Source organism: Nocardiopsis sp. iso_186 (assembly GCF_056173365.1).
Map to the genome: position 1 here is coordinate 57,672 of NZ_CM149670.1, position 461,373 is coordinate 519,044.

Here is a 461,373-nt window from a genome sequence, read left to right on the forward strand (position 1 = left end):
GACGCCAGCGCGGACGGGATCTCGGTGCTCGACCATTCCGGTCGGGTGCGCAAATGGAACCGGGCAGCCGCCGAGCTCACGGGGTACGCGTTCACCGATGTGGTCGGCAGGCCGCCGCCGTTCCCGCTTCCGGTGGTCCGGGGGCAACTGGTCAAGCACCGGATGGAGAGCGGACGTTGGCTGGAGATCCTCCTCGCGGACATCACCGGAAGTGAGGAGCGGGTGGTGGACTTTCGCGACATCACCCCGGCCAAGGCACTGGAGGAGCAGAAAGACCTGTTCCTCGCCACCGCCGGCCATGAACTGCGCACCCCCCTGACCGTGGTGCAGGGGCTCTCGACCACGCTGGACCGGCACTGGGACCAGATGGACGACCTCCAGCGCCACGAGCACGTCGGTACGATCGCCGATCGCGCGCAGACGATGACCCGGTTGGTGAACAATCTGCTGCTGGGGTCGCAGGCCGGAACCGGGAGCCTGGTGGTGCGCAACGGGGTCTTCGACGTCCGGGAGCCGCTGCGGCGCGCGATGACCGCCTTCGCCTCGCTTTCGGACAAGCACGAACTCTGTCTGGAACTGCCCGAGGAACTGCCCGACGTGTACGGCGATCCGGCTGCCAGCGACATGGTGATCAGCCAACTGCTGGAGAACGCCTTCAAGTACTCCCCCGACGGAGGGCGGGTGACGGTCTCAGCGGCGGAGGAAGACGGTCTGGTTGCCGTGACCGTGCGGGACGAGGGGGTGGGAATCGAGCCGGCTGACACGGAGCGGATCTTTGAACGCTTCGTGCAGTTGGACGTGGGGGACCGCCGAAGGTTCGGCGGGATCGGCTTGGGCCTCTACATCGTCCGGCGATTGGCCAGAGAGCAGCGAGGGGACGTCACTGCGCACGCCGACGACCCCGGAGGAACGCGGATGAGATTCACCTTACAGTCCGTCAATTGAGTGTCCCCGGAGGCCCGGGAAGGACTTGACCTGTGCTTTCGGTGAGATGGTCCGGGTGGGATGAAGCGATGGGCGGCTGTTGATCGAGACCCGGATGCGGGTTTCCATAGTGTTCCAACCGGGCATTTCGGCCCTGGTGGGATTTGATTTCAGGGCGCTTCTCGGCCGAAGCGACAACCAGATCAGACAAGCAAGGGCGTGTCCGCACCGCGACCTTCGCGCAACCGGATCAGCGCCCGGTGCCCGCGGGGATCAGCACGCTCGGGAACGGGAGAAGGACGTGTCGAGGGCCGTACTGCTGCCACATGTGCCGTCGAGTGTCACCACCGCGCGTCAGCACCTGTGTACCGACCTGCACGAATCAGGGGTGGCTACCTCCAAGGTGGAGGACGCCGCGCTCATCATCAGCGAACTTCTCAGCAACGCCTTGAGGCATGCGGGCCCGTTGCCGCCGCCGTTTCCTCCGGACTCCGTACAGGTCTCCTGGAACATCGTCGTCGAGTCTCCCGAGACCCCGACGGGTGGGTGGGTGGAGATCTCGGTGTGCGACGGGGGCGCCGACACCCTGCCGCGTGTCGCGCATCCCTCCCGTTCCGCCCTCGGCGGTCGGGGATTGGGCATCGTGCAGCACCTTGCGGCCAAGTGGGGGACCGAAGTGGACGGTGAGACGACGACAGTGTGGGCGGTCATCGACATTCCGGTCGCCAAAGCCGTCCGCGGCGACGCCGTCATCCCCGATCTGACCGCGGTGTTCTCGACCGCCCCAGCAGGTGTGGTTCCTCGTTCCCGCACCGCTGGAACGTGAGAAAAAAGTCCGTTCCGTGAACGTTGACCACGGAGCTCGACAGTGGTGCGGCGAAACACCGCCACCTAAGTGGCCAGGGCCCTCGGTGACCGCTACAGTCACGACTGTGGAGTTGAAGATCTCAAGTCAGTCTCAGGCCGATCACGCACTGGTTGCCGTTCGCGGTGAGATTGACCTTTACACAGCGCCGCTTTTGCACAGTGAGCTCGTCAACGCGTTGGACGACGGGGCCACCAGGCTCGTCGTGAACATGTCACGGGTGGAGTTCTGCGACTCCACCGGCATGAACGTTCTGTTGTCGGCCATGAAGAGGTCCCGGGAGAAGGACGGCGACCTCGAACTGGTGGCCCCGCGTCCAGCGGTGATGAAGATCCTGGAGATCACCGGTCTGGACTCGGTCTTCACCGTTCACGACTCGGTCAACGCGCTCGGCGCCACCGTGGGTACCGCAGCCGCCAAGTAGAGACAGGGGAGGCAGCGTGTCTTCTCCCTCAGGGGCGGACGGGCACGGCCGCGTCGCGGTCGTCATCGCGGCTAGGAACGAGGCGCAGCGGATCGCCGCAACGGTTCGCGCCGCCAGCGGCCTGCCCGGAGCGGACCTCGTCATCGTCGTGGACGACGGTTCCACCGACGACACTGCGGCCGTGGCGACGCAAGCCGGAGCCCGCGTTTTCCGGCATGGCCGCAACCGCGGCAAGGGCGCGGCCATGGAGACCGGTGCTGAGGGCGTGCGGCTGGTCGAGGAGCACGAGGCCGCCTCCGGAGTCGCCTCCGACCCGCGCCACCTGCTGTTCCTGGACGCCGATCTCGGCGTCACCGCCGCGGAGGCCGCGCCACTGCTCGACCCGGTGCGCGCAGGGAAAGCCGACATGACGATCGCGCTCTTCCCGGCCGGTCGTACCCGCCTCGGCGGGCACGGCTTCGTCGTCGGCCTGGCCCGAGACGGAATCCGGCGCGCCACCGGCTGGGAGGCCGAACAGCCGCTCAACGGGCAGCGTTGTCTGACCCGCTCGGCATTCGAGGCGGCCCTCCCCCTGGCCGCCGGGTTCGGCGTGGAGACCGGACTGACCATCGACCTCCTGCACAGGGGCTACACGGTCCAGGAGGTCGAGGTGCAGATGGAGCACCGGGCCACCGGCACCGATCTGCGCGCCCAACTGCATCGCGCCCGTCAGTTCGCCGAGGTGGGAAGGGCGCTCGCGGCCCGCGAGCTGGTCCCCGCGGCGCGCCGCGGAATACGTCGCGTGGGCGACCGTCTCCGAGGCGTGTCCCCTGCACGGCCCAGCCGGCTCCGGCGACGCCACGACGAAAAACACTGAAAGTATCCACGCGACAGCGCATCGTGGCGATTACGCTCGCAGGGTGCTCTCAATCATCTTGACTCTGATCGCTCTGCTCCTGGCAGCCGGTGCTCTCGCGCTCGGCGCCCTGGCGTTCCTGCGTACGCGTACGGTTGTCGAGGACTGCCGCAGCGTCGTCCAGCGGATGCTCCCCGACACCGGTGGCGGCATCGACGTGCGTTCCATCCGCGACGTGGGGATCGTCCGCTACGACGCCCTGGAGGAGATGTCGGGCGCCCGGTCCTTCTCCCTGGCCATGCTCAACACCGCCGGAGACGGTGTCGTGCTCACGTCCATCAACGGCCGTACCGAGACCCGGACCTACGCCAAGATCGTGGAGGGCGGATCCGCTACCGAGGCGCTGTCCCCGGAGGAATACCGCGCCATCCGTGCGGCACGTCTGGGCCAGGGTCCAGGCGGTTCGATGTCCGCAGAACCGGCAGAACCGGTGTCGTCGGTCTCGATCGCCTCCCCCCGGGAGCCGGTCCAGGACGAGGAGCCGGCCCGACCGTCCACGGAGAACGCCCAGGCGTGAGCGCGGTAGCGCCCGGACCGTCGCCCCGGTACCTGAGCCGATTCCGAGTAACCTGCTGTACATGCCGAAGACCTATGCCTACCTGGGCCCCGAGGGTACGTTCACCGAAGCCGCCCTGCGTATGCTCATGCCCGACGCCCCTGCGGGAAGCCTCGTTCCGTGCAGCGGGGTGGACGCGGTCTTCTCGGCGGTCCGGGGCGGTGCGGTCAACGGCGGCGCCGTCCCGTTGGAGAACTCGGTCGAGGGCGGGGTCACCGCCACCATCGCCGAACTCATCAACGGCGATCCGCTGCTGATCGGGGCAGAGGTCGCCGTCCCGGTGGAGTTCACGCTGTTCGCCCGCCCGGGCACCATGCTGTCCGACGTGAAACGCGTGGCCACCCACTCCCACGCGCTCGCCCAGTGCCGGGGGTGGCTCGCGGCCAACCTGCCCCACGCCGACACCTTCACCGTCTCCTCCACCGCAGCCGCGGCCCAGGCGGTCTCCGAGCCCGGAGCGCCCTACGACGCCGCGATCTCCGCGCGTCTCGCGGGAGAACGCTACGGCCTTGCCTCACTGGTCAGCGGAGTCGGGGACCGCGCTGACGCCGCCACCCGGTTCGTGTACCTGCGCCGCCCCGGCGCATTGCCGGAGCCGACCGGAGCCGACCGCACCTCCTTGGTCGCCTTCCTCCCCGACGACCACGCCGGTGCCTTGGTGGACCTGCTCAACCAGTTCGCGGTCCGCGGGGTGAACCTCACGCGGCTGGAGTCGCGTCCGACCGGTGACGGACTGGGGACCTATTGTTTCTGCATCGACGCAGACGGCCACGTGGCCGAGGCGCGGGTGGGGGAGGCCCTGATGGGACTGCGCCGTGTCTGCCGCGAGGTCCGCTTCCTCGGCAGTTACCCGCGCGCCGACGCCGACACCGAGCTGACTCCCTTGCTCCCCCGCGGAGGTACGAGCAACGCGGACTTCCTTGCCGCCGAACAGTGGCTGGCGCGAATCCGTGCGGGAGCGGTCGCCTAGACGCACTGGCCCGAGAGCTTGGATACGGCAGGAGGGCCGCTGGTCGCCGTGCGGAAACGGCGGTGGTCGTACTGGTGCAACCAGCCCCGGAACGCTTCCCGCCTCTCGGCTCCTGAGGTGCGGCTGTGGGCTCGTTCCTCGGCCAAGGCGGCCCGATGGGACGGGACCGGCGGGCAACCGCGCACTGTCGGCGGTGGGACGACGCAACCTGGAGTCGGGCAGGCCGAGGCGGCACCGGTCCGGCCGACGTGTGGGCGAGGCGTCGGTCGGTGACGCTCAAGCGTTGCTCAACCACTTCCGGTGGGAACGGACACTCGCGGGGACGGCGTGGTTCCCGTCGGGTCCGGGACCGGATCCGGCCGCGCGGCGTGCGGGGTGGGTGCCTGGCGGGGCTGGCCAGCGGCGGCGGGCGGCATCGATCCGCAACACCGGTTTGAAATACCTTGCCGACGTCGGCGGCCGGAATCTCGGACACCAGCAGCCATACCGGATCCACCACCTTCACCACAGGACTGTCGGTCCGTCCGGGATGTTCCCCTCGTCGGACGCCGGCACCTCACCCGGAGCACAGGGGACAGCGAGACGCGTGACCGCTCCCTTGGGCCGCCCGAAAACCCTCGGCTGATGAAAAATCACTTGTGACGTCACGAGCGTCAAAAGCGGTGATGCCTTCATCAGTCATGTCATGGCCGGTATCATTCGAGCATGGCCGCAACCCACGCGGGCACTGGGACCCGCCTAGAGCGTCGCAAAGCACACACCCGGCGTAAGCTCCTCGACGCGGCCCGGGCCATGCTCGCCGACGGCACTGCCCACCAGGCGAGCATTCAGGACATCACCGACGCCGCTGACGTCGGTTTCGGTTCCTTCTACAACCACTTCTCCACCAAGACGGAACTGTTTGACATTGCGGTCATCAACGTTCTGGAGGAAATGGGGACCCAACTGGATCAGCTCGCCCTCGAACAGCGCGATCCGGCCGCAACCTTGGCCCAGTCCATCCGACTCGTCGGACGCCTCACCCGCAGGCAACCACAAGTCGCCCAGGTCATGGTGCGCCACGGTGTGGCTTACCTCGACTCCGATCGCGGGCTGGCCTCCCGCGCCCTGCGCGACATCATCGCCGGTGTCGAAGCGGGACGCTTCCACACTCCGTACCCGAAGCTGGCACTGGCCACCGTGGCCGGCGCGTTGCTGGGTGCACTGCACTTGTCGCTGACGGACCCGGACTTCGACGACGACACCGCCTACGACCACCTTGCCGAGCACCTACTGCGCATGCTCGGCATCCCCCGCGCCGAAGCGCGACGGTTGTCCACCACCGCACTGCCCGACATCACGGGGTAGTCGGTTCAGTGAGCCACGCCTCCACAGCCGGCACGGCACGTTCGGGGCGACCGCGTCGCGCCGGTGGCCGACAGGTCGCAGCTCGGTCTAGGCGAGGTGGCCACCCGGGTCGGTCGCGGTCGCCCGGGATGCCAGCGTGGTCGGTCCGGTCACCGGCACTCCAGTGCCTGGTACGCGACAGATCGGTGATCCGATCCGTCGCGTGGTGGAACGCGGCGACATTACCCGCGGTCACCCTGGCCTGTTGTCGGATATTCCGGTTGTGCCACTACCGGGAACAGCAGCCGTCGAGGGACATCGCCGGGATGTTGAGCGCGGACCGGTCGATGTCCTGGTCCGCCAACTCGTCGATGTGGTTCGCGAGCTCGTCCGCGGTGAAAGGGTGCCCGGCGCGCACGACGAGCGAGATCGAGGCCAGGTTCTCCACAGACGCGAGCGGGTCCGCGTCGAGCAGTACCAGGTCGGCGTCCATCCCTGCCGCGATTCGTCCCATCTGGCCGGTGCGGTCAAGATAGCGCGCCGGGGCGGTCGTCGCCGATCGCAACACCTCCAGCGGTGAGAGCCCGGCCTTGGCCAGCTCCCGGAACTCGAGCTGGATCGAGCTCCCCACACCGCGGCCGGCACCGTCGGCCCCGGCGAGGATGGGCACGCCCGCCTGATGCCAGATGCCCACTGTCTCGACAGCGTGTTCGTAATAGCGGCGGAACGTCTCCCGGGTGCTGGCGGGAAGCGCCGCGAACTCGTCCACGGTGGACAGGTACTCTTCCCGGGCTTCGACGGTCATGGTCTTCAACCACGGGTCGTCCCGGTAGACGGTGTCGTCAGCGAGATACTTCGAACGGAGGCGGACCAGCGTCGGGCACTGCCACGTGCCGTTCTCGACGAAGACCGCGGCCAAGTCCCGCGCACGGTCCTGGTCGAAGCTGTCGAAAGCGCGGGCGAGTAGACGAAGGTCCTCTTCGCTCGCGGTATTGGAGGCGTTTCCGGTCAGAGCCCCTTTCATCGCCGCCATGTAGATGTCACCGGCGTAGGGCAGCCCGGCCACCCAGGAAGGCTCCGACAGGCCGGCGGCCTTCTCCTCCCAGAGGGCGTCCGCGTCCCGGGAACAGGAGATCCACACGTTGGTGCTCGTGCCAAGGTGTTCGACGCAGTCGAACCCTGCTCTGGCCGCCTCGTCGATCTTGACCGACGGCGGCAGATGTCCGGCGATACGCAGCCCGTGCTCGTGCGCTGCGTGCACCGCGGCGAAGAACGCCTCCCGCTCCGTCATGATCATCTTGATGAAGTCCGCGCCCTGGTCCCACTGCCGAGCGACCTCACTGCGGGCCTCCTCGGCCGACAGCGCGTTGAAGGGCAACAGCAATTCTCCCGGCATGGCCAGCAGCCCAGGCGCCCGCGGTGTCAAGGACAGACGCTGTTCGGCCCGGTGCCGCAGCATCTCCGCCGAGCCCTCCATCTGCCGCATCCCCGTGACCCCCTCGGCGAGCATCGTCGCCAGCGCCAACGCCGGGCGGTCCGCCTGTAACGCGTGAGTGTGCATGTCGTTGAAACCCGGTACGGCGAACCGTCCCGCCCCGGCGACCACACGTACGCCCCTCTCGGCCCGGACCGTTTCCGTCGGCACCACCGACTCGACCTGTCCGCCACGAACCAGGATCGACATCCCCGCGGCAAGGGTTCCATCCAGGGGGTCAACGACCGTCACATCGTCGATGCGAACCGGGCCCGCGGTCGGGAACTCCACCCGCCCCGGCTCCGTCGGTCGCAGGAGAGGCCCCACGGCCTGCCCGCCGACGGCGCCCGCGCTCACGAGTAGCACGCCCTTGCCCACCCGCTTCAAAAAGGACCGCCGTGTCGAGTGAGTGCGCCCGCCTCGCTCCGCGGCCTCGCCAGGCCCCTCGGATGCGTCGCCAACTTCTCGCTTATCCATGACCGGTCTCTCCAAGGGCAGGCGCATCCCACATTCGTGGGTAAAAATCAGTAATGATGATATTATCAGTATGGAGGTTGGGATCATGGACGCCAATTGGGCGACTGGATGGGGCCACGCCGAGCGTCCCAACGACGAAGAACGACCCAGTGCGCTGACCATTGAGGTTGGTGACACCCGACCCGGGTGGCACGTGCGAAGGGGCCTTCGACGTCGGTGTGGATTGCGACAGTTCCACCGAACCGGAAGGCTCTGGGCACCCCGTCGCCCACGCCAACGCGCCTGACCCACGTCGGCAGCCTCACTGGAGCTCGACAAACCCGGCCGCCCACGCCGATCACCCGCTCGGACCCCGTCCCGGGGCGAACGCCGCCTCCTCCGCTGGTGGGGCCTGCCCATACCGGTGGCCGCTCGGGCCTGGGGCACACCGGCCGGGCCGTCGCACGCCCGATGCGCCGCTATGAATGGGCCCGGCGACCTCGCCCGTGTTGACCCGGACGTCAGGAAACTCGGCCGCATACCCGACGGGAACGAAGGACGGTCAGGCGACGTCGAACATCCAGTCCTCCCCGGCCGCTCTGGACAGCTCGCGCCTCAGCGCGGTTCTCAGCGCGGTGTCGTCGGGCGCGGTCCGCTCCAGGACCGCCAGCGCCTCCGCCAGTTCATTGGCGGTCATCGATCCCAGCGGCTTCGTCAGCCAGGTGCTGGCCATTCTCGTTCCCCCCGTTTCCCACCCCGCCTCAACGGCGGTTCTGCCCTCTCCGGTCGGGCCCGCCCCCTCTGGGGCCCGACCGGTAACCGCTCCAACGGAGCGTCCCCGGATCTATGACGCTGCTTCCGGGACTTCTTTCGACGACCTCCCCGCGCCGACCGTTCCCCGCCCCACGGACCTGATCCGGCCATCGGGGACGAGGAGGGCGGGAATACGAGGTGCCCCGGGTGGCGCATGCCCGGTAGCCTGCTCAGGTGATCGACCTTCGTGCTCTTCGGGATGACCCTGACCGCCTGCGCGCCTCGCAGCGGGCCCGCGGCGAAGACGACTCCGTCGTCAACCGCCTGCTCGACCTGGACTCGCGGCACCGCGCCGCGCTCACGCGCTTCGAGTCGCTGCGCGCCGAGCAGAAGAGCATGGGCAAGTCCGTGTCCCGGGCCTCTGCCGAGGAGCGCGCCCCCCTGCTGGAGCGTGCCAAGGCGCTGTCCAACGACGTCAAGACGGCCGAGGCCGAGACAGAGGCGCTCTCGGGCGAACTGGTGGCGTTGTTGACCGCGGTCCCCAACCTGGTGGAGGAAGGCGCGCCCGAGGGCGGTGTGGACGATTTCGTCGTCGTCGAGGAGGTCGGTACCCCGCGCGATTTCGACTTCACCCCCCGCGACCACCTCGAACTGGGCGAGATGCTCGGCGCCATCGACATGGACCGCGGCGCGAAGGTGTCGGGTGCGCGTTTCTACTTCCTGACCGGCGTCGGCGCGATGCTGGAACTCGGTCTGCTCAACATGGCCATGCAGCAGGCCGTCTCCGCAGGTTTTACCCCGATGATCCCCCCGGTTCTGGTCAAGCCCGAGACCATGGAGGGCACCGGCTTCCTCGGTGAGCACTCCGCGGAGGTCTACCACCTGCCCGCCGACGACCTCTACCTGGTGGGGACCTCCGAGGTCCCCATGGCCGGGTACCACGCGGGGGAGATCCTGGCCCCGGACGCGCTGCCCAGCCGCTACGTCGGCTGGTCGTCGTGCTTCCGCCGCGAGGCGGGCTCCTACGGCAAGGACACCCGCGGCATCATCCGGGTCCACCAGTTCAACAAGGTCGAGATGTTCGTCTACACCCATCCCGACCAGGCACACGAAGAGCACCAGCGGCTGCTCGCCTGGGAACGCGAGATGCTCGACAAGCTGGAGCTGCCCTACCGGGTGGTCAACATCGCCGGTGGCGACCTCGGTACGAGCGCGGCACGCAAGTTCGACTGCGAGGCGTGGGTGCCCACCCAGGGCCGCTACCGGGAGCTCACCTCCACCTCCAACTGCACCGACTTCCAAGCACGGCGGTTGAACATCCGCTACCGCGACGCCGAGGGACGCCCCCGGTTCGCCGCCACCCTCAACGGGACGCTGGCCACCACCCGTTGGATCGTGGCCATCCTGGAGAACCACCAGCGCGAGGACGGTTCCGTAGTGGTCCCCGAGGCGCTGCGTCCCTTCGTGGGCCGGGACGTACTGGAGCCCGTCAAGAAATAGCCGAAACGACGGCGCCGGCCCCTCGCGAAGAGGCCGGCGCCGTCGTCGTTGCCCCTACAGGTAGGGGCCCGACCCTCCACCCGGCAAGCGGCCGCCCAGCACCTCGTCCTCGGGGCCACCCGGCGCCATACCCGCGGGAAGCGCCTTGCGCATGTTCTCCAACTGCGCGCGGGCCGCCATCTGCTGGGCGAACAGCGTGGTCTGGATGCCGTGGAAGAGTCCTTCGAGCCACCCCACCAGCTGTGCCTGGGCGATACGAAGCTCGGCGTCACTGGGGGTCGATCCCTCGGTGAACGGAAGGGACAACCGCTCCAGCTCGCTCACCAGCTCCGGTGCCAGGCCGTCCTCCAGCTCCTTTATCGAACTGGAGTGGATCTCCTTGAGGCGTACCCGGCTGGCTTCGTCCAGCGGGGCTGCCTTGACCTCTTCGAGGAGCTGACGGATCATGCTGCCGATCCGCATGACCTTCGCGGGCTGCTCGACCATCTCGGTGATCGGGCGTTCCTCGGGTTCCTGGCCGGAGCCGTCCTCGTTCTCGTCCGCCGACCCGTTCGGCCCCAGCACCAGGACCTGCGGCTGCTCTTCTTCGTTGCGGTATCCGTTGTTCATTACTCTCACCTTGCGGCTGTGCGCGAATGGGCGGATTGCGACCTGGACGATCACCGGGCGGTGAGCACGATCTTTCCCACGTGTTCACTCGACTCCATGATGCGGTGCGCCTGTGCCGCCTCTCGAAGGGGAACTGTGCGGTCCACGATAGGCCGGATCGCCCCCTTCTCGATCAGGGGCCATACCTGTTGGGCCACTTCGGCGACGATGGCGGCCTTCTCCTGCGGCCTGCGCGAGCGCAGGGAAGTGGCGTGCACGGACAGCCGTTTGACCAGCATCCTGCCCAAGTTGAGCTCCGCCTTGGCGCCCCCCATCAGCCCGATGACCACGAGTCGGCCGCCGACCGCGAGCGAGCGCACGTTCGCGTCCAGGTAGGCGCCGCCCATGATGTCCAGGACGACGTCCACCCCCGCGCCGCCGGTCTCCTCCTTGACCCGGGCGGCGAAGTCCTCCGTGTGGTAATCGATCCCCACGTCGGCGCCGAGTTCGCGGCAGCGCGCCAATTTCTCGGGACTGCCCGCTGTAGTGAGCACTCGCGCGCCGCGCGCATGCGCGAGCTGGATCGCGAAGGTCCCGACCCCACTGCCGCCGCCGTGCACCAGGACGCTGTCGCCGCTGGTGAGACCGGCCGTCATGAACAGATTGGACCAGACGGTGCACGCCACCTCCGGCAGTGCCGCGGCGTGTACCGCGTCCACCCCTGCCGGCACCGGCAGCAGTTGGCCGACGGGAACAGCGACTCGCTCGGCGTAGCCACCCCCGCTGAGCAGGGCGCATACCTCGTCGCCCACCCGCCAGCCGGAGCCCTCGGTTCCGGGGCCCAGCGCGTTGATCCGACCAGAGCATTCCAGACCCGGGTAGGGCGAGGCGCCGGGCGGTGGCGGATAGTTGCCTTCACGCTGACTGATGTCGGCCCGGTTCGCGGCGGTTGCCGTGACGTTCGACGACGACCTCCCCCCGGCCGGGCTCGGGATCGGGGACCTCGGCCCAATCGAGAGTGTCGGGACCACCGGGCTCTCTGATCACAATCGCTCGCATGCCCATGACGCTACCCAGTCGAGACGCTCCACACCGGTTCACGTGCTTGCAGGGGCGATCGCCGCCGCTGATCCTCTTCTCATTCCTTGACCGGTAGTTTTATCGTTGTTGACTCGACTGTCCGATGTGGCCAGGGTGAGAGGCCCGGCCGGTCGTCAATGAAGACGTTCGTACAGTTGGTCCTTGAAGCGTCCTGAGGAGAACCGCGGTGGCATACAGAGAGCACGACGGTTCGGAGCATGCCGGTGCTCGTCCGCTGCGTCGGGAATACGACGACGCGCCCGAAGCCGGCACCGCCCGTGAGGAGGGCACCGAGCCTGCGGAGGGGCAACAGCCCTCGCCCGCCGACCAGTGGTTCGGAGACGGGTTCGACTCGGGCCCCATCGCCCCGCCGCCGCCCTACGCACAGCCGAACAGCGACCGGTCGGGCGCGTTTCCCCCGCCGCCCCCGGCCCGGCCCCCGTCCGAATCCCAGTCCCAGCCCAACGTCGCCCCGCCCGCGCCGACCGGTGATCCGGTCCCGCTGCCGCCGCCCCCGCTCCAGCCTCCGCGGCAGGAGCATCCCGCACCCGAGCAGCGTCCCCGGCCCCCGGCACCGGCCGAAAAACCTTTTCCCTTGGAGCAACCGCCCGACGTCATCCCGCTGCCGCCGAACGGACGGGGGGCGTCGTCGGCGGTTGACGAGTCCGACGGCGGCGGGCATGCCCGCAACCAGGCACGGCCGGCACCCGAGCCCTGGTCCGATGAACTCCCCGAACCCGAACCGCTGCCGCCCCTGGACGCCCAGCCCTACCGGCTGCCCAAGGCCGGCAGCCCCCGGACGTTGACGTCACCGGGCCAGCAGCCTCCGGTAACGGAGTGGAGCGCAACTCCTCCCCCGCCGCCTGCACCACCGCAACGGGTCGAGCAGCAGGACGGACCGAAACCCCCTGTCCAGCACGTAGAGTCCGCGGGCCCTCCGCGGCAGGCTCCGCAGAAGCCCGAGCCCGTACAGGAAGCCCCCCGTGTGCCGCCCTCCGATCGGGACGGCGTGCTCTCCCCGCCCGGACCCGAGCAGCGTCCGCAGACCGGGCCGGGGCGTTCCCCGACCGGGCCCGGTCGGGGAACGGACCATGCTCCGGTCGAACAGCCGGGGTTCGATCCGCGTCCGAGGCTGCCCGAGACCGCCGAGGCGCTCAAGGCCGACACTCTGGTCCGGGGACGCCGCCAGCCCCCCAGCGCAGGGTGGCGCAAGGCGTTGCACTCGGCGACGTTCGGCCTCGTTCACCCGGGAGAGTCCCCGGCCGAACTGCGCCGGCGCGAGCTCATGGCGCGGGCACGCACGCACGTGGCGGGCGGGCACCACCGAGTGGCGGTGCTGAGCCTGAAGGGAGGCGTCGGCAAGACCACCACGAGTGTGGCACTGGGGTTGACGTTGGCGTCGCTGCGCGGAGACCGGGTGTTGGCGGTGGACGCCAACCCTGACCGCGGAACCCTGTCGGACAAGCTGCGGTTGGAGACTGCGGCGACCATTCGGGACCTGCTCAACGAGAAGGAACTGATCCAGCGCTACGCCGATATCCGCGGGTTCACGTCGCAGGCGTCGTCGAGGCTGGAGGTCCTGGCATCCGATCGTGACCCTGCGGTCTCGGAGGCGTTCAGCGAGGCCGACTACCGCGAGGTGTGCCGGCTGCTGGAGCACTTCTACTCGATCACGTTGACCGACTGCGGGACGGGGTTGCTGCATTCGGCGATGAAGGGCGTACTGGGCCTGGCCGATCAGATCGTGCTGGTCTCCACCCCTTCGGTGGACGGAGCGCGCAGCGCCTCGGCCACGCTGGACTGGTTGGAGGCGCATGAGTTCGGCTACCTTGTGCGCGGTGCCGTCGTGGTGCTGTCCATGGTGCGCACCGGCGGCAAGTCCAGTGTGGATCTGCAGCGCCTTGAGGACCACTTCGGATCGCGCTGCCGTGCAGTGGTGCAGGTCCCGTGGGACTCCCACCTGGAGGAGGGGGCGGAGGTTGACCTCGACCAACTCGCTCCGGCCACCCGGCACGCCTACCTCGAACTCGCGGCCACCGTCGGCGAGGCGTTCGCCTGGCCGCGCTGATGTCTCCTCCCGGGTCGGACCGTACCGTGCGACCCGGGAGGACACCTGGCCGCCCCGTGTGGGCTAACATCTCTGGCGAGAGGGATTCACCTCCTTCTCCCAGGAGGGTTCGCATAGCGGCCGAGTGCGGCGGTCTTGAAAACCGCTAGGTCCTTACGGGGCCTCGTGGGTTCAAATCCCACACCCTCCGCCGCAGACCTGTATAAACGCAGCTCAGGGCCGGTCTCGGAAGTCTCCGAGACCGGCCCTGAGTCGTTTTCGGTGTCCGGTTGTCACCCGCTATCAGCGGCCCTCAACGGGCCTTCACGGTGAAATAGCGGAAAAGTTCAGTCGTCATCGTCCCTGGTCATCTCCTCCATGGACCGCTGGATGCGATCCAGCGCGGCGGCCTGCTGACCGGCCACGCACTTGGCGTAGACCCGGAGCAGGACGTCTACGGAGTGGCCGGCCCAATCGGCCACCTGGGCCGCTGGAACGCCTGCGTTGAGCCACGTGGACACCGCCGCGTGGCGGAGGTCGTAGGGCTCCTTCGCCAGAGGGGATGCCGCCTCCTCCGCAGTGAAGGCGGCTTCTCGTGCCTTGGCGAGACAACCCAGGTACGCCCATTCGGCCAGGACACCGCCCCGGGGGCCGATGAAGAGCCGACCACCGGGCGCGATGTTGAACTCCTCCACGTGCCAGAGCAGGATCTCCACCAAGTCCGGGTGGACGGGAACCCGGCGGTCCTCTCCCGTCGCCCGGTGCTTGAGCTGGCGTTTCTGGCGAGACTTCCGGCTGTCGTTGTACTTCGTTCCGGCGCGGGGCTCCGCTTCCGAGAAGACGATCTCGCCCCACCCTTGATCGGGCAGGCGCTCCAGATTCGGCCGTGCCAGACAGATGGCCTCCTCCGGCCGTAGAGCCGCGTAGTACAGCAGGGCGTAGAACGCCTTGACCCGGGGGCCGTGCCCGGGCTGTTCCCCGATGCTCTTCAACAGGGTCTTTGCCTGCGCGGCGTTGACGACCACGTTCGGGTTGACCATGGGTGCCGCTCGTTCGCGGGTCCACCTGATGTGCTTGATGGGATTGGCCGGCAACAGGCCGATCTCACAGGCGTATTCGAGCGTGTTGTTGAAGACCATGCGTTTGCGCTTGGTCGTGTTCGCGGCGGCGAGTGTGCCGTCCAGCTTGCGCGAGAGCCGTTCCAGAGAGCGCCGCGCCAGGACCGGATCGGATAGCGCCGATACGTCCACGGTGTTGCGCTCCAACCACCGCAGAATCGGTTTCAGCCGTTCGGGCAACGGGTCGCCCCACAGACGCGTGCTGAATGCCCAGTCGCGAAGGACCTCCCGGCGAAGGGAGCGATCCGGCATGCTTCGGTCAGTGCTCAACAGGGCTTCGGTCACGTCGGTGAGTGCTTCAGCGATCGACCGCCGTGAGTTGGGTGCGGCGGTCTCCCATTTCATGTCCACGTAGGAACAGGCGAATTCCAGCCATGACCTCTGTTCCTTGAGCCAGGAAAGCGGCTTTCCCGAAGCGGTGTCGAACGGTTCGCCGCGCTGGCGGGCGGAGACGATTTCCGCCTGGTAGGCGGTCGCTGCGGCCCGGGTGCCGAAAGGCTCGCGGAACTCCGTGCCGTCCACGGTCCACCGCACCGTGTAGGTCGTGGCGCGCTTGCCCACGTACTTGTGCAGTTTCCACACATTGACCTTGAGGGAGGCGGGACGGCCGCCCCAAACGGGGCGGCCTCCCTGATGCTGGTTGCTCACGCGGCGGACTCCAAAACGCTCAGGAAGGCGTTCAGCTCGGAACGACGGACCCTGAGAGAGCCGTTGGGAAGCGGAAAGCAGCGCGGTCCTTTCCCGGTCTGGTTCCAGTGGTAGAAGGTGCTCCGGCTGATCCCCAGTTCCGCGCAGACCTGGGGGACGGTCAACAGCGGGTCGGAGACGGGGAGATGGGCGGTTTGCTTGGGCAACGGTCTTCCTTCCTGGCAACAAGTGGTCCGGGCGGTTTGCTGGTGGCTATGCGCGCGGACCGCTGATATCGGGGTGAACGAGGTACTTCGGTGAGGGCGGGCGGCCTCCCTTCTTCCCGGTCGGCGGCACAGGCGCCGGTCTGATCCATCCGAGGTCGGCCAGCAGCGCCAGCGGCGCTTCCAGATCTCCCGCCTTGGCGACCTGCTTCGTACGCAGCGCCCTGAACGCGTCGCGAGCGGAGAACTCGCCGGGCGTGGTCTTGGTGAGCCAGTCCAAGACCTTGCGGGCGATCTCGTGGGCGGGGTCGTTGCCCATTGCGCCGAAGACGGCCAGGGCGTGTTCGGCGTAGTACTCACCAATGGCGTACGCCTTTTCGAGTGTGGCCGTATCGATGGGACGCGCCCATCCGTCGGTGAGGTGGTCACCGAGGTGGATCAGCGCGGCGATGCGCACGATCGCCCCGACGTACTTGCCGCCCCAGTCGCGGATCTGTCCCAGACGCCCTTCAGGGCGCAGCTGTGGTTCCACTTCCTCGTAGAGCAGCCGCGTTATGCGTTGGCGCGCTTCGGGGGTGAAGGTGAGTGTGACGGGTTCGGTGAGGTTCCACAGCGAGTAGAGAAGGGTGGTGAGCCGGTGGCGGTAGGTCTGGGCGACGTCGGGCGGAACGGGAACAGAGGTCGCCGTGCGGTAGCCGACGTTGTCGGCGGGCAGCGCGTAGAGGATGCGCGCCAGCAGTCCGCGACCCCGGCCGCCCGGGGTCGCGAACACTTCGCTCAGTGCTTCGGGCTGTAGAGCGATGCCGATGGTCAGCGCGGACTTGGCAACGAAGTCGGGTTCGCGGCCCTGGCGGTCAACCCGGATGGGCTCTCCCGCGTGGGCTTTGAGGAAGGTGTCGAGGTTGGGCATCCCGGAGTAGCGCCCGGCCAGGGTGCCAAAGAACCCGCCTTCGGGTGCCAGCAGCGACAACCGGCCGCCCTGTTCGGCCAGACGACGCGCCAGGTTTTCGGGGGTGATGTCGTCGGCCACGAGCTTGGGCTGATGGGGCACGCTCAGTTCGCCGGCGCTCTCGGCCGCGCCCATCGCATCAGCGATCGACTGCGGGTCGCGGTCCTTCTCGGCCTTGGCCGCCAGTTCCTCGGCCTTGGCATCAGCGATGCGTTTGGTGAGGGCGGCTTCGATGATGACGGGCTTCATGTGTTCCACGAGGTGTTCCTCGGCAGCGAACACCGGTTCGTTCATTGCCGCGAACACCGCGCTCTTGCGTGAGGCGGGTTCCATGGCCGCCACCGTGTAGACGCACACGGGTTCGCTCCACTGGCCGGTGTCGGCCCACACGCGCCCCGACGCCGCTGTGGACAGCGCGGCCAGGGCCAGGCACCCGGCCAGATCGGGCGGGGTCTGGGTGGAGTCGGACACGGCCGCCGCGAAACGCCCCACCCACTCGGGCAGCGCCTCCAACGGGAATTCGGGCAGCGTGCCCTGTACGGCGTCCAAGGCCACAGGGTCGGTCCACGCGGCCTTGGCACGCACGGTGTCCAGGTGGCCTTTGGCGACCTGCATCAGGTCGCCGATGTCGCCGTCACCGGAGTAGCCGACCTGCACCAGGCGGGTCCCGGTCTCCACCACCGCGCGCCGTTGAGCGAGGTCGGCCACGGTGCGCGCGTAGTAGCCGCCGTTGGCCGCCACGGGGACGGATTCGGTGAGGGTGTGCAGGTAGGGAGCGCCACCTACGCGGGTGATCTCGCCGCTCTGGGTGAGTGCGGCGTTCACCGAGACGGGATCGGCGGGTTCGCCCTGGCGGTGCAGTCGGGTGATGGTGGCGAAAAGGATCTGGTGGGCGGGACGGTAGAAGTCGGTGGCCACGACCAGCCGGGCCACGTCGGCAATCGCCTCGGGGGAGAGCAGCATGGCGCCAAGAGCCGCCTGTTCGGCTCCGAGGTCGTGCGGGGGCATCGGACCCCAATCGGGTCCCTCTGCCGGTTCGGGGACGGCCATCAGTGCCATGATGGGAACTGCTCCTTCCTTGGAGTGCGGTCCCGGCGGTTTGCTTGGTGGCTATGCGCCGGGACCGCTTTGTGCTGTGTGGTGTCGGAGTGGGTGTCAAAGAGGTGTTGGAGTGGGTGTCTGACACGTGTCAGACACCCGTTGACCTGTAAGGGACTCGCGCGCCGGGCCGCACCGTGTCAAAGAGCGCGGCCAAGCGCGGTCAGACCAGTGCGGGTTCGCGGTCGGGGTCGGTGGGGGCTGCCTGGATTTCAAACTCCCCGCCGTCGTGGTGGGTGATCCGCCCTTCGCCCTCCAAGCGTTTGAGTTCGGTGATGACCCAGGAGCGTTGGCGGTCCAGTCCCTGCTCGTCAACGAGCGCGCGGCGCAGGTCGGGAGCGCGGAACGTGTGGATTCCACGGTCCTGCCACAACTGGAGTTGGGCGACCAGCCGGGCGCGGGCCTCCTCCGCACCTTCCTTGGACCGTTTGGGTTTGGTGAAGGTCAGCAGGGTTTCGCCGGGGGCGGGCTCCAGTTCGTCGTCGATGTCGGCGTTGAGGTCGGGGTCGGGGTCGGGGGTGGTGTCCAGGCGCACGTCGTTCATGTCGAAGTCGTCCTCTTCGCGGGAGTCGGCAACAGCCGGGGAAGGGGTGGCACTGGGGGTGAGCGGTGCCACGGTCTGCCCGGGGGCGGTGTGGCGGATGCGCTGGGTGTAGGCCGCACCGAACGCGTCGGCGGTGATGGGGTCCAGCTCGGGTTCGGGCAGGGTGGCCACGATTTCAGCGATCGCGGCGTTGTCGATGTCGTAGATGCGGATGGGGACGGAGTGGCGGTCTTCGTCGATTCCGTCGATGGCGGCGTAGCAGCACCCGGGCTTGGACTTGCGCCAGTTCTCGGGCACGGCCCCGGCTTCCAGTACGTAGTCGGGCAGCGCGTAGGAAGCGTCGTCGGTGGTGCGCACCCCAAAGCACATCGACGACCCGAAGTTGGACCGGGCGTCGGTGTCGAGGTTGGTGTGGGTGGCGCGCTGCAACGAGGGTTCGATGTGGATGCCCACCGAGCGCGCGACCTTGATCAGGTCGGTGAACTTGTCGTTGTCGGGCAGGATCGCCGATGCCTCTTCGATGAGCAGGTAGACAAACGACAGCCCGCACCCCTTCGCCCAGTTCTCCAAGCCGAGGTTGGCCAGGTGATCGGCGCGGACCTTCACGGCCTTGTGCAGGCGGTCGATGATGGGGGCTGCCTCACGCTTGGAGAAGGCGCACCACCCGACGACGGGGATGAGCGGGCCCAGGGTTTGGCGGCCCTTCTCCACGTCGATGGCGATGACGAACGCATCGGAGCGTGCGGCCATGAGCAGGGCTTTGAGTTTGGCGTAGCGGGACTTGCCCGCCCCGCTCATGCCCACGGTCAAGCAGTGCTGGTTGCGGGGGTCGATGGCGAAGCGCTCCCCGTCCTCATACACCCCCAACTCCAACAGGGCATCGGCCACCGATGCGCCGGTGAGTGCGGGGGTCATGCCGGGCCACGGGATGGTGGTGGCGAGCATGTCCTTCTTCACGATGGTCACCCGCGCTTTGGAGGAGTCGGCGGGGTCGGGCACGGCGCGAATGGAGCCGGGCGGGAGTTGGTAGGCGCTGGCCAGGGAGGAGAGCTGGCCGGTGAGTTCGTCGATGGTTTGGCCCGGGACCAGGTGCACCACGCCTTCGGTGCGCACCTCGGTTTCGGTCTTGGTCTCCAGGCGGGTTCCGCGAAGCGCGCCGATGCGTTCGGTGATCTCGCGCCAACTCGGGGCCTTGACGGCCGTGTCGGTTCCTGTTGTCTGGTTGGCTGCCCAGGTGTGGACGTTGGAGCCGATCGACAGGGTCGCCCCACCCAGGACGAGGATGTCCAGCACCGGGCGACCGGTTCCGGCGGCGGTGGCCAGTGCCATCCACGCCGCTCCCCCTCCTGCGGATGCGGTGGCGATCATGCAGGAGTACCAGGTGCGGGCTTTGGTGAGGTGGTAGCTCAGGGTGGTGATGGCTCCCCCGGCCACACTCACGCCTGCGGTCGCCGCGGCGGTGGCCCACCCGGCTTCACCCCACATGAGGTGGGCGGCCCACCCGGCCGGGATCATCAGGGCGGTGGTGCCCCACGGGCGCAGGTAGGCGGCTGCTCCGGGGCCGCGCTTGGCCAGGGGTTCGGGGTTGGTTCCGGTCCACACCAGCGCGCTGGATTTCTTGGCCATGTCTGTCTCCTTGTGGGCGGGGGAGGGGGCGCGAGCGGGTGCGCCCCCTCAAGCGGCGGTGGTGTGGGTTAGGCCTTCATGTTCATGGACTTGCGGGGCTTCTCGGCGCCCATCAAAATGCCGTAGTGCTTGCGCACCGACCCCCACAGCGACACCGAGCTGATGGCCGACTCCCGGGCGCGTGAACCGGCCCGGCGAAGGTGGGAGGCAACCGCCTTGGCGCGTTTGCGGCTGGTGGCCATCGACTCGGTTGAGGTGAGCGCCACGGTGGCCAGTGCGGCCTCCAACTCGTCGGCGGAGAGCTCGACCTCCATGGCGATGGCGCGCTGCAACTCGCGGAGTTTGGTGGCGTAGCGGCGGATGTCGGAGGCGTTCTCGAACTCGATCTTGCCCATCTCGTCCAGGAGCTTCTTCGCGGTGGCGGTGGACTCAGACATCAGTTCTCCTTGTCAGTGGTGATGACGACGGCGATGAGGCCACGGGCGGGACCGTGGAGGTCGCGGCGGGCGGTGGTGAGCGCGTGGTGCCAGCACCGGCCCGCCCACGCGGCTGTGTCGATGGCGGTCTCGGCCAAGGGGCGGGTGTCCAGGCGGGCGGCAAGCCAGTTGTCGGCGTCGGTGGCCGCGTTTTGGATCAGGTGCCACCAGGTGCGACGGCGAAGGCGGGGGTCCATCACGCCACGTCCCAACCGGGGAGAGCGAGTTGGCCGGCACACAGCGGGCAGGTATCCCACGGGCGGGCGCCGTGCTCACGCGGGCGGGTACAGCGCTGATCGAGGGGGACGGTGATGTCCATCAGGTGAGCGGCCTTGTCCTGCTCGGCCACACGCCGCGCGTACCGCACGTCACCGACCAGCCCGCACGAACAACTCAGTCGGTAGATGGCGGCCGTTCCCTGAGGGGTTTCTTCTACCTGTCGGCACACGTGGGGGCGGTGCTGGCTCATGCCTTGCCCTCTTCGATGTCGCGGCGGATTCGGCGCACGGTGGACACGCCCAGCCCGGTGTGAGCGGCGATGTCGCCCGTGTGAGCGTTGGGATGGGCGGCCAGGTAGGCGGCGACGCTCGCACGGTTGCGCTCACCTTCCAGACGGCGGCGTTCCTGGGCGGTGAGAACCCGCTCGGAGTCCTCGGAGCCGTGCGTGGGAGCGGGATGCTCGCACGGGCGCTCAGACGCCCCCACCTGCCCCGACACCTCGGTGTGGGGTGTGGTGGTGTCGTCGTGTGAGCGGTCGGGCTCTGCCGTGGGAGCGGCCCCGCTCGCACGGGCGCTCAGGTAGTCCTCGATCTCACGTACCGCGCTGGTACTCACCTGGGTGACCGACTCCTCAAAGGCCGGACCGGTCGCGGTGGGAGCGGGGACGGGCTCCGTGCGAGCGTCCGTGCGAGCGGGCGGGGTGGGGGCGCTGTTCTGGTGGTCGATCTGGTGGATGGACTGGGTGATCGCCGCGCTGGCACTGGTGTTGATCAGGTAGGCAAGACCCGCGAAGAGGGCGGAACCGATGGAACAGGCCGCACCGACCGGTCCGGTGCCCAGCCACGACCCGACGATGGAGACCAGCAGCGGTGCCAGCATCAGCGCCACGAAGAACCGGTTCGTGGCCGCGTCGAGCACGGTCCCGGCCCGCGCGAGGATGCCCCGCCACACGATGACCGTGGTGGACAACCCCGTCAGACCGATCTCAGCGAGGTAGCCCACCGGGGCCGGACCCTGGTTGGCCTCGACGAGTGCGGCCAACCCCATGGCCGACCCCACACTCAAGGCCAGGGAAGCGGCCAGCGCGACCCGTCCGAACCGCGCCTGGTAGCGGGTCATGTCCAAGATCGTGCGCGCCGGGGAAGTGGCCCGGCGCGCGGCGGCGATGATCGTGTCCACCTCGGAGCGCTCGGCTTCGCGCCGGTCGGCTTCGTGGGCGTCACGGAGCTTGCGGCGGTGGGCCAGGTCCAGTTCGGCTTCGAGGCGCTGAGTGGTCAACTCGTCGTAGCGGGCCCGGGTCTTGGGGTTGAGGGCCGGGTTGTCCAAGAGTTCCTGGCCGGGGATGGACGCCAGTGTCTTGGCGTCCTGCACGGTCTTTTGGACCTGGTGGGCGGTGATGGCAGGAGCGGTATCGGGGTGTTTCTTGCGGGGGTTCACCGGCGGGTCTCCTTGCGGCGCTTGGCGATGGCGCGGATGGTGTCGCGGTCGGTGTTGCTCTCGGGCCACAGCCACACCACGACCGCGACCACCACGACCAGGGCGGCGAAACTGATCAGAATCGACATCAGCGACGTGCCTTCTTCCTGGATGAGCGCCTGGTGTGGACCAGGCCGATACGGATACGGGTCAACCGGCGAAACCGGGAACGCAGACGGCGAAGCGTGACGGCCGTTTTGAGGGAGAGCAGGGTCACGGCCACCGCGACGACGGCACACAGAATCAGAGGGCCGACCAGCTCGGCATTCATCAGGCAACCTCTCCGAGCTGGTTGAACATGCGGATCTCCTCAGCAGTGCAACCAGCCCAGAACCCGTGTTCGGGCTCGGTACGGGTGGCGTACTCGAAGCAGAGCCGACGGGCGGGGCACTCGGCGCACAACACCGAAGCGGCCTGCTCCCGCATACGGCTGGTGGACTCGGTTTCGTCATCAGTGGCGAAGAACAGTTCCGGCGAACTGGCACACGGTCGGGGCGTGGCCAGCAGCACGTCACCGAGCTGCCGATTTGTCATCTCTCGTGGGTCCATCTGCAAGAACCTCCCTTGTCGGGTGCGCCCCCGCTGGTGGCTATAAAGCGGGGACTGCATGGCCAGGTTGGCTATGCATCTAGCTTGGCTAGCCAAGCTAGGAGAGTCAAGAGAGTTCTTCGATTTTCTTCCTAGGTGGCCTAGGCAAGCTGCCCTAGACTGAATTCATGAGCATCGATCCGGAAGACCCCAGACCGCCTTTTCAGCAGGTGGCCAGCGCTCTACGCGCAGCGATCTTGACTCGCAAGTTCGAGCCGGGCGACAAGCTGCCTTCAGGCCCGGAGTTGGCGAAGACCTACGGGGTAGCCCGGATGACCGTGCAGCAAGCCATCCGGTTGCTTCGTGATGAGGGCTTGGTTCTTTCCCAGCAAGGCCGTGGCGTCTACGTCCGGGAACGGACTTCGCGGCCGGTTGGGCTTCGCCCTCACATCGAACGGGCCTTCGCGAACAATGCGGTCACCATCGACTTCGCGGGATTCGGAGGGGAAACCCTCCATGGGGCGCTACAAGAACCGACGGACAAGGTGCGTGATGGGCGCCTGGTTCCCGAAAGCATCAAGGTCCGCATCCTGGTACCCGACACCTCGGTACCCATGGGCTTGCCAGTCCGCATGGACACTGTGGCGGATGACCCCGACGTTCGGAAGCGAATGCATAAGATCATGCTTCGCCACACCCAAGGAATCGAGGATTCAATTCAGGAACTCGAAACCTTAGGGTTGGTGAAGAGTGCTTCTGTTGAAACGCGCGTCTATCCGGTAGCGCCAATGTTTAAGCTCTACATCATCAACCACGCGGAAGCGTTCTTCGGCTTCTACCCCGTAAAAGAGAATACGGTCACTATTGCTCAAGAGAAAGTGGGTATCTACGACCTTATGGGAAGAGACGCCACCCTTTTTCATTATGGCGCTGATGAAGACCCTGAATCGACCGGATCCCAGTACATAGCTCAGGCGCAAACCTGGTTCGACAGCATTTGGGAGACGGTTTCCAGGGAGCGTGAAGAGTGACACCGGAAGAGATGGAGATAATCCGCCGCACCCGCGTGGTGCTGCTCGACTTCGACGGGCCAATCTGTAGCGCTTTCGAGGGTTACCCAGCGGCGAAGGTAGCCGCAGACATGCGCAAGAGGGCCAAAAAGGATGGCGTTCTCATCCCTGAAACAACAGAGAGCGAAACCGATCCGATGGAGGTCTTGCGGCAACTTTACCGTTCCTCCCCTGACTACCATCGAACGGTCGAAGACTTCCTTGCGGCTGCCGAGGTTAAATCTGTAGCTGTTGCGAGCCCGACCCCTGGGGCAATCGAATTCATGGAAGCTTGCAAGGATTCCGGTCGCCCGGTTGCTATTGTCAGCAACAACTCCCCTGAATCCGTATATGCTTTTTTGGGAAAACATAACCTTGAAGAGTTTGCAGTCGGCGTCTTTGGAAGGGAGAAAAGTAGTCCAGAGCTCATGAAGCCAAATCCTTATCTAATCAACCAAGTCCTTGAATCACTATCCGCAAACTCCAATGAATGCTTAATGATTGGCGACTCGGTAACAGATATTGAAGTGGCCCACAAAACAGGGATGAGCGCAGCTGGCTACGCGAATAGGTCCAATAAAATAGACCTTTTCCACTCGCTGGGAAGCGAGATCATCACTACCGACATGACCGAACTGGCCGTGGCTGTCCGCGAAGCAGCAAGATGACCCTCCGACAGAACTGACACAACTGACAGAACCATTGTTCGTGCAGGTCAAAGGTAATTTTTGGTTGTGGACAGAACCTGATGGAAACCTCCCCCGTCGTTGACAGAACCTCTTCAGTGAAGCCTCAGCGTGTGGTGCAGCGAGGTTCTGTCCAAAAGACCAGGGGTTTCCTTCAGGTTCTGTCCGAGCCGTGACCTGACTTTTGACCAGCGACAACGGGGGTTGTGTCGGTTGTGTCGGTTGTGTCCAAGGGGTCGGGACCGGCGAGTGAGATGGATCGGGTTTCGTCGGGCCGCATGGTGTCGGTGCGGGGTCGTTGTGGAGGTGTCGCCCGGCGGTCTGGCGGAGCCATCACGGGGTCGTATTGGTGATCTGGCGGAGAAATCCGCTGTGACCTCGGCATTCATGCAGGTCAAAGAGAGTTTCCCCAAGCCTCTTGAAAACCGCTAGGTCCTTACGGGGCCTCGTGGGTTCAAATCCCACACCCTCCGCCGCAGACCTGTATAAAAGCAGCTCAGGGCCGGTCTCGGAAGTCTCCGAGGCCGGCCCTGAGTCGTTCGGTGCTTGGGAATCGACGAGCGCAGCCTCGTCCTCAGCTCCGCGAAGAGGCTCCGACGAGGGCGCCGATAACGGCCTTCGCAGCGCGTGAACCACTTGCGAGTGCGCCCTGGATCGAAGGGGTGTCGCGGTGGTCGCCGGCGACGTAGAGGCCGTCAGCCAGCGCAACCGGTCGCCGCAGGTCGCCCAACGGCGGAGGTGCGCTCGGCAGCGCCTCGGGGACCCGTACTTCCCGGACCAGTTCCCAGTCGGAGGCGGAGGTTCCGTGGACGGCCGCGGTTTCGGTGCGCACCTGCGCCTCGGTGAGCCGACCGGTACCCAGTACCGACGTGGCGATCAGGGATCGTCCATCGGGTGCGTAGGACGGAGCCGTGGCAGTGAGCACCACGGAGTTGGCTATACGCGGTCCGCGGCGCATCACACGTCCGTCCACGTGCAGGAGTGCTTCCTCGCCCTTTCCGGCAGGGCGCGAGTGGTAATAGGTCGTGACCGCGTTGACCTGCGGCTCGGGGAGGAGGGACGGGAGCAGTTGTGCTGCCTGGACCGGTCCGGTCGCCACGATGACGGCCTCGGCCCGCACTTCGCCGTCGTCGGTCAGGACATTGTTCCCGCGCACTTGACGCACCGCGGCTCCCAGACGGATACGTCCCGTCTCCAGACGGGCCGCCATCTGCTCCGGGATCGCCCCCATGCCTTTGGCCGGCACGGTGACCCTGCCGAGCACGAAACTGCGCCACACCAGATCGGCGAACCGGCTCGATGCGGAGAGCGAGTCCTCCAGGAAGACCCCGGACAGGAACGGGGCGACCAGCGACCGTACGGTCCGCTCGCTCAGTCCCTGCGCGCGGAGCTCCTCCAGCGCAGTGGTCTCGGGTCGTGCCTTGAGCCGGGCTGCCGGGGCGGCAGCGTTGCGCGCGGTCATGCGCAGCAACCGCAGCGCATCGTGTGTCCCCACGGCGGGGCCGGCGAGGAAGGCCAGTGCGGACAGCGCCCCGGACGCCGACGCGCTCAGCCGGTGGAGGCCACGGTCGCTGCGCACAGCGACGCCCTTGGGGAAGGTTCGGAGTTCGAGCGCTTCGAGGTCGAGGTAGCGACGCAGTGCGGGATAAGCGGTGTTGAGCACCTGGAAGCCTCGATCGATGCGGTACCCGTTGACGAGGTCGGTGCGCATCCGTCCGCCGACCCCGTCGGATGCCTCCAGTACCAGTACGTCGAGCCCGGCCGATGTCAGGTCCAGCGCGGCCGCCAACCCTGCCAGACCTGCTCCGACGATGACGACATCACATGTTCGAGGGATACCAGTCACGGTCACCACCCTAGTTCGGAGGGCGGCTGATCTGCGGGATCCCCGCACCGGTCGCGTGGGAGGGGCTTCCCCCGCGGGAGGAGGGGCGCGAGCGGTGAATTCCCCGCCACGGTGCAAAGGAGCCGACGCAGCAGAACGCAATGACTCGCGCGAATCGTCGTCAACCGGTCAGAGCGAGGAAACCGATCGGATCAATGCGACCTTGGGTAACTGAAAACAAGCGCGGAGCAGTCAACTTCCCGCTCGTTCGCAGAGAGGAGGCCGATCATCCATGCAACGTCTTGGCTCCACTGTTCTGGTCGCGGCAGCGTTACTCGCACTGGCGGCAGGCGGAGCCCATGCGGCCGACGAGGCAGGCCATGACGGGCACGGGTACCGGCACAACAGCAGGCCGCAGGCCGCCGAAAGCCTCGGACGCACCGGCGGGGAGGTCTTCGTGGCCAAGCTCAAGCCGTTGAAGGTCAACAGATCCACTGCCGCCGGGGACGCCCGGATCATGCTCAAGGACAACCGGGCGCACGTGTGGATGAGGGTGAGCGGTGTCCTCGCCGATGCTCCGCATGCCCAGCACGTCCGCTTCGCCGGCGAAGGGCGCTGCCCGGTCGGCTCCGAGGCCGGCATCCACCAAGGTTTCCCTGCGCTGAGCCTTTCGGAGGGACGCCGGGCCCATGGCGGCATCGGTGTCTCGCTGACCACGTCGGGCGACACCGGTCCCGACAGTGTGCTGGCGATGGACCGTTTCCCGAGCGCTCCGGACGGCTCCTACGACTACGCCCGCACGATCACGCTGTCAGGGGGCGCCATCGACGCGATCCGTGACGGCAGCGCGGTGATCGTCGTGCACGGGATCGACTACAACGGCAACGGCAGGTACGACGATGTCCTGGGGGGCAGCGACGTTGCCTCCGACCTGTCCATGGAAGCCACCAGTCCGACCGCCTGCGGCGTTTTGCGCTGACCCTCGAGTGAACGGGCCCGTCGCGTGCCGGGTCCGCGGCCCTGGCCACATTTATTACCGGCTAGTAACATTGGTTGGTATGACGACCGACAACGCTGAATTCGTGAAGTCCGGCCTTCTGGACGCCGTTCCGTTCGCCCGAACCCTGGGGCTGGAGTTCGTGGACCTCGCCCCCGGCAGTGCCACTATGCGGTTGCCCGACGACCCCGCTCACCACAACCACGTCGGTGGGCCACACGCCGGGGCGCTTTTCTCGTTGGCGGAGTCGGCCTCGGGGGCGATCGTGCTCGGATCGTTCGGCGACCAACTCGACCGTGCCGTTCCGCTCGCCGTGACCGCGGAGATCCACTACCGGAAGCTCGCCATGGGGCCGGTCGTCGCCGAGGCGCGACTGGGGAGGCCGCGCGCGGAGGTGGTTGCCGAGCTCGACGCCGGCGGGCGGCCGGAGTTCCCGGTGGCGGTCGAGATCCGGACCGAGGACGGAACCGTCACCGGTGCGATGACCGTCACGTGGACGCTTCGACCTAAGCGCTGACCGCCTGCGGCGATCCGTTCCGACCCGGGGGCCGTCCGTCGGGTGGGGGCGGATCGCCCATCGGTCGAGGGACGGCATGGTTGCTCCGGATTCGATCCCCGTCCCGCGGTCGGGCAGGCGTGCGCGGGCCTCGGTGCTTGGGAGTCGAGGGGGAACGGCGGTGTTTTCCGGGAAATTGTCCACAGGGTGTGGATTCTTTCCGGGCAATGTCACTCGCGCTGGGTACGGTGGCCTCACAACCGGGTGACCGGGGCGAACACTGGAGGTCAACGTGAAGTTTCGAGCCGATCGCGATGCTTTTGCCGATGCAATCGCGTGGACGGCCCGCGCACTGCCCGCCCGCCCCGCTGTCCCCGTCCTCGCCGGAATCCGGCTGGACATCACCGATTCAGCTGCGGGAACGCTGGATCTCTCCGGCTTCGACTACGAGGTCTCCGCCCAGGCATCTGTGGAGGTTCAGGTCGAGGAGCCCGGCAGCGTCCTCGTCTCGGGACGGCTCCTCGCCGAGATCGTCCGCAACCTTCCCCCCTATCCGGTGGAGATCGGTCTGGAAGGTTCCAGGGTCGTCTTGACTTGTGGAAGCTCTCGATTCACACTGCTCACCATGCCGGTAGAGGATTACCCGACCCTGCCGGCCATGCCCAGGGTCACCGGCTCCATTGCCGGAAACACCCTGGCCACCGCCATTCGACAGGTCACTCCCGCCGCCAGTCGCGACGACACCTTGCCGATGCTCACGGGGGTCAACCTCAGTCTCACGGGTGACGCCATCGCCCTGGCCGCCACCGACCGCTACCGCATCGCCGTCCGCGACGTCTGGTGGCAGCCCCAGACACTCGAAACAGAAACCTCGGCCCTGGTTCCCGCCCGTACCCTCGCCGAGATCGCGCGCTCGATCACTTCCGGCGGAAACGTCAACGTCGCCCTGTCCGCCATGGGTGTCCCCGCTTCCGCGCAAGGCGAAGGAATGATCGGCTTCGAACACGCCGGACGCCGGACGACAACCCGTCTCATCGACAGCGAGTTCATCAAGTACGAAGCCCGGTTCCCCACCGATTTCGCCGCAAGCGCCGAGATTCCCGTCGCTCCGTTGCTCGAAGCGGTCAAACGCGTCTCCCTCGTCGCCGACCGCAGTACTCCACTGCGCCTTTCCTTCGGCACGGGCGAACTCGTCCTGGAGGCAGGGTCGGGTGACGACGCCCAGGCCCGCGAGGTGCTGGACGCCAAGTTCGAGGGCGAGCCCATGCGGGTCGCGTTCAGCCCCCAGTATTTCCTGGACGGCCTCGGCGCGGTGGAGACGGAGGCGGCCCTGTTGAACTTCACCGCACCCACGAAGCCGGCGGTGATCACCGGAGTCCCTGTTGACAAGGGCTCCCCGCCCGACTTTCGCTACCTCGTCATGCCGCTGCGCGTGGCCTGAGGAAACGCCAAGCCGGGGCCGGTATGCGCGGTGCGGGAGACTGGTTGAAAGACTGACCGGGTACGGCTCGGGCGGGTTGCAGGGCGCCGTTCGCCCAGGAGGCGTGGCGCGGCCCGCGGTAGTTCTAGTGTGACCAGGAGAATGTAATGGCCAAGGCTCCCGTAAACGTGACTGTCACCGGCGCTGCCGGGCAGATCGGATATGCGCTCCTCTTCAGGATCGCCTCGGGCCAGCTGCTCGGTGCCGACACCCCCGTCAAGCTCCGCCTGCTGGAGATCCCGCCGGCGGTGAAGGCCGCCGAGGGCACCGCGATGGAGCTCAACGACTGCGCCTTCCCGCTGCTCGCCGGGATCGACATCTTCGACGACGCCCGACAGGCGTTCGACGGTGTCAACGTCGGTCTGCTCGTCGGCGCCCGTCCGCGGGGCAAGGGAATGGAGCGCGGCGACCTCCTTGAGGCCAACGGCGGTATCTTCGGGCCCCAGGGCGAGGCGATCAACGCCGGCGCCGCTGACGACGTTCGCATCCTTGTCGTGGGCAACCCCGCCAACACCAACGCCCTCATCGCCCAGGCGCACGCCCCCGACGTTCCCGCCGACCGCTTCACCGCTATGACCCGTCTCGACCACAACCGTGCGCTGTCGCAGCTCGCGGCCAAGGCCGGGGTGACCGTGAACGACATCAAGAAGCTGACGATCTGGGGCAACCACTCCGCCACCCAGTACCCCGACATCTTCCACGCCGAGATCAACGGGTCCAACGCCGCGGCGACCGTCAACGATGAAGCTTGGCTGAGCGACACCTTCATCCCCACCGTCGCCAAGCGCGGTGCGGCGATCATCGAGGCGCGCGGCGCTTCCTCTGCGGCCTCCGCCGCCAACGCCGCCGTCAACCACGTCTACGACTGGGTCAACGGCACCCCCGAGGGCGACTGGACCTCCGCGGCCATCGTCTCCGATGGTTCCTACGGTGTCCCCGAGGGTCTCATCTCCTCGTTCCCGGTCACCTCTCGCAACGGTGCCTGGGAAATCGTCCAGGGCCTTGAGGTCAACGACTTCTCCCGCGAGCGCATCGACGCATCGGTGCGCGAGCTGGCGGAGGAGCGCGATGCTGTGCGCGGACTCGGCCTGATCAAGTAGTCGCGGCCCTGAAGTGTTTCGGGGTCCGCCGGGTCATCCCGGCGGACCCCGGTCGCTGCGTTGCCTGTCGATGACGCCCGGCCCGGGCTCCTCGACCACCCGCAGTTCGTAGTGCAGTGTCCTGCGATGCATCAGCCGATACGACAGCGGTACCGCCCAGCGGTGCAGGGCAGGATGGCGCCGCTGCAGGAGGTGCGCGGCGTCGCGCGCCTTTGCCCCCAGGAGCAACCGGACCTCTCCTCGGGCAGCCGGGCCGGTGGGCCTGCCACCGATGGTGCAGGGGCGCAGTTCCGTCATCGGGTTGCGGCTCAGTCGTTCGGCCTTGTCGGAGTCCTCCCAGGTCTGAAACAGGACGCGGTCGCCGTCCACGACGATGCTCACCGGAGTGTCCACCCCACCGGTTCCGTCGCTCAGGTAGGTCCGCAGCAGGCCGGTGCGATGCCGGCGAAGTGTTTCCAGGAATGCGGCCACTGGTATCCCCGCCTCCCCATGGAGATGGACGTGGTGTTCTCTTCCTTCCCGCTCCGGGGGGCGTCACGCGAACGGCCGTCACTTGTGGACAGCGCGTCGTCCTGCCCGGACGGAACCACCCGCGGCCACGCGAATGCGTCAGATTCGGGTCGGAGGAATTGACCGTCGGTCGTCCACCGGCAGCGGTCGAGAATTCCACAGGTGGACGGGGTGCTTTCCGGGCCGACCCGGTTGATCCTCCCAAGGGGGTGGAGCCGTGGTCGCGATCGTCTTGTCAAGTCTTTGACGTGCGTCAACGCAAAAAAGTGTCGGTCATTGCCCAGTGTCGCCCCGGGGCTCTTCTGGGCAGTCCGAAATCCGAGTTATCCACAGTTTCCCCAGGTTTATCCACAGGATTTCCCTTGTTGTGGAAACCGTGGACACCGAATCCGGTTGGGCAGAAAAACGCCTGGTCGAAGAGGGTGTCACCTGGAAGAGGGGGCGCTGGTTCCGCTGGGCGCCCCCTCCCGTTTCCCGCTTGTTCAGGAACCCAGCCGGGCAAGCTCCTCGTCGGTCAACAACCGGGACCTGATCAGGAAACGAACTCCTTCCGGTGCCTCGACGGAGAATCCACTTCCTCTCCCAGGAACCACATCGATCGTCAAGTGGGTGTGTCGCCAATACTCGAACTGCGACTCCGACATCCATACCGAGACCGGCCGCTCGATTCCGCCGACGTGCAGATCGCCCAGGTGGACGTCGGAATTGCCCAGGCGAAAATCGCCGTCGGGGTAGCACATCGGTGAACTTCCGTCACAGCACCCGCCCGACTGGTGGAACATCAGTGGGCCGTGCGTCTCGGTGAGCCGGGCGAGCAGTTGTGCTGCCTTCTCGGTGAGAGAAACCCGCTCGGGCCGGTCCGCGTCGCCGGCCATGGCTAGAAGAGTCCCAACGCGTTCTCGGAATAGCTGACCAGCAGATTCTTGGTCTGCTGGTAGTGGTCGAGCATCATCTGGTGGTTCTCCCGGCCGAAACCCGACTGCTTGTATCCGCCGAACGCGGCGTGTGCGGGGTAGGCGTGGTAGTTGTTCACCCACACCCGGCCGGCCTGGATGTCGCGCCCCGCCCGGTAAGCGGTGTTGCCGTTGCGCGACCACACGCCCGCCCCCAGGCCGTAGAGCGTGTCGTTGGCGGTCTTGATGGCGTCGTCGTAGCCGTCGAACCTGGCTACCGAGACCACCGGGCCGAAGATCTCCTCCTGGAAGATCCGGAGTTTGTTGTGACCCTCGAAGATGGTGGGCGCGACGTAGTAGCCGCCGGCCAGGTCACCGTCGTGCACCAGGCGCTCACCGCCCAGCGCCACCCTGGCGCCCTCCTGTTTGCCGATGTCGATGTAGGACAGGATCTTTTCCAGCTGGTCGTTACTGGCCTGTGCCCCGATCTGGGTCGCCGTGTCCAGTGGGTTGCCGGTCGTGATCCTTCGGGTCCGCTCGATCGCGGCGCCCAGGAAGTCGTCGTAGATGTCGGACTGGATGAGTGCACGGGAGGGGCAGGTGCAGACCTCGCCGGAGTTCAGGGCGAAGAGGGTGAAGCCCTCCAGCGCCTTGTCGTAGAAGGCGTCGTCAGCCGCCGCCACATCCGAGAAGAAGATGTTGGGGCTTTTTCCGCCCAGTTCCAGGGTGACCGGGATCAGGTTTTCGCTGGCGTACTGCATGATCAGTTGACCAGTGGTGGTTTCACCGGTGAAGGCGACCTTGCGGATGCGCTTGTTCTGCGCCAGAGGTTTGCCGACCTCCACCCCGAACCCGTTGACCACGTTGAGTACGCCCGGCGGCAGCAGGTCGGTGATCAGGTTGACCAGGAGGTGGATCGAGGCTGGGGTCTGCTCGGCCGGTTTGAGTACCACGGCGTTGCCCGCTGCGAGTGCCGGCGCGAGTTTCCACACCGCCATCAGGATCGGGAAGTTCCACGGGATGATCTGGCCGACCACCCCCAGCGGTTCGTGGAAGTGGTAGGCGACGGTGTCGCCGTCGAGTTGGGAACTGTGCCCCTCCTGGGAGCGGATCGCCGCCGCGAAGTAGCGGAAGTGGTCCACGGCCAGCGGGAGGTCGGCGGCGAGGGTTTCCCGGACCGGCTTCCCGTTCTCCCAGCTCTCCGCGACCGCCAGTTGTTCGAGGTTGGCCTCGATCCGGTCGGCGATCCGGTTGAGGACCAGTGCGCGATCGGCCGGCGGTGTACGGCCCCAAGCAGCCGAGGCTCCTTCGGCGGCGTTGACCGCGCGCTCCACGTCCTCGGCGGTGCCACGGGAGATCTCGGTGAACGGGCGCCCGGTGACGGGGGTGATGTTCTCGAAGTACTGACCCTTCACCGGAGGGACGTACTCCCCGCCGATGAAGTTGTCGTAGCGGGATTTGTATTCGACGATGCTGCCGGCTGTGCCCGGCGCCGCGTAGACGGTCACTTCGGCGACCTCCTGAAAGCGAGACTGAATGTGTGGTGCGCCACATTAGAAGTCCGGCCGTTGCAATCACGTTGCATGCGGGTGAGGGTGCCCCGATTGGCGTCCCGAGCAGGGGGTAGGCATGTGAACAGCAACGGGGCGCCTCGGCAGTGTCGGGGCTGATGCCTTCCGCAACAGCCGGGCGCGTATGCGACGACCACAGTGTTCGCCGGACGGTGATGAAGTGTCCGCTTCCCCAGAGTCCACATCGTGGCACGGGCGCATGGCGGGGCCCGAGCGCTCCGGCCGCGCACTGCGTCACGATTACGAGGCGGCCTTCGGCGAGGCACGCGTGCAGCCGGGGACCCGGTCCCTGGTCTCGGCCTCCTGGCGGCGCTCGCTGCAGGCCCGTGTCGATCCGGAGACCGCTGACCCGCCGCTGGTCTACGACCGCGACGAACTGTGCGACGTGCGCTCGAACCACCCCCTGGCCGCCGTCATGGCGACCTTGCGCCGGACTCTGGCCAACGTGGTGGACGATTCCGCCCAACTACTGATCGTCACCGATGCCGACAGTCGCATCCTCTGGTGCGAGGGGTCCAGCCAGGTGCGCAGCGAGGCCGACGACGTGCTGCTCACCGAGGGGGCGCAGTGGAGCGAGGACGTGATCGGCACCAATGCCATGGGTACCGCGTTGTTCATGCGCAGCCCCGTCCAGATCTACTCCGCCGAGCACCTGGTGCGCACCTACCATGACTGGACGTGCGCGGCCAGCCCGATCACCGATCCCGACAGCGGCCACGTCCTGGGCACGATCGACGTCAGCGGCCGGCACAGCGGTGTCCACCCGGCAATGGTCCGATTGGTGTCGGCCGCTGCCGAACTCGCCGAGCACGAGCTGCGGTTGCGGGTACGTGCGGACGACGATCGGTTGCGCGAGCAATGCCTGGAGGATCTGCATCGTCTCGGCGCTCAGCCCGGCGCACTCCTCAGCCGGAGCGGCCGGATCGTCGCCGGCCATCGCCGTGCCGACTATCCCGGGACGCTCCCGGAGCGAGTGGACACCACCGCCGGCAGCGGGCACGTCGATCTCGGGAACGGGCTTCGGGGCACGCTCGAACCGCTGGCCCGCGGTTGGCTGCTCCGATTACCGGCCCGGCACACGCGTCCGGTCCCCGCTCCGCGTACTGGGCGTACGTCACCGGGGCCGAAGCTCTCCCTGCGTTTCCTGGGCCCCGGAACCCCTGATGTGCGGCTCGGGGGGCGTCTGCTCCGGGTCTCTCCGCGGCACGCCGAGATCCTGGCGCTGCTGGCAATGGCCCCGGCAGGCCGTACCGCCGAGCAGCTGGCCCTGGGCCTCTACGGGGAGGACGGCAACCCCACTACGGTTCGGGTCGAGGTGCACCGCCTGCGTTCCCAACTCGCAACGGATGTCCTGTTGACCCGTCCCTACCGGTTGGCCGAGCGGCCCGACTCCGACTTCCTCCAGGTGCGCCAGGCCCTGAACAGGGGTGACGTGCACGCCGCGCTTGCGAAATACCGGGGTGAGTTCCTGGGACGCTCGGAGGCTCCCGAGGTTCGGGTGTTTCGCGATGAACTCGCCGCGACCCTGCGCACCGGTGTTCTGGAACTCGGGGACGCCGAAGCCCTGTGGCACCTCGCCCAGACCGACCTAGGACGAGACGACACCGAAGTCCTGGAAACCCTGGTGGCGGTGCTGCCGCGGACCTCGCCCCGCAGGGTCGGCGCGGCCGGACGGCTCGACGCGCTCCGTGCTTTTGACCGAAGGTAGACCCCGCCCGGTGTCGGCCGTCGGCCCCACGGGGCCTTCAGTCTCCGTTGACCAGGGAATTGGACGTCCCCCGGCTCACCGCTGTTTCCATACCGAGTTCGGCGCGGCGACCGCGGATATAGCCCGCCCGGTAGCCGGCGCGGTGGTGGGTTCGCTCGGGGCGGGTCGGACGCAACTGAGGGAAACGGCGCTCGAAGTCCTCCTGGACACGGTTGACGTCCTCGCGCAGCACGAGTTCGGCGCCGCTCTTGGCGCCGGTGGTGCTGGTGGGATCAGCGGTCGTGTCGGTCCCGGACTGTTCGGGTTCGTCCGCCGCCAGGCGCGCCCGGAACTCGCGGATGCGTTCGGCCACCGCGGAACCGTAGGCGCGGATGAAGGACCGGTAGAAGCGGCTGCGCTCGGAGGCCAGTGTCGAACGCTCGTAGTTGCGCAGCTCACGCAGCCCGGTGACGTGCTCACGGGCGGTGAAGCGGGCGGACGCCTCCATCTGCATGGTGATGGAGGGCAGCAACACGCGCAGCGAGTCCAGTGCGGTGACCGTGCCCACGATGATGAGCATCCGGTCGGTGTTGGCCGAGGAGTTGCCGCGAACCGCCGACTGGCAGCCGTAGGCCGAAGCGATCGCGGCCAGGGCCTTGACGCGTGCCTTGCCGTGGCCGCCCACCCCCGATACCGGGAAGTCCAGCCGGGTGACGTCCTCGGCGGCTTCGCCGCGTTGTGCACGGGCCTCGGCCTCGACGATGGCGTGGCGGGTCATCAGTTCCGCGGCCTTGGCGGTGAACGCTTGGCTCTCCGCATCGGTGACCGAGGGATCCTCGGCCATCCGAAGAAGGCCGCGGACCCGTTCGATCATTTTCTGCCGGGCGTCGTCGCCGGAGGGGGTGGAGGGGTCAACTGTCACGGGGCACGCTCCGCTTACACCGTTCAATGGAGGCAATGAAGCCGTTCCGGCGCACAGGGGCGTCCGGAACGGGGTGGCGTGTCGTGTCCGTTATCGATGTCTCGCTATGCAGGGCGCAGTCATCCCCTGTTCACTCAGGCCAGATCTCGCGGCACGTCAGTTCTTGTTCCCGGCGACCATACCGATGATGCCCAGGATCACCCAGATTACGGCGGCCGTGCCGATCCCCGCGGCAAGAGCGCCGAACAGTCCACCGATCAACGACCCGCCGAGGACCGACATGATGAAGGACACGAGTGCGGTACCCGCTCCGCCCAGCATCGCCGGGGCCGCAGCGAAACGCCACGGGTACTGACCAGCGTACCGTCGTGCCCGACGGTCACCCTTGCTGCCCATCAGCGCAACGCCGCCGCCCACCAGCGAGAAGAAGAAAATCGCGGTCGTGAGCGCGCCGCCGATCGGGAAGGCGCCGAGGTTCAACAGGAAGTAGGCGGCGCCTGTCACGGTGCCGGCGACCATGGCCGTGCCCCACGGCCAGATCATCGTCGCCGAGGCGACGGGAGTGAATGCGTTGCCGCGCTCCAGCGTCATGTCTGCTCCAAGTCGGTTGTGAGCGACCCGGACCTGGTTGGTCCGGTGATCCCCATCCAGCATGCCCGGGGACCGTGCCCAGCACATCAGGGCTCTTACCCTGGCTTACCCCTGACTCGCGCTTCCGGCACATCGTTAAGGCCGAAATGCGGCTGTCCGCACGGTGACGGGCCCGCTCTGCACCCGACAACGAACCACGACCGTGCGGAGTGCCCGGGAACGGATAGGGGCCAGTACCGTCGATTGGACCTACCCGCAGGCCCGACGGTTTTCCTAGGCTCGGGGTATGCCTCGCTTCCGCGTCGTCAACGCTTTTGCCGAACGCCCCTTCGAGGGCAACCCCGCTGCCGTCCTGTTGCTCGCCGATCGCTACGACGACGGCTGGGCCCAACGGGTCGCTGCCGAGTTCAACCTCTCCGAGACCGCGTTCGCGCGCCCTGTCGCGTCTCCCGAAGCGGATTACGAACTGCGCTGGTTCACGCCCAAGGTCGAGGTGGATCTTTGCGGGCACGCCACCTTGGCTACCGCGCACGCCCTCGTCGAGGACGGCAGTGCCACCCCGATCCGCTTCAGTACCAGGAGCGGTGTGCTCACCGTGACCCTGCGTGAGGGTCTGCTCTGGCTGGACTTCCCGGCCAACCCGCCCCGCGAGGTCGAGCCGCCCGCCGGTCTGGCCCGGGCATTGGGCGGGAAAGCCGAATGGGTCGGTTACAGCCAGGTGGGCGACTACGTCGTGGTCTACTCCGAGGAAGCGGTGGTCCGCGACCTCGCTCCGGACCTGGCAGCCCTTACCGCCCTGCCCGAGGCACGCGGGGTGATCGTGACGGCGCCCGCTGCCCCCGGCCAGCCCTACGACTTCGTCTCCCGACTGTTCGCGCCGAACGTCGGAGTGCCCGAGGACCCGGTGACCGGGAGCGCGCACACTGCGCTTGCCCCCTATTGGGCGGCACGGCTCGGCCGGGGATCCCTCACCGGGTTCCAATGCTCGACCCGTGGCGGCCGCCTCTCCCTGGAGCTCTCCGCCGATGCTCCGGGGCGGGTGCTCATCGGAGGCACGGCCGTCACGGTCAGCGAGGGAGAACTGCGCGTCCGACCCCCGAAGCCGTGACGGTCGCGGGAGACGATCCGCCGGTCAACGGCCGCCGTCCGATCGGGACGCGCGGTGCAGCCACGACAGGGGAACCGGATGCGTGCCCGCAGCGACGCAGTGAAGACGCAGCGCAGAGTCGTCGGTCACGACCACCGTGCAGGCCGCGTCCGCATGGGAGCGGGCCACTTCCAGGACGGTTGTGCCGGCGGGGCCCGCGGTGCGGACGACCTGTGTGCCGGGGGCCGGTTCCAGGGCGGGCGCGGAGGCGTTGACCACGAACAGCGCGGTGGGGAAGCGCCGGTGCAGTGGGGCCAGGCCGAGATCGGGCGGGAGCACGTCGTCCGGCACGCCTACCCGGACGAGTTCGGCCACCTCGTCGTGGAGCGTGCCGATGGCGTCCCGGGGCGGCGAGGCGTTGGTTGCGTCCACCACGAGGACGAACGGCTGCGACAGTGCATGGTACAGGTCGGGCCACGTCACCCCGAGTGCCGGGAGCAGCGGCAGGTCCGCGACCTCGGCCACCGGTACCCAACGCATGATCGTGCTCTCGTGGTTGCCCGGGAAGAAGGGGCGACGCTCCCTGGTGCTGGCAAGCACCGTGTCGAAGACCCACACGCCCAGGTCCTGGCGGTGGACGCCTTCGAGGTTGACCGGTCCCAGGTCGCCTGCCACCTCCTCGCCGAACTCGCGCAGCGCAGCGGTGATCGAGGTCTCCCCACTGTTTCTGGCACCTCCGGGCAGGCCCCAGGTGTTGCCCTGGTGGGTCCACCCCGACCGGTACTGCATGAGGACATGACCGGGATCTGTTGTGCCTACGGCGTGCAGAAGCAGTCCCGCCGCGCCGTACCGGCCCCACCTGCGTGAGCCGTCGGCGAGAACGACCCAGCCGTCGCCGTCCCCCTTGAGCATGGCGTCCTCCGTCTCACATGCCCCGTGTTCCGGGGCCGATGGTCCCCTGACCAGCATGACCAGTTCGGTGGTTCCCGACCACGTCGCCCCCTGCTTCCTGGTCCCGACCCCTGAAAACGATCGCTTCCCGTCTGTCGGGGGCCGGGAACGTCCGGTTCCAGGACACCCGACAAGGGGTGAAACCGGCCTTCCGGGGCAGGTGGGAAGCAGCGCGCAGTCGGCGCACCCTCCTTGTACGGCCGCGGGCGCGACTGTAAGCGGATTGAAAGCTGTCCGCAAGGCGCGCCGCTTACGGTGGAACCACTCTGCGAGAGCGGTTCCCGTGGGAGGACGGCCCGCGGTTGTCGGTCTGGCGGTGACGGGTGCTTCGCCGCCCGCGACCGGACCCTGTTGCGGCGGGCCCGGTTGCGGTGCGGTGAGTCGCTCCTGCCGCGATCTCGCGTCACATCGTCACGAGGGGAAAGTGCATGCTCCAGGCACCCGCTTTGGATCCGGCTACGGTTGAGGTCCGATTTCGGGGAATCATCGAGGGGTGGGAATCCCCCGCAGCGAAAATGCGGCCCACCAAGCACGAACCCGACCCCGAGCTTCCCGAGCCCGGCACGGTCGAGCCCGACGAGCCGGTCCGGACCCCCGATGAAGAGGACGGCGCTGAGAAGCAGGCGGGCTGACCTTGAGTAAATACCATCGCACCCGCACTTGCCTGGGAGGGGAGTGCGGGTGCGACGGCTCACATGTTTATCCAATAAGCCGTAAATGGCCTTGCTAGAGTTCCAATTGTGGAATTTGGCGTCCTGGGTCCGATTTCGGCCTGGCATAACGGGGAGCCGGTCTCTGTCGGCGGGCCCAGACAGCGTTGTGTCCTCGGCGCTCTCCTGATTGACCTCGGAAAAGAGGTCACCGTTGATCGGCTGATCGGTTTTCTGTGGGAAACGGAGCCGCCGCGTACCGCCCGATCCGTTATTCAGGTCCAGGTCTCCCACCTGCGTAGGGCCTTTCCCGGCCTTATTCGGACCACCGCCGGCGGCTATCTCGCCGAGACCGATCCCGACCGCGTCAACCTGCACCGTTTCAGAGCGCTCACGGCCCGTGCCCGTGAAGCCGGTTCGAGCACCGATGCCGCCTCCTTGTGGGACCGTGCTCTCCAGTGCTGGCGCGGCGATCCCTTCTCCGGGACCGGGTCGGCCCGGCTCTGGTACACCGTGGGGCAGCCCCTGCTGGAAGAGCGCTGGGCGGCCGTCACCGCCTGGGCGGAGACCAGTCTCGCCCTGGGGGACCATCTCGCGATCGTCAACCGGCTCGCCCCGATGGTTCGAGAGGAACCGCTGCGCGAGCGCCTGCACCATCTGCTGATCCTCGCGCTGCACCGCAGCGGCCAGCGTGCTGCCGCGCTTGCCGCCTACAACGAGACGCGCCGCTACCTGGCCGAGGAGTTCGGGATCGAACCCGGACAGGAGACCGCGCAGCTCTACCAGCAGATCCTTTCGGAGGAGGCCGACGAGGCCGCCGCCCGGGTCGCGGACGAATCCCGAACCGGCTCCCTGACAGGTCCGGGAACGCAGGTCGTGCCCACCGACGCCCTGCCCCCGTTCCTCGCCCGCAACGACCTCCCTCGTGACATCCCCGACTTCACCGGCCGCTCCGCCGACCTCCAACGCGTTCTCGACGTGGGGACCGGCGGCCGTTCCCGAGCCGAGGTCTGTGTCATCACCGGTCCCGGAGGGGCGGGCAAAACCACCCTGTCCATCCACGCCGCGCACCGTATCGCCGACCACTACCCCGATGGTCAACTCTTCGTCAACCTCTACGGACATACCGTCAACCAGGAGCCGGCCGATCCGGCCCTCGCGCTGGGCAGCCTGTTGCGCGCGGTAGGGGTGGAGCCCGACGCCGTCCCCGACTCCGCTCAGGAACGAGCCGCACTCTGGCGGTCCATCCTCGTGGACAAGCGGATCATGATCGTCTTGGACAACGCGGTCAACCAGGCCCAGGTGAGCCCGCTCCTCGCGGCCGGTCCCGGCTCCTTCACCCTTGTCACCAGCCGCAACGATCTCGCGGGGCTGAGCGGGGCCCGGCACGTCTCGCTGGGAATGTTGCAGGTGGCAGAAGCGAAGGAACTGCTCAGCACGGTGCTGGGGACGGAGCGAACCACCGCCGACCCCGAGTCCACCTACCGGGTGATCCGCCTGTGCGGTGGGCTCCCCTTGGCGCTGCGCATCGTCGCCGGCCGTATGACCACCCGGCCTCGCTGGACCTTCGCCCACGTCGCACAGCGGCTCGGCGCGCAGGACCGCAGGTTTCGCGAGCTGCGCACCGAGGGGCACAGCGTCGAGGCGATCTTCGAACTCTCCTATCAGAGCCTCAACGCCGAGCAGAAGAGTGCCTTCTTGCGCATGGGACTGATGATCGGCACCAGCGTCAACCTGCACGGCGCGGCAGCACTGCTCGACCAGGACCTTCCCGACACCGACGACCTCCTCCAGGAGTTGGTCAGCGTCTGCCTGTTGGAGGAGTCCGATGTCAACCGTTACCGTTTCCACGACCTGATCGGTGAGTACGCCCGCGATCAGGCGGTGTCCCGGTTGGCCGTCAACGACGTCGAGGAGAGCCGGCTGCGTCTGAGCGAGCACTACCTGCGCAGCGCCAGTCAGGCGGCCGAACTTCTGGGGCCGCGCGGGCACGAGTACGAGGTAGACGCAGTCCCCTCGTCGCGGTACCGCTCCAGCTGGTCCACCTGGTCCGAGGCCGTGCACTGGTTCGAGTTCCATCGGGAGAACCTGGCGGCGGTCGTGGACCACTTCGCCGCGTGCAAGCGCAGTACGCAGGCATGGCAGCTGGCCAACGCGCTGTGGCGTTTCTACGCCGCACACGGCCAGACGGAGCTGTGGCTCAGCACCCACGAGCAGGCCCTGGAGGCCAGTCGTGCCGACCGTGACGACATGGGCAGCGCGGTCACCCTCATCGGACTGGGGATCGCGCACTGCCTTTCGGGACGGTTCGACCTCTCGTTGTCCCTGCTCACCGAGGCCCGGGACATCTTCACCGTGTTGGGCGACGCCAACGGGGAGGCCCGGGCCAGGGCGAACATGGCGATGGTGCTGGAGCGGATGGGCCGGTTCCGTGAGTGCTTGGAGTGCCTGGAACTGGTGTTGGCCCACACGGCCTCCTCCCAGGACCTGGAACAGGAGGTCCGTCAGCGCACCAACATCGCCCTGGTCCACCTCCAGTTGGGCGATCTCGACGAGGCCAGGGAATGCTGTGACGCGGTTCTGGCCGGCGAGCACGGCCCCCGTCTGGACGACTGCCGGGCGGCTGCGCTGCGGATCCTCGGCGAGATCGATGTGCGGCAAGGGGCCCCTACCAGCGCGTTGGACCGTTTCCGGCAGGCGCTGGACCTGTTTTTGACTCTTGAGGACACCGCAGGGGAGACCTACACCCGCAACGGGATCGGGATCGCGCTGCGCGAGACCGGCCGGCTCGACGAAGCGGTCGCCGCGCACCTGCACGCTCTTGCGTTGGGCGAGCAGACCGCCCAGCACAGCGCGGACGCCGAGGTGGGCAACGACCTCGGCGTCACCTACGCTCGCGGCAAGCGCTACGCGGAAGCACGGGTCTCCCACGAGCGGGCGCTGCGGCTGGCCCGCGACCGGCACGAGCGTTTCGCCGAGGCCCAGGCGCTGTACGGTCTGGGACGGCTGCCGGCCGATACGGTCGAACCGGATGCGGCCGCGTCGATGCTCGTCGAGGCCACCGAGATCTTCACGGAACTCGGGGTGCCCGAGGCCGTCGAAGCCCGTGCCGAACTGCGCCGGGTCACGAGCGGTCGCTGAGCCGATGGTCGGCCCCGGTCCGGTGGACGCGGGGACAAGCAGCCGCCGACAGCGAAACAATGCAACCTGTACCCCAGGCAGAGAGCGGATCAGGATTGTGACGACTTCTATTCACCAGCGCATCGCCGAAGAGCTCGGAGTGCGGGATCGCCAGGTCAAGGCAGCGGTTGACCTCCTCGATGGCGGTTCGACCGTGCCCTTCATCGCGCGCTACCGCAAGGAAGCCACCGAGATGCTCGACGACGCGCAACTGCGCGCGCTTGAGGAGCGGTTGCGCTACCTGCGGGAACTTGAGGACAGGCGCACGGCTGTCCTCGAATCCGTGCGCAGCCAGGGCAAACTCGACGAGGCGCTGGAAGCGCAGATTATGGCGGCCGACTCCAAGGCCCGACTCGAGGACGTCTATCTGCCCTACAAGCCCAAGCGTCGTACCAAGGCGCAGATCGCCCGGGAGGCCGGGCTGGAGCCGCTGGCCGACCTGCTCATCGGCGACCCCGGCCGTGATCCCCGGGCCGAGGCGGTCGGCTATGCGGACCCGGAGCGGGGCGTCGCCGATGCGGCCGCTGCTCTGGAGGGGGCCCGATCCATCCTGGTGGAGCGCTTCACCGAGGACGCCGACCTGATCGGGGTCCTGCGCGAGCGGATGTGGGAGCAGGGGCGTCTGTCGTCGCGGGTGCGCGAGGGCAAGGAGGAGGCCGGCGCGAAGTTCGCCGACTACTTCGAGTTCGCCGAGCCTTTCGCGAAACTGCCCTCGCACCGGGTCCTGGCGATGTTCCGGGGGGAGAAGGAGGAGGTCCTCGACCTCACTCTGGAGCCCGAAGAGGCGCCTGCCGGTGAGGGGGAGCGTCCGGGACCCAGCGGTTACGAGGTGCGCATCGCCAACCACTTCGGCATCGCCGACCGTGGCCGCCCGGGCGACCGTTGGCTGCTGGACACCGTCCGCTGGGCCTGGCGCACCAGGGTGTTGGTCCGGTTGGACATCGACCTGCGGATGCGGTTGTGGCAGGCAGCCGAGGAGGAAGCGGTCGGTGTCTTCGCCGCGAACCTCCGTGACCTGCTCCTGGCCGCGCCGGCCGGCACCCGGCCCACCATGGGGCTGGATCCGGGCCTGCGCACCGGTGTGAAGGTCGCGGTCCTGGACGCCACCGGCAAGGTCCTGGACACCGCCACCATCTACCCGCACGAGCCCCGCAGGCGCTGGGACGAGTCCATTTCCGTGCTGGCCGGACTGGCCCGCAAACACGACGTCCAACTGATCGCCATCGGCAACGGGACCGCCTCGCGCGAGACCGACCGGCTTGCCGCCGATCTGATCAAACTCCACTCCGACCTCACCCTCACCAAGGTCGTGGTCTCGGAGGCCGGTGCCTCGGTGTACTCGGCCTCGGCCTATGCCTCCGCGGAACTGCCCGATCTCGACGTCTCGCTGCGCGGAGCGGTCTCCATCGCCCGGCGTCTCCAGGACCCGTTGGCCGAGCTGGTCAAGATCGACCCCAAGTCGATCGGTGTCGGCCAGTACCAGCACGACCTGTCCGAACTGAAGTTGTCGCGCTCGCTGGACGCGGTCGTGGAGGACTGCGTCAACGGCGTGGGAGTGGACGTCAACACGGCGTCGCCGCCGTTGTTGAGCCGGGTCTCGGGCATCAGCGCGGGATTGGCGCAGGGCATCGTCGCACACCGCGACTCCAACGGCCCGTTCCGGTCCCGCACGGCGCTCAAGGCCGTGCCGCGTCTGGGGCCCAAGGCATTCGAGCAGTGCGCGGGCTTCCTGCGCATCCCCGGCGGGGACGACCCGCTGGACTCCTCCAGCGTGCACCCTGAGGCGTACCCGGTGGTGCGCCGGATCCTGAGTTCCACGGGCGATGACCTCACCCAGCTGATCGGTGCGGGCACGAAACTGCGTGCGCTGCGTCCCGAGGACTTCGTGGACGAGACCTTCGGCCTGCCCACGGTGACCGACATCCTCGCCGAGCTGGAGAAGCCGGGGCGCGACCCACGACCGGCCTTCAAGACCGCCGCTTTCAAGGAAGGGGTGGAGAAGCTTTCCGACCTGGAGCCCGGAATGCTGCTGGAGGGCGTGGTCACCAATGTGGCCGCCTTCGGCGCGTTCGTGGACGTGGGCGTGCACCAGGACGGACTGGTGCACGTGTCGGCCATGTCCACGACCTTCGTCAAGGACCCCCGCGAGGTGGTCAAGCCCGGCGACATCGTGCGGGTGAAGGTGCTGGACGTCAACGTTCCGCGCAAGCGCGTCTCGCTCAGCCTTCGTCTGGACGACGAGGTCGAGAAGCGCACCTCCGGTACGGGCGGTTCCGGGGGCGGGGAACGGCGCGGTGGCGAACGGTCCGGCGGACGTCAGCGTGGCGGAGGAGGTGGAGGCAACGGCCGTGAGCGGCGTGGTGGCCGCAACGAGCCGGCTCCGACCGGCGCGCTGGCTGATGCCTTGCGCAGGGCCGGGTTGGACAAGGGGTTGGGCGGCACGGGCCGCTAGGCCGGCGGACGTGTCCGGTGCCGGCCACCGGCACCGGACACGTTCCGGCGCTCTGTCCGACGCGGTCGGCGCGGTGGTAAATTCGCCCCAATCGAGGGGTGCCATGGTTCTATTGCTGATCGGTGGAGTGTTCGCACTAGTGGGAATGGCCCTCGCGGTCGTCGGCACAGTGGTGCGCCGACGCGAGAAGCATTTCGCGCGCGTGGGGATCGCGGTCCCCGGCCGGGTGATCGACATCGTGCGCAGCACCAGTACCCGAAGAGACTCCGACGGCCATCGCCGTACGCACGTGTACTTCCACCCTGTCGTGGCCTACCGGGCGGCCAACGGCTGGGAGTACCGGGAGCGCTCGGCGGGCGGCACCGCCACGCCGAACTACGGCATCGGGCAGCCGGTCCAGGTCCTCCACCTGCCCGACGACCCCGCAAAGTTCCGGATCGCCGGGGACAGGTCGGGCGTACTGGTGGTGTGGATCCTGTGCGGAATGGGTGTGCTCTTCGCGCTCCTGGGGTGCGGGCTGCTCATCGGCGGTCTGCTGTCCCGGCTGGGCTGACCCCGGCCGGTCAGCCGCTCGGGAAACGGGACAGCGCGAACCACAGGCGCATCCGTTGTTCGGGGTCGGCCAGGTCCACGCCCAGATCGCGTTCGATACGGCCGATCCGGTAGCGAACGCTGTTGCGATGCGCCCCGAGCGCCGCGGCGGTGCGGTCCCATCCGCCGTGATTGGCCAGCCAGACCCGTAGCGTCGTGCGCAGGGTCCGCGCGGACTCGCCTTCTTCGGCCAGCGGCCCCAACAGCGCGCGGGCCGCAGATCTGGCCTGGTCGGTCCCCAACACGTCGCCCATCGGGTCGGGGGCTTCGTCGGGCAGTTGCGGGCGTCGGGCCGCCTCGGCGCGGATCAGGAGTGCTGACGCCTGCCGGTCGGCGTGGGGCAGGTCCTCGATTCCCACCGGTCCGCTGAGGCCGGCCAGCCATCCGGCGGCGCGCAGTTCGCGCAGCAGGGTGAGGTTCCTGGAGCGGGTACCGCGGTCGGCGAGAACTGCGCAGACCACAGGTAGGCCCCGGTCGTCCTCCCGGACGTCCACCAATCGGGTGTGCAGGAGCGCGGGATGGTCGGGCAGGCCGCGGCCTGCCCACCGTGCGCGCACCACCCGGAAAGCGTCCGCGCCGCTTTCACCCGTCAGCTCGCGCAGCAGGGGAAGCAGGGGAACGTCCCCGACAGGTTGCAACAGAAGTCGCACCGCCAGTCGGCCGATATCGGCGGAGTCGGCCTGCTCCGGGTGGGCGAGCAGGCCCAGCAGCGCCACGGCCGTTCCCAGGACAGCCCGATCGGTCGGGTCCAGCGGGCGGGCCCGGCCCACCACCAGGACCCGGCGAATTCCGGGGCCCTCCCCGACCACGTGCAGGAACAGTTCGTCGGGGGGCATGCGCAGTTTGGCGCTGCGAGGTCCGCGGGCAGGACGCAGCCGGCCGATCAGCCGGGTGGCTTCTTCGGACAGCGGCGGCACGGAGCCGGTATGGCCCAGCAGCCGGTCGCCGATGAGCGCCCCCCAACAGCCGAGGCTCTGTCCGAGGGTTGTCAGGATCGTGTCAACCGCGTTGACCCCGATGGCAGCCGTCGTCAGAGCACGATGGGCGTTGTCGAGCCGGCGCAGGCCGGTGAGGCGCACCTCCTCCAACGCCGCGCCGACCGCCTGACTGATCGCTACGAACGGTGTTTCACGTGGAACCTCGACCAGCGGCATCCCTCGTGCTCGACAGCATTCGACGAGCCGGGTGGGAACACGGTCATGGACCGGTGTCACACCGAAGCCGACAGCAGCGACTCCTGCTCCGACCAGCCCCGACACGTACCGGTCAACTTCGTGAACGTCCGTGGCCAGGTTGACCCCTGCGGTCAACAGCAACTCACCGCCGAGAAGGTAGGGCACCGGGTCGGAAATCTCGCTGACCACCGACCAGCGGATTCCCGTCTCGTCGTCGAATCCGGGCACAAGGACCCGCAGGGCCAGATCGCGCCGCCCGATGATGGACCGCAACGGAATGGTGTGTGGCACGTGGTCACTTCCACGTGCGAGAAAACGCGAACTCACTGGGCGTTCGATCCAGACTCGATCAGCTGTTGGTACGGATCATCCACTTAATTGCTGCCTGTTGAGACTCTACGGTGCACATAGTCGTCTTTGACCTGGAGATTTGTGGTTTTTTCGCATTGTTGACAACGGTTGTGCCGGTCCGGCCCATGATGATCACCGGCCGGTCGAGAACACGAGGGGGAGTATGAACAGCCCGATCGGTCCCATCGACTCCAGCCGGACGCCGCGTTTCGCGGGCCCGGCCACGTTCGCGCGGCTCCCGCATCTGGACCAGGTCGAGCGCGCCGATATCGCCGTGGTGGGGGTGCCCTTCGACACCGGGGTCTCCTACCGGCCCGGGGCACGTTTCGGACCCGCGGCGATTCGGGAGGCGAGTCGGCTGCTGCGGCCCTATCACCCCGGCCTGGACGTTTCGCCCTTCGACCGGGTACAGGTGGCCGACGGAGGGGACATCGCCGTCAACCCCTTTTCGATCGGGGACGCCGTGGAGGCCATCGATGCCGCGGCCTCGGGGCTGGTCACGACGGGAACCCGCCTGGTGACCCTGGGCGGTGACCACACGATCGCGCTTCCTCTGCTGCGTGCGCTGCATCGCGTGCACGGTCCCGTCGCGATGCTGCACTTCGACGCGCACCTGGACACCTGGGACACCTACTTCGGCGAGCCCTACACCCATGGCACGCCGTTCCGGCGTGCCATCGAGGAGGGGATCCTCGACACCGAGGCCATCGCGCACGTGGGAATCCGCGGCCCCCTCTACGGAAAACGGGATCTGGAGGAAGACCGCCGGTTCGGGTTCGGCATCGTCACGTCCGCCGACGTGATGCGGCGCGGTGTCAACGAGATCACGGACGCGCTGCGCCAGCGCATCGGTGACCGTCCTCTCTACGTCTCGGTGGACATCGACGTGCTCGATCCCGCCCATGCCCCCGGTACCGGGACACCCGAGGCGGGTGGGCTGACCAGCCGCGAACTTCTGGAGATCCTGCGCGGACTGGCCGCATGCAATCTGGTGGGCGGCGACGTCGTCGAGGTCGCACCCGCCTACGACCACGCTCAGATCACCGCGACCGCGGCCTCGCACGTGGCCTACGACCTCGTCTCCGTCCTGGCGTTGAACACCGGAAGGTGACGCGGCGGTGCCCGGCCGGCACCGTGTCAGGACACCACCGCTGTCAGGGGTACCAGTCGGCAGAGCGGATCGTCACCGACGAGTCGTGCGGCGTCAGGGCCATCGGCGGTCTTCTACGCTGGTGGCCGTGGATGTCCTGGAGCGGGTTCTGCGGGTGCGGATGGGGCGCAGCAACGGCCGGCGAGCCCCCCACAAGCCGTTACTGCTGCTCTACGCGCTGGCGCATTTCCAACGTCTGGGAGGTGCGGCTCCGATCGGGTACTCGGCCGCCGAGGCCGAACTCCAGGCGCTGATCAGCGAGTTCGCCGCCCCGGGCGCGGGCGGTCCCCACTATCCCTTTCACCATTTGAGCACCGACGACGGTGTGTGGATCGTGCGTACTGTTGACGGTGGTGGCAGCCCCGGTCCGTCCCCCGTCAAACTGCGCGACAGTGGGGCGAGCGGCCGCCTCGGCCCGGAGTTGGCCGCCGAGCTACTGGACCGTCCCGAGGCGCTGTCAACTCTTGCCCAGGCGATTCTGGACGACAATTTCGCCCCTTCCCTCCATGACGACATCTGTCGCATGGCAGGGCTCGACCTCGACACCGCACGACTGGCCGCGGTCGTCTCCCGTTCGGGGCGGCGCCGCGACCCGCGGTTTCGTCAACAGGTACTGACCGCCTACCGGCATACCTGCGCCTTCTGCGGTTTCGCCGGTCGGTTCGGTGCCGCTGCCTCGGTCGGGCTGGACGCGGCGCACGTGCGCTGGTGGGCCTTCGACGGCCCCGACGACCTCGACAACGGGCTGTGCCTGTGTGCACTGCACCACAAGCTCTTCGACAAGGGGGTGCTGGGGCTGACCGCCCGGTTGCAGGTCGTGGTCTCCCCGGCCTTCGCCGGGAACGCTTCCGCGGCGCACACCCAGGTGGGTGCCCTGCACGGCCGTTTGCTCCTCACCCCGACCGGTACCGCCGGGGTACACGCCGACCACGTGTCATGGCACGAGCAGCAGGTGTTCAGGGCCGCTTGAAGGAGCCCCGGCCTTTGCGGGGGTGAGCACCTGGTGGGTACTCACCCCCCCTGCGATCAGTCCCCGGAACGGTGGATGGTCACCGACTCCAGCACCACGTCCTCGGTGGGCCGGTCGGAAGGGTCGGTCTGTACTGCGGAGATGGCGGCCACCACATCCTGGCCGGCCTCGTCGGCGAGCTCGCCGAAGATGGTGTGCTTGCCGTCCAGGTGCGGGGTCGCCGCCGAAGTGATGAAGAACTGCGACCCGTTGGTGCCGGGCCCGGCGTTGGCCATCGCCAGTTTGCCGGGCGCGTCGAAGGTGAGTTCCGGGTCGATCTCGTCACCGAAGGTGTATCCGGGCCCTCCGGTGCCGGTCCCCGTTGGGTCGCCGCCCTGGATCATGAAGTCCGGGATGATCCGGTGGAACACCGTGCCGTCGTAGAACCGCTCGTCGCCGGTCTCGGGGTTGGCTGTGGTAGCACCCTCGGCCAGCCCCACGAAGTTGCCCACTGTCTGCGGTGCCTGCTCGGGGAACAGCACCACCTCGATGTCGCCTTCGCTGGTGCTCAGCGTCGCGCCGGTGACGGTGGAGTCCACCGCGGCTGGCCCGACCGCCTCGCCGTTGTCGTTCTGGGACTCCGGCTCGGGGGACTCGGCCTGGCACGCGGCCGAGGCGAACAGGGCTGCGCCCGCGAGGCTGGCCGCTGCGGTCCTGGCAAAACGGTTCATCGAGGTCTTCTCCGGCTGGGTCGGCGCACGTTGGCACCCACAGGCTAGCGTCACGGGTCGGGCGGCCCCGACCTGCCCGGGACCGTTGTTCCCGGGGCGGATCTCCCGTCGTCGTCTCGGACCGTTCCTCTAGCCCGCGACGAAGGGGCGGACCTGTGGTGCGCCCACGTCGCCGGCGCACGCCGTGGCGTCGTTGACCCGGACGAAGAACGGCTCGTCGGTCTCGGGGAGGATGACCTGCAACCCTGCCGCGTCGGTGGGGTCGCACTCCTCCTTGGGGAAGTTCAGCGGATTGGCCTGCCGGTAGGAAGCCGTGGCCGAGTCTCCGGGGGAGAGCGTGACGACCGAGTGGTCGGAACCGTCCCGCTCGGCGGACCCGCCGATCTGGTTGCCGTCGGCGTCCACCCACGCCAGTCCCGGGTACCCGTTCAGGGTGCAGTCGGTTGCCCCGGTGTCGGTCACCACGATGTCGCGGTTGACCGATCCCGCCCCGGCGTCGCCACCGCCCAGCTCGATCGCCACGTCCGCTGAGGTACAGGCGGAGGCCGCGGCATCCTCCTGCCCGGGCTCGCTGCTCGCCGGAGTGCCGTCCTGCTGTCCGGTCGGCGTCGTCGCGGTGGAGGGGGCCGCGGCGGCGGTGCTCTGGGCGGCGCCTTCTTCGGGCATCGTGGTGCCGCACGCACCGACCAGCACGAGGACGGGGACAGCGAGTCCGACCGCCCAACGGTGCCGCCCCCCGGTGGGCGATGGGTTCGTCTCGGTGGTCACGGTCATGTCAACAGTCCCTTCGTTTGTGTCCGCTGTGTCCGCTGTGTCCGCGCACCAGATATCGCGTCATCCCCGCTGGCCAGCGGTGTAAACGCCGAGTATTCGCTGCGGGCGGCCAACCGTTTTGCGGTGCCGGGTGCGAGACTTGGAGCATGTATCGGGAAAGGCCGTCCGCCCTGCCCGGGGCGGTCCTCTGGTGGAGTCGGGACCTGGCCGGGGACACCGAGCGCCGGGTGTTGCCAGACGGATGCATGGACCTGATCTGGGTGGACGGAGCACTGTTGGTCGCGGGCCCCGACACCGTGGCGAAGCTCTACCCGGGCAGACCCGACGCGTCCTACAACGGGGTACGGTTCACCCCCGGTGCCGGGCCCGTGCTGCTCGGAGTGCGCGCCGCCGACCTGCGCGACCTCCGGGTACCGCTCACGGATCTGTGGCCGAGTGCGCGGGTGCGCCGGTTGGAGGAGCAGATCGCGGAGGCTACCGAACAGGGGGCGGCACTGGAAACGCTGACGGTCGAACTGTGGCGAACCCGGGGAGCACCCGATCCGCGTACCCGTTCCGTCCTTGCGTTGTTGGCGTCGGGGACCCCGGTTGCCACGACCGCCGAGGAAGTAGGGCTGGGGGCGCGTCAGTTGCACCGGCACTGCCTGGACGTCTTCGGCTACGGTCCCAAGACACTGGCCCGGATTCTGCGGATGAACCGTGCGCTCGACCTCGGCCGCTCCGGGACGCCCGCCGCAGAGGCGGCCGCTGTCACGGGCTACGCGGACCAGGCCCACCTCTCCCGCGAGGTGCGGGCCCTGGCCGGCGCTCCCCTGGGCGTGCTTCTCAGGGGTCGCCCTGATCAGTCGGGCAGTGTCGCGAACAGGTTGACCACGGTGCCGTCGGGGTCGAGCACCACCGCGTAGCGCTGCCCCCAGAACGCGTCCCATGGTTCCTTGTGTCCGCGGTAGCCCGCCCCCACCAGGTCGGTGTAGGCCGCGTCCACTTCGGCCGCGCTTGTGCACGCGAACGCCAGACTCACGCCGTGCCCGCCCGAGGGCGCGACCCAGTCGGGGTCGAAGGAGCGGATGACTTCCGCGGTGTCCCAGGCCAACCGCAGCCCACTGGGCAATGCCACCTCGACGTGCGGTTCCTTGTCCGCCTCGGCCGGGAGGTCCAGCCCGAGCCGTCGGTAGAACGCCAGTGATGCGCCCATGTCGGCCACTACCAGGCCGACCAGATCGAATGTGATTGCCATACCGGCCACGCTATGCGTACTGCCCGCCGGTTTTCTTGAACGAATCGGACGCGCTGTCCCGGCCGCCACCGGGTAGGAGGGTTACGCTGTGGCCGTCGGGAGAAGGCGTCGGATTCGGTGGCCCTGGTCGAGCGAAGGCGGATGCCATGTCCGAGTCGGGAAGTCTCTCGGAGGCCGCGGTCGAGTACCGCAGCCCGCAAGGGCGGTGGATCCTGCTGGCCACCGTCCTGGGGTCGGCCCTGGCCGCCATTGACTCCACGGTGGTGGGAATCGCGCTTCCCACCATCGGCCGTGAGTTCGACACCGGCCTGGCGGACCTCCAATGGGTTGTGACCGCCTACATGATGACCCTGGCCGGTCTTCTGCTGGTGGCAGGCGCGCTCGGCGACCGCTACGGCCGGCGCAGGGTCTTCGTCGCCGGGGTGGTGTGGTTCGCTCTGGCCTCGTTGCTGTGCGCGATGGCCCCCAGCGCGTTCCTGCTGATCGTCGGCCGAGCGCTCCAAGGGGTGGGTGCCGCGCTGCTCATCCCGGGCAGCCTGGCGATCCTGCAGGGGTCCTTCACCGCCCAGGACCGGGGTAAGGCCATCGGAGCCTGGTCGGGGCTCGGTGGAGTCGCCACCGCACTGGGCCCCTTCCTGGGGGGATGGCTGGTCGAGGCGTACTCGTGGCGGTTGATCTTCCTCATCAACCTGCCGCTGGCCGCTGTCGTGGTGCTGATCAGCCTGCGCCACGTCCCCGAATCCCGGGATCGTGCCGCGGTCGGCAACGTTGACGTCATCGGGGGTGTGCTGATCACCGGCGGGTTGATCGGGTTGACCTACGCACTCATCGAGGGCCCCGTCCGCGGTTGGGATGCGCCCTTGGTCCTGCTGGGTGTCGCTGCCGCACTGCTGTGCCTGCCCGGCTTCTTCGTCTGGGAGCGGCGCACCCCGCACCCGATTCTGCCGTTGGGGCTGCTCGCCTCCGCACAGTTCCGGGCGGCCAACGCGGTGACCTTCATCGTCTATGGCGCGCTGGGTGCCGCGCTGTTCCTGCTGCCCATCCAGCTTCAGCAGGTCAGCGGGTACTCGGTTCTTGCCTCCGGGATCGCGTTGCTGCCGCTCACGGCGATCATGCTGGCCTTCTCGGCGAGTTCGGGCGCGCTGGCCACCCGGATCGGCCCCCGGCTGCAAATGGCAGTGGGGCCGGTGATCGTCGGTGCGGGACTGGCTCTGATGTCGCGTGCGGGTGCCGATGCCGGCTATTTGGTTGACGTCTTGCCGGCCGTCCTCGTCCTCGGTGCGGGGCTCGCCACGGTGGTGGCCCCGTTGACCACGACCGCGCTGGAGGCGGCGCCCCGGGAACACGCAGGAGTCGCCTCCGCCGTGAACAACGACGTCTCCCGGGCCGCCGGCCTGATCGCCGTGGCGGTGCTTCCCGCGGCGGTCGGCATCACCGGAGGCGCCTACCTCGATCCCGCCGTTTTCGACACGGGTTTTCGTTCGGCGGTCTGGTTGTGCGGCGGACTGTGCATCGTGGGCGGCGTGCTGGCCGCCTTCACCATCCGCAACCCGCTCCGGCGGCCGAACCGTGCCGCTACGTCCCATTGCGCCTTGGAAGGGCCGCCCCTGCACCGCTGTGCCGACTGACCAGCGCCGCTGCGGTGTCGTCCCGGTGGCCATGGACGGCCGATGACTCGCCCGTTTTTGGTGGACCACCTGCGGTGCTGGGGGACGTATCGATCCCGTAATCGCTGTTGAACGGGCTCTTTTATGAGGCGGAAGGGGGAGCAAGGAAAATCAAGTATGTCGATCCATGAGACCGCTCCCACGGGTATTTTTCGAGCATATATGCAGCTCAAAGCATGTTTTGGGAGAGATAAATTGGTCTAGTCCAAGGTCTAGGCCAACTGGCCGGGAGGGGAGTCCGTCGTTCATGATGCGGTCGTGACCCCACAAGGAGGAGAAACCGTGTCTGTTACGGCAGCCCACGCCGGTGTGTCCCCGACCAGCCATCAAGAGTTGGTCAACTGGGTGCGTGACATCGCGGATCTGACCCGGCCCGACGAGATCGTCTGGTGCGACGGCTCCGACGCCGAGTGGGAGCGGCTCACCACCCTGCTCGTCGAGCAGGGAACCCTGACCCGCCTCAACCCCGAACTGCGTCCGGACAGTTTCTACTGCCGCTCCGACCCCGGCGATGTCGCCCGGGTCGAGGACCGCACGTTCATCTGCTCGGAGAAGGAGGAGGACGCCGGTCCCACCAACAACTGGGTCGATCCCGCTGAGATGCGCGCGACGTTCTCCACCGTCTTCGCGGGCTGTATGCGCGGACGCACCATGTACGTCGTCCCGTTCTGCATGGGGCCGCTGGGAGGGGACATTTCCCAGCTCGGGGTGGAGATCACCGACTCCGCCTATGTCGCGGTGTCGATGCGCATCATGACCCGTATGGGAGCCCCGGCCCTGCGGCTCATCGAGGAGCGCGGCTCCTTCGTCAGGGCGGTCCACTCCGTGGGCGCACCGCTGGAGCCCGGCCAGGAGGACGTCGCCTGGCCCTGCAACCCGGACAAGTACATCTCGCACTTTCCCGAGAGCCGGGAGATCTGGTCCTACGGCTCCGGATACGGCGGCAACGCCCTACTGGGCAAGAAGTGCTACGCCCTGCGGATCGCCTCGGTGATGGCCCGCGACGAGGGCTGGCTGGCCGAACACATGCTCATCGTCAAGCTGACCCCGCCGGTGGGCGAGCCCCGTTACGTCGCGGCGGCCTTCCCCAGCGCGTGTGGCAAGACCAACCTGGCCATGCTCAGCCCGACCATTCCCGGCTGGAAGGTCGAGACGGTCGGCGACGATATCGCCTGGATGCGCTTCGGCGACGACGGGCGGCTGCACGCCATCAACCCAGAGGCCGGGTTCTTCGGTGTCGCTCCCGGGACCGGCCAGGAAACCAACGCCAACGCGGTCCAGGCGCTGTGGGGCCACAGCATCTTCACCAATGTGGCGCTCACCGACGACGGCGACGTCTGGTGGGAGGGGCTCACCGACGAGCCGCCCGCGCACCTGACCGACTGGAAGGGGCGCGACTGGACCCCTGACTCCACCGAGCCCGCGGCCCATCCCAACTCGCGGTTCACCACGCCCGCCGCTCAGGCTCCGACCATCGCCCCCGAGTGGGAGGACCCTCGGGGGGTGCCGATCTCGGCGATTCTGTTCGGTGGCCGACGCGCCAGCGCCGTCCCCCTGGTCACGGAGTCCTTCACCTGGCGCCACGGCGTCTTCCTCGGCGCCAACGTCGCGTCGGAGAAGACCGCGGCGGCCGAGGGCACGGTGGGGGAGCTGCGTCGCGATCCTTTCGCAATGCTGCCTTTCTGCGGGTACAACATGGGCGATTACTTCGCGCACTGGCTCGCGGTCGGGGAGCGCGCCGATGCCTCCCTGCTGCCGCGCGTCTTCTACGTCAACTGGTTCCGCAAGGACGGCGAGGGCCGCTTCGTGTGGCCGGGGTTCGGCGAGAACAGCCGGGTGCTCAAGTGGATCGTGGAACGGCTCGACGGCCGGGCCGACGCGGTGGAGTCCCCGATCGGGCTGTTGCCGGCCTCCGGCGCACTTGACACCGATGGGCTCGACCTCGGTCAGGACGACCTCGACCTGCTGCTCACCGTCGATCGTGACGTCTGGCGTCAGGAAGCCGACCTGATCCCGGAGTTCTTCAAGAAGTTCGGCGACCACCTGCCCGGTGGGCTTTGGGAGGAGTACGAGGCGCTGCGTGCCCGGTTGGGCTAGCGGCTCCCGGGCTTCGCCGTCGTCGCACGGCACCGGTGAAGCGTGCGGTGTGGACCGGACCCGGGCCACACCGCACGCTCGCGTACGGGGAAAAGCGCAGCACGGTCCGGATGTGCGGGAGATCCCCGCACGGGGCCGAGCCGTGACGGCAACCACCCCATGGACGGTTCGTCAACCGTCACTCACGGCTTCCCCGAGGAAAGGGCTCATCGATTGCGCTCTGCCGAGGACCGGTAGTCCCTGGGGGACGAGCCCAGAACCCTGAGGAACATCGTCGAGAACGCGGCCGGGCTCTCGTAACCGAGGCTCGCCGCTATGGAGGCGATGCTCTGTTCGCCGGCGAGCAGTGGCAGGGAGTGCAGGACGCAGGCACGTTGGCGCCACCGGGTGAAGCTCATCCCGGTTTCCGCGGAAAAGAGCCGGGTGAGTGTCCGTTCGCTCATGTGCAGGTCTGCCGCCCACCGGGCCGGGGAGTCGTGGATCTGCGGGGCGCCGAGAAAACGCTCGCAGAGCCTGCGCAGGCGGTCGTCGTTCGGCAACGGCAATTCAAATGGCAAAGGGGCGAACCTGCTGATCTCGTGCAGGATCAACGCGACGACGGCCGCGTCGCGACCGCGACGCGGATACATCGGTTCGATGTCCACCGCCTCCAGCAGGAGTTCGCGCAGCAGCGACGAGACGTCCACGACTTGGCACCGCTTCGGGAACCATGGCACGGCAGCCGGTTCGATGTAGAGGCTCCTGGTGCTGACATTCACCATGGTGACCTGATGATCGGTACCCGCCGGCACCAGGACCGCGCGCTGGGTCGGCACGGTCCACGTGCCCTCGGCCGTCTCGACCCGCATGACCCCCGTCGCCCCGTAGAGGAACTGGGCACGACGGTGCCGGTGGGTGCGCAGGAGATGGTCCGGAGGGTAATCCGTGCCAATGGCCAGCACCGCACGGTCGAGGTGGTCCACTACGTCGATCGGGGTGTTGCGCACGCGACCAGGCTAGTCGGGTTGTCCGAAACTCGAAAGGACCTGACGTTGTATCGAATGCGGGACACGGTGCGCGTCTCTACCGTCGAAGAGTGCTGAGTTCTTTTCCGGCTTTCTTCGCCTTCGGTTGCCTGAGCGGTGCAACCACCGTTCTGTTCGGCTTCGGCGGCGGGTTCGTCGTCGTCCCGGTCGTCTACGGATTCGCGTTCGTGAACTCCACACCGGCCGATGACGCGATGCATGTCGCCGTCGCCACGTCCACGGCGGTCATGATGGTGAACTCCCTTACCGCCACGGCTGCCCACTGGCGTTCCGGGCTGTTGCAAAAGGAGTACGTGTGGCCGCTCGCGTTGTTCGTCGGGATCGGGGGCGGGATCGGCGCGCTCGCCGCAACGCTGGTTGACGAAGGCGTACTTCGGGCGCTGTTCATCGCCTATCTTGCCGTCACCATCATCGACAGCCTCGTCAGGAAAGGCTTTCTCGCCCACGGCACCGAAGCCGTGCCTCGGCCGCTCGGGCCTTTCACAGCGACCACGGGGGGAATCGGTATCGGCGCGGTGGCCGGTTTTCTCGGTGTGGGAGGCAGCGTGATGACCGTGCCACTGCTGCGCCGCAAGGGTCTGGCCATGGCCAGTGCCGCTGCGATGGCCAACCCGCTCAGCGCACCCGTCGCGGCCGTCGGCACGATCGTCTACGCGTTCGCCTCCACCGGGGCCGCCGACGCATTGGACGGGGGTTACCTCGGCTTCATCGATCTGACCGCGGCAGCGGCGCTGCTCGCCGGCTCCCTGCCCACGATCGCCGTCGTGCGACGCGTCGCCGGCCCGATTCCCGATCGGGCCCACGCGATCGCCTACATCGGACTGCTGACCGTCGTGCTCGTCGTCATGCTCCTGGGATGACGCGGCGCGGTGTCGTCCGGGCCGATCGTCGGGCACGCCGGTTCCCCGTGGCAGGAACATGAACGGTCCTCTGCCCGAAGAACAGGTGATGTGATCATCGGTCGGACGCGGCGCCATCGACAGGGTCCCGGGAATGCCCCGAGGCGGGCGTTCGAGGAGTAATTCGGGAGAAACGAACAGGTCAGTGGCCGGGCAGGTGAAGCACGGGTCGGCCTCTATACCCCGCTCGCCCCAGTGGCCCATTGTCTGTACTGTCCGGATTCGGCCACTCCGGCCAGGCGCAAACCGACCAAGCGGTACGGGTCCGGCCCTTCACTTCACCCCTGAAATGGGCATATTCCGACCCCCGGTTCTGAAAAGGATCTTCGCGGCCCTGCTGTGAGGATATGGGAAAGGGCTGGTAATCCTTAAGAAACTGCGGGTCAACCGCCCTGAAGAACTTTTGGACGAGTTATGTGCCCGCTTTCCCCGGAGTGGAAGTGCAGTCTTGACGGGCCTTATTCGGACAACTAGCTTGGCGCTGTAAGAAAACGCTCGTCCCTGCCGTTCGGTCGTTGACAGGGCGGCGGCGCGGATCGCTGGTCTTGCTATGGGAGTGCAATCACGGGCTGCTTGCATTCATTCACGTAAAGACAGGCGTTGGGGCTGGATCGTGCCGTTGCCATCGGTTTCGGTTGCGTCCACAGTGCGGTGGGCCGTTGTCGGGTTTCATGATCAGGGACTCCTCTGTCATGCGCTTGAAGTGGGGGAATGGCGGTCTGTGGGGCGACGGTGTCCATCTGTGGTCATTTTGTTCACAGTTTCGGATTCCCCTAATCAGTGGTGCCGTTTCGAGTGGTGCGCCGATCGGTCGTTGATTCTCTCCGAAGTGTGTGCGGAGAGTTCTCCTTAACATTTCGATTTTTGTTAACAATAAAAACTTCTTCTGGTGTTCGACTTTCTGTGCCCTGGGCGGGGAAGGCGAAGTGCGCTCTCTCGATGGGATTTTTCGGGCTGCCCTCAGGATGAATGCCTGAAGAATTACCGCTCTCCTTGGCCGAACGGTCGGCAGAACCGACTACATAGATGGTGGTACCAGTTGGCTCCCAAAGCAGTGGTGACCGGCGCGAGCAGCGGTATCGGTGCGGCGACCGTTCGCCGCCTGGTGAAGGACGGGTTCGACGTCGTAGGAGTGGCCAGACGCGCAGATCGGCTGCGCGCGCTCGAAGAAGAGACCGGAGCCCGGGGGGTGTCCGTGGACATCACCGACGAGCACGCGGTTCGGCGCTTCGCGGCAGAACTGGATACCTGTGACGTGCTGGTCAACAACGCCGGCGGGGCCCTTGGCGCGGACCCGGTAGCCGCCGCGTCCCCCGAGGACTGGCAGCGGATGTTCGCGGTCAACGTGCTCGGCACCCTGCGGGTGACCCAGGCATTGCTGCCCCTTCTCCGCGCCGGCGGCGGCGGAACGATCGTGACGGTCACCTCCACCGCCGCGTTCACCAATTACGACGGGGGAGGCGGATACAGCGCGGCCAAACATGCCGAACACGCGCTCGCCGAAACGCTGAGGCTGGAGCTCAACGGGGAGCCGGTCCGCGTCATCGAGGTCGCCCCGGGGATGGTGCGCACCGAGGAGTTCGCCGTCAACCGTCTGCGGGGCGACCGGGAGAAAGCCGCCGCCGTGTACGAGGGAGTCGATCGCCCACTGGGCGCCGAGGACGTCGCCGAGTGCGTCGCCCTGGTCATCGGGCTACCAGCACACGTCAACGTTGACCACCTGGTGGTTAGACCGTTGGCGCAGGCAGCCCAGCACAAACTGCACCGAGGCCCGCTGTTCGAGCCGTGACCGATCCCCTGCCCGGCGCCTCCCGGCAACGCCGGCGGGGGACCCCGCCAACCGACCTTTGAGAATCGAGGGACGACCACCCGTGGCACTCCATCGCGACGAACTGACCCCCCAGATGCGGGAATACGACAGATTTGAAGATCCGAGCCAACGGAACTATCAGCCGTACCTGATGTACTTCCATCGGGCGAACTACTCCTCGCCGACGGTCAACACCGACCGGTCGGGGTTCCGGATCTCCGTGGGCCCCAACGGCGAACAGGCCTCTGCCAGCGGGAACGTGCCACCGGGACCGGTGCGTGTGCTGACCGGAAGCTCGACCGCGATGGGCTTCGGAACCACGAGCGACGCGCACACCCTGACCTCCCGGCTGTGGAGCCGTTACGCACCGTCCGCGCCCTGGCTCAACTTCGCGGGGCGCTGTTACAACTCCACGCAGGAGATGCTGCTCTTCACGCTGTATCGCCATCAGTTGCCGGAGATCGACGAAGTCGTCCTCTTCTCCGGACTGAACGACCTGACCGTCGGCCGGCTTCCCGAATGGCAGCAGGGCGACAACGGCGCGTTCTTTTTCTGTGGCGAGTACTTCGAGCAGATGGATGATCTGCGCAAACGCAACCGTAAGAGCTCCAAGATCTTCGGTCGCCGCTCGGAGCAGACGCAGACCATCGCCACCCACGACGAGGTACAGCGCGACATTTCCAAGGTCGTCAACGCCGCGGCCGAACTGACGCTGAGGCACCTCGACACATGGCGTCGAGTGGCCGGGCCGCAGACGCGAATCTCCTACGTCTTCCAGCCGATGTCCCTGTGGATGCGCAACGTCCACGCACCAGAGGAGCAACTCCTCTTCGACGAGATCGATCGCATCTCCAAGATGGGCACCTGGGAAGAGCTCTACGGCGACATCTCCACCAAGGAGGTCTCGCGCGCGTTCGCCGACGCGGTCCGGGTCGGCTGCGAGAAGAAGGACGTCCGGTTCTTCGACCTCAACCCCGTCGTCGCCGAGGCGATGGGCGAGAAGGACTGGATCTTCGTGGACCGGGCGCACTACACGGACAAGGGCAATGACCTGGTCGCCCGCATCCTCGCCGAAGAGCTCGGGCTCTCCTGACCCAACCTTCGCCCCACCCTGCACCCCCCAACACCCCGGAAAGGGGACTTCGGTATGGCCTTCCTACGAAAAATCGCGGACAAGTTGTTCCGGCGCAAGAAGAACCGGCGGAGGAAGAACCGCAGGAAGAACGACGCGTCGATCTACCCCATGTTCTAGAGCGGTTGCGACAGTCGGGGCTTCGTCCGACACAGGTCGGTCCACGGCGTGAGGTGAGGAAGGATGCAAGTGAACTCGGCAGTCAGCACGGCGACGGAGACCACTCCGAAGCCGGAGTGGTCGGATGACGACGGGTCGGCCATACGCACGCTGTACGCCTATTCCGCCGACCCGGAGGCGCGCTTCCCCGGTGGCAGGCTTGTGCGCGAAGTCCACGGCGAACTCCGTCGTCGGATTGTCGACGACCGTCCGCCTCTCGACGACCTCGTGCAGCAGACCGCCGACTGGGCGCTGGACGAGGGAGAGCGGTTTCGTGCGCTCGGCAGCCAGGTTGACGAGGACGGTGCCCGTCGGGTACTCATCCGCAGGGCGGTCCTGGGGTGCGCGCCGTTGTCCCTGGCCTCGGGGGCATGGCTGCAGTGGTTGAGCGCCCCCGGCAACGCCGACGACCCGCTCGTGCTGCGTATCCTCGCGTTGTACGCGTCCGATGTCGGTGTCGGGCACCCGGGGGCATCCAGGGGCAGCGCGTACCTGGAACTGCTGCGCAGGCTCAGGCTCTCCGAGAACGCCGTGCCACTCGCCCGGCTCACCGGGGACCAGCGCATCGCGGACGGCTGCTACCTGCTCCCGGCGCTGTTGATGGTCATGAGCCGGCGCCCGGACGACTTCCGCGGCGAGTTGCTGGGGGCGGACCTCTGCCTGCGCGCGGTAGGGCTGCTCCCCCCGCTCACGATGGTCCGGCAGACGCTGCCGGACGCGGCCGACTGGGCGGCCATCGACCCTTCGGCGATTCGCGGAGAGGACGACTCCTCCCCCTTCGAGGAGTGCCGCGCGGTGGTGGACGAGCTGGTCGAACTGGAGGGGGCAAAGGCGGAGGAAGCGGTCCGCCTCGGCTTCGCCTGGACCTTTGCCACCCTGCGGGACCACGTGAACGAGCTCCACACCGAACTGGAGGCGTCGTTCGATCCGGCCTACGACATGGTCGAACTGATGAGGCTGCGCGCCCGGGAAGGCGCGGTCTACCACCACCAGTTCGCACTCGAAGGACGTCCACTGGCGGCCTGGCTGCACGACGCCCGGACCGATCCGGGGCCGCTGCTGGAGGTCCTTGCCCGGAGCAGGCTGGTCAAGCCAGGGCGCTCCGAGGCGAGTTCGCTGGTCAAGGGATTGGTGAGCGAACGCGGCCCGATGTTTCGGGTGTTCTCGCCGGACGACCTGACCGTGATCCGTCGCTGGATCGACTCGCTCCCGGCAACCCCCGGGTCGAGTCCCGAGGCCGCAACCGGTGCCGCACCGGGCCGCGACCCGGACACATTGGTGTCGATCGCACGCGCGATCAAGGCCGGTCCGCTCTCCGAAGGCAGGGCACCGGCCGACCTGCGCGAGGCCTACCACCTCCTGATGGTCCGCACCGATACCCCGGCATTGCGCGCCTGGTGCCTGGAGTACGTGAACGGATGGTTGGCGCGGTCCCGGTACGGGCTGGACGGCGGGACCATGCCGCTCCCGAAAACCTGGGACCCGGCGGGACTGCGGCCGTGGCTCCAGGCCCAGCACGACCAGCACGGGGCCGAGTTCGAGGAGAACGCGGAGGTTCCGCTCCCCTCCCGCGAGGACGTCGTCGACGACACGGTGCAGACGGCACCGTTGACACTGATCGACGGGAGCTGGCTCCAGGGGTTCAGCGACTACGAACTGGCACCTTCGGAGATCGGCCACTCGCTTTTCGAGACGTACTGGGACGAACTCGGCAACGGCCAGGCCAGGATCAACCACCCGCTCATCTACCGCGAAGTGCTCAAGGAGATGGACGTCAACCTGCCCCCCACGGCCTCACCTGACTTCGGCCGGTGGTCGGGCTTCCGGGACGCGTCCTTCGAACTGCCCGTCTACTGGCTCTGCGTCGGTCGGTTTCCCCGAACGTTCCTGCCGGAAGTCCTGGGCCTGAACCTGGCCATGGAGCTGTCGGGGGTGGGCGGCACCTATCGCAGAGCCCGCCTGGCGCTGAAGAAGTACGGCTTCAACACGCGGTTCGTGGATATCCACAACACCATCGACAACGTCGCCACCGGTCATTCCGCGTGGGCGGCCGACGCGATCGACACCCTGCTCGCCGGCCTGCCCGAGTCCTCGGGGCCGGGAGCCAGACCGGAAATCTGGGAGCGGGTGCGGGTGGGATACCGGTCGCTCAATCCCCCCAGCGGTTTCGGCGCACGCTGGGCCGAGCGCCGGGGGCGGACCGGCCGGAAGCGCTCATGAGAGGCCCCTGGTGCCCGGCACCCCCACCACAACCGTGGGAACGCACGTCGATCCGCATCCCCACACGGCCGCGTGTGAACGCGGTCCCGCGTACGGCAAAGGAGCACGCCAGTGTCTGAGCTGGTTCTCGGCATCTCGGCCTTCTACCACGACAGCGCCGCCGCGCTGGTTTCCGGTGGCGTCCCCGTCGCCGCCGCCCAGGAGGAGCGTTTCAGTCGCAAGCGCCACGACTCCTCCTTTCCCACCCAGGCCGTGGAGTACTGCCTGGACGAGGCCGGCGTGAGTTTTGCCGACATCTCCGCGGTCGCCTACTACGAAGACCCGAGGCTCAAATTCCGCAGGGTGCTGGCCACTTTCGCGGGCGCGGCCCCGACGGCCTTCCCCTCCTTCCGCGACACCTTGCCCAGTTGGGTGTCCGGCAAAGGAAAACGGCACACGGACCAGACCGTGCGCAGGGAACTCCAGGCCCTCGATCGGGGGCGGGTGCCCCAGGTCCTGGTGCGGCGCCACCACGAGTCGCATGCGGCATCGGCGTTCTTTCCGAGTCCCTACGAATCGGCCGCGGTCCTGTGCGTCAACGGGGTCGGGGAGTGGGCGACCACGACCCTGTGGCACGGCCGCGGAACCGACCTGAAAGCTGTGGCGGAACTGCGGTTCCCGCACTCGCTGGGCATGTTGTACTCCGCGTTCACCTATTTCTGCGGGTTCAAGGTTGACTCCGGCGAGTACAAGTTGATGGGGCTGGCACCGTACGGGAAACCCCGGTACGCCGATCTCATCCGGGACACGCTGATCGACATCAAGCCCGACGGGACCTTCCGTCTGGACATGCGCTACTTCGACTACCTGCGCGGTCAGGTGATGACCGGAAAGGGGTTCGAGAAGCTCTTCAAAGGGCCGCGGCGCACCCCCGAGGGCAAGCTCACCGAACGCGAGTTCGATCTGGCCGCCTCCGTGCAGGAGGTCACCGAGGAGGTGATGCTCCGGCTGGCCAGAACGGCGCGCGACCGGACGGGTGAGTCCACGCTCTGTCTGGCCGGTGGAGTGGCGCTCAACTGTGTGGCCAACGGAAAGATCATCGACGCGTCGATCTTCGACGAGGTCTGGGTCCAACCCGCGGCCGGCGACGCCGGAGGCGCGCTGGGGGCGGCCTACGCCGTGACCATGGAACGCGGCGCATCACGCGACCACCTCGGGAGCGGGCACGACGCGATGTCGGGTTCCCTGCTGGGGCCGGCTTTCGACGACGACGAGATCGCCGCGTACCTGGAGGCCAACAGCATTCCGCATCGGCGTCTGGACGGCGGAGAGCTGGTGGAGCAGGCCGCGGCCGCGTTGGCCGAGAGCAAGATCGTCGGCTGGTTCCAAGGACGCATGGAGTTCGGGCCCCGGGCACTCGGTGCTCGCTCGATCCTCGGCGATCCCAGGGATCCCGCGATGCAGTCGGCGATGAACCTCAAGATCAAGTTTCGGGAGTCGTTTCGCCCCTTCGCGCCGGCCGTCCTCGCCGAGGACGCCAAGGACTACTTCGACCTGCGCCAGGAGAGTCCGTACATGCTGGTGGTCGCGCAGGTGGCGGCCGCCCAGCAGCGAGAGGTCGCCGAATCCGACGCCACGGGGCTGGACCTGTTGCGCGTACAGCGTTCCACCATCCCCGCCGTCACCCATGTCAACTCCTCTGCGCGCGTGCAGACCGTGAACGGACGGAGCAACCCCGAGTACCACCGGCTGCTCACCGCGTTCAAAGCGCGTACGGGTTGCCCCGTGCTGGTCAACACCTCGTTCAACGTCCGTGGCGAGCCGATCGTGAAATCCCCGCACGACGCCTACACCTGCTTCATGCGCACCGACATCGACATGCTCGCCATCGGCAGCTTCCTGCTGGACAAGAGCGAGCAGCCCGTCTGGTCGGAGGAGTCCGACTGGCGCGAGGAAATCCCACTCGACTGATTTCTCCCCTCTCCCGACGCAGAACGGAACGCCGTGCGGACCTTCCTGCTCTTCCTCTCCTACTACCTGGTGGTCACGCCCGTCGGCCTGCTCAGCCGGCTGGTCCGCGACCCCCTGTCGCGTCGGGCGAACCCGAACGCGACGACCTACTGGATTTCTTCGGAGAACCGCTGAGCCCGTAACGGCAGGCGACTCCCAATCGGAGGCATCGATGGCCAATTTCCGCCGCATCGGCAGATACCGACTTGAGAACAGCGTTCGGGACCTTCTGGGAAAGGAGATCGCAGAGCGGGTCTCGTTGACCCGGCTCGACTCCGACATCGACGACACCATCCTTGCGGGGATCGGCGCGCACGCGCTGCGCCGTTACCTGCCCGGTGAGGTCCTGCACGGACTCGACGTGTTCACCGCGGCGGGAAGCCACGCGATCGTCCTGGGCAACCTGCCCATGCAGGACGACCTGCCCGCCACGCCGGTGGACGGGTTCGGCGACGAGATCGAGGTCGCCGTGTTGAACGCGGTCCACCTGGGCCTCATCCGGCTGCTGCACACCACCCCGTTCGCGGTCAGCTTCGAGAACGGCGGACGCCTGATCCGCAACGTGGTGCCCAACCCGACCGCTTCGGGGACGACCAGTTCCTGGGGGGCCGATTCGGAGTTCTTCTGGCACTCGGACAATCCCCACCAGCCGTTCGGCCCACCCGGTTCGGACCCACGCCCCTACGTGCCGCAATACCTGACGTTCCTGGCGGTGCGCAACGAGGAACGGGTGCCGACCGAACTCGCAGCGATCGAGGACGTGGTCGCCCGCCTGGACCAGACCACGCTCGACCGGCTGCTGGCCCACGAGTTCCAGGTCGGAGCACCCGACTCCAACGACGGAGACCTGACCCAGCCGCTCAAGGACACCCCGATTCTGGACTTCGACACCGACGGCCGTTACCGGGTGCGTTACGACCGCGGTACGGCAGCCGGAGCCACACCGGCCGCCGCGGAAGCACTCGAACGCTGGTACGAGGTGCTGCGCGGGATACCGGCGGAGGAGCTGGTATTGGAGCCGGGGGTGTTCATGGCGTTCGACAACCACCGGGTCCTGCACCGCAGGCGCGCGTTCACACCCGGCCCGGCTGCGGCCGCACGGTGGCTGCGCCGCTGCTACGCCGCCTGAGAAACAGGCCCCCACCAGGCACGGTCGTTTCATTCGACAACGGATCACCGAAGGAGAGACACATGGCGGGCAAGTACCGGGTGGCGGTCATCGGCGGTAGGCCGGCGCCGGTGACCAATGCCAAGGAGCTGGGTATCGATGTGGTGCTGGTCCACGAGGAGGGGGCCTACGAGGAGTCCGTCCTCCGGCACTGCGAACGAGTCGTGCACGCCCCGATCACCGACGGGCAGGCCGTCCTGGACGTGGTGAAACCGCTGCACGAGGAGCGTCCCTTCGACCGGGTGCTCACCACCACCGAGTTCGCCGGGGAGTCCACGGGGTTCGTGGTGGACGCGCTCGGCCTCCCGGGGGTCACCGAGGCCACGGCGCGTGCGCTCAAGGACAAGGTCCTGACCAGGGAACTGCTCGACCAGCACGGTCTGAGCCCGGTGCGCTACCGGCAGGTTAAGGACGTTGACGACGTCAAGGACTTCCTGGCCGAGGTCGGCGGCCGCATCATCGTCAAACCGGCCGACGGGGTGGCGAGCCTGCACGTTCACCCGGTTGACGGCGATGCCGACGCCGAACACGCATGGCAGGCGCTCCAGGACGCCGAGGTTGCCTCGGTGATCGCCGAGGAGTATCTGGACGGGCCCGTCGTCAGCGTGGACTCCTTCTCCCACGCGGGTTGACACCTGCCGATCGGTTATTCCGAGTACCGGATGAACGACAAGTACGTCGAGTGGGAGGTCAGCACGCCCAGCCGGGTTGCCGTCCCCCACCTCGACGCGCTGTTCGCGTTGACCCCCAAGCTGCTGGACGCGGTCGGGCTGACCGAGGGCCCCTCGCACAGTGAGTTCGTCCTGACCAAGGACGGCCCGCGGGTGTTGGAGTCCCATGCACGGCTTGCGGGCAGTGGCGCGCCCGAGCTGGTGCGCAGGGCGTTCGGAGTCAACCTGGACCGGATGTTCCTCACGGTTCCGCTCGGGATCGACACGCTGCCGGAGACCTCGCCCGCGCCGATCGGCGGTGCGGCGGTCCGGTTCTTCACCCCCGAACCGGGCACGGTCTCGGCCGTGGAGGTGGAGGACGGTGCGGCCGACGTCGTCCGAACGCTCCCCAAGGGCGAGGTCCCGCTTGTCTTCCTGCCGTACCTGCACGAGTTCACCGAGGTCGAGGTAGCCGCGGTGATCAGCAAGAACGTCGGGGACGTGGTGCCGCCGCTGCTGACCGTCGCCGACTGCGTGTCCGGATACGTGATGGCCTCCGGCACCGACGCGGCGGACGCCGTGGCCAAATGCGACCGGGCCAACGACAAGATCCACTTCCGAACGAGCTGAGCACCGGTCGGCCGGCGAGCCGGGGCCGTGAGCAGCGGCTCGCCGCAGACCGTGTCCGAGGAGAGGGACCTCATGAAATGGAACCGTCCGTGACCATGACCGGTACCGCCGTGGCGGTGGACTCCGTCACCCAACTGAAGATCGCCCACGGGCTCGTCTCGGAGCACTTCGACCCGGACGAGCCTCTCACCCGGGCGGCCCTGCACCTGATCGACTGCGCTGCCGACGTGGTCGGTCAGCTGCCGGCCGGTGACCTGGACGCGGCGCGGGAGGCACTCGGATCGGCCAGGGCAGCCGTCATCTCGGCGACCTATGCCGTACGCCGAATCCACGATTTCCCAAGAACGGAACAGGAATGAACCGGCACATCCTGGTCATCCATCGATGGCGCGACCGGCACGCGCTCTACGAGTGCTACATCGATCACGGCTCCCACCAGGTCACCTATGTGACGACCGGACTCGGGCTGGGGTCCGTTCCCGCAGGCGCGACCGCGGTCCGCGTCGTCCCGGCCACCGACGACCTCTCCGAAGTGATGCAGGCGGTGGACGGACTGATCACCCGCTTCGGGCGCCCGGACCGGGTGATCGCCCTCAACGAGGGAGACCTTGACACCGCTGCCCTGGTACGGGAGCGGTTGGGGTGTGCGGGACAGGACACCGCCCAACTCGCCCGGTTCCGCGACAAACTGGTGATGGCCGAGACGGTCGCGGCGGCGGGTGTCGCGGTCCCCGGTTTCGCCGACGCTCCCGACGCGGCGACCGTTCACGCGTTCGCCGAGGCCCACGGCTGGCCGCTGATCGTCAAGCCACGGAAAGGGACGGCCAGTCGCGGAGTCCTCCGCCTCGACTCCGAGGCGGATCTGGCCCTGTTGAGGGACCGGCCAGTCGAGCCGCAACTGGTGCAGGAGTTCTGCGGCGAGGCTGTTTTCCACATCGACGGATTGTGGACCGGTGACCGGCTGGGCCCCTGGCGGGCGTCCCGGTACGTCAACACCTGTGTGGATTTCACCCGGGGGGAGGCTCTGGGATCAGTGGAGGTGGACGACGCAGAGCTCCTGCCGGCGCTGGGCGCGTTCACCGCAGCGGTAGCGGGTGCCCTGAGCGATGAGCCGTGGGTTTTTCACCTGGAGGTGTTCGTCGGCACCGCTCCTGACGGCAGCCCCCGGCTGTCCTTCCTGGAGGCCGGCTACCGGGTGGGCGGTGCGGAGATCCCGTTCCTGTGGCGGGAGGTGCACGGCATCGACCTGATGCACGCCGCTTTCGACATCCAGATCGGCCGTCGCCCCGACCTGCCCGTACCTGCCGGTTGGCGTACCGGCGGGTGGTTGCTGGTACCGACGCCGGTATCCGCTCCGTGCCGTGTCGTCGGCTGGGAACTGCCCGAACCGCCTGCCCACGGCGAGGGCCCGTACGCCCACGTGATCCCGGAGGAGGGGAAGGTGATCCCCAGGGTCGGCGGATACGAGTACGTCGGTGCCCGCTTCCGGTTCCAGGGCGATTCCAGCGGCGACGTCGAGAAGGCATTGGTCGGGACGGCTTCGCGGTTTCGCCTCGAATGCGTCGCGCACGAGCCGGTCGGTGCCGCGGGCCCCGGCCGGACGTGTGCGCTGTGAGGGAAGCGTTCACCCTTGCCGCACCGTCGGCCGGCATCGAGCACGGCTCGACCGCGGGCCGGCGGCGCAGTCCGATGGTCTCGCCCTTGTGCAAAATCACTCCGCGATGAGGTCGTCCGGTGCGGAGCGGGCGAGCCCGGCGAGGGTGGCCAGGGCACGCGACAGGGTTTCTGTCGGAGGCGAGGCAAGGCCCAAGCGGATGGCGTTCGGGGCCCGGAACCGGCCGACGGCGAAGGCCGCCGCCGGTGTGACGGCGATGCCGTACCGTGCGGCAGCGGCCACGAAAGTGTCGGCCCGCCACGGAGCGGGGAGTTCCCACCAGCAGTAGTAGGAGCGGGGGTCGCTGCGGACCGAGAAGCCCCCCAGGTGGTGGGCGGCGATTTCCTGACGTACGGCCGCCTCCCGTTGTTTGGCACTGACCACCGACTCCACGGCTCCGTCGGTCAGCCACCGGGTCGCAGCGTCCAGCGCGAAGCGCATCGGTGTCCACCCGCCGGAGTGCACCGCTGCGGCGACGCCCGACACGAGTGATGCGGGGACGACGGCGAACCCGACGGTCAGGCCGGGGGCGAGTCGCTTGGAGAGACTGTCGATGAGGACGGTGTGCTCGGGGGCCACTGCCGCCAGCGGCGGCAGGTCGTCGCGCAGGAACGACCAGATGGTGTCCTCGATCGCGGTGATGTCCAACCGCGTCAGCACGCCCGCGAGTTCGATCCTGCGTTCCAGCGGCATGCTGAGCGACAGAGGGTTGTGCAGTGTCGGTTGCAGGTAGATCGCCTTCAACGGGGCTTTGCGCACGGCGGCCTCGACGGACGCGGGGACCAGCCCGAAATCGTTGACCTTCAGCGGGACGACGGTGACCCCGAGCCGACCGGCGATTGCTTTGAGGACCGGGTAGGTGAGTTCTTCGACTCCCAGTCGCGCACCCGGGGGGACCAGCGCGGCGATGGCCGCCGCGATCGCCTGGCGGCCGTTGCCGGCGAACAGCACCCGATCCGGGTCCGGGCGCCAGCCCTCGTGTGCGAGGAGGTCGGCCACCGCATCGCGGGCGACGGGGGTTCCGACCGCCCCGATGGGTCGCATGGACGATTCCAGCACGTCGGGGCGCAGCAGCGGGTTGATTCCTGCCGCGAGCAGACCCGACTGCTCGGGCACGACGGGGTAGTTGAGTTCGAGGTCGATCCTGCTGCCCGCGGGTTCGACGAGGGAGGGGCCGGGGCGCTCGGCGGCGGCCCGGACGAAGGTCCCGCGTCCGACCTCGCCGACCGTCAGTCCGCGGCGGGTCAGTTCCTTGTAGACGCGGGCAGCGGTGGAGTTGGCGATACCGCGCTGCCGGGCGAAGTCCCGCTGGGGAGGAAGGCGGTCCCCCGGTCGCAGCCGCCCGGCCGCGACCTCCGCGGCGACCGAATCGGCCACCTGCCGGTAGTCCTCCATCGCCGTCTCCGTCTCCGTGGGACGCCATCCCCTAAGGGGGTAAAAATACGTGCAATGGCAGCCAATCACAAAATTGATCCGAGATCAATATTGCTTATTGCACTTAGATTCGCTCCGGGATAGTTTCGACGAGAGCGGTCCGCCGTGACGTGACATCTCTTTTGCGACGTGACCGCGTACTTGCGCGGTTGTCGGGTCAACCGCAGGTCAATGGCAGAGAGAAGGCGACGGCAATGGTCGAACTGGCCGCGATCCTGGGCGTTGTGTCGGTCGCGCTCGGGATGGTGCTGTCCCCCGGGCCGAACATGATGTACCTCGTGTCGCGGAGCATCAGCCAGGGGCGCCGCGCCGGGATCATCTCGCTGGGCGGAGTCGCGGTCGGGTTCCTCGTCTACCTGGTGGGCACCAACCTCGGCCTGGCCGCGCTGTTCGCAGCGGCACCCCAACTCCTCACCGTCATCAGGATGGTCGGCGCCTTCTACCTGATGTGGCTCGCCTGGAACACCATCAAGCCCGGCGGAGTGTCGGTCTTCACGGTCCAGGACGTGCCCGAGGACCCCCCGCGCCGGCTCTTCATGATGGGCCTGATGACCAACCTGCTCAACCCGAAGATCGCCATCCTCTACATCTCCATCATCCCGCAGTTCATCGACCTGGAGAAAGGCAACGTACTGCTCCAGGGGATCCTCCTCGGCGGCGTCCAGATCCTGGTGGCCGTCTCGGTGAACCTGTCGATCGTGCTCGCCGCGGGCGCGATCGCGGGCTTCCTGGCACGCCGTCCCTCCTGGCTGAGGGTCCAGCGCATCGTCATGGGGAGCGTCCTCGGGGTGTTGGCCGTCATGCTCGCGTTCGACAACAGTGTGACGTCCACCTGACCCGGACCCGTCCGGCCCCGGCCCGCACCGTCCGTACGACGTTTCGGCTGATCTGTCCGCGTGGTCGGAACAGCTGGACGCGCTCATCGGTGGGGTCCGCACGGTCGCGCGCGGGAGCACGAGGTGCTGTTGCTGGTGGGGGAGGGGGTGTCCAACGCCGAGACCGCCACCGAACCCGTGATCGGTTATGAGATCGTCACAACCTACGTGTCGCGCATCCTCATCAAGCTCGACCTGCGCGACCGGGGCCAGGCGGTGGTGTTCGCCCACCGCACGGGCCTGGTCGGGCAGATCTGAGGGGGCGTCTTTCTCTGTAGAGCTACCATCGTCGTCCTCTCCGGAGCGATACGGCGGCACGGATCGGCTCCTATGCTGGCTCCGCCGGCGTGTCTCCGGCGTTTCGCGATCCGGGAAGTGGTTTCGACATGCCCCACGACACGAACAGGGAGCCCGCTCCCCGCCGGTTCAGGGAGGTGGCCGTGCGGCTGCTCCTGCTCCTGGTGGTGTTCGGCCTCCTGACCGCTCTCCTCTCCGGGGGCACGAGTGCGATGGGGGCCTCTATCTGGGTGCTGCCGGTGGGGACGGCCGCCGCCGCGCTGGGACTGTGGGCCTACGCGGTCGCGGTCCGCCGCGTCGAGAAGAGGACCCCCGACGAGATCGGCCGTTCGGGTGCGGGTCGCGACCTGGTGCGCGGGACGCTGGTCGGGGCGGGGGTGTTCACCGCCGTCATCGCCACCATCGCCGTTTTCGGCGGGTACCGGATAACCGGGTGGGGGTCGTTCGAGGCGTTCCTCGCCGCCTGCGGTCTGATGGCGGTGGTGGCGGTCATGGAAGAACTGCTGTTCCGTGGGATCTTCTTCCGCATCGTCGAAACGGTCACCGGTACGTGGGGAGCGCTGGCGGTCAGCGCGGTGTTCTTCGGCGCCCTGCACCTGGTGAACCCCAACGCCACGCTGTGGGGTGCGCTGGCCATCGCCTTGGAGGCAGGACTCATGCTCGGCGCCGCCTACGTGGCCACGCGCAGTCTGTGGCTGCCCATCGGTATCCACTTCGGATGGAACGTCACGCAGGCCGGCGTCTTCGGCACGGCCGTCTCCGGGAGTGAGGACGCGTTCTCGGGGCTGTTCTCCTCGGAGAGCACAGGCCCCACCGCGATCACCGGAGGGGCCTTCGGCCCCGAGGCGAGCGTCTTCGCCGTCGTGTTCTGCGGCGCCGTCACCGTCTACCTGCTGCGGTCGGCGCACCGCAAGGGCCGCATCGTTCCGCGCCGGCGCTGACGGTCGGCTGCCGGACGGGGCGTCTCCCCGTCCAACCGTCCCGCAACGGGGGCAGCCGCTATCCGGGCCGTACGACGCCGTTCTGGTACGCCCAGACCACGGTCTGCACCCGGTCCCTGGTACCGATCTTGGTCATGGCCCGCCCGAGGTGCGACTTCACCGTGCTCGTCTCGATGAACAGTTCCTTGCCGATCTCAGCGTTGGACATGCCCTGCGCGAGGAGGCGGACGATGTCGGCTTCACGGGCGGTCAGCAGATCGAAAGCCTCGGTGGGAGGACGCTCGGGGGATTTGCGACGTGCGAACTCGGCCATCACCCGCCGGGTCACGGCCTGGTCCACCAGTCCGTAGCCGCCGGCGAGCCTGCGCACGGCGTCGATCAACTCGTCGGGGTCGGCGTCCTTCAGAATGAAACCGCTGGCCCCGGCCTCCAACGCGCCGAAGACGTACTCGTCCAGGTCGAAGGTCGTCACGATGAGGACGGCGGGCGGTTCGGCGGAGGCACCCGCGAGGATCCGGCGGGTCGCGGACAGTCCGTCCCCACCCGGCATACGGACGTCCATGCAGACGACGTCGGGTTTCAGGCGTTCGGCGAGTGCCACCGCCGTAGGGCCGTCCCCGCACTCGCCCACGACCTCGATGTCGTCGGAGAGGTTGAGGATGACCCGGAAACCCGCCCTGACGACGGACTGGTCGTCCACGAGGACCACTCTGATCATGTGTCGCCCCCCTCGGACGCGTTCCGGTTCCCGGCCGCGGAGATCTCCCTGTCCACGGGAAGACTCAACCGCACCCGCCAACCGCCCCGGGCGGTCGCCCCCGCTTCCAGTGTCGCCCCGACCAACTGTGCCCGCTCCTTCATTCCGAGCAACCCCAGGCCTCGCGGTACCCCGGCGGTGTTCTCGGACTGGTTCCCCATGTCGGTCCCGTTCTCGTTGTTGACCCGTAGGACGAACCGCGACTCGCTGTAGCGCAGCAGCAAGCGTACGTCGGCGCCGGCAGCGTGTTCGCGGGCGTTGGAGAGGGCTTCCTGGGCGACCCGGTAGACGGTGATGTCGGCGACCGGGGGCAACGGATAGGACGCACCCTCACGCAGGAACTCGATCTCCGCGCCCAGCCCGCGTTCGATCTGCACCAGCCTGTCGAGCGCGGCAGCCCCGGGAACCGGGGCTCCCCGCGACCCCGGGTCGCCGCTGTGCATCAGGCCGTCGCCGGTCGAGGCGGGTTCTTCCCCCGGATCGCGCAGTGCCCCCACGACCAGCCGCAGGCTGTCGAGCGTTTCCTTGCCCTGGGAACGGACCCAGGCCACCGCTTCGAGGGCCGCTCGGTCGTCGCGGCCGATCAGCCGCTGTGCGGCACCGGCCTGTACGACCATGCCGGACAGGTGGTGCGCCGCGATGTCGTGCAGTTCCCGTGCCATGCGCGTCCGCTCGTTCCTGACGGCGTTCGCGGCCCGCTCCTGTTGCGTCCTGATCGCGTCGAGGGTGCGGACGCGGACCAGTTCGGCATAGCGCCGCCTGGTCCCCACGTAGGCTCCCACGAGCGCCGAACCCACGTAGACGGCCAGGGCCGATGCCAGCAGCCCGCCGGCCACCAGCGGGTACCCCTCCAGGGACAGCGGGAGCGAGGAGGACAGGGCGTCCGGAACCAGGGCCGGGCCGTACAGCCTTCCCGCTACCAGCGCCCCGATGAGGCCGTGCACGAGGACGACGGGGGTGAGGAGCCCCACCAGCCGGCGCGGTGGCAGCAGGGTGCCGCAGGTGTAGGCGGCGATGAACGACGCGAGCCCTTGAGCCGCCACCCCGGTCGGCATGACGGCCAGGGTCACCATTTCGGCGAGCGCCACGGTGACGAGGCACAGCACCGGGTGTGTGCGCCGTACGCACAGCATCAACGACTGCCCGCACATCAAGAGGATGAGTGCGGTCGAGACCGTCGGGGAGAGCGTGATTCCCTCGACGCTTCGCGCGAAGCCCAGTACGGACCACAGCAGCATGCCGCACGCCAGTGCCACGACCACCGCCAGGGAACAGTCGCGGGAGAAACCGGAGCGCAGGCCCAGGCGGTTCAGCGTCTCGTCGGCCCACACCGTCGTCCGGGGGAGGCCCGGGTGGGCGTCGGCCGGCTCCCGGCCGCCCCGGACCGTGCCTGTGAAGAGATCGTCGTCGGTCATCGCATCCACCGGTTTCCTGTTCCCTGCGGGGTCGCGGGTCGTGTGCCGCAACGGCGGCAGGGGCCGGCGGGGGCGTTCTCCCGCCGGCCCGGTCCAGTAGATCAGTAGGTCATATCGAACGAGAGCAGCCCGAAGACGGCGGCGAAGTACGCGACTCCCACCAGCGCCAGCAGGACCAGGGCGCTGCCCAGGGACCGCTTCCAGCCGGAGCGGTGCCGGACGTCGTCGAACAGGACCAGCGCTGCGGGTGCGATGCCGGCGACGCCGAGCCACTGCGCGCCCAGAATCGGGAACAGCACGCCCTCGGGTACGAGCGCAAACCCCATGACCAGAGTGATCGCCACGGCCCAGCCCGCCAGCGCCACCACGGCGCCGGCCACGCACACCCGGGTCAGGACGCGGGCCGTGCGTCCGGTCCGGTTGCGGGCGGGCAGCGACAGGCTGCGGCGCACCACCGCACCGACGGGCCAGGACAGGACCGCGGTCAACAGGATCAGGACGGAGGCGATGACCATCGGGAGCACCACGGACGTCTCGCGCGCGCTGTCGATGCGCAGCAGGGCGAAGGCCGAGGCGAAACCGATCGCCTCCACCTGCTCTCCTTCCACCCGCATCGTCAGGAGGCGCTGTCCCCCGACCTCGCGCCACACCCACGGTTCGATCTCCTCGTAGACCGTGGGGGCCATGGTCTCCGGGCCGGGAGTGACCAGGATCGTGCCGTCCGCGCGCGCCACGACCCGGGTCTGCCCGCCGAACGCGCCCAGGACGGACAGGAAGTTGCTGTCCATCGACCGCGACATTTCGTAGGTCCCCTGGGCCATCGCCGCGTGCTCGGCCGCGGTCGGTTGGACCGAGGCGCCGTCCTCGCCGGACGCGGGGAAGTAGCGGTCGGCGAATCCGTTCAGGATCGCCTCGCGCAGCCGGAGGCTGTCGATCCCTTCGTTGCCGCCGCCGTTGAGGGTCACGAAGATCCCGGTGCCCTCATCGGGGTAGATCTGCAGGTGGGAGTGGAAGTAGTTGGTGTCCCCGCCGTGCCCGACGATCGTGTGCCCGTTGCGGCTCTCGTCGAAGAAGCCCAGCGTCATCCGGCGCCCGTCCGCCAGGGTTCCCAGCGAGTCCTCTTTTAGCGCCGGTGCGTGCATGAGGTCGAGGGTCTCTGGCGCCAACGGTGCCTGGGCGGTGTCGAGCTCGCCCAGTTGCGCGAGCATGAACCGCGCCATGTCGGTCGCGGACGCGGTGAGCGCGCCGGCAGGCGCACCTCCGATGACCTCGAACGGGCCGGCCGGTCCGGTGTCGGCGGTGTAACCGTTCGCGAAGCGGTCCGCCAGCTCCGGGGGGAGGGGCTGGGCGAAGGTGGAGGAGTCCATGTCCAGCGGGGCCAGGACGTTCTCCTGGACGTACTCTTCGAAGGGCATGCCGCTGACCTGCTCCACGACGTATCCCGCGAGCGCGTTGCCGTAGTTGGAGTAGGCGGGGACCGTGCCCGGCGCGTACACCTGTTCCGGTGGATCGACCGCAAGGTATTCGCGCAGGTCGGTTTCCGCGTCCTCCGGCAGGATCAGCCCGGCGACCCGTTCCTCGAAACCGGGTGTGTGCGTGAGCAGGTGGCGCACGGTCACGGGTTCGTCGAAGGAGGTGTGCAGGGTGAAGTCGATGTACTCGTTGACGTCGGTGTCCAGGTCCACCTCGCCCTGCTCCACCAGTTGCATCACCGCCGTCGCGGTGAACAGCTTGGACACCGATCCCACCCGGAACAGGGTCTCCTCGGCGTCAACCGGTGCGGGGTCCTCCCCGTCCATGCCGGTGGCGGCGTACCCGTAGCCGCGCGCGGTGAGGAGCTCGCCCTCGTGGACGACACTGATCGCGGCACCCGGGATACCGGTCTGGTCCAGGGAAGCGGGGACCAGACCGTCCAGCCAGGCGTCGAGGTCCTCCGCGGCGAGTTCGGCCGTTCCGGGTGGTGGTGTCTCGGGTACGTAGTGCGTTGCGGCCCCGGCTCCGGCGCAGCCGCCGGCCAGCACGGAGACCGCCGCGACGGCGGCCAGCGCCGCCAACGATGCGCGAGGTCCGCGCGACAGCCGGGGGCGGCCGACCGGCGGGGACACGTGGGGTGATTCGGCGGGGTGCACGTACTCTCTCCTGCTCCGTGGACGCACCGGGCGTTCGGTAGTTGTCTCGCCCGGTGCTGCTGGTGTCCAGCGTGCTGGAGCAGGGCCCGTCGGCACATCCGGCCGGGGTCCACATCACTGTTACGACTTTTGGTGGAGGCCACCGGCCCCGAAGTCGTACTCGCGGGCCGGGCGGCCGGTGCAAAGAAGCGGGGCCGTGTGCAGGTGTCCGCCCAGTTCGCCGGGGGCGAGGTGCTCATCGGCCGCTTTCTCGGCGACACCGTCGAGCACGCCGGCAGACGGGGCCACGAAGTGCAGGCCACCGCCGATTTCCCCGACTCCCTCGGCACACCCGACGAGACGACGGAGGCGTCGGAGCAGACGTTGCGCGGGCTGGAGGAGAACGGGCGTCAGGGGTGACGTGCGGGTGGAGTTGAGAGGGGGCGCCCTCTCAACTCCACCCGGGGAACCCCGCCTACTGGCGGCGACGGTTCCGATGACGCCTTGCCGTCACACCATCGGATTGCCGTTCGCGGAGAGTCCCGCGTTGACTTCTTCCTGGACCACGTCCCAGTGCTCGACGATGCGCCCGTCCAGCAGGCGGAAGATATCCGCGATGACGACCGGCTTCTCCGCCCACCCGAGAACGCGGCTGTGCGTGACGACGAGGTCGCCCTGCGCGGCGATCCGTTGCGGCTCCCACACGAACCCGCTCAGCGTGGGTGCCACGGTGCGGAGCGTGTCGAGCCCGTTCGGCATCGACGGATTGTGTTGGATGTAGGGCTCTGCCCAGTATCGGTCCACTGCTGACACGTCACCCTCGACGAAGAGCTCCCGCATCGCCGTGAGTACGGTCTCGGTGTTTCTCCGTTCGAGGTCTCGCGCTCGGTCGGCCTGTGCCTCCGGGTTTTTCGGGGTGTCCATCAGCTGGCCTTCTCGATCGTCCCGGTGAAGTGGTGGGGGTTCCCGTCGGTCGTGACAGTGGGGTGCAGTGTTGCGGCGTTGACGTCCCCCAGGTGTGTCACCGTCGCGCCACCGGCCTCCGGCAGCCGGGTACGGTCAGCTGTCCGGCGCCGCCGCGTGTGATCTGTTCGAGCTGGTCCGGGGCTCAGTCCCGCCGTCCGTGAGCCGGTACCGCAGCGCGCCCGAAGGGCAGCGTCGCACCACTTCGGCCACGCGGTCGGCGGGGGCGCCGTCCGGCCGGATCCACGGACGCCGTGCCGCGTCGAACACCTCGGGCAGCCCGCGGACGCATTCGGCCGCGTGCCGACAGTGCCCAGCCTCGAAGGTGACCGTGATCGACTGCCCTTTGTACGACTTCTTCTCGGCTCCACCGCTCATACCGCCTCCGTCGTGTCCGGCTGTTCAGTCACTGACCCTGCTGCGGGACTGGTACAGCAGGTCCTGGTAATCGGGGTGGCGGGCGATCCACCCCGCGAAGAAGGGGCAGGTCGCCAATACCCGTAGGCCATCGGCCCGTGCCGCGTCGAGAGAGGTGCGGGCCAGCGCGGACCCGACTCCCTTGCCCTCGTGCTCGGGTGGGACCTCGGTGTGCACGAACGCGATGAGTTCCGTCGTACGGATGTACTGCGCGACCCCCGCGACCTCGGAGGCCCCGTCGATGCGGGCCTCGTAGCGTTTGGCCTCGGGCACGTCGCTCACTTCGACCGCCATGTGTCCTCCTCCGGGCCGGTCGATCGGACCGGCACGCTGATCCAATAAAGGTGTCTGAGCAACTTGTTCGCGCGGCGGTCCGCGTCCGCGCCGCTTGCCGTGCCATGCGGACCGCGGGCCCCGGTGCAGCCGCCCTCAAGGCCCGAGCGGGGGGGTGGGACCGCGGTCAACCCTGGCCCCACCCGATGCGGCCAGGAGGCCGTTCCACGGCCGGGTCAGGCGCCGCTTCCGGTGCGGCCCGCAAGTAGTTGCGTCTCCCAGGCGAAGGCGACACCGGTGGCACCGCCGTGCTGTGCCTGGATCTCGGTCAGGCCCGGCACGGTCTCTTCGCGGGCCCAGTCGCGCTGCCATTCACCCATCACGGCCAACCAGGTGATCGGCACGATGCCGGCCTGGACCATGCGTCGCACGGCCATGTCGTGGGCCTCCGCCGAGACACCGCCCGACGCGTCGGTGACGACGAAGACCTCGAAGCCCTCGCCCGCCGCCTGCAGCGCCGGCATGGCCACACAGATCTCCGTCCAGAGACCGGCGATGATCAGCTTCTTTCGGCCGGTCGCCGTGACGGCGTTGACGACACGCTCGTCCTCCCAGGTGTTGATGAACGTACGGTCGATCGGCTTCTGTTCCGGGAACACTTCCTGCACTCCCCGGATGAGGTAGCCGCCGCGGTCCTCCAGCACGGTCGTCAGAATGGTCGGGACATCGAACACCTTGGCGGTCTTGGCGAGGCCGGTGACGTTGTTGACGATCATCGACGGTTCGTGGCTGTTCAGGTTGGCGAACTGGAACGGCTGGTGGTCGATCAGGAGGAGAACGCTTTCCTCGGGCGTCAGCAATGCCTGAAGTCCGGTCTTCTCTCGGGCGCTCATGCGATCCCTTTCCAGGTGTTCGTGCTCTGTGAGTTCAAAGGGGACACCGTCGCTCGACGCCGGTGATCCGGTCGCACGTGTCCACGCCGGCGGCTCAGGGGTCGGGGCGGCCGGGTGCTGCGCCGAATCGGTTGACGCGGCTCCGCGAACCGGGATGGCCTCCCTGCCGGTGTCTCATCGCGACCAAGTGGATGATGCGTCATCTACATTAGTACTGATATGTGATGTGTCAACCAAGGGTGGATTCGGGTCCCAAGCCCGATTCGAATGGGGTCCGAAGGATGGGCGGCCCCATTCGGGTGCGGCCCCTGTGGCGTCGCCCTCTGCCTTTGAATGCGGCAGCCGGCCTCGCTGGGGGCGCCGCCACCTCGGCTCGCGTAGATGAACTGTCAACGATTTCGTTACACTACGTCCATGAACGCGACGCCACGCTGGCTCGATCCGGATGAGAAAGCCGCTTGGGACAGCTTCATCAACCTGCAGGAGGCGCTCATCGGACGGCTTTCCCGCCTCCTCCAGGCCGATTCCAAAATGTCCGCCTCCGACTACATCGTGCTCGTCAATCTCACCGAGACGGGCGACGGGCGGATGCGCTACCTGGAATTGTCCAAGCTCGTGAAGTGGGAAAAAAGCCGAATGTCCCACCAGGTCGCGCGGATGATGAAGCGCGGGCTCGTGGCCAGGGAGGAATGCCCCGACGACGCACGCGGAGCATTCATCGTCGCCACTCCGGCGGGATACAAGGCGATCGAAGACGCCGCGCCCATACACGTCGAGCACGTCCGACGGCTGTTCATCGACGCCCTGACCCCGAACCAACTCGACACGTTCGCCCGGCTGTCCAAGCGTGTCTCCGACCACATGGAGAAGCAGCCGGACTGAACGGGCGACGCGGGGGCCTTCGAGAGGCCGGCCCGAAGTGTTGGCTGTCCGGTGCCTAAGCAGCACCCGGCGGGGCCCGGACGGCACCTGGAGGCCGTCCGTTCGGGGGAGACGGCATGGTCTCGCGTGCGATTGAGACTGGAAATGAGACCGAAGCGCAGAAGAGGGCCTGACGCTTGTGCGTCAGGCCCTCTTCCACCTGCGGAGGATCGGGGATTTGAACCCCGGAAGGTGTTGCCACCTAACCGCATTAGCAGTGCGGCGCCATAGACCGGACTAGGCGAATCCTCCTGGCTGGGACAAGCGTACAGAGGAATGGGGTCAAGGTGCAAAACGAAGAGCCGGCGGCGCGTTCAGGAGGTGGTCCTGTCGATGATGAGGTCGGCGTCGTGCCGGAGCTTGGCCACGGCCCGGGACACGGTGCTCTTCACGGTTCCGACGGTCACGCCGAGGGCGTTGGCGATCTCGGCCTCGGACATGTCCTCGTAGTAGCGCAACATAACGGTCGTGCGCTGCCGGTCCGGGAGGCGGCTCACGGCGCGGCCCACGGCGTCGGCCAGGTCGGTACGCCACGTGGTGTCCTCGGTGCGCTGGTCGGGGATCTCGTCCGTGGGGTAGACCTCCAGCCGGTTGCGCCGCCACTCCGAGATCTGGGTGTTGACCATCGCGCGGCGGACGTAACCGTCGCGGGCGTTGGGGTTGATGATCCGGTCCCAGGCGAAGAACGTCTTGACCAGGGCGGCCTGAAGAAGGTCCTCCGCATCGGCGTGGTTGCCGGTCAGCGACTGCGCCATCCGCAGCAGGGCCGGTCCGCGTTGTCGGACATACGCGGAGAACTCCGCGTAGCCGGCCTGCCGTGCTGTCTCACCCACCCGACCACCGACCCGATCTGACGTATCCGCGACCATGGGCCCGACACGTGCTCTCGATCACAATCTCGTGTTTCTCACTCTTGCACGGGCCGTGTAATCGTTCGCTCAGGCCGATGCCATCTTCCGACAAACCGGACTTCAGCTCTCGAATAGAACGCCTGTGTTGTCGTGGTTTCGCCGGTCTGGGGCCGGTTGGATATCCAATGGGTGCGAGAGGTCGGCCGCGCGTTTCGCGGAGTGTGGCGGTCGGGGTTCGGTGCGCTTCGTGGCCGGCGGTGGGGCAGGTCATACGACGCGCTTTCTGGTGTTTTGCGGCTTCGGTGGGTTCCGGCGGTCCGACTGGGGGAAAATGGGGACGATTCCCGTGGCCCGCGGGGAGGACGTGGACGCCTGACGGACCGGGCACACCGACGGGGGAGCGCTATGCCTGCAGGACTCGGCGATCGCCGGCGGTTCACCGCCGCACTGCTGGGCCGCACCGTTGCTCCCGAGCCGTTCGACCCGCCCGCCAGAGTGGTACGCGGTGTCCTGGTGGACATCAGCCCCCATCTGCTCAGCCTGGCCACTCCGCACGGTGACGAACGCTTCGTGCTCACCGAGGCCACTGGTTTCTGGCGCGGAACCGGTTCCGGGTTCAGTGACCTGCGCCCCGGTCAGGACGTCATCGTGCGCTGCGTCCCGGAAGCCGCCTCGGTCGCCGAACGCGTATGGTCCGGTCTCGCGCGCGCCACGGGGGTGATCGCCGAGGTGGACGAAGACATCCTGCGCGTCGACACCGGTCACGACCGCGAGCCGGTGACCGTTGTGATCCCCTACCGGGCTTCGGGGCGGATGCAGGTACGGCATCCACGGCTGGAGCCCGGCTACCTCTTCGACGCCGTCGGGCTCTGGGACGACGGCGTCCTACAGGCGCTGCTGCCCGCGACGTCCCAGCCCCACTACCCCGCGGCCGACGCGCCCAGACGCCCGCCGGTGCGCAGTGCCGCGCACGCCATCGCCGGGATGGTCTCCTGGTACGACCCGGCCCGGGGCGGTTCACCGCACGCGAATCCGATGGGCCTACTGGGCGGCCTGGCCTATCCGGCTCTCGACCGCGCTGCCGACTGCGGTGCGGTGTGCGACCGGGCCACCGGTTGTGCGGCGCTGCCGCTGCTGTCCCTCGGAGCGACGGTGGGCCTGGTCAACCAGTGCACCGGCGAGTCGGCGATCCTTCCCGTCGTGGCCTGCGGTGCGGCGGTGAGTCATTTCTGCGATCGCTGCGTCACCTGCGATTCCCCCGCCCGCGGGCGGATCGCCCAGCTGACGCTGGCGTCCTTCATCGCCTTGGGCGGACGCCCCGAGGCCGGCTGTTTCAACGCGACCCTGACGGTGGGCTGAATCCGTGATCGAGATCCTGCGCGAGACCCAGTTTCCGATCCTGGTGGCAATGCTGCTGCTCGGTGCCGTCGCCAAGGCCGTCAACCGCTCGGCCCAAGGTCCCGCGGCGTTTCTGCCGGTCGGGGTACGACGCTTCTTCGGGCTGGCCAACGCCGGTATCGAGGCGGTTCTCGCGGTGGCGCTGGTGGCCCTGGGCGGTCTGCTGGGCGATCTCGCCAGGGGTGCCACCGCGCTCCTGTTTGTATTGGGCCTTGCGACCCTCTACCAGCTGCGCAAGCGCGATCCGGAGATGGGCTGCGGTTGCTTCGGCGGCCTCAGCACCGAACCGGTGGGCTGGCGGAGTCTGACCAGGTCAGGGCTGCTCGCCCTGGCCGCCGGGGTCACCGTCGGCCTTCCGGGGACGGGAGCGGCGGCGGTCACGGGTTTCACCGCCTGGCACGGCCTCGTGCTGGTCGCGGAACTGGCGGTGTTCGCCGCCCTCTCCCCGGAGCTGGGCGAACTGGTGAAACGCCTCCGCAACCCGGTGCCCTGCGAGTTGCGCGAGGTGCCGTTGAACAGGTCCATCCGTCAACTGCGGTCCAGCGACGCGTGGGCCGACAGCCGCGCCTTTCTCACCGGCACCGAACCCGTTGACGTGTGGCGACACGGCTGCTGGCGCCTGGTGAGGTTCGCGGGGCAGCGGCGGGAACGTCCAGTGGACGTGGTGTTCGCCGTACCGCTCAACGGGATGCGCAAAGAAGTAAGGGTGACCGTGACCGGTACCCGAGCGGACACGGAGCCGGCGGCCCCGGGGGAGGCCAGTGCGCCGGTATCAAGGAGCCAGGGGACTCCCACGCATTCGTCTCGGTTCGTCTAGCGCTTTTTGGGATTTCAACCGGAAACGCCGGGAGAGCGGTTGTCCACAGGACACGCCTACTCCGACCGGCGACGCAAGAACGTGCCGAAGTGCGGGACGGTGAATGCGATCTTGCCGCGCTCGGAACTGTAGACCAGCCCCTTCTTGATCAGGCTGTCCCGCGCCGGGGAGAGACTGGCGGGCCGTCGCCCCAACGAAGCGGCGACCTCGTTGGTCGCGACGGGCTCGTCGCCCAGAGCGGCCATCGCCCGCATGTAGTCGCGCTCGGCGGGGGTGGCGCGGTCGTACCGGCTGCCGAAGAACCCAACGGCCAACTCCTCCTCGGCCTCGGGTGCGGCGACCCGTACGTCCTCGGCGGTGATGGGGCTGCGCAGCGCCAGATCCCAGGTGGCCTTCCCGTATGCCTGCACGAAGAACGGGTAGCCGTCGGACGCCTTGTAAAGGGCTTCCAGGGCCTCGGCTTCGAACACCACGTTCTCGGCCAGCGCCGGGGCGCTGAGGGCGTGGTCGGCTGCCACCCGGTTCAGCCGGTCGATCCGGGCGTAGCGGAACAGTCGCTCGGAGTAGCTCTTGCTCGCGGAGAGGACCGCGGGCAGGTGGGGCAGGCCGGCCCCCACCACGATCAGCGGACCGCCGTTCTGGGCCAGCTCGTGGCATGCGGTGCACAGCGCCGAGATGTCCTTGGCGGGGACGTCCTGGAGTTCGTCGATGAAGAGCGCGATGCCCACGCCCAGGTCGGTGGCGACCGAGGCCGCGTCCACGAAGAGTTCCATCAGGTCGATCTCGAGGTCGCCGGAGTCGGCGCGTCCGCGCACCGCCACCGCGTCGATTCCCGGTTGCCAGCGGGGGCCGGTCCTGGTGGCCCGGCCTGTGCGCTCATCGTCCGTTGTGGCCTGCGCGAACGATTTCAGCACGCCCAGCACGTGCTCGATCCGGTCGGGGGCGCGGTGCCGTGGGGCGAGCTCGCGCAACGCCATGTGCATGGCCGCGGAGAGGGACCGGCGGATGGACTGCTCGGGGCGGGCCTCGATCTTGCCGGTGCCCCACAGCCGCTGGATCGCCATGGACCGGAACGTGTTGAGCAGTACCGTCTTTCCGACCCCTCGCAGACCGGTCAGCACCATGCTGCGTTCGGGGCGGCCGCGGGCCACGCGTTCCAGCACGATCTCGAACTGGCGGACCTCCCGCTCGCGTCCGGCGAGCTCGGGCGGCCGCTGCCCGGCACCTGGGGCGTACGGATTGCGTACGGGGTCCATGCGCTCGGACTCTATACGTGTTTCTAGCGCGTTTTCTAGAGAGCGGTAGAAAGCCGCAGACGACCGCGCCTCCCACTCCAGGCTCCGGAAGGCCCGGCGCTCCTCGTGGGCGGGGAGGGGGGAATGGCCTGCCCCACCGGACCGGATCGCCGCTCGGCCCTGTGGCAGCGCTGCCGTGGCCATACTCCCCTCCCCTCCGTCGAACACATGTTCGACAAAAATGACTGTAGTCGATCGGTGGCCGCAGCGCCACCGTCTGTTGAACGACACGATGCGGCGGGCGACCCCGTCCTGCCCGTCGCCCGCCGATCCCGCCCCCGGCTAGCCCACGGAGACCGCGACCGCCCAGCCGATGGTGCCGATCAGCGCAAGGGAGACCGTCGTGAACAGGACGAACGCCCCCAGGCGTACCGGCAGCCAGGTCGCGCGCACCGTCGGAACCCGCCGCCAGTGCCATGCGCCGACCACCACCGCGGTGCCCAGCAAACCGACCGCAAGCGCCCACAGCAGGTGCGGGGTGGCCGCCCAACTGCCCCAGCGCAGCGAGGACAGGACCACGGCGAAGGCGCCCAGGGGCATCGACACCAGGCGCAACCGGTCCAGGTGGCGACGGGTGACGAGAGTCTTTCGCCCGGCCATCAGCGCCAGCGCGAGTCCGACGGGAACGACCAGCAGCGGCAGGGTCAGCGCGAGCCCGAGAGCCCGGCTCGGCGCGACCGCTCCGAGGTCGCCGACCGAGTGTCCGGCATCCGGCTCCAGGACGGCCAGTCCCACCATCGGCACCGTCAACGGGGCGCTGTTCGCCAGCACCACCACGCTCCTGTCCTCCTCCACGGCCAGGAACGCCCCCGAGCCGTAGGTCGCGCCGTCGTGCCAGTGCCGCACGGTGCCGTCCGCAAGCTCGCTCACCTGCCAGCCGAGCCCGCTGCGCATCGTCTCCACCGGGCCGTCCCGCAGGGGCTCCAGAGCGGACAGCCCCGGGGCGTCGCCGGCCCGGACCGCTTCCGCGAACCGCACGAAGTCACCGGTGGTTGACCAGGTCCCGACCCCGGCGGGAGCGTAGTGCGACACCCCCCACACCTGGCTGCGGGACCCCGCCTCGTAGTGCGGCATCGCGCCACCTTCGGGAACCCCGCCGGCGGGGATGTCCGCACCCACGATCCCGGTGGCGTCCATGCCCAGCGGATCCAGTACGCGCTCGCGCACCAGTTCGGGGAAGGGCAGCCCCGCGGCCTCGGACAGCGCCGCTCCCAGGGTCGCGAAGCCGAAGTTGGAGTAGTTCCATTCGCCGCGTTGGGGAGTCTCGGCAGCAGCGGCCAGGGACTCGGTGACGGGGGGCAGGCCCGCGAAAGGGTCGGTGAACACCAGTGGGTGGCCCAGGCTCACGAGACCGTAGCCCGCGGGGATGCTCGGCAGACCCGACTGGTGCGTCGCCAGTTCCTCCAGGGTGACGGTGGCGACAGCGGGGTCGGCGAACTCCAGGTCGGAGAAGATCTCGCCGACCGTGTCGTCCAGCTCCACCTCGCCCTTCTCCGCCATGTCGGCCAGCGTCATGGCGGTGAACAGTTTGAAGACCGAGCCGGTCTCGAAGGGGGTGTCGCCGGTGACCGGGGTGTCGCCGTCGGTGGTGCCCGCCGTTGAGGTGGCGACCCCGTTGTCGGTCGCGGAGGCGGCCGAGAGCCCTTGGAAGACGTGCTCGCGTCCGGCCACCGCGCTGTTGACCGCGGCGGCGATCTCGGGATCGCCCTCGGCCGTGAACGTGGTCGGTCCGGTGGTCGGCATCGTCCAGAAGGCCAGGCCGCCGACAACGGCTCCGGCCAGGAGCGCGGCGCCCCAGACCCGTCCGGGTGCTCGTGGCGCGCACACGGCCGTCGGTGGCTGCTGCGCGGGGGTTCGCTGCTGGGTGTCCATAGGCCGAACCTATTCAGTCGGCCCCCGCCGGTGTAGACGCTGCTGTCACCAGCGGACGGTGCGGTTCTCCCGGCCGGGCGATGACGTATGTCATGGCTTCCGACCTGTGGGTGATCGGTCGCGCCCGGTGTTTCCTGCGCCGTCGAGATGCTCTTTTAGCAACTGGGCCAGGTGGACGCCCTTCCGGTCGGTGAGGTCGGACAACTGGGTGCGGCAGGAGAAACCGTCGGCGAGGATCACCGTCTCGGGGGCGGCCGCTTCCACAGCGGGCAGCAGCTGTTGTCCGGCCACCGCCAGCGACACTTCGTAGTGCCCGCGCTCGACACCGAAGTTCCCGGCCAGGCCGCAGCAGCCGCCGAGCCTGCGTACCTCGGCCCCTGCCTCCTGGAGCAGTTCGGCATCGGGGCTCCAGCCCATGACGGCGTGGTGGTGGCAATGGGGCTGTGCGACCACGGACACCCCCTCCAAGCGGGGCGGACGCCAGTCGGGGTCGGCGCCCAGCAACTCGGCGAGGGTGCGCGTCGCGGCGGCCACCTCGGCTGCCGCCCCGCTGGCCAGCAGCTCGACGGCGTCACCGCGCAGCACCCCGGTGCACGACGGTTCGACGCCCACGATCGGCACGCCCTGTCGTGCCGGGCCGGCCAGAGCGTCAACGGCGGTTCCCAGGATGCGCCGTGCGGCCGTGAGCTGACCGGTGGAGATCCAGGTCAGGCCGCAGCAGACCTTTTGGTCGGTGATGGTGGGCGAGTACCCGGCGGCTTCCAGGACCAGGACCGTGGCCCGGCCCGCCTCGGGGGAGAAGTGGTCGGTGAAGCTGTCCACGAAGAGCACCACCGGCTTGCCGCCCTGCACCCGCTGGTCCGCCGTGTCGGCGAACCAGCGCCGGAACGTCCGGGGCGCGAATTCGGGCAGGGACCGTCGGGGATCGACCCCGGCCAGGCGCAGGGCCAGCGGTGCGATCCCCCGAACGCGGATGAGCCTGTTGACCAGGCGGGGGGCGATGCCGGCCAGCCTCGCCCAGCGAGGGAGCCAGCCCAAGGAGTAGTGCGCCGCCGGCCGCAGGCGGCGACGGTAGGACTGGTGCAGCACCTCGGCCTTGTAGGCGGCCATGTCGATCCCGGTGGGGCAGTCCGACGCGCACCCCTTGCAGGACAGGCACAGGTCGAGCGCCTCGTGTACCTCGGGGGAGCGCCAGCCACCGGTCACGGCGTCGCCGTTGACCATCTCCTGGAGGATGCGGGCCCGGCCCCGGGTGGAGTCCTTCTCCTCCCGGGTCGCCAGGTACGAGGGGCACATCACGCCGCCCGAGGCCGTGTTGTCGGCGCGGCACTTGCCCACCCCGGTGCAACGGTGCACGGCCTGCCCGAAATCCCCGCCGTCATGGGCGTAGGCCAACGCCAGCCCCGTACGCAACGGCGGGGCCTGGGCCACCCGAAGCCGGGCGTCAACGGGGTCAGGGTCCACGAGCACGCCGGGATTGAGCAGGTTCGCCGGATCAAGAATGCGTTTGACCTGGGCGAACAGTCCTATTACCTCCGGTGGGTACATGAGCGGGAGGAGTTCGCTCCTCGCCCGGCCGTCGCCGTGCTCCCCGGACAGGGAGCCGCCGTAGCGGGCGACGAGCCGTGCCGCGGCGGTGAGGAACTCCCGGAAACGTGCGGGGCCGCCGGGACGGTCCAGCGGGAAGTCCAGCCGCACGTGCACGCAGCCTTCCCCGAAGTGCCCGAAAGGCATTCCGGTGAGGCCGAAGTCCAGGAGCAGTTCGTCGAAGTCCTGGAGGTAGGCGCCCAGCACGGCCGGGGGGACGGCGGCGTCCTCCCAGCCGGCGTAGGCCGGCTTGCCGCTCTGGGCCCGCCCCGACAGCCCGGCGCCGTCCTCGCGGATGCGCCACAACGCACCCGCTCTGGCCGGATCGGTCACGATCATGTGGTCCAGGCAGTCCATGTCGGCGCGGAGCCGTTCTGCCGCGGACGCGGCCTCCTCGGCGGTGGAGCCGACCAGTTCGACGAAGAGCCATGCCCGCCCGTCGGGCAGCGGGGGAACGGAGCCGGGGCCGCGCCGTTCGCGCACGACGTTGACGATCCGCGAGTCGATCCCCTCACAGGCGGTCGGACGGTGCCCCAGCACGGCGGGCGCGGCCTCGCCCGCACTGGAGATGTCGGGGTAGCCCAGGACGACCATCACGCGGTGGGCGGGGTCGCGCACCAGACCGACGGTGGCCTCGGTGACGATCCCCAGGGTGCCCTCGCTGCCGACCAGCGCCCGCCCCAGGTCGAAACGGTTCTCGGGCAGCAGATGCTCCAGTGCGTACCCCGACACCTGGCGCCCGAAGGTCGCGAACGAGGTGCGGATCACGGCCAGGTTGTCACCGGTCAGCCTCCTGAGTGCCTCGACGGCCTGCTTCGCGCCCGTGGTCGTCGGGCGTCCGCCGGAGGGTGCCGTGGTCCGCAGGGTCTCGCCCGTGCCGGTGAGGAACCGCAGGCCCACCACGCTGTCGGAGGTGCGACCGTAGCCCAGGGTGCGCGCGCCGCAGGCGTTGTTGCCGATCATCCCGCCGATCGTGCACCGCGTGTGCGTGGAGGGGTCCGGGCCGAAGCGGAGTCCGACCCCGGTGGCCCGGCGTTGCAGGTCGGCGTGGATGGCTCCCGGCTCGACGCGGGCGGTGCGGGCTTCCGGATCGAGGTCGAGGACGCGGTTCATGTGCCGGCTGAAGTCCAGTACCACGCCCGGCCCCACGGCGTTGCCGGCCACGGAGGTTCCCGCGCCGCGAGAGGTGAGGGGGACTCCGAGTTCGGCGCAGGCGTGCAGAGTCGCGGCGACCTCGTCGGCGTCACGGGGCATGACCACCGCGGAGGGGAGGATCCGGTACAGCGAGGCGTCTGAGGAGTACGCCCCCAGCGTCAGGGAGTCGGTGCGCACCTCGCCGACTCCTAGGCGGCGCAGGGCCGACTCGATCTCCCGCGACCGGGGGGCGTGCTCTCTACTGGACATAAGTAGCATGTTACATGCGATGTGTCAGGGAGGATAGATTGACACGGTGACGTCTCCAGCGGACCGGCACCGCGCGATCCCCCGAAGAGCCTCGCTCACCGACGAGGTGGTCGCCGCCGTGCGTGAGGGTGTCCGTACCGGCGCCTACCTGCCCGGGGAGCTCTACTCCGTCTACCAGCTCGCCGAGCAGTTGGAGGTCTCGCGCAGCCCGGTCCGCGAGGCCCTGCTCCGGCTCGCGGAAGCCGGACTCGTCGCCTTCGAACGCAACCGCGGCTTTCGTATCGTGCTGCCCGACCCGCGCGACATAGCGGAGATCTTCGGGGTCCGACTCGCCCTCGAACTTCCCGCGGTGCGCAGGATCGCCGACCGACGCGACCCCGCTGTCCTGGCCGAGATCGACCACTGCGCGGCGGCCATGCGCGAGGCGGCCCGTTCCGGGGACCGGGCCGGGTTCTTCCGCGACGACCAGCGCCTGCACGAACTGATCCTGCGGGGTTCCGGCAACGCCCGGGCCGCTGCCATCGTGGGCTCGCTCCGCGACACCGTGCGACTGCTGGGTGCCTCCACCGCCGGACGATCGCGCACGCTCCAGGAGATCGAGACCGAGCACCGCCCGGTCGTCGAAGCACTGCGCGCCGGCGACCCAGGCGCGGCCGAGCAGGCCATGCGCGACCACCTCACCCGTACGGGACGGCTCCTGGTGGCGCAGGCGCTCGGCGATGCCGACCACACGGACGCGCTGGACCGGTTGTGGACCGAGGTCGTCGGCTGAGCCGACGGCTCACCCCGTCCACCACAGGTGGCCGGCCAGTCCCAGCCCGGCCGCTGCCACGCCCCCGCGCAGCAGGCGGTCGTCCACCCTGCGCACCACCGAGGGACCGATCCAGCTCCCCACGAAGCAGCCCAGGGCGAGGACACCCGCCACCGCCCAGTCAACCGGTGCCAGAAAGGCGAACACCGTCCCGGCGACGACGTTGGCCGCGCCCATCACCACGTTCTTCACCGCATTGCTCACCGCGATGGGCTCCACGGCCGACACCGACAACAGGGCGAGCATGATGATGCCCGCAGCCGCTCCGAAGTACCCGCCGTAGACCCCCAGCACCGCCGCACAGCACAGCAGGCTCCAGGTCGGCCGCCTTCCCGCGTCCGAGCGGGCCAGGAACGGGGCGAGGACCGACCGGAGGCGGTCGCGCGCCAGCAGCGACAGCGCCCCGATCGCGATCAGCCACGGCACGATCCGGGCGAAGACGGCCTCAGGGGTGGTGAGCAGCAGAACGGCCCCCACCGCGCCCCCGGCGCCCACGGCCAGGGAGACGATCGCGAGCCGCGGCCCCTGGCCCCGCAGCTCCGCGCGGGACCCGGCGACGGAGCCCGCCGTGGTGCTCAGGATCGCCACGGTGTTGGTGACCGTCGCGGCCACCGGCGCCAGACCGTAGGCCAGCAGCGCCGGGTAGCTCACCAGCGACGCCAGCCCGGCCACCGATCCGACCAGGCCGGCGCCCACCCCTGCCAGGATCAGGAACGCGAACGACCACGCGTCCACGACTCACCCCGTCCCCACCGTGCCCCGATCACTTCCTGAGCAGGGTCGGGTCCTCCTCGGCCTTCTGCATCCTGCGGATCTTGGACGCCCGCGACAGCAGGTAGACCAGGGTGACCACCAGCACGCCGAGCAGGCCCAGCGAGACGGGGCGCTCGACGAAGATCATCGCCCCGTCCATGGCCAGCGCCTGGCCCAGGCTCGACTCGATCTGCGGCGCGAGCAGGAACGTGATCAGCAGCGGCTCCCGGGGAAGGCCCAGGACCATGAAGACGTAGCCGACCAGGCCGAAGACCATCATCACCACGACGTCGAACAGGGAGTAGTTGATGGCGTAGGCGCCCACGAAGGAGAACAGGATGGCCGCGGCGAGCATGCGGGTGGCCGGGAGCTTGGACAGCATCGCCACGTACTTCAGCGACACCACCCCGACCAGCAACAGCACGAGGCTGCTCAGGATGAACACCAGGAACATCGCGTAGATGACCGGGCCGTGCTCCTGGAAGATGTTGGGCCCCGGAGAGATCCCCTGCACCAGCAGGGCGGCCAGCAGCACCGCGGTGATCGTGTCGCCAGGGATGCCGAAACTGAGCAGCGGGATCATGGACGGCCCGTTGACCGCGTTGTTCGCGGTCTCCGTCGCGGCCACGCCCTTGAGTGAACCCTTCCCGAACTCCTCCGGGGTCGAGGAGCGGCGGCGCTCATTGCTCCAGGCCAGGAAGGACGCCACGATCTGGTTCAGGGCGGGCAGCATCCCCACGGCGGTGCCGATGACCGTGGCCCGGCCCATCGTGGGAAGGGTCGAGACCAGTTCCTTGCGGGTCAGCCGCTCACCCATCGACGTGCCCGAGCTCATCGGCTTCAACGTGGTGGCCCGCCCCATCCGCAGCAGCTCCGCCACCGCGTACAGCCCCAGCACCATCGGGATGAAGTCGATGCCGCTGCTGAGCTCGATCCAGCCGAACGTCAGCCGGCTCGTGCCGTGGATCGGGTCGATGCCGATGGTGGCCAGCAGTAGTCCCAACCCGGCCGCCACGCACCCCTTTGTGAAGGAGCGCCCGCTCAGGAAGGCGATCAGCAGCAGGCCGAAGACCATCACGACCACCAACTCGGGCGGCCCCAGCTTCAACGCGACCGAGGCCACCAGCGACGCCAGGAAGATCGCGACGATGTTGGAGATGATGTCGCCGACCACCGACCCGTAGAGGGAGACCTCCAGGGCCTTGCGGGCCTTGCCCTGCTTGGCCAGCGGGTACCCGTCGAGGACGGTTGCGGCGGCGGCTCCCGTCCCCGGTGTGGACATCAGGATCGCCGGGATCGAACCGGAGTAGAAGGCCCCCTTCGTGATCGCGATCAGGAAGGGGATGCCCACGTGCGGCGGCAGGTAGAACGCGATCGGCAGCAGGACGGTCACCGCCATGGTGGCGGTGAGCCCCGGGATCGCGCCGACGAACATGCCGAGGACGATGCCGACGAACACGTACAGCCAGACCTGTGGATCCAGCGTGAGACTCAGTGCCTCGGTCAACAATTCGGCCATTGAGAATCGCCTCTAACCAGGGATCCCCCCGGAGCGCGCGAAAGGGCGCGGGGGTCGTTCAGAAGGGGAGGGCCAGGTACGGCGACCGTGCGAGCGGCACCTGGAGGAGGACTTCCATGCCGTAGTGCAGGAAGGCGACGTAGACGACCGCGCTGATCAGGATGAACGCCACACCCCGGTCGCGGTAGTAGAGCATCACGGCGATGTAGGTCAGGGCCGCGGCGGGCAGCAGCCCCAGCCAGCCCGCGGAGTAGGCCCCCACGAGCAGGATGGCGAAGACCGGAAGCACCTCCGGGAAGGGAGCCACCCCGCCCTCACCGTCCGGGGCCCGTTTGCGCAGCGCCTGGATGAGCCAGCCGAGAGAGGCGAGGCCGAGCACGGCGGCGGCCAGCAGGATCGCGCCGTGCGCGGGAAACGCCCCCGGCCGTGCGAGAGCGGACTGCGAGATGAGGGACTCGGCGCGCACGAGCAGGAAGACGGATCCGGCCAGGCACACCCCCGCGGTGATCCGCTCGAAGAGGAGACTTCCATGGGTCTGCTCGTCCGGCTCGCCGGCGCCCTCCCCCGCGATCTCCGGCGCCTCCCGGCCGTGCGCGGCCGTCACCGCTGGGACTCCGCGGCAGGGTCCAACAGGAAGACGCCGTCGGCGAAGACCTCGGAGCCGTCGATCGTGATCGTCGGCCGGTGGAAGACCATGTCGAGGTGGATCCCGGCGTTGATCATCTCGATGTCCAGGTCGGCAGGGGTGGAGCCCAGGGCGATGTGCGCCGTCCCATAGAGGGATTCGGCGCTGGTGACGTTGTCGATCAGCAGGGCGGAGTCGTTGAAGCCGATCCCGACCTCGGAGACGTTGTGGGCGTTGGCGTTGCCGGTCCCCTCCAGGAGGCCCCGTAGTTTCTCGGCCTCGGGCCCGCCCTCGATGCTCACCGCCCGTCCGTTCTCCACCTCGACGGTGATGGGGGTGTCGATCAGTCCCACGCCGACGCAGTAGGCGTCCACGACCACCCGGCCGCTGCTGCCGCCCGGTTTGGGGATCACCCCGCCTTCGAGGCAGGGGGGAGCGCCGAAGGTGGAGGGGGCATCGGCCAGGCCGGTGAGGGCACGACCGTTGCGGCCGACCAGGTCGAAGGTCATGTCGGTGCCGCCGGGCGCGGTGATGCGCATGGTCGAGCCGGCGGTGATGGCCTCCGAGAGCCGGACGATCCGGGGGGCGATGGCTTCGAAGTCGGCGTAGACGGCGCCGGGACCCTCCAGCATCTCGCGGTCGATGTCGCCGATGAAGAGGTAGCGCAGACCCGCACGCTGCGCGGACTGGCGGGCGATGCTGTGGTGGACGAACTCCGAGGTCAGTTCGATTGCCAGGTCGGCGCCGCGCATCCCCTTGGCGAGGATCTCCGGGGGCGACTGCCCGGGGCCGCTTCGGGCGGCCATGGTGGCCACGACGAGGTCGGCTCCCTCCTCGCGCACCGCCTGGGCGAATGCCTCGACGACCTCGGCGTCCATGCGGGTGTCGGTGATGATCAGGACTTCTTCGCCGGGCTTGATGCGTCCGCAGCCGATGAGCCGCCGGGCGCCTTCGAGTAGTCGTGCGTCACTCATATGGTCTCCTTCAGGGGTTGGGAACGGAGTCGGGTTTGCTGTTCACCCGGACCGGGACGAGCCCGGGCGGGGCGAGTTTGGACAGGGCGCGGGTCACGGGCCCGGGGGCGCGTCCCTGGTCCTCCAACTTCTCCTTGTGCTCCAGGACGGCGCCGATGGTGGTGCCGCCGATGTATTTGAAGGGCTCGGGAGGGTAGGTGCCGACGGGGCCCTTGGCGATACGACCGCTGCCCCACTCGTCGTCGAGGCCCAGTGCTCGCGAGGCCAGGATCTTTCCGGCGAGGTGGCTGGGGCCGACACCGTTGCCGGAGAACCCGACTCCGTACAGGACACGGCCGGTGCGGCCGAGCTGGCCGAAGAAGGGCAGCGAGCTGATCGACCGGTCGATCGGCCCCGTCCAACTGCGCACGACCGCGTCCCGGGACAGTTCGGGGTAGAGCTGGACCATCGTCTTGGTCACGGCCTCGGCACGGGCGGAGGCGCCGTTGAACTGTTTGCCGACGCGTCGTCCGAACCCGAAGTTCCCGCCGCCGTGGCCGAAGGCCAGCCGGCCGTCGGCGGTCGTGTGGTAGTAGTTCACGAGCATGCGGGAGTCCGACACCCCGATCCCGCCGCGCGGCCCCACGTGGGAGAGCTCCGGGGGCAGCGGGTCGGTCACCACCATGTCGCTGGTCACGACGATCAGTGCCTTGGCGATCCGGGGCTCGCGTGCCATCCAGGCGTTTGTGGCGAGGACGACCTTGTCGGCCCGGACGCTGCCGTGCGGGGTGCGCACCACCACCGTGCTGCCGTCCTGCCAGCCGGTCATGGGGGAGTGCTCGTAGATCCGCACCCCGCGTTCGATCGCCACCCGGCGCAGCCCGCGGGCGAGCAGCGCGGGCTGTACGGTTGCCGCGTCGCGCTCGAAGACCCCCCCGACGTGGGTGGGCGATCCGGCCGTCTCCGCGACCGTGGCGCTGTCCCAGGCGGCGAAGGGCGTGTACCCGTGCTCGCCGCTGACGCGTACGGCCTCGTCCCAGGCTCCGATCTGGGCCTGGTTCGTGGCCGCCCACAGCCATCCGTCACGCCGGTAGTGGGCGTCGATGCCGTTCTCTTCGCAGAACGCGCCGATCTCCAGGATGGACCGGGTGGAAGCGGCGGCCAGCCGGACGCCTTCGTCGGTGCCGAAGAGCTTGATCAGGGTGGCGAGCTTGGGCCACCAGCTCAACATGAACCCGCCGTTGCGACCGCTGGCGCCGCTGCCGCAGGTCTGGGCCTCGATCAGCGCGACGTCGGCCGAGGGGTTGACGGCCTTGATCCGCAGGGCCGTCCAGAGGCCCGTGTATCCTCCGCCGACGATGCACACGTCGGCGGAGATCGTTTCGGTCAGGGAGGGGGCGTCCGGTTCGGCGCCTGGTGTCGCCTGGTCGAGCCACCAGCTCAACTCGTTCGGCGGTCCGTGGAAAAGCACAGGTCAGCCCAATTCCTTCACTAGCGTGTCGAGAGCAGCGGCGTCGGTGGCGATGCGCTCTTGAAGTTCCGGGCCGGTCAGGAGTTCGACCTCCTCGCCGAGGCCCTCGATGATCGTGACGAACTCCTTGTTCTCGGCCAGTTCGGTGAAGTTCTGCTCCAGGACCTCCACGACCTCGTCCGGGGTGTCCTTGGGGGCGAAGACGGTGCGGAACATCGCCCACTCGACCTCGTAGCCCTCCTCGGTGAGGGTGGGGACGTCGGGGAGACCCTTGTGCCGTTCGGGCGAGGTGACCGCCAGCGCCTTGAGGCGGCCTTCCTCGATGTCCTTGGTCACCGCTGCGGGGAAGAGAGGGGCCATGTCCACGTCTTTGGCGAGCAGGGCACGGTAGGAGGTGCCGCCGCCGTCGAACGGCACGTGGTTGAGGTCGATCCCGGCCGCCTGGATGAACAGTTCGACGGGGATCTGGTCGGGCCCCAGGCCGGTGACCGATCCGTAGCTGAGCGCTCCGGGGTCGTCCTCGGCGGCCGTCACGAAATCCTCGACGGAGTCGTAGGGGCTGTCGCCGGGCACGACCAGGACGATCGGACTGTCGTTGATCTGGGCGACCGGGCGCAGGTCCTCCCAGGTGTAGGGCAGTTCCTCGACCATGGGGCGGGCGATCACACTGGTCTGGTCGCCCAGCAGCAGGGTGTAGCCGTCGGGCTTGGCCCGCTTGGCGACGTCGGAGGCCCCGACGCTGCCCGCACCGCCGGACTTGATCGAGACGGTCATCGGTTTGCCCAGGATGCCCTGGATCTCCGAACCGATGGCCCGGGCGTGCGCGTCGTGGGATCCGCCGGCGGCCCAGGGGTTGACCAGTTCGACGGGGCGGGTGGGGAAGTCGGCGCCTCCTGCACCCGCTCCGCCGGACGGCGCGCATCCGGCCAGGAGCAGGCTGGAGGCGGCCAGTGCGGCGAGTGCCGTGGCCGAGGTGCCGGGCTTCATGCGTCGGGGGCCTGACATGAGCTCTCCTTTGGGATGACCGGATAACCGTTTGGTCAGTTGGTCTTGATGTCGATGGTCAGACCAGAAATGTATTATGTGGCTACCGTCACATCAAGACATTTAACTAAAATCGTGCGGAAATGTCGCTGGCCAGCACAGATTCCACTCCAGAGCGGAACACGGACAGCGCGAAAGCCAACTCGTCGTCACTGACGGTGAGCGGCGGGATCAGTCGGATGACGTTGCGATCGGGGCCGCACGGCAGCAGCAGCAGGCCCTCGGACTCGGCGTGCGCGCGCAGCAGCGCCACCGTCTCGTGGTCGGGCACCCCCGACCCGTCCAAAAACTCCACCCCGATCATCAGTCCGGTCCCGCGCACGTCAACCACCCCCGGGTACGCCTCCAGGATCGTGCGCAACTCCTCCAGGAGTCGGTCGCCGACCTGGCGCGCTCTCGCGAGCAGCGGTTCGTCGAGCAGGTCCAGCACCGCCAGCGCCGCCGCGCACGACACGGGGTTGCCGCCGTAGGTCCCGCCGTGGGCGCCGGGGGGCCACTCCAGCATCAAGTCCTCACGGGCGACCACGGCGCTGAGCGGCATGCCGTTGGCGATCCCCTTGGCCAGGACCAGGACATCGGGGGTGATCCCGTAGTGCTCGTAGGCGAAGAGCCGCCCCGTGCGGCCGAACCCCGTCTGGATCTCGTCCAGGACCAGGGGGATGTCCAGTTCGGAGCAGCGTCGAGCCAGCTCGCGGAGGAACTCCACGGGAGCCGGGAGGTAGCCGCCCTCGCCCTGCACGGGCTCCACGACCACCGCCGCCACCTGTGAGGGGTCGGTGACCAGTTGGAGGTGTTCGTCGAACGCGCGCAGGCACTCGCGGACCTCCTCGGCCTCGGTCCGTCCGCTGCGAAACGCATAGGGGAAGGGCAGGTGCTGCACACTCGGCAGGGCCTCGCCGTAGCCGATCCGGTACTTGGCGCTGGACGTGCTCAACGACGTCGTCCCCAGCGTCCTGCCGTGGAATCCGCGGCGAAACGCGATCAGCCCGCCGCGACCCGTCGCCCGCATGCACATCTTCAGCGCGGACTCCACCGCCTCGGCTCCACTGTTGCTGAAGTAGGCCCGGTAACGACCGGGGACGGCCGCGACCAGACGCTCCGCCAGTTCGACATAGCTCGGGTAGTAGCTGACGTTGTGCCCGGCGTGTACGAGGGAGTCGAGTTGCTCCCGCACCCTGGACATGACGCCGGGATGGTTGTGGCCGACGTTGGTCACCCCCACGCCACAGGTCAGGTCAAGGTAGCGCCGTCCTGTCTCGGACCACACGTAGGAGCCCTCGGCCCGGGTGATCCCCAGACGGGTCACCCGCGACGCGGTGGGCGGCAGGACGGCGTCAGCGCGTTCGGCCAGTGAAGGGTCGGACATCACAGCTCCTCTCGGCCTTCTCCGCCATCGGGCGCCGCGGACCGCGGAACCGGACCGCGTGCGCGGGGGTCCACGGGCACGACGCGGCGGTGGCGGTCGGCCTTGTTGACGTATTCGTGCCAGGACTCGGTGATCAGCGCGCTCTCGGCGTCGCCGACCGGACGTCTGACGGTGGCGGGCATGCCCGCCACGAGCGAGCCGGGCGGCACCACCGTCCCTTCGCGCAGGAGGGCGCCGGCGGCCACGAGCGACCCGGCGCCGACCCGGCAGCCGTTCAACAGGACGGCACCCATCCCGATCAGGCAGTCCCGCTCCACCACGCACCCGTGCAGGACCGCGCGGTGGCCGACGGTGACGTTCTCCGCGATGTGCAGGGGGTACCCGGGATCGGCGTGCAGGACGGAGCCGTCCTGCACGTTGCTGTTCGCGCCGATCGTGATCGGCGCGTCGTCGCCGCGGACCACCGTGCCGTACCAGACGCTCGCGTGGGCGGCGAGGCGGACGTCGCCGATGACGGTCGCCCCGTGCGCGACCCACGCGCCCGGGTCGATCCGGGGGACCCGGTCCTCGAAGGCCAGCACCACCGCTCCCTGGACGTTCATCGCCTCTCCTCTCCTACCGGCCCTCGAACGACGGCCGGCGTTTCTGGAAAAACGACTCGATCGCGTGCTTGTGGTCCCAGGTGTTCTGGAGCGCGACGAAGTGGTCGATCTCCCGCTCCATGGCCTGCTCGTAATGCAGATCCGCAGCTTCCGCGAGCGCGGACTTGGCCCGTCGCACAGCCAAAGGAGCACGTGAGGCGATCTCCTGGGCGACCTCCAGTGCAGCGGCCCGGACATCGGCGCGGGGCGCGGTCCGGGTGACGACGCCCAACTCCCGGGCCTCGTCACCGGTAAAGGTGCGGCCGGTCAGGACGATGTCTTTGGCCGCTGCCAGCCCGACGAGGCGGACGAGGCGGGTGGTGCTCACGACGAGACCCACCTTGACCCCGGCCGCGCAGAACTTCGCGTCCGCGGCGGCCACCCTGATGTCGCAGGCCAGAGCCAGTTCGAAACCGCCGCCCATGCAGTGCCCGTTGACCGCGGCCACGACGGGGACCCCCAGGGCCTCGACATCGTCGTAGACCTGGTTGTCCTCGGCGATGAATCTGCGCACCGTCTCGGGGGTCAGTTCCTCTTCCTCGTTGAGGTCGGCACCCGCGCAGAAGGCGCGCTCGCCCGATCCGGTCAGGACCACGCAGCGGACGTCGGGGGCGAGCGCCAGACCGCTGAGGTGGCGGTGCAGGTCGGTGCGGGTTTCCTGGTCGATGATGTTGAGTGGGGGATTGTCGATCTCGACCACGGCGACCGCGCCCTCCCGGCGCAGGGAGGCGCTCATCGCAGCGCTCCCTCTGCGCGCAGCGTCTCGATGTCGCCGGGGGTCCGGCCGAGCTCGCGTGCGAGCTCGTCGGTGTGTTCGCCCAGGTCGGGGGCCGGACGGTAGATCTCGGCGGGGGTGTCGGAGAACTTCACGACCGGTCCCAGCGAGCGGGTCGTCCCCAGCCGGGGGTGCTCGATCTCCACCACCATGTCGCGTGCCCGGGCGTGCTGGTCCTCCAGGGCTTCGGGGACGCTGTAGATCGGGCCGGCCGGGATGCCGGCCTCTTCCAGGAGCGCCAACCAGTGCTCGCGGTCGTGCTCGACCATGCGCTTCTCGACCGCTTCGACCAGGTTCGGCAGGGATCGCAGCCGCTCGGCATTGGTGGCGTAGCGGGGGTCCTCGGCGAGCTCGGGAAGGCCGATGACCGCGCAGAAGGACGGCCAGTGCCGCGGCCCGTCGGCACCCACTGTGATGTGGCCGTCGGCGCACCGGAACGCCTGGTAGGGAGCGGAGAGCCGGTGGGCGGAGCCCGTGGGGCGAGGGGTACGGCCGGTGTAGAAGTACTCGGTCGCCTCCCACACGGAGAACCCGAGCCCCGTCTCCAGGAGGGAGGTGTCCACCCGCTGTCCCCTGCCGGTGCGCTCACGCGCGGCGAGAGCGGCGAGGATCCCGTAGACGGCGAACATGCCCGCCCCGAGGTCGGTGATCGGCGGTCCGCATTTGACCGGGGTCCCATCGGGCTCCCCTGTCACGCTCATCAGCCCGCTCATGCCCTGGGCGATGAGGTCGAAGCCGCCGCGCCTGGAGTAGGGCCCGGTCTGCCCGAAACCGGAGATCGAACAGTAGACGAGCCTGCTGTTGCGCTCGGCCAGTTCGTCGAAGTCCAGGCCCAATCGGGCGGCCACCCCCGGGCGGAAGTTCTCGACCAGGACGTCGGCGGTGGAGACCAGGTCCAGGACGAGCGCGCGACCGCCCTCGGACTTCAGGTCGGCCGAGATCGACCGCTTGTTGCGGTTGACGGTGAGGAACGCACCGCTGGTCGTGTCGTCCAGCTTGGGGTCCATGCCCCGGCTGATGTCGCCGTTCGCCGGCGACTCCACCTTGATGACGTCGGCGCCCAGATCCGCAAGCAGCATCGTGCAATACGGGCCCGCGAGCACCTGGCTAAAGTCCACGACTCTCACACCGGAGAGGGCTGCCATAGGAAATTCTCCCTTTTGGTCAGTTGGTCAGACCACATGCAGGACTGACCTATTGGTACCATGTGCCTATCTCGCTGTCGAGGATGTCCAGAGAAAAGGAAGTGCCCTCCGTGACCATGCCGGAAGAGCCTTGGGGCGGTGCGCGACTGAGTCCGATCGTGCAGGTAAGGGCCCATGAGGCGATCGTCAAGCAGTTGCGGGAGGAGATCCTCGCCGGTCGGTTGCACCCCGGTTCCAGGCTCCCCGGCGAGCGTCAGCTCAGTGAGGCGTTCGGTGTCTCCCGGGCGTCGGTTCGCGAGGCTCTGCGCGTCATGGAGGCGCTGGAGGTCGTCCAGGTCAGTCGCGGCGCGCGCAGCGGTTCCGGGCTGGTCATCAGCACCGAGCCGGGAGAGGCGCTCTCCACGCTGCTGAGCTTCGGGGTCGCCCTCGGCCACTTCTCCATGCGCGACGTCGTGCAGATGCGTGCCCTGCTCGAACGCTCGTCCGCCCAGTCGGTCATCGAGCACCTCACCGATGAGCGCCGGGAGCACCTGCAGGGGCTGGTCGATGCGATGTGCGACGGGGAACTGACCCGCGAGCAGTTCCACACGCTGGACACCGACTTCCACGTCTACCTCGTCGAGACGGGCGGCAACGGCCTCGTCGCCCACCTCATGCACGCCCTCCGCGACTCCATCCAGCGACAGATGATGGAGCGCTTCGAACGGGAGGACTGGACCACGCTGTCCTCCCAGCTCGCCGACGAGCACCAGGCGCTCCTGGACGCCGTCGTCGAGAAGGACGCCGAACGAGCCCGGAGCATCATCGACACCCACATCGCAGACTTCTACGACGCGTGGGTGTCGTCCATGGACGAGAAGAGGGAAGCCGAGTGACCAGTACTTTTCAATCGGTCTCGCCGCAGCGCCCCGACACCGTCGTCGGGGTCTTCCAGACGGCCACCGGTGACGACGTGCGCAAGGCGGTGCGGCGCGCAGCCGACGCGACCCCTGACTGGGCGGGTGCCAGCGCGCTCGACCGGAGCCGCGCGCTGGACAGGGCGGCCGCGGAGGTTGACCGGCGCACCGACGAGATCGTGGAGCTCACGGTCCGAGAGGTCGGCAAACCGAGGTCCGAGGCAGCGGGCGAACTGCGGCGGGCCGTTGACATCCTGCGGTTCAACGCCCAGGTGGCGCTGCAACCCGTCGGGGAGGTCCACCCCACCGACGGCGCCCAATTGCGCCTCACCACCCTGCGCCGTCCGCACGGAGTCGTCGGGCTCATCACCCCGTGGAACTTCCCGGTCGCCATCCCGCTCTGGAAGGCCGCTCCCGCACTGGCCCTGGGCAACAGCGTCGTCGTCAAGGCGTCCCCGGACTCCGCGGCGGTCACCGAGCTGGTCATGGGGATCGTCGCCGAGCAGTTGCCCGCCGGTGCGGTTCAGGTGGTCCACGGCTACGCCGAAGCCGGCCAGGCGCTCGTGGCGAGCGCGGACGCGATCTCCTTCACCGGGTCCACCGCCGTGGGGACGGCCGTGGCGGCCGCCTGCGCCCAGCGTTGCGTTCCGGTCCAGGCCGAGATGGGCGGGCTCAACGCCTCACTGGTCCTGCCGGGGGGAGACGTCGCCGCGGCGGCCCGAAAGGTCGCCTACTCGATTGCCGGATACGCGGGACAGAAGTGCACCGCCACCCGCAGGGTCATCACGATCGGCGACGGTACCGAGTTCGTGGAGGCCCTCGCCGCTGCTCTCGACGATTACCGCCTGGGCGACCCCGTCGATCCCGACGTCGCGGTCGGCCCCCTGATCGCTTCCGCTGCCAGGGACCGGGTGGCCCAAAGCGTCGAGCGCGCGATCGAGCACGACGGTGCGGTCAGGTACACGCGCCGGACCGACACGCCCGCTGACGGCTTCTACCACGCACCGGCCCTCGTGGGACGTCTCGCCCCGGACTCCCCTTTGCTCCGGGACGAGGTCTTCGGCCCACTCGCCTGTGTGATCGAGGCCGCGGACGACGACGACGCGGTCCGTATCGCCAACGGGGTCAACTACGGACTCACCGGGGCCGTCATCGGCACCGACCTGGAACGTGCCCAGGAGTTGGCGCTGCGCCTGCACGTGGGGATGGCCAAGGTCAACGAGCCCACGACCGGGGCCAGCCATCACGTCCCGTTCGGCGGGGAGGGGATCTCCAGCTTCGGTCCCCGCGAGCAGGGTCTGGCCGCGGTGGAGATGTACACCTGGAAGCAGACCCTGGCGGTCAGCCGCCTGTAGCGGGAGCCGCCTCTGAAGCGCGGGGACGCGCAGCCCCTGTCAGCCCAGTACCTTGCCCTCGCGCTTCAGGGCGGCGGCCGAGAATCCGGCCAGCCGCTCCTCTCCCTCCTCGCTGCTCAACAGGGAGGTCGTGGCCAGATAGTCGCCGCTGCGGTAGAGCATGCTGTAGAGCATGACCTTCTTCCCCTCCAGTTCGGTCTCCACGACGAACGCCCGCGACTCGTCGCCGACCGTTTCCAGGTCGAGGTCGCGCACCGTGTACGTGGCCGCGGTGCCGTCCTCCACGGACGCCGTGTAGCTGTCGCACTCCTCGGGGGGCGTGGTCGAGATCGCCTTCTTGGCGACCTCCTCAGGGACCTGGACCAACATGTGGGTGATGGTCTCGGCCTCGCTGCCGAACGTGGCCAGCGAGGTGGGTGCCTCCCGCACCTCCGGCAGACGTCCCCACTGGTTGACGGCGTCCATGCACTGCGGCTTGTCCAACTCGGTGACCTCGCGCAGCTCGTCCATCTGCTTCACCGCGACGAGCTCCCCGTACGCCCCGGTCTCGCTCTGCTCGGTCAGCAGCTTGGCGTCGCCGTACTCGACCATCTGCGCCTGGTGCAGGCGCTCCGCCACCGATCCGCTTTCGTCGGGCGGGGCCGCCGCGTCGCCCCCGCCGCACCCGGCCAGGCCGCTCAGAAGAATCGTGGCGCCCAAGGCTGCCAGCGATGCGCTCCGGAGCTGAGGGGGGTGGTCCATGGTGGTGTTTCCTGTTCTGTGCGATATTGCGACGTGGGGCGGTCGGCGGATCGCCGGTGGTCGCCAGTCGGCTCGGCCGGCGTACTGCCGTGCGGTGTGGTTCGCCGATGCCCCTGGTCATGCGGCGGCGCGGCGCTCACGGCGACGGGACGGCTGCCGGTGGTGCGGGTTCGCCCCCGACGGTTGTTGCTGAAAGTAGCCTTTGCCTTGCACAGAGTATCGAGGAAGGACGATGGTGTCGGAGCGGAATTCGCCATATTTCCGGGCGGTGCTCGGTTCTATCCCCCCGTATCGGCCTGGCCGTAAAGTCGTCGGCCCGGAGGGGCAAGCCGTCAAGCTCTCCTCCAACGAGAGCCCGTTCGGTCCGCTGCCCTCGGTCCGAGAGGCGGTGGCCGCCGCCGCGGCCGACCTCAACCGCTATCCCGACAGCGGAGCGGTCGAACTGACCGCGGCCGTCGCCCGACGCCTCGACGTCCCGGAGGAGCACATCGCGGTCGGGGCCGGCTCGGTGGGAGTGCTCCAGCAGCTCCTGGAAACCGCGGCCGAGCCCGCGGCCGAAGTGGTCTACGCCTGGCGCTCGTTCGAGGCGTATCCGCTGCTGGTGGGGCTGTCGGGGGCGACCCCGGTACCGGTCCCGCTGCGCGACGAGACGCACGACCTCGACGCGATCGCCGCTGCGATCACCGAACGGACCCGCCTGGTGTTCGTGTGCAACCCCAACAACCCCACCGGAACAGCGGTGCGCGAGGACGAACTCGTGGCGTTCCTGGACGCGGTTCCCGACCACGTCCTGGTCATCCTGGACGAGGCATACCGCGAGTACGTGAACGACCCCGACGTCCCCGATGGTGTGCGCCTGTACCGCGACCGCCCCAACGTCGCGGTCCTGCGCACCTTCTCCAAGGCATACGGCCTCGCCGCCCTGCGGGTCGGCTACTTGGTCGGCCATCCGCACGTGGCGGAGGCGGTCCGCAAGACGATGGTCCCCTTCGCCGTGAACCACATCGCCCAGGCCGCCGCGATCGCCTCGCTGGCAGCGGAAGACGAGCTCCTGACCCGTGCGGCCGCCACGGTGAGCGAACGCGAGCGGGTCCGCGACACCCTGCGCGCCGACGGCTGGACGGTGCCCGAGACCGAGGCCAACTTCGTCTGGCTGCGGTTGGGCGAGGCGACCCTGGACTTCGCAGAGACCTGCGCGGCCGTGGGAGTGGCGGTGCGGCCCTTCGACGGGGAGGGCGCCCGGGTCAGCATCGGTTCCCCGGATGAGAACGACGCCTTCCTCGCTGTCGCGCGGGACTACCCGACGCGCAACTAGCGGGCCGGGCCGGGCGGGGCGCGGACGGACCGGCGCCCCGCCTCGGCCGGGGCCCGACTACTTCCCGGCCTTGTCCTTGTCCAGCTTCTCGATGATGAGCCGGTAGAGCTGCCGGGGCCGACCCGGCTGGAGGGTGCGGTTCGGAGGAAGCGGCCAGGCCAGGCCCTCCTCGACCAGGGTGCGCAGCAGACGGCGGGCGGTACGCGGAGTCACGCCCAACATGCGGCCGGCGCCCTCGGCGTTGACCACCAGCGGGCCGTCCTCCTCCGCGATCTTCTCCGACAGGCGAAGCAGGGTCTCCCGGCCCTTGGTGCGCAGCTGCTCGCTGCTCTGGCGCTGTGGAGCACGCTGAGCCGGGACGAGGGAGCGGCCCTCCCGGTCGACCGCGAAGCTCTGCCGGGTCGCCTGGGCGCGGCTCAGCGCCGCACGGGCGTGCGCCTCGGCGTCCTGGGTGGTGCGGCCCATCCCGATGCCCACCTCGATGGCGATGCCGAGCTCCGCCTTGATCCGCTCCACGAACGGCGGCTGCCGGAACCCCTCGGTCGCCGAGACCAGCGAGCCGCGGGTGGCCGTCACCATGAAGGTGTGGTCGTCCACCGGGTGTGCGGTCGCGTTGATCCGGTGGGCCTCCTGGAGGAGCAGCCGGTGCAGTGCCAGCCTGAGCTCGTCGCGCCAGTAGCGCGGGGTCGAGCGCCGACTGGAGTCGCGCAGTGTGGGGACGTTGACGATGACGACGCCCAACTGGGCCTCTTCCAGGCGGTGGTGTGCACCCAGCAGGCCCGCGGTCTGCAGGGCACTGCGTACGCCGGAGTTCGTGGGGCGCAGGCGGAGGTTGGGGACGCCGATGGCGTCCAGCCGCTCGGAGACACCACGCACGCAGGTGATGGCCATCTTGGTGACCTTGCGCCGCCACAAGCCCTCGTGGAACGAGGTGAGCGCCGCTGTGCCCGTCAGCTCCTCGTGGACGTGGATGCCGTCTACGGGGAGATCCACCTCGGAGTACGCCTCGACCACGTCAGCGCGGCTGAGGACGTCCAGACTCGCCCGGGTGGGGTCGAATCTCTCGTCCAGGGTGGCCCGCAAAAGTGCCTCGTGCAGGCTCGCCCCGCCCAGCGGCACGAAGGTGGCCGGCATGGTCAGGACACCGGCCTTGCGGGCGAACTCGTAGGGGACCGGGCTCGCGAAAAGGTAGGCGTCGATCGCCGACCCCAGCCGGAGCACCTTGTCGGTGGCTTCCTGCTCGTCTCGATAAGCAGCGGCGATGAGTCTGGCGTTGAGCGGACCCGTCAACCCGGGGCCCATGAGCATGACGCGCTCGACAACCTCGTGCGGCCCGATGACACCAATCGTCAAATCGCCAGTACGCTGCGCACTCACCTCGGGCTGCTCCCCGCTACCATTCCACGCTCTTCACTATGTGCGCCCACTGGTCCCGACCAATTATTTTTTCCGTCACGGCATTGCCGAGATCGTACCCATTGTTGAGCGCCAGTGATGATCGTTTGACATAGAACGTCAAAAGGCCCGGGCGGGAGCCGCTGCCCCCGCCCCGGCATCGAACTGAGCCCCGGTTAGTCGAGCTCTTCGCGGACCACGTCCGCTCCGAGAGCGGTCAGACGCGTGGCGAACTGCGAGTGTCCACGGTCAACCGGGTAGCCCGGGGAGACCACGGTCTCACCCGTGGCGGCCAGACCGGCCAGCACCACGGCCGCGCCGCTGCGCAGATCGTGCGCGACGACCTCGGCACCGTGCAGCTGGGTGGGGCCGTGCACGATCGCGCGCGTCCCGTCCACCTCGATCTTGGCGCCCATCTTGTTGAGCTCGTCGGCCAGCGCGAAGCGGCCGTCGTAGATGGCCTCGTGGATGTAGCTCTCACCGTCGGCCAGCGTCGCCAGCGCCATCAGCGGCGACTGGAGGTCCGTGGCGAAACCCGGGTAGGGCGAGGTCACGGCGTTGATCGGACGCAGCGTGGTGTTGGGGTCGCGGTGCACGTGCAGGACGGCGCCCTGCTGGGCGAACTGCACGCCCATCTGCTCCATCTTCCAGCGCGCTACACCCAGGTGGTCGAGGTTGGCCCCGACGAGGCTGACGTCGCCACCGGTCGCCGCGGCCATCATCGCGAACACGCCGGCGTCGATGCGGTCCGACATGATCGTGTGCTCGACGGCGGCAAGCTCCTTGACGCCCTCGACGGTGATCAGGCCGGTACCGCCACCGGAGATCTTGGCGCCCATACGGCCCAGGAACTCGATGACGTCGAGGACCTCGGGCTCCAGGGCGGCGTGCTCGATGACGGTGGTGCCCGGGGTGAGCACGGCGGCCATCAGCAGGTTCTCGGTGCCGGTGTGCGACGGGGTGTCGAGGTAGAGGCGGCCGCCCTTGAGGTTTCCGGCCTCCACGTTGATGTGGTTGCGCTCGGCGTCCTCGGTCACCTCGGCGCCCAGCCGGGCGAAGCCGCGGTAGTGGAAGTCGAGGTTGCGGCTGCCCAGGTTGCAACCGCCCACGCCCTCGATACGGGCGTGGCCCATGCGGTGCATGAGAGCCGGCACGAAGAGGACGGAGCCGCGGAAGCGTGCGGCGATCTCAGCCGGGAGCACGGCCCGCTCGGGGTCATTGAGCTGGGAGGCGTCGATGACGATGGTGCGCTCGGCCTCGTGGAACTCGACCTTGGCGCCGATGTACTCGGCGAGCTCCAGCGCGCGGCGAACGTCCTGGATGATGGGGACGTTGCGCAGGACGGTGCGTCCCTTTGACGCGAGAAGGGCCGCGCCGATCATCGGCAGGACGGCGTTCTTCGCGCCCTGGATGAATGCGGTCCCGTTGAGGGGACGACCGCCACGGACGCGGTAACGAACCTCCTGGCCCATGCTCATTGGCTCCTTCGTGAGGCGAAAATTACAGGCGTTGGTGTCTCGCCGGCGTCACCTGTGCGGTGTCAGACGCGGGTCTTCCGCGCAACGTTGCGACGATAAGTGCTCGGTCAGTGGCCAACTGGCGACGACTCTATAGCAAAGGGTTTCCATTTCCGCCGTTTCGGCGGCTATGTGTCCCAAAGTGCGCGAATCGCCTCAAGGATCGTGGATCAGATTCCCGGCTTGCGGTCAGACGGCCGTCCTGTCCGCTTATCCGGGCTTTTCCCCCGGTGCGGGACGTGCAGGACACCGATGACCACTGTACGTCCTACCGGCGCGGGCGGCGACACCGCGACACGGATGATGTCGCGTGGCGACTCATCCCAGATCCGGTGCCGTCCCGGTGAGCCGCTCGAACACCTCCGCGTACGTCCCGCGCGTGTACTCCACCACGTCGGCGGGCAACGGCGGGGGCGGGGCGTCCGAAGCACGGTCCCAGCCCGACTCCGCCGAGGTCAGCCAGTCACGGATGTACTGCTTGTCGAACGAGGGCTGGGACCGTCCCGGTGCCCAACCGTCCCTCGGCCAGAATCGCGAGGAGTCGGGGGTGAACACCTCGTCGGCGAGCAGCAGGCCATCGGGGCCGTGCCCGAACTCGAACTTGGTGTCGGCGAGCAGGATCCCCCGCTGCTCCGCGATCTCGCGACCGCGTGTGTAGATCGACAGCGTCAGGTCCCGCAGCCTGGTGGCGAGCTCCTCTCCGTGCAGCTGCGCCACGGTTGCGAAGGAGACGTTCTCGTCGTGCTCGCCGACCTCGGCCTTGATCGCCGGGGTGAAGATCGGTTCGTCCAGCCGGGAACCGTCCACCAGCCCCTCGGGAAGTGAGACGCCACACACCGCGCCGCCGGCCCGGTACTCGGAAAGGCCGGAACCGGTCAGGTAACCGCGGGCCACGCACTCCACCGGAACCATGTCCAGCGTGCGGCACACGAGGGTGCGCCCGGCCCAGTCCGCGGGAGCGCCGGAGGGCGGGGTGTCGGAGACCACGTGGTTGTCCACCAGGTCGGAGAGGCGTTCGAACCACCACAGCGACAGCTGGGTGAGCAGCCGCCCCTTGCCGGGGATCTCGGTGGGCAGCACCCAGTCGTAGGCCGAGACGCGGTCGGTGGCGACCATGACCAGCTCGCCGGACGCGTTCGCGTAGAGCTCGCGGACCTTGCCGGTGTGCAGATGAATGAGTCCCGGAACCTCGACGGGCACGGGCTTTTCGACGAAACCGCTCATGGGGTGACCTCGGCTGCTGGGGTGGGCGGGGCGAAGAACTGCGGAGACGGGCCGCGGCCGTCCCCGCCGGAGCACCGGCGGGGACGGAACCGGGTCAGCTCAGGGACTTCAGCTTGTCGAAGACCCGGTCGAGCCGCCGGACGAACCGCTCGGGGCGGCACACCTCGTCCAGCCGGGCCTCGTCGAGCTGCGCACCGCGGGTCGCGGCCTCCTCCCGCAGCGTCTCGCGGAAGGGGGTGTCCTCTTGCCACGTACGCATGGCGGCGGTCTGCACCAGCGCGTAGACGTCCTCGCGCGACATCCCGGTCTCGATCAGCTCCGAGACGACCGTCGAGGAGTAGATCAGCCCGTGCGTTGACTCCAGGTTGTGGCGCATCCGGTCGGAGTCCACGACCAGGCCGCGCATCAGCCGGGTGGTGAGGTGCAGCAGGTAGTCGGTGGCGATGGCCGCGTCAGGGAGCGAGATCCGCTCGGTGGAGGAGTGCGAGATGTCGCGCTCGTGCCACAGCGGGATGCCCTCCATGACCGGAACGATCTGGGCGCGCACGTTGCGCGCCATGCCGCAGATGCGCTCGGACATGATCGGGTTCTTCTTGTGGGGCATGGCGCTGGAGCCCTTCTGCCCCTTGCCGAACGGCTCCCACAGCTCCCGGACCTCGGTGCGCTGCCCGTGCCGGACCTCCAGCGCGATGGCCTCGCACACCGTGGACATGATCGCCAGGGAGCCCACCCACTCGGAGATACCGTCACGGATGACCACCTGCGTGGACACGTCGGCTGCACGCAGACCCAGCTTCTCCGCGACGTACCCCTCGATGCGGGGGTCGATGTTGGAGTAGGTGCCGACGGGACCGGAGATCGCCATCACCCCGACCGCCTCGCGGGCGCGGTGCAGCCGGTCGCGCGAGCGCGCCATCGCGAACGCGAAGTCGGCGACCCGGTGGCCCCACACATCGGGTTCGCCGTGGATGCCGTGGGTGCGTCCCACCCGCAGCGTGGCCTGGTGCTCCAGCGCGTGGTCGCGCAGCACGGCCACGAGGTCGTCGGCCTTGGCGAGCAGGATGTCGGTGGCCTCGACCAGCTGCGCGGCGAGCGCGGTGTCCAGCAGGTCCGACGAGGTCATGCCGAAGTGGACCCACTTGGCGGCGTCGCGGGGCTCGGTGTTGTCGGCCCATGCGGTGAGGAAGGCGATGACGTCGTGCTGGGTCACGGCCTCGATCTCGGCCACTCGTTCAGGAGTGGGCGGTGGCGCTTGACGCACCGGTTCCACCACGTCGGTGGGCACCGTGCCTGCCACCGCGTGTGCCTCGAGTACCAGGGTCTCCACCTGGCACCAGAGCTCGTACTTGTGGGCGTCGCTGAATACGCGGCCCATTTCCGGGAGGGTGTAGCGCTCGATCACCTGACCATTTTGGCAGGTGTACCCCGCGGTAGGTCAGGCGGTGACGGATTTGCCGGGAGGCGGTCGCGGCTTCTGGGCGAACGGACCGCCTACGGCGGGCGGGGAAGCGCAGGTGCGGGCCGCTGGAACGGTACTTCGTCCGGCCGTGCCGGTGCGGCGTGTCCGGTGCCGGCGGGTCGTCGTCCCGAGGCCGGTGAACGACGAAGGGCGGTGGTGCGTCCGACAACCGGGATCGACCACCGCCCTCATCACTGTTACTGCCCCAACGCTGCCTTCTCCGCGATGTCGTTGCGATAGAACGAGCCGCGCAGCTCGATCTTTGCGGCGGACGCGTAGGCACGTGTCCGGGCCTCGGCCAGATCGGTGCCGGAGCCGACCACGCTCAGGACCCGACCGCCATTGGACGTGACGTCGCTCAGCCCGCTCCAGGCCGTTCCGGCGTGCAGGACGTAGGCGCCCTCCACCGCGTTGGCCGCGTCGAGGCCGCCGATCAGGTCGCCCTTCGCGGGTTCGCCGGGATAGTTCTCGGCCGCGACCACCACGGTGACGGCCGCACCAGGGTGCCAGTCCAGGCCGGACACGCCGGCCAGTCCGCCGGTGTCGGTGGCTTGCAGGAGCACGCCGAGCGGCGTGGCCAGGCGGTCCAGGACGACCTGGGTCTCGGGGTCACCGAAGCGGGCGTTGAACTCCACGACGCGCACCCCTTTGGAGGTCAGCGCCAAACCGACGTAGAGGAGTCCCTGGTAGGGCGTACCGCGTCGCGCCATCTCGGCGATGGTCGGGCGCACCACGGTGTCCATGACCTCGTCCACGAGACCGTCGGGCGCCCACGGCAGCGGGGCGTATGCGCCCATGCCGCCGGTGTTGGGGCCCGCATCGCCGTCGCCGGCCCGCTTGAAGTCCTGGGCCGGGAGGAGCGGGACGACGTTTCGCCCGTCGCTGAGCACGAACAGCGACACCTCGGGGCCGTCGAGATACTCCTCGATGACCACCCGACCGCATTCGCGGGCGTGCTGCTCCGCGACCTGGAAGTCGGTGGTGACGACCACGCCCTTGCCCGCGGCCAGCCCGTCGTTCTTCACCACGTACGGTGCGCCGAAGGTGTTCAGTGCCTCGGTCACCTGGGCGGCGGTGCGACACACCTTGGCTTTGGCGGTGGGCACGCCCGCGGCTTCCATGACCTCCTTGGCGAACGCCTTGGAACCCTCCAGCCGAGCCGCTTCGAGGTCGGGGCCGAACACCGGGATGCCGCGTCGCCGGAGCTCGTCGGCGACTCCTGCGACCAGCGGGGCCTCGGGTCCGATGGCCACCAGTTCGGCGCCGATGCGCGCGGCCAGTTCGGTGACGGCCAGCCCGTCGGTCACGTTGATGACGTGGTTCTCCGCCAGCTCCGAGATCCCGGGGTTGCCGGGGGCACAGTGCAGGCTGGTCACGCCGGGGTCGAGGGACAGCGCGCGGGTGAGCGCGTGCTCGCGGCCTCCGCCGCCGATCACGAGGGCTTTCACAGCTTGGACCCTATTGGTTGTGGGGGGTGGATGGGGGAGAAGCGGTGCGGTGCCAGGGCACCGCACCGCCGTGCGGACTACACCAGGGAGCGCAGTTCCAGGGTCTGGTCGCGGCCGGGGCCGACGCCGATGGCCGAGATCGGGGCGCCCGACATCTCCTCCAGGGCGCGCACGTAGTTCTGCGCGGCCTTGGGGAGCTCCTCGAACGACCGGACGTTGGTGATGTCGTCGTTCCAGCCCTCGAAGTGTTCGTAGACCGGCTGTGCGTGGTGGAAGTCGGTCTGCGTCATCGGGATCTCGTCGTGACGGGTGCCGTCAACGTCATAGCCCACGCAGACCGGGATGCGCTCCAGGCCGGAGAGCACGTCGAGCTTGGTGAGGAAGAAGTCGGTGATGCCGTTGACCCGGGTGGCGTACCGGGCGATGGGGGCGTCGAACCAACCGCAGCGGCGGTTGCGTCCGGTGGTCACCCCGTACTCGTGGCCCTGGGTGCGCAGCCACTGGCCCCACTCGTCCTCCAGTTCGGTGGGGAAGGGGCCCGAACCCACACGGGTGGTGTAGGCCTTCAGGATGCCCACGACCTTGGTGATGCGGGTGGGGCCGATGCCCGAGCCGGACGACGCGCCGCCCGCAGTGGGCGAGGAGGAGGTGACGAACGGGTAGGTCCCGTGGTCGATGTCCAGCAGCGTGCCCTGGGAGCCCTCCAGGTAGACCGTCTTGCCCTCGTCCAGCGCCTTGTTGAGGACCAGGCTGGTGTCGGCCACGTAGGGGCGCAGCAGTTCGGCGTAGCCGAGGTACTCGTTGAGGATGATGTCGAGGTCCAGGCCACGGCGGTTGAACACCTTGGTCAGGATCTGGTTCTTCTCGTGCAGCGCCAGTTCGAGCTTCTTGCGCAGGATGCCCTCGTCGAACATGTCCTGCACCCGCACACCGGCGCGCGAGATCTTGTCGGCGTAGGTGGGGCCAATGCCGCGACCGGTGGTGCCGATCTTGCCCTTGCCGAGGAAGCGCTCGCTGACCTTGTCCAGTGCCCGGTGGTAGGGCATGATCAGGTGCGCGTTCGCCGAGATCAACAGGCGCGAGGTGTCCACGCCGCGCTCGTTGAGGCCGTTGAGCTCCTCGAACAGCACACCCGGGTCGATGACGACGCCGTTGGCGATCACCGGTACCACCTCGGGCGACAGAATGCCCGAGGGCAGCAGATGCAGCGCGTACTTCTGGTCGCCGATGACGACCGTGTGGCCGGCGTTGTTGCCGCCCTGGTAACGCACTACGTAGTCAACGCGGGAACCGACAAGGTCGGTCGCCTTGCCTTTACCCTCGTCACCCCACTGGGCTCCAACGAGCGTGATCGCCGGCATCGCCGTCTACCTCTTCATTCTCTTCATTCTTCGGATCAGACCGGGGACGGGCCGCTCGCGGTGTATCCCGGGCAGCATGAAGCCCCTGGCGCAAGAAACGACAGGGGCCCTTGCGTCTAGAGGCTACACGAACGGTCCGCGCACGTTAAGTGCTGCTTCAGCCGTTCGGGCGTCCGTTGAGCACCGCGGCGGCCTCTTCGCTGCTGTCCTGCAGGAAGGTCGCGCAGCGCTGGGCTTCCTCGGTCTCCTCGATCCCCTCGGCGGCCTTGCCGAGGAAGTACAGCGAACGCAGGAAGCCGCGATTGGGCTCGTGCTGCCACGGGACGGGGCCGTGGCCCTTCCAGCCCGAACGGCGCAACTGGTCGAGACCGCGGTGGTAGCCGGTGCGCGCATAGGCGTAGGTGGCGACGTCGTCACCGGCCTCGTAGGCACGCTCGGCAAGGGCCGCCCAGGCGGCGGAGTACTCGGGGAACCGGGCTGCCACCGGCGCGGGGTCTGCGGAAGCGGCCAGCGCCTCGCGTGCGGTCGGGTGGTCGGGGAGCTCGGTGGGGGGCGGTCCGCCGAGCAGGTTCTGATGCAGGTCCATGACCCCATCCTGCCCGTCCGCGCCCGGCAACGCGAAAACCCCCGGCCGATCGGCCGGGGGTTCGTGGGGAGCGGGTCCCTACTTCATCTGGTTGCCCGCGGACTTCAGCCACTGGGCGGCCTCGACGACGCGGGCGGCCATGCCGGCCTCGGCGGCCTTGCCGTAGGCGCGCGGGTCGTATGCCTTCTTGCTGCCGATCTCGCCGTTGACCTTGAGCACGCCGTCGTAGTTGCGCAGGACGTGGTTGACGATCGGGCGGGTGAAGGCGTACTGCGTGTCGGTGTTGACGTTCATCTTCACCACGCCGTAGCTCAGCGCCTCGGTGACCTCTTCCTGGGTGGAGCCGGAGCCACCGTGGAAGACGAAGTCGAAGGGGCGGTCCTTGCCGTACTTGGCGGCGACCGCGTCCTGGGCTTCCTTCAGGACGGAGGGGCGCAGCTTCACGAAGCCGGGCTTGTAGGCGCCGTGCACGTTGCCGAAGGTCAGGGCCGTCATGTAGTAGCCCTTCTCGCCCAGGCCGAGGACCTCGGCGGTGCGCAGGGCGTCACCCGGAGCGGTGTAGAGCTTCTCGTTGATCTCGCCGACGATGCCGTCCTCCTCGCCGCCGACCACGCCCACCTCGATCTCCAGGATCGTCCGCGCGGCCTTGGAAGCGGCGAGCAGCTCCTCGGCGATCTGCAGGTTCTCCTCCAGCTCGACCGCGGAACCGTCCCACATGTGCGACTGGAACAGCGGCTCCTGGCCCTTGGCCACGCGCTCCTTGGAGATCTCCAGAAGGGGGCGCACGAACCCGTCCAGCTTGTTCTTGGGGCAGTGGTCGGTGTGCAGCGCGATGTTCACCGGGTACTTGGCGGCCACCACGCGGGCGAACTCGGCGAACGCCACCGAGCCGCTGACCATGTCCTTCACGGTCGAGCCGGAGAGGTACTCCGCGCCGCCGGTGGACACCTGGATGATGCCGTCGCTCTCGGCCTCGGCGAAGCCGCGCAGCGCCGCGTGCAAGGTCTGGCTCGACGACACGTTGATCGCCGGGTAGGCGAAGCCCTGGGACTTCGCTCGGCCCAGCATCTCGGTGTAGACCTCTGGCGTGGCGATAGGCATGGTGATGACTCCCTGATTGGCCTGGAGTGTTGTGGGACCCGGTCGCGATGGTCCGCGACACCGAGTCTTCCACGGCGGATTTCGATCGGGTTACCGAGTAAGTATTGCGAAGACCGCGGCCCCGCGAAAGGTCTAGACCAAAATGCCCTGATCGGTGCCGCTGCGCAATCCGGGCGGTCCAGTCGGGTTCGGTGCAGCCCGTAAGCGTATGTTTGCCCTGGGTAGTCATAAAGCTGCTCAAAGTGAAGTGAGTCAGCCCACCGTCGATTGTTATGGGTGATTCACGCTACATTCAGCACCGTGGGACGACATCGCAATGATCCGCGGGGCGTTGGCCAGGTATTGGCCATCGTCGGAGCGGTCGTGCTGTTGATCACCCTCGTCGCGCTCGGCGGCTACTTCTTCTATCGCTCGCTTCCGGGCAATGGAGACCGCGTAGTGCCCAACGAGTCGAGTGCCCTCGCCACCACCAAGACGGATATCGGCGACATGCAGGTGCTCTACATCCGGGTGGTCGGCGAGGCCAGCGAGGTACTCGTACGGGTACCGGGCGGCGAGGTGCTCACGGACACGACCATGACCAAGGGCCAGCACGTCACATACGCCCGACCGCGCCTGGACGTCACCATCGGTGACCCGGCCGCGGTGGAGGTCTATGTGAACGGCAGGCCCAAAGACGTGAGTGGGGAGGCCCCCGACTACACCTTCACCGCCGTGGAGGCGTGAGCCGCTCCGGCCGACCAGACCTTGACCGCCCCCGCGCGAAGAGCGGGGGCGGCTTCCTGCCCTGCCCCGACTAGATGTCCAGATCCTCGGCCGTGTAAGCGGTGCGGTACTCCAGACCCTCGGCGACAACCGCGTCCCGCGCGCCCCGGTTGACGATGACCGCCACGCCGACGACCTCGGCCCCGGCCTCGCGCAACGCCTCGACCGCGGCCAGCACCGATCCCCCGGTTGTCGAGGTGTCCTCCACCGCGAGGACTCGCCGCCCCCTGACGTCCGGGCCCTCCACGCGGCGCTGGAGACCGTGCGCCTTCCCGGCCTTGCGCACCACGAAGGCGTCGAGACGGCGTCCGCGCGCGGCAGAGGCGTGCAGCATGGCGGCTGCCACCGGGTCGGCACCCAGGGTCAGACCGCCCACGGCGTCGTAGTCCAGGTCCGCTGTGGCCTCCAGCAGTACCCGCCCCACCAGCGGCGCGCTTTCGCCGTCCAGCGTGATCCGACGCAGGTCCACGTAGTAGTCGGCCTCGCGGCCGGAGGAGAGGGTCACTTTGCCGTGCACCACGGCTTTATCGTTGATCTGTCGAAGGAGATCGTCGCGGTCGCTCATGGGACCGAGCCTAGGACGTGCCGGTCACCCCTGAGCAGCCGAGGAGGCACCAATGGCGTTTGGCGACGGTGGCGACGATTACCTGCGCGTGGAGGTCGCGGCGGGCAGCCGGGACGAGGCCCGCCGTCTGGCCGACGGTGTCGTCGCGGCGCGGCTGGCCGCCTGTGCCCAGATCAGCGGCCCCATCACCAGCGTCTACCGCTGGGCCGGTCAGATCCAGGCCGAAGAGGAGTGGCGCCTGGTCCTCAAGACCACGGGTGGCCGCTTCGCCGAGCTCACCGCGTACCTCGCCGACCACCACTCCTACGATGTGCCGGAGATCATCGCCGTGCCCATCGAAGGCGGTCACCCCGAGTACCTGGACTGGGTAGCCGAGAGCACCCGGGGCGAGGAGTGAGCGGCTACGAGGCACCCGGACTCCTGGTATTGCTCCACAGCCCCCTGGGTGATGCGGCGGACTGGGCGGAACTGCCGCGCGACCTCGCCGACCTCGGAGCCCAGACCCTGATCGCGGAGATCACCGACGACGACCGTCCCCCGTTCGCGGCCCGCTACGTGGCCCGTGCCGCTCTGGAGATCGCGGCTGCCGAGCCGGTCGGACCGGTCCTGCTGGTCGCCGCAGGCGCCGCAGGGCCACTGCTGCCCCTGGTCGCGGCCGCACAGCGGGCAGCGCACCGCCAGATCGCGGGTTATGTGCTGGTCAACGCCCTGCTCCCGCAGCCGGGAGCGGCGACCAGGGCCGAGTTGGCCACCGCCCAACTCCACGTCGAGACGGCCTCTCCGGAACGTCCTCGTCCTCCGGAGTTCTTCACCGAGCCACTGCCGTCCGCGCACGACTGGCCCGACGCCCCCTGTGGCTACCTGCGTACCGCCGAGCGCTATGCGCACTCGGCCCATCTGGCCGCCTTGCGCGGTTGGCCGGTTCGGGAGGCCGCCGGCCGACCTCTTGCCGGCGAACTGCTCGCCCTGGTCGCCGAGCTCTGAGCCCCCGTCCGCGCCGGTCCGGCCTTTTGTGCCCCGAACACGCGGGTCCGGGGCACAAAAGGCCATGACCAGCGGGGTCCGGAGTCAGAACACCCGTTTGGCGTAGGGCAGCGACCGAACGAGGGCGCCCAGCGACCAGCACAACGGAAGAGCCAGCAGGCCGACCACGGCGAACTTCGCGACGGCGATCGCCTGCCATCCGCCGAACGCGTAACCGAGTCCGACCAACACCAGCGGGTGGAAGACGAACACGGCGAAGGCGTTCTCGGTGAGGAAGCGGGCCAACCGTCCCTGGCGGTTGAAGTACTCGCGGAACAGCACGACCAACCCCAGGATCACCCCCGTGGTGAAGGCGCCCTCGACGGTGATGCGGACGAGCGTCTGCCAGCTCGCGGGCTGGGTCGCCGCGTCGCCCAGGAGCGAGAGCAGGCCGAGGTACCCGGCAAGCGCGACGGCGGCCACGGCGAAACCGGCCCATCCCGCTGAGCGGGGGACCCGTCGGAACCAGTCCTGGCGGAAGGCGATCAGGCCGACCACGAACAGCGTGACGTACTGCGGCAGGTACTGCGCGCTGGGCAGGCCGACCACCGGCCAGTACTGCGCAGGTGCCACGATGCGCCACACGTAGGTGAACAGCGCGAGTCCGGCGACGAAACCGACCACCGACCACGGGCCGGGCAGTCTTTCGGGCCGGGGGGAGGGGGCAGCGGTCGCCGGGGTGGTGGACCGGTTTCTCCTGAAGCGCCGCACGAGCACATAGCCGAAGGAGAACACCAGGAGCACCTCCACGAACCACAGCGGCCCCGGGTTCCAGGTGACGATGTAGAACAGCCAGAAGGGCATCTCCGCGCCTTCCGCCGCCGCCATCTCCTGGACCATCGGGTAGACCCCCATCATGAGGAGGGGACGCAGCAGCAGGAGGAAGAGCAAAAGCGGGATGCCCAGCCGGATCAGCCGCTCGCGCACGAAGGCCCTGGTCCCCCTCCGGTCGTGCGAACCGGGGACGAAGTAGGCCGAGATCATGAAGAAGAACCCCATGAAGAATGCCTGGTTCACTATCACCAGTACGTCCAGCGCCGTACCGGAGGGGTCCTGTGCGGGCTCGGCGTAGAACCAGAATCCGATGTTTCCGTAGGTGACGGCGACGTGGTGCAGGACCACCAGCACCGTCAGCAGGATGCGCAGGTTGTCGACGAAGAACAGTCGTTCGGGTGGAGCAGGGGCGGCGTCCGCGCGAGCGGCGTCCTTTGTCGGCTCGATCTGTTCGGTCATGGGGGAGGACCTTTCCGTTCTGCTGGGGACCGGTCAGGGGCCGGGCGACTGCGGGCGGACCGCGTACTCGAACAGGTCGGCCAGTTCGCGGGCGTGTATGTCCAGGTCGTGGTCGGGGTGTGTGGCCCAGTAGTCGAACATGCTGTCGATGCCGGCCTGCTGGCTGACCGCCATCACCCTGGTGTCGAACGGGCGGAACTCGCCGCTGTCCTGGCCCGCGCGGTAAAGACCTTCCAGGGCCTCGTAGATCCCTTCATTGGCCGTGATCCCGTAATGGGGGCGACCCTCGGGGGTGCGGAATTTGGTGAAGATCTCCCGCAGGGCCATCAACTGCTCGCGATGGTCGCGCATGTACGCGGCGATGGTCAGGATGTGCGTGCGCAGCATCGCGATTGCGCTTTCCTGTTCCAGGACCCGCGGCAGCGTGGACTCGGTGACGGAGGTGTAGACCTGGGTCACTACCTGCTCCATCAGTTCGTCCTTTCCGGCGAAATGGTAGGAGATGACGCCTTTGCTGATCCCCGCCCGCGCGGCGATCTGCGCCAGCGATGCCGCGTCGAACCCCGTCTCGGCGATGGTGGTGATGGCGGCTCCGATGATCTGCGCCCTCCGGGCCTCTTCGATGAATGAACGCCGAGGAGGAGTTTCCTGACCGTCTGAATTATTTTCTGGCCACATGGCCAGAATTTAACACGCCGGGTCGAAAGGCAATCAGGGTTTACCTGTATGCGTCCCTGAACCACCCCCGGCCGGAGTGGGGGCTGTGAGCGTGGTGGTTGTCGGAGCGCGCCCGCACTCCCCTTCGCGGGCGCACTCCGACACGGGCACCGGGCGGTGTCCCCACACCGCCCGGTGCCATGGGAAACGCCGATCGGGCGAGCGGCCGCCCTGATGAGCCGGGCCAGAAGACCGCTGCTACCGCCTCGGCGGCGTTTCCATCGGGACCGGTCCAGGCCCCCGTCCCCTCTGCGGGGTACGCCTGGACCGGCCGGGCCGCCGACGCCGGGTCCCGCCCCCTCTGCGGGACCGCACGACATCGACGGCGTAGGGGGGTCGGTTATCTGAGCATGGGGGGTTTCCCCACGTCATCGAGGAAAGACAGTGCCTCCGAGTGGGTCGGGGGCATTGGGACGCTCCAGAGCTCCGCCCCGTGCGCACGCGACAGCTCGACGCGCAGGACGCGGACATGCGCGTCGAGATCGGGGCCGGTGGGGGCGAGCACTCCGATCCGGGTACGGCTCAGCAGCGACAACGTTTCCCCCCGCGGAAAACGGCGCCGCATCTCGTGCCCCAGCATGATCAGCCGCGCGGTCCGCCGCCACGGATCGATCCCCGCCTCCAGTCCGATGATCAGCAGGCGGTGGGTCAGCTCCGGGGCGGTGCTCCGATACAACTCGCCCAACCTGGTCCGCAGGTAGGCCATGGTGGTCAGCCCGGTCAGCGGGTCCAGGCAGTCGTCGCTGGACCGGCCCCCGTTGACCCATCCCTCCACCAGGGCCTTCACCAAGGAAGCCGGAGGTCTGGGCCAGCGCAGCACGTCGCCGAGGGCGAGGAAGTCGTCCAGTGCCGCGCCGACGCCCACTCCGGAGCGGGCGCGTGCCCGGCCGAAGCGCGTGCACGCTTCCACCAGACCGTTTCCGGTCTCCGCCGCCCGGCACACGGAGTCCACCGCGGGCGTCCACCAGTCGTCGGGCGGCTCCCAACCGGTTTGGCGACTGCGACGGCACCAGAGCGCGCGCAGTCTCCCGGTGGTGCCCGCGTCCGCGTGGCCCACCAGGTTCGGGCCCTCCGTGCCGGAACCCTCCATGCCTGCCTCCTGATCCTGACGGTCCGATGAGGGGTTCGGACGGGCCCTGCCCCCGACGCATACGGGCCCGTCCGAACGCCTTCACCCCTAAACACGGAGATCGGTGGCGGCTATGACGCGAGATACGGGATATTTTCTTTCGGACGCACTTTTCGAACCACCTGGCCCGCGCGGTTACCGGGAGCAGCCGACCCACGGCGGTTCCGGGCACGCCGCCGCGGCCCGGCGCCGCGCCCCTCCCGAGGGGGCGTGCGCCCGCAATCCACGATGTGACCGGCAGCGGACGTTGCCGCCGAAGGGGTACGGGGCATGACTGACGCGTTGAACGATCACGTTGAGTCGGCCATTGGTGACAGTCAGCTCATAGCTGCTGTTCGAGGCGGTGACACGGAGGCTTACGCCGCGCTCTACGAGCGTCACGCCGGTTCCGCGCGGGGCCTGGCACGCCAACTGGTGCGCGGCGAATCCGAGGTGGACGACACCGTCTCGGAGGCGTTCGCCCGCGTGCTCAGCGTCGTCCAGCGAGGCGGGGGCCCCGAGGACGGGTTCCGCCCCTATCTGCTCACCGCCGTGCGCAACGCCGCCTACGACCGGTTCCGCGGTGAGAAGCGCCAGTTCGTCACCGACGACATGGAGGCGTTCGACCGCGGCGAGCCCTTCGTCAACCCGGCGCTCGACGGTCTGGAGCGCTCGTTGATCGCGCGGGCCTTCTCGTCCCTGCCGGAGCGGTGGCAGGCGGTCCTGTGGCACACCGAGATCGAAGGGGAAAAGCCCGCCGAGGTCGCCGCGGTCCTGGGAATGAGCGCCAACAGTGTGGCCGCGCTGGCTTACCGGGCACGCGAAGGGCTGCGCCAGGCGTACTTGCAGATGCACCTGGCGGGCGGGGCTCCCGCCGAGTCCTGCCGTTCTGCTCTGGACCATCTCGGCGCCTACGTGCGCGGCGGCCTGGCCAAGCGCGACACCGCCACAGTGGACCGCCACCTGGACGGGTGCGCCGACTGCCGTGCCGTCTATGCCGAACTGATGGATGTCAACGTCGCACTGCGCGGAGTCATGGCACCGCTCGTCCTGGGGCCGGCCGCGGCGGCCTACCTCGCCGCACTGCCCGGCGGGGTGCTGGCGGGAGGGTGGTGGGGACGGTTGCCCAAACGTCAGCAGCAGGCCGTGGCAGCGGGCACCGCCGTGGCCGTGGTCGCCGCGTCCGCCGCTCTGGCCGTGGTCAGCAACGAAGAGCAGGTGCGGCCGAGTCCCGCGCAGCCTCCGGTCGCCGCGCCGCCCGCCCAGCCCCGCTCCGACCAGGAGCCCGCCGACCCACCGGTACCCGATGTCCCGGCCCCGCCCCCGCCAGGCGATCCCGCCCCGGCGGCCCCGGCTCCACCGTCACCTGCTGGGGCACCGCCGCCGGCACCCGAGGAATCCGTGGTGCTCCAGCCGCCGCTGCCGTCCCCGGACCCCGTCGAGGAACCGGACCGACCCCGACCTCCGGTGGGCCCCTCGGCCCCGTCCGAACCGAGCCCTCCGCGCTTCGTCGCCGACATCGACCCGGTTGGTGCGCTGGTCCCCGGTCGGCCCGGGATCGTCGTGCTCGGAGTGCTCAACGAGGGCGGGACCACCGTCGACGACGTCGTCGCCGACGTCACCCTTCCCGGGGGCGTGACCCTGGTCTCCTCGGGGCGGGCGGGCAATGCCTTCCCCGTCAACCCCGCCGATCCGACCGTCCTGGACGGATGGAGCTGTACCGCCACGGTGACCGGAGCCGAGTGCGTGCGTTCGGCTCTGGACGCGGGGGCGGACAGCAGCGCCTATCTCGACGTCAACGTGGCCAACAGCGCTGTCGAGGGCGGTCGCCCCGGAGTCTCGGTGCGCTCGGGACGAGTGACCGCGACCGCGGAGGCAGCCAACGGGGTCGATCCCTCGGGGAGCGCCGCCCGGTACGCCGCGGCCGGCAGAGTGCGCGGCCTCGCCGTTGGCAACTCCCTGATGACCTGTGTCGATCAGGACGACGAGGCCGCGTCGGCCGATTGGCCGTGGGGCGTCTTCCCGCGCACTGCGCCCGCACCCGCCGACGAACGTCCTGCACCGGTTCGGGGCCTCGTCGAGGACGCCGCCCCGTCCCCGTCCACCGGCCCCGAGGGCGGTGGTGAGGACGAGGGCGAACCCGGGAAGGCCGACCCGGGCCACGGCGCGGACCCCGCGCCCGGAGCGCTCCCCGCCCCCCAGCAGGTGGAGCCCACACCCGACCCCACCACCGCACCCGGCCCCGCGCCGACGCCCGAACCCGGGCCCACGCCGAGTGCCCGGCCCCTGCCGGAACCGGAGGGCCCGTGCGCACGGGCCCTCCAGCGGGAGGGCGACCGGCGCAACAACGACCACTGGGACATGCAGCACCTCGACCTGGACGACGACCGTGCGACCGCCTCCTCCAGTTCGGCGGTCTGGGATCTGCCGGCCGGTGGTTCCGTCCGCTGGGCGGGGCTGTACTTCTCCGGGGTCGGTACGCCGCACAGTCCCAGCGCGAAGGTCCGTGGTCCCGGGGCGGACTCCTTCACCACCGTGCGGGCCGAGGAGGTCGGCACGGTCCGTTTCCCGGGCTTTGCGGCCTACCAGGCGTTCGCCGACGTCACCGAGCTGGTGCGCGGTCACGGTGGCGGTGAGTGGTGGGTCGGCGACGTTCCCACCCGAACCGGCTATGCCGCCTACGCGGGATGGAGTCTCGTAGTGGTCGTGGAGGACCCGTCGGCCACCGTCAATCAGGCGATGGTGCTGGACGGCACGTCACTGGTGTTCCAGGGAGAGACGATGGAGTTCCCGCTCAGCGGCCTCCTGCCGGCCGGTGCGCAGGCCGACATCGACGTGGTGGCCTTCGAAGGGGACGCGGGCATCGCCGGTGACCAGGTTCTGCTCAACGGTGCAGCGCTGACACCGCAGGGCGGAGACCGCGATCCGGCGAACGCTTTCGCGAGTTCCTCGACCGGTGCGGTCGGGCCACCGCTGACCTTCGGCACCGACGTCGTCAGATTCTCGGCGCCGTTGCCGCGGTCACCGGTCCTGCGCCTGGTCTCCCGGGGCGACGCCTACCTGGCTGGCGCCGTGGCGGTGACCGCGGCCATCCGGCCCTAGACCCCGTGCGTCCGACTGCCGAGCGCTCCGCAGCCGTTATGGGGGAGGTCGCCTTCGGCTGTCTTGTCCGTGGCCCCAGGGCGTGTCGGTCCGATCCGGAGAAGTCGTCGTGTCGGAGGCGAAATACCGTTGGTGCATCAGATCCGCGTCCACGGATAATCGTCAGGTTCCGGACCGCTTGTACGCGACCCGCCTCCGACCAGGGAAAGACGTTCCTCGGTCCCGAAGGGACGTGTGCGTTCGGACACCGCCCGTAGCCGCACCTCGGGAGAAGGCGAGGAAGAATTTCTTACAATCCCGCACCACTAGGGTATTTCGGCTCTGGTTCGTTCCTCTTTCTTTACCTAGCTCACAGGAGCTAAGTGTGCTGGGTCGCACACAAAACGGCACAGACTTGGCTAGGCTGTGGCCCGGCCTGACTTTGGCCGAATGCCGACTGACAGGACGAACCCCGGGCACGGGCCCAAGCCCCCGGGGACCAGACCGAGGAAGGGGCGGTGTCGCGTGGATCGCTGCGCTCTGTTCGTTGACGCCGGCTACCTCCTGGCCGACGGTGCGATGGCTGTACATGGGACGCGCAACCGCGATTCCGTGTCATGGGACTACGCGGGACTCGTCCAATTGCTCGACGAGGTCGCCCGCGACCGCACGGGACTGCCGCTGCTGCGTTGCTACTGGTATGAGGCGGCCGCCGACGGCCGCCGCTCCCAGGAGCAGGACGGCATCGCTGACATCCCCGGCGTGAAGTTCCGCGCAGCCCGTATCCGCCCCGGTCGCAGGGAGGGTGTCGAGACCTACGTCCAGCGCGACATGCTCGCGCTGGCACGCAGCGGAAACCTGTGCGATGCCGTGCTCATCAGCGGCGACGAGGACATGGCCCCCATCGTGGCCGAGATCCAGGAGTTGGGCGTGCGGGTCACCGTCGTCAACATCTCGGTCGAGGGCAACTGGACCATCTCCCGTGCGTTGCGCCGCGAGTGCGACGACCTCATCGAGATCGGTGCGGGGCACCTGCGTCCGCACGTCAACCTGGTTGCCGGCGCCGGAGGCCCCGCCGACGACACCGTGCCGGCCGCGCACACCGGACCGCTGGCCAACGGGAGATCGCGCCCCAGTGTGGGGCAGGTCACCCGGCAGCCGGTCACCGCGCACGCGGGCGCCTCCCGGGTCGAGCCGGCCGCAAACGCCCAGCTCGATGTCATGTTCGCCCAGACCGGTGCGCAGCAGGCTGCCACCGGGGGCACCGCCATGGATCAGTTGCGCGCCATGCGCCAGACCATCGCCCAGCAGCGCGCCACCGGTGACCACCTCGCCCCTCAGGGCACCTCCGGCATCGAGCCGCGCACCGGCCCGGTGGACGTGTCCGGCTATCAGACCGGCGGCGTTCCGCCCCAGTCGCAGACCGGCGGGCACCCCAGCCTCGCGGCACGCCCGCCGACCGGGGAGCACCCCGGACTCGCTGCGCGCTCCGGCACGGGGCCGCAGCCCAGCATGTCCCCCAGGCAGTCCACCGGCCCGCAGCAGGGCATGCGCGGCGGCCAGCCGGGTGGCTACCAGCCCTCGCAGGGGGGCTATCCCGTGCCTGGGCAGGCCGGTCAGCACCAGTCCAGCGGGCACCGCGAACCCATGATGGGCGGCGGATACGACCGCGAGGCCCCACCGCCTACGCGGGGTGGGCCACCGGACCCCCGGTTCGGTTCCGGAAACGGTGAGAATCCCGGTTACGGGGGTAACACCGGACCAAACCCTACTTTTGGGGCCAGTACGGGAACTGATCCCGGATACCGGAATACGCACGGAGCCTCCGGAGGCTTCGAGCCGGTTACTGGCCCCCGCCGCCGAGCCGAGCGGATCCAGCACGGGCCCTACACCAACCCCACGCCCAGGGTCGGCTACACCCCGCAAGACCCCTCGGCCACCCGGACCGTCAACGAGGCCGTGGCCCTGGCGGCAAAAGAGGGCAGCGACTTCGCCGAGTCCATCGCGCGTGACGCCCCCATCCTCTGGTTGGAGGCGGTCCTGGCGCGCAAACCACGGATGCCCTCCGACCTGGAGGCACGACTGCTCCAGGGGTCTGCGCTCCCCATCGACTTCCTGTTGCGCGACGAGGTTCGACACGCCCTGCGCCAGGGCTTCTGGGATGCTTTGGAGCGTTCCCGCGCGTGAGTGACTGGGGCCTGGGCGCCGGCAAGGATCGAGGGAGGACCGCGATGACCCGCGTGACGACTGCCGACCTCGATCGGCTGGAGTTCCGCGCCGTGCAGTCCGGCGACCACATAGCGGTGGCCAGAGAACTGCTCGACCTCGCCAACCAGGTCGAGGCCGACAGCGAAATCTGCCGTGCCGAGTTATTCGTGCGCGCCGGAGAGCAGTGGGAGATGGCACAGGAGCCCGAACGCGCGGCTGCTGCCTACCAGCGCGCCATCGACGACGGCGGGCCCACCATCATCGGCGCCAGGGCGCTGCTGTGCGGGGCACTGTTGGAGCTCGACCTGATCGATGACGCCTACGCCCAACTGGAGCGCCTCAGCGCCTCGGGCGCGCGCAACCTGCCCACCTACATCCACATCGCCGAGACCCTGCTCGCCCACGACGACCTCGAGGGCGCGCACGAGTGGGCGACCCTGGGGGTGCGGCGGTTCCGCCACCAGGACGTCTCGCCCTACGTCCACGACCTGCTCATGGAACTGCTGCGCATCAGGTTTCGCATCCGCATGGATCTGGGGCTGCGCGAGGACGAGTTCGACCGGATGCTCGACGAGTAATCCCCGACGGCCGACCCCGTGCCGCCGGAGGCCCCGCCCGTCGAGGGAGGCGGCCGTGCAGGCGTCCGTCCATGCTCAGCCGGCCGGCACCGGCTTCGAGAGCTTCGTCCACCGACGCCTTGGTCGGCGCGGTCCGGACGAGACCCTGCTGAGTCGTCTCGCCTCCGGGTCGCGGCGTTGCGCAGGACACGCCAGGCGAGAAAGTTCGGAATTTTCGGCATCGGTGCTGCTCAGCGTGCATCGAGCAGCATCCTGCCCAGTGCGCAGGCTCCCGGGAGGCTGGTGCCCCGATAGTCTGCATCGGCCTGCTCGGTGAGGTGCCGGTCGCTGTTGACGGCCACCGTGGTGCCGAAATGCCGAAACAGCGGGACGTCGCTCATCGAGTCGCCGTGGGCCACGCATCGCTCAAGGGCGATCCCCTCGCGCAACCGGACCTCCTCGGCGAGCCGGACCTTGTCAGCGGGTGTGAGGATGCTCTCCGCGACCACCGGGGCGGTGAACGGCGGTGCGGGGAAAGCGGAGGCCCTGACCGCGTCGAAGCCGTGGCCGAGAAGAAGCGTGGCGGAGAAGTCGGGGGACACCTCGGCGATCCCCGTCAGGAAGGGGCTCCGGGCGTATGCCTGTCGCACCTGCGCCATGGTCAGCCCTCGCCACAAGGCGGGCGGCCGGGTGGCGAATCCGGGCGGACCGAGGGCTCCCGAAACGAACAGGCGTTCCAACTCGGTAAGCTCCGCTACGGTCCGGTTCACCCGGGAGGTCTCCAGGCTCGCCGTGGATCCGCGCAGCAGAGTGCCGTCCATGTCGAAGATGTGCGGGCAGGTCACCGGACCCAATTCGGCACTGCAACGCGACACGCCGTGCGACATACAGCCGAAACACACTATGTGGTGCTGACTTGGTGAAGAGCCCACTAGATGTTGAGGGAAATGGGGTCCCGGTTGTTGTAGGGTTTCCCTCGTTGGTGGTTCACCAGGAGGAGTGAGTTCCTGGTGGGGCAAGAGGGAACTCGGTGTGATTCCGGGACTGTCCCACAACGGTGAGTGGGAACCAGGGCCGTCATCGGAGCTCCGGGTTCGGGGAGAACCCCGGAAGCGGCGGCCGACAGGCCGGAGTGCTTGCGCGCTCGGTGCCCGCGAGTCCGAATACCTGCCACCAGTGCGCCTAAACCAACGCACAGAACGGGGCTCCGAGGGAAAGCCGCCGCGCATCAGGGGAGAGGTCCGTGGCCGAGGTCGCGCCCCCTGGTCGTACGCGCCCCGACTCTCGAAACCCCAACCGGTTGTCGTCTACCTGGTTGGAGCCACCATGACCCTCGACACGGACATCGCGCCCGCATCGCACTCGCCCGCCACCGACCCCATGGAGCGGATCCGGGTCGTCGTCGGAGAGGCGTGTGCCGGTCTGCGCGGTGTCACCGCCGAGACGGTCATCAACGAGACGCGACGCAACCTCTATCCGGGAATCAGCGCGGCCGAGACCGAGCTCGCCCTGGTCATGGCGGCCCGCACCTACGTGGAGACCGACCCCGACTACTCCTACGTGAGTTCGCGCCTGCTGCTGGACAAGCTGCGCCGCGAGGCCCTGACCTTCCTCGACGGCGAGTTCGCCGAGGCCACCCAGGCCGGGATGGCCGAACGCTACGCCGACTACCTCAAGGCGTACGTGCGCCGTGGCATCGAGCTGGAGCAGCTCACTCCTGAGCTCGCCTCGTTCGACCTGGACCGACTCGGCGCGGCCCTGCACCCCGAGCGTGACCTCGACTTCACGTTCCTGGGTATGCAGACGCTCTACGACCGGTACTTCCTGCACAACGACGGCACCCGCTACGAGCTCCCGCAGGCGTTCTTCATGCGCGTGGCCATGGGCCTGTCGCTCAAGGAGGACGACCGCGAGGCCCGTGCCATCGAGTTCTACGAGCTGCTGTCCTCGTTCGACTTCATGTGCTCCACGCCGACCCTGTTCAACTCCGGGACCACGCGCGCCCAGCTGTCGTCCTGCTTCCTCACCACGGTGGGCGACGACCTCCAGCAGATCTTCCACGGCATCAGCAACAACGCCCTGCTGTCCAAGTACTCCGGCGGCCTGGGCAACGACTGGACGCCCGTGCGCGGTATGGGCGCCCACATCAAGGGCACCAACGGCCAGAGCCAGGGCGTCGTGCCGTTCCTCAAGATCGCCAACGACACCGCCGTCGCGGTCAACCAGGGCGGAAAGCGCAAGGGCGCGGTCTGCGCCTACCTGGAGACCTGGCACATCGACGTCGAAGAGTTCCTCGACCTGCGCAAGAACACCGGTGACGAGCGGCGCCGTACGCACGACATGAACACCGCCAACTGGGTGCCCGACCTGTTCATGCAGCGGGTCGAGATGGACGCCCAGTGGACGCTGTTCTCCCCCAACGAGGTCCCCGACCTGCACGACCTCTACGGCGAGGAGTTCGCGCGCCGTTACGCCGCCTACGAGCGCGCCGCCGACCGCGGCGAGATCAAGGTGTTTCGCCGGGTGCGTGCGGTCAACCTGTGGCGCCGCATGCTGACCATGGTGTTCGAGACCGGCCACCCGTGGATCACCTTCAAGGACCCGTGCAACCTGCGCTCCCCGCAGCAGCACACCGGTGTGGTGCACTCCTCCAACCTGTGCACCGAGATCACCCTGAACACCAGCGCCGACGAGGTCGCGGTGTGCAACCTGGGCTCGGTGAACCTGGCCAACCACGTCGGCCCCAACGGGCTGGACGCCGAGCGGCTGCGCCGGACCGTGCACACCGCGGTGCGCATGCTCGACAACGTGATCGACGTGAACTTCTACACGATCCCCGAGGCCGAGCGCGCCAACATGCGTCACCGCCCGGTCGGCCTGGGCCTGATGGGTTTCCAGGACGCGCTCTTCGAGCTGCGGCTGCCGATGTCCTCCGACGCGGCCGTGGAGTTCGCCGACGAGAGCATGGAGCTCATCAGCTACCACGCCATCTCGGCCTCCGTGGAGCTCGCGGCGGAGCGCGGCTCCTACGCTTCCTTCGACGGATCGCTGTGGAGCAAGGGCGTCCTGCCCATCGACTCGCTCCGTCTGCTCGACGACGCGCGCCGCGGCGACCTTGAGGTGGACACCACCCAGCGCCTCGACTGGGACGCCCTGCGCGAGCGGGTGCGCACCGTCGGGATGCGCAACTCCAACGTGATGGCCATCGCGCCGACCGCGACCATCGCCAACATCACCGGCGTCGGCCAGTCGATCGAGCCGATCTACCGCAACCTCTACGTGAAGTCGAACATGTCTGGCGACTTCACCGTGGTCAACCCCTACCTGATCCGCGACCTCAAGGACCGTGGACTGTGGGACGACGACATGGTCTCGGCGCTGAAGCTCTACGACGGCAGCCTCGGTGCGATCGACCGTGTCCCGGCCGACCTCAAGGAGCTCTACGCCACGGCTTTCGAGATCGACCCGTCCTGGCTGGTGGACGCCGGCTCGCGGCGGCAGAAGTGGATCGACCAGGCCCAGTCGTTGAACCTTTACATGGCTGCTCCGAGCGGTCGCAAGCTCGACGAGCTGTACCGTCGTGCCTGGCGCAAGGGCCTCAAGACCACGTACTACCTCCGTTCGCAGAGCGCCACGCACGTGGAGAAGAGCACGCTGAAGGGGACCGACGGCAAGCTCAACGCCGTCTCCGCCTCCTCGGCCCCGGCCGCCCCGGCGCCCGCCCCGGTTCCGGCTCCCGCGGCGGGAACCGCCTCGGTGCCCGACATCGACCCCGACGCCGGTTCGTTCTGCTCCATCGACGACCCCGAGTGCGAAGCCTGCCAGTAGTACCGGCCCCCGGTGCCGGGGCCTCGACGACCGATCGCCGGGGGCGGTGCGCGCGTACGGTGCGCACCGCCCCCCGGCTTTGAACAGACGCGGAAGAGAGCCGATTATGACCACCACCTCAGACGCCACCGGGCTCGGGGAGATCCAGTCCGGCGCGGGCCGGGTCAACGTCGCCGACAAGGCGATGATCAACTCGCGCGCCGACGTCAACCAGCTGCTGCCGCTGAAGTACCGCTGGGCCTGGGAGAAGTACCTTTCCGGGTGCAACAACCACTGGATGCCCACCGAGGTGGCCATGCAGGCCGACATCGCGCTGTGGAAGTCCGCCGACGGCCTCACCGCCGACGAGCGGCTGATGCTCAAGCGCAATCTCGGTTTCTTCGCCACGGCCGAGTCGCTGGTCGCCAACAACATCGTGCTCGCGGTGTACCGCCACCTCACGAACCCCGAGTGCCGCCAGTACCTGCTGCGTCAGGCGTTCGAGGAGGCCGTGCACACGCACACCTTCCAGTACATCTGCGAGAGCCTCGGCCTGGACGAGGGCGAGCTGTTCAACATGTACCGCGAGGTCCCTTCGATCACCGAGAAGGACGCGTGGGCGCTCAAGTACACCCAGAACCTGGAGAACCCCGACTTCACGACCGGGACGACCGAGGCCGACCAGGCGTTCCTGCGTGACCTCGTCGCCTTCTACGTGGTGTTCGAGGGCATGTGGTTCTACACCGGCTTCGCGCAGATCCTCTCGTTGGGCCGCCGCAACAAGATGGTCGGCATCGCCGAGCAGTACCAGTACATCCTGCGCGACGAGTCGATCCACCTGAACTTCGGTATCGACGTGATCAACCAGATCAAGATCGAGAACCCGCACCTGTGGAACGAGGAGTTCCAGGCCGAGGTGCGCGCCATGCTCACCGAGGCGTGCGCTCTTGAGGTCGCCTACGGCAAGCAGACCATGCCGCGCGGGATTCTCGGTCTCAACGCCGAGTCCTGCGAGCAGTACATGCACTTCATCACCGACCGTCGCGCTGAGCAGATCGGCCTGGCCCCGATCTTCGGGCAGGCCGAGAACCCGTTCCCGTGGATGTCGGAGATGATGGACCTGAAGAAGGAGAAGAACTTCTTCGAGACTCGCGTGATCGAGTACCAGACGGGTGGCGGTCTGGACTGGGACTGATGTGCGCCCGGCTGCGGCCCGTCCCTCTTCACGAGGTGGCGGGCCGCAGCCGTTTACGCGATGCCGGGCCCGTGCGCTCTTATTCGCAGCCGGCCCCGTCACCGTCCGGGCGACGGTCTCCGTAGCGGTGACCGTTGCGCCCGTCCCCAGCGTCAACGTTGCCGTGACGGTCGCACTCGGTGCGGGGGAGGTCATGTCGAGACCGGCCCCGCAGCCGACCATGAGCACAAAGCAGCGGCGACTCCACCGCAGCCGATTCCGACTTTCGCACCGGCCGACATCGGTGCCTTGTGCGACGGAGGAGGTGGGAATGGCGGGTAGGCCATGGGGGACTCCACGAGACCGGGAAACTCCAAGAGCTACCAAATACCGTGAAAAATAATGACTTCTTGGCTTTTTCATTAGAAATAGGGAAGGCCGCGTTCGTCGGTGTGAGACCGTCTTTCACGGGGCGGTCGCACGGTCGGTGTGCGCCAGGCGCTTCCAGGCGCTGTCCGTCCCCTCCGGCGCGGGAACGCGCGGGAATATGGTGTCGCGGCCAGCGGGGCGTGCACGGCGGCTTCGCCTTATGGGGAACAATCACCAGCAGGGAGAGGCTGCCGGACGCGCCGGGACATCACGCGGCGGTCCGCTCGCGCCCAGGCCCCGAGGCGGGCGGGATCGGCAGGCTTCTTCGAGTCCCGTGCGATCGGAATCCGGACGGGTGGCGGCCCGGACGGGGACGGTCCCGCCGGATCATGGAAAAAGGCGGTCCGGAACGACTGGTGCGCGTTCCGGGCCGCTATCGCGTCCATGTCCAGGTCGTGAGGCTTTCGTCGCTTTGGGACTTCTGTCGCCGTGTCACGAAGCGGACACTTGGTGTGGCATCAACGGGGCGGTACCGATAGAACGGTCGCTATGGCCTCCACCAATGAGCTGCCCGCCGCCTGGTCCCGGCTCGACGTGTCCGCCGGACTGTGCGTGGGAACGCTCATCACCGAGCCGCACGGGTTCCGCCTGGAGGCCAGTGAGGTGGTCGTAGTGGACGCCCACGAGCGTTTCTCCTGCCGCTATACCGTGTGCACGGATCTGGCCTGGGTAACCCGTGAACTCCGGGTGGACGCGATCAGCGACGACGGGGTGCGCACCCTGGAACTCGTCCGCACCGCCGGCCAGTGGTGGGCGGACGGTGCACGGGTCCTCGAACTGGAGGGATGCGTGGACGTCAACGTGGCGGCCGCCCCGCTCACCAACACCCTCCCCATCCGCCGGTTGGGGCTGGTCCCGGGTCAGTACCGTGACATCAACGTCGCCTGGGTTGACGTGCCGACCCTTCGGGTCCAGCGCATGCGCCAGCGCTACACCCGGCTCGCCCCTTCGGGAGGGCTGGACCGTTACGAGTACAGCGACACCGACTTCGGATCGTACGAGTTCACGGTGGACCACCACGGACTCGTCATCGACTACGAGCGCCTGGCACGTCGGATCCGCTGACCGTGTGCCGGCAACCGGGCCGTTTCGCGCAACCCGGTGGAGTGCCCTCCCCGCGCGGCACGTCCCGAACGAAGCGAGCGGCGTGACCGTCGTGCGACGGGTAATTTTTCGGCGGGCCGAAGACCCCGACGGTCGGGCGTTGACGGCCCACCATGACGCGCCTGTGCCCCGAATTCCCTCGCGACGGTCATCTGCGGTGCAAGAAGATTCATAGTCGTGCAGGTCAGCGGCGATCCTTCTGATCGGGTACACCTTGATTTCATGAAGATGTCTCACATCGTCTACGACCGTATGGGACGGGGCAGGCCCCTGGTCCTCCTGCACGGGCTCGGCCATCGCAAGGAGGCGTGGCACCCGGTGCTGCGCACTCTGGCTGCCGAACACGATGTCATCGCCCCCGACCTCCCGGGCTTCGGGAAGTCCTCGGCACCCGGTCGGGCGGAGCCCTACGACATCCGGTGGTTGGTGGACTCCGTCGCCCAGTTCTGCGAGCGTGCAGGAGTGGAGCGCCCCCACCTGGTCGGAAACTCGCTCGGCGGGGCGATCGCGCTTGAACTGGGGGCCCGCGGATTCGCCGCGTCCGTCACCGCGTTCTCCCCCATCGGGTTCACCACGGTGCGCGAAGGGCTGTTCAACCGGATCCTCACCCTGGGGATGTGGGGAGCCGCCCGCCTCCCCGGGCAGTTGCTGGCCGCCGCTGCCGGTACTCCGCCCGCGCTCGCCATTGCCCGGCGGGTGCTGCGCGGTGAGGAGGCGGAGCCGTCCGGCCCCGGACCGCGCTTCGACACCACGGCCATCGCGGTCGGTTCCCCGTTCACCCGGCTCGCACCCGAAGTCGCCACCTACTCCTTCGGTCCGAAGGAGCTCTCCTGCCCGGTCACCATTGCGTGGGGCCGCCAGGACCGCGTGCTGGCGCCGCGAGCGGCCCGCAGAGCCGTGGAGCGCATCCGCTACGCACGGCTGGTGACCCTTCTGGGATGCGGTCACGTGCCGATGCTGGATCGGCCCGACCTTGTGGCCGGGGTCATTCTGGAGACCACGCGCGCAGCGGTCCGGGAACGGCGCCATCCCCTTCCGCCGATGGCCCCCTTGGCCGTTCCGGCGACTGTCGGCGCCTGAGCCCGCACGGCGGCCACCCGGCCCGCCCTCGGGTGCGGATGATGACGCGTCCCGGCGGGGCCGAAACCCCCGCCGGGACGCGTGCACCGTGGTCAGGACTTCGTCGGCGACCGCCCCAGCTTGCTGGGCCACCACATGGCACGTCCCACGTCCAGACTCAGGGCCGGGACGAGCAGGGAACGCACGATCAATGCGTCCAACAGCACCCCGAACGCCACCAGGAACGCCAACTGGAGCAGGAACAGAACGGGGATCACCGCCAGTGCGGCGAAGGTCGCGGCCAGCACCACGCCCGCTGAGGTGATCACCCCACCGGTCACGGTCAGCCCCCGCAGCACGCCCTCCCGGTGGCCGAAACGGATCGACTCCTCGCGGACCCGGGTCATCAAGAAGATGTTGTAGTCGATCCCCAGTGCCACAAGGAAGACGAACGCGAACAGCGGTACCACCGGGTCGGCGCCGGGCAGCCCCAGCACGTGGTTGAAGACGAGCGCGCCCACCCCCAGCGCCGATCCGAAGGACACCACCGTGGTGAGGGTCAGCAGTACCGGTGCCACGATCGAGCGGAGCAACAGGCACAGCACCAGAAGCACGACCACCAGTACCAGGGGGACCACCACACGCAGGTCGCGCGAGGAAGTGTCCAGGGTGTCGAGGTTCACTGCGGTCGGGCCGCCCACCATGGCGTCGGCGCCGTTGACGCCGCCCACAGCAGTGCGCAGGTCGCGCACGATCTCGATCGCCGCAGTGGATTCGGCGGACTCGCCCAGTGTCGCCTGGAGCAGCACCCGATCGTCCACGACCATCGGCTCGACCGGAGCTCCGACAGGCGGGCCTTGAGGGCCTTCTCCCCCGGACACGCCCGGGGGCGGGCCCTCGCCTTCGACCACGCCCGGGGGCGGGCCCTCGCCACCCCCGTCGGTCACCGGTGTGACGCGGACGATGCCGGGCACCTCTTCGGCGGCCGACACCACGTCGTTGACCCGGTCAGCGGCGGCCACGATGACCGCCGGTTGGGCGGTCGCCTCGTTGCCGAAACCGCGCTCCAGCACCTCCTGGCCCAGCACCGAGTCCACCTCGGTGCGGAAGATGTCGGTCTCGGAGGTTCCCGATGCGCGGAACTGCGGGACGAACGCCGCGGCGATCACCAGAACGGCCATTGTCGCCAGCCAGTAGGAGCGGGGGCGACGTCCGACGGCCGAGGCGACGGATCCCCACAGCCGGTGCCGGCGCAGCATCGTCTCGGTGCTTTCCGGTTCGTCGGTGCCCTCCACCCCCTCGAATTTGGGGCGGGACGGCCAGAATGCGGCCCGCCCCAGCAGCAGGAGGACCGCGGGCAGGAATGTCAGCGCCGAGATGAGCGCCGCGCCGATGCCCAGGGCCGCTACGGGGCCCAGGCTGCGGTTGGAGGCGAGGTCGCTGGCGAGCAGGCAGAGCACACCCAGGATGACGGTTCCGCCGGAGGCCAGGATGGGTTCCACGGTGCCGCGCAGCGCCGTGCGGATCGCGTCCACCGGCGAGGAGTGCTCGTAGAGGGCCTCGCGGTAGCGCGCCACCAGCAGCAGCGCGTAGTCGGTGCAGGCGCCCACCACGAGGATGAACAGGATTCCCTGGCTCTGGCCGTTGAGCTGGAGCAGGTCGGCCGAGGCCGCCGCGTACACGACGGCCGCCGCGAGCACCAGGGCCAGCAACGACGCCATGATCACGACGATCGGTAGCAGCGGTGACCGGTAGACCACGAACAGGATGACCAGGACCGCGCCGAGTGCCACGGCGAGCAGCGTGCCGTCGATTCCGGCGAACGCCGCCGTCAGGTCGGCCACGAAACCGGCGGGCCCGGTGACGTAGACGTCCACTCCGTCGATCGTCCGGTCGGCCAGCAGCTCGCGCAGGGCCTCCGTGGACTCCTTGACGTCGCTTCCTGCGGCGAGGGGAACGATCACCTGGGCGATCGAGTCGTTCTCGGTGCCGGGCAGAGGGCCGATCGCCTCCCCACCGGAGTAGGGCGCGTCCTTGATGGCCGAGACGTCATCGGAGATCTCCGCCAGTTGCCCGGGGGACAGGGCGGAGTCGGCCGAGTAGACGATGATCGCGGGGATGCGCTCGCTCTGCGCGAAGTCCTCTTCGATCTTCTGGACCTCGGTGGACTCGGCTCCGATGGGCAGGAACGTCGCGTTGTCGTTGCTCTGGACCTCCGACAACTTGCCCATGAACGCGCCCAGCGGGCCTGCGCCGAAGATCCAGACGAGGGCCAGCACAATCGCGATCCCGTACCAGGTGCGTCGGCGACCCGTGCGGGGGCGCTGCCCGGGCACGGGGGTGTCGGCGGGCTGACGCGTCGATGTTTCGCTCACCGGGTCTCTCCGGAGTGCGGGTGCGGCACGGGGATGGAGGGGAGGGACATCATGACCGTGGGGCTCCTGATCGAAGGAGGGATAAACCGAACGTAGTTCGGAGCCGCACTTCACCGCGGATTGCCAGAAAACGGATATTCATCGAGTGATGCCGGTCACTTTTGGATGGCGGGCGTCCCTCGCTGCTGTCCGGGCTTCCCGTCCCCTGTCCGCGCGGACTCCTTTCGGACGTTCTCCTCGTGCTCGGCCTTGGCGGCGATGTTGCGTGCCATCGATCCGAAGATGATCCCGTGGAACGGTGTCACGCCCCACCAGTAGAGGTGCCCGCCCAGCCCGCGCGGGTGGAACAGCGCTCGCTGCGAGTACACGGTGGCACCGTCCCGCTCGGCCGCGCGCAGTTCGAACCACGCGAGGCCGGGTAGCCGCATCTCCGCGCGCAGCCGAAGCAGTGAGCCCCGTTCGATCGCCTCGACCCGCCAGAAGTCCAAGGATTCCCCGTTGCGCAGCCGGGTGGGGTCGCGGCGGCCCCTGCGCAGACCCACTCCGCCGCTGAGCCGGTCCAGCCACCCGCGTGCCGCCCAGGCCAGCGGCCACGAGTACCAGCCGTTGTCACCGCCGATCCCTTCGATCACCCGCCACAGCGTGTCGCGTGAAGCGGCCACGACGCGTTCCCGTTTGTCCTCGTACAGTGATCCGCCGGCCCAGTCGGGGTCGGTGGGAAGCGGATCCGACGGTGCGGTGGGCCAGGCTGCCGACGACCACCGGGTCGCCACCCGGGCCTCGCGGATCCGGGCCAGCGCCAGCCGTACCGCCTCGTCGAAGCTCAGCCGCTCGTGGTCGTCGAGCAGGTCCGCGAGGTCGTCCTCGCGGCACACGACCTCGTGGCGCAGCGATTCCACCAATGGTCGCGCGATTGAACTGGGGACCGGGGTGATGGTGCCCACCCACAGACTGGACAGTCCCGGAGACAGCACGGGGAGCGGGATGATCATTCGCTTGGGGATCGATGCCACCCGAGCGAACCGCTGAATCATCTCCGTGTAGGTGAAGACGTCGTGGCCACCGATGTCGAAGGCGCGGTTCACGTCCTCGGGCAGGCTCGCGGACTTCACCAGCAGCCGCAGCACGTCGCGCACCGCGATCGGCTGGATCCGGTTGGACACCCAGCGCGGTGTGGTCATCACCGGTAGCCGCTCGGTCAGGTAGCGCAGCATCTCGAACGACGCCGACCCCGAGCCCAGGATGATCGCCGCCTGGAGGACCACTGCGGGCACGGAGGCGGCCAGGAAGATCTCTCCCACCTGGGCGCGTGAGCGCAGGTGCGGCGAGAGCCGCTCGCCCTGTGGGGTCAGGCCCCCCAGGTACACGATGCGTTCGACCCCCGCGGAGCAAGCGGCGTCGGCGAAGGTCTGGGCGCTCTCCCGGTCCAGTTGGGCGAAGCTCGGGCCGCCGCCCATCGCGTGCACCAGGTAGTAGGCGACGTCTACGCCGTCGAGAGCGGCGTCCAGGCTCGTGCGTTCCAGCACGTCGCCCTGGACGACCTCGACGTCCGCACGCCAGGGGTGGTCCCGCAGCCGCTCCGGTGAGCGTGCCAGGCAGCGGACCTCGTGGCCGGCCTCCAACAGTTCCGGGACCAGGCGTCCACCGATGTAGCCGGTCGCCCCGGTCACCAGCACTCGCACGGGTTATCGCCTCGTCCGGCTCTGGGGGGCGGGGCGCGGTGGGACCACGCGCGGAGACGTTCCCGGTCCGCGCTTCTCCTCGGGTCCCTTCTCCTTCTCGGCCTTCTCCTTTTGCGCATGACGGGCACGCCAGAACGGATTGTCGTCGGGGAGGCCGCCGGTGAAGCGGCCGTACATCCCGAACGTCATCACCATCAGCCCGACCACGAAGCTGAAGATGACGTTCGGGATCCGGAAGGCCAGCAGGTTGAACGAGGTGTCCATGACCGCCAGGTTGACCATCCCGCTGATGATGAAGCCGATTCCGATGACGGTGTTGAGCGTGGAGGCGAACGTTCCCCCGATGGCCGCGCCACCCACCAGCAGCGATCCGATGGACACCGAGATGACGCTGAGCGCACCGTTGGTTGACAGGCCGGCGATGACCTGTCCCGTGGTGTCGAAGAAGGCCAGTTGGTTGAACAGCCCCAGGATTCCGAAGATGATCAGCACCGCTCCGGTCAGTCCCGAGCCGAACCGGTAGACGTTGCTGAGCCGGTGGTCCACCGGCCGGTTCTCGTTCAGTTTCATGGCGCTCCTCCGGGCCGCGGTTTTTTGGCCTGCCCCCTCCTATTACCCCTGGTCAGAACTCTCAAAGATCGACTGTCCAGTGCTGTTGCCCGGTGGATTCCACGGTGATGCCTCCCCGGTCCCGCCTGCCTTTTCTGCGATCGGTGCAGCCGGCGCGGCCCCGGCGCGACCCTCCTATTGGTTGACAAGGAAGATACTGTAGGTGCAGACATTGGAGGGGGGAAACGGTGCGCGAGCGTCCCGACACCGAACGGCTGCGCGTATGGCGGCACTTCCTGTCCGCGCACAGCCGGGTGATGGCCGAACTGGAGCGCGAACTCAAAGAGACCGTCGGGATCTCGTTGGCCCAGTACGACGTCCTGCTCAAGCTCGGCGAGGCCCCTGACCGCGAACTCCGGATGAGTGCCCTTTCCGCGGCTGTCCTCTACACCACGGGCGGGGTCACCCGACTGGTGGACCGGATGGAGGCGGCCGGCCTCGTGGTCCGCGAGCCCTCGCCCAGCGACCGGCGTTCGGTGCTGGCGCGGCTCACCCCGGAGGGCAAGGCCCTGCTGACGCGCGCGGCACCTATCCATCTGGCCGGTGTGCGGCGCCACTTCACCGACTTCCTTCCCGACGAGGAACTCGCGGTCGTGGACCGGTTCACGACCCGCATCGCCCTTCCCGACGCCCGCCCGGCATCGGGACGCTGCGCACCCACTCGCCCCGGAGCCCTCGACGACGAAAGGCAACCCGATGAGCGCGAACGATCAGTTGACGCCTGAGTTCAAGCGATCCCCCAACCACTTCACCGACCGCATCACCGCCGACGGTGGCGAAGGATGGCCGGTAGAGTCGGGACGGTACCGCCTCGTCGCGAGTCGCGCGTGCCCCTGGGCCAACCGGGCGCTCATCGCCCGCCGCCTCCTCGGTCTGGAAGACGCGATCTCCCTCGCGGTCGTTGACCCGATTCAGGACGACAAGGGCTGGCGCTTCACCCTCGACCCGGACGGGCGCGATCCCGTGCTCGGCATCCGCTACCTCTCCGAGGCCTACCTCGCCCGGGAGCCCGGGTACACCGGCGGGGTGAGCGTCCCGGCCGTCGTCAACGTCCCCAGCGGCGAGCTCGTCACCAACGACTACCCCCGTATCCCCGTGGACCTCGCCACCGAATGGACGTCCCTGCACCGCGACGGCGCCCCCGACCTCTACCCGAGCGAGTCGCGCACCGAGATCGACGCCCTCGCCGACGACATCTTCCGCGACGTCAACAACGGCGTCTACGTTTGCGGTTTCACCCGTAAACAGGACACCTACGAGCGTGCCCACGCCGCGCTCTTCGACCGCCTCGACGCACTGTCGGAACGCCTGGAGAACCGGCGCTACCTCGTCGGCGACAGCATCACCGTCGCCGACATCAGCCTGTTCGTCACGCTGGTCCGCTTCGACGCGGTCTACCACGGGCACTTCAAGTGCAACCGCAACAAGCTCACCGAGATGCCGGTCCTGTGGGCCTACGCCCGTGACCTCTTCCAGACGCCCGGGATCGGCGACACGATCGATTTCGACCACATCAAACGGCATTACTACGTGGTCCACGAGCAGATCAACCCCTCGCGCATCGTCCCGGCCGGCCCCGACCTCTCGGGGTGGGCCGCTCCCCACGGCCGTGAGGCCCTGAAAGGGACGCCCTTCGGACACGGAACCCCGCCCGGCCCGCCGCCGGAGTCCGAAACCGCCCCGGCCCAGTTCTGAACCGGGAGTCGTTCCCCCATCCGACCAGCGGTTCACGTAGGAGAGACATGGCGTTCCAGCTCGGTATCTACACCTTCGGTGAGATCACCTCCGACCCTGCGACAGGGGAGGTCGCCACCGCCCGGACCCGTATCCGGGACCTGATCGAGCAGGCGGCCCTCGCCGACGAGGTCGGGTTGGACGTGTTCGCGCTGGGAGAGCACCACCGCTCCGACTTCGCGGTCTCGGCCCCCGCTGTGGTCCTGGCGGCTATGGCCGAGCGCACCCGCGACATCCGATTGAGCAGCGCCGTGACAGTGCTCAGCTCCGAGGACCCCGTACGCGTGTTCCAGCAGTACGCGACACTGGACCTGATCTCAGGGGGCCGCGCGGAGATCATCGCCGGCCGGGGTTCCTACACCGAGTCCTTCCCCCTGTTCGGTTACGACCTGGAGCAGTACTCGGAGTTGTTCGCGGAGAAACTGGACCTGCTGCTGGAGCTGCGCGAACACAACCCCGTCACCTGGTCCGGGCGTACGCGCCCATCGCTGCGCGGCGCCGATGTCGCGCCGCGCCCCGTGCAGCAGCGTCTGCCCGTCTGGGTCGCCGTCGGCGGTACCCCCGCCTCGGTGGTGCGCGCGGCGGTACGCGGGCTACCGCTCGCACTCGCCGTCATCGGCGGAGAACTGGCACGGTTCGCGCCTTTCGTCCAGCTGTACCGACAGGCGGCGGGCGAGGCGGGACACGATCCGTCCGCACTTCCGGTCAGCGTGAACTCGCCCGGCTTCGTCGGCGCCACCAGCCAGGGGGCGCGCGACCTCTCCCACCCCTATTTCGACCAGGGGATGCAGGAGAACTTTCACCGCAGGGGACACGGTTTCCACACGTCGCGCGCAAGCTACGACGCCCAGAGCACCCTCGGTGGCGCTCTGCTCGTGGGAAGTCCGCAGGAGATTGTTGACAAGCTGCTTTACCAGCACGAACTGCTGGGGCACCAACGCCAACTGATCCAGTTCGGGTTCGGCGCAATGCCGCAGAAGGAGATGCTCAAAGGCATCGAACTGCTGGGTACCGAGGTCGCCCCGGTCGTCCGCAAGGAGATCGCTGCCCGCGAGGCGTCCTGAGCGCCGTCGTCTCACCGCTCCAGCCGGGCCACCGCCGCCTCGGCCAGCGCGAACGACAGCTCCTCCAGCTGGCCCCGGTCAGTGGAGCCCTTGTCGACGACGTTGACCCTGACGGTCACGTTGGCCGCGCGCAGTTCGAGCACGACCGCGTCCGGTTCGACCGTGCCGGCCTGCACCAATGCCTCGTCCACGTCCGGGCCCAGGCCGGTTTCGGCGCCGGTCCGGTGTTCGGGGACCCGGTCCGGCGGATTGTCGGACTGCCCTGAGCGCACGGTGTCGGCGAACTCCTCCTCGGCCTCCGCCTCCGATGTCGCGGTGAAACCCAGGGCGATCCACGCGTCCGGTTCCTGTACGTCGTTCTCGGCGGCGGGGACGACCCAACGGCATTCCCGCGCGGATTCCCCCATGGGCTCGCCCTCGGCCAGGAACTCCTCGGACAGTGCGGGATCGAGCAGGTCACAGGCGGTCGAGGCCGAGTAGGGGCCGGCCGCGGGAATCTCCACGGCGGTCGGTTCCTCGTCGTTGACAAGGAGCAGAAGGGAGGCACTTCCCGCCGACAGCAGACCGACGAGGAAGAACACGGCGAAGCCGTGGACGTGCGCTCTCCACCGATCCGGCTCATGGGCGTTCGCCATCAGGCACCCTTCTCTCGTTCCCTGGCGCGGAGCCGCTCCACCACGTGCTGCCCGATGCCCAGGGCCGCGATGTCGGACGGCGCGCCCTCGGGACCTTTCCGGACGGTCACCTCGACCAGCACGTTGGAGGAAACGCGCAGGACAGTCGCCGGAGCCGTCCCGGACCGGCCGGACACCAGGGAGGAGGGGGCCGCGGACATCGCGTTGACGACCTCGGCCCCCGCCGTCTCGGCGGTGCGTCCCGCCCACGCGCGTCGGGCACCGGCCGGACCGGTTCCGCGCAGGGACGCACCGTAGCGCTGTGCCTCCACGGTCACCACCGTCGCGCTTCCACCGACACCTGATCCGCCCCATACGCAGACGGCACGGTCGGGCGCCACATCGGATTCCGTGGCGTCCGTCGAACCGGATGCGGTGTCGATACCGATCCCCGCCAGGCCGGCGCCCCTGAGTTCCAGCAGGTCACCACAGTCACGCCAAGGCTGCTGGTACTGGCCGGACAGCACACGCTGCCACGGAGGCGAACCCAGCAGCGCCGCAGAGGCGGCCACGGCCGTCACCAACAACAGACACAGCGCCCACCAGACCCCGTGCCGACAGAGCGTCCTCATCGCAGCCGATCCAACGCCTCGGCCACCACGTCGGCGGTCCGGCCCATCAGTTCGGGGTCGGCTTCTTCCCCGCTGGGAATCCAGTGCCGCAGAGCCGCGCGGACGACGACATTGTCCTGGCGCGCGGCCGTCGTCGAAAGAACCTGGTCCCATTCGGTACCGTCCCAGTGCAGCCCCTGATAGGAAACGCCGACGTCGCCGAGGTCGGGGCGCGGTTCCGAGCGCGCTGCGGAATCGGTCGGGAACAGGGCCAGCTGCATCGGGGAGAGGATTCCACCGCCGGTGCCGCCTTCCCGGTGGAAGGACCGCTGCGCGGTCTCCTCGGAGTCCAGCGCGTTCCCGCGGTGAAACACCTCGACGTGCAGCCACAGGGTGGGATTGGTGCTTTCCTGGCCACTGAGGGAGGTGCTGCGCCAGCGGCACTCCAGCCCCTGGTAGCGCTCGAACACGGTGTGGGCCACCAGTTCGGCCTCGGCGTGCTCCACCAGTGCGGTCACAACGGTGTCGGGTACGAGCCCGCAGTCGGCGGGGACCCCGGCGACGACCGCATCGTCCCCGGCTGCCCGCAGCTTCAGCACGACCGACTCCCCGGTGAACAGCAGCACTGTGACCGCACCCGCGACCAGCCCCGCCATGCGGGCGCTCCATGCCTGGCTCACGATCACCTCCACGTTCTGCCGAGAGTCTGGCACCGCTCGGGGGAACGCGATATGCGCATTCCTACTCAGATGAGGCGGGGAACCGGACACACCAAATGGTCGCCTTCGCGGTGCCGCGGAGCAGGAGGGGGCCATTGGGCCGGGGGCTGCGGTTCCGTCAGGCGCCGACTGGCCGAGCGACCGGTCGCGGTATCGATCCGGGCACCCCCGACGCCGCTTCCGTCGGGATGAGGGGCCCGTTCACCTGGCGGTTGGTGGCCCCGGCCGCGCGTCCGGAGCAGGCTCGTACGGGCGCGGGCCGGAACCACCGATGAGTGGCATACCTCCGGTTGAGTCCGCACAGTCCCATAAGTACTCCAATTTTATTTTCCCCCGTTCCGCCAAGTGGCGCGCTTCCGTTTCGCTCGCCGGGTCGCTTTCATGACAGCAACCGAAGGGGGATTGAATGCCGCACCGTGTCCGCTGGCCGCATATCGCTCTCGCGGTCCTGCTTGCGCTCGGTGCGCCACCCGCACTGGTCGGTAAGGCCGGCTCCGCACTCGCCCGGGAAACCGCCGTGCTCTCGCCCAAGGAAGCGGCCGGCGCCTGCGACGCCGCCCGTTATGACGCCGACCACGCGATCGGTGGCTCCGCCCGGGTCAACACCACTCGTTCCGGCTGCCACGCCATCAGCAGTATCACCGGAACGGTTTATGAGGACCGCGCCTTCGACGGAGAGACCTCCGGGGACCCCGGCTGGGAAGGGGTCGGAGTGGAACTCTACGCCGGTGCCGGCGAGACCCCGGTCGCCACCGCCACCACCGGTGCCGACGGCTACTACGGATTTCTCCTCAGCGGGGACATGACGGGACGGACGTACTGGGTGCGCGTGGCCGCCCCCAGCGAACAGGGGCGCAGAGCCCAGCAGAGTTGGGCGGCAGCAGGAGGACGCGGCACCGGAGTCGCCACGGCGTCGGCGCTGTGCGCAGGGGAGTACCGATCCGCGACCGGTCTGTGCCCGAAGGCGGAAACGACGACGACCGATCGGGATGCCGTGGGCCCGGCATTCGCCGCCGCCCAGCACATCACCAGGGTGGATTTCACCGGGAGTGGAGCAGTTGACGACGTTGACTTCGCCTTCGGATCCCCGATCCGGGTCGTCAAGACCGTGGACACCGTGGAAGCGAAGGTTCGCGGCCGGGTCGGCTACACGCTGGAGATCACCAACACCGGACCTCGTGAGCGTGTTGCCGCCGTCACCGACGATCTGGCCGGTGTCCTGGACGACGCCACGTTCGCCGGTGACGCCAAGGCTGCGGCCGGAACGATCGTCCGTACGGGAACCGACCTGATCTGGTCGGGAACGCTGGGCCCCGGTGAGAGCACGACCGTGACCTATTCGGTGACGGTGAACATCCCGGTATCGGGGGACGCGCTGCTCAACGGGAGCGTTACCAGCGTCGGATCCAACTGCTCCTCCGGCGCGGACACGCAAGAATGCGCCGCGACCACCACGGTCACCCCGCCGCAGCCGTTACTGCAGATCACCAAGACCGCCACGAGCGAGACCGTCCAGGCGGGGCGGACGCTCGGCTACACGATCACCGTGGTCAACGACAGCGGGGCCGCTGCCACCGGTCAACAGATCACCGACGACCTGGCCGAAGTCCTCGACGATGCCGTCTACAACGGCGACGCCAAGGCGAGCAGCGGAACAGTCGGGGGTACCGCGAGGACCTTGAGCTGGACCGGGGACATCGCCCACGGTCAAAGCGTCACCCTCACCTACAGTGTGACCGCCCGCAGCCGTGCCACCGGAGACGGCGTGCTGTCCAACACGGTGGTCGCCGATCGGTCCAACTGCGTGCGCGGCAGCCGCGACATGGACTGCTCTACCGATACTCCAGTGGGTCCGCCGTCCCCGCCCCCGCAACTGACGGTCGGCAAGACCGCGGACACCGCGAAGGTGGCGCCGGGCGGCACGGTCACCTACACGATCACCATCGCCAACACCGGTCAGGTCGCCGGGGTCAACCAGGTGGTCACCGACGACCTGACCGGAATTCTCGACGATGCCGTCTACAACGGCGATGCCGCGACCAGCAGCGGCTACGTCAGGGTTCGTGGCGACACGCTCACGTGGGACGGCGATATCGCTCCGGGGGAGAAGGTGACCGTCACCTACAGCGTTACGGTCAACGACCGGGCAACCGGAGACGGGCGGCTCGACGGTGGGGTCAGCGCCAAGAACGGCAAGTGCGACGGGGAATGCGAAGCCGTCACCCTGGTGACCGCGCCGTGCGACTGCTCCGGTCCACCGCCGGATTCGCGGGCCGTGACGGCCCGGGAATGAAGAAGCGCGCCCGTCCGCGGGATTGTCGGACGGGCGCGCTGCCGAGTCAGGGAAGAACCCGCGGGAGGGAGCGGGTCCTGCACTTTTGCCCGATGGGCCCGACTCGGCGCATTCGACGAGTGCCAGGGAACCTGAGCGGCGGGCCAGCGCGCACGGCCGGGAGGGGAGGAGGACGGTGCGCTGCCCGGGGTCAGGTCCATCGCCGAATTCGTGTCCAAGATAGCCCGATAAGCCACAAGTAACCAAGTAAATCCAACCAGAAAATCATGCCAAGCCAATTTGTGGTTGGGTTTTTTCTATCGAGGCTGGTCAAACGGCGTGCCCGAGAACGCCGTTTCGGATCCGTGCCGACGGTCGCCGGTCAGGAAACGATCGACAACAGTGCCTCGACCTGCCTGATGAGCATGATCAGCACCTGTTTGCTGGACTGGCGCCGGCGTGCGTCGCACATGATGATCGGCACGGAAGGCGAGGTGCCGAGGGCTCGGGCGACCTCCTCCGGGTCGTAGGAGTCGGCTTTGTCGTCGTCGAAGCAGTTGACGGCGACGACGAAGGGGATGCCGCGGCGCTCGAAGAAGTCCACGGCCGAGAAGCAGGTGTCCAGGCGGCGGGTGTCGGCCAGGACCACGGCGCCCAGGGAGCCGGTGGCGAGTTCGTCCCACATGAACCAGAAGCGTTGCTGGCCGGGGGTGCCGAAGAGGTAGAGGACGAGTTCGGGGTTGATGGTGATCCGGCCGAAGTCCAGGGCCACCGTCGTGGTCCGTTTGGCCTCCACCCCGTCCAACGCGTCCAGTCCGAGGCTGGCCTCGGTCATGATCTCCTCGGTGCTGAGCGGGGTGATCTCGCTGACCGAGCCGACCAGCGTCGTCTTGCCCGCGCCGAAGCCCCCGGCGATCAGGATCTTGACCGCCTGGGGGATCAACGGCTCGTCAGGCGGTCCGTCAGAGTCTGCGAATGCCATCGAGTACCGCCTGAAGTATGTCCCGGCCGACCGGGCTCTGGCTGGTGTAGGGGGCGCGGGCGAGGACGTGGCCCCGGCCGATCAGATCACTGATCAACACCTTGACCACGGCCACGGGAATGTCCACGTGCGCCGAGACTTCCGCCACCGACAGAGGACGACCGCAGAGTCTCAGTATGGCGAGTTGTTCGGGTTCCAACGCCGTCTCGTCAACATCTGAGCGGGCCGCGATGACCACGCTGATCATGTCCAGCCGGACCACGTCACAGTTCTGTCGTCCCCAAGTCAGAATGTAGGGCCTGACCGGGGACCCGGTTTCGTTGGGTTTCGCGTTCGAAGAGCTCTCATCGGGCATGCGCGACACCGCTACCGGGTGCTGTTCGTTGACACCGGGAGATCCTTCTTCCCGGGCGGCTGGCGGGGGGCGGAGTCGAGTGAGCGGCCGACTTGGTTGACGAGGACGTTCATTTCGTAGGCGATGAGGCCGACGTCGGATTGTTCTTCGGCGATGAGGGCGAGGCAGGCGCCTTCGCCTGCTGCGGTGACGAAGAGGTAGGCGTGGTCCATTTCGACGACGGTTTGGCGTACGGCGCCGCCGTTGAATTGGCGGCCGGTGCCGCGGGCGAGGCTTTGGAAGGCGGAGGCGACGGCGGAGAGGTGTTCGGCGTCTTCGGTGGTGAGTTCGGTGGATTTGCCGATGAGGAGGCCGTCCGCGGAGAGTACGATCGCGCATTTGGCACCGACGGCGCGTTCGACGAGTTCGTCGAGGAGCCAGTCCAGGTCCCGGGGGGCGTTGTTCGTCACGGTGTGTTGGAGTCCTTGTCGGTGTGGTGCTCGGTGTCGTTGGTGCGTTGTTGTTGTCCGGCGAGGCGACCGCGTCGGGTGCCCTGCTGCAACGCCGACATCGTGCGGCGGACCCGCTGGCAGCGTTCCGCGTCGTTCTCCGCGGTCGGTCCCTTGGCGTCCTCGGGCGCCTCGTAGAGCTGCGGGGCCAGATTGGCCTGGGGGACACGTCTGGGGAGTTCGCGCCGCCCGTCCGGAGTTCTTGTGTAAACGGGCGGTACAGCGGGCACCGGACGGGGTCCGGTCGGGAGCGCGCCCGACTTGACGGGGGCGTTGTTGTTTCCCGGTTCACGGCGGGGCAGCCGCTCCGGCTCGTGGGACGCGTGGGCGCCCCTGGGACGGCCGTTGGCGGCCGGAGGCCGCTCCTGTACCGGGACACGGCTGAGGACGTCGCCGTTCACGGGACGTTTGTTCACCACCGGCGCCGCGGTAAGCCGCGGCGCCTCCCGATCGTTCTCGGACTTCGCAGCCGCCGGGGCGCTCGTGAGACGGAGGCGACCACCCGATCGCTTCGTCTGCTCCTGCTCGATACCGGTGATGAGTGTGGTGGGGAGGAGGACGATTGCTTGGACGCCGCCGTAGGGGGAGGCGCGGAGGCGGACTTTGATGTTGTGGCGTTGGGCGAGGTGGGAGACGACGAAGAGGCCGAGGCGCATTTTGTCGTTGAGGCGCATGACGTCGAATTCGGGGGGTGTGGTGAGGAGGTGGTTGGCGGTGGTGAATTCGTCGGGTTTCATGCCCAGGCCGCGGTCTTCGATTTCGATGGTGACGCCGTTGGGGACCTGTTCGCTTTTGAGGTGGACGTGGGTGTGGGGTGGGGAGAAGGTGGTGGCGTTGTTGACGAGTTCGGCGACGAGGTGGATGACGTCGGCGACGGCGGTGCTGGTGAGGTTGACGCGGGCGATTTGTTGGCGTTTGACGCGGGTGTAGTCGCCGGATTCGGAGATGGCGCCGCGCAGGACGTCCATGAGGGGCATGGGGTGGTGCCAGGTGCGTCCGGGGCTTTGGCCGCCGAGGATGAGGAGGTTTTCGGCGTTGCGGCGGGAGCGGGTGGCGAGGTGGTCGAGTTTGAAGAGGTCGGTGAGTTGGTCGGGGTCTTCTTGTTCGCGTTCGAGTTTGTCGAGGAGGCGGAGTTGGCGGTGGACGAGGGTTTGGCTGCGGTGGGCGATGTTGAGGAAGACGCGGTTGACGCCTTCGCGGAGTTGGGCTTGTTGGATGGCGGCTTGGACGGCGGTGCGTTGGGCGGCGTTGAAGGATTGGGCGACTTCGCCGATTTCGTCGTTGGCGACGTCGAGGTCGGGGACTTCGGTGTGGAGGTTGACGGGTTCGTTGCGGCCGAGGCGGTCGATGAGGGCGGGCAGGCGCCGGTCGGCCAACTCCTGCGTGCCTTCGCGAAGATCGCTCAACCGGCCGACCAACTGCTGGGAGGACCGCGTGGAGATCATCAGCGCAAGAACGGTTGCCGCGGCCACTCCCAGGCTGCCCAGCACGGCCACCAGCACCGACTGGTTGGCGAACCCCTCCTGGATGCCTGCCGACGCGATCGCCTCGTCGGTGCCCACCTCGGTGTAGTCGCGCATGACAGGCGCGTAGGCGCCGCGCCACTCCTGTTCGCCCACCGGCATGGACAGGTCCTCGTCCGACGCACCGGTGAACGGGTCGGTCGTGGAAGTGACCTCGCGGGAGGCGATCACGTTCGCGAGTTCGGTGAGGCGGACGTAATCGGGGTCCTCCCACATGTCCGAGACCGCGGCCTCGTGCTCGGGGGAGAGGTACTTCTCCACCGTCTGCACCTGTTCGCGGTAGGCGCCGTAGAGCCGGATGAACTCCTGCTGGTCCTCGCGGCTCAGCTCGCCGGTGGCGAATGCCTGCGACAGTTGCGCGTCGGCCTGGGCGAACAGGTCGAGTGCGCGGAAGGTGTAGGTCGCCGTGATCGCCGGGCCCACGGCCGCGGCAGCCGGCACGGAGCGGGACTGCTCGTCGAAGAGGTCGGCCCCCGACGTGATCAGGCCGTTGTAGAACTCCAGGACCTCGGCCCGGGACGCCTGGCCGTCGTCAACGCGAAGACGCAGGTCCGAGATGGCCCCGAACTGCTCGTCCAGGTCGGTGATGCGTTGCTGGACCGGTTCCGGTGACAGCGGCAGCACCCCTTCGAATTTGCCGAGAACGTCGGTCATGAAGGCGTCGGAGGTCTCGCGGGCGCGGTTCAGGTCGTCCCCGGTCTCCGCGGGGGCCTCGATGTAGGCGATGGTCGCCGAGCGCTCGTCCATCACCGCCACGAGCGCATGCGCGGCCGGAACCAGGATCTCGTAGCTGCCCCGACTCACCGCGTACTGCAAAGCGGCGTTGTAGCCGAGGTAGCAACTGACGATCAACCACAGGACGACGAGGGCTGCCGTGGGCGCGAGGACGATTCTGCGAAGGCGGGACCTGATCGACTGGTTCCGTCGCGTGCGTGCTGACGGCACTGCGCTTTCCTCCAGACCTTGGATCGCCGGGCGCGCCGCGTCGCGGGGGCGGTCTGCGGCGCGCCGCGGTAGGGCGGCTGCGACCGATGCCGGTCCCGCGACTGTCGGGGGTTCGTCATCGGGTCGCTACCTTGAGTAAAGACCACCGACCCGGTGTGGCGTAGCCGATTTCGGTATCCGCTGGAATATGGGTCCGGTGCTGCGCCCGTGTCGTCCTTAGCAGAAGCGTCCTCGACGGGCCAATGGGCAGAGCGGAAAGTCATTCAATGGCGGGTTAAGTGTGCTTTGTTCCTTCTGGGGTCCGGCAGTCCCACTCGGCGCCGCCGTGCGTAATTTGGCTATCGACCTGCAACGAGTACAGAGAGTTTTTCAATAGTCACTCAAAGGGCTGATTTGGGGAGGTGAAGTCGAAGCGGATTGATAACCACTTCCGGAATACGTGACGACACGCTCAGGGCCCAACCGGAAACCCCCTCAAACAGCGGTACCGCCCCGGCCCGCTACCGTGCATCGGTGTCCACCGGTTCCGGGGTGTCGGCAGGCAGGGCAAGGGTGAACACGCTTCCCTCGCCGGGAGTGCTCGCGGCCGTGGCCCGGCCGCCGTGCAGCTCCACGATCTGGCGCACGATCGCCAGCCCCAGGCCGCTACCACCGGTCCGGCGGCTGCGTGACTTGTCGGCCCGCCAGAACCGGTCGAACAGCAGAGGGAGATGGTCGGAGGCGATCCCCTCTCCAGTGTCCTCGACCTCGACCACGACCTCGCGGTGCACCCGGAAGGCGCGCACGGTGACCCGGCCGCCCGGAGGTGTGTGGCGCAACGCGTTGGAGACCAGGTTGCCCAGTGCCTGACGCATCCTGGACGGGTCGGCGGAGACGGTGACGTCGCCGCTGTGGGTGCCGGCCAGGTTCACCGAGCCGCTCTCGGCTCCCCTGCGGTGTCCCGCGACCACCTGGGCGACGATCTCGCTCATGTCAACGGGTTCCGGATAGAGCCGCAGTTTCCCGGCATCGGCCTGCGCCAGATCCTGGAGGTCGTCGATGAGACGTTGCAGCAGCAGGGCCTCACCGATGAGGGTGGCCCTGCGCGCGTGGTCGAGGTCGGCCAACCCGTCCTGCGCCGCCTCCAGCCAGGAACGGATGTTGGCCAGCGGTGTGCGCAGTTCGTGTGAGATGTCGCTGATCATGTCCTTGCGCTGGCGTTCCAACCGGGCCAACCGATGCGACATGTTGTTGAACGCCTCCGCCAACTGTCCGATCTCCCCGCGATCGGACACGCTGACACCGGTTGCCCCTTCGCCGGAGCCCACGCGCTGCACCGCGTCGGTCAGGATGCGCAACGGCCGGGTGAGACGGGAGGACAGCATGATGCTCGCCCCTACCGCCAGGGCGAGGACGACCGCCACGAGTCCGACGATCCGCGTCATCCCCTCCCGGGACAGGGCCAGCCCCGAGGATTCCTCCTCGACCGGGTCACTGATGAACAGCAGCGCGGCCGGTGCGGTGAACGGGCCCAGCAGTTCGCGCCGAGCCGACTCCACGCACGGATCGGACGGGTGGTCGCTGCTCCCGGCGTCGGACGGTTCCAGCAACGGCAGGGCATCGGCCAGGTCCAGGGCCGGGGTTCGCGCCTCCGCTCCGACGCACTCGGAGAACAGCGCATTCAACTCCTCCAGGGCGTCGCGTTCCGTTGTGGTGGGTAAGGCCAGTTCGGCCAGGCCGTCGTTCATCGGGAACCCCTGGACCAGGAGATCTTCGTCGAATTCCGTCGGCTCCTCCGGTACGGGTACCACGGGGAGGGGTGAGGCCACCGGAAGCGCCTCGACGCAGTGGCCCGGCGGCGGACGCTCCGCCGCCTCCGCAACGGTCCGCCGAATACCGCTCAGCGACGTGGACCGGGTGTCCACGCCGGGACGCCCGCTGGGGTTGACGACCACCCGCGACTCGACGCCCAACAGTGTGAGGCAGTTGACGATGGCCTCGGCCAGCTCCAGTTTCTCCGCCCTCTCCTCGTCGGTCAGGGCGAACGGCCCCACCGCGCGGGAGTCGATGGGCGACGCCTCCGCGACCAGGGCCGCGTTGACCGCCAGCGGATCGAGCACCGAGGACACCCGCCCCCGGAGAGGAGTCCCCTCCACTGCGGAGTCGGCGATGGTCCGTCGCTCCTGCGTGGTCAGCGTGATGCGGCGCCCGGTGTCGTCCGCCAGTTCCGACACGAGTCCGCCGGAGTCCGCCCAGTCCGAATGCGTTGCCGCGTACCCCAGCAGCTCGTCGTAGATGCGGGTGTCATCGGCCAGGGTCTGGCCCTGCTCGGTGAGGATCGCCCCCGACGTGCCCTGGACGGCGACCCACGCGGTGGCGGTCACCGAGGAGACCGCCACCAGTACGAAGCCGCCCATCAGCCGGACGGAGAGCCGGTTGTGGGGGCGGGGACCGGGCGTTCGCGTACGGGGCCGGCGTCTACGCATGTCCGGACTCCGGGTCCACCAGTTTGTAGCCGACCCCGTAGACGGTCAGCAGGCGCACCGGCCGTCGCGGCACGGGTTCGATCTTTCGGCGCAGGTTCTTGATGTGTGCGTTGACGCTGCGTTCGGTGATGTAGAGCGCCGCCCCGTGCACGCGCTCCAGCAGCTGGGCCCGGGTGAACACCCGCCCGGGCTCCGCGCACAGCGCCTCCAGCAGCTGGAACTCCACCGGCGTGCAGCCCACCCGGCTCCCCGCGACCTCTACCAGGTGACGCACCGGGTCCACGGTCACGGCGCCGACCCGAAGCGTGCGGTCCTCGGGGCGCTGGGTGCGCCGCACCCGACGCAGCAGTGTCCGCACCCGTGCCATCAGCTCCCGCGGATTGTAGGGCTTGGTCATGTAGTCGTCGGCGCCCAGGTCGAGCCCGGCGAGCAGGTCGTCCTGGGTCGAGCGCGCGGTCAGCATCAGGACCGCGACGTCGGACTCCGCGCGCAGGATCCGGCAGACCTCCAGGCCGTCGCTCCCCGGCATCATCACGTCCAGGACCATGAGGTCCGGACGGTGTCGGCGGGCCGCCGCGATCGCGGCGTGGCCGTCGTGCACCACCAGCACCGCGTGGCCGTCGTGCTCCAGGTAGCGCCGGATCACCTCCGCCTGCATGGTGTCGTCCTCGGCCACCAGCACGTGTGCGCACACGCGTTTTCCCTTTCCGCTTTCCGGGACCGCGCCGGGGGAAGGCCGAGCGCGAAACCGATCGTATGTTCCCAAACGTGCGGATAACCGGCGTCGGGCGCGAACGCACGGGTTGCGCACGCTTTCCTCGCGGGTTCTTCACATTCATCGGTGAAGCTTCCAGCGGGCCGGAGGAAACCCTCCCGGCAGTAGAACCGAAATTGGTCCCGCCGGCCGTCGAGCCTTGTGCGACACGGCTGTAGCGGCAGTGGCACCCGCTCGACCGCTGTGGTCGCCGACCAGATTGGACCCCCATGCCCACCAACCGCTTCCCGCGTTCCGCAGGAGCCGCGGCCGTGCGAACCGTCGCGGGACTGCTCCTGGCGCTCACCCTCGCCGCCTGCGGCGCGCAGTCCGAGGCCGCCCCCGTCGAGGAGTCCGCGCGGCAGGGTGAGGAACTCTCCGTCGAGATCGCCACCGTGACCGGAGACGGCATCGATGTCCACACGGAGAAGGGGGGCGGTGAAGTCACCACGATGGCCAGCCCCAACGAGTACGGGGCGCCGCTCACGTTCCTGGTCGGAGCCACCGATGGGGACTGGTTGAACGTGCTCCTGCCGGTGCGGCCCAACGGCAGCACCGGGTGGGTGAAGGCCGCCGACGTCGAGCTCGTCCGGACAGACCAGCGTCTGGAGGTTGACCTCGACGAGCACCGCTTCACCGTCTACCAGGGCGACGAGGTGATGCGGGAGGGCGACATCGCCTCCGGAGAGGAGGAGACGCCCACCCCGCCCGGGACCTACTACTTCACCGAGCTCATCAAGCCGCCCACCGACGACACCCCCTACGGCGCCTACGCCTACGGGCTGAGCGGTTTCTCCCCGACACTGGAGTCCTTCGCCGGCGGTCCCGGCCAACTCGCCGTCCACGGCACCAACGAGGACGACGCGCTCGGCGGACCTGCCAGCCACGGGTGTGTACGGGTGACCAATGCCGACATCACCTGGATCGCGGAGAACCTCGGACTGGGGACCCCGGTCGTCATCAGCTGAGCGCGCCGCGGCCCGGTCCGCGCGACACGCTCCACATACCTTCCAGGACGCCGGGGCGGGGTCTGAACCCCGTCCCCTCCACCCAACACAGAAGCACAAAGGACAAGGACACATGACACTCAAGTTGACGTTGGTCAACGGCGCAGCGATCGTCGCCCTGTGCGGCGGCATGCTGGGGTTCGGCGCACTCGGAACCGCTCTCGCGGAGGACTCCGCCCCCCGTCCGGTGGCCGAGTCGGAGGAGCCTACCCCGGTTGAGTCGGAGGAGCCTACCCCGGTTGAGTCGGAGCGGCCTACCCCGGTTGAGTCGGAGCGGCCTACCCCGGCCGAGCCGGAGGAGCCTACCCCGGCTGAGTCGGAGCGGCCTACCCCGGTTGAGTCGGAGCGGCCTACCCCGGCCACCCCCGTCGAAGACGTCCCCACCTACACCGGCTGACCCCGAACCGAACAGAGTTGCCGACCGTGGGTCGGGCGGGCCTCCTAGCCGCCCGACCCGCGGTTCCCTGTCGTGTGAGCGGGGATGGTTGGCCGAGAGGCCGACCGGTGTGCCGGTCGCAACGGCGGGTCATTCGCAGACGGTGGCCGCTGAGGGCGTTGGAGAAGAAGGTCCGGTCCCCCTCAGGAGGAAGTGCCCGACGGGTGTTGTCGTACCCAGCCGTCGGCGCTTCCGATCCATCAGGCGAGCGCTTCGAGGCAACGGTGGAGGCCCGGGTTCTCCCACTCGTCTCCGCGCTCCTGGTGGTCCCGGCCGAGCCGGAGGGCGAACGCGGCGAGGTCGTCCCGGCGGCGAACGACCCGCGTCCTCGGTGAGGGCGTCGCCGCCGCGCCCCCGGCCTACGGCGCGGGCTGTTCGGGATCGGGCGAGCCGGCGTGATTGCGGTGCTTGATCCACTGCGTGACGCCCAGGAAGACGAAGATCGCGGAAACCGCGAACGACAGCCACGTCATCCAGTTGGCCTCGGACAGCCGCATCACGCCGATCACCAACCAGGCGAGACCGACCGCCAACAACATCACCGCGGACTGCTTTGTCTTGTCGCGCACGCTAACGAACCTGTTTCCCATCGCATGATTCCTGCCGGCAAGAAGAACCCGTGCCGCACTGATCGGCAAAAGCACTCGCGCCGAGCGTAGAGCCCAACCCCTCGCACGGGAAGCCATCAAACCGATCGTTTCCGGCAAAAGGTGCACTTGGCGAGTGTCGCCGTGCCATCCCGACCAGGTGGTCGGGGTGGTCGCGCATCGGGGGAGCGGGCCGAGAAGAACCCGAACCGGGTGGTGGGGAAGAGTTGACTCGGCCTTCCGGACGAGAACGACAGCGACTGTCCATGGCCAGGCCACCGCTGTGTGCGCCTGGGGCTTCACGGTGCACGCCGCTGCCCGCCGTCACGTTTCCCGGTCAGCCGCCGACGTCGCGTCGGTCCTGTGCGCCGACTGGGGTACGGAGTCCGTTGGGCTCCGGCCCGGACCTCTGAACTTTTGTTCCCATGCGATCGAGTCTCCCGATCATCGATCGATTCGCCATGAAGAAGTGAAATATGCGCAAAAGGCGCCGTGTCCTTTTGGGCTGATCGCTCCACGGTTGTCTCCTCAAAAAACGGAAGTCGGTAACCGTGTGGATGGAGGAGCACAGCATGGCGCAACCGACAGAGTCGGGCACGCGGTTGACGGGAAGGCAGTGGGCTGTGATGGGTGTGGCCCTGGCGGTGGTGGTCCTTCTGGTCGGGGGCGCCCTCGCGGTCAACACGATTTTGCCGGGGACCAAGCCCGTGCCCGTCGGGGCGGAGGTCGTCCTCGAAGAGGACGCGCAACGCCGGATCTCCCTGACCCTGGCCGAGGGCGGTTGGGTGCGCGATTTCGACGCCGAGAGGTTTACGAACGAAGCCCAACTGTTCGTACGGGGGCCGCTCCGACTTCAGGTCGTTCCCGTGACTCTGGCCGGGGGGACCACAGCCGACGCCGCCCGGTTGTGGAAGGGCATGGGAGACATCCTTCGGACAAAGGCTCCCGGAACCCGATTGGCAACGCCTTCACCGATCACCTCCGACCAGGGGGTGGAAGGGCTCACGGGCGCGGTCCGGGGAGGCGGGCACGAGGCGGTAGCGGTGCTGTATCCGGCCCCTGACGGTGAAGCGGCCGTGCAGATGCTTCTCAGCGCGCAAGAGCACTCGACGGACGTGGAAGAGGTCCTGGGCGCCGCCTCCAGGTCCGTGGTCTTCGCCGACAAAAAGGAGGATGCATGAGCCAAGCGCAGGAGAACCCCTTTCTCCCCAGGGACACCGTCGATGCGGTTCCCGGCCCGCGAGGCGACTTCCCCGTCTCCACCACGGAACCGGCAGGCACCGAAAAAAGCGACGTTGAGGGCCGGACGTCGGTGGCTCCGGCCGCGAAACTCGCGCTGGCATTCCTGTGTCTGTTCAGCGCGGGAACACTGGCTTTCCAGTTCTGGGGACAGATCCGCGTCTTCCCCGGCGTTGCCGCCTTGGCCTTCGTGGTCTGCGCCTTGACCCTGCTCTTCGGTTACTGGGTACTACGGCGGATCCGACCGGTCCGCCCTCCCGCCGCGAGCGTCTCACTGATAGCGGTGGCCTGGGGTTTCACGGGTGCCGCCGGTCTGGCCCTAATGGCCAACAACGAGCTGTCCGGGATTTTGGCCAAACTCGACGGTGCAACCGCGTGGGAGGCGGCGCTGACCGGTCCTTTCAACGAGGAACTGCTCAAGCTTGTGGGGATCGTCCTGATCGCTCTCGCCTTCCCGCGCGTGGTGCGCGGGCCGGTGGACGGGTTTGTGATCGGAGCCCTGGCCGGTTTGGGTTTCCAAGGCGTCGAGAACTTCCTCTATGCGCTCATCTCGGTTATCCAGACCGGAGCGGTGAACGGTCTTCTCGCGGCGACGCTGTCGTCGGTCGTGCGGGTGCTGGTCACCGGGCTGGGTACCCATTGGGCGCTGTCGGCTCTTACCGGTACGGCCGTCGGACTGCTGGCCGCGAGCGGTTGGCGGCCCGATCCCCGCCGCGCGGTGACTGCGGCCCTGTTGGTGGTGACGGCGATCGGCCTGCATTTGTTCTTCAACTCGCCCCTGTTGCCGGATGGGGCAGGCATCCTGCTCAAGGTGCTGCTCAACTTCACGGTCGTGATGGTCCTGTATTTCGTTATCCGTCGCTCCTATCGTCGTCGTGTTCTCGCGGCCTTGGCCGAGGAAGGCGAGAAGGTCGGCATGGAACGTTCGCACGCCCTGGCTTTGGCGCGAAGGGGCAGCCGACGCAAGGCACTGCGCACCGTGCCCGAAAGCGGGCGTGCCGAGGCTGCGAGGCGTCAGGAACAGTTGATCGACGCGGTCGAGGCTCGCGCCGTCATGCGGAGCGGCTGACCGGCGCAACGCGATCTTTCACGGAGAGCCGGTGCACACGTCCGGATCTGGTTTCAGCCGACCTGGTGGACCGCCAGATCGGCTGAAGGGTTCGGACCTGTCAGGGCTCGCCGCTGATCCCTCGCGTCCGGTGTGTGGCACGTATGTGGCACGGAAGCGCTGAAACGCCCCTGGAACGACGAAGGCCCAGATCCGGGAAACCATCCCTGACCTGGGCCTTCGTACTGTGGAGCGGATGACGGGAATCGAACCCGCGCTATCAGCTTGGGAAGCTGAAGTTCTGCCATTGAACTACATCCGCATCATCAAGCGGCTGACCGCTCGGAACGAAGATTACCTTACTCGGCGCACTCATGCGAAGAGATCCTTCGCGTGCGCCCTCACTGCGCCGGTGGCCGAGGTCGCAGGGGTGGCCAGGCCGGGGCGGGTTGACGAGCCGGTAGATTCGTCCCCGTGCTTCTCTCCGATCGTGACATCAGGGCCGCCATCGAATCCGGCCAGGTCAAACTAGATCCCTATGACGCCGGACTCGTCCAGCCGTCGAGTATCGACGTGCGTCTGGACCGTTATTTCCGGGTGTTCGAGAATCACAAATACCCCCACATCGACCCCGCCGTCGAGCAGCCGGGACTGACCCGGCTGGTCGAGCCCGACGGTGACGAGGCGTTCATCCTGCATCCCGGCGAGTTCGTGCTCGCCTCGACGTACGAGACCGTCACGCTTCCCAACGACATCGCCAGCCGGTTGGAGGGCAAGAGCTCCCTGGGCCGGCTCGGGCTGCTCACCCACTCCACGGCGGGGTTCATCGACCCCGGGTTCTCCGGCCACGTCACGTTGGAGCTGTCCAACGTCGCGACGCTGCCGATCAAGCTCTACCCGGGAATGAAGATCGGCCAGCTGTGCATGTTCCGGCTGACCTCGCCGGCCGAGCTCCCCTACGGTTCCTCGGCGTACGGATCCCGTTACCAGGGCCAGCGCGGTCCGACCCCGTCGAGGTCCTACCAGAACTTCGACCGCAAGGAGATCGTCCCCGGCGACGACTAGCGCGTTCCCCGTCCCCGGGGCGTCAGCGGTAGTCGAGGGTGGGCTGGGCGGCATTGCGTCGCGGCAGCATGTAGGCGGCGAGCAGGCCACCGATGAAACCGAACAGGTGTGCCTGCCAGGAAATGCTCTGTCCCTGGGGAAGTACGCCGAAGATCATCGTGCCGTAGAAGATCACGACGCAGATCATCACCACGATGTCGATCGTCTTGCGCTCGATGATCCCGCGCAGCACCAGGAAGCCGAAGTAGCCGAAGATCAGTCCGCTGGCGCCCACGGTGAGGGAATTGGGTGCGGCGAGCAGCCATACGCCCACCCCGCTGACCACGGCGATGATGAGCGACGCCCAGATGAACCTGCTCAGTCCGCTGAGGGCCACGAGCGAGCCCAGGACCAGCATCGGTACGGAGTTGGCGATCAGGTGCGCGAAGTTGGCGTGCATGAGGGGCGCGGTGAGCACCGTCCACGGTGCGTCGAAATCCCACGCGCGGATGCCGAAGCTGTAGTCCAGCGATCCACCCGCGAAGTAGTCGATGATCTCGAATACCCACATTGCTGCGGTTAGTACGACGACGGTCAGAACGGCGCTAATTCGGGACTGCGTCACGCCGTCAAGCTTATGCGACGACTGGCGTGTCGGCTCGGTGACGGAGAGTGGTGGCCGATCGGGGTGGCGTCTGGTCGTGCGAGGGTGTTCGTCCGAGTGGCGTAGGTCGCACTACAGGGAAAAAATCCTGAAAATAAGTGACCTACGTCACTTGTTTTTGATAGGTGACTCAAATCACATCTTCTTATGTTTGGGCTCCGGGTTTGCTTGCCGCAAGTCGGTGTTTGTGTTTTTTCGCTGTTAAACGCGTTATTTCCCTGTGATCTCTCCAAGGGAAACCCCAGGTCGGCGTCTGTATGGTGATCTATCTACCTAAAACGGGCGTAAGCAGCGCGCTGGTTCAGGTTCGCCGGGAAGTTTCGAAAGCAGTTCCTCTGTCGAGGTCGCGGTGGCCGCCACGAGCGCGCTCGCGTCACAAGGAATTTGCGCCGTGCGAACAAGCGGGGGGCGAGGCATCCGTCAGGTCTCACGTTTCTCGCGGCAGGGCAGACCCGAAGAGGAGACCGTGCCAGCTGTACGTGCGACCAACCTGTACAAGGTGTTCGGAAGAAGGGCACCGAAAGCCGTCGAGTTGCTGTCCGACGGACGCCATCGCGACCAGATCAAGGAACTCGACGTCACCGCCGCGGTAATCGACGTGTCCTTCGAGGTCGAGCCGGGGGAGATCTTCGTCGTCATGGGGCTCTCCGGCTCCGGCAAGTTGACGCTGATCCGCATGCTCAACGGACTCCTTCCCCCCACCTCGGGGTCGGTGGAGATCGACGGCAGCGACATCACCAAGCTGTCCTCCCGGAACCTGCGCGCCGTGCGCAGCGAGAAGATCAGCATGGTCTTCCAGCACTTCGCGCTCTTCCCGCACCGCACCGTTCTGGAGAACGCCGCCTACGGCCTCGACGTCCGGGGCATCGCCCGCGAGGAGCGCCACCAGAAGGCCATGCACGCGCTCAGCCTCGTCGGACTGGGCGGCTGGGAGAACCACGTTCCCCAGCAACTGTCAGGCGGTATGCAGCAGCGCGTCGGCCTGGCCCGCGCGCTCACCGCCGACACCGACATCATCCTGATGGACGAGGCGTTCAGCGCCCTCGACCCGCTGATCCGCCGCGACATGCAGGCCCAGTTGCTCGAGCTCCAGGCGACCCTCGGCAAGACGATCGTGTTCATCACGCACGACCTCAACGAGGCCATGCGCCTGGGAGATCGCATCTGTGTGCTGCGCGACGGCCGTGTCGCCCAGATCGGTACCGCGGAAGAGATCCTCAACGACCCGGCCAACGACTACGTGGCCCAATTCGTGGAGGACGTGGACCGCACCCGGGTCCTCACCGCCTCCTCGGTCATGGAACCGCCCATCCCGGTGATCAATCCCGGGCACGGGCCGCGCGCCGCCCTGCGCACCATCCGCGAGAACCAGACCACCGTCGCCTTCGTGGTGCAGCGCGACCGTCGTCTCGTCGGTCTGGTCAGTGAGAACGCGATCGGTGAGGCGGTTCGCACCGGCGCAGCAGACCTCAACGGCACGGTCGAGACCACTATCGAGCGGGTTCACCCCGACACCCCGATCGCCGAACTCTTCCAGCAGGCCGCTACCAGCCCCTATCCGCTGGCCGTCGTGGACGACGAGGGGCGTCTGGTCGGAGTGATCCCCCGGATCACCCTTCTGGCCGCGCTCGCTCCGCCCGAGAACGGGGAGGGCGAGGCCGCGCAGGGCGAGCAGGAAGCCGACCCACCGTCAGAGGAGCCGCCACCCGCTGACGAGCCCCGGACCGACGAGCAGAACGAGGAGGAGACGCGTTGAACGCCTACACCTGGCTCACGCCCTTCCCGCCGCGCCTGCCCATCGGTGACGCCTTCGAGGCGTTCAACCGCTGGCTCAAGTCGAACTTCGCCCCCGTCTTCGACGTCATCGGCGACACCATCTCCTGGTTGGTCAATCTCCTCAGCTCGTTCTTGACCGAGCCCCAGGCAGCTCAGCTCACCTTCATCGCAGCGGGAATCATCGCGGCGGCGCTGGTCCGGCCGCACCGGCTGCCGACGCTCATCACCACGGGCGTGGTCCTGGCCCTCTACATCGGTCAGTGGCTCTTCGGGCTGGGCAACCTGATCGTCAACCAGCTCCCGGCCCCGTTGTTCCTGTGGGCCATGGGCCTCTTCGGTCAGGACTACGTTGACGCCAACCTCGTGATCGCCCTGGGCTTCCTCATCGCCCTGGTCGTGATCGCCGCGGTCAAGCAGACAGCACTGCGCCGTGCGGCCGTCGTCGGCGGTGGCTGGCTCGCCGTCATCCTGCTGGGCTGGCTCGCCTTCCCCGCGGTGCCGGACCTCATCGCCGACTCCACGGCCATGCTGATGGTGCTGCTCCTGAGCGCTCTGGCGCTTGTGGTGGCGGGATGGAAGCTGAGCCTGTTCTCCGTCATCGCGCTCACCGTGATCGTGGGTATCGGTCAATGGGAGAACGCGATGTCCACGCTGTCGCTGGTCCTCGTGGCCAGCCTCATCGCGGTCGTCATCGCCATTCCCATCGGCATCCTGGCCGCCTACAACGCAGTGGTCAGCCGGATCGTCAAGCCGGTCCTCGACCTCATGCAGACGATGCCCGCGTTCGTCTACCTCATCCCGGCGATCTTCTTCTTCTCGCTGGGCGCGGTCCCCGGTGTCGTGGCGACGGTCATCTTCGCGATGCCCCCGGGCGTGCGCCTCACCGAGTTGGGAATCCGCCAGATCGACAAGGAACTCGTCGAGGCGGGCGAAGCGTTCGGGGCCCCCACCGGAAAGATCCTCACCGGTATCCAGCTCCCGCTGGCACTGTCCACGATCATGGCCGGCGTCAACCAGGTGATCATGCTCGGCCTGTCCATGGTGGTCATCGCCGGAATGGTCGGTGCGGGAGGCCTCGGCAGCCAGGTCTACCAGGGAATCTCCCGCAACGACGGCGCGCTCGGTTTCGAGGGCGGTATCGCCGTGGTGATCCTCGCAGTCTTCCTCGACCGCCTTACCGCGGCCATCACCAGCAACTCCCCGCAGGCACGAGCGGAGCGGTCCGCCGCTTCCTGACCTCGATATACGAACGATCCGTTCCTTGCCGCACGGGAACGGGAAACCGGCAGAGAAAGGGAAGAACAACCGTGACATTCTTCAGGCGTACCGGACGGGCAACCTCCATCGCAGCAGGGCTTGCCTCGCTGACCCTCTTGGCGACGGCCTGCGGTGGCGGCAGCGACCTGGCCGGCGGCGGCGACGAGGGCGGCTCCGACGCGGACAACAAGTCCATCAACATCGCGCTCATCCCCTGGGAAGAGGCCATCGCCTCCACCAACATGTGGAAGGTCGTCCTGGAGGACCTGGGCTACGACGTCACCATCACCGACGTCAACGTCGCCCCCATGTACCAGGGCGTCGCCAACGGCGACATCGACCTCTTCCTGGACACCTGGCTGCCCCAGACGCACTCCGACTACTGGGACGAGTACGGCGACCAGCTCGAAGACCTCGGCTACTGGTACGACAACGCCACGCTCACCGTCACCGTGCCCTCCTACGTGGAGGACGTGAACTCGATCGCGGACCTCGCCGACGACGCCGACCTCTTCGACAGCCGGATCGTGGGCATCGAAGCGGGGTCCGGTCTCATGCGCACGGTGCGGGAAGAGGCCATCCCCACCTACGGCCTCGAGGACTACGACCTTCTGGAGTCCTCGACCGCGGCGATGCTCGCCGAGCTCGACTCCGCGATCGCCGACGAGAAGCCCATCGTCGTCACCCTGTGGCGTCCGCACATCGCCTACGCCCAGTACGACCTCAAGGACCTCGAAGACCCCGAGGGCGCGATGGGCGAGGCCGAGAAGATCCACATGGTGGGCCGTGACGGCTTCGGCGCCGACTACCCGGAGCTGGCCGGCTGGCTGTCGGACTTCCAGCTCAACGACGACGAGCTGGGCGACCTCGAGCAGGCCGTCCTGGTCAACCACGAGAGCGACCCGGAGGCCGGCGCCCGCGAGTGGCTGGCCGCCAACCCCGAGTTCATCGAGCGCACGCTCGGTGACGCCGGTGCCGAGCTCGACTACTGATACGGGCATACGCATCCCGGATAGCCGAAGCGGGGCCGTCTCCTTTCCAGGAGGCGGCCCCGCTTGCGTATCCGAAGTCGGTTGACGTGTCGTGGTTCAGCCGCCCGACGAGATCGAACGGTCGCGCGGAGGGATGCCCGCACTGCTCATGAACGCGTCCACCTTCGCCGGGGAGGTGAGGCTGCTCAACGGTAGGTAGGGGCGTCCCGCGCGGCGGCCCTCCACCGAGGGGAAGGTCCACGGCCGCCCTGTGGAGTCGCACAGGCCCAGCGATCGGCTACGACCGGGCAATACGTAGTAGGAACCGATGTCGTTGAAGGGGATGCGCACGACGTAGCGTCCCCACGTGTAGCGGAACTCCGTGGCGTCCGCCTGGAGAACCGGTGCTTTGAAACGGGAGCCGTGCCACACCAGTACTGCTCCGCCGACGACGGCCAGGGAGCCCAGCACCACCGCCGCCCAGTTGGTGAGTCCGGCCACGATCACCACGATGCCCAGGACGGCCAACAGGGCTCCGCCCCACAGTTCCACGTGCTTGCGGCCCAGTGGGCAGACCAGGCGAACCGTTTCGGTCACGGGACATGCCTCTTTCGTGTTCTTCCCGGGCGGACAGCGGATGACGAGGAGCCTCGTACGGCCCTGCTCCGCTCTCCGACGCGCGGGTTGTGCGTGGCCCCTGTCGATTGTGCCTCGCGCGCGGGGGGCGTTGCCGATCGGGCCTTGAGGTCCGGGGCGCGAGGACGAATGGCGTGGTCGCACCCGTTGCGGGCGCTGTCGGGTGGACGGGTGTTCGGGGGAACCGGCCAGGCCGTCGCAGACCGGGAGTCCCCGCGGTGGCACCCGGGACACACGACAATCGTCCAGACGCCCGGTTGGTGCGGGGGTAACGGGAAATAGGTGGCGATCGCCGCTCGCAGCCTATCGGTTCCCACAGCTTTCGCAGCGCGGGAACCGGGGAGGGGAAAGCTGTGGGAACCGGGGGTCCGCTGCCGGCCCCGACGCCTGGTGCCCGGGCGATGGGGACCCGGATCCCTACCGGGGAGTCACCGCTGCAACGGCCCGGGGCGACTGTTCCATCGGGTTCCTTGGACGGGCAGCGAACAGGAGTCGATGAACGCGGCTTCCCCGTGCGCCGCGCACAGCTCGTCTCCCGTGACCCGCGACTGCACGCACGTCGGTTCGGCGCAGCGGTAGGGGCCCAGATCTGCACGAAGGTCCCGCAGATGGGTCGGGCAGTGCCCGATGCCGGGGTCGGTGAGTGCGATGCAGTCGGCTACCGCGCAGACCCGTTCCCTGTTCAGGACTCGGCACAGGCGGACCCACAACGGCCTGGCCGCGTCTTCGGATGCCTCTTCGACACGGTGTGCTCCCATGGCTCCCACGGTGAGTGCGGGATCGAAAGCCGACAAGTGGGTCGGCCGGTCCCGGTCGATATCGACCGGGGACGTTTGCCCGCCTTCCCCGGGTGCTTCGGAGGTTGAGCGGCCCAAGCACCGTCATGACGGTGTTGCGGGCGTGCGGTTCCTGTGAAATGGAGGGCTTTCGGTGTTTTGGGGCGGTGTTCGCTCAGCCGCGGTAGTAGTCCCGGACGCTTCGTGGGCTGAGCAACCCGATCAGTAGCGCGGCGAAGAGGACGAAGACGATGCTGCCGTACCCGCCTCCCACGACGAGAAGCAGCCCGAACAGCGCTATCAGGATCTGGAAGGCCATGACGGTCCAGTACACGCCGAGGGAGCGTCTGCCCAGAAGCAGCGCCAGGACGAGCGAGATCAGCGAGTAGCCGGCGACGACACCGATCACGGCCCCCACGATCCCGGTGATGGCTCCTTCGCTGACGGCATACCCCTGGCCCCGGGCGGAGGCCTTCATGCCTTCCACCGCTTCGGGCACGCTGATGAGGAAGACGCAGAACGCGGCGATCAGGAAACCGATCACAGCGGCGATGATCATGAGCACGCGTACTGCCACCGACGCGCCCGGCATACTCGTCGGTACGGGCTGATAGCCCGGCCGTGCCCCGGATCCCGCGTACCCCGGGTATCCCTGGTAGGGCCCGTATCCCGCATATTCCGGCGGCGGTCCAGGGTACTGCGGTTGCCCCTGCGGGCCGGAGGGTCGGTCGGAAGGCGGTGGATACACCGGGGCTCTCCTAGCGTTGGCGGGCACGGTTGCGGCAGTGCTCCGAAGAAACGTCCACGCGGTTTCGGTGGCGCACCGACATCATTGCCCATCCGGACCCCTTTCCAGTCTTCCCCGATTGCGCAGCCGATGTGCCCGGCGGGTCGCCGCACGGGAGCATGCCCGGTGCCGGCGGGAAAGAGCAGCTCCCAGGGGGTAATAGCGGTGGCGAGCGGCGACGGCGCAACAGCGGATGCTCGCTGCGGTTCGCCACGCGCCCGAAACGGGCGTGTCCGTGCCGGCATCGGCCGTGTGCGAGCCGTCCAGGGGCACACCCGGTGTCCCCTGCCAGTCGCGCGGGTGGCCCGATTCTTTTCCATGCTGGCTTCCCGGCCACTGGTTCGGACGTGCCCGGCCCAGCATGATCGTTTTCACGGGCCGGCCGCTTCCCCGCAGGGTCAGTGGTGCCGGACGACAACAAGGACAAAGAGGTGAACGGCGTGAAGGTGCTATGGGTTTTCGCCCACCCGGAGCAACGCTCGTTGGGTGGATCGCTGCGCGACGAAGGCCTCCGGACACTGCGGGAACACGGTCACGAGACATGCCTGTCCGACCTCTACGCCATGAAGTGGAACCCGGTCGTCGACAGCGGCGACTTCGGACACGACCCGCGCGAGCGGCTGGTCGTGGGGACGGAGTCCCAGAACGCGCACGCGTCGGGCGGGTTGAGCGCCGACATCCGCGCCGAACAGGCCAAGATCGAATGGGCCGACACCCTGGTGGTGCAGTTCCCGCTGTGGTGGTACGGCATGCCCGCCATGCTCAAAGGCTGGTTCGACCGTGTCTTCGTCAAGGGCTTCGCCTACGGCGTCACCGAGCCGGGGCCCGACGGTCGGATCCTGCGCTACGGAGACGGCACGTTGGCCGGTAAGCGTGCGTTGGTCCTGGTGACCCTTGGCGCCCGTGCGAGCAGTGTCGGCCCTCGCGGGGTCAACGGAGAACTGGAAGAACTGCTGTTCCCGTTGCAGCACGGCACGCTCTGGTACAGCGGGATGTCGGTGCTTCCGCCATTCGCCGTCCACGGCGCGGATCGCCTCTCCGTCACCGGTTACGAGGCCATCACCGCTGAACTGCGCGACCGGCTCCGCACGCTTTCGACCGCAGAGCCGATCCCCTATCGCTATCAGAACCGAGGAGACTACGACGCCGACCTCGTGCTGCTCCCCCACCTGGCGCCGGGGGTGACGGGCCTCGGCGCCCACCGCACGTGAAGCAGTGTGCCGAGGCCGTTCTGCACCGCGGCTGCGATGGTACGGACGGCCTCGGCGCCGGAGTCCTGACCGAAGCCGGGCACACAGCGGTGGGCGTACGGGATTCTCTGTTTCCGCCGATGCGCAATGAGCCACTCACCTGCACCGCCACTGCCCCTCCGACACCACCCGCAGCAATGCCTACTGGGAACGCACAGCCACCTCCGGTGACATCATCGCCAACGACTTCGTCACCTCTGCGCAGAGCGTCACCGTGACTATCTCGTCCTCCGATGGCCAGTTCACCAGCCGTGGGTTCAGGTTCTAGAAGAGGGCCGGCTAACTCAAGGAGCAGGCGAAGTCCTCTACCTGGAATTTCTTCGGCGTCCCTCCTCGGCCTTCACAGCGGGAATCTTCTCAGGGGTGTCTGATCGCAGGTCCCGCTATACCTCGCGACAGAGGGCAAAGCACTCCGGGCCGTCCCGTCTGACGGGGCGGGCGAGTTGGCGCACGGTGGGGATGCGGCGCAGACGCCCACCGAGTGCCGGGTTCAGTCCCATGAGTCCAAGACACCCGATCCGCACCGGCTCTGCCGTCCCCGGTGACAGTCCTGGCCGAGGAGTCGTGTCCCACCCCTTTGGCCACTGCGGAAGCAATACCTCGCAAACGGTTTTCATTAGTGCCAAGACATCTATTCAGTTACAAAAAATCTCAAGTCATGAAATTTATTGCAAAGTCAAGAGGCTTAGGTCTATGGTTTCCTCGTTTTTGTGTCTTCTGCCCCCATTTGTGTGGCTGGATTGGGAACCTCCATGGCAATTTCACGGCGTACCGCTTTACGTGCTTCCATCGTCAGCGGTACCGGACTTCTGTTCGGCGGAGCGGCGACCGCAGCCGCCGCTCCCCTCGCCCCCGTGCACGCCCCTGACGCCGACGCCGCCCTGAAACTGTTGAAGCAGGGCAATCGCCGGTGGCGGCGTTTCGAGCAGAAGCACCCCAATGAAGGCGCGCGCCGCCGCGGCCAGGTGCTCTCCGGCCAGAATCCTTTCGCCCTCGTCCTCGGCTGCGCGGACTCACGCGTACCCGCCGAACTCGTATTCGACCGCGGTCTGGGCGACCTCTTCAGTATTCGCTCGGCCGGCCAGGTCCTCGACGAATCGGTCCTCGGCAGCATCAGCTACGGCGTCGAGCACCTGCACATCCCCCTCATCGTGGTTCTGGGCCATGCCGGCTGCGGTGCCGTCACCGCGGCGGTCGAGACCCACCGCGGAGGCGAGCTGCCCGAGGGCCACATCGGCTACCTCGTCGAGCAGATCCTGCCCGTGGTCGATGCCACCCCCGACGACGGAGAAGACTTCGTTGACGCCTGTGTCTCCGCCAACGCCCTCCACATCGCCGAGACCCTGCGTTTTGATCCCGACCTCGTCGGGCACGTCGATAGCGGTGAGCTGCGCGTCGTCGCCGCCCGCTACGAATTGGACAGTTCCGAGGTCCGCTTCCTCGACTAGGAAAGTCCGTCAGCGCGCCCCGAACCGGAGCGCCGAAACGGTTCGGGGCGCCTCGCCCACGGCTCGGGAGTCCGCTCTGGTGTGACCGACCCCGCCGTGTTCACCGGCAACCGATCGGATGCCATCGGGAGCAGGGTGTTTGGCCGCCCCCGTGCCGGGCAGGGCGGTCAGCAGCACCAAGGCGCTGCCCGATGGGAAACCCGGCTCCGGAGTGCAGACCCCACGGCGACCAGCCGCGGTGTCGGTGCACACGGCGCGGCAACGGTGAAGAAGTCCGTCTCTTTCCACTTGACAGCCGATCCGCCAAGTGAAGAGAGGACATCTCCACATGACAACCTTGGGCACGAGGATCACCGCACGGCCCGCACACACCGCCGGAACCCGACAGTCAGGGGACCGGCGTGTCGGGGAAACCGGTCCGAACCCGTTTTCCCAGGCGATGACCCGCGAAGCGCTCCAAAGCGCATTGTCCCTGTTCAGCGCCCAGGAGCGCCGCATTCTCCTGCTGTGCTTCTTCGGTCAGAAGACCCAGGCCGAGATCTCGGCCGCAGTCGGCGTCCCCGAAGAGGACGTCCGCCAGATCATCGAGCACACGCTCGGCCGACTTCATGCCGAACTGGTCGTCACGACCTGAACCACACGGCTTTACTTCCGGTCGCACCGAGACATTCGTCAACAACGGGGGCGGTACGCCCCCTGATTGCAGGCTTTTGAACATGATCGATGACGTTCCGGACAACGTTCGCCCGATCGAGTCGGCCCGCACCGTCAGGGAACGGCGAAAACGCCATGAGCATCGCCAGCGCGAAGAAGCCGATCGTTTCGAGGAACGCGCACAAGCCGTCGCCGAAGAGCTGCGGACCCACGGAGCCACGGTGATCGCCTGCGGAGAGGCCGAGCGGGTACGGATCCGCAGGGTGGGTCGGCGGGCCGGGAAGATCATCGGCCGAGCGGTTCGCATCACCGTCGTCGACGGTCTCATCGCGGTGTGGGACGAGGAACGCGGCGACAACCCCCTCCAGGTCCTCATCGACCGGGTCCGTGCCGAGAAGTTGATCGACCAGGCGCCGAAGAGGCGTGGTCCCCCCGGCGACGAGGGGTTCCCTTTCTTACCACGCGCTGATCCGGTACCCCGCCCCGAGGACCGGACAGACCGCCCCTAGGCGGCTCTTCGACCACGGTCGAGCCAGGTCCGCACACGGGCGTTGAAGTCGTCCGGGGTCTGGAGCGGGATGCCGTGCCCGAGACCGGGCGCGACGTAGAGCTCGCTGTCGGCCGCTCGCCGGTGCAGTTCGCGGACGGAGTCCAGCAGCGCCTTCGGTTCGCGGTCGCCGGCCATGATCAGCGACGGTACGTGTTGGACGTCCCACTCCTCGGGGATGCGGAAAGAGAAGTTCTCCCGACCGATCGCGGCCAGTGTCGGCCGGCTCATCGCCCGTGAATCGCGGAAGTAGTCCTCGAACCGTTCGTCGGGGAGCCGGAGGGCGCGGGCCTGGGCCCGCGCGAAAAGGCGATTGCGCGCCAACGGCGCGGTCACCGCCATCAGCCCCGGCAGAAGAGGGCCGACCCGCACCGGTCGGGCGAGCGCACTCACGATCACGGCACTGTTCACCAGGTGGGGAAACCGGCTCACCAGTTCGATCGTGACCTGGGCGCCGATCGAGAAGCCCACGACGGAGGCGCGCCCCCCGTCGGTGCGCTGCGCGATCAGTTCTGCGAGGGCTTCGGCTGCGGCGCGGTTGGACGTGTACGCCTGTTCCGCGCTCCTGCCGTGTCCCGGGAGGTCGGGGACCAGCACATGGTGGTCGGCGGAGAAATGCGCGCGCTGGTGTTCCCACATCCAGCCGGCGACACCACCACCGTGGACGAACAGCAGACCCGGCCGGCCTGGGGTGCCGCTCTCGTCAACATACAACGGGGGAGTCCTCTCGCCGGGGTGCACGTGGCTCCAATGCTAGGGAACGCGGCGGCCCAGGGCGTTGCGAGGTGGTGCGTCCGCCTCGGCCGGCGGCGATCCTGGCCCAGGTCGCCGCCCAGTTGACCCTGTCGGTACTGATCTACCAGCGGACCCACTCGCCCTTACCGTCGGCGCTGGTCTTCGCGCTGGGCTTCGTCCCCTACCTCCTCGGCGCAGTGCTGCTCGGTGCCGTCGCCGATCGTTTTCCGGTCCGTCCGGTGATGGTGGCCACCCAGTGCGTGAGCGCCGGTGTCCTGGCGTGCATGGCGGTGCCGGGCCTGCCGATCCCGGTTCTGCTGCTGCTCCTGATGGTCAACGGGACCATCGCGCCGATCTTCCGGGGGGCCGGAGCCGCCGCGCTGCCCGACCTCCTGCCCGGTGGGGGCTACCCACTGGGCCGTGCCCTGCTGCGGATCGCCGTACAGACCGCGCAGATCGCCGGGTTCGCTTTCGGCGGGATGCTGTTGACCCTCGTCCCGACCACGACCACCCTGCTGGTCGCGGCGGGCGCGATGGCGGCCTCCGGCCTGGTCCTGAGACTGGGCGTGCGCGCCCGACCCGCGCGAAACAGTGCCTCCACCGGCGGGGGCTCCATCGTCGGACACTCGGTCGCGGGCGTGGCGACCGCGTTTCGGCTCCCACTCCTGCGCTGTCTGCTGTTGTTCGCTTGGCTGCCTCCGGCGTTGGCGGTCGCCCCGGAAGCGCTGGTGGTCGCCTTCGTCGGCCGCATGGGCGGCGGGCCGGCCCTGACGGGGATACTGCTCTGCGCGTGGCCCACCGGAATGATCCTCGGCAACCTGCTCGTGGGCGTCCTGTTCGGCGCGCGACTCAGAGATCGGTGCACGGTGCCCATGGCGCTCGTGGTCTTTGCCCCCCTGCCGTTGTTCCTCCTCGACCCGGGGGCCACGGTCATAGCTGTGCTGCTGGTGGTGTCGGGGACGGGGTTCGGTTATCTGCTCGGCCTGGACCGGCGAATCCTGGATGCCATCCCCGATGACGCGCGCGGACGCGTCCTGGCGCTGGCCTCGGCCGGATTGATGCTCGCCCAGGGGCTGGGGTTCGCCGCTGCGGGGGCCGCTGCGGAGTTCTTCGCCCCGCACCGGGTGGTCGCCGCCGCCGGGGTGGCGGGACTGGTCCTGGTCCTCACGTTGGGACGCGTGGTCTCCACACGGTCGAACCGGTGACGAGGACAGCCCGGCGCAGCCCCGAAGCCGCCTCGGGTCCGGCACTTCTTCGCCCCGAAGTTCAGCTGCGCTGCCGGTGGTGGTGAGGGCCGCTCATCCGCTCTTTCCGGGGAGGACGGGACGTTCCAGGGCGGTGTGCATCCAGTCCAGGGAGTCGGCGCGCAGGGCTTCTTCGGCGAGGCGTTTGGCCGAGGTGGTCTGTAGCGCGGCCAGGGACGTGTCGATCCAGGACTGGGTGTTGGTGTTTCCCTGGGCACGGTACTCCACCGCCTGCAACAGGCACTCCAGCTTGTCGGCGTCGCGCGCACAGCGCGCTTCCAGGGACTCCTTGGCCTCGTACTCGCCCACTACCCGGCCGACCATGTCGGCCACCGCCGCGGGAAGGCCGCTGACCTGGTCGGCCGTCACCTCCTCGTTGGATGTCGCCGAGAGGTAGCGTTTGGCGACGTAAGGGATGTCGGTGATCCGGGTCTCCTGGGTGTCGTGGAACAGGGCCAGGAGTGCTGCGCGGTCGGGGTCGGCTCCTTCGAGTGCGGCGAGTGCGGCGGCGATGACACCCGCGCGAAAGCTGTGGTCGGCGATGCTCTCGGGGTTGTTGATCCCGGCGATGTGCCATCCGGTGCGCTTGTAGCGCTTCATGAGCCCGGTCTCGTAGAGGAACCCGGCCAGCTGGGAGAACTCGGTCTCATCCGCCATTTCCGCTCCTTCTCGACGCCGGTTGGACGTCGTTAGAGCGTAGATGACTTCGCGCCGTCTGTCCCGGAAAAGCCGTTCGGTGCGGATGCCGGCCGGCCGTGGCGTCCGACACCCGCGCCGAACGGGCCCCTTCGATAGTGGTGTCCTTCGCGTTCATCCCGCTTTCGCGGTGCCGGCGAGCACCTCGGCGAGCCGGTTCATCGAGTCGGTCACGCCGCGTTCCATGTCGCCCGCGACCATCGCGTCGCGGTCCTCGACGGACTGGAACACCGAGTGCGTGACAAGCCGGGTGCGGTTGCCGCCGATGTCCTCGAAGGTCGCCGAGTCGAGGCTGACATGCCCGGGAGCGCCCCCGAACTCGAACGTCTGCACCAGACGTTCATCAGGGACGACGCTGTGGAAGACGCCCCGGAAGTCGTAGCCGTTGCCCTCGGGGTCGTAGTGGGTGTAGGACCACGAACCGCCCTCGCGTACGTCGAACTCGGTCAGCTTCATGGTCAGTTCGCGGGGGCCCAGCCAGCGCACGACCAGTTCCGGGTCGGTGTAGGCCCGGTAGACGCTGGCAACGGGGGCGTCGAACTCGCGCACCACGTCGATGAACGGAACATCGGGCCGTGCGGTGATGGTGACGGGCTTGTCGGTCATCGTTCTGTCTCCTTGAGAGTGTCCAGTACCGAGTCGAGTCGGCGGAACTGCCGCTCGGCGGTGAGCCGGTAGGCGTCGATCCAGGCGGTGAGCGCTTCGAGCGTCTCGGGGACCAGGTGGCAGGGGCGGCGCTGTGCGTCGCGCGACCGGGTGATCAGTCCGGCGGCTTCGAGCACCTGCACGTGTTTGGACACGGCCTGTTTGCTGATCGAGAACGGCTCCGCGAGTTCGTTCACGGTGGCCGGTCCGCGGGACAGTCGCGCGATCATGGCCCGCCGCACCGGGTCGGCCAGTGCCAGGAAGGCCCGATTGAGTCGGTCGTCGGACTCGTCGGATCGCATTGTCAACCTTTTCTTTTATCAACCATTTGGTTGACTACAATTCGACGATACCCCCGCCCAGTGGGGGAGTCAAGCCGTGGAAGCTTCGACGGCCGGGGCGTATGTGTGTTGCCGGCCACCCGTACCCGCTCGGATCTGGGCCGTCGGACGGCCAACGTGTCGTCGGCCCGGGTGGAGCGGGACCTGAAGAGCCGTGTCAACCGGGCACGGGCCCGCCTCGGAGAGGAAGCCGTCAGCCGTCCCGACGCCAGGGGCCGTGCCCGATTCGTGGAACCGGCCCGAACGATCGAGGAGAGCCTCGGCGGCAGGGCGCACGTGGTGCGGCCGGCGGCCGGTTGACCCCGCGGATGCCGCAGCGGCTCACGTCCGGTCCCCGGGGAGGAACCGGCGCGCCGCCCTGCCCGGGCGCGGGGGCGGGCCCTCGTCGTAATCGTCCAACAGCCCCTGCTCCCGGGCCTCCTGCTGCTGTGCGGCCGGAGGCTGATAGGGATCGGGGTCGCTGTCCCGGGGCGGCTCGGGGCCGTCGAATCCGACGCGTACGACCCGGATCACCCGGGCGATCCGATAACGCAGCGGCAGCACGTCGATCGAGTCGCCCGGTCCCTCGGCCCCGCAGCTCTCCAGGGCTTTTCGGTAGGCGTTCCGTTCCTCCGGGGTGCTGTCGGCGTTCCACTCGTCGTCCTTGCGGCTCCGGTGTTCCAGATGCCGTAGCAGGAACTCGCGTGCTTCCTCGGGAACGGTCCAGCTGTCCCCGAACGGATGCCACGCGCGGTCGTCCACGCGATTCACCATCGGTTGGAAGTCCGGAGGCAGTACGACGACCTCCGGGTAGGCGAGGTGGCGCACCAAGGCGTCCTCGGTGACCTCGCGAGGAACCGGGCCGCCCGCTGGAACCAGTCCGCATACCGCAGCGCGCACGGCGTCCGGATCGGACTCCAGTTTGGTGTCCGCGGTCAGGCCGATGCCGTAGTTCATGGCGCTGCGCACCGATTCGTTCTCAGGGGGTGCGAACGGCGCCGCCGGCTCGGTCGGGAGGGGCAGGTCGGGCTCGTCGTTGACGAACCGCACGTAGCGTTCGATGCGGACCACCCGGTAGCGGTGGCCGAGGACGAGAAGTTCGTCGTGGGCCTCCCAGTCGAGCAGATTGGCGGCATCGGTGAACTCGCGTTTGCGGCCGGGGTCGCGCTCCACCTCGTGGCTCTGTTTGAGGAAGTGGTGGGCCAGGGAGTCGCGGCCCTCTTGGGGATTGTTGCCGGGATAGGTGCGGGTCGCCCACCGGCCGCCCACTTCCTGTGCGGGCTGGTAGAGGGGGAAAAGGATCCGCATGTCCACCGGCTCCTCGCCGGGGCGGCGGTCGGGGGGCGCGGGAGTGCGTGGCGCAGCTGGGTCGTCACCGTCGTCCATGCCCCCAATACTTCTGGATCGCCGACCCCCTGTCAGGTGGTTCGGGTACTGATGCGCCGTGTTCGCGGGGACGAAAACGCGGGGGCGCGCCACGTGGTCGCGCCGGCCGTATGGCCGATTCCCCTGTTGAGCAGGCTTTCCAGCACCTGATCCCTGGGCTTGGGGGGACACGGTAAAAAACGTTTGTTCTTAAGGTAATCGCTTGATCACTCTGAGCAATATCATGTGGCCTGCATGGTGCTTCCACGGGTGCAAGGACACCCACCTGCGTGACCCCACGCTGCCCCTCCCGGAGCCGGCCCAAGCCGCGAGAAGCACACGCATGCTGACAGATGGTCCAGGAGAGGCGCAGTGTTCAACAAGTTCTTCATCACGAACGCGATCAACCGGAGCTCCGAGAACGGTGTCGACCGGCGCCGGTTCTTCCGTGCCGCCAGTGCAGCGGGGATGGGTACCGCAGCGGTCACCCTGTTGCCCGCCGCCGCCATGGCCGACACCACGAAGGGGCCCAGTGATGCGGCCGTCCTCAACTTCGCCCTGAACTTGGAGTACCTCGAAGCCGAGTTCTACCTCAAGGCCGTCACCGGTGCCGGATTGCCCGGGAACCTCGTGGGCGGCAGGGGCCGCCCCGGCGCCGTCTCGGGCGGACGCCAGGTGAAGTTCACGACCAAGGTGGTCCGCGAGTACGCCCGGGAGATCGCCAACGACGAGAGGGCGCACGTCGCGTTCCTGCGTGAAGCGCTGGGCTCGGCTGCCGTGTCGCGTCCGCGGATCGACATCGATGCCGCGTTCACCGCTGCCGCGCTGGCCGCCGGACTCGTCAAGCCGGGGGAGAGGTTCGATGCCTACGCCAATGAGGACAACTTCCTGCTGGCGGCCTACGTCTTCGAGGATGTCGGCGTGACCGCCTACAAAGGCGCGGCACCACTCGTCAACAACAAGGTGTTCCTGGAGGCCGCAGCCGGCCTGTTGGCGGTCGAGGCCTACCACGCGGCCAACATTCGCACCACGCTGCTGGCCCGAGGACTGACGGTGCCCTCGGTGAAGATCTCCGATGCCCGCGACAGCCTCGACGGGCGTACCGATCTCGACCAGGGAGTCGTTGACGGCAGCGGGCGGGCCAATGTCGTGCCCACCGACGGCAACGGCCTGGCGTTCAGCCGCAGCGCCGGTCAGGTGCTCAACGTCGTCTACCTGACCCCGAAGAAGGCGACGGCGGGCGGGTTCTTCCCGCAGGGCGTGAACGGTGAGATCCGGGAGAGCGCCGACAGCACCCGGTAGGGGCAGGGGAGGAGCAACCGTGGGGGCGGGGTGGCGGCCGGTTCGGCGCGGCCCCGCCCCTCGCGGCGTTTCAAACAAATTCTTCCCGCCGGTTCCGGTGGTCAACCGGGGAATCCGTCGCTCTGCTCCAAGGGCGGGGAATCGGCTTTTCCGTGCCGAGAATTCCGCTGATGAATCTTATTCATTCAACTGGTTCGACTTTCCCCGGTGGAGAGCTCCCGTGCCTGGTGGACGTGCTGTTTGCGGTGTCCCGACGAAAGAGGCAGGGGACGGTAAGAATTTCGACGACGGGCAAGAACCGCTGCTTCCCGACCAATCCGTTCGGTCTTCGGCGGCGAATTGGTGATGGAACCCGAAACGGTAGGCGGCCCCGGACAATCATTTCCACCCGGGAGGAAAAGGAGTGTGCGAGGCCGGGCCCCGGCCGGGTTCCGACGCGCCCGCAGGTCCGTGCAGGCGCGTCCTTCGGCCCCGTCCGTCCTCGACGGGGAAGGCGGGCGCACCCCCGCAGAGTGGGTGCTCCGTGGGGTGCGCCCGTCCCCGCAGGCAATCCGATGCCTGCCGCTTCCCGCCCCGGGCAGGGGCGGGCGCACGCGGCCATGATCAGTGGTGGCGGCCGTCGAGCAGGAACCCCGCGATCGCACGGCGCAATCCTGCCTCGTCGAGCCCGTGCAGGCTGTCGTGCTGGTGCGCGGTGCCGTAGCGACGCAGCTCCTGCTGTCCCACGCCGAGTCCCACCACCCGATGCCGCACCCCCCGTAGCGCTCGGGACACCTGGGCCGACGAAGTGTCGCGCAGGTAGGGCTCGACCAGTACCACGTCCGGTGCGTCCAGTGTCGCGCGGAGCGTCTCGTCGTCGAACGGGCGGACCGTGGCCGCATAGAGCACGGTGACGTCCAGATCGGTGGTCGCGGCGAGGGTACGGTCGGCCATCGGGCCCACAGCGATCACCGTCCCGCGGGTCCCCCGGCGCAGCACCCGCATCCGTCCGTCGCCGGTGTCCAGCGCACGGGCGTTGCCCTCGGCCGCCAATCGCAGGTAGACCCGGCCACTGCCGTGCGCTGCGCCGCGCAGCAGGGCCTCGGCCTCGTCCGGGTGGCCGGGTACGTGCACGGTCCAGTCGGCCAGCAGGTCCAGCAGCGCCACGTCGCGGTGGCCGAAGTGGGTCTCCCCGCCCTCCGGCCAGTCGTAGGATGCTCCGGCGCTGACGAGGACGGCTCCGACGTCCTGATGCCCCAGGTCCAGTTTGACCTGCTCGAACGGCCTTTCGAGCAAGAACGGCGCGAAGGTGTGCACGATCGGTCGCAGGCCGGCGAGTGCCAGTCCGCCCGCGACGCCCACCATCAACTGTTCGCGGATGCCCACGTTGACGACACGATCGGCGACCGGGGCCACCGTTGTCGGGTCCAGATAGCCGACACCGATCTCGGCGAGCACCGCCACGAGTCGGTCGTCCTCGGCGAGCAGGTGCGGGAGCAAGCGGTAGAAGCGGTCGCGCTGGTTCTCGGCGGCCGTCGCCGCGGCCGTCTCGATCATGGTGCTCATCAGGAGTCCTTCGGCTCGACGTGGGCGACCACCGCGTGTGGGCGGTCGCCGGGGGCGGTGGTGAAGGCCCTTTCCAGGGCGATGGGATCCCGGCCGTCAACGTTGACCGTCAACCAGCCCTCAACGGCGAACCGGGAGGCGATTCCGCCCGGCCAGCCCAGGGACGCGGAAGAGTTGTCGATGACGACCGCGGTGAGCCGGTGCAACCCGGCGCGGGCCGCGTACTGGATCGCCTCGATGTTGCTGCCCTCCTCCAGTTCCGCGTCGCCGGTCATGACGACGACACGCGCGTCCGGATGCCCGGTGGTCCGAAGCCCCAAGGCGGTACCCACGGCCAGACCGAGCCCGTGCCCCAGCGATCCCGAGCCGATCTCGACACCGGGGACGAGGACCCTGTCGGGGTGGTAACCCAGGATCGAGTCCAGCGAACCGAAGTCGCGCAGGTCGTCCGGGCCGATGAAGCCCTTCGCGGCGAGAACCGCGTAGTAGGCCATCGGTCCGTGCCCCTTGGAGAGCAGGAAACGATCACGTTCCGGGGCATCGGGCCGGGCCGGGTTGACGCGCAGCACCCGGTCGTAGAGCACCCAGATCGCCTCCAGCGTGGAGGTGGCGCTGGCATCGTGCTTCTCGTCCCCTGTCATCAGGGTCAGCAGGGCGGGGAGATCGTCGTAGCCCCGAGCCGTTCGTACTGTTGGTCTCATGGATCGATCGTGCAACCTCAAGCATGGTTGAGGTCAACTGTCCGCTTGCGGTCGGTCGGGCGAAGATCCCGCTTCCCCATCCGGCGCACCGGTCGGGGCGGGTCACCCGCCCCGAGGGGCCGAACGGGATCGAACGCCGGTGTGCACGGAGGGAACGGGAAGTTCTGGCGGAAAACGTGATCGGGGACGTACACCGTCTCGACGTCTCGCAACCGGTCCGGGGTCGCTTTGGGAGGACCCGGTGGAGGACCGCGAAGTTCTGACTGCGGTGCGCGTACGCGGTGGCCACCGGATCGGCGTCGTTCACCGTTCTGACGATCGCCCGCACCCGTGCGCCCGGGATGTCGCCGTCGCACAGCGTCGCGGTCGGCGAGCCCGCGGCCTTTCGGGGTGAGGTACTCGACGAGCGCGGCCCGGCCGATGAGGGCCTGGGCGATCGCCGGGTTCGCTCCTCGTGCGGGGACGAGGGGAGGAAAGCCGTCAGGGGGAGGGGGCTGTTCCCGACGAGTGGGCCTCCGTGTCACAGATGGTCAACGGTTCGGGTGGCGCCGTGGACCACGGCCGCGAACGCGAAGACCCGTCGCGGACCTCGGCCGCCCCGATCTCCAGCGGCGTCACGATCCCCATGCCGGCCCGATCCCGTGCAGCGCCCACAACAGGTCCGGGTGCTGGCCGGAGTCCGCGCGTACGCCGAGCCCCGTGTTGGGGCTCGTGTCCCACGCCTGGGGACAAGGCTGTCTGGTTCGGGATTTTGTTGCACGGCGAGGATGAGCAGCGGGCCTCCCGGGCGGGGCACGGTCTATGGAAGCGGTGCCTCTCCGTCCCGGTCCCGGTTGCGAAGAGCCGAGGGCCGGTCGGCCCCATGGCCGACCGGCTCGTTCCTCGACGGCGGTCCTTATCTGCTGAAGCTGACCTGTTGGCGGCCGATGAAGAACCACAGCAGGGCTCCGATCAGGGGTGCGCAGATGATGAAGATGATCCACACCACCTTCATTCCGCCGCTCACCTGCGAGCCCAGGATGCTGATCAGGGCGGCGATGATCAGGATGATCACGGCTGCGGAGATCGCCAGGGATCCCGCCATGAGAAGGAGGGGGAGGAGGGTTTCGGCGGGGGCGGTGGAGGTGAGTGAGGTGACAAGCACGGGTGCGCTCCTTTGCGTTGGGTGTGAAACGCGAGGGTGGCGTCGTCGTTGGAGTTCGGGCGGGGGCGGGTGGGTGGTTTGGGGTGGTCAGTTCCGGGTGCGGGCGGCGGCGACGAGTAGGTGGACGCAGACCGCGATCAGGCCGATCATCGAGACGACGCCCGCGAGAAGGACGGCGATGTGGCCGCTGGTGAAGACGAGCTGCACCGCCAGAAGGGCGCCCAGGCACAGGGCGACGGCGGTGGGCCAGGCCAGGGTGCCGATGATCTTCTGGGTGACGTTCCAGCGGGGGCCGTTCCAGAGCAGTACGACGCCGGCGATCCAGCCCAGGAAGGGGGCGACGAATCCGCCCGCGAGGAGGGTGAGCACGGTGGCGATGTCGTAGAGGCGTTCACCGGGGGTGCGGGGGTTGGTCTCGGTGCGCGCGGCGGCGGCGATTTCCTCGGGGGTGCCCAGTTCGTCGAGGGCGTTGCGGATCTGCACCTCGTCGGCTCCGGTGGTGGTCTCGGCCAGGTGGGTGCGGACGTTGTCCAGGAGTTCGTTGCGGGTGCCGGCGGGCAGGTCGGTGGATGCGTCGCGCAGGCGTTGGAGGTAGCGCTGGACGTGGGCGTTGTCGGTCTGTTCCATCTGACTGCTCCTTGTCGTGTGCGGTGTGATGGTGGTCATATGGGGCCTCCTAGGTCTTCATGAGGGTGTCCACGGCGTCGCTGAACTGGGTCCATTCGCTGCGGAAGAGTTCCAGCGACCCCCGTCCCTCGTCGGTGAGGGAGTAGTAGCGCCGGGGTGGGCCGTTGGGCGACTCCTTCCAGTGGGTGGCGACCAGGCCGTCGCTGCGCAGACGCGACAGCAGTGGGTAGATCGTTCCCTGGCCGGCGGCCAGGGCCTGGTGCGCGGCGAGTTCGCGGACGAGTTCCACGGCGTAGTGCTCGCGTGCGTTGAGCAGCGCCAGTACACAGAAGCCCACGGTTCCGCGTCGTAGCTGGCTCATTGTCTTGCGTGGAGGATCTTTAACCATGCACAACAAAGTACCATGCAATGCAAGGTACCTTGCAAGTGTTTCGTCGGGAGAATTATGTTGACGCTCGTCGCGTTCACCGGTTGCAGGGGGTTTGAGCAGCGCAGACTCCGCGCCGTGCTGGTTTTCCGGGACACCGCTGATGCGGGCCGTGGAGAGGTGGTCCGGACGGGGCCGCGCCGAACGGGGGCTGACGGGCCGGTCGTAGCGCAACGGCTGCCGGGCAGGAGGGCGGGGTCCGAAATCGGGTGTTTCACCGTCGAGGGGGCGTGCCCACGGGGACGACCGGTCGTACGCCCGGTGGCAGGTGAGGGGCCCGAGACGCAAAAAACCCAGGCTCAGTTTCCAGTGGAACTGGACTGGCCTGGGGATTTGGGGTGGGCCACCAGGGGATCGAACCCTGAACCCGCGGATTAAAAGTCCGCTGCTCTGCCGATTGAGCTAATGGCCCGTACGAGACTCTGATCAGGCAAGGGTTTCGCACACAGCGGCTACTTTACCCGAGCCGCACGACTGTTGCACAGCGGAGGATTCGGCCCATAGTAGCCACCCGGCGGTGCCGCCTCGGGATGCGGGGATTGTCGGTCCGGCGCGTTGACGGCAGGACGCCGGTCTCCGGGGTCGTAAGCCGTTTCCACCACCGTGCTGTGGGAGCGTGATCGTCGGCCGACGAACCGGGGACGCCGCTTCCCGCCCTTCGGCGTTTCGGCCGGGAACGCCCCGGAAAGTCCGTCGGCCCTCCGAGGGATCGGCCGGTATCGTCCGTCTCCCGACCCGACCCGAGTCGGTCCACCACACGGCACAAGGACCGCCGTCGCCCCTCGGCCGGAAGGGCCCCAACAAACCCCAGCCAGTGGCCGGAACGGGTCGCGAGTTGAGTACAAGTCCCCATGTGCCGTTGTGTTCCGAGCGGGCATGATTTGGTGCATGAGCAACCCCCCTGAGCAGCCTCCCAACCAGCCGTCCGGGCCGTATCCGGGCCAGGACCCCTATCAGCAGCCTTCGGGCGGTTATCCTGCTCAACCCTCCGGGCCCTACCCGGGGCAGGACCCCTACCAGCAGTCCTCCGGTGGTTATCCGAACCAGCCGTCCGGGCCGTATCCGGGGCAGGACCCCTATCAGCAGCCTTCGGGCGGTTATCCTGCTCAACCCTCCGGGCCCTACCCGGGGCAGGACCCCTACCAGCAGTCCTCCGGTGGTTATCCGAACCAGCCGTCCGGGCCGTATCCGGGGCAGGGCCCCGGTCAGCCGAACGGGCCGCAGTACCCGCCGCCGGGCCAGGGCCGGACCGGCATGTCGGGCTGCGGGATAGCCGCGATCGTGGGTGCGGTCCTCGTGGTGATCATCGGCGGATGCACCGTGGCGGCCGGGGTGATGCTCTCGGGCGACACCGAGCCCACTCCGTCCCCGTCTCCGGTGGAGACCTCCGCGACACCCGTTGATCCGCCCTCTCCCGAGCCGGTCGAGACGGATTCGCCCTCCCCCGAGCCGGAACACACCTACGCCACCGACGCGCTCACCGAGTCGGTGTTCCTCCTCGCGGTCCGCAGCAACGAGTACGGCGCGTACTGGGAGGATGAGAGCGACGGCGACCTCGTTGACCGGGGCCACACCGTCTGCAGCCGGCTCGACGACGGCGACACGCTGACCCTCCTGGCCCTGGAGGCCATCGCGGAGGTCGGCGCGGACGAGGACGCCTCGGCCGCCCACGGTGCGCTGCTCGGCGCCGCGATCGTCAGCTACTGCCCCCAGCACGAGGACCAACTCGACAGCTTCGCCGAGTAGCGGGCCGTCGGCAGCCGGCCGTACGTTGCGGCCCCCTCGCCGTTCGGCAGGGGAGAAGACAGGGGAGGCAAACGGCGAGGAGCCGCCCTCGGGGGCCGCCGCAAGGCGTCCTCCCGTGAGCAGCCCCTCGAAAAGGAGTCCTGCGCGGTCAGTGCTCCGCGGCCTTCTCCGCGCCCGCGCCGGTGAGGGAGCGGACCTCCATCTCGGCCTGCTTCTTGTCGTTGCTCTCCTTGGAGAGCATCGTGCCCAGCCAACCGAGGAAGAAGGCCAGCGGGATGGACACCAGCCCCGGATTGGCCAAGGGGAACCAGGCGAAGTCCGCGTTCTTGAACATCGCGGTCTCCGAGCCCGACACCGCCGGCGAGAACACGATCAGGGTGATGGTGACGATGAGCCCGCCGTAGATGCTCCACAGCGCGCCCTGGGTGTTGAAGCGCTTCCAGAACAGCGTGTACAGGATCGTCGGCAGGTTCGCCGAGGCCGCCACCGCGAAGGCCAGCGCGACCAGGAAGGCGACGTTCTGTTCCTTGGCGAGGATGCCGCCGAGGACGGAGACCGCCCCGATTACCAGCGCGGTGATCCGGGCGACCCGGACCTCGCTGTTCTGGTTCTCGACCTTGCCCTTCTTGATGACGCTCGCGTAGACGTCGTGGGCGAACGACGCCGACGCCGTGATCGTCAGACCCGCGACCACCGCGAGGATGGTGGCGAAGGCCACCGCGGCGATGAACCCGAGCAGCAGCGGTCCGCCCAACGCGAGGGCCAGCAGCGGCGCGGCCGAGTTCACCCCGCCCGGCGCGTCGTTGATCTGCTCCGGACCCACCAGGGCACCCGCGCCGTAGCCCAGCACCAGGGTGAACAGGTAGAACAGGCCGATCAGCGCGATCGCCCACACCACCGAGCGGCGCGCGTCCTTGGCGGTGGGGACGGTGTAGAAGCGCATCAGCACGTGCGGAAGGCCGGCGGTGCCCAGCACCAGCGCGATGCCCAGGGACAGGAAGTTCAGCTTGGAGATCTCGTTCATGCCGTACTGGGCGCCCGGCGCCAGCAGTGCCTCTCCCTTGCCGCCTTCCTGCGCCACCGCGTCGGCGAGCACGCCGGAGAAGTCGAAGCCGTAGATGGCCAGCACCCACACGGTCATCGCGCCGGCGCCGGCGATGAGCAGTCCGGCCTTGATGATCTGCACCCAGGTGGTGCCCTTCATCCCGCCGATCAGCACGTAGAGGATCATCACGACGCCGACCGCGGCGATGATGGCGTTCTGGCCGGCTTCGCTGCGGATTCCCAGCAGCAGGTTGACCAGCGCACCGCCACCCGCCATCTGGGCCAGCAGGTAGAAGAAGGAGACCGCGAGGGTGGAGATGGCCGCCGCGGCGCGGATGGGCCGTTGGCGCATCCGGAAGGCCAGGACGTCGCCCATCGTGAACTTGGCGGTGTTGCGCATCAGCTCGGCCACGAGCAGGAGCGCCACCAGCCAGGCCACCAGGAAGCCGATGGAGTACAGGAAGCCGTCGTAGCCGTTGAGCGCGATCGCGCCGACGATGCCCAGGAACGACGCTGCCGACAGGTAGTCGCCGGCGATCGCCATGCCGTTCTGCGGTCCGCTGAAGGAGCGTCCGGCCGCGTAGTAGTCCGCGGCGGTCTTGGTGTTGCGGCTTGCCCGGAACACGATCACCAGGGTGATCAGGACGAACGCACCGAAGATGCTGAAGTTCAGGACCGGGTTGATCGCTTCCAGGCCCTGTGCGGAGTGCAGGGTCGCGCTCATTTGGCCCCCTCCTCGACCTGGTGCCGGATCTTGTCCGCGATCGGGTCGAGGCGGCGCCCGGCATAGCGCACGTAGAGCCCGGTGATGATGAACGTCAACACGAACTGCAGGAGCCCGAAGACGATGCCGATGTTGATGTTGCCGAACAGGGGAATCGCCATGAAGTCGTGCGCGTAGTCGGCGACCAGCACGTAGAGCAGGTACCACCCCAGGAAGAACGCGGTCATCGGGAACACGAAGACCCGTAGTCGGCGCCGCAGTTCCTGGAACTCCGGGCTCGCCTGCACCGCCTCCCAGTCCGGTTCGGGCCCCTGCCCGTCAGGGCGGCCGTTCTCGGTATCCGTCACCACAGACCTCCGCATCACGTCACATGTGTGTCGGGGGACACATGTGTTTCGCGACACATTAGGGAGGTCGGTGTTCGGTGGGCCAGGAGAACCGGTCCGAACGACGCCAGGCGCGACGAGCGGCTGACGAACGGCACCCGGGTCATGCCGAGCGGTCGTCCCCGGGCGGCTGGGGGGGATCCGCGGTCGGGCCGTGGGGAGGAGGCTCGTCGAGGTGGAGCCGCAGCATCGCCTTGCGGGCCCACGGAGAGGGGCGCCCGAACAACGAGACCACCACCATCGTGGCGAACGCCAGCGGTACGGCCCACGGTGCGGGCTGGGTGATCAGGATGCCCTGCCAGCCGTCCACCTGCGGGCCGGCCAGCGCCAGCACGATCGCTCCGGAGGTGCCCAGGAGACCGGCGAGCATACCGCTCAGCGCCCCCGTCCTGGTCAGTCCCGACCACCAGATGCCCAGGACCAGCAGCGGACAAAACGTCGCCGCGGTGACAGTGAAACCCCAGGTCACCAACACTCCGGCATCCAAGCGTGCGGAGGGGAGCGCAAGCAGGACCATGGCCGCGGCGGCCAGCAGCACCGTGATGCGGACCCTGCGCAGCCCACCCGGTACCAGGTCGTGGGCGATCGCACCGGAGACCGCCAGCAGCAGGCCCAGCGAGGTGGCCAGGAACGCCGCGAACGCACCCGCGGTCAGGAGCGCGCTGAACGCGGTCCCGGCCCACCCGGTGTCCACCTGGGTGGGCAGCGCCACCACCACCGTGTCGGTGGTCCCCGACAGGTACAACTGCGGGACCAGCACGTGCCCCAACGCCCCGTAGACGCCGGGGAAAAGGTAGAACATCCCCAGCAGCGCCACCGTGATCGCCGCGGTGCGGCGCGCGGAACGTCCGTCCGGGCTGGTGTGGAAGCGCATCAGCACATGGGGCAGCCCCATCGTGCCCAGTACGGTGGCCGTCAGGATGGCCAGCGTCCCCAGTAACGGGTAACCGGCGTTGTTGGTGTTGAGCAGTGGGCGCTGCCACTCCTCGCCCCCCAACGGCGCGGCGCCGCGTACCGCGGGCACCTGTCCGCCCTTCTCGAAGACCAGGGTCTGACCTGCTTGGACGTCCAGTCGTCCCGGTGTCAGCACGCTCTCCTGCCCGTCCGAGGAACGCACGACCGTGGGCGTGTCCACCTCCAGGACCACGTCAACCTGGAAGGACACCGGGGTGTCGCGGTCGAACCGGGTGAACTCGACCGGGTGCACAGCGGAGTGGCGCACCTCCGGGCCCACCTGCGCCACCAACCAGATCGCCGGCACGATGAACAGCAGGAGTTTCACCACGAACTGGAATGCCTGCACATACGTGGCCGCACGCATCCCGCCCAGGGCGAGCGTCGCGCTGACCACGGTCCCCGAGATCACCACGCCCACCCAGTAGGGGGTGCTGCTCACCGCGCTCAGCACCAGGCCCGCGGTGCGGAACTGGGGCACCAGGTAGAGCACGCCGATCACCAGCACCACCAGCGCGCTGAGCCGCCGCAGTCCGGGAGAGGCCAGCCGCGCTTCGGCGAAGTCGGGCACCGTGAGCGCACCCGAGCGGCGCATCGGCGCGGCCACCAGGATGAGCATCGCGATATAGCCCGCCGTGAACCCCACCGGATACCACAGGGCACCCACGCCGTCCTTGACGATCAATCCCGCCACACCGAGGAACGACGCCGCCGACAGGTACTCACCCGAGACCGCAGCCGAGTTCAGCAGGGGCGACACGCGTCGGGAGGCGACCAGGAAGTCCGAGGTGGTGCGCATCGCGGCCACACCGCGCAACCCGATGAGCAGCGTCACCAGCACCAAGGGGGCGACCGCCATCAGCGCTACCATCAGCGCTCCTCGATCCGCTCGGCCCCGCGCAACTGCCACCAGGAGAGAAACGCCATCAAGGGATAGGGCAGCACCGCCAGCATCAACCAGGACACCGGCACACCGGCAAGACGCACACTGTCGAGTTCGGGCCAGGCCCAGAACACCAACGGCAGGCCCACCAGCAGGATCAGCACCAGAAGCAGGGAAACCGCGCCGAGCGCCCGCTGCCGGCGGTACAACTCCGCGGCCCGTTCGGCGTCGGTGGATTCGAGCCGGGGGACCCGCCAGCGCCCGCGGGCCCGACCACGCGAATGGGCGAGCCGGGTCTGTGGGCTGGTCACCGCCACGCGTCTGGCGCGGTTGGGCATCAGGCCGGCCGGTCGGGGCGTTCGAGTTCGCCGCGCTGGGCGGCCAGCAGCAGTTGTTCGCGCAGCTCGCGGGAGTGCCGACGGCTTACCGGCACGTCACCGAGGTCGGTGTGGGCCAGTAGCCCGCCCACCGAGTCGCTGCGCAACTCGCGCACTGCGTCCAACGCCAGCAGGTAACCGCGGTGAACCCGGACGAACCCGCTTCCTTCCCAGTACTCCTCCAGCCGGGAGATGGGCATCCGTACCAGGTGCGCCCCGCCGGGAGTGTGCAGTCGCACGTAGTCGCCGTTGGCTTCGACGTATTGGACATCGCCGCGTCGTACGTAACGGGTGCGTCCCGCCGTCTCCACCGGGAGGGCGGCCATGGCGTCGGGTACCCGTGCGGCCGGCCCGTTCTCGACCGGCGCCGCCACCAGCCGGGCCACCTTGGCGACCGCTGCCGACAACCGCTCGGCGGGCACCGGTTTGAGCAGGTAGTCCACCGCGCCGATGCCGAACGCATCGATCGCGTGCTCCTGGTGCGCCGTGACGAACACGATCTCGGGCCGCTCGGTCATCCTGGTCAACAGCGAGGCGAGCTCCATCCCGTTCAGGCCGGGCATGGAGATGTCCAGGAAAACCGCGTCGAAGCGGTCACCCTGGATGATGCGCAACGCACTCACCGGGTCCTCGGCGGGCACGACCTCGGCCACTTCGGGCACCTCGCGCAGCAGCCGGCACAGGTCGGCCAGCGCCAGCGGCGTGTCGTCCACGGCCAGGACGCGCAGTCCGCCACCCGTTGCTGTCATCACGGCATCACTCCCGGCTGGAATCTCGGTACGCGTACGACCACCCGGGTCCCGGCGTCCACCGCGGTCTGTACGACCAGGCCGTACCAGGCGCCGTAGACCTGACGCAGTCTGCGGTCCACGTTGGCCAGGCCGACGCTGTCGGGGCGGCCCTTCCCGGCGAGGATGGCCCTGGCCCGATCGGGCTCCATGCCAAGCCCGTCGTCCTCCACACTGATCACGCAATCGTTGCCTTCGGCCTGCCCGGCCACCTGCACCGTCCCGGCTCCCGAGCGCGGCTCGATGCCGTGCTTGATGGCGTTCTCCACCAGGGGTTGCAGCACGAGCACCGGAACAGCCACCCCCAGGACTTCCGGCGCGACCCTGACCTGCACGCGGAGCCGGTCGCCCAGCACGGCCCGCTGGAGGGCCAGGTAGGTCTCGATCGCCTGGAACTCGTCGGCGACCATCGTGTAGTCGCCGTGGCGCGCCAGGCTGTAGCGGGTGTAATCGGCGAAGTCGAGCATCAGGTCACGGGCGCGGTCGGGTTCCGAGCGGACCAGCGAGGCGATCACGGTCAACGCGTTGTAGACGAAGTGCGGTGAGATCTCCGCGCGCAGCGCCCGCAACTCCGCCTGGGCGGCCCGGTCCGCGGACTCCTCCAACAGGTAGCGCTCCAGCGCGTCGGCGACCCAGTCCGCGGCCTCGCGCACCGCCGAGGAGCGTGCGTCCCCGGCGGACACCATGACCCCGGCCAACTCGTCGCCGGCATGAACCGGGACCGCCAGCAACGGAGGTTTTCCCTGGGCGTACTCGGTGTGCAGCACGCTCTCGACCAGTGGTGCCACGGCGGCCTCGGCAGCGGGGCGCCCCGACCACACCAGGGCGCCCGACAGGTCGCCCAGCGCGACCCCGTCCACCCCCAGCAGCCGGCGCAGCCGACGGGCCGAGCAGCGGACGCCGGGACCGTTCAGGCCGTCCCTGAGCCCGTCCGCCACCGCACGTGCGGCACGCAGCGTCGCCATGGGTGCACCATGCGGAGTCGAGGAGCGCCACGATCGGTGCGGTCTGCCGCCTTTCGGGTGATCGGTGCGCGCCTGCATGGGTGTCCCAGCCTCGGGAATGTGATGAAGGAAATAGTAGATTGCGGGCTGCGGCACAGTGGGCCCGCGGTGACCGTTCGTCCCGTTCTGGGTGCCTTTTGTCGCGCATGGGGTACGCCTGATCGTGCCGGTCGTGTGCTGACGGCCTCTCGCGCCCTACGGTTGTCGTTACGGTATCGAGCATCACATATGTCGGGAGTTGACATGAGCAACGAGGTGTTGTCGAACCTGATGGGCGAGAGCGATTCCTTCCCCCCGGATCAGGACTTCGCCGCGCAGGCCAACGCCACCGCAGCGCTCTACGACGAGGCAGACGCGGACCGTGAAGAATTCTGGGCCTCCCAGGCGGGACGCCTGCACTGGGACACCAACTGGTCCCAGGTGCTGGACTGGTCGGACGCCCCCTTCGCCAAGTGGTTCGTCGGGGGCAGGCTGAACGTCGCCTACAACTGCGTGGACCGTCACGTCAACGACGGGCACGGCGACCAGGTCGCCATCCACTGGGTGGGCGAACCCGGGGACTCCCGCGACATCACCTACGCCCAGCTCAAGACCGACGTCTCCAAGGCTGCCAACGCCCTCGAATCGCTGGGGCTGCGCCCCGGTGACCGGGTGGCCATCCAGTTGCCGATGATCCCCGAGGCCATCGTCTCCATGCTGGCCTGCGCCCGGCTGGGCCTCACCCACAGTGTCGTGTTCGGCGGCTTCTCGCCCGCTGCGCTGCGCTCCCGGGTGGACGACGCAGCCGCTCGGCTGGTGATCACCTCCGACGGCCAGTACCGCCGCGGCAAGGCCGCCCCGATGAAGGAGAACATCGACGAGGCGCTGGCGGGCTCCGAATCGGTCGAGAAGGTCCTCGTCGTCAAGCGCACCGACACCGAGGTTCCCTGGACCGAGGGGCGCGACCTGTGGTGGCACGAGCTCGTTGACGCCCAGTCCGGCGAACACACCCCCCAGGCATTCGACTCCGAGCACCCGCTCTTCATCCTCTACACCTCGGGGACCACCGGGAAGCCCAAGGGCATCCTGCACACTTCCGGGGGATACCTGACCCAGGCCGCCTACACCCACAACGTGGTCTTCGACCACAAGCCGGGCAAGGACGTCTACTGGTGCACCGCCGACATCGGCTGGGTCACCGGGCACTCCTACATCGTCTACGGGCCCCTCGCCAACCGCGCCACCCAGGTCGTCTACGAGGGCACGCCCAACACCCCGCACGAGGGGCGGCATTGGGAGATCGTGCAGAAGTACAAGGTCTCCATCTACTACACCGCGCCCACCCTGATCCGCACCTTCATGAAGTGGGGTGCGCAGATTCCTCAGGGCTACGACCTCTCCAGCCTGCGCGTGCTCGGCTCTGTCGGAGAGCCCATCAACCCCGAGGCGTGGCTGTGGTACCGCGAGAACATCGGTGCCGGGAAGGCCCCGATCGTGGACACCTGGTGGCAGACCGAGACCGGCGCGATCATGATCTCTCCGCTGCCCGGGGTCACCGCCACCAAGCCCGGCTCCGCACAGAAGGCCCTCCCCGGCATCAGTGCCAAGGTCGTCAACGAGACCGCGACCGAGGTTGCGCACGGCTCAGGCGGTTACCTCGTCCTGGACAAGCCCTGGCCGGCGATGCTCCGCGGTATCTGGGGCGACGAGCAGCGTTTCCGCGACACCTACTGGTCCAGGTTCGCCGACGAGGGCTGCTACTTCGCCGGGGACGGCGCCAAGTACGACGCCGACGGCGACATCTGGCTGCTGGGCCGGGTGGACGACGTCATGAACGTCTCCGGGCACCGCATCTCCACCACCGAAGTGGAGTCCGCCCTGGTGTCGCACCCCAGCGTCGCCGAGGCAGCAGTGGTGGGCGCCTCCGACGAGACCACCGGCCAGGGAATCGTGGCCTTCGTGATCCTGCGCGGCAACGTCGTCGCGGACGAGGCGGGCAGCGAGGAGGCCATCGCGGCCCTGCGCAACCACGTCGCCAAGGAGATCGGCCCGATCGCCAAGCCCCGCCAGATCATGGTGGTGCCCGAGCTGCCCAAGACCCGATCGGGCAAGATCATGCGTCGGCTGCTGCGCGATGTCGCGGAGAACCGCGAGGTCGGAGACGTCACCACTCTGGCCGACTCCTCCGTCATGGGGCTGATTTCGGCCGGGCTCAAGGACGGCAAGTCCGCGGAGTAAAACTGCCGCCGCCCGGGAGCACAGGGGGCGTGTCAACCCGTAAGGGCGGCGCGCCCCCTGAGCGTTTTCACCAAACGTAGCCGGAAAAATGCTCTCTGTTTTCGGATCGCGTACAAAAACAATAAAAAGCCAACTATTGACAGCCAATGCCACACGAGTTCAGGCTTAGCTCGTGAACCTGTCAGACAGCTTGGTGTCAGGGTGACGTGCGCAAACGACCGGTCAGCGGATGCCGGCCGGCGGCCGACAGCCGTGACCTGAGAAGGAGTGTTCGCCGATGGAGCCAGGGTGGCCGCGATGCCGTTCATCGCGGCCACGCAAGCGATTTCTCTGAAGCAGGGAAACTTCATGGAAGCTCTGACCGAAGTGATCGAAGTGGTCAACAACCACTTCTGGACCTTTCTCGTCATCCCGGTGCTCGTCATCGTCGGCCTGTACTTCAGCGTGCGGTCCAAAATGGTGCAGGTCAGGATGCTGCCGCAGATGGTGCGCAGCATCGCGGCCAGTCCCGAGACCGCCCCTGACGGCAGGGCGTCGATCTCTTCCTTCCAGGCATTCGCGATCTCGGCCGCGGCCCGCGTGGGTACCGGAAACGTCGCCGGTGTCGCCATCGCCATCAGCCTCGGCGGACCGGGCGCGGTGCTGTGGATGTGGATCATCGGCCTCGTGATGGGCGCCGCCGCGTTCGTGGAGTCCACCCTCGCCCAGCTGTACAAGATCCGCGACAGCACGGGCTACCGAGGCGGTCCCGCCTACTACATGCAACACGGGCTCAACGCCCGCTGGCTCGGTGTCGTCTTCGCCGTCGTCATCATCTTCACGTTCGGCTTCGTGTTCAACATGGTCCAGGCGCACAGCATCACCTCGGCGCTCTCCACCTCCGTGGCCACGGCCAACGGCGGGACCGCCCCCTGGCTGGCCCCCCTCGTGGGCGTCCTGCTGGCGCTGCTGACCGGCGTCGTCGTCTTCGGCGGCGTGCGCCGCATCGCCGGCGTGGCCCAGACCGCCGTCCCCTTCATGGCGTTCATCTACCTGCTCATGGGCATCGTGGTTGTCGCGATGAACGTCGAGCGAGTGCCGTCGGTGTTCTCCGACATCGTCACCTCGGCGTTCGGCATCCGCGAGATCGGTGCGGCCGGGGTCGGGGCCGCGATCATGATGGGTATCCGACGCGGCCTGTTCTCCAACGAAGCGGGCATGGGTTCCGCGCCCAACGCCGGCGCGACCGCCGCGGTCAGCCATCCGGTCAAACAGGGCCTCGCCCAGACCCTCGGAATCTACTTCGACACCATGATCGTCTGCTCCATCACCGCGTTCATCATCCTGGTGTCCAACCCCGCCTACGGCGAAGGCGCCGGTGCGGAGCTGACCCAGACCGCGCTCCAGGCCAACCTGGGCACCTGGTCACTGCACCTGCTCACCTTCATCATCTTCCTGCTGGCCTTCACCTCAGTGCTGGGCAACTACTACTACGGCGAGTCCAACCTGGGCTTCCTGTCGGGCAACCCGCTCTACATCACCGTCTACCGCTTCCTCGTCCTCGTGATGATCTTCCTGGGCTCGGTGGCCTCCCTCGAACTGGTGTGGAGCCTGGCCGACGTGACGATGGGCGTCATGGCCATGATCAACCTGGCCGCCATCGTCCCGCTGGGGGGATTGGCGATGCGGCTGCTCAAGGATTTCAACGACCAGCGCCGCCAAGGGCTCGACCCCGTCTTCACCAGGGACCGCCTCCCCGGTGTCCGGGGAGTGCAGTGCTGGGAGCGCGAGCGTGTCCACCGAAACGACAAGACGGAGGAGACGGAGGAGACCGAGGCGGTCTGAGCCGCACCGGTGCTTCTCCCCGACCGGGCCGTGGAAACACCACGGGAACCCGCTCAGGGTCGGTTCAGGGGTAGGCCAGGGGCGTTCCCGATGTGATCTCCGGCCCTCAGAGGGCAGGCTTGGAACCATGAACGAGAACTTCGGCAAGAAGAGCTTCCGACGGAGCAAGAGCCAGCGCGTCCTGACCGGTGTGTGCGGCGGGATCGGCGCCTTCACCGGGGTGGACGCCAACATCGTCCGCCTCGCTTTCGCCGTCTTCACCCTCCTGGGCGGCAGCGGAATCCTGCTCTACCTCATCGCCTGGTTGCTGATGCCCGAGGAAGGCGCCCAGTCATCGGTCCTGGAGCACATCATCCGCAACTTCCAGGGCAAGGAGAGCAAGCTGTGACCTGGAGTCTGCGGGCACGGGGCGGGCGCGTCAGGCGCCTGCCCCGGGAGGTCCTGGAAAGGCTCGCACGATCGGGCGAGGGCGGCACGGGGACGGCCGACGAAGGAGAGCGGAGCCCGGGAAAGCCTACCCCCGGCCAGCACGGCGGGTCCGGGGGATAGCGCGCTACGCCTCGTTGACGCTTGGCTCCGGCCGGTGCATCAACTCGATGGTCCCGCGGGACAGCCGGGACCACGGCGCGATCAGCACCAACGCGCAGAGCGAGCCCAGAACGCCCGCCGTCACGATGACGGCCTGGATACCGACGACCCCCACCAGCAGGCTCGCAATCGCGATCCCGATGCCCTGTGCCACCTGCAGGCCGGCGGCGACCAGCCCGAACGCTAGCCCGCGGCCACCGGAGGGTACGCACAGCACGAATGCCGCGTTGGCCACGAACTGGTAGGCCGCGGCCATCCCGGAGACGACCAACGCCACCACCATGACCCACAGCGGGGGCTGGACCAGCCAGACCAGCAACGGCAGCGATGCGATCATCGCAAGCGGCCCGATCATCCGCATCCGGGTCTGCGGACTGATCAGCCTGGTCAGGACGAGGCCGCCGAGCACGGCGCCGATCGACGGGCCCGCCATGATCAGGCCGGCCGCGGCCGTGCCACCGCCGATCTCCGCCGCCAGCGGGTTGGCCAGACCGTAGGGAATCATGTACAGCCCTGCCAGCCAGGCGAACAGCGACAGGGTCCGCAGGCGGGCGTCGCTGAAGACCAGACACGTGCCCTCCTGGATGAGTACCAGCAGTCCGGGCCGCCTGTCGTCCTTGGCCTTGGCCGTCAGCGGAGGGTGCGCTCGCACCCCCACCAAAAGGATGAGCGCCGACAGCAGGAAGGCGAACCCGTTGTAGACGACGGCCGTTCCCGCGCCGACCATGACCATCACCGCGCCCCCGGCGACCAGGCCGACGAGAGTTCCTGCCTGCTGGGTCATCCCGATGATGGCCGACCCGGCCACATAGCGCTCGCCCTGGACGACCTCGGTCATGAGCGCAACCCGCGCCGCACCGTGCGGGATGGTCGGCATGATCGAACAGAAGAGCAGCACCCAGATACCCCACACGGGCATTCCCGGGATGCCGATGCACATCACCAAGCAGGCGCGGATCACGTCGCTGATCACCATGACCCGGCGCCGCGGGAAGAGGTCGGCAAGACCTGAGAGCAGAGGGCCGGCGATGATCGGCGGCAGGAAGGTCAGGGCCAGGGTCAGACCGGTCAGAAAAGCAGAGTCGGTCTGTTGGAAAACCAGTACCGTCACCACGATGTTGAGCAGGTAGTTGCCGGTCATCGACAGGGCGTGCGCCAACCACAGGGCCTGGAACTCCCGGACTCGCATCACATCGCGGTAGCTGCGGCGCCAGTCCGGTGAAGAGGCGTTTGGGGATTCGGTGTCGCTTTCGGGGGGTGTGGTTTCGTGTGCACCGTTGTTCTGGCGCGGGATTTCGAACTCGCGGCTGTCCGTACCCGGATCGCCCACCCTGACGGCCCCCTCGATTGTTTGCCCTGAAGTCACTCTCGGTTTCTGCTTGGTAACATAACGTTCCTGATCTGCGGCTGCTTACGCAAGCCGTTTGGTCAAATTCGTGTCTGAGTCGTTGTTATAGCTGGACGGCGACCGCTTTTGCGGTCATGATCTCCGCTCCCTTCCGGCCGACCGAGACCCACCGCCGTCCGGCCTCTTCGCTCCGGTCTCAGGCCCAGCCGAGCTCGTGCAGACGGTCGTCGTCGATCCCGAAGTGATGAGCGATCTCGTGCACGACAGTGATCCGAACCTCGTCCACCACCTCCTCCGCCGTCGTGCAGAACGCGCAGATCTCACGCCAATAGATGAAGATCTGGTCCGGCAGCACGCCTGCGTACCCGTCCCCCCGCTCGGTGAGCGGGATGCCCTCGTAGAGCCCCAGCAGACCGGGCACCGGGGGATCCTCGGAGACAGTGATCACGACGTTGTCGATATAGCGAGTCAGTTCTTGGGGAATGGTGTCGAGGGCGTCGGCGACTAGCTCCTCGAACCTGGCACGGGATATTTCGACCACGTCTCGTATTGTGCGGCATGAGGGCGCGCGCGAGCGGCGCCTCGGGGGTGTGGGGCCTGGTCGGCCCCGGGCCGACGGCTGCGAGGGCGGCGTCGGACTGGAAGGGAGATGCGGTGAAGGTGGGGGCGGTCCTGGCCAGGATCCGGTCGGCTGTGCGGCCCACGCGGGTACGCGCGCTTCTGCGCAGGGCCAGGGACGTGCGCCAGACCCGGACCTGGCAGGTCACCGCGGTGCTGGTCGCGACCCTGGCCGGTGGATGGATCGGCCTCTCCCTGGGAGGCCACGTCCTGACGCCCATCGGTCCCGCCGACGTCAACCTCAGCGTCAGCCCTTCACTGCGCGGGGAGACCGTCCTCAACGTCGCCCCCCTGGGAAAGCTGTCCTTCGAGACGCACGCCACCCCACTGCGCTTCGAGGCCACCATCGCCGAGATCCGGCTCGCCGCCGCCCAGGAACTGTTCGAGAACCCGGAGGCGATCAACCGGCTCGGCGCCAGCATCGGATCAGATCTCAAAAAAGGCGTCACCGCGTTGGCGGTCCAGACCGTGCTGTTCGCCATCGGCGGGGCGGCCGTCGTCGCGCTCCTGGTCTTCCGCGACTGGCGGCGGACCCTGTTCAGCGGCCTCACCGCCCTCGCCACGCTCCTGGGAGCGGCGGGGCTGAGTTACGCCACCTTCAACCCGGGAGCGATCGCCGAGCCTCGCTACACGGGCCTGCTGGCGGGCGCACCCCAGGTCGTCGGCAGCGCAGAGGACGTCATCAACCATTTCTCCGAGTACCAGACCCAGCTCGCGGGTCTCGTCGGCAACGTTTCACGGCTGTACGAGGTAACCGCCGCGCTGCCGGTCTACGACGACGGGGGCTCCACCATCCGGGTGCTGCACGTCTCCGACATCCACCTCAACCCGGCCGCCTGGAACGTCATCCGCTCGCTCACGGAGCAGTTCCAGGTGGATGTCATCGTCGATTCCGGGGACCTCACCGATCGGGGCAGCACCGCCGAGGACGTCTTCGCCGACGAGATCGCCGGGCTGGAGGCCCCTTACGTATGGGTGCGCGGCAGCCACGACTCGATGGGGACCCAGCGTGCGGTGCAGTCCCAGCCCAACGCCGTGGTCCTGGACGACGACATCGAGGAGGTCGCCGGACTGCGGTTCTACGGAGCGGGCGACCCACGCTTCACCCCCGACCGCGCCCTGGGCAACCCCACCAACGCCGAGGTGGTCAGGATCGGCTCCGAGCAGGCGCGCAGCATCGTTGACGCGGAGCCTCCCGTGGACGTGGCGGTCCTGCACGATCCGCTCCAGGCGCGTGGCTTCAGCGGCGTGGTCCCGTTGGTGCTCGCAGGCCACGGCCACAATCGCCGCAGCGATGTCGAGGAGACCGGTACCCGGTTCTTCATCCAGGGGTCAACCGGCGGTGCCGGGCTGAGCAACCTCGATCGCGGGTCCGACACGCCCACGCCGTATGAGGCATCGGTGCTCTACTTCGACGCCGAGACCAAGCGTCTGCAGGCATGGGACGACGTCACCCTGGGCGGGCTGGGGCTGACCTCGGCCCAGATCGAGCGGCATATCGAGGAGGACCCGGATCGCCCCATCACCACGGCTACCGCGTCTCCCGCCCCCATCCCTTCCGACTCTCCGGAACCGTCCGGGTCGCCTTCGGGCTCACCTTCCCCCGCGGCCTCCCTCTCACCTGCGGGTTCGCCCCAGTGAGCGGGTTCGCGCAAACCACTTTGGCACTTGCCCCCAATCTCCCCTATAGTTAAGCCCGTCCCCGACGGCAGACGAAACCGGGAAATGACGATTAGTCGTCGTCGAGGCCCCCATCGTCCAGCGGCCTAGGACGCCGCCCTTTCAAGGCGGTAACGCGGGTTCGAATCCCGTTGGGGGTACTAGCTCGGTTCGAAGTACTGCTGAGGGTCTGGCAGAATAGAGAACAGAGCGAAGGACGCGAAACACCTGATAGAATCGGGTTAACGCGAACAAAGCGGAAAAAAAGAATAGCAAGGTCCTGTGGAGCAGCTTGGAGTGCTCGCCACCCTGTCAAGGTGGAGGCCGCGGGTTCAAATCCCGTCAGGACCGCTTGATACACCGTGTGGTGTACCTGAGGCCAGGTAGCTCAGTCGGTACGAGCGTCCGCCTGAAAAGCGGAAGGTCGCCGGTTCGACCCCGGCCCTGGCCACACAGAAAAACGCACGAAACGCCCGAGACCATTGCGGTCTCGGGCTTTTTTGATGAGGGCGTGGTCAACCCGGGGTGTACCCGGTTTCCGGCAGAAGCAGCTCCGCTCCAGGGCCACGCGCCGCGGCGGGGCCGGCCCCAGTCTCTTGACGGCGGATACGGCATCACTGGCACCCTTCAGGGCGGATCGGTAAAGTCTCCCCCCACATCACGCCGACAGAAAAAGATGATGTGACTTCACCTGCTCTCTCCCCCGAAGCCAAAGCCGCTCTCCTGGAGCTGCGTCAGTGGCGAAGAACCCGACCGGTTGAGACCGCATCCGCAGAGGAACGCGCGCGGTCCCTCGACCAGGTGGTCAACATCTGTACTCGACTTGCCCGCTACGGACCCCCGGCCGTTCAGGAGCAGGTCCGAGCCGAAGCCGAGCGGCACCGCCGCGAAGCCCGGGCGCTCAGGGAAGAGGCAACGCTCCCGGACACATGAGCGGCGCTGTACCGGGCCCGGGGCAACGGTCGCCCAATGCGCCGGGGCCGCGTCTCGCGCCCACTGCCGACGACGAGTGGTCACGCCCGCTGAGCAGCGGTGACGGTTCGGGAGAAAAGCCGCCGTTCACCGGGAGGGCGAAGTGCTTGTGGCCGGGGGCGGCGAGAACGGCGGATATGCCGGGGCCGCCCGCTGGTGCTTTCCCTCGTCGGCCAGCGCGGCCCGGACCGTGGGGTAGACGGAGAGGCTGAGGTCCAGATTGGTGATGCGCAGGACCAGGGCCGTTTGGGCGGGGGGTTCGGCCAGGCGCAGCCGCACGCCCAGTTCGGAGGCGCGGTTCTGCGTGGTGACCAGGACCGAGAGGCCGGATGCGTCGCAGAACAGCACGCCGGACAGATCCAGGACCAGCAGTCCGGTGTCGGGGCGCAGGAGGTTCGCCAGACGTCTGCGCAGCGCCGGGGCGGTGCCGTTGTCGATCTCTCCTTCGATCCTGGCGACGGTGCGACCGGGGCGGCGCATGACCGACAGCCGCGCCGTGCAGAAGTACCCGGTGCCCTTCGTGGATTCGAGGACCTTCACAGCGCTTCCCGAGGACGCGGTAGGGCCGACGAACCTCCGGTGGAGCCGTTGCTCCCCAGGTGTCCGCCTTCGGATTCCCATGCCGTCTCTTCTGCGGTCGCGGCGTCCCGGAGGCGGTTGACGTTGGCCAGGATGTCCGGTGCGTGGACGGTGTTGCCGTTCATGCCTGCCATGGCCGCGGCCGCGTGTGCGGTTGCCGGCTCGGTGGTGGCAGGAACGACCATCAGGTCGAGTCGGTCACCGGAGAGGGAGGTCGCGATCAACAGGTCGTGCGGAAAACCGGTGAACCAGAAGACGCGGACGGTGTGGCCGGCGACCTCCACAACCTTGGGGTGATCGTCCCAGTCGTCGGGGCCCACGAGGATGTGGGTGGTCGAATCGAGCCGGTCGTCCAGGGCGCGCACAAGGCCGGGGAGTTCGGTGTCCAGTCGGCGGGAGCGGGGCCACCAGCTTCCGTCCAACAGGGGCCGGTGCGATGTCGCCGGCTCCAGCCACAGCCTGGGGGCCGACGGTGCCGGCCCGGAGCCCGTTGACGTGTGTTCTGCGACTGTGCTGTTCACAGTGTTCCTCCCGTCGTCTGGAAATTGTCCGTGCAGGGACAGCTTCGCTGTGGTCGTCAACCAACGGGGGAAGAGAGACCAGTGGCCCGGAGGTTCTGGTCGGGGGCCTGGTGGCCGGTTGTGCGTGGGGGCGTCCGCGGGTGCGGGACCACGGTGGGAAGTCCTGCGACCGTGGAGCATGACGCCCCCTTCAAAGCGGATCGGTGCGGCGGGTCCCAGCCGGGGATCGCCGACGTCTCCTGTCTACTCCGACACTACGCTCATCGTCGCCTGATGAGGAGGTTTCCGCAGAACAGATCGTGTTTGTTGGGTCTGTAACAGGTGGGGCGGCGAACTGTTCGGACGAAACCGCCGCCCCACGGTCACGTGTCGTTCTTTGCGATCGTCCCGGTGTGGAGGGCGTGACCCTTGTGCCCGATCCACCGTCCCGGCCCTCTGAGCCCGGTCTCCCGGAAGAACTGGCGACCGCTGAGGAAGGCGATCCCGGGAGCTGCCAGCAGTCCCAGGAAGAGTAGGGCGCCGCTCGGTCGGCCGTCCGGTCCCGGGGCCAGGGCGAGGTAAGCGGTGACCGCGCAGCACAGGGCGGTCACGATGAGGAGTACCGCCCACATCGCGCGAAGGGCCCGGGTGCGGCTTGTGCTGAACAGTCGGTACTCCAGGGTCATCCCGCAGGTTCCGCACGTGGCCTCCGCCCGTGCCGTCCGCCCGGGCTCACGGGTGATGGGGATGGGCCAGATCTCTGGCTGCGGTAGGGCGACGGTCGGCCCCGGTCCGGAGGACACGGTATGGGCGAGGTGGTATCCGGGGTCGGGGCGCGTGGAACTGGGCATCGCGGTTCCTCGTTTCTTCGGGGGTGTCCACTGTCGTGGTCCCGGCTGCACCGCAGGCTGCTCCCGGGGCCCGACCGCGCGGTTCTCGTCGTGTCGTGTTTCAACGGCTCGTCCCCTACCCCGTTTCGGGCGTGGAATCCGAGTGCTGTCAACCTCCGGGAAACCCGGCCGAGTCGGCGCGGGCAGCGGTGGTCGTGTCCACCGGGACGCCGACGGTGCCGGTAGGGGCATGTACCGGTGCCGGACGGGCGTGGGGCGGCAGTGGTGCGGCGGGACCGTTGGCGGTCGGTGTCCACCAGTGGTGCGGGGTGTTTGCGCGTGCGGCTGTGGGGGGTGCTGCTCGCGTCCGTGGGCTAGTCGGGCAGCTGCTCGGAGATCTGGCCGATCCACGTCGTGACCTGGCTACGGTCGTAGCCGCGCAGCACCACGTCGAATGTCGTGTCCACGGCCTCGGCGCGGCTGAGCGGGGGGACGTCTGAGGCCGCGTTGACGGTGTCCTGGGCGCGCTGGACGAACTCGTCAACCTGGTTGCGGTCGTAGCCGCGCAGGACCACGTCGAAGCCCGGGGGCTCCCGTTTCGGGCGCGGCGCGGCTGGTTCTTCCTCGGTCGCGTGTGCGCCGGTGTTGGCGGCGAACCACGCTTCGACCTGGCCGCGGTCAAAACCGCGCAACACTACGTCGAACTCGATCCGGCCGTGGAGATAGTGCGCCCACTCGGAGGATTCGGCGGGTTCGTTGCTCCGGGAGTCCAGAACCGCGGCGACGGCGGTGGTGACCTGGTTGCGGTCGTAGCCGCGCAGCACCACGTCGAACTGCGGACTCTGCACGTCGTCCTGTTCAATGCTGACCATCTGCACCCTTTCCGGGTTTTTCGACAATCCAACCACGTCCCTGGCGACAGGCATCTGAGAGCAGGCGTCCGTCCCGTCCGCCATGCTGTCCTGGCCACAACCGGACGGTTGGAGGCGGTGGAGGCCGGAGCCGAATTCGCGGGCACCGGTCGGGAGGAGAGAGCCTTCGTGAGGGGGAGCAGGCGGTGGCGTGCCCGGCAACAGGAGCTCGGAGGTCGGTTCGAGAGGCAGAGGGGCATCGGACGGATACCCGGATGGTCGGGCTACCTCGTCCTCCGGTGCACCGTGCTCGGTGCGGCGTCACGGTCCCCTGCGACTCCCGGACAAGCCGGTGGCCCCTCCGAGGCCGTCGTCATTTCCGGGTGGAGGCCCCACCGGGGCCGCGCTGCGAGCCGGTCCGGTCATTCGGCGGGGTCGTCGTCGCCCTGCTTCCCGGTCATCGCGGCGCCGAGCGCGATACCGATCCCTGCTCCGAGAGCGATCCCGATGCCGATGCTGTCCAGGGCGGTTCCCAGGGCGATCCCGATGGCCACCCCCAGGAGCATTCCGACGCCGAGCGCCTGGTTCTTCGCCATTTCGCCTGTTCTTTCTCGTAGCCGGCTTCCACCTGTCTCCGACGCCCTGACCAGCAGAACGGTTGCATCGAGGTTGCTCCGGGCCGGGCCAGCGGGCAGCATCGTGTCCAGACGACCGGTGGAGTAGGGGAAATTGAGCTATCGATATGCGACCGAGCGCGCCGACCACGGTGACCTGGCCGGTGGCCGGGTTCTCCGTTCGGCTCCCGGCTACCCCGGTTTCCCGGTGAGGCTGGCCTCGGAGCTGGCCCAGCGGGCCATGGCCCGCTTGCCGGAGCGCCCGCTGACGCTGTGGGACCCCTGCTGCGGGGGCGGCTACCTCGCCACGGTCACCGGTCTACTGCATCGTGCCCGCTTGGGGCGAGTGCTCGCTTCCGACATCTCTTCCGACGCCGTGGCGCTCGCGGGGGAGAACCTGGGGCTGCTGTCGGAGGAAGGGCTGGCCCGGCGTGCGACCCAGGCAAGGGAGCGGGCGGCCGCCTTCGACAAGCCCGGTTACCTGGCCACCGCCGAGAGTGCCGAGCGGTTGGCCCGCGACCTCGTGGAGCGCGGCGGTGATCTCGCACATACGGTGTTCGAGGCGGATGCCTTCGCTCCGCCGTCCCCCGGCGGGCCCGTGGACCTGGTCCTCACCGACGTGCCCTACGGCGACCTCACCCATTGGTCCGCGGTGCCGTCCGGTGCCGACCCCGTCACCGCGCTGTTGCGTGCGCTCGCCACCGTCCTGCCCGGTCACGCGGTCGTCGTCGTCACCGCCCGGACGCGCAAGATCGTCCTTCCCGAAGGCGTCGCCGCCCTGGAACGGATACGGGTGGGCAATCGGGCCGCGGTTCTGGTGCGCGCGGCGGAACTGCGGTGATCCCGGGCCGTGGGCGCGGTGGCCTTCCCGGGTGCCGTGTCAATGGTTGTCGAGGGCGGCGGGGGCAGGGGCGCGTCCGGTCCGTCGCGGTCGGGTCACCCCGGTCATACGCAAGCGGGCCGCGCGCAGGGTTTCCACGGTCAACGGGTAGTCGTACAGCAGCGTTTCGTAGTGCCCCAGGGTCTCCAGCACCGTCGTGAACGGGATGCCCCGTGGTTCCAGTACGTCGTGCATCCAGTGCAGGAACCGCACGAAGAGCTCGGTGTTGGCGACGTAGAGCGAAACGGCGAGGAAGTCCACGAGGTGCCCCAGGTCCTCGACGGTGCGGTCCCGGGCCTCTACCCGGTGGAGCCCCAGCTCCGGGTGGTCCTCTGTCAACCGCTGGACGGTTTGGGCGATCAGCTCGCCGCGGCGGCGCAGCAGACTGGCGTACTCCGAATGCGAAGGAAGCACCGTGGGGGAGGTGTGCACGTTGGTGCGGGGATACACGCCCCGTTCCAGCACCTGGGCGGCCTCGCGGGCGCTTCCCGCCCAGGCGTCGGCGTCCAGCAGGCGGGCCCAGGTGTCGTCGGGACCGAAGCCCCGTCCGCCCACCAGTACCGGCAGGCCCATCCGCCGGCATGCCTGGATCATCCGGTGCGCTTTGGGCAGCCGGGTGGACAGCGAACAGCTCAGCGCGACGACCTGCGGATTGTGTTCCTGGAGGTAGGTGATGAGCCTTCCCTCCGGAACGCTCGTACCGAGAAAGGCCACCTCCCAGCCGCGCAGGCGCAGTACATCGGCCACCAAGCGGGCGGGGAGCGCGTGCCACTCGCCGTCCACGCAGGCCACGACGATCCGGCCGAGGCTGGGTGGCGGCACGCGCTGGTGCAGCACCTCGGCCACGAGTGTGTCGAGTACCCGTTCGCTCACGTGAGTGGCCGCGTGTTCACGGGCCACCGACCATTCGTTGGTCTGCCACAGCCAGCCCACGCTCAATTGTGCGGAAGCGATGACGTCCAACAGGATCGACTCGATCGGCCACCCTTGTGCCAGGGAGTCGCGCAACAGTGCGAGGGCTCCGGCCTCGTCGGCCTCGCCCAGGCGTTCCAGGTATCGCACGGAGAGCCGGCCGGCCTCGTCGAGTCCGTCCGATGGGTGAAGCGCTGCTCCCGAGGAGCTCAATGGGTCCCGTCCGCCTGGATGGCCAGGATCGCTATGTCGTCGTGCACACCGTCGCGCAGCCAGTCCCCGACGACCTGTTCGATTCGCTCGGCCACCGCGCCCGCGGGCATCCCGGCGCAGTCGGCCAACAGCGCGTGCAGACGTTCTTCGCCGAACATCTCCCGCTCCGGCAGGTCGTTGCGGGCCTCGGTCACACCGTCGCTGTACAGCAGCAGCATGTCGCCGGGGGCGAGCGTGAAGGAGGTGGTCGCGAACACGGCGTCGGGGATCGCGCCGACGATCATCCCGGGAACCGCGATCTCCTCCACGGTGGCGTCGGCGTGCAGCACCAGCGCCGGCAGATGTCCGCCGCCGGCCAGGACGACATCGAGCCCGCCGGAGCCGTTGTGGGTTGCCTGGCCGAGCGCCAGGGTGGTGAACCGTTCGTTCGCGTTGTCCACGAGGACCTGGTTGAGCATTTCCACGAGTGCGCGAGGTCGCCGCTCCACCAGTTTGAGGGCGTTCAGCGACTGGCGGACCAGGCCGGACAGCGCGGCGGCCTCGACGCCTTTGCCGCACACGTCGCCGAGGAGGAAGTCGATGCCTTCGGGCGAGGCGGAGACCTCGTAGTAGTCGCCGCCGATCAGTTCCGCGCCGAGCGCGCAACGGTACGCCGACCCCAGGGAAACACCGTGGGCCCGGGGCAGGGGGAGCGGGATCAGGCTCGCCCGCAGGGTCTCGGCGGTACGCGACTGGTAACGGTAGAGCAGGGCGGCGCTCACCGCGGCACCGACCCGGTCGCAGTACTCGCGCAACAGGCCGATGTCGTGGTCGTCGAAACCGGCGTGCCCGAACGCGCGGACGAACAGCATTGCTCCGATCACCCCGGTGCTGCCGTGCACCGGCAGTGCCACCATCGCCCCGGGAGGGGTGGAGGATTCGGGGAGCAGGTCGGCGGTGTCGCTGGGCCACGGCTCGGTCAGGGGTGCGTCACCGCTCAGTACCGCCGCCAGCCACTCCAGCCGGTCCGCTGCGCTCACGCGGAGGTGTCCCGAGGCCGGGGTGCTTGCGGTGTCCGAGGCGCTCCAGCGCGACCAGCCGACGCCGAAACCGGGTTCGACGGTGAAGTGCAGGCAGGTGGTGGCGATCTCGGGGACCGGGATCTGTACGGAGTGCTGCACGACGCGCTCGTACTGGAGGGAGGCGTTGAGGCGACGGGCGGACTCGCTCAGGAACTCCGCGCTCGGCGGTCCGGTCCGATGCGACTCGGAGGCCCGCAGGTACCAGGCGCTGCGTCCGCCGTTGAGGGGGCGCTGCCGTGCGGTCAGGGAAACGCCGTCGAGCACGCCGTGGAAGACGTCCGGGCCGCCGCTGAGGTGTCCCAGCAGGCTGCGGTGCACGTCGCCGCCGATGTGTACCGAGGGCAGCAGTTCCGGGGCGGTCCCGTGCAGGCTCTGCACCACTCCGCGCCGGTCGCACACGACGACCGCGTCGCTGACCCCCGACAGCACTTCGTTGAGGATGCGGGGGGCTACGGCTCCCAGACGGGCGTGGTCAACGCGTGGACCGATCGGGTTGACCGAGTCCCTGGCATGGCTCGGAGGAGTCGTCTTGGAAGAGTCGGAGTAGTTCATGTGCCTCCGTCACAATGGGGGTCGGAGCGCATCCGCCGGGCTGTGGCGCCGTCGGTGGGAACGGGGGACCGGGGCGGGCCGAGCACGACCGGGGCGTACCGCTGAGCGCGCCTGCCCGGTGGTGGCGACGATTAACATCGGACCGGGCACCGTTAGCAATCCGTTATCTCCTTGGAAGGTGTCGGTCGGCCCGGTTCGCCCCGGTCCCCTGTTGCTTCCCGTGTCCTTGCAGACCAACGGGGCTTGTGTGGCGGGTGGTGCGGAGGGGGTCGAGAGTCCGGCCGGTCGGTCCGGGGTGCCTATATCGGAGTGGCCGAAAATTGCCTTTTCGGGATAAGTGCGTATCGGGTTGTCAAGAGCGCAAGTAGGCTTTTTTCGGTGACTTTCGGTGATATTGAAGCGGAGACCCCTTGACCGCGCGGGAACGTGTCCGAAAGCTCGTCGATGCGCGCTGGTTCCAGTCGAGCATTATTACGCTCATCCTGGTCAACGGGGTCCTTCTTGGGGTCGAAACCTCGCCCGGGCTAATGGGCAGGCACGGCGATCTGTTGCACATGGTGGACTTTTTCGTCCTCGGGGTGTTCGTCGTCGAGCTGGCGCTGCGGATGTTCGCCTACCGCGGCGACTTCTTCCGTGATCCCTGGAACTGGTTCGATCTCATCATCGTGTGTATCGCCCTGCTGCCCACGTCCGGTCCTTTCGCGGTTCTTCGGGTGCTGCGCGTCCTTCGGGTACTGCGGTTGCTCTCCGTGATTCCCACTCTCAGACACGTCGTCGCGGGACTGCTGAAGGCACTGCCCGGGATGGCCTCGATCGCGCTGCTGGTGGCGCTCCTGCTCTATGTGGCGGCTGTGATGGCCACCCGGTTGTTCAGCGACATCTCGCCGGAGTACTTCGGTGACCTCGCGACTTCCCTGATCACGCTGTTTCAGATTATGACCGGTGACAGCTGGGGGGAGATCGCCAAGACGGTGACCGATTCGCATCCGCTCGCCTGGATCTTCTTCGTCGGCTACATCCTGGCGTCCACCTTCATCGCCCTCAACCTGTTCATCGCAGTCGCCGTCGAGGCGTTGGAGCATGAGTCCGAAGCCCATCCGCGCAAGAGGGCCGTTCGCGAGGCGGATCCCGAGGACCAACAGGACGCCATCCTCGCCGAACTGCGTGCGTTGCGCTCCGAGGTGGCCGAGCTGCGCCGGAGTGCGTGAGGCCCCGGAACCGTTCCCCGGAGCGGCGTCCGCCGCTCGCCCCGAATCTGACTTTTCGTGCGCGCGATGCGTCTACCTGCTGTTTTGCGTACCCTGATCGATTTGGTGCATGGCACCTCCCTCTTTCTGGAATACCCCTTGGGGGTATACGGTTGACTCGGATGAATGAGACGTCGCCGGGTGTTGCGCACAGAGAGGGTGAGGAAGCGTCATGAATGTCGCGGTCAGACTGGGGGTGTACGGGGTGGGGCTCGTCGTCGCGTTCGGCGGGGCGTTCGGAGCGGGTCGGCTGCTCGCTCCGGCGTTGCCCGCCGTCAGCACGAGTGAGCCCGCGCACCAGGGCTCCCACGTCGAGTCCGACACCGCGGGCGACAGTGGCGAGCACTCCGCAGCCGTGGGCCTCCAGACGGCTGTCAACGGCTACGCCCTCGACCTCGTCGGAGCTCCGGACACGGTCGGCGAATCAGCCCCGCTGCAAATCCGGATCACCGGTCCCGACGGCGCCCCCGTCACCGATTTCGCCGAGGTCCACGAGAAACGGCTCCACCTCGTCGTCGTCGCCAGGGACGGCACGGGCTACCAGCACCTGCACCCCGAACTCGATCCCTCCGGGGTCTGGAGCGTTGCGCTGACCCTGGAAGAGGCCGGCCCCTACCGTGTCTTCGCCGACTTCCGCCCGACCGGTCACGAAGGCCTCGTCCTGGGCGCCGACCTCGCCCTGCCGGGCGACTACCGGCCCGCATCCCGGCCCGAACCCGCTCCTACGACGCGCGTCGGCGATTACACCGTCGAACTGGACGGGGAACTGGCCACCGATGCCGAGAACACGCTTGCCTTCACCGTCAACCGCGACGGCGAGCCGGTCACCGACCTCCAGCCCCACCTGGGCGCCTACGGCCACCTGGTGGCCCTGCGCGTCGGGGACCTCGGCTATCTTCACGTCCACCCCGGCCCCGATGCCGATCCCGGACCGGAGATCGCGATGGCCGTGCAGGCCCCATCTGCCGGCGACTACCTGCTCTACCTGGACTTCACGCACGAGAACAAGGTGCACACCGCGGAGTTCGTGGTGTCCGCCGACACAGAGGAGAGCCGATGAGCAGCGATTCTGCTACCCGGCAGCACCCCGCCACGCGGATCGAGTTGGCGATTGGCGGCATGACCTGTGCCTCCTGCGCCAACCGGATCGAACGCCGCCTCAACAAGCTCGACGGGGTGACCGCCAGCGTCAACTACGCCACCGAGAAGGCGAGCGTGCAGTACGGCGACGACATCACCCCCCGGGACCTGGTCACCCAGGTCGAGAAAGCCGGGTACACCGCCGAATTGCCCAGCCCGCCCGCTCCTGACACGGACGCCTCCGCTGCTGAGGACGACCCCACGCACGCGCTGCGTACCCGTGTCATCGTCAGCGCCGTCCTGAGCGTGCCCGTCATCGCCATGGCGATGGTGCCGGCCTGGCAGTTCACCTATTGGCAATGGGCGTCGCTCACCCTGGCCGCACCCGTGCTGGTCTGGGGCGCGCTTCCCTTCCACATCGCCGCCTGGAAGAACCTCCGGCTCGGCGCGGCGACCATGGACACCCTGGTCTCCATGGGCACCATCGCGGCGTTCCTGTGGTCGCTGTACGCGCTCTTCCTGGGCACCGCGGGCGAGCCGGGAATGATCCACCCCTTCGAGTTCACCGTCGCCCGGACGGACGGCAGCGCCAACATCTACCTGGAGGTCGCCGCCGGCGTCACCACGTTCATCCTGCTCGGCCGCTACTTCGAGGTCCGTTCCAAGCGCAGGGCAGGGGCCGCGCTGCGCACCCTGCTCGAACTGGGGGCCAAAGAGGTCTCGGTTCTTCGCGGCGGCATCGAGGAACGGGTACCGGCGGATTCCCTGGTCGTCGGCGACCGTTTCGTGGTCCGTCCCGGCGAGAAGATCGCCACCGACGGCGTTGTCGAGGAGGGGACCTCGTCGATCGACATGAGCATGCTGACCGGTGAGTCGGTCCCGGTCGAGGCCGGTCCCGGTGCCACCGTCGCCGGTGCCACCGTCAATGCGGGCGGACGGCTCGTCGTGCGCGCGTCCAGGGTCGGTTCCGACACCCAGTTGGCGCAGATGGCCAAACTCGTCGAGGACGCCCAGAGCGGCAAGGCGGAGGTGCAGCGACTGGCCGACCGGGTGTCGGGCGTATTCGTGCCGGTGGTGATCGTCCTGGCCCTGGCCACCCTGGGTTTCTGGCTGGGGGTGGGAGGGTCGGCGGACGTCGCGTTCACCGCGGCTGTCGCGGTCCTCATCATCGCCTGCCCGTGCGCTTTGGGCCTGGCCACTCCCACCGCCCTGCTCGTGGGGACCGGGCGCGGTGCCCAACTGGGCATTCTCATCAAGGGCCCGGAAGTCCTGGAGACCACCCGCGGTATCGACACCGTGGTGCTGGACAAGACCGGCACCGTCACCACCGGGCAGATGACACTGGTTGACGTCCACGTCACCCGGGGAGAGACGGCCGAGGAGGTGCTGGCCCTGGCCGGCGCGGTGGAGAACGCCTCCGAGCACCCCATCGCCCGTGCCATCGCCCGGGCGGCGGTTGACCGCACGGGGGAACTGGGCCCGGTACAGGAGTTCGTCGGCATCGAGGGGCTGGGCGTGCGGGCAACGGTGCGCGGCCACGCCGTCGTCGCCGGCCGCGCCGCGTTGCTGGCGGAGTCGGGGCAGGAGCTGCCCGCGGACCTGGAGCGCGCGAAGGCCGAGGCCGAAGCCGCGGGGCGAACCGCCGTCGCGGTCGGTTGGGACGGTCGGGCCCGTGCCGTTCTCGTGGTCGCCGACGCCGTCAAGCCCACCAGCGCCGAGGCCGTGCGGAGGCTGCGTGCGCTGGGCCTCACCCCGATCCTGCTCACCGGCGACAACGAGGCCGTGGCACGTGCGGTGGCCGCTGAAGTGGGCATCGACGAGGTGATCGCCCAGGTTCTCCCCGCCGACAAGGTTGACGTGGTCAAGCGGCTGCGGTCCGAGGGCAGGACCGTGGCCATGGTGGGCGACGGTGTGAACGACGCGGCCGCGCTGGCCGAGGCCGATCTCGGACTGGCCATGGGCACCGGCACGGACGTCGCGATCGAGGCCGGTGACCTCGTCCTGGTCCGGGGCGACCTGCGCGCCGCGGCCGACGCGATCCGGTTGGCGCGGCGCACGCTCGCCACGATCAAGGGCAACTTGTTCTGGGCCTTCGCCTACAACGTCGCGGCTCTGCCGCTGGCTGCGGCCGGGCTGCTCAACCCGATGATCGCGGGCGCCGCCATGGCCTTCTCCAGCGTCTTCGTGGTCAGCAACAGCCTGCGGTTGAGGGGCTTCAAACCGATTGACCAGGGGGCCGGTCCTCGCCGGTGATCCAGGTGTAGACGGCCGCCGCAGTGGCCTCCACCGGGGTGCGCGTGGTGTCCAGCAGTGCCATCGGCGGGGCCATCTCCGCTGCGGCCTCGTCGATCCAGGCCGCGTAGTCGAGCATCTCCGCGATCCGGGGTTCGTCCCAGCCACGCCAGGCGGGGCGGACCCGCAGCCGCTCGGCCAGGACTTCGGGGTCGCAGGTCAACGACAGGTAGCGGATCTCGGAGAACAGTGCGCGTTCGGGCAATGGCTCGAACTCCGGGGGGACGACCGTTCCGCACAACACGGCCGGGCGCCCGCTCTGGTGGATCATCGAGATCATCCGCAGCCAGGTCGAGCGGAACAACCGGTGGTCGTCGGCCGGATCACGCAAGCCCCCCAGCCACAGGACGTCCTGTTCGAGGACGACGTAGCGGTCCGCCAGCCACGGCGTGAGCAACCGGGCGATGGTGGACTTGCCGGTGCCGCTGGGCCCGGTCACACAATGCAGGGGACGCCGAAGAAACGGCTGGCGGTGGCCGCAGTCGATGCAGCAGACCACCGGGCCGTCCGGATCCACGACGGGGATGTCGGTGCGCGCGCCGCAGCGCGCGCAGATCAACAGGTTCACGATCGGTCAGTCGAACAGGTTTTCCAGGAAGCCCTTGCGGCGGTTCTTGTGCCCGTAGGGCCGCGGGGAGTCGGAGTAACCGTAGCCGCCGCCCTTGTAGGGGCCGGGGGAGTCGGGGCGTCCGCGGTAGGGGCCGGGGGAGTCGGGCCGGTACCCCTGTGCCGCTCCGCCGTAGGGCGGGGGAGGGGGCGGCGTGTAGTGGCGCTGCTCGGCGGAGACGATCTGCTCCAGCTCGCCGGCGTCGAGGAAGATCCCACGACAGCGCTCGCACTGGTCGATGTGGATTCCCATGCGGTCAAAGGTACGCATGTGGTTCTGGCACTTGGGACAAATCACGGCGCCATCGTAGGGAGTCGGTTGTCGCCTCTGGTTAAGGATCGCGAAGTCCTCCCCGCCGTACCTCTTCGGCTGCCAAAGTCGCAGTTCACCGCCTAACTGCCGAGCCGTCGGACGGCTGCGGGCGGACGGCGTCCCGACTTCTGGGGCTCTTGTCATGCCTTGCGGCCTTTTACACTCCGATGGTGGCGTCGTCACAGCGCTGCCGCGCCCCCCGGCCTCCCAGTAGAGGAAATCATGAGTACTGAGCACCCCGAGCCGGACCTTCTCCTCGTCGGTCGGTACCGGCTGTCCCGGCTCATCGGCGAGGGCGGCATGGGGCGTGTCTGGGAGGGGACCGACGAGCTGCTGGACCGTCCGGTCGCCATCAAGGAACTCACCATCAACGAGCACCTGCCGCAGCAGGAGATCGAGATCCTGCGCACCAGGATGATGCGTGAGGCCCGAAGTGCGGCCCAGCTCAGCCACCCCTCGATCATCACCGTGTTCGACGTGGTCGAATACGAGGGCTTTCCGTGGATCGTGATGGAGCTGGTCCGGGGCAACTCGCTCAGCGAGATCATCAAGACGCGCGGCACGATCTCTCCCGCGCGTGCAGCGGGCATCGGTCTGCAGATGGTCTCCGCGCTTGCCGTCGCCCACCAGCGTGGCATCGTGCACCGCGACATCAAGCCCGGCAACGTCCTCGTCGCCAAGGGCGACCGTGCGGTTCTCACGGACTTCGGCATCGCGCGGCTCGAAGGTGCCAGCAGCCTCACCCGGACCGGGAACCTCCTTGGTTCCCCCAGCTACTTGGCGCCCGAACAGGCGCGTGGGGAGGCGGCCGCCCCCTACACCGACATGTGGTCGCTGGGCACCACGCTGTACGCGGCCCTGCACGGTTCCCCGCCGTTCCAGCGCAGCAGCCCGATGGCCACGCTCACCGCCGTGGTCACCGAGGACGTTCCGCCCGCGCTCGCCGCCGGTCCGCTGCGCCCCTTGCTGGAGGCGCTGCTGGACAAGAACCCGGGCAACCGTCCCACCGTCCACGAGGCAGCCGAGATCCTTCAGGAGGTGGTGCAGAGCACCCCCCGGGACGAACCCGAACCTCTGCCCGCCCCCGCCCCCGCCGCGGAACCCGTGACGTTCGAGCCGGCCGAGGCCACCACGGCCCTGCCGCTCCCGCCGCCGGAGCCCGAGCCGGTCGAGCCGACCACGTCCGCCAAGCCCGCCCGGCGAGGCGACGGCAGTCTGCGCACCACGGGGCTGCTGGTGCTCGTCCTGCTCGTGGTCGCCGGGGTCATCGCCGCGATCCTGTTCCTGGTGCCCGACGGCGGTTCCCCCGCCGTGCCCGAGGGCGCGGGGCTTCCCGGTACCGCCGGTTCGTCGGTGTCGGCCCCGGCCGACGCCTCCGGGGTGCCGCCGGAGCCCTCTGCGGGGGACGACGAGGGGTCCCCGCCCGCGAGTGCCGCTGGGGAGGAAGGGGAAGCCGAAGCGGAGCGGACGGCGGAGCCCGACGACGGCTACGACGGCCCCGAACTGGTGCGCCATGACGACCAGACCGGTTTCGCCGTCAACGTGCCCCGAGGCTGGGCACAGGAGCGCCGGGGAAGCGACGTCTTCTTCCGCAACCCCGACGGCGGTTACCTTCAGGTCGCCCAGGTGGACAACCCGCAGACCGATGCCCAGGACGACTGGGAGGAGTACGCGCCGATCGGTTCGCGCGGGTTCTCCGGTTATGAGGAGATCGGTATCGGCCGGGTGGACCTGGACGCCATGGACCGCTACGAGAGCGCTTCGGACTGGGAGTTCACCTTCAACGGCAACGGCGGTCGGATGCACGCCGTCAACCGCGGTTTCCACACCAAGGAGAAGGGCTATTCGCTGTTCCTGGTCCACCCCGACGACGACTGGGACACCGGTGCAAAGATGCTCGACGAGATGTCGCGGTCGTTCGAACCTGCGGCCTGATCCGGCCCTGGCCCGGCCTCGACACGGCCGGACCGGCCCTGCATGATGCGGACATGACCTCGCAGCCGACCCACACCTCCGGCACAGGCGGCCCCGCGACGCCCGCCGTGCGCCGCCCCTTGTTCACCGCGCAGCTCCAGGCGGCCGCGGACACGCTGGGAGTCCGGTTGGAGTGGCGCTCCGACTCCTGGATCGCCCGGTTGAGCGCAGAGGGGACGACCAGGTACGTCATCGGTTACCACTTCCCCGTCAACAACGCCGCCTCCGCCCAGCTCGCCGGGGACAAGGCGGCGTGCTCCCTGCTCCTCGCCGAGGCAGGGGTTCCGGCGGTTGCGCACCGCCTGCTGCGTTTCGCCCAGACCGAACCGGACGGGTTCCTGCTCCGAGCGCTGGGCGACGACCGCTTCCCGGTCGTGGTCAAACCCAACTCCGAGTGCGGTGGCAACGGTGTCGTCCGCGCTGGCGGTGTCGGGGAGCTCACCGCGGCATTGAGCCTTCTGCAGGAGCGTTACCGCTCGGTCGCGGTGTCGCCCTTCGAGGAGATCGCCGAGGAGTACCGGGTGGTCATGCTCGACGGGTCGGTGCGGCTCGTCTTCCGCAAGGTCCGCGATGAGGCGGCTGCGGCAGGGGAATGGCGCCACAACCTCGGTCTGGGGGCATACCCGGAGATCGTGGACGACCCCGGTGAGACGGCGCCGCTGGTGGAGATGGCGGGGCGGGCGATGTCCGCGCTGGACCTGCGGCTGGCGGCCGTGGACGTGGTCAGTACTCCGCGTGGGCTGCGGGTGTTGGAGGTCAACAGCATGATCACGTTGGAGCGCTTCAGTCGGTTCAGCCCCGAGTACGCCGAGCGTGCCTCCGCCGTCTACCTGGAATGCGTGCGCCACAGCTTCACCGCCGCCCCGTGAGCGGTGTCCGGTTCACGGAGGCGGCCGGGGCGGCGGGCACGCATCAGCGGTTGAGGTACTTCACCGACGCCTCCGCGTAGCGTTCGCGGACCCAAGGGCTGGCGGGGGCCTCGAAACACTTCGGGGGTGCCAACTGTTCGGTCCAGAGCGGCGGTGCGGTGTCGCCGTTCAGCACCCATGCCGCCTGGCGGGCCGCCCCGTCGGCAACGCGTTCACCGGGTTCCAGGGCGAGCACCGGTACCCCGAACACGCTGGGCGCGATCTGGCGTACCGCCTCTGAGCGAGCCGCCCCGCCGATCAGGCGTACCTTCTCCACCGCGACCCCTTGCGCGCTCAGCGCGTCCAGGCAGGCCGCCATACCGCACAGCATCCCTTCGACCGCGGCCCGCGCAAGGTTCTCCCGGGTGGAGTTGGCCAGGGTCAGCCCGTGCAGTGCACCGGAGGAATCGGGCAGGTTGGGGGTCCGCTCTCCCTCCAGGTAGGGGACGAACACCACTCCTTGCGCGCCGGCCGCGGCCTTCAGCGCCAGATTGCTGAGTTCGTCCAGGCTGACGCCGAGCATCCGCGCGGCAGCGTCCAGGACCCGGGCCGCGTTGAGGGTGCACACCAGGGGCAGGAACGCGCCGGTTGCGTCGGCGAACCCCGCCACGAGGCCGCTGGCGTCGTCGGCCTGCTGTGCCGAACGGGCGAAGACGGTGCCCGATGTCCCCAGCGAGACCACCACGTCGTCGCCGGCGGACAGGCCCAGGGAGGCCGCCGCGTTGTCGCCGGCGCCCGGTCCGATCATCGCGTCGCCGACACGTCCCACGGCTGCGACGGGGCCCGCCACCCGCGGCAGCAGGGCGTCGTGGCCCAAGGCCCGCTCCAGCAGGTCACGGCGGTACTGGTTGGTGCGCCCGTCGAAGTAGCCGGTCCCCGATGCGTCGGAGCGGTCGGTGACGAGGGCGGCGAGGTCGGTGGAGCCCGACAGCTTCCAGGTCAGCCAGTCGTGCGGCAGGCACACCGCGGTGGTCCTGGCCGCGGCTTCCGGCTCGTGTTCGGCCAGCCAGCGCAGCTTCGTGACGGTGAAGGAGGCCACCGGGACGCTGCCCACGGCCCCGGACCAGAACTCCGGGCCCAACTCGGTGACGAGGTCGGCGGCCGCTCCGGCCGAGCGGGTGTCGTTCCACAACAGTGCGGGGCGCACGACCCGGCCCTGCTCGTCGAGGCAGACCATGCCGTGCTGCTGGCCGGCGATGCTCACGGCGTTGACGTCCTCGATCCCGCCGGCCTCGGCCAGTGCTTCGCCCAGCGCGGTCCACCACAGTTCGGGGTTGACCTCGGTTCCGTCGGGGTGGTTCGCCCGCCCCTGGCGCACCAGCCGGCCGGTCTCGGCGTCGCGGATCACGACCTTGCAGGACTGGGTGGAGGAGTCCACCCCGGCAACCAGCGCCATGGCTCACCATTTCCATCGACGAGTGGGGGTCCGGCGCGCATCAACCTACCCCGCGTCGCGGACCGATTACGAGGGGCCGAACCACCCGTTTGTCTGCCTTTTCCGCCCGCCCAGGTCGGCGGGGGATGCGCGGGCGGTGCCGCGCGGGGGCGGCGCGCACGCGGCCGTCAACCGACCAGGGTCCGCGCCGTGGCCGCGTCGGTCACCATGGTGGAGACCAGACCGCTGCGCAGCATCACCGCGACCGCCTCGGCCTTGCCCGGCCCGCCGGCCACCGCGATGACCTCCGGAACGGCACGCAGTTGATCGGCGCTGACGCCGATCAGCCGGTCTTCGAGATCGGTGCGTACCGAAGCTCCTTCGGCGTCGAACAGCCGGCCGGAGATCTCGGCGCGTACACCGAGGGCCCGGTACTCCTCGCGCAGTCGCGGACCGAGGCTCTGGTAGACCGTGGAGCTCTGTTCGTCCCAGCCGCCTATGGCCACGACCGCCTTGGTCAGCAGCGCGAAACGGGAGAGGGCGGACGCGATTCCGGGGTCTTCGCGCAGGGCCCGGGCGGTCGTGGCGTCGGGGACGATCAGCGGTGCGTAGATCGGGTAGGCCGTGCCCCCCGACAACTGGGCGGCGCGTCGGACGGTCTCCACCGAACCCTCGTCCCCAGTGCGGTGGGAGAAGACCCCGCCGAGTTGCACGGTCGTGCAGGGGGCGAGGCGGGTCAGTTCCGCTCCCATGACGTTGATGGTGCGTCCCCAGGCCAGACCGAGGACGTCGCCCTCCTCGACGATTTCCCCGAGAAGGTCGGCAGCCACGCTTCCCAGTTGCCGGTGGGTCTGGGCGGGGTCGTCGGAGCCGGCCACGACGATGGCGCGGTCCAGGCCGTAGGCGGCGCGCACCCGGTCGGAGAGGTCGGCGTCGATCTGGGCGGGCAGCTGGATGGAGATGCGCACGATGCCGCTCTCGCGGGCGATGTCCAGTGCGCGGGCCACCTTGAACCGGCTCAGCCCGAACTCGTCGGCGATCTCCACCTTGGAGCGTCCGTCGAGATAGAACCGGCGGGCGATTGTGGAGACCTGGATGATCTCCGCCGGGCCTTTGGCCTTGGCTTTCTCCGCTTTCTGGACGGGCTCGCCCGGGGGCTCGGGCCGCTGTGGATCAGTTGCGCTCATTTGTTAACCAAGCCGCTCATTCGTGAATCATACGTTGACATCGCGTTTCGGATGGGTTTTCAATGGCATTAATCATATGTGTGATCTACCGCTCATATGAGCGGATCTAGTCGGGAGTAGACGTGCGCGCAGCGATCATCCAGCAGCCCGGTTCCATCACGGTCGGCGAACGCCCCGACCCCTCGCCCGCACCCGACGGGGTGGTGCTGCGGGTGGGAGCCTGCGGCATCTGCGGTACCGACCTGCACATCGCGGACGGCGAGTTCCCGCCCAGCCCCTACCCGCTGGTGCCCGGGCACGAGTTCGCCGGCGAGGTCGTCGCGGTCGGCGAGCACGCGCCCGGCGACCTGCGCATCGGCGACCGAGTCGCGGTGGACCCGTCGCTCTTCTGCGGCCACTGCCCGTTCTGCCGGGCGGGGCGCGGCAACCTCTGCGCCAACTGGGGGGCCATCGGGGACACCGTGGACGGCGCCTTCGCCGAGTACGTCGCCGCTCCCGCGGTGAACTGCTACCGGATCCCCGAAGAGATGACCTACCGTCAGGCGGCGGTGATCGAACCGCTGTCCTGCGCGGTGCACGGTGTGCGCCGCATCGGGGTGCGGCCCGGAGAACGCTTCCTCCTGGTCGGCGCCGGGACCATGGGACTGCTCCTGCAACAACTGCTCCAGCGCGGCGGCGCCGATGTCACCATGGTGGACCGCAACCGCGACCGCCTCAAGCTCGCCGCGGAATTCGGCGCAACCGCGACCGCCACCGACGTCGCCGACCTGCACGACGAGCGCTTCGACGCGGCCGTCAACGTCACGGGTGCCCCGCCCGCGATCGAGGCCGCCTTCGGCGCGCTCCAGCGCGGCGGTCGCCTGCTCATCTTCGGAGTCGCCGCCGACGACGCGCGCGTGGACCTTTCCCCGTTCCGCATCTACAACGACGAGATCACCGTCGTGGGCTCGATGGCCGTGCTCCACAGCTACGGTGCCGCCCGCGACCTCCTCGCCTCAGGGCAGGTGAGTGCGGAACCGCTGCTCAGCCACGCCCTGCCCTTGGCCGAATTCCCCGCGGCGCTGGACCTCATGCGTTCCGGGGCCGGCGTGAAGATCCAGGTCGTTCCGGGTTTCGCCGGCTGACCCGTACCGCCCGCCCCCTGGAAGAAGGAGTACCCGATGCGCACCACGCTGCGCTCGCTCGCCGCGCTGGGCACCGGAGCCGTGTTGCTCTCCGGCTGCGCAGGCGCCGGCGCGCTCTCCGCGGGATCGGACGGCACCACGCTGGTCGTCGCCATCGTCGCCAACCCGCAGATGCAGGACGCCATTTCGTTGCAGTCGGAGTTCGAGGCCGCCAACCCGGGCGTCTCGGTGAAGTTCGTCAGCCTGCCCGAGAACGAGGCCCGCGCCAAGATCACCACCTCGATCGCCACCGGCGGAGGCGAGTTCGACGCGGTCATGATCAGCAACTACGAGACCCGCCAATGGGCGGAGTTCGGCTGGCTGGAGAACCTCCAGCCCCGAATCGACGCCACCGAGGGCTACGACGACGCCGACTTCATCCCCTCCATCCGGGAGGACCTGTCCTACGAGGGCGACATGTACTCCGTCCCCTTCTACGGGGAGTCCTCCTTCGTCGCCTATCGCACCGACCTCTTTGACGAGGCCGGAGTGACGATGCCCGAGAATCCCACCTGGGAGGAGGTGGCGGCGCTCGCCGCCGAACTCGACGACCCGGAGGCGGGCGTGGCCGGCATCTGCCTGCGCGGGCTGTCGGGCTGGGGCGAGGTCCTGGCGCCCTTCAACAGCGTGCTCAACACCTTCGGCGGACGCTGGTACGACGAGGACTGGAACGCCCAACTCGACTCCCCGGAGTTTCGCGAGGCCGCGAACTTCTACGTGGACCTGGTCCGCGACCACGGCCAGGCCGGCGCGGCCAACAGCGGGTTCGGCGACTGCCTGAACCGCTACAGCCAGGGGCGGGCCGCCATGTTCTACGACTCCACCTCCATGGTCAGCACGGTCGAGGACGAGGCGTCCAGCACCGTCGTGGGCCGCAGCGCCTACGTCCCGGCCCCGGTGGCCAGGAGCGACTACGGCGGCTGGCTCTACGCCTGGTCCCTCGGGATCCCGGCCACGTCCGAGCACAAGGACGAGGCATGGGAGTTCCTGTCCTGGATGACCGACAAGGAGTACATCCGCACTGTCGGCGAGGAGTACGGCTGGCAGCGGGTCCCGCCGGGCAACCGGCTCTCCACGTTCAAGACACCCGAGTACCAGGATGTCGCCGCAGCCTACGCCGACCCCATGCTTCAGGGCATCGAGAACGCCGACCCCGAGAACCCGTCGGTCCGGCCGGTTCCCTACACCGGCATCGGCTTCCTGGCCATTCCCGAGTTCCAGGACCTGGGCACCCGGGTCAGCCAGCAGCTCAGCGCGGCCATCGCCGGACGCGTCACCGTTGACGAGGCGCTCGAGCAGAGCCAGCGCTACGCCCAGACCGTGGGCGACAGCTACCGGGAGGAAGGCCGATGAGCGCCGCGACCGACACGGAGCCCGCCCGGCGGACCCGCGCCACCCAGCGAGCCCAGGGCTGGGCGCTGCGTGCACCGCTGCTGCCCGCGCTGATCTTCACCATCCTGGTCACCCAGCTGCCGTTCCTGGTCACGATCTTCTACTCGCTCCAGTCCTGGAACCTGCTGCGCCCCGACTCCCAGACCTTCGTCGGCCTGGCCAACTACCTGGCGGTCTTCACCGACGCCCAGTTCCTCGGTGCGGCGCTCAACACCATCGTGTTCACGTCGGCCTGCGTCCTGGTCGCCATGGCGCTGGGCATCGGCCTGGCCCTGCTGCTGGACCGCAAGTTCCTCGGCCGCGGTGTCGCACGCACCCTGCTGATCACGCCGTTCCTGATCATCCCGGTAGCCACCGCGCTGTTGTGGAAGACCACCATGTTCGATCCGGTCTTCGGCCTGATCGGGTTCGTCCTGACGCCGTTCGGACTGGGTGATGTGGACTGGGTGTCGCAGTATCCGATCGTCGCGGTGGTCACCGCCCTGGTCTGGCAGTGGACCCCGTTCATGATGCTGCTGGTGCTGGCCGGACTCCAGAGCCAGGGGCGCGACGTCATCGAGGCCGGGCAGGTGGACGGTGCGGGCCGGTGGCAGATGTTCGTCGGGATCACCCTGCCGCACCTGCGCCGCTACATCGAGCTGGGCGTGCTGCTGGGCTCGATCTACGTGGTCAACACCTTCGACACGATCTACATGATGACCCAGGGCGGTCCCGGTACGGCCAGCGCCAACCTGCCCTTCTACATCTACCAGCGGACCTTCCTCGGGTTCGACATCGGCCAGTCGGCGGCCATGGGCGTGGTCGTGGTCGTGGGCACCATCATCGTGGCCACGCTCGCACTGCGGCTCATCTTCCGCTCGTTCATGTCCGCACAGGAGGGGATCTCGTGACGACCGCCGCTCCCGCTCCGCCCACCGCGACGCCGGCCCGGAAGTCCGGTGCGTCCGCGCCGACCCCGGCCCGGCCGCGCCGCCGTGGCGGCCTGGGCCCAGCAGCTCTGACCATCCTGACGTGGGCGATCGCCCTGCTTTTCGTTTCCCCCGCGTTGTGGCTGGTGCTGACCGCCTTCAAGCAGGAGAGCGATGCGGCCACCGATCCGCCCACGTTCTTCTTCGAGCCGACCCTCGGCCAGTTCCGTACGGTGTTCGCGTCGGACTTCCTGCCCTATCTGGGCAACTCCCTCGTCGCGACGTTGGTCTCCACCCTGCTGGTACTGCTGCTGGGGGTACCGGCCGCCTACGCGCTCTCCATCCGGCCGGTGAAGCGGACCCAGGACGTGCTGTTCTTCTTCATCTCCACCAAGATGCTGCCGGTGGTCGCGGTGGTGGTCCCGCTGTACGTGGCGGCCGCCCGACTCTCGATGCTGGACACCGTCTGGACCCTGGTCATCCTTTACACCGCCATGAACCTGCCCATCGCGGTGTGGATGCTGCGCTCCTTCTTCCTCGAGGTCCCCAAGGGCATCATCGAGGCGGCGCAACTGGAGGGGGCGGGGCTGCCCCGCGTGCTGTGGTCGGTCATGCTGCCGATCATGGCGCCAGGTGTCGCGGCGACCGCGCTTATCTGCATGATCTTCTCCTGGAACGAGTTCTTCTTCGCGGTGAACCTGACGGCTTCCCAAGCCGCCACCGTTCCGGTCTTCATGGTCGGTTTCATCACCAGCGAAGGACTGTTCTGGGCTCAGCTCGCCGCCGCTGCCACGCTGGCCTCGCTGCCCATCGTCGTCATCGGCTGGGTCGCCCAGCGCCAACTGGTACGCGGACTGTCCATGGGCGCGGTCAAGTAGGCCGCCCCGCCGGCAGGAGACCCCGCCGCCCTTCCACGCGGCGGGGTCTTCTCCGCTCGGGCGGGAGCGCACCGGAGAACCCGGGCCGGGGATGGAGCCGTCCCCCGGCTTTTATCCGTAAAGGTCCCTGAACAGGGGGATTCGTGGACGGATCGCGACGCTTCTCAGCCCCATATCGCAGTAATCGCCCATGCGGCGAAAAATGACCGAACGCGGCCATAATCGGTCACTCTGTGCAGTCAAACAGCCTGAGTTAGGGAAAGGTGGGTCCGTCCCCGGCCAAACGAACAGGATCTCCTCTCCTCTATGAATCAGAATGCCGAATCGTCTGTTTCAAAGGACCTCGACAGTCCCCTGCACCAGAACGCCGTTCCAATGCCCGACTTCTCCAAAGGGGGTGACCCCGCCGATTTCGTCGAAGGGCTGAGAGCGACGTTCGGCCCCCTCGCCCCCGTGCTGTTCGAGGATGACGTCGCGGCCTGGCTCGTCCTGGACTACGAGGCCCTCAGCCAAGTCCTGGGCGACCACGTCAACTTCCCCCGCGCTTCGGGAAAGTGGACCGAACAGGTCGAAGGCCGCTTCCGGCCCGGCATGGCCATCCACCCGATGTTCTCCGACCGGGGTGGGCTCAACGCCCTGTGCCTGGACGGCGCCAAACACGAACGCCGCCGCGAAGCGATCGACTGGGCACTGCGGGTCCTCACCCCCAAGCGTGTCACCACCGATGCCGCCCGGCTCGCCAACAACGCCATCGACGCCTTCAGCGAGCGCGGCCAGGCCGACCTCGTCGCGGACTTCGCAGCGGTCGTTCCCGGCCTCATCCTCAACCGCTGGTTCGGCATGACCGAGCAGGAGTTCGGCCAGGTCGTGCAGTCGATGACCGAGCAGTGGAACGCCGGAGCCGATTCGACCCAGGCCCAGCAGCGCCTGGTCAAGCACGGGACGAAGGTCGCCGCAGCCAAACGCGCCGCGCTGGCCAAGGGCGAGGTGGGACCGCACGACGACCTGATCGCGGCACTCATCTCGGCACCACAGGGCCTGAGCGACATCGAAATCGCCTTTGACCTCGAACTGCTCATCGGCGCGGCCTTCGAGCCGGTCAAGAACCTGACCGCGAGCGTGCTGCGCCTGCTGCTCACCGACCACGCGGCCCGCGCCGAGGTCGCCTCGGCCTACACCCCGGTCGAGGCGGCGATCGACCAGGCCCTGTGGCGCGACCCCCCGATCGCGGCCATGCCCGGACGCTTCCCCACCAAGGACGTCGAGGTCGCCGGCCAGCCCGTGCGCGCAGGCGAGGGGCTCGTGCCCTGCTATCTCGCCGCCAACCGCGACCCCAAGCTGGGGAGCCATCAGCTCGACAGCGTCAACCAGGCGTACCTCTCGTTCGGCAAGGGCGTCCACGCCTGCCCGGCCCGCGACACCGGGCGCGGAATCGTCACCTCGGCGATCTGGGCGCTGCTCCGGCGTCTGCCCGACGTCCGGCTCGCCGTCCCCGCGGAGGAGATCACGCTCGGCCCGTCGTTGTACTCGCGCGGACCGCAGAGCCTTCCCGTCACCTTCACCCCCGTCACCCCCCGAGAAACCACTGGAGAACAGCAATGGGACGCCTCCCCTACGTCCTCGACACCCGCTCCCTCGACATCCAGGCCCAAGCCCGCGAGCTCCGAGAGCTCGGGCCGCTCGTCCCTGTTCAGCTTCCTTCAGGGGTGGTGGTCTGGGCGGTAACCGGCCATGCCGAGCTGGAGACCGTCCTCACCAGTCGGTCCTTCTCCCGTTCGTCGGACAACTGGCGGGCGCTTCAGGAGGGGGAGATCCCCGAGGACTGGCCGATGATGGGCAACGTCCTGCTGCGCAACATGCTCACCTCCGACAATCTCGACCATCGTCGGCTGCGCGGTCTCGTCGCCAAGGCGTTCACCCCCAGACGGATCGAGGAGATGGAACCGGCCATCGAGTCCATCGTCACCCGGCTGATCGAACAGCTGCGCGCCGCGGACGGTCCGGTCAACCTGCGGGCGGAGTTCGCGTTCCCGCTGCCGATGCTGGTGCTGTCGGAACTGTTCGGCATCGGCGAGCAGGACCGGCCCCGCCTGGTCGCCCTCGTACGCAAGGGGTTCGGGTCGGCGGTGATGACCCCGGAGGAGGGGGCCGCCTTCTACGGCGAGATCCATTCCGTGTTCAGTTCGCTCATCGAGGCCCGTCGGGCCGCGCCCACCGACGACCTCGCCTCCGCCCTCATCGCGGCGCGCGACGAGGGCGACCAGCTCACCGACGCCGAGTTGGTGGACATGCTGTTCCTGTTCGTGGCCGCGGGGTTCGAGACCACGGAGGGCGCGATCTGCAACACGGTTCGCGCACTGCTCACCCATCCCGAACAGCTCGAACTCGTCCGCAGCGGGAAGGTCGGCTGGGACGCGGTCGTGGAGGAGGTGCTGCGCTGGGACACCAGCCTGTTCACCCTGCCCTTCTCCTACGCGCTGGAGGACACCGACCTGGGCGGCGTGCACGTGGCCAAGGGCGACGCCATCCTCCTGTGCTACGGATCGGCCGGACGCGACGAGCAGCACCACGGCTCCGCCGCCGACACCTTCGACGTCACCCGGCCGCCCAGCCGCCATCTCGCCTTCGGTCGCGGACCGCACCATTGCATGGGCGCCCCGCTGGCGCGCAAGGAGATGACCATCGCGCTGCCCCGCCTCTTCGAGGAGTTCCCCGACCTGGCCCTGCACGGCGATCCCGCCCGCCTGGACCCGGTGGCCTCCATCATGACCAACACCGTCCAGACCCTTCCGGTCACCTACTCCCGCTAGCTCGCACCGGCTGGTCCCGCGCCCGCGCCACGGGCGCGGGACCAGCGGTCCGACTGGCAGCTACTCGGCGTTGAAGTGCCGGGACGCCCGATCGATGGCCGTCTCCACCCCGCCCACACGGTCGGCCAGCAGACCCACCGCGCCCACCGCGCGGGTCATCGGGTCGTCCTCGGCGCCGCCCAGGGCCTGCGCGCGCAGGAATCCGGCCTTCACCTCCGACCAGCGGGCCTGCTGCTCCGGGTCCAGCCGGCCGCGCAGCTCCGCCAGTTTCAACAGGTTGGCCTCCGCACCCGAGGCCAGGGTCTGCGCCTCGCCCAGGTAGTGGTCGTCGATCGCCGCCTCCAGCTCGGCGTCGTTCATCACGGGCACGATGCGCTCCGCCAGTTTGTTCATGTTGCGGTAGGAGCCCTGCAACTGGAACGGCGGCTCGGTCCGCGCGGAGTCGGCCTGTGCCGCAGAGGCGATGTAGGCCCGGTTGTTGGCCAGCACCACCTCTTGCACCCGCAACAGTTTGCGCAGTACCGAAAGGATCTGGTCCAGCTCCACCGAGGAGTAGGGGTGCGCCAGCCGGTCCGGGCGCACCCCCTCGTCCCCGCGGGCCAGCCGGACCAGAAGCCGTACGTCCTCGCGCTCTCGGGTGGACAACGGTGCCAGCACCGGGTTGGAGGTGAGCGCGTTCTCGATGTAACTCAACGCGAACAGTTCCTCCCGTCCGCTCAACACGTCGCCCAGGTTCCACACGTCGGCGCGGTTGGCGAGCATGTCGGGCACCCGGAAACGCTTGCCCGCCTCGGTGTAGGGGTTGCCGGCCATGCACACCGCGAAGCGTTTGCCCCGCAGGTCGTAGGTGCGGGTGCGCCCCTCCCAGACGCCTTCCATCCGGCGCTGGCCGTCGCACAGCGAGATGAACTTCTGCAGCAGCTCCGGTGAGGTGTGCTGGATGTCGTCCAGGTACAGCAGCACGTTGTTGCCGGCCTCCAAGGCGAAGGAGATCTTCTCGACCTCCTGGCGCGCCGTGGCGTTGGGCGCCTCGGCAGGGTCCACCGAGGTGACCGCATACCCCAGCGACGGTCCGTTCACCTTCACGAACACCAGGCCCAGCCGACTGGCCACGTACTCCATGAGCGTGGTCTTGCCGTAGCCGGGCGGGGAGATGAGCAACAGCAACCCCATCTGGTCGGTGCGCTTGGCGTCACCGGCCGCCCCCAACTGCTTGGCGAGATTGTCGCCGATCAGCGGCAGGTACACCTCGTCCAGCAACTGGTTGCGCACGAACGCGCTCAACACAGCGGGCTGGAACTCCTCCAGGCGCAACCGCGTCCGCTCAGCCGCCACCAACTCGTTGCGAAGCCGCTGGTAGGCACGGTAGGCCGGGACCCGTTCGGTGCGAAACGCCCGGGTGCGGGAGAGCGTCTCGTCCAACCGCAGCGCGATGCACCGCTCGTGCACACGAGGATGCGCGCCCAGCAGCCCCTCGGCCCGGGCACCCAGTGCACCCGTCTGCTCATGACGCTCCAGCGCGTCTCCGGTCAGCTGTACGGCCACGGCCTCGGCCAGGTCAACCTCTTCGCCCGGTTCGCCCTTGGCGGCCAGGTAGGCGCTCAACCACGCCTCCACCAGCTGATGCCGGGAGGCCAGGTCGGACTCCAGCGAGGCCAGGTCGGCCTCGTAGTCCCGCCGTGCTGCCGAGGACGCACCGCCCAATGCCCGGTCGAACCTTTCCAGCAGTGAACGGGCGCCGGTCCCGGTGGCGAACCCGGACGGGTCCGCGGCCAGCTCCTCGAACAGGTACTCGCCCGCCTGGGCGGTGTCGGAGCGGTAACCGGTCAGCGCTTGTGCGTCCAGGAACACCTCGACCGCCGCGGACAGTTCCGCGGACAGTTCCGCGATGGCGTTCGACCGGCCGAATCCGAACACCGCGCGGGCACGCGCCAGCGAGCGTGCCCGCACCGTCCACCCCTGCCTGACGGTTTCTTCGGTGCCGAACGCCCAGAACAGCTGGGCGGCGGCTCTGGCGCCGCGCGGGTAGCGCAGCAGCCCGGCCGAGGCGTGCAGGTCGAGCAGGACGGTCAGGATCACGGTGGCGTCATGGTCGTGCACACCCCGCTCGTAGCCTTCGTCGTAGCGGGATTCAGCGGCCCGACGCACCATCGCCGCCAGTTCGCCGCTCGCGGCGGCCTCGTGCAGTGCCGCGAGGTCGTGCTCGCCCTCTCCTGCCTCGGCGTCGGCCAGGACGGAGGCGGCCAGGAACTCCGCCCGGTAGACCTCGGGGGTCTCCGAGACGAGGTGCTGCTCCCAGAACGGCCGGGTCGCGTCGAAGCCCTCCGCTCGTACCGGCGACCGGTAGTCGGTCCCGGTGATGGTGAAGGCCATGCGCCCGTTGTGCGGGACCAGCGTGAGGTCCAGGGGCTGGGTGTTGACGGCGAAGCGGTGGCTGCCCAGGCGGATCGCCTCCCCACCGTCGGTGAACAGGTCGAGCTGGTCACGCAGTGCCCGCCCGGCCTCCTGGCGAGCCGACTTGATCCGCCCCTCGATCTCCTCGGCACGTACCTGGTCGCCGAGCGCGCGCAGTTCACCGGCCGTCGAACGCAGCTTGGCCACCATCGCGTCGGAGGCGAAGTAGGTGTTCACCTCGTCGATGGACCCCAGGCCCGCGACCCGGCGGCCCACGCTGCCCAGGATGCGTTCGGCGGACTCCGCGAGCCGGTCGGCCCGGCGGGTGCGCTCGTCCAGCAGGGCCTGCTTGCGCGCGGAGAACGCCTCGTAGACGTCCTCGCGTTTGGCCTCCAACTCGTCGAGGAAGTCGTCGAACTCCCCGAAGCGCGACTCCAGGTTCTCCACCTGGAGCATCAACCGGCCCAGCTGCTCGTCGCAGGCGTCAGGGGTGTCGGCCGCGGCGATCGCCCCGGTGACCGACTGGCCCAGTAGCGCGAACTCCGCTGCGAACTGGGCGCGGCCTTCCGTGGACAGCAGCTCGCGGCGACGGGCGGCCAGGGTCGCACGAGCCCGGTTGACCGACCCCAGGACCTCCCCGATGCGCTCCAGAATGTGCGTGCGCGCCGTGGCGTCGGCGATGTCGAGGGAGCCCACCACCTCGGTGACGATCTCCAGGCCCTCGGTCTGCTCGGCCAGGCGCTCCTGGACGGGGGCGGCGTCGGCGACCGTCGCGATCGCTCCCGCCTCCTCGACGAGCAGATCCACGTCCCGGTGGTAGCCGGTGAAGGCGTCCTCGCCCTGCAGGAATTCCACCGCCCGCTTCCCCGCAGCGGACAGGTCCCCGGTGAGTTGGGCGGCCATGCCGTCCAGCCGGTTGACGTCCACGTAGCGCAGTTCGCGCAGTGTCTCCAGGTGTCCCTGGGCGCGGCGCAGTTCGGCGAGCCGGCGTACCCATTCGTCGGCGCTGGCGGGTGCCTCGCCGCGTACGCGGCGCACGAGGGCGGCGACCGTCAACTCGGCCGCTTCCAGGGACTGCGCGGCCTGCGCGGTGAGCGTCTGGACCTTCTCGAACTCGTCCAGCACCTGCTCGGCGGTGGTGCGCACCTCGGCGAGCGGTTCGCCGAGATCGTGCAGTTCCTCCTCGCCCAGCCAGTGGTACTGGTCCGCGGTGCGCCGACAGGCCGCGATCAGCCCCTCGAACACCGGGGTCGAGGGGGCCATGTCGTTGACCATGCGGGTGACCGACAGGGCGTCGGAGATGCCCCGCACCAGGTCGGCGTTGCCCACCCGTTCCAGCGGCCCGGTGCCGCTGGGCTGCGCCGCGGCAAAGGAGTCGGACTGGTACGGCGACTGCCACACCTGCATCGGGTGCACCCGGGTGGGCTCCTGGGAAGCGGAGCGAAAGACCACCATGGTGCCGTCGTCGAAGATCGAGTAACCGTGGCAGGAGACCGGGGCGGCGACCTCTTTGCGGATCACGTTGTAGGGCAGCAGCAGGATGCGGCCGTCCGCGGGGGAGTGGAAGACGTAGAGCACGTCCTCCCCGTTGGGGGAGCGGATCAGGCGCTTGAACTCCAGGTCCGTGACGTCGGTGTCGAACGTCCGGGCCAGGCCGGTGGACAGGTAGTAGCCCCCGGGGAAGATCAGCCCCTGGTCCTCGGGGAGCCGCTGGCAGGCCCGCCCGATGCCGTCCAGGCGCGCCACGTCCTTGGTCCTGGTGTTGAACACCAGGTGGCGCCACTCGGTCTCCTTGTAGGGCCGGATCCGCAGCAGGATGAGCGGCCCCACCCGGGCGTGGAACACGTCGGCGTCGGCGAGGCTCTGCAACGCCTCGTCCACCGGCTCGCTGTAGATGCCCTCGCCGGTCTCGGTGTTGTTCTCCACCTTCACGGTGAGGTCGCCCCCCACCGTCTCCACGAACAACTCGTCGTCGATGGAGATGTGCGGGTGCCGTCCGGTGACGTGGTCCTCCCGGGTGGCCTCCACCCAGGAGAAGTCCTGCTGGGGTGGGAACACGTGGTCGCGTTCGCCCTGGTTGTCCAGATAGGAGACCGCTCCTTCGGGATCCAGGCGCCACCGCAGCACCTTGACGTCGGAGCGGCTGGGCCCGGTCTGGAAAACCGCCAGCAGCCTTCCTTCCACCTGGCGCAGCTGGATCAGTCGGGTATCGCGGAAGTAGGTGTAGAGGTCGAAGAAGTCGCGCCGGAACCGTTCGTCGCCGAGCAGTTCCGGCATCTCGCCCGGACCGGGGTCGTCGAAGGAGAAGCCGTCCGCACCGGACTCGAAACGGTGCAGCGAGAAGACGTCCTCGACGTGCGTGCCGGTCTTGAGTCCGATGTAGACGTTGTAGCCGAACAGCATGAGACCGCCGCCCACCGACACGATGTCGCGCGGCACGCAGTTGTGCTCGGTGCGGATGCGCTCGGTGCCCAGCAGCTTCAGCTCGGTCCCGCCGAAGACCTCCAGACGTCGTTCGTTGAGGGACTCGGCACGCCGGGCGAGCTCGGCCGCCTGCTCGCCCAGCCGGGCCCGGAGCACCTCGAAGGTGCCCATGTCGAGCCCGGCCCGGTCGTCGTTGTTCGTCTCCTGGACGAGGTCGGTCACCGGCGCGTCACCGTTTCACGGCGCGGGTGTCGAGTTCGGACAGGGGCGCATCGGCGACGCCGATGCGCCGAGCGGACTTCAGAAGGTCCTGGAGCCCGTCCGTGTTGGGGCCGCCCGCGTTGATCAGCTTCAGCAGCAGGGCGGACACGGTGAGGTTCTTGATGTCGCCGGTGTCCACCGATCCCAGTAGCCGGGAAAGGTCGGCGGGCAGGTCGGCGGAACCGTTCATCCACGGGCCGGCCAGGGACTGGGCGACCTCGGAGTGCGCGACGAACCCGTCCACGGCCTTGCCCATGCCGATGGAGTTGACGATCCGGTCGAAGAACATCCCGTCGCCACCGACGATGTCGATGTCGGCGCTCTCCAGGCCCTTGCCCAGCACACCGGCCTGCGCTTCGGCGACCTGGCGCTGCACGTCGATCCCGGCGAGGCGGATCTCCTTCTCCGCGTCCAGGCGCAGGCGGTACTCCTCGTGTTCACGGGTGGCGGCGTCCAGCGTGGCCATGGCCTCGGCCTTCTCGGTGATACCTTCTGCCTCGGAGCGCAGCTTCTCGCGGTCGGCGACAGCCCGGGCACGACCGACCTTCTCGATCTCCTCCGCCTCGGCCAGTGCCTTCTCGCGGTTGACCGTGGCCTCGGCGCGGCCGATCTTCTCAAGGGCCTCGGCGTCGCGTTCGCGCACCTGGACCTCGGCAAGTCCGTCGGCGGCTGCCTCGGCCTGACGGCCCTCGGCCAGGCGGACACTGGCTGCGGCGTCCATCTCGGCGGCCTGCCGGCGCGCCTCTGCCAGGGTGAGTTCCTCGCGCGCCTTGTGTGTGGCGGCCTGTTCGGCTGCCTCGGCCGCCTTGATGTCCTTCACCAGCTGCTCCTGGGCCTCGCCCTCGGCCAGGATGATGGTGGCCTGGCGCTGGCGCTCGGCCTCCTCCACGACCCGCAGCTTCTTGATGTTCTCTTCCTGCTCGGCCACGGTCTTGTTGACCGCGATGCGCTCCCGGATGGCTTCGGCGATCTCGCGCTTCTCGGCCTCCAGTTCCTTGTCCTTGGAGATGCGCGACAGCTCGGTTTCGCGTTCGCGGGAGATGACCTCCAGCATGCGGTCCTTCTCGATGCGCTCGGTCTCGATGGCGATGACCCGTTCGCGGTTCTTCTCGGCCACCGCGATCTCACGGTCCCGGTTCTCACGCTGCACGCCGAGTTCCTGTTCGGAGCGGATGCGTGCACCGTGCGCCCGCAGCTGCTCGTCGGCGCGCACGATCTCGGTCTCGGCCTCGGTCGTGGCGTTCTTGGTCTCGATGTCGCGCTTGCTGTTGGCGGCGTTCTCCGCGTCGCGGCGCTTCTGCGCGTAGATGGCCTCGCGCGCCTCGACGTTCTGGCGCTCGATCTCCTTCTCTTCGTGGCGCTTGTGCTCGTTGGTGCGGATGTTCTGCGCCGCGGTCAGCTCGGTGATCTTGCGGATGCCCTGAGCGTCCAGGATGTTGGCCGCGTCGAGCTGGGCCATCGGAGTCTGTTCGAGATAGTCGATCGCGGCGTCCTCAAGGCTGTAACCGTTGAGGTCGGTGCCGATGAACTCGATGATCCGGTCGCGGAACTGCCCGCGTTCGGTGTAGAGCTCCTCGAAGTCCAGGTGCTTGCCGACGGTCTTGAGCGCCTCGGAGAACTTCGCGTTGAACAGTTCCTGCAGGGTGGACTGGTCGCTGGCGCGCTCGGTGCCGATCGCCTGGGCCACCTTGATGACGTCCTCGGTGGTCTTGTTGACCCGCACGAAGAAGGTGACGCGGATGTCGGCGCGGATGTTGTCCCGGCAGATCAGACCCTCGTGGGCGGTGCGCGTGATCTCCATCGTCTTGACCGAGATGTCCATCGTCTCGGCCTTGTGCAGGACCGGAAGGACGACGGCGCCGGTGAAGGTGACGTCCACCTTCTTGACCTTCGAGACGATCAGGGCCTTGCCCTGTTCGACCTTGCGAAACAGTCGGCTGATGGCGAACAGCAGCCCCAGGAGGACGAGCAGGAGGACGGCGATCAGCACGCCGATCCCGGTGGTGATGGTTTCCATCCGTGGTCCTTGCGATCGGTGGTCAGGGGATTTCGGGGCCGGTGGGCGGGCCGTGCGGTGGGCGGGCCGCGCCAAGCCGGGGCGCTCAGGTCGCGCGGTGCGGGTCGAGTTCGGCGTCGTAGGCCGTGACCCAGAAGAACGCGCCCTCGCGGTCGTACTCGAAGATGAGCGCGGACGAGCCGGCGGTCAGGGGGTCGTCGCCGTTCTGGCGTACCTGGATCAGGGCCGAGGAGCCATCGGAGGCGGTGACTTCTGCCTGACCGAACGCGCGGTCCACCCGCCCGGTGCGGATCACGCACATCCGGCCGATGAAGTCGCGTTTGGAGGGTTCGCGTCCGTCGGGGACGAAGCGTCGCCACAGTACCCCCAGTGCAGCGGCGGCCGCCCAAGCGCAGACCAGCGCGATCACCAGGACGAGTACCGCGGCGGCCAGCGTCAACGGGGAGCCGAGGTCGATGCCGTCCAAGAGCGCGGTGCCACTCAGGCTGGCGAACCACGCCACGGAGATGACGAGGGACAAAGTCACGGTGATCGGTACCCCTCCGAGGCCGATGCCCGACAGGAAACCGGTGAGGCCGCCGTCGGCCAACCCCTCGGTGTCGGGATCCAGTGAGTCCACGCCGAGTCCGCCCAGGACCACGAGTGCCCAATAGCCGATGACGACGAGCAGGGCGAAGCTGAACAGGACAGTAGGGAAGCCCAGGGCGGCCGTGAAGAAGTCACGCATACAGACCTGTCAGCCCCTCTACCGCGTTGGTCGGACCATTGGGCCTTTCGCGTTTCCAGTTCCGGGTCGGCCGTACCCGGGAAGGGGGTCCCTGCCGAGAACCGCTCCGCGGTCCGGGAGTGGAAGTGGTCATCCGCCCGGTCGGGGCCGATCGAACCAACGACCCCGGACCGAGCGGACAGCGCCCGCATTTTCCGTCCCCGCGAATTGCTCGGTGACGTTTACACACTCCTTATGACGCCGGAGTGTGCCGCTTGGTTCCGGGAAAAATCCAGATTGCTTCGTAAATCCGATCAAGGCCGGCAAATCGGCACAGTTCGGTACGCCTGCCGGCCATCGGACGGTGCCGGCATGTGGACACCGCAGGCTCCGTGCGCTGGGAAGGCCGGACCGCCGCCCCGGTCCGGAGAGGGGACGGGTTTTGCCCGTTCGGGGAAAGGCCGTGGTGCTAGCCCCGTGCGCCGATGGGCAGGAGCGCTCAAGGAAATCCGATCAGGCCCGTCCGGGCCGCCAAACGGGAGGACCGCGTTATGACCCACCTCGTCGTGTTGGGCGTGGCCGACAAGGAGACCGCGGAGCGGGCGCTGGACATCGCAGGGGACCTGTCCCAGCAGGAACTGCTCCAGTTGGAGGACGCCGCCTACGTCTTCAAGGACGACAAGGGCAAACCGCGGGTCCACCAGACTCTCAACACCACCGGAGTGGGGGCCGCCGGTGGCGCACTCTGGGGGACGCTGATCGGCCTGCTCTTCCTCAACCCGCTCCTCGGCCTGGCCGTCGGCGCCGCATCCGGTGCCGTTGCGGGCAGGCTCACCGACATCGGGATCAACGACGACCTGATCAAACAGATCGGCGGTCAACTGGATCAGGGCAGGGCCGCGGTGTTCCTCCTGGCGCGCTCCGCCACGGTTGACCGGGTGGTCGAGGCGTTCCGGCCGCTGAATCCCGCCGTTATCCAGACCAACCTCAGCAAGGAGAACGAAGAGGATCTCGTGCGCGAACTCCAGCCTTCCTGACGCGGGTGTGCCGCACCGCCTTTCCCCGGGGTGCTTCGGCTGCTCACCGGTGCCCGATCCTCGGGCGTAGCGCCGGAGTCCGGTCCGGTGGCGAAAAACTGCCTAAGGTTGACCTCTACCGACAGGTGTCGGTCGCCACCGGAACGAAGCTGGTGTTCGTCGCCGGCCAGGTCGCCCGTGATGCCGGCGGCGGCAGAGCCGGCGAAGGCGACTACGCCGCCCAGGTCGAGCAGTGCTCCCTCAACGTCGGTATCGTGCTGGCCGAGGTCGGTGCCTCCTTCGACGACGTCGCGAAACTGACCGTCTACGTCGTCGAGCTCACCCCCGACAAGATGCCCTTGTTCGTCGAGGGAGCCGCGCGGGCCGTGGCGAAGCTGGGCGTCACCGCGTTCCCGCCGCTCACCGGGGTGGGTGTCGCCGCGCTGGCCGAGCCCGACATGCTCGCCGAGGTCGAAGCCACCGCGGTCGTCGACTCAACGCAGGACGACGACCCGTCCCCGACGGCACAGGAGGGGCGGTCGGGTCGAAGTGGCGGGGAACCGTCCCTCCTCACTCCGCGATCACCACCTCCAGGGTGCGCGGACCGTGCACCCCCTCCACCCGGTCCAGTTCGATGTCGCTGGTTGCCGACGGCCCACTGATCCAGGTGAGGGGCCTGCCCGGGTCGAGTAGGGCCACGGCGTCGGGTACGTCGCCCACCACCTGGTCGGCGCGCACTACGCACAGGTGGTAGTCGGGCACCAGGCTGATGGCGCGCCGCCCCTGCGCGACGCCGGCGTCCAGCACGATCGTCCCGGTCTCGGCGACCGCCAGCGCACAGCCGGTGACCACTCCGTCCACCCCGTCCAGTTCCGCGACCGCCAGCGCCTCGTCGGCGACAGCGACGACCGACGAGGCGGCCGTCCAACGCGTGGGCAGGTCGGGCGGGACCACGATCCGCCGCACTCCCCGGCGTTTCAGGGCCTGGGCGACGGCCTCGGCCACTTCCGCGGCGGGCACCCGGTGCACCACCGCTCGATAGTCGGTCAGCCGGTCCACCAGTAGCCCGATCAGTTCGCCCCCGGTGTGTGCCCGGACGTATCCGCGCGTCACCACGACGTCCTCGGGTTCCTCCCCGCGCGGCACGTCCGCCAACGCCGCACGCACCTTGGCCAGGATGCGCTCCCGCGCCCCGTCGCTCACCGCTGCTGCCCCCGTCCGCGCCCGGCCCACCAGTCCCGGAACGACTCCTCCGGGATGTCGGGGACGTCCCGGGTGTCGGTCCAGGCCGCCCCCGGTCCCGGCAGGTGGCGTTTGGGAACGAGCCCGCGGGCCTTGCCGGCGGCCCGCTGGGCCAGACCCAGCCGTTTCTCGTCGCCGAGAACCCACCCGGCCGCTCCCATGGCAACGCGTTCAACGGTGGTGCCCTTGCCCTCGACGACCTTTCCGCGCAGGTGAACCAGCACCTCGGGGATGTCGATGGCAACCGGGCAGACCTCGTAGCAGGCGCCGCACAAGGAGGAGGCATAGGGCAGAGAGGCATCCAGTTCCGACGACGTCCCGCGCAGCTGTGGGGTGAGGATCGCGCCGATCGGCCCCGGATACACCGAGCCGTAGGCGTGCCCGCCCGCCCGTTCGTAGACGGGGCAGATGTTGAGGCAGGCCGAACAGCGGATACAGCGCAGCGACTGGCGCCCGACCTCGTCGGCCAGGACGTCGGTGCGTCCGTTGTCCAGAAGCACCAGGTGGAAGTCGCCGGGACCGTCGCCGGGTGTGCTCCCGGTCCAGGTGGAGGTGTAGGGGTTCATCCGCTCCCCGGTGGAGGAGCGCGGCAGCAGTTGCATGAACACCTCCAGGTCCTGCCAGGTGGGGACGAGTTTCTCGATTCCCACCACCGAGATCAGCGTCTCGGGCAGGGTCAGGCACATCCGCCCGTTTCCCTCGGACTCCAGTACGACCAGGGTTCCGGTCTCGGCCACGGCGAAGTTGGCCCCCGACACCGCCACTTTGGCGTTGAGGAACTTGTCGCGCAGGTGCACACGTGCGGCCTCGGCGAGCGCACGTGGCTCGTCGCTGAGGTTCGCGGGGGCCGGAACCCCCCACTCGGCCATGGTGCGGTTGAAGATCTCCCGGATCTCTGCGCGGTTGCGGTGGATCGCGGGAACGAGGATGTGGGAGGGGCGGTCCTCTCCCAGCTGCACGATCAGTTCGGCGAGGTCGGTCTCGTAGGCGGTGATCCCGGCTTCGGCCAGGGCTTCGTTGAGTTCGATCTCCTGGGTGGCCATCGACTTGACCTTGACGACCTCGGTTTCGCCGGTCGCCCGGACCAGTCGGGTGACGATGGCGTTGGCCTCGGCGGCATCGGCGGCCCAGTGCACGTGACCGCCGGCGGCCGTAACCGCCTCTTCCAGCTGTTCCAGATAGACATCCAGGTGGCGCAGGGTGCGGTCCTTGATCGCCTTGCCCGCCGCGCGGAGTTCGGCCCAGTCGTCGAGTTCGCTCACCACCGCTGCCCGCTTGCCGCGGATCGTGTGGGTGGCCTTGCGGAGATTGTGGCGCAGTTGGGCGTTCTGCGTGGCGGCGGAGGCCGCCTCGGGGAAAGCGGGCATGCCGACGAACGTTCCGCTCACAGTGCGGGCTCCTTCTCGGTCGAGGCGAGGATCTCGGCGAGGTGCATGACCCGCACGCCCGCGCGCTGGCGGTCGAGGGTGCCGCCGACATGCATGAGACAGGAGTTGTCCACGGCGCACAGCACCTCGGCGCCGGTGGCGGTGACGTGGCGGGCCTTGTCCGAGCCCATCGCCGCTGATACGGCCTCGTTCTTCATCGCGAACGTGCCGCCGAACCCGCAGCACTCCTCGGCCCCCTCCAGTTCCACCAGTTCCAGGCCGCGCACCGCACGCAGGAGCCGGGTCGGTCGGTCCCCCAGGCCCAGCATGCGCAGGCCGTGGCAGGTGGGGTGGTAGGTGACGCGGTGTGGGAAGTAGGCGCCGACGTCGGTCACCCCGAGCACGTCCACCAGCAGTTCCGACAGGTCCAGCACCCGTGGTGCCACAGCCGTGGCCGCGGTGTCCAGGCGACTGCCCGGTGCGCCGATACGCGGGTAGTTGTCGCGCACCATCGCCGCGCACGAGCCCGACGGCGCCAGGATCACGTCGTAGTCGGCGAAAGTCTCGACGAAACGCACGGCCAGTCTCTGGGCGTCGCGACGGTAGCCGGTGTTGTAGTGCATCTGCCCGCAGCAGGTCTGGGCAGCGGGGAAGACCACCTCGTGGCCCAGTCGCTCCAGTAGCCGCACGACGGCCTTCCCGGTTCCGGGAAACAGGGTGTCGTTGACGCAGGTGATGAAAAGAGCGATGCGCATGGGCCTCCTCGCCGGTGCGGGAACCGACGCGTTTCGCAAAGTCATCGGATCATTATCAAAAACATTGGTAGTTAAGCACATGATCAGGCAGAAAATCATGCTTCTATCCACAATTGGTCTGATCACTTTGCTTCTTTGGTCGTGCGGTCCGGCTGATTCGACGGCGGCTGCGGTGCCCGATTGCGCCTTGGCGGGTGTCCCCTGATCGCCCCTGGGCAGTGGGGGCGGAGCGGGCGGCTGTCACCTGCGGGCGGGGGAGCGGCTTCTCGGTGGGCGGTCGGATGGTTCGCATTTCACCTACCTGACCGAGAGGGCGGCGGCCATGATCGGTCGAAAAGGCAGTAGGTCAAAGGACTGTGGCCTGACCTGGCGCAGGCGTCACTTCCTCTCGGGTCGAGGTTGTCCAATAAGCCGCCAACGAAGGTAATTATTACTTTCAGTGCTTTCTTGGATGCGAAGGGTTAATTCTGCGGTTCGAGGTCATTTACTCCATTGGTGATCGCCGCCGTACCGCTCCGGTGGAGTCGGAGCGCAGGAGGCGCACAACGGGATGACAGATAGTCAGCCCGCGAAAGAAGGGAAACACCAGTAATGAACCGTAAGACTCTGGCCCGCATCGCCTTCACCGCTATCACCGTTCCCACGCTGGCCTTCGGTGCGCCGGCGCTGGCCATGGCCGACAGCTTCTTCAACCAGGACGCCACCGGCGCCGGACGGGGCGGGGCCTACTCCCACAACGTCACCGCCTACGCCAAGTCCGGCAACAGCTGGGGTGGCGGCGGCTGGGGAGGCGGCTGGGACAACGACCGTTGGGGTGGCGGCCGCGGCGGATCCTACTTCCACGAGTCGGGCACCAAGGCCGGCCCTCGCGGCGCGGCAACCTTCGGTGTCACCAGCTTTGCCCGTTAACTGAAGTAGCACTGATGCGGACACGGTGGCCGCCACGTCGGTCACCGTGTCCGCTCGGTCTTTGCATCGCCCTACCGACCGTCGCATCCGCGACGGCCGGACTTTCTGTTCCGGGACCTTTTCTCGGGGCCCAGCCGCACCAGTAGAAAGCAGACAGCCATGACCGCAGCCCTGACCAGGGTTTTCGCCGTTTCCCTCGCCGTTTTGACCTTCACCTTCGTTGCCCCGGCAGCGGCCATGGCCCAAGCGTCGTTCGAGACCAAGTCCAGCAAAGCGGACCGGAACGGGGCATCGCTGACCGTCCTGCGCAGCTCGGTCGCCGCAGACGGCACCGTCTCCTTCTACGAGGTCACCTACCGTGCGGGTCGCTCCGGCGCGACCGTCACGAGCGTCAAGAGCGCTGCCCGGTGACCGGCCGCCGGGTACGGCCGACCGGTCGTCTCTTCGGTGCGGCGGCAACGGCCGTGGCTGCGACGACCCTGTCCCTTTGCTGCGTGGGTCCGGTGGCCGCCGACACCACCGGACCCGAGGCGGGCGAGGCGGTGGCCGACGAGCCCACCGCTTCCCAACCGGAAGGGGACGGTCAGGGGTTCGAGGTCTGGACGCCTCGGGGCAAAGTACCCTGCACGATCACCGGTCCCGACCTGAACGATCTGCGCGATCTGCTCCTGTCCGACGACCCGGTCAGCGCAAGCGCTCTGCGCGACCGGGTCAAACGGCCGACGCTGCTCTGCGGAGCGACCCCGGCGCCTCCTGTCGCTCCCGCACCCGGACCCCAGGAGGAACCCGCCCTCGAAACCCCGGTGGATCCGGTGCCCGCTCCCGGTGCCGGGCCCGGGTGAGACCCGGAGGGCACCCCCCGTCATGCCGCAGCCGTGAGTCGTCACCGCGCGGTAGCGTTGGCCATTCCCTGCCGTCGGCGGGAGCGGGTGAAGCCAGAGAACGGCTGCAGTTTCGTCATTCGCGGCACCGGAGGTCATTTCACATGCTGAGACGCAGCACCATCAAGACGATTGTCAAGCGCGCGCTGCTCGGCTTGTTCGCGGCTCAGATCACAGTGATCGCGGGACTCATCGGCATCGACAGTTGGCGCAAGCGGTTCCGTCCGCAGCGCGGAGGTTTCCCCCGAACCAAGCCGAAGTCGCTTCCGGTGGGCGAGACCGTCGCCACCACCTACACCTACGGTGAGGACGTCTACAACGACATGCTCGCCGCGATCAGGGGTGCTCAGCGCCGGATCCTGTTCGAGTCGTTCATCATCAAGGACGACGCGGTGGGCCGGGAGTTCAAGCGTGCGCTGATCGACGCGGCTGAGCGCGGAGTTGACGTCTTCGTGATCTACGACGGGTTCGCCAACCTCGTCGTGCCGCGGAAGTTCTTCCGTTTCCCGCAGCCGGTCAACGTCATCTGCTATCCGGTGTTTCGCCCCGGTGTTCTGCTGTTCAACGTGCGCAAGTCCGGTCGCGACCACCGCAAGATCCTCACCGTGGACGGCCGCACCGGTTTCGTGGGCGGCTACAACGTGGGCTCGGTCTATGCCACGCAGTGGCGCGACACCCACCTGAGAGTGGCCGGTCCCGCAGTGTGGGAGCTGGAGAACGCCTTCTCCGATTTCTGGAACACGCACCGAAAAGCCGGACAGCCCTGGCTGGACCCGATCGGCGCCGCCGACTGGAACCCCGCGATCCGCGCGCACCGCAACATTCCCGAGCTGCTCGTCTATCCCATCCGGGCGCTCTACCTGGAGGCGATCGACCGCGCCAGGGATCACATCTACATCACCCAGGCGTACTTCATCCCCGACCACGAGATCCTGGGGGCGCTGTTGGCCGCAGCCCGACGCGGAGTGGACGTGCGTATCCTGGTGCCGGAGATCTCCAACCACGTCGTCGCCGACTGGTTGTCCCGCGGTTTCTACACCACGCTGCTGCGCGGCGGGGTGACCCTGTTGCTCTACCAGGACGCCATGGTGCACGCCAAGACCGCCACCATCGACGGGCAGTGGAGCACGATCGGCACCGCCAACGTCAACCGGCTGAGTCTGACCGGCAACTACGAGATCAACGTCGAGATTTTCGACAGCGGCGTCGCCTCCCACCTGGAGGACGTGTTCACCGCGGACAGTGCCAACGCACGCCCCCTCACCGAGGATGAGTGGCGCAGGCGTCCGCTTGTGGCCAAGTTCAGCGAGTTGGTCCTCGTTCCGCTGCGCCCCCTGCTCTGACCCGAGGTCGCTGCGACTCGGCCTGCTGGTTCGGCTGCCCGGGACGAAACGGTGCGGGCAAGGGTGCGCGCGCCGCACTATACAGCTCACGCTTGTGCGAAAAGCTTTCGTCTGGGCCTTGGGTGCCATCGATGACTGGACCGGATCTAGGCGGAGCCGTGCCACCGGGCCCCCACCTGCTGGAAGGACACTGTTCCCGGGCCCGGGTCTTGTGCGAGAAGTGGGCCGGTTCGCACAGGGAACTCGGCTTTGCCCGCCACACCGTGAAGACGGCAGCCTCGGGCGACCCCCGGACCGTGGTTCTTCCGATCGCCCACTTCGAGATTCCTCGGCGTCGGTTGGACGACACCACCGGGCCCGCGTCGAAGGTCGCCGGTGCCTATTTCGGCCACCCGGTCCACGCGGCGGAACTGGCGTGGGCGGCGGACTGCTGGTTGAGCCGTTCGTGGGCGCACCCCACGAACGTGGGTACCGCCCACCTCTTCGGCGCGGCCCTCTACTACAGCGGTGACCTCGACCGGGCCAGGTACGTGCCGGGCGGAGCCGGTAACCGTATGCCCGAGCGCCTTCCCCGAGGCCTTGTCTCCCCTCTTCCAGGTCGCACCTACCGCAAGGTGCGCCGGGAGCTTGGCCTCAGGTGACCGTGCTCCGCATCCAGCGGAGTTTCACCGTACGGAGGAAGGGTCAGAAGGCTCGGGGCACCAGCCGTTCCCGTCGCGACGAGAGCAATCGGCACGACGATACCGAAATGAGGCCGCTCCATGACCGAATTCCGTGACCACGACACCGACGCCAAGGACCGCCAGCTCGACGGGGTACGCACCGACTCGCGCGGTGACCTCACCACCGACAACGGGGTGTTGATCGACGACACCGACAACTCGCTCGGCGTGGGGGAGCGGGGGCCCACGCTCCTGGAGGACTTCCACTTCCGGGAGAAGATGACCCGTTTCGACCACGAGCGGATCCCGGAGCGGGTCGTCCACGCGCGCGGGGCCGGCGCCTACGGCTACTTCCAGCCCTACGCGTCCCTCTCCCGCCACACCAGGGCGCACTTCCTCAGCGATCCGGCCGTGCGGACGCCGGTGTTCGTCCGGTTCTCCACGGTCGCGGGATCCCGCGGTTCGGCCGACACCGTACGCGACGTGCGCGGATTCGCGACGAAGTTCTACACCCAAGAGGGCAATTACGACCTGGTCGGCAACAACATCCCGGTGTTCTTCATCCAGGACGGCATCAAGTTCCCCGACTTCGTGCACGCGGTCAAGCCGGAGCCGCACAACGAGATCCCGCAGGCCCAGTCCGCGCACGACACCCTGTGGGACTTCGTGGGCCTGCAACCCGAGACCATGCACATGATGATGTGGATGATGTCGGACCGCTCCATCCCTCGCAGCTACCGCACGATGCAGGGGTTCGGGGTGCACACCTTCCGCCTGGTGAACGACCGGGGGGAAGGCACCTTCGTGAAGTTCCATTGGAGGCCGGTGCTGGGCACGCACTCGCTGGTCTGGGACGAGGCGCAGAAGATCCAGGGCAAGGATCCCGACTTCAACCGGCGCGATCTGTGGGACGCGATCGCGCAGGGCCGCTATCCCGAATACGAGCTCGGCGTCCAACTCGTCCCCGAGAGCGACGAGCACAAGTTCGACTTCGACCTGCTCGACGCCACCAAACTCCTGCCCGAGGAGGAGGTCGCGGTCACTCCGGTCGGCAGGATGGTGCTCAACCGCAATCCCGACAATTATTTCGCGGAGACCGAGCAGATCGCCTTCCACACCGCCAATGTGGTTCCGGGGATCGACTTCACCAACGACCCGCTGCTCCAGGCCCGCAACTTCTCCTATCTCGACACCCAGCTCACCAGGCTCGGCGGTCCCAACTTCCAACAGATCCCGGTCAACCGCCCTGTGAACGAGGTCAGCAACAACCAGCGGGACGGATTCGGGCAGCAACGGGTGCACCGGGGGCACACCAGCTACCACCCCAATTCATTGGGTGGCGGATGCCCGGCGCTTGCCGACGCGAACGCCTACCGCCATTACCAGGAGCGGGTCAACGGGGTGAAGATCCGCAAGCGCAGCGACAGTTTCCAGGACCACTACTCGCAGGCGACCCTCTTCTACAACAGCCTGGCCGACTGGGAGCGCGCGCACGTGGTGGCGGCGTTCCGCTTCGAACTCGGCAAATGCGAGGATCTCCGGGTCCGTGAGCGTGTCGTGGAGAACCTCAACCGCGTTGACCACGGACTCGCCGTTCAGGTGGCGGCGGGAATCGGTGTCGCCCCGCCGGCCACGGCCCAGGTGACCAACCATGGTCGCCGCTCACCCGCGCTCAGCCAGGCCGGCCAGGCAACCGAGACCGTGGTCGGCCGCCAGATCGCCGTGCTGGTCGCCGACGGGGTGGGCGGCGACGCGGTCGCGGCCTTCCGCGACGCCATGACTGCGCGTGGGGCCGTGGTGGAACTGCTCGCACCTGTTGACGGGCAGGTCAGAGCGTCCAATGGTTCGTCCCTGGTCGTGGACCGTGCCATGAGTACCGTCGCTTCGGTCCTTTACGACGCGGTGCTCGTGGCGGGCGGGGCCGACAGCGTCGCCACACTCGGCGACGACGGCGGCGCCCTGTTCTTCGTGACCGAGGCGTTCAAGCACGCCAAACCGGTGGCCGCCCTCGACGAGGGGGGCGACCTGTTGGGCAGGCTCCCACTGCCCGGATTGCGTACGGCAGCCGACGGCGACGGTGTCGTCGTCGATCAGGGGGTGGTCACTTGCCGGGGCGGGGACGGCAGCGAACTGCACGAGGCATTCGCCCGACTGGTCGCCGCCCATCGGGTCTGGGATCGCGACGTGGCATCCGTGCCCGCCTGAACAGGGACGATCCCGTGCGGCTACGGCCGCGTCCGCGTTCGCCGGGGGCGGGCGATTCACCGGGGACGCCGGTGGTCGCGCCCGTCCCGCGGCACCGGTGCGCTTCTCCGGGGCGATGCGGGCGAATGGGCGCAATGAACAAGCTGCTTGGGTTGATTAATTGCATGAAAACGCTGGTCAGACGCTTAATATCGCTATTGTTCAGCGTTGGCGGCGGATTCTATGTTTTCTCTCATGAGCCCAACGTCCCTGCTGGTCGAGACGCCCGACCGCATCGCCGTCGCCCGCCACTACGTCATGTGCCCGCCCGACTACTTCGACGTCCAATACGCGATCAACGCCTGGATGGACCCGGGAATCCCGGTCAACCGGGGGCTCGCCGCCGCGCAGTGGAACGGGCTGCGCGACGCCTACCTGGGGTTGGGGCACCGGGTCAGTCTCCTGGAGCCACTGTCCGGCCTGCCCGACATGGTGTTCACCGCCAACGGTGCGACCATCGTGGACGGGGTCGCCTACGAGGCGCGTTTTCGACACCCCGAGCGTGCACCCGAGACCCTCGCGCATCGCGCTTGGCTGGCCGGCGGGGTGGCCAGGGCCGTGCAGGCGAGTGCCGTGAACGAGGGGGAGGGCGACTTCCTGGTCACCGAGCGCTGCATTCTCGCGGGCACCGGCTTTCGGACCGAGCCCGCCGCGCACCGGGAGGTCCAGGAGCTGTTCGGGCGTCCCGTGGTCTCGCTCCAACTGGTGGACCCGCGGTTCTACCACCTGGACACGGCGATCGCGGTCCTGGACGACGGTCGCGCCTCGGACCGGCCCGACATCGCCTACTTCCCCGGGGCGTTCACCCCTGAGGGGCGTGCGGCACTGACCGGTCTGTTCCCCGATGCGCTGGCCGTCGGGGAGGAAGACGCCGCGGTCCTGGGACTCAACGCCGTCGGCGACGGTCGCAACGTCGTCCTGCCGGTCCAGGCCGGCGGCCTCGTCGCCGACCTGCGCGAGCGGGGATACCACCCCGTCCTCGTGGACACCAGCGAGCTCGCCAAGGCGGGCGGCGGTCCCAAGTGCTGCACCCTGGAAGTGCGCGAGCCCCTTTCCCGCTGATCACGGGAGTGTCCACGCCTCGTTCCCGGTCGAGGCGTGGACGGTCCGACGAACAGTGCGCTAGTCTGTGACCAGAAAAACTAAATTGGTCATGGAGTCAATATGGTGCGGGCAGGGATCGAACGGGCCGGGCGGATCCTGGATGCGGCAGCGGGACTGATCGCCCGCTACGGCTACGACAAGACCAGCGTCAGCGACATCGCGCGCACCGCCGGGATCGCCAAGGGCGCCGTCTACCAGGAGTTCGCCAGCAAGGAAGCGGTCCTTGAGGCATTGCTGCTCCGCCAGACCCACCGGTTGGCCCGGACGACCACCGAGGCGGTCACGGCCGACCCCCAGGGCGGCAGGCTTTCGGCGATCTACCGGCATGCACTGGAAGCCCTCGCCGCGGACCCCCTCATGCGGGCGCTCTACACCGCTGACAGCCAGACCCTCGGTGACCTCGTGCGCGGGTACGGCCCCGAGCGCTATGCGCCCCGGCAGCGATGGGCAGTCGCGTTCGTCGTTCGCATGCAGGAAGCCGGACTGATCCGCACCGACCTCGACGCGCAGTCCGTCGCGCACGTCCTCGCCATCATCTCCACCGGTCTGATCAGCATCGAATCCACCGTCGGCAGCGAGGCGGCGCCTCCGTTGGAATCGACGCTGGACGCCGTTGCCGCACTGCTGGCCGGAGGCTTCGAGGGCGACGCCGACGCCGATCCGACCGAGGGCCGGCGCGCTTTCACCGATTTCATCGCCACCCCTCTCTCCGGGGACGGCACCCAGTCCCCCGAACCCACCGGGTAGCTCCAGGAGGCCCCAGCCATGCCTTTGACAAGCGCGACCGCACACACCATCACGACCGCCCACGGGCCGCTCCGCTACTACCGGGCCGGGAACACCGGCCCCGCTGTGATCCTGCTGCACGGCGCCATGCTCGACACCGCCCCGCTCGTCTGGGGGGCTGCCATCCCGGCCCTCCAGGACGGATACCGGGTGTTTGCCCTGGACTGGCCGCGCCACGGCGGGAGCCGTCCCTGGCACGGCCCCACCGGCCAGGCCGGTCTGGAAGAGGCGGTGGCCGAGCTGATGGACCACTGCGGCCTGGCGAGCGCCAGGCTGGTGGGGCTCTCCCTCGGCGGCGGTATCGCCGCGGGGTTCGCGGCTCGCAACCCCGACCGCGTCGAACGCCTGGTCCTCGTCGCCCCCGGCGGGATGGAAGGCAGACGGGTGGCACAGGGCTCGACGTACCTCTATCTGCGCACGCCCGGCCTGCTCCGGCTCACCACGGCGCTGTTCGCCCACAGTCCTGCCCTGATCCGCGTCTCGCTTCGAGCCGCCCTGGTCGAAGGCGCGGACCATCCCGACTTCGCCGAGATCGTCGCACTTGCCGAGCAGGAGATGCGGAGCAAACGCGAGGCCGGAGAACTGGTCATGGACGACTGGCAGATCTCCTCGTACGGGTGGCGCCGAATGCGCACCGACCTGCGCCCACTGCTCAGGCACATCGCCTGTCCGACGCTGGTGGTGCGCGGTGACCGGGACTCCGTCGTTCCGCTGAGCGCCGTCGAGGAGACGGCCCGGCTCATTCCCGGCGCGGATCTTCTGCGCGTCCCGGATGCCGGCCACCTGCTCCCCCGGGACCGCCCGGAGGAGTTCCACGCCGCACTGCGCGCCTTTCTCTAGGGCACAGCCGTACGCGGCAGGGGCCGCATACGCAACGGGGCCTCGCGGTCGTCCGCGAGGCCCCGCTCCCCACCTGTGGGTCCGCTTCGCCGCTCATTCCCCGCGGCCCTGCTATTCGAACCGCGAAAAGCAGTGCCACGGATCATCACGGGTCCGAACCCAATGTGACCGCATAATCGCGGACTATGCGGCCTGCAGTACGGTGCAGCCGGTAATGCTCAAACCACTTCCGAGAAGGGGGACATCGTTGCCCGCCGTCTCGATCTCCATTCCCTGGAGAAGCAGGACGTCCGAGAGTGCCATGAAATAATCACCTCCTCAGGTCTACTCGAAATCTGATAGTCCAGTGTGCGAGTCGCTGTCCCGAGTTAACCGGACAGCGTGAACAGAAATTACCCGCCACGCGGCGAAAATGGAAGTCGGGTTGTTCTCCGGCCGTATTTATCCCGCTGGGGAAGTTGACTGTTAACCGCTCGGGGAATCATTTTCCAGGCCGTGCCGGTCGTGTTCAATGGCCAGAGCCCCCGCGTGTCTTCACGAACTCGGTGATGGAGGAGATGACGTAGTCGAGCATCTCGTCGGTGAGTCCCGGATAGACACCGGTCCAGAACGTCTGCTCCGTGATCAGGTCACTGTTGGTCAGGTCGTCGGCCACGCGGTGAGGGCGGTCGATGTACGCGGGGTGCCGTGTCAGATTCCCGGCAAACAGCAGGCGGGTACCGATCTTTCGGTTCTCCAGGAACTCGACCAGTTCCGCTCTGCTGAACGGTGCTGCTGGCGAAACAGTCATAACGAAACCGAACCAGCTCGGATCGCCGCGCGGTGTCGCCTCGGGAAGCAGCAGCCACGGCAGGCCGTCGAGACCCTCGCGCAGCCGGCGCCAGTTGCGACGCCGGGCCGCGGAGAACCCGTCGAGTTTGGTGAGTTGGCTCAGACCGAGAGCCGCCTGAAGATCGGTTCCCTTCAGGTTGTAGCCCACGTGGGAGAAGGTGTACTTGTGGTCGTACCCGGCCGGCAGCGTGCCCAGCTGGTAGGCGAACCGCTTGTGGCAGGTGTTGCTCTCCCCGGGTTCGCACCAGCAGTCCCGCCCCCAGTCGCGCATCGACTCCACGATCCGGGCCAGAACCAGGTTCGAGGTGAGCACGCAGCCGCCTTCGCCCATGGTGAGGTGATGGGCCGGATAGAAGCTCACCGTTGACAGGTCGCCGAAGGAACCCGTCAGTCGCCCGTCGTAGGTGGAGCCCACGGCGTCGCAGTTGTCCTCGATCAGGAACAGGTCGTTGTCCTCGGCCAACTGGGCGATTTCGGTGGCCTCGAACGGGTTGCCCAACGCGTGCGCGATCATGATCGCCCGGGTGCGCGGACCGATCGCTTGAGCCACCCGATCGGCGGTGGTGTTGTAGGTCCGCAGCTCGACGTCCACGAATACCGGGATCAGCCCGTTCTGCAGGATCGGGTTGACGGTGGTGGGGAACCCCGCGGCGACCGTGATCACTTCGTCGCCGGGCCGGAGCCGGCGTTCTTCCAACAGGTGCGACGTCAGCGCCGACAGGGAGAGCAGGTTCGCCGACGAACCGGAGTTGGTCAGGTGGGCTTTGCGCCGGTTCAGCCTGCGGGCGAAGATGGACTCGAATTTGCGCGAGTTCCTGCCCGCTGCGATCCGCATCTCCAGGGCGGCCTCGACCAGAGACACCCGGTCCTCTTCGTCGAGAACCGCGCCGGATGACCAGATCTCGGTGACACCCGGAATGAACTCCTGTTCCTGCTGGGTCTCCCGGTGGTAGGCGCGGACCTCGTCGAGGATCCGCGCGGCCTGATCGCTCATCACCATCCATATCCTTCCCTGCCGAATCGGTCCGTCAGCCCGGAAGAGGACCGTCTGTGCGCTGTCTCCCCCGCCGAAGAGTGTCAAAGGCCGGCACCAGGTGCCCGCCGGGGCCAGGCGTCATCGGGGCCGTCGTCCCGCTTCCTGGCCGCGAGAGCCACGGCGCGAAGCGGTCTCCCGTCGCTCTCCCGGCCCCGCGCCGTCCCGGCGCTCGGGGCGGATCGGTGTCTCCCGCCCCGGTGCCCGGTCTTTCTTTTCCGGCGTGCCTCCGCAGGACATGCCGGGGACGTGAGACGGACGGATGGGCGGTGCGCACGACGATCGTCGATCGTGCCGGACGCGACTGTGCCGTGGCCAAGAATAGGGGGACACCGGCGCCGGCCCACTGGTGTGCGGGAAGGTCGGATGGTGCCGGGGGTGAGCCGTTCGGGGCAGGTCACCGGCGGTAGTGCGCGGGCGGGGACGAAGGGCCTCCAGGCGTCGGAGCCGCTGGTGGGGAGGCGTGGGGACATCAGGGGCAACGTGTGGTCCACCGGCCGCGGGGACGGACCGGGTGTCCCGCCGGCGGGACCCGTCGGGAGGAGGGCCAATTTCGTTTCGGGTGCCTATTCTTGCGCGTTCGGACGCATTGGCCTACTTTTGATGGCAGCTGAAAGGGCAGTTCTGCTTTCTTCGGTTTCTCAAGGGGTCTGCTTCCGATAGCGTGGCGTGCTCCTAACTTATCCTTTCGCCTTCGATTATTGGCCCGGACCCTGGGGTGCGGGCGATTTTCGCGGCGTCCTAGTGATTGAGAAAGAGGTGGCATGATGACGCTTTCCGACATCCTCTCCCTTCAGGAGTTGGAAATCGAGTCCGACCAGGTTTTTCTGGCCAACAGTGGGGCCAGTTACTTCAACTGCGGTTGATCGGTCACCGGCGTGCGCCGCGGTTGCGCGGCGCACGCCGACTCCTTTGGTGCCAGTCAATATTTCGTAGTCGAGGGTTTCCAGACGTGATAATTCCGCACACCGAAGCGCTCGGGATCCGGCTCACCGCCGCTCAGACCCGTACCGGTAGCGCCGTTTTCGAGGAACTGACCGGTCTGGGGTTGGAGAAGCTCCCCAGCCGCGACGCCTTCACGTCCATGTCGCTCTGGCCCAACGGTCCGCACCAGCAGGTCTGCGCCCAGTTCGAGATCGTGCACCCGGAGTCGGGGAGGATCGTCGGCTACACCTCGTTGCACGAACTCAGCCCGCACAGCGGTTACGTGAAGTGCAGCGTGGCGCTCGACCCGTCCCGCGGCGGGCCGGGAGCCGCGACCGCCGCGACCGCGCTGACCGCCAACTACGCGTTCTCGATGTGGAACATCAGGAAGATCTACTTCTGGACGCTCGACGACTCGATCGCCGCGCTGGACGGCACCCCGATCGACGCCGTCAAAGAGGTCGTGTTCCCCGAGTACGTGAAGGACGGCGACCAGTTGAGGACGGCGAACGTCTTCGCCGTCTACCGGGAGCAGTGGGAGACGGCAGGTGTTGAGTTCGTCCGGACGCTCGCCGCGGGTCCGCCCGCGTCCTGACCACGCAACGGCCGGTCACGTCGATAAACGGCCGGAGGCCGGAGCTGTTGCCCGACTCTTGAGGAGGTTGGCCCGGTGACCCACTCGGGTGTGCCCGGAGGAAACGCCGCCCCTGCCGTGTCCGCGCGCGGCCTCCACAAGCGCTACGACGAGGTCGAGGCGGTCAAGGGCGTCAACTTCGAGGTCGAGCCGGGCGAGATCTTCGGTTTTCTCGGCCCCAACGGTGCGGGCAAGTCCACGGTCATCAAGATGCTGTGCACCCTCCTCACTCCGACGGGCGGATCCGCTTCCGTCGGGGGTTACGACGTCGTGCACCAACGCCAGGAGGTCCGCCGCACCATCGGGCTGGTCTTCCAGGAGCAGACCCTCGACCGCTACCTGACCGGACGGCAGAACCTCCGGTTCCACGCCGAGATCTACGCCGTTCCCAAGCACCTGGTGGAGGAGCGGATCGACCGCGCGATCGAGACCGTCGGCCTGGGCAGCCACAAGGACCGGATCGTGGGGACCTATTCCGGTGGCCTGCGCCGACGCCTGGAGATCGCCCGCGGCCTGCTCCACTCGCCCCGCGTGCTCTTCCTCGACGAGCCGACGATCGGTCTCGACCCGCAGACCAGACAGGCCATCTGGGAAGGCATCCGCGAGATCAACGAGCGCGACGGCGTGACCGTTTTCATGACGACGCATTACCTGGAGGAAGCCGAGAACTGTCAGCGGATCGCCATCATCGACGAAGGCTCCATCGCGGTGCTGGACAGCCCCCGGGCGCTCAAGGAGAGCGTCGGCAAGGACCGGGTGGAGATGGTCTCGGCCGAGGCCGACGCCCTCGGTGCGGTGCTGCTGGACCGGTTCGGGATCGCTCCGCAGATCGAGGGGGAGAACGTCGTCTTCACGGTCGCCGAGGGCGAGGAATTCGTTCCGCGCCTGTTCGCCGACCTGAAGTTCCCGGTCCGCTCCATCAGGGTGACGCCGCCGTCCCTCGACGACGTCTTCCTGGAGTACACCGGCAGCACGATCCGTGCGGCCGAGGCGCAGGCGGAACACAGCCGGGAAGCCCGCGCAGTCGCGCGATGATCGTGTGCCGGGCGCAGCCGCCGGGGGAAGCGGTGCGCAGGTGCGGGAGAGGTGGGGATTCGTGCGCGTGGTGATCGCGGCCCAGGCCGAGCGGACGCATTTTCTGGGGATGGTTCCCGTGGCGTGGGCGTTGCGGGCGGCCGGGCACGAGGTGCGGGTGGCCAGTCAGCCCGAACTCGAAGGTGTGGTCACCGGTGCCGGACTGCCCTTCGTGCCCGTGGGCCGCAACCACTCTTTTCCGAGGATGGTCAAACGCGCGGCCGGCGGCCGGACCGCGGTCTTCGACATGGGTGAAGACCGCGACGAGGTTCTCACCTGGGATTACATGAGGGATGGCTATCGCCAGATGGTGACCTGGTGGTGGCGCATGGTCAACGAGCCGATGCTGGGCGACCTGGTGGCGTTGTGCCGCCAGTGGCGCCCGGACCTGGTGATCTGGGAGCCCACGACGTTCGCGGGGGCGATCGCGGCCAGGGCCTGCGGGGCCGCCCACGTCCGCTTCCTCTGGAGCCTCGACCTGTTCTCCCGGATGCGGGGGTTGTTCCTGCGGCGGATGGACGAGCAGCCCCCCGACCAGCAAGAAGACCCCCTAGCCGCCTGGCTCACCGCCCTCGCCGCACGCTACGGCCTCGACTACGACGAAGAACTCGTCCACGGCCAGGCCACCATCGACCAGGTTCCTCCCTCGCTGCGGATCGATCCGTTGTCCGACGCCAGGTACCTGCCGATGCGCTACGTCCCCTACAACGGGCGCGCCGTCGTCCCCCACTGGCTGCGCACCCCACCCCACCGACCCCGCATCTGCCTCACCCTGGGCACCAGCGCCTCCGAACGCTTCGGCGGCTACACCGTCTCCGTCACCGACATCCTCAACGGACTCGCCGACCTCGACGCCGAAATCATCGCCACCATCCCCACCGCCCACCACCACACCCTCGGACCCATCCCCCCCAACACCCGCCTCGTCAACTACGCCCCCCTCCACGCACTCACCCCCACCTGCCACGCCATGGTTGACCAGGGCGGGCCGGGTACCGTGTTCACCTCGCTCACCCACGGGGTTCCCCAGGTCATCGCCCCAAGGGACCGGTTGTTCGACGCTCCGCTGTTGGCCCGGGAGGTGGAGCGGGCAGGCGCGGGGTTCGCGCTGGACTCCGCCGACGCCACGGGGGAGACGGTGGGGGAGCGGGTACGACGGCTGCTCGGGGAGCCGGGGTTCGCCCGGTCGGCCGACCGCCTGCGCCGGGAAATGCAGGACATGCCCGCCCCCGCCGACCTCGTCCCCCTCCTCCACGACCTCACCGGCTGAAGTCTCGCCCCGGAGCGGGGGCCCGCGGTCGGCTCAGTCCTCTTTCCGGTGCTTGACGGTGAGGCGTTCCAGTTCCGCCACGAGAAGGTCCGGTGTGGGCATGGCCAGTACCTCCTGCTGGAGTCGGCGGACGCCCGCGGCTATCTCCGCGGAACCGAGCACCTCGTCCAGCCGCTCCCGGACGCCCCCGGCGGTGCACCCCGCCCAGGGGAGCACGCTGCCCGCGGAGGCGTCGGCCAGGGCACTCGCCAGTGGCGTCGCGTCGAACAGGTCCGGCTCGGGGACGATCACCTGCGGCACCCCGTGCAGCAAGGACGTGCAGTACGTGTCGAACCCTCCGGGGTGGACCACCGCGGAGCACGTGGGAAGCACGATGTGGGAGATGCCCTCTTCGATGACGCGCACACGGTCGGGGAAGGGGGGGAGTGTCTCCCGGTCCGCCGGCGGAAGGACCAGCAGCACTTCCGCGTCCAGGCCGATCGCGCCGGCCAGCACCTCCCGCAGGACCGCCTCGCTGCGTTCGGGGTCACCGGCCCGCAGCGCCCGCCAGTCCACGAGCACGCGTCGCTGCTCGAGTGGGGTGCGCAGCCATCCGGGCAGGACGGTTGCCCCCTCGTAGGGGACATGGCGCACGCCCACCTTCTCCTCGACCACGGGCTCCCCGGCCCTGAGGGAGGCGGGAATGGGGCCGATCGAGAACTGCCCTCTGATCAGGTCCTCGGAGAAGGGGACGTCGTAGCGCTCGGCGCGGGAGGTGAGCCATTCGCGCAGCGGGTCGGCATGCTCGTGCGCGGGCTGCTCCGCCATCGCCTCCAGGTAGTTCCGGCGATTCTGGCCGACCAGGTCGTAGCTCCACAGGAAGCGGGCGTGGGCGGCACCGCACGCCTCGGCGGCCACTGCCCCGGCGAAGGTCATCGGCTCCCAGATCACCAGATCCGGCCGCCACTCCCGACAGAAGGCCACGAGTTCTTTCAGCATCGGTTCGTTGATCACCTTCCACCACCAGACGACGAACCGGAGTTGCGCCTTCTTGAGGCGGTCCCACGTCAGCTCCTCCGGCCGGTCCTCGGCCAGGTTGAAGGCGGATTCCTGGTAGTCCTGGTACTGCTGGGTCGCCGGCGAGTGCAGCAGTTTCCTGGACATGTGGTCCTCGCCGACCGGGAGTACGGTCAGGCCGGTGCTTGCGGCCGCGTCGGTCAGCTCCGGCTGGCTGGCCACTCGCACCTCGTGACCCGCGGCCCGCAGCGCCCATGCCAGTGGCACCATGCTGAAGAAGTAGGACCTGTCTGCGTATGTCGCTATGAGGATGCGCACGGTATTTCCTTTTCCTGGTACGCGTTCGGAGAAAGTCATCCGCAATGAAAAGGTCGGCCATTGAGTGCCGTCGGCGTTGTTGCCGCCTTTAACTTGGGGAGTTCGGGCTGCCGGTCCAGGTTTTTCGCGTGGGTCGGGAAGGGGTGGGGGCGTATAGCTCCCTGGCTCGGTGAACATACCATCGTGCAGGAACGGTGCCGAGTCTGGACAAAACCCGAGAGACCCCGTGTACGGTTCGGTGAAACCCACCGCTCTGTCCGACCAGGAGTTTCTGTGAAGGGTATTGTTCTGGCGGGAGGAAACGGGAGCCGTCTCCGGCCGAGTACGAGTGCGGCGTCTAAGCAGTTGTTTCCCATCTACGACAAGCCGATGATCTACTATCCGATCGCGGTTCTCATGCTCGCTGGAATCCGTGAAATTCTGGTGATCTCCGCCCCCGAATCGATTTCCCCTCTGCAACGGGTGTTCGGAGACGGAAAGCGGCTCGGTCTCGATATCGGTTACCGGGAGCAAAAAGAGCCGCGAGGAATCGCGGAGGCTCTGCTCATCGGCGAACGTCATATCGACGGCCGACCCAGTGCGCTGGTACTGGGCGACAACCTGTTCCACGGCCCCGGATTCGAGGAAGCCGTCCAGGAGGCCGCACGCACGGTGGACGGATGCGTCCTCTTCGGACACAAGGTCTTTGATCCGTGCCGCTACGGGGTCGGGGGGTTCGACCGGTCCGGGAGGTTGATCTCGATCGAGGAAAAACCGGAACGCCCCGATTCCGACTACGCGGTGACGGGGCTCTATTTCTACGGCGCCGATGTGGTCGAGGTGGCCAAGGAGGTTCGTCCGTCGGCGCGCGGCGAACTTGAGATCACCGATGTCAACCGGGCTTACCTTGCCCAGGAAAGGGCGCGTTTCGTGACGCTGGAAGACAGTGTCGCGTGGTTCGACGCGGGAACGGAGGAGTCCCTCTTCGAGTCCGCCTGCTATGTCCACTCGGTGCTGAAGGGACAAGGCGAGCGCATCGCCTGCCTCGAAGAGATCGCGTTGCGTATGGGATTCATCGACGCGGAGGCGTGTCACAGGTTGGGAGAAGAGATGAAGGACTCGCCGTACGGTCGATACGTGATGGAAAAGGCTCGGCGCTCGAATGGCACACGGTAGAGGTGAGAGCACATGAGAATGCTGGTCACTGGCGGCGCTGGGTTTGTCGGATCGAATTTCGTCCGACGCGTTCTCGCGGGCGCGTATCCGGGGGTGGACGCCTCCGAGGTCGTGGTCCTGGACAAGCTGACCTACGCCGGAACATTGGGGAGCCTGGAACGCGTAATGGAGGACCCCCGGCTCAGATTCGTCTCCGGGGACATCTGTGACACCGCTCTGCTCGACGAGGTGATGGCCGGTGTCTCGCTCGTCGTCCACTTCGCGGCCGAGACGCATGTCAACCGCTCCATCGCTGACGGTTCGGAGTTCCTGCGCAGCAATGTGAACGGGACGTTCGCCCTTCTCGACAGCGCGTTGAGGGCGAAGGTCAACAAATTCGTCCTCGTGTTGACCGACGAGGTCTACGGGACGATCACGTCGGAGTCCTGGGACGAGCAGGGCCTGCTGGAGCCCAACTCCCCCTACGCGGCAACGAAGGGCGCGGCCGATCTCATCGCCCGTGCCTTCTACAAGACGCACGGTCTCGCGGTGTGCATCACCCGGTGCTGCAACAACTACGGGCCCTACCAGTTCCCCGAGAAGCTGATCCCGCTCTTCGTCACGAACCTCCTGGACGGCGAGACGGTCCCCCTTTACGGGGACGGCAGCAACGTGCGCGAGTGGGTGCACGTCAACGACCACTGCGCCGGTATCGCCCTGGTCGCGCAACACGGTGACCCGGGGCGGATCTACAACATCGGCAGCGCCGTGGAGATGACCAACGAGCAGGTGACGGCACTGGTCCTAAAGGAGCTGGGGCACGACTGGTCGATGGTGCGCTTCGTCGAGGACCGCAAGGGACACGACCACCGCTACTCCCTCGACCACACGAGGATCCGCACCGAGTTGGGCTACCGGGACCAGGTGCCCTTCCGGCAGGGGTTGGCCGACACCGTGCGCTGGTACGTGGACAACCGGAGCTGGTGGGAACCGCTGAAGAAGCGGGTGGGTTCCACCTCGGCTTGAGGCCGAACGGCAGGGGATCGCTTCCGGGCCGCATCCGGGACCGTCCCGCTGGCGGGACACCTCGGCGGGTGCGGCGTCCTCCCGCCGGGCGGGCCGGTGAAGGGTGTGGCCCCTCCCGTGCCTGCGCTTTTCGCCTCGGCACCACTGCACGACGGATATGACAAAGGAGAGTCCATGACCTGCCTCGACCGAGGGGAGACGGTGGTTCCGCGATTGTGCGCGAAGGGCCGTGCGCATCGGAGGTCGGTCGCGTGACGTACGACCGACTCTCGCCGGCGGACTTGTTGGCCGGCGACTTCCAGGCGCCCGAGTTCACCGAACGCCCCTGGACGGTGCGCTGGGACGAACTGGACGAACCGGTCGAGGACTTCGTCATGAAACGGTTCCCGCCGGTACTGGACTTCTTCACGTCGGGGACCACCGGAGAACGCCGACGCTGGCGGCGCAGTCGCGAGCAACTGTGGGCGGAAGCGTCGCTCCTGGCGGCCATGATCGGACCCGACCGACCCGAGGCGGTCCTGTCGTTCGCTCCGCCCCGGCATCTCTACGGGGCACTCGTCAGCCTCCTCGTCCCCGCGAAGCTCGGGCTTCCTGTTTGGTACCGCCCGCAGTTCGCCGCCATGCCGCCGCAACCGCACCGGCGCTGGGCCGTCATGGCCATCCCCTGGACCTTTCGGATTCTGCTTCAGCGAGCCTCCTGGGTTCGTTCTCTCGAACGGGTCAGCGTTGTCCACAGCACGTCCGTGCTCCCCGCCACCGCCGCCGACCTGCTTGCGAAGTTCCCCGAAACCGCCTCGCTGCTGGAACTGTTCGGCTCCACGGAGACCGGTGCCATCGCCACCCGCAGGTGGAGCGGCGGGAACCCGCCCTGGGAGCTGTGCCCGGACGTCGAGTTCGCGCTGCCCCGCCCCGAGAGTACAACCGAGGGTGAAGTTCCGCTAACTGTACGCAGTCCACGGCTGGCTCGCTTTCCGGACGGCCGCGCACCGGATTCCTGGGAGATGGACGACCGGGTGCGGATCATCGACGCACGCAGATTCGGTTTCGCCGGTCGGCGCGGCCGGCTCGTCAACGTCAATGGACGCAGGATCGACCTCGAACTCATCGAGGAACGGCTGCGGTCCTCGGTGTCCTGTGCGGACCTGGCCTGCACGCCGGTGACCGACCCCCTCATCGGCGAGCACTTCGACCTGCTGATCGTTCCCGGCGGCGGCCGTACCGGAGCCGATCTCGACCTGGCCGCCGCCCTGGCGGAACTGGAATGCCGTCCCCGCAAGGTGGTTCCCGTCAACCGGATCGACCGCTCCGAGACGGGCAAACTCCGGCGGGTGCAGATGCAACCGATCTCGAACACGGGAGTGCAAACGTGACGACGGGTACCCGGCGAAATCTCGCCGCGATCGCGCGAGCTGCGGATTGGGACGCTGAACTCGCGGAGTGCGAAGAGGAGGACGCCGCTCGGATGCGCGGCGGGATGACCACCCTGGCCAAGACGCTCGCGGACGGGAAGCCGGTCTACGGGGTCACGAACGGATTCGGGCCGCTGGTCGCCTTCCCCGCAGCCGAATCGGCCCAGGAACAGGGCAGCGGGCTCATCGCCCATCTGGCGACGGCCCAGGGCAGTCCCCTGCCCCCCGACGTGTGTCGCCTGGTGGTGTGGTTGCGCCTGTCCGGGATGCGACTGGGCCACTCGGCGGTCTCCCCGGAGTTCTGGTCGCTTCTCGCCAAGTTGTGGAACAGCGGTTTCACCCCGGCGATCCCCCGGGACGGGACGGTCAGCGCGAGCGGCGACCTCCAGCCCCTGGCCAGTGCCGCGCTCGCCTTCAGCGGAAGCGGGGAGGCGTGGGTGCGCGACGACGCGGGCGCCTGGGTCTGCCTGCCCGCCGAGCGCGCACTGGAAGCGGTCGGCGCCGAGCCGGTCGAGTGGTCTGCACGCGAGGCGCTGGCCTTCGTCAACGGCACCGGGGTCTCGCTGGCACTCACCATCGACAACCACCGGCAACTCTCCCGTCTGGTGCGCGCGTCCGCCCTCCTGACCGGCAGGATGGCGCGCCTGCTGGGAGCGGATCCGCAGGCCTACCACCACGGCATCGGCGAGGTCAGAGGCCAACACGGTCAGATACGGGTGGCCCGGTGGATCAGGTCGCAGTTTCCCGAAGGGGCCGAGCGGGGCCCGGGGCGTCCGCTTCAGGAGCCCTACAGCCTCCGGTGCGCCCCCCAGGTCCTCGGAGCGGTGCAGGACCGGTTGGACGCGGAAGAGGAGATCCTTGTCCGTGAGGCCGGCGGGACCACGGACAACCCCGTCTGTTACGAGGGAGAGGTCCTGCACGGCGGCAACTTCCATGCCATGCCGGTCGGTCTGTGCTCCGACCAGTTGGGCCTGTGCCTCCAACAGGTGGCCTACCTGGCCGACCGGCAGCTCGCGCTGCTGTGCGCTTCCGAGACCAACGGTGGGCTGCCCCCGATGCTCACCCCACGGCCCGGAGCCGGCAGCGGACTCGCCGGTGTGCAGGTGAGCGCGACGTCTTTCGTCTCCCGGATCAGGCAGTTGGTCGTGCCGGCCTCTCTGACCTCCCTGCCCTGCAACAACGGAAACCAGGACCACGTCCCGATGGCGCTCAACGGTGCCAACGCCGTGGCCGAGGCGCTCGGGCACGCCTGGCTCGTCATCGGATCGCTCGGGGTGGGCCTCGCCCAGTACGCCGCACTGGTCGGCCAGGAGGCCGAGCCCGACAGCCTCTGGGCCGAGCTCGCCGAGATCAGCCCACCGCTGGACCGGGACCGGCCCCTGGCGGCAGAGGTGCGCGCGGCCCGCGACGCGATCGCCGCAGCCGCGCGGCGATGGGTTGACGGCACCGACGAAGACCAGGAGCGATGAGTGGGTTCCCCCGAGAGGACGCAGGCCATGGACTACACCGGGATCGACAATGAGGCCATCTGGAACCGGTTGGGTGACGACCATCCGGTGGTGGGCCCCGTGTCCGGGGCCACCATCGACCGACTGCTGCGCATGGTCGAGCTCAAGTCCGACGCGACCGTGCTCGACATCGGTTGCGGTCTTGGCGCCTGGTCGCTGCGCGCACTGGAGTTGCACCCCGGCTCCTCGTGCGTCGGGGTGGACCTCTCCGCGGCGCACATCGCCCGGGCCACCCGGGAGGCCGAACGCCGCGGTCTGGCCGACCGGTTCAGCGGACACGCCGTCAACGCCCGCGCGTTCACGCCCCAGGACCCCAGCGACCTCGTGATGTGTGTGGGACTCACCGAGGTCTTCGGCGGCCTGGACGGCACCTTGAAGCACCTCCGCGCCCAGGTGCTCCCCAACGGCTACGTCCTGTTGGGGGAGAGCTTCTGGCACCGCCCCCCGAACGAGCAGACCCTCGCCGCGCTCAGCCTCGACGAGGACCCCCACACCGACCTAAACGGTGTGCTCGAACAGGTCACCGCGGCGGGATGGATGCCCGTCCACGCCCAGGTGAGCACGGCCGAGGAGTGGGACAACTTCCTCTGGGCGTGCGTCCGAGGTCTCGTTGACTGGGGCTTCAACGAGCAGGACCCGGCCGCCCGGACCCGGATCCTGCGCTACACATCGGACTATCGGGAGAGCTGGCTGCACAACCTCCGCGGCACGCTCGGTTTCGTCCTTCTCCTGCTTCGCCCGGTCGCCCCGTCGGAGACCTTCCTCGTGGCCCGACGGCCGGAATGGGCCAGATGAGCGGAGGGTCTGTCCGGCCCTGAAACTGCTGCCGGTCGGCGTGCGGCGACGCTGCGCCGGCCGGTCCGGTGTGCGGGGAAGCGGCGAACGGACCGGTCCGTCGCCCCGTGGCCCTCTAGAATGGCGCCGATGGATGAATTGCGCGGGAAACAGGCCGTCTGGCGTTTTGGCAGTGAGTCGATCGCCATCCGCTACGCCACCGGGTGGTTCAAAGACCCCCTGTTGAAGAAGCTCGGCCAGTGCGAGGTGCCGATCGCGGCCATCGCCTCGGTGGATTTTCGGCCAGGAGCCGGGAAGAAGAAGGGGTGGGTCCTTCAGCTGCACCTGCGGGAGCACGCCGACCCCTACGCCACTGCGGGCGCGATGCTGAACGAGAAGGCCCAGCCCTTCCGGCTGACCGGTCCGGCGAAGACCGAGCTGTTGGCCGAGTACTACTCCGACCAGATCACCTTCGCGATCGAGAACGCCCTCGACGACGCAACGGCTACGGACCCCGCTCAGGTGGCCACCCGCCTCGTTCCCAAGCTGCCGCTGCACATCACGACGGAGGAGGGAACCGCCACCTTCGACGGTGCGTCGGTGCGGCTGGTGTGGTCCGGTTCCGCGGCCACGACGCGCAAGCGCAAGGAACAACGGCGCGAGTTCCCCCTCTCCCGCGTGGCCGCAGCCGAATGGGTGCCCTCCGACGGGTGGGAATACGGGTACCTGCGCGTGGTCGAGCACGGTTCCGCGGCCAAGGAAGCGGTCAAGCCCAAGCACGACTTCTCCTGCCTGTTGTGCGAGGAAGGGCGGGAGGGAGCGGCGACACTGCTGATGGCGGCCACCATCACCGCCTACATCTGGGCCGGAACGGCCCAACCGGCCCGCCAGTTGGGGGCCGGGCCGGAGGCCCTTCCCGCGGGGGAGCCCGGAACCGGTGACGGTGACGAGGAGGACGCTGTCTACGCGCAGATCGAGCGACTGGGCCGCCTGCACGCCGACGGTTTCCTCACCGACGACGAGTTCGCCGCCAAGAAGGCCGAGCTGCTCGACCGGCTCTGAGCCGTCCGCCGAACGCCCCGCAGGAGCAGACCTTCGGGGCCACCCTGCAACGGCGTCGTCGTCCCCGACGCAATGCTCCACGGCGAAGCGTTCCTCGCCGTGTGCCCGGCCGAAGCGTCCGGCCGGTACCGTTCCGGGGACGTCGTGGCCGGTTGCCCCCTGTCGGTTGACCTCCGGTCCGAGCCATGGCTGCTGCCGGGAGCTGGAGCGGCACCGGACACGTGAATAGGGTGTCCGCACGGATGCCCGGCGATAATGCGCGGGATCTGCGGCGGGCATTATGCGCAAGAGGACCCGTCGGTCCGTTCCGCCTCTTTGAAAAGAGGCCACTGTTCACGTGCCCGACCCGAAGAGATCGGTCCCCGCTCCGGGGCCGGGGTTTTCGGTTTGTCGAATGGAGAACACTCGTGCTCGATCGGGTAGAGGTCTACACGCAAGCGGACCCGCTTTTCTATGAAGACCCGCGCCGGTGGACGGGCGGCCCGGCTTTTCTCGGCGACGGAGAGTTCTCGATCTCCGGCCTTGACTGTCCCAGTGGGTGGGTAAGCGGTGATCAGGGGGTCTGGCGCTACCTCTTTCCAGAGGGCGCAGACCTTCCGGAACAGGGCTGGAAGATTCACGTCTCCGCAACCCTGGACAACGCCGAAGAGATCTGCGAAGCGGTCCGAGAGTACTGCGTTGCCCGGCGAATTCCGTTCAAGTATCTGATGAACCGGAGAATCCAGTTCGTTTTCTCCGCCAAATATGCGCCCCGGGCATCCAGCGGGAAACTTGTCACGATCTATCCACGTGACGAGAAGGAACTGGAATCGATTCTCGTCGGGCTCTCCGAGAAGATCGGCGGCGAACCGGGCCCCTACATCCTCAGCGACCTCCGGTGGGGCCAGGGGCCCCTCTACGTTCGCTACGGCGGGTTCGCCGAGATGCGGTGCACCGGTGCGGACGGGGAACTGGTTCCCGCGATCCGGCGCCCGGACGGCGCCCTCGTCCCCGACCTCCGCCAACCCGCCTTCTCCCCACCGTCCTGGGTCGAGATGCCGGACTTCCTGAAACCGCACCTGCGCACCGGGCAGAACGGCGAGGCCCAACAGCCCTACCGTGTCCTGAAGGCGCTGCACTTTTCCAACGGGGGAGGCGTCTACCTCGCGGAACGCCTCACCGACGGCATGACCGTCGTGTTGAAGGAGGCCCGTCCGCATGCCGGTCTGGACGGGAACGGCGACGACGCCGTCGCCCGGCAGGAATGCGAGGAGAAGGCGCTCACCCGACTCGACGGGATCTCGGGCGTCCCGGGCCTTCTCGACAGTTTCCCCCTGGGCGGGCACCGCTTCCTGGTGCAGGAGTACGCGGAGGGGCTCCCGCTCTACTCCTGGTGTGCGGCCTTCCACCCGTGGGTCAACAAGGCGGACCCCGACGACGAGGAGGTCGCCGACTACACCCGCAGGGCACTGCGGATCATGGACCGGCTCAAGGAGATCGTCGGCGAGGTGCACAAGCGCGGCCTGGTCTTCGGTGACCTGCACGTCAACAATGTGCTCGTCGATGCCGACGACACGGTGACGCTCATCGACTTCGAGCAGTCGTTCGACGCGGCGGACGCCCAATGGAAGCCGGGGCTCGGCGCACCCGGCTTCAACGTCGCGCAGCGGCGCGGGACCGCCATCGACGACTACGGAATGGCCGCCCTGCGCCTGGTGGTGTTCATGCTGTTCAGTCCGATCACGGTCCTTGACTCGGCCAAGGCCGCGGAGTTCGTCGCGATCGTGCGCCGCAACTTCCCCGTCCCCCCGGAGTGGGCGGACGAGATCGAAGCCGAGATGGTGCCGGAAGGCACGGCCGCCGCCTCCGGGCAGTGGCCGCCCGCCGCGGCCCCGTCGCCGGCGGCGATCGCCGCCGGGGTTCTCGCCTCGGCGACCCCCGAGCGTCGGGACCGCCTCTTCCCCGGGGACATCCAGCAGTTCGTCTCGGGTGGCTTCGGTTTCGCGCACGGCGCGGCCGGCGTCCTCTGGGCACTGGACACGGCGGGCCACGGCCGCCACCCCGACCACGAACAGTGGCTGATCGACGCGGGGCGGCGACTGGTCCGGCCCAACCCGGGGTTCTACGACGGTGTGGCCGGTCTCGCCTACGCCCTCGACCACCTCGGATACGGGGAAGAGGCGGCCGACCTGCTGGAGCGGCACGCGGATGCTCCCAGCGGGGGCATGTCCCTCTTCTCGGGCCTCTCCGGGGTCGGTGCCACCCTGTTGCACTTCGCGGACAGCCACGGGGACGCCCGGTATCGGGAGCGGGCCGTGGCGCTGGCCGACCGGCTCGCCGGCTTCGTGGAGAACGGCCCCCCGGAGGGCGCGGAGCGGGCGAGCAGCGGGCGGACCGCAGCCCTGCCCGTCGGCCTCATGCGCGGGTGGTCGGGAATCGCGCTCTTCTTCGTCCGTATGTATGAGCAGACCGCCGACCCCGCCTGTCTCGACGCCGCGGTCCGTGCGATCCACCGGGACCTCGACCACTGCGTGACGTCGGATGACGATGCCCTGCTGGTCAAGGACAAGGGGGCCCGAGCCCTGCCGTACCTGGAAGCAGGCGGCATGGGGATCGCCCTGGTGGCGGGCGACCTGTTGGCCCACCGGGAGGACGCCCGGGTGCGCGAAGCCGTTCCGGGCCTGTGCCGTTCGGCGCTGGCCCGATTGACCGTGCGGGCCGATCTGTTCTTCGGCAAAGCGGGGCAGCTCGTCACCCTGGCCAGAATGGGCGGTGCGCCCGAGGCGGTCGAGGAGCGCGCCCGCGAGTTGGCCGCCTACACCCTGCCCTACCGCGGCCACGTCGCTTTTCCCGGCGGCCGTGGTATCCGTTTGTCGATGGACCTGGCGACCGGGGGCGCCGGCATACTCCTGGCCCTGGCCACAGCGCGCGGACAGGGGGCGCCGTTCCTGCCCTTCTTCTCCGCGCGGGGCTGCGAGAGTTCTGCGGGAGGCAACGCGTGACATCGTCGGACACGGCCGTCCAGGCACCGGACTACGGGTTCTCCCACGACCTCAGGGTCGTCAAGGTCGTCCTCCAGCGCGATATCTTCCGCTTTCTCCACGACGTCGGACGAGCGGTCTCCATGCTCTTCCAGGGCGTGATGATGCTCTTCGTGATCGGCGTCGGATTCGGCTCGCTCGTGCCGAGCGCACCGGGTGGCGCGGACCTCACGACGGTCATGTTCCCCGGTGTCATCACGATGGTGGTGATCGGCACCGCCATGTCCTCGGCGGCGTCGATCGTCTCGGACCGGGAGTTCGGCTTTCTGCGCGAGATGCTCGCGGCCCCGGCCCGGAGGATCGCCATCGCGTTGGGCAAGGTGCTGGCGGGAGCGCTGCTGGCGACGTTCCAGGGGTGTCTGATCCTGGCCATGGCGGGTTTCGCGGGCATCCCCTACGCGCCCTCGCTGCTGCTGACGCTCGTCGGCATGATGTTTCTGGTGGCCTTGACGACGTCGGCTCTCGGTGTGCTGATCGCGACCGCGGTGAAGAGTATCGAGGCTTTCATGGGGGTGTCGCAGATAGCGGTCATGCCCCTGGTCCTGCTCTCCGGTGCGCTCTTCCCGGTGGGCAACCTGCCGGCCTTCCTGGGAGCGGTGACGCTGGTCAATCCGGTCACCTATGCGGTGGACCCCATGCGTCAGGCGGTGTTCGCGCACGTGGAGACCACTCCCGAGACGGAGGCGTTGTTCAACCCGGGGATCACCTGGTTCTCCTGGCAGGTGCCGTGGACGCTGGAGGTGGCGATGGTCGGTGGTGCGGGGCTGGTGTTCCTCGTCCTGGCGGTCGCCCGGTTCAGGCGGGCCGAACACTGAGCCGTCCCTGAGGGGCTGGTTCCGGGGGCCGGCCGGAACGTCCGGCGATCGCCCGCGGTGGCGATCCGGAGGTTCCGGCCGAGGCACGTGGTCGAAGGATCGCGGCGCTCATCCCGTCCCCGGCGCGGTCCGGCGTCCGACCGGGGGCGTTCCCGGCTTCCCCGTCCCCTATTTCCGAGCGGGTCGCGCGCCGATGTCTCGCTGTCCCAGCAGTCGGCTGTGCGACGCCCCAGTGAAAGGATGGGCTCCTCGCCGGGAGGGGGAATCGGCGACGAAATGGCGAATTCGCAGGTCAGGGCGCCACTTTGGCAAATTATTGCGATCTGTAATGCTTGTTAGTATTCAGGGTTGAAAATGAGTACTGCGGGGAATTATCTTATATATAGATGATTTGTCCTGATTGCTGACTGCGGGGCCCATGAGAGCGGATGCTGCAATCCAGGTGGAACGATGACCCACGTGACGCATGTGCACCTGCTCGGTGAGGTCGCGGTCCGGGTCGAGGGGCGGGAAGTCAACCTGGGGCCGGCCAAGCAGCGCGCGGTCTTCTCGGTGCTGGCGATGCACGCCAACCGCGTGGTGAGCAGGGACGAACTCATCCAAGGGGTTTGGGGCGCCAAGGTGCCCGCCACCGTCGAGAGCAGCATCTACACCTACGTGGCACGTCTGCGCCGTCTACTCGAACCCCAGCGCAGCGCCAGATCGCCCTCGGAGGTCCTGATCCAGGACGGTTCGGGCTACCAGTTCCGGACCTCCCCCCAACTGATCGACGTGCAGTTGTTCGACCGTCATCTGCAGCAGGCGCGGTGCCACGGAAGCGGGGGCAACCTCGACGACGCCGTGGCCGAGCTCGACGCGGCGCTGTCGCACTGGAAAGGGCTGGCCTTCGCAGGCTTGTCCGGTCCGTTCATCGAGGTCGAGCGCAACCGTCTGGACGCCCTCAAGTTCACCGCCATGGAAGAACGCCTCTGGGCGCTCATCGAGCTCGGCCGGCACCAGGAGGCGATCGGGGAGCTCTCGACGCTCGCGCTGGTCCACCCCCTGCGGGAGAAGGTCCGCAGCCTGCTGATGCGGGCCTACCACGAGAGCGGCCGAAGGGCCGAGGCACTTGCCGAGTTCCGCGACATCCGGACCCGGTTGGTCACCGAACTGGGCATCGAACCCGGGGTCGATCTGCAGAACGCGCACGAACGAATCCTGCGTGAGGACACCTCGCGCAGACAGGCCGTCACCCCTTCCGCGTTGCCGGTCACCCGCAACGGGCGGATCGTCCCCGCGCAACTGCCGCGGGACATCTCCGCCCTCCGCGGTCGTGAGGAAGAGCTGCAACGGTTGCGCAGGCTGGCCACCCACCCCGAAGCAGCGGACAAGACGCCGGTCTTCGCGATCGACGGTCCTCCAGGGGTCGGCAAGAGCGTGTTCGCGATCCGCTTCGCCCACCAGATCTCCACCGATTTCGCGGACGGGCAGCTGTACCTCGACATGCGCGGGTTCTCCGAGAACTCCGCTCCGCTGACGGCCGCCGACGCCAAGGAGATCCTGCTCGGCGGCCTGGGAATTTCCGTCCCCGCCGGGATGGACACCGATCCCCAGCAGCAGGCCGGTTTCTACCGAAGCGCGCTGGCAGGAAGACGCCTGCTCATCGTGCTGGACAACGTGCGTTTCGTCGAGCAGGTCCGGCCCCTGCTCCCGGGCGGTTCCTCCTGCCTGGTGCTGGTGACGAGCCGCAACCGGCTCTCCGGGTTGGCGGTCCGCGACGGAGCCTCCCTGATCACTCTGGACGGCCTCTGCGAATGGGACGCGGTCGCGGTCATGGAGGAGGTCATCGTCAGAGGCGGAGGCACACCACCGTCCTACGAGCGTCTCGGGGCGATCGCGCGCATGTGCGGTTACGTCCCCGTCGCCCTGTGCGCGGCCGCGGAGAAGATCGCCACTTCGGGGCCCGATCCCGTGGAGGAGATGATCGTGCAGGACGGCCTGTTGGAACTCCTCGACCTCGGCAGTGATCCCCTCACCTCCATACGTTCGGCGCTGCTGTCCTCCTACCGGACCCTGTCCCCGCAGGCCGCCAGGATGCTTCTGGCGCTGGGGCGGGCCGACACCCCGGACTTCGACCTGTCGGCCGCGGCGAAACTGGCCTGCACCAACTCGCCCGAGACCTGGCGGGGCCTGAACCTGCTCAACCGCTCCTCCCTCGTCCAGCAGGGGACGGACGGCCGTTTCCGGATGAACGCCCTGGTGCGCGCCTACGCGCGTGCGCTCAACGCCAAGGACATGCAGGGCTTCGACTCGTCGGTGTGCTGACCGATCGGACCGGGACGGGGGAGGCCCCGCCCCGGTCCGATCGCTGAGGTCAGAGCACCGTGACCTCCGGGACATACCTGATCCACCGGCCGCCGGCGTCGCGGAACCCCTGCTCCTTCGCGATCACCTCGTCGGCGTGGTTCCACGCGAACAGCACCGCGTAGTCGGGGTAGGGCAGCGCGAAGTCCTCGGGCTTGCGCACCGGGATGTGCGAACCGGGGGTCAGCCGTCCCTGCTTGGCCGGAGTGCTGTCGCAGATGAACTCGACCAGGTCGGAGTCGATCCCGCAGTAGTTGAGCACGGTCGCGCTCTTCGCGGTGGCCCCGTACCCCACCACGCGTTTGCCGGCGTCGCGCAGCGACCGCAGCTTCTCCAGGAGGCGTTCCCGGGTGGCTTCGACGTTCGCCCCGAACCGTTCCAGCGTTGCGGTCGAGGTGAGCCCCTGCTCCCTCTCCTCGCGCAACAGTTCGGCGACCGCTGCGGACACAGGACGCGAACCCGCGTGCGCCACGGTGTAACGGACCTCTCCGCCATGGGTCGGCAGGCGCTTGACGTCAACGAGTTCCAGACCGAACCGGGTGACCATGTTCGCCACGGAGCTCGCGCTGAACAGGAAGAAATGCTCGTCGTAGATCTGGTCGAAGGACGTCCGCTCCACGATGTCGGCGAAGTAGGGGTCCTCGAAGACGAAGGAGCCGGTCGGGGAGAGCAGCGCCGCGACGCCCTTGAGCACCGAGTCCACGTACGGGATGTGCGAGAACGTGTTGGCGGAGTAGATGACGTCGGCCGTCCCGTGCGCCTCCAGGGTCTCCAGCGCCGTCAACTCCTCGAAGAAGTCCTTTCGGACGGTGATGCCCTCGGCCGCGGCGAGGTCGGCGACTCCGCCCGAGGGCTCCACCCCCAGGTGTCGGACCCCGGCCGCCGCGATGACCTTGAGCATGGCGCCGTCGTTGGAACCGATCTCCACGATGAACGGGTCGGGGCCGCTGAGCTCGGCAGCGAGGAACCCCTTCGCGGTTTCCTCGAAGTGCGCCTGCATGACCACCGAGCCCGACGAGTGGTACGGGTAACCGTTGTGGAACATGCGGTCCCGGGGGACCTCTTCCATGAGCTGAACCATCGTGCAGTCCGCGCAGGCGCCGACCGCCAGTCGGTAGAAGAACTCCTGTTCGTCGCTTCCCGGCTCCCTGAACGCGTCGGCAAGGGGCTGGCGCCCGAAGTCGAAGAACTCGTTCACGACACCGGAACAAATGCGGCATTCGGATGTGGTGGGCAACATGCACTCCTCGGCTGCTCGGGATTTTCTGCTATCGGAGGGAGAACACCCGTCCAAGAGGTCGGGACGGGGCGTGCGGTCATGTCCCGCCGGCAAGACATCTCCGGGGGGCACCCGGCTTACTTCGGGGCGCTGTCCGGCTGCTCCAGCCACCACGGGTTCGCACGGGCCCAGTTGACGAACCGGGTGATTCCGTCCCGGAGGTTGACCGTGCTCTTCCAGCCCAACCGGGTGGACATCTTCGTGGTGTCGGGCACCCGTCGATCGAGGTCCTGGTAGGCATCGCCGAAGTGTGCCCGCGTGGCGGTGTTGTCGAAGTCGATGTCCAGGCCGGTCAGCTCGATGACGAGTTCGACCGCGGCCCTGATCGACACCTCGTCGGAGCTTCCGACGTTGAAGCACTCGCCCAGGGAGTCGGTGCTCGCACCGATCGTCACGGTCGCGTCGATCGCGTCTTCGACGTAGGTGAAGCTTCGGGTCTGGCGGCCCTGGTCGTAGACGACCGGGGCGATGCCCCTCAAGGCCCGGTGCACGCTGCGGCTCACCAGGAACGCCGGACGCTGTCGCGGTCCGTAGAGGTTGAAGTAGCGGATGATCGAGGCGTTGAGGCCGTGCTGGCGCATGAACGCGAACGTGAGGTGTTCGGACAGCGCCTTGCTCGTCGCGTAGCTCCAGCGGTCCGCGGTGGTTGAGCCCAGGAGGCGGTCGGCGTCCTCGGTCCAGGGCACGTCGGGGTTCTTGCCGAACACCTCGCTGGTGCTGGAGAACACGACCTTGGCGTCCGCGCGTACCGCCAGGTCCAGCACGGCACGCGTCCCGGAGAAGTTGACGTCGATGACGTCCAACGGACGTTTCAGGTACTGGTCAACGCCCACCAGCGCGGCGAGGTGGTAGACGGTGTCCACCCCGGGGGTGATCACCCGTGCGAGCTGGTCGGCGTCGCGGATGTCACCCGTCACGTACCTGACGTTGGCCTCGTCGCCGGTCTGGTCGCCCGGGCGGTCCTGGGAGTCGAAGACCACCACGTTGTCGCCGCGGCGAACGAGACTGTCCACGAGGTGGCTGCCGACGAATCCGCAGCCTCCGGTCACTACGACATTGGCCACAGGGCTCACCTTCCGATTCCGCGGTAGACGAATCCGGATGCGCGCAGCGCCTCCACCCGTTCGGCGGAAAAGTGCGCGCGTCCGTTGACGATGACGCAGCGCTCGGCGGCATGGCCGCGAAGCGCGTTCAGATCCAGATCCTCGAACTCCCGGTGCCATGCGAGCACCGCCAGGCAGTCGGCCCCTTCGACGGCTTCCTCGACCGAGGAGGCCAGTCCGACGCCGAAGGTCGTTTTCGCGTCCGCCGGGTCCACGAGGGTGTCGAAGAGGGCGACATCCGCCCCTGCCTCGATCAACTCCGCGACGACAGGGGCGGTCGGTGTGGAGCGCACGTCACCGGTGTTGTTCTTGAAGGCCAGTCCGATGACCGCGACCCTCGACTCCTCGGGCCGTTTCCCCAGTTTTTCCAGTTCGTCCACGATGAGACCGGCGGTGTAGGCCGGCATCGAGTCGTTCACGGCGCGGGCGGTGGCAATGGTCTGCAACTCGACCCCCTTGTCGCGTGCGGCCCGCCAGACCATCCAGGGGTCCTTGGTCAGGCAGGATCCGCCCACCCCCACACCGGGGAGCAGGACGTTGACACTGCCAGCTCCCTTGGGAACCGCGTTGGTCGCCTTGATGACCTCGATGGCGTCCACACCCATGGCGGAGCAGAACTGGGCCAGTTCGTTGGCCAAGGCAATGTTGTGGTCAACCCACCAGTTGTTGGCCAGTTTGACCACCTCGGCGGTTTCCATCGAGGAGCACGGGACCGGGGTGACCCCGATGGTGCGGCGCCAGAATTGTGCGGCGGCCTCGGTACTTGCCGTGCACCAGCCGCCTACGACGATCGGCAGGTTGCGGAGCTCGGAGAGCGCGGCACCCTGGGAGAGGCGCTCGGGACAGAACGCCAGCCCGAAGTCGGTGCCACAGGTGAGGCCCCCGGCTTCGAGCAGCGGGACGACGAGTTCGCGCATCGTTCCCGGTGGGACCGTGCTTTTGACGATGACCAGCTGCCCGGGGCGGATGTGGGGCCCCAACTGTGCGCAGGCGCTGCGCAGTTGCGCGTCCATCAGCAGGCCCTGTTCGCGGATCGGGGTACCGACCGCCACGATGACGACGTCTGCGGACGAGACGGCCTGGTAATCCGTGGTGACGCGGAGCCGTCCCGCACTCACGCCCTGGGCGAGGAGTTCGGGCAGGCCCGGATCCTTGAACCGGCATGTCCCCACCTCCAGTTCCTCGACGAGGAGCGGGTCGGTGTTGACACCGACCACATTCATACCGGTGTCCGCCAGAGTGGCGGCCAGGCATGAACCGACGTAGCCCAGACCGATGACCGCGGTCGTGGTGTCCTCCCGATCTGGCAGGAAACGCATAGGGAATCCTTTCGGCTCTCAGTTCGCTGCTGCAATAGGACAGGGACCTTCGCGGTGACGGAATTTCGCTGGAACCCACCTGCTGGGCGCACGGATGCTAACCGGTTTCGCGGTGAGAAGTCTTTGGGTGGTGGTCGGAGATTGGCGGGGCCCGACGGTCGGGAGCGCACGGAGAATATATCCGGTGTATTCCCGGGAGGGTGGGGCTGCGCCTCCGATGCCTGCTGCATTGTAATAGCAGTTCGAGGGCGGGGAAAGACTGATTGCGGTGATGATATCCGCGGTGGAGTTCCTCTCCGGGCGTGGTTCCCCTCCGGTGGTGAACGGTAGGGGAACCGAGAGATGGCAGCCGCTCGGAGCTCGGCAAACGAGGAGGATCTGCTGTGCGGTGGCCTATGCGGGGGCCCAATGCGTTCTTCGCCCGGCCCGCGGGTGTTCGCGTGACGGTCGCGGAGTGGCGTACCCTGCGCGAAATACGGTATTGCTTTCCAGCGGTGGGTGGCCATTCCTTCGGCGCCCTGCTCCGCCGGATAAACGTGACGGCAGTAAATCCCGCTCTGCCGTCATGGTAATCGGGTTGTTTGAAGTCCCCGTTCCTCGGGATTTTCGCTGTGTTCCATCGACTTCGATCGCCGGTTTTCACAACAAAGACTTGAGGAGTGGGGATTCGTGCGCGTGGTGATCGCGGCCCAGGCCGAGCGGACGCATTTTCTGGGGATGGTTCCCGTGGCCTGGGCGTTGCGGGCGGCCGGGCACGAGGTGCGGGTGGCCAGTCAGCCCGAACTCGAAGGTGTGGTCACCGGCGCCGGACTGCCCTTCGTGCCCGTGGGCAAGGACCACACCCTGCGTGCGACGCTACGGCGCCTCAGCAAGCTGCCGGGGGCAGGCGGCGGTCTGGACTGGGCGGACGACCGCATCTGGGACCTCCCCTGGACGCACCTTCGCGTTGAGTACCGCCAGATGGTGTCGTGGTGGTGGCGCATGGTCAACGAGCCGATGCTGGGCGACCTGGTGGCGTTCTGCCGGGAGTGGCGCCCGGACCTGGTGATCTGGGAGCCCACGACGTTCGCGGGGGCGATCGCGGCCAGGGCCTGCGGGGCCGCCCACGTCCGCTTCCTCTGGGGAGTCAACCTCTTCTCCCAGACCCGGGCGGCCTTCCTGCGGCGGATGGGCGAGCAGCCCCCCGACCAGCAAGAAGACCCCCTAGCCGCCTGGCTCACCGCCCTCGCCGCACGCTACGGCCTCGACTACGACGAAGAACTCGTCCACGGCCAGGCCACCATCGACTTCGTCCCGCCCGCGCTCAAGGCCCCCACCCCGCCGCCAGGCCCCCACTACCTCCCCACCCGTTACGTCCCCTACAACGGGCGCGCCGTCGTCCCCCACTGGTTGCGCACCCCACCCCACCGACCCCGCATCTGCCTCACCCTGGGCACGAGCACCGCGGACTGGTTCGGCGACTACACGGTCGCGGTCAAGGACGTGCTGTCGGGGCTGGCCGACCTCGACGCCGAGATCATCGCCACCATCCCCGCAGCGCAACAACACAGCCTGGGGCCGGTCCCCGCCAACACGCGCCTCGTTCACTACGTCCCCCTCCACGCACTCACCCCCACCTGCCACGCCATGATCACCCACGGCGGGCCGGGGACCGTGTTCACCTCGCTCACCCACGGGGTGCCCCAGGTCATCACGCCGCATCCGCGGCTGTTCGACACCCCGCTCCTGGCGCAACGAGTGGCCCAGGCGGGCGCCGGGCTCGTGCTGCCCCCCGCTGTCGCAGACGCCGACGCGGTCTGTCGGGGCGTGGCGCGCCTGATCGAGGAACCGCGATTCGCCCGGTCGGCCGACCGCCTGCGCAGGGAAATGCAGGACATGCCCGCCCCCGCCGACCTCGTCCCCCTCCTCCACGACCTCACCGGCTGAAGCCCTGTCCACCCCGTGGACAAGGGGGTGGGCGGCCAATCGGAACAGGCACGGCGATGACGTGGGAGTACCTGTCGGTAGCGCGTGGGAGCCTTCCCAGCGGTAGGGCGGTCCGGCGCAGTCAAGCGGCGTCTAGAAGCTGTCTAGACGTTGTCACGAAAGGCTCTGGCACAATCCCAACGAACCGGCTTTCACTTGGCTCTCTTTGGTGCCGAGGGGGGAATCTTCAGCCGTGGTTCGGGGGTATTCGATATCGAGTCAAGTCCTATTCAGGGCGTCTTGGGGAACGTCGCTCCACACGGTCGTACGCGCCCGTATGCGAAAAACGGAGAGAGGACTCGTGGCACGATGGCGAAATCAGCGGTGAAAACGCTCAGGCCGGAATCGGCAAGGGAAAGCCGTTCGGTCCGACGCGAGGAAAGAGTTTCTCTGGGGGACAACGGTAAGTTCTCCTTCGGAGACAGAGGGTATTCGACGCGAAGAACCACCCTTTCGATCCCCGACGGGATGCCGTTGGGTGTGTGGGAGCGGCTGGGGCGGCACATCTTCGTCATCTCCGACGCATCCGCCTGGTGGCTGGGGGACTGGCTCATCTACGGGCAGCACCACTACCCGGACCGGTACAAACGCGCAATCGGGGCGACGTCCCTGGACTACCAGACCCTGCGCAACTACGCCTGGATCGCCCGCAAGTTCACACCGTCGCGCCGACGGGAGAACCTGAGCTTCCAGCATCACGCCGAGGTGGCCGGCCTCGCCGAACTCGACCAGGAGAAATGGCTGGCCGAGGCGGAGGCCGGGGGGTGGTCCAGGAACGAGCTCAGGCGCAGGATCCGGGGCGAGGCCAAGGGCGTGCGCAAGAGCGAGGAGCTCACCTACCTCCAGCTGAGCGTTCCGACCGACCGCAAGCAGAAGTGGCAGCTGGCCGCGGAAGGCGCCGGGATGGGGCTCCAGGAGTGGGTCGAGTCCAATCTCGACAAAGCCGCAGTGGCCGCGCTGGAAGGCAGGTAAGCGAATCCTCGTCAGAGGTTTCGTGGTTGACGCGGCTCTCGAAGAGGTAAATCTTTCTGCTCTCCGAGGCTGATTCTCCCGTGGAACCGGGAAAATTCACCGACGATTTTCGAAAGTGGCGTATTCATGACCGCTTATGTGTGGGGATACCTGAATGAGTACGAGAAGGAGCGCGAGGACATCCTCGACGCCGTAGACACTGTCTTCAAATCCGGGCAGTTGATCTGGGGGCCGTTCGTCAACTCCTTCGAGGACGAATTCGCGGAGTATCACGGGGTTCCCCACTGTGTTGGAGTTGACAACGGGACCAACGCCCTCGTCCTGGGGCTGAGGGCGATCGGGGTCGGCCCCGGGGACGAGGTCATCACCGTCTCGAACACAGCAGCACCCACGGTGCTGGCCATCGACCTGGTCGGTGCCAAGCCCGTTTTCGTCAACATCGACCCCGACACCTATCTGATGGACGTGGGGCAAGTGGGCTCGGTCATCACCGAGCGGACCCGCTGCATCCTTCCCGTGCACCTCTACGGCCAGTGCGTCAACATGGCGCCCCTCCAGGAGGTGGCCGCCGCGCACGACCTGCTCATCCTGGAGGACTGCGCCCAGGCGCACGGTGCGCGCTATTACGGACACATCGCCGGTTCCATCGGCAACGCGGGAGCCTTCTCCTTCTACCCGACCAAAATCCTCGGTGCCTACGGCCACGCGGGCGCCACCATCACCTCCGACCCCGAGGTGGACGCCAGTCTCAGACGTCTGCGCTACTACGGGATGGGCCGCGAGCGCTACTACGTCGTCGAGCCGAACGGGCAGAACGCCCGCCTCGATCAGGTGCACGCCGAGATCCTGCGGCGCAAGCTCACCCGCCTCGACGACTACATCGCGGCCCGGCAGGCCATCGCGGCCCGCTACGCGGAGGCACTCGCCGACACCGAACTGGTCCTCCCCGTCACCGCACCCGGCAACGAACACACCTACTACCTCTACGTCGTCCGCCACCCCCAGCGCGATCGCATCATCGAGGCGATGAAGTCCCACGACATCTCGCTCAACGTCAGCTATCCGTGGCCCGCGCACACGATGACCGGCTTCTCCCACCTCGGCTACGAGAAGGGAGCGCTGCCCGTGACCGAGCGGCTCGCCGACGAGATCTTCTCCCTGCCCATGTACCCCTCGTTGACCAGGCAGGAGCAGGACCGGACGATCGACGCCCTGCGCGAGACCCTGGCCAAACTGTGACGCGCTCCGAGACGGCCGCCCGCTTCGCCGCGTCCGCCGGCGCGCGGGACGGGGCGGCCGTCCCCGGGCCGGCCTTCCGCGACTGGTGGGAGGGGCGGCCGCGCTCCGGTGCATTCGAGGTGACGCGCATCCCCTTCCGCGAGCTCGACCGTTGGGACTTCGACCGGGACAGCGGGGACCTCGGCCACGAGAGCGGTCGGTTCTTCACCGTCGAAGGGCTGCGAGTGGACGACGGGGCCGGGACGGTTCGGACCCAGCCCATCATCAACCAGCCCGAGGTCGGCATCCTCGGCATCCTCGTCAAGGAGTTCGACGGGGTACTGCACTGCCTGATGCAGGCGAAGTTCGAACCGGGCAATCTCAACGTGCGCCAGCTCTCGCCGACCGTCCAAGCCACGCGCAGCAACTACACGCGGGTGCACCAGGGCAACCCGACGCCCTACGTGGAGTACTTCCACGGCCCCGCTCGGGGCCGTGTCCTCGTTGACGTGCTGCAGTCCGAACAGGGCGCGTGGTTCTGGCGCAAGAGCAATCGCAACATCGTCGTAGAGGCAACGGGAGAAGTACCCGAGAACGAGGACTTCTGCTGGCTCACCCTGCACCAGCTGCGGCGGTTGTTGCTCACCGACAACCTGGTCAACATGGACGCCCGGACGGTCCTCGCCTGCATGCCGCTGGCGCGTCCCCAGGAGGCGGCACAAACGTCCACCGACCCTTTCGTGCGGGCACTTCTGCGCTCCTACGACGCGGTCAACGACGCGCCCGAGGCCCGCAACACGCTCGGGGAGGTCATCAGCTGGCTCACCGATGCACGGGCCCGTTGCGAGCACACGACCCAGCTCGTGCCGCTGTCCGACATCACCGGCTGGACGCGGAGCGACGACGCGATCAGTGACGATTCGCGCGAGGTCTTCCAGATCATCGCCGCCCGTGTCCGGGCCGGCAACCGGGAAGTGCGGGAGTGGACCCAGCCACTGCTCGCCCCCTGGCAGCAGGGGCTCGCGGTCTTCGTGACCCGCGCCATCGACGGCGTCCTCCACGTCCTCGTCCGTGCCACGCCCGAGCCGGGGCTGCCGGGCGCGATCGAGATCGGCCCCACGGTGCAGCGCCGCTCCACGGCGGACACCCGTGCGGCCGACCCGTTCGCCGAGACGGCGCTCACCGACGACCCGGCCCGAATCCGCAGCGACGTGGTGCTTTCCGAGGAAGGCGGGCGCTTCCACCACGCCCAGACCCGTTACCGGGTGATCGAGGCCGGACCGGACGTCCCGCTGGAGACCCCCGACGGCTACTGCTGGGTCACCGTCGGCCAGCTCATGGACCTGGTCCGGCACAGCCACTACCTCACCATCGAGGCGCGCACCCTCCTCGCGTGCCTGCACGCCCTCTGGTGACGCCCGGGCCGTCCCCGACCCGGGCGGAACCGGCAAGCCGATCCCCAACGACACGCGAACGGAGGGCCATGCGGGTCCTGGTAGTGACGCAGGCGGAGAAGACCCACATGCTGAGCATGATCCCCCTGGCATGGGCGCTACGCGCAGCGGGACACGAAGTGCAGGTGGCGAGCCAGCCCACGCTCACCGACGCCATCCTGGAGACCGGGCTCCCGGCGTCCCTCGTGGGCGACAACCACGTCCTGTACCAGTACCTGACGTTCCACACGTTCCTACAGGACGCGTTCACCGGCGAGGAGGAGGACGAAGGCTTCGACATGGGAAGCGTGGACCGTCCCGAGACCCTGGGATGGGAGTACCTGAGGGACGGGTACCGGGACTTCGTCCCGTGGTGGTGGAAGATCGTCAACGACCCGATGCTCGACGACCTCGTGACGTTGACCCGCTCCTGGAAACCCGACCTGGTGCTCTGGGAGCCCACGGCCTTCGCGGCGTCGATCGCCGCGGAAGCGTGCGGGGCGATGCACGCCCGTTTCCTGTGGGGCATGGACGTGACCGGCCGTATGCGTGCGGCTTTCCTGCGCCGAATGGTCGAGCAGCCGCCGGAGGAGCAGGAGGACCTGCTCGCCGATTGGCTGGGGGAGCGCGCCGCCCGTTACGGGGTGGAGTTCTCCGAGTCGCTGGTGCGGGGCCACGCCACCGTCGATCCCTGCCCGAAGACACTGCGGTTGGAACCGGAACCACAGGCGCGGCACCTGCCGGTGCGCTACATCCCCTACAACGGCAGGGCCGAGGTGCCGGAGTGGTTGCGCGGGGCCGCCGAACGGCCCCGGGTCTGCCTGACCCTCGGCGCGTTGACGACACAGCGCTTCGACTCCGGCCGCATGCGGTCCATCGCCGAACTCCTGACCGAGCTCGCCCGATTGGACGCGGAGATCGTGGCGACCCTGCCGGCCGAACAGGCCGAAGAACTCGGTCCGTTGCCGGACAATATCCGTATCGTCCAATACGTCCCGTTGCACGTGCTCATGACCGACTGCGCCGCGGTGGTCCACCACGGCGGAGCCGGAACCTACCTCACCGCGCTCTACCACGGGGTTCCGCAGCTCATCCTCGCCGACCTCGTCATGCCGCGGTATCAGTTCGACGAGTCCTTGCTCGCCCGCGGCCTCGTCGCGCAGGGGGCCGGGCTGCAACTCCCCGGTACGGAGATGTCCGCGGGCGCGGTGGCGGAGGCCGTGGGCCGGTTGCTCACCGACCCGAGTTTTCGGCACCGGGCCGCACGACTGCGGGCCGAGGTGCTCGACATGCCCAGCCCCGTCGACCTCGTTCCCGTCCTTGAGGAGCTCGTCGCCGCGCACCGCACCGAAGGGGCCGTGACGTCCGAAGGACGGGACGCGCGCGTGCCCGGGCCGTCATGAGTGGTGGATCGCGGCCCCGTCCCCACCTCCTGGTTTTCTTCGTCGAGTAGTGAAGGTGACACCCCTTGTTCTTGCCCCACCTCGAAACGCCGCGGGTGAGGTTCCTGCCCGCGTCCAGAGAACACGGCAGCGATTTCTACGACTGCATCTTGAAGACCGGGTTGGAACCTCTTCCGCCCCTTGAGGATTTCCTCAGCATGTTCGACGACCTCCCCGAGACGGTCGCTGCCGCGTTCGCCGTCCAACTGCGCGGAAGCGGAGAGATCCTGGGGATCGCGTCGCTACGGGAGCGCGACCCGGCGGGGCACCTGAAGCTCGGCATCTCCATGGACGTGGACAAGCTTCCCTACGGGGTCGGCACCGAGGCGATGATGCTGCTCGTCAACTACGCCTTCGCCACGTGGGACGACATCCGCAAGGTCTACATCCAGACCACCGATGCCAGCATGCACCGCTTCAAGTCGTCCCTCTCCGCGACGCCGAAGGAGGCGACGTTCCCCAAGCACGTGTTCCTCATGGGGCGGCTCTGGGATATGCACTGCTATTCGATCTCCAGGGAATCCTGGAAACGTGAGGGCTCGGTCATGCTCGAACGGCTCGTCAACCGCGGCAAGCGAGCGGCACGTTCCTGAGGCGAGTACCCGGTCCGTGCGTGAGCGGCCGTGACCTCCGCGGACGAACGGGCGACCGCTGCGCCGCCACCGTCGTCAATGACAGTGAACCGGTGGTGCGTTATCGTCCGCAGGGCGATTCGACGGAGGCCACCGTCCCGCCGGCGGGACGTGGGAACGCCTCCGTTTTTCGGTGGCATCGTTTTCCCTGGCGGCGAATTTTTCGGCCGATCCAGGAGTGGTATGGAGAACCTCCCAATCCGGAGTGCAGATCGAGGCGGTCGATTATGAATTCCCCCTATACGAGGACGCGTAGAACCGAGCTTCGGCCGATCGTTTCCCAAACGGCGTCGGGTGTTCGGGAAATCGTGGAGAAAGAAGGTCTCGCGGGTCTTCCCGCCGCTTCCCTGGTTCTGGCCAGTGTCCCGGAGGAGCCCGATGACGTCGCGGCACAGTTCCTGATCGCGAGCACGGTGAACGACTCGGTCGTCGGTTTCTGCTCCTTTTCCCGGGTCGGCGCCGGCGGGTCCCTCATGCAGATCGACGTGCTGATGGACCCCGAAACCGGCGCCCTCGGAATCACCCTTGAAGCCAACGTCCTCCTCGTGAACTACGCGTTCGCCCAATGGGAGGTCAACAGGGTCTGCTTCTGGTCGGCCGAGGAGGACTCGGAGATGTTCGGGGCGAACCGGGCGATCATCAGGGAGGAGAAGATCCTCCCCGAGGGCATTCGCAATCCGCTTGAGAACAAAAGCGCGAGGCTCTTCGTCATCGACCGGAGTTACTGGGAGAAATACGGGGCCAGGTTCCTGAAGTGGCTCGTCCGAATTCCGGCCGACCGCTGACTCCCTTCCGCAGATTCCGAAAGAAAAGAGTTGGTAGCGATGGCCGTAATCGACCGGGACGAACTGGTCTCCCAGATCAAGGTGCAGGCGTTCACCATTTTGATGTTCGCCTCGGCGGAACCGCAGATCGATCTGCCCGAACCGACCGGCATGACCGATCTGGACTCGTTCGCCGTCGTCCAGTTGATCCTCACACTCGAAGACAACTACGACGTGATGCTGCTGGAGGAGATCCCTTCCTTCTCCGGTGAGACCTTCGAGGACCTCGCGGACTTCATCATCGAGAAGGCCGCGGCAAAGGAAGGCGAGAAGGAGAGCGGGGAAGCCGATACTGCTGCCGCACAGCAGTAACCTCCCGGTTCTTTGCACGGGACGGACGCGGGGTGGTGCGCCGGGTGCCTCAGGGACCCTGCCGCACCACCCCGGCCCCGTCTATCGCGTGATGACCTTCTGTAGACGCCAGGCGCCCAACCCGAAGAGCACCGCCGCATAGCCGAGCAGTACCGCGATCTGGGGAAGCACATCGATGATGCCCCCGCCATGGCGCACGATCTCGCTGAACGCCTCGTAGCCCCAGGCGTGCGGGGTGACATAGGCCGCCGCGCGGACCACGCCGCTGAACGCGTCCAACGGGACCATCGTCCCGCCCGCGGCTGCCGCAGCCAGTCCGATCCCGAGGGCCGCTGAGACCGCGCTGCCCTCCGTCTTGAACACCGACCCCAGAAGCATCGCCGCGCCGCTCCCCACGAGACAGAACGCGGTGAGTACGGCTGCGGTCGCCACGAGGTCGCCCCACACGACGCCGAACAGCAGCGCCGATCCGAACAGGATGAGCAGCGCCTGGGTGAGCGTGATCACGAACCGTCCGAGGGCCTCGCCGAAAACGATGGTGCCCACGCCCGTCGGTGTGGAGTACATCCGCCGGGCGATTCCCGACTGCCTGGTCTGGACGATGCCGATGGCGGTCGTCAGCGAGGTCAGGAAGGTGAACAACAGCAGGATCGGCGGTGCGGCCAGGGCGTACTGGCTGACGTCCTCGGGAAAGACGGATTCCCCCGTCGTGACGGCGGCAACCTCGATACCGGGGATGTCGGCGTTCTCGGCATCGTCGAGCCGTGTGTCGAAGTCCCCGCCGGACTCCGCCTCGGCGAACCGTGCGGCTCCCAGCAGGGTCGCCTCCTGGGAGACCATCGAACGCACCCAGGTGGTCAGGTTCAGGGCCCCCCAGTCATCGGGGCGGCTCAGGACGCTGACCTCGGCGTCGCCTTCGCGTACCCGCTCGTCGTAGCCCTCCGGGACGATCAGGCCCGCGTCAACCGCGCCGCGCTCGACCAGGTCCCGCAACGCCTCCTCGGACCCGACCCGTTCCACCGTGGCGTGTTCGGTCCCCTCCAACGAGGCGACCAGCCGTTCGGCGAGGGGGCCCTCCGCGGCCCCGGTGACACCGAGACGCGAACTGTCCTGGCCGAACATCAGCCCTGTCGTGAAGACCATGAGCAACGGCAGGAGGATCACGAAGAAGATGTTCGTCCGGTCGCGAAAGACACGGCGCAGGTTGAGCAGGCCGATGGTAACCGGCTTCGTCATGAGTGCAGCATCCTTCCCATGCGGAACAGGGCCGCTCCGCCACCGACGGCGGCCATGCCCAAGAGGACGAGGACCGGCGTCAGCACGGTTGCCACCGATCCGTCCGCGGACAGGTTCGCCAGGCCGTCGAGGAACCATCGGTGCGGCGTGAAGTAACTGAGCGTCGACAGCGCGCCCAGTTGGGTGATCGGGAAAAGAGCACCTCCGAGCACTCCGAGTAGCATGGCGATCACCGAAAGCCAGTTCAGTGCCTGCTCGGAATTGCCGGCGAATCCCGCCACGCCGGCGGTGATCCCCACGGCGGCCAGAACCCCGGAGACGCTGAGAGCGGCCACCCCCAGGGGAGCTCCCCAGTCCGCGCCGAAGAGGAGACTCGACGCGATGACGAGGATGGCCATGCTGGCGATCCCGACGAGCACGGCACTGGACAACTTGGCGGCCAGGACCCCGGGGCGGGAGATCGGTGCCGCCAACAGGCGGGCCAACGTTCCGTTGCCGCGTTCCTCGAAAATGCTGTTCACGCTGAACATCGCGGCGAAGAACAAGAAGAAGAACGCCGTGCCGGCCGAGTAGTAGGTGACGGTGTCGAGTTCTCGGCGCTGGGCCGAGGCGTCCTCCTCCACCGTCACCGGCGCGGCGGTCTCGCCGGCCCGTTGGGCGAGTTCCGCGCCGTCGGTGTCGCTGCCCTCGGCGGCGATGGTGACGGCGAGTTGGATTCTGCGGTGTTCGCCGGCGAATGCGCGGCCGATCTCCCGGGCGACCTGGACGGCCTCCGGTGCGTTGGCGCTGCCGATCACCGTCAGTTCCACGGATTCGCCGTCGGCGAGGGAGTCGGAGAAACCCGAGGGGATGATGAAGGCGGCGTCGGCGTCTCCCGACTCCACCGACTCGATCCCGTCGTCTTCGGTGGCGGCGGTGGTGACGGTCAGCAGCCCGTCATCCTCCAGCGGGCCCAGGACCCCTTCGGTGAACGCCGTCGCCACGTCGCCGCCGTCCTCGTTGACGACGGTGTACTCGGCGGTGAACCCTCCTTCGCCGCTACCGGACGATCCGCCCAGCAGTGCGTTGAGCATGAACGCCAGGCCGAGCGGGAGTGCCAGCGCGAAAAGCAGGAGGGTGCCGTCTCGGCTGCGCTGGCGCAGGTCCTTGATGAGAATGGTCAGGATGGCGGACATCGCTGTGCTCCTCGATTCCGTGGTCAGTCCCGCAGTGCCTTGCCGGTGAGGTGGAGGAACACCGCTTCCAGGTCGGGTTCGCGCACCTCGACCGAGCGGAGCACCGTCCCGGTCTGGGTCAGCGAGTCGAGGACCTGGGGAAGCACCGCACGTGCGTCGGCCACGAGCATCGTGATCTCGGAGCCCTCGCCGCTCACCTGCTTGGTCTCGGGGAGCGCCTCCAGGGTGCGAATCGCGCTTTCCCGCCCGCCGTCCATCCTGAGGACGATGGTGTCGTCCTCGCCGACCGCGGAGACCAGCTCCCGCTGGGTCCCTTCCGCCTTGATCTGGCCGCCGTCGATGACGCCCACCCGGTCGCAGAGGCGTTCGGCCTCCTCCATGTAGTGGGTGGTGTACAGGACGGCCACGCCCTCACCGGTCTGCTTCTTGACGTTCTCGAAGATCGCGTTGCGACTCTGCGGATCGACGCCGACGGTCGGCTCGTCGAGGATGAGCAGGCCGGGACGGTTCAGGAGACCGATCCCGATGTTGAGTCTTCGCGCCATCCCGCCGGAGAACGCGGAGACGGTCTCGCCGGCGCGGTCGGACAGGCCGATGACCTCCAGGACCTCCTCGCTCCTGCGGCGTGCGTCGGCTCTGGAGAGGCCGTAGAGCCTGGCGAAGAACCGGAGGTTGTCCACCGCGCTCAGGTCGGGGTACACCGCCAGCTGCTGGGGCACGAAACCGATGTGCGCCTTGCTCGCCTTGTCGGTGACGCTGTGTTCTTTTCCGTTGATGCGGATCGAGCCGGAATCGCGTTGCAGGATTCCGACGATGATCGAGATCGTCGTCGTCTTCCCGGCGCCATTGGGACCGAGGAGCCCGTATGTCTCGCCTTCGGCAATCGAGAAGCTCACGTTGTTGACGACCTTGGTCGAACCGTAGCTCTTAGAGATTCCTTCGACTTCCAGGAACGGCACGGTTTCTTTTTCACCATCCTTGGTTGGTGGCCCTTGACAGGGCTTTGCGGGGTGGATTCTTGCTGTGGAGTGCGCGCCGTCTGCTTTTCGTCCGTGCGTTGGGCGGACGGGCCTGAGAAGGGGCACTCAATTACCTATTTGCTGTGGTCGTAGTGCAGTGAACCACACGGTGCGTCGAGGTCAGCGCGGGATTTTTGTCGTTACTTCCGGCGCCGCCGGTTGTCCACGAATTTCGGCCATGGCCTTTCGTGGGCAGGGCGAGCCGGCCGCCGCAAATGGGCCGGGTGCCCTTGTGGCGGGGGAACGGGCCGCACACGATAACGGATCTCCTGCTCAATGGATGTTGTTCTCAGCCGCCACCGCCCGTGTGCGGGGACGGTGCGGACGCCGATTTCGGATTGCCCTGCCGGAAATCGGCGGTGAGGTCGTGGAGGAGGGGGACGAGGTCGGCGGGGGCGGGCATGTCCTGCATTTCCCTGCGCAGGCGGTCGGCCGACCGGGCGAACCCCGGCTCCGCGATCAGGCGCGCCACTCCGCGCGCGACCGCGTCCGGGGTCGGGTCGGGGTGGACCACCGCTGCTCCTTGCCGTCGCATCAGCTCCGCGACGAGCGGCTCGTCGAAGGTCGGCCGCGGAACGATCAGCTGGGGAACCCCGTGGGTGAGCGAGGTGAACACGGTCCCCGTGCCGCCGTGGGTGATCATGGCGTGGCAGGTGGGGGTGAGTGCGTGGAGGGGGACGTAGTTGACGAGGCGGGTGTTGGGGGGGATGGGTCCGAGGGTGTGGTGGTGGGCGGCGGGGATGGTGGCGATGATTTCGGCGTCGAGGTCGGCGAGTCCGTTGAGGATGTCGGTGACGGAGACGGTGTAGCCGCCGAAGCGTTCGGAGGCGCTGGTGCCCAGGGTGAGGCAGATGCGGGGTCGGTGGGGTGGGGTGCGCAGCCAGTGGGGGACGACGGCGCGCCCGTTGTAGGGGACGTAGCGGGTGGGCAGGTAGCGCACCCCCGGCGAGCCGTCGTTGCGCAACGACGGCGGGACGAAGTCGATGGTGGCCTGGCCGTGGACGAGTTCTTCGTCGTAGTCGAGGCCGTAGCGTGCGGCGAGGGCGGTGAGCCAGGCGGCTAGGGGGTCTTCTTGCTGGTCGGGGGGCTGCTCGCCCATCCGCCGCAGGAACAACCCCCGCATCCGCCCGAGGGTGTTGACCCCCCAGAGGAAGCGGACGTGGGCGGCCCCGCAGGCCCTGGCCGCGATCGCCCCCGCGAACGTCGTGGGCTCCCAGATCACCAGGTCCGGACGCCACTGGCGGCACAACGCCACCAGGTCGTCAACCATGGGGTCGTTGACCATGCGCCACCACCACGGCACCACCCGCCGGTAGCCGTCCCGGAGGTACTCCCAGGAGATCTCCTCGGCCGGATCACCCGCCCGACCGAACGGCGGTACCTGGCCGCGGAGCAGGTCGAAGGAGGAGTGCGTTCGAAGTGTCCGCCAGAACCCGTGGTCGCGGCCCACGGGCACGAAGGGCAGTCCGGCGCCGGTGACCACACCTTCGAGTTCGGGCTGGCTGGCCACCCGCACCTCGTGCCCGGCGGCCCGCAACGCCCACACCACCGGCACCAGGTTGAAGAGGTTCGTCTTCTCGGCGATGGCGGCGATGACGACGCGCATGGGCTGTGCTCGTTTCCTGAAGGGCTGGACAGGACGGTTGCCGCGACCCTTGTCGGGCGCGAGGCGGCAGGGTCGGGAGGATAGGCGAGCCGGGCGGTCCGGGGCCAGAGCAGGGGGGGCCGAAGGCACAGCCGAGTGCCGGGCTTGTCCGGCCGTGTACCGCTGACCTATCGTTCGCCGCGGTGAGCGCTCGGGCCCGCGGGCCCGTGACCTTACGCTCGCCGACCACGGTGGACAGGCGGAAGGGGAGAGCGTGCGCGTTCTGGTCGTCACGGCAGCCGAGAAGCCGCACTTCCTCGGGATGGTTCCGACGGCATGGGCCCTGCGGGCGGCCGGGCACGAGGTGCGGGTAGCCAGCCAACCGGAGCTGGCCGACACCGTCACCGGCGCCGGACTGCCCTTCGTGCCCGTGGGCCGCGACCACGGGTTCTGGCGGATGATGCAGACCTATTCGCTCTACGGCCTGCTCGAACGCGACACTCCGCCGTTCGGTCGGGCGGGTGATCCGGCCGAGGAGATCTCCTGGGAGTACCTCCGGGACGGCTACCGGCGGGTGGTGCCGTGGTGGTGGCGCATGGTCAACGACCCCATGGTCAACGACCTGGTGGCGTTGTGCCGCCAGTGGCGCCCGGACCTGGTGATCTGGGGATCGGTCAGTTACGCGGGGGCGATCGCGGCCAGGGCCTGCGGGGCCGCCCACGTCCGCTTCCTGTGGGGCGCGGACATCTTCTCCCGGATGCGGGGGTTGTTTCTGCGGCGGATGGGCGAGCAGTCCCCCGACCAGCAAGAAGACCCCCTAGCCGCCTGGCTCGCCGGCCTCGCCGCACGCTACGGCCTCGACTACGACGAGGAACTCGTCCACGGCCAGGCCACCGTGGAGTCCGTCCCGCCGTCGTTGCGCGTGGACGGCTCGCCGGGGGTGCGCTACCTGCCCACCCGCTACGTCCCCTACAACGGGCGCGCCGTCGTCCCCCACTGGCTGCGCACCCCACCCCACCGACCCCGCATCTGCCTCACCCTGGGGACGACGGTGAGCGAGCGGGCGAAAGGCGAGGAGGGGGTCGCCCTGGGGGACGTGGTGGCGGGACTCGCGGAACTCGACGCGGAGATCGTGGCCACCCTCCCCGCGGAGCAGCAGCAGGCGTTGGGTCCTGTTCCCGGCAACGTCCGCCTCGTCAACTACGTCCCCCTCCACGCCCTCGTCCCCACCTGCGACGCCATGATCAGCCACGGGGGCTGGGGGACGGTGCTGAACGGACTCGTGTCGGGGGTGCCCCAGCTCATCGTGCCGAGCTGGTTCGACAATCCGCTGCTCGCCCGACGGCTCGCGGCCCAGGGGGCCGTGCTCGCCATCCCGGGAAAGGAGGTGACCGGTCAGAACGTGCGCGAACACGTGGCGCGCCTGCTGACGGAACGGACGTTCGCGCAGGGAAGCAGGCGGTTGAGCGCGGAGATGCTCGGGATGCCGGCTCCGGGCGAGGTTGTCGGACAGCTGTGCCTGCTGGCCCGGGAACGGTCCGGTCCCGCCCCTGGCGGGAAGGGGAACCACGTCCCGGCCGGTGTCGTCGGGGGAACCGGCCGCCCGCCCGGGCCGCTCGCCCAGCGTTCAGGAAACGGAGAACCACGATGACCCGGCTCGACAACGCAGAAGCACCCGTGCGGTTGGGAGTGCTCGGTTGCGCGGACATCGCGTGGCGGCGCACGCTGCCCGCCGTCGCCGCGACCCGCTCCGTGGAACTGGTGGCCGTGGCGAGCCGGGACCCCGACAAGGCCGACCGGTTCGCGCGCCGCTTCGACTGCGAGGCGGTCACCGGTTACGCGCGGTTGCTCGATCGCGACGACATCGATGCGGTCTACCTGCCGCTTCCCGTCGGGCTGCGCCACGAGTGGATCACCAGTGCGCTGCTGTCCGGGCGGCACGTGCTGTCGGAGAAGCCGTTGACCACGGGATACGCGTCCGCGACGGAGCTGGTCGCCCTGGCCGAACGCCACGGCCTCGTACTCGCGGAGAACTTCACCTTCCCCCACCATTCCCAGCATCGGGAGGTCCGTGCGCTGCTGGCGGCCGGTGCGATCGGTCGCGTCCACGCCTTCATGAGCGAGTTCGGGGTGCCCGCGCGCGAGCCCGACGACATCCGCAACGATCTCAAGCTCGGCGGCAGCGCCCTGCTCGACGTGGGGGTGTACCCGCTCCGCGCGGCGCAGTACTTCTTCGGTCCGGACCTGCGGGTCGAGGGAGCCGCGCTCCGCTACGACGAGCACACCGGTGTGGACCTGGGCGGAAGCGTCCTGTTGGCCGCTCCCGACGGCGCCACCGCACAGCTCGCCTTCGGGTTCGGTATGCACTACCGCAACACCTACGACCACTGGGGCGCGCAGGGCGCGCTCCGGTTGGACCGGGCCTTCACCCCGCCCGAGACCCTGGCCCCGGTGCTGGAAATACAGGGGCCCGACGGGGCGGGGGAACGGGTCCTGAAAGCCGACCACCAGTTCCGCAATACCCTCGACGCGTTCGCCGCCGATGTGCGGGGAGTGGGGCCGCGCCGGCACGACCCCGCCGACACCCTCGCCCTGGCGCGACTCCTCGACGACGTCCGGGAGTGCGTCCGGGACCCCCGGTGACGGCACTTTGTGCGGCGTCGCGGACGGGTGCGGCCCCACCCGCGCCGCGGTACGGCACTACCGCGGTGCGCCGTCGGTCGCCCCGAGGAGTCGCCGGCCGGCTGTGACGGCACCCCCGGCCGCGTGGACGGTCGGGCCGGAGGCGCCGTCGGTCAGTGGGAGGGGCCGTTGCCCTTCGGGCGCCCCAGTTCCGTGCCGTCCGCCACCAGGTCCGCGATCTCGGCGACCGTGCGAAACTCCACGTCGTGCGCGGAGATCCGGTCCAGCCACTCCTCCAGGCGCAGCAACCGGTGCCCCCTGCCGATCACCTGCGGGTGAAAGGTCACCGTGAGTACCCCCTGCTCGGTCTCGCGCAGCATGTAGCGCAGGTCCAGTTCCCAGTTGGCGAACATCTCCGCGGGGTCGCGCAGTCCGGGCAGGGTGCGGGTCGGCGACGTCAGGAACTCCAGGTGGGGGAGGTCGTCCAGGGTCCAGCTCACCGGGACCTCCACCAGGGGGGTCGGGGTTCCCCACACGGTGCCCGAGGCGTCCACCCGGTCACCGGTGCGGCACCGGTAGGGAGCGTAGTCGTGGCCCATCATGCTGCTGTCGTAGCGCAGGCCCCGTTCGTTCAGCAGCGTCACCGTGTTCTCGGAAAGGTCCCACGCCGGTGCGCGGAATCCGCGGATCCGGGCCCCGGTGACCTCGGTGAGTGCTGCGATGGACCGGTCGAGCACATCCCGTTCCACCTCCTCGGTCATCGTCGCGACGTTCTCGTGCGCGTAACCGTGCAGGGCGATCTCGTGTCCCCGGTCGCTGATCGCGCGGCACAGTTCCGGATAGGTGTGCGCGGTGTGTCCGGGAACGAACCAGGTGGACGTCATATTGCGGCGCGACAGCAGATCCAGCAGCCGGGGCACCGCCACCGCCGCGAACTCGCCCCGGGAGCGGGGGGTGGGGGTGAGCTGGCCCCGGTCAACCCAGACCGACAGTGCGTCGAAGTCGAAGGTCAGGCAGACGTAACCGGCGGGCATCCCGCCTCCTCTCATTGGGGCTTTTGTGTGTTATGTAATTATTTGTCGCTTTTCGATTCGTTCCACCGGGCCGCACCACAGGCCACGAAAGTCCGGGAGAAGTCGCCCCGTCCGGTGTCAGGACAGCGGGAGCGCGGCACTCCCCGCCCCCGCGCCTCCGTTGACGCTCAGCGCAGCCCCGGTGACCCACTCCGCATCCGCGGAGCACAGGTAGGACACGGCCGAGGCCACGTCGGCCGGTGTGCCCGACCGTGGCCAGGGGCGCGCGGCCTCGATCGCGTTGACATACTCCGTGCGCAGCGGATTGACTTCGCTGTCCACCGGGATGAACCCCGGGGATACCGCGTTGACCCGGATACGGTGTTCGGCCAGTTCCAGGGCCAGTGCCTTGGTGAGCATGGTCAGCCCGGCCTTCGACGTGCAGTAGTGCCCGGCCCCGCGACGCGCACGCTCCCCGGCGCCGGAGGTGATGTTGACGATGTCACCCGGCCGCCCCGCCGCCACCAGCATTCGGGCGAACTCCGTGGCCAGCGCGAACGGACCGTCGAGATTGACACCCAGCACACGGCGCCACTCGGCGTCGTCCATCTCCAGCAACTGCCGGCTCGGATAGATCCCGGCGGCGTTCACCAGGACGTCCAACCCCCCGGCAAGTTCCCACGCCCGCCGAACGCAGTCACGCGCCGCCGTGGTCCCGGAGATGTCGGCCGCGACCGTTTGGACGCGCCCCGGTGCGTCCAAACGGTCAGCCAGCTCCGCACACCGCTCCTCGTCCAGGTCGCTGAGGACCACCGACGCCCCGTCGGTGAGGAAGCGGCGCGCGACGGCCGCACCGATCCCTCCGGTCGCCCCGGTCACCAGTACTGTGCGGTTCACGCGTCCTCCCAGATCTCGTGATTGCTCATCGCCCGGCGAAGCGCCAGATACTCCGGCACCGACATGCGCGGTCCCGCCTCCCGCAGCACGCGCCGCGCCCCGGAAGCGCCGTCGGCGAGCAGGTCGATGACGGTGTCCGCCAGGTAGCGGGCCGGTTCGACCGCCGCGGCGCGGTGGTCCTCGACCCGGTAGTTGACACTGTGGTGGCCGCCCACCGCGCCCCCGGAGTAGGGGTGGGAGACCGGCATGACATGGCCGAGGTCGCCCATGTCGGTGCAGGCACCGAGGTGCCGCCCGCGCGTGGCCCCCGTAGCGCCGACCACCCGGTGGGCATTGCGCTCGACGATGTCGTCCAGCGCCGGCGCCGACGTCAGCGGCAGATAACCCAACAGGGTGTCGATCTCGACCCGTGCCCCCAGGGCGAGCGCCCCTGCGCGTGCCGCGCGGGTGACCGCGGCCACGGCCCCCCGCAAGCCGTCGGTACATCGTGATCGGGCCATGACCTGCAAGGTCGCCACCGCCGGGACGGAGCCGAGGGTTCCGTCGTCGCCGGACAGCAGGTAGTTCAATCGCACGTCGTGGTCGTCGGGAAAAGTCTCGCGCTGGGCATCGAGCGCGTGGGCGGCCGTGGTCGCGGCCTTGAGGGCGTTGACCCCCAGCCACGGGCTCGACCCGGCGTGCGCCGAGCGGCCGTGGAACCGTGCGCGCACGACAGCGGCCCCGTTCAGGGAGTCGCCCACGGAGAAGCGCGGACCGCCCCCGCGTCCCGAATGCACCAGCAACGCCATGTCCACGTCGTCGAAGGCGCCGACGCGCAACAGTTCGGCCTTGCCGACCGGAAACTCCACGCCCTCGTGCGGTGCGGTGTCGAAGTACCGGCCGGCATCGCCCATCTCCTCGGCAGGGGCGGCCAGGAGCACAACCGTCCCGTCCAGTTCGGACATGACCTCCGACAAGCCCAGTGCGGCCCCGGCCACCGACGCCAACTGGGCGTTGTGCCCGCAGGCGTGCGCCGCGCCGGTCGCCGGGTCGGCAAGGGGATGGGCGGGCAGGCTCACGGCGTCCAGCTCACCGATGAGCGCCACGCACGGACCGGGGCCGCGTCCGCGCATCACCGCCTTGACGCCGGTGCGCGCCAGTCCGGTCCGCACGGGCAGCCCGAGCCGGTCCAGCCGGGCACCGAAGCGCGCGGCGGTTGCGAACTCGGCGAAACCGAGTTCCGGGTGGCGCATGACATCCTCGCTGAACGCCTCGATCTCGGCAGCATTGCGCTCGATCGCGGCGCACGCGTGCTCTTTGAGGCGTGCCGCGGTACTCATACCGTCAGTATCCGTGGCGGGGGCCGTCCGGGTATTCAGACCGCGGTCCGACCTTTGGCGCTCCCTGTTGTCGCATGGTCCAAACCGGCCCCGCGCAGGTGCAGCGCGGCGATGAGACGCTCCTCCGGGTCGTTGAGATCGATTCCGCAGATGGCGTGCATCCTGCGCAGCCGGTACCGCAGCGTGTTGGGGTGGACGTGCAGCACCCGCGCGGCGGCGATGACGTCACCCAGGGAGTCGAGGTACGCCGAGAGACTGGCGGTGTAATCGCTGTGGTGGGCGCGGTCGTAGGCCAACAGTTCCGGCACGGGACCGCTGCTGAATCGCGGACTGCTGCCCACGATGTCGGCCAGGGCGAGAACGTCCACCGCGGCGCGCACGTCGGCGGAGCGCACCACGCAGGTGCGGTCGATCCCCCGGGAGCCCAACACGCGCAGGATGAGGCCGGCCTCCGCCAGTGACTCCGGGACCCGCGCGACATCCGCCACGATCGGCCCCAGCGCGGCGACCACCTCCGAACCGAGCACCGCGCTCGCGCGCTCCACGATCTCGCGGACCGCCGCGGCGAGTACGGTGCAGTCCCGGCCGGCCAACCCGCACAGCAGGACGTCCACCCTGCCCCGCGCCGGAACCGGCACCGCCACGCAGCCGAGCGCCGGCAGATGCACCGAGAGCAGATCGGCGAACCGTCGCGGATCGTGCGGGTGCTCGTCGACGAAGACGCAGCTCATGACGGCCGCCGGTTGGCCGCGATCGATGTCGAGCCACTCGACGGCCTCGTCGTCGGAGTCGCCGCTGAGCAATTGGCGGGCCACCGCCTCGGCGGCCAGCCGCCGGGTCTGGGTCCGCGCGCCCAGCCGGGACAGGTGTTGGGCGGCCGACGAGGTACAGCGGTGCAGGACGGTCGTGGCGTCGGGAACCAGTTCCGCGCCGCGCTCCGCCACCCAGATCGATCCGAGGATCTCCTCACCGGAGCGCACGGCGACGGCGATGCGCCGGCTCACCCCCTGCTCGACCTCGGCGGGAATCTCCACGACCTCGTCGCTGCGCCACAGCCGTCGGTACACGCCGCGTTCGCGCAACCGGGACCGGTACCAGGACGGTCCCCGCTGATCCAGCACGGCCTGGCGCCGCATCGGGTCGTCGGACTCGGCCAGGCGGGAGAACGCCAGCACCTCCTGTTGGGGGTTGAAGATCATCACCGACCCGCCGACCGACTCCGACAGCGCGTTGGCGAAGTCGGCCAGCGCCCGGGACGGCGGCCCGGGGGACTCGCCGTCGAGGTCCGCGCCGGTCGTGCTGAGCAGGCCGCGCAGGTGGCCGGTGAACTGCGCCCACCCCATGTCCGAGGACAACCCCAGCAGGGCGACGCCGGCTCGGCGCGCGGGCGCACTCAACTGCTTCTTCAACGCGGCGGACCTGCGCACGACCACCGCCGCGACCTGGCACCGGGCCGCCTGCTCCAGGAGCAGCAGCGCCCGCTCGGCGTCCACCCCCACTGCGAGCAGCACGTCTCCCGGACCCGCCGCGAACTCGGCGGACTCCTCGTGGATCACGACGTCGGCGCAGCGCACGTCTCCCTCCGGCGCGTCCGCCCACACCGAGAGAACCGTCGCCCCGAGTGCGTTGACAACCGTGCTCAACCGTGGACCCTGCATGTACACCCCTTGTCGTGGACGACAAGCTCCATGCACTTCTTCATACCAACGGATCATTACGACCAGGTCATCCCTGCCTGACACTGTCCATTACGTCAACGGCAAGGAGGACCGTCCATGAACCACGACTTCGCAGCGGCGCTGAAGACGCTGGTCAACACGGAGTCGCCCTCCGCAGACCTTCCCGCGGTCGAGGAGTGCGGGGACCGGCTCGCCGAGCTGGGCGAACGGATCACCGGAATCGCCCCGGAACGCATTCCGCTGCCCGGAGGCCCCTCGGCGCTGAGGTGGCGCGCGGGACCGGCCGACGCACCGGGGCGCGTGCTCCTCCTGGGGCACCGCGACACCGTCTGGCCGCTGGGTACCGCCCTGGACCGCCCCTTCACCGTCAACAACGGGCGCGCAACCGGGCCGGGCGTGTTCGACATGAAAGCCGGCCTGCTCGTCGGGCTGTACGCACTCGCCGGCCTCGATCCGCACGTTCCGGTGACGTTCCTGGTCACCGGCGACGAGGAGATCGGGTCCGGCGCCAGCTGGGAGCTCATCGAAGAGGAGGCCCGCGCGGCCCAGGCCGCGCTCGTCCTGGAGGGGGCCGGCGACAACGGCGCGCTCAAACACGCCCGCAAGGGATGGTCGATCTACACGCTGCGCTTCCAGGGCCGGTCCGCGCACGCCGGACTGGAACCGCACAAGGGCCGCAACGCACTCGTGCGCATGGCCGGCCTGGTCGCGGAATCGGTCCGGCTCAACGTCCCCGATCGGGGGGTGACCGTCACCCCGACCCTGGCCAGCGCGGGGCAGACGGTGAACACCGTTCCCGACCGCGCCGAACTCCACCTGGACGTGCGCGCCGGCACCGTCACCGACCAGGAACGGGTGGACGACCGCATCCGCGACCTCGCAGCGACCGAGGGCGGAGTCAACGTCGTGGTGGAGGGCGGGAAGAACCGGCCGCCCATGGAGAAGCACTCCGCGGCCGCCCTGCTGGAACGCGTCACCGAACACGCGGCGGAACTCGGGCAGCCGCCCCCGGAGTCCACCGCCGTGGGCGGCATCTCCGACGCCAACATCTGCGCCGCGCTGGGCGTCCCCACGCTCGACGGCCTGGGCGCCGTGGGCGGCGGGCCGCACGCGGTCCACGAATGGGTGGACCTCCCCGCCACCCAGCAGCGCATCCCCCTGGTCTCGGCCCTGGTCACCGGACTCGCCCGGCGGCCGCTCACCCGGTCCTGAACTGAATAGGAGCCGCAATGTCGGACACCGAAGTCACGCCGCCTGAGGCGTCCTTCGAGGAGGACCCCCGCTACCGCGTCGCCGGCAAGGAGCTGATGATCGCACTCGGTTACTGGCTGGCCTTCACCGTGACGGTCACCGCGACCGCCTGGATTCTCGGCGGCAACAAGAGCGCCGACGAGCTCACGTTCATCCTCGGCTTCCCGACCTGGTTCTTCTGGTCGGTTCCCGTCACCTGCTTCGCGTTCTCCGCGATCGCCTACTTCCTCGTCCACCGGTACTTCACCGACGTCCCCCTCTCCGCCGACGGCGGCGAACCGGCAGAACCGGCAGAAAGGTAGTCCCAATGCGCTGGGGCGTCATCATCCCGATCCTGGTCTACGTCGTCCTCCTCATGGTCATCGCCTGGTGGAGCTACCGCAAACGCCGGCAGGTCGCCGAAGGAGCCAAGACCGAGCACTACTACATGGGTGGCCGCTCGCTGGGCTGGTTGCTGCTGATGTTCACCCTGTTGGCCAGCGCGGCCAGCGCGGGGACGTTCATCGGCGGTCCCGGCCTCGTCTACGGGCAGGGCTACGGCTGGATCCTCGTCTCGATCTTCCAGGTCCCCACGGCCTTCATCGCACTGGCCGTCCTGGGCAAGAAGTTCGCCATCCTCGGCCGCAAGCTCAACGCGCTGTCCATCGTGGACGTCCTGCGCCACCGCTACGAGAGCCCGTTCGTGGTCATCCTCAGCTCGCTGGGCATCGTCGTCTTCCTGACCGCCTACATGGTTCCGCAGTTCGTCGGCGGCACCCGGCTCCTCCAGGCCGCGACCGGCGCCAACTACACGTTCCTGCTGGTGGCCCTCGCTGTGGTCATCGCCATCTACACCACCTTCGGAGGATTCCTCGCCGACGCGGTCAGCGACGTCCTCCAAGGCATCATCATGGTCGCGGGCGCGGTGGTCGTATGGGTGGCCCTGCTCGTGGCGGCCGGCGGCATGGGGCCGGTCAACGAGCACGTCATGAGCACCAGCCCGGAACTGTTCACCCTGCCCGGACCGGCCGGTTTCACCCCGATGATGATCGCCTCCTACTCCCTGCAACTGGGGCTGATGTTCGGTGTCCTGCCGCACCTGGCGGTGCGCGCGATGAGCTACCGCGACTCCAAGTCGGTGCACACCGCGATGAAGGTCGGCCCCCTGGTCATGACCGTCATCACCCTGGGCTTCCTCACCATGGGCATGGTGGCGCGCTTCTACCAGCCCGACATGGCGGTCGGCGACCTCGCGCTGCCGACCACGATCATCGAAGTCCTGCCCGAGGGAGTGGCCGGCATCCTGTTCGCCGCGCCGCTGGCCGCGGTCATGTCCACCGTCAACGCGATGATCCTGGTCGTGAGCGGCACCATCATCCGCGACCTCTACGTCACCTACGTCAACCCGCGGGTCAGCGACGGCCGCACCTCCACCATCACCTCGATGACCACGCTGGGCCTGACCGGCCTGGTCCTCTACCTGGCCATGGACCCGCCCGACTACCTGGAACTGCTGATCATCTACGCGATCGGCGGGCTGGAGGTCGCGTTCTTCTTCCCACTCGTGCTCGGGCTGTACTGGAAGCGGGCCAACGCGCTGGGCGCCGCACTGGGCATGATCGGCGGCATGTCCTGGTACACCGTGGTGAACTTCTGGGTGCCCGAACTGGCGCTGGGAATGTTCCCCATCGCCACGTCCTCGGCGGTCGCCCTGACCTTGTTCCTGCTGGGCAGCTACTTCGGGCCACGGCCGCGGCGCGAGGTCCTCGTGAAGTTCTGGGGGACCCAGCGCGAGATCGACAAGCTGGGGGAGGCCGTGCACTCCACACGCTGACCCACCCGCGAACAGGACGGTCCCGGCCAGGAGCGAGCACCGCGCTCCTGACCGGGACCTTGTCCTTGCCAGGAGGGCGACGTCGGCCCCGTCCGGCGCGGGCGGCGGGGGCCCGCGTGTGCGCGGGGGCGCCCCGGGTAGGACCGCAGCCATGTGCGGACGGTATGTGAGCGCCCGGGACGACAAAGACCTCGTCGCCCTCTTCGAGGTGGACGACCGGATCGACGGAGGGTGGCGTCCCTCCTGGAACGTGGCGCCCACCCAGTCGGTGCGCGTCGTGTTCGACCTGGCCGAGGGGCCCGACGGCGCGGCCTCCCGCCGCCTGCTGCGCGACGTGCGCTGGGGCCTGGTCCCGGTGTGGGCCAAGGACCCCGGGATCGGTTCCCGGATGATCAACGCCCGCAGCGAGACCGTCACCGAGAAGCCGTCGTTCCGGGCCGCCGCGGCCAGGCGCCGCTGCGTGGTCCCCGCCGACGGCTACTACGAGTGGTCCACGGCCGGCGGCACCAAGGTCCCCTACTACCTGCATCCCGAGGACGGGGGAGTGCTGGCGTTCGCCGGACTGTACGAACGGTGGCCCGTCCCGGAGAAGGCCGACGACGACCCCGACCGGTGGCTGTGGACCTGCACGATCCTCACCGGGCCCGCCACCGACGCCCTCGGCCACATCCACGACCGCACGCCCAGGATCGTGCCGCCGGACATGGTGGACGCCTGGCTGGACCCCGGAGTCACCGACAAGGAGGAGGTGCGGGGCCTCGTCAACTCCATCCCCGCTCCGCACCTGGTGCCCCGCAGGGTCGGCCCGGCCGTGGGGTCGGTCCGCAACAACGGTCCCGGCCTGGTGGAACCGGTGGGGTGAGCCGGGCGGCCCGTTTCCGGTGCCGCGCGGAGCCGCAATCCCTGGCCTCCGCCATCGTATCGACGGTGGGAGCCAGGGCGTTTTGTCGTTTGCTCAGAGGTCGCTGTTCTTCGCGCCCGTGATGAAGGCGCGCCACTCCGCAGCGGGAAAGGTGAGTGCACCTCGCTCGCGGTGTTTGGTGTCGCGGACGGCTGCACCGGTCTGCCAGTCGGCTACCTCGACACAGTCGCCATGCGCCGCACTGTAACTGGACGTGAACCAGACCGTCGATGGTTCCTCGACGAACATGTTGCTCATCCCTTTCTGCTTCTATGATCAGCGGCGATGCGTTCCAGAATTTTTCTAGTTTGTCGCTCTTCATCAAGGGCGGCTGCTCGGAGTCTGTTGAAGATGGCTGAGTACTCTTCCACATCCTGTTGATCTGTCAGGAAAAGGCTTGCTGTCTGGCCTTCCGTGTAGACCGCCGTCAAGCCGTGATGGCTCACGTGCAGTATGACGAATGCCGGAAGCCGCATAGCAACGTGGGCACCTGAAGAGAACGGCAGTACTTGGAGCATGACGTCAGAACCCTGAGTCAGGTCCAGCAGGAAGTCCAACTGTTCGGCCATGACATCTGGTGTGCCAATCTCTTGGCGAAGTGCGCCTTCGGTGACGATTAGCCAGAGACTTGGGCGCTTCTGGCCCTTCATGATGCGCTGGCGTTCCAGTCGAACCTTTAGTTCGAGTTCGGCATCCCCACTGGAGTGGAGTGTCGCTTTGATGACTGCTCGCGCGTACGCCTCGGTCTGCACGATCCCGGGGACCAATTGCGACTGGTACGACTCGATCGAGGTTGCCTGGGATTCGATGTTCGCGTAGGTCCGGTAGCTGCGTTCCAGGTCGTAGGGCTGCCACCGGTCCGGCTGTCGAGCTTCTTTGCGCAGTGCCAGAACACGTTCCAACTGGTCCTCGGCCTCATAGATCTGGAGAAGGCGTTCGACGGCAGCCGGACCTGGTACCGAGCCTCGGTCGCCCGGCGTCTCCCACCTGGCCAAACTGCCTCCGGTGGTGCGCGCCGCCTTCACAACCTCGTTGAACTTGTGATCGCCACGAAGACGTTTCAGCTCCTGTGCGAGTTGCCACTGGGCGAGGGTGGGGTTGCGGTCCATCGTGAAATCTTTCCTGTTCTTCGCAAGAAGGGATAAGTTGGGCAACTTGTAAATGAGACTTGCATCTGAAGGTTGTCTAGGTTTCACTGTAGTTGGAAGATGACTTTTGGTGAGACCTGGTCGTGTTGATCGTTCCCTCGCCGATACACAAGGGGGAAGCGTGGCTGTCAACAGGAGAAAGCAAGTCGGCCCTGAAACCCCGGAGGTGTCGAACTTTGGGGTGACCGGCGTTTTCTCGACCTTCACGTTTTTCCGAGTGTGGATAGCTCACTGTGCTCTGTCGTCCAGTTGACCTGTCCCGTGAGGTTTCTCTTCACGGGTCCTAATCCCCCGGGATACGCCCGAGCCCTCCTCCCTCTCGGAAGCCTTGTCACCCTGAGTGCGCGGAAGCCCTGGCAGGTGTCGGACTCTCCCCGGGCACGGCCACGACCGAATCCCTGCACCGATCAAGGAGCTTTGGCATGACCATCACTCTCCCCGACGGGGTCGTCGTCTCGGTGAGCACCGTGCAGGTGGTCAAGGGCGGCGAGGTCGATGAGGACACCGGTATCTCGCTGGCCGGTAAGCGCTCGCCCCGCTATGCCGGGCTCAACCAGCACTGTGCCTGCTACTGCGCGCCGCTGCCCCACGACCTGTGGGAGGCCATCGAACGCCACGACCTCTACTCGCCCCGCACCGACGTCTGGCTGCGCGTGCTGGACCACGGCGACACCGCGCCCCTGCCCGAAGGTGCCCGCGTCCTGATGAGCCGCACTGTGGTCTGCGGCAGCGACTGACCACCCCGCCACCCCGCCGACCGCGCAAGCCTTGAATCGGCGGGGGCGGGGAAGCCGCTCCCCCTTCCGGCGGGTCCTCAGCCCGCCGGTCCCACCGCTGTACCCGGCTCCCGGCCGCGAGCCCTCACTCCTACCGGGCACGACCCGGCGCACGAAAAAGCCCTGGCGGGTGTTGCAGCACCCCCAGAGCACGGCCGACATCCACAACCCTCTAACCACAAAGGAAATGCCGACATGACCATTGTGCCGCACACCCCCGCCCCGGCGTCCGCCCACGACCACCACCGGCCCGCGCGCGTCTACCCCGGGACCCTTGCCCACACCGCCCGGGTACGCGCCGACCTGGCGGCCGACCTCGCCGCCCTGCCCGGTGTCCCCGCCGAACTCGCCGAAGAGGTCGTGCTGTGCGTCAGTGAGGCGTTCGCCAACGCCGTCGCGCACACCCGCTCCGGCGGGCACGACGGCCGCGTCGTGCGCACCCTGTCCACCACCGCGACCGCCGTGCGGGTCGCCGTCATCGACGACGGGGCCGACGACACCCTCCCGGAGATCCCGCACCGGCGCACCCCGGCCGAGTGGGACGACGCCGAACACGGCCGGGGTCTGCTCATCGTCGGGGCCCTCGCCACCGCGTGGGGCACCCGACCCGTCGTCGCCTCGCCCCTGGGCTTCGCGCTGGGCACCGTCACCTGGGCCGAGTTCGCCCTGCCCGCGACCACCGGCACCCGCCCCGCGCAGGACACCACCGCTTCGGAGGGGACCCGATGAGCACCGCGTCTACCGCACCCCGTCCCGTGCCCTTCCGCGCCGAGGACGACCCGCTGCGCGCCCGGCTCGCCGAGGGCGTGCGTGCGATCCTCGCCGCACCGCACGGCCACCGCTTCGCCCACCCCGTCACCGGGCCGGTTCCCCCGGCCACGGCCGCGCCCACCGGGGACGGCGCTCCACGCCGGTCCGTCCACAGGCGGCCCGCGCCCACCCGTCCCGGGCCGAGTGCGGCCTCCGGGCACCGCCCACACCCCGCGCGCTCCGCCGCCACGATCCGGCAACCGGAGCATCGGGCCGATCCCGGCCGCCCCGGTAATCGCGAACGCGACCTCCTCGACCAGCTCCGTGACAATCCCCGCGTTGCCTACCGCCGTGACCACGGCGCCCTCCCCGGCTGGATGGCCGCCCCCGCCGGACCGCGCCCCGGGCCGGTACCCCGCCCGAGGGCCACCTCCGGCAACGGTCCCGATCCCAGCACCGGTCGTAGTACCGGCGACTCCGCCCGCAGTGGTCTCCACGACAACAGCCGCACCGGGTCCCACCCTCGCCGGGAACCCGCCCCCCGCCCGGTCTCGGCCAGGCCGTGCGCCGGGCCCCGGCACCGCAAACCCCGTCGGCCCCGCAGCCGCACCCGGTGGTGGGTCCTGGCCGGCCACCCCGTGGCCGCCGCTCTCGGTGCGCTCGCCCACCACTGCGCCACCCTGCTCGCCTGACGCCCCTTGGTGGGTCGGCCGCTCCCGAACAGCTGCCGACCCACCAGGGGGCCACCGCAGCCGCGCCCCCGCACGGGACGGGAACGGCGCATCGGACACCCGCCTCAGCAGGCCGGAAGCGGTCAGCGGGTATGCCTGTTTCGACCGTTCCGCGCGGTTCGGGGCGGGCGGGCGAGCCCTGTTCGTGCTGGTCAGAACAGGGACGCGCCCTCGGCGATCTGAAGGGTGTGTCGCGGATCGCCCCAGGGGCGCCGTTCGCGCCGGGAGACCGGTTCCATCCACTGAGTTATGTTGCCTTCGAGAATGTTCACCGACAAACGGGACGAGGACCGTGCGAGCTCCACTACCAGGCGCGTTGAAGACAGTGCGAATCCTGCTCTTCGTCTACGCCGGACTCACCGCGCTGACGGTCGTCGGCGGACTCCTCATCTTCCCTTTGAGCGCGGAGACGTTCGGCGCGCTCCTCTACCTCGCCCTGCCCGGGGTGCTGGCGCTGCTCTTCGGGCTCCGGATGCCCAAGGGCCGCGCCGGACTGTTCTGGGGGATCGTCGTCCTCCAGGCGTTCCTGATCCTCACCGGGATCGGCCGGCTGGGCAACGGGGAGATCCAAGGACTGACCAGCATCATCCTCCCGATTCTCGTCCTGGTGCTCGTGCTCAGGCGCGAGTCCCGCGAGCACCTGCGCGGTTGACCACCCCCAACGGTTCTCCCTGACCCCCTGCCCGCCCCACCCCCAAGGCCGGTGAAGCACGCCCGTGCTCCGCACGATCCACGACCCCGAACGCGGCGCGGGAATCGTCGAATACGCCGCCCTGATCGTGCTGGTCGCCTCGATGGTCGCGATGCTCGCCAACGCGGGGATCGCGCAGGCCATCGGCTCCGGTGTGCGTTCCGGCGTCAACCAGGTCTTCGACGAGCCCGATTTCCCGGCCGACGGGGGGACGGCGAGTGACGCCCCCGCGGCCGCAGCGCCCCTGCCCCAGGCGTCGGTGGGGCCGGGCGGCGAGGTCACCTACTCCGGCGGCTCCGGGCCGGCCGGGGACGATCCCGGTTTCCGGATCGTGCCCGCCAGCGACGGCCCGCTCCTCAACGACGCCCTTCCCGATATCCGGGACGACGAAGAGGAGGAGGGCGCCTGGGACGTGTTCCTCGACCGCCTCGGACGAGGGGGCGGGGCGTTCGGCACCAGCGTCCTCAACGATCTTGAGGGGATCGTCAACGCCTTCACCACCAACCCGCTCGACAGTTTCAAGGGCCTGATCGACACGATCGCCAACGACCCCGTCGGCCTGCTGTTCAGCGACGAGTTGCGCGACGCGTGGAACAACAAGGACTGGTCCGCGGTCATCGGGCACGGCCTCTGGGAGGTCGGCACCTGGGCGATCCCCGGTGCCGGGCTGGTCGTCCGCATCCTCAAGATGCTGGGCAAGGGGCCGGGAGCACCCCGCGCACCCGACGGTCCCGGATCGGAAGGCCAGGCCCCCGGCTCGGGGGAAGGGGGCTCTGGACGCTCCGACTCGGATTCGGATGGGGGGCGCCGCGACGAGAACGGTGTCTCGTGTCCCGGGGGCTCCAACAGTTTCGTGCCCGCCACCCTGGTGCTCATGGCCGACGGTTCGACCAAACCGATCGAACTCGTGGAGGTGGGCCACGAAGTGCTGGCCACCGACCCGCTCACGGGGCAGAGCGGGCCGCGCGCGGTGACCCACCTCATCGAGGGTGCGGGGGCCAAGACCCTGGTTGACATCACTGTCACCGACGTTGATGGTCACGTCGCCACGATTACCGCCACCGATGCCCATCCCTTCTGGGTCCCCGACCTGGCGCAATGGATTGACGCCGTTGATCTTGAGCCCGGCTCGTGGTTGCAGACCTCCACCGGCACCTGGGTCCAGGCAAGCGCGGTGGAGGTGCGCACGGTCGTCAACCAGCAGGTCTACAACCTCACCGTTGCCGGACTGCATACCTATTACATTGCCGTCGGTGGGGTGGACATCCTCGTCCACAACGACGGATGCGGGGAGTGGGCTGCTGACTTCGAGTCTTTGCCCCAGGGGAGACAGAGCAGCGTCAGGATGGTCAACACGGGAGAAGAGCTGCGCATAAAATTTGACCAGTGGACCGAGGGGGCAGAAAGAATTGAATCGCCGAGCAGTAAGGTTCCCGATGTTTATATGCTCCCCGATGGCACAAGAATTCAATGGCGGACCGCATCAAGGTCCGGAGGGGAGACGATAGATATTTTTTTGCCGGATAGAACCCGACTGAAAGTGCATGTAGAAAATGAGTGACGAGGAGATAATTGCTGAAATATTAGATGAAGGATTAGATGATTGGATTCCAATTGATGGACTTATATCCTTGGTGAAGCGAGAGGGAAAGGAGAGCGAAGAAGATCTTCGAAATGCGACAATCAGGATTTTAAGATTGCTTCTCGAAGGGCGAATGGTGACGGTTGGAGAACTCGGGGAAAGCGGGTTCGAGTCGTGGCCGGAAAGCGTTGACGATGCAGAAGGGGCCCTTCTTCGAGTCGTAGAAGATCTGGACAGACTTGACTGGTTTCCGCAGGGCGCTTCCTGTTGGATCGCCAATACCCCATTGGGGGACGCCGAAGCGGTCAGAAATCGTGAATCCCGTGAAATTTGACTCCTCCTGGAGAAAGACGTGAGTGACGCGAATCGGTCAGGACTTGGACTCCGCTTGCTCGCCTTCGTCGGCAGATTTTCCAGGTAAAACCTCGTTTTGGAGGGGACCCAGAACCTCGACGTCTTCAGTGCTCTTTCTCGGACTGACCTGCCAGTGGGGGCAGGGTTTCTTCAGTTGTGCTGGTGGCTTGTCGGGTGTAGTGGTCGGTTGCCTGGAGCGGTTGGGGGGCGTCCGGTTGCGGCCACCCCGCGACCGCCCTTTCGCTCTCGTTTGGTTGCTACCGTTCACCTTTTGGGTTTCACCGGCCAGGGGCGCGCGGATGCTGTGGGGTAGGGGCTTGTGCTGAGACGGATCCATGACCCCGACCGCGGCGCCTCGGCCCTGGAATACGCCGGCGTGTTCCTGCTGGTGGCCGCGATCGTGGCCGCGTTGGCCCTCACCGATGTGGGCACCCAGGTCAGCACCGGCCTGGGCCAGGCCGTGGACCGCGCCCTGGGCGCTGAGCACACCACCCCCGAGGCGGCCCAACCCGAGGGGTCCTCACCCGCCACGGTTCCCGCACTGGAAACCCGCCACGACGCTCCTGAGGGCGGCGCGCCGGTACTCACCCCCGTCAACAACAACAACGACGACGGTGACGACGATGGTGGTGGTGGGGGGAACTTCCTCACCGACGCCTGGGACTGGACCTGGGACAAGGGCTCGGCCATCGGCAGCGGCCTGTGGGACTCCGGCGCGGGCTTCGTGGGCGACGTCAAAGACGGCGCGGTAGGACTCTGGGACGGCGCGGTTGACCTGTGGAACGACCCCGGGCAGTGGGCTTCTGACACGTGGGACTCGGTGTGGGGCGGGGTGACTGGGACCTGGGACGCCGCCACCAGCGACCCGTGGGGGTTCGTCAAGGACCTGTTCGTCAGCGAGGAGGCCCAGGCCGACTGGGACGACGGCGAGCGGCTGCACGCGGGTTCGCAGGTCGTGGGCGACACCCTGATCGGGTTCATCCCTTTCCTCGGCTGGGGCAAGAAGATCGACCGGGCCTTCGGCCTCGGCGGCAACAACCGCGACCGCGACTCCGATTCGGATTCGGATGGGGGGAGCCGCGACCAAGACGCCATCTCGTGCCCCCGGGGCCCCAACAGTTTCATCCCCGCAACCCTGGTGCTCATGGCCGATGGCTCGACCACACCCATCGAAGCGGTGGAGGTGGGCCACGAAGTGCTGGCCACCGACCCGCTCACCGGTGAGAGCGCACCGCGCGCGGTCACCCACCTCATCGAAGGCTCAGGCGCCAAGACCCTGGTCAACATCACGATCACCGACACCGACGGCCACACCGCGACCATCACCGCCACTGATGCCCACCCCTTCTGGGTCCCCGACCTCGCACAGTGGGTCAACGCCGCCGACCTGGAGGCGGGTTCGTGGTTGCGCACCTCCACCGGCACCTGGGTCCAAGCCGACGCGGTGCAAACTCGCACGGTCGCCGACCAGCAGGTCCACAACCTCACCGTTGAGGACCTGCACACCTACCACGTCGTCGCCGGACAGACACCGATACTCGTCCACAACGACAACGGCGACTGTGGTTGGGACATGACCAAGCTCGACGAAAAATACGACAAGCACGTATTTGGAGACGGGAAGCGTCCCGGTGAAGATCCCGACATGCCGGAATATCAGGATGAAATCAATGGCGTCGATGGATTCGACCGGTATCAGCAGGATGCATGCGCGCTGATGTGCGGCCCCAAAGGGGAAGGGGTAAGAGAAGTTGTCCGTTCTGGAGATGGAGCGATTCTCCGCTTGGACACCTCGACTGGAAGGCTCGGAATTATGCAGAACGGAAAGATAACGAACTTCTTCCGGCCGGACGATCCGATTGCTTACATGGACAACGAGAGTCAGAGGTAGGATTTCTTTGTCGAGTTCTATTGATTTCGACGAAGCGTTCTCCGTGTCGTTCCTGGAATCGGGCTGGAGAGAACCCATCGGGCCGGTTGAAGCACTGAGGCGCTGGAAAAGTTTCTCCGAAGACTGCCTTGATGGTTTTCCGTGGGATGTCGATGATTACAACAATGACCTGACGCTGCGGACCCGGCTTGCCGAAACCCTTCCGAGGCTTGAAGAGGAAGGTTACGATGCGGCAAGACGTCTCGCAGGGAAAATCGAAGAATCCGACTCCCGGGTGCGGGTCGTCTTGCGCTGTGAATCTTTTCTGGGTTTTCCTGAAGACCGATGGTGGCTGCGAAGGACGCCGATTTACGCTTCAAAGGATTTCTGTATCGAGTTTCGAGAAGCATACGGGGTCGATATCGAGCCGAAATCCCGGTTCGACGACGACAAGCGCGAGATTGCCCGCATGAAAGCGGCCGGCATGTCGGCTCTTGATGTGCTGATCCATGTGCGAGCTGAGGGGTGGTACGTCTCGACCAATTCTGGCCTGTTTTTTCGTGCGTTTCGAGAGGCATTCCCTTCGGTGAGGCGGAACAGGAAGCTTGTCCTGGGATGGATCTCGGGAGAGGTCGAGGAACCAATGCTTCGTTCGTCTTTTTCTGAGCATCGCTGATGTCCGTCTCGCCTGCTTATGCGTACGGAGCGGCGAGTTTTCCGCATTGACGTGTTGGGGTGCTCGCACCTGTCTGGAGGGAACTGCCGAACTCGTCTTCGGCGGTCGTCCGGTTCGCTCGAAAGACTGTCTCTGGTTCCGTAAGAAGAAGATGTCTGCTTCGATGGGCTCAGTCGAGAGGAATTCGACCGGAGGCGGGGTGGGGTGGAGGCATCGGTTCGGCTCACGTCCGACGGATTTTCTGCTTTCTTCGGCCTCGTCAAAGAGTCCCCGAATGTTTCCGGATACCAGGTGGCAAGAAAATCTTTCGAATCGGATCTGAAAGAACTGGTCGAAATTCTTCCCGGGCTGCGCGGGATTTTCCGCCGGACGGTCGAAGGTGCCGCCGAGGAAGGTGATCGCGAACTGGTTTTTCGGTCCGGTGAGTCGATTCACCTGGAGAGGGCGGACGGCGGGTCGGTCGTTCTCTCGTTGGAGGCTCCCCTGTTGGAAGCCATCGTCGAAGAGCTGGAAATCGTGAGGGGGCGGCTCGGCGACACCGAGTTGCGCACGCGCACGGGCATCGGGGCTCCGGTCGTCAACTCGCTCATGGCGAACCTCCGAACAGCGATCCCCGGGCATCGATCCTGATCGTCAAGACCGGCGGCCGCACTTCCGCGAAGGCCGCGTCCACCTCGGCCGTGAAGCGGCCGTTCCCGATGGCCGTGGTGCGTACGGCGTTCCACCGCACGTCGCCCTATGGTGCCGTGAGTGGCCCGGAGCGGCTGGTTTTCGCTGATACGCGGCCACGGTTGCGGGTCGGCATCCGGTGTCCATCCCCGGGTGGGTGCGCGGACTTCCCATTCGAGCTGGTGGCCGCACACGCTGGGCCGATGCGCGCCGTTCCTTCACTCCTCCACGAGGTCGGGACCGCGTCCGGGCAGAAGGGCTTCCCCGTTGGCGCCTAAGCCTGTCCCTGCTCTTCGGTCCGCCGGTCGGTGAGGCCCGCGCTCAAGGAGACCTCTGCCCTGACGCACGCGTCCAACCGGGGCGAGGGGCCTGAGTCGGGACGGACGGTGCCGAACAGTGTGGCCAGGACGTCGTGCAGGCTCATGGTCCACTCGTCCTCGTCCCACCGGACGTGCAGGTCGGTCAGGAGAAGCCCGGTGGGAGCGGAGTAGACCAGGGACAGCGACCGGTCGTCGATCCGCCGGACGTCCAGCGTCACCCCCTCCCCGGTGCTGACCCCCGCGTCGGAGAGCGGGATCACCAGCCGGGTCCGTCCCGGCCGGTTGACGCGCATCTCCAGGTCCTTGCCGCCGCCCACGATCGACAGCCCGGCCAGGGCGATGCCTCCGGCCGGGAGAGTCGGTGACCATTCCCGTGTCATCGTGCGACGCTTCTTCCGTCGTGGTTTCCTCATTGCGCTGTTGACGTTAACGCCTGCGTTCGTCGATCCGGAAGTGTCGCGGTCCGAAGCCGATGCGCGGTTCGCGGTGAGGCTCCGGGGCTCAGCCGAACATCCCCTCCTGGCTCACGGAATCGAGGCTGTGGCGGGGCTTGCGGTCCTTGGCGGACACGGGGAACCGCACCCCCTTGCCCCGCAGTCCGGCGAGAGTGACCAGCGGCCCCGCCAGCACCTCGTCCAGGAGCGTGCGTTGGGCGGTCTCCAACTCGGTGACGCGGCACAGCGCGGTGAGGAGCTCGTTGAACTCGGTGATCCACTCCCGGGGCCACGACTCCACGTGGATCTCGTCGAGAGGGCTGCTCTTCTTTCCCCCGGGTTTCGCCCTGCGGTAGGAGAACCACTTGCCGATGACGTTCATGCCGCCCACGTCGTAGGACCACATGCGCTCGGTGACCGGGCCGAACTCCCCTTCCCCGATGCGGACGCGGCCCTGTCCGTCCGGGGCCGGGGCGTAGGAAACCGTTTTGGGGAGGCCGGTGCCGATGGGGGAGAGGTTCCTGGGCTGCCTCGGGTCCCCCGGCGGGAAACCGATCCTTCCCTTTGGCCGTCCGGCGGCCGGGTCCACGAAGGCCGTGCCGTAGGTGGCCGCCCACACCGCGTCGCGTCCGATCGCGCAGGCGTTCGCCCACAGCGCGGGGGAAGCGGTGATCGGGACCCGGACGCCGGGCGTCACCAGTTCCTCGGCGAACCGCTCGGTGAACGCCGGGTGGGCGACGACCCCGGCGATGTACGCCGCCAGGTCGTGTGCGGCGATGGTCAGGCCGGTGGCGTCAAAGAGCGCTGTGAGCAGTCCGGGTGCCAGGTTGGCGGAGCCGTCGGGGTGCAGGAGCGGGAGGACCCGGCCGCCTTCGCTTCCCTTGAAATGGTGCATGTCGGGAAGCAGAGTCGCGAAGCTGAGCCCCGGCCCCGAGCGGATGGTCTGCGAGTGCTGCTCCGAGAGGAAGACCTGTCCTGCCTTGGGGCCGCCCGCCCAGAGGTCCGTGCGCGCGAAATCGATGACGCGGCTGTCGGGTATGAGCCATTGCCGGTCGAAAGACCGGTAGGCAACACGACGGGGGGAGGGGCACGGGCCCTGGTCCCTGCCCAGTGGTACGTCCCGTCGAACGGTTCCCGGGAGCGGTTCCTTCACGCTCTCCAGGGTTCGGTCACGGGTCTCTTTGAAAAGTGCTTTCCGTTTTTCTTCCGTGGGAGCGGCCACCAGTTCGCGCCACCGCCGTTCGAGGAGGTCGGGGTGCGGTGCGTAGACCCAGGTGCGATTCGGTTTCACGCCGGGGGTGGTCCAGCAGAACAGGTCGTCCAGGGCGGGATTGTCGTCCCAGGCGGATTCGGCGGCGGGAAGGAAGGGCGCGTCCGCGCCGGTGCGGACCGCCTGCCATTCGTCCCCGTCGAGCGTCAGCGCCTTGAGTTGTTCGTACTTCTGTTCCCGCCGACCCGTCACCTTCGTGTAGCGGACGGCGGCCGGCACGTCCGGGGCGGTGTCGGCGCGTTTGACGAACACGGCGACGGCCAGCGGGTGCTGCACACCGGGAAACACCCGGGTCGCCACGTCTGGGCGCATCCCCTCGGGGCTGACGTTGACGATCCACCCCTCCGAGCAGGTCCGCCGAAGGTAGCGGCGCATGCCCTTGAACCCGGGCCCCTTGAGGAATCCGCTGGTGGTGATGAAGCAGATGACGCCGTGCCGATCCGTGGGGTGGGCCTCGAACACCTTCCAGGCGGCCCACGCCCAGAAGTAGACGTACAGGTTCTTCAGGACGTACTCCAGCCGCCCGTTCCCCGGTGCGCGGAACAGGTCCAGGGGCGGGGCGGTGCCGGTCTGGGGGGAACCGCTCTCCACCCACCCGCCCGCCCCTTCGGCGCGTTCCCGGTAGGGCGGGTTGCCGATCACCACCGTGACGGGGGTCTGCGCCTTCACCCTGTTCGCCTGCTTGTGCGACCGCGACAGCGACGCCAGTCCCGGGAGCGCCGTCACCTCCTGGTAGGGGTCGTCCAGGGTGTTGGTGACGAACAGGCGGAGTCCGTTCGTTGGGAGGGAGGCGCCGTACCCCTTGAGCAGGTCCACCGTGCGCATCTCCGCGACGGTGTAGGGCCCCATCTGCATCTCGAAGCCGACGAGCCGTTCGCTCAGGTCACCGATCGCCGCGCCCACCGCGCCCGGGCCGTCGGACTCGGCGGCCTGGCGGGCGGCGTGGTCGATGACCGAGTGCAGGAACGCCCCGGTGCCCATGGCCGGGTCCACGGTGGTCACCCCCGGCGACAGGTACCCCTCGGCCGCACCGAGCCGTGTGGTCAGGACGTCCCCCGTCAGGCGGACCATCGTGTCCACGACCTCGCGCGGGGTGTAGTACGACCCGGACTGCTTGCGCAGCGCCGGGTCGTACACGCTCAGGAACGACTCGTAGAGGTGCAGGTAGGCGTCGTCGCGCCGTTCCCAGATGGGCTCCCACTCGACCTTTCCCACCACGCGCCGCAGCAGGTCCAGGGTGATCCTGAAGGAGTTGACCGCGCTCTCCGACAGCAGTTTCAACGCCTGGCCCATGAGCGAGTGCGTGCTGCTCGCCCCCAGGCGCTGCGCCACCAGGTGCGGGGAGAGCGCCGTGACGTCGATGCCCTCGGTACGCGCCAGCAGCAGTGCGAAGGTGAGGGTCTGCGCGTATCCGTCGGCGAACAGCTCGTCGCCGGCGGTGGGGAACAGCAACCCGCGCCAACTGCGCGCGAGCACCGAGAACGGTTGTTCGTCGCGGTCGGCTCCGGCGGCGACCGCCCGCTGTTCGATCGTGAGCTGGTCCAGGACGGATTCCCGCAGGAGGCGGCACAGGGGCGCGACTGCCTCGACCAGGTGGCGGGCGGTGGTGATCGGCGGCGGCGCCCATCCCAGGAAGGTTTGGAAGAACGCCGCTACGTCCGTTCCACGGGGGACGAGAGCAGCGGACGGGTCGGTGAGGTCACCGTCGAATCGAAGGTCGGCGATCAGCTCGCCGCGCCGGTACAGCCGCCAGGCCGTGCCGTTGGCGTAGAGCAGGTTCGGCAGGTCCTGGAGCCGTTCCCACTGACGCCGGTTGTGGCCGGTGAAGCGCTGCGGATCGAGGTTCGTGCCGGGCCGTTTCAGTTCGACGTGTCCGACGACCTCGCCGTTCACCCGGATCGCGAAGTCGGGACGCGTTGCGGTGGGGGAGTGCCGGGCCTCGTCGTGGGCGATCACGGCGAGCCCGAGGTGTTCCCCGGCGGTGCGGAGCAGCTTTTCGACGGGGCCACGCAGCGCGGCTTCGGGCTGGCCGGTCCCCTCCCGGAGTTTCGCGGCGCACTGTGAACCGAACTCCGAAACCGCCGAACCGACCCACTCCGAACCCACGCGCCACCCCGATCACTCGGTTTTCGCTGAGAGGGCCTATTCCAGGCCGGGGTTGGACATGTGTCAATGCGCGAATCAGGCGGCGTCGGTGCGCCGTGAAACGGCCCGGCCCCCGACTATTGATCGGCAGGAGGCATTCCTTTAAGGTTGCTCGCCGTTTCCGTCCCTTCTTCGGACGAGACCGCTGATCGGACCGCCTTCAACGGCCGTCTGGAACAGGTGGAACCGGCATACGGTGTAGCCCTCCGTTCTGGGGCCGCCGCAGTACAGCGACGGACCGTCGCCGTAAGCCGTCTGGACGTCGCACTCGTCGCCACGCAGTGCGGATTCAGGGACGTCCCTGCACGTCGAGGCGTCGGGCACCGGGCCGTTGAGGAACTTCTCGAACTCTTGCGGGGTCATGGTCGCCTTCTCGTCGCGGGTGCCACGGCGCGTCTCGGGCGGTCCTGGGGCCGGTGGGGGAGGAGGCGCGTACTGATTGCGCAGTCAGGATAGAAGCTTCCGGTGACACCCGGTGCTCGGCCACTCCGCGTCTGTGGACAACGAGGAGGAGGGTGGGTGGCCGCTCTTGGCCACTGTCCGCCGAGGCGCCACGATCCGTCCACAGAGGCGTTGCCGAGCGGTTTTTCAACGCCACGGGAGGAGGGGCCGGACTCAGGACCCGAAACCGCGAATGACGCGGAGCGCGGGTTTGGCGGTGAGGGTGTTCTCGTTGCCGTGTCCCGCCCCGGTCCGGGCGGTGAAGGACAGCCCGAACATCAGCGCGTTCAGTTCGGAAAGTGGGATGTGCAGTTCGGCGGCCACTCTGGCCGCGCTCTGACCGTTCTGTCGCAGCAGCGCGAAGACCTTGGGCAGCACCTGCGAGGTCTCACGGTTGATTCCGTCGGGTTCACCCGACCGGTATCCCAGCTCCGTCAGTCGGCGACAGGTGGATCCGTATTGCCAGTCGGTGAGCATCTCCAGATCATGCAGACGGTGGGTGAGCGCCATGGCCGACACCCGCCAGATTCCCTTGGCCTTGAGGATTTGGTCGATCTGGGGGCCGATCGGCATCCGTGCCACGACGTCGGCACGCGGCATCAGGAAAGCACCGGCGAACCGGTTGGCCTCGCGTTCTGCTTCCGGTCCGCTGGAGGCGCGTTCGTGGCCGTGCATGACGAGGTGGCCCAGTTCGTGCGCCGCGTCGAAACGACCGCGCTCGCCGCTTTTCCCGGTGTTGAGAAAGACGAAAGGCACCGCGTCGCGCCAGAAGCTGAACGCGTCAACTTCCTGATGCTCGGTGTCCAGGGAGAACACCCGGATGCCGTGAGCCTCCAGGAGATGGACGGTATTGGGCGCGGTGGTGTCCCCGAGCTCCCAGAGTGAGCGGACCATCTCCGCCGCCGCTTCGGGGCCGGGTCTGCCGTAGGTGGGAACGGACGACTCGGGAAGGGTGAACCGAGCAGCCAGCCAATCGTTCAGTTCCACGGCCAACGCCGCCTGGGAGCGTACGGCTTTCTGCTTGCGCATCGACGTCTTCGTGCGGGCACGGAAGGACACCGCGTCGGCGGGAACCTCCTCCACCTCCTCGGCGGTGAAGAAGGACAAAGGAAAACCGAGCGCGGACGCAATCGCTTTCAGGGTCGGTCCGGTGGGAACCGAGCGGGAGTTCTCGTAACCGGAGAGGCTCTGTTGGGAGATGCCACTCGTCCGCGCCAGCCGCGCGAGGGTGAGTCCCCTTCGCTCCCGCGCGAGCCGAATGCGTGACGGCGTGACCATGAGCTGTCCTGTCGTTGCTCGCGGTCTGCGGGGCTTCAGACCTTGTTTGGTGGTGTCAGCGAAAGCCGATCGGGATGTCGAGTCCGTCCGGCCCCTCGTCGTCTTCAGGGAAGGCGACCGCACCGACCTCCAGCGCAGGAAGGGGAATGCGTTCGTACCACCCAAGGATGTAGCCCCGGTCGTCGGGGGGCATGGGACGCGACAGCTCACTATGCCAGAGAACCCGGTCCGTTCCGGGAATCTGGAACCGGTGGACCAGGAAGACCCAGGCCTCCAGGTTTTCATGGCTGTCGAGAGAGAACTCGGCCGAATCCGAGTTGTCGGACGACTCCTCTTCCCAGAGCGGCAGCTGTCCGTCGTCGCTGTCGCTTTTGATGAGACGTCGTCCGTTGGGCCCGCGCGGATGCTTGTTCCGGGGGGTGGCCGACGTGCCGGTGTCGCTGTTTCCGGTCAGGGTCTGGATCGCGACGGTCCGCTCCGGATTGACCGTCACCTCTATCTGCAGGAGGCGGGCGTTCTCCCATCGGAAGTGAAGTTTCTGCTCCTCGCGCAGCGCCGCCAGCCTTTCCCGGTATGCGTATTGGGCAGGACCGTCCACACCATGGCTCGGGGTCGCGAGTCGCCACCCTGCCTCGCTGCGGCGCAGGACTTTTTCCAGGACGGCACGCGACGTTCCCAAGCGGGAGAGTCGGTCGTCACTGCCGTACGGGTCGATGAGCACGCGTACCTCCGGGTATCGGTTGAAGAAATCTTACCTATTTTTCGGTTAAAAATATTCAACTGAATACTTTGGGGTAGATGCCGTTAAGCGGGCACCTGGATATTCATGGCGAATGGAGGGGGCGGGCCGGCGGCCCGCTCACGGTCGGCAGCGGGCCGCACAAGACTGTCGGTTCCGTAGGGATGGACGGGGTTTCGCTTCCTGGTGCAGAAGCTCTGCACCGGTGTCGCTAAACCAGCCGCTGCTCCAGGTCGTTGAGCACCGCGTGGACCGGGGCCCAGCACAGGCCGACGCTGTCGGCGTCGAAGTCGGGCTGCTCGGCGAGTTCCTTGCGGGGGTGGATGTAGTTGCGGAAATCGCGGACCTTGTGCATGAAGTCCTTGGCGTCCAACTGGATCAACTGCTTCTTGTGCATCGCGTTGATCAGCATCTCCAGGGTCACCCGGTCCGCGGTGAGCGGTCTGCGGTCCCCTCGCTTCTCGAGGCCGTCCTGCCACGTCTTCCCGCCGTGTTCCAGCAGGATCGCCAGAAGCAGCCCTTCCATCAGGCTGCCGATGCCGATGATCGCCATGGTGTAGGCGCCGTTGCTCTCGCAGATCCGGGTTTCCCGTGCCCGCCGAACCAGCATTTCCGCTGTTTTCGCGTCTTTGACGAGTGACCGCAGACGCCCTTCCAGGTCGGGCGGCTCCGACAGCTGGACCATGCCGCTGGCGGTCAGTTCGCCCAGCACCGGACGCCCGTTCTCGATGCTGATCGCTAGGCCCTCCGGTTCCAGCCGCTCGTTGACCGCCTGCTGGAAGTCCCTCGCCACGAAGAGCCCGTCGTCGTACTCCAGCGGGTCGCACACCCGGCACAGCAGGCGTTCGACGGCTGCCCGGTCCTCGCGGTGCGTCTCCAGTTCGTTGACCAGCCAGGGGATACGCGGAGAACCGTCGTACTCGGGGGACCCGGGCCAGGCGGCCCCGCGCAGGAGCCCCTCCAGTTGCCAGCCCTTGCGTTCGTAGGGGCCGTCCATGTTGACGATCACCTTCGCCAGGCGTTCCACGGTCTTGGGGTCCAACGGAAACATCAGTTCTTCTCCTTCTTGTCGGTGATGTCCTGCGCGATCCTCATGGCGCTCTCCAGCCGGGGGGCGATCTTGGGGCCGCGCCGCTGGAAGCCGAGCTCGGCCAGGGCCTGACCGACCCGTTCCCGCCGGTCGAGCTCCAACCGGTCGCTGAGCAGCCACAGGCACACCTCGATCAACTGGCGCTCGCTGTACTCGTCGGCCTTCAGACCGGCCTGGACCGCTGGACGGCTTCCCCTGCGGGGAGCGGGGGGCCGGACCGGCGGTTTCGCCTTCTCCGGAGGCGTCGCTCCCCGTCGGCGTGTCGCCGCGGCCGTCTCCGCCGCCGCTTTGGAGGCCGCCACCGCCTCCCGCCACGCCTCGACCATCCGCTTTGTCTCGCCCTCGGGGTCGGCGAACCAGGCAGACGCCCACACCCGGTGGAAGCGCCACCCCAGCCGCTCCAGGTGCTCCTGGCGCAACCGGTCGCGGTCCCGCGCGCTCAGCGCCCGGTGGTAGGTGTCGCCGTCGGCCTCCACGGCCAGGACCATCCGGCCGGGTTCGTCGGGGTGGGCGAGCGCGAAGTCGATCCGGTGGCCGGAGAACCCCCACTGTGGGTGGACCGCGATCCCCTCAGCGGTGAGCCGGCGCTCGATGTCCAGCTCGAACCCGTTGGGCTCGACCCTGGTCGGGCGGCCGACGGCGTCGGGATCGCCGCCGTTCTCGGCCGTCTCCAGGTAGCGGCGCAGCAGTTCCGTCCCCGTCGGGTCTTCGGACGGTTCGAGCGCGGCGGAGGAGAACGCGCTGACCACCGTCATCCGCTTCTTCGCGCGCGTCACCGCGACGTTGAGCCTCCGTCGGCCGCTCTCCCGGTTCAAGGGGCCGAACCCGGTACGGGCGACCGTTCCGTTGGCCCGCTTCGCCACCCCGACGCTCAGGATGATCGCGTCGCGTTCGTCGCCCTGGACGGTCTCGATGTTCTTCACGAAGAACCGGCTCGTGGGGCCGGCGTCCTCGGCGAAGAACCCGTCCAGGTCGTGCCGTTCCGCCCGTAGCTCGCGGACCTTGCGCTCCACCCGCGCCCGGTGCTTCTCGCCGAGCGTGATCACCCCGAGGCTCTCCCCGGGACGCTGCTCGGCGTGCTCCAGCACCAGTTCCGCGACCCGCGCGACCTCCTCGGGGGACGAGCCGTCCTGCCCGGGGGAGACCACGCCGTCCACCACGTCCAGCCGCAGGGGGCTCTCCTGCTTCGCGCCGGGAAAGGTCACCAGGTCGTTGTCGTAGACCTCCTTGTTGGAGAAGGCGATCAGTCGTTCGTCCTGGCTGCGGTAGTGCCAGCGCAGCCGGTGCTGGTTCTGGTGCGGGATGAACGAGCGCATGGTGACCAGGATCGACTCGAAGTCGCCGAGGTTCGTGGCGTCGTCGTCCTCCTCCGTCTCGTCGGCGAGCTGTCGCGCGAACCACGTCGAGGGCGGGAGCTGCTTCTCGTCGCCCGCGACCACGAGACGTCGGCCGCGCATGATGGACGTGACCGCGTCGTGGGGCAGGATCTGGCTGGCCTCGTCGAAGACGACGAGGTCGAAGAGCCGCTGGGCGGGGAGCGTCTGGCTCACCACCAGCGGGGACATCGCCCAGCAGGGGGCGGCCGTGAGCATCACATCGGGGGCCTTCTCCACGAGTTTGCGCGGAGGCAGGTGCCGCGACTTCTTCCCCGCCTCCTTGCGGATCAGGTCCGCCTGGTCGGGGTACTCGTCCCGCACCTTGCGCAGGTTGACCGCGACACGGTGCCCGACCCGGCGCGCCGAGGTTCGGAGGTGGTTGACGTCCGTCTTACGGAACCCCGCCGCCGCCCGGTTCTGCTGGGCGTCGGAGAACCCCCGCAGTACCGTGCTCCGCAGTTTCAACTCGTCGTCGAGAGAGCGCAGCCAGGCGTGCCGGAACATCAGCCGCGCCTCCTCGGGTGCCGCCCCGCGCTTGGCGATCTCGTCCAGGAGCGGGCCGAGCCCCAGGGCGCGGAACCGGTCGCGCGCCTGGTTGAGTTCGGGAAGCCTGAACAGCATGCCCTGGTCGTCGCGCAGCTCTTCCAGCGTCGCTCCGATCTCGTCGGCACCACGCTCATGGAGATCGGTGATGTCGGTGCACAATGCGACGGCCGCCAACTGGTTGCGCAGTTTCGCGAAGGTCGCGGTGACGTCCCCGAGCCCGTCCGGGGTCGCGGGCAGTGAGCCGGGCCCGCCCAGCTCGCGCCACCGGTCGCGCTGCCGTACGGCCTTCACGAGGGCGCTGTACAGTTCCGTCTTCTTCGCGTACCCGGTGCCGGAACGCAGCCGTCGCACGATGGACCTGCGCTGCCACCAGGACGGCCGGTCCGGATAACGGGCCCGGTCCGCGCGTGGCGCGGTCGCCGCGCACAGCGTGTCGAGCTCGTCGGAGAACACGTCGGGGCCGAAGACCTTGACGCTCTTCTCCACCCCGTCGAGCAGCTTCAACGAGGCCTGCCAGCCGGGGAGGTCATCGGGAACCGGCAGCCCGACACCGGCGAGCAGACGTCGCATCCCCGCGCCGCTGCGTTCGAGCGTGTCGGTGGCCAGTTCGTCCAACTGGACCAGGATGCGGCGGGCGTCCTTCTCGCTGGTGACCGACGCCTGGGCCCACGGTGACTCCCGGCGCAGCAGGCGCAGGCCGTCGCTCTCCACGAACGCCTGGAGATCCTCTTCCACCAGGTGTGCGGTTGACGTGTCGAGCGTTGACAGGCGCTGTCCCCGAAATACGCAGTGCGACGCGTGGGAACCGTCGATCCGGAGCAGTTCCTCGCGGACCTCGTAGAGGCTGATGCCCCAGGGGGCGCGCTTCTCGTGGAGTTCCCGGGCATGGGTGAGGAGCTTGCCCCGGTTCTCCTCCAGCGCGCGGTGGATCCCGGAGGCGTCCACCGGCTGTTCGCGGGAGGCCCGGGCCAGGATCTCGTTCAACTGGTGGGCCACGTGCCGCTTGTCCCCGGCGCGGTGCATGTCCAGCACCAGGTTCTCCAGCCCGGCGGCGGACAGTCGTGCCGTGACCGCCTCGATCGCGGCGCGCTTCTCGGCGACGAACAGGACGCGCCTCCCATGCGCCACCGCGCCGGCGATGATGTTTGCGATCGTCTGGCTCTTGCCGGTACCCGGGGGGCCTTCCACCAGTGTGTGCTGGTAGGCGAGGGCGGTGTCGATGACCCGGTGCTGGGAGGAGTCGGCGTCGAGAACGAGGTACTCGTTCGCGGGGCGGATCTCGTCCACCTGGACGGGTGCGTACTCCCCGGCGCTGTCGCGTACCGCCTCGGCGGCCGACTTGTCCCCGGCCATCGCCGCGACGAGGTCGTTGGCGGCGAGCAGTCCGGTCGCCGACTGGAGGTCCTGTACCATCGGCAGCTTCTCGTAGTTGAACAGTCCCATCACCACGGACTGTTCGAGGCGCAGCGCCAGTCCTCGCCCCAGAGCGGCGGATTCCAGTTCCCCGAAGACCGCGGTGAGCTGTTCCTCGGGAGTGGCGAGCTCGTCGAGCATCCGCTCGGTCTTGGCGCAGAACTCCGCGATCTCCAGGTTGACCCCGTACTCCTGCTTGAGCGCGTAGAGCAGCACCTGGTTGACCTCGGTGTCGCCGGTGGTCTGGAAAGTGAAGCTGCTCTCGGCCGTTCCCTTCGCCTCGATGGCCACCGGGCGCAGGAGCAGCGGCGCCCGCAGGGAGAGGGGGGCGGACGGACCGCGTTTCTGTCCCTCGGGAGTGAGCACCAGGCCGTAGGCGACCCGGCCCACGTCCACGCCCTGCTCCTCGCTGAACTCCCGGACCTTTCGGCGCAGCGAGCGTGCGCGGGTGGTCGCGTTGCCGCGCGTCTCCTCACGTGGGAAGAGCGACTGGATGCCGACCTTCTTCCCCTCGAACAGCGCTGCGAGGTGTTTCGGATCGCAACCTTGCAGATCGAGGCTCGCGGTCTTGGTCTGTTTGAAGTTCAACAGTTTGTTGCGGTATCCGAGGTCGATGAGTTCTTTGGCCCACTCGTCGGCCTTGCGGCTTACCAGATCGTTTCTCGTCTGGTTAATGTACCCAGCCATCGGCTGTTTCCTCCGCCAGAACTTAGCGGTTCGCCTGAACTGCTCGATTGCGGTTCAGGGCCCACCGTTCCGAGGCGAGCCTTCAAATGTCCCAGGAGAAGTCGCCGTTGGCAATCGTCGATCCCCTTCTTTTTTATTTTGTGGAATCGTTTCGGACATTGATTTAGCGTGTGGAAGATCTTTTCTGGTGTGAATTTTTTAATTGATTGTCCGATTTTTGAGTCCGCAGAACTTTTGCTGTCAAATTTAGGATTTCCTTAATTTGCTGAAATCAACGTCTCAATCCGGGGGCGGGCGTGTCGCTCGGGGACGGCTCCCGTAGCTGAGCCGTCCTGAAGGGCGCGTTCTGTTCGCGCCCAAGTGATGGAGCGTGGCGGGCTCCCCGCCTCTCCGGGGCGCAGGCGCAACGAATGCGGCCAGGGTGGGCGCGGGCACCGCGACCAAAGATTGCTTCCGGGAGACCGGTACGCCGGACGGCAAGTGAGCACCGGAGGACCCTCGGCGCGTTCCGGAACGCTCGGCGCGGGAACACCTGACCGAGACGGTCGCACGCCCCGCTTCCGGTCAGGGAGTGTGCCGGGACCATTCGCACCCTCCGGAGGGAACCCCCGTGCCCGATCTCGTCATCCGGCCGCTCGGCGTCGGCGAGGACGCTCTTTTCGACTCCCTGCCCGACCCCGGCCTGGTCGGCTTCGCCGCGTTCGGTGACACCTACGCGTCGATGGCGGCGGCCGGTGAGTACCGCCCCGACTGGAGCTGGGTGGCGCTGCGCGAGGGCGTGGTCGTGGCCCGCGCGGCCTGGTGGGGCGGGCCCCAGGACACCGAGCCCAAGGTGCTGGACTGGTTCGACTTCACCGACGCAGAGGCGGCCGTGCGGCTGCTGGCCGAAGCGCCGTTGCGGACCCAGTACACGTTGAAGCTCCCGCCGGGATGGCGTCACGACCCCCAGGTCAAGAGGGAGGCCGACGTTCGCGTCGCGGCCGCGCGGGCGGCGGGGCTGCGGCCGTTGGTCGAGCGCTACCGCTACCGCTGGACCCCTGAGTGCGGTGTCCCGCGGCGGCCGGGACGGTTGGGGTTTCGCCCCGAGCCCGACGACTCGGTGTTCTTCGAGTTGTTCCGTCGGATCAACACCGGGAGTCTGGACGCCCATGTGCGCAAGACCATCGAGGAGTCCGGTCTGGAGGCCTCCGTCCAGCAGGAGATGGACTACCTCCTGTGGATGCCCTCGCCGCGGGAGTGGTGGCGCGTGGCCTTCGCCGGGGACGAGCCGGTGGGCGTCTCCGTGCCCAGCCGCAACTACGGCGACCCGCTGATCGGCTATATCGGTGTGGTGCCCGAGCATCGGGGCAACGGCTACGCCTACGACCTGCTTGTCGAGGCCACGCACCTGCTGGCGGCCGAGGGCGTCAACCGGATCGTGGCGGGCACGGACGTGACCAACACCCCGATGGCCGCGACCTTCGCCAGGGCCGGCTACCCGGTGGCACAGGAACGCATCGACCTGACCTGACGACGATCTCGGCGGGTGACACGCCGACCAGCTCGGTGCGCCACCCGCCGATCGTCCCTCGCCGGGACGGCAGCCCCGGCCGGCCCCTCACGCCATGGCGGGTTTGAGCACGACCTTGGTCCAGCCGTCGTCCCGTTTGTCGAAGTGCTCGTAGGCCTCCGGCGCCCGCTGCAACGGGAGGTCGTGGGACACGATGAAGGACGGTTTGGCACGGCCCTCGTGGATCAGGTCGCGCAGCCTGCGGTTGTAGGCCTTCACCGGTGCCTGACCGGTGCCGATCCGCTGGCCCTGGAACCAGAAGGAGCCCATGTCGAAGGGGATCCGACCGTTGCGTTCGAGTTCGCTCGGAGAGCCGGGGTCGGAGGGCAGGAAGATCCCGACCACGCCGATGCCACCGGTGAACCGCACCGACTTGACCAGGTTGTTCATGGTCATCTCCGGGTGCTCGTCGCCCCGATGGTCGTGGGCCTGGTAGCCGACGCACTCGCAGCCGCAGTCCGCGCGCCGGCCCTCGGTGTGGTCGAGGATCTGTTCGACCGGATCGCCCTTGGAGTCGTTGACGGGGATCGCCCCCATCTTCTCGGCCAGACGCAACCGGTCCGGGTGGCGGTCGACCACCATGACCTTCGAGGCGCCCTGGAGCATCGCGGAGTACGCGGCCATCAGCCCCACGGGCCCGGCGCCGTAGACGACGCAGGAATCCCCGGGGCGCAGTCCCGCCAACCGGGTGGCGTGCCAGCCGGTGGGGAAGATGTCGGACAGCATGACGTAGTCGTCTTCCTTGTGCTCGGCGTCCTCGGGGAGCCGCAGGCAGTTGAAGTCGCCGAACGGTACCCGCAGGTACTCCGCCTGCCCGCCGTCGTAGGGACCCATCCCGGCGAACCCGAACGCCGCCCCCGCGACGGCGGGGTCGGGGTTCGTCGTCAGACAGTAGGAGGTCATCCCGTCCTCACAGTTGCGGCAGAACCCGCAGCTGATGTTGAACGGAAGGCACACCCGGTCGCCGACCCGGATCCGCTCGACGCCGCCGCCGACCTCCGCGACCACCCCGAGGTTCTCGTGCCCCAGTACCCGGCCTGGTTCCAGGTCGGTGCGGCCTTCGTACATGTGCAGGTCCGAACCGCAGATGTTGCTGGTCGTCACCTGCACCAGCACATCCGTCGGGCGTTCGATCCTCGCGTCCGGCACATCCTTGACAACGACGTCCCGGGAACCGTTGTACACCAGCGCTTTCATGGTTCTGCCTCATTCGAGGTGGATTCGGAGTCGCGTTCTCGCCCCGTTACGCATCCCTTACCGAACCTCAGGAGAGGCTAAAACCAAGTCGGGGTAGAGCCCCGTGCCTGTCCGCGTCAACGGCGTTCCGTCGTCGGCCGGTACGGGGGCCGTAGCGAGTCGGACCGGGAGCAGCTGGAAGTGTGGTTCTGGTCCGACTGCGGGTGCGGTAGCGGGCTGCCCATCGGTGGATGGTGGCGGAACCGATCTCCCAAGCGTCCGGCGGTCCGAAGAGAGGTGCCCGGCGGGGACCGGGGCGCGTTCGAGTGGTGAGCAGGAGCCTCCTGGTGGTCGGTTCGGAGGCGGTGTTCCGTGTCAACACCGAGACCCTCCTCGCCCGTGTCTGGCGGGCGTCACCGATTTCAGTGGTCCGCTTGCGTCTGGACTTCTCGGCCGTCGGGGAAGTCCACCGCCGCCTGCTTGAGGACCTTTGAGGCGATGGCGTCGGCGTGGTTGCGGCTGGAAAGCTCCACATGCGTCCCGCCATGACCTTCGGTGAGTAGCGCAAGGTGAATGCGTTCGACACCGCCAAGGTTCAGTTCCCCTGAGAAGGCCAGGGGCGCCGCCCGGTCGTTGACCCATTCCAACGCCGTGAACTTATCCCCTGAGCGGGCCTGGGCCATCGCTGCTGTCAGCCGCAAAGTACCGGTGATCGCCCCGGTGGCACGGTCCTCGGTCGAGGACACCTGGGAAAGGGCGTCGAGCGCAACCTCCTGCGCCGCGCCGTGCTCTCCAAGGGCGTGAGGAGGGCGTGACTGCTGTTCCAGTGAGCTGTCGCCAGCCAATGGGATCGCACGATCGCTCAGCCGCGCGGATTCGCAGGTCAGCTGCCGGGAGTGCGAGTTCCTTACGGTTGGTCCTGCGTGCCACGGTCCGCAGGAGCCCGTAGGCGTCGGCGGCCGGACGCTGGTCGTCCGAACCTGTGGATTGAGGGCAATACCGGGTAAATCCCCTGATTAAAGGCGCGATGAGAGGAAAGATTCGACTGTAGCGATCTGGTGCCCCTTGCCATATCTTCCATGCGTGATCGAAACGTTCACTCAGATCAGAAAGTCGAAGCCCCGATTGGTCCTTATCTGTGGAACTCGTGTGGAGGGCATGATGCAGATCCGAGGCGAGCTGGTCCTCTGTCGGCAGGTGAGCGGATTCCCCGGTTCCGGTGAGGAGTTGCGCCACCGGAACCCAAAGAGCTGTGGCCAGGGCTTCAACCGTGGCAAACGGCGGAGCGCGGTTCTCACGTTCTATCCGACCGGCGTATTCGGGGTTCAGCCCAGCAAGCCCAGCTATGACCGCCCGGGACTTGCCCTGGCGCGAACGGTGCCATCGCAATCGCAGTGCGAACGTCTTCCCCATTCGGAGACATGATGTCCAATCACCTGTTCGTGCTCTGGGACGTGGACCACACCTTGCTCGAAACAAGTGGTGTCGGCCGAAAGGTTTTCGCCGAAGCGTTCGAAATCGCAACCGGTCAGCCCATGTCCGCCGGTATGGCCACGGCCTTGGGCCATACCGAACCAGTCCTCCTGGAGGAAACCCTCCACCTCAACGGCATACAGTGCCCGGACGAAGGCCTCTTCGAGCGCTTCGCGCGGGCGCAGGCCGCTGCCTACCGCCAGCACGCGGAGGAGTTGCGGACGCGGGGACGCGTTCTGCCCGGGGTGGAACGAACGCTGGAAACGCTGAGCCATCAGCCGAACATCATCCAGAGCGTGCTCACGGGAAACACCAGAGGCGCCGCCGAGGTCAAGCTTGCCGTGTTCGGGCTCGACCATTGGCTCGACCTCGACATCGGTGCTTACGGAGACGACGACGTGAACCGGTCCGCTCTTGTTGGTTTCGCACGCCAGCGGTCCGAGGCCAAGCTCGGAGAGGCTTTCCCGGCTTCCGACATCATTCTCATCGGGGACACACCTCGGGATGTTGAGGCCGGACACCTCGCAGGTGTCCGTGTCGTCGGAGTCGCCTCAGGGGCGAGTCCTGTACAGGAACTTCAGAGTGCGGGAGCCGACTACACGATCGAATCCCTCGATCAGACAGATATATCCGACATCCTCTCTGCGTGTCTTCGATCCTCGTGAAGCAGCGGCATCTTTCTTTGACGCTCACCGAAGCCAAACAGGCCGAACATCACCACACCGCCAAGGGCTTCACGCAAGCAGCCTGTTTGGGGGGTTCCCCAGCTCTGCGCCAGACCCTGCCGATGGCTGGAAGGAACAAAACGGAATCTCCGTAATGTTGCTCGTCCCCACACCTCGTCCACACGGTCGGCTCACCGCAGGCCCAGTACTTCGCGCTCATCTTCGCCGCCGTACAGCACGGCCGAACGGATCAGTCCGGAAACCGCCACCACCCACGTCGGGTGCGGCAGCGTCCTGGGCTCGGTGGTGCAGGCGTGGAGAGGCAAGACGGGGCTGTCGGGGGTGCGGGCGTAATGTCCGACGGTGCACAACAAAAAGTGCGGGCCGAGATGAGACTCGACCCGCACCGGAAGACCAACGCTTCCCGCGAGGGAAGGATTTGTGTCCGAGGGGGGACTTGAACCCCCATGCCCTTAACGGGCACTAGCACCTCAAGCTAGCGCGTCTACCTATTCCGCCACCCGGACAGGTGGTGTCGGCGCCTCAGCGCCGGACAGGTCAACCATAGCAAAACTCTGGGGTGGCCAGTACATCGATTTGCCCGAGGCGGGAGTATGGAGGGAACGGAAGCAGACAAGAGGAGCGCGGTCGTCATGACACAGCAGCAGGGCGGGCTCGGTGCGGCGGAGGCAGAGGTCGCCGACCTCTGCCGGGAGCTCATCGCCATCGACACCTCCAACTACGGCGACCACTCCGGTCCGGGGGAGCGGGTGGCGGCGGAGTACGTGGCCGGCAAGCTCGACGAGGTCGGCGTCGAGTCCACGATCTACGAGTCGCACCCGGGCCGCTCCAGCCTGGTCGCGCGGATCGAGGGCACCGATTCCAGCCGTCCCCCGCTGCTGATCCAGGGGCACCTGGACGTGGTGCCGGCCAACGCCGAGGACTGGACCCACCACCCCTTCGCGGGGGAGATCGCGGACGGCTGCGTCTGGGGCCGCGGAGCCGTGGACATGAAGGACATGGACGCGATGGCGCTGGCCGTCGTCCGCCAGCGCCTGCGGGAGGGCCGCAAGCCCCCGCGCGACGTCGTGCTCGCCTTCCTCGCGGACGAGGAGGCCGGCGGCTCCTGGGGCGCGCACTGGCTGGTGCGCGAGCACCCCGAACTGTTCGCCGACTGCACGGAGGCCATCAGCGAGGTCGGGGGCTTCAGCTTCACCGTCGGCGACAACCGGCGGATGTACCTCATCGAGACGGCGGAGAAGGGCCTGGCGTGGATGAAGCTCACCGCGCAGGGCACCGCGGGCCACGGGTCGATGGTCAACAACGACAACGCCGTCACCGAACTCGCCGCCGCCGTCGCCCGTCTGGGGCAGCACGAGTTCCCGCTCCGGCTCACCAAGACCGTCCGCCTGTTCCTGGAGGAGGTGTGCGAGGCGTTCGGCATCGAGTTCGACGAGGACGACGTCAACGCCACCGTCGCACGGCTCGGTCCGATCGCCAGCATGATCGGCGCGACCCTGCGCAACTCGGTCAATCCCACGGTCCTGGCCGGCGGGTACAAGGCCAACGTCATCCCGGGAAGTGCCACCGCCCAGGTGGACGGGCGTTTCCTGCCGGGCCTGGAGGAGGAGTACTTCGCCGAGATCGACCGGCTCCTGGGCCCCAAGGTCACCCGCGAGTTCATCCAGCACCTGCCAGCGGTGGAGACCGAGTTCAGCGGGGGCATCGTGAGGGCCATGTCCGACGCGCTGCTCGCCGAGGACCCCGGTGCCAAGGCGATCCCCTACTGCCTGTCGGGCGGTACCGACGCCAAGGCGTTCGCGCAGTTGGGTATCCGCAACTTCGGTTTCGCGCCGTTGCGGCTCCCCCCGGAGCTCAACTTCTCCGGGATGTTCCACGGCGTGGACGAACGCGTTCCCGTCAACTCGCTCCAGTTCGGTGTGCGGGTCCTGGACCGGTTCCTCGACCTGAGCTGACCGGTGCGCCGGGGCGGGGGAGAGCAGGTGCACCGGCCGTCCTTCCCCCGTCCCCTGCGCGGGGCAGTTGCCGTTCGGCTGTGCACAACCGGGCTGTTCGGGGCGTTGGTTCCGAATTGTCAGGGTGATTGAAGCGGCTTCGTCAACGGGTGTGCGCCGGGCGGAAAAGTTTCTCCGCGGATTTGCGATTTTGGTTGTCCCAGGACTTCGCTGTGGTGCTAGCGTTACTTTCAGTTCGGAAGCAGTAGCTCTCCGTTGCTAGAAAGTGCGGTTAGCCGCACCGAGACCATGTTGTCGCACACGAGGGGTCACCCATGGTGTTCACGGACCGGAAGCGGCGGGATCTCCCCGCTCGCACGGTTCGTCACTCCGTGAACCCCCTGCTCGCCCGTGTCCTGACCGTCGGTGGCATCGCCGCCGCGGGGTGGCTGCTGGGCGGGGCGGGTGCGGCCCTGGCCGACGACATCCCGGCGCAGTCGCCGGTCGAGTTGTCGGCCGTCACCGGAAACGTCCAACGGGTCGCGGAGAAGTCCCTTTCCACCGATGGGGTCGCCCGCCGGTTGGACGAGTCCACGCGTCCCCTCTCCGGTTCCTCGCTGTCGGAAACGGCATCGAGCGCCGGAGAGACCGCGCGCCACACGGTCGAGAACACGGCCGACGGCGCGGGCGGCATCGTGTCCGGAACCCTGAAGGCCGGCGAGAAGGTCGGCTCCTATGCCGATTCCTCGCTGATCTCGGGTGAAGGCGCACTCGCCGAAAGCATCTCCGCCGGCCTTGCCCGCCCCGCGGAGGAGATCAAGGACGGACTGCAGAAGGTCGTCAACGACGTTCCCGTGCACCGTTCGCTCCCCGATCTCGACCTGACCGGCCTTCCCGCGCTTCAGGCCAAACCCGAGCAGTCCGCTCCGGTTGCTCCCGAAAGCGAGAAGTCCGACCGCGCCGACCAGGACGACCTGGCCGCGCGCGATTCCCGGGCACCCGCGGCGTCTCGCGTCGCGTCCGCCCACGGCGGTATCACCGCCATCGACAATCACGCCGTTGCCGCCAGCCGTGCGCTGGTCGGCAGCACTCTCTCCGCGGAGAAGTCCGACTCCTCCGCCGACTCCGCCAAGCCCGGTGACAATCCGTGGCGGCCTGGAGCCGACTCCTCCACCGGAGCCGTCTCCTCGTCCGGGGCTCCCAGCCCTGCGGCGGCGGGTTTCCTGGTGCACCGCGCCGACTCCCAGCGACTCATCGTTGGATTCGCCGTTCTGCCCGGGGACCCCACCCTGGTCGTTCGTGACGCCACGGACGACCCTTCTTTCTCGCCTGACTAGTCCACTCCCTCAGGCCGCCGGGATGCCCGCGCCTGAGCCTTGGTGAGCGCGTCCGCTCCGGACGCCTGGACACCGGCAGGCTCTCGCTCGAACCCATCTCCGTCCGGCCTGCCCGGTAGCGCTGCTGATCGCTGCCCGGGCCCGTCGGTCCGCTCAACCACGCTTTCCACCACACCGAAGGAAATGATCATGCACGGAAAGAAGCGAAAAACGGCTTTTGCGGCTCTTGTCGCCACCGGCTTCTTCGCAGTAGCCCCCCTCGCTCACGCAGACGTCACCACCAGCGGAAACGGATCGATCGGGGGCGGCAACCAGATCGTCGCCGACCTGGACGCACCGATCAACATCTGCGGGAACGCGATCGCGATCCTGGGGATCTCGGGGGCCTCCTGCTCGGGAAGCGGAGCCGCGGTCGTCAACCCTCCCGAGAAGCCCGAGCCGCCCGCTGAATGCGAGGACTCCGGCTACGGCGAGTGCGAGCCCGGAGAGCCTCCCACCGAGGAGCCTCCCACCGAGGAGCCTCCCGGATACGAGGAGCCCCCCACCGAAGAGCCTCCCGGTGGCGAGGAGCCCCCCACGGAGGAGCCGCCCGGCGGCGGTGGCGAGGAGCCCCCCGGATACGAGCCTCCCGGCGGTGGCGGCGAAGAGCCCCCCGGCGGCGGAGGAGAGCCCCCTTCCGAGAACCCGGAGAACCCTGATGAGCCGACCGTTCCCCAGTCCTCGGAACCCGGAACCCCCGAGAATCCCGGCACAGCGACCCGGCTCCCTGTGACCGGAGTCCAGCTGGTGGCCCTGCTGGGGATGGCGGGCAGCGCCATCGTCGCCGGTGCCGGCGCCCTCTTCCTGGGTCGCCGCCGCCGCGGAACCTCCAAGTAGTCCAGGCCGGCCTCGGCTTCCGGCATCCAGCCGGAGGCTGACGTGAGTCCCGCGCCGCGACCGTTCGACGTCGCGGGGTTCACGTCAGTCACTGCCCCTCCAGGGCGGAGCTGACCGGGCGTGCACGACCGTGCGCATCCCGCGTGGAGGCGCTGCGCGCCCCCCTCTCACCCGAGAGGTCCGTACCAACCAGGTGCGCACCGAGGGTGGTCCCCGGCCCGAAACGGCCGCTCCCGCCAGGAGCGAACCGCCACGGCCCACACGATTCCATCTCATCTTGTCGTTTCATACGAAAGGAACACCCCACATGCGTAAGTGGGTTCGCACCTCCGCGAAGGCAGCACTGCTGACCGCCGGTTTCGTCGCACTGGGCACCGGTGTCGCCATGGCCGACACCGGCGAGATCGAGACCTCCGGCAACGGTTCCGTGCTCAGCGGCAACCAGATCGTCGCCAACGCCGACGTTCCCGTGAACGTGGCGGGCAACGCCATCAGCGCCGTGGGCGGCGTGGCGGGTGCCTCCGCGGAGGACACCGGCGCGGTCGTCCTGGACCGCGGACGCGGCGAGGTCGAGACCTCCGGCAACGGTTCCGTGCTCAGCGGCAACCAGATCGTCGCCGACCTGGACGTTCCCGTGAACGCCTCGGGCAACGCCATCGCGGCCGTGCTCAGCACCGCGGGCGCCTCCTCCGAGGACACCGGCTCGGCCGTCGTGCACCAGCGTGGTGGTGGTGACGAGATCGAGACCTCGGGTAACGGCTCGATCCTGGGCGGCAACCAGGCCGTGGTCAACCTGGACGTTCCCGTGAACGTGGCGGGCAACGCCATCAGCGCCGTGGGCGGCGTGGCGGGTGCCTCCGCGGAGGACACCGGCGCGGTCGTGTTCGACCGTAGCCGCGACGAGATCGAGACCTCGGGCAACGGTTCCATCGCGGGCGGCAACCAGCTCGTGGTGGACGGCGACGTTCCCGTGAACGTTTCGGGCAACGCCATCTCCGCCATCCTGGGCGTGGCCGGCGCGGCCTCCGAGGACACCGGCTCCGCGGTCGTGCACACCAGCGGCTGGGGCAAGAGCCACGACCACGACCACGGCTACCGCACCTCGCAGCTGGCCCCGGTCAACACCGCCACCGTCACCGGTCTGATCAACACCGTCAAGGACGTCCGTCCCGCAGAGCTGGGCGCCAGCAACCTCGCCGCCGGCCCCGTGCAGCACCAGCGTGGTGGTGGTGACGAGATCGAGACCTCGGGTAACGGCTCGATCCTGGGCGGCAACCAGGCCGTGGTCAACCTGGACGTTCCCGTGAACGTGGCGGGCAACGCCATCAGCGCCGTGGGCGGCGTGGCGGGTGCCTCCGCGGAGGACACCGGCGCGGTCGTGTTCGACCGTAGCCGCGACGAGATCGAGACCTCGGGCAACGGTTCCATCGCGGGCGGCAACCAGCTCGTGGTGGACGGCGACGTTCCCGTGAACGTTTCGGGCAACGCCATCTCCGCCATCCTGGGCGTGGCCGGCGCGGCCTCCGAGGACACCGGCTCCGCGGTGATCGAGACCGGCCGCAGCCACCAGGCCGCCCCGGTCCTGGCGCCCGAGGAGACCTCCCTGTACAAGAAGGGCATGGCCGCCGGCGACATGATCACCCGTCAGGCCGAGCAGCTGTCCGGTCTGCCCAAGCTGGGCCTGATCGACGGCATCAAGGTCGCCGGCGTCTAGCCGGTCCCATCAAGCGATCCCGACGGCGTCGGGCCGGACCCGTTCCCGGCCCACGTCCTCGGGGCCCGATGCGCGGGCTCGCCCCCCGACTCTGCCCAGGCGTCTTCCTTTCGCGGTGGACCGGCGTTCTGGAACGAGACGGTCGGCGAGCGGGGCCGAACGCCCGCTGGTGTCTTCCTTTCGCGGTGGACCGGCACCGGCGGCGTAATCGGCCACCGGCATCACATCGAATAATGACGAGTCCTCCCGGGATCCTCCGGGAGGACTCGTTCGTGTCGGTCGGGCGAGAACAACCTCACCACAGGGTTATGTGAGCGAAATCACAGTGTCCTCATCTGGCGGATGATCTTGCGTCGTAGGGTCACGCGTCGGCTGCCGTCCAGATACACCCGAACCCGCGCCAGTTCCCACCTGCCGTACTCGGCGTGGTCGGTGAGCGCTTGGCGCGCGGTGCTACGGGAAGTGCCGCGCGGGAAACGAAGCTCCTGGTACTCGTACTCAAGCATTGCGCTTATTCTGCGACTGCTGATGGGTGTTGTGCCATAGCGTTCAGCAACGGGGATGATCAACACATGACTTTTGTCGGGGTCGCCGCTCAGGTCCCCGATCCGGCACACCGACGAGACTCGCGCGACGCGAGACCCGCGCCGTCGGTTACCGTCAGTTGCGGATGCACCGACAGCTCGCGCATCGCAGGACGAGCGCGCAGACGACGCAAGGCTTAGACGTAGGGGAAGAGCGTGCCAGCCAAGAAGGGCAGCGCCGGTAGCAACGGCTCGAACGACACCGCAGGCGCCGGGGGCAACCGACTCGTCATTGTCGAGTCGCCGGCCAAAGCCAAGACGATCGCCGGCTACCTCGGCCGGGGCTACGTCGTGGAGTCCAGTATCGGTCACATCCGCGACCTGCCCACCAAGGCCGCCGAGATCCCGGCGCGCTACAAAGAGGAGTCCTGGGCACGCCTGGGCGTGAACGTCAACCACGACTTCGAGCCGCTCTACGTCGTCAACACCGACAAGAAGTCGCACGTCAAAAAGCTCAAGGACCTCATGGCCCAGGCCGACGAGCTCTACCTCGCAACAGACGAGGACCGCGAGGGCGAGGCGATCGCCTGGCACCTGCGCGAGGAGCTCAAGCCCAAGATCCCGGTCAAGCGCATGGTGTTCAACGAGATCACCAAGGACGCCATCCAGCACGCCGCGAGCAACACCCGCGAACTCAACCTGCGCCTGGTGGACGCCCAGGAAACCCGCCGCATCCTCGACCGGCTCTACGGCTACGAGGTCTCGCCGGTGCTGTGGAAGAAGGTCATGCCGAAGCTGTCGGCGGGCCGGGTGCAGTCGGTGGCCACGCGGCTGGTGGTCGAGCGCGAGCGCGAGCGCATGGCGTTCACCGCCGCGGAGTACTGGGGACTCAAGGCGGTCTTCGACGCCCTGATCGGCTCGTCCCCGGACACGCCCTCCTCCTTCCCCGCCGCTCTGGTCGCCGTGGACGGCGCCCGCGTCGCGCAGGGGCGCGACTTCACCTCCGACGGGGTGCTGCGCGCCCCCGAGGGCCTACTGCACCTGGACGAAGAGGCCGCGCGCGCCCTGGCAGCCCGCCTGGACGGCGCGGACTTCGCGGTGCAATCGGTCGAGCGCAAGCCCTACCGTCGCTCCCCATACGCCCCGTTCCGCACGACCACCCTCCAGCAGGAGGCCTCGCGCAAGCTCGGGCTGTCGGCCAAGCAGACCATGCAGGTCGCCCAGAAGCTGTACGAGAACGGCTACATCACCTACATGCGAACGGACAGCACCACGCTGTCCGCCAGCGCCGTGGCCGCCGCACGCGACCAGGCCGCCCGTCTCTACGGCAGCTCCTACGTGCCCGACAAGCCGCGGGTGTACGCCAGCAAGGTCAAGAACGCCCAGGAGGCGCACGAGGCCATCCGCCCGGCCGGTGACTCCTTCCGCACGCCCGCCGAGACCGGGTTGCGCGGCGCGGAGTTCCGTCTCTACGAGCTCATCTGGAAGCGCACCGTCGCCTCCCAGATGAAGGACGCGGTCGGCGAGTCGGTGACCGTCCGGGTCGCCGGCGTCTCCAGCACCGGCGAGCGTGCGGAGTTCAACGCCACCGGCAAGATCATCACCTTCCACGGCTTCCTCAAGGCCTACGTGGAGGGCTCCGACGACCCCCAGGCCGAGCTCGACGACCGCGAGCGCCGGCTGCCCCCCGTCGACGAGGGCGACGCGCTCAAGGCCGAGAGCCTGGAGGCCGAAGGGCACAGCACCCGGCCGCCGGCCCGCTACACCGAGGCGTCACTGGTCAAGGAGCTCGAAGAGCGCGAGATCGGTCGCCCTTCCACCTACGCCTCCATCATCGGCACCATCCTGGACCGCGGCTACGTGTTCAAGAAGGGCTCCGCCCTGGTGCCCTCCTTCCTCGCCTTCGCCGTGGTGCAGCTGCTGGAGCGCCACTTCGGCAACCTCGTCGACTACGACTTCACCGCGCACATGGAGGACCGGCTCGACGACATCGCCCGCGGCGACGCCGAGCGGGTCCCGTGGTTGCGCCGCTTCTACTACGGGGGCGACGGCGAGGCCGGGCTCAAGGAACTGGTCGGCGACCAGCTCGGCGAGATCGACCCCAAGGAGATCAGTTCCTTCCCGCTGCCCGGCACCGACATCATGGTGCGGGTCGGGCGTTACGGCCCCTACCTCGACCGCGAGGGCCAGCGGGTCAACGTGCCCGAGGACCTCGCGCCCGACGAGCTCACCAAGGACAAGGCCGAGGAACTCTTCGCGCAGCCCAGCGGCGACCGCGAACTGGGCACCGACCCCGCCACCGGGCGGGCGGTCGTCGCCAAGAACGGGCGCTTCGGTCCCTACGTGACCGAGATCCTGGAGGAGCCCGAGGCGCCGGCCGCGACCGACGCCAAGCCCAAGACCCGTACCAAGAAGGCCGCCGCGGTCAAGCCGCGCACCGGGTCGCTGCTGAAGTCGATGTCGCTGGACACCGTCACCCTGGAGGACGCGCTCAAGCTGCTGTCGCTGCCGAGGGTCGTCGGTGAGATCGACGGCGACGAGGTCACCGCCCAGAACGGCAGGTTCGGCCCGTACCTCAAGAAGGGCACCGACAGCCGCTCGCTGGAGACCGAGGAGCAGATGTTCACGGTCACCCTCGACGAGGCCAAGGAGATCTTCGCCAAGCCCAAGCAGCGCGGCCGCCGCGCCGCCGCGCCGCCCCTGCGCGAACTCGGCGAGGACCCCGAGACCGGCAGCCCGATGGTGATCAAGGAGGGCCGCTTCGGCCCCTACGTCACCGACGGCCAGAGCAACGCCTCGCTGCGCAAGGGCGACGAGGTCGAGTCGATCACCGTCGAGCGCGCCGCGGAACTGCTGGCCGAGCGCCGCGCGAAAGCGCCGGTGAAGAAGGCCCCGGCCAAGAAACCCGCCGCGAAGAAGCCCGCCGCCAAGAAGGCTCCGGCCAAGAAGACGACGAAGAAGACGTAACAGGGCTCGTCCCGGTCGGGTCCGGTCCGCGGTGGTCGCGGACCGGACCCGACCGCTTTTCGGTCGATGCGCGGACGCGGTCCCCCGCGCGTTGACGACCCGTACCCCGACAACGGCCCCGGTCCGGCGCCGGCGGTCGGGCCCGTGCCATGGTCGCTCCAACGAACCGGCAGGCACCGGTCATCACCTCCCCGGAGCGCGGTGGCGACCGGCCCGGTCCGCGCACACGGGATATGACACGGATCGCGTTTGAAATGTGGGGGACGAACCTGCAGGAAAGCGCCAATGTTCTTGCCAGGTATGGGATAACCGGCCGTCCGGAAATAGTGCGGACTCCCCAACCGTCGCTACGCTGATCGCCATGAGCAGACCCGGACCACTCCAGACACCCACCGAGTCGCAGAGCGTGCTGTCGAGCAGGCCCTTCCGGCGACTGTGGACCTCGCTGGCGCTGTCCAGCCTCGGCGACTGGCTCAGCCTGCTCGCCCTCGTGTCGCTCGCCGCCATCCTCACCCAGGACAGCGGCCCGACCGCCCAATACTTCGCGATCAGCGGCGTGATCGCCCTCAAACTGCTGCCCGCCGTCCTGCTCAGCCCGGTCGCGGACGCCCTCACCGATCGCCTCGACCGGCGCCTCACCATGGCCGTCGCCACCGTCGTCCGGGGTCTGCTCTACCTCTCGATCCCGCTCGTCGGCCGCCTCGACTGGCTGCTCATCGCCAACTTCCTCGCCGAGTGCGTCGCGCTCTTCTGGGGACCGGCCAAGGACTCCGCCGCCGCCGACCTGGTCCCCCAGGACAAGCGTCGTCAGGCCGACCGGGCCGGTCTGCTCGCGGCCTACGGCTCCGCGCCGGTCGCGGCACTGCTGTTCGCGGTACTGTCCGCGCTCAGCCTGACCCTGGGCGGACTTCTCCCCGTCCTGGGCGCGACGGCAGCCGACCTCGCGCTCTACGCGGGCGGCGTCACCTTCCTCGTCGCGGCCTCCGTCGTCTGGGGCGTCCCCGTTCCCGAGCGCACCGACCACGACGAGGAGGACGGCCAGCGTTCCCTGCCGCGCGTCCTCTGGGACGGCGTGCGCTTCTCGGGAACCACGCCGCTCGCGCGCGGCCTGCTGCTGGGGATGCTCGGCGCGTTCGCCGCCGCCGGAATGGTCGTCGGCGTGGCGCGTGTCCTCGTCGCGGGCCTCGGTGCGGGCAACGCCGGCTTCGCGGTGGTCTTCGGCGCACTGTTCGCCGGCGCGCTCGTCGGCCTGGCCACCGGGCACAGGCTGGTGCGGCGGATCAGCCGCCGCCGGCTGTTCGGACTCGCCCTGGGAACGTCCGGCATCGCCCTGCTGGTGGCCGGTTTGGTCCCCGACCTGGTCCTGACCGCGGTCCTCGTCGCCGTCGCGGGCCTCGGCGCGGGTGCGGCCTGGCGGATCGGGCTGACCCTGCTGGGCGACGAGCTCGAAGAGGACATCCGCAGCCGCACGTTCGCCTTCCTGTATGCCGCCGCCGGGGTCAAGCTCCTGGCCGCGGCGGTCGTCGCCCCGCTGCTCGCCGCGCTCATCGGTTCGCACACTCTCGCCGTGGGCACACTCGCCTACGACTTCCGCGGAGCCGACGGCGTCCTGCTCATCGCCGCCGTGGTGCTGCTGGTCGTGGCCTTCGTCGCCCAGCGCCAGGTTGACGACGAACGCGACGTGTCCCTGCTGGCCGAGGTCACCGCGGCGTTGCGCGGCGCCCCCGCCCGCCCCGACCCCGCCCTGACCACGCACCGCGGACTCTTCCTGGTCCTGGAGGGCGGGGAGGGCGCCGGCAAGTCCACCCAGACCCGCCAGCTCGCCATCTGGCTGCGCGAGGAGGGGTTCGACGTGTTGACCACCCGCGAGCCGGGCGCCACCAAGGTCGGCATGCGACTGCGCGCGCTGCTGCTGGACAAGGAGAACACCGGAATGTCGCCGCGGGCCGAGGCGCTGCTCTACGCCGCGGACCGCGCCGAGCACGTCAACTCCGTGATCCGTCCCGCACTGGAGCGCGGTGCCATCGTGATCAGCGACCGGTACGTGGACTCCACCCTGGCCTACCAGGGAGCGGGCCGGGAACTGGTCGGCGACGAGATCAAGGCGCTCAACGGCTGGGCCACCGGTGAACTGGTCCCCGACCTCACCATCCTGCTCGACCTGCCGGTGGGGCAGGGGATGCAGCGCCACGGCCGCCCGGCCGACCGGTTGGAGGCCGAGCCCGACGAGTTCCACGAGCGCGTCCGCAAGGGGTTCTCGGCGCTGGCCGAGCGCGAGCCCGAGCGTTACCTGGTGCTGGACGCCCAGGACGCCCAGGCGACCATCACCCGGGCCATCCGGCGCCGGGTCCGCCCCCTCCTGCCCGACCCGGTGCCCGGGGACGCGGAGGAGATCACCGGAATGATCCCCATCATCCGCGACTGATCCGGCGCGCCCGCTCCCGCCCGCCCCGTGGCCAGGCCACGGGGCGGGCGTCTTCGGGTAAAGGGCACGATCACGTCGTGACGATCGCGTGGAGCGCGCACCCGATGTCCTCCGGGACTCCTATGCTTGGCGACGATGAGCGTCTTCGACGACCTGGTGGGCCAGGACACGGTAATCGAGCAGTTGGCCTCGGCCACGCGAGCGGCCGACACGCTGCTCGCCGGTGGCGACGGCGCGGGGATGACGCACGCCTGGCTGTTCACCGGCCCGCCCGGTTCGGGGCGTTCGGAGGCCGCCCGGGCCTTCGCCGCCGCGCTGCAATGCCCCGACGGAGGGTGCGGGCACTGCGACTCCTGCCACCAGGTGCTCACCGGTACCCACGCCGACATCCTGTACGTACGGCCCAGCGGCCTCAGCTTCGGCGTGGACAAGACCCGCGACCTCGTCCTGCGTTCGGCGTCCAGGCCCACCGGCGGCCGGTTCCGGATCGTGCTGTTCGAGGACGCCGACCGTGCCACGGAGGCCGCCTCCAACGCGCTGCTCAAGGCGGTGGAGGAGCCCTCCCCGCGGACCGTGTGGCTGCTGTGCACGCCCACCGCCGAGGACCTGCTCGTCACCATCCGCTCCCGCTGCCGCCTGGTGACCCTGCGGACCCCCACCACACAGGCCGTGGTGGACGCGCTGATCAGCCGCGAATCGGTCGCCCCCGACCTCGCGGCCGAAGCGGCCCGTGCCGCCGCCGGGCACTACGAACGCGCTCGCGGGCTGGCCACGGACCCCGCCGCCCGCAAGAGGCGCGAGGAGGTGCTGGCCATCCCGGCCCGCCTGGACGGGATGGGCGCGTGCGTCACCGCCGCCGCCCGCCTCTACGAACTCGCGGAGGCCCAGGCCAAGGAGACCACGGGTGCCCTCAACGAGAAGGAGACGGCCGACATGAAGGCCGCCTTCGGGGAGGGCTCCACCGGCAAGGGCGTCGCCAAGGCCGTGCGCGGTGCCGCCGGGGCGCTCAAGGACCTCGACGAGCAGCAGAAGCGCCGGGCCACCCGGATCAAGCGCGACACCTACGACCTCGCCCTCATGGACCTCGTCGCCTTCTACCGCGACACCCTCGCCGTCCAGATGGGTGCGCGCGTGCAGTTGCCCACGGGCGACCGCGAGTCCGACCTGCGCCGCATCGCGAACGGCTCCACGCCGGAATCCACCCTGCGCCGCATCGACGCGATCATGGAGTGCCGCCGCCGCATCGGCGCCAACGTGCACCCCCAGATCGCCATGGAGGCGATGACCGCCGCGCTGTACCTGGGATGACCGGGGCATCCGCCCCGGTGCCCTCGGGCGCCGCGCATGACATGGAACGGGAAACCGCCGCGGTGCGCCGGTGACCGGGCCGATCCGGACCGACCTTTGAGAGTGGGAGTCCCGTGAAGACGACGGTTGGGATCGCCGGTGCGCTGGCGGCCGTGCTGTTCGCGGCAGCGTGCGCGTCGGGCGGTCCGGAGGGGGGCGGTCCGGCACAGGAGCCGCTCGCGGCCTTCTACGACCAGGAGATCTCCTGGTCGGACTGCGGATCGGGTTTCGAGTGCGGGACGTTCGAGGTGCCGCGTGACTACACCGACCCCGATGGCGCGCGCCTGGAGATCGCCGTCAAGCGGCTGCCCTCCGACGGCGCGGACCGGATCGGGTCGCTGGTGATCAACCCGGGCGGCCCCGGAGGCTCGGGCATCGGCTACGTCAGCGCGGCCACCAGCGTGCTCAGCCAGCAGCTGCGCGACCGCTTCGACGTCGTCGGCTTCGATCCGCGCGGAGTCGGCCAGAGCAGTCCCCTGTACTGCCTGGACGCGGGCGAACTCGACGACTACCTCGGCCTGCAGGTGGCGAGCCGCGACGGCGACGGCGACCTCGCCGAGGTGACCGACGCGGGCCTGGACGAACTCGCGGAAGCCTCGCGCGGGTTCGTCGAGTCCTGCCAGGAGCGCTCGGGCGACCTCCTGCCGCACGTGGGGACCGCCAACGTCGCCCGCGACATGGACGTGCTGCGCGCCCTGCTGGGCGACGACGGCCTCAGCTACCTCGGCAAGTCCTACGGCACCACGATCGGCGCCTACTACGCCGAACTGTTCCCGAACCGGGTGCGCACCCTCGTCCTGGACGGAGCGGTGGACCCCGACATGGACCAGCTGGAGGGCAGCGTCCAGCAGGCCGACGGCTTCAACACCGCGCTCACCGCCTTCGTCGAGGACTGCCTGACCCAGTCGGACTGCCCCCTGGCCGACGGCCCGGACACCACCCCCGAGGAGGCGGTCAACCGCCTCCTCGGGCTCTTCGAGAAGGCCGCCCGCGAGCCGTTGAGCAGCAGCCTGGGCGACGGACGCGAGGTGAACCGGCCCCGCCTGGAGTCCGGTGTCCTGGCGGCGCTCTACAGCGAGTCGTACTGGCCGAAGGTCCGCTCGGGCCTGACCGACGCCTTCGCCGGCGACGGGACCGCGCTGCTCAAACTCGGCGACATGCTCTACAGCCGGGGGGACGAGAAGGCCTTCGAGAACTCCACCGCGGTCCTGGTCGCGGTGAACTGCGCCGACCGCGTCAGCCCGCGCGACATCGGGGTCTACCAGCGCGCCGCGGTCAAGGCCGGGGAGGACTCCCCGGTGTTCGGGCCGGCCCTGGCGTGGAGCGCGCTGCCGTGCGCCTACTGGCCCGAGGACGCGATCGCCCCGCCGCTCGTGCTCGACGGGGACGGGGCGCCGCCCATCCTGGTCGTGGGGACCCTGCGCGACTCGGCCACGCCCTACCGCTGGGCGCAGAACCTGGCCGGTGACCTGGAGTCGGGCGTGCTGCTGACCTGGGACGGCGACGGCCACACCGCCTACCGGGTCGGCGACCGCTGCGTTGACGAGGCGGTGGACACCTACTTCCTGGAGGCCGTCCCGCCCTCCGAGGGTGCGGTCTGCGACCTGTGACCCGGCCGGGGCGGGGCGGGGGAGTGGCCCCGCCCCGGCCGGTTTCGGGAGGGAGCGGGTGGAGGGCGCGTGGCCGGACGGGGCGGCTGCCGTGGCGGGGCGTGCGTTTCACCCATGCCAACAGGCACGCTAGAATGATGACCGCCTCGCATGAGGCCAAGCCGCCTTAGCTCAGTCGGCCAGAGCGACGCACTCGTAATGCGTAGGTCAAGGGTTCGATTCCCTTAGGCGGCTCAGAGGAACCCCGGGTCACGTAGTTCGTGGCCTGGGGTTTTCTGTTGCTCGGGATGTGACGTGTCAGGCGCAGAGCCCTCATCAAGGACTCAGACATCAAGCTGTCCCCGCGCTGGCCCGGGCTGGTGGTCAGCAGCAGGGGACGCCTGCGCTGACCGGCGAGCAGGTGGATCGTGATGGTCACCCTTCCCCGGGAGCGCCCCAATGCTTGGCTACCGTCCGGTTTCTCCCGTGCCGTGTCCCCTTCTTCGCTCCCACTTCCAAAAAGCAGCCCCTAGAGCTGAGGAATGATGTCGATATCACGAGATTCTCCCCAATTCTCGACGCCAGGTAGGATCAGGTCATGACCAGTCGAAACTCGACGACCCGGTCCGAGCTCGTCTACGAAAAGGTCCGCAGGGAGATCCTGCACGGCACGCTCCCACCCGGTTCCCGCCTGCGTTTCGTCGATTTGGCCAACCGCTTCACCGTCAGTCAGTCGGTGGTCCGCGAGGCTCTCATGCGTCTGGCCGAGCAAGGCCTGGCCGTGGCCCTGCCGCAGCAGGGCTTTCGAGTCCGCACACTGGACCTGGCCGACCTCCACGAGATCACCGAAGCCAGGATCGAGATCGAGGGCCTGGTCATACGCCTTGCGATCGCGCGCGGCGACCTTCAATGGGAATCCTCGGTCATCGCCGCGCACCACATCCTCGCCCAGACCTCCATGATGACGGAGACCGGGAAGACCAACGAAGCCTGGGCCGATGCGCATGAGGCGTTCCACGCAGCGATCCTGCAAGGCTGCGGGAACGGAACCCTCCTGTCCATCGCTACGTCTCTACGCGAATCCGCTTCGCTCTACCGCTGGTGGTCCGGGTCGATCACCCCGGACCCCGACCGCGACGTCGCCCTGGAGCACCGACAGATCCTGGACGCCGTGGTCGCCCGGGACGAGATGACCGCGATGTGCCTGATCGCCCAACACATCCAGCGCACCACCGACGCACTGAGCGCAGCAGCCGCTCCTCTCGAAGTGCACAACTGATCTTCGAACACATCCACGCGACGCCCACCGTCCTGCTCCAGGCGCGGAAAGGTTCTGACAGACGGCGTCAGCGGCCACGGCCCACCGGGGCCCACACCTCTGGGTACCGGTCTCGCGCAGGACGCGCTTCTGCGCGTTCGGTGGCCGCCTTCGGCGGCTGGTTCACGCAGCGGGCGTATCCGGCCACCATGAACGGTGCCGCGGAACCCGGTGCAGAAATGCCACGAGTTCCGCGGCACCGGGATCGCCAGCACCGGGTTTCACGGACCCACGATCGGTGCGTCCTCCTCGCCGGGCGGGCAGGGGAGGCCGATGGCCGCGCTCCCGGGAACGGACGGATGAGGGTTGACGGGCTGTGCACCCTCGCGTGAGGAGGTGTCCGCCCCCGGTGTTCGGCGCGGGCGGTCGCCTGGTGGCGGAGGTGCCCACGGAGGCAGAGCCCGTCCCGGCGGCTTGCCCGTGAGGACAGCACTCCGACGGCACGAACAGCCGAGGCGTGGGGGCTTGTGCGGCTGTCGGCCGACAACGAGTCGTACTGTGCGTCCGGCCCTCAGCTCGTCGTGGCGCGCCACGCGTTGTTGCTGGTGTGGTCACCGCCGAGCCAGCGGGCAAGGTCGGCGTGTGCCGTGCGGAGCCGTTCGGCGTTGATGCGCTCCATGTCGGGGTGGTTGACGGTGAACTCCAGTTGCAGCCCGTTCGGGTCCACTGTGTAGAGCGAGACGCAGTAGCCGTGATCGACCACGAACGTGCCGGGTTCCGCGTAGCCGGCCTCGGTGAGGCGCTCGCGGATGGCGTCCTGGGTCTCCTGCTCGACCTTCAGGGCGACGTGGCGCATCGGAGTGGGGGCGATCTCGGTATTGAATTCCTCCTGGGCCTGAGAGTCGCCCATCTGGAAGAAGGCCAGGGCGCTGCCGTCGGCCAGACCGTAGAAGGTGTGGGACAGCGCGTACTCGCGCCCGTTGATCGTCTCGATCTCGGTCCAAGTGGCGGTCAAGGGCAGGCCGATCACGTCCTCGTAGAACTGCCGGTTGACTTCCTGGTCGTCAACTATCCAACCGTAGTGGTGCAGGCGCAGCGGTAGTTGCGTGCTCATGGGATGGCCTCCGTCGGTCAAATGAAAAAAGACTGCTGTGGCTCGTCCTGCCGGGGCGCGGTGCGGGAGCAGGGGAAGCCCGCGCCGTTCTGGACGCCGATCGTGCGCGGTCCGTTGGGGAGCGTCGCCGGCGGCTGCGCCACGGTTGCGGTGTCGGTCTTGCGGTCCGGATCATGCGGGCCGCGCGTGGTGAAAACGACAGTGGCCCGGGTCCGGCGGTCAGTTCGACTGCCGGAGCCCAGGACCTTTCACCCCTGAGGTCTCCGACTTCGCCCAACTCTAAGGACCAAATTTCGAGAAGGCAATAAATTCTCTAGATTTTTGTGAATCTCGGCGATTGGGTCGCCTGTGTGCTTCCCGCAGGGGAGGACGGTGCGCTGTGGCCGCCCCCGCCCCGCGACGCCCGATGCTCCCGTTCCCCGGCCGACGCCGGCGCGCGGTCGCGGGGCGGCGGTGAATTCCTTCCGAGCGCCCCCGGCCGCATCACGGGGACGCCGGACTCGTTCGGTCCGGCACGAGGGCCCCGGCGTTTCACGCCCCGCCGCGTCAATCCCGGGCGCCGGCCCCCCGGGTGCTTAGGGTCGGGGGATGGGCATGCTCCTGATGCTGGTCGCTCTGGCCGCGGCGGTCCTGGTGCTGGGCGCCGGGGCGGCCGCCGTGCGGTGGTGGCCCCGGGGGCGCGTCAACGAACCCCCGCCGTTGCCCCCGCTGCCGACCGCGCCGCCACCGGCCCCTGAGGGGATCGGCGGCTACTGGCCGGTCGAGGCCCCCGCCGCGGAGCCGGGACTGCATCCGCGCACGCTCGCCCGGGTCCGGGCGATGCTGGAGTCGGGCCGCGACGGCGACGCCCTGCTGGCGGTCCGGGAGGACACCGGGCTGGGCCACGATCAGGCCCGCACGCTGGTCGAACTCGTCCGCCAGGGCCGCATTGGCTGATCGGGGAGTATGAAACCCCCAAACCTTCCGCAAAGCGGACACCTCGGCTATGGACGGGGCCGCTGTTGTTTCCTAGCGTCGGTCGCTATGGGGGTCGGGGCAGCGGGGCGGGCACACGTGTGCCGCCACGGCCCGGACGCGTCCGGGAAGCGGCCCGTCGGGGCCGGGAACGAAGGTGCGCATGGCCGGTCGAACCGCGTCGAACAGGCCGCCGGGACGGCATTCACTCAACGACGACAACCATCCTCGTTCCGAGGCGGAGCAGGCCCGGGCGCGGGTCGCCGCCGACAGCGGCAGGCACACGCGGACCCGGAGAGGGTCGCGTCCCGCGACGCTCTCCCCGTTCGCGATCGCCCCGGGCTCGACCTCCATGCCGAGCCCCGTGCGGGTGGTGGGCCGGGTGCTGCCCCGCCTCCTGCTCGGCGCGGCGCTGGCCGCGGCGGCCCTCTACGCGATGTTCTACGCCCTGGACCGTCGCTACTACGGGGTGTTCGCGACCGTCCCCGAGGCCGTCGGCGCGGGGACGCAGTCGCTGCTGGCCCGGGTCGTGCTGGCGTTGGCCCTGGTGGTCCCGGTGCTGGTGGTCGTGGCCGCGCTGGCCGCCACCGTCGCGGCATTGACGGGTAAGGGCGGTCGGACGGGACGGTTCCTGCGCGCGGCCACCGGCGACCGCCGGGTGCGGGCGGTGGTCGCGGCGCTGGTGACCGGTGCGGCTCTCGCCGGCATCGTGGCGGGGCTGGCGCCCACCCTCGGGGCGGTGACCGTCGTCGTGATCGGGGTGCTCCTGACGCTTCTCTGCTACCGTCCCGCCTACCTGCTCCTCAAACCGGGTTCGGCCGGGAACCTCCTCGTTCCGGCCGTCGTGGCCCTCGCCGTCCTCGGCGTGGGCGGAGTGGTGGTGGGGGCGGCCGACCGGGAGGCGCGCGAACTGCGCGCCAGCGGTCGGCCCGGCCCGGTCTCGGCCCTGCTCGGCGTGCCGCCGCGCCAGGTCACCGCGGTCAACGTGCGCGCGGGGCGGGGAGCACCCGTCGCGGACGGACGCACGCTGGTGCTGCTCGGCGCGGCGAGCGGCTCGTTCACGCTCTACGACTGCGCGCGTCAGGCGACGTTCAGCATGCCGGTGGGGCAGGTCGTCCTCGCCCGCGCAGCGGGGGGTTCGGCGGTCGCCACCTGTTGAGGCCGACGGCTAGGACGCCTGCGCGGGGCGTTCGGGCGACCGGTCGGCCAGCGTCGCGGCGATGCGGTCCAGGGACAGGTCGAGCACCCCGGCGAGCGCTGCCACGGTGAAGAAGGCCGGGGTCGCGATCCGTCCGGTCTCGATCTTGCGCAGCGTCTCCACGGAGACGCCCGCGTCCAGCGCGACCGTCGCCATGCTCCGGGGACCGCGCGCCGCGCGCAGCAGTCGTCCGAGGCGTTCGCCGCGCTCGCGTTCGGCCTCGCTCAGGGGAATCCGCACCATGACGTTATAGTAATGCCGGTATTTCTATTGGATCAGTGAAGGGGCGACATGGTCGAGCTGAGAACACCGGGGGAGATCGAGGCGATGCGCGCAGCGGGGCGCGTCGTGGCACGTGCGCTGCGCGCCGCCCGGGACCGGGCCGCGGTGGGCGCCACCCTGCGCGAACTCGACGAGGCGGCGGCCCAGGTCATCACGGAGGAGGGCGCCAAGCCCCTCTTCCTCGACTACCATCCCGCGTGGGCGCCGACCCCCTTCCCCGGTGTCATCTGCGCCAGCGTCAACGACGCCGTCGTGCACGGCATCCCCACCGATGACCGGCTGGCCGACGGCGACCTCGTCAGTATCGACTGCGGCGCGCTGCTGGACGGGTGGAGCGGCGACGCCGCCATCAGCTTCACCGTCGGCACGGCCGACCCGGCCGACACCGCGCTCGTCGAGGCCGCCGACGGCGCGCTGTGGGCCGGGATCGCCGAGGCCAGGCCGGGAGGGCGCCTCGGCGACATCTCGCACGCCATCGGCAGGGCCGCGCGAAAGGCCGGCTATGCCCTGCTCGCCGACCACGGCGGCCACGGGATCGGGCGCACCATGCACGAGGAGCCGTTCGTGGCCAACGACGGGAAGAAGGGCAAGGGCATGCGGCTGCGCACCGGCCTCGTCCTGGCGCTGGAGCCGATGCTCATCGCCGGCGGAAAGGGCGCCTACCGCCACGATCCCGACGGGTGGACGGTGCGCAGCGCCGGCGGCGGCCGGGCCGCGCACGTCGAGCACACCGTCGCAGTCACCGAGGACGGTCCGCTGGTGCTGACCGAGCCCTGACCCGGCCACCGTGCCGTCAGGAACGGTGCAGCACGTCACCGAGGCGGGGGAAGGCGCGCAGGTAGCCCTCCAGCAGGGTGCGGGCCGTGCCCACCGAGCCCACCAGGGGGTGGGTGGCGAAGGCGCGCAGCGCCGCGGTGCGCGAACCGGTCGCGACGGCGTCGAGAACCTCCCTGTCCACCGATTTCACCGTCCGCACCAGGGCGTCCTGGTGCGGGGTGAGCGCGTTCACGGCGAGGGGGCGGGCCCCTGAGGAGTTGACCAGGCAGGGAACCTCCACCACCGCCTCGGAGTCCAGGCCCCCGAGCGCCCCGCGATTGCGCACGTTCACGATCAGCCGGGTCGGTTCGTCCAGGGCGATGGCGCGCATCACGGCGAGGGCCACCTGCTCGTAGCCGCCGCCGTCCAGGTCGGCCTCCTCGCGTTCCACCCCGCCGGCCGCGCTGCGGTTGGCGGCCATGTAGGTCTCCTCCCGCTCCAGGCGGGTGCTGTCCCACAGGGCGTAGGCCGTCTCCGGGTGCGCGGCCGCCGCGGGGTAGAAGTCGCGCTGTTGGTCCACCAACTGCTCACCGCGCGTGGACCCGCCGTCCCGGGCCGAGCGCGCGACCGCCTCGTGCGACTCGTGGGCCATGTAGTAGTAGTGCAGGTACTCGTTGGGCAGCGACCCCAGCGCGCGCAGCCACTCGGCGCCGAACAGGCGCCCCTCCTCGAACGAGGTGAGGGCCCGTTCGTCGGCCAGCAGGTCGGGCAGCCGGTCCCGCCCGCCGGCGTGCAGGCCGCGCAGCCACCCCAGGTGGTTCAACCCGGCGTAGTCAACGTGGACCCGCGCCGGGTCCAGTCCCAGCGCACGGGCCGCGCGCCTTCCCAGGCCGACCGGTGAGTCGCAGATCCCCACCACACGATCGCCCAGCACTCGCGCCATCGCCTCGGTGACCAGGCCCGCGGGGTTGGTGAAGTTGACGACCCACGCGTCGGGGGCCAGACGCCGGACCGCGTGGGCCACGCCGATGGCCACCGGCAGGGTGCGCAGTCCGTAGCTGATCCCACCCGCGCCCACCGTCTCCTGGCCCAGGACGCCCGCGTCCAGGGCGACGCGTTCGTCCAGGACCCGTCCGGCCATCCCGCCGACCCGGATCGCGCAGAACACGATGTCGCATCCGCGCAGTGCGGCGTCCAGGTCCGACTCGGCGCGCACCGTCAACGGCGGTTCGCCGTGCACCGCCCGGTGGGTGTCGCGTTGGCGGTCCAGGACCGCGCCGATGGCGGCCAGTCGCTGGGCGTCGTCGTCGAACAGCACGATCTCGGTGACGGGTGCGTCGGCGCGCACCGAGTCGGCCAGGAGCGCCCGGTGCACCAATGGGACCCGGAATCCGCCTCCGCCGAGGATGGTCAGCCGCACACTCGTTCCCTTCCCTCGCCCGACTCGCGCCTCCCACGGTAGTGCGCCGCGCCTGCCGGGGCCGCCCCGCAGCGCGTCGTCGCAAGTCACGCGCTTCACGGCAGCGTTATCGGCGCCACCGTGCCACGGCGGGAGACTACGCTTCAAGTCCTATCCGACCCCGGGAACGCGCAGGAGCCAGCATGGCCGTGGAAGAGGAAGTACCGGTTCGGGATCAGGCGACCGAGTACGACAAACTCGAATCGACCCCGATCGTCGGCGAGCACCGGGACATTCTCGCCGGGGCCCGCGAGCCCGACGGCCCGGCCATCGATCTCGCACTCAGCGGCACGGTCTTCTTCGACATCGTCCTCACGGGGCTGGCCGCCTCCCCCGCCAGCGGCACCGAGGTCGGCGCGGACGGCATGGGTTCCTGCCCCGGTGGCGTGGCCAACCTGGCCGTGGCGGCCTCCCGGCTGGGGTTGCGCACGGCGGTGGCGGCGGCCTTCGGCGAGGACGTGTACGGCGACTTCTGCTGGGAGACGCTGTCGGCGCAGGAGATGGTGGATCTTTCCGCGTCCAGGCGGATCGCCGACTGGCACTCCCCGTTCACGGTGTCCTTGGCCTACCGCGGCGACCGCAGCATGGTCACCCACGAGCACCCGTCCCCGGTCCCCGTCGCCGACATGGCCCGCCACCTGCCGCGGGCCAGGGCGGGTTTCGTCAGCCTCAGCGCCACGGGAGGGGTACCGGAGTGGGCGCTGGAGCAGGCCGCCCTGGGCACGCTGTTGTTCGCCGACGTCGGCTGGGACGACAGCCGCCAGTGGTCGCGTTCGGTGCTGGAGCAGTTGAGCCACTGCCACGCGTTCATGCCCAACGCGATCGAGGCGATGTCCTACACCCGCACCGGGAGCCCGGCCTCGGCGTTGTCCGCGCTGGCCGAGCACGTCCCGGTGGCGGTGGTCACCGACGGCCCGCGCGGTGCGCTGGCCGTTGACCAGACCACCGGGGAGCACGCCGCGGTCGAGGGGATCGTGCTGGACGCGGTGGACACCACCGGAGCAGGGGACGTGTTCGGGGCCGCGTTCATCGTGGGCACTCTGGCGGGGTGGCCGCTGGAGCAGCGGTTGCGGTTCGCCAACCTGTCGGCGTCGTTGTCGGTGCAGCACACCGGGGGCTCCCTGTCCGCGCCGGGGTGGGCCGACATCGCTGCCTGGTGGGGGCAGCTCCACGCCGCGCGCCACGACGCGGCGCAGCGTTGACTGGCAGCCGACTACGGGTTCCTCGGTGACCTGGTGCCGCTGCCCTGGCGTCCCACGGCGCAGCGCCGTGCCAGCGCCACCATCGGGTTGCGCCACTAGCCGGGTGCGGGTGCGCCGGAGCCGGTCGGCGCACCCGGGGCACAGCGGTGTGCGGCCGTCAGAGCGGAACCTGCACGCAGGCCAGTCGGTCGCCGGCGGTGCCGGCCTTGCCGGGTTCGGTGTGGGTGTGCTCGGCGTGGATGACGACGGACTGGGCCTCGCCGGGGCGCACCTTCCAGTTGACGTCGCTCTGCGCCGAGCCGCCGCCGTCCGCGTCGGTGTGCAGGTCCAGCCACACCTCGTTCTCCGGATTGGCGTAGGCGGGGTCGGTGGAGGGCTGGTTGGGGTCGGCCTTGTCCTGGTAGTGCGGACCGGAGTCGTTGGGGTCGGCGCCGCAAGGGGCGGTGTGCAGGTGGACCCCGTAGGCGCGGTCGGGCTCCAGCCCCTTGGCGATCAGTATGAACCGGGTTCCCTCCCCCTCAGGCTCCACCTCGATCTGCACGGAGGAGCCCTCGGGCACCGCCGGGTCGTAGGTGGACGCCTTGGCGGTGGAGTCATAGGTCTGGAAGACCTCCGACACCGAGACGGTCGGGGAGGCGCTCGCGTCAACCGGTGCCGCCGCTGTTGTCTCCTCCGCGTCCTGCATCAGCGATTCCTCGTCAACCGGCTGGCATCCCGCCAGGATCAGGACCGATGCGGCCGCGGACACGGCGGTTCGGGTGATGCGCACGGGGTTCTCCTCGGTTCGGCGACAGGCTCCGCGCGCAACGCTACCCAAGGTGTGCGGGTGAATACCCAGAGTGTCTAAAAAGTGGGCATGCTCGATGTGTGCTTGACGGCCGTCCCCGTTGTGGGCTTTGTGGGATCGCGGGCGGCCTTCGGTGCGGACAAAACCTGCCGCTTTCCGTTTCGTGGCACGGCGTGTCGGGCGATGGCCAGGGAGAGGCCCCGCTTGCTCCCGGGTTGGGTCGTGTGGCTTATCGTCCACTCAAGGTGACTTCGTGGTTGCGGATGGCGGACATTGGCTAGCTGAACCACAAAAAAACCACGTAAACACAAAAATAAGTTGCATCAGCCCTTGTGTGCCATGCGTCACCCTTCTAATATCAACCAAAACCACAGTGAAACACAGGTGATCCCACATGTACGCAGAAGAACGCCAACGGCTGATTCTCGAGCGTGCCCGCCGGGACGGCCGTGTTGACGTCGCATTGCTCGCCTCGGAGTTCGAGGTGACCTACGAGACGATCCGCCGCGACCTCACCGCTCTGGAGCGCCACGGCGTGCTGCGCCGGGTGCACGGAGGGGCGATACCGGTGGAACGGCTGGGGTTCGAGCCGACCCTGACCGTTCGGGACTCCGTGATGACCCAGGAGAAGGAGCGCATCGCCAAAGCGGCTCTCATGGAGCTGCCCGACGACGGTGCGATCCTGCTCGACGCCGGCTCCACCACGGGCCGTCTCGCCGAGCAGCTCCCCACCGACCGGGAACTCACGGTGGTTACCAACTCCCTGTCAATAGCGTTCACCCTCACCCCGCGCACCAACATCAACCTGATGCTGTTGGGCGGCCGGCTGCGGACCCGTACGCAGGCGACGGTGGACAGCTGGGCTCTCCAGGCGCTGGAGGAGACCTACGTAGACGTCGCCTTCATCGGTACCAACGGCGTCTCGGTGGAGCGCGGGCTGACCACGCCCGACACCGCCGAGGCCATGGTCAAACGGGCCATGATCCGCTCGTCCAGGCGTGCGGTTCTGCTCGCGGACCACACCAAGGTCGGCAACGACCACTTCACCAGGTTCGCCACCGTGGACGACTTCGACTGCCTGATCACCGACAACGGTCTGGCGGACGGACTCGCCGATGAGATCGGTGCGCTGGGTCCGAGGGTTGTCATGGTCTAAGCCCTCGAACCACCCGCTTGACGGAGCTCCCTGACCCCGGGCCCCACCCGCACACAACCGAACAGGGGCGAGGCACACAGCCCCGCCCCACCCCGCGGCGCCGACACCCCGAGCGCCGCCTCCCCACCGCAAGCAACGGCACGCCGATGGTTCTCCTCAGCGCTGCCTGAAAGCCTCCCAGGAGGTCGTAAGTGTCCACCTCAGAAGCCCCCTCGAAGTTCACCAACAGTCGGGCGGTGATTCAGCGTTTCGGCGGCCACCTCGCCGGCATGGTGATGCCCAACATCGGGGCGTTCATCGCCTGGGGCCTGATCACCGCGCTGTTCATCCCCACCGGCTGGTTCCCCAACGAGACCCTTGAGGCCCTCGTTGGACCGATGATCAACATCCTGCTCCCGGTCCTCATCGGTTACACCGGTGGACGCATGGTCCACGACCAGCGCGGCGCCGTGGTCGGCGCCATCGCCACCATGGGCATCGTGGTGGGCGCCGACATCCCGATGTTCCTGGGCGCCATGATCATCGGTCCGCTGGCGGCGTACCTGATGAAGCTGTTCGACGGCGTGGTGCAGCCGCGGATCAAGTCCGGCTTCGAGATGCTGGTCAACAACTTCAGCGCCGGCATCCTCGGCATGATCATGGCGATCGTCGGCCTGCTGGCCATCGGCCCCGTCGTGCAGGCGATCACCAAGGCGCTGGGCTCGGGCGTGCAGTTCCTGGTGGACCTGCAGGTGCTGCCGCTGGTCTCCATCATCGTGGAGCCCGCCAAGGTCCTCTTCCTCAACAACGCCATCAACCACGGCGTCTTCGGCCCGCTGGGCATCGCCTCGTCCGCCGAGACCGGCCAGGCCATCGAGTTCCTCATCGAGACCAACCCCGGCCCCGGCCTGGGCGTGCTGCTGGCCTGCTGGTTCTTCGGCCCCAAGATCAGCCGTGCCACCGCCCCGGGTGCGATCATCATCCACTTCTTCGGCGGCATCCACGAGATCTACTTCCCCTACATCCTGGCCCAGCCCAAGCTGATCCTCGCGGTGATCGCCGGCGGCATGGCGGGTGTGACCACCTTCATGATCTTCGGTGCCGGCCTGGTGGCCTCCCCCTCCCCGGGCAGCATCATCGCCCTGATGGCGGTTACGCCCAAGGGCGGACACCTGGGAGTCTTGGCGGGTGTCTTCGTGGCCACAGCGGTCTCCTTCGCCGTGGCCTCGCTCCTGCTCGGCTTCGGCCGCGCGGAGCGCGCCAAGGAGAAGGCTGAGAACGACAACTCGGAGGTTTCAGCAGCATGAGCAGCATCAACGGTTCTGACGTCAAGAAGGTCATCGTGGCCTGCGACGCGGGGATGGGCAGCAGCGTCCTGCTGACCTCCCAGCTGTCCAAGAGCCTTGCCCCCTACTCGGTCAAGGTCGCGCACGCCCCGGTCAACCGGATCCCCGACGACGCCGACGTGGTCCTGTGCCACACCGGTCTGGTGGACCGGGCCCGCGCCGGTGCCCCCGACAAGGTCGTCATCGGATTCCAGATGTTCCTGGGCGACCCGGCGTTCGCGCGGCTGGAGCAGGCGATCAAGGCCGGTGAGACGATTGCCGACTGACCTTTCGGTCGGTCCCGAGGCGGTGCGGCTGGACCGCACCGCCTCGGACAAGTCCGACGCCATCGACCAGTGCGGCCAGCTCCTGCTGGAGCTCGGCGCGGTCGAGCCCGGTTACCTGCCCGCCATGCACGAGCGCGAGCTGTCGATCCCCACCTACATCGGTGAGGGCGTCGCCATCCCGCACGGCACCGACGCCGCCCGCGCGTTGGTCAAGCACAGCGCGCTGGCCGTCATCCAGTTCCCCGACGGAGTGGACTGGGACGGCAACACCGTCACCGTGGCCATCGGCATCGCGGCCAGCGGCGAGGATCACGTGGGAGTGCTCTCGGCGCTGGCCACCGTCCTCACCGACCCCGCGAAGGCCGAGCGGCTGCGCACCGCGCCCGACGCGGCCACCGTGATCGACCTGCTCCGGCCGGTCCAGGCGAACTAGGCAGTACACAGAGAGAAGGCAGCACACATGTTGGTCGCCCGTTTCTACGCGCCCGGCGATGTCCGCATCGAAGACGCACCCGAGCCCGACGCCGGCCCCGGCGAGGTCAAGATCCGGGTCCGCAACTGCTCCACCTGCGGAACCGACGTCAAGATCCACCGGCACGGCCACCACCACATCTCGCCGCCGCGCGTCATCGGCCACGAGATCGCCGGTGAGGTCGTCGCCGCGGGCGAGGGTGTGGAGGGCTGGGCCGAGGGCGACCGCGTCCAGGTGATCGCCGCCATCCCGTGTGGCAAGTGCCCGGACTGTCAGCGCGGGTGGATGACCATCTGCCCCAACCAGGAGTCCATGGGCTACCAGTACGAGGGCGGTTTCGCCGAGTACATGATCGTCCCGGCCAAGGTCCTGGCCGTGGACGGTCTGAACCGCATTCCCGAGGGCGTGGGCTTCGACGAGGCATCCGTCGCCGAGCCGCTGGCCTGCGCCCTCAACGCCCAGGAGTTCGCCGGTGTGAGCAAGGGCGACACCGTCGTGGTCGTGGGCGCCGGCCCCATCGGCTGCCTGCACGTGCGCCTGGCCCGGGCACGCGGGGCCGAGAAGGTCTTCCTGGTCGAGCTCAACCGCGGCCGTCTGGACATGTCCGCCGACGTCGTCCACCCCGACGCCGCCATCTGCGGCGCCGAGGTTGACGCGGTCGAGGAGGTCAAGCGCCTCACCGACGGTCGTGGTGTGGACGTGGTCATCACCGCGGCCGCCTCCGGCAAGGCCCAGGAGGACGCCCTGCAGATGGTGGCGCGGCGCGGCCGCATCAGTTTCTTCGGTGGCCTGCCCAAGGACAAGCCGACCATCACGCTGGACTCCAACGTGGTGCACTACCGCGAGATCACCATCTACGGCGCCAACGGCTCCAGCCCCGACCACAACAAGCGCGCCCTGGAGCTGATCGCCTCCGGTCAGGTCCCGGTGTCCGACCTCATCACCCACCGCATGCCGCTGTCCGATGTGCTCACCGCCATCGAGACCGTGGCCTCCGGCACGGCCATCAAGGTAACGATCGAGCCGTGACCATCGAGCCGTGACCATGCCATCCGCCCCCGCCCCCGCCCGCGCGGCGGGGGCGCCTGGAACGACAGAGGGAACAGGGATCATGTCGCAGAGCACGCCCGAAGCGACCGTGCAGGCCGAGGAGACAGCGGTGTCGCAGACGCATCCGGAGCCCGCCGAGGGCGAGACTCAGACGATCACCGGGACCCCCGGCAGCCCCGGAAGCGCGGTCGCCCCGGTGGCGGTGCTGGCCGCGCCTCCGGCGCTCCCGGAGCAGCGGCCCGAGGTGACCGACACCGCAGCCGAGACCGACCGCGCCCACGCGGCGCTGGAGCAGGTCGCGGTGGGTCTTGAGACCCGGGCGGCCGGCAGCGGGCCCGAAGCGGCCGCGGTGCTGGGCGCCCAGGCGCTCATGGCACGCGACCCGCAGCTGGGCACCAACATCGCCAAGGAGATCGGCGAGGGTGTTCCGGCCGCCTGGGCTGTGCACAGCGCGGTGGCCGGTTACCAGGACCTCCTGCGCGCGGCCGGCGGCTACCTGGCCGAGCGTGCGGCGGACCTGGCGGACATCCGCGACCGCACGGTGGCCGTGCTGCTGGGCGTCCCGATGCCGGGGCTGCCCGACCCGGGGCACCCCTACGTCCTGGTCGCCGACGACCTGGCGCCCGCTGACACCGCTCAGCTGGACCCCGCCAAGGTTCTGGCGATCGTCACCAGGCGAGGCGGCCCCACCAGCCACACCGTGATCCTGGCGCGCTCGTTGGGCATCCCCGCGGTCATCGCCTGCGGTCGGGCCGGGGAGCTCACCGACGGCGTCGAGGTCGCGGTGGACGGCGATCGGGGAGAGGTCGTCCTCAACCCGACAGCGACCCAGGTCGCCGCCGCGGTCGAGCGCGCCGAGCGTCGGCAGAAGATCCTCGCGCACAGCAGTGGCGCCGGGCGCACCGAGGACGGTGTGGCGGTGAAACTGCTGCTCAACGTCGGAGCGGAGGACCCTGGCGAGTCCGCCGCGCACGACTGCGAGGGTGTGGGCCTGCTGCGCACCGAGTTCCTGTTCCTGGACCGCGACACCGAGCCCACCCCCGATGAGCAGTACGAGAGCTACGCGCGGTTGTTCCGGGCCTTCGGGGACCGGATCATCACCGTGCGCACCCTCGACGCGGGCTCGGACAAGCCCTTGGCCTTCGTGGCGCAGGGCGAGGAGCCCAACCCTGCTCTCGGGGTGCGGGGTTTCCGCACGGCACGGGCACTGCCCGGCCTGCTGGAGCGTCAGCTCGCGGCGATCGCGCGGGCCGCGTCCGACACCGGTGCCCACGTGCGGGTCATGGCACCGATGATCTCCACGCCTGCCGAGGCCGCGGAGTTCGCGGAGCTCGCCCGCGCGGCCGGCCTCGCCGAGGTCGGCGTCATGATCGAGGTTCCCGGTGCGGCCCTCCTGGCCCGCCAGGTTCTCGACCGGGTGGACTTCGTCTCGATCGGGACCAACGACCTCGCCCAGTACACCCTGGCCACCGACCGGATGCTGGACTCGTTGCCGGATCTGCTGGACCCGTGGCAGCCGGGGCTGTTGCGGCTGATCCAGGAGGTCGGAACCGCCGGTGTCGCCACGGACAAGCCCGTGGGCGTGTGCGGCGAGGCGGCCGCCGACCCGCTGCTTGCCCTGGTCCTGGTCGGGTTGGGGGTGAGCAGCCTGTCGATGTCGGCTCCGTCCCTTGCGGCGGTCCGCTACGCCCTGGCCCGGCACACCCTCGCCGACTGCCGTGACCTCGCCGAGCTCGCTTTGGCCGCGGCCGGTCCGGCTCAGGCCCGCGACGCAGTGCGTGGCGCGGCCGACGACGAGGTCGCCGGTCTCTGACCCACGTATGCCGTTGGATGCGGCCCTCACCGTCTTCACGACGGTGGGGGCCGCCGGCGTTGGGGACCCGCATCGAGGGTGTCGCGCGTGCTTTCGTGGCCCGGCCCGGGGGCTCAGGTGGAGCGGGGAGCCCGGTAGGTCAGGAGGTAGCGCCAGAACAACAGGCGGCGCACCCTCGCGCCGGGGAGGTGCGCGGCGGCGACGGCCCGGACACGGGGCAGCGTCGTCTCAGGATCGAGCACCGGCATGGCAGGGCCGCCGGCACGGTCGGGATCGACGACCCCGGACACGGCGCGGCCCACCGCCAGTCCCGCGCCCGTCGTCCACTGGGGGATCAGCGCTGCGACGGAGGCGGCGGTGTCGCCGATGCCGTTCGACCGGTAGAGACCGCACACCGCCAGAACCCCGCCGGGGGCCAGCATCGAGCGCAGCCGCGCGGTGGACTCGGCCAGCGGCATGTGGTGGATGCTGGCGATGGCGGCGATGAAGTCGTAGCCGTGTGGATCGGGGACGAAACGGGCCAGTCCGGCCACGCTGTAGTGGATGGCGAGCCGGGGCGGTGTGCGCTCGCGTGCGGTGGCCACCATCTCCGCTGACGCGTCGAACGCGTCCACCTGGTCCACGTGCCGGGCGAGGCGCCGGGCGAAGCGCCCTGATCCGCACCCCACGTCCAGCGCGCGCACGGCGCCGACGGGGACATGGCGCAGCAGCAGGGGGTGGTAGTGGGAGTTGTGGCTCCAACTCAGGTCGAAGGGCACGTGGACCTTTCGGGTGCGTGCTCCGGGAGGACGCACCCGCCGGGCGGTGCCGGACAAGCGAACCGGTGGGGTCACGACCCCACCGGTTCGATGGCTGTCGCGTGCGCGCCGGTGCGGAGCCGGTGCCGCTCAGGCGGGGGCCGAAGCGGTGGAGTCGGCGGGGCCGGTCTGTTCTGGGGCGGCGCGGTCGCGGGAATCGGGGTTTGGGTCGGTCCGGCCCCTTGGCGGTGCGGTTATCCGGCTTCCTTCTTGGCTTCGAGCGCCTCCATCGCGATGAGGGCTGCCGAGACCGTCCGGTGGACCGGTACCTGGCGGTGCAGGCCGACCAGGCGGATGACCTTGGTGACCCGCTCGTTCGGAGCGGCCAACGCGAGACTGCCCCCGCGTTCCCGAACCAGTCGGTAGGCGTTGATGACCGCATTGAGTCCGCTTGAGTCCATGAACTCCAATGCGGAGAAATCAAGGATCAGCCACGGCCCGTGCGCGTCGATAGCGTTTTGGACGTTCTCGCGGAGGTCGCCAGCGGTCGCGATGTCGAGTTCGCCCTCGACGGAAACGATCACACTGTGGTTCTCGACCCGAGTGCTCACCCCAAGTCTGTGCACGTTCACTCCTCCCCAGCCCCACGTACGTATGAGGGTCCCCTCGTGGCAACCATAACCAGCAATGGAGAACCGGTGACTCCCGCACGGCGCGGTCCCTGTTCACGCCGACGCGTCCGCTGCCGGACGGCCTCCATCCTCCACCGACAGGCCGCGGACCCACTCCCCGGTACCACTTGGCCACCCTTAGGGCTTTGGACACACACGGTATTAGGCGAATCGCCCCTCGGGAATGGCGAACCGGTAGAAATTTTCGCCCGCCGGTCACAAAACCGGTTGGGAAGTGCGGTGTTCTGGGGGCGTATGGGTGTTCAATGCCCCGGATTCCGCCATTACGGTTCGGCTTCGACAGTGGTTTGGTTCGCGCCACTGAAGGCGCTGAGTAGTCGTTCGGCGGCCAACGTGGCGGTGATCTCCCCGTCACGCACCGTCGTTTCCAGATCCGGTGCGAGCGCGCGGACCGCGGGGTCGGTGCGCAACCGGTGCAGCAGCCGGTCCCGGACCTGCGCCCACATCCAGTTGACCTGCTGGGTGGCGCGGCGCGTCGCCAGCTCACCGGCGTCCTCCAACGCCGTACGGTGCGCCAGCACCTGCTCCCATACGGCATCGAGCCCGGTCCCCTCCAGGCCACTACAGGTCAGCACGGGGGGCGTCCATGACGGGCTGACCGGCTGCAACAGGTGCAGCGCGCGAGACAGTTCGCGCGCGGCCTTGCGGGCGTCCGCCTCGTGCGGGCCGTCGGCCTTGTTCACCGCGACCACGTCCACCAGTTCCAGGACGCCTTTCTTGATCCCCTGCAACTGGTCCCCGGTACGCGCCAGGGTCAGGAACAGGAAGCAGTCCACCATGGCGGCCACCGCCACTTCCGACTGGCCGACGCCCACCGTCTCCACCAGTACGACGTCGAATCCGGCGGCCTCCATGAGGACCATGGTCTCCCGGGTGGCCCGCGCCACCCCGCCGAGCGTCCCGGCTGTGGGGGAGGGACGCACGAACGCGTTGGGGTCCACCGCCAGGCGCGCCATCCGGGTCTTGTCCCCCAGGATGCTGCCGCCGCTGCGAGTGGAGGAAGGGTCCACCGCCAGCACCGCGACCCGGTGCCCGTCACCGGTCAGCCTCGTGCCGAGGGTGTCGATGAAGGTGGACTTGCCCACGCCGGGCACCCCGGTGACGCCGACCCGGTGCGCGGCCCCGCTGTGCGGGAGCAATCGCACCAGGAGCTCCTGGGCCAGCGCGGCGTGGTCGGCGCGTCGCGACTCCACCAGGGTGATGGCCCGCGCCAGGGTGGGGCGGTGCCCCGCGAGGACGCCCTCGGCGTAGGTGTCGATGTCGATGGATGTGGCCATGTCTTCTCTTCCGCCTACGCCGGATCGTCGCCTGGACGCGGGAACGTCCCCGGACCCGGGGGCCGCCTTGGGGTGAGGGAGGACCGTGTGCGCCCACCCGCCATCAGACCAGGTCCGCGCAGGAGTCTGGCGCACCGGGCCCGGTGGCCGTGGACAACGGGATGGCCGCGCAGCGGAACCTCCTAGTGGCCGAGTCGTTCGCCGAGGGTGCCGAGCAGGTCCAGCGCGGCCTCGGAGATGACCGTGCCCGGCGGGAAGATCGCCGAGGCCCCCGCCGCGCGCAGGGCGTCGAAGTCCGCGGGCGGGATGACGCCGCCGACCACGATCATGATGTCGGGGCGGCCCAGCCCCGTCAGTTCCTCGCGCAGCGCCGGCACCAGCGTCAGGTGCCCCGCAGCCAGCGACGACACCCCGACGATGTGCACGTCGGCCTCCACCGCCTGGACCGCGACCTCCGCGGGGGTCTGGAACAGCGGGCCCACGTCCACGTCGAAGCCGAGATCGGCGAAGGCCGTCGCGATGACCTTCTGCCCCCGGTCGTGGCCGTCCTGACCCATCTTCGCGACCAGGATGCGGGGACGGCGCCCCTCCGCCTCCTCGAACTCCACTACTCGCGCCGCGACCGCGTCCATGGTCGCCGTCCCCCCGCTCGAAGAACCCGCCTCGTCCCGGTACACCCCTGAAATGGTACGGATCTGCCCGGAGTGGCGACCGAACACCTTTTCCATCGCGTCGGAGATCTCCCCGACCGTCGCGTAGGCCCGCGCGGCGTCCACCGCGTGGGCCAGCAGGTTGTTCTCCAGCGTCGTTCCGTCGGAGGCGGCTCCCGCCGCATTGGTCAGCCGCTCCAGTGCCGCACGGGTCGCGTCCTCGTCGCGCTCCTCGCGCAGCCGCCGCAGCTTGTCCAACTGCTCGGCGCGCACCCGGCTGTTCTCGACCTTCAACACGTCGATCTCGTCGTCGTGGTCGGGACGGTACTTGTTGACGCCGATGACCGGTTGGCGACCCGAGTCGATCCGGGCCTGGGTGCGCGCCGCGGCCTCCTCGATCCGCATCTTGGGGATGCCGGCGTCGATCGCCTTGGCCATCCCGCCGGCCTCCTCCACCTCGCGGATGTGGCCCCAGGCACGCGCGGCCAGCTCGTAGGTCAGGCGTTCGACGTAGTCGCTGCCGCCCCACGGGTCGATCACCCGCGTGGTGCCCGACTCCTGCTGCAGCAACAGCTGGGTGTTGCGCGCGATACGCGCGGAGAAGTCCGTGGGCAGCGCCAGCGCCTCGTCCAGGGCGTTGGTGTGCAGCGACTGGGTGTGGCCCTGGGTCGCGGCCATCGCCTCCACACAGGTGCGCACCACGTTGTTGAAGACGTCCTGGGCGGTCAGCGACCAGCCCGAGGTCTGGGAGTGCGTGCGCAGGCTCAGCGACTTGGTGTTGGCGGGTGCGAAGCCGTTGACGAGCCTGGCCCACAGCAGCCGCGCCGCGCGCAGCTTGGCGACCTCCATGAAGAAGTTCATCCCGATCGCCCAGAAGAACGACAGCCGCGGCGCGAAGGAGTCCACGTCCAGCCCGGCCGCGCGGCCGGCCCGGATGTACTCCACGCCGTCGGCCAGTGTGTAGGCCAGTTCCAGGTCGGCGGTGGCCCCGGCCTCCTGCATGTGGTAGCCGGAAATGGAGATGGAGTTGTAGCGCGGCATCTTCTGCGAGGTGAAGGCGAAGATGTCGGAGATGATCCGCATGGAGGGCTGCGGGGGGTAGATGTAGGTGTTGCGGACCATGAACTCCTTGAGGATGTCGTTCTGGATGGTTCCCGAGAGTTTGTCCGCGCTCACCCCCTGCTCCTCGGCGGCCACGATGTACAGCGCCAGCACCGGCAGCACCGCGCCGTTCATCGTCATCGACACGCTCATCCGATCCAAGGGGATGCCGTCGAAGAGCCGACGCATGTCGTAGATGGAGTCGATGGCCACCCCGGCCATGCCCACGTCGCCCGACACCCGCGGGTGGTCGGAGTCGTAGCCGCGGTGCGTCGCCAGGTCGAAGGCCACCGACAGGCCCTTCTGCCCCGCGGCGAGGTTCCTTCGGTAGAAGGCGTTGGACTCCTCGGCGGTGGAGAAGCCCGCGTACTGGCGGATCGTCCACGGCTGGTTGACGTACATCGTCGGATAGGGGCCCCGTAGGAACGGTGCGATTCCCGGATAGGTGCCCACGAAGTCCAGCCCGGCGCGGTCGGCGCGGGTGTACAGCGGTCGGACACCGATGCCCTCCGGGGTCTCCCACACCAGGGCATCGGGCCCCTTGCCGGTGGCCGCCGCCAGTGCCTCGCGCCACTGCCCGCTCAGCGCAGGACTGTCGCAGACCGGGAGGGCGCCGCCCTCGACCGCGGCGAAGTTCGGGATGTTCGCGCTCATCGCGCCGCCCCCAGGGTGTCGTTGAGTCGTGTCAACAGGGTGAGTGCGTCGCAACCGGCGAAGACGAAACCGTCCACCCCGGCCCGTTCCAGCTCCGCGGACCGTTTTCCGGCGAGCAGCACCTGCTCGGCGCCGGCCGCCTTCAACGCGGCGGCCGCATCGGCTGCGTGCTCCGCGTAGACCTTGTCGCTCGAGCAGAGGCAGGCGATGCGCGCGCCGCTGGCGGTGAAGGCGGCGGCCACCGCCTCAGGCCCCTCGGCGCCGCCCCCGGGGGTGGTCGCGATCCCGCCCGCCTGGAACAGGTTGGCGGCGAAGGTGGCCCGGGCCGTGTGGGCGGCCACCGGTCCGAGCGTCGCGAGGAAGACGTGCGGTCGCGCACCGGTTGCCGCGAGTACGGCGTCGGAGCGATCGCGCAGCGCCTCGTAGTCCTCGGCGTAGCGGTGGACGGGCAGCGCACCCGGTGCGGCAGGTGCGGAAGGTGCGGCCGGACGGACCAGCGGCTTCTCGGCCAGGTTGGGAAATTCGCTCACCCCGGTCAGCGGATCGCGTCGGTGCGCCAGGTTGGCCCGGCGTCGCTCCCAGACCTCCCGTACCCGTTCGGCCACCACCCCGTCCGCCAACGCCGTTGCGGCGCCGCCGGCGCCCTCAAGTTCACGCAGGAACGCCCACCCGTGCTCGTAGAGGTCCGCGGTGAGGCGCTCCACGTAGAACGAGCCACCGGCGGGGTCGATCACCCTCGCCACGTGCGACTCCTCCACCAGCAGCGCCTGGGTGTTGCGGGCGATGCGCCGGGACAGGCCGTCGGGCAGTCCCACTGCCGTGTCGAAGGGCAGCACCGTGATCGCGTCGGCGCCGCCGGCGCCCGCACCGAAGCAGGCCAGTGTGGTGCGCAGCATGTTCACGTAAGGGTCCCGCCGCGTCATCATCGCCGCCGAGGTGACCGCGTGCTGGCGCATCCCCCGGTGGTGCGGTGCCAGGCCGCACACCTCGGTGACCCGGTTCCACATGGCGCGTGCGGCCCGCAACTTGGCGATGGTCAGGAACTGGTCCGCCGTCGCGGCGAAGCGGAACTCGATCCGGGAGGCGGCATCGGCCGTGCTCAGCCCGGCATCGGTGAGGGCCCGCAGGTAGGCGACACCCGCGGCCACGGCCGCGCCCAGTTCCTGGGCCTCCGAGCCGCCCGCGTCGTGGACGGGTGTCCCGTCGGCCACCATCAGCCGCAGGGTCGGGTAGCGGGCGGCGTAGGGTGCCGCCAACCCCGCGGCCTCCGCGACCTCGGCCCGGCCACCGGTGCGCGCGGCGGTCCCCAAGGGGTCGATGCCAAGGCAGCCGCCCACAGCGCTGTCGGGAACGCGGCGGTCGGAGTGCGCCTGGAGCAGGGCCCGCGCTGCCGCCTCGTAATCGGTTCCGGCGTCCAGGGTGACAGGGGCGAGGTCGAGGTAGACGTCGGCGAGGACCTCACCGATGTGCTCCGTGGCGACCCCGGCGGCGCCCGTGGCCAGCCAGAGGGAGGTGACGCCGTTCTCCAGGTCGGCCATTACCGCCTTGCGGGTGGCGGCGGGGTCGGGATCGGCGTGACGCTGGCGGACGTCCCAGCCGTTGGGCACCGCACCCTGCGGCCGTGAGCCGCGGGTGAACGGTGCCAGGCCGGGGAAGCCGGAGTCGAGGCCGTCGTCCCCGGTGTAGAGCGGTCGGATCGTGATCCGGTCGTAGGTGGTCGAGTTGAGCAGGTCCTCGGGAGAACGGGCGGAGTCGGGGTCGGCCCCGCTCTTGCGCAGCACCCCCGCCACCAACTCGCGCCACTGCCCGGGATCGGCCGAGGGGAACTCGGCTGCCAGGGCCAGTGCCTCGGGTGCGGTGGCTGCGTTCTCCGGCACACTCATAGCCGAAAGCGTAGAGAACGCCGTTCGGTATCGGGTCCACCAGGGTGCACAAAATTTTCGTTCCCGAGCTGGTGCACCCTGCCAGTGACCGGGCCGGGACCGAAAGTGCCCCGGGTGACGGACCGCGTCCTCACGCCCCGGGGCCGGGGGAATCGCTGGGCCGGGGAGCGTCCGGTTCGGGAGCGAACACGAAACGCTGACGGTTCTGTACGACCAGGGCGTGACCGTCCCGGGTGATCGCCTCCACGTAGCCGGTCAGCTCGTCGGAGACCGCTGCCTTGTCGTCGGCCTCCAGCACCACCTGGCCGCTGTCGTCCTCGGCGCCCCGGGAGTCGCCGTAGATGTAGCCCCCCAGTGCGAACCGCGGCACGATCGAGCGTTCCTCCTGGTCCTCGAACTGCCAGCGCACCGCGCCCGTGGCCAGATCCACCGCGATCATCGGGGTGGTGCCGCTGGACTGGGGCAGCAGCAGGGTGTCGGTGGTCGGGTCGAGGACCGTACCGGGGACCGGCGCGGTACCCAGGGACGCGCTGACGGGGTTGGCACCGGGTTCGGCGAGCGACCACACCAGTGCGCCGTCGTCCAGATCGTGCAGCGACAGGACCGACGGCTCCTCGGGCATGCCCCAACGCACCAGTACGGTCTCGCGCTCCTCGGGCGGGGCGGGAGAGGCCGAGGGGGCCGGGCTCGGACGTGCACTGGTCGAAGGCGTTGCCGGCCCGGTCGCCTCGGCATCGGGGGGCACGTCCAGCGTGTAGAACCCGGCCACCTGGGGGCGGGCGCCACTCAGCACGGCGTCCTCGGCGAGTTCCGGGGATTCGCCGGACACGCTCCACAGCAACGCGCCGTCGTCGTCGAGATCGCGGGCCTGTAGACGTCCCGCGCCGTCGTCGAGCAGGACCACCTCGCCGCGTGCGGTCACCGGCACGCCCAGGTGCGCGACGGCCTCCTCCGCCTCTGCGCTGTCGGTCGGGTCCGCCGCCTCCTCGTCGTCCTCCTTCTCGGGGGCGGCAGGCGGTTCGGGCTCGGTGAACTCGTACTCCCAGACCGCTTCGCCGTCGGGGCGCGCGATGGCGAACGCGCCGTAGGGCTCGTTCGGCGTCCAGTCGGCGGGACGCCGCACCACCCATCCGTTGAGGTAGCCCTCGCGGGGGTCCGAGCCGCTCCACACCTGCTCGCCGGCATCGTCCAGGACCGTGGTGACGGTTGTGCCGTCGCCGGGGCGGCTCACCTCGAACACGTCGTCGCCGGAGTCGTCGGTGGTGAACCGCTCCACGCGCTGGGAGTCCTCCCAGAGCGTGCGGCCGTCGGCGGCGTCCTGGAGAAGGTGCCGTTCCTCGCTGTTGGCGGAGATCAGGAAGGAGTCGCCGACCGCCTGGATGCGCACGCCGAGAGGGTCGTCGAGGAGGTCGGGGCCACTGCCCTCGGGCCCGTGCAGGAACCGCAGCGCCTTCCCGGACAGCCCTGGCGGGGCCGCACCGTCATAGGTGGTGGGCAAGGGGGGCGGAGAACCGGTCGGGGCCTCGGGTTCGGGGTCGTCGGTACAGGCCGCGGCGGTGACGAGCAGACACGCCCCGGCCGTCAGCGCCAGTACCCCTCGCGCCCGGCTGCGCATTCCCGTTCACTCCCCTCGCGACGGCTGTCCCTGTTGACCGATCCTAGAACCAGCTGTCGTACCGTGACACAGCCCTTGTCCGTCCCGTTACGGTACGCGTCGCCGGGCACGTCCGCGGCTTGCGGGGCGCCGCTTGGGCTCCCGCGAACCGCGGCGACCACCCGAGGCGGGTTAGGCTCCGGTGCCATGAGGATTTATCAGAGCGAACTGCGCTCCCTGGAAGGTGAGTCGTTCCGGCTGCCGCAGGACCAGCTGCTGCTGATTGTCAACGTCGCCTCCAAGTGCGGCGCGACTCCGCAGTACAGCGGCCTGGAGCGTTTGCAGGAAGGGTACGCCTACCGGGGTTTCTCCGTCATCGGCGTTCCGTGCGACCAGTTCGCCGGTCAGGAGCCGGGTTCCGCGGAGGAGATCCGGCTGTTCTGTGCCATGACCTACGGCATCAGCTTCCCCCTGCTGGAGAAGAGCGAGGTCAACGGGCCGAAGAGGTTGCCGCTCTACGCGGAGCTCACCAAGACCCGCGATTCCTCCGGACTGGCCGGAGACGTCGCGTGGAACTTCGAGAAGTTCCTCGTCGCCCCCGGCGGCAAGGTGCTCAATCGTTTCCGGACCAGCGTCCAGCCCGAGGATCCCGAGGTCATCTCGGCGATCGAGGAGAACCTTCCCGGATAGCCCGCCAGCGGCGCGTACGGACGCAGTCCTCGGCCGGGTCCGCGGCACAGGCGGTCACGTCGTGCCTGCCGGCCCGGCGCAGCCGTGCGCTGCGCCGGGAGCGGTGTTTCGCCCAGTGGGAGCGCCCGGCCGTTTGCCAGGCGCTCTACGATGTCTTGCGATGCGCATACTGGTGGTCGAGGACGACGATCGCGTCGCGCGGGGACTGGTCACCGCGTTGCGTAACGCGTCCTACGAGGTGAACCGGGTCTCCACCGCCGCTGCTGCGCTGCGTGCGCCAGCGGCGGACGTCGTGCTGCTCGACCTCGGACTGCCCGACGCGGACGGCATCGACCTGCTGCGCAAGCTCCGGGAACGACCCGAGATCGCGATCATCGCCGTCACCGCACGCGCAGAGGAACGGGAACGGGTCCGGGGCCTGCGTTCCGGCGCCGACGACTACGTCGTCAAGCCCTTTGGGATCGCCGAGCTTCTGGCGCGCATCGACGCCGTGCTGCGCAGGACCCGAGCGGCCCGCGCCGGGGCCGATCCCGACCCCCCGTTGAGGATCGGGCCGCTCACGGTGGACACCGAAGCCAGGGAGGCGAGCCTGGGCGGTGCGGCACTGTCGCTGACCCGCAAGGAGTTCGACCTGCTGGCTCTGCTGGCCGGTCGGGCGCCGGGAGTGGTGGGCCGTGACGTCATCCTGGACCAGGTGTGGGGGGCCACCTGGGAGTCGTCCTCGCGGACCCTGGACACCCACATCGCCGCCCTGCGCGGCAAGCTCGGTGATCAGGTCCGCATCCAGACCGCGCGCGGGGTCGGCTACCGGCTCCTCGCCGAGGCGGAACCGGGCTAGCCGGTGCTGCGCAGGCTGCTGATCGTCCTGTTGCCGCTGGCGTTCGTCCTGGTGGCGGCGCTGGGTGTGCCGCTGAGCACCATCGTGGCCCAACAGGAGACCCAAGAGGTCTACGTGGACCGGCTCAACGACATCGGTCGGTTCTCCTCGCTGGCGGCGACCGCACTGGCCGCCGAGCGCACCGAGTCGTTGGCCATGGAACTGACCCGCTACGAGGATCTCTACGGCATCCCGGTGGCGCTCCTCGACCCCGCGGGTGAGGTGCTGTTGTCCTCGGGGCCCGGGCACGAGGTCGAGAACGTGCTAGCCGACCCCGCCACCCGCGGCGTACTGAACGAGGCACTGGCCGGGTACCGCCCGGAGGCGCCCACGGCGGTGTGGCCCTGGAATCCCGCCCCCCTGATCCTCGCCGAGCCCATCGGGCGCGACAGCGAGGTGGTGGGGGTGATGGTGCTGGTGTCGCCCACCGCGAAGCTGCGCGACCAGATCCTTGTCAGCTGGGGCAGGCTCGCCCTGGTCGGGCTGTTGCCCACGGCCGCGCTCGCAGCCGTGGCCTGGCCGGTCTCGCGCTGGGTGCTCCTGCCGGTGCGTCGCCTGGACGCGGCCACCGCCAAGATCGCCGACGGTGACCTGTCGGTGCGCGCCGACGCGGAGGGCGGCCCACCCGAGCTGCGCACCCTGGCCGGGTCCTTCAACGCGATGGTGGACGTCGTGGAGCGCTCCCTGCACCGTCAACGGGCGTTCGTCTCCGACGCCTCCCACCAACTGCGCAATCCACTGGCCAGTCTGCGTCTGGCGGTGGAGAACATCGAGCCCCACCTGGAGGGCGAGCAGGCCCGCGAAGCCCACGCCGACGCGGTCGAGGAAGCGAAGGCCATGCACCGTATGCTCAACGCGCTGTTGGCCGCGACCCGGTTGGAGAGCTTCAATCAGGCCGAGCCGGTCGAACTGGACGAGGTCTTCGACACCCGCCTGGAGCGTTGGCGGGTGCTGTGCGCAGAGCGCGGACTCGACCTGGAGACGCACATCCCGCCGGGGCTGCGCATCCTGGAACCGCCGGGCGGCCTGGGCAGCGTTCTCGACGAGCTGATGAGCAACGCCATCCGGCTCTCGGGCGGCTCCCGCGTCGTGCTGCGCGCGCGTCCCGGCGATCCGGTGGAGCTGTCGGTGATCGACGACGGAGTCGGCCTGGACTCCGACGAGCGCGTGCAGGCGCTGCAGCGCTTCTGGCGGGCGACCAAACACCAGAACACCGTCGGCACCGGGTTGGGGTTGGCCATCTGCGCCGAACTCGTGCAGGCCGCGGGCGGTGAGTTGCGTCTGCGCCCGGGGCTGCCCCGGGACGGCGGCTACGGCCTGGCGGTGGTCATCGGTCTGCCGCGCGCCGAGGACGACCCCCGCTGACCGCGGCGTCCCCGTCCACCCCGGGGTAATGGCGGAAACCGTGCGGCCGGGGTGGGATCACGGGGTCCAGGGGCCGGTGCGGTCGGGGTCGAACCAGCCGCTGACACCGGCGCGCGCCTGGTCGATGCGCCGCATGAGGCGTTCGTGCATCGGGGGCAGGTCGGCGTAGGCGAACCAGCCGACCTCCAAGGACTCGTCGTCGTTGACCCGAGGGGTGCCGCTCACCGGATGGCAGCGAAACGCGAGGTCCAGAAACTGGACCCGGTCGTCGTTGGGGTAGGTGTGGGGCTCCTCCATCACCACGCTGACCAGTTCCGCCACCCGTATCCGCACGCCGGTCTCCTCCTCGATCTCGCGCACGAGGGCGGCCGCCGGCTGCTCGCCCGGCTCGACGATTCCCCCCGGGGTGGCCCAGTGGCCGTCGTCGGCGCGCCGGTGCAGCAGGATTCGGTCTTGGTCGTCGATGACGATCGCCGTCGCACCGATCAGCAGCAGAAGGTCGTGGCCAAGGCGCTCGCGCAGTTCGAGGACGAAGGAGGGAGTCGGCATGTCCCGACCCTACAGAGCGCCCGCCGCCGGGGCGGCCGCTGCGGGGCGCGCCGCACCGGTCACTTCTTGGCGGCCCGGAACCACGTCTGCGCGCCCGGGTGCAGCGGCACGGGGCCGGTGGCGATGCCGGTGCGCACGTTGATGTGCGCGGCCTCGGGACGGTCGGCGGCGATCACCGAGGACTGGGTGAAGACGGTCTCGGTGACGATCGCGCCGACCTCCGGGGCCAGGTCGGCCCGGCACAGCAGCAGGTTGGGGATGGCCACGGTGCGGCAGGGCGGCACCCCCGGGTACGCAGTGGACGGCACGGTCGCGGGAATGTAGGGACCGGGGTAGGTGTCCACCAGGTCGGTCGCCTGCTCCTCCAGAGGGATGAAGCGGACGTCGTGGTCCCGGGCCAACGCCTCGATCGCAGGGGTGGGGATACCGGTCAGGGAGAACAGGGCGTCGATCTCGCCGTTGACCAGTGCCCGTGCCGACTCGGCCTGGTCCAGGCGCACGTCGTCGATGCCCAGACCGGTCAGGCGGATCAACCGTTCGCAGGTGAACTCGGTGCCCGAGCCTTCCGCGCCCAGGGAGACGACCCGACCGGCCAGGTCCGCGTATTCCTCGACGGGGGAACCGGCGAGCACCACGAGGTGCAGGTGGCTGTCGTAGACCCGGCCCAGTGATCGCGCCCAGGGCGGTGGGGTGGCGTTCTCGCCGACCACCGCGTCCAGACTGGCGAACCCCAACTGGGCCTGGTTCCTGCTGAGCATTCGCAGATTGTCCGCCGAGGCACCCGTCTCCACCGACCGCACTCTCGTCTGTGTCAGCCGGGTGGCCAGGACCCCCGCCAGAGCAGCGCCGATCTCGCGGAACACCGCGCCGGGCGGACCGGTGGCAAGGATCAGCTCCGCGGGGTCCACAACGGTGTCGGAGGCGCATCCGCTCAGCACCGCGAGGCCGCCCAGCAGGGCGGCACGGCGGGTGAGACCGGGGCGTTCGAGCACGCCGCAAGCCTACGCGCTCTGTTTCGGGGTGCGACCCCGCTCACAGCCGCGTGCCAACGGTGGCCACACAGGGAGACGGGCGTCACACAGTGTGCATTCCGGTGACCCAGCGCACCGGAATGTCAGACGAATCTGAAGTTTCAACCGTGTGGCTTGCTCGTAAAACACGACTGTGGCGAGAGTCATGTGACGCCCCGCACAAACCCGCTAGGAGGTCCGACGTGTCAGCCCTCGGACAAGCCGCACCATCCCCGGAAGGCCCGGACACCGGTTCCGCGAAGCCGGCCCGACGCAAGCGCATCTACCACCAGCTCTATTTCTGGGTGCTGGTCGCAATCGCGTTGGGCATCACCTTCGGCCTGACCTTCCCGGAGCAGGCGGCCCAGACCAAGTGGCTGGCCGACTTCTTCATCAAGCTCGTCAAGGTCGTCATCGCCCCCACGATCTTCTGCACGGTCGTCGTGGGTATCGCCAACCTCGGCAACCTGGCCAGGGCCGGAGGGCTGGCGCTCAAGACCGTCCTCTACTTCAACGTCACCACGGTCTTCGCCCTGGGCATCGGCCTCGTCACGATCAACCTGCTCCAGCCCGGCGTGGGGCTGAACATCACCCTGGACGAGTCGGCGGCGGCCGGAACCATCCAACAGGTTCAGGAGACCGGAGGCGAGGGCCTCACCGGCTTCCTGCTCAGCCTGATCCCCACCACGTTCTTCTCCGCCTTCACCGAGGGCCAGCTGATCCAGGTCCTGGTACTGGCGATCCTCGTGGCGTGCGCGCTGTCCATGATGGGTGAGCGCGGCAAGCCCGCGATCCGCGCCCTGGACACCATGTCCCACATCATGTTCGGTGTCATCAAGATCGTGATGTACGCGGCCCCCATCGGCGCGTTCGGCGGAATGGCCTTCACCGTCGGCGAGTACGGCGAGCAGGTCCTCGGCAGCCTCGCCTACTTCATGCTCAGCTTCTACATCACCTGCATCCTGTTCATCGGCCTGGTCCTGGGTGCGGTCTGCCGGATGACGGGCTTCAGCCTGCTGAAGTACATCCGGTTCATCCGCGACGAGCTGCTCATCGTCCTGGGCACCTCCTCCAGCGAGTCGGTCCTGCCCCGGATGCTGGTGAAGCTGGAGGCGGCCGGCGCCAAGAAGTCGGTGGTCGGCCTGACCATCCCGACCGGCTACTCGTTCAACCTGGACGGCACCGCCATCTACATGACCATGGGTGCCATCTTCATCGCCCAGGTGACCGGCGCCGAGGTGTCCATCTGGACCCAGATCGGCCTGCTGCTGTTCATGCTGATCTCCAGCAACGGCGCCGCGGGTGTCAGTGGTGCCGGCCTGGTCACGCTGGCGGCGTCCCTGGCGGCCTTCGACGACGTGATCCCGCTGGCCGGCATCGCGCTCATCGTCGGTATCGACCGCTTCATGTCCGAGGCCCGTGCGCTCACCAACCTGACCGGCAACGGCATCGGGACGCTGGCGATCGCCCGCTGGAACGGCGAGCTCGACCGGGAGCGTCTGCGCTACGTGCTGGACAACCCCAACTCCGTCGACATGGACGCCCTGATGAAGTTCGACCCGCACTCCGAGGCGGAGACCTCCGGTGCGGTATCCACCGAGACCGCGTCCACCGAGGCCGCGTCCGCCCAGACCGCGTCCGCAGAAGGGGGCACCGATCCCGCGCCGCCCGGCGACGGGGGCGACAGGGCCGGTGCCTCGGCCGGGCACCCCAAGACCGGCTGACCGCCTTCCCGTCCCTCCCCGGCTGGTCGGTCCGGAGAAAACGGGTACCCGCGCCGCTTCCCCTCCCAGCGGCGCGGGTACCCGCGTCCTGTCCCCAGGGCAGGGCGTACGTGCCGGCGCGGGGGCGCCGGCACGTACGATCGGGTCGGCGATGAGAACGATCAAGCACGACGGCGAGCACGAGCTCGACATCAAGAAGTCCCGGTTCATCTGCGCGCTCGCCCGGGTCGGCGACGAGGCCGCGGCCCGCGCGTTCATTGCACAACGACGCAGACTGCACTGGGGTGCCGGCCACAACTGCACCGCGTACGTGCTCGGTGCCGACGGCGGTGTGCAGCGCTCCAGTGATGACGGTGAACCTTCGGGCACGGCCGGGGTCCCGATGCTGGAGGTGCTGCGCCACCGCGGGATCACCGACACCGTCGCGGTGGTGACCCGCTACTTCGGTGGGGTGAAGCTCGGTGCAGGCGGTCTGATCAGGGCGTACGGGAACGCCGTTGCTGCTGCCGTCAACGTGTCCGGGCTGCTGGAGCTGCGTACGCTCCTGGTCGTCGAGGTCCTCGCCGACTATCAGCAGGCCGGACGTCTGGAGAGCGATCTGCGCGACTCCCGCCACCGGGTCCTGGCAGTGCGCTACGAGACCGATGTCCAGGTGGACGTGGCGGTGTCCGACGAGGAACTTCCCGGGTTCCTGGCCTGGATCGCCGAGCTCACCGCCGGCCAGGCTCTGTGCGAGGTGCGAGGGAGCACAGTGGTGGAGGTCGATCCCGGCTGAGCCGGGCTTTCCGTGCCGCTTGAGCGGGACGAGAATCACAGACCGGTCGGTATGTAGGTGGCCTATCCTGGTCGGGAAGGGGCCCGGGGCGTCCGAGGCCGCACGACGCGGGAGGCGGACACATGACCAAGCCGGTGGAACCGGACGCGGGTGCTGCTGAAACCGCCCCACTCTCGGTCCCGGACCGGCTGACCGCCGCGGCGACCCGGCTCTTCGCCGAGCACGGGTTCGAGCGAACCTCGGTGCAGGAACTTGTGGAGGCCGCAGGGGTCACCAAGGGCGCGATGTACCACTACTTCACCTCGAAGGACGATCTGCTCTTCGCCGTGTACGAGCGGGTGCTGAGTATGCAGACGCGGCGGCTCGCCGCGTTCGCCGAGGCGGAGGGGCCGGTGGCCCGGCGGTTGCACCAGGCCGCGGCCGATGTCGTCATCACCACGGTGGACAACCTCGACGACACCCTCATCTTCTTCCGTTCCCTGCACATGCTCTCTCCCGCGCGCCAGTCGCAGGTGCGCAAAGAACGCCGCTCCTACCACGAACTGTTCCGGTCGCTTGTCGAGGAGGGGGCCCGCGAGGGCGCCTTCCGGACCGACGTGCCGCCCGACATCGTGGTCAGCCAGTATTTCGGCGCGGTCCACCACCTCGGCATGTGGTACCACGCCGACGGCGAGTTGAGCGGTGCCCAGGTCGGCGAGCACTTCGCGGACCTGCTCCTGGCCAGCCTCCGGACGTGAGCCCCGGCCGGCGGGCGGTCTGTTGTCGTGCGCCTGACCTGACCTGACCTGACCCGGCCTCTGCCCTCTCTTGTCCCGACGCCGCCGTAGCGGGGGTGTCTGCCGTCCCGAGTCCGCGGTTCCGTTGAGGCGGACCGACGGCCGGGGAGGGGAAGACGCCGTGACCTCAACCGACGGCAGTATCCGGGAACGGCGTCCGCACCGGTCGTGGGGGAGCGGCTGCACCCGTTGGTCGGGGGTGCGGGCGCTCAGGGAGGGGGAGGGCGCACCGCACCGCGCCTCGTCAGCCGAACACCCGTCCGGGGCGGCTTCGGTCCCGGACGGCGGCGAGGCGACGCACCGTGCTCGGCCGCCGCGACAGGAGGTTGTGCAGGAGGGAGAAGAACCCCCGTTCGGTTCGGGCGCGCTCGGCCATCTCGCCCAGGTTGATGTAGGGGTACAGGTACTTGCCGCCGACCAGCACCCGAAGGCCGTGTGCGCCGTCAGGGCAGTGCGCGTAGGCGTGATCGTCGGCGGTGTACTCCATCGCCCGTGACAGTGACGAGCCCACCCCGGGCAGGAGGGAACCTGCGCAACTGCCCAGACGGCGCCAGTAGCCGGTGTGACCGGCGGCGATGTGGCCGAGCTCGTGGGCGATCAGGAACCGCAGTGCCTCGGGGTCGCGGAGCCGCCCGCCCAGTTCGAAGAGGTCGGGGTCGAGGACCACGTAGCGCCGGGAGCCGTGCCCGGCCGCACCGAGGAGCGGTCAACGGCCGGGTCCCACGTACACGGCCGGGACGCGCCGCAGGTCCATCGCAGCGGACAGCTCGCGCAGCATTCGGTACACCTCGGGGAACTGGGTGGGCGAGACCTTGGCCGAGCGCGCCTTGTGATCGGCCTCGATGAGTCCTCTGATCAGCCAGTATCCCGTTATCGTGCCGAGCATGGCGAGGGCGGCCGTGCCGGGGGTGCCCGAGTGGATCCACAGGGCGCGGCTCAGGGCAGCGGCCATGCCCACTGTGATCACCAGGCAGGTGAGGAGCAGCGGAAGCTCCCAGGGATGTCGTCTCGCCGACGCGGCGCCGGCCGGAACGGTCCGTGACCGTTGCCCGGGTACCTGCTGGGATCGGTAAGGCGTCCCCGGTGCGTATCCCTGGGGAAACTGTGCGGGAAGAGGCGCCGCGCCATAGGGGAATCGGGCGGTGTCGTCGTGGTTCTCGGGGAGTTTCGCCTGGGCCATTTCCGCACCCTGCCGTTCGCATCGCGGCCCGCCAGCCACATAATGGCTACTTCAAGTAATGGAATATTACTTTCCGTATCTGGTTGTGATCGAATCATCCACGCGTGTTCCGCGCGATTCGGGGCGGCGGAGGCGGAATAATCCACTCGGCACCTCGACCGATACCCCAATGGGGTATCGGTCGAGGTGGGACGCTGAACGGGCGGGCGGGACGCGGACGACACGGTTCACCAGGAGCAGGCAACCGCACCGCGGGTTCCGCGCCAGGTTCTGGTGGAGCCCTGTCCTGTCGTTGTCGGGGGTGACGCGATCGCCGCCCCACCGGCGGTCGGGGTGCCGGCGCCCTCTCCGGGATCGTCCTGTCGCCGGCAGCGGTGGTGACGAGCCCGTCCGCCCTCGCCACCCGACTGCCGTGCAGGGCGGACCGCCCGTTGCTTCGTGAAGCGGGCCCCGTGGAGACGGGACCTCCTCCAGGGGCGGGCCTCAGTGCAGGCCGTGGTGTTCGAGTTCGTCGACGAGGAGGTCGAGGAACTGGTTGACCTCGTCCTCGGCGTAACCGCTGCGCAGCCGGGCCGAGGTGAACCGGACCGCGCGCACCTCTGTCGCACTCAGCGGTTCGGTTGCGTCGGCTCCGTTGAGCGCCGCGGAGATCGTCGCCTCTGCCCGGTCCAAAAAGGCGTTGACCTCGTCCTCGATGTAGCCGCTGCGCAGCCGGGTGGTGGTGAACCCCTTGTTCCGAATGTCCTCGGGGCGCAGCCGAAAGACCGTCCCGGCCGGCTTGTTCGGGACACCGGTTCGCTTGAACTGTCCGGTGTTCACGCTTGCGGCGTACAGTCCGGCAGCGCGCAGGCTCTCGGCGACCCGGTCGAGGAACTCGTCAACTTCTTCCTCGTCGTAGCCGCTACGGACAAGAGTGGTCCGGAACTGCGACCGCATGACATCCGAGGCTGTGATCAGGTCGCCGCCGCGCTGTCCGTTCGCTACCGCGGTGAGGGTGGCCTCGACCCTGCGCAGCAATAGGTCCACGTCATCCCGGACGTATCCGGGGCGCAGGCGCGAGGTGCTGAACCGCTTGTTGCGGATGTCCGCGGGCGTCAGTGGCATAGCCATATTGTGCATATCCGACGTGACCCACACCATATCTGCGCCCGATTGCGCGCGTCTTTGCTCCAGATCTCCGGTATTGCTGCGGCGGTCAACCGGATCGCTTCGTCCGTAGGGGATCGCGGGTCCGCCAGGCCGGGCCGGACGCTGTGCAGCCCTCTTCGGCCCGCCGGTGGCGACGGTCGGCCGGAACCCGCGAAGCCCTGCAACGGTCGCACCGAAAACAGGGCGCGGGGCGGACCGGATATTCCTGGGTCAGTCCCGAAGAAGATAACGGGAGAGGCCCGCAGTGATGGCCTCGGCCGCCTCGTCGCGCCAATCGGGGTCGGTGAGGTTGGCGGCGTCGGTGCTGTTGCGCATGTTGCCGACCTCGAGGAAGACCTTGGGCACAGTGGACATGTTCAGCCCGCCCAGGTCGGTACGGAAGTCCAGTCCCTCGTCGGCGAGGTAGTCGGCGTGCGGTTGCACCTCGACGAACTCGTCGCGCAGGTCCTCGGCGAGTGTGCGGGAGGGCTCCAGGATGGGTTCGGTGTACCCGGCCACCTCGCCCGGGGCGATGACGTGGAAGCCGCGTCCGCTCGCGGGTCCGCCGTCGGCGTGGATGGAGATCGCGACGTCGGCCTCGGCGTCGTTGCCGATCTGCGCGCGCTCGTTCACACAGGGGCCGACGCCTTTGTTGTCCGGCCTGGTCAGCACGACCGTCGCCCCCTCGGCGGCGAGGCGGTCACGCACACGTAGCGACAGATCCCAGTTGAACTCGTGCTCGGGGTACCCGTCGCCGGTGGAAGCGCCGACGGTGTCGCACGCCTTCTTCTCGGGGCCTGCGGGAACCTGCTTGTTGATCTCGCTCGCGGCCTCGGCGTTCCCGCCGTTGTGCCCGGGGTCCACCACCACGGTGGCACCCGAGAGGGGCAGCTGCGGCCGCGGAGGTGCCGCGTTGTCGCCGGCGGCCGTTTCGCCCGCCCCGGGGGCCGGAAGGGGCAGGTCGGCGGTGCCCTCAGGATTGGGCCGGGCACCCTCGGGCAGGGAACCTGCGCATCCGGTCGCCAGGGACAGGCACAGCACGGGAAGCAGGGCGAGCGCCTGGATGCGCGATGATCGAGAGCGGCGGAGGCCGCGGGTGGTGCCGATGCTTGCCCCCGTTGGGATGAAGTGGGGTGGTTCGGTCGGGTCTGCGTGAACAACCTATGTCACGCACCGACTCTCCGGCTCGCGTCCGATGGCCGGGGTGAGGCCCATTTCACCGCGGAGTCCGCATAACACCGCCACTTGGCGGGAACAGAACGGGGCAGGGACGCGTCATATCGCAAGAGCACTCGGAGCGTCCCGAGCGCACCGATCTTGTCGAGGTGAAGCGAATGCGCAAGTCCAACCGAGCCGCGGCCGGCGCGGCAGCCTGGAAGGTCGTCAGTGAGGCCAACCAGCCGGGTAAGCCCCCCGTCGCCGACCGGATCAAGGCGCTGCCCCGGATGCTCGGGGCCAAGGCCAGGGGGCGTTACGACCAGCTCCCGGCATCCCGCGTACTGCTGTTCCTGGCCGGAATCGCCTACATCGCCTCTCCGGTCAACCTCATCCCGGAGCTGTTCATCCCGTTCCTCGGGCTGGCCGACGACATCGGTGTCGCGGTCTGGCTGACCAGTGCCCTGCTCGGCGAATCCGAACGTTTTCTCGCCTGGGAGCAGGTGGGTACCGACTACGTCGAGGGCCGGGTCGTCTCCTAGCCCCGGACATGCCGAGGGCGGGTCGCTTTCCTCGGCGACCCGCCCTCGTGCGTCGGGCAGTCATTCTCCCCCAGCGATCCTTCCGGACTCCGGAAGTTGGAGGGCGGGCTACTCGCTGCGCTGGCTCGGAATCCCGGCCAGGAGTGCACGGACTTCGGTCTCGCGGTAGCGGCGGTGGCCGCCCAGAGTCCGAATCGAGGTCAGCTTGCCGGCCTTCGCCCAGCGCGTGACGGTCTTGGGGTCCACGCGGAACATGGTGGCCACCTCGGCAGGGGTCAACAGGGGCTCCGCCTCGGGCGTGCGAGTTGACATTTGTACGGCCTCTCCTCCTGGATCTGTGTGCCGATCCTTGAGACTTCAATCCTGGCACTTGGCCCGGATGTCCAATATTGCCCTTAGGTCTACATATTGGCATCACCCGAGGTGATTGCGCGACCACTTAACGCGACTTTGTTGGATGGGAGCTCCAAAGTCGCACATGCGTTGCGTCACGCTGAGTGATTCTAGCGACACGTTTAGTGGCATGTGGCGTATTCGGTCAAAACTTCGTCCTCCGGCCCTGTCGTTCTCGATTCAACGACCTTGGGGTGCTAGGGCGGCGTTGGTCGATGCTCTGGATGCCCCGTCGGCTGGGCGGGGCTGCCGGGCCACCCATCAGCAGTTTTGCCTGCTGGGCATGAATGCCTGGTGCGTGTGTCGGCGCCTGTCAGGTGCCATGTGAACCCCCTTTGCGGCACGGGTGTTCAGTTACACAGAGTGCGCTCTGTAACGGTCTCAACACAGTCTATGTCGATATCTATCGGATGGTATGCCCATTTTCAGCAAAGTTGATGCCAACTGTGTAGCTCGTCATGACCTGTCCCACCTCTACCTGTTCGAAAATCGGTGGAACACCCTGAGAAACCTGGTGCACCAGGTTGACCCCGAGGGGTGGGAAAGACAGGGAACCGGGCCCGCGCCCGACCGCTCGCAGCCCCCGCCAGAGCGCCGGATGGGGGCTCAGGGGCCTGCTGCCTGCGTTCAGTTGGCGTTGCGCAGTGCCCGAACAGCGTTCCAGCGCTGTCGAAGCCGCCCGGCCATGGCCTTGGCCAACTCGGGGTGTCCCGTCTCCAGGCCGATGAGCGCCGCGGACGCCTCCGCTACGGAGTGGTCGTCGCGCAGGGCGCTGTCGTCCATGAGATGCACCAGGCCGCCGTAGTCGAGCTCGAGGAGGGCCCGTGGGTGGGCCAGTTCGACCAACCACTCCTCCAGGCGCTCGACCGCGAACAGTAACGAGGAACCGGCCGCAGCAACCCCGCCCAGCAGGGATACCGCCCGGGTCAGCCGGGAGCGGGCGTCGGCCATCTCAGCGACGTACAGCAGGGTTCGGGGCTCGTGGCGTGGGGCGGGCTGCGGGGCAGTCTCCCCGAGGGCTCCGGTTCCGCCCGGGATGGGGAAGGACAGGTCGCGATCGGCACCGCGAGCAGGCCCCAGGACCAGGCAGCGCTCGTCGGCCTCGAACGGCAGCAGCCACGCGAGCGGGACCCGCCAGGTGCTGGTCAGGATCTGTGGGCTGGCGGGCTCGCCGCGCTCCCGCCAGCGGGCGAAGTCCGCGCGTACCTCTCCGGCCACCGTCTCTGTGATGAACGCCCCGCGCCGGCGCTCGTCGGTTTGGGTCTCGAACGACTCGAATGCCAGCCAGGAGCGCAGTCTGGTCTGCCATGGGCAGATGAACAGTTCGTCGCCGATCCTGCGCACATAGGCGTCGCCGCTCTCCTTCGCCGGTGCGACCACCGGAGGGGTGGCGCTCAGCCGGACCAGGCTCTGTGCGTGCTCGACCGCCATGGCCTCCACCCGTCGCGGCCGCGCGGGCGAGTCCGCGTACGCGCGCCAGTACGCCCGGTCGCGGCTGGAGAACGCCACAATCGGCTGGTAGAGCCGGAGATAGGCCGTATAGGGGAGCACGCCTGAATCGTGGCACACGACAGGGGATTTTCGGGGGACCTCCGCCCCTGCCAGCAAGCCACTTGTGGTCACTTCGCTGGCATGCCGATGCCGTCCCTTAAATGCGGAGACGGTACCGTGTCTGTGGCACTCCACGGGGCGTGACCCGCGTGCCGGGGGAACAGCGGGCGGCGTGAGCCGTGCGCCGACTCCTCCGGTCGCACCGGTCGTCCCCCGATGTCTGCGAAGCGAGCCCGGAGGGCGACGAGCGCTGGCACGTGAGTGTGCAGGGGCGGTGCGGGGGACGCCGGAGAGTGTCGGCGTCGTTCCGGCTTTGTGCGGCACGCTCGGTTCCGAGCGGGCGGCGTAGGCAGGTTGGTCCTGAACCGGGTACGGTTGTATCCGTACGTAAGCTGGCGCCTGTCCTCGTCAGTGCGGTGATGGTCGCCAGCCAGGCATTGTGGTTTTGCTAGTGATCTGGGGTTTGTGAGAACCCAATCGTTGAGGGGGTCGAGCCAATGGGGCGCGGCCGAGCCAAGGCCAAGCAGCAGAAGGTCGCCCGGCGGTTGAAGTACAGCGCCGGTGGTACCGACCTTGATCGGCTTCGGTCAGAGCTGGGTGTCGCTGAGGAAGACGTGTCGGTTGCGGAGCCTTCGGGCCCTCCGGATGACACCGAAGACCCTTACGACGACCTGGTTGACCGTTACGCGGACTACGCCGATCGGTACGCGGGTGGTGAAGAGGGCGCAGGGGACGATTCCGAACGTTCGGACAATCGTCGCTGATGCGCCCGGTAGTACCGTCAGCAGGCTGCAATATCCGCTCAACCGGGTTCATCGGTGTTGAGCAGGCCCTGCCGGTCCGGTCCACGTCAGTGGGCTGGGCCACGGAGTCTGTGGCCGGTGAAACGAGGCAGGTAACCCCGCCAGCGGGGCGTCGAAACCCGGGGCCGTCTCACTGAGACAGGCCCCGGTTTCGCATGTCTGCACCAAGGACCCGAGCTAGGCGTACTCACCGGTGAGAACGGCTTCGCCCGTCCCCGGGGCGAGCGTCCCCATCGTCCAGGCCCGAACGCCGCGTTCTGCGAGAACCGCCAGCGAGCGCTCGGCCGAGGCCGGTGCGACGATCGCGACCATTCCCACACCCATGTTGAAGGTCGCCTCCATGTCCGCGCGGGACACCTTTCCCTGCTCGGCGAGATAGCCGAAGACCGGGTCCGGGCTCCACGTCGAGCGGTCCAGCGTCGCGTCCACCGTGCCGGGAAGGGACCGTGCCAGATTCGCGGCGAGGCCGCCTCCCGTGATGTGGGAGAACGCGTGGACCTCCGCCGCCTCGATCAGCGCCAGGCAGTCCTTGGCGTACACCTTGGTCGGGGTGAGCAACACGTCCCCCAGCACCCCGCCCAACGCGGGCACCTCGGCGCGCAGGTCGAGCCCCGCCCGGTCGATCACGTGCCGGATCAGTGAGTAGCCGTTGGAGTGCGGGCCGGAAGAAGCCAGCGCGATCACCACGTCGCCCGCCCGCACCCGGTCGGGGCCCAGGATGGCATCCGCCTCGACGATGCCGGTCCCCGCGCCGGCGAGGTCGTACTCGTCGGCCCCCATCGCTCCGGGGTGTTCGGCGGTCTCGCCGCCGATCAACGCGCATCCGGCCTGACGGCAGCCCTCGGCGATCCCGCCGACGATCTCGGCGATCCGCTCGGGCACCACCGATCCGCAGGCGATGTAGTCGGTCATGAACAGCGGTTCGGCGCCGCTGACCACCAGATCGTCCACGACCATGCCGACCAGGTCGATGCCGATGGTGTCGTGCTTGCCCAACGTCTGGGCGAGCATGACCTTCGTGCCGACACCGTCGGTCGAGGTCGCAAGGACGGGCGCGGTGTACTTGGTCGGGTCCAGCCGAAACAGACCGGCGAACCCGCTGGAGTCGGTGACGAGCTCGGGGCGGTGGGTCCGTGCTACGTGCTTCTTCATCAGGTCCACCGCGCGCTCACCAGCGGCGATGTTGACCCCGGCAGCGGCGTAGGCCGGAGTGGTGTTGGTGCCCTCGGACACGCGGAAAACCTCTTCTTCGCTCGACTGGCGTCCCGGCGGGCCCGTGCTGGGGCCGCCGGGACGGGGAGAACTTGACTACGCCGACACCGACGCGCTCTTGGGGGTGCCGCACGACTTCTCCAGCAGGTACTTGCCTCTGGAGTCCTCGTCCACCTCGATGGGGTAGACGCCGTCGAAGCAGGCCCGGCACAGCCGGTCCTTGCGTACCTCGGTGGCCGAGATCAACTCGTCCAGACCGATGTAGGCGAGGGAGTCGGCGCCGATGGACCGGCAGATCTCCTCGGTGGAGAGGTTCCCCGCGATCAGTTCGGCCTTCGTTGCGAAGTCGATGCCGTAGTAGCAGGGCCACAACACCGGCGGGCTGGAGATGCGCACGTGCACCTCGGCGGCACCCGCCTCGCGCAGCATTCGCACCAGTGCCCGCTGTGTGTTGCCCCGCACGATCGAGTCGTCCACGACCACCAGCCGCTTGCCCCCGATGACATCGCGCAGGGGGTTGAGCTTGAGCCGGATGCCGAGTTCGCGCAGGGTCTGGCTGGGCTGGATGAAAGTACGGCCCACGTAGGAGTTCTTCACGAGCCCCTGCGCGAACGGGATGCCGCTGCCCTCTGCGTAGCCCACCGCGGCGGGAGTCCCCGACTCGGGAACCGGGATGACGATGTCGGCCTCGGCAGGGTGCTCCTTGGCGAGTCGCCGCCCCACCTCCACCCGTGCGCTGTTGACGTTGCGTCCTGCGATGGTGGTGTCGGGACGGGCAAGGTACACGTACTCGAACAGGCAGCCCTTGGGCTCTGCCGGAGTGAACCGTTTGGCGCTCACGCCGTTGGCGTTGATGACGAGCATCTCGCCCGGTTCCACCTCGCGGACCACGGTGGCCCCGACGATGTCGAGTGCCGCGGTCTCGCTGGCCACCACCCATCCGCTGTCGAGGCGTCCGAGCACCAGCGGGCGGATGCCCTGCGGGTCGCGTGCCGCGTAAAGCGTGTCCTCGTCCATGAAGACCAGGGAGAAGGCGCCCTTGACCTTGGGAAGCAGCTCCATCGCGGCTTCCTCGGTGGTGCGGTCGGGATTGGACGCCAGGAGGCTGGTGAGCACCTCGGTGTCGGTGGTGGCGGTGAGCCGGTCCGAAGGCAGCATCGCTGCGAGTTCGGGGGTGTTGATGAGGTTGCCGTTGTGGCCCAGCGCCAGACCGCCCTCACGGGCGGAGTAGAAGGTCGGCTGTGCGTTCTCCCACACCGGGGAACCGGTGGTGGAGTAACGGCAGTGGCCGATCGCCAGATGACCTCGGAGCGATTCGAGGGTCGCCTCATTGAAAACCTGGGAGACGAGCCCCATGTCCTTGTATACGACGATGCGTTCGCCATCGCTGAGGGCGATGCCCGCGGACTCCTGTCCACGGTGCTGCAAAGCGTAGAGACCGAAATAGGTGAGCTTGCTGACTTCTTCGCCGGGAGCCCAGACCCCGAACACTCCGCAGGCGTCCTGCGGTCCGCGTTCTTGTGGATCGATATCCATGGTCAGCCGGCCGTCGGGATGCGACACGTGCTTCAGCTTAACGTCTCATGTCCAAGCCCGTGTCAAGCAGGTCGGGACTCGTGTCCCCAGAGCGGAAGCAGGGCGGACAGGTCGGCGCGCACTCCACTGGCCGAGACCCGGTGCGCAGAGGTGGCTTCGGGCCAGTCCAGAGTTCCTGCGGCCAGCGCGATCCAGGTGAGTGGGTCGGTCTCCACGACGCCGGGCGGAGTGCCCCGGGTGTGCCGTGGCCCGGACAGGCACTGCACCGCTCCGAAAGGGGGAACCCTGACCTCCAGGGCGTGCCCGGGGACGCGCTCGGCCAGTTCGACCAGGGTTGCGCGCACCACCGCCTTCACCGCAGAGCGTTCGGGGGCGGCCCCGCTGTCCTGGGCGCGCAGCACGGCGTGCGCGCACGCCCGGAGGACATCTGTAGGAAGGTCGGGGCCGCAATAGGGGGCCTCGTCCAGGGCCTTGAGCTGGTCGTCGAGGGCGGTCCGCAATGCGGCGCGGCGTCGCTGGGTCGAGGTGGGCTTGGCGGGCACCCCACGACCCTAGCCCGTCTCGCGACGATCACGATCCCGAAACGATCGACAATGTCTCACCCGTCTGACGTGCGGTTACGACACGGACGAAGACGGCGATTGGGAAAACTGCCCCCAACGAGTAAGTTGATCAAATGTGTCATGTGGGTTACATGAGCCGAGGAGGGCGCTCTTCAAGGGCACCGCACCCGGATTCCCGTGCCCTGTCGGCGCATGTCACCGTGAAAAGGCCCAATACGCCCGGATACCCCGCACCGAGAGCAGGGGTGGTTAGGATGATTGCGCCACTACGTCGGCATTTGACGCCGGTGCGGTTCAAGTGAACATCGAGTGACGCGCCCCTGCGTCAGCTAACGAAGGGGTGCCGCGCGGCCACGCCCAGGGGAGGGGTGGCCATCGAACGCGGCTGCCCCAAATGGACCACGAGCCCCACCGCACTCCCGGGAGAGAGATGTGCGTCTTCGCCTGACACCGCGCGACGACAGTTATTACGAGATGTTCGCCGACTCGGCGAACAACTTGGTCATCGCGTCGAGACTACTGGTGGAGCTGATCAGCGACGGTGCTGATCGCGAGGCCATCACCGAGAAGATGCGGGCCTGCGAGCACGCCGGTGACGACCGCACCCACGCCATCATGCGAAGGCTCAACGAGAGCTTCGTCACCCCGTTCGACCGCGAGGACATCTACCGGCTCGCCTCCTGTCTCGACGACGTCATGGACTCCATGGACGCGGCCGTCAACCTCATCGGCCTCTACAGCCTCGATCGGTTGCCCAAGGGCATCATCGACCAGGTCGAGGTCCTGGAACGGGCCGCGGAGCTCACCGCCGAGGCCATGACGCGGTTGCGCTCCATGAAGAACCTCACCAGCTACTGGATCGAGATCAACCGGCTGGAGAACCAGGCCGACCAGATCTACCGGCGGTTGCTGGCGCACCTGTTCAGCGGTGAGTACGACGCGCTGACCGTGCTCAAGCTCAAGGACGTCATCGAGGAGCTGGAGAAGGCCGCGGACGCGTTCGAGCACGTGGCCAACACTGTCGAGAGCATCGCCGTGAAGGAATCCTGAGCCCGTCGCCCAGGGGGAAACCCAGCTGATCGTGCCAACCGACCCCGCTCTGCTCGCCGTCGTCGCCGTCGCGTTGGTGTTCGCCTTCACCAACGGTTTTCACGACGCCGCCAACTCCATCGCCACCTCGATCTCGACCCGTGCCCTGACCCCGAGGGTCGCTGTCGTCATGGCCGCGTGCATGAACCTGCTGGGCGCCTTCCTCGGGGAAGGAGTGGCCCGCACGATCAGCCAGAACATCATCGCTCCGCCGCCGGGTCATCCGGGCCTCATGGTGCTCTTCGCAGCGTTGTGCGGTGCCATCGCCTGGAACGTCTTCACCTGGTACCGGGGGATGCCTTCCTCGGCTTCGCACGCCTTGGTGGGCGGGATGCTGGGGGCGGCGTTGGTGTCGGCGGCCACTGTCAACTGGGGCGGAGTGGGAACCAGCTTCCTGATCCCGATGCTGGTGTCGCCGCTCATGGGTGCGTTGCTGGGCTACCTGCTGATGCTGGCGATCCTGTGGGGTTTTCGCAACGCCCGTCCGCGCTCGGTGGGCCGCAAGTTCAGGCTCGCGCAGAGCGTGTCGGCTGCCGCCATGGCGCTGGGCAATGGGCTCCAGGACGCGCAGAAGACGATGGGGATCGTGGTCCTCGCGCTGGTCACCACCGGTTATCAGCAGTCCTACGACGTCCCCACCTGGGCAATCGTCGGCGCCGCGGTCGCGATGTCCTTGGGGACGGCGACCGGCGGTTGGCGGATCATGCGCACACTGGGCCATCGGGTCATCCAACTGGACGCACCCAAGGGGTTCGCGGCAGAGGCCACCGTCTCGCTGATCATGGGCGCCACTTCGTTCATCTGGCACGTACCGGTCTCCAGTACGCACATCATCACGTCGGCGATCGTGGGGGTCGGTTCGACGCGCAGGCTCTCGGCGGTGCGCTGGGGAGTGGCCGGCGACATCGTGGTGATCTGGCTGCTGACCGTTCCCAGCGCCGCCCTCATCGCAGCCGGCGTCTACGGTCTGCTGTACCTGATGTGAGCCTGTTCCGTGCGGTTGGTCCGGCCCGCAACAGCCGCGGGGCGTCCCGCGGCCCCTGGAGGGCCACTGAGACGCCCCGCGTCGATGGCCGGGGGGCGAGGGCTACCCGAAGCGACCGGTGATGTAGTTCTCGGTCTCCTTCTTCTCCGGGTTGGTGAAGATCCGGTTCGTTTCGCCCATCTCGATCAGCTTTCCGGGCTTGCCGGTGCCGGCCAGGTTGAAGAACGCCGTGACGTCGCTGACCCGGGCAGCCTGCTGCATGTTGTGCGTGACGATCACGATCGTGTAGTTCTCCTTGAGCTTGGAGATCAGGTCCTCGATCGCGAGGGTGGAAATCGGGTCCAGCGCCGAGCAGGGCTCGTCCATCAGCAGCACGCTGGGCTCGACGGCGATCGCCCGCGCGATGCACAGACGCTGCTGCTGGCCGCCGGACAGGCCGGCTCCCGGCTTGTTGAGCCGGTCCTTGACTTCTTCCCACAGGTTCGCGCCGCGCAGCGCGTTCTCCACCGTCTCGTCGGCGACGGCCTTGCTCATCCGCTGGTTGTTGAGCTTGGAGCCGGCGATGACGTTGTCGTAGATCGACATCGTGGGGAACGGGTTGGGGCGCTGGAACACCATGCCGACCTCGCGCCGTACCGCCACCGGGTCAACCTCGGGGCCGTACACGTCCTGGTCGTCGAGCATGACCTTGCCCTGGACACGGGCCCCGGGGGTGACCTCGTGCATGCGGTTGAGGGTGCGCAGGAAGGTGGACTTGCCGCAGCCGGAGGAGCCGATGAAGGCGGTCACCGAGCGGGGTTCGATGGTCATCGAGACGTCTTCGACGGCGAGGAAGTCGCCGTAGTAGACGTGCAGTCCGGAGACGTCGATTCGTTTGGCCACTGAAAGTTCCTCAGGTTCTCAAGAGTAGGGGAGCGGGGGCGTCGGCGAGGGGCACGGCCTCACCGCCCGAGCTTGGGTGCGAAGAGACGCGAGATCATCCGAGCCGCGAAGAACAGCAGCATGACCACGATGATCAGCGTCAGCGCAGCGGCCCAGGCCCGCTCGTAGTTGATGGCGCCGCCCATCCGCACCTGCGAGTAGATGAACACGGGGAGGCTCATCATCTGGCCCTCGAAGAGGTTCCAGTTGATCGCCACCGCGGAGGAGCCGGCGGTCAGGATGAGGGGCGCGGTCTCGCCGATGACGCGGGCCAGCGCCAGCATGATGCCGGTGGTGATACCGGCGATCGCGGTGGGCAGGACCACTTTCACGATGGTCAGCCACTTGGGTACGCCCAGTGCATACGAGGCCTCCCGAAGCTCGTTGGGAACCAGGCGCAGCATCTCCTCGCAGGAGCGCACCACGACCGGGATCATCAGCACCGACAGGGCGATCGCTCCGGCGGCGCCGTTGGTCTTGCCCGGGCCGAACAGCATGATCCACAGCGCGACCACGAACAGGCCGGCCACGATGGAGGGGATGCCGGTCATGACGTCCACGAAGAACGTGATGGCCTGCTTGAGCCGGCCGCGACCGTACTCGACGAGGTAGACGGCGGTGAGCAGGCCGATCGGAATGGACACCACCGCGGCGAAGCCGGTGATCATCAGGGTCCCCACGATGGCGTGGTAGGCACCGCCCGCGTCCATGCTCGGGGTGACCCCGTTCATGGACACCTGGAGGAAGTAGCCGTCCAGGCGGACCAGGCCCGAGCTGAGAACCGTCCACAGCACCGAGACGAGCGGCACCATCGCCAGCGCGAAACAGGTGTAGACGACCGCGGTGACGAGCCGGTCCTTGGCCTTGCGGCCGTTCTCGTAGAAGGCGGAGGCGGTGGTGATCGCGACCATGTAGCCCACGATGGTGATCACGGCCAGCATCGGCAGGCTCCACGCGTCCAGGGCGTAGAGGGTGCCGGCGCCGAGCACCACGATCGCGGCCAGGGTCGCCGGCGGCATCGGCTTGGGCAGTGTCCCGCCGAGGGAGAGTGTGTTCGCCGACGGGGTGGATCCGCCTTCGGTGGAGGACGGAGACAGTTGCGTGGAGGCGGACATTTACGCGAACTCCTTGCGGCGCGACACCACGAAGCGCGCTGCCATGTTGACGACGAGCGTGATGGCGAACAGGACCAGGCCGGCCGAGATCAGCGCGGAGACGCCGTAGCCGGTGGCCTCTGGGTACTGCAGGGCGATGTGTGCGGCGATCGTCTGGTTGCCGCTCTGCAGCAGGAACCACGAGATGACCAGGGAGGGCGACAAGATCATGGCGACGGCCATGGTCTCGCCCAGCGCCCGGCCCAGACCCAGCATCGCGCCGCCGATGATGCCGGGGCGGCCGAAGGGGAGTACCGCCATCCGGATCATCTCCCAGCGCGTGGCGCCCAGGGCGAGGGCCGCCTCGCGGTGGGACTGGGGGACCTGCTGGAAGACGTCGCGCGACATCGCGGTGATGATCGGCAGGATCATCACCGCGAGCACGATGCCCACTGTCAGCATGGTGCGCCCTGTCGTGGAGACCGGTCCGGAGAAGAACGGGATCCAGCCCAGGTACGTCTCCAGGGAGGCGTAGAAGGGAACCAGTTGCACGACCAGCCAGCCGATGCCCCAGAGGCCGTAGACGACGCTGGGGATCGCGGCGAGGAGGTCCACCACGTAGCCCAGGACCGCCGCGACGCGCCGCGGCGCGTAGTAGACGATGAACAGCGCGATGCCGATGGCGATGGGAGTCGCGATGATCAGGGCGATCGCTGCGGCGAGCACGGTGCCGAAGGCCAGTGCGGCCACACCGAACGCGGGTGCCTCGCGCGTGTTGGCGCCCCATTCGGAGCTGGTGAAGAAGTTTGCGGTGTTCGCGGCGAGTGAGTCGTAGGACTGGCCGATCAAGAACGCCGCGACACCCGCCAGGATCGCGAGGATCAGGATCCCCGATCCCTTCGCGCTGTTGGCGAAGACGACGTCGCCGACGCGACGTTTGCCCTGCGGTTCGCGGGCCGTCACAGACGGGTCTGTGGTGGTCATGTGAGACTCCGGTCGAGATGGTTCAAGGTCCGCCCCCATGCAGAGCGTTCTTCTGCGCGTTTTCCAGACAGACGATGGCGGGGCCTGTTACATTGTGGAGCTTGCCCGCCGCGGGTTGGAACGCGACTGCCGGTTGGGCGATACAGGGCGCTCTGACCTGCGGTGATGGACCGGTTTTGCTTGGCGTTCCCAGTGCGTGGGAGGAGCCGGGCGCCGACTCCGCCGAGCGGGCCGCGGGTGACCAACGCGACCAAGGGCAGGGCCCACCTCGCTCGGTGGAGCCCTACCCTCGACGGAGTTGACGCGCTGATCAGGCCGCGGCCTCGATCTTGTCCAGCGTCGCCTGGATCTTGTCGCGTGCCTCGGCGGAGATCGGCGCGGAGCCGGCCTCGTCGGCGGCGGCCTGCTGGCCCTCTTCGCTGATGACGTAGCTCAGGAAGCCCTTCACCAGGTCGGCGTCGCTCTGCTCCGCGTAGCTGAGGCAGGCGATGTGGTAGCTGACCAGGACGATCGGGTAGACCGAGCTGTCGGAGGTCCCGTAGTCCAGCGTGATGGCGAGGTCGTTGTCGTTGCCCGGGGCGGGCTCGGCGCTGTCCACGATCGCAGCGGCTGCCTCGGGGCTGTACTCGACGAAGCTGTCACCCACGCCCACGGAGGCGGTGCCCAGTTCGCCGGCGTGCGAGGCGTTGACGTAGCCGATGGTCCCGTTGCCGCCCTCGACCGCGGAGACCACACCGGAAGAGCCCTGAGCGGCCTCCTTGGGCTCGTAGGGCCACACCTTCTCCGGCTCGTTGGGCCAGGCGTCGCCGGCGGCGCCGGCCAGGTAGGCGGTGAAGTTCTCGGTGGTGCCGGACTCGTCGGAGCGGTTCACCGGGGTGATCGTGGTGTCGGGGAGGTCGGCGTCGGGGTTGTCCGCGGCGATGGCCTCGTCGTTCCACGTGGTGATCTCGCCGTTGAAGATGTTGGCGATCACCTCGGGCTTGAGGTTCAGCGAGTCGATGCCGTCGAGATTGAAGATGACGGCGATCGGGCTGATGTAGACCGGGAGGTTGACGGCGTCGGCGCCGGTGCATCGCTCGGTGGCCAGGTCCAGCTCCTCGCCCTCGACCGCGCCGTCGGAGCCCGCGAAGGCCACCGCACCGTCGAGGAACTGGTTGACACCCGCGCCGGAACCCACTGCGTCGTAGTTGACGGTGGTGCCCTCGCAGGAGCCGGTGTAGGCGGCGACCCAGGCCGCCATGGCCTTCTCCTGGGAGCTGGCGCCGGCGCCGGCGAGGGTGCCACCGCCGTTGACGCAGTCGGCGTTGCCGGCCGCGGTAGCGCCGTCGCCGGCCGGGTTGACGGCCTGGTCGCTGCCGCAGGCGGAGAGCGCAAGGGCGCCGGCGAGGGTCACGCCCGCGATTCGGCCATACCTAGAGAGCTTCACAGCCCGGGGGTCCTTCCTTTGAGCATGGTCACCTGTGGACGAGTTCGACTGCCGTTCCCGTCAAATGTGAAGGTAGGCAGCCCAGGTGGCCAGTCGGACCAGGGAGGATGAACGAACGGTGAACGTGGCGGTGAGAGTCCACGAAAAAGACGCGGCTTTCTGGTGTCCACCAGATGAACCGCGCCCCTTTTGTGAATTATGTCGGTAACTGAGCTGCGATTATCGCACTGTGTCTATCGAGAAGACACATAGAGTTGCCATTGTGTTGGGTCCGCCGAGAGGTCAGTTTCCCGGCTTGGCGTACATCACGTCGGCGTCCCACAGGGTGAAGCCCAGCGACTCGTAGAGACGCACCGCAGCCCGGTTCTCCTCATCCACGTACAGCAGTACCCAGGGCAGACCGCGGTCGCGCAGGTGCACCAGCCCCGCGAGGGTCAGGGCCCGTCCCAGCCCGCTGCCCTGCCACCGCGGATCGACGCCCACCACGTAGACCTCGCCCACCGCTTCCCCGTCGGTCAGTCCGGCACCGTCGGCGTGCGTCTTGGTCCAGTGGTAGCCGGCCACGTCGCCGCTGCCGTGTTCGACGGCCACGAAGAAGCCGGCGGGGTCGAACCAGTCTTCGGCTTCGCGTTGGCGCAGGTCCTCCAAAGTGATCTGCCCCTGCTCCGGGTGGTCGGCGAAGGCACGCGCGTTGGCGGTCAGCCAGCCCGCCTCGTCCTCGCCCACTCGGAAAGCCCGCAGCTCCAACCGTTGCGCGGTCTCGGGGCGCAGGACCGGCGCGGGCAGGTCGGGGACCGGCGCGCCTGCCGACGTGTTCAGTGCCATCCGCATCTTCAACAGCCCCCGGACCTGCTCCAGTCCGGCGGAACGGGCAAGAGCCACCGCGCCCGGCAGGCGTCCGTGCGCCCAGACCCGCAGGCCGGGGCCCACGGAGGCGGTCAGCAGGTCCCCCAACAGCCATCCACCCAGCCCCTGGCGTCGCCGATCCGGGGCCACCACCAACTCGGCCGACTCGGGTTCGCCCGGCGCGATCTCGGTGAACGCGAAGGCGCTCAGGCGCTCGCCGTCGGCTTCCTCCTCGTAGAGCAAGGAGAAGCGCCCCGTCCCCTCCGGCGCGCCGTGGCGGACCCGCAGCAGGGTCTGTTCGGACAGGGGGGCCACCTGGTCCGCCTCCCGGGCGGCCTCGGCCAGGGCCAGTACGGCGTCGCGACGGCTGGGATCCAGTGCTTCCGCAGTGATGATGTGGCTCATGGGCCCGAGCCTATGACCAGTGCGGGGCCGTTGGGCGGAGCGGTTACTTCCTGCGCCGCTTGCCGGTGTAGGCGCCGCCGACCCTGACCCGCCGGGCCGGTGCAAGCGGGGCGGACAGGAGCAGGAGCAGGAGCAGGAACATCAACAGGATGCTCGGTGTGATGGAGCCGCGCAGGTCCTGGGACTCCTGGGCCACGGTGGTCGCGGCCTCCTCGTCCTCGCCCGGGGAGACCAGCGGAAGGTCCAACGGGCCGCTGTCGGCCCCGCTCTCGCCGGGGGCGGTGAGGTCGGGGAGTTGGGCGTTGCCGGTGGGCAGCCCGAAGCGGTCGTCGGCGGCGTCCGAACGCGTGGTCGAGACGGGGCTGTGCGGTGCCGCCGGACGTCGGATGCCCGGGGAGGAGGGGCGGTTGGCCGGGGTAGAGGGCCGTGCGGTCGGCGCGCTCGAACTCGGCGGGTTCGACGTCGGCGGCGTCGTGGTCGGCTTGTCCGACGGCGGGGGCGGGGGCGACGTGGACGGTGGCGGCGGAGTGCTCGGCTCCGACGGCTCCGGTGAGGGGGCGGGCTTCCTCAGCGTGACCGACCGGGTGATCTCGGTCGTGCCCTTGTGCTGCTCCCGCGGGCACGACTCGGGCGCCGGCGACGCGCTGGGGTCGGCGGGCGAGGGGGACGGCTCGCGGTCGCAGTCCTCGGGGACGATCGCGTACTCGTAGGACACCCGCACGGTGAACGCCACCGGCTCGGCGGCCTCCGCGGGCGCCTGGCCGGTGATCGTCGCCGGCGCCTGCCCGCCGGCGTCGAGGGCGGCGGGCAACCGGGTGATGTTCATCCCCATGCCCGACTCCGTCACCGTGGCACCGGTGATGGTGAGCGCGGTGTCCGTGCGGTTGTTGGTCAGGGTCAGCGGCAGGGAGAAGTCCGCTCTGGGGGCGACGGTGGGCCCTGCGACACCGAGTCCCAGCGTGCGGGAGTCGGCCCAGGCGGGGGAGGTCAACGACGACCCGATCAGAGTGCATCCGATGAACACCGCGCACAGCGGAACGCCGGCCCATACCCGCGGGAAGGATCGAGGCGCGGTGGTCGCCGTCGATTCTTTCGGCATGCGGGCGGTCCTCCTCGGTCGGGGCGGCGCCAGGCCGATCTGCGGGCTGGGCGTCCCAAATTAACCCAGTCGCCCGGGTGTGCCTAGCCCGTTTCCGTGCAATGCGGCCGATTTCTCGCGAAACCGGCCGCACAGCGACTGCTGTCCAGCATCTTAAGCGTTCCGGCCCTGGATGACGAGCCTTGAGTGACGATCCGTAACGAAGGAATCACCCTGCCCCGGGTTCCTGGAAGCCGCGTGTCCACTCCCGGCTCAGACCCGGTTGGCGAGCTGCTCCGGGGTTTCGACCTGCCGTGCGGCCTCCTCGCTCGCCGCCTTGGTGGCGGGATCGGGGACGAACCGGTACCCCACGTTGCGCACGGTGCCGATCAGCGACTCGTATTCGCTGCCGAGCTTGGCGCGCAGACGCCGCACATGGACGTCGATGGTGCGGGTGCCTCCGAAGTAGTCGTATCCCCACACCTCCTGCAGCAGTTGTGCTCGGGTGAAAACCCGGCCCGGGTGCTGGGCGAGGAACTTCAGGAGCTCGAACTCCTTGAAGGTCAGGTCCAGGATGCGCCCGCGCAACCGCGCGATGTAGGTGGCCTCGTCGATGGTGAGGTCGCCGCGGCGGATCTCGTCGGGGTCGTCGGTGGCGCTGTCGGCTTGGCCGATCGACAGACGCAGCCGGGCCTCGACCTCGGCCGGTCCGGCGGAGGTGAGCAGGAAGTCCGTCACCTGCCAGTCCGGGGTGAGTGCGGCGACGCCGCCCTCGGTGAGAATGGTGATGAGCGGGCAGTCGAGCCCCGTGGTGTTGAGCAGGCGGCACAGGTTGCGCACCGCTGCGAGGTCGGTCCGGGCGTCCACCAGGATGGCGTCCACCGGCAGGCCCGCCGTACGGTCGTGACCGGGGGTCAGCAGGGCGCTGGCCTCCGCGGGCGCGATCCGCACCGAGTGCAGGAGCAGCCCGAGTGCGGGCAGGACATGGTCGGACGGTTCGTTGGAGTTCGTCAGTAGCAGGAGATGGCTCATGCGCTTCTTCCCGTCGCCCGCGCTGCGCGGCTGATCGAAGGCCCCATTGCCCTCGGTGAAAATGCTGTGGAAATTGCCTCCGAGTAAACACAAGGATAATCAATCAATGGCAAACGGGACCATGCGGTACTGGGCAGCGGCCAAAGATGCTGCCGGCACGGGGGAGGAGACCCTCGACGCCGACTCCCTGGCCGAGGCACTTGACCTGGTAAGGGGCAGGCGCAGCGGCGATCACCGGTTCCTTGAGGTGCTGCGTCGCTCGTCTCTGCTGGTGAACGGGGTGTCTGTGGGAAAACGTCCGCCCGCGGGCGTGTCGCTGTCCAACGGATGGGTCGTCGAGGTCCTTCCGCCGTTCGCAGGAGGGTGATCAGCGGTTATGCCGTTGTGGAAATCAGGTTGACGTCACAGTGAAACGCCTCACGTCATTACGATGTTGGGCAAACCGGGCTGCCATCTCTGCGACGAGGCGCTGGCCGTCATCGAGCGGGTCGCCGCCGACCTGGACATCCCCTACGAGGTCCGCGACATCACCTGCTCCGATCAAGAGGAGAAGGACGAGTACTGGGAGAAGATCCCGGTCACCTTCATCGACGGTGCGCAGCACGATTTCTGGCGGGTGAGCGAGTCCCGGCTACGTGCGGCCCTGGCCGGGAAGTAGCGCCCGGTCCCGACCGCCGTGCGGTTCTGTTAATTCGGCATCCACTTTGTGCGTGCATTCACAAGGGCGTAATCTGGACGCACGGTCTTTTCCGGTTCGGTTCTCGGCGGACACCGGAGGCGCCCCGAATCGGGGCGCGTCGGTCCGAGGCGTCCGAAGAGGATCAATAACGCCGATAGTCGCCCAGGAGCGCACACCTGTGACCAGCCGTACCCCACGGCCTCGGGAGAGGGGAATCCCGGAGGCGACAGTCGCGAGGCTTCCGCTCTACCTGAGGGCGCTGCACGGTCTGAGCGAGCGTGGCACGCCCACTGTGTCTTCGGAGGAACTGGCCTCGGTGGCCGGTGTCAACTCCGCAAAATTGCGTAAGGACCTCTCCCACCTGGGGTCCTACGGAACTCGCGGGGTCGGCTATGACGTCGAGTACCTCATCTACCAGATCTCCCGTGAGCTTGGTCTCACCCAGGACTGGTCGGTCGCGATCACCGGTGCGGGCAATCTCGGGCGCGCCCTCGCCAACTACGGGGGTTTCGGCACGCGGGGCTTCCGGATCGCCGCGCTCCTGGACGCCGATCCGGCCATGGTGGGCCATGAGGTCGCGGGCCTTCAGGTGCGGCATATTGACACTCTTGAAGACGTTGTCGCCAAGGAGAACGTCTCCATATGCGTCATCGCGACCCCGGCCGCGGCGGCCCAGGGGGTGTGTGACCGGTTCGTCGGTGCCGGAGTGACCAGCATCCTGAACTTCGCTCCGATGGTCCTCAATGTGCCGGACCATGTGGATGTGCGTAAGGTCGATCTATCCATCGAACTCCAAATCCTCGCCTTCCACGAACAGCGCAAGGCCGGCGGGGACAAAGGGCCCGAATGGGTCGGCGCCCTGGACCAGTGAGGTGGCCGGGGCCGGCGCGCGCGTAGGCGGGCGGGTGCCGAGTCGTGACAAAAGCGTTGAGCAACGTGCCTGCATTGGAGTACGGATGAGTGTCCTCGCCGTTGGGATGAGCCACCGAAGCTCGCCCGTGGCGCTGCTTGAGCGCGTTGCCCTGAGTGGCGAGGTGCGCCTCAAGGTCATGTCCGAGATCATGGGCGCGACAGCGGTCAACGAGGTGATGATGGTCGCCACGTGCAACCGCGTCGAGGTCTATGCCGACGTTGACCAGTTCCACCCCGGTGTCGCCGCGATCTCCGAGCTGCTCTCCTGGCACACGGGCGTCTCGCTCGGTGAACTCACCCGCCACCTCTACGTCCACTACGAGGAACGCGCAGTCCAGCACCTGTTCTCGGTGGCCTGCGGTCTGGACTCGATGGTCGTGGGTGAGGGCCAGATCCTGGGGCAGGTCCGCAACTCCCTCAAGGACGCCCAGCAGGCGGGAACGCTGGGCCGGGTCCTCAACGACCTCGGCCAGCGGGCCCTGAGGGTCGGCAAGCGCGCCCACACCGACACCCACCTCGACCAGGCCGGCGCGGGGATGGTCACCCTCGGTCTCGCCGTCGCCCAGCAACACCTGCCCGCGGCCTCCGCCGACGCCGCCCGTTCGGGCGCCCGCTGCCCCATGGACGACGCACATGCGGGGATCGCCGGCGAGATCGCGGCCGCGCTGCCCCGGCCCCAGAACCTCACCGGTTACCGCGTCATGGTGCTCGGAGCGGGCTCGATGAGCGCGTTGTCGGCCAACACCGTGGCCCGCCAGGGAGCCAGCTCCGTCATCGTGGCCAACCGCACCTTCGAACGCGCCGCACGCCTGGCCGAGTGCCTCACCGAGGCATACGACTCCCTGGCCGGCAGAGCCGTTCCCTTTGCGGACGCCGCCGCCCACCTGGCAGAGGTGGACCTGGTCATCTCCTGTACCGGAGCGCAGGGACTCGTCCTCGACGCCCCCGACGTCGCAGCCGCCATCCGCAACCGCCCGGGCCGCCCCCTGGTGTTCGTGGACCTCGCACTGCCGCACGACATCGACCCGGCCGTCCGCGAGCTGCCCGGCGCGATCCTCATCGACATCGAAGACCTGCGCGCCGCCGCGCAGGCTGCCACCGGCTCCGCCACCAGCGCCGCAGACGTCTCCGTCGTTCGCGACATCGTGGACGAGGAGGTCGCCGAGTACCAGTCGGTGCGCCGCGCCGAGAGCGTCGCTCCCACCATCGTCGCCCTGCGCGGCAAGGCTCGCACGGTCGTCAACACCGAGCTCGCCCGGTTGAACGGGCGGCTTCCCGACCTCGACGACAAGGCCCGGGGTGAGATCACCCACGCCCTGCGCCGCGTCGCGGACAAGCTCCTGCACCAGCCCACGGTCCGCGTCAAGCAGCTCGCGGCCCAGCCCGACGGAGGGGCGTACGAGGCGGCGCTGCGGGCTCTGTTCGACCTCGACCCCGCGATCACCGACGCGGTCGCCACCCCCAAGCCCGCCGCCGAGGAGAGCTGACATGGCCCCGGTTCCCGCACGCCTGGGCACTCGCCGCAGCACCATGGCCACCAGCCAGTCCCAGCTGGTCGCGGACGCCATCACCGAGCACACCGGTGTCCCGATCGAACTGGTGCTCATCACCAGTTTCGGCGACGTCACCAAGGCCCACCTGACCCAGCTCGGTGGAACCGGCGTCTTCGTCAACGCGCTGCGCGACGAGCTGCTGGCCGGCAGCGTCAACTTCGCCGTGCACTCCCTCAAGGACCTGCCCACCGCACCCGCCGACGGACTCACCCTCGCCGCGATCCCCGAACGCGACGACCCCCGCGACGCCCTGTGCGCCCGTGACGGCCTCAAGTTCGCCGACCTGCCTGCCGGCGCGACGATCGGCACCGGTTCGCCCAGGCGGGTCGCCCAACTGGCCGCGCTGCGGCCCGACCTGCGCTACCTGCCGATCCGCGGCAATGCCGAGACCCGCCTGGGCAAGGTGACCTCCGGTGAGCTCGACGCGGTCGTACTGGCCTACGCCGGTCTGGTCCGCGTGGGCCGCGTCAACGACGTCACCGACGTGTTCGAGCCAGAGCAGATGCTTCCCGCGCCTGGGCAGGGCGCGCTCGCCGTGGAGTGCCCCATCGGCGTGGCCGCACTGGACTACCTCACCGCCGTCGATCACCTCGAAACCAGGGCAGCCGTTACCGCCGAACGCGTGGTCCTGGCCGAGTTGGAGGCCGGCTGCGCCGCACCCGTCGGGGCCTATGCCGAGTTCACGGGGCAGGGGCGCCTGCGCCTGCGCGCCGCGGTGGTGTCCACCGACGGCGCGGAGGCCGTACGCATGGAGCGCGCCGTCTCCACCAGCGACTTCCCCGACTCCGTCGAGGCGGCCGCGCACCTCGGCCGCGACCTCGCGCGCGAGATGATCGCGCATGGGGCGGACCGGATTGTGGCAGAAGCGGCCCAGAGAGACAGCTAGCACTGGATGTCCCATCCGCGCAGCACCACCGGGGCAGGCCAGGCAAGTACGAAGGAGTCAAGTGAACGCGCAGACCGAGAACCGCGAGCCGGGGTCGCAGAAGCCGGCCGAGCCCGCAGTCGGCCACATCGCCCTGGTCGGGGCCGGCCCGGGTGACGCCGATCTGCTCACCCTGCGGGGGGCCGCGCTTCTCGCGCGCGCCGATGTCGTCTTCACGCTGCGCGAGCCCGGGCCGGAACTCGCGAAGTACCGGCCGGCGCTGCTGAGCCACTGTCGCCCCGACGTCCTGGTCGTGGACGCCGCCGAGTGCGGTGGCGACGCCGACGGGTTGGCTCTGGCACACGCCCGCGACGGTCAGCGCGTGGTCCGCCTCTACAGCGGGGACCCGCTGCTGGGCTGCCGCGGCGCGGACCTGGCCGCCGCCGCTCGCGCGGCCGATGTCGAGTACGAGATCGTGCCGGGTCTGTCGGCCGTCACGGCTGTCCCCGCCTACGCCGGGCTCCCGCTGCTGCCCGAGGGAATCGGGGAGCTGCGCGTCCTCAACGCCAAGGAGACCGGTCTCGACTGGGACCGCGCGGCGGAGGGAAACGCCACGCTGCTCGTGATGTTCCCCGATGCGTCCGACGACGAGGACCCCGGAGCGGGAGGCCCCGGCTTCGACCGGCTCTGCAAGACCCTCATCGCAGGCGGACGTCCCGACACCACGCCTGTCGCCGTCACCCGGATGGGGACCACCACCGAGCAGACCACCGTCTCCTCGACGCTGGCGCGACTCACCGCGGACCTCAAGGCCGCCGACGCCAAGGGGCACACCGTCACCAAGCCGGCCCTCATGGTGGTCGGCGAGGGAGCGCGCCGACAGCGGGAGCTCTCCTGGTTCGAGACCCGTCCGCTGTTCGGCTGGCGCGTACTCGTCCCGCGTACCCGTGAGCAGGCCGCGAGCCTCTCCGAGCAGCTGCGCGGATACGGTGCGGTGCCCGAGGAGGTCCCCACCATCTCGGTGGAGCCGCCCCGGACCCCCCAGCAGATGGAGCGGGCCGTGCGCGGCCTGGTCACCGGCCGCTACCAGTGGGTCGCTTTCACCTCGGTCAACGCGGTCAAGGCCATCCGGGAGCGGTTGGAGGAGTACGGCCTGGACGCACGCGCCTTCGCCGGCGTGCGCGTCGCGGCCGTGGGCGACCAGACCGCTGCGGCGTTGGTGGCCTTCGGCATCCAGCCCGATCTCGTCCCGCCGGCCCACGACCAGTCCGGTGCCGGACTGGTCGCGGTGTGGCCTCCTTACGACGCGGAGATCGACCCGATCGAACGCGTCCTGTTGCCGCGTGCCGACATCGCGACCGAGACCCTCGCCGCGGGCGTCGCCGACCTCGGGTGGGAGGTGGACGACGTCACCGCCTACCGCACCGTGCGCGCCGCGCCGCCGCCCGCCCCGATCCGTGAGGCCATCAAGGGGGGCGGCTTCGACGCGGTCCTGTTCACCTCCTCCTCCACGGTGCGCAACCTGGTCGGTATCGCCGGGAAACCGCATGCGACCACGGTGATCGCCGTGATTGGTCCGGAGACCGCGAAGACCGCGGAGGAGTTCGGTCTGCGCGTCAACGTCATCGCACCCAAAACCTCGGTTTCAGCCCTGGCAGAGGCGCTTTCGCAGTACGGTTCCGCACAACGGAAAGCGGCTGTGGAGGCTGGGAAGCCCGTCCTGCGTCCCAGCCAGAAGCGCCGCGGCCGTCGCCGCAAGACGCTTTGACGCTCCGCGAGCAGTAGTTAAGGGGTAACGCCATGACCGCCCGTTTCCCGGTGGCCCGTCCGCGCCGGTTGCGCACCACGCCCGCTATGCGGCGCCTGGTCGCACAGACGCGGGTCCACCCCGGTGAGCTCATCCTGCCGATGTTCGTCAAGGAGGGCATCGAGTCGCCGCACCCGGTGTCGTCCATGCCCGGCGTCTACCAGCACACCCGCGAGAGCCTGCGAAAGGCAGCCCACGAGGCCGTCGAGGCCGGAGTGGGCGCCATCATGCTGTTCGGCATCCCGGAATTCAAGGACGAGCACGGCTCCTCCGCCGACGATCCCGCGGGCATCGTGCAGAAGGCATTGCGGGATCTCTCCGCCGACCTCGGCGACGACATCGTGCTCATGGCCGACCTCTGTCTGGACGAGTACACCTCGCACGGGCACTGCGGCCTGCTCACCGACTCCGGTGAGGTGGACAACGACGCGACCTTGGAGCGCTACGCCTCCATCGCCTTGGCCCAGGCCGCAGCGGGCGTGCAGGTGGTCGGCCCCAGCGGAATGATGGACGGCCAGGTCGGCGCGATCCGTACCGCGCTCGACAAGGCCGGCCGTACCGACGTCGCGATCCTCGCCTACGCCGCCAAGTACTCTTCGGCCTTCTACGGACCCTTCCGCGAGGCAGCCGAGTGTGCACCGCAGTTCGGCGATCGCGCCAGCTATCAGCAGGATCCCGCCAACGCGTCGGAGGCACTGCGCGAGGCCGAGTTGGACATCGCCGAGGGTGCGGACATGGTGATGGTCAAACCGGGGCTCGCCTACCTGGACATCGTGGCCAGGATCGCCGACTCCGTCCGGGTCCCCGTATCGGCCTACCAGGTCAGCGGGGAGTACGCGATGGTGGAGGCAGCAGCCCAGAACGGGTGGCTGGACCGTGAGCGGGTCATCCTGGAGACCCTCACCTCCTACCGCCGGGCAGGTGCGGGACAGATCCTCACCTACTGGGCGACCGAGGCAGCGCGCCTGCTCAGGTAACCGGGAAGCTTCTCCCGGTCGGGCTCCGTCCGAGGTCGGGAGGTGACGAAGAACCGACCACGATGCTCTGTGCACCCGGCCCAGCCGGTTCCACTCACGGAGCGTCAGCCGACGGGCACGACCGCGAGGGGGATATCCAGTGGCCGACGTTTTGAGCGGTAGGCGTAAACGGCGCAAGCGTCAGGAACCGGGCGGCATGCTCGCGTCGGCCCAGGAGTATGCGGCTCTGGGCTGGCCGGTGTGCCGGGGTGCGTCCCCCGATCGGGTCGGCCCCCGCTCGTGTACCTGCGATCGCATGGGCTGTCCGGACCCCGGAGTGCACCCGATGTCGGCTGCCTGGGCGACCGAGGCCACCACTGACGCCGCCGTCCTGGAACGCTGGTGGAAGATCGAACCCGACGCCAACATCATCTTGGCGACCGGCCGGGTCTTCGACGTCCTGGACGTCCCCGCCGACACGGGCACGCTCGCCCTGGCCAGGATGGACGCCCATCACGGGTTCGCCCCGGGGCCGGTCGCCTCGGTGGGCGGTCTGCGCACGCTGTTCTTCGTCGCCACCCGATCACCCGTTGACGAGGACGAGTGGTGGTCCTGCAGTCTGGACTGCGTCCCCGAGACCGTCGACGACTCGCCCGGTCTGCGCTGGCACTGCCGTGACAGCTATGTTCCGGCCCCGGGGTCGGTTCTTCCCGGCAACGGTGAGGTGACCTGGATCCGTTCGGCCTTCGTCCTGGGCGCTACGCCACCGGTCCTGCCGGACCCGATCGCCGCGCTGAGCCTTCTCGCCGACGTCTACGAGGCGTGATCCCACTTCTTCGGCGCCGGTGCCCGGCCGCTGCCGAGGGACGATCGTCATGACGCGCGTCGGACACGGCGCTTGCGCGCGTGGCCGCGTGGTCCTGTCCGCGGAGGCGGGCACACTTGGGGTATGCCTCTCCCCGTGCACTCCCAGCCACCCCTGGTCACTGTTGACGACCCGGTCGTCGAGCACCTGGTGGCCCAGCTCAGGAGGGTCCGCGAGGACCTCGCCGACGCCCACGGCGCCGTGATCGGCGATGCCCGCGTGGTGCACGCGCTCACCACCCAGATGTGGGCGGGCCTCCCGGTCCCCGGTGTGGCCTGCCACGCCACCGCCGACCCGTTGCGCCTGCGCGCCGTGTCCGAGCCGGTGACCTGCCGTCGTTGCCGGGCCCGCTCCCACACGGGTTCCGACCGCATTCCCGGGCAGACCATCCTGGCGGTGGAGGTCGGAAGGTGAGTCGCCCGCCGGTTCCGTGGCGCGCTCTCCTGGTGGTCCCGGCCTGGTGAGGCGCAGGGGGCGGTTGCGCCTCCGGCCTGGACTCTCCCCGGGTGACGGCGGCCGGGCGGTGACGTCCGCTGCGATGATGGCCGCCATGCAGATCCCGTTGCTCCTCGCCGACATCGAGCGTGCCGTGCGCGCCAGTTGGGACGCCGATACGTGCACACCGGATTTTCGGCCGTACTGGAGCAGGGACAATCCGGCCCGCAACCAGTGCGGTGTGACCGCCCTTGTGCTCAACGACCTGCTCGGCGGTGCGCTGATCCGCGGAGAGGTCCGGGTCGGGGGAGAACAGACGGACTACCACTGGTGGAACAGCCTGGGGATGGGGGTGGAGATCGATCTCACCCGCGAACAGTTTCGTTCGGAGGAAGTCGTCACCGGGGGACGCGTCATCCCTCGGCCGCCCAGAATCACCCGGTTGCGCATGGAGTACGAACTCCTGCACAACCGGGTGGTGGATCGACTCCACAGCGGCCGGCAACGCTAGGAAGGACACCGCCGCTTCCCCGCCCTCGGCCGGGCGTCCGTCCCGCCCGCGATCGGTATTTCCTGGTCGGGACGGGCCGAGGAGCGAACCGGGAAGGAGTCGGTGTCCGCCGGGGCTACTGCACGGAGGCCTTGATGGTGTTGTCGCCGAACAAGCCCTCAGCGAACTCCACCGAGGCGGGAACGAATGAACCCTTCGCGGTGACCACTCCGGTGGCGTTCTCGCCGGCGTCGAGCGTGAGGGTGTCGATCTGGCCTTCCGCCATGCCCAGGCCGCCGGCGGTGGAGTGCTTGGTGCCGCTGTCGTCGGTGATGGAGAACAACAACGGGTTGACCTCCACCGATTCCTCACCGTTGTTGGTCACCGTGACCTGGACGCTCGTGTAGTCGCTGCCGTCGGCGAGAACGCTCGGCACGAACTCGGCCGCCTGCGCCTCCAGCGTGACCGGGCCCTCCTGTTCCTCGACCGCGTCGTCGGCTGCGCCGTCAGCGGCCGGTTCCACGGACTCCGAGGCCGAACCGCCGGTGGCCTCGCCGCCGCCACCGCTGGTCAGTGCGGCACCGATACCGCCGATGATCAGAAACAGGACGAGCAGGCCACTGCAACCGAGGCACCCCCACAGCAGTGGGGACTTCTTCTTGGGCTGACCGCCGGGCTGGGGGTAGGGGGATTGGGGCTGCAATGGGTTCTCCTGAAGGGGGATGGGGGGCGACGTTGTGTCGCGCCGACATATCGGACCATAACGGGGCCAAGCGTTAGAAATCTTCCAGTTGCCGGTATCGGTCACCGCTGGAGCTGATCTTCGTCAGATTTTGGGACGGTGCCACACGCCCTGGTCGGTGTGTCCGGCGCCGAACAACGCCGGGCGGGCACGCGCAAGGGCGCCGTGCCTGCTCAGTGTCCCCGTGCTGTCCAGGTCAGGCCGCCACGCTGATGGCTTGACGACCCTGCGTGATTGTTGTCGATCGAGCGTCGGCCGGGACCATCGCCCCACGCCGGTGACGAACGTGCGGGAGTGCCACGCCGGGGCGCGATGCCGACCAACGCGGGCAGTCGCTCCGCCCAGGTCCCTTGCTCACAGGTGGGACGCGCCCGGGGGAGCGCGTCGCCCCGCGTGGGCCGAAGCACCGGGTCCCAGTCGTCCACGAGGGCCCCGAACGTCGAGGCCGAGGTGGTGCCACTCGTGGGGATCACCCCCGCTTCCTGATCCACCGCGAAGTCCCCATCGGCCCAGCCTCCGCGAAACAGCGCGACGAGCGGTCCGGCCCCATCGGTCCTGGACGGACGGAGCCCGGGGCCGGCGCCCGCGTGCGCTCCGCCTCAAGCTGCTGCGGCCAGGAGGATTCGGTATCTCAGCAGGTCAAAGGATCGACGGCGCGTCCTTGGGAGGCCCAGTCCGCCACACGGCCGGAGACCTCCCCGGCCGCCGGGCCGCAGTTCTACGGGTCGCTCCTCGTCCGTCGCGCCCCTGGAGTTGTCCTAGGGCCGGAGGGCCGCTTCGGCAAGGAACGCCAGCACGAGTGGGCTCGCGACGGCACGGAACTCCTCGAAGTAGGCGTGCCGCGCTCCGGGGATCAGTTCGAGCCGGGCGCCGGGGATGCGGTCCGCGATCAGGTACGCGTTCGCGGCAGGGTTGAGCAGGTCGTCGGTTCCGTGCACCACCAGGGTGGGTGCCGAGACGGCGGGCAGTGCGTCCCACGCGTCGTGCTGGTTGCTGGCCACCAGGTGCCGACGTTTGGCGTGTGGCGGCATGTCGGGGTCACCGAGGGTCGGGTAGGGGCCCGGGTGGGTCGCCAGCCAGGCCGGTGTGTACATCAGTTCGAGCAGGGCCCACCTGGTCGCGGTCGGGTCCGTCCCCGCCAGCGACCTGCGCACCTCGTTGTCGCGTTCGACGCTGTGCCGGCCGCCGGGCGACGTGCAGCCCAGTACGAGGGAGCGGACCCGGTCGGGATGGCGGGCCGCGAGCTTCTGGGCGACGCGTCCACCCATCGACGTGCCGTAGACGTCAGCCCGTTCGACACCGAGGTCGTCCAGCACCGCTACCACGTCTTCGGCGAAGCCTTCGGTGCTGTAGGGCGCGTCGGGTTTGTCGCTCTCCCCGGTGCCGCGGTAGTCGAGCGTGACGGTGCGGTGATCGGGGAAGTCGTCGCGGACGTCGTCCCACCAGTGGTGGTTGTTCGCCTGCCCCGCCAGCAGGACGAGCGGTGCGCCCTCACCCCTGGGCTGGTAGGCGATGCGGGTCCCGTCCGGGCTCGTCGCGTGCGGCACAGCTGCGTCCTTTCGGAAGGGGCCGGTGCCGCGCGGTAGGTACCGTCGGGCCTGTTGCGCGCGGGAGACCGGACACGTGTCGGGTTCCATCGGTACAACACGGCCGCGAGCGGCGCGAACCGGTCCGCCGCGCTTTTCGTGTCCCCGGGATCTGGCGACAGGGCCCCGTTGTGCCTTCCGGAGGCCGCCGCGTACCGGGGAGGCGACCCGGTGGCCGTCCGTTGGAACCGGCCCCGATCAACTCTCCGTGAGCCGTTCCCCCGTACCAGCGGTCAGGCGCGCGATCGCGTTGACGGTCAGTGCGCGATCGTGGGGTTCGGTCTCCAGCGCCCGATGGATGACCAGACCCTCGATCAGCGCGTCCACCTGTCGTGCGGTCAGCGGATCGAAGTGCTGTTCGAGGGCGTTCCTGCTGCGGTGCATCCACGATCGTGTGAGCTGGCGGTATGCGGGATCGCGCGCGGCCAGGGTGTAGAGCTCGTGGGTCAGTACGAGGTCGCGCGGTGAGTCCGCGAGGTCCTGGTGGACGAGGTCCGCGACCGCGCGCCGGGCCTCGTCCGGGGTGGTGGCCGCGAAGAGGCGCTTCTCGAACCGGTCGCTGATCGTGATCGAGAATCGGGTGAAGACCTCGCGCAGCAGCTCGTCCATGTTCTCGAAGTGGTAGGTCATGGACCCGAGAGGCACGTCGGCCCGGGCGGCGACCTTGCGGTGTGAGGTCCCTGCGACCCCCACCTCGGCGATCAGCGAGGTGGCGGCGGCGATGATCCGGTCCCGCCGCTCGGGGTCCACCCGCCTGGTCGCCACTGCCGCCTCCTAGATCGACCGGATCACCCGTGCCGGGTTGCCGACGGCGACCACGTCGGCGGGGATGTCCTTGGTCACGACTGCGCCCGCGCCGACGACGCTGTTGTCCCCGATCGTGACTCCGGGCAGGACGATCACCCCGCCGCCGAGCCACACGTTGTCGCCGATCACGATCGGCTCGGCTGCCTCAAGTTTGTCACGTCGCTGCTGCGGTTCAACGGGATGCGTGGGCGTCAGCAACTGCACGTTCGGGCCGATCTGGCAGTCCTCGCCGATCGTGATCGGCGCGACGTCCAGGGCGGTGAAGTTGAAGTTGATGAAGGTGCGCGCGCCCACGGAGATGTAGCTGCCGTAGTCCACGGCCAGTGGGGGCCTGATGACGGCCTCCTCACCGAGGAAGCCGAGGAGTTCGACGAGGATCGGGCGCGCGGTTTCGGGGTTCTGGACAGAGGCGGCCAGATACTCGGCGGCCAGTCGCACGGCCCGCTGCGATTCCCGGGCGATGTCGGGGTCGTCGGCGATGTAGAGGTCGCCGGCGAGCATGCGTTCACGGTTGGTTCGGGGGTCCCCCGCGAAGTAGTCCTTCATATGTACGATCGTACTCTTCTGACGTACGATCGTACATTGGAAGTTCGTTTTCCCCGGGAACCCTCGGAGCCGACGGTCTCCGAGCCGGCTCTTCCCCGTGCCGCCCCTTGCTCGCACGCCCTTTTGTGTCCCCGTGAAGACAGACGCACCCTTATGACTGCGACCATCAGTGCATCCCCCGTCCCGGTGGCCCCGGAGGACCGTCGTGCCCGAATCGCCGTGGCACTGCTCTTCCTCACCAACGGGGCGGTGCCCGCCAACCTGATCCCGCGCTACCCGGCGATCGTGGCGAGTCTGGAGCCGACCAACGCCGAGTTCGGGCTGGCCGTGGCCGCCGGTCCGTTGGGCGCTCTCTCCTCCGGTTTGCTGGCCGGGATGCTGATCAGGCGTTTTCGTTCCTCCCGCGTGGCGGTGGCCTGCATGGTGGCGTCGAGCGTGTGCGTCCTCCTGGCCGGGGTCTCGCCGATGCTGGTCCTCCTGGGCGCGGCGCTGTTCATGGTCGGTGCACTGGACTCGGTCGCCGACGTCGCCCAGAACTCCCACGGGTTGCGCGTGCAGCGTCGCTACGGCCGCTCGATCCTCAACTCCTTCCACGCGATCTGGAGTGTGGGGGCCATGCTCGGGGGGCTGATGGGCGGAGCGGCCGCCGGCCTGGGCATCCCTCCGGGGCTGCACCTGGCCGCCTCCGCGCTCGTCTTCTCCCTCGTCAACCTCCTGTGTTACCGGTTCCTGCTCGCCGGGCCCGAGCCCACGCGCGTCGAAGGGGAGGCGGCCGTACAGGACGAGGCCGCCTCCGGGACCCGCGCAGCCGCGCGCCTGGGCACCTACGCGATCCTGTTGGCCCTCGGCATGATCGCGGTCAGCGGTTCTCTCGTGGAGGACTCAGGAGGCACGTGGGCAGCCCTCTACCTGTCGGGGTCTCTGGGGGCGGCCCCGACGGTCGCCGCACTGGGTTTCGTGGCGCTCGCCGGAATGCAGTTCGTGGGCCGCATCATCGGCGACGGCCTGGTGGACCGGTTCGGCCAACGGGCCGTCGCCAGGGTCGGCGGAGCGACCACCGCCCTCGGGATGGGGCTTGCCCTGGTCTTTCCCACCATCGGGGGCACGATCATCGGCTTCGGGCTGGCCGGTCTCGGGATCGCCACCCTGGCGCCCGCGGCCATGCACACCGCGGACCAACTCCCCGGTCTGCGCTCCGGCAGCGGTCTGACGATGTTGAGTTGGCTGATGCGGCTCGGTTTCCTGCTCTCCCCGCCCGTGGTGGGACTCGTCGCCGACGCGACCGCACTGCGCTACGGCCTGGTGGTCGTCCCGCTCGCGGGGCTGGTGGCCGTCGTGCTCTCCGGATTCCTGCCGACCCGATCCACCCCGGAGGCCAGACGATCGTGACCGGGACGGTCACGATCGGGGAGCGTGGGCCGGGCAGCGCCATCCGCCCAGGTAGAGGCGAGCGGGGCCGGCGCACCCGTGGAGGCAGCCGTCCTGGGTGAGCAGGGCGGTCGTGGTGGCCGACTGTGCGCTTATCGTGTGCACGGGCAGGCGCGGTTCGCAGAGAGGTGTGCTCCCGCGGCGCGGTGCGGTTCGCCGGTCCTGCCCGGGGGTGTGCAGGGGGGAGTCGTTCCAGTTCTCCCGGTCCGGGGTACGGGGGTGGGGCACCCTTCCGGGGAACGCAGGGGACAAGGTCTCCTCGGTACAGGGTTTCTTGATGGCGTGTGCGTAGCGTTCGCGGTCGGAAGCCGGTACCCAGCGTCGTACGACGCCGCCGTCGGGGGTTGGGATGGCCATGGGAACGTAGACGCCGCCGGCGGTCGCACCCACCAGTTCCTCCACGAGCAGGCGTACCGCCTCCCAGTGGGAGTGTCGTTTACCGCAGTTGACAGTCAGGCGTCCGGGTACTGGATCGGGGCAGACGCCGCCGAGGTCCTTGCACAGCGGGTAGCGAAGCCGGTACACGCCTCCCGCCACCCGCAGGGAACGGTCACGCAGGACGGTCTGCCAGGGCATGTCGTTGGCCAGGGTCCAGGGCACCCGGTTGACGAGGGGCGACCGGCCGTCGGTGGTCAGCCAGGAAGGGGTGAGCCCATCCCGGCGGGCGAGACCGGCGTGCCGGACGACCGTCGCTCGCCGCAGGCGACTCAGCTGAATCCTCCAGCCCAGGTCCAGACCGTCGCCGTGCACCACGACATCGGATGTGGGGGCGCGGCGAGCGGCTGTGGCTTCGACATCCACGCTGTATCCGGCGCGCTGGGCATCTGCCGCCACCCGTTCCTTCCACGCCTTGTGCTCGTCGCTTTCGGGTTCATGGCAGGGGCCCTCGGCAGAGCCGTGGTGCACGATCTGCCGACTGCCGTCGCGTTGTTCGCGCAGATGGACCCAGGGTGAGGCGCGGCCGATGGAGACGCATCCCTGGCACTGGAGTTCGCCTCGGCTGATGCTGCGACGCCGCCCTTCAGGGGTCGTGCGCAATTCGTCCCAGAGCCCGGGATGGCGACTGAATCCGAGGTCGTCTTCGTTGGGGTCGAGGTAGATGTCGCGGGCGAGATAACGGATGAGTGCGAGCCTCGTTGACACGGTGCTCCCTGCGGGCCGGGGCAGCGCGGGCAACTGCCGGTTGACCGGGTACTTTCCCGGACGGCCGGTCCGGCGTCCCTTTTTGGCCGGATGCGGCCCAAAGGGAAAGGTTGCCCGACGGTTCGCAAAGGTGGTTCCCATCTGCGCGGGAGGTACCACGGGAGTGGTGCGGCCATCGTCGAACAGGCTTCCCCGGAGCCGGGGCCGCTCAGGTCACGAACTCCTTCCCCAGGGCCTCGACTCGGACGGCGATGGCGCGGACACGCCGATCGTGAGGTCCGACGCCTTGGACAGGCCCCGGGCGCTCGCTCGCAGAACGGTTCGGTGGAACCGGGCGGTCCGAGCCGTTCGATCAGGGCCGCCCCGTCCGCTCTACCGTCGGGTCGGGGCCGTCGCGGCTCCGACGCCCCAGGTGGGGAAAGTGGCCGATTGCGGCCGGAGCAAGCGGCGGCCGAGCGGGGAGAACTATCCTGGCCTGTCCGTCAATCCTGGTGCTACTCGGCGCGGGATCGGATCGGTTGAGGAGGCGAAATGGACCCGATAGCGGTGACACTGGCGGCGAGCGCGGCCACGACGTTGGTACAGGCCATGATCACCGACGGCTGGGAGGCCGTACGGGACCGCTTCGCGGGCCTGTTCGGCCGTGCCGCCACGGGCGTGGTCGCGGAGCTGGAACGCTCCCGCCTCGATGCGCTTGCCGGCCCGGAGCTGGCGGAGGAGGTCGTGGGCGAGTGGAAGCCGAAGCTGCGGCGCCTGCTCACCGACAACCCCGAGGCGGTCCAGGAATTGCGCGCTCTCCTGGAGGAGCTCGCCCCCCGCGCGGAAGAGAGCGGGGTCGCGAACACGATCACGGGTGACGTGTCGGGGATCGCGGTGCAGGCCCGCACCATCCACGGTGGAGTCGCCGCCACCGCTTACCGTGGCGATCACCTCGATCAGCGGGTGGCACGGGCGGGCCGCGACGTGATCGGGGGGCAGCACGACGATCCGCGAGGGCCGGGGCAGGACGGCTGAGGCGGGTCGTGGTCACCGTCCGGCCCGACTGCCCTGACGGCCGCAATGAGTGCCGGGCCGTGCGTCGGGCACGGCTGCGCGCACGTATGCCGGATCGTTCGACGCCCTGCTCGACCGTTCACCGATGCCGGAACCGACGAGCGGTGCAGTGGCTGCCTGCCGCCACGCGGTGACAGATGTCATCGGGTTTTCGTGACTGGCGCATCTGGGGGGAAGGGCGCACGCCTGTGACGATGGGGACGCAGTGGCCGACACTCTGCCGGGGGCGTGGCCACGCGAGGCGAACGGTCGCGGGATGCGGGCGCGCTGTCCGCGACCGTTCGCAGCATCCACCCCTCCGGCGCGGCCTGGTTCGGTGGCCCAACCGGTCGTTTCGGTCGGTTCGGCGGTGCTGCGGCCGGGCACTGAGCGATCACCGGCGCTCCGGCGCAACCCACCTCCATGATTGCAGCTCCGCGTGTCTTGACCTGCATAGACGTGCTGCTGGGTGATGATGGTCCCATGATCGCTCGCACCTTTGCCCGGCGGATCGCCGGTGCCTCACTGGTCGCCGCGGTACTGGCCGGTCCACTCGTGGTTGTGCAGTCGGCGAGCGCAGCCCCGGTGGGGCCGGGGCTTTTCCTCACGGTTTCCGGCTCCAACGACACGTGGATCCGCGGGGTCGATCTGGACTGCGAATCGGGCAGGGGCGGGGACCACCCCAACGCGGAAGCGGCCTGCGCGGCGCTGGACCGGGCCCGTGGCGACCTCGATGCGCTGCCGGGCAGGCCGCGGCCCTGTACCAAGGAGTACGACCCCGTTACCGCCACCGCAGTCGGCGAGCACCGCGGGCGTTCCGTTGACTGGACCAGGACGTACCCCAACGCCTGTGTGTTGTGGTCGGCGACGGACCCGGTCTTCGACTTCTGACAGGTGTATGCCCGGCGACAGTGAAAGCGGCCCGAGAGACAGGGCGGCGTGGCGCCCACGAGCATCCGCTCCCGCGTTCCGGAGGGAACCGCCACGTAGCGCCCGGCCGGCGTGGCCCGCAGGGATGCCCCCTCTGCGGGCCACATGGCACCGACTTCCGGCAGTACCGACTTCCGGCAGTACCGATGGTGGTTCGGGAAAGTCGTGCCGAGCAGGAGAGGACGCGATGGCGTGCGGTGCCTTTCGCCCGTCTGGTCAAGGAGGGTCCGTGCTCGTTTTCCGCCGTGTCGCCGCCGTGATGGTCTTCGCCGATGACCCCGACGTGTCCGCCCGGTGGTGGGCCGATGTCCTGGGTGTCACCGTGCACCGCGATGTGGCGCCGCACGGGGCGGTCTACGCGTGGATCGAGCTCGGCGGGGTCGAGTACGGTTTCCACCCCGCCGACGACGAGCGCAACCCCCGCGGTGCCAGTCCGGTCGTCTACTGGGCCGTGGAAGGAGATCTGGAGCAGGCGCTGGAGTCATTGCTGGCAGTGGGCTGCACCCGCCACCGGGGCCCTCTCGATGTGCGGCCGGGACGCCGCATCGCCCAGATCGTGGACCCGTTCGGCACCGTCATCGGCATCGAGGGCAGGTGAGCGCCCCGGCCGATGTCACCACAGGGCTCGGGACACCGAGGAGCCGAGCACTGCCGGCGGGGATCTCGTCAGGACCGCGGACGGTCGCGTTCCGGTCGGCCGCGGTGAACCCCGAACGCTCGGAGATGGACCCTGGCCCGGTGCCGCTACTAGGGTCGGGCGGATGAGCGCTGATCCCACGGAGTCCTTCTCCCGCCCCCGAGCAGCGGCCGGCGTGCTGTTCTTCGACGGGCAGGGGCACGTGATGCTGGTGGTCCCCTCCTACAAGAACCACCGTGACCTTCCCGGCGGCTACATCGAGCACGGGGAGACGCCGAGCCGCGCGGCCGCCAGGGAGGTCCAGGAGGAACTGGGAATCGAACCGCCCATCGGTCGGCTGCTCGCCATCGACTGGGCGCCCAGTCGCGTGGAGGGGGACAAGCAGCTGTTCATTTTCGACGGCGGGCGACTGGCACAGGATCATCTCGACGCCGTGGTCCTCGACCAGGTCGAGCTGACCGGTTACGGCTTCCACGACGTCGCCGTGCTCCACGAACGGACCACGCCCCGCCTGGCCCGCCGAATCACCCATGCCGTCCAGGCCCGGGCAGAAGGTGCGATCGCCTACCTGGAGAACGGCGAACCGCTCGGTCGGCCGTCAACGGGCGGGGTGGACGAGCCTCGCGAAACGACTCCGGATGCCCGCCCCGACAGGCAGACGTTCCTTTCTTGACCGGTTCGGTCCACGGGCTTCGCCCGACAGGGACGAAAAACCGGCCACACTTCCGCCCCGTCGCAGCTTAGGCGGCCAAAGCCCCGGGTAGGGGCTGTTCCTGGAGCGTCGCGTCACCCTCTCACGATCGCTGGCCGGCGGGCACCGGCGTTAAAAAGCAGCGCACAGGTGCCAGGGCTTCCCGTCATAGGAGTGACGTCAAGAAGCAGCGTCCGCATCCCGGGACACGCCCCCCGAGCGCGGGGAGCTCTCTCCACCTACCGGTGCCCGGCGAAGAGCGCCCGATCGACCCTCTGCGCGTCTTCCGTTCCGTGTCAGTCGGGGAAGGTGAACCCGCGTTCCTACGCCCCCGGGGCACCGGTGTGTGCCCCATCGCGTTCACCGCGTCGGTGGTGGGCGGTCGCGTATCAGCACACGGGGGAACGCGCGATGCGAAAACCTACGTCGTCGATCCGGAAGGTCGGATGACTGCGACGGCGCACCGAGGCCCGGCAGCTCCAGTGCTCGTCCGCCCACCCGCCGCCGCGCAGTACCCGGTAGGTGCCGTAGACCTCCGCGTCGTAGACGTCCCAGCACCATTCCCAGACGTTGCCCAGCATGTCGTACAGGCCCCACGCGTTGGGCTGTTTGCCGCCCACGGAGTGGGCCCGTTCGGTTGAGTTGCGGCGGTGCCAAGCGATCGCGTCGAGCTCCCCGTACCGTGCGCCGGTCGTACCGGCCCGGCAGGCGTGTTCCCATTCGGCCTCGGTCGGCAGCCGGTACCCGTCGGCGGAGGTGTTCCACCCGGCGGTCTCCGTACCGGCATGCAGGTCGTACACGGGGGTCAGGCCCTCGCGTCGGGACAGTGTGTTGCAGAACCGAACCGCGTCCCACCAGGAAACGCCTTCGACCGGCAACCGGTCACCGCGTGCGGTGCCCGGCTGCCGGCCGGTGACCTGTGCATAGCGTGCCCGGGTGATCGGGTACGTGCCGAGTTCGTACGGCGCGACCTCGACTGACCATGTGCGCTGCGTCCGCCGGTCCGACAGCATCACCTGCCCCGGAGAGACGGCCACCATCGTGTTCTCCGCAGGCGCGTTCATGGGCGATGATCCTAGCCGTCCGATGCCATGCGCCGACGTCCGCCGTCGGGTCGCATGCCCGGGCGCATGGCGTGGCGAGTAATTACTCTGTGTAGTGATTCTCTATAATCGGTTACCTAGAGTCATCTAGTGGTTGGTGGGTCCTGCGGTGCGTTCCCACCGCATCGGGCGCCATCGGCCCGGTCTGTCCGCAGATTCAGTCCGATCCTTACGAGAAGGCCGAAGAAGAGTGCAGAAAACTCATGGGCCCCGAGCGCGAACGATGCTCTTTTCTCCAGCGGCTCCGACCTCTGTCCCCAGACTTCGCAGGGCATCGTTGCCGGGGGGCGCCTGCCCGGCCCGCCGGGTTCGAGGGGAACGGATCCGCCCGGGCGCGGCGAGACGCGCCATCGATGTGCGGGCGGTGCGCGAACAGTCCGCGCCGGTTCGCCGGGCCGCCCCGTCCCCGGTTGCGGACGGGATGCCGCCGCTGGTCGTCCGGCGTTCGGTCGAGGTGCCGGCTGTCACCGGTCCGACGGGGCCCAGGGCGCCTCGCGTCCTCGGTATGTGTACGGCCGCCGCGGCCCTGATCCTGGTCACGGTCTTTCCGGCCCAGGCCGCCCACGGTGACATCCTGCTGTGGGACCCGCTCAACAACACGGAGTACACGATCTCCGCACCCCAGGGCGGGGAGTGCTACAACAGCAGCGACGACGGTTCGCAGTTCTCCGCCAGCAGGGTGCGCAACAAGACCGACCGCACCATTGTGCTGTTCGAGAACGGTGCGTGTGACGGGCGTATCGGTGCGGTGGCCGCGGGGGAGACCTACGAGTTGGACGTTCCGGCCGTGAGTTCGCTCCGGATCCTGGGCGAGGAGTAGCCGTTCGGTCGGCGCCCGCTCCCGGGGTGCGGGACGACCGCCCGAAGCGGTCCGCCGAGTTCGCTCGCGGCTCGAAGCAGCGCCCTTCGACCGGGCCGTTCGCGTTGTGCATCCCGTGCGGGCGCAGCGGGGTGCACAACCGTGTGCCATGCCGTCGCGCGGCCCCGGCTCGGCTGCCAGGGGGTCCCCTGGGGGCGAGCTCGACACTCGCTCCTCCGGGGCCGAGTTCGCCCGATGGTGTCCACCGGCCAAGGGTGAAAACTCTCCGAAATCGATTGGCGACTTGGGGTGGCGTCCATTTCTGGGTGGGGCCCCATCCCTGTTCAGAACTGGTTTGCACACTTCACGAGGAGTACGGATATGAGCGACCCCGTCTACTTCGCCTTCACCGCCAACGGCCATCCGGAGTTCATCTTCAAGCTCACCAGCGAGGCGCGAATCGCCGAGGCCCGCCGGATCGTCTCCGGCGAGGAGATGGAATCCGTGCATGTCATGGGCAGGATCAGGAAGCAGCGAAAGGACTACAACCCCCGTTGGGACTTCCACTTCGATCCCGACACCATTTCGTTCTTCACGATGGCGATCGAGGTGTGCGACGCCTCTCCCCACTACGTCAACGACCACCTCGATGAGGCGTGCGGCGCCTTCCTGCCGGGATGTTTCTGGTGCCCGTGGGATTCCAAGGTCACCCGCGAGGTCCCGGCAGCCGAGGTGGCCGCGGTCTGACCGGACCCCTTCGGGGCAGCCGTTCGTCCCGAAGGAGTCGTGAGGACGATGCGCCGGCCGGTTCCACCCGAGGCAGGGAAGCGCTTCCGCATATCGCGAGGTGGGAAGAAGCACCGGTCATCGTCCGTTGGCCTCCCCGCCGTGCCACACCAGCGGCGGAGGGGGCAACCCCGCGGGATACGCGGGATACGGTCGTCGTCCGCGCGCCTCGCGGGCAACCACGTGGCCCCCACGCTCTGAGCTGCGTAGAGTCCCGTCATGCCTTCCTCATACGACGTCATCGTGATCGGCCTCGGCGGTATGGGCAGCGCGGCGGTCTGCCACCTCGCCCGACGCGGACAGCGAGTGCTCGGCCTGGAGCAGTTCGGTCCGGCGCACAGCCTCGGCGCGAGTCACGGCGGTTCCCGCATCTACCGGCAGAGCTACGCCGAGGACCCCCAGTACGTACCGCTGCTGCTGCGGGCCCGGGAACTATGGGACCAGCTCGGGCGCGATGCAGGGGAGAGCGTCTTCACCCGGACCGGTTTCCTCACGGTCGGCAAGGAGGGCGGCCCGATGGTCAACGGATGCCTGCGCAGCGCCGACGAGTGGGGACTGGAACACGAACTCCTCGACGCGGTCGAGACCCGTCGCCGGTTCCCGACCTTCACCCCGGGGAGCGACGAGGTGGCCTTCTACGAGTCCCAAGGGGGAGTTGCCCGCCCGGAGGCCACAGTGACCGCCCACCTGATGGTGGCGGAACGCTCCGGAGCAGAGCTGCGCTTCCATACGCCGGCACTCCACTGGACCGCGGACGAGGGGGGAGGCGTGCGGGTCACCACCCCCAACGGTGTCGTCACGGCCGGTCGGCTGGTCGTGGCACCCGGTGCCTGGGCCCCGAAGCTGCTCCCCGGGCTCGCGGTCCCCCTCCGGGTGGAACGCCGGGTCATGTACTGGTTCGCCCCCGAGGGCGGTACGGCTGCCTTCGACGTCGCCCGTCATCCCGTCTACATCTGGGAGGAGTCGGCGGGGAGCGAGGTCTACGGCTTCCCCGCTCTCGACGGCCCCGGCGGCGGGGTCAAGGTCGGTTTCCATTCGGTGGGGGATCGGGCCGACCCGGACCGGCTCGACCGCGAGATCCACGACGTCGAGGCCGAGGCGCTGCGGACGTTCCTGCGCCCTCGCATCCCGGCCCTGGCCGGCCCCCTGGTCAGGGGAGCGGCGTGCACCTACACGCTCACTCCCGACGCGCACTTCGTTGTGTCGCTCCATCCGGAGCATCCACAGGTGACAGTGGCGTGCGGCTTCTCCGGCCACGGCTTCAAGTTCGTGCCGGTGATCGGGGAGATCCTCGCCGACCTCGCGGTGGAGGGGACGACTCGACACCCCATCGCCCTGTTCGATGCCCGGAGACGGTAGGCCACGGCGGTTCCCGGGCGCGCGTCCTCACGAGAGCCGTCCGCGCACGGCGTCCGCCCGGTCGGACACGGAATCGGAAACGAAGTCCTCGTCAACCCAGGTGCTCCTCGGCCACCACGGTGCCGTCCTCGTCGCTGTGGAGCCGGCCGCCCCGGGAGAAGAGGACGCCGCCGAAGAACACCGGGGCGCCCACGAGTCCCTTCCCGGCCGTGGCGGACGTGCGGGGGTCGGGCCCCGGCGCCTTGACGCCCAGACGCAGGGGCGACAGCTCAGCGACGTCGCGCACCGCCCCGTTGATGACCACGCCGGCCCAACCGTCGGCCTCCGCCGCCTTGGCGATCGTGCCCCCCATGAGCGCGCCGCGCAGCGACCCGCAGCCGCCCACCACCAGCACCCGGCCACGACCCGGTTACCCCGACTGCTCCTTGACCAGTGCGTTGTCCTCGTGGCAGGCGACCGTCTCGATGGGTCCGGAAAAGACGCACGCCCCGCCGAACTGACGGAACCGGGTCGCACAACTGGCGATGGAGTCGCCGTGGTCGTCGATCAGGCCGGCGGTGGCGGGGCTCCCGGCCATGGCGGTCTCCTTCTTCGCTTCCGGGCGGTCCCGCCCAGCCACGCTACCCATCGTGCTTCCTCGTGCCCGGCACCGGTCCGGGGCCGCCCGCGGAAGTGGCCGGGGACACCGTTGATCGGGGCCCGCCGCTCGACCGGTCCCCGATACGGGGCTGTCTCCGCAGCTGAGAGACTGGACGGGTGGGTAATCATCAGACATCTCGTGAGCTGTTCAAACGCGCCGGCGCCGTCATCCCCGGTGGGGTGAATTCGCCGGTCCGCGCCTTCGGAGCGGTCGGGGGCACGCCCCCGTTCATGGCATCGGGCAAGGGCGCGTACCTGACCGACGTCAACGGGAAGGAGTACGTCAACCTGATCTGCTCGTGGGGACCGCTGATTCTCGGCCACGCCCACCCCGAGGTCGTCGCCGCGCTCGCCGAGGCCGCCGGCAAGGGCACCTCCTACGGTGCGCCCACCCCCGGTGAGGTGGAGCTGGCCGAGGAGATCGTCGCCCGTACCCCCGTGGAGAAGGTCCGCCTCGTCAACTCCGGCACCGAGGCGACCATGTCGGCGATCCGCCTGGCACGCGGAGCCACCGGACGCCCCAAGGTCGTCAAGTTCGCCGGGAACTACCACGGCCACGTCAACGCCCTGCTCGCCGCAGCCGGCTCCGGCGTCGCCACTTTTGCACTGCCCGACTCGCCCGGTGTCACCGGCGCCAGCGCGGCGGACACCATCGTGCTGCCCTACAACGACATCGCCGCGGTCGAGAGGGTCTTCGCCGAGTCCGGTGACCAGATCGCCTGCGTCATCGCCGAGGCGTGCCCCGCCAACATGGGAGTCGTCCCGCCGCAGGCCGGTTTCAACGCCCGCCTCAAGGAGATCGCCGCCAGGCACGGTGCGCTGCTGGTCCTGGACGAGGTCCTCACCGGTTTCCGGGTGAGCGCGGCCGGCTGGTTCGGGCTGGAGGGCGTCGTCCCCGACCTCATGACCTTCGGGAAGGTGATGGGCGGCGGCCTGCCCGCCGCCGCGTTCGGAGGCCGTGCCGACCTCATGGACCAGCTCAGCCCGGGGGGACCGGTCTACCAGGCCGGGACGCTGTCGGGGAACCCGCTGGCCACCGCGGCCGGGTTGGCCACGCTGCGCGGGGCCACCCCTGAGGTGTATACGCGCATCGACCACGCCGCCGCGACCGTGTCAGCCGCTGTCGCCGCGGAGCTGACCGCAGCCGGGGTGGCGCACCGTATCCAGCACGGCGGCAGCCTGTTCACGGTGTTCTTCACCGACGCCGAGGTCATCGACTACGACGGGGCCCGTGCCCAGAACACCGGGCAGTTCGCGGCCTTCTTCACCGCCATGCTGGAACAGGGCGTCTACCTGCCGCCCGCGGCCTTCGAGGCGTGGTTCTTCTCCGCGGCCCACGACGACGCAGCACTGGACCGTGTGCTCTCCGCACTCCCCGCCGCAGCTCGTGCCGCGGCCCGAGCGGCCTGACCGGACCGCGGCGGGCCCGGCCCGCCGCGGTTGTCCGACGGCGATCGGTTCCACCCGCCCGGAGGGCGAACCGCGCTGCTCCGGGACGCGTGCAACCACGGTCGCCCTCGCTGTGATCAGATGAGCTACGTATTTCGTCAGCCGATCGTTTAGGACAGGTTTACGCTGGTGGGATGCTCGACCTTGACCGGTTACGCGCGCTCAACGCCGTCGCCGAATACGGCTCGGTGAGCGCGGCCGCCGAAATCCTCGGGATCACCACGTCGGCCGTCTCCCAACAGATCGCCAAACTCGAACGCGAGACCTCCTCCCGCCTGCTGGAACGCAACGGGCGCGGTGTCCGGCTCACCGATGCCGCACAATTGTTGGTCGGCCATGCCGAGCGCATCCTCAGCATGGTGGCCGAGGCCGAAGCGGACCTGGAGGCCCAGCGCGGAAGCGTCGTCGGAACGATCAAGATCGCCGCCTTCGCCACGGCCTCGCGCGGGATCATGCCGACGATGCTCACCGGAATCGCCCACATCCATCCCCAGCTCACCGTCGAACTCCACGAGTGCGACCCCAAGACCGCGCTTCCCCAGGTCCTGCGCGGCGATTTCGACGTCGCCGTCGTGCAGGACTGGAAGAACTCCCCCCTGCCCTTCCCCGATGGGCTGCAGAAGCTCCACCTTCTGGACGATCCCGCAGAGGTCGCACTCCCCGCGGGGCATTCACTGGCCGGCCGGGAGTGGCTGGCCGTCACCGACCTCGCCCAGGAGAAATGGGTGGGGGCACCTCCCGGAGACATCTGCCACGCCTGGCTGTCCCACACGCTGCGCCACGGGGGCGTGGAACCCAAGATCGCGCATTTCTCCTCCGAGTACCCCACTCAGCTGGCGCTGGTGGCCACCGGGCTGGGTGTCGCTGTCCTGCCCAGGCTGGGGCGCGACCTGCTGCCTCCCGGCGTGGTCACCGTGCCGGTGAAGCCCCGGCTCGTGCGGCACGTCTACGTCGTCTGGCGCACCGAGGCCGGCCGTCAACCCGCTGTGCAGGCCACGGTGGCAGCCTTGCGCGCGGCGGTCGATACGGTTGAAGGGAGTCGCCCGGAGTTCACTCCGGCGCGGTCTTTTCAGCCCAGCGGCACGACGCGAGCCGGGGCAGCATCCGGAAGGGAAACGGTTCCGCCACGATGACCACGACCACCGTCGTCCACCTACTACGGCATGGCGAAGTACACAATCCCAACGGGATTCTCTATGGCCGCCTGCCTGATTTCCACCTGAGCGAGCGCGGCCACGCGATGGCCGAACTGGCAGCCAAATGGTTCGACGGCCGCGACATCGCCACGCTCTACTCCTCTCCGCTGGAACGCGCGCAGGAGACAGCTGAGCCCGCCTCCGTCGCCTTCGACCTCCCGATCAGGCTGGACGCGCGGCTGCTCGAAGCCGGCAACCGGTTCGAGGGCAAGCCGTTCAACCCCCGTTCGGTGGCCGATCCCCGCAACTGGGGGCGGCTGTACAACCCGATGCAGCCCTCGTGGGGGGAGCCCTACACCTTCATCGTCAAGCGCATGGTCGAGGTGATCCGCGCAGTGCGCAAGGAGGCGTGGGGGAGAGAAGCGGTCTGCGTCAGCCACCAACTGCCGATCTGGATGGCGCGGAGGGCAGCCGAGAAGCAACGGCTGTGGCACCGTCCCGATCGACGCCAGTGCAACCTCGCAAGCGTCACGTCGTTGACCTTCGAGGAGGAGAAGCTGGTCAGCGTCTCCTACACCGAGCCGGCAGCTTCCCTCTACACCAGTGGCCGGGTCGTTCCGGGGGCGTGATCGCGCATCCGCAACGTTTTCGTCCCGGCCCTGCGTTCGGGGCCCGGACGAAGAGGGTAGGCTAGTTTTTCGGGTGCCGCCTCTGTCGGAGGCGGGTCTGCCCTGGTGTCGGGCCGCGTGCAACGCGCGCTGCCGCACTCGCAGGACGGCGAGTCGAGCCTCCATCCTCCCCGCGAATGCGGAGATGGTCCCGAGTCCGTCGCCGTGTTCTCTTTTGATCGTGTGCAACTGAGGTGATCCCATGGGTTCCGTTATCAAGAAGCGCCGCAAGCGCATGGCCAAGAAGAAGCACCGCAAGCTGCTCAAGAAGACCCGCATCGCGCGCCGCAACAAGAAGTAGGCCCGTCTCTCCGCGGATGCATCACGATCCCGGCCCGCCTGATGGCGGGGCCCGGTTTCGTGATCGGCGCGGAGACACTTCTTTCTCCTGTGCCGTGCGTCCCGCTGCAAGTCAAGGAGGCGTGCCCGTTATGGCCCGCGTCGTGCTCGTCACCGGGGTCTCCCGCTATCTGGGAGCCCGGGTCGCGAACGCCCTCCAGGCCGATCCCCAGATCGACCGGGTAATCGGAATGGACTCCTCTCCGCCGCAGCAGCCGCTGGGGCGCACCGAGTTCGTCAAGGCCGAACTCCACGACGGCAGCGTCAACACCGTCGTACGCGACTCCGGAGCCGACACCGTCCTGCATCTCAGCCTCGTCGCCACCCCTTCGGCAGCGGGCGGCCGGGCGGAGATGAAGGAGAACAACGTCCTGGGCACGATGCAGTTGCTGGCGGCCTGCCAGCGCTCCAGCACCGTGCGTCGTCTCGTGGTCCGCTCCACCGCTGCCGTCTACGGCTCCTCCTCGCGCGACCCCGCGCTCTACACCGAGGACCTCGAAGCCCGCGACACCCCGCGTTCCGGCTACGCCAAGGATGCGGTCGAGGTCGAGCGTTACGTTCGCGGACTGGCCCGCCGACGCCCCGACCTCTCCATCTCGGTGCTGCGCTTCGCCAATTTCATGGGGCCTTCGGTGGACTCCCCGCTGACCCGCTACTTCGGGTTGAAGCTGGTGCCCACGGTCCTGGGCTACGACCCCCGCATGCAGTTCATCCACGAGGACGACGGCGTCGAGGTCATCCGTCGGATGGCGCTCAACGAGCGTGACGGGGTCTTCAACGTCGCCGCGCCGGGTGCGATGCCGCTGTCGCAGTGCCTGCGCCGCGCGGGGCGCCCCGAGATGCCGGTTCCCGCACGCGGTCTGAAAGTCCTGGGCGGCCTTGCCCGCAAGGGGCATCTGGACTACTCGCCCGAGCAGTTGCGACTGCTCTGCTACGGACGGGTCCTGGACGCGAGCAAGCTCGAACGCGCCCTCGACTGGGAGCCCAGTTACACCTCCCAGGAAGCATTCGACAGCTACGTGGCCACCAACGGCGGCGAGCCCGCGGGCTTTATCGGACAGGTCTGGCCCCGCCGCCAGCTGCGAGAAGTGCCCTGAACCACTCCTGATCGATTCCCCCTTTCCGGCATTGTCACGAAATAATGACGATGCCAGTGCTGTGCTGCCACGGTGGCGCTGCTCTTCACGAACGAGGGGAAAGCCTTGACCACGCCCGGCGACGACGCCACCGATCCGACCACAGCCGAACCCGGCCTCGCGCCGGTCGTTCCGCTGGTCTCCGCGGTGGAACGCGCCGAGCCGCTCAACGCGTTCCTGGAGTTCTGCGAACGTCGCCTGACCGGCGCCTACGCGGTGGACGACTTCGGCTATGACGAGGACCTCACCGAGCAGGTCCTGCTGCCCCTGATCCGGGTCTGGTACGAGAACTGGTTCCGGATCGAGGTACGCGGCCTGGACAACGTCCCGGACGCCGGGCGAGCCCTCGTGGTGTCCAACCATTCCGGGGTGGTGCCCTTTGACGCCCTCATGCTCCAGGTGGCGCTGCGCGACCACCACCCGGCCGAGCGTCGATTCCGGATGTTGGTCGCCGACATGGTCTTCGACATTCCGGTGCTGTCCCACCTCGCCCGGAAGGCAGGCCACACACTCGCTACCCCAGAAGACGCGGAACGGCTCCTGGGGCAGGACGAGTTGGTCGGGGTCTTCCCGGAGGGCTACAAGGGTCTGGGCAAGCCCTTCAGCGAGCGCTACCGGCTCCAGCGCTTCGGGCGCGGCGGTTTCGTCTCCACGGCTGTGCGCACCCGCTCGCCGATCATCCCGTGCTCGGTTGTCGGTGCCGAGGAGATCTATCCCAAGATCGGCGACCTCACGGCGCTGGCCCGGCTGCTCAAGCTGCCGTACTTTCCGGTGACACTGACCTTTCCGCTGCTCGGACCGCTCGGCCTGATCCCGCTGCCCACCAAGTGGATCATCGAGTTCGGCGAGCCGATGGGCACCGAGAAGTACGCCCCCGAAGCCGCAGACGACCCCGGAGTGATCTTCGAGGTGGGCGACCAGGTGCACGACACCATCCAGCAGACCCTGAACCGGTTGGTGATCGAGCGGGGCGACCCCTTCTAGGAGGGGCGCCCCGCTCGCGGCCATGGCCGCCTAGGAGCGTGCGCGCCTGCGCAGCAGGCTCACGGCCACGCCGCCGGCCACCGCGCCCGCGATCGCCGCGGGAACGCCGACCTTGAGCGCCTTGCGGTGCTTGCGGAAGTCGTGCACCGGCCAGCCGTTGGCGTCGGCGTGGCTGTTGAGGTCGTCGTCGGGGTTGACGGCATTGGGGTGGCCCACGATGGACAGCAGCGGCAGGTCGTTGTAGGAGTCGCTGTAGGCCGTGCAGGCGCCGAGATCGATGTCCTCGATGGTGGCGAGGGCGCGTACCGCCTCTGCCTTGGCCGGACCGTGCAGCAGGTCGCCCACCAGGCGGCCGGTATACACCCCGTCCACGGATTCGGCCACCGTGCCCAGCGCGCCGGTCAGGCCGAGCCGGCGCTTGATGATGTCGGCCAGCTCCACCGGAGTGGCGGTGACCAGCCAGACGCGTTGCCCCGCGTCCAGGTGGCGCTGCACGAGTACACGGGCGCCCTCCCAGATACGGTCGGCCATGGAGTCGTCGTAGATTTCTTCGCACAGTTCGACGAGGTCGTCAACCTTGTGCCCGGCGACGAAGGCCAGTGCGGCCTCGCGCGCGGCGTTGATGTGCTCGGGCTGCTCGTTGCCACTGATCCGAAAGACCATCTGGCCCCAGCCGAATCGGAGCAGGTCACGGGTGGTGAACAGGTCGCGCGCGGCCAGACCGCGCGCGAAATGGTAAATCGATGCCCCTCGCATGAGGGTGTTGTCCACATCGAAGAACGCCGCCCCACGCGTATTGCTGGTCGGCTCGTATTCGCCCTCGGCGGCCAGAAGTGCCTCGGCGGCCGCGGCGGCGGCCTGCCCGGCGAGCGCGGCGCGGCCGTGGTCACGGTCTCGGAGATACGCCCACATGCTGTGAGCCTACGGCCAGCGGTGGCAGGCTGCTTACGCGCGGCTCGTCAGGGACATCCTTTGGTGAGGTAAGTCACATCTTGGTGGGTCTATTGGGCGTGATGCCAGCAGGATCACACTGGAAGCGGGACCGCTTTACCCACCGAGTGCGCGTTCTGGGCTGAAAGTGCAGCATCATTGTCGAGATGGTCGAGGTAGGACTGGCATTCATCTGCGCCCTGGTGGCATGGAGCGCCGCCGCGGCGCTCAGTACGCGTACGTACCGCAAGCCCGAGCTCTTTGCGGGAGTCTGGACCGCTGCGGTCCTCATCCTCGCGATCGCGCTCAGTGCGGCGTTCCCCGGAGCGCTGCTCGGGTTTTCCCCGCTCACGTTCCGGCTCTTCCAGATCGGCGTCAGCCTTCTGGGACCGCTGCTGCTGGCGTGGGGCGCGGTCGAGTACGTGGTGCGGTCGCCACGCGCTCTCTTCGGCGTGCGACTGGTCGTCACCACCCTGGGCATCGTCCCCCTGGCAGTCCTCACCCTGGACCCGCTGCGCGGGCGCTACGGCAACGGGTATCCGGCGGCGGCCGACCACTACGCCGCCATTCCCATGAGCGCGATCGCCCTGGTGGACGTGTTCGCGCTGATCGCCCTGCTGGCGTGCGCGATCGTAGCCGGGCGCAGGCTGGGCGAGCAGCCCCGCCAGGCCAAGCACCAGTTCGTCGTCCTCTCCTTGATCGCCCTCTCCGTCCTGCTGTTGGTGCTCGTCGGTCGGATGGGCCTCGGCCTGCTCGGCCAGGTCATTCTCCTCGGTGCCATCGCTGCGGTCTGGGTCGCGCTGATCCGGGCCACCGCACCCCAGCGCGAGCGCTCCAGCCGCCGCAGGGGCGGACGCCGCACGCGGGAGCAGGACGAGGACGAGGAGGGCTTCGACGATTACGACGACGACTTCGACGACGACTACGACGACTACGACGAACCCGACGAGAAGGAGCAGCCGGTGCGGCGCAAGCGGCGCGGTGCGGACTACGACGACGAGCCAGTGGCTCCGTCTCGGCCATCTCCCCGCCTGTGCGGGGTCATCACCATCTACACGCTTGCCAACGGTCACGCCGATGCCTTCGACGACGACGCCGACGAGGTCGTCGAGGAGGTCCGCCGCCACGAGCCCGACACCCTCTTCTTCGCCTGTCACACCGTGCCCAGTGCCCCGCTGCAGCGGATCGTCTATGCGATCTACCGCGACGAGCTCGCTCTCGAGGAGCACGAGCAGCAGCCGCATGTGGCCGACTTCGCCCGCCGGCGGACCCCGCACGTGGTGGCGACGAATGTGATCGAACTGTCCCTTTCCGGGGCGTCGGCCACTGATGGCCTGGTTGACATGCTGATGCCTCGCTGAGGCCGAAGGTGCCCAGGGGGTTTCAGGGCCCCGGCAAAGTGGGTATTCCTCAAAGTTCGCTGGGAGAACTCCCCCCGGGAGCCGGAGGGTGTCCAACCCTGAAGTACGCTCCTAAACGTGTCCGGGGTCAGGTGCGGTCGTCAAGCGCCGCGCGACTCGCCAGATCGACCGGGAGTGTGCTGGAAGCCCGATGCGAAAGTTCCTCGTATTCCTGATTTTTCTGCTGATCCTGCTGGTCGCAGCCGATCGTGGCGCGCACTACGCCGCTGAGAACGAGATCGCCAAGCGCATCGCCCAGCAGTACGGAATGGCGACCGAGCCCGAGGTCACCATCGAGGGCATCCCGTTCCTCAACCAGGCGATCAACGGTCAGTATTCCGAGATCCGGGTCGTCACCGGTGCACTCAGCATCGAGGACGTCCAGGTGGACCGGGTCAACGCCACCCTGAGCGACGTCAACGCCCCCTTCGCCGATCTTCTCTCCAGCCCCACGGCGGTCGCCGGAACCGTTGACGGCACCGTGCTTCTCCCCTACAGCGAACTCCAGAAGCGGCTGCCCCCGGGCGTGGTCATCGAGACCGAGAACGGTACGCCGAGGATCTCCGGTGACATCGCCTACCAGGGCTTCAGCGTCGCACTCCAGAGCGAGTTCACGATCGAGGTCGAGGACGGCATTCTGACGGTCATCCCCGGTGAGATCCAGCTCGGCGAGCAGATCATCCCCAAGGGGTGGGTCCAGACCAGCCTCTCCCCGTCGATCAAGCTTCCCCGACTGCCCTTCGACCTCCAGGTCACCGACGTCGAGTTGCTGCCCAACGGGGTGCAGGCCACCGCTACGGGCACCGACGTCCCGATCGTCGGCGGTCAGCTCACCCAGTAGGTCCTTTCCATGGAAACCGTGCAGATCGCAGGGAGTGCGGCACTCGTCGTCGCACTCCTGCTCGCCACGGTCCTCGGCCTGGTGGCCCGACGCTCCAGCGGTCGGTTCCGGACCCCGGCGCTCAGAAAATCCGGAAGGCGGGGGAGTGCGGCGGCCATGAGCGACAAAGACTCCCTGACCCCTGCCGACCTCGGCCAGGCGCTAGGGGAGCGGGCCACCCTGGTGCAGTTCTCCACCGCGTTCTGCCAGCCCTGTCGTGCGGCCCGCAGAATTCTTCACGAAGTCAGCGGACTGGTTCCGGGGGTGGCCTACGTCGAGGTTGACGCGGAATCCCATCTCGACCTCGTGCGCCGCCTCGACATCCTGCGCACCCCTACTGTTCTGGTGCTCGACGCCCACGGCCGCGTCAGTACCCGTGCCAGTGGGACGCCTACCAAACCCGACGTCATCGCCGCGCTGGGCCGGGCCATCCCCGGATAGGCGCGGTCCGTGCGTGCGGACCTCCCCGGTGCGGCGCAGCGGGGAGAGGGCGGCCCATGGACGCGGTGCAGACGAGGAGAACCGGGACCGTGCCCCTCGCCCAGGAGATCACGGCCGCCGGCCGCGCTTGCCGGGCGCGGCGCCGAGGACCGATCGGACCTGCTCGACACGGGGAAGGGGCTTCCCGGCGCACCTGCCGGCACCCTGGATCTTTCGGCCATCGGACGAAGGGGCTCGTCCGCCCGTGCCGGGCGCGGGCAGCGCCACCTGCTATCCGACAGGAATGCCGACCAACCAGATCGGTTTTTCAGGCATTGTGAACCACCCCACCCGTGACATCGTGTTCGCGAACACGTACCATCGGGAGCGTGACTTTCCTGACAGGCGCGCTTTTGACGAAGCGGCGCGCGGTTGATTTCTGCCGCGTAGCCACCGCGCTCTGTCGCGCTGCCCGCTAAGCGGATCTTTCGCGCGCCCTTCGGCGCCCGGACCGCCGCGGACCTCCTCCCGCACCCTTTTCTTGCGGTGCCGCAGTGTCTGAAGATCTCTCTCGCATCGCTTACGCAGCTGGGAAGCCACAATGCAGGTCGATCCCAGAGGGCAGCGCTTCGCCGCTGGCATCACCACCCTCGTTCTCGCCTCCGTCCTCGTCACCGCCAACGCCTGGCTGCTCGCCGTCCAGACCCTGGTGTTCGCGGCCGCGGTTCTGCTGGGGCTGCGGTTCTCCCCCTACGGACTCCTCTATACGCGGTTGGTCAGGCCCAGGCTCGGTCCGCCGCGCGAGTTGGAGGACGCGGCTCCGCCGCGCTTCGCCCAGGGAGTGGGCCTCGCCTTCGGCCTGATCGGCCTTCTCGGCTACCTCTTCGTGGGCGATTGGCTGGGTATCGGCGCCACCGCTGTCGCGCTTTTCGCAGCCTTCCTCAACGCCGCCTTCGGTTTCTGCCTGGGCTGTGAGACCTACCTGCTCATCCGCCGACTCACCGACTTCACTCATCGGGCCGCCCACCCGGACCGGCCCGACGGTGATCACCACGCACCCGCGCAGCAACGACAGTAATGAATCAAGGAGGGTTCCCCGTGAGCCGCACTGATGTCCTCGTAGACGCCGAATGGGTCGAGTCGCATCTGGACGACGCCGATGTGGTCGTCGTCGAGGTTGACGAGGACGCGTCCGCCTACGACAAGGGCCACATCCGCAATTCCGTGAAGCTCGACTGGAAGAAGGACCTCCAGGACCCGGTTCGCCGCGACTTCATCGACAAGGCGGGTTTCGAGAAGCTGCTGTCGGACCGCGGGATCGGCAACGACCACACGGTCGTGCTCTACGGCGGCAACAACAACTGGTTCGCGGCCTACGCCTACTGGTATTTCAAGCTCTACGGCCACGAGAGCGTCCGTCTGCTCGACGGCGGCCGCAAGAAGTGGGAGCTGGACTCCCGCGAGCTGGTCGAGGACGTGCCCGCGCGCGCCGCGACCACCTACGTCGCCAAGGACCAGGACTCCTCGATCCGTGCCTTCCGCGACGAGGTCGTCGCCGCGATCGGCACCAAGGACCTGGTGGACGTGCGCTCGCCCGACGAGTTCACCGGCCGCCTGCTCGCCCCCGCGCACCTGCCGCAGGAGGTCTCCCAGGTGCCCGGACACATTCCCACCGCCCGCAACATCCCTTGGGCCAAGGTCGCCAACGAGGACGGCACCTTCAAGTCCGAGGACGAGCTGCGCGAGCTCTACACCGGCGCAGGCGTGGACCTGGACAAGGAGATCATCGCCTACTGCCGTATCGGTGAGCGCTCCTCCATCGCGTGGTTCGCGCTCAGTGAGCTGCTCAACGTTCCCAACGTCAAGAACTACGACGGTTCCTGGACCGAGTACGGTTCGCTGATCGGCGTTCCGGTGGAGCTCGGGGAGGCCAAGTGAGCGACAGCTGCGGAGCACCCATCGGCGGGGTCGCCCTCGCCGGAGTTGACGCCGGCAACCAGGCAGTCATCCAGGGCACGGTCACCCGGGACGGCCAACCGCTCAGTAGCGCCTACGCGCGCCTGCTGAACGACGACGGCGAATTCGCCGGCGAGGTCGTCACCGGAGACGAAGGCACCTTCCGTTTCTTCGCCGCCGACGGCGAGTGGAAGGTCCGGGTCCTGGCCTCCAAGGGCTTCACCGACGAGTTCACCGTTCAGGCCCAGACCGGAACGGTGATCGATCTCCAGGTCAGCGCCTAGCGATTCCACCGAGCGCCGGTGGCCGGGAGAGACTTCCCGCCGCCGGCGCTCGGCGTCTGCCCGGGGCGGACGCTGTCCACTGTCGGCCGTCGGGCACCTCCGTCCACGACTGCACCGAGTAACCGCCGCTACCCCGAAGACGTGCGCAAAAGACCGAGCGAGCCCGCTCGGGCCCGGCTCCGTGACCGTCTTGGCACAGTCGCCGGACTGTGCCGAAAACCCCTACGGGTCTAGGCTTTGATCATGCGCGACGCAGATATCGTGCACGCGATCATCGTGGGCGGACCAGACGGGTTGGGCGAGGCGTACACAAGGTACGCCGATCGCCTCTACGACTACTCCCTGCGACTCCTCGGTGAGCCAGAGGCTGCCACCGACGCGCTGCACGACACCTTCCTCATCGCCCGAGAGCAGATCCCCCGACTGCGCGACCCCGCCATGCTCCGCCCCTGGCTCTACGCCATCACCCGTTCCCAGTGCCACCGTGCCCTGGGCGACCGTGACCGCTTCCCCCTGGTGGAGGAGGACTCCGAACCGGACACCGTTTCCGTTCGGTCCGTCGGCCGCCCGGAATCGCACGCTTCGGTACGCACCGCTCTGTCCGGGCTCGATCCGCGTGACCGCGAAGTGGTTCACCTGGCTCTTCGTCATCGGCTGGACGGGCCCCGACTGGCCGCGGTGCTCGGGATCGCCACACGACAGGCCGATGAGGTCGTGCGTGCTGCCAGCGCCCGGCTGGAGCGCGCACTGAGCCCGCCCGCGCTCGCCCGCATTCGCGACTGCCGTGGGCTGCGGGCGCTGTTGGCCGACCACGACGGTGCACCCACCCCGCCGTTGCGCAGACGCATCGTCCGCCACACGGCGGGCTGTGCGCGGTGCGAGCGCCGCAGTGCCGGGCTGGTCGCCCCTGAGGCCCTGGTGGATGCGGTGCCGATCGCCACCGCACCGCAGTACCTGCGGGACCAGTTGATGGCCAACGCCTTCGACCCCGAACTCGACGGGCACCACGTCGAGTTCGCAGCCCAGGCCGGACCCCTGCGTGCCGACGGATTCCCCGCACCGGCCCGTTCCGAGCCCCGGCCGCGCGTCCCCGTGCGGCCCCTCGTGATGTCCCCCGTCCTCACCCTGGTGACCGGTGCGCTGGTCGTTGCCCTGGTGGGCTGGTTGGTCCTGCCGATCCTGGCCGACCGGATCGCACCCGGGAGCGAGGTCGAGGTCACCACGGTGGTCTCCCTGGAGCCGGCCAACCCGGAGCGCTCGCACTACCACCTCCCACAGCCGTCCTCTTCGACTCGTCAACTCGTTCCCGAGCCACGAGAGACCTCCGAACGGTCACCCGTCGGTACCCCGCCCCGACCGGTCGCGGGCACCCCCGACGAGGAGCCCCCGATCCCACCGGAGGAGTCGCCCGACGAGACGCCTTCGCAGAGCCCCGCGATGCGGGTCACCTCCGCCAGCGGTCAGGACATCACTCCGGAGGGCTGCGTGCAGACGTGGACACTTCAGGTGTCGGCCGGCGTTGACGGAGAGGCGACCCGTGTGGCACTGGAGGTCGATACCCCCTATGGCGGGCAACGGATACCGATGACCTCGACCGGGGGGGCCTGGTCGGCACAAGCCGTCGGGCTGCCGATGGACGCCCCCGTCACATGGACGGTCGTGGCCAGCGGTCCCGGGACCGCGTCCTCGGCCAACGGTCCGCACACCACCAGCCGGGCCGGCTGTTCGCCGGACCCGACCCCGACCGGTTGAGCCCGGCGCGGCCCGGTTCATCGCCCCAACAGGAACTTCCGTTTGGCTCGTGCTTCCGGACCTGCCAAGACGCCCCGACACATCCGATACCGCCTACCCAAAAGACGGCATAACTCCCTTTTCCCATTCCCGCGTGACACCATTGCTACAGCCCGACAACATGCCCCTGTTTCTGGTCGTGATCGGCCCGGACCGCCCTCCACGCGGCCGGGTGGGAGGTACTCAGCGGTGCCCGAGGCCAAACCCGCGCGCAGGCGCAAGACCCATCTCGGCTGGCGACACGAGGTACTCGTCCGTGACCCCGGACCGCCGCCGCGCAGGCCGGTCCCCGCGGAGGGGGCCGGCCTCGAACCCGAGTGGGTGATCGCCCAGCGCCGCTCCGAGGCCGACATCAACCGGCCGCTCCTGTTCGCGCTCCTCGCACTGTTCGTGCTGGCGACCCTGTTCCCACTGCTTGTCATGGTCCGGGTACTCCCCCTGTTGCTGGCCCTCGTCGGATTCCTCGGCTGCCTGGTCGTGGCCCTGCCGATCATCGTTGCGCTCGTACAGGGCCGCCAGGCCGTCGGCGAGCGCCTCAACGAGGAGAAGGACCGCCTTGCCGAAGAACGGCGCGAACGCGAGTTGCGGTTGCGCCTCCAACAGGAAGAACATGCCGACCGCCACGCCGAATGGCAGCAGCGCAAACAGGCATACGAAGCCCAGCCCCGCTGGTACTCGCTTGAGGTCCCGCAGGGAAAACGCAGGGTGACCGTCGTGGGCGGCACCGATACCGGTTGGTCGGCGCTGCTCACCACGATCGGGGCGTCCAGGCTCCGCGACGGCGGCGACCTCACCGTCGTCAACCTTTCCGGCCAAGCACTGGCCGGACAACTCGTGGCACTCACCCAGCGCTGCGGCCTCATCCCGCGGGTGTGGGTGCTGCCCGCCGACCTGCCTCGAATGAACCTCGGCAACAACCTGGAAGCGAGCCACCGCGCCGACATCCTCGCCTCCACCGTTCTCGCCACCGACCCCCGTGCCGATATCGAGGCCGACCACGCAATCCTGGTGACGATCTTCGGGGTCCTCGGCGCAGACGCCTCCGTGGCCCGCGTCACCGCCGCTCTCGGCCTGCTCGGACTACCGGGCCAGGCCGACGCGCACGACGATCCCGCTCTGGTCCTGTTGAGTTGCGGCGAGCGCGCGCAGTTGCGCGAGGCGTTCTCCGGGGACACCGCTGCTGTGTCGGAACGCTGCCCGCACCTGCAACGAGCGCTCATCCCGTTCGAGGGACTGGGCACCCGTGCTGAACAGGAGCCCTACGCCCAGGTCAAGATCATCGCTACCGACCGCTCGGCCGGGGACTTCGCGGGTCGGGCCTACGGCAGTTACACCCTCGACTCCCTCAGTGAGCTGTTGGACCTGCGGGCCCGCACCACCGGGCCGGTGCAACCCTGGGCGCACACCATCGTGCTGTGCGGGGCCGACGCCCTACCGGGCTGGTCCGTCCAGCGCCTGGCCGACGCCGCAGCGAAAGTCTCCGCCGGTCTGGTGCTGATGTATCGCAGAGCGGGGGAGGACGCCGTGGAGTCACTGGTCGCCGATGACGGTCTTCCGGTCGTGATGCGTCCCCCGGACGCCGAGTCCGCCACCGCGCTCGCCGGGTTCCTGGGCGCCGGCCACCGTGTCGAACTGCACCGTCTCACCGAGATCATCGGTGCCGCCCTGGAGGACCAGGAGGCCGACGCCTACGTCACCGACGCCGCCGAGAGCGTCACGGCAGCCGTCCCGGTCCGCTACACCGCCAAGTCCATCGCGCCCTTGGACCTGGTCCGGCACATGCGCTCGGCCACCGACTGGGGCAGGACCACCGCGCAGGCCGCCGACCACGACGACACGGCCGGTTCCGACGGTACGGACCGTCTCACCGACCAGCGCCTGGACGCCTACGGCCTGAGGCGCCTGCCCTCCACCGCCATGGTGGTTCCCGGCGCGAACGGCCCGCTCCTCGCCGACGCCAACCCCGGAATCCTCACACTGGCCACCGCCACTCTGATGACCGCCGGTGAGGCCGGGCCCGAACGGGTGGCGGGCCCGCCGCAGACCCGGCCCCCCGCCAACGTCGGTCCACCCCCCGAGCGTCTCGACTGGCGCCGCGCCACCGATGTCTGACCAGGTGTATGCGCTTTCCAAGGCACCTCGCCCCCCCCAAAAGACGGGGGACGGGAGAGGGCGAAGCGGAAGGCCGGCGAGGAAAGAACGCGTCGGTTGACCGCGTGTTAACCCCTTGCTCCGGACGTGTGAAGAACACAGTCCCCCATCACGCGGCGGATCACCGGGGGCTCGACAGGGCAATAGGCTGGGGCGACCGCCTCGTGCGAAGGCGAATCGTATTTTTCATCGAATGTTGTGGGGATCATGAGCGAACTTCCCTTGCGTGCCCAACTGGCCGCTGCGCTGGGCAAGGGCGCGGCCTCGTTGTCCCGGGCCACCGGCCGCGGCGACGGTTCGGTCATCGGGGGGCGCGTCGCGCTCAAGGTCGAACCGGATCTGCTCGCCAAACTCGCCCGCGGACGCCGGATCGCCCTGGTCAGTGCGACCAACGGCAAGACGACAACCACCCGGCTGATCACGTCGGCGCTACGTGAGCTCGGTGGTATCGCCACCAACGAGCACGGCGCGAACATGCCCACCGGGCACATCACCGCCCTTGCCAAAAGCCCCGACGCCCGCATCGGTGTCCTGGAGACCGACGAGAAGTACCTGCCCCAGGTGCTGCGCGAGACCAAGCCTGCCGTCGTGGTCCTGATGAACCTCAGCCGCGACCAGATGGACCGCGCCTCGGAAATCAACCTGCTGGCCAAGAAATGGCGCGATGCGCTCGCCAAGAGCGAGACCCACGTCATCGCCAATGCCGACGACCCCCTCGTGGCCTGGGCCGGGCTCGGTGCCCGTTACGCCACCTGGGTTTCCGCCGGACAGCGTTGGAAGGAGGACTCCTGGTGCTGCCCCGAATGCGGCGGTCACCTCAAGCGTGACCCCGACCCGCACTGGGAGTGCCCCGAGTGCGGTCTGCGCCGACCCGACACCACCTGGTCGGTCAACAACGACAACGACACCGTCACCGACCCCAACGCCCAGGAGCTCAAGCTCCAGCTGAACCTGCCCGGGGACGCCAACCGCGCCAACGCCGTCATCGCGCTGGCCACCGCCGCCGCCTACGGCATCCACCCCAAGCAGGCGCTGCCGCGGCTGCGCGAGATCGAGTCGGTGGCCGGCCGCTACACCTCTGTTGTCACCAACGGTGTCGAGGTGCGGCTGTTGCTGTCCAAGAACCCGGCCGGCTGGCTGGAGTCCTTCGCGGTCCTGGACCCGCCCCGGGTCCCGGTGATCCTCTCGGTCAACGCACAGATCCCCGACGGCAAGGACACCTCCTGGCTGTGGGACGTGGACTACACGGTCCTCAAGGGACGGCGCGTCTTCGTCATGGGTGAACGCCGTACCGACCTCGCGCTGCGCCTGGAGACCGACGGGGTGCCCTTCGAGATCGCCGACCGCGTGGACCAGATCATTGCCACGCTCAAGTCGGAGCAGCCCGACATCACCAAGGTTGACGTCATCGCCAACTACACGGCCTTCCAGCAGATCCGCACGGCTTACGGCCGCGTCCAGTAGGGGAGAGCGCACCCAATGACCGACACCAGCAGCACGCTGCGCATCGTCTGGATCTACCCGGACCTGCTGAGCACCTACGGCGACCAGGGCAACGTGCTGATCCTGCGCCGCCGAGCCGAACTCCGCGGCATCCGCACCGAGACCCTGCACGTGCACTCAAGCGACCCGGTCCCGGTGGAGGGCGACGTCTACCTGGTGGGCGGAGGCGAGGACCGTCCGCAGATCCTCGCGGCCGAGCGGTTGCGTGCGGACGGCGGCCTCAAGCGCGCGGCCGACCGCGGTGCCGCCGTGTTCGCGGTCTGCGCCGGTTACCAGATCATCGGCGAGAGCTACGGTGACGACGCCGACAACCCGCTGCCCGGCGTGGGGATCCTCGACGTGCGCAGCAGCCGCGGCGCAACACGTGCGGTCGGCGAGATCGTCGCCGACGTCGTTCCGGAGCTGGGCGTCGGTCGCATCACCGGCTTCGAGAACCACCAGGGACGCACGGCCATCGGCCCCTCCGCCCGGCCGCTGTCCACCACGGTCAAGGGCATCGGCAACGACGACGCCACCGAGGGCGCCTACCAGGGGCAGGTGCTGGGCACCTACCTGCACGGTCCCGCGTTGCCGCGCAACCCGGCCCTGGCCGACCTCCTGCTGCGCTGGCGGGTCGGCGAGATCGCGCCTCTCCAGCCGTCATGGGGCGAAAAGCTGCACGAGGAGCGACTGGCTGCCGCGCTCTGATCTGTCGCGCCGCGGACCGCGGCCCGCCCCTCCGGTCACGAGCGGGCGGGCCGCGGCCGTGTGTGCGCCGTCCGCCCGGTGGGCGGGCACCGTTGGCTTCTCGCCGGGGCCATCCACCGGTCGGTGCGGGGGAAGGGGCGCACGCCTTCCGGCACGGGGGTGCCGCTTGCGCCCTCTGGCCCTTGCGGCCCCGGCCCCTCTTGGCCGGCGTCGGCCCCATCGTCTGCGAACGTCCGGTGACGTCGGATGGGCTCAGAGGAGGTCGTAGACGATCAGGCCCATGGCCACGGCGACCGCCGTCAGTGAACCACCGAACCAGAACCGCTGCCAGAACCAGCCGCTCTTCAGGTGCTCCGCCTCGGAACGGGTGGACACCATGAACGGCCCGTTCTCCGGCTTGCCCATCACCAGGGTGCTGTCCTGGGCACGCACCCGGCCGATCGCGAAGACCGCGACGTCGGGTTTGAGCGCCCGCTCCCGGTAGGTGAAACCTGTCGTGCCCTGGCGATGACCGTACCGGCGGTCGCGCCGCCCGGCCTGTTCGTAGCGCTCATGGGTCTGCGGGGCGCCGTCCACACTGCCTTTCACAGGTTCGAACAGCACCCGGCCCGTGGCGTCCTTGATCGTCAACACCTGGTGGGACTCGTTGGCCTCCACCGTCTCGGTGGCGTTGACGAGCCTGGCGTTGCCTTTGGAGTCGGTCTCGGTCTTGCGGTAGTGCCGGACGACCGTGGTCTCGTACCAGACGCAGGGAATCTCGGAGTAGGGGCCTGACAGCGGCCCCGCCGGGCCGGCCCCGGTACGCCCCGACACCTCGGCCACGACCTCTCCGGCACGGAAGGTCGCCTCCGCGAGCTGGGCAGCGGTCAGGGTCGGAGTGTCGATGAACACGAGCCGCTTCTTGCGAACGAGGAAACCGAACAGGAAAAACAACGCGGCCACAGCCGCGAGGATCAGGGCCGCGATGATCGAACCGCTCATGGTGTCCTCTGGGGAAGGTGGGGTGTCCGAATGAGATGCGCGTGGCCCCGGGACGGTTCCCACGGCGTTCTCTGCGCAACACCGCCGGCCGGACGACGTCCACGGTCGCAGGCGCGTCCGGACAGGGGACGACGTAGGCGGTGGAACGTGCGGGGACGGAGGCGCACCGCAGCCGTGGCCGATAGCGGGTAGGGGCGACCGGCGGACGGGCCGAGCCCGCCCGCAACGACAGGAGCGCGGGTCCCGCGACTAGCGCCGTTTGGCCGGAAGGGCCATCCGCATGGCCTCGCCCACGTCCTCCACTCCGATGGTCTCGATGCCTTCCACCGGAGCCTCGGTGTTCTTGGGGACGACGGCCTTGGTGAAGCCGAGCCGCTGTGCCTCCTGCAGCCGCCGCTGGATGCCGCTCACCGCCCGGACGTCGCCGGCGAGGCCGACCTCACCGATCGCGACGAATCCGCGGGGCAGGGCGAGGTCGGTGTGCGACCCGGCCAGTGCCAGGGCCAGGGCGAGGTCCACCGACGGTTCGACCAGGCGCACCCCGCCAACGGTTGACGCGTAGACATCGGACGCTCCCACCCGCAGGTTGGCACGCTTCTCCAGCACCGCCATCACCATCGCCACGCGTGCGGAGTCCAGCCCCGAGGTGGCGCGACGCGGTTGGGGAAGAGCGGTCGGCGCCACCAGTGCCTGCACCTCGGCGATCAGCGGACGACGGCCCTCCAGGGTCACCGTCACGCAGGTGCCGGGAACGGGTTCGTTGCGCCTGGTCAGAAACAGCCCGCTGGGGTCGGGAAGCCCGATGATGCCGGAGTCGGTCAGTTCGAAACAGCCGATCTCGTCGGTGGGACCGTAGCGGTTCTTCACCGCACGCAGCAGGCGCAGCCGGGAATGGCGGTCGCCCTCGAATTGCAGCACCACGTCCACCAGGTGCTCCAGCATGCGCGGTCCGGCGATCGACCCGTCCTTGGTGACGTGGCCGACCAGGACCGTGGCGATACCCCGGGACTTCGCCAGGCGGATCAGTGAGCCCGCGACCTCGCGGACCTGGGTGACGCCCCCGGGGACTCCGGTGGCGTCCGGGGAACTCATGGTCTGCACCGAGTTGACGATCAGCAGCCGGGGTGCGACCTCGTCCACGTGGCCGACAACGGTGTCGATGGAGGTCTCCGCCGCCAGGTAGAGCTTGGGCGCCAGGGCGCCCAGCCGCTCCGCGCGGAGCCGGACCTGGCCGGCCGACTCCTCGCCCGTGATGTAGAGCACGGGGCCGATGTCGGCGTAGAGCGCGGCGACCTCCAGCAGCAGCGTGGACTTGCCCACCCCGGGTTCACCGGCCATGAGCAGCACCCCGCCCGGGACCACGCCGCCTCCCAGTACGCGGTCGAGCTCGTCCAGACCGGTGGGCGCGGCCTGGGCCGCCTCGACGTCGATCTCGGCGATGGGGCGTGCGGGCATGCTGACCTTTGCCGCGACGATGCCGCCGGAGACAGGCGCGCCGGCCTCCTCGACGGTGCCCCACGCACTGCACTCACCGCACCGCCCGACCCATTTCAGGGTCGTCCAACCGCACTCGCCGCACCGGAACGTACTTTTCGCAGACCTGGCCATAGGAGCACGCTAGCCCCTGGCAGCGACACTCCTGCACCCGTCGGGAAAACCGGGGGACTCATGACCAGCGGGGGTGTTCATTTCGTTATCAAATGGTGGAAACCGGGACACGGTTGGGCGCATCCGAAACATCGGATGACCTGACGCGCGGCCGTCCCAGGCGACACGGGAGTCGCTGTTGCCGGCAGCGCACGTTGAGAGGAAACAGCCCTTGTCCGCCACCACCCTCGCCCGTTCCGCGGTCGGCCTCGCCGCCGCCGGTGCACTCGTCACCCTGTCCGGTTGCGGGCTGCTCTTTCCGCAGGACTCCGCCACCGACCCCGCAGCCGATCCGGTGATCGAGGAGTCCCCCGCCGCAGAGGAGAGCGCGGCCGACGAAACCGCATCGGACCTGCGCAACGGCCCTATCCCCGACGAGCGCCCCGAGTTCGACACCGGCGAACTGCCCCCCAAGCCCGAGGGATCCGACCCCCGCGCGGCCATCGAGTGGGAGCTCATCTCCTCCGCCAGCAAGTTCGCCGGCTCCTACGACCCCGACTCCACCTCCGACTGCGCCGCCACGGACGGCAGCAAGGACGAGACGATCACCTGCACCACCGTCGTCTACGGGCTCACCAGCGAGTGGAGCGTGGACATCACCGGTGGCGACTTCGTCTTCAGCTACAAGTACACCGCCGACAAGGTCCCGCTGGCACGCGACTTCATGGAGGACGGGCTGCGCCACACCGCCGATGTCGAGAACGTCGCCTGCGACATGGACGAATACCAGCTCGGCTCGGTCGGTTCCAGCGGTATCGCGTGCGTGGCCGAGGACGAGTACGAGGGCACCCGCACCTACGATGCGGAGACCTCCGCCTACGGCAGCATCAGCTTCTACGGCCGCTACTAGCCGGCTCGGCTAGTAGCCGCGCCACCACAGGTTCACCGCGTAGTCAACCTCCAGGCCGGTGTGTCCGGCGATGAACTCCTCGGCCCATTCCGGGGAGAACTCGATGCGGACCACCGCCTCCAGGTCGGCACGGCGCTCGAAGCGCCACCCCATGTCCAGGCTGCGCCGTTGGAACCCCCGTGCCGACCAGAAGCGTTCGACCGCACCGGGGTCGTAACCCGCCAGCGCGCGGCGGAACCAACCGCCGAACGTGCTGCGCGTGGCGTCGTTGTCGATGACGAAGGCCGTTCCGCCCCGACGCAGTACCCGGCCCAGCTCGACGAGACCGGGCTCGCAGCCGGGGCCGAAGAAGTAGGACCACCGCGCGTGCACCACGTCCACCGAGGAATCGGGAAGGGGCAGGGATTGGGCCACCCCGTGCGCCACGGTCACGTTGGCCAGCCCGCGCACCCGCGAACTGGCTGCCGCGGCGAGTTCGCGGTGCGGCTCGACGCCGGTCACCCGTGCCGCGGTCGCGGCGAACCGGGGCAGGTGATAACCGGTTCCGCAGCCCACGTCCAGTACGTGTGCCCCGCTCCAGTCGCGGACCTCGCGCATCGCGGCCTCGATCCGGCCGTGCGGGTTGACAGCCGCGTTCTCCAGTTCGTACAGCCTCGGGCTGTTCCAGATGTTCGGGCTGGGGATCGCCCCGGCGAGCGCCTTTCTCATCCTCGGGAGTCTAGTGAGACACCCCGGCGCGACCCCGACCGGCTTTGCCGTGCGAATCAACCCCGCACCACAGCGCGTAGGCTGTTTCGCGTGAGCGCTATCCAGGTTCCAGAAGCGCCGGTCGTCCTCTCGACGGCGTCGGTGTACCCGGAGAAGACCCCTGCGGCCTTCGAGATCGCGGCCAAGCTCGGCTACGACGGTGTCGAAGTCATGGTCACCACCGACCCCGCCAGCCAGGACATCGACATGCTCCGGCGGCTCTCCGACTACCATCAGATCCCGATTCTGGCGGTCCACTCGCCCTGTCTCATCTTCACCCAGCGGGTGTGGGGACGCGATCCGTGGCACAAGCTCGTCAAGTCCAAGGAGATGGCCGAAGCCCTCGGCGCCGAGACCATCGTGGTCCACCCGGCGTTCAAGTGGCAGCGCGAATACGCCAAGGAGTTCGAGCAGGGCGTCGCACGCATGCAGGACGAGACCGACGTGAAGTTCGCGGTCGAGAACATGTACCAGGTGCACATGCGCGGCAAGAAGGTCGTGCCCTACGCCCCCAGTTGGAACCCCCTGGACCGGGACTACCCCGACGTCACCCTCGACCTCTCGCACACCGCCATGTCGCGTTCCGACGCCATGGACATGGCCCGCAAACTCGGCGACCGGCTCTCCCACGTGCACATGGCCGACGGCATCGGCGGCCAGAACATCGACGAGCACCTGATCCCCGGTCGCGGCCGGCAGCCCTGCGCCGAGCTTCTGGAGCACCTCGCCGAGATCGACTACAAGGGCCAGATCGTCCTGGAGGTCAGCACCCGCAAGTCCGACCGCGAGACGCGCCTCACCGAGCTCGCAGAAGCACTGGCCTTCACCCGGCTGCACTTCGCCCAGCCGTCGCGCCAGCAGGTCGCCGGTGCGGCTCACCGGAGCGGTTCCGACATCGCCCACCGAGTGTTCTCGGTGGACTCGGACGGAACCGTTGACGGCACTGCCTGACCACTTCGGTGCGTCTGCCGAACCCCCTGCTCCGGCACGGGGACGTGACCGTGCCGTCGTTTCGTGGCGCCGCCTCCCGCTACCGTTGGGGGCGTACGAAAGGTGGGGACCACATGATCGCGATCATCGGTGCGGGCAAGATGGGCGAGGCGCTGCTCGCCGGGATGCTGAACACCGGGCACGACCCGGCCGACGTGCTCGTCACCGAGCCTCGCGCGGACCACGCCGCGGAGCTCCGTGCGCGCTACGCCGTGCGCGTCGTCCCTGCGGCCGAGGCCGCCCGGCAAGCGAGCACGCTGATCATCGCGCTCAAGCCCCAGGACATGGTCGCCCTGCTCGACGATCTCGCTCCCGCACTACGCCCCGACTGCCTCGTCGTGTCGGTCGCGGCGGGCATCACCACCGAGGTGCTGGAGAAACATCTCAACCCCGATACCGCCGTCGTTCGGGCGATGCCCAACACCCCTGCCCTCGTGGGCTTGGGGATGACGGCCGTCGCCGGGGGCCGGCACGCCCGCGACGAGCACTTGGAGCGCGCGGAGTCGCTGCTCAGCTCGGTCGGGGAGGTGGTGCGGGTGCCGGAGAAGTACATGGACACCGTCACCGCCCTGTCAGGAAGCGGACCCGCCTACTTCTACTTCATCGCCGAGACGATGATCGAGGCCGGCGTCCTCATGGGCATGCCCCGAGCCACGGCGGAAAAGCTGGTGACCCAGACCATTACCGGTGCCGCGGCAATGCTGCGCGACTCCGGCGAACATCCCGTGGTGCTGCGCGAGGCGGTCAGCTCCCCGGGCGGAACCACCGCCGCCGCGGTACGCGAACTGGAGCGTCACGGGGTCCGTACCGCTTTCACCGACGCGATCGAGGCGGCCCGCGACCGCAGCCGCCAACTTTCCGAAGGGTGATCGGGGCCCATAACCCCAGTTCACCTCTGGTTCGTCCGCTTTGGCTAGGGTGTGTGCCAGGACACGGCATCAGTTGACGGAGGGCGAATGGGCTGCGCACTGCGCATCGCGTGGGACGACGGACTGACCGCATACAATTTCGGCTCCGACCACCCCCTTGCCCCGATCCGGGTCGAGCTGACCATGGCGCTGGCGCGCGGACTCGGCGTCTTCGATTCTCCGGGAATCTCCTTCGCCCCGGTCGAGCCGGCCGACGACGCCCTGCTGGAACTGGTCCACGACCCCGGCTACATCGCGGCGGTCAAACAGGCCGGTACCACCCTGCACCCCGATGACGCCTATGGTCTGGGCACCACGGACAACCCTGTCTTCCCGCACATGCACGACGCCGCCGCTCTCATCTCGGGGGCGTCCGTCGCCGCGGCGCGCGCGGTGTGGAACGGCGAGGCCGAGCACGGCGCCAACATCGCCGGTGGCCTCCACCACTCCATGCGCAAGAACGCGTGGGGATTCTGCGTCTACAACGACGCCGCCCTGGCGATCGCCTGGCTGCTCGAACAGGGGGCCAAGCGGGTCGCCTACGTGGACGTCAACGTCCACCACGGCGACGGTGTGCAGTCCATGTTCTACGACGACCCCCGCGTGCTGACGATCAGCCTGCACGAGTCCCCGCTGACGCTCTTTCCCGGAACCGGGCGCCCCGGTGAGATCGGTGGACCCCGAGCCGAGGGCTATTCCGCCAACGTCGCGCTGCCGGCCGGCACCAACGACGCGAGCTGGCTGCGTGCCTTTCACGCGGTCGTCCCGCCGCTGCTGCGCGAATTCCAGCCGGAAGTCCTGGTCACCCAACAGGGCTGCGACACCCATGTGCTGGACCCGCTCGCCAACCTTCTGCTCAGCGTTGACGGCCAACGTCGGACCTACTCCGCGCTGCACGAACTCGCCAAGGAGACGGCAGGGGGGCGCTGGGTCATCCTCGGCGGGGGCGGTTACGAACTCGTCCAGGTGGTTCCGCGGGCCTGGACCCATCTGCTCGCAGAAGCGTCCGGACACCCGCTCGACCCCGGTCTGGCCACCCCCGAGGAGTGGCAGCGCTTCGTCAAGGAGCGCACGGGGGAGACCGCGCCGTTGCGCATGACCGACTGCCGCAGCCCCGATTACACGCCCTTCGAAGACGGGTTCGATCCTGATGATCCGGTTGACCGGGCCATTCAGGCCACCAGACGGGCGGTTTTCCCCTGCCACGGGATCGATCCGATGCTCTGAGGCGGGCCGGTGGGGCCGACACCCCGGCCTCCGTGCGGGTGAACACGTCGTGAATCGGGTATGACGATGCCTCGATAGTCCGTGATTGTCGGGATCTCGGGCTCACTCATTTCGATAAGGGGGTTCACTGGTGACGCCGCCCTCCCGCGCGGAACTCGTCGATCATCTGGTGCGTACTGGGATCGCAGGTCAGGTTGACACTCCGCGGCAGAACAACCTCAAGCACTACCGGCGGCTCGTCCAGGGCGACCCCTACTACCAGTTCGGATTGACCTTCTCCCAGGAATGGTCGTTCGCCGAGGTTCTCGCGCTCATGTCCAAGCGCTGTGGGGTCGTCGACGACGAGACGTACCTGTGGGGGATCGACACCATCGATCCGGACCGCACGGTGGACGCGCTGGAGGCCCTGGCCGGCCGCATCGCCCAGGCGGCCGACCGACGGGAGCGCGTCATGTTCGCGACGGGCCATCCCAAGAACCTGCACGCCACGTACCGGGCGTGGAAGGACGCGCTCGCCGAGCGCGGGTGCGAGGTCGTGACCGGCGCAGCCGGTTACTCCTACGACGTCTCCGGCGAGCATCCGCCGTCCCGTCGGGTCCTGGTGTGGCGTGACGAGGTCGGCCTCGTCATGGACGGCAAGAACCCCCGCCACAGCCATCACCCCTTCGGGATGCGCGCCGCGCTGGCCGACCTCACCGAGCGCGGTGAGCCATGGCCGCAGTTGGTCATATCCGACCACGGCTTCGCCGGTGCCGCAGGGGAGGCGGGCATTGAGACCGTCGGATTTGCTGACTGTAACGATCCTGCCCTGTTCCTGGGTGAGTATGAAGGAAAGTTGCATACGACGGTCCCTCTGGACGATGGATACCTCACCGAGGACTACCGTCCGTTGTCGGACTACGTGTTGAGCCGGGCCGGATTGGCATGACCTCGGGGCCGGGAACCGAAACCGGTCCGGACACCGGCTGCATGCCTGGTCAGTGGCCATAGCCTGGAGTTTCGGATTCGCCTACCCATGGGCTAAACCTCAGGTGTCCCGCATTCCCCAGTCGGACGCACGGATAGGGAAAACGACCTTTCAATGACCCGGGCCCGGATTTACTCTGAAAACGGACGTGTCAGTAGTGACCGAACGACACACGAGCGCGGCGGTGGGCGTGGAGAGAAGGCCACGCGGCAACGTGCCGCGTGGGCAGGCAGTGGTGCAGCACGTCCGGGAAAGAGGGCGTCGTAAATGAGCGGGAGTAAGCCTCCACTGGACGAGGTCAGGTTCCTGACCGTCGCAGAGGTGGCCGGGATCATGCGGGTCTCCAAGATGACGGTTTATCGGATGGTCCACTCCGGTGTGCTCCCGGCGATCCGGGTGGGGCGTTCCTACCGGGTACCGGAGCGCGCCGTGCACGACTACCTTCGTGAGGCGTTCGTCGAAGCGGGGTAGCCCCTTGCTTCCCCCGTGCAGACGATGACTCGCCATCGCCCGCACGGGGGAAGCTTTTTGTCCGCCCTCCCGGCCGTCCCGCCGGCGCCTCCGGAGTGCGTGACCGGCCGAATCCGTGGGCGAACCGGTTATCGACGGGGCTCCGTCAGGGGCTTCCAGGCATCTACTACACTTCGTCGTTATTGAGGTAATCCCGCTCAAGCCCCTCTGACGAGGTCTTTCACGATGCCTTTCAGCCAGCTCCACTCCCCCGTGCGATCGGCCCTGCGGTGCGGTGCCGCCCTCGCGGCGCTCATCGTGCTCGCCGGCTGCGCCGGTGGGGTGACAGCAGGCGACACCGGAGCCGAGGACCGCTACGTCGCGGGCGACGGCTCCAGCACCGCCTTCGCGGTCGCCGACCGCCACGAAGCGCCCGAGGTCGCAGGCGAGACCCTGGACGGCGAGGAATTGGCCCTCTCCGACCATCTGGGCAGTGTCGTCGTCGTCAACTTCTGGGCCAGCTGGTGCGCGCCCTGCCGTGCCGAGACACCCGTCCTGGAAGAGGTGTACGCCGAGTACCGCGATGCCGGCGTGGAGTTCCTCGGGATCAACATCAAGGACAACCTCACCGCTGCGCAGGCGTTCGAGCGCAACCAGGAGGTGACCTACCCCAGCCTCTACGACCAGCCGGGCGAGGTCTCCCAGGCGTTCCGCGACACCGTCCCTCCTCAGGCGATCCCCAGCACCCTGGTGATCGACCGTGAGGGCCGCATCGCCGCCCGGATCATCGGCGCCACCAACTACGACGGGCTCACCGAGATCGTCGAACCCATCGCCGCAGAGGGCGGCAAAGACGCGGAAACCCCGTGATCGCCGAGACGATCTTCAGCGGCTCCCTTCTGCTCGCCGTTCCGTTGGCGATGGCAGCCGGACTGGTGTCCTTCCTCTCCCCGTGCGTTCTGCCGCTGGTCCCGGGCTACCTGTCCTACGTCACGGGCATGACCGGTGCCGATATCGCCGCACATCGGCGTGCTGCCACCACCGCACCCCCTGAAGGCGGGGCAACCGCGACCGCCGTCACCGTGGACGACGTACTGGCCACCCGACGATGGACCATGCTTGCCGGAAGCCTGCTGTTCGTTGCGGGGTTCACCGCCGTGTTCGTCGCCGTCGGCGTGTTCTTCGGCGGTGTCGGCGGGCTGCTCCTGGACCACGCCGATGTCATCACCCGGGTACTGGGCGGGCTGACCATCGTGCTGGGCCTGGCTTTCATGGGAGTGCTTCCCGGACTGAACCGGGAGTTCCGCTTCCACCGTCTTCCCAGCGCCGGCCTCGCCGGCGCCCCTCTGCTGGGCATCCTCTTCGGACTGGGCTGGACCCCCTGCATCGGCCCGACACTGGCCGCCGTGCAGTCCCTGGCATTCGTCGAGGGCAGCGTCGGCCGCGGTGCGCTGCTGTCCCTCGTCTACTGCCTCGGACTCGGGCTGCCGTTCGTTCTCGCAGCCCTGCTCTACCGAAAAGCTCTGGGGGCCTTCGACTGGGTCAAGCGCCACTACCGGGCCATCACCGCCGTCGGCGGCGCGATGCTCGTCCTGGTGGGCTTGCTCCTGGTCAGCGGGCTCTGGACCGACCTCACGGCCATCATGCAGGGCTGGGCCGCAACCTTCACGACGGTGATCTAGCAGTGACCTCACTCAAACCCACCGCGCCGGCCTCCTCGGACGGCCCCGGCTCCTCAGCGCCCCGACTCTCGCCTCTTGGCTGGGTGCGCTGGGCCTGGCGCATCCTCACCTCGATGCGCACCGCACTCATCCTGCTGTTCCTACTGGCGTTGGGCGCGATTCCCGGCTCCTTGCTCCCTCAACGGGGGGTCAGCATCGAGCAGGTCCAGAACTACTTCTTCGAGAATCCCGACCTGGCGCCCTGGCTCGACCGCTTCTTCCTCTTCGACGTCTACTCCTCGCCCTGGTACGCGGCGATCTACCTGCTGCTGTTCGTCTCGCTCACCGGGTGCGTCCTGCCGCGCGCACTCGCCCACTACCGCCTGATGCGGGCCCGTCCGCCCAAAACGCCACGCCGTTTGGACCGGATGCCCTACTCCGCGACCTTCTCCACCGACGCGACGCCCGACGAGGTGCTCACCCAGGCGCGTCCACTGCTCAAGGGCTACCGGATCGAGGCCGACACGGACTCGTTGTCGGCGGAGGCCGGCTACCTGCGCGAGACCGGGAACGTGCTCTTCCACCTGGCACTGCTGGCGCTCTTGGTCGCCCTGGCCATCGGATCGTTCTTCGGCTACCGCGGAAACATGCTGCTCGTCGAGGGCGACAGCTTCGCCAACACGCTCCCCTCCTACGACGCCTTCCACCCCGGCCACGCGGTCAACCCGGATGCAATCGAGCCGTTCTGGCTGCGTCTGGACGACTTCGAGGCCGCGTTCGTGCAGGATGGAAGCTTCTCCGGACAGGCCGACTCCTTCAGTGCCGATGTCACCTACCGCGAGGCTCCCGGCGAGGTCGAGCAGACGCATGTCCTAAAGGTCAACCACCCACTCCAGGTCAACGGTGCACAGGTGTACCTGCTCGGACACGGCTACGCCCCCTCGTTCAAGGTCACCGACTCCCGGGGCGACGTGGTCCTCGACCAGCCGGTGCCCTTCCTGTTCCGCGACACCTTCACCTTCACCTCCGACGGCGTGGTGAAGGTTCCCGACAGCGCGCCCGAGCAGCTCGGTTTCACCGGGGTCTTCCTGCCGTCGGCGGCGACCGCGGAGAGTGGCGATCTCGTCTCCGACTTCCCCGAGGCGCGCAATCCGCGGGTCGTCCTCAAGGGCTTCGTCGGCGACCTCGGCCTGGACAGCGGTGACTCCCAGTCGGTCTACCAGCTCTACGCCGAGCGGATGACACAGGTGGGGGAGTCCCCGGCGATGGCCCCGGGCGACACCTGGGAGCTCCCTGACGGGGCGGGGACCATCGAGTTCACCGGCGTCAGCGACTACATCAGCCTCCAGGTCGCCAGCAACCCGTCGCGGGTGCCGGCGCTCGTCAGCGCGATCGCCGCCGTCGTGGGGCTGCTGGGCACGCTGTTCGTCCAGCCTCGCCGGGTGTGGGTCCGGGCCCGCCCCGGAGCCGACGGGCGTACGGTTGTCGAGGTCGCCGGACTCGTCAAGACCGAGGGCGCGGCTTCCCTGGCCCGGTTCCACGAACTCGCCAGCGGCCTCAACCAGCGGCTCAGATGACCCGGTCCGGACCGCGCCCCGATGGCGTGCTCCGGACACCGGCCGCCCGCACCGCAGCGCGGGGTCGGGACAAGGCGCGGGCCCGGCCCGCTCATACGGACACAGGTACCGAGAAGGAGCAGTGGTGGTGCACGCCCTCGCCGCGAATGTCGCGGCAGATTCCAATCTTGCGGGGATCAGCGAGGACCTCGTCCTCGCCCTGATCATCGCCTACGCGATCGCCCTCTTCCTGTTCGTCTTCGAGGCCGCCTACGGGCGTCGCGAGTCGCTGGCGGGGACCCGGCTGGTGGCCGTGGGCGCCACCGAGGGCCGGGTCAACGACCTCACGGTCAACCTGCGCTCGAAAGAGCCCGAGGTCAAGGCGTCACGGCACATCTTCGGGCGCGTGGGTCTCGGCGTCACCGTGGTCGGGTTCGCCATCAACCTCGTGCAGATCGTCACCCGGGGGCTGGCGGTGGACCGCTGGCCGTGGGGCAACATGTTCGAGTTCGTCGTCGCGATCTGCTTCTGCGGTGTGGGCGCGTTTCTGTTCACCTCTTTCCGCTACAAGGCCCGTTACCTCGGGACCTTTGTCCTGATCCCCGTTCTGCTGCTGCTGGGGATCGCGGTGCGCTGGCTCGACGGGGAGGCCGGACCGGTCGTTCCCGCCCTGGACTCCTACTGGATCGCCATCCACGTCTCAGCGTTGATCCTGGCGACCGGCGCCTTCATGGTCTCCGGTTCGGCCACCATCACCTACTTGGTCGCCCAGCGGACCGAGGCCAAGCGTGCGCTCGGTGAGACGGTCAGCAGCATCGCCGCCAAACTTCCCAGTGCCGAACTGCTGGACCGTGTCGCGCACCGGATGATCATCCTGGCCTTCCCGCTGTGGACGTTCGGTGTCATCGCCGGCGCGATCTGGGCGGACGAGGCGTGGGGCCGATTCTGGGGTTGGGACCCCAAGGAGGTCTGGTCCTTCATCACCTGGGTCGTCTATGCCGCCTACCTGCACGCGCGGGCCACGGCGGGCTGGCAGGGCAAGAAGGCCGCCTGGATCAGCCTGATCGGTTTCGCGTGCCTGCTGTTCAACTTCTTTGGCGTCAACTACATGTTCAGCGGTCTGCACTCCTACGCGTGATCCACCCGCGGGGGCGGAGCCGGCCGGCCCCGTCTCGTTGTGGCCCGGGCGGCTGTGCGTGCCCCGGGAGGAACCCGTCCCGCGCATCGGAAACGACGAAGGCCCGCCCCGTTACGGGGCGGGCCTTCGTCTGTTCGGGTACTCAGTCCTCGGGGTCGATGCGCTTGTTGTCCAGCCGTCGCAGGAACTCGGGATCGTCATCCGGGCCGAGAGGACGCTGGCGTCCGGACGGTTTCTGGAAGTCCGAGGGATCCAGGTCATCGACGGAGGTCGCCGTCACGGAAGCGGAGTCAGCCGCTGTGACGGGGGCGCGTGGGCGCCCGAGGTAGAACCACAGCAGTGGACCGACCACCATGAAGATCAGGATGATGGCCAGCCAGAGGAGTTTAGGAAGGTTGCGGACTTCCTCTGCCGGGCTGGTGAGCGCGTCGAAGAACGCGTACACCCAGAGCACGATCGAGAGCAGCGTAATTAGGCCACCGAGCCACACCATGCTTCCACACTATCCGGGGAAACGCCCCGTATGCGCGGGGGGACACGATGGGAGGTCGGCATCGGCGGGGTTGTCACGTTTATCGGCGCAGGAACACCCGCTGAAGCCTCGCTAGCGCGAGCTCTCGGTGGTCTCCCCGTGTAGCAGTGCCCGGACCTCGGATTCACGGAACCGGCGGTGTCCGCCGGGCGTGCGGATGCTGCTGATCCGACCGGAGGCAGCCCATCGGGTCACCGTCTTGGGATCGACCCTGAAGAGGGAGGCTACCTCTCCGGGTGTCAGCAAGCGTTCGCTTCCTCTTTCCACCTTCACAATCCCCCTTCCGACCCGTCTTGGAATTCAGGACGGGCGTTTGATCCCCTAGTGTGCACGAGTTAGTCCGTTTCATCCCTAGTTTTCGTAAAAATTAGGAAGAAGGGATCGGCCCTCGGCGAGATGTGACCTGAACGTAATCTTTGATTTGGGTGTCACTTTTTGGGTGCCCCCTGTGTCGAGTCGGATGTGGATATCCGGGCCGAGACAGGCGACAGCGCACGGGAGGGGTGGTTCCCGCCTCCGGAAGCGACCCCCTTACCCTGTGATGTGGGGGGACGTGCGTGCTGTGGGCTCCGGTGCGGATGCCGACACCACGTTCTTGCGGTGGTCGCTGGTCCGGCCCCGCGCGTTGCCTTCCCCTAATCTATTCGCCGACTCGCCCGTTGTGAGGCAGTTTCATGCGCAACGTCATCACCTATACCGCGGCACGCCTGCTGTTGTTCGTGGTCACCCTCGGTGTGGTTTACGTTCTCGGGGCCCGGGACCTCTTGGCATTGGTGCTTGCTTTCCTGGTCAGCGGCCTGGTCAGCTTTGTTCTGCTCTCCAAGCAGCGCGACGCGATGTCGGCGTCGCTTTCTGCGCGATTGGCCAAGGGAGAGGGGGTCGCCGACCGTCTGGACGCCGGATCGGCCAAAGAGGACGAGGGAGACGCCGAGCATCGCCCCGTCGGCTAGTCCCGACCGTGCTCGACACGGCCACCCGACGGACGCGGCGCGACCAGATCCGCCGTTCGGTTCAGAGGGCCGGGAACATCCCCAGGCGGGCCCGGTAGAGCCCGTTCAGCCGTTCGGTGTCGCTGCCGACGTAGAGACCGTCCGGAGTGGAGAGCAGCGCCTCCACACCGTATCCGCGGGTCCTGCCCGGGTTCCAGGCCAGTGCCTTGCCCGTACGGGGATCGATCGCGCCGATTCCTTCCCGGGAGACCGCGCCCTCCCCGGCGGACTTGTGGCCCCGGGGGTTGTCCAGCCAACGCTGGTGCCCCCCGACATAGACGGCCGCACCGGTGACCTCCACCGAGTACAGCGAATCGCCGCCGGTGTAGTTCACCCAGGTGTGGCGCGATTGGGGGATGTCGGTGGTTTCCCAGCGGCTGGCGCTCTTGCACAGTCCCGGCTTCTTCTCCGGGCCCCCGCTGGTGACCACCGCGAAGTAGGAGCCGTCCGGGGAGAACGACATCTGGCGCATGTACGTGTGCAGCTTGGCGTAGTCGCACTCCGAGGCGAACGCCTCGGTGGACCAGTTCCCCAGACGCGCAGGGCTGGAAGCGGTGTCGATCATCGCGATCTGCTGGCGCCGCTGCCCCTGCACCTTGGTGAAGGTTCCGTTGATGAGCAGGCGTCGCCCATCCGGACTCAGCGCGAGTTCCTGCACGCGCAGCGTGCCGCGGCGCGGTTCGCTGATCGCGATGTCGAATGCGCCGTCCACGGCGCCGCTGGTCCCGTCCAGCCGGGCGATTCCAGTGCGTGACTGTCCGCTGATCGAGGTGAAGCTCCCACCCACGTAGAGCTTTCCGCTGTGCGTGGCCAAGCGGTAGGTCGCACCGTTGTCGAGATTTCCGCCGAAGGCCGTCATCCGGCTGCCGTTTGCCGTCGAGAGTTGGGTGACCCCTCGCTGTGCGTACCCGTTGACCCTGGTGAACGTACCGCCGGCGTACACCGTGGCGCCCGGGCCCGCTGCGAGGGAAACCACCGTGCCGTTGACCCTGGGGGTGAAGTCCGTATCGATCCGCCCGGTCCCGTAGTCGAAGGCGAACAGTCCGTCCCGCTCCACGGTCACGTCCCGGTTGGGGTCGGTCACGGTGGAGAAGTCGCCACCCACGACCACGGTGCGACCGATCTGGACGATCGACTTCACGCTGCCGTCGAGGATGTGCGGGGTCCACGCCACGGGTTTCTCGCTGACCACAAAAGAGTGCGCGGTGCCGGCTTCGGCGGGAGCTGCGAGCATCCCCGCGACGGTCAACGCGGCGAGGCCGGCGGTCAGGAACGAGAGGGTGCGGGGCACGAGCGGTCTCCAGGGCTCCAAAAGGTCATCCGTTTGCTCAAACGGCATAGGCGATTACCTACAGTAACCGTTTTCCGGTTCGGGGTCGGGCGGAAAAAGGATTTCCGGCGAGACGGAACCGGTTCTTCTGGACTCCGGACCGCTTTAGGCTGGTCGTCATGACCCGTGCCGAACTCGACAAGAACCCCCGAGACGTCGCCGCGATGTTCGACGCCATCGCCGGACGCTACGACCTCGTCAACGACGTGCTCTCACTGGGCCAGGACCGGCGCTGGCGGCGCGCGGCCGTACAGGCCGTGGAGGCGTACAGCGGGGAATTGGTGCTGGACCTCGCGGCCGGGACGGGAACCTCGTCGGAATCCTTCACCGCCAAGGGGGCCAGGGTCATCGCCTGCGACTTCTCGCTGGGCATGCTCCAGGTCGGTGCCGAGCGTCGGGGTGGAGCCTCCCGCCGCGGGGTCACCGTGGTGGCCGGGGACGCGCTGCGGCTCCCGTTCGCCGATCGGACCTTCGATGCCGTGACCATCTCCTTCGGTCTGCGCAACGTCAACGACGTCGGCGACGCCCTGGCCGAGTTGTTGCGCGTCACCAAGGTCGGCGGTCGTATCGTCATCTGCGAGTTCAGCCACCTGCCGGTCGGGGCCCTCGACAAGGCCCTGGGCAAGGGGATGGAGGTCGTGCTGCCACTCGTGGCGCGCGGCTTCAGCGACAACCCCTCGGCCTACTCCTATCTCTCTGAGTCCATCGCGGCCTGGCCGGACCAGCCGGCTCTAGCCAAGGAACTGCAGGCGGTCGGATGGTCTGACGTCGCCTGGCGCAACCTCAGCCTGGGCGTGGTCGCTCTGCACCGGGGATACCGCCGGGCCTGAACCGACTTCTCACCGCTCCACCGAGTGCGCACGACCGACCGGTCGTGCGCACTCGGTGTATCCGGGGTGCGCCGAAAAAGATCTTCTCCGGATTGATATCCCCTGGTGTGACTGGGAGCGGAAGCGGTGAAGTTCGGGCGATAAGCGTTGAATATCCCTTTCGTGGAACCAAGTTCGCTGGGGGTGTGCCCTCTCGCCTTTGTGTGACAAGGCGGTCAAACCCCTCTATATATCCGCATCGTTGGTTGGTGAAACCCCTTGTCGGGAGGGTGCGGCTGCGCTGTTCGCCAAGTGGGGGCGGGGGTCGCTCCGGGGTGGGAGACGGTCTAGACTGCGACACAAACCCTTGTGAAGTGCTTCACAAGGGTGCGAGTTCTTTCCCGCAAATATGTATAGCCACAAACCCCGTCTCCCAGCATGACCCAGCGCAATGCCGCGCCGAGCAGTCAGGACCATTCGTGAGCCAGACAGCACCGACCCCATCGTCTGCCGTCAACGGACCACCCGCGAACGAAGCCGATGTCATCATCGTCGGCGCGGGGCCCGCCGGATGCACGGCCGCCTACTACCTCGCCCAGGCCGGAGTCGATGTCCTCCTTCTGGAGAAGACGTCCTTCCCCCGCGAGAAGGTCTGCGGCGATGGCCTCACCCCGCGAGCCGTCAAGCAGCTCACCTCGATGGGCGTCTCCTACGAGGGCGACGGGTGGGTCAAGAACCACGGACTCCGCATCATCGGCGGGGGTGCGCGCCTGGAACTGCCCTGGCCCGACCTCGCCGAATACCCGGGCATCGGCCTGGTCCGCACCCGATACGACTTCGACCAGATCCTGGTGAACCAGGCCGTCAAGGCCGGCGCCCGGCTCCTGGAGCGCACCACCGTCACCGAGCCGGTCATCGACGAGCGCAGCAACCGCATCGTCGGTGTCGCGGCCAAGAACTCCGAGGGCGACCGGGTGCACTTCCGTGCCCCGCTGGTGATCGCCGCGGACGGCAACTCCTCCCGGCTCTCCGTCGCGATGGGCGTGCGCAAGCGCGACGACCGCCCCATGGGCGTCGCCGTACGCACCTACTTCACCAGCCCCCGCCACGACGACGACTACCTGGAGTCCTGGCTGGAACTGTGGGACCGCAGCGCAGGCAAGGACGTCCTGTTGCCGGGGTACGGCTGGATCTTCGGTGTCGGGGACGGCACGAGCAACGTCGGTCTGGGCATCCTCAACTCCACCGCCTCCTTCGGCAAGGTGGACTATCGCGAACTGCTCCGCCGTTGGACGCAGAGTATGCCCGAGGAGTGGGGCTTCACCGAGGAGAACCAGCAGGGCAAGATCCTGGGCGCCGCGCTGCCCATGGGCTTCAACCGCACGCCGCACTACGCGCGCGGGCTGCTGCTGGTGGGTGATGCCGGGGGGATGGTCAATCCCTTCAACGGCGAGGGCATCGCCTATGCGATGGAGGCCGGCCACATCGCCGCCGACGTGGTCGCCCAAGCGCTCAGCAGGCCCACCCAGCAGGCCCGGGAGCGGACCCTGCTGCGCTACCCGGTCATCCTGCGCGACACCTACGGCGGCTACTACACGCTGGGCCGCTATTTCGTGAAGATGATCGGCAACCCCGACTTCATGAAGTACGCGACCAAGTACGGCCTCCCGCAGCCGCTCCTGATGCGCTTCACGCTCAAGCTGCTGGCCAACCTCACCGAGCCCACCCACGGCGATGCCATGGACCGGGTCATCAACGGCCTCTCGAAACTGGCTCCCGCTGCCTGAACCGGTCGCGGGAGCCAAAGCGCGCGTCTTCAGACACCCCAGCGAGGACCCCAAGTGATGAACAAATTCCGCGCAGCAACGACAGGGAACGGTTAGCGATGGAGCTCTACGCACCCATCTTCGTACTCGGTGGGATCGGCGCCGCGTTCGTGGTGGTCTCGCTGGTGGCCGGCTCGGTCGCCGGCCCCAAGCGCTACAACCGCACCAAGCTCCAGGCGTACGAGTGCGGTATCGACCCCACCCCGCAGCCGGTCGGCGGCGGTCGTTTCACCGTCAAGTACTACCTGACGGCGATGCTCTTCATCGTCTTCGACATCGAGATCATCTTCATGGTCCCCTGGGCGGTCCATCTCGACTCCCTGGGGCTCTTCGGCCTGGTGGCGATGATCCTCTTCCTCGTCAACGTCTCGATTGCCTATGCCTACGAGTGGCGCCGTGAAGGACTCGCATGGGACTGACGCGTATGGGGCCCGCGCACGGCCCGTCCAGTGTGTCCCGACCCAGTGAGATCGAAGAACCGGAAAGGGGGTTCGCCTGATGGGACTCGAAGAGAAGCTGCCCAGCGGAGTTCTGCTGACCACCGTGGAGCAGGCCGTCGGATTCGTCCGCAAGACGTCGATGTGGCCGGCGACGTTCGGGCTGGCCTGTTGCGCCATCGAGATGATGTCGGTCGGCGGACCGCGCTACGACATCGCCCGTTTCGGCATGGAGCGGTTCTCGGCCACTCCACGCCAGGCCGACCTGATGATCGTTGCGGGCCGGGTGAGCCAGAAGATGGCCCCCGTCCTGCGCACCATCTACGACCAGATGGCCGACCCGAAATGGGTCATCGCCATGGGCGTGTGCTCCTCCAGTGGAGGCATGTTCAACAACTACGCCATCGTTCAGGGCGTCAACCACGTCGTCCCTGTGGACATCTACCTCCCCGGTTGCCCGCCGCGCCCCGAGATGCTGCTGGACGCCGTGCTCAAACTGCACGACAAGGTCCAGAACACCAAGCTCGGCGCACATCGCGAGCGCGAGATCGAAGAACTGGAGACGCGGCGCATGCGCATGCTGCCGTTGGTCCAGCACAGCGAAGGGGGCAACACCCCATGAGCCCCGAAAGCCATGAAGGTAAGCCTAACCTAGCAGAAGGGGAAAACCTCCCCTCGAAGCTGGGTGAGGAACGTCTCAACTCGCCGGTCGCCCGCAGGGGCATGTTCGGCGCGAAGAGCTCGGGGGACACCTCCGGATACGGGGGGCTCCAGGTCTTTCGGGACATCCCGCTGGGAACCGAGCGCCCCTACGCCGACGAGGCCGATCCCCGCACCGCGGACTTCGACGTCGTCGCCGATGCCCTGGAGCACGCCCTCAAGGAGGCCGGCACCTCTTTCGGCGACGCGATCGAGCGGGTCCTGGTGGACCGCGGCGAGCTCACCTTCCACGTGCGCCGCGAGCACCTGACCGAGGTCGCCGCCCGCCTGCGCGACGATCCCGCGCTGCGGTTCGAGCTGTGCCTGGGTGTCAGCGGCGTGCACTACCCCTCCGATACCGATCGTGAGCTGCACGCGGTTTACCAAATGCGCTCGATCACGCACAACCGCGAGATCCGGCTCGAGGTCACCTGCCCCGACACCGACCCGCACATCCCCTCGATCGTCGCCGTCTATCCCACGAACGACTGGCACGAGCGCGAGGCGTGGGACTTCTTCGGGATCGTCTTCGACGGACACCCCGGTCTCACCCGGATCCAGATGCCCGATGACTGGAACGGCCACCCCCAGCGCAAGGACTACCCATTGGGCGGGATCCCGGTCGAGTACCGCGGAGCCACGATCCCGCCGCCGGACGAGCGGAGGTCGTACGCGTGACCACCCCGACGGAAACCTACGTCAACGCAAGCGGCGGTGACTGGGACTCGCAGCGGCGAGCCGAGGAGCGAGCGGAGTCGGCGGTGTCCTTGCGCGGAGCGCGTTCATGCCGGCGGCAGAGTCGAGAGAGGAGGGGAGCGCGACCATGAGTACGACCCCGACGGAAACCTACGTCAACGCAAGCGGCGGTGACTGGGACTCGGAGCGGCGAGCCGAGGAGCGAGCGGAGTCGGCGGTGTCCTTGCGCGGAGCGCGTTCATGCCGGCGGCAGAGTCGAGAGAGGAGGGGAGCGCGACCATGAGTACGACCCCGACGGAAACCTACGTCAACGCAAGCGGCGGTGACTGGGACTCGGAGCGGCGAGCCGAGGAGCGAGCGGAGTCGGCGGTGTCCTTGCGCGGAGCGCGTTCATGCCGGCGGCAGAGTCGAGAGAGGAGGGGAGCGCGACCATGAGTACGACCCCGACGGAAACCTACGTCAACGCAAGCGGCGGTGACTGGGACGAGGTCGTCGCAGCGGCCCAGCGCGCGGACACCGACCGCCTCGTCGTCAACATGGGTCCCCAACACCCTTCGACGCACGGTGTGCTCCGGCTCATCCTCACCCTCGACGGCGAGAGCGTCACCGAGGCGCGGGTGGGCATCGGCTACCTGCACACCGGCATCGAGAAGAACATGGAGTACCGGACGTGGACCCAAGGGACCACGTTCGTGACCCGCATGGACTACCTCATGCCGATCTTCAACGAGGCCGTCTACTGCCTCGCGGTGGAGAAGCTGCTCGGCGTCACCGACCGCATCCCTGACCGGGCCAGCGTCATCCGCGTGCTCATGATGGAGCTCAACCGGATGTCCTCGCACTTCGTCGCGATGGCCACGTTCGGTATGGAGCTGGGCGCGACGACCATCATGACCAACGGGTTCCGCGAACGCGAAATGGTCCTCGACATCTTCGAGATGGTCACGGGCCTGCGGATGAACCACGCCTACATCCGTCCGGGCGGCCTCGCCCAGGACCTGCCCCCCGGCGCGGTCGGCAAGATCCGCGAGCTCCTGGTGGAGATGCCCAAGCGGCTCACCGACATGCGCAAGCTCCTGGACGCCAACCCGCTCTATCTGGCCCGTACCCGAGACGTCGCCTACCTGGACCTCGCCGGCTGCATGGCGCTGGGTATCACCGGCCCGCTGCTGCGTTCGTCGGGCCTGGGCTGGGACCTGCGCAAGGCCAAGCCCTACTGCGGCTACGAGAACTACGAGTTCGACGTGCCGGTGTCCGACGGCTGCGACGTCTACGCCCGGTACCGGGTCCGCGTCGCAGAGATCGAGGAAAGCCTCAAGATCGTCGAGCAGTGCCTCGACAAGCTCCAGCCGGGCCCCGTCATGATCGAGGACGCCAAGATCGGCTGGCCCGCACAGCTGGCGATCGGCGCCGACGGCATGGGCAACTCGCCCGCCCACATCGCGCACATCATGGGCGGCTCCATGGAAGCCCTCATCCATCACTTCAAGCTCGTCACCGAGGGTTTCCGGGTCCCTCCGGGGCAGGCGTACGCGGCGGTGGAGAGCGCCAAGGGCGAACTCGGCTGCCACGCGGTCAGCGACGGTGGCCCGCGTCCCTACCGTCTGCACTTCCGCGACCCCTCGTTCACCCACCTCCAGGCGGTCGCGGCCATGTGCGAAGGCGGCACCGTGGCCGACGTCGTCGCGGCGGTGGCCAGCATCGACCCCGTGATGGGAGGCGTTGACCGATGAGTACGCCAGAGACCCCCAAGGCATCCGAGGAGCGGGTTGCCCGCACGAGTGTCTTCACCGGAGAGGCCCTTGCCCGGCTGGAGGTCAACGCCAAGGACATCATCTCCCGCTACCCCAAGGAGCGCTCGGCCCTGCTGCCGCTGCTGCATCTGGTGCAGTCGGAGGAGGGGTACGTCTCCGTCAACGGCATCGCCTTCTGCGCCGACCAGTTGGGCATCACCACCGCCGAGGTGACCGCGGTGGCGACCTTCTACACGATGTACAAGCGCCGCCCCGTGGGCGACTACCACGTGGGCGTGTGCACCAACACGCTGTGCGCGGTCATGGGCGGGGACGAGATCTTCTCCTCCCTCAAGGAGCACCTGGGCGTCGGCAACGACGAGACCACCGAGGACGGCAAGGTCACCCTGGAGCACCTGGAGTGCAACGCGGCCTGCGACTTCGCGCCGGTCGTGATGGTCAACTGGGAGTTCTTCGACGACCAGACACCCGAGTCGGCACGCCGGCTCGTCAACGACCTGCGACTGGGCAACGACGTCACCCCCACCCGCGGGGCGAACAGCGTGTGCACCTGGAAACAGGCGTCCCGGGTACTGGCCGGTATCGACGACGGACGCGCCACCGAAGGCGTACAGGCATCGGGGCCCTCGCTGGCCGGCCTTGAGCTGGCCCGCCAACGCGGCTGGCAGGCCCCCGACCCGGCGGACCTGCCCGCGGCCGCCCCGGCCACCGAGGACGGTGCCAAGTGACCACGCTGACCCCGATCCTGTCCAAGAACTGGGACCGTCCCGATTCCTTCACCCTCGCCGCCTACCGTGAGGACGGCGGCTACCAGGCGTTGCGTACCGCGCTGGGCATGGAGCCCGACGCCATCGTGGACCTGGTCAAGGCGTCCGGACTGCGCGGCCGTGGCGGTGCGGGCTTCCCCACCGGCATGAAGTGGGGGTTCCTGCCCAAGGACAACCCCAACCCGCGCTACCTCGTCGTCAACGCCGACGAGTCCGAACCGGGCACCTGCAAGGACATGCCGCTCCTGCTGGCCAATCCGCACGCGCTGGTCGAGGGAATCGCGATCGCCTCCTACGCGATCAAGAGCCGCAACGCCTTCGTCTACGTGCGCGGCGAGGTCCTGCACGTCATCCGCAGGCTGCGCCACGCCGTCGCCGAGGCGTACGAGGCCGGGCTGCTCGGCACGGACATCCTCGGCAGCGGCTTCGACCTCGACGTGGTCGTGCACTCCGGAGCGGGCGCTTACATCTGTGGTGAAGAGACCGCCCTGCTGGACTCCCTGGAGGGCTACCGCGGCCAGCCCCGCCTCAAGCCCCCGTTCCCGGCGGTCGCCGGGCTCTACGCCTCGCCGACCGTGGTGAACAACGTCGAGTCGATCGCCAGCGTGCCCAGCATCGTCGCCAACGGTGCCGACTGGTTCACCTCCATGGGCACCGAGAAATCTGCCGGATTCGGCTTCTTCTCGCTGTCGGGGCACGTCACCCGACCCGGCCAGTACGAGGCGCCGCTGGGGGTGACACTGCGCGAGCTCCTGGACATGGCCGGTGGGGTCCGAAACGGGCACCGCCTCAAGTTCTGGACGCCGGGCGGTTCCTCCACGCCGATCTTCACCGACGCCCACCTGGACACCCCCCTGGACTTCGAGTCAGTGGGGGCCGCCGGGTCGATGCTGGGCACCCGGGCGCTCCAGATCTTCGACGAGACCACCTCGGTGGTCCGGGCGGTCCGCGGCTGGATCGAGTTCTACGCCCACGAGTCCTGCGGCAAGTGCACGCCCTGCCGCGAGGGCAACTTCTGGATGGCCCAGGTCCTGCGCCGGATCGAGGCGGGAAAGGGCACCGAGGAGGACGTCGCCAAGCTGCTCGACATCTGCGACAACCTGCTCGGTCGCTCCTTCTGTGCGCTCGGGGACGGCGCCACCAGCCCGGTGACCTCGGCGATCAAGTACTTCCGGGAGGAGTTCATCGCGGGGACCCACACCCCCGCCTGGGAGCTCTTCCCCTACCAGCGCACCACTCGCTGGTCGAGCGAGTCCGTGGAAGAGGACGCCTGATGACAGTCACGACCAACACCCCCTCGGGGGGGAGCAGCCCCGCGGTGCCTCCGGAGGACCTCGTCACCGTCACCATCGACGGCTTCGAGGTCAAGGTCCCCAAGGGCACCCTGGTGATCCGGGCCGCCGAACTGCTCGGCATCCAGATCCCCCGGTTCTGCGACCACCCGCTCCTCGACCCGGTCGGGGCCTGCCGCCAGTGCCTGGTGGAGATCCCCGACGCCGGAAACGGTCGGGGAATGCCCAAACCCCAGGCATCGTGCACCATCACCGTCATGGAGGGCATGGTCATCAAGACCCAGCTCACCTCGCCGGTGGCGGAGAAGGCCCAGCGCGGGATCATGGAGTTCCTCCTGATCAACCACCCGCTGGACTGTCCGGTCTGTGACAAGGGCGGTGAGTGCCCGCTGCAGAACCAGGCCATGGCCAACGGGCAGGGCGAGACCCGCTTCACCGACGTCAAGCGGACCTTCCCCAAACCCGTCGCGCTGTCCACCCAGGTACTGCTTGACCGCGAGCGCTGCATCCAGTGCGCCCGCTGCACCCGCTTCTCTGCGCAGATCGCCGGCGACCCCTTCATCGAACTGCTGGAGCGCGGCGCCAAGGAGCAGGTCGGCATCGCCGAGGGGCAGCCCTTCCAGTCCTACTTCTCCGGCAACACCGTGCAGATCTGTCCGGTCGGCGCGCTCACGGGGGCGGCCTACCGGTTCCGTTCGCGCCCCTTCGACCTGGTCTCCACACCCAGCGTCTGCGAGCATTGCTCGGCCGGCTGCTCGCTGCGCACCGACCACCGGCGCGGCAAGGTCACCCGCCGCCTCGCCGGGGACGACCCGCAGGTCAACGAGGAGTGGAACTGTGACAAGGGGCGGTGGGCGTTCACCTACGCCACCCGGTCCGACCGCCTGAAGCACCCGCTGGTGCGCGACGAGGACAGCCGTGCCCTGGAGACCGCCTCCTGGCCCGAAGCACTGGGGACCGCGGCCGCCGGACTGCGCGAGGCCCGTGGCCGGGTGGGCGTCCTCACCGGTGGCAGGCTGACGCTCGAGGACTCCTACGCCTACGCCAAGTTCGCCCGGACCGCGCTGCGCACCAACGACGTGGACTTCCGGGCGCGCGCGCACTCCGGGGAGGAAGCCGAGTTCATCGCGGCGCGGGTCGCGGGCACCGGTATCGAGGTCTCCTACACCGACCTGGAGAACGCCCCCGCCGTCCTGCTCGCCGGCTTCGACCCCGAGGACGAGGCGGCCGTGGTCTTCCTGCGGCTGCGCAAGGCCGCCCGCAAGAACCACACCCGCGTGTTCGCGGTGTCGGCCTTCGCCAGCCGCGGCCTGGCCAAGACCAACGGGACCCTGATCCCCACCGCACCCGGCGACGAGCCCCGCACCCTGGACGCCCTCGCCGATGTCGCACCCGACACCCTTGAGGCGCTGCGCCAACCGGGTGCGGTCGTCCTTGCCGGTGAGCGTCTCGCCGAGATCCCCGGTGCGCTCTCGGCCGCGGTCCGGCTCGCCGACGCCACCGGCGCGCGCCTGGCCTGGATCCCGCGCAGGGCAGGTGAACGCGGTGCGGTCGAGGCGGGTGCCCTGCCCAACCTGCTGCCGGTGGGACGCCCCGTCGCCGACGCCGGGGCCCGCGCCGAGGTCGCCCGGCTCTGGTCGGTGGCCGACCTCCCGGCGACGCCGGGACGCGACACCGACGCGATCCTCGCCGCCGCAGCGGCGGGTGAGCTCGACGCACTGGTGATCGCGGGCGTTGACCTCGACGACCTGCCCGACCCGGCGGCCGCCCGCGCGGCCCTGAACCGGGTGCCGTTCATCGTCAGCATCGAACTGCGCGCCAGCGACGTCACCGACCGCGCCGACGTGGTGCTGCCGGTGGCCGCCGTCGCGGAGAAGGCCGGGACGTTCGTGAACTGGGAAGGCCGTGGCCGACCCTTCGGCGACGCGCTCAAGATCCCCGGTCTGCTCTCGGACCTGCGGGTGCTCGCGGCGATCGCCGACGAGATGGACGTCCACTTCGGTCTGCCCGACGCCGCCGCCGCCCGCCGCGAGCTCGCCGAGCTCGGGGGCTGGTCCGGTACGCGGGTCCCCGCCCCGACCGCACGCGCCGAGCAGGCCGTCGTCCCGGAGGCCGGCGAGGCAGTGCTCTCCACGTGGGGCCAGCTGCTGGGTGAGGGGCGGATGCAGGACGGTGAGCCCTACCTGGCCGGTACCGCGCGCCCCGCGGTGGCGCGGCTCTCCGCCGCCACCGCCGCCGAGATCGGCCTCTCCGACGGCGGCCTGTTGCGGGTCTCGGGCCCGATCGGATCGGTCGTCGTGCCCGCCATCCTCACCGAGATGCCCGACAGGGTCGTTTGGCTCCCGGCCAACGCCGTAGGATGCTCCGCCCGCAGGGATCTCGGGGCGGGGGCCGGAGCGGTCGTCTCCCTGGCCGTTGACGACGGCACGGCCGACCAGACCCCGACGAGTGCTGGGAGCGTGCAGTGACGGCGTTGCAGTCGGCCAGCCAACTGGCCGCCGAACCCGGCCTCGAGGCGTTCGGCAACGATCCCTGGTGGATCGTACTCATCAAGGCCCTGGGGATCTTCGTCTTCCTCATGGTCTGCGTGCTGATGATGATCATGGCCGATCGCAAGGTCATGGGTCGGATGCAGCAGCGGCACGGGCCCAACCGGTTCGGCCCCTGGGGTCTGCTGCAGTCCCTGGCGGACGGCATCAAACTGTCGCTGAAAGAGGACCTGATCCCGCGCAGCGTGGACAAGGTCGTCTACATCGCGGCGCCGATGGTCGCGGCGATCCCCGCGTTCATCGCCTTCTCGGTCATCCCCATCGGGCCCGAGGTCACGATGTTCGGTGTCGAGACCCGCCTACAGCTCACCGACCTCCCGGTCGCGGTGCTACTGGTGTTGGCCACGGCCTCCATCGGCGTGTACGGCATCGTCCTCGCCGGTTGGGCCTCCCGCTCCCCCTACCCGCTGCTCGGCGGTCTGCGTGCCTCGGCCCAGGTCATCAGCTACGAGATCGCGATGGGTCTGTCCTTCGTGGCGGTCTTCATCTATGCGGGAACGCTCAGCACCTCCGGGATCGTCGAGGCGCAGCAGCACGTCTGGTACGCCATCGTGCTCTTCCCGTCCTTCGTGATCTACCTGATCACGATGGTCGGCGAGACCAACCGGCTGCCCTTCGACCTCGCCGAGGGCGAGGGCGAACTCGTGGGCGGGTTCATGACCGAGTACTCCTCGATGAAGTTCACGATGTTCTTCCTCGCCGAGTACGTGAACATGGTGACCGTCGCCGCGGTGAGCGTCACGCTCTTCCTCGGCGGCTACCACGCACCCCCGCCGATCACCACCTTCTGGGCCGGTGCCAACGAGGGCTGGTGGCCGGCACTGTGGTGGCTCGGCAAGTTCCTGTTCGTCATGTTCCTGTTCATCTGGCTGCGCGGTTCACTGCCCCGCGTCCGCTACGACCAGCTCATGGCGCTGGGCTGGAAGGTCCTCATCCCCATCCAGCTCGTCTGGATCACCGCGGTCGCCACGATCCGGGTCCTGCGCAACGAGCAGTACCCGCCCTACGTGACCGTCATCGTCATCGGCGTCTTCTTCCTGCTGGTCGTCGCCGGGCTGCTCGCCTGGGGGCGTTCCGCGGAGCGGGCCCGCGAGGAGGAGGCCGCGGAGATGGCCGCCGAACGACAGGCCAAGCGCGACGACCCCATGCACGGCGGATTCCCCGTGCCACCCATGACAGCTGCGCACTACGGAAGCAGCGTCGCCGCGGAGGAACCCCGTTTCCAGCCGGTCCCGGCCCAAAAGCGCGAGGAGGTTACCGGTGCTTGAGTGGCTCAATCCCGTGAAAGGGTTCGGCGTCACCTTTCACACCATGTTCAAAAAGGTGCCGACCATTGAGTACCCCGAGGTCAAGGCGCCCACGATGCCCCGTTTCCACGGGCGTCACCAGCTGAACCGCTGGCCCGACGGCCTGGAGAAGTGCATCGGCTGCGAGCTGTGCGCCTGGGCGTGCCCAGCCGACGCCATCTACGTCGAGGGCGGCGACAACACCGAGGAGGACCGCTACTCCCCGGGTGAGCGTTACGGTCGCGTCTACCAGATCAACTACCTGCGCTGCATCCTGTGCGGGCTGTGCATCGAGGCGTGCCCGACCCGCGCGCTCACGATGACCAACGAGTACGAGCTGGCCGACGACAGCCGCGAGAGCCTCATCTTCACCAAGGAGCAGCTGCTGGCGCCGCTGTACGAAGGCATGGAGCAGCCCCCGCACGCCATGCGCCTCGGGGAGACCGAGGAGGACTACTACCGGCTGGGTCGCGACGACGTGACCGTGCCGGCGGCCCACTCGGGCGAGCAGGACAGCGAGGCCGCCCAGTGACCGTCCTCCCCCTCCAGGCCGCGGCGACCGATGCCATCGGCGGCGGCGAGACCGGGGCCTTCTACGTGTTGGGCACCATCGTGGTGCTCGCCGCGCTCGGCGTGGTCTTCAGCCGCAAGGCCGTCTACTCGGCGCTGATGATGGCCGTCTTCATGATCGGTCTCGCGGTCTTCTACGGCATCAACCAGGCACCTTTTCTGATGGTCGTCCAGATCGTCGTCTACACCGGCGCGGTCCTGATGCTCTTCCTGTTCGTCCTCATGCTCATCGGGGTGAGCTCCTCGGACTCCCTGGTCGAGACGATCAAGGGGCAGCGACTCCTCACCGCGGTCGTCGCTCTGGCCTTCCTCGTCCCCCTGGTCGGCGGCCTGGCCACCATCACGGTGGGCACCCCGGTCGGCCTCGCCGCCGGGGTGGCCGCGGCAGGAGGTTCCATCCCCTGGATCGCCAGCGAGATCATCTACCGCTACATCATCGCCTTCGAGGCGACGGGCGCGCTGCTGATCACCGCTGTCCTGGGGGCGTTGGTGCTCGCCCACACGACGCGCCTCAAGCGCCGGCGCAGCCAGCGCCAGATGTCGCAGGACCGCATCCGCGGTGACCACCCGACCAACCTGCCCGGTCCCGGTACCTATGCCCGGCACAACGCGATCGACATGCCGGCCCTGCTGCCGGACGGCTCGGTCTCGGAGCTCTCCCTCAACCCGGTGCTCGCCGCCCGGGCCCCGGAGGAGCAGCGCGAGGTACCGGAGGACCTGCGCTTCACGGTGGGAGCGACTCCCGGCAGCGCCGCGGACTCCACATGGTCCAAGGAGAGCCACCACCGCGACGAACAGGATCCCGACGCGCGCCTCGACGGCGGCAGCGAAGAACAGGAGGGCAAGGGCTGATGGACCCGATGAACTACATCCTCCTGGCGACGATCCTGTTCACCATCGGCGCGGTGGGCGTCCTGGTGCGACGCAACGCGATCATCGTCTTCATGTGCGTGGAGCTGATGCTCAACGCCTGCAACCTGGCCTTCGTCTCCTTCGCCCGCATCCACGGCGGCATCGAGGGACAGGTGATCGCCTTCTTCGTGATGGTGGTTGCCGCGGCCGAGGTCGTGGTCGGCCTGGCCATCATCATGCAGATCTTCCGAACCCGCAGGTCCGCGTCGGTGGACGACGCCAACCTGCTCAAGAACTAGGGCGGCTGCCATGACGTCATACCTGGCCGCCGAGGCGACCGCGGTGACAGCCGCGGCCGACGGGGCCGTTCACACCTATGCCTGGCTCTTGATCGCGTTCCCCCTGCTGGGAGCGGCGATCCTGCTGCTGGGCGGCCGGCGCACCAACACGTGGGGGCACTGGCTCGCGATCGCCATGTCGCTGGCCAGCTTCGCCTGGGCCGTGACCAGCCTCTTCGCGTTGCTCTCCTATGCTCCCGCCGACCGCAGCCGCGTCGTCGAGGTCTATCGCTGGATCGAGGTCGGCGGGTTCTCCGCCGACGTCAGCCTGCTGCTGGACCCGCTGTCGATCACTTTCGTGCTGCTCATCACCGGTGTCGGATCGCTGATCCACATCTACTCGGTGGGGTACATGGCCCACGACGACAGTCGTCGGCGCTTCTTCGCCTACCTCAACCTGTTCGTCGCGGCGATGCTGGTCCTGGTCCTCGCCGACAACTACGCGCTGCTCTTCCTGGGCTGGGAGGGCGTCGGCCTGGCGTCCTACCTGCTCATCGGATTCTGGCAGTACAAGCCCTCTGCGGCGGTCGCCGCCAAGAAGGCGTTCCTGATCAACCGGGTCGGTGACATCGGTCTGCTGATCGCGATCATGGTGTTGTTCACGACGTTCGGCACCGTCGCCTTCGGCCCCCTCTTCGAGGCGGCCCCCGGTGCCGGCCAGGGCGTCATGACCGCTGTGGGCCTCCTGCTCCTGCTGGGGGCGTGCGGCAAGTCCGCCCAGCTCCCGCTCCAGGCGTGGCTGTTGGACGCGATGGAGGGCCCGACCCCGGTCTCGGCCCTCATCCACGCCGCGACCATGGTCACCGCCGGCGTCTACCTGATCGTGCGGTCCGGTCCCATCTTCGAGGCCGCACCCACCGCCCAGTTGGTCGTGACCATCGTGGGTGCCGCCACCCTGCTGGCCGGTGCGGCGATCGGCTGCGCCAAGGACGACATCAAGAAGGCCCTGGCCGGCTCCACCATGAGCCAGATCGGGTACATGGTCCTCGCCGCGGGCCTCGGTCCCATCGGCTACGCGGCGGCCATCGCGCACCTGGTCACGCACGGTTTCTTCAAGGCCGGGCTGTTCCTGGGCGCCGGATCGGTCATGCACGGCATGAACGACGAGGTGGACATGCGCAGGTACGGCGCCCTGCGCTCGGCCATGCCCATCACCTTCGCCACCTTCGGGCTCGGTTACCTGGCGATCATCGGGGTGCCGTTCCTGTCCGGCTGGTGGACCAAGGAAGGCATCATCCAGGCCGCCTTCGACTCCGGCGGCGTCACCGGCCAGATCCTCGGCTGGGCGACGCTGTTGGGGGCCGGGCTGACCGCGTTCTACATGTCGCGGATCATGTTCATGACCTTCTTCGGCAAGAAGCGCTGGGCCGAGGACGCGCACCCGCACGAATCGCCGATGTCCATGACGGTGCCGATGATTGTGCTGGCCGTCGGTTCGGTCGCGTTGGGCGCGCTCCTGGTGTTCAACTACACCCTCGCCCAGTTCCTCGCCCCTGTCGTGGGGGCGCCGCACCACGAGTTCGATCTCGCGCACATGGTGCTCAGCCCCTATTCGCTGATCGCCCTGGCGCTCATGCTGGCCGGCGTGGCCTTCGCCTGGGTGCGCTATGCCCGGGCCGACGTGCCCGGGGCCGCGCCCAAGGGCAATTTCGTCACCGTCGCCGCCCGCAACGAGCTCTACGGGAACGCCGTCAACGAGGGCCTGTTCATGCGCCCCGGCCTGGTGCTCACCAAGGCGTCAACGGCTTTCGACAACTCCGTCGTGGACGGTCTCGTCAACGGGGTGGCCCGCTGGGTCAAGGGCAGTTCCGAGGGGCTGCGGCTCACCCAGACCGGGTTCGCCCGCAGCTACGCCCTGACCATGCTGTTCGGCGCCGCCATCGTCGTTGCGACCACGTTGGGAGTGAGCTTTGCCTAGCTTTGCGCACTCGCGCTCCCCGCGCCGCACCCCTGACCGGCAGGTGAGGATTTACACATGACCATCCCCTGGTTGACACTCGCGATCGCGCTGCCCGCAGTGGGCGCGCTGATCGTCGCACTGCTCCCGCGCGGGCAGGGTGAACTGGCGAAGCGGGTCACCTTCGGCTTCACGCTCGCGGTGCTCGCCGTCGTCGGCGCCATGGCGCTGAACTTCCAAGCCGACGGGCCGCGCTTCCAGTTCACCGAGACGCACGTCTGGATCGAGCGCTTCGGCGTGCACTACGCCGTGGGCGTGGACGGCATCGCCCTGGTGCTCATCGGCCTCTCGGCGCTGTTGGTGCCGCTGGTGGTACTGGCCGCCTGGAAGGAACAACAGGGCACCGAGGACGAGGGCAAGGGCTACTTCGCCCTCATCCTGATCCTCGAGGCGATGATGATCGGTGTCTTCGCGGCCACCGACGTCTTCCTGTTCTACGTTTTCTTCGAAGCCATGCTGATCCCGGTCTACTTCATGATCGGGCGCTACGGCAGGGGAGAGGGGCGTCGCCGCGCAGCGGTCAAGTTCCTGCTCTACAGCCTGTTGGGCGGTCTGCTGATGCTGGTCGCGGTGATCGGCGTGTACGCGCTGAGCGCCCAGGCCGGCAACGGCACCTTCCTGTGGTCGGAACTCGTGGGTTCCGACGGGCTGCTCGCCGGCATCGACCCGGCCACGGCACGCTGGCTGTTCCTCGGTTTCTTCATCGCCTTCGCGATCAAGGCGCCCATGTGGCCGGTGCACACCTGGCTTCCCACCGCGGCGCAGAGCTCGCGTCCCGGCACCGCCGTCCTGCTCGTGGGCGTGCTGGACAAGGTGGGCACCTACGGCATGCTGCGCTACTGCCTGGAACTCTTCCCCGGGGCGGCGACCTGGTTCGTCTGGCCGGTCGTGGTTCTCAGCCTGGTCAGCATCGTGTACGGGGCCGTCGTGGCGATCGGGCAGAGCGACATGCTCAAGCTCATCGCCTACACCTCGGTGTCGCACTTCGGATTCATCACACTGGGCATCTTCGCGATGACCTCCCAGGCGCAGTCCGGTGCGGCCCTGTACATGGTCAACCACGGTTTCTCCACCGGCGCGCTGTTCCTGGTCGTGGGCTTCCTCATCGCCCGCAACAACGGTTCCGCGGCCATCGCGGACTACGGCGGCGTGCAGAAGGTCGCCCCGGTCCTGGCCGCCATGTTCCTGATCGCGGGGTTGTCCAGTCTGGCGCTTCCGGGGCTCTCACCCTTCGTCAGCGAGTTCCTCGTCTTCGTCGGTACCTACGCCTTCAACCCGGTGCCGGCGATCATCGCCACCGTCGGCGTGGTCCTGGCCGCGCTCTACATCCTGTGGATGTACCAGCGCACCATGACCGGACCGGTCAGGGAGAAACTGGCCCACATCAGCGACCTTTCCCTGCGGGAGAAGTTCGCGGTCGGTCCGCTCATCGCGGTCATCATTCTCTTCGGCGTCTACCCCCAGCCGTTGCTGGACGTCATCAACCCGGCGGTCGAAGGCACCATGCAGCAGGTCGGTGTCAGTGACCCGGCCCCCGAGCTGGGCGTCAACCAGGCCGACGGCCAGGAAGGAGCAGGCGAATGAGCCCGCTGAGTCTCTCGGTGCTCGCGGCCCCCGCGGTCATCACCGAACCTCCCGAGATCGACTACGGCCTCTTGTCACCGATGCTGGTGGTCTTCGCGGTCGGTGTCATCGGGGTCGCCGTGGAGGCGTTCGCCCCCAAGGACAAGCGTCGGATCGTCCAGCTGTGGCTGGCCGGTCTGGGACTGCTCGCGGCATTCGTGCTGACCGTGCTCCAGGTCGGGGCGGTGACCGGGCCGGAGGCCGGGGTCGCGATCGCGTTCGGCACCGTCATGGTGGACGGTCCGGCCCTGTTCTTCCAGGGCACCATCCTGGTGCTCGCCCTGGTCAGCCTCCTCTTGATCGCCGAACACCGCGACGGTGAGAGCGCCTTCGCCGCGCAGGCGGCCACCGTGCCGGGGAGCGGGGAGGAAGCCGAGCACCGCCTCGCCGGCTCCCAGCACACCGAGGTCTACCCGCTGGTGATGTTCGCGGTCCTCGGTATGCAGTTGTTCGTCTCCGCCGGCGACTTCCTCACCATGTTCATCGCCTTGGAAGTGATGAGCCTGCCGCTGTACCTGTTGTGCGGACTCGCCCGCACGCGTCGTCTGTTCTCCCAGGAAGCCGCGCTCAAGTACTTCCTCCTGGGCGCGTTCTCCTCGGCGTTCTTCCTCTTCGGTATCGCCATGGTCTACGGCTACGCGGGCTCAGTGCAGTTCGGCGCGGTGCACGAGGCGATCGGCGCGGGCGGGGCCGGGACGATCGAGAACGGCGAGCCGCTGCTGCTCATCGGGATCGCCCTGATCGCCGTGGGCCTGCTCTTCAAGGTCGGTGCGGTTCCCTTCCACAACTGGAAGCCCGACGTCTACCAGGGGGCCCCGACCCCGATCACCGCGTTGATGGCCTCCTGCACGCTCGTCGCGGCCTTCGGCGCCCTGCTCCGGGTCTTCTACGTCGCCTTCGGCGGCGCGGTGTGGGAGTGGCGGCCGATGATGTGGGTCGTGGCCATCCTCACCATGGTGGTGGCGGCGGTCATCGCGGTGACGCAGCGCGACGTCAAGCGCCTGCTGGCCTACTCCTCGGTGGTGCACGCCGGCTTCATCCTGACCGCGGTCGTGGCAGCCAGCCCCGAGGGTCTGGCCGGCGCCATGTTCTATCTCGCCGCCTACGGTTTCACCACGATCGGCGCCTTCGCCGTTGTCACCCTGGTCCGTGCCCGCGAGGGCGGGGGCGAGGCGGGCGAGCTGGCTCAATGGGCCGGGCTCGGACGCACGTCCCCATTCCTGGCGTGCTCGCTGGCCCTGTTCCTGCTGGCGTTCGCCGGAATTCCGCTGACCAGCGGGTTCATCGGCAAGTTCGCGGTGTTCGAGGCAGCGGTCGCGGCTGGGGCCACCCCACTGGTGATCGTGGGTGTGCTCAGCAGCGCGGTGACCGCGTTCTTCTACGTGCGCATCATCGTGTTGATGTTCTTCGCCGACCCCGCGGAGAGCGCGCCCAAGGTGCTCAAGCCCGGAGCCCTCACGGGAACGGCGATCATCGTCGGTGTGGCCGCCACGCTGATCCTGGGCGTCTTCCCCGGACCGGTACTGGACAATCTGGTCCCGCAGCCGGTTCCCGAGGCGGTCAACGGTACACAACCTGCCGAAGCGGGGATGGTTCCGGGGGACATGTTCGTTCGGTAGACAGGAGGAATCCGATGGCGGCTTTGGCGGTTGGGGCAGCGTCGGATAGCTTCTAGATCGGTTTATGTTCATCCCGAGAGCGCGCGGTACGTCCGATATGGGCATATCGCGCGCCCTGCTGACAGGTGGAGCTTTCAGGTGAGCGGTGCTGTCCCGAGCGGGTTCCTGACCCTGCCGACCGTCAACGACGCGCTCGCCCAGGAGATTCAGGCGGATCTGGTACAAGTTGAGGACCTTCTCCGCGAGACGGTCGAGGCCAGCGATCCACTGCTGAACGAGGCGGCGGCGCACCTGCTGTCGGCCGGAGGCAAGCGGTTCCGGGCGACCCTGGTTCTGCTGGCGGCGCGTTTCGGCGACCCGAGTAACCCGCAGTTGATCCCGGCCGCGGCGGTCGTCGAGTTGACCCACGTCGCCACGCTTTACCACGACGACGTCATGGACGAGGCGGAACTGCGCAGGGGCGAGGCCAGCGCCAATCGCCGTTGGGGAAACTCGATCGCCATCCTGACCGGTGACTACGTCTTCGCCAGGGCCTCCGAGATGTTGGCCGACCTGGGAACCGACGCGGTGCGGTTGCAGGCCCAGACGTTCGGTCGGCTGGTGCAGGGCCAGATCCTGGAGACCGCAGGGCCGAGGGGAGGGGTCAACCCCCTGGAGCACTACCTCCAGGTCATCGGGGACAAGACGGCTTCACTGATCGCTTCTTCGGGGCGTTTCGGGGCGATGTTCGGGGACGCCGACCCCAAGGTGATCGACACCATCACCAAGGCCTGCGACGCGCTCGGCATGGCGTTCCAGCTGTCCGACGACATCCTGGACGTCGCCAGCGAGACCGATCAGTCCGGCAAGACCCCGGGAACCGACCTGCGTGAGGGGGTGCTGACGCTGCCGATGTTCTATGCGCTGCGCGACACCGCTCCCGAGCACGAGCGTCTGCGCTCCCTGCTGGGGCGTCCTCTCGACGACACCGAGGCGGAGGAAGCGCTCGGCCTGCTGCGCGCCCACCCGGCAATGCGCAGTGCCCGCACCTATCTGGAGGACTGGGCGAACAAGGCCCGGACCGAACTCGCCACGCTTCCGGCCGGGCCTGCGCGCGAAGCGTTCGAGGGGCTGTGCGACTACGTCATCGAGCGCAGCGGCTGATCCACCCGGATGTACGACGGCGCGGCCGGCGGGGAGCGACTCCCTGCCGGTCGCGCCGTTTCGGTAACCGCGATCCCCATTCTTTGCATATTCCGGGTAATGCCTGCGTCGTGCCCTGTCGGGCAAGTTGTCCTAACGGTGAGTAGTCTCATATGACTAAGGGTGATGATCGTTTGTGGGGTCATCAGGGGACAGCCGGTCGGAACGGGGAGTGTGATCAACCGTGGTGGGGCATCTGGGGGCACAGCAGCTAATCGGGCTTCGTCTGGTCAACGGCAAGGGGGTGAAAGTGGGGCGGATCGGCCAGGTCTACTTCGACGACCAGACCGACGTTCCCCGGTGGGTCACCGTGAGCCGGGGGATGTTTCGCCACGGCGAGAACTTCGTTCCCCTGCGGGGAGCCCAGGCCGTCGGCGACGCGCTACGGGTCCCTTTCGCCAAGGACCTGATCTCCACCGCGCCGATCTTTCCCATCGACAAGCACATCTCGGT

Annotated in this window: 416 protein-coding genes, 9 tRNA genes, 6 pseudogenes and 1 riboswitch (2 of these 432 running past the window's edge); of the genes and pseudogenes, 243 read left to right on the plus strand and 188 right to left on the minus strand. The window is 68.5% G+C overall.

Annotation, left to right across the window (positions count from 1 at the left end):
- From AC0VYP_RS00235 to AC0VYP_RS00265, 7 genes are all read left to right on the plus strand, one after another.
- Positions 1–945: the 3' portion of an ATP-binding protein gene (locus tag AC0VYP_RS00235; protein WP_475472014.1), read on the plus strand. The gene continues 918 nt to the left of window position 1, outside the view; only the last 945 of its 1,863 coding nucleotides appear in the window; the start codon falls outside the window, past its left edge; the stop codon is at positions 943–945.
- A gap of 307 nt (positions 946–1,252) precedes the next feature.
- A complete protein-coding gene (locus AC0VYP_RS00240; protein WP_475474124.1) occupies positions 1,253–1,750 on the plus strand; it encodes an ATP-binding protein in 498 nt (165 codons plus the stop codon).
- Between the two features lie 106 nt (positions 1,751–1,856).
- Positions 1,857–2,213: an STAS domain-containing protein gene (locus AC0VYP_RS00245; RefSeq protein WP_475474126.1), complete on the plus strand. Its 357-nt coding sequence runs from the start codon at positions 1,857–1,859 to the stop codon at positions 2,211–2,213.
- A gap of 16 nt (positions 2,214–2,229) precedes the next feature.
- Entirely contained in the window at positions 2,230–3,069 is an 840-nt protein-coding gene (locus AC0VYP_RS00250; RefSeq protein ID WP_475472015.1) for a glycosyltransferase family 2 protein, read from the plus strand.
- A 58-nt stretch (positions 3,070–3,127) separates the two neighbouring features.
- Positions 3,128–3,625, plus strand: coding sequence for a DUF4446 family protein (locus AC0VYP_RS00255; protein WP_475472016.1), 498 nt, complete (start codon positions 3,128–3,130; stop codon positions 3,623–3,625).
- Between the two features lie 61 nt (positions 3,626–3,686).
- Complete coding sequence (pheA, locus tag AC0VYP_RS00260) at positions 3,687–4,634, plus strand: prephenate dehydratase (protein WP_475472017.1); 948 nt, start codon at positions 3,687–3,689, stop codon at positions 4,632–4,634.
- A 705-nt stretch (positions 4,635–5,339) separates the two neighbouring features.
- A complete protein-coding gene (locus AC0VYP_RS00265; RefSeq protein WP_475472018.1) occupies positions 5,340–5,981 on the plus strand; it encodes a TetR/AcrR family transcriptional regulator in 642 nt (213 codons plus the stop codon).
- Between the two features lie 268 nt (positions 5,982–6,249).
- On the opposite strand, the gene AC0VYP_RS00270 is transcribed toward AC0VYP_RS00265, so the two are convergent.
- Entirely contained in the window at positions 6,250–7,725 is a 1,476-nt protein-coding gene (locus AC0VYP_RS00270) for an amidohydrolase family protein (protein WP_285761395.1), read from the minus strand.
- 727 nt (positions 7,726–8,452) lie between these two features.
- Complete coding sequence (locus AC0VYP_RS00275) at positions 8,453–8,623, minus strand: hypothetical protein (RefSeq protein WP_285761394.1); 171 nt, start codon at positions 8,621–8,623, stop codon at positions 8,453–8,455.
- A gap of 254 nt (positions 8,624–8,877) precedes the next feature.
- Between AC0VYP_RS00275 and serS the strand changes: the two genes are divergently transcribed.
- Entirely contained in the window at positions 8,878–10,143 is a 1,266-nt protein-coding gene (serS, locus tag AC0VYP_RS00280) for a serine--tRNA ligase (RefSeq protein WP_475472019.1), read from the plus strand.
- Between the two features lie 54 nt (positions 10,144–10,197).
- Here serS and AC0VYP_RS00285 read toward each other — a convergent pair whose 3' ends face one another.
- Positions 10,198–10,752, minus strand: a complete 555-nt coding sequence (locus AC0VYP_RS00285; protein ID WP_285761392.1) for a bacterial proteasome activator family protein — start codon at positions 10,750–10,752, stop codon at positions 10,198–10,200.
- Between the two features lie 50 nt (positions 10,753–10,802).
- Positions 10,803–11,790, minus strand: a pseudogene (locus AC0VYP_RS00290) (NAD(P)H-quinone oxidoreductase).
- A gap of 208 nt (positions 11,791–11,998) precedes the next feature.
- Here AC0VYP_RS00290 and AC0VYP_RS00295 point away from each other — a divergent pair.
- A complete protein-coding gene (locus AC0VYP_RS00295) occupies positions 11,999–13,879 on the plus strand; it encodes a MinD/ParA family ATP-binding protein (RefSeq protein WP_475472020.1) in 1,881 nt (626 codons plus the stop codon).
- A 102-nt stretch (positions 13,880–13,981) separates the two neighbouring features.
- A tRNA-Ser gene (locus tag AC0VYP_RS00300) sits at positions 13,982–14,069 on the plus strand.
- Between the two features lie 136 nt (positions 14,070–14,205).
- Here AC0VYP_RS00300 and AC0VYP_RS00305 read toward each other — a convergent pair.
- The 11 genes from AC0VYP_RS00305 to AC0VYP_RS00355 form a co-directional block, all read right to left on the minus strand.
- The gene (locus tag AC0VYP_RS00305) at positions 14,206–15,624 is read right to left on the minus strand and encodes a tyrosine-type recombinase/integrase (RefSeq protein ID WP_285761389.1); all 1,419 of its coding nucleotides are present in this window, start codon (positions 15,622–15,624) and stop codon (positions 14,206–14,208) included.
- On the minus strand, positions 15,621–15,830 hold the full coding sequence (locus tag AC0VYP_RS00310; protein WP_285761388.1) for a helix-turn-helix transcriptional regulator: 210 nt from the start codon (positions 15,828–15,830) through the stop codon (positions 15,621–15,623). The genes AC0VYP_RS00305 and AC0VYP_RS00310 overlap by 4 nt, the downstream gene beginning before the upstream one ends.
- 46 nt (positions 15,831–15,876) lie before the next feature.
- Positions 15,877–17,835, minus strand: coding sequence for a DUF3987 domain-containing protein (locus tag AC0VYP_RS00315; protein ID WP_285761387.1), 1,959 nt, complete (start codon positions 17,833–17,835; stop codon positions 15,877–15,879).
- 202 nt (positions 17,836–18,037) lie between these two features.
- Positions 18,038–20,044, minus strand: coding sequence for a hypothetical protein (locus tag AC0VYP_RS00320; RefSeq protein WP_475472021.1), 2,007 nt, complete (start codon positions 20,042–20,044; stop codon positions 18,038–18,040).
- Between the two features lie 68 nt (positions 20,045–20,112).
- Positions 20,113–20,481 (minus strand): hypothetical protein, encoded by a 369-nt coding sequence (locus AC0VYP_RS00325; protein ID WP_285761385.1) that lies wholly within the window; start codon positions 20,479–20,481, stop codon positions 20,113–20,115.
- On the minus strand, positions 20,481–20,717 hold the full coding sequence (locus tag AC0VYP_RS00330; RefSeq protein WP_285761384.1) for a hypothetical protein: 237 nt from the start codon (positions 20,715–20,717) through the stop codon (positions 20,481–20,483). Before AC0VYP_RS00330 ends, AC0VYP_RS00325 begins: the two co-directional genes overlap by 1 nt.
- Positions 20,717–20,989, minus strand: a complete 273-nt coding sequence (locus AC0VYP_RS00335; RefSeq protein WP_285761383.1) for a hypothetical protein — start codon at positions 20,987–20,989, stop codon at positions 20,717–20,719. The genes AC0VYP_RS00330 and AC0VYP_RS00335 overlap by 1 nt, the downstream gene beginning before the upstream one ends.
- The gene (locus tag AC0VYP_RS00340; RefSeq protein ID WP_475472022.1) at positions 20,986–22,176 is read right to left on the minus strand and encodes a hypothetical protein; all 1,191 of its coding nucleotides are present in this window, start codon (positions 22,174–22,176) and stop codon (positions 20,986–20,988) included. Before AC0VYP_RS00340 ends, AC0VYP_RS00335 begins: the two co-directional genes overlap by 4 nt.
- Entirely contained in the window at positions 22,173–22,304 is a 132-nt protein-coding gene (locus tag AC0VYP_RS00345; RefSeq protein WP_475472023.1) for a hypothetical protein, read from the minus strand. Before AC0VYP_RS00345 ends, AC0VYP_RS00340 begins: the two co-directional genes overlap by 4 nt.
- On the minus strand, positions 22,304–22,486 hold the full coding sequence (locus AC0VYP_RS00350; protein ID WP_475472024.1) for a hypothetical protein: 183 nt from the start codon (positions 22,484–22,486) through the stop codon (positions 22,304–22,306). The genes AC0VYP_RS00345 and AC0VYP_RS00350 overlap by 1 nt, the downstream gene beginning before the upstream one ends.
- Positions 22,486–22,764 (minus strand): WhiB family transcriptional regulator, encoded by a 279-nt coding sequence (locus tag AC0VYP_RS00355; protein ID WP_475472025.1) that lies wholly within the window; start codon positions 22,762–22,764, stop codon positions 22,486–22,488. Before AC0VYP_RS00355 ends, AC0VYP_RS00350 begins: the two co-directional genes overlap by 1 nt.
- Positions 22,765–22,931: 167 nt before the next feature.
- Here AC0VYP_RS00355 and AC0VYP_RS00360 point away from each other — a divergent pair, with 167 nt between their 5' ends.
- Both AC0VYP_RS00360 and AC0VYP_RS00365 read left to right on the plus strand, forming a co-directional pair.
- Complete coding sequence (locus AC0VYP_RS00360; RefSeq protein WP_475472026.1) at positions 22,932–23,774, plus strand: GntR family transcriptional regulator; 843 nt, start codon at positions 22,932–22,934, stop codon at positions 23,772–23,774.
- Positions 23,771–24,460, plus strand: coding sequence for an HAD family hydrolase (locus AC0VYP_RS00365; RefSeq protein ID WP_475472027.1), 690 nt, complete (start codon positions 23,771–23,773; stop codon positions 24,458–24,460). Before AC0VYP_RS00360 ends, AC0VYP_RS00365 begins: the two co-directional genes overlap by 4 nt.
- Before the next feature lie 592 nt (positions 24,461–25,052).
- Here AC0VYP_RS00365 and AC0VYP_RS00370 read toward each other — a convergent pair.
- On the minus strand, positions 25,053–26,324 hold the full coding sequence (locus tag AC0VYP_RS00370) for an NAD(P)/FAD-dependent oxidoreductase (protein WP_475472028.1): 1,272 nt from the start codon (positions 26,322–26,324) through the stop codon (positions 25,053–25,055).
- 271 nt (positions 26,325–26,595) lie between these two features.
- Here AC0VYP_RS00370 and AC0VYP_RS00375 point away from each other — a divergent pair, with 271 nt between their 5' ends.
- From AC0VYP_RS00375 to AC0VYP_RS00390, 4 genes are all read left to right on the plus strand, one after another.
- On the plus strand, positions 26,596–27,282 hold the full coding sequence (locus tag AC0VYP_RS00375; RefSeq protein WP_475472029.1) for a hypothetical protein: 687 nt from the start codon (positions 26,596–26,598) through the stop codon (positions 27,280–27,282).
- 79 nt (positions 27,283–27,361) lie between these two features.
- On the plus strand, positions 27,362–27,817 hold the full coding sequence (locus AC0VYP_RS00380) for a DUF4442 domain-containing protein (RefSeq protein WP_285761372.1): 456 nt from the start codon (positions 27,362–27,364) through the stop codon (positions 27,815–27,817).
- A 271-nt stretch (positions 27,818–28,088) separates the two neighbouring features.
- Positions 28,089–29,237, plus strand: coding sequence for a DNA polymerase III subunit beta (dnaN, locus tag AC0VYP_RS00385; RefSeq protein ID WP_475472030.1), 1,149 nt, complete (start codon positions 28,089–28,091; stop codon positions 29,235–29,237).
- A 146-nt stretch (positions 29,238–29,383) separates the two neighbouring features.
- On the plus strand, positions 29,384–30,376 hold the full coding sequence (locus AC0VYP_RS00390) for a malate dehydrogenase (protein WP_475472031.1): 993 nt from the start codon (positions 29,384–29,386) through the stop codon (positions 30,374–30,376).
- Positions 30,377–30,409: 33 nt separating this feature from the next.
- Here the strand turns inward: AC0VYP_RS00390 and AC0VYP_RS00395 are convergent, their stop codons facing one another.
- From AC0VYP_RS00395 to exaC, 3 genes are all read right to left on the minus strand, one after another.
- Positions 30,410–30,847 (minus strand): PPOX class F420-dependent oxidoreductase, encoded by a 438-nt coding sequence (locus tag AC0VYP_RS00395; RefSeq protein ID WP_475472032.1) that lies wholly within the window; start codon positions 30,845–30,847, stop codon positions 30,410–30,412.
- Between the two features lie 521 nt (positions 30,848–31,368).
- Positions 31,369–31,761, minus strand: coding sequence for a DUF779 domain-containing protein (locus AC0VYP_RS00400; protein WP_285761368.1), 393 nt, complete (start codon positions 31,759–31,761; stop codon positions 31,369–31,371).
- 2 nt (positions 31,762–31,763) lie between these two features.
- Positions 31,764–33,287 (minus strand): acetaldehyde dehydrogenase ExaC, encoded by a 1,524-nt coding sequence (gene exaC, locus AC0VYP_RS00405; protein WP_475472033.1) that lies wholly within the window; start codon positions 33,285–33,287, stop codon positions 31,764–31,766.
- Positions 33,288–33,510: 223 nt separating this feature from the next.
- Here exaC and AC0VYP_RS00410 point away from each other — a divergent pair, with 223 nt between their 5' ends.
- Positions 33,511–35,058, plus strand: a complete 1,548-nt coding sequence (locus tag AC0VYP_RS00410; protein ID WP_475472034.1) for a GAF domain-containing protein — start codon at positions 33,511–33,513, stop codon at positions 35,056–35,058.
- 37 nt (positions 35,059–35,095) lie between these two features.
- Here the strand turns inward: AC0VYP_RS00410 and AC0VYP_RS00415 are convergent, their stop codons facing one another.
- Positions 35,096–35,911, minus strand: coding sequence for a DUF2786 domain-containing protein (locus AC0VYP_RS00415; protein WP_475474127.1), 816 nt, complete (start codon positions 35,909–35,911; stop codon positions 35,096–35,098).
- Between the two features lie 204 nt (positions 35,912–36,115).
- Positions 36,116–36,550, minus strand: a complete 435-nt coding sequence (locus AC0VYP_RS00420; protein WP_285761365.1) for a hypothetical protein — start codon at positions 36,548–36,550, stop codon at positions 36,116–36,118.
- Positions 36,551–36,836: 286 nt separating this feature from the next.
- On the opposite strand from AC0VYP_RS00420, the gene AC0VYP_RS00425 reads away from it, so the two are divergent.
- A complete protein-coding gene (locus tag AC0VYP_RS00425; protein WP_475472035.1) occupies positions 36,837–37,658 on the plus strand; it encodes a PhzF family phenazine biosynthesis protein in 822 nt (273 codons plus the stop codon).
- Between the two features lie 24 nt (positions 37,659–37,682).
- Here the strand turns inward: AC0VYP_RS00425 and AC0VYP_RS00430 are convergent, their stop codons facing one another.
- Complete coding sequence (locus tag AC0VYP_RS00430; protein ID WP_475472036.1) at positions 37,683–38,549, minus strand: NUDIX hydrolase; 867 nt, start codon at positions 38,547–38,549, stop codon at positions 37,683–37,685.
- Positions 38,550–39,016: 467 nt separating this feature from the next.
- Between AC0VYP_RS00430 and AC0VYP_RS00435 the strand changes: the two genes are divergently transcribed.
- The 4 genes from AC0VYP_RS00435 to AC0VYP_RS00450 all read left to right on the plus strand — a co-directional run bounded on the left by AC0VYP_RS00435 (position 39,017) and on the right by AC0VYP_RS00450 (position 45,423).
- Positions 39,017–39,220 (plus strand): hypothetical protein, encoded by a 204-nt coding sequence (locus tag AC0VYP_RS00435; RefSeq protein WP_285761362.1) that lies wholly within the window; start codon positions 39,017–39,019, stop codon positions 39,218–39,220.
- A gap of 108 nt (positions 39,221–39,328) precedes the next feature.
- On the plus strand, positions 39,329–42,379 hold the full coding sequence (locus AC0VYP_RS00440) for an AfsR/SARP family transcriptional regulator (RefSeq protein ID WP_475472037.1): 3,051 nt from the start codon (positions 39,329–39,331) through the stop codon (positions 42,377–42,379).
- 97 nt (positions 42,380–42,476) lie between these two features.
- Positions 42,477–44,870, plus strand: a complete 2,394-nt coding sequence (locus tag AC0VYP_RS00445; protein ID WP_475472038.1) for a Tex family protein — start codon at positions 42,477–42,479, stop codon at positions 44,868–44,870.
- A 103-nt stretch (positions 44,871–44,973) separates the two neighbouring features.
- On the plus strand, positions 44,974–45,423 hold the full coding sequence (locus AC0VYP_RS00450) for a DUF3592 domain-containing protein (RefSeq protein ID WP_285761359.1): 450 nt from the start codon (positions 44,974–44,976) through the stop codon (positions 45,421–45,423).
- Between the two features lie 10 nt (positions 45,424–45,433).
- On the opposite strand, the gene AC0VYP_RS00455 is transcribed toward AC0VYP_RS00450, so the two are convergent.
- Positions 45,434–46,927, minus strand: coding sequence for a PucR family transcriptional regulator (locus tag AC0VYP_RS00455; RefSeq protein ID WP_475472039.1), 1,494 nt, complete (start codon positions 46,925–46,927; stop codon positions 45,434–45,436).
- A gap of 223 nt (positions 46,928–47,150) precedes the next feature.
- Between AC0VYP_RS00455 and speB the strand changes: the two genes are divergently transcribed.
- Together speB and AC0VYP_RS00465 are read left to right on the plus strand one after the other, a co-directional pair.
- The gene (gene speB / locus AC0VYP_RS00460; protein WP_475472040.1) at positions 47,151–48,098 is read left to right on the plus strand and encodes an agmatinase; all 948 of its coding nucleotides are present in this window, start codon (positions 47,151–47,153) and stop codon (positions 48,096–48,098) included.
- A gap of 127 nt (positions 48,099–48,225) precedes the next feature.
- Positions 48,226–49,107, plus strand: a complete 882-nt coding sequence (locus AC0VYP_RS00465) for a phosphorothioated DNA-binding restriction endonuclease (RefSeq protein ID WP_285761427.1) — start codon at positions 48,226–48,228, stop codon at positions 49,105–49,107.
- A gap of 56 nt (positions 49,108–49,163) precedes the next feature.
- Here AC0VYP_RS00465 and AC0VYP_RS00470 read toward each other — a convergent pair whose 3' ends face one another.
- Both AC0VYP_RS00470 and AC0VYP_RS00475 read right to left on the minus strand, forming a co-directional pair.
- Positions 49,164–49,817: a peptidylprolyl isomerase gene (locus AC0VYP_RS00470; RefSeq protein WP_475472041.1), complete on the minus strand. Its 654-nt coding sequence runs from the start codon at positions 49,815–49,817 to the stop codon at positions 49,164–49,166.
- 129 nt (positions 49,818–49,946) lie between these two features.
- Positions 49,947–50,591 carry a DUF4232 domain-containing protein gene (locus AC0VYP_RS00475; protein ID WP_475472042.1) on the minus strand — a complete coding sequence of 215 codons (645 nt, stop codon included), beginning with the start codon at positions 50,589–50,591 and terminating at the stop codon, positions 49,947–49,949.
- Between the two features lie 146 nt (positions 50,592–50,737).
- On the opposite strand from AC0VYP_RS00475, the gene AC0VYP_RS00480 reads away from it, so the two are divergent.
- Positions 50,738–51,496 carry a helix-turn-helix domain-containing protein gene (locus AC0VYP_RS00480; protein WP_475472043.1) on the plus strand — a complete coding sequence of 253 codons (759 nt, stop codon included), beginning with the start codon at positions 50,738–50,740 and terminating at the stop codon, positions 51,494–51,496.
- Here the strand turns inward: AC0VYP_RS00480 and AC0VYP_RS00485 are convergent.
- The gene (locus tag AC0VYP_RS00485) at positions 51,433–51,828 is read right to left on the minus strand and encodes a VOC family protein (RefSeq protein WP_475472044.1); all 396 of its coding nucleotides are present in this window, start codon (positions 51,826–51,828) and stop codon (positions 51,433–51,435) included. The two genes, AC0VYP_RS00480 and AC0VYP_RS00485, sit on opposite strands and share 64 nt — an antisense overlap.
- Before the next feature lie 146 nt (positions 51,829–51,974).
- On the opposite strand from AC0VYP_RS00485, the gene AC0VYP_RS00490 reads away from it, so the two are divergent.
- Both AC0VYP_RS00490 and AC0VYP_RS00495 read left to right on the plus strand, forming a co-directional pair.
- Entirely contained in the window at positions 51,975–53,456 is a 1,482-nt protein-coding gene (locus AC0VYP_RS00490; protein WP_285761352.1) for an MFS transporter, read from the plus strand.
- 321 nt (positions 53,457–53,777) lie between these two features.
- Positions 53,778–55,592, plus strand: coding sequence for a phosphoenolpyruvate carboxykinase (GTP) (locus AC0VYP_RS00495; RefSeq protein ID WP_475472045.1), 1,815 nt, complete (start codon positions 53,778–53,780; stop codon positions 55,590–55,592).
- A 206-nt stretch (positions 55,593–55,798) separates the two neighbouring features.
- Here the strand turns inward: AC0VYP_RS00495 and AC0VYP_RS00500 are convergent, their stop codons facing one another.
- Positions 55,799–56,578, minus strand: coding sequence for an AraC family transcriptional regulator (locus tag AC0VYP_RS00500; protein WP_475472046.1), 780 nt, complete (start codon positions 56,576–56,578; stop codon positions 55,799–55,801).
- A gap of 89 nt (positions 56,579–56,667) precedes the next feature.
- On the opposite strand from AC0VYP_RS00500, the gene AC0VYP_RS00505 reads away from it, so the two are divergent.
- From AC0VYP_RS00505 to AC0VYP_RS00555, 11 genes are all read left to right on the plus strand, one after another.
- Complete coding sequence (locus tag AC0VYP_RS00505) at positions 56,668–57,477, plus strand: TSUP family transporter (protein ID WP_475472047.1); 810 nt, start codon at positions 56,668–56,670, stop codon at positions 57,475–57,477.
- 1,078 nt (positions 57,478–58,555) lie between these two features.
- A complete protein-coding gene (locus AC0VYP_RS00510; protein ID WP_475472048.1) occupies positions 58,556–59,305 on the plus strand; it encodes an SDR family oxidoreductase in 750 nt (249 codons plus the stop codon).
- Between the two features lie 82 nt (positions 59,306–59,387).
- Complete coding sequence (locus AC0VYP_RS00515; RefSeq protein ID WP_475472049.1) at positions 59,388–60,419, plus strand: SGNH/GDSL hydrolase family protein; 1,032 nt, start codon at positions 59,388–59,390, stop codon at positions 60,417–60,419.
- A 228-nt stretch (positions 60,420–60,647) separates the two neighbouring features.
- Positions 60,648–62,837: an iron-containing redox enzyme family protein gene (locus AC0VYP_RS00520; RefSeq protein ID WP_475472050.1), complete on the plus strand. Its 2,190-nt coding sequence runs from the start codon at positions 60,648–60,650 to the stop codon at positions 62,835–62,837.
- Positions 62,838–62,948: 111 nt separating this feature from the next.
- Positions 62,949–64,787 (plus strand): carbamoyltransferase family protein, encoded by a 1,839-nt coding sequence (locus AC0VYP_RS00525; RefSeq protein ID WP_475472051.1) that lies wholly within the window; start codon positions 62,949–62,951, stop codon positions 64,785–64,787.
- A 33-nt stretch (positions 64,788–64,820) separates the two neighbouring features.
- Entirely contained in the window at positions 64,821–64,961 is a 141-nt protein-coding gene (locus tag AC0VYP_RS00530; RefSeq protein ID WP_285761344.1) for a hypothetical protein, read from the plus strand.
- A 37-nt stretch (positions 64,962–64,998) separates the two neighbouring features.
- Positions 64,999–65,955, plus strand: coding sequence for a TauD/TfdA family dioxygenase (locus AC0VYP_RS00535; protein ID WP_285761343.1), 957 nt, complete (start codon positions 64,999–65,001; stop codon positions 65,953–65,955).
- A gap of 62 nt (positions 65,956–66,017) precedes the next feature.
- Positions 66,018–66,626 carry an ATP-grasp domain-containing protein gene (locus AC0VYP_RS00540; RefSeq protein WP_475472052.1) on the plus strand — a complete coding sequence of 203 codons (609 nt, stop codon included), beginning with the start codon at positions 66,018–66,020 and terminating at the stop codon, positions 66,624–66,626.
- A gap of 30 nt (positions 66,627–66,656) precedes the next feature.
- On the plus strand, positions 66,657–67,274 hold the full coding sequence (locus AC0VYP_RS00545) for a hypothetical protein (RefSeq protein ID WP_475472053.1): 618 nt from the start codon (positions 66,657–66,659) through the stop codon (positions 67,272–67,274).
- An 89-nt stretch (positions 67,275–67,363) separates the two neighbouring features.
- A complete protein-coding gene (locus AC0VYP_RS00550; RefSeq protein ID WP_475472054.1) occupies positions 67,364–67,633 on the plus strand; it encodes a hypothetical protein in 270 nt (89 codons plus the stop codon).
- Complete coding sequence (locus tag AC0VYP_RS00555; protein WP_475472055.1) at positions 67,630–68,889, plus strand: ATP-grasp domain-containing protein; 1,260 nt, start codon at positions 67,630–67,632, stop codon at positions 68,887–68,889. Before AC0VYP_RS00550 ends, AC0VYP_RS00555 begins: the two co-directional genes overlap by 4 nt.
- Positions 68,890–68,985: 96 nt before the next feature.
- Here AC0VYP_RS00555 and AC0VYP_RS00560 read toward each other — a convergent pair whose 3' ends face one another.
- A complete protein-coding gene (locus AC0VYP_RS00560; RefSeq protein WP_475472056.1) occupies positions 68,986–70,323 on the minus strand; it encodes an aminotransferase-like domain-containing protein in 1,338 nt (445 codons plus the stop codon).
- A 233-nt stretch (positions 70,324–70,556) separates the two neighbouring features.
- Between AC0VYP_RS00560 and AC0VYP_RS00565 the strand changes: the two genes are divergently transcribed.
- From AC0VYP_RS00565 to AC0VYP_RS00575, 3 genes and pseudogenes are all read left to right on the plus strand, one after another.
- Positions 70,557–71,198, plus strand: a complete 642-nt coding sequence (locus AC0VYP_RS00565; protein WP_285761338.1) for a LysE family translocator — start codon at positions 70,557–70,559, stop codon at positions 71,196–71,198.
- A 111-nt stretch (positions 71,199–71,309) separates the two neighbouring features.
- Positions 71,310–71,495: pseudogene (locus AC0VYP_RS00570) on the plus strand (response regulator transcription factor); the annotation flags it as partial.
- 128 nt (positions 71,496–71,623) lie between these two features.
- Positions 71,624–72,475, plus strand: coding sequence for a lysostaphin resistance A-like protein (locus AC0VYP_RS00575; protein WP_475472057.1), 852 nt, complete (start codon positions 71,624–71,626; stop codon positions 72,473–72,475).
- Positions 72,476–72,533: 58 nt separating this feature from the next.
- On the opposite strand, the gene AC0VYP_RS00580 is transcribed toward AC0VYP_RS00575, so the two are convergent.
- The 3 genes from AC0VYP_RS00580 to AC0VYP_RS00590 form a co-directional block, all read right to left on the minus strand.
- Positions 72,534–73,193, minus strand: a complete 660-nt coding sequence (locus tag AC0VYP_RS00580; protein WP_475472058.1) for a response regulator — start codon at positions 73,191–73,193, stop codon at positions 72,534–72,536.
- Complete coding sequence (locus tag AC0VYP_RS00585; RefSeq protein ID WP_475472059.1) at positions 73,190–74,647, minus strand: sensor histidine kinase; 1,458 nt, start codon at positions 74,645–74,647, stop codon at positions 73,190–73,192. The genes AC0VYP_RS00580 and AC0VYP_RS00585 overlap by 4 nt, the downstream gene beginning before the upstream one ends.
- Positions 74,648–74,748: 101 nt before the next feature.
- On the minus strand, positions 74,749–76,776 hold the full coding sequence (locus AC0VYP_RS00590; protein WP_475472060.1) for a serine hydrolase domain-containing protein: 2,028 nt from the start codon (positions 76,774–76,776) through the stop codon (positions 74,749–74,751).
- 198 nt (positions 76,777–76,974) lie between these two features.
- On the opposite strand from AC0VYP_RS00590, the gene AC0VYP_RS00595 reads away from it, so the two are divergent.
- Complete coding sequence (locus AC0VYP_RS00595; protein WP_285761333.1) at positions 76,975–77,175, plus strand: DUF1932 domain-containing protein; 201 nt, start codon at positions 76,975–76,977, stop codon at positions 77,173–77,175.
- 90 nt (positions 77,176–77,265) lie between these two features.
- Here the strand turns inward: AC0VYP_RS00595 and AC0VYP_RS00600 are convergent, their stop codons facing one another.
- The 4 genes from AC0VYP_RS00600 to AC0VYP_RS00615 all read right to left on the minus strand — a co-directional run bounded on the left by AC0VYP_RS00600 (position 77,266) and on the right by AC0VYP_RS00615 (position 79,301).
- On the minus strand, positions 77,266–77,679 hold the full coding sequence (locus AC0VYP_RS00600) for a nuclear transport factor 2 family protein (RefSeq protein WP_475472061.1): 414 nt from the start codon (positions 77,677–77,679) through the stop codon (positions 77,266–77,268).
- A gap of 135 nt (positions 77,680–77,814) precedes the next feature.
- Positions 77,815–78,096, minus strand: coding sequence for a (4Fe-4S)-binding protein (locus AC0VYP_RS00605; RefSeq protein ID WP_285761331.1), 282 nt, complete (start codon positions 78,094–78,096; stop codon positions 77,815–77,817).
- 24 nt (positions 78,097–78,120) lie between these two features.
- Complete coding sequence (locus AC0VYP_RS00610) at positions 78,121–78,429, minus strand: GNAT family N-acetyltransferase (RefSeq protein ID WP_285761330.1); 309 nt, start codon at positions 78,427–78,429, stop codon at positions 78,121–78,123.
- Between the two features lie 215 nt (positions 78,430–78,644).
- Positions 78,645–79,301 carry a hydrolase gene (locus AC0VYP_RS00615; protein WP_475472062.1) on the minus strand — a complete coding sequence of 219 codons (657 nt, stop codon included), beginning with the start codon at positions 79,299–79,301 and terminating at the stop codon, positions 78,645–78,647.
- 414 nt (positions 79,302–79,715) lie between these two features.
- On the opposite strand from AC0VYP_RS00615, the gene AC0VYP_RS00620 reads away from it, so the two are divergent.
- Positions 79,716–80,183, plus strand: coding sequence for a MarR family winged helix-turn-helix transcriptional regulator (locus tag AC0VYP_RS00620; protein WP_285761328.1), 468 nt, complete (start codon positions 79,716–79,718; stop codon positions 80,181–80,183).
- 202 nt (positions 80,184–80,385) lie between these two features.
- Here AC0VYP_RS00620 and AC0VYP_RS00625 read toward each other — a convergent pair.
- Positions 80,386–80,474 (minus strand) — tRNA-Ser (locus AC0VYP_RS00625).
- A 62-nt stretch (positions 80,475–80,536) separates the two neighbouring features.
- Positions 80,537–81,055 (minus strand): SigE family RNA polymerase sigma factor, encoded by a 519-nt coding sequence (locus AC0VYP_RS00630; protein ID WP_285761327.1) that lies wholly within the window; start codon positions 81,053–81,055, stop codon positions 80,537–80,539.
- Between the two features lie 423 nt (positions 81,056–81,478).
- Here AC0VYP_RS00630 and AC0VYP_RS00635 point away from each other — a divergent pair, with 423 nt between their 5' ends.
- Positions 81,479–82,432 carry a hypothetical protein gene (locus AC0VYP_RS00635; protein ID WP_285761326.1) on the plus strand — a complete coding sequence of 318 codons (954 nt, stop codon included), beginning with the start codon at positions 81,479–81,481 and terminating at the stop codon, positions 82,430–82,432.
- A 4-nt stretch (positions 82,433–82,436) separates the two neighbouring features.
- Positions 82,437–83,288, plus strand: coding sequence for a MauE/DoxX family redox-associated membrane protein (locus tag AC0VYP_RS00640; RefSeq protein ID WP_475472063.1), 852 nt, complete (start codon positions 82,437–82,439; stop codon positions 83,286–83,288).
- Positions 83,289–83,344: 56 nt separating this feature from the next.
- On the opposite strand, the gene AC0VYP_RS00645 is transcribed toward AC0VYP_RS00640, so the two are convergent.
- The 3 genes from AC0VYP_RS00645 to AC0VYP_RS00655 all read right to left on the minus strand — a co-directional run bounded on the left by AC0VYP_RS00645 (position 83,345) and on the right by AC0VYP_RS00655 (position 89,446).
- Positions 83,345–84,544 (minus strand): AAA family ATPase, encoded by a 1,200-nt coding sequence (locus AC0VYP_RS00645; RefSeq protein WP_475472064.1) that lies wholly within the window; start codon positions 84,542–84,544, stop codon positions 83,345–83,347.
- A 321-nt stretch (positions 84,545–84,865) separates the two neighbouring features.
- The gene (locus AC0VYP_RS00650) at positions 84,866–86,455 is read right to left on the minus strand and encodes a serine hydrolase domain-containing protein (protein ID WP_475472065.1); all 1,590 of its coding nucleotides are present in this window, start codon (positions 86,453–86,455) and stop codon (positions 84,866–84,868) included.
- A gap of 90 nt (positions 86,456–86,545) precedes the next feature.
- Positions 86,546–89,446, minus strand: a complete 2,901-nt coding sequence (locus AC0VYP_RS00655) for an FAD-binding and (Fe-S)-binding domain-containing protein (protein ID WP_475472066.1) — start codon at positions 89,444–89,446, stop codon at positions 86,546–86,548.
- A 46-nt stretch (positions 89,447–89,492) separates the two neighbouring features.
- Between AC0VYP_RS00655 and AC0VYP_RS00660 the strand changes: the two genes are divergently transcribed.
- Positions 89,493–90,218, plus strand: coding sequence for a GntR family transcriptional regulator (locus AC0VYP_RS00660; protein ID WP_285761321.1), 726 nt, complete (start codon positions 89,493–89,495; stop codon positions 90,216–90,218).
- A gap of 9 nt (positions 90,219–90,227) precedes the next feature.
- On the opposite strand, the gene AC0VYP_RS00665 is transcribed toward AC0VYP_RS00660, so the two are convergent.
- The 10 genes from AC0VYP_RS00665 to AC0VYP_RS00710 all read right to left on the minus strand — a co-directional run bounded on the left by AC0VYP_RS00665 (position 90,228) and on the right by AC0VYP_RS00710 (position 100,549).
- Positions 90,228–90,992: a sulfite exporter TauE/SafE family protein gene (locus tag AC0VYP_RS00665; protein WP_285761320.1), complete on the minus strand. Its 765-nt coding sequence runs from the start codon at positions 90,990–90,992 to the stop codon at positions 90,228–90,230.
- A gap of 28 nt (positions 90,993–91,020) precedes the next feature.
- Complete coding sequence (locus AC0VYP_RS00670; protein ID WP_285761319.1) at positions 91,021–92,529, minus strand: tripartite tricarboxylate transporter permease; 1,509 nt, start codon at positions 92,527–92,529, stop codon at positions 91,021–91,023.
- Positions 92,530–92,587: 58 nt separating this feature from the next.
- On the minus strand, positions 92,588–93,133 hold the full coding sequence (locus AC0VYP_RS00675; protein WP_285761318.1) for a tripartite tricarboxylate transporter TctB family protein: 546 nt from the start codon (positions 93,131–93,133) through the stop codon (positions 92,588–92,590).
- The gene (locus tag AC0VYP_RS00680; protein WP_285761317.1) at positions 93,130–94,128 is read right to left on the minus strand and encodes an aminopeptidase; all 999 of its coding nucleotides are present in this window, start codon (positions 94,126–94,128) and stop codon (positions 93,130–93,132) included. Before AC0VYP_RS00680 ends, AC0VYP_RS00675 begins: the two co-directional genes overlap by 4 nt.
- A gap of 10 nt (positions 94,129–94,138) precedes the next feature.
- Positions 94,139–95,578 (minus strand): NAD(P)/FAD-dependent oxidoreductase, encoded by a 1,440-nt coding sequence (locus AC0VYP_RS00685; RefSeq protein ID WP_475472067.1) that lies wholly within the window; start codon positions 95,576–95,578, stop codon positions 94,139–94,141.
- A 3-nt stretch (positions 95,579–95,581) separates the two neighbouring features.
- On the minus strand, positions 95,582–96,583 hold the full coding sequence (locus AC0VYP_RS00690; protein ID WP_285761315.1) for a tripartite tricarboxylate transporter substrate binding protein: 1,002 nt from the start codon (positions 96,581–96,583) through the stop codon (positions 95,582–95,584).
- Between the two features lie 106 nt (positions 96,584–96,689).
- A complete protein-coding gene (locus AC0VYP_RS00695; RefSeq protein WP_285761314.1) occupies positions 96,690–97,988 on the minus strand; it encodes an aspartate aminotransferase family protein in 1,299 nt (432 codons plus the stop codon).
- On the minus strand, positions 97,988–98,590 hold the full coding sequence (locus AC0VYP_RS00700; protein ID WP_475472068.1) for a gamma carbonic anhydrase family protein: 603 nt from the start codon (positions 98,588–98,590) through the stop codon (positions 97,988–97,990). The genes AC0VYP_RS00695 and AC0VYP_RS00700 overlap by 1 nt, the downstream gene beginning before the upstream one ends.
- Before the next feature lie 13 nt (positions 98,591–98,603).
- On the minus strand, positions 98,604–99,365 hold the full coding sequence (locus tag AC0VYP_RS00705; RefSeq protein WP_285761312.1) for an enoyl-CoA hydratase/isomerase family protein: 762 nt from the start codon (positions 99,363–99,365) through the stop codon (positions 98,604–98,606).
- On the minus strand, positions 99,362–100,549 hold the full coding sequence (locus AC0VYP_RS00710; RefSeq protein ID WP_285761311.1) for a CaiB/BaiF CoA transferase family protein: 1,188 nt from the start codon (positions 100,547–100,549) through the stop codon (positions 99,362–99,364). The genes AC0VYP_RS00705 and AC0VYP_RS00710 overlap by 4 nt, the downstream gene beginning before the upstream one ends.
- Positions 100,550–100,665: 116 nt before the next feature.
- On the opposite strand from AC0VYP_RS00710, the gene AC0VYP_RS00715 reads away from it, so the two are divergent.
- Positions 100,666–101,424, plus strand: a complete 759-nt coding sequence (locus AC0VYP_RS00715) for a FadR/GntR family transcriptional regulator (RefSeq protein ID WP_475474129.1) — start codon at positions 100,666–100,668, stop codon at positions 101,422–101,424.
- Positions 101,421–102,800: an aldehyde dehydrogenase family protein gene (locus tag AC0VYP_RS00720; RefSeq protein ID WP_475472069.1), complete on the plus strand. Its 1,380-nt coding sequence runs from the start codon at positions 101,421–101,423 to the stop codon at positions 102,798–102,800. The genes AC0VYP_RS00715 and AC0VYP_RS00720 overlap by 4 nt, the downstream gene beginning before the upstream one ends.
- A gap of 39 nt (positions 102,801–102,839) precedes the next feature.
- Here the strand turns inward: AC0VYP_RS00720 and AC0VYP_RS00725 are convergent, their stop codons facing one another.
- Positions 102,840–103,541 (minus strand): hypothetical protein, encoded by a 702-nt coding sequence (locus AC0VYP_RS00725; RefSeq protein WP_285761309.1) that lies wholly within the window; start codon positions 103,539–103,541, stop codon positions 102,840–102,842.
- A 232-nt stretch (positions 103,542–103,773) separates the two neighbouring features.
- On the opposite strand from AC0VYP_RS00725, the gene hisC reads away from it, so the two are divergent.
- Entirely contained in the window at positions 103,774–104,856 is a 1,083-nt protein-coding gene (gene hisC, locus AC0VYP_RS00730) for a histidinol-phosphate transaminase (RefSeq protein WP_475472070.1), read from the plus strand.
- 57 nt (positions 104,857–104,913) lie between these two features.
- Here hisC and AC0VYP_RS00735 read toward each other — a convergent pair whose 3' ends face one another.
- The 8 genes from AC0VYP_RS00735 to fbaA form a co-directional block, all read right to left on the minus strand.
- Positions 104,914–106,164: a transcriptional regulator gene (locus AC0VYP_RS00735; RefSeq protein ID WP_475474130.1), complete on the minus strand. Its 1,251-nt coding sequence runs from the start codon at positions 106,162–106,164 to the stop codon at positions 104,914–104,916.
- 263 nt (positions 106,165–106,427) lie between these two features.
- On the minus strand, positions 106,428–107,723 hold the full coding sequence (gene murA / locus AC0VYP_RS00740) for a UDP-N-acetylglucosamine 1-carboxyvinyltransferase (RefSeq protein WP_285761424.1): 1,296 nt from the start codon (positions 107,721–107,723) through the stop codon (positions 106,428–106,430).
- Positions 107,724–108,086: 363 nt separating this feature from the next.
- A complete protein-coding gene (locus AC0VYP_RS00745; protein ID WP_285761307.1) occupies positions 108,087–108,992 on the minus strand; it encodes a phosphoribosylaminoimidazolesuccinocarboxamide synthase in 906 nt (301 codons plus the stop codon).
- Between the two features lie 94 nt (positions 108,993–109,086).
- Positions 109,087–110,394, minus strand: a complete 1,308-nt coding sequence (gene purB, locus AC0VYP_RS00750; RefSeq protein ID WP_285761306.1) for an adenylosuccinate lyase — start codon at positions 110,392–110,394, stop codon at positions 109,087–109,089.
- A 254-nt stretch (positions 110,395–110,648) separates the two neighbouring features.
- Entirely contained in the window at positions 110,649–111,899 is a 1,251-nt protein-coding gene (purD, locus tag AC0VYP_RS00755) for a phosphoribosylamine--glycine ligase (protein ID WP_285761305.1), read from the minus strand.
- Positions 111,900–111,976: 77 nt separating this feature from the next.
- Positions 111,977–113,260, minus strand: coding sequence for an adenylosuccinate synthase (locus tag AC0VYP_RS00760; RefSeq protein ID WP_285761304.1), 1,284 nt, complete (start codon positions 113,258–113,260; stop codon positions 111,977–111,979).
- Positions 113,261–113,417: 157 nt separating this feature from the next.
- Complete coding sequence (locus tag AC0VYP_RS00765; protein ID WP_285761303.1) at positions 113,418–113,846, minus strand: DUF3151 domain-containing protein; 429 nt, start codon at positions 113,844–113,846, stop codon at positions 113,418–113,420.
- A gap of 78 nt (positions 113,847–113,924) precedes the next feature.
- On the minus strand, positions 113,925–114,947 hold the full coding sequence (gene fbaA, locus AC0VYP_RS00770) for a class II fructose-bisphosphate aldolase (protein WP_475472071.1): 1,023 nt from the start codon (positions 114,945–114,947) through the stop codon (positions 113,925–113,927).
- Between the two features lie 342 nt (positions 114,948–115,289).
- Here fbaA and AC0VYP_RS00775 point away from each other — a divergent pair, with 342 nt between their 5' ends.
- Positions 115,290–115,673 (plus strand): DUF4115 domain-containing protein, encoded by a 384-nt coding sequence (locus AC0VYP_RS00775; protein ID WP_285761423.1) that lies wholly within the window; start codon positions 115,290–115,292, stop codon positions 115,671–115,673.
- Between the two features lie 70 nt (positions 115,674–115,743).
- On the opposite strand, the gene pyrE is transcribed toward AC0VYP_RS00775, so the two are convergent.
- Positions 115,744–116,277, minus strand: a complete 534-nt coding sequence (gene pyrE / locus AC0VYP_RS00780) for an orotate phosphoribosyltransferase (RefSeq protein ID WP_475472072.1) — start codon at positions 116,275–116,277, stop codon at positions 115,744–115,746.
- Positions 116,278–116,329: 52 nt separating this feature from the next.
- On the opposite strand from pyrE, the gene cutA reads away from it, so the two are divergent.
- Positions 116,330–116,674, plus strand: coding sequence for a divalent-cation tolerance protein CutA (gene cutA, locus AC0VYP_RS00785; RefSeq protein ID WP_285761300.1), 345 nt, complete (start codon positions 116,330–116,332; stop codon positions 116,672–116,674).
- Positions 116,671–117,261: a hypothetical protein gene (locus AC0VYP_RS00790; protein ID WP_475472073.1), complete on the plus strand. Its 591-nt coding sequence runs from the start codon at positions 116,671–116,673 to the stop codon at positions 117,259–117,261. Before cutA ends, AC0VYP_RS00790 begins: the two co-directional genes overlap by 4 nt.
- An 84-nt stretch (positions 117,262–117,345) precedes the next feature.
- Here AC0VYP_RS00790 and AC0VYP_RS00795 read toward each other — a convergent pair whose 3' ends face one another.
- From AC0VYP_RS00795 to AC0VYP_RS00805, 3 genes are all read right to left on the minus strand, one after another.
- Positions 117,346–118,533: an acyltransferase family protein gene (locus AC0VYP_RS00795; RefSeq protein ID WP_475472074.1), complete on the minus strand. Its 1,188-nt coding sequence runs from the start codon at positions 118,531–118,533 to the stop codon at positions 117,346–117,348.
- Between the two features lie 33 nt (positions 118,534–118,566).
- Positions 118,567–119,211 (minus strand): TetR/AcrR family transcriptional regulator, encoded by a 645-nt coding sequence (locus AC0VYP_RS00800; RefSeq protein ID WP_285761297.1) that lies wholly within the window; start codon positions 119,209–119,211, stop codon positions 118,567–118,569.
- 379 nt (positions 119,212–119,590) lie between these two features.
- Positions 119,591–120,340, minus strand: coding sequence for a hypothetical protein (locus AC0VYP_RS00805; RefSeq protein ID WP_475472075.1), 750 nt, complete (start codon positions 120,338–120,340; stop codon positions 119,591–119,593).
- A 309-nt stretch (positions 120,341–120,649) separates the two neighbouring features.
- On the opposite strand from AC0VYP_RS00805, the gene AC0VYP_RS00810 reads away from it, so the two are divergent.
- The 3 genes from AC0VYP_RS00810 to AC0VYP_RS00820 all read left to right on the plus strand — a co-directional run bounded on the left by AC0VYP_RS00810 (position 120,650) and on the right by AC0VYP_RS00820 (position 126,225).
- Entirely contained in the window at positions 120,650–123,460 is a 2,811-nt protein-coding gene (locus AC0VYP_RS00810) for a sigma-70 family RNA polymerase sigma factor (protein ID WP_475472076.1), read from the plus strand.
- Between the two features lie 504 nt (positions 123,461–123,964).
- Positions 123,965–125,626: an NYN domain-containing protein gene (locus tag AC0VYP_RS00815; protein ID WP_475472077.1), complete on the plus strand. Its 1,662-nt coding sequence runs from the start codon at positions 123,965–123,967 to the stop codon at positions 125,624–125,626.
- 44 nt (positions 125,627–125,670) lie between these two features.
- Entirely contained in the window at positions 125,671–126,225 is a 555-nt protein-coding gene (locus AC0VYP_RS00820) for a hypothetical protein (protein WP_285761293.1), read from the plus strand.
- 230 nt (positions 126,226–126,455) lie between these two features.
- On the opposite strand, the gene AC0VYP_RS00825 is transcribed toward AC0VYP_RS00820, so the two are convergent.
- The gene (locus AC0VYP_RS00825) at positions 126,456–127,049 is read right to left on the minus strand and encodes an HAD family hydrolase (RefSeq protein ID WP_475472078.1); all 594 of its coding nucleotides are present in this window, start codon (positions 127,047–127,049) and stop codon (positions 126,456–126,458) included.
- Positions 127,050–127,170: 121 nt separating this feature from the next.
- Positions 127,171–127,393: riboswitch (cobalamin riboswitch) on the plus strand.
- Positions 127,394–127,530: 137 nt separating this feature from the next.
- On the opposite strand from AC0VYP_RS00825, the gene AC0VYP_RS00830 reads away from it, so the two are divergent.
- The 4 genes from AC0VYP_RS00830 (at position 127,531) to AC0VYP_RS00845 (ending at position 133,798) form a co-directional block, all read left to right on the plus strand.
- On the plus strand, positions 127,531–130,032 hold the full coding sequence (locus AC0VYP_RS00830; RefSeq protein ID WP_475472079.1) for a ribonucleoside-diphosphate reductase subunit alpha: 2,502 nt from the start codon (positions 127,531–127,533) through the stop codon (positions 130,030–130,032).
- Positions 130,033–130,138: 106 nt separating this feature from the next.
- Positions 130,139–131,206: a ribonucleotide-diphosphate reductase subunit beta gene (locus AC0VYP_RS00835; RefSeq protein ID WP_475472080.1), complete on the plus strand. Its 1,068-nt coding sequence runs from the start codon at positions 130,139–130,141 to the stop codon at positions 131,204–131,206.
- An 897-nt stretch (positions 131,207–132,103) separates the two neighbouring features.
- Complete coding sequence (locus AC0VYP_RS00840) at positions 132,104–132,679, plus strand: putative glycolipid-binding domain-containing protein (protein ID WP_475472081.1); 576 nt, start codon at positions 132,104–132,106, stop codon at positions 132,677–132,679.
- A gap of 261 nt (positions 132,680–132,940) precedes the next feature.
- Entirely contained in the window at positions 132,941–133,798 is an 858-nt protein-coding gene (locus AC0VYP_RS00845; RefSeq protein ID WP_285761289.1) for an alpha/beta fold hydrolase, read from the plus strand.
- A gap of 92 nt (positions 133,799–133,890) precedes the next feature.
- Here AC0VYP_RS00845 and AC0VYP_RS00850 read toward each other — a convergent pair whose 3' ends face one another.
- The 3 genes from AC0VYP_RS00850 to AC0VYP_RS00860 form a co-directional block, all read right to left on the minus strand.
- The gene (locus tag AC0VYP_RS00850) at positions 133,891–136,008 is read right to left on the minus strand and encodes an MMPL family transporter (RefSeq protein WP_475474132.1); all 2,118 of its coding nucleotides are present in this window, start codon (positions 136,006–136,008) and stop codon (positions 133,891–133,893) included.
- Between the two features lie 299 nt (positions 136,009–136,307).
- Complete coding sequence (locus tag AC0VYP_RS00855; RefSeq protein WP_475472082.1) at positions 136,308–137,834, minus strand: SDR family oxidoreductase; 1,527 nt, start codon at positions 137,832–137,834, stop codon at positions 136,308–136,310.
- A 3-nt stretch (positions 137,835–137,837) separates the two neighbouring features.
- On the minus strand, positions 137,838–138,404 hold the full coding sequence (locus tag AC0VYP_RS00860) for a DUF4383 domain-containing protein (RefSeq protein ID WP_285761287.1): 567 nt from the start codon (positions 138,402–138,404) through the stop codon (positions 137,838–137,840).
- A gap of 227 nt (positions 138,405–138,631) precedes the next feature.
- Here AC0VYP_RS00860 and AC0VYP_RS00865 point away from each other — a divergent pair, with 227 nt between their 5' ends.
- From AC0VYP_RS00865 to AC0VYP_RS00875, 3 genes are read left to right on the plus strand one after another with little or no spacing between them, the layout of a single operon-like run.
- The gene (locus tag AC0VYP_RS00865) at positions 138,632–139,168 is read left to right on the plus strand and encodes a MarR family winged helix-turn-helix transcriptional regulator (RefSeq protein WP_285761286.1); all 537 of its coding nucleotides are present in this window, start codon (positions 138,632–138,634) and stop codon (positions 139,166–139,168) included.
- Positions 139,140–140,138 (plus strand): glutathione S-transferase family protein, encoded by a 999-nt coding sequence (locus tag AC0VYP_RS00870; protein WP_475472083.1) that lies wholly within the window; start codon positions 139,140–139,142, stop codon positions 140,136–140,138. The genes AC0VYP_RS00865 and AC0VYP_RS00870 overlap by 29 nt, the downstream gene beginning before the upstream one ends.
- A gap of 47 nt (positions 140,139–140,185) precedes the next feature.
- A complete protein-coding gene (locus AC0VYP_RS00875) occupies positions 140,186–141,241 on the plus strand; it encodes an LLM class flavin-dependent oxidoreductase (protein WP_285761284.1) in 1,056 nt (351 codons plus the stop codon).
- A gap of 11 nt (positions 141,242–141,252) precedes the next feature.
- Here AC0VYP_RS00875 and AC0VYP_RS00880 read toward each other — a convergent pair whose 3' ends face one another.
- Genes AC0VYP_RS00880 through AC0VYP_RS00890 form a run of 3 tightly spaced genes read right to left on the minus strand, consistent with a single transcriptional unit; the run spans position 141,253 to position 143,146 of the window.
- Entirely contained in the window at positions 141,253–141,876 is a 624-nt protein-coding gene (locus tag AC0VYP_RS00880; RefSeq protein ID WP_475472084.1) for a hypothetical protein, read from the minus strand.
- Positions 141,876–142,487: a hypothetical protein gene (locus AC0VYP_RS00885; RefSeq protein WP_475472085.1), complete on the minus strand. Its 612-nt coding sequence runs from the start codon at positions 142,485–142,487 to the stop codon at positions 141,876–141,878. Before AC0VYP_RS00885 ends, AC0VYP_RS00880 begins: the two co-directional genes overlap by 1 nt.
- On the minus strand, positions 142,484–143,146 hold the full coding sequence (locus AC0VYP_RS00890) for a hypothetical protein (RefSeq protein WP_285761281.1): 663 nt from the start codon (positions 143,144–143,146) through the stop codon (positions 142,484–142,486). Before AC0VYP_RS00890 ends, AC0VYP_RS00885 begins: the two co-directional genes overlap by 4 nt.
- A 445-nt stretch (positions 143,147–143,591) precedes the next feature.
- On the opposite strand from AC0VYP_RS00890, the gene AC0VYP_RS00895 reads away from it, so the two are divergent.
- Positions 143,592–145,478: a DUF7927 domain-containing protein gene (locus tag AC0VYP_RS00895; protein WP_475472086.1), complete on the plus strand. Its 1,887-nt coding sequence runs from the start codon at positions 143,592–143,594 to the stop codon at positions 145,476–145,478.
- A 361-nt stretch (positions 145,479–145,839) separates the two neighbouring features.
- Here the strand turns inward: AC0VYP_RS00895 and AC0VYP_RS00900 are convergent, their stop codons facing one another.
- From AC0VYP_RS00900 to AC0VYP_RS00930, 7 genes and pseudogenes are all read right to left on the minus strand, one after another.
- The gene (locus AC0VYP_RS00900; protein WP_285761279.1) at positions 145,840–146,439 is read right to left on the minus strand and encodes a GTP-binding protein; all 600 of its coding nucleotides are present in this window, start codon (positions 146,437–146,439) and stop codon (positions 145,840–145,842) included.
- On the minus strand, positions 146,420–146,794 hold the full coding sequence (locus AC0VYP_RS00905; protein ID WP_285761278.1) for a DUF742 domain-containing protein: 375 nt from the start codon (positions 146,792–146,794) through the stop codon (positions 146,420–146,422). Before AC0VYP_RS00905 ends, AC0VYP_RS00900 begins: the two co-directional genes overlap by 20 nt.
- 11 nt (positions 146,795–146,805) lie before the next feature.
- Positions 146,806–147,243 (minus strand): roadblock/LC7 domain-containing protein, encoded by a 438-nt coding sequence (locus tag AC0VYP_RS00910; protein WP_475472087.1) that lies wholly within the window; start codon positions 147,241–147,243, stop codon positions 146,806–146,808.
- Positions 147,240–149,750: a sensor histidine kinase gene (locus tag AC0VYP_RS00915; protein WP_475472088.1), complete on the minus strand. Its 2,511-nt coding sequence runs from the start codon at positions 149,748–149,750 to the stop codon at positions 147,240–147,242. Before AC0VYP_RS00915 ends, AC0VYP_RS00910 begins: the two co-directional genes overlap by 4 nt.
- A 500-nt stretch (positions 149,751–150,250) precedes the next feature.
- Positions 150,251–150,721, minus strand: coding sequence for a sensor histidine kinase (locus AC0VYP_RS00920; RefSeq protein WP_475474134.1), 471 nt, complete (start codon positions 150,719–150,721; stop codon positions 150,251–150,253).
- A 42-nt stretch (positions 150,722–150,763) separates the two neighbouring features.
- Positions 150,764–152,215, minus strand: a pseudogene (locus tag AC0VYP_RS00925) (HAMP domain-containing protein); the annotation flags it as partial.
- Positions 152,208–152,909, minus strand: coding sequence for a response regulator transcription factor (locus tag AC0VYP_RS00930; protein WP_475472089.1), 702 nt, complete (start codon positions 152,907–152,909; stop codon positions 152,208–152,210). The pseudogene AC0VYP_RS00925 and the gene AC0VYP_RS00930, both read right to left, overlap by 8 nt.
- 290 nt (positions 152,910–153,199) lie before the next feature.
- On the opposite strand from AC0VYP_RS00930, the gene AC0VYP_RS00935 reads away from it, so the two are divergent.
- The 3 genes from AC0VYP_RS00935 to AC0VYP_RS00945 all read left to right on the plus strand — a co-directional run bounded on the left by AC0VYP_RS00935 (position 153,200) and on the right by AC0VYP_RS00945 (position 154,747).
- The gene (locus AC0VYP_RS00935; RefSeq protein WP_285761675.1) at positions 153,200–153,937 is read left to right on the plus strand and encodes a L,D-transpeptidase; all 738 of its coding nucleotides are present in this window, start codon (positions 153,200–153,202) and stop codon (positions 153,935–153,937) included.
- A 112-nt stretch (positions 153,938–154,049) separates the two neighbouring features.
- Positions 154,050–154,373, plus strand: coding sequence for a hypothetical protein (locus AC0VYP_RS00940; protein WP_475472090.1), 324 nt, complete (start codon positions 154,050–154,052; stop codon positions 154,371–154,373).
- Between the two features lie 203 nt (positions 154,374–154,576).
- A complete protein-coding gene (locus AC0VYP_RS00945; protein ID WP_285761674.1) occupies positions 154,577–154,747 on the plus strand; it encodes a hypothetical protein in 171 nt (56 codons plus the stop codon).
- A 24-nt stretch (positions 154,748–154,771) separates the two neighbouring features.
- On the opposite strand, the gene AC0VYP_RS00950 is transcribed toward AC0VYP_RS00945, so the two are convergent.
- Positions 154,772–154,981 (minus strand): hypothetical protein, encoded by a 210-nt coding sequence (locus tag AC0VYP_RS00950; protein WP_285761673.1) that lies wholly within the window; start codon positions 154,979–154,981, stop codon positions 154,772–154,774.
- A gap of 590 nt (positions 154,982–155,571) precedes the next feature.
- Here AC0VYP_RS00950 and AC0VYP_RS00955 point away from each other — a divergent pair.
- Positions 155,572–156,180, plus strand: a complete 609-nt coding sequence (locus tag AC0VYP_RS00955) for a hypothetical protein (protein ID WP_475472091.1) — start codon at positions 155,572–155,574, stop codon at positions 156,178–156,180.
- Positions 156,177–157,307: a PrsW family intramembrane metalloprotease gene (locus AC0VYP_RS00960; RefSeq protein WP_475472092.1), complete on the plus strand. Its 1,131-nt coding sequence runs from the start codon at positions 156,177–156,179 to the stop codon at positions 157,305–157,307. Before AC0VYP_RS00955 ends, AC0VYP_RS00960 begins: the two co-directional genes overlap by 4 nt.
- Before the next feature lie 227 nt (positions 157,308–157,534).
- On the opposite strand, the gene AC0VYP_RS00965 is transcribed toward AC0VYP_RS00960, so the two are convergent.
- Positions 157,535–157,608, minus strand: a tRNA-Gly gene (locus AC0VYP_RS00965).
- A gap of 152 nt (positions 157,609–157,760) precedes the next feature.
- Here AC0VYP_RS00965 and dcd point away from each other — a divergent pair.
- Positions 157,761–158,351, plus strand: coding sequence for a dCTP deaminase (dcd, locus tag AC0VYP_RS00970; protein ID WP_285761657.1), 591 nt, complete (start codon positions 157,761–157,763; stop codon positions 158,349–158,351).
- A gap of 22 nt (positions 158,352–158,373) precedes the next feature.
- On the opposite strand, the gene AC0VYP_RS00975 is transcribed toward dcd, so the two are convergent.
- Positions 158,374–158,955, minus strand: coding sequence for a rhomboid family intramembrane serine protease (locus AC0VYP_RS00975; RefSeq protein ID WP_285761656.1), 582 nt, complete (start codon positions 158,953–158,955; stop codon positions 158,374–158,376).
- 538 nt (positions 158,956–159,493) lie between these two features.
- Between AC0VYP_RS00975 and AC0VYP_RS00980 the strand changes: the two genes are divergently transcribed.
- The 3 genes from AC0VYP_RS00980 (at position 159,494) to AC0VYP_RS00990 (ending at position 163,019) form a co-directional block, all read left to right on the plus strand.
- The gene (locus AC0VYP_RS00980; RefSeq protein WP_475474135.1) at positions 159,494–160,750 is read left to right on the plus strand and encodes a quaternary amine ABC transporter ATP-binding protein; all 1,257 of its coding nucleotides are present in this window, start codon (positions 159,494–159,496) and stop codon (positions 160,748–160,750) included.
- Entirely contained in the window at positions 160,747–162,006 is a 1,260-nt protein-coding gene (locus AC0VYP_RS00985) for an ABC transporter permease (RefSeq protein WP_285761655.1), read from the plus strand. Before AC0VYP_RS00980 ends, AC0VYP_RS00985 begins: the two co-directional genes overlap by 4 nt.
- Positions 162,007–162,077: 71 nt before the next feature.
- Positions 162,078–163,019 (plus strand): glycine betaine ABC transporter substrate-binding protein, encoded by a 942-nt coding sequence (locus AC0VYP_RS00990; RefSeq protein ID WP_475472093.1) that lies wholly within the window; start codon positions 162,078–162,080, stop codon positions 163,017–163,019.
- Between the two features lie 96 nt (positions 163,020–163,115).
- Here AC0VYP_RS00990 and AC0VYP_RS00995 read toward each other — a convergent pair whose 3' ends face one another.
- From AC0VYP_RS00995 to AC0VYP_RS01005, 3 genes are all read right to left on the minus strand, one after another.
- The gene (locus AC0VYP_RS00995) at positions 163,116–163,595 is read right to left on the minus strand and encodes a hypothetical protein (protein WP_285761653.1); all 480 of its coding nucleotides are present in this window, start codon (positions 163,593–163,595) and stop codon (positions 163,116–163,118) included.
- 467 nt (positions 163,596–164,062) lie between these two features.
- The gene (locus AC0VYP_RS01000; protein ID WP_285761652.1) at positions 164,063–164,392 is read right to left on the minus strand and encodes a hypothetical protein; all 330 of its coding nucleotides are present in this window, start codon (positions 164,390–164,392) and stop codon (positions 164,063–164,065) included.
- 193 nt (positions 164,393–164,585) lie between these two features.
- Positions 164,586–164,987: a hypothetical protein gene (locus AC0VYP_RS01005; protein ID WP_285761651.1), complete on the minus strand. Its 402-nt coding sequence runs from the start codon at positions 164,985–164,987 to the stop codon at positions 164,586–164,588.
- Between the two features lie 641 nt (positions 164,988–165,628).
- Between AC0VYP_RS01005 and AC0VYP_RS01010 the strand changes: the two genes are divergently transcribed.
- The 4 genes from AC0VYP_RS01010 to AC0VYP_RS01025 all read left to right on the plus strand — a co-directional run bounded on the left by AC0VYP_RS01010 (position 165,629) and on the right by AC0VYP_RS01025 (position 169,058).
- Positions 165,629–166,408: an NAD(P)H-dependent oxidoreductase gene (locus AC0VYP_RS01010; protein WP_432707521.1), complete on the plus strand. Its 780-nt coding sequence runs from the start codon at positions 165,629–165,631 to the stop codon at positions 166,406–166,408.
- Between the two features lie 791 nt (positions 166,409–167,199).
- On the plus strand, positions 167,200–167,895 hold the full coding sequence (locus tag AC0VYP_RS01015) for a carbonic anhydrase (RefSeq protein WP_475472094.1): 696 nt from the start codon (positions 167,200–167,202) through the stop codon (positions 167,893–167,895).
- 328 nt (positions 167,896–168,223) lie between these two features.
- Positions 168,224–168,529 carry a sigma-70 family RNA polymerase sigma factor gene (locus tag AC0VYP_RS01020; RefSeq protein WP_475472095.1) on the plus strand — a complete coding sequence of 102 codons (306 nt, stop codon included), beginning with the start codon at positions 168,224–168,226 and terminating at the stop codon, positions 168,527–168,529.
- 82 nt (positions 168,530–168,611) lie between these two features.
- Positions 168,612–169,058, plus strand: coding sequence for a hypothetical protein (locus tag AC0VYP_RS01025; RefSeq protein WP_475472096.1), 447 nt, complete (start codon positions 168,612–168,614; stop codon positions 169,056–169,058).
- Here the strand turns inward: AC0VYP_RS01025 and AC0VYP_RS01030 are convergent.
- Complete coding sequence (locus tag AC0VYP_RS01030; RefSeq protein WP_475472097.1) at positions 169,055–169,810, minus strand: alpha/beta fold hydrolase; 756 nt, start codon at positions 169,808–169,810, stop codon at positions 169,055–169,057. The genes AC0VYP_RS01025 and AC0VYP_RS01030 overlap by 4 nt on opposite strands.
- A gap of 71 nt (positions 169,811–169,881) precedes the next feature.
- Here AC0VYP_RS01030 and AC0VYP_RS01035 point away from each other — a divergent pair, with 71 nt between their 5' ends.
- Positions 169,882–171,036, plus strand: coding sequence for an MFS transporter (locus AC0VYP_RS01035; RefSeq protein WP_475472098.1), 1,155 nt, complete (start codon positions 169,882–169,884; stop codon positions 171,034–171,036).
- Between the two features lie 93 nt (positions 171,037–171,129).
- On the opposite strand, the gene AC0VYP_RS01040 is transcribed toward AC0VYP_RS01035, so the two are convergent.
- The 3 genes from AC0VYP_RS01040 to AC0VYP_RS01050 all read right to left on the minus strand — a co-directional run bounded on the left by AC0VYP_RS01040 (position 171,130) and on the right by AC0VYP_RS01050 (position 172,718).
- On the minus strand, positions 171,130–171,732 hold the full coding sequence (locus AC0VYP_RS01040) for an HD domain-containing protein (protein ID WP_285761645.1): 603 nt from the start codon (positions 171,730–171,732) through the stop codon (positions 171,130–171,132).
- A 153-nt stretch (positions 171,733–171,885) separates the two neighbouring features.
- A complete protein-coding gene (locus AC0VYP_RS01045) occupies positions 171,886–172,377 on the minus strand; it encodes an SRPBCC family protein (protein ID WP_285761644.1) in 492 nt (163 codons plus the stop codon).
- Positions 172,374–172,718: an ArsR/SmtB family transcription factor gene (locus tag AC0VYP_RS01050; RefSeq protein ID WP_285761643.1), complete on the minus strand. Its 345-nt coding sequence runs from the start codon at positions 172,716–172,718 to the stop codon at positions 172,374–172,376. The genes AC0VYP_RS01045 and AC0VYP_RS01050 overlap by 4 nt, the downstream gene beginning before the upstream one ends.
- 60 nt (positions 172,719–172,778) lie before the next feature.
- Between AC0VYP_RS01050 and AC0VYP_RS01055 the strand changes: the two genes are divergently transcribed.
- Positions 172,779–173,057, plus strand: coding sequence for a hypothetical protein (locus AC0VYP_RS01055; RefSeq protein ID WP_475472099.1), 279 nt, complete (start codon positions 172,779–172,781; stop codon positions 173,055–173,057).
- A gap of 21 nt (positions 173,058–173,078) precedes the next feature.
- On the opposite strand, the gene AC0VYP_RS01060 is transcribed toward AC0VYP_RS01055, so the two are convergent.
- Positions 173,079–174,044 carry a DUF5954 family protein gene (locus AC0VYP_RS01060; protein WP_475472100.1) on the minus strand — a complete coding sequence of 322 codons (966 nt, stop codon included), beginning with the start codon at positions 174,042–174,044 and terminating at the stop codon, positions 173,079–173,081.
- 429 nt (positions 174,045–174,473) lie between these two features.
- On the opposite strand from AC0VYP_RS01060, the gene AC0VYP_RS01065 reads away from it, so the two are divergent.
- The gene (locus AC0VYP_RS01065; RefSeq protein WP_475472101.1) at positions 174,474–175,403 is read left to right on the plus strand and encodes a ferritin-like domain-containing protein; all 930 of its coding nucleotides are present in this window, start codon (positions 174,474–174,476) and stop codon (positions 175,401–175,403) included.
- Positions 175,404–176,006: 603 nt separating this feature from the next.
- On the opposite strand, the gene AC0VYP_RS01070 is transcribed toward AC0VYP_RS01065, so the two are convergent.
- From AC0VYP_RS01070 to AC0VYP_RS01095, 6 genes are all read right to left on the minus strand, one after another.
- Positions 176,007–176,948, minus strand: a complete 942-nt coding sequence (locus AC0VYP_RS01070; RefSeq protein WP_475472102.1) for a transketolase family protein — start codon at positions 176,946–176,948, stop codon at positions 176,007–176,009.
- On the minus strand, positions 176,948–177,649 hold the full coding sequence (locus AC0VYP_RS01075) for a thiamine pyrophosphate-dependent enzyme (protein ID WP_475472103.1): 702 nt from the start codon (positions 177,647–177,649) through the stop codon (positions 176,948–176,950). The genes AC0VYP_RS01070 and AC0VYP_RS01075 overlap by 1 nt, the downstream gene beginning before the upstream one ends.
- Positions 177,650–178,544: 895 nt before the next feature.
- Complete coding sequence (locus AC0VYP_RS01080; protein ID WP_285761638.1) at positions 178,545–178,793, minus strand: PLDc N-terminal domain-containing protein; 249 nt, start codon at positions 178,791–178,793, stop codon at positions 178,545–178,547.
- A gap of 87 nt (positions 178,794–178,880) precedes the next feature.
- Positions 178,881–179,420: an HAAS signaling domain-containing protein gene (locus tag AC0VYP_RS01085; protein ID WP_475472104.1), complete on the minus strand. Its 540-nt coding sequence runs from the start codon at positions 179,418–179,420 to the stop codon at positions 178,881–178,883.
- Between the two features lie 49 nt (positions 179,421–179,469).
- Positions 179,470–179,781, minus strand: a complete 312-nt coding sequence (locus tag AC0VYP_RS01090; RefSeq protein WP_285761636.1) for a PadR family transcriptional regulator — start codon at positions 179,779–179,781, stop codon at positions 179,470–179,472.
- A gap of 405 nt (positions 179,782–180,186) precedes the next feature.
- Positions 180,187–180,259, minus strand: a tRNA-Lys gene (locus tag AC0VYP_RS01095).
- A 476-nt stretch (positions 180,260–180,735) separates the two neighbouring features.
- On the opposite strand from AC0VYP_RS01095, the gene AC0VYP_RS01100 reads away from it, so the two are divergent.
- Positions 180,736–181,593, plus strand: coding sequence for a DUF732 domain-containing protein (locus tag AC0VYP_RS01100; protein WP_475472105.1), 858 nt, complete (start codon positions 180,736–180,738; stop codon positions 181,591–181,593).
- A 148-nt stretch (positions 181,594–181,741) separates the two neighbouring features.
- Here AC0VYP_RS01100 and AC0VYP_RS01105 read toward each other — a convergent pair whose 3' ends face one another.
- The 6 genes from AC0VYP_RS01105 to AC0VYP_RS01130 all read right to left on the minus strand — a co-directional run bounded on the left by AC0VYP_RS01105 (position 181,742) and on the right by AC0VYP_RS01130 (position 187,714).
- Positions 181,742–183,361 (minus strand): solute symporter family protein, encoded by a 1,620-nt coding sequence (locus AC0VYP_RS01105; RefSeq protein ID WP_285761634.1) that lies wholly within the window; start codon positions 183,359–183,361, stop codon positions 181,742–181,744.
- Positions 183,358–183,708 carry a DUF485 domain-containing protein gene (locus AC0VYP_RS01110; protein WP_475472106.1) on the minus strand — a complete coding sequence of 117 codons (351 nt, stop codon included), beginning with the start codon at positions 183,706–183,708 and terminating at the stop codon, positions 183,358–183,360. Before AC0VYP_RS01110 ends, AC0VYP_RS01105 begins: the two co-directional genes overlap by 4 nt.
- Positions 183,709–183,850: 142 nt before the next feature.
- Positions 183,851–185,572, minus strand: coding sequence for a sodium/solute symporter (locus tag AC0VYP_RS01115; RefSeq protein WP_285761632.1), 1,722 nt, complete (start codon positions 185,570–185,572; stop codon positions 183,851–183,853).
- A complete protein-coding gene (locus AC0VYP_RS01120; RefSeq protein WP_285761631.1) occupies positions 185,572–185,895 on the minus strand; it encodes a hypothetical protein in 324 nt (107 codons plus the stop codon). The genes AC0VYP_RS01115 and AC0VYP_RS01120 overlap by 1 nt, the downstream gene beginning before the upstream one ends.
- Positions 185,896–185,921: 26 nt before the next feature.
- Positions 185,922–186,710, minus strand: a complete 789-nt coding sequence (locus AC0VYP_RS01125) for a LytR/AlgR family response regulator transcription factor (RefSeq protein ID WP_285761630.1) — start codon at positions 186,708–186,710, stop codon at positions 185,922–185,924.
- Entirely contained in the window at positions 186,710–187,714 is a 1,005-nt protein-coding gene (locus AC0VYP_RS01130) for a sensor histidine kinase (RefSeq protein WP_285761629.1), read from the minus strand. Before AC0VYP_RS01130 ends, AC0VYP_RS01125 begins: the two co-directional genes overlap by 1 nt.
- A 282-nt stretch (positions 187,715–187,996) precedes the next feature.
- Between AC0VYP_RS01130 and acs the strand changes: the two genes are divergently transcribed.
- The 3 genes from acs (at position 187,997) to AC0VYP_RS01145 (ending at position 192,182) form a co-directional block, all read left to right on the plus strand.
- Positions 187,997–189,970, plus strand: a complete 1,974-nt coding sequence (gene acs / locus AC0VYP_RS01135) for an acetate--CoA ligase (RefSeq protein ID WP_475472107.1) — start codon at positions 187,997–187,999, stop codon at positions 189,968–189,970.
- A 348-nt stretch (positions 189,971–190,318) separates the two neighbouring features.
- Entirely contained in the window at positions 190,319–191,794 is a 1,476-nt protein-coding gene (locus AC0VYP_RS01140) for an alanine/glycine:cation symporter family protein (RefSeq protein WP_285761627.1), read from the plus strand.
- 127 nt (positions 191,795–191,921) lie between these two features.
- The gene (locus tag AC0VYP_RS01145; RefSeq protein ID WP_285761626.1) at positions 191,922–192,182 is read left to right on the plus strand and encodes a PspC domain-containing protein; all 261 of its coding nucleotides are present in this window, start codon (positions 191,922–191,924) and stop codon (positions 192,180–192,182) included.
- Positions 192,183–192,347: 165 nt separating this feature from the next.
- On the opposite strand, the gene AC0VYP_RS01150 is transcribed toward AC0VYP_RS01145, so the two are convergent.
- Together AC0VYP_RS01150 and AC0VYP_RS01155 are read right to left on the minus strand one after the other, a co-directional pair.
- Positions 192,348–193,748, minus strand: coding sequence for an MFS transporter (locus AC0VYP_RS01150; RefSeq protein WP_475472108.1), 1,401 nt, complete (start codon positions 193,746–193,748; stop codon positions 192,348–192,350).
- Between the two features lie 178 nt (positions 193,749–193,926).
- Positions 193,927–194,271, minus strand: coding sequence for a metallopeptidase family protein (locus AC0VYP_RS01155; protein ID WP_285761625.1), 345 nt, complete (start codon positions 194,269–194,271; stop codon positions 193,927–193,929).
- Positions 194,272–194,390: 119 nt separating this feature from the next.
- On the opposite strand from AC0VYP_RS01155, the gene AC0VYP_RS01160 reads away from it, so the two are divergent.
- The 5 genes from AC0VYP_RS01160 to AC0VYP_RS01180 all read left to right on the plus strand — a co-directional run bounded on the left by AC0VYP_RS01160 (position 194,391) and on the right by AC0VYP_RS01180 (position 196,940).
- A complete protein-coding gene (locus AC0VYP_RS01160) occupies positions 194,391–195,989 on the plus strand; it encodes a metallophosphoesterase family protein (RefSeq protein ID WP_475474136.1) in 1,599 nt (532 codons plus the stop codon).
- Between the two features lie 106 nt (positions 195,990–196,095).
- Positions 196,096–196,168, plus strand: a tRNA-Glu gene (locus AC0VYP_RS01165).
- A 115-nt stretch (positions 196,169–196,283) separates the two neighbouring features.
- Positions 196,284–196,358: transfer RNA gene (locus tag AC0VYP_RS01170), tRNA-Asp, on the plus strand.
- A gap of 26 nt (positions 196,359–196,384) precedes the next feature.
- Positions 196,385–196,458, plus strand: a tRNA-Phe gene (locus tag AC0VYP_RS01175).
- Positions 196,459–196,688: 230 nt separating this feature from the next.
- Positions 196,689–196,940, plus strand: coding sequence for a hypothetical protein (locus tag AC0VYP_RS01180; RefSeq protein ID WP_475472109.1), 252 nt, complete (start codon positions 196,689–196,691; stop codon positions 196,938–196,940).
- A 126-nt stretch (positions 196,941–197,066) separates the two neighbouring features.
- Here AC0VYP_RS01180 and AC0VYP_RS01185 read toward each other — a convergent pair whose 3' ends face one another.
- The 5 genes from AC0VYP_RS01185 to AC0VYP_RS01205 form a co-directional block, all read right to left on the minus strand.
- A complete protein-coding gene (locus AC0VYP_RS01185; protein WP_475472110.1) occupies positions 197,067–197,519 on the minus strand; it encodes an STAS domain-containing protein in 453 nt (150 codons plus the stop codon).
- Positions 197,516–198,079, minus strand: coding sequence for a DUF5994 family protein (locus tag AC0VYP_RS01190; RefSeq protein WP_285761621.1), 564 nt, complete (start codon positions 198,077–198,079; stop codon positions 197,516–197,518). Before AC0VYP_RS01190 ends, AC0VYP_RS01185 begins: the two co-directional genes overlap by 4 nt.
- A 362-nt stretch (positions 198,080–198,441) precedes the next feature.
- The gene (locus AC0VYP_RS01195) at positions 198,442–198,909 is read right to left on the minus strand and encodes a hypothetical protein (RefSeq protein WP_285761620.1); all 468 of its coding nucleotides are present in this window, start codon (positions 198,907–198,909) and stop codon (positions 198,442–198,444) included.
- A 353-nt stretch (positions 198,910–199,262) separates the two neighbouring features.
- Positions 199,263–199,760 carry a DivIVA domain-containing protein gene (locus AC0VYP_RS01200; RefSeq protein WP_475472111.1) on the minus strand — a complete coding sequence of 166 codons (498 nt, stop codon included), beginning with the start codon at positions 199,758–199,760 and terminating at the stop codon, positions 199,263–199,265.
- A 401-nt stretch (positions 199,761–200,161) separates the two neighbouring features.
- Positions 200,162–200,335 carry a glycine zipper domain-containing protein gene (locus AC0VYP_RS01205; protein ID WP_285761618.1) on the minus strand — a complete coding sequence of 58 codons (174 nt, stop codon included), beginning with the start codon at positions 200,333–200,335 and terminating at the stop codon, positions 200,162–200,164.
- Between the two features lie 133 nt (positions 200,336–200,468).
- On the opposite strand from AC0VYP_RS01205, the gene AC0VYP_RS01210 reads away from it, so the two are divergent.
- Entirely contained in the window at positions 200,469–201,194 is a 726-nt protein-coding gene (locus AC0VYP_RS01210) for an rRNA methyltransferase (RefSeq protein WP_285761617.1), read from the plus strand.
- 39 nt (positions 201,195–201,233) lie between these two features.
- On the opposite strand, the gene AC0VYP_RS01215 is transcribed toward AC0VYP_RS01210, so the two are convergent.
- The gene (locus AC0VYP_RS01215) at positions 201,234–202,358 is read right to left on the minus strand and encodes a cobalamin B12-binding domain-containing protein (protein WP_475472112.1); all 1,125 of its coding nucleotides are present in this window, start codon (positions 202,356–202,358) and stop codon (positions 201,234–201,236) included.
- Positions 202,355–203,971: a PP2C family protein-serine/threonine phosphatase gene (locus AC0VYP_RS01220; protein ID WP_475472113.1), complete on the minus strand. Its 1,617-nt coding sequence runs from the start codon at positions 203,969–203,971 to the stop codon at positions 202,355–202,357. The genes AC0VYP_RS01215 and AC0VYP_RS01220 overlap by 4 nt, the downstream gene beginning before the upstream one ends.
- Before the next feature lie 410 nt (positions 203,972–204,381).
- Between AC0VYP_RS01220 and AC0VYP_RS01225 the strand changes: the two genes are divergently transcribed.
- From AC0VYP_RS01225 to AC0VYP_RS01235, 3 genes are all read left to right on the plus strand, one after another.
- Entirely contained in the window at positions 204,382–205,179 is a 798-nt protein-coding gene (locus AC0VYP_RS01225; RefSeq protein ID WP_285761614.1) for an ion transporter, read from the plus strand.
- Positions 205,180–205,390: 211 nt separating this feature from the next.
- The gene (locus AC0VYP_RS01230; RefSeq protein WP_475472114.1) at positions 205,391–206,278 is read left to right on the plus strand and encodes a hypothetical protein; all 888 of its coding nucleotides are present in this window, start codon (positions 205,391–205,393) and stop codon (positions 206,276–206,278) included.
- Positions 206,275–208,551 carry a heavy metal translocating P-type ATPase gene (locus AC0VYP_RS01235; protein WP_285761612.1) on the plus strand — a complete coding sequence of 759 codons (2,277 nt, stop codon included), beginning with the start codon at positions 206,275–206,277 and terminating at the stop codon, positions 208,549–208,551. Before AC0VYP_RS01230 ends, AC0VYP_RS01235 begins: the two co-directional genes overlap by 4 nt.
- Here the strand turns inward: AC0VYP_RS01235 and AC0VYP_RS01240 are convergent.
- Both AC0VYP_RS01240 and AC0VYP_RS01245 read right to left on the minus strand, forming a co-directional pair.
- Positions 208,514–209,158, minus strand: coding sequence for an AAA family ATPase (locus AC0VYP_RS01240; RefSeq protein ID WP_432707519.1), 645 nt, complete (start codon positions 209,156–209,158; stop codon positions 208,514–208,516). The two genes, AC0VYP_RS01235 and AC0VYP_RS01240, sit on opposite strands and share 38 nt — an antisense overlap.
- Before the next feature lie 6 nt (positions 209,159–209,164).
- Positions 209,165–209,494 (minus strand): TFIIB-type zinc ribbon-containing protein, encoded by a 330-nt coding sequence (locus tag AC0VYP_RS01245; RefSeq protein ID WP_285761611.1) that lies wholly within the window; start codon positions 209,492–209,494, stop codon positions 209,165–209,167.
- Between the two features lie 237 nt (positions 209,495–209,731).
- Between AC0VYP_RS01245 and AC0VYP_RS01250 the strand changes: the two genes are divergently transcribed.
- Together AC0VYP_RS01250 and AC0VYP_RS01255 are read left to right on the plus strand one after the other, a co-directional pair.
- Complete coding sequence (locus AC0VYP_RS01250) at positions 209,732–211,444, plus strand: serine/threonine-protein kinase (RefSeq protein WP_475472115.1); 1,713 nt, start codon at positions 209,732–209,734, stop codon at positions 211,442–211,444.
- A 53-nt stretch (positions 211,445–211,497) separates the two neighbouring features.
- Positions 211,498–212,352 carry an ATP-grasp domain-containing protein gene (locus AC0VYP_RS01255; RefSeq protein WP_285761609.1) on the plus strand — a complete coding sequence of 285 codons (855 nt, stop codon included), beginning with the start codon at positions 211,498–211,500 and terminating at the stop codon, positions 212,350–212,352.
- 43 nt (positions 212,353–212,395) lie between these two features.
- On the opposite strand, the gene xylB is transcribed toward AC0VYP_RS01255, so the two are convergent.
- Both xylB and AC0VYP_RS01265 read right to left on the minus strand, forming a co-directional pair.
- Positions 212,396–213,787 (minus strand): xylulokinase, encoded by a 1,392-nt coding sequence (gene xylB, locus AC0VYP_RS01260; RefSeq protein WP_475472116.1) that lies wholly within the window; start codon positions 213,785–213,787, stop codon positions 212,396–212,398.
- 167 nt (positions 213,788–213,954) lie between these two features.
- Positions 213,955–214,866, minus strand: a complete 912-nt coding sequence (locus tag AC0VYP_RS01265; protein ID WP_285761683.1) for a sugar-binding transcriptional regulator — start codon at positions 214,864–214,866, stop codon at positions 213,955–213,957.
- A gap of 209 nt (positions 214,867–215,075) precedes the next feature.
- Between AC0VYP_RS01265 and AC0VYP_RS01270 the strand changes: the two genes are divergently transcribed.
- From AC0VYP_RS01270 to AC0VYP_RS01295, 6 genes are all read left to right on the plus strand, one after another.
- Positions 215,076–216,077: a zinc-dependent alcohol dehydrogenase family protein gene (locus tag AC0VYP_RS01270; RefSeq protein WP_475472117.1), complete on the plus strand. Its 1,002-nt coding sequence runs from the start codon at positions 215,076–215,078 to the stop codon at positions 216,075–216,077.
- 36 nt (positions 216,078–216,113) lie between these two features.
- Positions 216,114–217,469 carry an ABC transporter substrate-binding protein gene (locus tag AC0VYP_RS01275; protein ID WP_285761606.1) on the plus strand — a complete coding sequence of 452 codons (1,356 nt, stop codon included), beginning with the start codon at positions 216,114–216,116 and terminating at the stop codon, positions 217,467–217,469.
- Entirely contained in the window at positions 217,466–218,398 is a 933-nt protein-coding gene (locus AC0VYP_RS01280) for a carbohydrate ABC transporter permease (protein ID WP_475472118.1), read from the plus strand. Before AC0VYP_RS01275 ends, AC0VYP_RS01280 begins: the two co-directional genes overlap by 4 nt.
- Positions 218,395–219,294: a carbohydrate ABC transporter permease gene (locus AC0VYP_RS01285; protein WP_475472119.1), complete on the plus strand. Its 900-nt coding sequence runs from the start codon at positions 218,395–218,397 to the stop codon at positions 219,292–219,294. Before AC0VYP_RS01280 ends, AC0VYP_RS01285 begins: the two co-directional genes overlap by 4 nt.
- Before the next feature lie 375 nt (positions 219,295–219,669).
- Positions 219,670–221,019: a cytochrome P450 family protein gene (locus tag AC0VYP_RS01290; protein ID WP_475472120.1), complete on the plus strand. Its 1,350-nt coding sequence runs from the start codon at positions 219,670–219,672 to the stop codon at positions 221,017–221,019.
- A 563-nt stretch (positions 221,020–221,582) separates the two neighbouring features.
- The gene (locus AC0VYP_RS01295) at positions 221,583–222,104 is read left to right on the plus strand and encodes a cytochrome P450 (RefSeq protein WP_285761681.1); all 522 of its coding nucleotides are present in this window, start codon (positions 221,583–221,585) and stop codon (positions 222,102–222,104) included.
- A gap of 60 nt (positions 222,105–222,164) precedes the next feature.
- Here the strand turns inward: AC0VYP_RS01295 and AC0VYP_RS01300 are convergent, their stop codons facing one another.
- The 3 genes from AC0VYP_RS01300 to AC0VYP_RS01310 all read right to left on the minus strand — a co-directional run bounded on the left by AC0VYP_RS01300 (position 222,165) and on the right by AC0VYP_RS01310 (position 229,927).
- Entirely contained in the window at positions 222,165–227,144 is a 4,980-nt protein-coding gene (locus tag AC0VYP_RS01300) for a DNA repair ATPase (RefSeq protein WP_475472121.1), read from the minus strand.
- Positions 227,145–227,151: 7 nt separating this feature from the next.
- Complete coding sequence (locus AC0VYP_RS01305) at positions 227,152–229,200, minus strand: flotillin family protein (protein ID WP_475472122.1); 2,049 nt, start codon at positions 229,198–229,200, stop codon at positions 227,152–227,154.
- 85 nt (positions 229,201–229,285) lie between these two features.
- Entirely contained in the window at positions 229,286–229,927 is a 642-nt protein-coding gene (locus AC0VYP_RS01310; protein ID WP_285761602.1) for an OB-fold-containig protein, read from the minus strand.
- Positions 229,928–230,457: 530 nt separating this feature from the next.
- Between AC0VYP_RS01310 and AC0VYP_RS01315 the strand changes: the two genes are divergently transcribed.
- Positions 230,458–230,943, plus strand: a complete 486-nt coding sequence (locus AC0VYP_RS01315) for a DUF1269 domain-containing protein (protein WP_285761601.1) — start codon at positions 230,458–230,460, stop codon at positions 230,941–230,943.
- A gap of 125 nt (positions 230,944–231,068) precedes the next feature.
- Positions 231,069–231,584 (plus strand): RidA family protein, encoded by a 516-nt coding sequence (locus AC0VYP_RS01320; RefSeq protein ID WP_349497229.1) that lies wholly within the window; start codon positions 231,069–231,071, stop codon positions 231,582–231,584.
- Here AC0VYP_RS01320 and AC0VYP_RS01325 read toward each other — a convergent pair.
- Genes AC0VYP_RS01325 through AC0VYP_RS01335 form a run of 3 tightly spaced genes read right to left on the minus strand, consistent with a single transcriptional unit; the run spans position 231,493 to position 234,286 of the window.
- A complete protein-coding gene (locus tag AC0VYP_RS01325) occupies positions 231,493–232,125 on the minus strand; it encodes a LutC/YkgG family protein (protein ID WP_285761600.1) in 633 nt (210 codons plus the stop codon). The genes AC0VYP_RS01320 and AC0VYP_RS01325 overlap by 92 nt on opposite strands.
- The gene (locus tag AC0VYP_RS01330; RefSeq protein WP_475472123.1) at positions 232,122–233,552 is read right to left on the minus strand and encodes a lactate utilization protein B; all 1,431 of its coding nucleotides are present in this window, start codon (positions 233,550–233,552) and stop codon (positions 232,122–232,124) included. Before AC0VYP_RS01330 ends, AC0VYP_RS01325 begins: the two co-directional genes overlap by 4 nt.
- Positions 233,549–234,286 (minus strand): (Fe-S)-binding protein, encoded by a 738-nt coding sequence (locus tag AC0VYP_RS01335; protein WP_285761598.1) that lies wholly within the window; start codon positions 234,284–234,286, stop codon positions 233,549–233,551. The genes AC0VYP_RS01330 and AC0VYP_RS01335 overlap by 4 nt, the downstream gene beginning before the upstream one ends.
- Positions 234,287–234,877: 591 nt before the next feature.
- Between AC0VYP_RS01335 and AC0VYP_RS01340 the strand changes: the two genes are divergently transcribed.
- The 9 genes from AC0VYP_RS01340 to AC0VYP_RS01380 all read left to right on the plus strand — a co-directional run bounded on the left by AC0VYP_RS01340 (position 234,878) and on the right by AC0VYP_RS01380 (position 243,055).
- Entirely contained in the window at positions 234,878–235,195 is a 318-nt protein-coding gene (locus tag AC0VYP_RS01340) for a hypothetical protein (protein ID WP_285761597.1), read from the plus strand.
- 159 nt (positions 235,196–235,354) lie between these two features.
- Positions 235,355–235,606, plus strand: coding sequence for a hypothetical protein (locus AC0VYP_RS01345; RefSeq protein ID WP_285761596.1), 252 nt, complete (start codon positions 235,355–235,357; stop codon positions 235,604–235,606).
- A 53-nt stretch (positions 235,607–235,659) separates the two neighbouring features.
- Complete coding sequence (locus AC0VYP_RS01350; protein ID WP_475472124.1) at positions 235,660–236,037, plus strand: hypothetical protein; 378 nt, start codon at positions 235,660–235,662, stop codon at positions 236,035–236,037.
- Between the two features lie 143 nt (positions 236,038–236,180).
- Positions 236,181–237,419: a phospholipase D-like domain-containing protein gene (locus tag AC0VYP_RS01355; RefSeq protein WP_475472125.1), complete on the plus strand. Its 1,239-nt coding sequence runs from the start codon at positions 236,181–236,183 to the stop codon at positions 237,417–237,419.
- Positions 237,420–237,577: 158 nt separating this feature from the next.
- Entirely contained in the window at positions 237,578–238,060 is a 483-nt protein-coding gene (locus AC0VYP_RS01360; RefSeq protein ID WP_475472126.1) for a hypothetical protein, read from the plus strand.
- A gap of 120 nt (positions 238,061–238,180) precedes the next feature.
- Positions 238,181–240,286, plus strand: a complete 2,106-nt coding sequence (locus AC0VYP_RS01365) for a catalase (RefSeq protein WP_475472127.1) — start codon at positions 238,181–238,183, stop codon at positions 240,284–240,286.
- Positions 240,287–240,520: 234 nt separating this feature from the next.
- The gene (ddaH, locus tag AC0VYP_RS01370) at positions 240,521–241,387 is read left to right on the plus strand and encodes a dimethylargininase (protein WP_475472128.1); all 867 of its coding nucleotides are present in this window, start codon (positions 240,521–240,523) and stop codon (positions 241,385–241,387) included.
- 102 nt (positions 241,388–241,489) lie between these two features.
- Positions 241,490–242,176, plus strand: coding sequence for a TetR/AcrR family transcriptional regulator (locus AC0VYP_RS01375; protein WP_285761590.1), 687 nt, complete (start codon positions 241,490–241,492; stop codon positions 242,174–242,176).
- 18 nt (positions 242,177–242,194) lie between these two features.
- On the plus strand, positions 242,195–243,055 hold the full coding sequence (locus AC0VYP_RS01380) for an alpha/beta fold hydrolase (RefSeq protein ID WP_285761589.1): 861 nt from the start codon (positions 242,195–242,197) through the stop codon (positions 243,053–243,055).
- Between the two features lie 508 nt (positions 243,056–243,563).
- Here AC0VYP_RS01380 and rfbH read toward each other — a convergent pair.
- Positions 243,564–244,880 carry a lipopolysaccharide biosynthesis protein RfbH gene (rfbH, locus tag AC0VYP_RS01385; protein WP_285761588.1) on the minus strand — a complete coding sequence of 439 codons (1,317 nt, stop codon included), beginning with the start codon at positions 244,878–244,880 and terminating at the stop codon, positions 243,564–243,566.
- Positions 244,881–245,683: 803 nt separating this feature from the next.
- On the opposite strand from rfbH, the gene AC0VYP_RS01390 reads away from it, so the two are divergent.
- The 4 genes from AC0VYP_RS01390 (at position 245,684) to AC0VYP_RS01405 (ending at position 248,821) form a co-directional block, all read left to right on the plus strand.
- Complete coding sequence (locus tag AC0VYP_RS01390; protein ID WP_285761587.1) at positions 245,684–245,785, plus strand: SapB/AmfS family lantipeptide; 102 nt, start codon at positions 245,684–245,686, stop codon at positions 245,783–245,785.
- Between the two features lie 86 nt (positions 245,786–245,871).
- A complete protein-coding gene (locus AC0VYP_RS01395) occupies positions 245,872–246,438 on the plus strand; it encodes a GNAT family protein (RefSeq protein ID WP_285761586.1) in 567 nt (188 codons plus the stop codon).
- A 75-nt stretch (positions 246,439–246,513) separates the two neighbouring features.
- Positions 246,514–247,512: an ATP-binding cassette domain-containing protein gene (locus AC0VYP_RS01400; RefSeq protein ID WP_475472129.1), complete on the plus strand. Its 999-nt coding sequence runs from the start codon at positions 246,514–246,516 to the stop codon at positions 247,510–247,512.
- A gap of 61 nt (positions 247,513–247,573) precedes the next feature.
- Positions 247,574–248,821, plus strand: coding sequence for an activator-dependent family glycosyltransferase (locus AC0VYP_RS01405; protein WP_475472130.1), 1,248 nt, complete (start codon positions 247,574–247,576; stop codon positions 248,819–248,821).
- Positions 248,822–248,854: 33 nt separating this feature from the next.
- Here AC0VYP_RS01405 and AC0VYP_RS01410 read toward each other — a convergent pair whose 3' ends face one another.
- Positions 248,855–250,135 carry a nucleotide disphospho-sugar-binding domain-containing protein gene (locus tag AC0VYP_RS01410; protein WP_285761583.1) on the minus strand — a complete coding sequence of 427 codons (1,281 nt, stop codon included), beginning with the start codon at positions 250,133–250,135 and terminating at the stop codon, positions 248,855–248,857.
- 273 nt (positions 250,136–250,408) lie between these two features.
- Here AC0VYP_RS01410 and rfbA point away from each other — a divergent pair, with 273 nt between their 5' ends.
- The 9 genes from rfbA (at position 250,409) to AC0VYP_RS01455 (ending at position 263,187) form a co-directional block, all read left to right on the plus strand.
- On the plus strand, positions 250,409–251,290 hold the full coding sequence (gene rfbA, locus AC0VYP_RS01415) for a glucose-1-phosphate thymidylyltransferase RfbA (RefSeq protein WP_475472131.1): 882 nt from the start codon (positions 250,409–250,411) through the stop codon (positions 251,288–251,290).
- A gap of 12 nt (positions 251,291–251,302) precedes the next feature.
- Entirely contained in the window at positions 251,303–252,295 is a 993-nt protein-coding gene (rfbB, locus tag AC0VYP_RS01420) for a dTDP-glucose 4,6-dehydratase (RefSeq protein WP_475472132.1), read from the plus strand.
- A 251-nt stretch (positions 252,296–252,546) separates the two neighbouring features.
- Positions 252,547–253,665, plus strand: a complete 1,119-nt coding sequence (locus tag AC0VYP_RS01425; RefSeq protein ID WP_475472133.1) for an AMP-binding protein — start codon at positions 252,547–252,549, stop codon at positions 253,663–253,665.
- Positions 253,662–255,173 (plus strand): aromatic amino acid ammonia-lyase, encoded by a 1,512-nt coding sequence (locus tag AC0VYP_RS01430; RefSeq protein ID WP_285761579.1) that lies wholly within the window; start codon positions 253,662–253,664, stop codon positions 255,171–255,173. The genes AC0VYP_RS01425 and AC0VYP_RS01430 overlap by 4 nt, the downstream gene beginning before the upstream one ends.
- Entirely contained in the window at positions 255,174–256,007 is an 834-nt protein-coding gene (locus tag AC0VYP_RS01435) for an SAM-dependent methyltransferase (RefSeq protein ID WP_285761578.1), read from the plus strand. It abuts the gene before it with no gap.
- Between the two features lie 129 nt (positions 256,008–256,136).
- Positions 256,137–257,048, plus strand: coding sequence for a DUF4429 domain-containing protein (locus AC0VYP_RS01440; RefSeq protein ID WP_475472134.1), 912 nt, complete (start codon positions 256,137–256,139; stop codon positions 257,046–257,048).
- Between the two features lie 407 nt (positions 257,049–257,455).
- Positions 257,456–260,029, plus strand: coding sequence for a class III lanthionine synthetase LanKC (gene lanKC / locus AC0VYP_RS01445; RefSeq protein ID WP_475472135.1), 2,574 nt, complete (start codon positions 257,456–257,458; stop codon positions 260,027–260,029).
- A complete protein-coding gene (locus AC0VYP_RS01450) occupies positions 260,026–260,883 on the plus strand; it encodes an ABC transporter permease (RefSeq protein WP_285761575.1) in 858 nt (285 codons plus the stop codon). The genes lanKC and AC0VYP_RS01450 overlap by 4 nt, the downstream gene beginning before the upstream one ends.
- Before the next feature lie 450 nt (positions 260,884–261,333).
- Positions 261,334–263,187 carry an AfsR/SARP family transcriptional regulator gene (locus AC0VYP_RS01455; RefSeq protein WP_475472136.1) on the plus strand — a complete coding sequence of 618 codons (1,854 nt, stop codon included), beginning with the start codon at positions 261,334–261,336 and terminating at the stop codon, positions 263,185–263,187.
- Between the two features lie 49 nt (positions 263,188–263,236).
- On the opposite strand, the gene AC0VYP_RS01460 is transcribed toward AC0VYP_RS01455, so the two are convergent.
- The 3 genes from AC0VYP_RS01460 to AC0VYP_RS01470 all read right to left on the minus strand — a co-directional run bounded on the left by AC0VYP_RS01460 (position 263,237) and on the right by AC0VYP_RS01470 (position 266,927).
- Complete coding sequence (locus AC0VYP_RS01460) at positions 263,237–264,466, minus strand: methyltransferase domain-containing protein (RefSeq protein WP_475472137.1); 1,230 nt, start codon at positions 264,464–264,466, stop codon at positions 263,237–263,239.
- 116 nt (positions 264,467–264,582) lie between these two features.
- The gene (locus AC0VYP_RS01465) at positions 264,583–265,569 is read right to left on the minus strand and encodes an NAD-dependent epimerase/dehydratase family protein (protein WP_475472138.1); all 987 of its coding nucleotides are present in this window, start codon (positions 265,567–265,569) and stop codon (positions 264,583–264,585) included.
- 5 nt (positions 265,570–265,574) lie between these two features.
- Positions 265,575–266,927: a nucleotide sugar dehydrogenase gene (locus tag AC0VYP_RS01470; RefSeq protein WP_475472139.1), complete on the minus strand. Its 1,353-nt coding sequence runs from the start codon at positions 266,925–266,927 to the stop codon at positions 265,575–265,577.
- A gap of 669 nt (positions 266,928–267,596) precedes the next feature.
- Between AC0VYP_RS01470 and AC0VYP_RS01475 the strand changes: the two genes are divergently transcribed.
- The 8 genes from AC0VYP_RS01475 (at position 267,597) to AC0VYP_RS01510 (ending at position 275,725) form a co-directional block, all read left to right on the plus strand.
- Positions 267,597–268,853, plus strand: coding sequence for an activator-dependent family glycosyltransferase (locus tag AC0VYP_RS01475; RefSeq protein WP_475472140.1), 1,257 nt, complete (start codon positions 267,597–267,599; stop codon positions 268,851–268,853).
- A gap of 507 nt (positions 268,854–269,360) precedes the next feature.
- Entirely contained in the window at positions 269,361–269,864 is a 504-nt protein-coding gene (locus AC0VYP_RS01480; RefSeq protein ID WP_432707516.1) for an LmbU family transcriptional regulator, read from the plus strand.
- A 126-nt stretch (positions 269,865–269,990) separates the two neighbouring features.
- Positions 269,991–271,103: a DegT/DnrJ/EryC1/StrS family aminotransferase gene (locus tag AC0VYP_RS01485; RefSeq protein WP_475472141.1), complete on the plus strand. Its 1,113-nt coding sequence runs from the start codon at positions 269,991–269,993 to the stop codon at positions 271,101–271,103.
- Positions 271,100–272,497, plus strand: a complete 1,398-nt coding sequence (locus AC0VYP_RS01490) for an NDP-hexose 2,3-dehydratase family protein (protein WP_475472142.1) — start codon at positions 271,100–271,102, stop codon at positions 272,495–272,497. Before AC0VYP_RS01485 ends, AC0VYP_RS01490 begins: the two co-directional genes overlap by 4 nt.
- 68 nt (positions 272,498–272,565) lie before the next feature.
- Complete coding sequence (locus AC0VYP_RS01495) at positions 272,566–273,918, plus strand: activator-dependent family glycosyltransferase (RefSeq protein ID WP_475472143.1); 1,353 nt, start codon at positions 272,566–272,568, stop codon at positions 273,916–273,918.
- Between the two features lie 197 nt (positions 273,919–274,115).
- A complete protein-coding gene (locus AC0VYP_RS01500) occupies positions 274,116–274,550 on the plus strand; it encodes a GNAT family N-acetyltransferase (RefSeq protein WP_475472144.1) in 435 nt (144 codons plus the stop codon).
- Between the two features lie 347 nt (positions 274,551–274,897).
- Positions 274,898–275,374 carry a hypothetical protein gene (locus AC0VYP_RS01505; protein WP_475472145.1) on the plus strand — a complete coding sequence of 159 codons (477 nt, stop codon included), beginning with the start codon at positions 274,898–274,900 and terminating at the stop codon, positions 275,372–275,374.
- Between the two features lie 39 nt (positions 275,375–275,413).
- Complete coding sequence (locus AC0VYP_RS01510; RefSeq protein WP_285761564.1) at positions 275,414–275,725, plus strand: hypothetical protein; 312 nt, start codon at positions 275,414–275,416, stop codon at positions 275,723–275,725.
- Positions 275,726–275,806: 81 nt separating this feature from the next.
- On the opposite strand, the gene AC0VYP_RS01515 is transcribed toward AC0VYP_RS01510, so the two are convergent.
- The 4 genes from AC0VYP_RS01515 to AC0VYP_RS01530 form a co-directional block, all read right to left on the minus strand.
- Positions 275,807–276,961, minus strand: a complete 1,155-nt coding sequence (locus tag AC0VYP_RS01515) for an ABC transporter permease (RefSeq protein WP_285761563.1) — start codon at positions 276,959–276,961, stop codon at positions 275,807–275,809.
- Entirely contained in the window at positions 276,958–278,136 is a 1,179-nt protein-coding gene (locus AC0VYP_RS01520; RefSeq protein WP_475472146.1) for an ABC transporter permease, read from the minus strand. Before AC0VYP_RS01520 ends, AC0VYP_RS01515 begins: the two co-directional genes overlap by 4 nt.
- 23 nt (positions 278,137–278,159) lie before the next feature.
- Positions 278,160–279,095: an ABC transporter ATP-binding protein gene (locus AC0VYP_RS01525; RefSeq protein ID WP_475472147.1), complete on the minus strand. Its 936-nt coding sequence runs from the start codon at positions 279,093–279,095 to the stop codon at positions 278,160–278,162.
- Between the two features lie 349 nt (positions 279,096–279,444).
- Positions 279,445–280,761, minus strand: coding sequence for an activator-dependent family glycosyltransferase (locus AC0VYP_RS01530; RefSeq protein ID WP_475472148.1), 1,317 nt, complete (start codon positions 280,759–280,761; stop codon positions 279,445–279,447).
- A gap of 253 nt (positions 280,762–281,014) precedes the next feature.
- On the opposite strand from AC0VYP_RS01530, the gene AC0VYP_RS01535 reads away from it, so the two are divergent.
- Together AC0VYP_RS01535 and AC0VYP_RS01540 are read left to right on the plus strand one after the other, a co-directional pair.
- On the plus strand, positions 281,015–282,391 hold the full coding sequence (locus AC0VYP_RS01535) for an activator-dependent family glycosyltransferase (RefSeq protein ID WP_475472149.1): 1,377 nt from the start codon (positions 281,015–281,017) through the stop codon (positions 282,389–282,391).
- Positions 282,388–283,383 carry a Gfo/Idh/MocA family protein gene (locus AC0VYP_RS01540; RefSeq protein WP_285762048.1) on the plus strand — a complete coding sequence of 332 codons (996 nt, stop codon included), beginning with the start codon at positions 282,388–282,390 and terminating at the stop codon, positions 283,381–283,383. The genes AC0VYP_RS01535 and AC0VYP_RS01540 overlap by 4 nt, the downstream gene beginning before the upstream one ends.
- 152 nt (positions 283,384–283,535) lie before the next feature.
- On the opposite strand, the gene AC0VYP_RS01545 is transcribed toward AC0VYP_RS01540, so the two are convergent.
- The 4 genes from AC0VYP_RS01545 to AC0VYP_RS01560 form a co-directional block, all read right to left on the minus strand.
- Entirely contained in the window at positions 283,536–284,396 is an 861-nt protein-coding gene (locus AC0VYP_RS01545; RefSeq protein WP_285762049.1) for a polysaccharide deacetylase family protein, read from the minus strand.
- A 117-nt stretch (positions 284,397–284,513) separates the two neighbouring features.
- The gene (locus AC0VYP_RS01550; RefSeq protein ID WP_475472150.1) at positions 284,514–285,272 is read right to left on the minus strand and encodes an SDR family NAD(P)-dependent oxidoreductase; all 759 of its coding nucleotides are present in this window, start codon (positions 285,270–285,272) and stop codon (positions 284,514–284,516) included.
- Positions 285,269–286,591: an amidohydrolase gene (locus AC0VYP_RS01555; RefSeq protein WP_475472151.1), complete on the minus strand. Its 1,323-nt coding sequence runs from the start codon at positions 286,589–286,591 to the stop codon at positions 285,269–285,271. The genes AC0VYP_RS01550 and AC0VYP_RS01555 overlap by 4 nt, the downstream gene beginning before the upstream one ends.
- A gap of 35 nt (positions 286,592–286,626) precedes the next feature.
- Positions 286,627–288,249: a PucR family transcriptional regulator gene (locus tag AC0VYP_RS01560; RefSeq protein ID WP_475472152.1), complete on the minus strand. Its 1,623-nt coding sequence runs from the start codon at positions 288,247–288,249 to the stop codon at positions 286,627–286,629.
- 117 nt (positions 288,250–288,366) lie between these two features.
- Here AC0VYP_RS01560 and AC0VYP_RS01565 point away from each other — a divergent pair, with 117 nt between their 5' ends.
- The 4 genes from AC0VYP_RS01565 (at position 288,367) to AC0VYP_RS01580 (ending at position 292,196) form a co-directional block, all read left to right on the plus strand.
- A complete protein-coding gene (locus AC0VYP_RS01565; protein ID WP_475472153.1) occupies positions 288,367–289,482 on the plus strand; it encodes a M20/M25/M40 family metallo-hydrolase in 1,116 nt (371 codons plus the stop codon).
- 17 nt (positions 289,483–289,499) lie between these two features.
- The gene (locus AC0VYP_RS01570; protein WP_475472154.1) at positions 289,500–289,823 is read left to right on the plus strand and encodes a DUF997 family protein; all 324 of its coding nucleotides are present in this window, start codon (positions 289,500–289,502) and stop codon (positions 289,821–289,823) included.
- Between the two features lie 5 nt (positions 289,824–289,828).
- Entirely contained in the window at positions 289,829–291,334 is a 1,506-nt protein-coding gene (gene panF / locus AC0VYP_RS01575) for a sodium/pantothenate symporter (protein WP_475472155.1), read from the plus strand.
- A gap of 151 nt (positions 291,335–291,485) precedes the next feature.
- Positions 291,486–292,196 (plus strand): SOS response-associated peptidase, encoded by a 711-nt coding sequence (locus tag AC0VYP_RS01580; RefSeq protein WP_475472156.1) that lies wholly within the window; start codon positions 291,486–291,488, stop codon positions 292,194–292,196.
- 93 nt (positions 292,197–292,289) lie between these two features.
- Here AC0VYP_RS01580 and AC0VYP_RS01585 read toward each other — a convergent pair whose 3' ends face one another.
- Together AC0VYP_RS01585 and AC0VYP_RS01590 are read right to left on the minus strand one after the other, a co-directional pair.
- Positions 292,290–292,493 (minus strand): DUF397 domain-containing protein, encoded by a 204-nt coding sequence (locus tag AC0VYP_RS01585; protein ID WP_475472157.1) that lies wholly within the window; start codon positions 292,491–292,493, stop codon positions 292,290–292,292.
- Complete coding sequence (locus AC0VYP_RS01590) at positions 292,490–293,344, minus strand: DUF5753 domain-containing protein (RefSeq protein WP_475472158.1); 855 nt, start codon at positions 293,342–293,344, stop codon at positions 292,490–292,492. Before AC0VYP_RS01590 ends, AC0VYP_RS01585 begins: the two co-directional genes overlap by 4 nt.
- 461 nt (positions 293,345–293,805) lie before the next feature.
- Between AC0VYP_RS01590 and AC0VYP_RS01595 the strand changes: the two genes are divergently transcribed.
- The 9 genes from AC0VYP_RS01595 to AC0VYP_RS01635 all read left to right on the plus strand — a co-directional run bounded on the left by AC0VYP_RS01595 (position 293,806) and on the right by AC0VYP_RS01635 (position 301,443).
- Positions 293,806–294,120 (plus strand): hypothetical protein, encoded by a 315-nt coding sequence (locus AC0VYP_RS01595; protein ID WP_475470655.1) that lies wholly within the window; start codon positions 293,806–293,808, stop codon positions 294,118–294,120.
- 234 nt (positions 294,121–294,354) lie between these two features.
- Entirely contained in the window at positions 294,355–294,888 is a 534-nt protein-coding gene (locus tag AC0VYP_RS01600) for an ATP-binding protein (protein ID WP_285762061.1), read from the plus strand.
- Positions 294,885–295,601 carry a hypothetical protein gene (locus AC0VYP_RS01605; RefSeq protein ID WP_475472159.1) on the plus strand — a complete coding sequence of 239 codons (717 nt, stop codon included), beginning with the start codon at positions 294,885–294,887 and terminating at the stop codon, positions 295,599–295,601. Before AC0VYP_RS01600 ends, AC0VYP_RS01605 begins: the two co-directional genes overlap by 4 nt.
- A gap of 355 nt (positions 295,602–295,956) precedes the next feature.
- A complete protein-coding gene (locus tag AC0VYP_RS01610) occupies positions 295,957–296,292 on the plus strand; it encodes a hypothetical protein (protein WP_432707533.1) in 336 nt (111 codons plus the stop codon).
- Between the two features lie 64 nt (positions 296,293–296,356).
- Entirely contained in the window at positions 296,357–297,892 is a 1,536-nt protein-coding gene (locus AC0VYP_RS01615) for a polymorphic toxin-type HINT domain-containing protein (protein ID WP_475472160.1), read from the plus strand.
- Complete coding sequence (locus AC0VYP_RS01620) at positions 297,885–298,247, plus strand: hypothetical protein (RefSeq protein ID WP_285762064.1); 363 nt, start codon at positions 297,885–297,887, stop codon at positions 298,245–298,247. The genes AC0VYP_RS01615 and AC0VYP_RS01620 overlap by 8 nt, the downstream gene beginning before the upstream one ends.
- Positions 298,248–298,586: 339 nt before the next feature.
- On the plus strand, positions 298,587–300,158 hold the full coding sequence (locus tag AC0VYP_RS01625) for a polymorphic toxin-type HINT domain-containing protein (RefSeq protein ID WP_475472161.1): 1,572 nt from the start codon (positions 298,587–298,589) through the stop codon (positions 300,156–300,158).
- A 7-nt stretch (positions 300,159–300,165) separates the two neighbouring features.
- Positions 300,166–300,813, plus strand: a complete 648-nt coding sequence (locus AC0VYP_RS01630) for a hypothetical protein (RefSeq protein ID WP_475472162.1) — start codon at positions 300,166–300,168, stop codon at positions 300,811–300,813.
- A 204-nt stretch (positions 300,814–301,017) separates the two neighbouring features.
- Positions 301,018–301,443, plus strand: coding sequence for a hypothetical protein (locus AC0VYP_RS01635; protein ID WP_475472163.1), 426 nt, complete (start codon positions 301,018–301,020; stop codon positions 301,441–301,443).
- Positions 301,444–301,756: 313 nt separating this feature from the next.
- On the opposite strand, the gene AC0VYP_RS01640 is transcribed toward AC0VYP_RS01635, so the two are convergent.
- The 7 genes from AC0VYP_RS01640 to AC0VYP_RS01670 form a co-directional block, all read right to left on the minus strand.
- Positions 301,757–302,182 (minus strand): hypothetical protein, encoded by a 426-nt coding sequence (locus tag AC0VYP_RS01640; protein ID WP_475472164.1) that lies wholly within the window; start codon positions 302,180–302,182, stop codon positions 301,757–301,759.
- 121 nt (positions 302,183–302,303) lie between these two features.
- Positions 302,304–305,612: a type ISP restriction/modification enzyme gene (locus AC0VYP_RS01645; protein WP_475472165.1), complete on the minus strand. Its 3,309-nt coding sequence runs from the start codon at positions 305,610–305,612 to the stop codon at positions 302,304–302,306.
- A 141-nt stretch (positions 305,613–305,753) separates the two neighbouring features.
- Entirely contained in the window at positions 305,754–306,014 is a 261-nt protein-coding gene (locus AC0VYP_RS01650; RefSeq protein ID WP_285762070.1) for a hypothetical protein, read from the minus strand.
- 252 nt (positions 306,015–306,266) lie between these two features.
- Positions 306,267–307,370, minus strand: a complete 1,104-nt coding sequence (locus AC0VYP_RS01655; protein WP_475472166.1) for a helix-turn-helix domain-containing protein — start codon at positions 307,368–307,370, stop codon at positions 306,267–306,269.
- Positions 307,371–307,425: 55 nt separating this feature from the next.
- Positions 307,426–308,091, minus strand: coding sequence for a hypothetical protein (locus tag AC0VYP_RS01660; protein ID WP_475472167.1), 666 nt, complete (start codon positions 308,089–308,091; stop codon positions 307,426–307,428).
- A 229-nt stretch (positions 308,092–308,320) separates the two neighbouring features.
- Positions 308,321–309,160: a hypothetical protein gene (locus tag AC0VYP_RS01665; protein ID WP_475472168.1), complete on the minus strand. Its 840-nt coding sequence runs from the start codon at positions 309,158–309,160 to the stop codon at positions 308,321–308,323.
- Positions 309,160–313,221: an AAA domain-containing protein gene (locus AC0VYP_RS01670; RefSeq protein ID WP_475472169.1), complete on the minus strand. Its 4,062-nt coding sequence runs from the start codon at positions 313,219–313,221 to the stop codon at positions 309,160–309,162. Before AC0VYP_RS01670 ends, AC0VYP_RS01665 begins: the two co-directional genes overlap by 1 nt.
- 610 nt (positions 313,222–313,831) lie before the next feature.
- Between AC0VYP_RS01670 and AC0VYP_RS01675 the strand changes: the two genes are divergently transcribed.
- Positions 313,832–314,731, plus strand: coding sequence for a GNAT family N-acetyltransferase (locus AC0VYP_RS01675; protein ID WP_475472170.1), 900 nt, complete (start codon positions 313,832–313,834; stop codon positions 314,729–314,731).
- Positions 314,732–314,818: 87 nt separating this feature from the next.
- On the opposite strand, the gene AC0VYP_RS01680 is transcribed toward AC0VYP_RS01675, so the two are convergent.
- The 3 genes and pseudogenes from AC0VYP_RS01680 to AC0VYP_RS01690 form a co-directional block, all read right to left on the minus strand.
- Positions 314,819–315,967: a glutathione-independent formaldehyde dehydrogenase gene (locus AC0VYP_RS01680; protein ID WP_475472171.1), complete on the minus strand. Its 1,149-nt coding sequence runs from the start codon at positions 315,965–315,967 to the stop codon at positions 314,819–314,821.
- A gap of 401 nt (positions 315,968–316,368) precedes the next feature.
- Entirely contained in the window at positions 316,369–316,791 is a 423-nt protein-coding gene (locus AC0VYP_RS01685) for a hypothetical protein (protein WP_475474372.1), read from the minus strand.
- 394 nt (positions 316,792–317,185) lie between these two features.
- Positions 317,186–317,359: pseudogene (locus tag AC0VYP_RS01690) on the minus strand (helix-turn-helix domain-containing protein); the annotation flags it as partial.
- Between the two features lie 8 nt (positions 317,360–317,367).
- On the opposite strand from AC0VYP_RS01690, the gene AC0VYP_RS01695 reads away from it, so the two are divergent.
- Positions 317,368–318,084 (plus strand): HAD family hydrolase, encoded by a 717-nt coding sequence (locus tag AC0VYP_RS01695; protein WP_475472172.1) that lies wholly within the window; start codon positions 317,368–317,370, stop codon positions 318,082–318,084.
- A gap of 442 nt (positions 318,085–318,526) precedes the next feature.
- Here the strand turns inward: AC0VYP_RS01695 and AC0VYP_RS01700 are convergent.
- Positions 318,527–318,611: transfer RNA gene (locus AC0VYP_RS01700), tRNA-Leu, on the minus strand.
- 126 nt (positions 318,612–318,737) lie between these two features.
- Between AC0VYP_RS01700 and AC0VYP_RS01705 the strand changes: the two genes are divergently transcribed.
- From AC0VYP_RS01705 to AC0VYP_RS01720, 4 genes are all read left to right on the plus strand, one after another.
- On the plus strand, positions 318,738–320,060 hold the full coding sequence (locus tag AC0VYP_RS01705) for a M20/M25/M40 family metallo-hydrolase (RefSeq protein ID WP_475472173.1): 1,323 nt from the start codon (positions 318,738–318,740) through the stop codon (positions 320,058–320,060).
- A gap of 371 nt (positions 320,061–320,431) precedes the next feature.
- Positions 320,432–321,376, plus strand: coding sequence for a hypothetical protein (locus tag AC0VYP_RS01710; protein WP_475472174.1), 945 nt, complete (start codon positions 320,432–320,434; stop codon positions 321,374–321,376).
- A 189-nt stretch (positions 321,377–321,565) separates the two neighbouring features.
- Complete coding sequence (locus AC0VYP_RS01715; RefSeq protein WP_475472175.1) at positions 321,566–322,252, plus strand: chaplin family protein; 687 nt, start codon at positions 321,566–321,568, stop codon at positions 322,250–322,252.
- 307 nt (positions 322,253–322,559) lie between these two features.
- Entirely contained in the window at positions 322,560–323,966 is a 1,407-nt protein-coding gene (locus AC0VYP_RS01720; RefSeq protein ID WP_475472176.1) for a chaplin family protein, read from the plus strand.
- 320 nt (positions 323,967–324,286) lie between these two features.
- Here the strand turns inward: AC0VYP_RS01720 and AC0VYP_RS01725 are convergent, their stop codons facing one another.
- Complete coding sequence (locus AC0VYP_RS01725) at positions 324,287–324,472, minus strand: DUF5703 family protein (protein ID WP_285762038.1); 186 nt, start codon at positions 324,470–324,472, stop codon at positions 324,287–324,289.
- A 234-nt stretch (positions 324,473–324,706) separates the two neighbouring features.
- Here AC0VYP_RS01725 and topA point away from each other — a divergent pair, with 234 nt between their 5' ends.
- From topA to AC0VYP_RS01755, 6 genes are all read left to right on the plus strand, one after another.
- Positions 324,707–327,457 carry a type I DNA topoisomerase gene (topA, locus tag AC0VYP_RS01730; protein ID WP_475472177.1) on the plus strand — a complete coding sequence of 917 codons (2,751 nt, stop codon included), beginning with the start codon at positions 324,707–324,709 and terminating at the stop codon, positions 327,455–327,457.
- A 361-nt stretch (positions 327,458–327,818) separates the two neighbouring features.
- Positions 327,819–329,882, plus strand: a complete 2,064-nt coding sequence (gene tmk / locus AC0VYP_RS01735) for a dTMP kinase (RefSeq protein WP_475472178.1) — start codon at positions 327,819–327,821, stop codon at positions 329,880–329,882.
- Positions 329,883–330,017: 135 nt separating this feature from the next.
- Positions 330,018–331,190 (plus strand): DNA polymerase III subunit delta', encoded by a 1,173-nt coding sequence (locus AC0VYP_RS01740; RefSeq protein WP_475472179.1) that lies wholly within the window; start codon positions 330,018–330,020, stop codon positions 331,188–331,190.
- Positions 331,191–331,303: 113 nt separating this feature from the next.
- Positions 331,304–332,839 carry an alpha/beta hydrolase gene (locus AC0VYP_RS01745; RefSeq protein WP_475472180.1) on the plus strand — a complete coding sequence of 512 codons (1,536 nt, stop codon included), beginning with the start codon at positions 331,304–331,306 and terminating at the stop codon, positions 332,837–332,839.
- A 160-nt stretch (positions 332,840–332,999) separates the two neighbouring features.
- Positions 333,000–333,073, plus strand: a tRNA-Thr gene (locus AC0VYP_RS01750).
- 343 nt (positions 333,074–333,416) lie between these two features.
- Positions 333,417–334,097, plus strand: coding sequence for a GntR family transcriptional regulator (locus AC0VYP_RS01755; RefSeq protein ID WP_475472181.1), 681 nt, complete (start codon positions 333,417–333,419; stop codon positions 334,095–334,097).
- Positions 334,098–334,647: 550 nt separating this feature from the next.
- On the opposite strand, the gene AC0VYP_RS01760 is transcribed toward AC0VYP_RS01755, so the two are convergent.
- Positions 334,648–335,190 (minus strand): VOC family protein, encoded by a 543-nt coding sequence (locus AC0VYP_RS01760; protein ID WP_475472182.1) that lies wholly within the window; start codon positions 335,188–335,190, stop codon positions 334,648–334,650.
- Between the two features lie 588 nt (positions 335,191–335,778).
- Between AC0VYP_RS01760 and AC0VYP_RS01765 the strand changes: the two genes are divergently transcribed.
- Both AC0VYP_RS01765 and AC0VYP_RS01770 read left to right on the plus strand, forming a co-directional pair.
- Positions 335,779–336,126, plus strand: coding sequence for a hypothetical protein (locus tag AC0VYP_RS01765; RefSeq protein WP_475472183.1), 348 nt, complete (start codon positions 335,779–335,781; stop codon positions 336,124–336,126).
- Between the two features lie 181 nt (positions 336,127–336,307).
- Positions 336,308–337,303 carry a hypothetical protein gene (locus AC0VYP_RS01770; RefSeq protein ID WP_475472184.1) on the plus strand — a complete coding sequence of 332 codons (996 nt, stop codon included), beginning with the start codon at positions 336,308–336,310 and terminating at the stop codon, positions 337,301–337,303.
- Positions 337,304–337,312: 9 nt separating this feature from the next.
- Here AC0VYP_RS01770 and AC0VYP_RS01775 read toward each other — a convergent pair whose 3' ends face one another.
- Positions 337,313–337,585, minus strand: coding sequence for a helix-turn-helix domain-containing protein (locus AC0VYP_RS01775; protein WP_475472185.1), 273 nt, complete (start codon positions 337,583–337,585; stop codon positions 337,313–337,315).
- Positions 337,586–337,633: 48 nt separating this feature from the next.
- Between AC0VYP_RS01775 and map the strand changes: the two genes are divergently transcribed.
- Complete coding sequence (gene map / locus AC0VYP_RS01780; protein WP_475472186.1) at positions 337,634–338,401, plus strand: type I methionyl aminopeptidase; 768 nt, start codon at positions 337,634–337,636, stop codon at positions 338,399–338,401.
- A gap of 16 nt (positions 338,402–338,417) precedes the next feature.
- On the opposite strand, the gene AC0VYP_RS01785 is transcribed toward map, so the two are convergent.
- Entirely contained in the window at positions 338,418–339,800 is a 1,383-nt protein-coding gene (locus AC0VYP_RS01785) for a 6-phospho-beta-glucosidase (protein ID WP_475472187.1), read from the minus strand.
- A 182-nt stretch (positions 339,801–339,982) separates the two neighbouring features.
- Between AC0VYP_RS01785 and AC0VYP_RS01790 the strand changes: the two genes are divergently transcribed.
- Positions 339,983–341,041, plus strand: a complete 1,059-nt coding sequence (locus tag AC0VYP_RS01790; protein WP_475472188.1) for a carbohydrate kinase family protein — start codon at positions 339,983–339,985, stop codon at positions 341,039–341,041.
- A 157-nt stretch (positions 341,042–341,198) separates the two neighbouring features.
- Here the strand turns inward: AC0VYP_RS01790 and AC0VYP_RS01795 are convergent, their stop codons facing one another.
- Positions 341,199–341,810: a superoxide dismutase family protein gene (locus AC0VYP_RS01795; RefSeq protein ID WP_475472189.1), complete on the minus strand. Its 612-nt coding sequence runs from the start codon at positions 341,808–341,810 to the stop codon at positions 341,199–341,201.
- A 412-nt stretch (positions 341,811–342,222) separates the two neighbouring features.
- On the opposite strand from AC0VYP_RS01795, the gene AC0VYP_RS01800 reads away from it, so the two are divergent.
- The 6 genes from AC0VYP_RS01800 to ptsP all read left to right on the plus strand — a co-directional run bounded on the left by AC0VYP_RS01800 (position 342,223) and on the right by ptsP (position 347,910).
- Positions 342,223–342,984 carry a DeoR/GlpR family DNA-binding transcription regulator gene (locus AC0VYP_RS01800; protein ID WP_285762023.1) on the plus strand — a complete coding sequence of 254 codons (762 nt, stop codon included), beginning with the start codon at positions 342,223–342,225 and terminating at the stop codon, positions 342,982–342,984.
- 191 nt (positions 342,985–343,175) lie between these two features.
- Complete coding sequence (mtlA, locus tag AC0VYP_RS01805; RefSeq protein ID WP_475472190.1) at positions 343,176–344,270, plus strand: mannitol-specific PTS transporter subunit IIC; 1,095 nt, start codon at positions 343,176–343,178, stop codon at positions 344,268–344,270.
- A complete protein-coding gene (locus tag AC0VYP_RS01810; RefSeq protein WP_285760604.1) occupies positions 344,267–344,575 on the plus strand; it encodes a PTS sugar transporter subunit IIBC family protein in 309 nt (102 codons plus the stop codon). The genes mtlA and AC0VYP_RS01810 overlap by 4 nt, the downstream gene beginning before the upstream one ends.
- Positions 344,565–345,008 carry a PTS mannitol transporter subunit IIA gene (locus tag AC0VYP_RS01815; protein WP_285760605.1) on the plus strand — a complete coding sequence of 148 codons (444 nt, stop codon included), beginning with the start codon at positions 344,565–344,567 and terminating at the stop codon, positions 345,006–345,008. Before AC0VYP_RS01810 ends, AC0VYP_RS01815 begins: the two co-directional genes overlap by 11 nt.
- 27 nt (positions 345,009–345,035) lie before the next feature.
- Complete coding sequence (locus AC0VYP_RS01820) at positions 345,036–346,076, plus strand: zinc-dependent dehydrogenase (RefSeq protein ID WP_475472191.1); 1,041 nt, start codon at positions 345,036–345,038, stop codon at positions 346,074–346,076.
- Positions 346,077–346,206: 130 nt separating this feature from the next.
- Positions 346,207–347,910: a phosphoenolpyruvate--protein phosphotransferase gene (gene ptsP / locus AC0VYP_RS01825; RefSeq protein ID WP_432707501.1), complete on the plus strand. Its 1,704-nt coding sequence runs from the start codon at positions 346,207–346,209 to the stop codon at positions 347,908–347,910.
- A gap of 113 nt (positions 347,911–348,023) precedes the next feature.
- Here ptsP and AC0VYP_RS01830 read toward each other — a convergent pair whose 3' ends face one another.
- From AC0VYP_RS01830 to AC0VYP_RS01855, 6 genes are all read right to left on the minus strand, one after another.
- Complete coding sequence (locus AC0VYP_RS01830) at positions 348,024–348,668, minus strand: class I SAM-dependent methyltransferase (RefSeq protein ID WP_475472192.1); 645 nt, start codon at positions 348,666–348,668, stop codon at positions 348,024–348,026.
- A gap of 233 nt (positions 348,669–348,901) precedes the next feature.
- A complete protein-coding gene (locus tag AC0VYP_RS01835; RefSeq protein ID WP_285760610.1) occupies positions 348,902–349,273 on the minus strand; it encodes an STAS domain-containing protein in 372 nt (123 codons plus the stop codon).
- 329 nt (positions 349,274–349,602) lie between these two features.
- Positions 349,603–350,616: a methylmalonyl Co-A mutase-associated GTPase MeaB gene (gene meaB, locus AC0VYP_RS01840; protein ID WP_475472193.1), complete on the minus strand. Its 1,014-nt coding sequence runs from the start codon at positions 350,614–350,616 to the stop codon at positions 349,603–349,605.
- Positions 350,617–350,798: 182 nt separating this feature from the next.
- On the minus strand, positions 350,799–353,021 hold the full coding sequence (scpA, locus tag AC0VYP_RS01845) for a methylmalonyl-CoA mutase (protein ID WP_285760612.1): 2,223 nt from the start codon (positions 353,019–353,021) through the stop codon (positions 350,799–350,801).
- Complete coding sequence (locus AC0VYP_RS01850) at positions 353,018–354,904, minus strand: methylmalonyl-CoA mutase family protein (RefSeq protein WP_475472194.1); 1,887 nt, start codon at positions 354,902–354,904, stop codon at positions 353,018–353,020. Before AC0VYP_RS01850 ends, scpA begins: the two co-directional genes overlap by 4 nt.
- Before the next feature lie 130 nt (positions 354,905–355,034).
- Complete coding sequence (locus AC0VYP_RS01855; protein WP_475472195.1) at positions 355,035–356,519, minus strand: hypothetical protein; 1,485 nt, start codon at positions 356,517–356,519, stop codon at positions 355,035–355,037.
- Between the two features lie 186 nt (positions 356,520–356,705).
- Between AC0VYP_RS01855 and AC0VYP_RS01860 the strand changes: the two genes are divergently transcribed.
- The 3 genes from AC0VYP_RS01860 (at position 356,706) to AC0VYP_RS01870 (ending at position 359,430) form a co-directional block, all read left to right on the plus strand.
- The gene (locus tag AC0VYP_RS01860) at positions 356,706–357,188 is read left to right on the plus strand and encodes a glutathione peroxidase (RefSeq protein ID WP_285760615.1); all 483 of its coding nucleotides are present in this window, start codon (positions 356,706–356,708) and stop codon (positions 357,186–357,188) included.
- 160 nt (positions 357,189–357,348) lie between these two features.
- Positions 357,349–358,026 carry a response regulator transcription factor gene (locus AC0VYP_RS01865; protein ID WP_475472196.1) on the plus strand — a complete coding sequence of 226 codons (678 nt, stop codon included), beginning with the start codon at positions 357,349–357,351 and terminating at the stop codon, positions 358,024–358,026.
- A gap of 3 nt (positions 358,027–358,029) precedes the next feature.
- Entirely contained in the window at positions 358,030–359,430 is a 1,401-nt protein-coding gene (locus AC0VYP_RS01870) for a HAMP domain-containing sensor histidine kinase (RefSeq protein ID WP_285760617.1), read from the plus strand.
- 57 nt (positions 359,431–359,487) lie between these two features.
- On the opposite strand, the gene AC0VYP_RS01875 is transcribed toward AC0VYP_RS01870, so the two are convergent.
- Both AC0VYP_RS01875 and AC0VYP_RS01880 read right to left on the minus strand, forming a co-directional pair.
- Positions 359,488–359,979: an NUDIX hydrolase gene (locus AC0VYP_RS01875; protein ID WP_285760618.1), complete on the minus strand. Its 492-nt coding sequence runs from the start codon at positions 359,977–359,979 to the stop codon at positions 359,488–359,490.
- Between the two features lie 59 nt (positions 359,980–360,038).
- Positions 360,039–360,971 carry a TAXI family TRAP transporter solute-binding subunit gene (locus tag AC0VYP_RS01880; protein ID WP_475472197.1) on the minus strand — a complete coding sequence of 311 codons (933 nt, stop codon included), beginning with the start codon at positions 360,969–360,971 and terminating at the stop codon, positions 360,039–360,041.
- A 221-nt stretch (positions 360,972–361,192) separates the two neighbouring features.
- Between AC0VYP_RS01880 and dctA the strand changes: the two genes are divergently transcribed.
- From dctA to AC0VYP_RS01895, 3 genes are all read left to right on the plus strand, one after another.
- Positions 361,193–362,713 (plus strand): C4-dicarboxylate transporter DctA, encoded by a 1,521-nt coding sequence (dctA, locus tag AC0VYP_RS01885; protein ID WP_475472198.1) that lies wholly within the window; start codon positions 361,193–361,195, stop codon positions 362,711–362,713.
- 151 nt (positions 362,714–362,864) lie between these two features.
- Complete coding sequence (locus tag AC0VYP_RS01890; protein WP_475472199.1) at positions 362,865–363,488, plus strand: YigZ family protein; 624 nt, start codon at positions 362,865–362,867, stop codon at positions 363,486–363,488.
- Between the two features lie 122 nt (positions 363,489–363,610).
- Positions 363,611–364,225 carry a TetR/AcrR family transcriptional regulator gene (locus tag AC0VYP_RS01895; protein WP_285760622.1) on the plus strand — a complete coding sequence of 205 codons (615 nt, stop codon included), beginning with the start codon at positions 363,611–363,613 and terminating at the stop codon, positions 364,223–364,225.
- 283 nt (positions 364,226–364,508) lie between these two features.
- Here AC0VYP_RS01895 and AC0VYP_RS01900 read toward each other — a convergent pair.
- The 4 genes and pseudogenes from AC0VYP_RS01900 to AC0VYP_RS01915 all read right to left on the minus strand — a co-directional run.
- Positions 364,509–364,943, minus strand: a pseudogene (locus tag AC0VYP_RS01900) (M48 family metalloprotease); the annotation flags it as partial.
- A 27-nt stretch (positions 364,944–364,970) separates the two neighbouring features.
- Positions 364,971–365,444, minus strand: a complete 474-nt coding sequence (locus AC0VYP_RS01905; protein WP_475472200.1) for a hypothetical protein — start codon at positions 365,442–365,444, stop codon at positions 364,971–364,973.
- 483 nt (positions 365,445–365,927) lie between these two features.
- Entirely contained in the window at positions 365,928–366,554 is a 627-nt protein-coding gene (locus AC0VYP_RS01910) for a DivIVA domain-containing protein (RefSeq protein WP_475472201.1), read from the minus strand.
- A 249-nt stretch (positions 366,555–366,803) separates the two neighbouring features.
- Complete coding sequence (locus AC0VYP_RS01915) at positions 366,804–367,613, minus strand: N-acetylmuramoyl-L-alanine amidase (RefSeq protein WP_475472202.1); 810 nt, start codon at positions 367,611–367,613, stop codon at positions 366,804–366,806.
- 293 nt (positions 367,614–367,906) lie between these two features.
- Here AC0VYP_RS01915 and AC0VYP_RS01920 point away from each other — a divergent pair, with 293 nt between their 5' ends.
- Positions 367,907–368,269, plus strand: a complete 363-nt coding sequence (locus tag AC0VYP_RS01920) for a YkvA family protein (protein WP_475472203.1) — start codon at positions 367,907–367,909, stop codon at positions 368,267–368,269.
- 108 nt (positions 368,270–368,377) lie between these two features.
- Here the strand turns inward: AC0VYP_RS01920 and bldC are convergent, their stop codons facing one another.
- Both bldC and AC0VYP_RS01930 read right to left on the minus strand, forming a co-directional pair.
- Positions 368,378–368,581: a developmental transcriptional regulator BldC gene (gene bldC, locus AC0VYP_RS01925; protein WP_011293174.1), complete on the minus strand. Its 204-nt coding sequence runs from the start codon at positions 368,579–368,581 to the stop codon at positions 368,378–368,380.
- 708 nt (positions 368,582–369,289) lie between these two features.
- The gene (locus tag AC0VYP_RS01930) at positions 369,290–370,213 is read right to left on the minus strand and encodes a DUF8083 family protein (protein WP_285760627.1); all 924 of its coding nucleotides are present in this window, start codon (positions 370,211–370,213) and stop codon (positions 369,290–369,292) included.
- A gap of 497 nt (positions 370,214–370,710) precedes the next feature.
- Here AC0VYP_RS01930 and AC0VYP_RS01935 point away from each other — a divergent pair, with 497 nt between their 5' ends.
- Positions 370,711–370,977, plus strand: coding sequence for a DUF3073 domain-containing protein (locus tag AC0VYP_RS01935; protein WP_285760628.1), 267 nt, complete (start codon positions 370,711–370,713; stop codon positions 370,975–370,977).
- Between the two features lie 216 nt (positions 370,978–371,193).
- Here AC0VYP_RS01935 and purM read toward each other — a convergent pair whose 3' ends face one another.
- From purM to AC0VYP_RS01950, 3 genes are all read right to left on the minus strand, one after another.
- Positions 371,194–372,249 (minus strand): phosphoribosylformylglycinamidine cyclo-ligase, encoded by a 1,056-nt coding sequence (gene purM / locus AC0VYP_RS01940; RefSeq protein ID WP_475472204.1) that lies wholly within the window; start codon positions 372,247–372,249, stop codon positions 371,194–371,196.
- 75 nt (positions 372,250–372,324) lie between these two features.
- A complete protein-coding gene (purF, locus tag AC0VYP_RS01945; protein ID WP_285760848.1) occupies positions 372,325–373,764 on the minus strand; it encodes an amidophosphoribosyltransferase in 1,440 nt (479 codons plus the stop codon).
- A 62-nt stretch (positions 373,765–373,826) separates the two neighbouring features.
- Positions 373,827–374,306 carry a sterol carrier family protein gene (locus AC0VYP_RS01950; protein WP_285760630.1) on the minus strand — a complete coding sequence of 160 codons (480 nt, stop codon included), beginning with the start codon at positions 374,304–374,306 and terminating at the stop codon, positions 373,827–373,829.
- A 453-nt stretch (positions 374,307–374,759) separates the two neighbouring features.
- On the opposite strand from AC0VYP_RS01950, the gene AC0VYP_RS01955 reads away from it, so the two are divergent.
- Complete coding sequence (locus tag AC0VYP_RS01955; RefSeq protein ID WP_475472205.1) at positions 374,760–375,377, plus strand: DUF47 domain-containing protein; 618 nt, start codon at positions 374,760–374,762, stop codon at positions 375,375–375,377.
- 31 nt (positions 375,378–375,408) lie between these two features.
- A complete protein-coding gene (locus AC0VYP_RS01960; RefSeq protein WP_475472206.1) occupies positions 375,409–376,401 on the plus strand; it encodes an inorganic phosphate transporter in 993 nt (330 codons plus the stop codon).
- 102 nt (positions 376,402–376,503) lie between these two features.
- Here the strand turns inward: AC0VYP_RS01960 and pstB are convergent, their stop codons facing one another.
- The 7 genes from pstB to AC0VYP_RS01995 form a co-directional block, all read right to left on the minus strand.
- Complete coding sequence (gene pstB, locus AC0VYP_RS01965; RefSeq protein ID WP_285760633.1) at positions 376,504–377,283, minus strand: phosphate ABC transporter ATP-binding protein PstB; 780 nt, start codon at positions 377,281–377,283, stop codon at positions 376,504–376,506.
- A gap of 59 nt (positions 377,284–377,342) precedes the next feature.
- A complete protein-coding gene (gene pstA, locus AC0VYP_RS01970; protein ID WP_285760634.1) occupies positions 377,343–378,437 on the minus strand; it encodes a phosphate ABC transporter permease PstA in 1,095 nt (364 codons plus the stop codon).
- Complete coding sequence (gene pstC, locus AC0VYP_RS01975) at positions 378,438–379,400, minus strand: phosphate ABC transporter permease subunit PstC (RefSeq protein WP_285760635.1); 963 nt, start codon at positions 379,398–379,400, stop codon at positions 378,438–378,440.
- Between the two features lie 310 nt (positions 379,401–379,710).
- Positions 379,711–380,826 carry a phosphate ABC transporter substrate-binding protein PstS gene (pstS, locus tag AC0VYP_RS01980; RefSeq protein ID WP_475472207.1) on the minus strand — a complete coding sequence of 372 codons (1,116 nt, stop codon included), beginning with the start codon at positions 380,824–380,826 and terminating at the stop codon, positions 379,711–379,713.
- Between the two features lie 282 nt (positions 380,827–381,108).
- Positions 381,109–382,077 carry a mycothiol synthase gene (gene mshD, locus AC0VYP_RS01985; RefSeq protein WP_285760637.1) on the minus strand — a complete coding sequence of 323 codons (969 nt, stop codon included), beginning with the start codon at positions 382,075–382,077 and terminating at the stop codon, positions 381,109–381,111.
- Positions 382,078–382,120: 43 nt separating this feature from the next.
- Positions 382,121–383,176: a hypothetical protein gene (locus AC0VYP_RS01990; RefSeq protein ID WP_285760638.1), complete on the minus strand. Its 1,056-nt coding sequence runs from the start codon at positions 383,174–383,176 to the stop codon at positions 382,121–382,123.
- Between the two features lie 252 nt (positions 383,177–383,428).
- Positions 383,429–384,187 carry a winged helix-turn-helix domain-containing protein gene (locus AC0VYP_RS01995; protein ID WP_285760639.1) on the minus strand — a complete coding sequence of 253 codons (759 nt, stop codon included), beginning with the start codon at positions 384,185–384,187 and terminating at the stop codon, positions 383,429–383,431.
- A 106-nt stretch (positions 384,188–384,293) separates the two neighbouring features.
- Here AC0VYP_RS01995 and AC0VYP_RS02000 point away from each other — a divergent pair, with 106 nt between their 5' ends.
- The 10 genes from AC0VYP_RS02000 to AC0VYP_RS02045 all read left to right on the plus strand — a co-directional run bounded on the left by AC0VYP_RS02000 (position 384,294) and on the right by AC0VYP_RS02045 (position 392,770).
- A complete protein-coding gene (locus AC0VYP_RS02000) occupies positions 384,294–384,554 on the plus strand; it encodes a MoaD/ThiS family protein (protein WP_285760640.1) in 261 nt (86 codons plus the stop codon).
- Positions 384,555–384,617: 63 nt separating this feature from the next.
- Positions 384,618–384,845 carry a glutaredoxin family protein gene (locus AC0VYP_RS02005; RefSeq protein ID WP_285760641.1) on the plus strand — a complete coding sequence of 76 codons (228 nt, stop codon included), beginning with the start codon at positions 384,618–384,620 and terminating at the stop codon, positions 384,843–384,845.
- A 199-nt stretch (positions 384,846–385,044) separates the two neighbouring features.
- Entirely contained in the window at positions 385,045–385,737 is a 693-nt protein-coding gene (locus AC0VYP_RS02010) for a redox-sensing transcriptional repressor Rex (protein ID WP_285760642.1), read from the plus strand.
- 85 nt (positions 385,738–385,822) lie between these two features.
- On the plus strand, positions 385,823–387,265 hold the full coding sequence (locus AC0VYP_RS02015; protein ID WP_475472208.1) for a glutamyl-tRNA reductase: 1,443 nt from the start codon (positions 385,823–385,825) through the stop codon (positions 387,263–387,265).
- 1 nt (position 387,266) lies between these two features.
- The gene (gene hemC, locus AC0VYP_RS02020; protein WP_475472209.1) at positions 387,267–388,217 is read left to right on the plus strand and encodes a hydroxymethylbilane synthase; all 951 of its coding nucleotides are present in this window, start codon (positions 387,267–387,269) and stop codon (positions 388,215–388,217) included.
- 61 nt (positions 388,218–388,278) lie between these two features.
- A complete protein-coding gene (locus tag AC0VYP_RS02025) occupies positions 388,279–389,964 on the plus strand; it encodes a bifunctional uroporphyrinogen-III C-methyltransferase/uroporphyrinogen-III synthase (protein WP_475472210.1) in 1,686 nt (561 codons plus the stop codon).
- 32 nt (positions 389,965–389,996) lie between these two features.
- On the plus strand, positions 389,997–390,980 hold the full coding sequence (gene hemB, locus AC0VYP_RS02030) for a porphobilinogen synthase (RefSeq protein WP_285760646.1): 984 nt from the start codon (positions 389,997–389,999) through the stop codon (positions 390,978–390,980).
- Positions 390,981–391,119: 139 nt separating this feature from the next.
- On the plus strand, positions 391,120–391,785 hold the full coding sequence (locus AC0VYP_RS02035) for a bifunctional DNA primase/polymerase (RefSeq protein ID WP_475472211.1): 666 nt from the start codon (positions 391,120–391,122) through the stop codon (positions 391,783–391,785).
- 123 nt (positions 391,786–391,908) lie between these two features.
- Positions 391,909–392,238 (plus strand): hypothetical protein, encoded by a 330-nt coding sequence (locus AC0VYP_RS02040; protein WP_285760648.1) that lies wholly within the window; start codon positions 391,909–391,911, stop codon positions 392,236–392,238.
- 136 nt (positions 392,239–392,374) lie between these two features.
- The gene (locus tag AC0VYP_RS02045; RefSeq protein WP_285760649.1) at positions 392,375–392,770 is read left to right on the plus strand and encodes a YunG family protein; all 396 of its coding nucleotides are present in this window, start codon (positions 392,375–392,377) and stop codon (positions 392,768–392,770) included.
- A 115-nt stretch (positions 392,771–392,885) separates the two neighbouring features.
- Here AC0VYP_RS02045 and AC0VYP_RS02050 read toward each other — a convergent pair whose 3' ends face one another.
- The 4 genes from AC0VYP_RS02050 to AC0VYP_RS02065 all read right to left on the minus strand — a co-directional run bounded on the left by AC0VYP_RS02050 (position 392,886) and on the right by AC0VYP_RS02065 (position 396,430).
- Positions 392,886–393,452, minus strand: coding sequence for a DUF4352 domain-containing protein (locus tag AC0VYP_RS02050; protein WP_285760650.1), 567 nt, complete (start codon positions 393,450–393,452; stop codon positions 392,886–392,888).
- Positions 393,453–394,249: 797 nt separating this feature from the next.
- Complete coding sequence (locus AC0VYP_RS02055; RefSeq protein WP_285760651.1) at positions 394,250–395,038, minus strand: alpha/beta fold hydrolase; 789 nt, start codon at positions 395,036–395,038, stop codon at positions 394,250–394,252.
- Positions 395,039–395,275: 237 nt separating this feature from the next.
- Complete coding sequence (locus tag AC0VYP_RS02060; protein ID WP_475472212.1) at positions 395,276–395,842, minus strand: TetR/AcrR family transcriptional regulator; 567 nt, start codon at positions 395,840–395,842, stop codon at positions 395,276–395,278.
- Between the two features lie 9 nt (positions 395,843–395,851).
- Positions 395,852–396,430: a sugar O-acetyltransferase gene (locus AC0VYP_RS02065; RefSeq protein ID WP_285760653.1), complete on the minus strand. Its 579-nt coding sequence runs from the start codon at positions 396,428–396,430 to the stop codon at positions 395,852–395,854.
- Positions 396,431–396,583: 153 nt separating this feature from the next.
- On the opposite strand from AC0VYP_RS02065, the gene AC0VYP_RS02070 reads away from it, so the two are divergent.
- Positions 396,584–397,819 (plus strand): MFS transporter, encoded by a 1,236-nt coding sequence (locus tag AC0VYP_RS02070; RefSeq protein WP_285760655.1) that lies wholly within the window; start codon positions 396,584–396,586, stop codon positions 397,817–397,819.
- A gap of 9 nt (positions 397,820–397,828) precedes the next feature.
- On the opposite strand, the gene AC0VYP_RS02075 is transcribed toward AC0VYP_RS02070, so the two are convergent.
- Complete coding sequence (locus tag AC0VYP_RS02075; protein ID WP_475472213.1) at positions 397,829–399,001, minus strand: hypothetical protein; 1,173 nt, start codon at positions 398,999–399,001, stop codon at positions 397,829–397,831.
- A gap of 531 nt (positions 399,002–399,532) precedes the next feature.
- Here AC0VYP_RS02075 and AC0VYP_RS02080 point away from each other — a divergent pair.
- The 4 genes from AC0VYP_RS02080 to AC0VYP_RS02095 all read left to right on the plus strand — a co-directional run bounded on the left by AC0VYP_RS02080 (position 399,533) and on the right by AC0VYP_RS02095 (position 402,273).
- The gene (locus AC0VYP_RS02080) at positions 399,533–400,015 is read left to right on the plus strand and encodes a hypothetical protein (protein ID WP_285760658.1); all 483 of its coding nucleotides are present in this window, start codon (positions 399,533–399,535) and stop codon (positions 400,013–400,015) included.
- A gap of 501 nt (positions 400,016–400,516) precedes the next feature.
- Positions 400,517–400,924, plus strand: a complete 408-nt coding sequence (locus AC0VYP_RS02085; RefSeq protein WP_285760659.1) for an SSI family serine proteinase inhibitor — start codon at positions 400,517–400,519, stop codon at positions 400,922–400,924.
- A gap of 268 nt (positions 400,925–401,192) precedes the next feature.
- Positions 401,193–401,561, plus strand: a complete 369-nt coding sequence (locus tag AC0VYP_RS02090; RefSeq protein WP_475472214.1) for a VOC family protein — start codon at positions 401,193–401,195, stop codon at positions 401,559–401,561.
- A gap of 163 nt (positions 401,562–401,724) precedes the next feature.
- The gene (locus tag AC0VYP_RS02095) at positions 401,725–402,273 is read left to right on the plus strand and encodes an NUDIX domain-containing protein (protein ID WP_285760661.1); all 549 of its coding nucleotides are present in this window, start codon (positions 401,725–401,727) and stop codon (positions 402,271–402,273) included.
- A gap of 407 nt (positions 402,274–402,680) precedes the next feature.
- Here the strand turns inward: AC0VYP_RS02095 and AC0VYP_RS02100 are convergent, their stop codons facing one another.
- Positions 402,681–403,355 (minus strand): formylglycine-generating enzyme family protein, encoded by a 675-nt coding sequence (locus AC0VYP_RS02100; RefSeq protein ID WP_285760662.1) that lies wholly within the window; start codon positions 403,353–403,355, stop codon positions 402,681–402,683.
- Positions 403,356–403,758: 403 nt separating this feature from the next.
- Here AC0VYP_RS02100 and AC0VYP_RS02105 point away from each other — a divergent pair, with 403 nt between their 5' ends.
- The 3 genes from AC0VYP_RS02105 (at position 403,759) to solA (ending at position 406,338) form a co-directional block, all read left to right on the plus strand.
- Positions 403,759–404,214 carry a hypothetical protein gene (locus AC0VYP_RS02105; protein ID WP_475472215.1) on the plus strand — a complete coding sequence of 152 codons (456 nt, stop codon included), beginning with the start codon at positions 403,759–403,761 and terminating at the stop codon, positions 404,212–404,214.
- Between the two features lie 360 nt (positions 404,215–404,574).
- Complete coding sequence (locus AC0VYP_RS02110; protein WP_475472216.1) at positions 404,575–404,940, plus strand: BP74-related protein; 366 nt, start codon at positions 404,575–404,577, stop codon at positions 404,938–404,940.
- A gap of 258 nt (positions 404,941–405,198) precedes the next feature.
- Positions 405,199–406,338, plus strand: coding sequence for an N-methyl-L-tryptophan oxidase (gene solA, locus AC0VYP_RS02115; RefSeq protein ID WP_475472217.1), 1,140 nt, complete (start codon positions 405,199–405,201; stop codon positions 406,336–406,338).
- Positions 406,339–406,429: 91 nt separating this feature from the next.
- Here the strand turns inward: solA and rraA are convergent.
- Positions 406,430–406,915 (minus strand): annotated as a pseudogene (gene rraA / locus AC0VYP_RS02120) (ribonuclease E activity regulator RraA).
- A gap of 179 nt (positions 406,916–407,094) precedes the next feature.
- Here rraA and hemL point away from each other — a divergent pair.
- The 6 genes from hemL (at position 407,095) to AC0VYP_RS02150 (ending at position 412,689) form a co-directional block, all read left to right on the plus strand.
- Positions 407,095–408,387 carry a glutamate-1-semialdehyde 2,1-aminomutase gene (gene hemL / locus AC0VYP_RS02125; RefSeq protein ID WP_475472218.1) on the plus strand — a complete coding sequence of 431 codons (1,293 nt, stop codon included), beginning with the start codon at positions 407,095–407,097 and terminating at the stop codon, positions 408,385–408,387.
- 173 nt (positions 408,388–408,560) lie between these two features.
- Positions 408,561–409,559, plus strand: coding sequence for a LysR family transcriptional regulator (locus AC0VYP_RS02130; RefSeq protein ID WP_475472219.1), 999 nt, complete (start codon positions 408,561–408,563; stop codon positions 409,557–409,559).
- Complete coding sequence (locus tag AC0VYP_RS02135) at positions 409,556–410,191, plus strand: histidine phosphatase family protein (protein WP_285760669.1); 636 nt, start codon at positions 409,556–409,558, stop codon at positions 410,189–410,191. The genes AC0VYP_RS02130 and AC0VYP_RS02135 overlap by 4 nt, the downstream gene beginning before the upstream one ends.
- A 241-nt stretch (positions 410,192–410,432) precedes the next feature.
- Positions 410,433–410,531, plus strand: a complete 99-nt coding sequence (locus tag AC0VYP_RS02140; protein WP_078760640.1) for a 30S ribosomal protein bS22 — start codon at positions 410,433–410,435, stop codon at positions 410,529–410,531.
- Positions 410,532–410,661: 130 nt separating this feature from the next.
- Positions 410,662–411,666, plus strand: coding sequence for an NAD-dependent epimerase/dehydratase family protein (locus AC0VYP_RS02145; protein WP_475472220.1), 1,005 nt, complete (start codon positions 410,662–410,664; stop codon positions 411,664–411,666).
- Positions 411,667–411,771: 105 nt separating this feature from the next.
- Positions 411,772–412,689, plus strand: coding sequence for a lysophospholipid acyltransferase family protein (locus tag AC0VYP_RS02150; protein WP_475472221.1), 918 nt, complete (start codon positions 411,772–411,774; stop codon positions 412,687–412,689).
- Between the two features lie 30 nt (positions 412,690–412,719).
- Here AC0VYP_RS02150 and AC0VYP_RS02155 read toward each other — a convergent pair whose 3' ends face one another.
- Positions 412,720–413,601: an HAD family hydrolase gene (locus AC0VYP_RS02155; protein ID WP_285760673.1), complete on the minus strand. Its 882-nt coding sequence runs from the start codon at positions 413,599–413,601 to the stop codon at positions 412,720–412,722.
- Between the two features lie 185 nt (positions 413,602–413,786).
- Between AC0VYP_RS02155 and AC0VYP_RS02160 the strand changes: the two genes are divergently transcribed.
- The 11 genes from AC0VYP_RS02160 to AC0VYP_RS02210 all read left to right on the plus strand — a co-directional run bounded on the left by AC0VYP_RS02160 (position 413,787) and on the right by AC0VYP_RS02210 (position 424,691).
- Positions 413,787–414,980, plus strand: a complete 1,194-nt coding sequence (locus tag AC0VYP_RS02160) for a putative quinol monooxygenase (protein ID WP_475472222.1) — start codon at positions 413,787–413,789, stop codon at positions 414,978–414,980.
- Between the two features lie 190 nt (positions 414,981–415,170).
- A complete protein-coding gene (locus tag AC0VYP_RS02165; protein ID WP_475472223.1) occupies positions 415,171–415,860 on the plus strand; it encodes an LmeA family phospholipid-binding protein in 690 nt (229 codons plus the stop codon).
- Between the two features lie 156 nt (positions 415,861–416,016).
- On the plus strand, positions 416,017–416,340 hold the full coding sequence (locus AC0VYP_RS02170; protein WP_285760850.1) for a thioredoxin family protein: 324 nt from the start codon (positions 416,017–416,019) through the stop codon (positions 416,338–416,340).
- 368 nt (positions 416,341–416,708) lie between these two features.
- Positions 416,709–416,798, plus strand: a complete 90-nt coding sequence (locus AC0VYP_RS02175; RefSeq protein WP_432707497.1) for a putative leader peptide — start codon at positions 416,709–416,711, stop codon at positions 416,796–416,798.
- 122 nt (positions 416,799–416,920) lie between these two features.
- Positions 416,921–417,397, plus strand: coding sequence for a DUF4395 domain-containing protein (locus AC0VYP_RS02180; protein WP_285760676.1), 477 nt, complete (start codon positions 416,921–416,923; stop codon positions 417,395–417,397).
- 20 nt (positions 417,398–417,417) lie between these two features.
- The gene (locus tag AC0VYP_RS02185; RefSeq protein WP_285760677.1) at positions 417,418–418,257 is read left to right on the plus strand and encodes a sulfurtransferase; all 840 of its coding nucleotides are present in this window, start codon (positions 417,418–417,420) and stop codon (positions 418,255–418,257) included.
- Positions 418,254–418,559, plus strand: a complete 306-nt coding sequence (locus AC0VYP_RS02190; protein ID WP_285760678.1) for a DUF1416 domain-containing protein — start codon at positions 418,254–418,256, stop codon at positions 418,557–418,559. Before AC0VYP_RS02185 ends, AC0VYP_RS02190 begins: the two co-directional genes overlap by 4 nt.
- 243 nt (positions 418,560–418,802) lie before the next feature.
- Complete coding sequence (locus AC0VYP_RS02195; protein ID WP_475472224.1) at positions 418,803–420,311, plus strand: RNA polymerase sigma factor; 1,509 nt, start codon at positions 418,803–418,805, stop codon at positions 420,309–420,311.
- Between the two features lie 228 nt (positions 420,312–420,539).
- Entirely contained in the window at positions 420,540–422,462 is a 1,923-nt protein-coding gene (locus tag AC0VYP_RS02200) for a hypothetical protein (protein WP_475472225.1), read from the plus strand.
- A 246-nt stretch (positions 422,463–422,708) separates the two neighbouring features.
- Positions 422,709–423,965, plus strand: a complete 1,257-nt coding sequence (locus AC0VYP_RS02205; protein WP_475472226.1) for a MurT ligase domain-containing protein — start codon at positions 422,709–422,711, stop codon at positions 423,963–423,965.
- Between the two features lie 15 nt (positions 423,966–423,980).
- On the plus strand, positions 423,981–424,691 hold the full coding sequence (locus AC0VYP_RS02210; protein WP_285760682.1) for a type 1 glutamine amidotransferase: 711 nt from the start codon (positions 423,981–423,983) through the stop codon (positions 424,689–424,691).
- A 252-nt stretch (positions 424,692–424,943) separates the two neighbouring features.
- Here AC0VYP_RS02210 and AC0VYP_RS02215 read toward each other — a convergent pair whose 3' ends face one another.
- Together AC0VYP_RS02215 and radA are read right to left on the minus strand one after the other, a co-directional pair.
- A complete protein-coding gene (locus AC0VYP_RS02215; protein WP_475472227.1) occupies positions 424,944–425,672 on the minus strand; it encodes a GIDE domain-containing protein in 729 nt (242 codons plus the stop codon).
- Between the two features lie 249 nt (positions 425,673–425,921).
- Complete coding sequence (gene radA, locus AC0VYP_RS02220) at positions 425,922–427,280, minus strand: DNA repair protein RadA (RefSeq protein WP_475472228.1); 1,359 nt, start codon at positions 427,278–427,280, stop codon at positions 425,922–425,924.
- A gap of 211 nt (positions 427,281–427,491) precedes the next feature.
- Here radA and AC0VYP_RS02225 point away from each other — a divergent pair, with 211 nt between their 5' ends.
- Entirely contained in the window at positions 427,492–428,169 is a 678-nt protein-coding gene (locus AC0VYP_RS02225; RefSeq protein WP_475472229.1) for a hypothetical protein, read from the plus strand.
- A gap of 9 nt (positions 428,170–428,178) precedes the next feature.
- Here AC0VYP_RS02225 and AC0VYP_RS02230 read toward each other — a convergent pair whose 3' ends face one another.
- Positions 428,179–428,877, minus strand: coding sequence for a class I SAM-dependent methyltransferase (locus AC0VYP_RS02230; RefSeq protein WP_475472230.1), 699 nt, complete (start codon positions 428,875–428,877; stop codon positions 428,179–428,181).
- A gap of 90 nt (positions 428,878–428,967) precedes the next feature.
- Between AC0VYP_RS02230 and AC0VYP_RS02235 the strand changes: the two genes are divergently transcribed.
- The 9 genes from AC0VYP_RS02235 (at position 428,968) to ccsB (ending at position 437,813) form a co-directional block, all read left to right on the plus strand.
- Positions 428,968–429,867 carry a sugar phosphate isomerase/epimerase family protein gene (locus tag AC0VYP_RS02235; protein ID WP_285760687.1) on the plus strand — a complete coding sequence of 300 codons (900 nt, stop codon included), beginning with the start codon at positions 428,968–428,970 and terminating at the stop codon, positions 429,865–429,867.
- Between the two features lie 113 nt (positions 429,868–429,980).
- A complete protein-coding gene (proC, locus tag AC0VYP_RS02240; protein WP_285760689.1) occupies positions 429,981–430,775 on the plus strand; it encodes a pyrroline-5-carboxylate reductase in 795 nt (264 codons plus the stop codon).
- An 87-nt stretch (positions 430,776–430,862) separates the two neighbouring features.
- The gene (locus AC0VYP_RS02245; protein ID WP_475472231.1) at positions 430,863–432,041 is read left to right on the plus strand and encodes an acetoin utilization protein AcuC; all 1,179 of its coding nucleotides are present in this window, start codon (positions 430,863–430,865) and stop codon (positions 432,039–432,041) included.
- A 130-nt stretch (positions 432,042–432,171) separates the two neighbouring features.
- Positions 432,172–432,969 carry a phosphatase gene (locus AC0VYP_RS02250; protein ID WP_285760691.1) on the plus strand — a complete coding sequence of 266 codons (798 nt, stop codon included), beginning with the start codon at positions 432,172–432,174 and terminating at the stop codon, positions 432,967–432,969.
- Between the two features lie 306 nt (positions 432,970–433,275).
- Positions 433,276–433,479 (plus strand): helix-turn-helix domain-containing protein, encoded by a 204-nt coding sequence (locus AC0VYP_RS02255; RefSeq protein ID WP_285760692.1) that lies wholly within the window; start codon positions 433,276–433,278, stop codon positions 433,477–433,479.
- Between the two features lie 225 nt (positions 433,480–433,704).
- Complete coding sequence (locus AC0VYP_RS02260; RefSeq protein WP_475472232.1) at positions 433,705–434,328, plus strand: TlpA family protein disulfide reductase; 624 nt, start codon at positions 433,705–433,707, stop codon at positions 434,326–434,328.
- Entirely contained in the window at positions 434,325–435,140 is an 816-nt protein-coding gene (locus tag AC0VYP_RS02265; RefSeq protein ID WP_285760694.1) for a cytochrome c biogenesis CcdA family protein, read from the plus strand. The genes AC0VYP_RS02260 and AC0VYP_RS02265 overlap by 4 nt, the downstream gene beginning before the upstream one ends.
- A 2-nt stretch (positions 435,141–435,142) precedes the next feature.
- The gene (resB, locus tag AC0VYP_RS02270; protein ID WP_475472233.1) at positions 435,143–436,696 is read left to right on the plus strand and encodes a cytochrome c biogenesis protein ResB; all 1,554 of its coding nucleotides are present in this window, start codon (positions 435,143–435,145) and stop codon (positions 436,694–436,696) included.
- Between the two features lie 124 nt (positions 436,697–436,820).
- Complete coding sequence (ccsB, locus tag AC0VYP_RS02275; protein ID WP_475472234.1) at positions 436,821–437,813, plus strand: c-type cytochrome biogenesis protein CcsB; 993 nt, start codon at positions 436,821–436,823, stop codon at positions 437,811–437,813.
- 142 nt (positions 437,814–437,955) lie between these two features.
- Here the strand turns inward: ccsB and AC0VYP_RS02280 are convergent, their stop codons facing one another.
- Together AC0VYP_RS02280 and AC0VYP_RS02285 are read right to left on the minus strand one after the other, a co-directional pair.
- On the minus strand, positions 437,956–438,306 hold the full coding sequence (locus tag AC0VYP_RS02280; RefSeq protein ID WP_285760696.1) for a PLD nuclease N-terminal domain-containing protein: 351 nt from the start codon (positions 438,304–438,306) through the stop codon (positions 437,956–437,958).
- A 111-nt stretch (positions 438,307–438,417) separates the two neighbouring features.
- A complete protein-coding gene (locus AC0VYP_RS02285) occupies positions 438,418–438,618 on the minus strand; it encodes a BldC family transcriptional regulator (RefSeq protein WP_285760698.1) in 201 nt (66 codons plus the stop codon).
- Positions 438,619–439,019: 401 nt separating this feature from the next.
- Here AC0VYP_RS02285 and AC0VYP_RS02290 point away from each other — a divergent pair, with 401 nt between their 5' ends.
- The gene (locus tag AC0VYP_RS02290) at positions 439,020–439,295 is read left to right on the plus strand and encodes a DUF4229 domain-containing protein (RefSeq protein WP_285760700.1); all 276 of its coding nucleotides are present in this window, start codon (positions 439,020–439,022) and stop codon (positions 439,293–439,295) included.
- Between the two features lie 61 nt (positions 439,296–439,356).
- Here AC0VYP_RS02290 and AC0VYP_RS02295 read toward each other — a convergent pair whose 3' ends face one another.
- The gene (locus tag AC0VYP_RS02295; protein ID WP_432707502.1) at positions 439,357–440,646 is read right to left on the minus strand and encodes a delta-60 repeat domain-containing protein; all 1,290 of its coding nucleotides are present in this window, start codon (positions 440,644–440,646) and stop codon (positions 439,357–439,359) included.
- A 137-nt stretch (positions 440,647–440,783) separates the two neighbouring features.
- On the opposite strand from AC0VYP_RS02295, the gene AC0VYP_RS02300 reads away from it, so the two are divergent.
- The 18 genes from AC0VYP_RS02300 to AC0VYP_RS02385 all read left to right on the plus strand — a co-directional run.
- Positions 440,784–441,494 carry a demethylmenaquinone methyltransferase gene (locus tag AC0VYP_RS02300; RefSeq protein ID WP_285760701.1) on the plus strand — a complete coding sequence of 237 codons (711 nt, stop codon included), beginning with the start codon at positions 440,784–440,786 and terminating at the stop codon, positions 441,492–441,494.
- Positions 441,495–441,952: 458 nt separating this feature from the next.
- Positions 441,953–443,260, plus strand: a complete 1,308-nt coding sequence (locus AC0VYP_RS02305; RefSeq protein ID WP_285760702.1) for a geranylgeranyl reductase family protein — start codon at positions 441,953–441,955, stop codon at positions 443,258–443,260.
- Between the two features lie 98 nt (positions 443,261–443,358).
- Complete coding sequence (locus tag AC0VYP_RS02310; protein ID WP_285760704.1) at positions 443,359–443,718, plus strand: NADH-quinone oxidoreductase subunit A; 360 nt, start codon at positions 443,359–443,361, stop codon at positions 443,716–443,718.
- A 79-nt stretch (positions 443,719–443,797) separates the two neighbouring features.
- Positions 443,798–444,358 carry a NuoB/complex I 20 kDa subunit family protein gene (locus AC0VYP_RS02315; RefSeq protein ID WP_475472235.1) on the plus strand — a complete coding sequence of 187 codons (561 nt, stop codon included), beginning with the start codon at positions 443,798–443,800 and terminating at the stop codon, positions 444,356–444,358.
- Positions 444,355–445,113 carry an NADH-quinone oxidoreductase subunit C gene (locus AC0VYP_RS02320; protein ID WP_285760706.1) on the plus strand — a complete coding sequence of 253 codons (759 nt, stop codon included), beginning with the start codon at positions 444,355–444,357 and terminating at the stop codon, positions 445,111–445,113. Before AC0VYP_RS02315 ends, AC0VYP_RS02320 begins: the two co-directional genes overlap by 4 nt.
- Before the next feature lie 449 nt (positions 445,114–445,562).
- The gene (locus AC0VYP_RS02325; RefSeq protein ID WP_475472236.1) at positions 445,563–446,864 is read left to right on the plus strand and encodes an NADH-quinone oxidoreductase subunit D; all 1,302 of its coding nucleotides are present in this window, start codon (positions 445,563–445,565) and stop codon (positions 446,862–446,864) included.
- Positions 446,861–447,613, plus strand: coding sequence for an NADH-quinone oxidoreductase subunit NuoE (nuoE, locus tag AC0VYP_RS02330; RefSeq protein WP_475472237.1), 753 nt, complete (start codon positions 446,861–446,863; stop codon positions 447,611–447,613). Before AC0VYP_RS02325 ends, nuoE begins: the two co-directional genes overlap by 4 nt.
- The gene (nuoF, locus tag AC0VYP_RS02335; protein WP_285760709.1) at positions 447,610–448,926 is read left to right on the plus strand and encodes an NADH-quinone oxidoreductase subunit NuoF; all 1,317 of its coding nucleotides are present in this window, start codon (positions 447,610–447,612) and stop codon (positions 448,924–448,926) included. The genes nuoE and nuoF overlap by 4 nt, the downstream gene beginning before the upstream one ends.
- On the plus strand, positions 448,926–451,412 hold the full coding sequence (locus tag AC0VYP_RS02340; RefSeq protein ID WP_475472238.1) for an NADH-quinone oxidoreductase subunit G: 2,487 nt from the start codon (positions 448,926–448,928) through the stop codon (positions 451,410–451,412). The genes nuoF and AC0VYP_RS02340 overlap by 1 nt, the downstream gene beginning before the upstream one ends.
- Entirely contained in the window at positions 451,409–452,761 is a 1,353-nt protein-coding gene (nuoH, locus tag AC0VYP_RS02345) for an NADH-quinone oxidoreductase subunit NuoH (protein WP_285760711.1), read from the plus strand. The genes AC0VYP_RS02340 and nuoH overlap by 4 nt, the downstream gene beginning before the upstream one ends.
- Complete coding sequence (gene nuoI, locus AC0VYP_RS02350; protein WP_285760712.1) at positions 452,754–453,311, plus strand: NADH-quinone oxidoreductase subunit NuoI; 558 nt, start codon at positions 452,754–452,756, stop codon at positions 453,309–453,311. Before nuoH ends, nuoI begins: the two co-directional genes overlap by 8 nt.
- Positions 453,308–454,201: an NADH-quinone oxidoreductase subunit J gene (locus AC0VYP_RS02355; protein WP_285760714.1), complete on the plus strand. Its 894-nt coding sequence runs from the start codon at positions 453,308–453,310 to the stop codon at positions 454,199–454,201. The genes nuoI and AC0VYP_RS02355 overlap by 4 nt, the downstream gene beginning before the upstream one ends.
- Positions 454,201–454,500: an NADH-quinone oxidoreductase subunit NuoK gene (nuoK, locus tag AC0VYP_RS02360; protein ID WP_285760715.1), complete on the plus strand. Its 300-nt coding sequence runs from the start codon at positions 454,201–454,203 to the stop codon at positions 454,498–454,500. The genes AC0VYP_RS02355 and nuoK overlap by 1 nt, the downstream gene beginning before the upstream one ends.
- 10 nt (positions 454,501–454,510) lie before the next feature.
- Entirely contained in the window at positions 454,511–456,457 is a 1,947-nt protein-coding gene (gene nuoL, locus AC0VYP_RS02365) for an NADH-quinone oxidoreductase subunit L (protein ID WP_285760716.1), read from the plus strand.
- A 57-nt stretch (positions 456,458–456,514) separates the two neighbouring features.
- Positions 456,515–458,080: an NADH-quinone oxidoreductase subunit M gene (locus AC0VYP_RS02370; protein ID WP_475472239.1), complete on the plus strand. Its 1,566-nt coding sequence runs from the start codon at positions 456,515–456,517 to the stop codon at positions 458,078–458,080.
- Positions 458,077–459,738: an NADH-quinone oxidoreductase subunit NuoN gene (gene nuoN / locus AC0VYP_RS02375; RefSeq protein WP_475472240.1), complete on the plus strand. Its 1,662-nt coding sequence runs from the start codon at positions 458,077–458,079 to the stop codon at positions 459,736–459,738. The genes AC0VYP_RS02370 and nuoN overlap by 4 nt, the downstream gene beginning before the upstream one ends.
- A gap of 138 nt (positions 459,739–459,876) precedes the next feature.
- Entirely contained in the window at positions 459,877–460,881 is a 1,005-nt protein-coding gene (locus AC0VYP_RS02380; protein WP_475472242.1) for a polyprenyl synthetase family protein, read from the plus strand.
- Between the two features lie 223 nt (positions 460,882–461,104).
- Positions 461,105–461,373: the 5' portion of a PRC-barrel domain-containing protein gene (locus AC0VYP_RS02385; RefSeq protein ID WP_475472244.1), read on the plus strand. 157 nt of this gene lie beyond the right edge of the window; 269 of the gene's 426 nt are visible here — the first part of the coding sequence; it begins with the start codon at positions 461,105–461,107; its stop codon lies off the right edge, out of view.

Coding starts and splice junctions, on each gene's coding strand:
- AC0VYP_RS01015 (WP_475472094.1), top strand. CDS start 167,200: ATGGCAATTTCACGGCGTACCGCTTTACGTGCTTCCATCGTCAGCGGT.
- pyrE (WP_475472072.1), bottom strand. CDS start 116,277: ATGAGCGACCGCGACGATCTCCTTCGACAGATCAACGATAAAGCCGTG.
- AC0VYP_RS01590 (WP_475472158.1), bottom strand. CDS start 293,344: ATGGACCGCAACCCCACCCTCGCCCAGTGGCAACTCGCACAGGAGCTG.
- AC0VYP_RS00585 (WP_475472059.1), bottom strand. CDS start 74,647: ATGACCGACGACGATCTCTTCACAGGCACGGTCCGGGGCGGCCGGGAG.
- AC0VYP_RS02155 (WP_285760673.1), bottom strand. CDS start 413,601: ATGTGGGCGTATCTCCGAGACCGTGACCACGGCCGCGCCGCGCTCGCC.
- AC0VYP_RS02085 (WP_285760659.1), top strand. CDS start 400,517: ATGATCGCTCGCACCTTTGCCCGGCGGATCGCCGGTGCCTCACTGGTC.
- xylB (WP_475472116.1), bottom strand. CDS start 213,787: ATGGCGCTGGTTGCCGGGGTGGACTCCTCCACCCAGTCCTGCAAGGTC.
- mshD (WP_285760637.1), bottom strand. CDS start 382,077: ATGAGCCACATCATCACTGCGGAAGCACTGGATCCCAGCCGTCGCGAC.
- AC0VYP_RS00350 (WP_475472024.1), bottom strand. CDS start 22,486: ATGAATGCCGAGCTGGTCGGCCCTCTGATTCTGTGTGCCGTCGTCGCG.
- AC0VYP_RS00830 (WP_475472079.1), top strand. CDS start 127,531: ATGACCCTCGACACGGACATCGCGCCCGCATCGCACTCGCCCGCCACC.
- AC0VYP_RS00415 (WP_475474127.1), bottom strand. CDS start 35,911: ATGATCGAACGGGTCCGCGGCCTTCTTCGGATGGCCGAGGATCCCTCG.
- AC0VYP_RS02045 (WP_285760649.1), top strand. CDS start 392,375: ATGCAGATCCCGTTGCTCCTCGCCGACATCGAGCGTGCCGTGCGCGCC.
- AC0VYP_RS01440 (WP_475472134.1), top strand. CDS start 256,137: ATGGATGAATTGCGCGGGAAACAGGCCGTCTGGCGTTTTGGCAGTGAG.
- AC0VYP_RS01555 (WP_475472151.1), bottom strand. CDS start 286,591: ATGAGTACCGCGGCACGCCTCAAAGAGCACGCGTGCGCCGCGATCGAG.
- AC0VYP_RS01025 (WP_475472096.1), top strand. CDS start 168,612: ATGATCGATGACGTTCCGGACAACGTTCGCCCGATCGAGTCGGCCCGC.
- AC0VYP_RS00335 (WP_285761383.1), bottom strand. CDS start 20,989: ATGAGCCAGCACCGCCCCCACGTGTGCCGACAGGTAGAAGAAACCCCT.
- AC0VYP_RS00430 (WP_475472036.1), bottom strand. CDS start 38,549: ATGCTCAAGGGGGACGGCGACGGCTGGGTCGTTCTCGCCGACGGCTCA.
- AC0VYP_RS02005 (WP_285760641.1), top strand. CDS start 384,618: ATGTTGGGCAAACCGGGCTGCCATCTCTGCGACGAGGCGCTGGCCGTC.
- AC0VYP_RS02340 (WP_475472238.1), top strand. CDS start 448,926: ATGACAGTCACGACCAACACCCCCTCGGGGGGGAGCAGCCCCGCGGTG.
- hisC (WP_475472070.1), top strand. CDS start 103,774: ATGGTGTCGGAGCGGAATTCGCCATATTTCCGGGCGGTGCTCGGTTCT.
- AC0VYP_RS02315 (WP_475472235.1), top strand. CDS start 443,798: ATGGGACTCGAAGAGAAGCTGCCCAGCGGAGTTCTGCTGACCACCGTG.
- AC0VYP_RS00960 (WP_475472092.1), top strand. CDS start 156,177: ATGAGCCAAGCGCAGGAGAACCCCTTTCTCCCCAGGGACACCGTCGAT.
- AC0VYP_RS00390 (WP_475472031.1), top strand. CDS start 29,384: ATGGCCAAGGCTCCCGTAAACGTGACTGTCACCGGCGCTGCCGGGCAG.
- AC0VYP_RS02300 (WP_285760701.1), top strand. CDS start 440,784: ATGACCCGTGCCGAACTCGACAAGAACCCCCGAGACGTCGCCGCGATG.
- AC0VYP_RS01230 (WP_475472114.1), top strand. CDS start 205,391: ATGAATGTCGCGGTCAGACTGGGGGTGTACGGGGTGGGGCTCGTCGTC.
- AC0VYP_RS00805 (WP_475472075.1), bottom strand. CDS start 120,340: ATGGAGGGTTCCGGCACGGAGGGCCCGAACCTGGTGGGCCACGCGGAC.
- nuoL (WP_285760716.1), top strand. CDS start 454,511: ATGACGTCATACCTGGCCGCCGAGGCGACCGCGGTGACAGCCGCGGCC.
- AC0VYP_RS00555 (WP_475472055.1), top strand. CDS start 67,630: ATGAACCGGCACATCCTGGTCATCCATCGATGGCGCGACCGGCACGCG.
- AC0VYP_RS01045 (WP_285761644.1), bottom strand. CDS start 172,377: ATGACCGACAAGCCCGTCACCATCACCGCACGGCCCGATGTTCCGTTC.
- AC0VYP_RS00360 (WP_475472026.1), top strand. CDS start 22,932: ATGAGCATCGATCCGGAAGACCCCAGACCGCCTTTTCAGCAGGTGGCC.
- AC0VYP_RS00920 (WP_475474134.1), bottom strand. CDS start 150,721: ATGAGCGAGATCGTCGCCCAGGTGGTCGCGGGACACCGCAGGGGAGCC.
- AC0VYP_RS00620 (WP_285761328.1), top strand. CDS start 79,716: ATGAACGCGACGCCACGCTGGCTCGATCCGGATGAGAAAGCCGCTTGG.
- AC0VYP_RS00320 (WP_475472021.1), bottom strand. CDS start 20,044: ATGGCCAAGAAATCCAGCGCGCTGGTGTGGACCGGAACCAACCCCGAA.
- AC0VYP_RS01995 (WP_285760639.1), bottom strand. CDS start 384,187: ATGAGCCATCTCCTGCTACTGACGAACTCCAACGAACCGTCCGACCAT.
- AC0VYP_RS00470 (WP_475472041.1), bottom strand. CDS start 49,817: ATGAACCGTTTTGCCAGGACCGCAGCGGCCAGCCTCGCGGGCGCAGCC.
- AC0VYP_RS00435 (WP_285761362.1), top strand. CDS start 39,017: ATGCTCCAGGCACCCGCTTTGGATCCGGCTACGGTTGAGGTCCGATTT.
- AC0VYP_RS01250 (WP_475472115.1), top strand. CDS start 209,732: ATGAGTACTGAGCACCCCGAGCCGGACCTTCTCCTCGTCGGTCGGTAC.
- AC0VYP_RS00600 (WP_475472061.1), bottom strand. CDS start 77,679: ATGGACACCCCGAAAAACCCGGAGGCACAGGCCGACCGAGCGCGAGAC.
- AC0VYP_RS01545 (WP_285762049.1), bottom strand. CDS start 284,396: ATGCCCGCCGGTTACGTCTGCCTGACCTTCGACTTCGACGCACTGTCG.
- AC0VYP_RS01125 (WP_285761630.1), bottom strand. CDS start 186,710: ATGACAGCAACGGGTGGCGGACTGCGCGTCCTGGCCGTGGACGACACG.
- AC0VYP_RS02260 (WP_475472232.1), top strand. CDS start 433,705: ATGCCTTTCAGCCAGCTCCACTCCCCCGTGCGATCGGCCCTGCGGTGC.
- AC0VYP_RS01255 (WP_285761609.1), top strand. CDS start 211,498: ATGACCTCGCAGCCGACCCACACCTCCGGCACAGGCGGCCCCGCGACG.
- pstC (WP_285760635.1), bottom strand. CDS start 379,400: ATGACCACCACAGACCCGTCTGTGACGGCCCGCGAACCGCAGGGCAAA.
- AC0VYP_RS00475 (WP_475472042.1), bottom strand. CDS start 50,591: ATGACCGTGACCACCGAGACGAACCCATCGCCCACCGGGGGGCGGCAC.
- AC0VYP_RS00670 (WP_285761319.1), bottom strand. CDS start 92,529: ATGGCCGAATTGTTGACCGAGGCACTGAGTCTCACGCTGGATCCACAG.
- scpA (WP_285760612.1), bottom strand. CDS start 353,021: ATGAGCGCGAACATCCCGAACTTCGCCGCGGTCGAGGGCGGCGCCCTC.
- AC0VYP_RS00425 (WP_475472035.1), top strand. CDS start 36,837: ATGCCTCGCTTCCGCGTCGTCAACGCTTTTGCCGAACGCCCCTTCGAG.
- AC0VYP_RS00705 (WP_285761312.1), bottom strand. CDS start 99,365: ATGAGCGCCTCCCTGCGCCGGGAGGGCGCGGTCGCCGTGGTCGAGATC.
- AC0VYP_RS01585 (WP_475472157.1), bottom strand. CDS start 292,493: ATGAGCAACATGTTCGTCGAGGAACCATCGACGGTCTGGTTCACGTCC.
- AC0VYP_RS00695 (WP_285761314.1), bottom strand. CDS start 97,988: ATGTCCGACCCTTCACTGGCCGAACGCGCTGACGCCGTCCTGCCGCCC.
- AC0VYP_RS01530 (WP_475472148.1), bottom strand. CDS start 280,761: ATGCGCGTCGTCATCGCCGCCATCGCCGAGAAGACGAACCTCTTCAAC.
- AC0VYP_RS01670 (WP_475472169.1), bottom strand. CDS start 313,221: ATGGCTGGGTACATTAACCAGACGAGAAACGATCTGGTAAGCCGCAAG.
- AC0VYP_RS02230 (WP_475472230.1), bottom strand. CDS start 428,877: ATGAGAAAGGCGCTCGCCGGGGCGATCCCCAGCCCGAACATCTGGAAC.
- AC0VYP_RS01620 (WP_285762064.1), top strand. CDS start 297,885: ATGAGTGACGAGGAGATAATTGCTGAAATATTAGATGAAGGATTAGAT.
- acs (WP_475472107.1), top strand. CDS start 187,997: ATGAGCAACGAGGTGTTGTCGAACCTGATGGGCGAGAGCGATTCCTTC.
- AC0VYP_RS01850 (WP_475472194.1), bottom strand. CDS start 354,904: ATGAGTGTGCCGGAGAACGCAGCCACCGCACCCGAGGCACTGGCCCTG.
- murA (WP_285761424.1), bottom strand. CDS start 107,723: ATGGGCCAGGAGGTTCGTTACCGCGTCCGTGGCGGTCGTCCCCTCAAC.
- AC0VYP_RS00655 (WP_475472066.1), bottom strand. CDS start 89,446: ATGTCCAGTAGAGAGCACGCCCCCCGGTCGCGGGAGATCGAGTCGGCC.
- AC0VYP_RS01380 (WP_285761589.1), top strand. CDS start 242,195: ATGCCTTTGACAAGCGCGACCGCACACACCATCACGACCGCCCACGGG.
- AC0VYP_RS01085 (WP_475472104.1), bottom strand. CDS start 179,420: ATGGAACAGACCGACAACGCCCACGTCCAGCGCTACCTCCAACGCCTG.
- AC0VYP_RS00710 (WP_285761311.1), bottom strand. CDS start 100,549: ATGGCAGCCCTCTCCGGTGTGAGAGTCGTGGACTTTAGCCAGGTGCTC.
- AC0VYP_RS02180 (WP_285760676.1), top strand. CDS start 416,921: ATGCAGGTCGATCCCAGAGGGCAGCGCTTCGCCGCTGGCATCACCACC.
- AC0VYP_RS02135 (WP_285760669.1), top strand. CDS start 409,556: ATGACCACGACCACCGTCGTCCACCTACTACGGCATGGCGAAGTACAC.
- AC0VYP_RS01050 (WP_285761643.1), bottom strand. CDS start 172,718: ATGCGATCCGACGAGTCCGACGACCGACTCAATCGGGCCTTCCTGGCA.
- AC0VYP_RS01130 (WP_285761629.1), bottom strand. CDS start 187,714: ATGGCGACGCTGCGTGCCGCACGTGCGGTGGCGGACGGGCTCAGGGAC.
- AC0VYP_RS00810 (WP_475472076.1), top strand. CDS start 120,650: ATGACTGACGCGTTGAACGATCACGTTGAGTCGGCCATTGGTGACAGT.
- AC0VYP_RS01200 (WP_475472111.1), bottom strand. CDS start 199,760: ATGGTCAGCATTGAACAGGACGACGTGCAGAGTCCGCAGTTCGACGTG.
- AC0VYP_RS01725 (WP_285762038.1), bottom strand. CDS start 324,472: ATGCTTGAGTACGAGTACCAGGAGCTTCGTTTCCCGCGCGGCACTTCC.
- AC0VYP_RS01655 (WP_475472166.1), bottom strand. CDS start 307,370: ATGGTCACGCCGTCACGCATTCGGCTCGCGCGGGAGCGAAGGGGACTC.
- AC0VYP_RS01145 (WP_285761626.1), top strand. CDS start 191,922: ATGAACGAGAACTTCGGCAAGAAGAGCTTCCGACGGAGCAAGAGCCAG.
- AC0VYP_RS01800 (WP_285762023.1), top strand. CDS start 342,223: ATGTACGCAGAAGAACGCCAACGGCTGATTCTCGAGCGTGCCCGCCGG.
- AC0VYP_RS00540 (WP_475472052.1), top strand. CDS start 66,018: ATGGCGGGCAAGTACCGGGTGGCGGTCATCGGCGGTAGGCCGGCGCCG.
- AC0VYP_RS02320 (WP_285760706.1), top strand. CDS start 444,355: ATGAGCCCCGAAAGCCATGAAGGTAAGCCTAACCTAGCAGAAGGGGAA.
- AC0VYP_RS01705 (WP_475472173.1), top strand. CDS start 318,738: ATGACACAGCAGCAGGGCGGGCTCGGTGCGGCGGAGGCAGAGGTCGCC.
- AC0VYP_RS00715 (WP_475474129.1), top strand. CDS start 100,666: ATGCCGGAAGAGCCTTGGGGCGGTGCGCGACTGAGTCCGATCGTGCAG.
- AC0VYP_RS01855 (WP_475472195.1), bottom strand. CDS start 356,519: ATGCGCAGCCGGGCGCGAGGGGTACTGGCGCTGACGGCCGGGGCGTGT.
- AC0VYP_RS01075 (WP_475472103.1), bottom strand. CDS start 177,649: ATGAGACCAACAGTACGAACGGCTCGGGGCTACGACGATCTCCCCGCC.
- AC0VYP_RS01310 (WP_285761602.1), bottom strand. CDS start 229,927: ATGCGTGACTTCTTCACGGCCGCCCTGGGCTTCCCTACTGTCCTGTTC.
- AC0VYP_RS00895 (WP_475472086.1), top strand. CDS start 143,592: ATGCCGCACCGTGTCCGCTGGCCGCATATCGCTCTCGCGGTCCTGCTT.
- AC0VYP_RS01605 (WP_475472159.1), top strand. CDS start 294,885: ATGAGCACCGCGTCTACCGCACCCCGTCCCGTGCCCTTCCGCGCCGAG.
- AC0VYP_RS00860 (WP_285761287.1), bottom strand. CDS start 138,404: ATGAAACTGAACGAGAACCGGCCGGTGGACCACCGGCTCAGCAACGTC.
- AC0VYP_RS01515 (WP_285761563.1), bottom strand. CDS start 276,961: ATGACGAAGCCGGTTACCATCGGCCTGCTCAACCTGCGCCGTGTCTTT.
- AC0VYP_RS00940 (WP_475472090.1), top strand. CDS start 154,050: ATGACACTCAAGTTGACGTTGGTCAACGGCGCAGCGATCGTCGCCCTG.
- hemB (WP_285760646.1), top strand. CDS start 389,997: ATGACCGCCCGTTTCCCGGTGGCCCGTCCGCGCCGGTTGCGCACCACG.
- AC0VYP_RS00725 (WP_285761309.1), bottom strand. CDS start 103,541: ATGGACCACCCCCCTCAGCTCCGGAGCGCATCGCTGGCAGCCTTGGGC.
- AC0VYP_RS01100 (WP_475472105.1), top strand. CDS start 180,736: ATGAGCAACCCCCCTGAGCAGCCTCCCAACCAGCCGTCCGGGCCGTAT.
- nuoN (WP_475472240.1), top strand. CDS start 458,077: ATGAGCCCGCTGAGTCTCTCGGTGCTCGCGGCCCCCGCGGTCATCACC.
- AC0VYP_RS01480 (WP_432707516.1), top strand. CDS start 269,361: ATGCCGTTGGGTGTGTGGGAGCGGCTGGGGCGGCACATCTTCGTCATC.
- AC0VYP_RS01595 (WP_475470655.1), top strand. CDS start 293,806: ATGACCATCACTCTCCCCGACGGGGTCGTCGTCTCGGTGAGCACCGTG.
- AC0VYP_RS02040 (WP_285760648.1), top strand. CDS start 391,909: ATGCCTCTCCCCGTGCACTCCCAGCCACCCCTGGTCACTGTTGACGAC.
- AC0VYP_RS02015 (WP_475472208.1), top strand. CDS start 385,823: ATGAGTGTCCTCGCCGTTGGGATGAGCCACCGAAGCTCGCCCGTGGCG.
- AC0VYP_RS00375 (WP_475472029.1), top strand. CDS start 26,596: ATGCAACGTCTTGGCTCCACTGTTCTGGTCGCGGCAGCGTTACTCGCA.
- AC0VYP_RS02065 (WP_285760653.1), bottom strand. CDS start 396,430: ATGAAGGACTACTTCGCGGGGGACCCCCGAACCAACCGTGAACGCATG.
- AC0VYP_RS00355 (WP_475472025.1), bottom strand. CDS start 22,764: ATGGACCCACGAGAGATGACAAATCGGCAGCTCGGTGACGTGCTGCTG.
- AC0VYP_RS02095 (WP_285760661.1), top strand. CDS start 401,725: ATGAGCGCTGATCCCACGGAGTCCTTCTCCCGCCCCCGAGCAGCGGCC.
- solA (WP_475472217.1), top strand. CDS start 405,199: ATGCCTTCCTCATACGACGTCATCGTGATCGGCCTCGGCGGTATGGGC.
- bldC (WP_011293174.1), bottom strand. CDS start 368,581: ATGTCAACTCGCACGCCCGAGGCGGAGCCCCTGTTGACCCCTGCCGAG.
- AC0VYP_RS00420 (WP_285761365.1), bottom strand. CDS start 36,550: ATGACGCTGGAGCGCGGCAACGCATTCACTCCCGTCGCCTCGGCGACG.
- AC0VYP_RS01810 (WP_285760604.1), top strand. CDS start 344,267: ATGAGCAGCATCAACGGTTCTGACGTCAAGAAGGTCATCGTGGCCTGC.
- AC0VYP_RS01115 (WP_285761632.1), bottom strand. CDS start 185,572: ATGGTAGCGCTGATGGCGGTCGCCCCCTTGGTGCTGGTGACGCTGCTC.
- AC0VYP_RS00315 (WP_285761387.1), bottom strand. CDS start 17,835: ATGGCACTGATGGCCGTCCCCGAACCGGCAGAGGGACCCGATTGGGGT.
- rfbB (WP_475472132.1), top strand. CDS start 251,303: ATGAGAATGCTGGTCACTGGCGGCGCTGGGTTTGTCGGATCGAATTTC.
- AC0VYP_RS01580 (WP_475472156.1), top strand. CDS start 291,486: ATGTGCGGACGGTATGTGAGCGCCCGGGACGACAAAGACCTCGTCGCC.
- AC0VYP_RS02245 (WP_475472231.1), top strand. CDS start 430,863: ATGGGCTGCGCACTGCGCATCGCGTGGGACGACGGACTGACCGCATAC.
- AC0VYP_RS00900 (WP_285761279.1), bottom strand. CDS start 146,439: ATGGCATTCGCAGACTCTGACGGACCGCCTGACGAGCCGTTGATCCCC.
- AC0VYP_RS00850 (WP_475474132.1), bottom strand. CDS start 136,008: ATGGGCAAGTTGTCGGAGGTCCAGAGCAACGACAACGCGACGTTCCTG.
- AC0VYP_RS02310 (WP_285760704.1), top strand. CDS start 443,359: ATGGAGCTCTACGCACCCATCTTCGTACTCGGTGGGATCGGCGCCGCG.
- hemC (WP_475472209.1), top strand. CDS start 387,267: ATGGCCCCGGTTCCCGCACGCCTGGGCACTCGCCGCAGCACCATGGCC.
- AC0VYP_RS01455 (WP_475472136.1), top strand. CDS start 261,334: ATGACCCACGTGACGCATGTGCACCTGCTCGGTGAGGTCGCGGTCCGG.
- AC0VYP_RS00400 (WP_285761368.1), bottom strand. CDS start 31,761: ATGGCCGGCGACGCGGACCGGCCCGAGCGGGTTTCTCTCACCGAGAAG.
- AC0VYP_RS00690 (WP_285761315.1), bottom strand. CDS start 96,583: ATGTCAGGCCCCCGACGCATGAAGCCCGGCACCTCGGCCACGGCACTC.
- AC0VYP_RS00760 (WP_285761304.1), bottom strand. CDS start 113,260: ATGCCGGCGATCACGCTCGTTGGAGCCCAGTGGGGTGACGAGGGTAAA.
- AC0VYP_RS01070 (WP_475472102.1), bottom strand. CDS start 176,948: ATGAGCACCATGATCGAGACGGCCGCGGCGACGGCCGCCGAGAACCAG.
- AC0VYP_RS01485 (WP_475472141.1), top strand. CDS start 269,991: ATGACCGCTTATGTGTGGGGATACCTGAATGAGTACGAGAAGGAGCGC.
- AC0VYP_RS01355 (WP_475472125.1), top strand. CDS start 236,181: ATGCTGAGACGCAGCACCATCAAGACGATTGTCAAGCGCGCGCTGCTC.
- AC0VYP_RS01000 (WP_285761652.1), bottom strand. CDS start 164,392: ATGGGAGCACACCGTGTCGAAGAGGCATCCGAAGACGCGGCCAGGCCG.
- AC0VYP_RS02215 (WP_475472227.1), bottom strand. CDS start 425,672: ATGAGCGGTTCGATCATCGCGGCCCTGATCCTCGCGGCTGTGGCCGCG.
- AC0VYP_RS02205 (WP_475472226.1), top strand. CDS start 422,709: ATGAGCGAACTTCCCTTGCGTGCCCAACTGGCCGCTGCGCTGGGCAAG.
- AC0VYP_RS00545 (WP_475472053.1), top strand. CDS start 66,657: ATGAACGACAAGTACGTCGAGTGGGAGGTCAGCACGCCCAGCCGGGTT.
- AC0VYP_RS00450 (WP_285761359.1), top strand. CDS start 44,974: ATGGTTCTATTGCTGATCGGTGGAGTGTTCGCACTAGTGGGAATGGCC.
- AC0VYP_RS00795 (WP_475472074.1), bottom strand. CDS start 118,533: ATGACCGAACAGATCGAGCCGACAAAGGACGCCGCTCGCGCGGACGCC.
- AC0VYP_RS01755 (WP_475472181.1), top strand. CDS start 333,417: ATGACCAGTCGAAACTCGACGACCCGGTCCGAGCTCGTCTACGAAAAG.
- proC (WP_285760689.1), top strand. CDS start 429,981: ATGATCGCGATCATCGGTGCGGGCAAGATGGGCGAGGCGCTGCTCGCC.
- rfbH (WP_285761588.1), bottom strand. CDS start 244,880: ATGAGCGATCAGGCCGCGCGGATCCTCGACGAGGTCCGCGCCTACCAC.
- AC0VYP_RS01510 (WP_285761564.1), top strand. CDS start 275,414: ATGGCCGTAATCGACCGGGACGAACTGGTCTCCCAGATCAAGGTGCAG.
- AC0VYP_RS01235 (WP_285761612.1), top strand. CDS start 206,275: ATGAGCAGCGATTCTGCTACCCGGCAGCACCCCGCCACGCGGATCGAG.
- AC0VYP_RS00575 (WP_475472057.1), top strand. CDS start 71,624: ATGCCCCACGACACGAACAGGGAGCCCGCTCCCCGCCGGTTCAGGGAG.
- AC0VYP_RS00580 (WP_475472058.1), bottom strand. CDS start 73,193: ATGATCAGAGTGGTCCTCGTGGACGACCAGTCCGTCGTCAGGGCGGGT.
- AC0VYP_RS00935 (WP_285761675.1), top strand. CDS start 153,200: ATGCCCACCAACCGCTTCCCGCGTTCCGCAGGAGCCGCGGCCGTGCGA.
- AC0VYP_RS01820 (WP_475472191.1), top strand. CDS start 345,036: ATGTTGGTCGCCCGTTTCTACGCGCCCGGCGATGTCCGCATCGAAGAC.
- AC0VYP_RS01275 (WP_285761606.1), top strand. CDS start 216,114: ATGCGCACCACGCTGCGCTCGCTCGCCGCGCTGGGCACCGGAGCCGTG.
- AC0VYP_RS01600 (WP_285762061.1), top strand. CDS start 294,355: ATGACCATTGTGCCGCACACCCCCGCCCCGGCGTCCGCCCACGACCAC.
- AC0VYP_RS01020 (WP_475472095.1), top strand. CDS start 168,224: ATGACAACCTTGGGCACGAGGATCACCGCACGGCCCGCACACACCGCC.
- AC0VYP_RS02165 (WP_475472223.1), top strand. CDS start 415,171: ATGCGAAAGTTCCTCGTATTCCTGATTTTTCTGCTGATCCTGCTGGTC.
- AC0VYP_RS01640 (WP_475472164.1), bottom strand. CDS start 302,182: ATGACACGGGAATGGTCACCGACTCTCCCGGCCGGAGGCATCGCCCTG.
- nuoK (WP_285760715.1), top strand. CDS start 454,201: ATGGACCCGATGAACTACATCCTCCTGGCGACGATCCTGTTCACCATC.
- AC0VYP_RS01140 (WP_285761627.1), top strand. CDS start 190,319: ATGGAAGCTCTGACCGAAGTGATCGAAGTGGTCAACAACCACTTCTGG.
- AC0VYP_RS02255 (WP_285760692.1), top strand. CDS start 433,276: ATGAGCGGGAGTAAGCCTCCACTGGACGAGGTCAGGTTCCTGACCGTC.
- AC0VYP_RS00845 (WP_285761289.1), top strand. CDS start 132,941: ATGAAGATGTCTCACATCGTCTACGACCGTATGGGACGGGGCAGGCCC.
- pstA (WP_285760634.1), bottom strand. CDS start 378,437: ATGTCCGCCTCCACGCAACTGTCTCCGTCCTCCACCGAAGGCGGATCC.
- AC0VYP_RS01220 (WP_475472113.1), bottom strand. CDS start 203,971: ATGAACTACTCCGACTCTTCCAAGACGACTCCTCCGAGCCATGCCAGG.
- AC0VYP_RS01865 (WP_475472196.1), top strand. CDS start 357,349: ATGCGCATACTGGTGGTCGAGGACGACGATCGCGTCGCGCGGGGACTG.
- AC0VYP_RS01990 (WP_285760638.1), bottom strand. CDS start 383,176: ATGCCGAAAGAATCGACGGCGACCACCGCGCCTCGATCCTTCCCGCGG.
- AC0VYP_RS01315 (WP_285761601.1), top strand. CDS start 230,458: ATGACCCACCTCGTCGTGTTGGGCGTGGCCGACAAGGAGACCGCGGAG.
- AC0VYP_RS02170 (WP_285760850.1), top strand. CDS start 416,017: ATGAGCGACAAAGACTCCCTGACCCCTGCCGACCTCGGCCAGGCGCTA.
- AC0VYP_RS02000 (WP_285760640.1), top strand. CDS start 384,294: ATGGCAAACGGGACCATGCGGTACTGGGCAGCGGCCAAAGATGCTGCC.
- AC0VYP_RS00880 (WP_475472084.1), bottom strand. CDS start 141,876: ATGGCGAACGCCCATGAGCCGGATCGGTGGAGAGCGCACGTCCACGGC.
- AC0VYP_RS02280 (WP_285760696.1), bottom strand. CDS start 438,306: ATGGTGTGGCTCGGTGGCCTAATTACGCTGCTCTCGATCGTGCTCTGG.
- AC0VYP_RS01565 (WP_475472153.1), top strand. CDS start 288,367: ATGAACCACGACTTCGCAGCGGCGCTGAAGACGCTGGTCAACACGGAG.
- ddaH (WP_475472128.1), top strand. CDS start 240,521: ATGAGCCCAACGTCCCTGCTGGTCGAGACGCCCGACCGCATCGCCGTC.
- AC0VYP_RS01305 (WP_475472122.1), bottom strand. CDS start 229,200: ATGGAAACCATCACCACCGGGATCGGCGTGCTGATCGCCGTCCTCCTG.
- AC0VYP_RS01905 (WP_475472200.1), bottom strand. CDS start 365,444: ATGGCCCAGGCGAAACTCCCCGAGAACCACGACGACACCGCCCGATTC.
- pheA (WP_475472017.1), top strand. CDS start 3,687: ATGCCGAAGACCTATGCCTACCTGGGCCCCGAGGGTACGTTCACCGAA.
- AC0VYP_RS01040 (WP_285761645.1), bottom strand. CDS start 171,732: ATGGCGGATGAGACCGAGTTCTCCCAGCTGGCCGGGTTCCTCTACGAG.
- AC0VYP_RS01935 (WP_285760628.1), top strand. CDS start 370,711: ATGGGGCGCGGCCGAGCCAAGGCCAAGCAGCAGAAGGTCGCCCGGCGG.
- AC0VYP_RS01895 (WP_285760622.1), top strand. CDS start 363,611: ATGACCAAGCCGGTGGAACCGGACGCGGGTGCTGCTGAAACCGCCCCA.
- map (WP_475472186.1), top strand. CDS start 337,634: ATGGTCGAGCTGAGAACACCGGGGGAGATCGAGGCGATGCGCGCAGCG.
- AC0VYP_RS00275 (WP_285761394.1), bottom strand. CDS start 8,623: ATGGCCAGCACCTGGCTGACGAAGCCGCTGGGATCGATGACCGCCAAT.
- panF (WP_475472155.1), top strand. CDS start 289,829: ATGCGCTGGGGCGTCATCATCCCGATCCTGGTCTACGTCGTCCTCCTC.
- AC0VYP_RS01460 (WP_475472137.1), bottom strand. CDS start 264,466: ATGTTGCCCACCACATCCGAATGCCGCATTTGTTCCGGTGTCGTGAAC.
- AC0VYP_RS01495 (WP_475472143.1), top strand. CDS start 272,566: ATGCGGGTCCTGGTAGTGACGCAGGCGGAGAAGACCCACATGCTGAGC.
- AC0VYP_RS00265 (WP_475472018.1), top strand. CDS start 5,340: ATGGCCGCAACCCACGCGGGCACTGGGACCCGCCTAGAGCGTCGCAAA.
- AC0VYP_RS01695 (WP_475472172.1), top strand. CDS start 317,368: ATGATGTCCAATCACCTGTTCGTGCTCTGGGACGTGGACCACACCTTG.
- AC0VYP_RS00735 (WP_475474130.1), bottom strand. CDS start 106,164: ATGCTCATGGGCCCCGGGTTGACGGGTCCGCTCAACGCCAGACTCATC.
- AC0VYP_RS01910 (WP_475472201.1), bottom strand. CDS start 366,554: ATGGCTATGCCACTGACGCCCGCGGACATCCGCAACAAGCGGTTCAGC.
- AC0VYP_RS01790 (WP_475472188.1), top strand. CDS start 339,983: ATGGCCGTGGAAGAGGAAGTACCGGTTCGGGATCAGGCGACCGAGTAC.
- AC0VYP_RS02325 (WP_475472236.1), top strand. CDS start 445,563: ATGAGTACGACCCCGACGGAAACCTACGTCAACGCAAGCGGCGGTGAC.
- speB (WP_475472040.1), top strand. CDS start 47,151: ATGAACAGCCCGATCGGTCCCATCGACTCCAGCCGGACGCCGCGTTTC.
- fbaA (WP_475472071.1), bottom strand. CDS start 114,947: ATGCCTATCGCCACGCCAGAGGTCTACACCGAGATGCTGGGCCGAGCG.
- AC0VYP_RS02290 (WP_285760700.1), top strand. CDS start 439,020: ATGCGCAACGTCATCACCTATACCGCGGCACGCCTGCTGTTGTTCGTG.
- AC0VYP_RS00560 (WP_475472056.1), bottom strand. CDS start 70,323: ATGGAGGACTACCGGCAGGTGGCCGATTCGGTCGCCGCGGAGGTCGCG.
- AC0VYP_RS01770 (WP_475472184.1), top strand. CDS start 336,308: ATGGCCGGTCGAACCGCGTCGAACAGGCCGCCGGGACGGCATTCACTC.
- AC0VYP_RS02140 (WP_078760640.1), top strand. CDS start 410,433: ATGGGTTCCGTTATCAAGAAGCGCCGCAAGCGCATGGCCAAGAAGAAG.
- AC0VYP_RS00615 (WP_475472062.1), bottom strand. CDS start 79,301: ATGAGCGCCCGAGAGAAGACCGGACTTCAGGCATTGCTGACGCCCGAG.
- AC0VYP_RS01775 (WP_475472185.1), bottom strand. CDS start 337,585: ATGGTGCGGATTCCCCTGAGCGAGGCCGAACGCGAGCGCGGCGAACGC.
- AC0VYP_RS00870 (WP_475472083.1), top strand. CDS start 139,140: ATGAGCGCGAACGATCAGTTGACGCCTGAGTTCAAGCGATCCCCCAAC.
- AC0VYP_RS00605 (WP_285761331.1), bottom strand. CDS start 78,096: ATGAGCGGTGGAGCCGAGAAGAAGTCGTACAAAGGGCAGTCGATCACG.
- AC0VYP_RS01340 (WP_285761597.1), top strand. CDS start 234,878: ATGAACCGTAAGACTCTGGCCCGCATCGCCTTCACCGCTATCACCGTT.
- AC0VYP_RS01760 (WP_475472182.1), bottom strand. CDS start 335,190: ATGAGCACGCAACTACCGCTGCGCCTGCACCACTACGGTTGGATAGTT.
- AC0VYP_RS00840 (WP_475472081.1), top strand. CDS start 132,104: ATGGCCTCCACCAATGAGCTGCCCGCCGCCTGGTCCCGGCTCGACGTG.
- AC0VYP_RS02100 (WP_285760662.1), bottom strand. CDS start 403,355: ATGAACGCGCCTGCGGAGAACACGATGGTGGCCGTCTCTCCGGGGCAG.
- AC0VYP_RS00765 (WP_285761303.1), bottom strand. CDS start 113,846: ATGGACCTGCATCAGAACCTGCTCGGCGGACCGCCCCCCACCGAGCTC.
- purF (WP_285760848.1), bottom strand. CDS start 373,764: ATGGATATCGATCCACAAGAACGCGGACCGCAGGACGCCTGCGGAGTG.
- AC0VYP_RS01520 (WP_475472146.1), bottom strand. CDS start 278,136: ATGTCCGCCATCCTGACCATTCTCATCAAGGACCTGCGCCAGCGCAGC.
- AC0VYP_RS00885 (WP_475472085.1), bottom strand. CDS start 142,487: ATGAGGACGCTCTGTCGGCACGGGGTCTGGTGGGCGCTGTGTCTGTTG.
- AC0VYP_RS00535 (WP_285761343.1), top strand. CDS start 64,999: ATGGCCAATTTCCGCCGCATCGGCAGATACCGACTTGAGAACAGCGTT.
- AC0VYP_RS00285 (WP_285761392.1), bottom strand. CDS start 10,752: ATGAACAACGGATACCGCAACGAAGAAGAGCAGCCGCAGGTCCTGGTG.
- AC0VYP_RS00330 (WP_285761384.1), bottom strand. CDS start 20,717: ATGGACCCCCGCCTTCGCCGTCGCACCTGGTGGCACCTGATCCAAAAC.
- tmk (WP_475472178.1), top strand. CDS start 327,819: ATGAGCAGACCCGGACCACTCCAGACACCCACCGAGTCGCAGAGCGTG.
- AC0VYP_RS00955 (WP_475472091.1), top strand. CDS start 155,572: ATGGCGCAACCGACAGAGTCGGGCACGCGGTTGACGGGAAGGCAGTGG.
- AC0VYP_RS00645 (WP_475472064.1), bottom strand. CDS start 84,544: ATGGACCCCGTACGCAATCCGTACGCCCCAGGTGCCGGGCAGCGGCCG.
- AC0VYP_RS01665 (WP_475472168.1), bottom strand. CDS start 309,160: ATGTTTCCGTTGGACCCCAAGACCGTGGAACGCCTGGCGAAGGTGATC.
- AC0VYP_RS00485 (WP_475472044.1), bottom strand. CDS start 51,828: ATGGCAATCACATTCGATCTGGTCGGCCTGGTAGTGGCCGACATGGGC.
- nuoE (WP_475472237.1), top strand. CDS start 446,861: ATGAGTACGCCAGAGACCCCCAAGGCATCCGAGGAGCGGGTTGCCCGC.
- AC0VYP_RS00345 (WP_475472023.1), bottom strand. CDS start 22,304: ATGTCGATTCTGATCAGTTTCGCCGCCCTGGTCGTGGTGGTCGCGGTC.
- AC0VYP_RS02370 (WP_475472239.1), top strand. CDS start 456,515: ATGACCATCCCCTGGTTGACACTCGCGATCGCGCTGCCCGCAGTGGGC.
- AC0VYP_RS01280 (WP_475472118.1), top strand. CDS start 217,466: ATGAGCGCCGCGACCGACACGGAGCCCGCCCGGCGGACCCGCGCCACC.
- radA (WP_475472228.1), bottom strand. CDS start 427,280: ATGGCCAGGTCTGCGAAAAGTACGTTCCGGTGCGGCGAGTGCGGTTGG.
- AC0VYP_RS00325 (WP_285761385.1), bottom strand. CDS start 20,481: ATGTCTGAGTCCACCGCCACCGCGAAGAAGCTCCTGGACGAGATGGGC.
- AC0VYP_RS00800 (WP_285761297.1), bottom strand. CDS start 119,211: ATGTGGCCAGAAAATAATTCAGACGGTCAGGAAACTCCTCCTCGGCGT.
- AC0VYP_RS01860 (WP_285760615.1), top strand. CDS start 356,706: ATGAGGATTTATCAGAGCGAACTGCGCTCCCTGGAAGGTGAGTCGTTC.
- AC0VYP_RS02145 (WP_475472220.1), top strand. CDS start 410,662: ATGGCCCGCGTCGTGCTCGTCACCGGGGTCTCCCGCTATCTGGGAGCC.
- AC0VYP_RS00745 (WP_285761307.1), bottom strand. CDS start 108,992: ATGAGCGGTTTCGTCGAAAAGCCCGTGCCCGTCGAGGTTCCGGGACTC.
- AC0VYP_RS01740 (WP_475472179.1), top strand. CDS start 330,018: ATGAGCGTCTTCGACGACCTGGTGGGCCAGGACACGGTAATCGAGCAG.
- AC0VYP_RS00820 (WP_285761293.1), top strand. CDS start 125,671: ATGACCCGCGTGACGACTGCCGACCTCGATCGGCTGGAGTTCCGCGCC.
- AC0VYP_RS01205 (WP_285761618.1), bottom strand. CDS start 200,335: ATGGCGAAGAACCAGGCGCTCGGCGTCGGAATGCTCCTGGGGGTGGCC.
- AC0VYP_RS00905 (WP_285761278.1), bottom strand. CDS start 146,794: ATGCCCGATGAGAGCTCTTCGAACGCGAAACCCAACGAAACCGGGTCC.
- AC0VYP_RS00565 (WP_285761338.1), top strand. CDS start 70,557: ATGGTCGAACTGGCCGCGATCCTGGGCGTTGTGTCGGTCGCGCTCGGG.
- AC0VYP_RS01375 (WP_285761590.1), top strand. CDS start 241,490: ATGGTGCGGGCAGGGATCGAACGGGCCGGGCGGATCCTGGATGCGGCA.
- AC0VYP_RS01470 (WP_475472139.1), bottom strand. CDS start 266,927: ATGCGTTTCCTGCCAGATCGGGAGGACACCACGACCGCGGTCATCGGT.
- AC0VYP_RS01920 (WP_475472203.1), top strand. CDS start 367,907: ATGCGCAAGTCCAACCGAGCCGCGGCCGGCGCGGCAGCCTGGAAGGTC.
- AC0VYP_RS01500 (WP_475472144.1), top strand. CDS start 274,116: ATGTTCGACGACCTCCCCGAGACGGTCGCTGCCGCGTTCGCCGTCCAA.
- AC0VYP_RS01875 (WP_285760618.1), bottom strand. CDS start 359,979: ATGCCGACTCCCTCCTTCGTCCTCGAACTGCGCGAGCGCCTTGGCCAC.
- AC0VYP_RS00680 (WP_285761317.1), bottom strand. CDS start 94,128: ATGAGTGACGCACGACTACTCGAAGGCGCCCGGCGGCTCATCGGCTGC.
- AC0VYP_RS00610 (WP_285761330.1), bottom strand. CDS start 78,429: ATGGCGGTCGAAGTGAGCGACGTGCCCGAGGCCAAACGCTACGAGGCC.
- AC0VYP_RS01390 (WP_285761587.1), top strand. CDS start 245,684: ATGATGACGCTTTCCGACATCCTCTCCCTTCAGGAGTTGGAAATCGAG.
- AC0VYP_RS02080 (WP_285760658.1), top strand. CDS start 399,533: ATGGACCCGATAGCGGTGACACTGGCGGCGAGCGCGGCCACGACGTTG.
- AC0VYP_RS01295 (WP_285761681.1), top strand. CDS start 221,583: ATGCTGTTCCTGTTCGTGGCCGCGGGGTTCGAGACCACGGAGGGCGCG.
- AC0VYP_RS00700 (WP_475472068.1), bottom strand. CDS start 98,590: ATGAACGTCCAGGGAGCGGTGGTGCTGGCCTTCGAGGACCGGGTCCCC.
- AC0VYP_RS00380 (WP_285761372.1), top strand. CDS start 27,362: ATGACGACCGACAACGCTGAATTCGTGAAGTCCGGCCTTCTGGACGCC.
- AC0VYP_RS00835 (WP_475472080.1), top strand. CDS start 130,139: ATGACCACCACCTCAGACGCCACCGGGCTCGGGGAGATCCAGTCCGGC.
- AC0VYP_RS02070 (WP_285760655.1), top strand. CDS start 396,584: ATGACTGCGACCATCAGTGCATCCCCCGTCCCGGTGGCCCCGGAGGAC.
- AC0VYP_RS00490 (WP_285761352.1), top strand. CDS start 51,975: ATGTCCGAGTCGGGAAGTCTCTCGGAGGCCGCGGTCGAGTACCGCAGC.
- AC0VYP_RS02195 (WP_475472224.1), top strand. CDS start 418,803: ATGCGCGACGCAGATATCGTGCACGCGATCATCGTGGGCGGACCAGAC.
- AC0VYP_RS02210 (WP_285760682.1), top strand. CDS start 423,981: ATGACCGACACCAGCAGCACGCTGCGCATCGTCTGGATCTACCCGGAC.
- AC0VYP_RS01650 (WP_285762070.1), bottom strand. CDS start 306,014: ATGACCCCGCAAGAGTTCGAGAAGTTCCTCAACGGCCCGGTGCCCGAC.
- AC0VYP_RS01715 (WP_475472175.1), top strand. CDS start 321,566: ATGCACGGAAAGAAGCGAAAAACGGCTTTTGCGGCTCTTGTCGCCACC.
- AC0VYP_RS00650 (WP_475472065.1), bottom strand. CDS start 86,455: ATGGACACCCAGCAGCGAACCCCCGCGCAGCAGCCACCGACGGCCGTG.
- AC0VYP_RS01560 (WP_475472152.1), bottom strand. CDS start 288,249: ATGCAGGGTCCACGGTTGAGCACGGTTGTCAACGCACTCGGGGCGACG.
- AC0VYP_RS01680 (WP_475472171.1), bottom strand. CDS start 315,967: ATGAAAGCGCTGGTGTACAACGGTTCCCGGGACGTCGTTGTCAAGGAT.
- AC0VYP_RS00480 (WP_475472043.1), top strand. CDS start 50,738: ATGTATCGGGAAAGGCCGTCCGCCCTGCCCGGGGCGGTCCTCTGGTGG.
- AC0VYP_RS01570 (WP_475472154.1), top strand. CDS start 289,500: ATGTCGGACACCGAAGTCACGCCGCCTGAGGCGTCCTTCGAGGAGGAC.
- AC0VYP_RS01060 (WP_475472100.1), bottom strand. CDS start 174,044: ATGCGGATCCTTTTCCCCCTCTACCAGCCCGCACAGGAAGTGGGCGGC.
- AC0VYP_RS00635 (WP_285761326.1), top strand. CDS start 81,479: ATGCCTGCAGGACTCGGCGATCGCCGGCGGTTCACCGCCGCACTGCTG.
- AC0VYP_RS01365 (WP_475472127.1), top strand. CDS start 238,181: ATGACCGAATTCCGTGACCACGACACCGACGCCAAGGACCGCCAGCTC.
- AC0VYP_RS01195 (WP_285761620.1), bottom strand. CDS start 198,909: ATGCCCAGTTCCACGCGCCCCGACCCCGGATACCACCTCGCCCATACC.
- AC0VYP_RS01335 (WP_285761598.1), bottom strand. CDS start 234,286: ATGCGCATCGCTCTTTTCATCACCTGCGTCAACGACACCCTGTTTCCC.
- cutA (WP_285761300.1), top strand. CDS start 116,330: ATGGCGTTTGGCGACGGTGGCGACGATTACCTGCGCGTGGAGGTCGCG.
- AC0VYP_RS01540 (WP_285762048.1), top strand. CDS start 282,388: ATGACCCGGCTCGACAACGCAGAAGCACCCGTGCGGTTGGGAGTGCTC.
- AC0VYP_RS01090 (WP_285761636.1), bottom strand. CDS start 179,781: ATGAGCCAGCTACGACGCGGAACCGTGGGCTTCTGTGTACTGGCGCTG.
- AC0VYP_RS01345 (WP_285761596.1), top strand. CDS start 235,355: ATGACCGCAGCCCTGACCAGGGTTTTCGCCGTTTCCCTCGCCGTTTTG.
- AC0VYP_RS01105 (WP_285761634.1), bottom strand. CDS start 183,361: ATGAGCGCGACCCTGCACTCCGCACAGGGCCTGGAAGCGATCAACCCG.
- AC0VYP_RS01890 (WP_475472199.1), top strand. CDS start 362,865: ATGAGAACGATCAAGCACGACGGCGAGCACGAGCTCGACATCAAGAAG.
- AC0VYP_RS02130 (WP_475472219.1), top strand. CDS start 408,561: ATGCTCGACCTTGACCGGTTACGCGCGCTCAACGCCGTCGCCGAATAC.
- AC0VYP_RS01720 (WP_475472176.1), top strand. CDS start 322,560: ATGCGTAAGTGGGTTCGCACCTCCGCGAAGGCAGCACTGCTGACCGCC.
- meaB (WP_475472193.1), bottom strand. CDS start 350,616: ATGGCCACATCCATCGACATCGACACCTACGCCGAGGGCGTCCTCGCG.
- AC0VYP_RS00875 (WP_285761284.1), top strand. CDS start 140,186: ATGGCGTTCCAGCTCGGTATCTACACCTTCGGTGAGATCACCTCCGAC.
- AC0VYP_RS02160 (WP_475472222.1), top strand. CDS start 413,787: ATGGTCGAGGTAGGACTGGCATTCATCTGCGCCCTGGTGGCATGGAGC.
- AC0VYP_RS02110 (WP_475472216.1), top strand. CDS start 404,575: ATGAGCGACCCCGTCTACTTCGCCTTCACCGCCAACGGCCATCCGGAG.
- AC0VYP_RS01765 (WP_475472183.1), top strand. CDS start 335,779: ATGGGCATGCTCCTGATGCTGGTCGCTCTGGCCGCGGCGGTCCTGGTG.
- AC0VYP_RS01290 (WP_475472120.1), top strand. CDS start 219,670: ATGCCCGACTTCTCCAAAGGGGGTGACCCCGCCGATTTCGTCGAAGGG.